398 protein-coding genes and 12 pseudogenes (2 of these 410 only partly in view) are annotated in these 461,373 nt (G+C 72.8%); 232 read left to right on the top strand and 178 right to left on the bottom strand.

The features are described 5' to 3' along the window. A protein-coding gene (locus tag O7626_RS16885; protein WP_278062127.1) for a sensor histidine kinase crosses the window boundary here: on the bottom strand, positions 1–308 show its 5' end (the start). 1,069 nt of this gene lie to the left of the window's left edge; 308 of the gene's 1,377 nt are visible here — the first part of the coding sequence; its start codon is at positions 306–308; the stop codon falls past the left edge of the window. A 195-nt stretch (positions 309–503) separates the two neighbouring features. Here O7626_RS16885 and O7626_RS16880 point away from each other — a divergent pair, with 195 nt between their 5' ends. The 3 genes from O7626_RS16880 (at position 504) to O7626_RS16870 (ending at position 2,825) form a co-directional block, all read left to right on the top strand. Beyond that, the gene (locus O7626_RS16880) at positions 504–1,613 is read left to right on the top strand and encodes an LLM class flavin-dependent oxidoreductase (RefSeq protein ID WP_278062126.1); all 1,110 of its coding nucleotides are present in this window, start codon (positions 504–506) and stop codon (positions 1,611–1,613) included. Further along, on the top strand, positions 1,610–2,224 hold the full coding sequence (locus tag O7626_RS16875) for an FMN reductase (protein WP_278062125.1): 615 nt from the start codon (positions 1,610–1,612) through the stop codon (positions 2,222–2,224). Before O7626_RS16880 ends, O7626_RS16875 begins: the two co-directional genes overlap by 4 nt. A 133-nt stretch (positions 2,225–2,357) precedes the next feature. Next, entirely contained in the window at positions 2,358–2,825 is a 468-nt protein-coding gene (locus O7626_RS16870; RefSeq protein WP_278062124.1) for a hypothetical protein, read from the top strand. An 87-nt stretch (positions 2,826–2,912) separates the two neighbouring features. Here O7626_RS16870 and O7626_RS16865 read toward each other — a convergent pair whose 3' ends face one another. The 3 genes from O7626_RS16865 to O7626_RS16855 all read right to left on the bottom strand — a co-directional run bounded on the left by O7626_RS16865 (position 2,913) and on the right by O7626_RS16855 (position 5,511). Beyond that, positions 2,913–3,752: an aldo/keto reductase gene (locus O7626_RS16865; protein WP_278062123.1), complete on the bottom strand. Its 840-nt coding sequence runs from the start codon at positions 3,750–3,752 to the stop codon at positions 2,913–2,915. Positions 3,753–3,955: 203 nt separating this feature from the next. Further along, positions 3,956–4,945 carry a xanthine dehydrogenase family protein subunit M gene (locus tag O7626_RS16860; protein WP_278062122.1) on the bottom strand — a complete coding sequence of 330 codons (990 nt, stop codon included), beginning with the start codon at positions 4,943–4,945 and terminating at the stop codon, positions 3,956–3,958. Continuing rightward, positions 4,942–5,511 carry a 2Fe-2S iron-sulfur cluster-binding protein gene (locus O7626_RS16855; RefSeq protein WP_278062121.1) on the bottom strand — a complete coding sequence of 190 codons (570 nt, stop codon included), beginning with the start codon at positions 5,509–5,511 and terminating at the stop codon, positions 4,942–4,944. Before O7626_RS16855 ends, O7626_RS16860 begins: the two co-directional genes overlap by 4 nt. A 150-nt stretch (positions 5,512–5,661) precedes the next feature. Between O7626_RS16855 and O7626_RS16850 the strand changes: the two genes are divergently transcribed. After that, positions 5,662–9,075 carry a BTAD domain-containing putative transcriptional regulator gene (locus O7626_RS16850; protein ID WP_278062120.1) on the top strand — a complete coding sequence of 1,138 codons (3,414 nt, stop codon included), beginning with the start codon at positions 5,662–5,664 and terminating at the stop codon, positions 9,073–9,075. A gap of 54 nt (positions 9,076–9,129) precedes the next feature. On the opposite strand, the gene O7626_RS16845 is transcribed toward O7626_RS16850, so the two are convergent. Further along, positions 9,130–9,711, bottom strand: a complete 582-nt coding sequence (locus tag O7626_RS16845; RefSeq protein ID WP_278062119.1) for a hypothetical protein — start codon at positions 9,709–9,711, stop codon at positions 9,130–9,132. A gap of 336 nt (positions 9,712–10,047) precedes the next feature. Here O7626_RS16845 and rph point away from each other — a divergent pair, with 336 nt between their 5' ends. The 3 genes from rph to O7626_RS16830 all read left to right on the top strand — a co-directional run bounded on the left by rph (position 10,048) and on the right by O7626_RS16830 (position 14,649). Further along, positions 10,048–12,648 (top strand): rifamycin-inactivating phosphotransferase, encoded by a 2,601-nt coding sequence (gene rph / locus O7626_RS16840; RefSeq protein WP_278062118.1) that lies wholly within the window; start codon positions 10,048–10,050, stop codon positions 12,646–12,648. 142 nt (positions 12,649–12,790) lie between these two features. Next, on the top strand, positions 12,791–13,792 hold the full coding sequence (locus O7626_RS16835; RefSeq protein WP_278062117.1) for an ATP-binding cassette domain-containing protein: 1,002 nt from the start codon (positions 12,791–12,793) through the stop codon (positions 13,790–13,792). Beyond that, a complete protein-coding gene (locus tag O7626_RS16830; RefSeq protein ID WP_347404793.1) occupies positions 13,789–14,649 on the top strand; it encodes an ABC transporter permease in 861 nt (286 codons plus the stop codon). The genes O7626_RS16835 and O7626_RS16830 overlap by 4 nt, the downstream gene beginning before the upstream one ends. 161 nt (positions 14,650–14,810) lie before the next feature. On the opposite strand, the gene O7626_RS16825 is transcribed toward O7626_RS16830, so the two are convergent. From O7626_RS16825 to O7626_RS16815, 3 genes are all read right to left on the bottom strand, one after another. After that, the gene (locus O7626_RS16825) at positions 14,811–15,470 is read right to left on the bottom strand and encodes a hypothetical protein (RefSeq protein ID WP_278062116.1); all 660 of its coding nucleotides are present in this window, start codon (positions 15,468–15,470) and stop codon (positions 14,811–14,813) included. A 159-nt stretch (positions 15,471–15,629) separates the two neighbouring features. Further along, complete coding sequence (locus tag O7626_RS16820; RefSeq protein ID WP_278062115.1) at positions 15,630–16,376, bottom strand: phosphotransferase; 747 nt, start codon at positions 16,374–16,376, stop codon at positions 15,630–15,632. A gap of 100 nt (positions 16,377–16,476) precedes the next feature. Beyond that, positions 16,477–17,055, bottom strand: coding sequence for a TetR/AcrR family transcriptional regulator (locus tag O7626_RS16815; protein ID WP_278062114.1), 579 nt, complete (start codon positions 17,053–17,055; stop codon positions 16,477–16,479). 92 nt (positions 17,056–17,147) lie between these two features. On the opposite strand from O7626_RS16815, the gene O7626_RS16810 reads away from it, so the two are divergent. The 3 genes from O7626_RS16810 to O7626_RS16800 all read left to right on the top strand — a co-directional run bounded on the left by O7626_RS16810 (position 17,148) and on the right by O7626_RS16800 (position 20,025). After that, positions 17,148–17,849, top strand: coding sequence for an SDR family oxidoreductase (locus tag O7626_RS16810; RefSeq protein ID WP_278062113.1), 702 nt, complete (start codon positions 17,148–17,150; stop codon positions 17,847–17,849). Positions 17,850–17,945: 96 nt separating this feature from the next. Then, positions 17,946–19,001 (top strand): SPFH domain-containing protein, encoded by a 1,056-nt coding sequence (locus tag O7626_RS16805; protein ID WP_278062112.1) that lies wholly within the window; start codon positions 17,946–17,948, stop codon positions 18,999–19,001. Positions 19,002–19,059: 58 nt separating this feature from the next. Continuing rightward, positions 19,060–20,025 (top strand): hypothetical protein, encoded by a 966-nt coding sequence (locus O7626_RS16800; protein WP_278062111.1) that lies wholly within the window; start codon positions 19,060–19,062, stop codon positions 20,023–20,025. 93 nt (positions 20,026–20,118) lie between these two features. Here the strand turns inward: O7626_RS16800 and O7626_RS16795 are convergent, their stop codons facing one another. The 6 genes from O7626_RS16795 to O7626_RS16770 form a co-directional block, all read right to left on the bottom strand. Further along, positions 20,119–22,596: a lanthionine synthetase LanC family protein gene (locus O7626_RS16795; RefSeq protein ID WP_278062110.1), complete on the bottom strand. Its 2,478-nt coding sequence runs from the start codon at positions 22,594–22,596 to the stop codon at positions 20,119–20,121. A 10-nt stretch (positions 22,597–22,606) separates the two neighbouring features. Then, a complete protein-coding gene (locus O7626_RS16790; protein ID WP_278062109.1) occupies positions 22,607–23,785 on the bottom strand; it encodes an aminoglycoside phosphotransferase family protein in 1,179 nt (392 codons plus the stop codon). Then, complete coding sequence (locus O7626_RS16785; protein WP_278062108.1) at positions 23,782–24,309, bottom strand: hypothetical protein; 528 nt, start codon at positions 24,307–24,309, stop codon at positions 23,782–23,784. The genes O7626_RS16790 and O7626_RS16785 overlap by 4 nt, the downstream gene beginning before the upstream one ends. Positions 24,310–24,352: 43 nt before the next feature. After that, positions 24,353–25,606 (bottom strand): formamidase, encoded by a 1,254-nt coding sequence (fmdA, locus tag O7626_RS16780; protein WP_278062107.1) that lies wholly within the window; start codon positions 25,604–25,606, stop codon positions 24,353–24,355. A gap of 20 nt (positions 25,607–25,626) precedes the next feature. Beyond that, complete coding sequence (locus O7626_RS16775) at positions 25,627–25,911, bottom strand: zinc ribbon domain-containing protein (RefSeq protein WP_278062106.1); 285 nt, start codon at positions 25,909–25,911, stop codon at positions 25,627–25,629. Positions 25,912–26,014: 103 nt separating this feature from the next. Continuing rightward, entirely contained in the window at positions 26,015–26,299 is a 285-nt protein-coding gene (locus O7626_RS16770) for a DUF427 domain-containing protein (protein WP_278062105.1), read from the bottom strand. 154 nt (positions 26,300–26,453) lie between these two features. Here O7626_RS16770 and O7626_RS16765 point away from each other — a divergent pair, with 154 nt between their 5' ends. Further along, a complete protein-coding gene (locus tag O7626_RS16765) occupies positions 26,454–27,194 on the top strand; it encodes a D-Ala-D-Ala carboxypeptidase family metallohydrolase (protein ID WP_278062104.1) in 741 nt (246 codons plus the stop codon). A gap of 180 nt (positions 27,195–27,374) precedes the next feature. Here O7626_RS16765 and O7626_RS16760 read toward each other — a convergent pair whose 3' ends face one another. Continuing rightward, the gene (locus tag O7626_RS16760) at positions 27,375–27,626 is read right to left on the bottom strand and encodes a hypothetical protein (protein ID WP_278062103.1); all 252 of its coding nucleotides are present in this window, start codon (positions 27,624–27,626) and stop codon (positions 27,375–27,377) included. A 658-nt stretch (positions 27,627–28,284) separates the two neighbouring features. Between O7626_RS16760 and O7626_RS16755 the strand changes: the two genes are divergently transcribed. Together O7626_RS16755 and O7626_RS16750 are read left to right on the top strand one after the other, a co-directional pair. Next, positions 28,285–29,070: a helix-turn-helix transcriptional regulator gene (locus tag O7626_RS16755; RefSeq protein WP_278062102.1), complete on the top strand. Its 786-nt coding sequence runs from the start codon at positions 28,285–28,287 to the stop codon at positions 29,068–29,070. Further along, a complete protein-coding gene (locus tag O7626_RS16750) occupies positions 29,061–29,249 on the top strand; it encodes a DUF397 domain-containing protein (RefSeq protein WP_278062101.1) in 189 nt (62 codons plus the stop codon). The genes O7626_RS16755 and O7626_RS16750 overlap by 10 nt, the downstream gene beginning before the upstream one ends. 30 nt (positions 29,250–29,279) lie before the next feature. On the opposite strand, the gene O7626_RS16745 is transcribed toward O7626_RS16750, so the two are convergent. From O7626_RS16745 to O7626_RS16735, 3 genes are read right to left on the bottom strand one after another with little or no spacing between them, the layout of a single operon-like run. Continuing rightward, positions 29,280–29,873 (bottom strand): hypothetical protein, encoded by a 594-nt coding sequence (locus tag O7626_RS16745; protein ID WP_278062100.1) that lies wholly within the window; start codon positions 29,871–29,873, stop codon positions 29,280–29,282. Then, positions 29,870–30,232 carry a hypothetical protein gene (locus O7626_RS16740; protein ID WP_278062099.1) on the bottom strand — a complete coding sequence of 121 codons (363 nt, stop codon included), beginning with the start codon at positions 30,230–30,232 and terminating at the stop codon, positions 29,870–29,872. The genes O7626_RS16745 and O7626_RS16740 overlap by 4 nt, the downstream gene beginning before the upstream one ends. Beyond that, positions 30,225–35,102, bottom strand: coding sequence for a caspase family protein (locus O7626_RS16735; RefSeq protein WP_278062098.1), 4,878 nt, complete (start codon positions 35,100–35,102; stop codon positions 30,225–30,227). Before O7626_RS16735 ends, O7626_RS16740 begins: the two co-directional genes overlap by 8 nt. 165 nt (positions 35,103–35,267) lie before the next feature. On the opposite strand from O7626_RS16735, the gene O7626_RS16730 reads away from it, so the two are divergent. The 3 genes from O7626_RS16730 to O7626_RS16720 all read left to right on the top strand — a co-directional run bounded on the left by O7626_RS16730 (position 35,268) and on the right by O7626_RS16720 (position 39,759). After that, complete coding sequence (locus tag O7626_RS16730) at positions 35,268–36,539, top strand: lipase (RefSeq protein ID WP_278062097.1); 1,272 nt, start codon at positions 35,268–35,270, stop codon at positions 36,537–36,539. Between the two features lie 319 nt (positions 36,540–36,858). Then, positions 36,859–38,772 carry a molecular chaperone HtpG gene (gene htpG / locus O7626_RS16725; RefSeq protein WP_278062096.1) on the top strand — a complete coding sequence of 638 codons (1,914 nt, stop codon included), beginning with the start codon at positions 36,859–36,861 and terminating at the stop codon, positions 38,770–38,772. A gap of 42 nt (positions 38,773–38,814) precedes the next feature. Further along, complete coding sequence (locus tag O7626_RS16720) at positions 38,815–39,759, top strand: diacylglycerol kinase family protein (RefSeq protein WP_278062095.1); 945 nt, start codon at positions 38,815–38,817, stop codon at positions 39,757–39,759. 106 nt (positions 39,760–39,865) lie between these two features. Here O7626_RS16720 and O7626_RS16715 read toward each other — a convergent pair whose 3' ends face one another. Then, entirely contained in the window at positions 39,866–40,666 is an 801-nt protein-coding gene (locus O7626_RS16715; protein ID WP_278062094.1) for an HAD family hydrolase, read from the bottom strand. Positions 40,667–40,766: 100 nt separating this feature from the next. Between O7626_RS16715 and smpB the strand changes: the two genes are divergently transcribed. Further along, the gene (gene smpB, locus O7626_RS16710; protein WP_278066185.1) at positions 40,767–41,333 is read left to right on the top strand and encodes an SsrA-binding protein SmpB; all 567 of its coding nucleotides are present in this window, start codon (positions 40,767–40,769) and stop codon (positions 41,331–41,333) included. A gap of 134 nt (positions 41,334–41,467) precedes the next feature. Here smpB and O7626_RS16705 read toward each other — a convergent pair whose 3' ends face one another. Further along, a complete protein-coding gene (locus O7626_RS16705; protein ID WP_278062093.1) occupies positions 41,468–41,953 on the bottom strand; it encodes an FBP domain-containing protein in 486 nt (161 codons plus the stop codon). Positions 41,954–42,013: 60 nt separating this feature from the next. On the opposite strand from O7626_RS16705, the gene O7626_RS16700 reads away from it, so the two are divergent. The 3 genes from O7626_RS16700 to O7626_RS16690 all read left to right on the top strand — a co-directional run bounded on the left by O7626_RS16700 (position 42,014) and on the right by O7626_RS16690 (position 44,350). After that, positions 42,014–42,589, top strand: coding sequence for a TetR/AcrR family transcriptional regulator (locus O7626_RS16700; protein ID WP_278062092.1), 576 nt, complete (start codon positions 42,014–42,016; stop codon positions 42,587–42,589). Positions 42,590–42,708: 119 nt separating this feature from the next. Beyond that, a complete protein-coding gene (locus O7626_RS16695) occupies positions 42,709–43,908 on the top strand; it encodes an SGNH/GDSL hydrolase family protein (protein WP_278062091.1) in 1,200 nt (399 codons plus the stop codon). 118 nt (positions 43,909–44,026) lie between these two features. Beyond that, on the top strand, positions 44,027–44,350 hold the full coding sequence (locus O7626_RS16690; RefSeq protein ID WP_278062090.1) for a hypothetical protein: 324 nt from the start codon (positions 44,027–44,029) through the stop codon (positions 44,348–44,350). A 42-nt stretch (positions 44,351–44,392) separates the two neighbouring features. On the opposite strand, the gene O7626_RS16685 is transcribed toward O7626_RS16690, so the two are convergent. The 12 genes from O7626_RS16685 to O7626_RS16630 all read right to left on the bottom strand — a co-directional run bounded on the left by O7626_RS16685 (position 44,393) and on the right by O7626_RS16630 (position 57,282). Next, the gene (locus tag O7626_RS16685) at positions 44,393–45,490 is read right to left on the bottom strand and encodes a hypothetical protein (RefSeq protein WP_278062089.1); all 1,098 of its coding nucleotides are present in this window, start codon (positions 45,488–45,490) and stop codon (positions 44,393–44,395) included. Positions 45,491–45,568: 78 nt separating this feature from the next. Further along, positions 45,569–46,228: a hypothetical protein gene (locus O7626_RS16680; RefSeq protein WP_278062088.1), complete on the bottom strand. Its 660-nt coding sequence runs from the start codon at positions 46,226–46,228 to the stop codon at positions 45,569–45,571. 15 nt (positions 46,229–46,243) lie between these two features. Further along, on the bottom strand, positions 46,244–47,080 hold the full coding sequence (locus O7626_RS16675) for a hypothetical protein (protein ID WP_278062087.1): 837 nt from the start codon (positions 47,078–47,080) through the stop codon (positions 46,244–46,246). Between the two features lie 69 nt (positions 47,081–47,149). Then, positions 47,150–48,439, bottom strand: a complete 1,290-nt coding sequence (locus tag O7626_RS16670) for an MCE family protein (RefSeq protein WP_278062086.1) — start codon at positions 48,437–48,439, stop codon at positions 47,150–47,152. Continuing rightward, the gene (locus O7626_RS16665; RefSeq protein ID WP_278062085.1) at positions 48,436–49,932 is read right to left on the bottom strand and encodes an MCE family protein; all 1,497 of its coding nucleotides are present in this window, start codon (positions 49,930–49,932) and stop codon (positions 48,436–48,438) included. The genes O7626_RS16670 and O7626_RS16665 overlap by 4 nt, the downstream gene beginning before the upstream one ends. After that, complete coding sequence (locus O7626_RS16660; RefSeq protein WP_278062084.1) at positions 49,929–51,212, bottom strand: MCE family protein; 1,284 nt, start codon at positions 51,210–51,212, stop codon at positions 49,929–49,931. The genes O7626_RS16665 and O7626_RS16660 overlap by 4 nt, the downstream gene beginning before the upstream one ends. Next, complete coding sequence (locus tag O7626_RS16655) at positions 51,212–52,195, bottom strand: MCE family protein (protein ID WP_278062083.1); 984 nt, start codon at positions 52,193–52,195, stop codon at positions 51,212–51,214. The genes O7626_RS16660 and O7626_RS16655 overlap by 1 nt, the downstream gene beginning before the upstream one ends. After that, positions 52,192–53,241 (bottom strand): MlaD family protein, encoded by a 1,050-nt coding sequence (locus O7626_RS16650; RefSeq protein ID WP_278062082.1) that lies wholly within the window; start codon positions 53,239–53,241, stop codon positions 52,192–52,194. The genes O7626_RS16655 and O7626_RS16650 overlap by 4 nt, the downstream gene beginning before the upstream one ends. Then, the gene (locus O7626_RS16645; protein ID WP_278062081.1) at positions 53,238–54,596 is read right to left on the bottom strand and encodes an MCE family protein; all 1,359 of its coding nucleotides are present in this window, start codon (positions 54,594–54,596) and stop codon (positions 53,238–53,240) included. Before O7626_RS16645 ends, O7626_RS16650 begins: the two co-directional genes overlap by 4 nt. A gap of 7 nt (positions 54,597–54,603) precedes the next feature. Next, positions 54,604–55,407, bottom strand: a complete 804-nt coding sequence (locus tag O7626_RS16640) for an ABC transporter permease (RefSeq protein ID WP_278062080.1) — start codon at positions 55,405–55,407, stop codon at positions 54,604–54,606. 1 nt (position 55,408) lies between these two features. Further along, positions 55,409–56,158 carry an ABC transporter permease gene (locus O7626_RS16635; RefSeq protein WP_347404861.1) on the bottom strand — a complete coding sequence of 250 codons (750 nt, stop codon included), beginning with the start codon at positions 56,156–56,158 and terminating at the stop codon, positions 55,409–55,411. A 56-nt stretch (positions 56,159–56,214) separates the two neighbouring features. Beyond that, positions 56,215–57,282: an ABC transporter ATP-binding protein gene (locus O7626_RS16630; RefSeq protein ID WP_278062078.1), complete on the bottom strand. Its 1,068-nt coding sequence runs from the start codon at positions 57,280–57,282 to the stop codon at positions 56,215–56,217. A 227-nt stretch (positions 57,283–57,509) separates the two neighbouring features. Here O7626_RS16630 and shbA point away from each other — a divergent pair, with 227 nt between their 5' ends. Both shbA and O7626_RS16620 read left to right on the top strand, forming a co-directional pair. After that, entirely contained in the window at positions 57,510–58,088 is a 579-nt protein-coding gene (gene shbA / locus O7626_RS16625) for an RNA polymerase sigma factor ShbA (protein WP_278062077.1), read from the top strand. Next, positions 58,085–59,197 carry an anti-sigma-D factor RsdA gene (locus tag O7626_RS16620; protein ID WP_278062076.1) on the top strand — a complete coding sequence of 371 codons (1,113 nt, stop codon included), beginning with the start codon at positions 58,085–58,087 and terminating at the stop codon, positions 59,195–59,197. Before shbA ends, O7626_RS16620 begins: the two co-directional genes overlap by 4 nt. Positions 59,198–59,512: 315 nt before the next feature. On the opposite strand, the gene O7626_RS16615 is transcribed toward O7626_RS16620, so the two are convergent. Next, the gene (locus O7626_RS16615; RefSeq protein WP_278062074.1) at positions 59,513–60,544 is read right to left on the bottom strand and encodes a glycoside hydrolase family 11 protein; all 1,032 of its coding nucleotides are present in this window, start codon (positions 60,542–60,544) and stop codon (positions 59,513–59,515) included. A gap of 553 nt (positions 60,545–61,097) precedes the next feature. Next, on the bottom strand, positions 61,098–61,412 hold the full coding sequence (locus O7626_RS16610; protein WP_278066528.1) for a hypothetical protein: 315 nt from the start codon (positions 61,410–61,412) through the stop codon (positions 61,098–61,100). Between O7626_RS16610 and O7626_RS16605 the strand changes: the two are divergent. Beyond that, positions 61,363–62,364: pseudogene (locus O7626_RS16605) on the top strand (IS1380 family transposase); the annotation flags it as partial. The gene O7626_RS16610 and the pseudogene O7626_RS16605 overlap by 50 nt on opposite strands. Before the next feature lie 147 nt (positions 62,365–62,511). Here O7626_RS16605 and leuS read toward each other — a convergent pair. Beyond that, positions 62,512–64,983, bottom strand: a complete 2,472-nt coding sequence (gene leuS, locus O7626_RS16600; protein ID WP_278062073.1) for a leucine--tRNA ligase — start codon at positions 64,981–64,983, stop codon at positions 62,512–62,514. A 426-nt stretch (positions 64,984–65,409) separates the two neighbouring features. Here leuS and O7626_RS16595 point away from each other — a divergent pair, with 426 nt between their 5' ends. From O7626_RS16595 to O7626_RS16585, 3 genes are all read left to right on the top strand, one after another. Further along, the gene (locus O7626_RS16595; protein ID WP_278062072.1) at positions 65,410–66,060 is read left to right on the top strand and encodes a DsbA family oxidoreductase; all 651 of its coding nucleotides are present in this window, start codon (positions 65,410–65,412) and stop codon (positions 66,058–66,060) included. Between the two features lie 334 nt (positions 66,061–66,394). Further along, complete coding sequence (locus tag O7626_RS16590; protein ID WP_278062071.1) at positions 66,395–66,919, top strand: GNAT family N-acetyltransferase; 525 nt, start codon at positions 66,395–66,397, stop codon at positions 66,917–66,919. 258 nt (positions 66,920–67,177) lie between these two features. Next, a complete protein-coding gene (locus tag O7626_RS16585; protein WP_278062070.1) occupies positions 67,178–68,590 on the top strand; it encodes a glycoside hydrolase in 1,413 nt (470 codons plus the stop codon). 144 nt (positions 68,591–68,734) lie between these two features. On the opposite strand, the gene O7626_RS16580 is transcribed toward O7626_RS16585, so the two are convergent. Beyond that, positions 68,735–69,946: a serine hydrolase domain-containing protein gene (locus tag O7626_RS16580; RefSeq protein ID WP_278062069.1), complete on the bottom strand. Its 1,212-nt coding sequence runs from the start codon at positions 69,944–69,946 to the stop codon at positions 68,735–68,737. A 146-nt stretch (positions 69,947–70,092) separates the two neighbouring features. Between O7626_RS16580 and O7626_RS16575 the strand changes: the two genes are divergently transcribed. Continuing rightward, positions 70,093–71,523, top strand: a complete 1,431-nt coding sequence (locus O7626_RS16575) for a serine hydrolase domain-containing protein (protein ID WP_278062068.1) — start codon at positions 70,093–70,095, stop codon at positions 71,521–71,523. Positions 71,524–71,570: 47 nt separating this feature from the next. On the opposite strand, the gene O7626_RS16570 is transcribed toward O7626_RS16575, so the two are convergent. Next, positions 71,571–71,795 carry a DUF397 domain-containing protein gene (locus O7626_RS16570; protein WP_278062067.1) on the bottom strand — a complete coding sequence of 75 codons (225 nt, stop codon included), beginning with the start codon at positions 71,793–71,795 and terminating at the stop codon, positions 71,571–71,573. Further along, complete coding sequence (locus O7626_RS16565) at positions 71,795–72,661, bottom strand: helix-turn-helix transcriptional regulator (RefSeq protein WP_278062066.1); 867 nt, start codon at positions 72,659–72,661, stop codon at positions 71,795–71,797. Before O7626_RS16565 ends, O7626_RS16570 begins: the two co-directional genes overlap by 1 nt. A 453-nt stretch (positions 72,662–73,114) precedes the next feature. Between O7626_RS16565 and O7626_RS16560 the strand changes: the two genes are divergently transcribed. Then, positions 73,115–73,507: a hypothetical protein gene (locus tag O7626_RS16560; protein ID WP_278062065.1), complete on the top strand. Its 393-nt coding sequence runs from the start codon at positions 73,115–73,117 to the stop codon at positions 73,505–73,507. 140 nt (positions 73,508–73,647) lie between these two features. Here the strand turns inward: O7626_RS16560 and O7626_RS16555 are convergent, their stop codons facing one another. Beyond that, on the bottom strand, positions 73,648–74,355 hold the full coding sequence (locus O7626_RS16555; RefSeq protein WP_278062064.1) for a TetR/AcrR family transcriptional regulator C-terminal domain-containing protein: 708 nt from the start codon (positions 74,353–74,355) through the stop codon (positions 73,648–73,650). A gap of 254 nt (positions 74,356–74,609) precedes the next feature. Here O7626_RS16555 and fabG point away from each other — a divergent pair, with 254 nt between their 5' ends. The 3 genes from fabG to O7626_RS16540 all read left to right on the top strand — a co-directional run bounded on the left by fabG (position 74,610) and on the right by O7626_RS16540 (position 77,083). Further along, positions 74,610–75,386 carry a 3-oxoacyl-ACP reductase FabG gene (gene fabG / locus O7626_RS16550; protein WP_278066184.1) on the top strand — a complete coding sequence of 259 codons (777 nt, stop codon included), beginning with the start codon at positions 74,610–74,612 and terminating at the stop codon, positions 75,384–75,386. 66 nt (positions 75,387–75,452) lie between these two features. After that, the gene (locus tag O7626_RS16545) at positions 75,453–76,625 is read left to right on the top strand and encodes an acyl-CoA dehydrogenase family protein (RefSeq protein WP_278062063.1); all 1,173 of its coding nucleotides are present in this window, start codon (positions 75,453–75,455) and stop codon (positions 76,623–76,625) included. Then, complete coding sequence (locus tag O7626_RS16540) at positions 76,622–77,083, top strand: MaoC family dehydratase (RefSeq protein ID WP_278062062.1); 462 nt, start codon at positions 76,622–76,624, stop codon at positions 77,081–77,083. Before O7626_RS16545 ends, O7626_RS16540 begins: the two co-directional genes overlap by 4 nt. A 37-nt stretch (positions 77,084–77,120) precedes the next feature. Here O7626_RS16540 and O7626_RS16535 read toward each other — a convergent pair whose 3' ends face one another. The 4 genes from O7626_RS16535 to O7626_RS16520 all read right to left on the bottom strand — a co-directional run bounded on the left by O7626_RS16535 (position 77,121) and on the right by O7626_RS16520 (position 81,322). After that, complete coding sequence (locus tag O7626_RS16535) at positions 77,121–77,474, bottom strand: MmcQ/YjbR family DNA-binding protein (RefSeq protein WP_278062061.1); 354 nt, start codon at positions 77,472–77,474, stop codon at positions 77,121–77,123. A gap of 133 nt (positions 77,475–77,607) precedes the next feature. Beyond that, a complete protein-coding gene (locus O7626_RS16530) occupies positions 77,608–79,824 on the bottom strand; it encodes a xanthine dehydrogenase family protein molybdopterin-binding subunit (RefSeq protein WP_278062060.1) in 2,217 nt (738 codons plus the stop codon). Next, positions 79,821–80,801 (bottom strand): xanthine dehydrogenase family protein subunit M, encoded by a 981-nt coding sequence (locus O7626_RS16525; protein ID WP_278062059.1) that lies wholly within the window; start codon positions 80,799–80,801, stop codon positions 79,821–79,823. The genes O7626_RS16530 and O7626_RS16525 overlap by 4 nt, the downstream gene beginning before the upstream one ends. Next, a complete protein-coding gene (locus O7626_RS16520; RefSeq protein ID WP_278066183.1) occupies positions 80,798–81,322 on the bottom strand; it encodes a (2Fe-2S)-binding protein in 525 nt (174 codons plus the stop codon). Before O7626_RS16520 ends, O7626_RS16525 begins: the two co-directional genes overlap by 4 nt. Positions 81,323–81,704: 382 nt before the next feature. Here O7626_RS16520 and O7626_RS16515 point away from each other — a divergent pair, with 382 nt between their 5' ends. Together O7626_RS16515 and O7626_RS16510 are read left to right on the top strand one after the other, a co-directional pair. Beyond that, entirely contained in the window at positions 81,705–82,529 is an 825-nt protein-coding gene (locus O7626_RS16515; protein ID WP_278062058.1) for a hypothetical protein, read from the top strand. A 99-nt stretch (positions 82,530–82,628) separates the two neighbouring features. Next, the gene (locus O7626_RS16510) at positions 82,629–83,480 is read left to right on the top strand and encodes an SAM-dependent methyltransferase (RefSeq protein ID WP_278062057.1); all 852 of its coding nucleotides are present in this window, start codon (positions 82,629–82,631) and stop codon (positions 83,478–83,480) included. Between the two features lie 93 nt (positions 83,481–83,573). On the opposite strand, the gene O7626_RS16505 is transcribed toward O7626_RS16510, so the two are convergent. Beyond that, on the bottom strand, positions 83,574–85,967 hold the full coding sequence (locus O7626_RS16505) for a M64 family metallopeptidase (RefSeq protein ID WP_278062056.1): 2,394 nt from the start codon (positions 85,965–85,967) through the stop codon (positions 83,574–83,576). Positions 85,968–86,101: 134 nt separating this feature from the next. On the opposite strand from O7626_RS16505, the gene O7626_RS16500 reads away from it, so the two are divergent. After that, positions 86,102–87,136 carry an SAM-dependent methyltransferase gene (locus O7626_RS16500; protein WP_278062055.1) on the top strand — a complete coding sequence of 345 codons (1,035 nt, stop codon included), beginning with the start codon at positions 86,102–86,104 and terminating at the stop codon, positions 87,134–87,136. A 68-nt stretch (positions 87,137–87,204) separates the two neighbouring features. Here O7626_RS16500 and O7626_RS16495 read toward each other — a convergent pair whose 3' ends face one another. Further along, entirely contained in the window at positions 87,205–88,140 is a 936-nt protein-coding gene (locus tag O7626_RS16495; RefSeq protein ID WP_278062054.1) for a peptidoglycan DD-metalloendopeptidase family protein, read from the bottom strand. A 256-nt stretch (positions 88,141–88,396) separates the two neighbouring features. Between O7626_RS16495 and O7626_RS16490 the strand changes: the two genes are divergently transcribed. From O7626_RS16490 to O7626_RS16470, 5 genes are all read left to right on the top strand, one after another. Then, complete coding sequence (locus O7626_RS16490) at positions 88,397–89,503, top strand: L-dopachrome tautomerase-related protein (RefSeq protein ID WP_278062053.1); 1,107 nt, start codon at positions 88,397–88,399, stop codon at positions 89,501–89,503. A gap of 279 nt (positions 89,504–89,782) precedes the next feature. Further along, on the top strand, positions 89,783–90,043 hold the full coding sequence (locus O7626_RS16485) for a phosphopantetheine-binding protein (protein ID WP_278062052.1): 261 nt from the start codon (positions 89,783–89,785) through the stop codon (positions 90,041–90,043). After that, on the top strand, positions 90,033–91,247 hold the full coding sequence (locus tag O7626_RS16480; protein WP_278062051.1) for a beta-ketoacyl synthase N-terminal-like domain-containing protein: 1,215 nt from the start codon (positions 90,033–90,035) through the stop codon (positions 91,245–91,247). The genes O7626_RS16485 and O7626_RS16480 overlap by 11 nt, the downstream gene beginning before the upstream one ends. A gap of 1 nt (position 91,248) precedes the next feature. Continuing rightward, positions 91,249–92,658, top strand: a complete 1,410-nt coding sequence (locus tag O7626_RS16475) for a beta-ketoacyl synthase N-terminal-like domain-containing protein (protein WP_278062050.1) — start codon at positions 91,249–91,251, stop codon at positions 92,656–92,658. Then, a complete protein-coding gene (locus O7626_RS16470; protein WP_278062049.1) occupies positions 92,580–94,775 on the top strand; it encodes an AMP-binding protein in 2,196 nt (731 codons plus the stop codon). The genes O7626_RS16475 and O7626_RS16470 overlap by 79 nt, the downstream gene beginning before the upstream one ends. Before the next feature lie 154 nt (positions 94,776–94,929). On the opposite strand, the gene O7626_RS16465 is transcribed toward O7626_RS16470, so the two are convergent. Next, positions 94,930–95,562 (bottom strand): TetR/AcrR family transcriptional regulator, encoded by a 633-nt coding sequence (locus O7626_RS16465; protein WP_278062048.1) that lies wholly within the window; start codon positions 95,560–95,562, stop codon positions 94,930–94,932. A 162-nt stretch (positions 95,563–95,724) separates the two neighbouring features. Here O7626_RS16465 and O7626_RS16460 point away from each other — a divergent pair, with 162 nt between their 5' ends. Together O7626_RS16460 and O7626_RS16455 are read left to right on the top strand one after the other, a co-directional pair. After that, positions 95,725–96,579 (top strand): SGNH/GDSL hydrolase family protein, encoded by an 855-nt coding sequence (locus O7626_RS16460; RefSeq protein WP_278062047.1) that lies wholly within the window; start codon positions 95,725–95,727, stop codon positions 96,577–96,579. Between the two features lies 1 nt (position 96,580). Beyond that, positions 96,581–97,039, top strand: a complete 459-nt coding sequence (locus tag O7626_RS16455) for a hypothetical protein (protein WP_278062046.1) — start codon at positions 96,581–96,583, stop codon at positions 97,037–97,039. 127 nt (positions 97,040–97,166) lie between these two features. Here O7626_RS16455 and O7626_RS16450 read toward each other — a convergent pair whose 3' ends face one another. The 11 genes from O7626_RS16450 to O7626_RS16400 all read right to left on the bottom strand — a co-directional run bounded on the left by O7626_RS16450 (position 97,167) and on the right by O7626_RS16400 (position 109,199). Beyond that, positions 97,167–98,087, bottom strand: coding sequence for an ABC transporter permease (locus O7626_RS16450; RefSeq protein WP_278062045.1), 921 nt, complete (start codon positions 98,085–98,087; stop codon positions 97,167–97,169). Then, positions 98,087–99,025: an ABC transporter permease gene (locus tag O7626_RS16445; RefSeq protein WP_278062044.1), complete on the bottom strand. Its 939-nt coding sequence runs from the start codon at positions 99,023–99,025 to the stop codon at positions 98,087–98,089. Before O7626_RS16445 ends, O7626_RS16450 begins: the two co-directional genes overlap by 1 nt. Continuing rightward, positions 99,022–100,107 (bottom strand): ABC transporter ATP-binding protein, encoded by a 1,086-nt coding sequence (locus O7626_RS16440; RefSeq protein WP_278062043.1) that lies wholly within the window; start codon positions 100,105–100,107, stop codon positions 99,022–99,024. Before O7626_RS16440 ends, O7626_RS16445 begins: the two co-directional genes overlap by 4 nt. Next, the gene (locus O7626_RS16435; protein WP_278062042.1) at positions 100,104–101,318 is read right to left on the bottom strand and encodes an extracellular solute-binding protein; all 1,215 of its coding nucleotides are present in this window, start codon (positions 101,316–101,318) and stop codon (positions 100,104–100,106) included. Before O7626_RS16435 ends, O7626_RS16440 begins: the two co-directional genes overlap by 4 nt. 233 nt (positions 101,319–101,551) lie before the next feature. Then, positions 101,552–101,722, bottom strand: a complete 171-nt coding sequence (locus O7626_RS16430; protein WP_278062041.1) for a hypothetical protein — start codon at positions 101,720–101,722, stop codon at positions 101,552–101,554. Between the two features lie 330 nt (positions 101,723–102,052). Next, a complete protein-coding gene (locus O7626_RS16425) occupies positions 102,053–103,714 on the bottom strand; it encodes an extracellular solute-binding protein (RefSeq protein ID WP_278062040.1) in 1,662 nt (553 codons plus the stop codon). A 51-nt stretch (positions 103,715–103,765) separates the two neighbouring features. Next, a complete protein-coding gene (locus tag O7626_RS16420) occupies positions 103,766–104,662 on the bottom strand; it encodes a carbohydrate ABC transporter permease (RefSeq protein WP_278062039.1) in 897 nt (298 codons plus the stop codon). Further along, positions 104,659–105,549, bottom strand: a complete 891-nt coding sequence (locus O7626_RS16415; protein ID WP_278062038.1) for an ABC transporter permease subunit — start codon at positions 105,547–105,549, stop codon at positions 104,659–104,661. The genes O7626_RS16420 and O7626_RS16415 overlap by 4 nt, the downstream gene beginning before the upstream one ends. A 275-nt stretch (positions 105,550–105,824) precedes the next feature. Further along, a complete protein-coding gene (locus O7626_RS16410) occupies positions 105,825–106,715 on the bottom strand; it encodes a hypothetical protein (RefSeq protein WP_278062037.1) in 891 nt (296 codons plus the stop codon). Next, on the bottom strand, positions 106,712–107,461 hold the full coding sequence (locus tag O7626_RS16405; protein WP_278062036.1) for a hypothetical protein: 750 nt from the start codon (positions 107,459–107,461) through the stop codon (positions 106,712–106,714). Before O7626_RS16405 ends, O7626_RS16410 begins: the two co-directional genes overlap by 4 nt. Positions 107,462–107,531: 70 nt before the next feature. Then, positions 107,532–109,199 (bottom strand): metallophosphoesterase family protein, encoded by a 1,668-nt coding sequence (locus O7626_RS16400; RefSeq protein ID WP_278062035.1) that lies wholly within the window; start codon positions 109,197–109,199, stop codon positions 107,532–107,534. A 274-nt stretch (positions 109,200–109,473) separates the two neighbouring features. Here O7626_RS16400 and O7626_RS16395 point away from each other — a divergent pair, with 274 nt between their 5' ends. Further along, complete coding sequence (locus O7626_RS16395; protein WP_278062034.1) at positions 109,474–109,953, top strand: hypothetical protein; 480 nt, start codon at positions 109,474–109,476, stop codon at positions 109,951–109,953. Positions 109,954–110,023: 70 nt separating this feature from the next. Here O7626_RS16395 and O7626_RS16390 read toward each other — a convergent pair whose 3' ends face one another. Both O7626_RS16390 and O7626_RS16385 read right to left on the bottom strand, forming a co-directional pair. After that, on the bottom strand, positions 110,024–110,812 hold the full coding sequence (locus O7626_RS16390) for a glucose 1-dehydrogenase (RefSeq protein ID WP_278062033.1): 789 nt from the start codon (positions 110,810–110,812) through the stop codon (positions 110,024–110,026). Between the two features lie 120 nt (positions 110,813–110,932). Next, positions 110,933–113,095 carry a glycogen debranching N-terminal domain-containing protein gene (locus O7626_RS16385; protein WP_278062032.1) on the bottom strand — a complete coding sequence of 721 codons (2,163 nt, stop codon included), beginning with the start codon at positions 113,093–113,095 and terminating at the stop codon, positions 110,933–110,935. A 362-nt stretch (positions 113,096–113,457) separates the two neighbouring features. Between O7626_RS16385 and O7626_RS16380 the strand changes: the two genes are divergently transcribed. Continuing rightward, a complete protein-coding gene (locus O7626_RS16380; protein WP_278062031.1) occupies positions 113,458–114,546 on the top strand; it encodes an LD-carboxypeptidase in 1,089 nt (362 codons plus the stop codon). Positions 114,547–114,710: 164 nt separating this feature from the next. Here O7626_RS16380 and O7626_RS16375 read toward each other — a convergent pair whose 3' ends face one another. Next, positions 114,711–115,670, bottom strand: coding sequence for a methionyl-tRNA formyltransferase (locus O7626_RS16375; RefSeq protein WP_278062030.1), 960 nt, complete (start codon positions 115,668–115,670; stop codon positions 114,711–114,713). Positions 115,671–115,848: 178 nt separating this feature from the next. Here O7626_RS16375 and O7626_RS16370 point away from each other — a divergent pair, with 178 nt between their 5' ends. Together O7626_RS16370 and mptB are read left to right on the top strand one after the other, a co-directional pair. Beyond that, positions 115,849–117,177, top strand: coding sequence for a SidA/IucD/PvdA family monooxygenase (locus O7626_RS16370; RefSeq protein WP_278062029.1), 1,329 nt, complete (start codon positions 115,849–115,851; stop codon positions 117,175–117,177). Between the two features lie 144 nt (positions 117,178–117,321). Then, a complete protein-coding gene (mptB, locus tag O7626_RS16365) occupies positions 117,322–118,893 on the top strand; it encodes a polyprenol phosphomannose-dependent alpha 1,6 mannosyltransferase MptB (RefSeq protein WP_278062028.1) in 1,572 nt (523 codons plus the stop codon). Here mptB and O7626_RS16360 read toward each other — a convergent pair. After that, on the bottom strand, positions 118,883–119,305 hold the full coding sequence (locus O7626_RS16360) for a CU044_2847 family protein (protein WP_278062027.1): 423 nt from the start codon (positions 119,303–119,305) through the stop codon (positions 118,883–118,885). The two genes, mptB and O7626_RS16360, sit on opposite strands and share 11 nt — an antisense overlap. 184 nt (positions 119,306–119,489) lie before the next feature. Between O7626_RS16360 and O7626_RS16355 the strand changes: the two genes are divergently transcribed. Next, entirely contained in the window at positions 119,490–120,221 is a 732-nt protein-coding gene (locus O7626_RS16355; RefSeq protein WP_278062026.1) for a restriction endonuclease, read from the top strand. Positions 120,222–120,330: 109 nt separating this feature from the next. Here O7626_RS16355 and O7626_RS16350 read toward each other — a convergent pair whose 3' ends face one another. Together O7626_RS16350 and O7626_RS16345 are read right to left on the bottom strand one after the other, a co-directional pair. Further along, positions 120,331–120,816 (bottom strand): hypothetical protein, encoded by a 486-nt coding sequence (locus O7626_RS16350; RefSeq protein WP_278062024.1) that lies wholly within the window; start codon positions 120,814–120,816, stop codon positions 120,331–120,333. A gap of 38 nt (positions 120,817–120,854) precedes the next feature. Continuing rightward, positions 120,855–121,106, bottom strand: a complete 252-nt coding sequence (locus O7626_RS16345) for a maleylpyruvate isomerase N-terminal domain-containing protein (protein WP_278062023.1) — start codon at positions 121,104–121,106, stop codon at positions 120,855–120,857. A 145-nt stretch (positions 121,107–121,251) separates the two neighbouring features. Between O7626_RS16345 and O7626_RS16340 the strand changes: the two genes are divergently transcribed. Genes O7626_RS16340 through O7626_RS16330 form a run of 3 tightly spaced genes read left to right on the top strand, consistent with a single transcriptional unit; the run spans position 121,252 to position 122,454 of the window. Continuing rightward, complete coding sequence (locus O7626_RS16340) at positions 121,252–121,608, top strand: metalloregulator ArsR/SmtB family transcription factor (RefSeq protein WP_278062022.1); 357 nt, start codon at positions 121,252–121,254, stop codon at positions 121,606–121,608. After that, positions 121,605–122,060: an SRPBCC domain-containing protein gene (locus O7626_RS16335; protein ID WP_278062021.1), complete on the top strand. Its 456-nt coding sequence runs from the start codon at positions 121,605–121,607 to the stop codon at positions 122,058–122,060. The genes O7626_RS16340 and O7626_RS16335 overlap by 4 nt, the downstream gene beginning before the upstream one ends. Before the next feature lie 46 nt (positions 122,061–122,106). Next, positions 122,107–122,454 carry a nuclear transport factor 2 family protein gene (locus O7626_RS16330; RefSeq protein WP_278062020.1) on the top strand — a complete coding sequence of 116 codons (348 nt, stop codon included), beginning with the start codon at positions 122,107–122,109 and terminating at the stop codon, positions 122,452–122,454. Positions 122,455–122,536: 82 nt separating this feature from the next. Here the strand turns inward: O7626_RS16330 and O7626_RS16325 are convergent, their stop codons facing one another. Genes O7626_RS16325 through O7626_RS16315 form a run of 3 tightly spaced genes read right to left on the bottom strand, consistent with a single transcriptional unit; the run spans position 122,537 to position 125,555 of the window. Then, on the bottom strand, positions 122,537–123,412 hold the full coding sequence (locus tag O7626_RS16325; RefSeq protein ID WP_278062019.1) for an ABC transporter ATP-binding protein: 876 nt from the start codon (positions 123,410–123,412) through the stop codon (positions 122,537–122,539). 2 nt (positions 123,413–123,414) lie between these two features. Next, complete coding sequence (locus tag O7626_RS16320; RefSeq protein ID WP_278062018.1) at positions 123,415–124,479, bottom strand: iron chelate uptake ABC transporter family permease subunit; 1,065 nt, start codon at positions 124,477–124,479, stop codon at positions 123,415–123,417. 5 nt (positions 124,480–124,484) lie between these two features. Then, positions 124,485–125,555, bottom strand: coding sequence for an iron ABC transporter permease (locus tag O7626_RS16315; RefSeq protein ID WP_278062017.1), 1,071 nt, complete (start codon positions 125,553–125,555; stop codon positions 124,485–124,487). A gap of 458 nt (positions 125,556–126,013) precedes the next feature. Here O7626_RS16315 and O7626_RS16310 point away from each other — a divergent pair, with 458 nt between their 5' ends. The 3 genes from O7626_RS16310 (at position 126,014) to O7626_RS16300 (ending at position 145,396) form a co-directional block, all read left to right on the top strand. Further along, positions 126,014–127,039 (top strand): iron-siderophore ABC transporter substrate-binding protein, encoded by a 1,026-nt coding sequence (locus tag O7626_RS16310; protein WP_278062016.1) that lies wholly within the window; start codon positions 126,014–126,016, stop codon positions 127,037–127,039. Between the two features lie 115 nt (positions 127,040–127,154). Next, positions 127,155–145,157 (top strand): non-ribosomal peptide synthetase, encoded by an 18,003-nt coding sequence (locus O7626_RS16305; RefSeq protein ID WP_278062015.1) that lies wholly within the window; start codon positions 127,155–127,157, stop codon positions 145,155–145,157. Then, positions 145,154–145,396, top strand: a complete 243-nt coding sequence (locus O7626_RS16300; protein WP_278062014.1) for an MbtH family protein — start codon at positions 145,154–145,156, stop codon at positions 145,394–145,396. The genes O7626_RS16305 and O7626_RS16300 overlap by 4 nt, the downstream gene beginning before the upstream one ends. A gap of 52 nt (positions 145,397–145,448) precedes the next feature. Here the strand turns inward: O7626_RS16300 and O7626_RS16295 are convergent, their stop codons facing one another. The 6 genes from O7626_RS16295 to O7626_RS16270 form a co-directional block, all read right to left on the bottom strand. Then, positions 145,449–146,198: a VOC family protein gene (locus O7626_RS16295; protein WP_278062013.1), complete on the bottom strand. Its 750-nt coding sequence runs from the start codon at positions 146,196–146,198 to the stop codon at positions 145,449–145,451. A gap of 117 nt (positions 146,199–146,315) precedes the next feature. Further along, positions 146,316–147,824 carry an alpha-N-arabinofuranosidase gene (locus O7626_RS16290; protein WP_278062012.1) on the bottom strand — a complete coding sequence of 503 codons (1,509 nt, stop codon included), beginning with the start codon at positions 147,822–147,824 and terminating at the stop codon, positions 146,316–146,318. A gap of 110 nt (positions 147,825–147,934) precedes the next feature. Beyond that, positions 147,935–149,731 carry an ABC transporter ATP-binding protein gene (locus tag O7626_RS16285; protein WP_278062011.1) on the bottom strand — a complete coding sequence of 599 codons (1,797 nt, stop codon included), beginning with the start codon at positions 149,729–149,731 and terminating at the stop codon, positions 147,935–147,937. Between the two features lie 127 nt (positions 149,732–149,858). Next, positions 149,859–151,556 (bottom strand): ABC transporter ATP-binding protein, encoded by a 1,698-nt coding sequence (locus O7626_RS16280; RefSeq protein WP_278062010.1) that lies wholly within the window; start codon positions 151,554–151,556, stop codon positions 149,859–149,861. Between the two features lie 163 nt (positions 151,557–151,719). Continuing rightward, a complete protein-coding gene (locus O7626_RS16275; protein ID WP_278062009.1) occupies positions 151,720–152,688 on the bottom strand; it encodes a hypothetical protein in 969 nt (322 codons plus the stop codon). A 101-nt stretch (positions 152,689–152,789) separates the two neighbouring features. Continuing rightward, positions 152,790–154,220: a M28 family peptidase gene (locus O7626_RS16270; protein ID WP_278062008.1), complete on the bottom strand. Its 1,431-nt coding sequence runs from the start codon at positions 154,218–154,220 to the stop codon at positions 152,790–152,792. 294 nt (positions 154,221–154,514) lie between these two features. Between O7626_RS16270 and O7626_RS16265 the strand changes: the two genes are divergently transcribed. From O7626_RS16265 to O7626_RS16255, 3 genes are read left to right on the top strand one after another with little or no spacing between them, the layout of a single operon-like run. Then, the gene (locus tag O7626_RS16265; RefSeq protein WP_278062007.1) at positions 154,515–154,910 is read left to right on the top strand and encodes a GntR family transcriptional regulator; all 396 of its coding nucleotides are present in this window, start codon (positions 154,515–154,517) and stop codon (positions 154,908–154,910) included. Beyond that, a complete protein-coding gene (locus O7626_RS16260; RefSeq protein ID WP_278062006.1) occupies positions 154,907–155,806 on the top strand; it encodes an ABC transporter ATP-binding protein in 900 nt (299 codons plus the stop codon). Before O7626_RS16265 ends, O7626_RS16260 begins: the two co-directional genes overlap by 4 nt. After that, positions 155,803–156,780, top strand: coding sequence for an ABC transporter permease subunit (locus O7626_RS16255; RefSeq protein WP_278062005.1), 978 nt, complete (start codon positions 155,803–155,805; stop codon positions 156,778–156,780). Before O7626_RS16260 ends, O7626_RS16255 begins: the two co-directional genes overlap by 4 nt. Before the next feature lie 136 nt (positions 156,781–156,916). Here the strand turns inward: O7626_RS16255 and O7626_RS16250 are convergent, their stop codons facing one another. Further along, positions 156,917–157,288: a hypothetical protein gene (locus tag O7626_RS16250; protein ID WP_278062004.1), complete on the bottom strand. Its 372-nt coding sequence runs from the start codon at positions 157,286–157,288 to the stop codon at positions 156,917–156,919. Positions 157,289–157,383: 95 nt separating this feature from the next. Further along, positions 157,384–158,370: an LLM class flavin-dependent oxidoreductase gene (locus tag O7626_RS16245; protein ID WP_278062003.1), complete on the bottom strand. Its 987-nt coding sequence runs from the start codon at positions 158,368–158,370 to the stop codon at positions 157,384–157,386. A gap of 404 nt (positions 158,371–158,774) precedes the next feature. Here O7626_RS16245 and O7626_RS16240 point away from each other — a divergent pair, with 404 nt between their 5' ends. Both O7626_RS16240 and O7626_RS16235 read left to right on the top strand, forming a co-directional pair. Beyond that, positions 158,775–159,818: a LacI family DNA-binding transcriptional regulator gene (locus O7626_RS16240; protein ID WP_278062002.1), complete on the top strand. Its 1,044-nt coding sequence runs from the start codon at positions 158,775–158,777 to the stop codon at positions 159,816–159,818. Between the two features lie 48 nt (positions 159,819–159,866). After that, positions 159,867–160,463, top strand: a complete 597-nt coding sequence (locus O7626_RS16235; RefSeq protein WP_278062001.1) for a hypothetical protein — start codon at positions 159,867–159,869, stop codon at positions 160,461–160,463. A 99-nt stretch (positions 160,464–160,562) separates the two neighbouring features. Here O7626_RS16235 and O7626_RS16230 read toward each other — a convergent pair whose 3' ends face one another. Next, on the bottom strand, positions 160,563–161,846 hold the full coding sequence (locus O7626_RS16230) for an endo-1,4-beta-xylanase (protein ID WP_278066182.1): 1,284 nt from the start codon (positions 161,844–161,846) through the stop codon (positions 160,563–160,565). Positions 161,847–162,243: 397 nt separating this feature from the next. After that, positions 162,244–163,464 (bottom strand): low temperature requirement protein A, encoded by a 1,221-nt coding sequence (locus O7626_RS16225; protein WP_278062000.1) that lies wholly within the window; start codon positions 163,462–163,464, stop codon positions 162,244–162,246. A gap of 312 nt (positions 163,465–163,776) precedes the next feature. Between O7626_RS16225 and O7626_RS16220 the strand changes: the two genes are divergently transcribed. Continuing rightward, a complete protein-coding gene (locus tag O7626_RS16220) occupies positions 163,777–163,944 on the top strand; it encodes a hypothetical protein (RefSeq protein ID WP_278061999.1) in 168 nt (55 codons plus the stop codon). Positions 163,945–164,014: 70 nt separating this feature from the next. Here the strand turns inward: O7626_RS16220 and O7626_RS16215 are convergent, their stop codons facing one another. After that, positions 164,015–165,139 carry an acetate kinase gene (locus O7626_RS16215; RefSeq protein ID WP_278061998.1) on the bottom strand — a complete coding sequence of 375 codons (1,125 nt, stop codon included), beginning with the start codon at positions 165,137–165,139 and terminating at the stop codon, positions 164,015–164,017. A 253-nt stretch (positions 165,140–165,392) separates the two neighbouring features. Between O7626_RS16215 and O7626_RS16210 the strand changes: the two genes are divergently transcribed. Continuing rightward, on the top strand, positions 165,393–165,845 hold the full coding sequence (locus O7626_RS16210) for a helix-turn-helix domain-containing protein (protein WP_278061997.1): 453 nt from the start codon (positions 165,393–165,395) through the stop codon (positions 165,843–165,845). Positions 165,846–165,874: 29 nt separating this feature from the next. Here O7626_RS16210 and O7626_RS16205 read toward each other — a convergent pair whose 3' ends face one another. Continuing rightward, positions 165,875–167,461: a restriction endonuclease gene (locus tag O7626_RS16205; protein ID WP_278061996.1), complete on the bottom strand. Its 1,587-nt coding sequence runs from the start codon at positions 167,459–167,461 to the stop codon at positions 165,875–165,877. Positions 167,462–167,733: 272 nt separating this feature from the next. Between O7626_RS16205 and O7626_RS16200 the strand changes: the two genes are divergently transcribed. Both O7626_RS16200 and O7626_RS16195 read left to right on the top strand, forming a co-directional pair. Beyond that, a complete protein-coding gene (locus O7626_RS16200) occupies positions 167,734–168,258 on the top strand; it encodes a hypothetical protein (RefSeq protein WP_278061995.1) in 525 nt (174 codons plus the stop codon). A gap of 92 nt (positions 168,259–168,350) precedes the next feature. Further along, a pseudogene (locus O7626_RS16195) lies at positions 168,351–169,507 on the top strand (alkaline phosphatase PhoX). 13 nt (positions 169,508–169,520) lie between these two features. Here the strand turns inward: O7626_RS16195 and O7626_RS16190 are convergent. Continuing rightward, complete coding sequence (locus O7626_RS16190; RefSeq protein WP_278061994.1) at positions 169,521–170,477, bottom strand: DUF1775 domain-containing protein; 957 nt, start codon at positions 170,475–170,477, stop codon at positions 169,521–169,523. A gap of 191 nt (positions 170,478–170,668) precedes the next feature. Between O7626_RS16190 and O7626_RS16185 the strand changes: the two genes are divergently transcribed. Together O7626_RS16185 and O7626_RS16180 are read left to right on the top strand one after the other, a co-directional pair. Next, on the top strand, positions 170,669–171,862 hold the full coding sequence (locus tag O7626_RS16185; protein WP_278061993.1) for a monooxygenase: 1,194 nt from the start codon (positions 170,669–170,671) through the stop codon (positions 171,860–171,862). 216 nt (positions 171,863–172,078) lie between these two features. Next, positions 172,079–172,948 (top strand): DUF2726 domain-containing protein, encoded by an 870-nt coding sequence (locus O7626_RS16180; protein ID WP_278061992.1) that lies wholly within the window; start codon positions 172,079–172,081, stop codon positions 172,946–172,948. Between the two features lie 113 nt (positions 172,949–173,061). Here O7626_RS16180 and O7626_RS16175 read toward each other — a convergent pair whose 3' ends face one another. Then, positions 173,062–174,150: a lytic polysaccharide monooxygenase gene (locus tag O7626_RS16175; RefSeq protein ID WP_278061991.1), complete on the bottom strand. Its 1,089-nt coding sequence runs from the start codon at positions 174,148–174,150 to the stop codon at positions 173,062–173,064. A gap of 242 nt (positions 174,151–174,392) precedes the next feature. After that, entirely contained in the window at positions 174,393–175,130 is a 738-nt protein-coding gene (locus tag O7626_RS16170) for a hypothetical protein (RefSeq protein WP_278061990.1), read from the bottom strand. Between the two features lie 128 nt (positions 175,131–175,258). On the opposite strand from O7626_RS16170, the gene O7626_RS16165 reads away from it, so the two are divergent. The 11 genes from O7626_RS16165 to O7626_RS16115 all read left to right on the top strand — a co-directional run bounded on the left by O7626_RS16165 (position 175,259) and on the right by O7626_RS16115 (position 187,209). Further along, positions 175,259–175,708: an Hsp20/alpha crystallin family protein gene (locus O7626_RS16165; protein ID WP_278061989.1), complete on the top strand. Its 450-nt coding sequence runs from the start codon at positions 175,259–175,261 to the stop codon at positions 175,706–175,708. A 489-nt stretch (positions 175,709–176,197) separates the two neighbouring features. Then, a complete protein-coding gene (locus tag O7626_RS16160; protein WP_278061988.1) occupies positions 176,198–176,701 on the top strand; it encodes a metallophosphoesterase in 504 nt (167 codons plus the stop codon). Positions 176,702–176,745: 44 nt separating this feature from the next. After that, positions 176,746–177,582 carry a hypothetical protein gene (locus tag O7626_RS16155; RefSeq protein WP_278061987.1) on the top strand — a complete coding sequence of 279 codons (837 nt, stop codon included), beginning with the start codon at positions 176,746–176,748 and terminating at the stop codon, positions 177,580–177,582. Between the two features lie 72 nt (positions 177,583–177,654). Further along, positions 177,655–179,058, top strand: a complete 1,404-nt coding sequence (sthA, locus tag O7626_RS16150) for a Si-specific NAD(P)(+) transhydrogenase (RefSeq protein WP_278061986.1) — start codon at positions 177,655–177,657, stop codon at positions 179,056–179,058. A 138-nt stretch (positions 179,059–179,196) separates the two neighbouring features. Beyond that, the gene (locus tag O7626_RS16145; RefSeq protein WP_278061985.1) at positions 179,197–179,763 is read left to right on the top strand and encodes a CHRD domain-containing protein; all 567 of its coding nucleotides are present in this window, start codon (positions 179,197–179,199) and stop codon (positions 179,761–179,763) included. Between the two features lie 279 nt (positions 179,764–180,042). Next, a complete protein-coding gene (locus tag O7626_RS16140) occupies positions 180,043–180,831 on the top strand; it encodes an ABC transporter ATP-binding protein (protein WP_278061984.1) in 789 nt (262 codons plus the stop codon). Next, positions 180,828–181,757, top strand: coding sequence for an ABC transporter ATP-binding protein (locus O7626_RS16135; protein WP_278061983.1), 930 nt, complete (start codon positions 180,828–180,830; stop codon positions 181,755–181,757). The genes O7626_RS16140 and O7626_RS16135 overlap by 4 nt, the downstream gene beginning before the upstream one ends. Continuing rightward, complete coding sequence (locus O7626_RS16130; protein ID WP_278061982.1) at positions 181,754–183,781, top strand: AMP-binding protein; 2,028 nt, start codon at positions 181,754–181,756, stop codon at positions 183,779–183,781. The genes O7626_RS16135 and O7626_RS16130 overlap by 4 nt, the downstream gene beginning before the upstream one ends. Further along, positions 183,778–184,668, top strand: coding sequence for a branched-chain amino acid ABC transporter permease (locus O7626_RS16125; RefSeq protein WP_278061981.1), 891 nt, complete (start codon positions 183,778–183,780; stop codon positions 184,666–184,668). Before O7626_RS16130 ends, O7626_RS16125 begins: the two co-directional genes overlap by 4 nt. Beyond that, on the top strand, positions 184,665–185,792 hold the full coding sequence (locus O7626_RS16120; protein WP_278061980.1) for a branched-chain amino acid ABC transporter permease: 1,128 nt from the start codon (positions 184,665–184,667) through the stop codon (positions 185,790–185,792). The genes O7626_RS16125 and O7626_RS16120 overlap by 4 nt, the downstream gene beginning before the upstream one ends. Positions 185,793–185,892: 100 nt before the next feature. Further along, a complete protein-coding gene (locus tag O7626_RS16115) occupies positions 185,893–187,209 on the top strand; it encodes an ABC transporter substrate-binding protein (RefSeq protein ID WP_278061979.1) in 1,317 nt (438 codons plus the stop codon). A 181-nt stretch (positions 187,210–187,390) separates the two neighbouring features. Here the strand turns inward: O7626_RS16115 and O7626_RS16110 are convergent, their stop codons facing one another. Beyond that, on the bottom strand, positions 187,391–188,644 hold the full coding sequence (locus tag O7626_RS16110) for a glycosyltransferase (protein ID WP_278061978.1): 1,254 nt from the start codon (positions 188,642–188,644) through the stop codon (positions 187,391–187,393). Positions 188,645–188,930: 286 nt separating this feature from the next. Here O7626_RS16110 and O7626_RS16105 point away from each other — a divergent pair, with 286 nt between their 5' ends. The 10 genes and pseudogenes from O7626_RS16105 (at position 188,931) to hpnH (ending at position 200,345) form a co-directional block, all read left to right on the top strand. Continuing rightward, a complete protein-coding gene (locus O7626_RS16105; RefSeq protein ID WP_278061977.1) occupies positions 188,931–190,352 on the top strand; it encodes a glycosyltransferase in 1,422 nt (473 codons plus the stop codon). Positions 190,353–190,454: 102 nt separating this feature from the next. Then, complete coding sequence (locus O7626_RS16100) at positions 190,455–191,297, top strand: DMT family transporter (protein ID WP_278061976.1); 843 nt, start codon at positions 190,455–190,457, stop codon at positions 191,295–191,297. A 230-nt stretch (positions 191,298–191,527) separates the two neighbouring features. Continuing rightward, positions 191,528–192,457, top strand: a complete 930-nt coding sequence (gene hpnC / locus O7626_RS16095; RefSeq protein ID WP_278061975.1) for a squalene synthase HpnC — start codon at positions 191,528–191,530, stop codon at positions 192,455–192,457. After that, the gene (locus O7626_RS16090; RefSeq protein ID WP_278061974.1) at positions 192,454–193,332 is read left to right on the top strand and encodes a squalene/phytoene synthase family protein; all 879 of its coding nucleotides are present in this window, start codon (positions 192,454–192,456) and stop codon (positions 193,330–193,332) included. Before hpnC ends, O7626_RS16090 begins: the two co-directional genes overlap by 4 nt. Positions 193,333–193,345: 13 nt before the next feature. After that, a pseudogene (locus O7626_RS16085) lies at positions 193,346–193,405 on the top strand (hypothetical protein); the annotation flags it as partial. Continuing rightward, positions 193,386–194,675 (top strand): hydroxysqualene dehydroxylase HpnE, encoded by a 1,290-nt coding sequence (hpnE, locus tag O7626_RS16080; RefSeq protein WP_278066181.1) that lies wholly within the window; start codon positions 193,386–193,388, stop codon positions 194,673–194,675. The pseudogene O7626_RS16085 and the gene hpnE, both read left to right, overlap by 20 nt. 22 nt (positions 194,676–194,697) lie before the next feature. Then, positions 194,698–195,729, top strand: a complete 1,032-nt coding sequence (locus O7626_RS16075) for a polyprenyl synthetase family protein (protein WP_278061973.1) — start codon at positions 194,698–194,700, stop codon at positions 195,727–195,729. Continuing rightward, positions 195,729–197,753 carry a squalene--hopene cyclase gene (shc, locus tag O7626_RS16070; protein ID WP_278061972.1) on the top strand — a complete coding sequence of 675 codons (2,025 nt, stop codon included), beginning with the start codon at positions 195,729–195,731 and terminating at the stop codon, positions 197,751–197,753. The genes O7626_RS16075 and shc overlap by 1 nt, the downstream gene beginning before the upstream one ends. Continuing rightward, positions 197,750–199,264, top strand: coding sequence for a 4-hydroxy-3-methylbut-2-enyl diphosphate reductase (ispH, locus tag O7626_RS16065; RefSeq protein WP_278061971.1), 1,515 nt, complete (start codon positions 197,750–197,752; stop codon positions 199,262–199,264). Before shc ends, ispH begins: the two co-directional genes overlap by 4 nt. 76 nt (positions 199,265–199,340) lie before the next feature. Beyond that, positions 199,341–200,345, top strand: a complete 1,005-nt coding sequence (gene hpnH, locus O7626_RS16060) for an adenosyl-hopene transferase HpnH (RefSeq protein WP_278061970.1) — start codon at positions 199,341–199,343, stop codon at positions 200,343–200,345. 60 nt (positions 200,346–200,405) lie between these two features. On the opposite strand, the gene O7626_RS16055 is transcribed toward hpnH, so the two are convergent. From O7626_RS16055 to O7626_RS16045, 3 genes are all read right to left on the bottom strand, one after another. Then, entirely contained in the window at positions 200,406–201,167 is a 762-nt protein-coding gene (locus tag O7626_RS16055) for an SDR family NAD(P)-dependent oxidoreductase (RefSeq protein ID WP_278061969.1), read from the bottom strand. A gap of 131 nt (positions 201,168–201,298) precedes the next feature. After that, positions 201,299–202,156, bottom strand: a complete 858-nt coding sequence (locus O7626_RS16050) for a helix-turn-helix transcriptional regulator (RefSeq protein ID WP_278066180.1) — start codon at positions 202,154–202,156, stop codon at positions 201,299–201,301. A 332-nt stretch (positions 202,157–202,488) separates the two neighbouring features. Beyond that, positions 202,489–202,728, bottom strand: a complete 240-nt coding sequence (locus O7626_RS16045; protein ID WP_278061968.1) for a DUF397 domain-containing protein — start codon at positions 202,726–202,728, stop codon at positions 202,489–202,491. 474 nt (positions 202,729–203,202) lie between these two features. Here O7626_RS16045 and O7626_RS16040 point away from each other — a divergent pair. Beyond that, a pseudogene (locus tag O7626_RS16040) lies at positions 203,203–203,790 on the top strand (GGDEF domain-containing protein); the annotation flags it as partial. Positions 203,791–203,983: 193 nt separating this feature from the next. Then, positions 203,984–204,253: a hypothetical protein gene (locus O7626_RS16035; RefSeq protein ID WP_278061967.1), complete on the top strand. Its 270-nt coding sequence runs from the start codon at positions 203,984–203,986 to the stop codon at positions 204,251–204,253. A gap of 105 nt (positions 204,254–204,358) precedes the next feature. Here the strand turns inward: O7626_RS16035 and O7626_RS16030 are convergent, their stop codons facing one another. Further along, positions 204,359–204,769 (bottom strand): hypothetical protein, encoded by a 411-nt coding sequence (locus tag O7626_RS16030; protein ID WP_278061966.1) that lies wholly within the window; start codon positions 204,767–204,769, stop codon positions 204,359–204,361. 256 nt (positions 204,770–205,025) lie between these two features. On the opposite strand from O7626_RS16030, the gene O7626_RS16025 reads away from it, so the two are divergent. Next, entirely contained in the window at positions 205,026–206,606 is a 1,581-nt protein-coding gene (locus O7626_RS16025) for an asparagine synthase-related protein (protein ID WP_278061965.1), read from the top strand. A 75-nt stretch (positions 206,607–206,681) separates the two neighbouring features. Here O7626_RS16025 and O7626_RS16020 read toward each other — a convergent pair whose 3' ends face one another. Together O7626_RS16020 and O7626_RS16015 are read right to left on the bottom strand one after the other, a co-directional pair. Next, positions 206,682–207,881, bottom strand: a complete 1,200-nt coding sequence (locus tag O7626_RS16020; protein WP_278061964.1) for a PLP-dependent aminotransferase family protein — start codon at positions 207,879–207,881, stop codon at positions 206,682–206,684. Between the two features lie 238 nt (positions 207,882–208,119). Then, positions 208,120–208,356 (bottom strand): hypothetical protein, encoded by a 237-nt coding sequence (locus O7626_RS16015; RefSeq protein WP_278061963.1) that lies wholly within the window; start codon positions 208,354–208,356, stop codon positions 208,120–208,122. A gap of 189 nt (positions 208,357–208,545) precedes the next feature. Between O7626_RS16015 and O7626_RS16010 the strand changes: the two genes are divergently transcribed. From O7626_RS16010 to O7626_RS16000, 3 genes are all read left to right on the top strand, one after another. Further along, positions 208,546–209,400, top strand: a complete 855-nt coding sequence (locus O7626_RS16010; RefSeq protein ID WP_278061962.1) for a hypothetical protein — start codon at positions 208,546–208,548, stop codon at positions 209,398–209,400. Between the two features lie 234 nt (positions 209,401–209,634). Continuing rightward, a complete protein-coding gene (locus tag O7626_RS16005) occupies positions 209,635–210,240 on the top strand; it encodes a response regulator transcription factor (RefSeq protein WP_278061961.1) in 606 nt (201 codons plus the stop codon). A gap of 98 nt (positions 210,241–210,338) precedes the next feature. Beyond that, positions 210,339–210,938, top strand: a complete 600-nt coding sequence (locus tag O7626_RS16000) for a response regulator transcription factor (protein ID WP_278061960.1) — start codon at positions 210,339–210,341, stop codon at positions 210,936–210,938. 137 nt (positions 210,939–211,075) lie between these two features. Here the strand turns inward: O7626_RS16000 and O7626_RS15995 are convergent, their stop codons facing one another. After that, on the bottom strand, positions 211,076–212,113 hold the full coding sequence (locus O7626_RS15995) for an aldo/keto reductase (protein ID WP_278061959.1): 1,038 nt from the start codon (positions 212,111–212,113) through the stop codon (positions 211,076–211,078). A 441-nt stretch (positions 212,114–212,554) separates the two neighbouring features. Between O7626_RS15995 and O7626_RS15990 the strand changes: the two genes are divergently transcribed. The 4 genes and pseudogenes from O7626_RS15990 to O7626_RS15975 all read left to right on the top strand — a co-directional run bounded on the left by O7626_RS15990 (position 212,555) and on the right by O7626_RS15975 (position 214,915). Then, positions 212,555–213,403 (top strand): alpha/beta hydrolase, encoded by an 849-nt coding sequence (locus O7626_RS15990; protein ID WP_278061958.1) that lies wholly within the window; start codon positions 212,555–212,557, stop codon positions 213,401–213,403. 105 nt (positions 213,404–213,508) lie between these two features. Continuing rightward, complete coding sequence (locus O7626_RS15985; RefSeq protein WP_278061957.1) at positions 213,509–214,039, top strand: VOC family protein; 531 nt, start codon at positions 213,509–213,511, stop codon at positions 214,037–214,039. Between the two features lie 67 nt (positions 214,040–214,106). Further along, a pseudogene (locus O7626_RS15980) lies at positions 214,107–214,196 on the top strand (IS5/IS1182 family transposase); the annotation flags it as partial. 86 nt (positions 214,197–214,282) lie between these two features. Beyond that, the gene (locus O7626_RS15975; RefSeq protein ID WP_278061956.1) at positions 214,283–214,915 is read left to right on the top strand and encodes a TetR/AcrR family transcriptional regulator; all 633 of its coding nucleotides are present in this window, start codon (positions 214,283–214,285) and stop codon (positions 214,913–214,915) included. Between the two features lie 50 nt (positions 214,916–214,965). Here the strand turns inward: O7626_RS15975 and O7626_RS15970 are convergent, their stop codons facing one another. From O7626_RS15970 to O7626_RS15940, 7 genes are all read right to left on the bottom strand, one after another. Continuing rightward, positions 214,966–216,444, bottom strand: coding sequence for a carbamoyltransferase C-terminal domain-containing protein (locus tag O7626_RS15970; RefSeq protein WP_278061955.1), 1,479 nt, complete (start codon positions 216,442–216,444; stop codon positions 214,966–214,968). A gap of 10 nt (positions 216,445–216,454) precedes the next feature. Then, a complete protein-coding gene (locus O7626_RS15965) occupies positions 216,455–218,281 on the bottom strand; it encodes an ABC transporter ATP-binding protein (protein ID WP_278061954.1) in 1,827 nt (608 codons plus the stop codon). Positions 218,282–218,294: 13 nt separating this feature from the next. Next, the gene (locus O7626_RS15960) at positions 218,295–220,154 is read right to left on the bottom strand and encodes an ABC transporter ATP-binding protein (protein WP_278061953.1); all 1,860 of its coding nucleotides are present in this window, start codon (positions 220,152–220,154) and stop codon (positions 218,295–218,297) included. A gap of 77 nt (positions 220,155–220,231) precedes the next feature. Next, complete coding sequence (locus O7626_RS15955) at positions 220,232–220,360, bottom strand: SapB/AmfS family lanthipeptide (RefSeq protein ID WP_278061952.1); 129 nt, start codon at positions 220,358–220,360, stop codon at positions 220,232–220,234. A gap of 16 nt (positions 220,361–220,376) precedes the next feature. Further along, entirely contained in the window at positions 220,377–223,208 is a 2,832-nt protein-coding gene (gene lanKC / locus O7626_RS15950; RefSeq protein ID WP_278061951.1) for a class III lanthionine synthetase LanKC, read from the bottom strand. Between the two features lie 394 nt (positions 223,209–223,602). Next, on the bottom strand, positions 223,603–223,809 hold the full coding sequence (locus tag O7626_RS15945) for a hypothetical protein (protein WP_278061950.1): 207 nt from the start codon (positions 223,807–223,809) through the stop codon (positions 223,603–223,605). Positions 223,810–224,002: 193 nt separating this feature from the next. Next, positions 224,003–225,079, bottom strand: a complete 1,077-nt coding sequence (locus tag O7626_RS15940; protein WP_278061949.1) for an amidohydrolase family protein — start codon at positions 225,077–225,079, stop codon at positions 224,003–224,005. A 163-nt stretch (positions 225,080–225,242) separates the two neighbouring features. Here O7626_RS15940 and O7626_RS15935 point away from each other — a divergent pair, with 163 nt between their 5' ends. Next, a complete protein-coding gene (locus O7626_RS15935; RefSeq protein ID WP_278061948.1) occupies positions 225,243–226,421 on the top strand; it encodes a glycosyltransferase in 1,179 nt (392 codons plus the stop codon). Between the two features lie 109 nt (positions 226,422–226,530). Here O7626_RS15935 and O7626_RS15930 read toward each other — a convergent pair whose 3' ends face one another. The 8 genes from O7626_RS15930 to O7626_RS15895 form a co-directional block, all read right to left on the bottom strand. Further along, entirely contained in the window at positions 226,531–227,793 is a 1,263-nt protein-coding gene (locus O7626_RS15930; RefSeq protein WP_278061947.1) for a nucleotide sugar dehydrogenase, read from the bottom strand. Positions 227,794–227,910: 117 nt separating this feature from the next. Continuing rightward, positions 227,911–229,344, bottom strand: a complete 1,434-nt coding sequence (locus O7626_RS15925; protein ID WP_278061946.1) for a serine/threonine-protein kinase — start codon at positions 229,342–229,344, stop codon at positions 227,911–227,913. A gap of 139 nt (positions 229,345–229,483) precedes the next feature. Beyond that, on the bottom strand, positions 229,484–230,575 hold the full coding sequence (locus O7626_RS15920) for an ABC transporter ATP-binding protein (RefSeq protein WP_278061945.1): 1,092 nt from the start codon (positions 230,573–230,575) through the stop codon (positions 229,484–229,486). 12 nt (positions 230,576–230,587) lie between these two features. Beyond that, entirely contained in the window at positions 230,588–231,409 is an 822-nt protein-coding gene (locus O7626_RS15915) for a carbohydrate ABC transporter permease (protein WP_278061944.1), read from the bottom strand. Further along, entirely contained in the window at positions 231,406–232,239 is an 834-nt protein-coding gene (locus tag O7626_RS15910; protein ID WP_278061943.1) for a sugar ABC transporter permease, read from the bottom strand. Before O7626_RS15910 ends, O7626_RS15915 begins: the two co-directional genes overlap by 4 nt. 77 nt (positions 232,240–232,316) lie before the next feature. Continuing rightward, positions 232,317–233,669, bottom strand: a complete 1,353-nt coding sequence (locus tag O7626_RS15905) for an ABC transporter substrate-binding protein (protein ID WP_278061942.1) — start codon at positions 233,667–233,669, stop codon at positions 232,317–232,319. Between the two features lie 122 nt (positions 233,670–233,791). Continuing rightward, positions 233,792–234,685, bottom strand: a complete 894-nt coding sequence (locus O7626_RS15900; RefSeq protein ID WP_278061941.1) for an SRPBCC family protein — start codon at positions 234,683–234,685, stop codon at positions 233,792–233,794. Further along, positions 234,682–235,041, bottom strand: a complete 360-nt coding sequence (locus tag O7626_RS15895) for a metalloregulator ArsR/SmtB family transcription factor (protein WP_278061940.1) — start codon at positions 235,039–235,041, stop codon at positions 234,682–234,684. Before O7626_RS15895 ends, O7626_RS15900 begins: the two co-directional genes overlap by 4 nt. A gap of 131 nt (positions 235,042–235,172) precedes the next feature. Between O7626_RS15895 and egtA the strand changes: the two genes are divergently transcribed. From egtA to O7626_RS15845, 10 genes are all read left to right on the top strand, one after another. Next, the gene (egtA, locus tag O7626_RS15890) at positions 235,173–236,402 is read left to right on the top strand and encodes an ergothioneine biosynthesis glutamate--cysteine ligase EgtA (RefSeq protein WP_278061939.1); all 1,230 of its coding nucleotides are present in this window, start codon (positions 235,173–235,175) and stop codon (positions 236,400–236,402) included. Beyond that, positions 236,399–237,730 carry an ergothioneine biosynthesis protein EgtB gene (egtB, locus tag O7626_RS15885; protein ID WP_278061938.1) on the top strand — a complete coding sequence of 444 codons (1,332 nt, stop codon included), beginning with the start codon at positions 236,399–236,401 and terminating at the stop codon, positions 237,728–237,730. The genes egtA and egtB overlap by 4 nt, the downstream gene beginning before the upstream one ends. Before the next feature lie 70 nt (positions 237,731–237,800). After that, positions 237,801–238,562 carry an ergothioneine biosynthesis protein EgtC gene (gene egtC, locus O7626_RS15880; RefSeq protein WP_278061937.1) on the top strand — a complete coding sequence of 254 codons (762 nt, stop codon included), beginning with the start codon at positions 237,801–237,803 and terminating at the stop codon, positions 238,560–238,562. 115 nt (positions 238,563–238,677) lie between these two features. After that, positions 238,678–239,643 carry an L-histidine N(alpha)-methyltransferase gene (egtD, locus tag O7626_RS15875; RefSeq protein ID WP_278061936.1) on the top strand — a complete coding sequence of 322 codons (966 nt, stop codon included), beginning with the start codon at positions 238,678–238,680 and terminating at the stop codon, positions 239,641–239,643. Between the two features lie 278 nt (positions 239,644–239,921). Beyond that, complete coding sequence (locus O7626_RS15870; protein WP_278061935.1) at positions 239,922–240,509, top strand: TMEM165/GDT1 family protein; 588 nt, start codon at positions 239,922–239,924, stop codon at positions 240,507–240,509. A gap of 98 nt (positions 240,510–240,607) precedes the next feature. Next, positions 240,608–240,823 (top strand): hypothetical protein, encoded by a 216-nt coding sequence (locus O7626_RS15865; RefSeq protein WP_278061934.1) that lies wholly within the window; start codon positions 240,608–240,610, stop codon positions 240,821–240,823. 289 nt (positions 240,824–241,112) lie between these two features. After that, a complete protein-coding gene (locus O7626_RS15860) occupies positions 241,113–242,588 on the top strand; it encodes a polysaccharide biosynthesis tyrosine autokinase (RefSeq protein ID WP_278061933.1) in 1,476 nt (491 codons plus the stop codon). A 40-nt stretch (positions 242,589–242,628) separates the two neighbouring features. Further along, on the top strand, positions 242,629–243,876 hold the full coding sequence (locus O7626_RS15855; protein ID WP_278061932.1) for a glycosyltransferase family 4 protein: 1,248 nt from the start codon (positions 242,629–242,631) through the stop codon (positions 243,874–243,876). 199 nt (positions 243,877–244,075) lie between these two features. After that, positions 244,076–245,842 (top strand): DUF4012 domain-containing protein, encoded by a 1,767-nt coding sequence (locus O7626_RS15850; RefSeq protein ID WP_278061931.1) that lies wholly within the window; start codon positions 244,076–244,078, stop codon positions 245,840–245,842. Between the two features lie 89 nt (positions 245,843–245,931). Beyond that, positions 245,932–246,642, top strand: coding sequence for a hypothetical protein (locus O7626_RS15845; RefSeq protein ID WP_278061930.1), 711 nt, complete (start codon positions 245,932–245,934; stop codon positions 246,640–246,642). Between the two features lie 169 nt (positions 246,643–246,811). Here O7626_RS15845 and O7626_RS15840 read toward each other — a convergent pair whose 3' ends face one another. Then, the gene (locus O7626_RS15840; protein ID WP_278061929.1) at positions 246,812–247,261 is read right to left on the bottom strand and encodes a MerR family transcriptional regulator; all 450 of its coding nucleotides are present in this window, start codon (positions 247,259–247,261) and stop codon (positions 246,812–246,814) included. A gap of 28 nt (positions 247,262–247,289) precedes the next feature. Between O7626_RS15840 and O7626_RS15835 the strand changes: the two genes are divergently transcribed. Beyond that, positions 247,290–247,844, top strand: coding sequence for a class I SAM-dependent methyltransferase (locus O7626_RS15835; RefSeq protein ID WP_278061928.1), 555 nt, complete (start codon positions 247,290–247,292; stop codon positions 247,842–247,844). Between the two features lie 61 nt (positions 247,845–247,905). Here the strand turns inward: O7626_RS15835 and O7626_RS15830 are convergent, their stop codons facing one another. Then, positions 247,906–248,862 carry a zinc-binding dehydrogenase gene (locus O7626_RS15830; RefSeq protein WP_278061927.1) on the bottom strand — a complete coding sequence of 319 codons (957 nt, stop codon included), beginning with the start codon at positions 248,860–248,862 and terminating at the stop codon, positions 247,906–247,908. A 103-nt stretch (positions 248,863–248,965) separates the two neighbouring features. Here O7626_RS15830 and O7626_RS15825 point away from each other — a divergent pair, with 103 nt between their 5' ends. After that, positions 248,966–249,949 (top strand): pirin family protein, encoded by a 984-nt coding sequence (locus O7626_RS15825; RefSeq protein WP_278061926.1) that lies wholly within the window; start codon positions 248,966–248,968, stop codon positions 249,947–249,949. Positions 249,950–250,311: 362 nt separating this feature from the next. On the opposite strand, the gene O7626_RS15820 is transcribed toward O7626_RS15825, so the two are convergent. Both O7626_RS15820 and O7626_RS15815 read right to left on the bottom strand, forming a co-directional pair. Further along, positions 250,312–250,962, bottom strand: coding sequence for a DUF1345 domain-containing protein (locus O7626_RS15820; protein ID WP_278061925.1), 651 nt, complete (start codon positions 250,960–250,962; stop codon positions 250,312–250,314). Between the two features lie 16 nt (positions 250,963–250,978). Continuing rightward, the gene (locus O7626_RS15815) at positions 250,979–251,251 is read right to left on the bottom strand and encodes a DUF2795 domain-containing protein (RefSeq protein WP_278061924.1); all 273 of its coding nucleotides are present in this window, start codon (positions 251,249–251,251) and stop codon (positions 250,979–250,981) included. A gap of 149 nt (positions 251,252–251,400) precedes the next feature. On the opposite strand from O7626_RS15815, the gene O7626_RS15810 reads away from it, so the two are divergent. Further along, on the top strand, positions 251,401–252,306 hold the full coding sequence (locus tag O7626_RS15810; protein ID WP_278061923.1) for a sulfotransferase domain-containing protein: 906 nt from the start codon (positions 251,401–251,403) through the stop codon (positions 252,304–252,306). Between the two features lie 378 nt (positions 252,307–252,684). Here O7626_RS15810 and O7626_RS15805 read toward each other — a convergent pair whose 3' ends face one another. Then, positions 252,685–253,857, bottom strand: coding sequence for a CaiB/BaiF CoA-transferase family protein (locus O7626_RS15805; RefSeq protein WP_278061922.1), 1,173 nt, complete (start codon positions 253,855–253,857; stop codon positions 252,685–252,687). Positions 253,858–253,994: 137 nt separating this feature from the next. Here O7626_RS15805 and O7626_RS15800 point away from each other — a divergent pair, with 137 nt between their 5' ends. The 5 genes from O7626_RS15800 (at position 253,995) to O7626_RS15780 (ending at position 260,306) form a co-directional block, all read left to right on the top strand. After that, positions 253,995–255,914 carry a hypothetical protein gene (locus O7626_RS15800; RefSeq protein ID WP_278061921.1) on the top strand — a complete coding sequence of 640 codons (1,920 nt, stop codon included), beginning with the start codon at positions 253,995–253,997 and terminating at the stop codon, positions 255,912–255,914. Positions 255,915–255,932: 18 nt separating this feature from the next. Beyond that, positions 255,933–256,523, top strand: coding sequence for a molybdopterin-dependent oxidoreductase (locus O7626_RS15795; RefSeq protein WP_278066179.1), 591 nt, complete (start codon positions 255,933–255,935; stop codon positions 256,521–256,523). Next, positions 256,523–257,254, top strand: coding sequence for a ferredoxin reductase (locus tag O7626_RS15790; protein WP_278061920.1), 732 nt, complete (start codon positions 256,523–256,525; stop codon positions 257,252–257,254). Before O7626_RS15795 ends, O7626_RS15790 begins: the two co-directional genes overlap by 1 nt. A gap of 27 nt (positions 257,255–257,281) precedes the next feature. Next, positions 257,282–257,608 (top strand): DUF6510 family protein, encoded by a 327-nt coding sequence (locus O7626_RS15785; protein ID WP_347404792.1) that lies wholly within the window; start codon positions 257,282–257,284, stop codon positions 257,606–257,608. Between the two features lie 256 nt (positions 257,609–257,864). Beyond that, entirely contained in the window at positions 257,865–260,306 is a 2,442-nt protein-coding gene (locus O7626_RS15780; RefSeq protein ID WP_278061919.1) for a DUF4132 domain-containing protein, read from the top strand. A gap of 31 nt (positions 260,307–260,337) precedes the next feature. Here the strand turns inward: O7626_RS15780 and O7626_RS15775 are convergent, their stop codons facing one another. Both O7626_RS15775 and O7626_RS15770 read right to left on the bottom strand, forming a co-directional pair. Next, entirely contained in the window at positions 260,338–261,441 is a 1,104-nt protein-coding gene (locus tag O7626_RS15775) for a hypothetical protein (protein WP_278061918.1), read from the bottom strand. Positions 261,442–261,666: 225 nt separating this feature from the next. Further along, the gene (locus O7626_RS15770) at positions 261,667–262,833 is read right to left on the bottom strand and encodes a low temperature requirement protein A (RefSeq protein ID WP_278061917.1); all 1,167 of its coding nucleotides are present in this window, start codon (positions 262,831–262,833) and stop codon (positions 261,667–261,669) included. Positions 262,834–263,054: 221 nt separating this feature from the next. Here O7626_RS15770 and O7626_RS15765 point away from each other — a divergent pair, with 221 nt between their 5' ends. The 3 genes from O7626_RS15765 (at position 263,055) to O7626_RS15755 (ending at position 265,626) form a co-directional block, all read left to right on the top strand. After that, complete coding sequence (locus O7626_RS15765; RefSeq protein ID WP_278061916.1) at positions 263,055–264,017, top strand: aminoglycoside phosphotransferase family protein; 963 nt, start codon at positions 263,055–263,057, stop codon at positions 264,015–264,017. 232 nt (positions 264,018–264,249) lie between these two features. Continuing rightward, the gene (locus tag O7626_RS15760; RefSeq protein ID WP_347404860.1) at positions 264,250–264,741 is read left to right on the top strand and encodes an SRPBCC family protein; all 492 of its coding nucleotides are present in this window, start codon (positions 264,250–264,252) and stop codon (positions 264,739–264,741) included. 9 nt (positions 264,742–264,750) lie between these two features. Next, positions 264,751–265,626 (top strand): VOC family protein, encoded by an 876-nt coding sequence (locus tag O7626_RS15755; RefSeq protein ID WP_347404791.1) that lies wholly within the window; start codon positions 264,751–264,753, stop codon positions 265,624–265,626. A gap of 165 nt (positions 265,627–265,791) precedes the next feature. Here the strand turns inward: O7626_RS15755 and O7626_RS15750 are convergent, their stop codons facing one another. The 3 genes from O7626_RS15750 to O7626_RS15740 form a co-directional block, all read right to left on the bottom strand. After that, positions 265,792–266,181, bottom strand: coding sequence for a hypothetical protein (locus O7626_RS15750; protein ID WP_278061914.1), 390 nt, complete (start codon positions 266,179–266,181; stop codon positions 265,792–265,794). 133 nt (positions 266,182–266,314) lie between these two features. Then, on the bottom strand, positions 266,315–266,917 hold the full coding sequence (locus O7626_RS15745; protein WP_278061913.1) for a glyoxalase superfamily protein: 603 nt from the start codon (positions 266,915–266,917) through the stop codon (positions 266,315–266,317). Positions 266,918–267,311: 394 nt separating this feature from the next. After that, positions 267,312–268,763 (bottom strand): M20/M25/M40 family metallo-hydrolase, encoded by a 1,452-nt coding sequence (locus O7626_RS15740; protein WP_278061912.1) that lies wholly within the window; start codon positions 268,761–268,763, stop codon positions 267,312–267,314. A gap of 136 nt (positions 268,764–268,899) precedes the next feature. Between O7626_RS15740 and O7626_RS15735 the strand changes: the two genes are divergently transcribed. After that, positions 268,900–270,198 (top strand): NAD(P)/FAD-dependent oxidoreductase, encoded by a 1,299-nt coding sequence (locus O7626_RS15735; protein ID WP_278061911.1) that lies wholly within the window; start codon positions 268,900–268,902, stop codon positions 270,196–270,198. Between the two features lie 143 nt (positions 270,199–270,341). Here the strand turns inward: O7626_RS15735 and O7626_RS15730 are convergent, their stop codons facing one another. Further along, a complete protein-coding gene (locus O7626_RS15730; RefSeq protein WP_278061910.1) occupies positions 270,342–271,361 on the bottom strand; it encodes a DUF2267 domain-containing protein in 1,020 nt (339 codons plus the stop codon). A gap of 349 nt (positions 271,362–271,710) precedes the next feature. Between O7626_RS15730 and O7626_RS15725 the strand changes: the two genes are divergently transcribed. After that, positions 271,711–272,022, top strand: a complete 312-nt coding sequence (locus O7626_RS15725; RefSeq protein ID WP_278061909.1) for a hypothetical protein — start codon at positions 271,711–271,713, stop codon at positions 272,020–272,022. A 38-nt stretch (positions 272,023–272,060) separates the two neighbouring features. Here O7626_RS15725 and O7626_RS15720 read toward each other — a convergent pair whose 3' ends face one another. Further along, on the bottom strand, positions 272,061–272,909 hold the full coding sequence (locus O7626_RS15720) for an aldo/keto reductase (RefSeq protein ID WP_278061908.1): 849 nt from the start codon (positions 272,907–272,909) through the stop codon (positions 272,061–272,063). 257 nt (positions 272,910–273,166) lie between these two features. Here O7626_RS15720 and O7626_RS15715 point away from each other — a divergent pair, with 257 nt between their 5' ends. From O7626_RS15715 to O7626_RS15675, 9 genes are all read left to right on the top strand, one after another. Then, on the top strand, positions 273,167–273,505 hold the full coding sequence (locus O7626_RS15715; protein WP_278061907.1) for an STAS domain-containing protein: 339 nt from the start codon (positions 273,167–273,169) through the stop codon (positions 273,503–273,505). Positions 273,506–273,626: 121 nt separating this feature from the next. Next, positions 273,627–274,085 (top strand): response regulator, encoded by a 459-nt coding sequence (locus tag O7626_RS15710; RefSeq protein ID WP_278061906.1) that lies wholly within the window; start codon positions 273,627–273,629, stop codon positions 274,083–274,085. A gap of 162 nt (positions 274,086–274,247) precedes the next feature. Further along, the gene (locus O7626_RS15705) at positions 274,248–274,748 is read left to right on the top strand and encodes an ATPase (protein ID WP_278061905.1); all 501 of its coding nucleotides are present in this window, start codon (positions 274,248–274,250) and stop codon (positions 274,746–274,748) included. Between the two features lie 308 nt (positions 274,749–275,056). Continuing rightward, positions 275,057–275,722, top strand: coding sequence for a DUF4178 domain-containing protein (locus O7626_RS15700; protein ID WP_278061904.1), 666 nt, complete (start codon positions 275,057–275,059; stop codon positions 275,720–275,722). Positions 275,723–275,725: 3 nt separating this feature from the next. Further along, positions 275,726–276,262 carry a DUF2617 family protein gene (locus O7626_RS15695; RefSeq protein ID WP_278061903.1) on the top strand — a complete coding sequence of 179 codons (537 nt, stop codon included), beginning with the start codon at positions 275,726–275,728 and terminating at the stop codon, positions 276,260–276,262. Beyond that, positions 276,259–276,684 carry a DUF4247 domain-containing protein gene (locus O7626_RS15690; RefSeq protein WP_278061902.1) on the top strand — a complete coding sequence of 142 codons (426 nt, stop codon included), beginning with the start codon at positions 276,259–276,261 and terminating at the stop codon, positions 276,682–276,684. The genes O7626_RS15695 and O7626_RS15690 overlap by 4 nt, the downstream gene beginning before the upstream one ends. Before the next feature lie 50 nt (positions 276,685–276,734). Then, positions 276,735–277,157: a DUF350 domain-containing protein gene (locus tag O7626_RS15685; RefSeq protein ID WP_278061901.1), complete on the top strand. Its 423-nt coding sequence runs from the start codon at positions 276,735–276,737 to the stop codon at positions 277,155–277,157. Then, the gene (locus O7626_RS15680) at positions 277,157–277,963 is read left to right on the top strand and encodes a hypothetical protein (RefSeq protein WP_278061900.1); all 807 of its coding nucleotides are present in this window, start codon (positions 277,157–277,159) and stop codon (positions 277,961–277,963) included. Before O7626_RS15685 ends, O7626_RS15680 begins: the two co-directional genes overlap by 1 nt. Continuing rightward, positions 277,960–279,543: a polyamine aminopropyltransferase gene (locus O7626_RS15675; protein WP_278061899.1), complete on the top strand. Its 1,584-nt coding sequence runs from the start codon at positions 277,960–277,962 to the stop codon at positions 279,541–279,543. The genes O7626_RS15680 and O7626_RS15675 overlap by 4 nt, the downstream gene beginning before the upstream one ends. 16 nt (positions 279,544–279,559) lie before the next feature. On the opposite strand, the gene O7626_RS15670 is transcribed toward O7626_RS15675, so the two are convergent. Further along, positions 279,560–280,426, bottom strand: coding sequence for a hypothetical protein (locus tag O7626_RS15670; RefSeq protein ID WP_278061898.1), 867 nt, complete (start codon positions 280,424–280,426; stop codon positions 279,560–279,562). Positions 280,427–280,804: 378 nt separating this feature from the next. Between O7626_RS15670 and O7626_RS15665 the strand changes: the two genes are divergently transcribed. Beyond that, entirely contained in the window at positions 280,805–281,752 is a 948-nt protein-coding gene (locus tag O7626_RS15665; protein WP_278061897.1) for an endonuclease/exonuclease/phosphatase family protein, read from the top strand. Positions 281,753–281,781: 29 nt separating this feature from the next. Here O7626_RS15665 and O7626_RS15660 read toward each other — a convergent pair whose 3' ends face one another. Further along, positions 281,782–282,204, bottom strand: coding sequence for an OsmC family protein (locus O7626_RS15660; protein WP_278061896.1), 423 nt, complete (start codon positions 282,202–282,204; stop codon positions 281,782–281,784). Positions 282,205–282,497: 293 nt separating this feature from the next. On the opposite strand from O7626_RS15660, the gene kdpF reads away from it, so the two are divergent. Genes kdpF through O7626_RS15630 form a run of 6 tightly spaced genes read left to right on the top strand, consistent with a single transcriptional unit; the run spans position 282,498 to position 290,648 of the window. Continuing rightward, a complete protein-coding gene (gene kdpF / locus O7626_RS15655; protein WP_278061895.1) occupies positions 282,498–282,587 on the top strand; it encodes a K(+)-transporting ATPase subunit F in 90 nt (29 codons plus the stop codon). Further along, positions 282,588–284,243 (top strand): potassium-transporting ATPase subunit KdpA, encoded by a 1,656-nt coding sequence (gene kdpA, locus O7626_RS15650; RefSeq protein ID WP_278061894.1) that lies wholly within the window; start codon positions 282,588–282,590, stop codon positions 284,241–284,243. A gap of 35 nt (positions 284,244–284,278) precedes the next feature. Next, positions 284,279–286,480 (top strand): potassium-transporting ATPase subunit KdpB, encoded by a 2,202-nt coding sequence (gene kdpB, locus O7626_RS15645; protein ID WP_278061893.1) that lies wholly within the window; start codon positions 284,279–284,281, stop codon positions 286,478–286,480. Continuing rightward, entirely contained in the window at positions 286,480–287,385 is a 906-nt protein-coding gene (locus O7626_RS15640) for a potassium-transporting ATPase subunit C (protein ID WP_278061892.1), read from the top strand. Before kdpB ends, O7626_RS15640 begins: the two co-directional genes overlap by 1 nt. A gap of 42 nt (positions 287,386–287,427) precedes the next feature. Then, complete coding sequence (locus O7626_RS15635) at positions 287,428–289,968, top strand: DUF4118 domain-containing protein (protein WP_278061891.1); 2,541 nt, start codon at positions 287,428–287,430, stop codon at positions 289,966–289,968. Then, positions 289,965–290,648: a response regulator gene (locus O7626_RS15630; RefSeq protein WP_278061890.1), complete on the top strand. Its 684-nt coding sequence runs from the start codon at positions 289,965–289,967 to the stop codon at positions 290,646–290,648. Before O7626_RS15635 ends, O7626_RS15630 begins: the two co-directional genes overlap by 4 nt. A gap of 85 nt (positions 290,649–290,733) precedes the next feature. Here the strand turns inward: O7626_RS15630 and O7626_RS15625 are convergent, their stop codons facing one another. From O7626_RS15625 to O7626_RS15615, 3 genes are read right to left on the bottom strand one after another with little or no spacing between them, the layout of a single operon-like run. Continuing rightward, positions 290,734–291,048 (bottom strand): hypothetical protein, encoded by a 315-nt coding sequence (locus O7626_RS15625; protein ID WP_278061889.1) that lies wholly within the window; start codon positions 291,046–291,048, stop codon positions 290,734–290,736. Beyond that, positions 291,045–291,482 carry a hypothetical protein gene (locus O7626_RS15620; protein WP_278061888.1) on the bottom strand — a complete coding sequence of 146 codons (438 nt, stop codon included), beginning with the start codon at positions 291,480–291,482 and terminating at the stop codon, positions 291,045–291,047. Before O7626_RS15620 ends, O7626_RS15625 begins: the two co-directional genes overlap by 4 nt. Further along, on the bottom strand, positions 291,479–292,366 hold the full coding sequence (locus O7626_RS15615) for a hypothetical protein (protein ID WP_278061887.1): 888 nt from the start codon (positions 292,364–292,366) through the stop codon (positions 291,479–291,481). Before O7626_RS15615 ends, O7626_RS15620 begins: the two co-directional genes overlap by 4 nt. Positions 292,367–292,636: 270 nt before the next feature. Between O7626_RS15615 and cpt the strand changes: the two genes are divergently transcribed. The 3 genes from cpt to O7626_RS15600 all read left to right on the top strand — a co-directional run bounded on the left by cpt (position 292,637) and on the right by O7626_RS15600 (position 296,641). Continuing rightward, entirely contained in the window at positions 292,637–293,170 is a 534-nt protein-coding gene (cpt, locus tag O7626_RS15610) for a chloramphenicol phosphotransferase CPT (RefSeq protein WP_278061886.1), read from the top strand. A gap of 146 nt (positions 293,171–293,316) precedes the next feature. Beyond that, positions 293,317–296,115 (top strand): BTAD domain-containing putative transcriptional regulator, encoded by a 2,799-nt coding sequence (locus O7626_RS15605; protein WP_278061885.1) that lies wholly within the window; start codon positions 293,317–293,319, stop codon positions 296,113–296,115. 145 nt (positions 296,116–296,260) lie between these two features. After that, positions 296,261–296,641, top strand: a complete 381-nt coding sequence (locus O7626_RS15600; RefSeq protein WP_278061884.1) for a peptidoglycan-binding domain-containing protein — start codon at positions 296,261–296,263, stop codon at positions 296,639–296,641. Positions 296,642–296,718: 77 nt separating this feature from the next. On the opposite strand, the gene O7626_RS15595 is transcribed toward O7626_RS15600, so the two are convergent. Continuing rightward, positions 296,719–297,675, bottom strand: coding sequence for an EamA family transporter (locus O7626_RS15595; RefSeq protein WP_278061883.1), 957 nt, complete (start codon positions 297,673–297,675; stop codon positions 296,719–296,721). A gap of 72 nt (positions 297,676–297,747) precedes the next feature. Between O7626_RS15595 and O7626_RS15590 the strand changes: the two genes are divergently transcribed. Continuing rightward, a complete protein-coding gene (locus O7626_RS15590) occupies positions 297,748–298,653 on the top strand; it encodes a LysR family transcriptional regulator (protein WP_278061882.1) in 906 nt (301 codons plus the stop codon). A 92-nt stretch (positions 298,654–298,745) separates the two neighbouring features. After that, positions 298,746–299,438 (top strand): hypothetical protein, encoded by a 693-nt coding sequence (locus O7626_RS15585; RefSeq protein ID WP_278061881.1) that lies wholly within the window; start codon positions 298,746–298,748, stop codon positions 299,436–299,438. A gap of 60 nt (positions 299,439–299,498) precedes the next feature. Here the strand turns inward: O7626_RS15585 and O7626_RS15580 are convergent, their stop codons facing one another. Together O7626_RS15580 and O7626_RS15575 are read right to left on the bottom strand one after the other, a co-directional pair. Then, on the bottom strand, positions 299,499–300,089 hold the full coding sequence (locus O7626_RS15580) for a hypothetical protein (protein WP_278061880.1): 591 nt from the start codon (positions 300,087–300,089) through the stop codon (positions 299,499–299,501). 158 nt (positions 300,090–300,247) lie between these two features. After that, entirely contained in the window at positions 300,248–301,402 is a 1,155-nt protein-coding gene (locus O7626_RS15575; RefSeq protein WP_278061879.1) for a phospholipase D-like domain-containing protein, read from the bottom strand. A 102-nt stretch (positions 301,403–301,504) separates the two neighbouring features. Between O7626_RS15575 and O7626_RS15570 the strand changes: the two genes are divergently transcribed. Then, positions 301,505–302,203, top strand: coding sequence for a helix-turn-helix domain-containing protein (locus O7626_RS15570; protein ID WP_278061878.1), 699 nt, complete (start codon positions 301,505–301,507; stop codon positions 302,201–302,203). A gap of 61 nt (positions 302,204–302,264) precedes the next feature. Here the strand turns inward: O7626_RS15570 and O7626_RS15565 are convergent, their stop codons facing one another. Then, positions 302,265–302,666, bottom strand: a complete 402-nt coding sequence (locus O7626_RS15565) for a VOC family protein (RefSeq protein ID WP_278061877.1) — start codon at positions 302,664–302,666, stop codon at positions 302,265–302,267. 267 nt (positions 302,667–302,933) lie between these two features. Here O7626_RS15565 and O7626_RS15560 point away from each other — a divergent pair, with 267 nt between their 5' ends. The 8 genes from O7626_RS15560 to O7626_RS15525 all read left to right on the top strand — a co-directional run bounded on the left by O7626_RS15560 (position 302,934) and on the right by O7626_RS15525 (position 312,482). Next, positions 302,934–303,083: a hypothetical protein gene (locus O7626_RS15560; protein ID WP_278061876.1), complete on the top strand. Its 150-nt coding sequence runs from the start codon at positions 302,934–302,936 to the stop codon at positions 303,081–303,083. Positions 303,084–303,098: 15 nt separating this feature from the next. Next, entirely contained in the window at positions 303,099–304,571 is a 1,473-nt protein-coding gene (locus O7626_RS15555) for a class I SAM-dependent methyltransferase (RefSeq protein WP_278061875.1), read from the top strand. Next, positions 304,564–306,786: a sulfatase-like hydrolase/transferase gene (locus O7626_RS15550; protein ID WP_278061874.1), complete on the top strand. Its 2,223-nt coding sequence runs from the start codon at positions 304,564–304,566 to the stop codon at positions 306,784–306,786. The genes O7626_RS15555 and O7626_RS15550 overlap by 8 nt, the downstream gene beginning before the upstream one ends. A 268-nt stretch (positions 306,787–307,054) precedes the next feature. Continuing rightward, the gene (locus tag O7626_RS15545) at positions 307,055–308,338 is read left to right on the top strand and encodes a citrate synthase (protein ID WP_278061873.1); all 1,284 of its coding nucleotides are present in this window, start codon (positions 307,055–307,057) and stop codon (positions 308,336–308,338) included. Between the two features lie 200 nt (positions 308,339–308,538). After that, positions 308,539–309,276, top strand: coding sequence for a GPR1/FUN34/YaaH family transporter (locus O7626_RS15540; RefSeq protein ID WP_278061872.1), 738 nt, complete (start codon positions 308,539–308,541; stop codon positions 309,274–309,276). Between the two features lie 81 nt (positions 309,277–309,357). After that, positions 309,358–310,296, top strand: a complete 939-nt coding sequence (locus tag O7626_RS15535; protein WP_278061871.1) for an SRPBCC family protein — start codon at positions 309,358–309,360, stop codon at positions 310,294–310,296. A 26-nt stretch (positions 310,297–310,322) separates the two neighbouring features. Continuing rightward, positions 310,323–311,495, top strand: coding sequence for a zinc-dependent alcohol dehydrogenase (locus O7626_RS15530; protein ID WP_278061870.1), 1,173 nt, complete (start codon positions 310,323–310,325; stop codon positions 311,493–311,495). A gap of 33 nt (positions 311,496–311,528) precedes the next feature. Continuing rightward, positions 311,529–312,482, top strand: coding sequence for a PrsW family glutamic-type intramembrane protease (locus tag O7626_RS15525; protein WP_278061869.1), 954 nt, complete (start codon positions 311,529–311,531; stop codon positions 312,480–312,482). A 76-nt stretch (positions 312,483–312,558) separates the two neighbouring features. Here O7626_RS15525 and O7626_RS15520 read toward each other — a convergent pair. Further along, positions 312,559–313,410: pseudogene (locus O7626_RS15520) on the bottom strand (DMT family transporter); the annotation flags it as partial. 246 nt (positions 313,411–313,656) lie between these two features. On the opposite strand from O7626_RS15520, the gene O7626_RS15515 reads away from it, so the two are divergent. Beyond that, positions 313,657–314,031 carry a DUF3817 domain-containing protein gene (locus O7626_RS15515; RefSeq protein WP_278061868.1) on the top strand — a complete coding sequence of 125 codons (375 nt, stop codon included), beginning with the start codon at positions 313,657–313,659 and terminating at the stop codon, positions 314,029–314,031. Between the two features lie 43 nt (positions 314,032–314,074). Here O7626_RS15515 and O7626_RS15510 read toward each other — a convergent pair whose 3' ends face one another. Then, entirely contained in the window at positions 314,075–314,614 is a 540-nt protein-coding gene (locus tag O7626_RS15510) for a hypothetical protein (protein WP_278061867.1), read from the bottom strand. 226 nt (positions 314,615–314,840) lie between these two features. Between O7626_RS15510 and O7626_RS15505 the strand changes: the two genes are divergently transcribed. After that, positions 314,841–315,965 carry a Vms1/Ankzf1 family peptidyl-tRNA hydrolase gene (locus tag O7626_RS15505; RefSeq protein WP_278061866.1) on the top strand — a complete coding sequence of 375 codons (1,125 nt, stop codon included), beginning with the start codon at positions 314,841–314,843 and terminating at the stop codon, positions 315,963–315,965. A 16-nt stretch (positions 315,966–315,981) separates the two neighbouring features. After that, complete coding sequence (locus O7626_RS15500) at positions 315,982–317,865, top strand: thiamine pyrophosphate-binding protein (RefSeq protein ID WP_278061865.1); 1,884 nt, start codon at positions 315,982–315,984, stop codon at positions 317,863–317,865. A gap of 173 nt (positions 317,866–318,038) precedes the next feature. Here the strand turns inward: O7626_RS15500 and O7626_RS15495 are convergent, their stop codons facing one another. Next, entirely contained in the window at positions 318,039–318,515 is a 477-nt protein-coding gene (locus O7626_RS15495; RefSeq protein ID WP_278061864.1) for a hypothetical protein, read from the bottom strand. Between the two features lie 201 nt (positions 318,516–318,716). Between O7626_RS15495 and O7626_RS15490 the strand changes: the two genes are divergently transcribed. Continuing rightward, a complete protein-coding gene (locus O7626_RS15490) occupies positions 318,717–320,117 on the top strand; it encodes a hypothetical protein (RefSeq protein ID WP_278066176.1) in 1,401 nt (466 codons plus the stop codon). A 246-nt stretch (positions 320,118–320,363) separates the two neighbouring features. Beyond that, positions 320,364–321,500 carry a SigB/SigF/SigG family RNA polymerase sigma factor gene (locus tag O7626_RS15485; protein WP_278061863.1) on the top strand — a complete coding sequence of 379 codons (1,137 nt, stop codon included), beginning with the start codon at positions 320,364–320,366 and terminating at the stop codon, positions 321,498–321,500. A 132-nt stretch (positions 321,501–321,632) separates the two neighbouring features. Here the strand turns inward: O7626_RS15485 and ctaD are convergent, their stop codons facing one another. From ctaD to O7626_RS15470, 3 genes are all read right to left on the bottom strand, one after another. Then, positions 321,633–323,663, bottom strand: coding sequence for a cytochrome c oxidase subunit I (gene ctaD / locus O7626_RS15480; RefSeq protein WP_278061862.1), 2,031 nt, complete (start codon positions 323,661–323,663; stop codon positions 321,633–321,635). A 140-nt stretch (positions 323,664–323,803) separates the two neighbouring features. Then, complete coding sequence (locus O7626_RS15475; protein WP_278061861.1) at positions 323,804–324,991, bottom strand: glycosyltransferase; 1,188 nt, start codon at positions 324,989–324,991, stop codon at positions 323,804–323,806. Between the two features lie 67 nt (positions 324,992–325,058). Continuing rightward, a complete protein-coding gene (locus O7626_RS15470; RefSeq protein ID WP_278061860.1) occupies positions 325,059–326,066 on the bottom strand; it encodes a glucosyl-3-phosphoglycerate synthase in 1,008 nt (335 codons plus the stop codon). Positions 326,067–326,356: 290 nt separating this feature from the next. Between O7626_RS15470 and secA2 the strand changes: the two genes are divergently transcribed. From secA2 to O7626_RS15455, 3 genes are all read left to right on the top strand, one after another. Then, positions 326,357–328,651: an accessory Sec system translocase SecA2 gene (secA2, locus tag O7626_RS15465; protein ID WP_278061859.1), complete on the top strand. Its 2,295-nt coding sequence runs from the start codon at positions 326,357–326,359 to the stop codon at positions 328,649–328,651. Positions 328,652–328,893: 242 nt separating this feature from the next. Continuing rightward, positions 328,894–329,628 carry a GAF and ANTAR domain-containing protein gene (locus O7626_RS15460; protein ID WP_278066175.1) on the top strand — a complete coding sequence of 245 codons (735 nt, stop codon included), beginning with the start codon at positions 328,894–328,896 and terminating at the stop codon, positions 329,626–329,628. Between the two features lie 102 nt (positions 329,629–329,730). After that, positions 329,731–330,237 carry a DUF2231 domain-containing protein gene (locus tag O7626_RS15455; RefSeq protein WP_278061858.1) on the top strand — a complete coding sequence of 169 codons (507 nt, stop codon included), beginning with the start codon at positions 329,731–329,733 and terminating at the stop codon, positions 330,235–330,237. Positions 330,238–330,257: 20 nt separating this feature from the next. On the opposite strand, the gene O7626_RS15450 is transcribed toward O7626_RS15455, so the two are convergent. Then, positions 330,258–331,211 (bottom strand): DUF3500 domain-containing protein, encoded by a 954-nt coding sequence (locus tag O7626_RS15450; protein WP_278061857.1) that lies wholly within the window; start codon positions 331,209–331,211, stop codon positions 330,258–330,260. A gap of 268 nt (positions 331,212–331,479) precedes the next feature. Between O7626_RS15450 and O7626_RS15445 the strand changes: the two genes are divergently transcribed. The 5 genes from O7626_RS15445 to O7626_RS15425 all read left to right on the top strand — a co-directional run bounded on the left by O7626_RS15445 (position 331,480) and on the right by O7626_RS15425 (position 335,547). Continuing rightward, the gene (locus O7626_RS15445; protein ID WP_278061856.1) at positions 331,480–332,937 is read left to right on the top strand and encodes a hypothetical protein; all 1,458 of its coding nucleotides are present in this window, start codon (positions 331,480–331,482) and stop codon (positions 332,935–332,937) included. A 121-nt stretch (positions 332,938–333,058) separates the two neighbouring features. After that, on the top strand, positions 333,059–333,442 hold the full coding sequence (locus O7626_RS15440) for a signal peptidase I (RefSeq protein ID WP_278061855.1): 384 nt from the start codon (positions 333,059–333,061) through the stop codon (positions 333,440–333,442). A gap of 184 nt (positions 333,443–333,626) precedes the next feature. Further along, on the top strand, positions 333,627–334,007 hold the full coding sequence (locus O7626_RS15435; protein ID WP_278061854.1) for a nuclear transport factor 2 family protein: 381 nt from the start codon (positions 333,627–333,629) through the stop codon (positions 334,005–334,007). A 157-nt stretch (positions 334,008–334,164) separates the two neighbouring features. Then, on the top strand, positions 334,165–334,938 hold the full coding sequence (locus tag O7626_RS15430) for an NAD(P)H-binding protein (RefSeq protein ID WP_278061853.1): 774 nt from the start codon (positions 334,165–334,167) through the stop codon (positions 334,936–334,938). Between the two features lie 117 nt (positions 334,939–335,055). Continuing rightward, positions 335,056–335,547 carry a DinB family protein gene (locus O7626_RS15425; RefSeq protein ID WP_278061852.1) on the top strand — a complete coding sequence of 164 codons (492 nt, stop codon included), beginning with the start codon at positions 335,056–335,058 and terminating at the stop codon, positions 335,545–335,547. A 14-nt stretch (positions 335,548–335,561) separates the two neighbouring features. On the opposite strand, the gene O7626_RS15420 is transcribed toward O7626_RS15425, so the two are convergent. Beyond that, positions 335,562–336,002 carry a hypothetical protein gene (locus O7626_RS15420; protein WP_278061851.1) on the bottom strand — a complete coding sequence of 147 codons (441 nt, stop codon included), beginning with the start codon at positions 336,000–336,002 and terminating at the stop codon, positions 335,562–335,564. A 252-nt stretch (positions 336,003–336,254) separates the two neighbouring features. Between O7626_RS15420 and O7626_RS15415 the strand changes: the two genes are divergently transcribed. The 9 genes from O7626_RS15415 to O7626_RS15375 all read left to right on the top strand — a co-directional run bounded on the left by O7626_RS15415 (position 336,255) and on the right by O7626_RS15375 (position 344,514). Further along, a complete protein-coding gene (locus O7626_RS15415) occupies positions 336,255–337,853 on the top strand; it encodes an ABC transporter substrate-binding protein (protein WP_278061850.1) in 1,599 nt (532 codons plus the stop codon). Continuing rightward, positions 337,823–338,866 (top strand): ABC transporter permease, encoded by a 1,044-nt coding sequence (locus tag O7626_RS15410; RefSeq protein WP_278061849.1) that lies wholly within the window; start codon positions 337,823–337,825, stop codon positions 338,864–338,866. Before O7626_RS15415 ends, O7626_RS15410 begins: the two co-directional genes overlap by 31 nt. Beyond that, entirely contained in the window at positions 338,859–339,833 is a 975-nt protein-coding gene (locus tag O7626_RS15405; RefSeq protein WP_278061848.1) for an ABC transporter permease, read from the top strand. The genes O7626_RS15410 and O7626_RS15405 overlap by 8 nt, the downstream gene beginning before the upstream one ends. After that, entirely contained in the window at positions 339,830–340,864 is a 1,035-nt protein-coding gene (locus tag O7626_RS15400; protein WP_278061847.1) for an ABC transporter ATP-binding protein, read from the top strand. The genes O7626_RS15405 and O7626_RS15400 overlap by 4 nt, the downstream gene beginning before the upstream one ends. Beyond that, positions 340,861–341,538, top strand: a complete 678-nt coding sequence (locus tag O7626_RS15395; RefSeq protein ID WP_278061846.1) for an ATP-binding cassette domain-containing protein — start codon at positions 340,861–340,863, stop codon at positions 341,536–341,538. Before O7626_RS15400 ends, O7626_RS15395 begins: the two co-directional genes overlap by 4 nt. A gap of 145 nt (positions 341,539–341,683) precedes the next feature. Beyond that, complete coding sequence (locus tag O7626_RS15390; RefSeq protein ID WP_278061845.1) at positions 341,684–342,403, top strand: SDR family oxidoreductase; 720 nt, start codon at positions 341,684–341,686, stop codon at positions 342,401–342,403. A gap of 378 nt (positions 342,404–342,781) precedes the next feature. Then, positions 342,782–343,264: a cysteine dioxygenase family protein gene (locus O7626_RS15385; protein WP_278061844.1), complete on the top strand. Its 483-nt coding sequence runs from the start codon at positions 342,782–342,784 to the stop codon at positions 343,262–343,264. Between the two features lie 73 nt (positions 343,265–343,337). After that, a complete protein-coding gene (locus O7626_RS15380) occupies positions 343,338–343,841 on the top strand; it encodes a rhodanese-like domain-containing protein (protein ID WP_347404790.1) in 504 nt (167 codons plus the stop codon). Between the two features lie 55 nt (positions 343,842–343,896). Next, positions 343,897–344,514: a winged helix-turn-helix domain-containing protein gene (locus O7626_RS15375; protein ID WP_278061843.1), complete on the top strand. Its 618-nt coding sequence runs from the start codon at positions 343,897–343,899 to the stop codon at positions 344,512–344,514. Between the two features lie 16 nt (positions 344,515–344,530). Here the strand turns inward: O7626_RS15375 and O7626_RS15370 are convergent, their stop codons facing one another. Further along, positions 344,531–345,454, bottom strand: a complete 924-nt coding sequence (locus tag O7626_RS15370; RefSeq protein ID WP_278061842.1) for an AEC family transporter — start codon at positions 345,452–345,454, stop codon at positions 344,531–344,533. 310 nt (positions 345,455–345,764) lie between these two features. Here O7626_RS15370 and O7626_RS15365 point away from each other — a divergent pair, with 310 nt between their 5' ends. After that, positions 345,765–346,265 carry a winged helix-turn-helix domain-containing protein gene (locus tag O7626_RS15365; protein WP_278061841.1) on the top strand — a complete coding sequence of 167 codons (501 nt, stop codon included), beginning with the start codon at positions 345,765–345,767 and terminating at the stop codon, positions 346,263–346,265. A 38-nt stretch (positions 346,266–346,303) separates the two neighbouring features. Here O7626_RS15365 and O7626_RS15360 read toward each other — a convergent pair whose 3' ends face one another. Continuing rightward, positions 346,304–346,960 carry a response regulator transcription factor gene (locus tag O7626_RS15360; protein WP_278061840.1) on the bottom strand — a complete coding sequence of 219 codons (657 nt, stop codon included), beginning with the start codon at positions 346,958–346,960 and terminating at the stop codon, positions 346,304–346,306. Position 346,961: 1 nt separating this feature from the next. Next, the gene (locus O7626_RS15355) at positions 346,962–348,245 is read right to left on the bottom strand and encodes a histidine kinase (protein ID WP_278061839.1); all 1,284 of its coding nucleotides are present in this window, start codon (positions 348,243–348,245) and stop codon (positions 346,962–346,964) included. 122 nt (positions 348,246–348,367) lie between these two features. Between O7626_RS15355 and O7626_RS15350 the strand changes: the two genes are divergently transcribed. The 5 genes from O7626_RS15350 (at position 348,368) to O7626_RS15330 (ending at position 352,379) form a co-directional block, all read left to right on the top strand. Then, on the top strand, positions 348,368–349,282 hold the full coding sequence (locus tag O7626_RS15350) for an ATP-binding cassette domain-containing protein (protein ID WP_278061838.1): 915 nt from the start codon (positions 348,368–348,370) through the stop codon (positions 349,280–349,282). After that, on the top strand, positions 349,279–350,067 hold the full coding sequence (locus tag O7626_RS15345; protein WP_278061837.1) for an ABC transporter permease subunit: 789 nt from the start codon (positions 349,279–349,281) through the stop codon (positions 350,065–350,067). The genes O7626_RS15350 and O7626_RS15345 overlap by 4 nt, the downstream gene beginning before the upstream one ends. Positions 350,068–350,224: 157 nt before the next feature. Beyond that, entirely contained in the window at positions 350,225–350,848 is a 624-nt protein-coding gene (locus tag O7626_RS15340; RefSeq protein WP_278061836.1) for a uridine kinase, read from the top strand. 164 nt (positions 350,849–351,012) lie between these two features. After that, on the top strand, positions 351,013–351,411 hold the full coding sequence (locus O7626_RS15335; protein WP_278061835.1) for a TraR/DksA C4-type zinc finger protein: 399 nt from the start codon (positions 351,013–351,015) through the stop codon (positions 351,409–351,411). Between the two features lie 98 nt (positions 351,412–351,509). Next, a complete protein-coding gene (locus tag O7626_RS15330; RefSeq protein ID WP_278061834.1) occupies positions 351,510–352,379 on the top strand; it encodes a DUF72 domain-containing protein in 870 nt (289 codons plus the stop codon). 66 nt (positions 352,380–352,445) lie between these two features. Here O7626_RS15330 and O7626_RS15325 read toward each other — a convergent pair whose 3' ends face one another. Beyond that, the gene (locus tag O7626_RS15325) at positions 352,446–353,129 is read right to left on the bottom strand and encodes a hypothetical protein (protein ID WP_278061833.1); all 684 of its coding nucleotides are present in this window, start codon (positions 353,127–353,129) and stop codon (positions 352,446–352,448) included. A gap of 92 nt (positions 353,130–353,221) precedes the next feature. Further along, positions 353,222–353,890, bottom strand: coding sequence for a TetR/AcrR family transcriptional regulator (locus O7626_RS15320; RefSeq protein WP_278061832.1), 669 nt, complete (start codon positions 353,888–353,890; stop codon positions 353,222–353,224). A 75-nt stretch (positions 353,891–353,965) separates the two neighbouring features. Here O7626_RS15320 and O7626_RS15315 point away from each other — a divergent pair, with 75 nt between their 5' ends. Together O7626_RS15315 and O7626_RS15310 are read left to right on the top strand one after the other, a co-directional pair. Beyond that, positions 353,966–354,877: an alpha/beta hydrolase gene (locus tag O7626_RS15315; RefSeq protein ID WP_278061831.1), complete on the top strand. Its 912-nt coding sequence runs from the start codon at positions 353,966–353,968 to the stop codon at positions 354,875–354,877. Positions 354,878–354,971: 94 nt separating this feature from the next. Then, the gene (locus O7626_RS15310) at positions 354,972–355,400 is read left to right on the top strand and encodes a DUF2267 domain-containing protein (protein WP_278061830.1); all 429 of its coding nucleotides are present in this window, start codon (positions 354,972–354,974) and stop codon (positions 355,398–355,400) included. Positions 355,401–355,507: 107 nt separating this feature from the next. Here the strand turns inward: O7626_RS15310 and O7626_RS15305 are convergent, their stop codons facing one another. After that, positions 355,508–356,254, bottom strand: a complete 747-nt coding sequence (locus tag O7626_RS15305; protein ID WP_278061829.1) for a DUF72 domain-containing protein — start codon at positions 356,252–356,254, stop codon at positions 355,508–355,510. Positions 356,255–356,451: 197 nt separating this feature from the next. After that, positions 356,452–358,986 carry a glycoside hydrolase family 3 N-terminal domain-containing protein gene (locus O7626_RS15300; RefSeq protein WP_278061828.1) on the bottom strand — a complete coding sequence of 845 codons (2,535 nt, stop codon included), beginning with the start codon at positions 358,984–358,986 and terminating at the stop codon, positions 356,452–356,454. A 632-nt stretch (positions 358,987–359,618) separates the two neighbouring features. On the opposite strand from O7626_RS15300, the gene O7626_RS15295 reads away from it, so the two are divergent. Then, positions 359,619–361,151, top strand: coding sequence for a PQQ-dependent sugar dehydrogenase (locus O7626_RS15295; RefSeq protein ID WP_278061827.1), 1,533 nt, complete (start codon positions 359,619–359,621; stop codon positions 361,149–361,151). 48 nt (positions 361,152–361,199) lie between these two features. Here the strand turns inward: O7626_RS15295 and O7626_RS15290 are convergent, their stop codons facing one another. The 4 genes from O7626_RS15290 to O7626_RS15275 form a co-directional block, all read right to left on the bottom strand. Beyond that, positions 361,200–362,525, bottom strand: coding sequence for an MFS transporter (locus O7626_RS15290; RefSeq protein WP_278061826.1), 1,326 nt, complete (start codon positions 362,523–362,525; stop codon positions 361,200–361,202). Beyond that, entirely contained in the window at positions 362,522–363,304 is a 783-nt protein-coding gene (locus O7626_RS15285) for a Clp protease N-terminal domain-containing protein (protein WP_278061825.1), read from the bottom strand. The genes O7626_RS15290 and O7626_RS15285 overlap by 4 nt, the downstream gene beginning before the upstream one ends. A gap of 85 nt (positions 363,305–363,389) precedes the next feature. Further along, positions 363,390–363,866: a ribonuclease HI gene (gene rnhA / locus O7626_RS15280; protein WP_278061824.1), complete on the bottom strand. Its 477-nt coding sequence runs from the start codon at positions 363,864–363,866 to the stop codon at positions 363,390–363,392. Positions 363,867–363,887: 21 nt separating this feature from the next. After that, positions 363,888–364,826: a ribose-phosphate pyrophosphokinase gene (locus O7626_RS15275; protein WP_278061823.1), complete on the bottom strand. Its 939-nt coding sequence runs from the start codon at positions 364,824–364,826 to the stop codon at positions 363,888–363,890. Positions 364,827–365,112: 286 nt separating this feature from the next. Here O7626_RS15275 and O7626_RS15270 point away from each other — a divergent pair, with 286 nt between their 5' ends. Continuing rightward, positions 365,113–366,804 (top strand): cholesterol oxidase substrate-binding domain-containing protein, encoded by a 1,692-nt coding sequence (locus tag O7626_RS15270; RefSeq protein WP_278061822.1) that lies wholly within the window; start codon positions 365,113–365,115, stop codon positions 366,802–366,804. A gap of 125 nt (positions 366,805–366,929) precedes the next feature. Then, the gene (locus tag O7626_RS15265) at positions 366,930–367,601 is read left to right on the top strand and encodes a class I SAM-dependent methyltransferase (RefSeq protein WP_278061821.1); all 672 of its coding nucleotides are present in this window, start codon (positions 366,930–366,932) and stop codon (positions 367,599–367,601) included. Between the two features lie 52 nt (positions 367,602–367,653). Here O7626_RS15265 and O7626_RS15260 read toward each other — a convergent pair whose 3' ends face one another. From O7626_RS15260 to O7626_RS15245, 4 genes and pseudogenes are all read right to left on the bottom strand, one after another. After that, positions 367,654–368,520, bottom strand: a complete 867-nt coding sequence (locus O7626_RS15260; RefSeq protein WP_278061820.1) for an inositol monophosphatase — start codon at positions 368,518–368,520, stop codon at positions 367,654–367,656. 79 nt (positions 368,521–368,599) lie between these two features. Next, entirely contained in the window at positions 368,600–370,069 is a 1,470-nt protein-coding gene (locus O7626_RS15255) for an NADH-quinone oxidoreductase subunit NuoF family protein (protein WP_278061819.1), read from the bottom strand. Beyond that, on the bottom strand, positions 370,066–371,841 hold the full coding sequence (locus O7626_RS15250; protein WP_278061818.1) for a hypothetical protein: 1,776 nt from the start codon (positions 371,839–371,841) through the stop codon (positions 370,066–370,068). The genes O7626_RS15255 and O7626_RS15250 overlap by 4 nt, the downstream gene beginning before the upstream one ends. A 531-nt stretch (positions 371,842–372,372) precedes the next feature. Next, positions 372,373–373,728, bottom strand: a pseudogene (locus tag O7626_RS15245) (OFA family MFS transporter); the annotation flags it as partial. 283 nt (positions 373,729–374,011) lie between these two features. Between O7626_RS15245 and O7626_RS15235 the strand changes: the two are divergent. Then, a complete protein-coding gene (locus tag O7626_RS15235) occupies positions 374,012–374,254 on the top strand; it encodes a hypothetical protein (protein WP_278061815.1) in 243 nt (80 codons plus the stop codon). A gap of 88 nt (positions 374,255–374,342) precedes the next feature. On the opposite strand, the gene O7626_RS15230 is transcribed toward O7626_RS15235, so the two are convergent. Both O7626_RS15230 and O7626_RS15225 read right to left on the bottom strand, forming a co-directional pair. After that, entirely contained in the window at positions 374,343–374,537 is a 195-nt protein-coding gene (locus O7626_RS15230) for a DUF397 domain-containing protein (RefSeq protein ID WP_278061814.1), read from the bottom strand. Next, positions 374,534–375,411: pseudogene (locus O7626_RS15225) on the bottom strand (helix-turn-helix transcriptional regulator). Before O7626_RS15225 ends, O7626_RS15230 begins: the two are co-directional and overlap by 4 nt. A 320-nt stretch (positions 375,412–375,731) precedes the next feature. Between O7626_RS15225 and O7626_RS15220 the strand changes: the two are divergent. The 3 genes from O7626_RS15220 (at position 375,732) to O7626_RS15210 (ending at position 378,829) form a co-directional block, all read left to right on the top strand. Beyond that, the gene (locus tag O7626_RS15220; protein WP_278061813.1) at positions 375,732–375,929 is read left to right on the top strand and encodes a hypothetical protein; all 198 of its coding nucleotides are present in this window, start codon (positions 375,732–375,734) and stop codon (positions 375,927–375,929) included. Beyond that, positions 375,919–376,197 carry a hypothetical protein gene (locus tag O7626_RS15215; RefSeq protein ID WP_278061812.1) on the top strand — a complete coding sequence of 93 codons (279 nt, stop codon included), beginning with the start codon at positions 375,919–375,921 and terminating at the stop codon, positions 376,195–376,197. The genes O7626_RS15220 and O7626_RS15215 overlap by 11 nt, the downstream gene beginning before the upstream one ends. A 247-nt stretch (positions 376,198–376,444) precedes the next feature. Further along, positions 376,445–378,829 (top strand): phosphoketolase family protein, encoded by a 2,385-nt coding sequence (locus O7626_RS15210; protein WP_278066173.1) that lies wholly within the window; start codon positions 376,445–376,447, stop codon positions 378,827–378,829. Between the two features lie 46 nt (positions 378,830–378,875). On the opposite strand, the gene O7626_RS15205 is transcribed toward O7626_RS15210, so the two are convergent. Then, on the bottom strand, positions 378,876–380,051 hold the full coding sequence (locus O7626_RS15205; RefSeq protein ID WP_278061811.1) for an acetate kinase: 1,176 nt from the start codon (positions 380,049–380,051) through the stop codon (positions 378,876–378,878). Continuing rightward, complete coding sequence (locus tag O7626_RS15200; RefSeq protein WP_278061810.1) at positions 380,048–380,725, bottom strand: CBS domain-containing protein; 678 nt, start codon at positions 380,723–380,725, stop codon at positions 380,048–380,050. Before O7626_RS15200 ends, O7626_RS15205 begins: the two co-directional genes overlap by 4 nt. 213 nt (positions 380,726–380,938) lie before the next feature. Between O7626_RS15200 and O7626_RS15195 the strand changes: the two genes are divergently transcribed. From O7626_RS15195 to O7626_RS15185, 3 genes are all read left to right on the top strand, one after another. Next, entirely contained in the window at positions 380,939–383,635 is a 2,697-nt protein-coding gene (locus tag O7626_RS15195) for a bifunctional GNAT family N-acetyltransferase/acetate--CoA ligase family protein (protein WP_278061809.1), read from the top strand. A 131-nt stretch (positions 383,636–383,766) separates the two neighbouring features. Further along, on the top strand, positions 383,767–384,411 hold the full coding sequence (locus O7626_RS15190) for a universal stress protein (RefSeq protein ID WP_278061808.1): 645 nt from the start codon (positions 383,767–383,769) through the stop codon (positions 384,409–384,411). 92 nt (positions 384,412–384,503) lie between these two features. Next, positions 384,504–386,129 carry a GAF domain-containing protein gene (locus O7626_RS15185; RefSeq protein ID WP_278066172.1) on the top strand — a complete coding sequence of 542 codons (1,626 nt, stop codon included), beginning with the start codon at positions 384,504–384,506 and terminating at the stop codon, positions 386,127–386,129. 72 nt (positions 386,130–386,201) lie between these two features. Here O7626_RS15185 and O7626_RS15180 read toward each other — a convergent pair whose 3' ends face one another. Next, positions 386,202–386,840, bottom strand: coding sequence for a response regulator transcription factor (locus O7626_RS15180; RefSeq protein ID WP_278061807.1), 639 nt, complete (start codon positions 386,838–386,840; stop codon positions 386,202–386,204). Between the two features lie 169 nt (positions 386,841–387,009). Between O7626_RS15180 and O7626_RS15175 the strand changes: the two genes are divergently transcribed. From O7626_RS15175 to O7626_RS15135, 9 genes are all read left to right on the top strand, one after another. After that, on the top strand, positions 387,010–388,038 hold the full coding sequence (locus tag O7626_RS15175; protein WP_347404789.1) for a nitroreductase: 1,029 nt from the start codon (positions 387,010–387,012) through the stop codon (positions 388,036–388,038). 106 nt (positions 388,039–388,144) lie between these two features. Next, a complete protein-coding gene (locus tag O7626_RS15170) occupies positions 388,145–389,176 on the top strand; it encodes a nitroreductase (protein WP_278061806.1) in 1,032 nt (343 codons plus the stop codon). Positions 389,177–389,211: 35 nt separating this feature from the next. Further along, positions 389,212–389,784: a hypothetical protein gene (locus O7626_RS15165; RefSeq protein ID WP_278061805.1), complete on the top strand. Its 573-nt coding sequence runs from the start codon at positions 389,212–389,214 to the stop codon at positions 389,782–389,784. 136 nt (positions 389,785–389,920) lie between these two features. Next, complete coding sequence (locus tag O7626_RS15160; protein ID WP_278061804.1) at positions 389,921–390,721, top strand: SDR family oxidoreductase; 801 nt, start codon at positions 389,921–389,923, stop codon at positions 390,719–390,721. Between the two features lie 174 nt (positions 390,722–390,895). Then, positions 390,896–391,501, top strand: a complete 606-nt coding sequence (locus O7626_RS15155; RefSeq protein WP_278061803.1) for a dihydrofolate reductase family protein — start codon at positions 390,896–390,898, stop codon at positions 391,499–391,501. 120 nt (positions 391,502–391,621) lie between these two features. Further along, entirely contained in the window at positions 391,622–392,806 is a 1,185-nt protein-coding gene (locus O7626_RS15150) for a low temperature requirement protein A (RefSeq protein WP_278061802.1), read from the top strand. 211 nt (positions 392,807–393,017) lie between these two features. Then, complete coding sequence (locus O7626_RS15145) at positions 393,018–393,488, top strand: DoxX family protein (protein ID WP_278061801.1); 471 nt, start codon at positions 393,018–393,020, stop codon at positions 393,486–393,488. A gap of 242 nt (positions 393,489–393,730) precedes the next feature. Next, a complete protein-coding gene (locus tag O7626_RS15140) occupies positions 393,731–394,183 on the top strand; it encodes a YbhB/YbcL family Raf kinase inhibitor-like protein (protein WP_278061800.1) in 453 nt (150 codons plus the stop codon). A gap of 85 nt (positions 394,184–394,268) precedes the next feature. Further along, positions 394,269–395,312 carry a GNAT family N-acetyltransferase gene (locus O7626_RS15135; RefSeq protein ID WP_278061799.1) on the top strand — a complete coding sequence of 348 codons (1,044 nt, stop codon included), beginning with the start codon at positions 394,269–394,271 and terminating at the stop codon, positions 395,310–395,312. On the opposite strand, the gene O7626_RS15130 is transcribed toward O7626_RS15135, so the two are convergent. After that, positions 395,252–396,781, bottom strand: a complete 1,530-nt coding sequence (locus O7626_RS15130) for a glycoside hydrolase family 43 protein (RefSeq protein ID WP_278061798.1) — start codon at positions 396,779–396,781, stop codon at positions 395,252–395,254. The two genes, O7626_RS15135 and O7626_RS15130, sit on opposite strands and share 61 nt — an antisense overlap. Before the next feature lie 259 nt (positions 396,782–397,040). Here O7626_RS15130 and O7626_RS15125 point away from each other — a divergent pair, with 259 nt between their 5' ends. The 3 genes from O7626_RS15125 to O7626_RS15115 all read left to right on the top strand — a co-directional run bounded on the left by O7626_RS15125 (position 397,041) and on the right by O7626_RS15115 (position 400,106). Beyond that, entirely contained in the window at positions 397,041–398,063 is a 1,023-nt protein-coding gene (locus O7626_RS15125; RefSeq protein ID WP_278061797.1) for a LacI family DNA-binding transcriptional regulator, read from the top strand. A 212-nt stretch (positions 398,064–398,275) separates the two neighbouring features. Continuing rightward, positions 398,276–398,581 (top strand): hypothetical protein, encoded by a 306-nt coding sequence (locus O7626_RS15120; RefSeq protein WP_278061796.1) that lies wholly within the window; start codon positions 398,276–398,278, stop codon positions 398,579–398,581. A 16-nt stretch (positions 398,582–398,597) separates the two neighbouring features. Then, positions 398,598–400,106, top strand: a complete 1,509-nt coding sequence (locus O7626_RS15115) for a cupin domain-containing protein (RefSeq protein ID WP_278061795.1) — start codon at positions 398,598–398,600, stop codon at positions 400,104–400,106. A gap of 130 nt (positions 400,107–400,236) precedes the next feature. On the opposite strand, the gene O7626_RS15110 is transcribed toward O7626_RS15115, so the two are convergent. The 6 genes and pseudogenes from O7626_RS15110 to O7626_RS15090 all read right to left on the bottom strand — a co-directional run bounded on the left by O7626_RS15110 (position 400,237) and on the right by O7626_RS15090 (position 405,556). After that, entirely contained in the window at positions 400,237–400,911 is a 675-nt protein-coding gene (locus O7626_RS15110; RefSeq protein ID WP_278061794.1) for a hypothetical protein, read from the bottom strand. Beyond that, a pseudogene (locus O7626_RS41540) lies at positions 400,908–401,603 on the bottom strand (cell division protein FtsK); the annotation flags it as partial. The gene O7626_RS15110 and the pseudogene O7626_RS41540, both read right to left, overlap by 4 nt. A gap of 234 nt (positions 401,604–401,837) precedes the next feature. Then, a pseudogene (locus tag O7626_RS15105) lies at positions 401,838–403,790 on the bottom strand (FtsK/SpoIIIE domain-containing protein); the annotation flags it as partial. Continuing rightward, positions 403,783–404,649: a hypothetical protein gene (locus O7626_RS15100; RefSeq protein WP_278061792.1), complete on the bottom strand. Its 867-nt coding sequence runs from the start codon at positions 404,647–404,649 to the stop codon at positions 403,783–403,785. The pseudogene O7626_RS15105 and the gene O7626_RS15100, both read right to left, overlap by 8 nt. Before the next feature lie 8 nt (positions 404,650–404,657). Continuing rightward, positions 404,658–404,918, bottom strand: coding sequence for a hypothetical protein (locus O7626_RS15095; RefSeq protein WP_107259179.1), 261 nt, complete (start codon positions 404,916–404,918; stop codon positions 404,658–404,660). Positions 404,919–405,157: 239 nt separating this feature from the next. Then, positions 405,158–405,556: a hypothetical protein gene (locus O7626_RS15090; protein ID WP_278061791.1), complete on the bottom strand. Its 399-nt coding sequence runs from the start codon at positions 405,554–405,556 to the stop codon at positions 405,158–405,160. Positions 405,557–405,737: 181 nt separating this feature from the next. Here O7626_RS15090 and O7626_RS15085 point away from each other — a divergent pair, with 181 nt between their 5' ends. The 3 genes from O7626_RS15085 (at position 405,738) to O7626_RS15075 (ending at position 409,019) form a co-directional block, all read left to right on the top strand. Next, positions 405,738–408,305, top strand: a complete 2,568-nt coding sequence (locus O7626_RS15085) for an ATP-dependent Clp protease ATP-binding subunit (protein WP_278061790.1) — start codon at positions 405,738–405,740, stop codon at positions 408,303–408,305. 196 nt (positions 408,306–408,501) lie between these two features. Continuing rightward, positions 408,502–408,669 carry a hypothetical protein gene (locus O7626_RS15080; protein ID WP_278061789.1) on the top strand — a complete coding sequence of 56 codons (168 nt, stop codon included), beginning with the start codon at positions 408,502–408,504 and terminating at the stop codon, positions 408,667–408,669. Next, the gene (locus O7626_RS15075; protein ID WP_278061788.1) at positions 408,669–409,019 is read left to right on the top strand and encodes a DUF3140 domain-containing protein; all 351 of its coding nucleotides are present in this window, start codon (positions 408,669–408,671) and stop codon (positions 409,017–409,019) included. The genes O7626_RS15080 and O7626_RS15075 overlap by 1 nt, the downstream gene beginning before the upstream one ends. 160 nt (positions 409,020–409,179) lie before the next feature. Here the strand turns inward: O7626_RS15075 and O7626_RS15070 are convergent, their stop codons facing one another. Both O7626_RS15070 and O7626_RS15065 read right to left on the bottom strand, forming a co-directional pair. Then, positions 409,180–409,416, bottom strand: a complete 237-nt coding sequence (locus tag O7626_RS15070) for a hypothetical protein (protein WP_278061787.1) — start codon at positions 409,414–409,416, stop codon at positions 409,180–409,182. A 201-nt stretch (positions 409,417–409,617) separates the two neighbouring features. After that, the gene (locus O7626_RS15065; RefSeq protein WP_278061786.1) at positions 409,618–411,111 is read right to left on the bottom strand and encodes a S1 family peptidase; all 1,494 of its coding nucleotides are present in this window, start codon (positions 411,109–411,111) and stop codon (positions 409,618–409,620) included. Between the two features lie 522 nt (positions 411,112–411,633). Between O7626_RS15065 and O7626_RS15060 the strand changes: the two genes are divergently transcribed. Beyond that, positions 411,634–412,806 (top strand): MFS transporter, encoded by a 1,173-nt coding sequence (locus O7626_RS15060; RefSeq protein WP_278061785.1) that lies wholly within the window; start codon positions 411,634–411,636, stop codon positions 412,804–412,806. A gap of 14 nt (positions 412,807–412,820) precedes the next feature. Here O7626_RS15060 and O7626_RS15055 read toward each other — a convergent pair whose 3' ends face one another. The 3 genes from O7626_RS15055 to O7626_RS15045 form a co-directional block, all read right to left on the bottom strand. Continuing rightward, positions 412,821–413,792 carry a LysR family transcriptional regulator gene (locus O7626_RS15055; RefSeq protein WP_278061784.1) on the bottom strand — a complete coding sequence of 324 codons (972 nt, stop codon included), beginning with the start codon at positions 413,790–413,792 and terminating at the stop codon, positions 412,821–412,823. Between the two features lie 94 nt (positions 413,793–413,886). Further along, entirely contained in the window at positions 413,887–414,603 is a 717-nt protein-coding gene (locus tag O7626_RS15050) for a ThuA domain-containing protein (RefSeq protein WP_278061783.1), read from the bottom strand. A 66-nt stretch (positions 414,604–414,669) separates the two neighbouring features. Next, positions 414,670–415,329: a hemerythrin domain-containing protein gene (locus tag O7626_RS15045; protein WP_278061782.1), complete on the bottom strand. Its 660-nt coding sequence runs from the start codon at positions 415,327–415,329 to the stop codon at positions 414,670–414,672. 156 nt (positions 415,330–415,485) lie between these two features. Between O7626_RS15045 and O7626_RS15040 the strand changes: the two genes are divergently transcribed. Both O7626_RS15040 and O7626_RS15035 read left to right on the top strand, forming a co-directional pair. Further along, entirely contained in the window at positions 415,486–416,817 is a 1,332-nt protein-coding gene (locus O7626_RS15040; protein WP_278061781.1) for a M20/M25/M40 family metallo-hydrolase, read from the top strand. 184 nt (positions 416,818–417,001) lie between these two features. Beyond that, on the top strand, positions 417,002–417,670 hold the full coding sequence (locus O7626_RS15035; RefSeq protein ID WP_278061780.1) for a hypothetical protein: 669 nt from the start codon (positions 417,002–417,004) through the stop codon (positions 417,668–417,670). A gap of 50 nt (positions 417,671–417,720) precedes the next feature. Here O7626_RS15035 and O7626_RS15030 read toward each other — a convergent pair whose 3' ends face one another. Beyond that, on the bottom strand, positions 417,721–417,912 hold the full coding sequence (locus tag O7626_RS15030; protein WP_278061779.1) for a DUF5703 family protein: 192 nt from the start codon (positions 417,910–417,912) through the stop codon (positions 417,721–417,723). Between the two features lie 234 nt (positions 417,913–418,146). Next, positions 418,147–419,118: an aldo/keto reductase gene (locus O7626_RS15025; protein WP_278061778.1), complete on the bottom strand. Its 972-nt coding sequence runs from the start codon at positions 419,116–419,118 to the stop codon at positions 418,147–418,149. A gap of 211 nt (positions 419,119–419,329) precedes the next feature. Here O7626_RS15025 and O7626_RS15020 point away from each other — a divergent pair, with 211 nt between their 5' ends. The 7 genes from O7626_RS15020 to mshC all read left to right on the top strand — a co-directional run bounded on the left by O7626_RS15020 (position 419,330) and on the right by mshC (position 425,241). Then, complete coding sequence (locus O7626_RS15020; protein ID WP_278061777.1) at positions 419,330–420,382, top strand: LLM class F420-dependent oxidoreductase; 1,053 nt, start codon at positions 419,330–419,332, stop codon at positions 420,380–420,382. Positions 420,383–420,446: 64 nt separating this feature from the next. After that, a complete protein-coding gene (locus tag O7626_RS15015) occupies positions 420,447–421,280 on the top strand; it encodes an undecaprenyl-diphosphate phosphatase (RefSeq protein ID WP_278061776.1) in 834 nt (277 codons plus the stop codon). A gap of 188 nt (positions 421,281–421,468) precedes the next feature. Further along, complete coding sequence (locus O7626_RS15010) at positions 421,469–422,206, top strand: histidine phosphatase family protein (protein WP_278061775.1); 738 nt, start codon at positions 421,469–421,471, stop codon at positions 422,204–422,206. Further along, positions 422,203–422,376, top strand: a complete 174-nt coding sequence (locus tag O7626_RS15005; RefSeq protein ID WP_278061774.1) for a hypothetical protein — start codon at positions 422,203–422,205, stop codon at positions 422,374–422,376. The genes O7626_RS15010 and O7626_RS15005 overlap by 4 nt, the downstream gene beginning before the upstream one ends. Before the next feature lie 52 nt (positions 422,377–422,428). Beyond that, positions 422,429–423,007 carry a DUF3090 domain-containing protein gene (locus tag O7626_RS15000; protein ID WP_278061773.1) on the top strand — a complete coding sequence of 193 codons (579 nt, stop codon included), beginning with the start codon at positions 422,429–422,431 and terminating at the stop codon, positions 423,005–423,007. Between the two features lie 46 nt (positions 423,008–423,053). After that, complete coding sequence (locus tag O7626_RS14995) at positions 423,054–423,857, top strand: SCO1664 family protein (protein ID WP_278066170.1); 804 nt, start codon at positions 423,054–423,056, stop codon at positions 423,855–423,857. Positions 423,858–424,002: 145 nt separating this feature from the next. Further along, the gene (gene mshC, locus O7626_RS14990) at positions 424,003–425,241 is read left to right on the top strand and encodes a cysteine--1-D-myo-inosityl 2-amino-2-deoxy-alpha-D-glucopyranoside ligase (RefSeq protein ID WP_278061772.1); all 1,239 of its coding nucleotides are present in this window, start codon (positions 424,003–424,005) and stop codon (positions 425,239–425,241) included. A 54-nt stretch (positions 425,242–425,295) separates the two neighbouring features. On the opposite strand, the gene O7626_RS14985 is transcribed toward mshC, so the two are convergent. Beyond that, positions 425,296–426,087 carry a GntR family transcriptional regulator gene (locus tag O7626_RS14985; RefSeq protein ID WP_278061771.1) on the bottom strand — a complete coding sequence of 264 codons (792 nt, stop codon included), beginning with the start codon at positions 426,085–426,087 and terminating at the stop codon, positions 425,296–425,298. A 292-nt stretch (positions 426,088–426,379) separates the two neighbouring features. Then, a complete protein-coding gene (locus tag O7626_RS14980; protein ID WP_278061770.1) occupies positions 426,380–427,249 on the bottom strand; it encodes a PAC2 family protein in 870 nt (289 codons plus the stop codon). Positions 427,250–427,554: 305 nt separating this feature from the next. Here O7626_RS14980 and metH point away from each other — a divergent pair, with 305 nt between their 5' ends. Together metH and O7626_RS14970 are read left to right on the top strand one after the other, a co-directional pair. After that, a complete protein-coding gene (metH, locus tag O7626_RS14975) occupies positions 427,555–431,070 on the top strand; it encodes a methionine synthase (protein ID WP_278061769.1) in 3,516 nt (1,171 codons plus the stop codon). A gap of 140 nt (positions 431,071–431,210) precedes the next feature. Then, positions 431,211–432,800 (top strand): helix-turn-helix transcriptional regulator, encoded by a 1,590-nt coding sequence (locus O7626_RS14970; protein WP_278061768.1) that lies wholly within the window; start codon positions 431,211–431,213, stop codon positions 432,798–432,800. Between the two features lie 166 nt (positions 432,801–432,966). Here the strand turns inward: O7626_RS14970 and O7626_RS14965 are convergent. Continuing rightward, positions 432,967–433,677 (bottom strand): annotated as a pseudogene (locus tag O7626_RS14965) (cupin domain-containing protein); the annotation flags it as partial. Further along, entirely contained in the window at positions 433,674–434,021 is a 348-nt protein-coding gene (locus O7626_RS14960; protein WP_278061767.1) for a hypothetical protein, read from the bottom strand. The pseudogene O7626_RS14965 and the gene O7626_RS14960, both read right to left, overlap by 4 nt. Positions 434,022–434,206: 185 nt before the next feature. Between O7626_RS14960 and O7626_RS14955 the strand changes: the two genes are divergently transcribed. Together O7626_RS14955 and O7626_RS14950 are read left to right on the top strand one after the other, a co-directional pair. Further along, positions 434,207–434,938: a neutral zinc metallopeptidase gene (locus O7626_RS14955; RefSeq protein WP_278066169.1), complete on the top strand. Its 732-nt coding sequence runs from the start codon at positions 434,207–434,209 to the stop codon at positions 434,936–434,938. Between the two features lie 173 nt (positions 434,939–435,111). Then, complete coding sequence (locus tag O7626_RS14950) at positions 435,112–435,765, top strand: HAD family phosphatase (RefSeq protein WP_278066168.1); 654 nt, start codon at positions 435,112–435,114, stop codon at positions 435,763–435,765. 221 nt (positions 435,766–435,986) lie between these two features. Here the strand turns inward: O7626_RS14950 and O7626_RS14945 are convergent, their stop codons facing one another. The 5 genes from O7626_RS14945 to O7626_RS14925 form a co-directional block, all read right to left on the bottom strand. Then, the gene (locus O7626_RS14945; RefSeq protein ID WP_278061766.1) at positions 435,987–438,536 is read right to left on the bottom strand and encodes an ABC transporter permease; all 2,550 of its coding nucleotides are present in this window, start codon (positions 438,534–438,536) and stop codon (positions 435,987–435,989) included. Continuing rightward, positions 438,536–439,303, bottom strand: a complete 768-nt coding sequence (locus O7626_RS14940; RefSeq protein ID WP_278061765.1) for an ABC transporter ATP-binding protein — start codon at positions 439,301–439,303, stop codon at positions 438,536–438,538. The genes O7626_RS14945 and O7626_RS14940 overlap by 1 nt, the downstream gene beginning before the upstream one ends. A 729-nt stretch (positions 439,304–440,032) precedes the next feature. Further along, complete coding sequence (locus O7626_RS14935) at positions 440,033–440,719, bottom strand: response regulator transcription factor (RefSeq protein WP_278061764.1); 687 nt, start codon at positions 440,717–440,719, stop codon at positions 440,033–440,035. Then, the gene (locus tag O7626_RS14930; RefSeq protein ID WP_278061763.1) at positions 440,716–442,014 is read right to left on the bottom strand and encodes a sensor histidine kinase; all 1,299 of its coding nucleotides are present in this window, start codon (positions 442,012–442,014) and stop codon (positions 440,716–440,718) included. Before O7626_RS14930 ends, O7626_RS14935 begins: the two co-directional genes overlap by 4 nt. A 65-nt stretch (positions 442,015–442,079) precedes the next feature. Then, positions 442,080–443,168 carry a RecB family exonuclease gene (locus O7626_RS14925; RefSeq protein WP_347404788.1) on the bottom strand — a complete coding sequence of 363 codons (1,089 nt, stop codon included), beginning with the start codon at positions 443,166–443,168 and terminating at the stop codon, positions 442,080–442,082. Between the two features lie 136 nt (positions 443,169–443,304). On the opposite strand from O7626_RS14925, the gene O7626_RS14920 reads away from it, so the two are divergent. The 6 genes from O7626_RS14920 to O7626_RS14895 all read left to right on the top strand — a co-directional run bounded on the left by O7626_RS14920 (position 443,305) and on the right by O7626_RS14895 (position 448,848). Further along, on the top strand, positions 443,305–444,450 hold the full coding sequence (locus tag O7626_RS14920) for a site-2 protease family protein (RefSeq protein ID WP_278061762.1): 1,146 nt from the start codon (positions 443,305–443,307) through the stop codon (positions 444,448–444,450). Beyond that, positions 444,447–445,391 carry a tRNA (adenine-N1)-methyltransferase gene (locus O7626_RS14915; RefSeq protein ID WP_278061761.1) on the top strand — a complete coding sequence of 315 codons (945 nt, stop codon included), beginning with the start codon at positions 444,447–444,449 and terminating at the stop codon, positions 445,389–445,391. Before O7626_RS14920 ends, O7626_RS14915 begins: the two co-directional genes overlap by 4 nt. Before the next feature lie 151 nt (positions 445,392–445,542). Further along, entirely contained in the window at positions 445,543–446,115 is a 573-nt protein-coding gene (locus O7626_RS14910) for a hypothetical protein (protein WP_278061760.1), read from the top strand. A gap of 149 nt (positions 446,116–446,264) precedes the next feature. Then, a complete protein-coding gene (locus O7626_RS14905) occupies positions 446,265–446,726 on the top strand; it encodes a hypothetical protein (protein WP_278061759.1) in 462 nt (153 codons plus the stop codon). Between the two features lie 257 nt (positions 446,727–446,983). Then, complete coding sequence (locus O7626_RS14900; protein WP_278061758.1) at positions 446,984–448,162, top strand: histidine kinase; 1,179 nt, start codon at positions 446,984–446,986, stop codon at positions 448,160–448,162. Beyond that, complete coding sequence (locus O7626_RS14895) at positions 448,159–448,848, top strand: response regulator transcription factor (RefSeq protein ID WP_278061757.1); 690 nt, start codon at positions 448,159–448,161, stop codon at positions 448,846–448,848. The genes O7626_RS14900 and O7626_RS14895 overlap by 4 nt, the downstream gene beginning before the upstream one ends. On the opposite strand, the gene O7626_RS14890 is transcribed toward O7626_RS14895, so the two are convergent. Next, on the bottom strand, positions 448,794–450,089 hold the full coding sequence (locus tag O7626_RS14890; protein ID WP_278061756.1) for an acyltransferase: 1,296 nt from the start codon (positions 450,087–450,089) through the stop codon (positions 448,794–448,796). The two genes, O7626_RS14895 and O7626_RS14890, sit on opposite strands and share 55 nt — an antisense overlap. Positions 450,090–450,271: 182 nt before the next feature. On the opposite strand from O7626_RS14890, the gene O7626_RS14885 reads away from it, so the two are divergent. The 9 genes and pseudogenes from O7626_RS14885 (at position 450,272) to prcA (ending at position 460,990) form a co-directional block, all read left to right on the top strand. Continuing rightward, positions 450,272–450,868, top strand: coding sequence for a VTT domain-containing protein (locus O7626_RS14885; RefSeq protein ID WP_278061755.1), 597 nt, complete (start codon positions 450,272–450,274; stop codon positions 450,866–450,868). A 714-nt stretch (positions 450,869–451,582) separates the two neighbouring features. Then, positions 451,583–451,906, top strand: a pseudogene (locus O7626_RS14880) (ATP-binding cassette domain-containing protein); the annotation flags it as partial. After that, on the top strand, positions 451,903–454,272 hold the full coding sequence (locus O7626_RS14875; RefSeq protein WP_278061754.1) for an ABC transporter permease: 2,370 nt from the start codon (positions 451,903–451,905) through the stop codon (positions 454,270–454,272). The pseudogene O7626_RS14880 and the gene O7626_RS14875, both read left to right, overlap by 4 nt. Further along, positions 454,158–454,412: an FtsX-like permease family protein gene (locus tag O7626_RS14870; protein WP_347404859.1), complete on the top strand. Its 255-nt coding sequence runs from the start codon at positions 454,158–454,160 to the stop codon at positions 454,410–454,412. The genes O7626_RS14875 and O7626_RS14870 overlap by 115 nt, the downstream gene beginning before the upstream one ends. 628 nt (positions 454,413–455,040) lie before the next feature. Then, positions 455,041–456,822: a proteasome ATPase gene (gene arc / locus O7626_RS14865; protein WP_278061752.1), complete on the top strand. Its 1,782-nt coding sequence runs from the start codon at positions 455,041–455,043 to the stop codon at positions 456,820–456,822. A 364-nt stretch (positions 456,823–457,186) separates the two neighbouring features. Next, positions 457,187–458,704: a depupylase/deamidase Dop gene (dop, locus tag O7626_RS14860; RefSeq protein WP_347404787.1), complete on the top strand. Its 1,518-nt coding sequence runs from the start codon at positions 457,187–457,189 to the stop codon at positions 458,702–458,704. Positions 458,705–458,800: 96 nt separating this feature from the next. Next, entirely contained in the window at positions 458,801–459,016 is a 216-nt protein-coding gene (locus tag O7626_RS14855) for a ubiquitin-like protein Pup (RefSeq protein ID WP_101366062.1), read from the top strand. A 201-nt stretch (positions 459,017–459,217) separates the two neighbouring features. After that, a complete protein-coding gene (gene prcB, locus O7626_RS14850) occupies positions 459,218–460,057 on the top strand; it encodes a proteasome subunit beta (RefSeq protein WP_278061751.1) in 840 nt (279 codons plus the stop codon). A 60-nt stretch (positions 460,058–460,117) separates the two neighbouring features. Next, positions 460,118–460,990: a proteasome subunit alpha gene (gene prcA, locus O7626_RS14845; protein ID WP_278061750.1), complete on the top strand. Its 873-nt coding sequence runs from the start codon at positions 460,118–460,120 to the stop codon at positions 460,988–460,990. Between the two features lie 118 nt (positions 460,991–461,108). Here the strand turns inward: prcA and rfbD are convergent, their stop codons facing one another. Continuing rightward, positions 461,109–461,373 carry the end of a dTDP-4-dehydrorhamnose reductase gene (rfbD, locus tag O7626_RS14840; RefSeq protein WP_278066166.1) on the bottom strand. Its footprint extends 716 nt past the window's final position, so only the last 265 of its 981 coding nucleotides appear in the window; its start codon lies beyond the right edge, outside the window; it ends in the stop codon at positions 461,109–461,111.

Raw genomic sequence — 461,373 nt, 5'->3', positions numbered from 1 at the left:
AAGACCGCGGCGATCACACTGGTGCTGATCTCCGGATGGCTGCGTCGCCAGATCAGCGGCAGGCTGCCCGCGACCGTCCAGCCGAGCTGCTCGGGCCAGGCCGGCGGGTCGCCGAGCGGGAAACTGCCCATGCTGTTCGCCAGCACCACGCCGAGCAGGCCGAGCGCCGCCATCGACAGGCCGAGGTAGAGGTCGCGCCGACGCTGCTGCGGGGTCGGCCCGGGGCGGACCCACTGGCCCGCCGCCGGCTCGGTGCGCGGTGCGCCGGTCGGTGCCGCCTCGTCCTGTCCTGCGCTGCCAGCCTTCACCCGACATGGATAACGTATCCGCCCGGTTCCGCGCACCCCCGAACCGCCGGCATGGCAGAGATCACGCAGGGTAGCCGACGTCTGTCAGGGAGCCGGATCGGCCGGCGCCGGGTGGCCCACGGAATAGTTGACGACGCAAGTATGTTGTGCGGGGCGACCCGGGGACTGGCGCCGGGACCGAGTGAGGAGCGGGCGATGCAGTTCGGGATCTTCAGCGTGGGGGACGTGACCCCGGATCCGACCAACGGACGGGAGCCGTCCGAGGCGGAGCGGATCAAGGCCATGGTCGCCATCGCGTTGAAGGCGGAAGAGGCCGGTCTCGACGTGTTCGCCACCGGCGAGCACCACAACCCGCCGTTCGTGCCGTCCTCACCCACCACCATGCTCGGGTACGTCGCGGCCCGGACCAGCCGGCTGCTGCTCTCCACCGCGACCACCCTGATCACCACCAACGACCCGGTGAAGATCGCCGAGGACTACGCCATGTTGCAGCACCTGGCCGACGGCCGGGTCGACCTGATGATGGGGCGCGGCAACACCGGACCGGTCTACCCGTGGTTCGGGCAGGACATCCGCAACGGCATCCCGCTGGCGATCAACAACTACGACCTGCTGCGCCGGCTCTGGCGCGAGGACGTCGTCGACTGGCAGGGAAAGTTCCGCACCCCGTTGCAGTCCTTCACCTCCACCCCCCGACCGCTGGACGGCATCCCGCCGTTCGTCTGGCACGGCTCCATCCGCAGTCCCGAGATCGCCGAGCAGGCCGCGTACTACGGCGACGGGTTCTTCGCCAACCACATCTTCTGGCCGAAGGAGCACACCCAGCGGATGGTGGGCCTCTACCGGCAGCGGTTCGCCCACTACGGCCACGGCGACCCCGACCGGGCCATCGTCGGCCTCGGCGGCCAGGTCTTCATGCGCCGCAACTCCCAGGACGCCGTACGCGAGTTCCGGCCGTACTTCGACAACGCCCCCGTCTACGGGCACGGCCCGTCGCTGGAGGAGTTCACCCGGGAGACCCCGCTGACCGTCGGCAGTCCGCAGCAGGTGATCGACCGCACCCTCACCTTCCGGGACTACGTCGGCGACTACCAGCGGCAGCTCTTCCTGGTCGACCACGCCGGACTGCCGCTGAAGACCGTACTGGAGCAGCTGGACATCCTCGGCGAGGAGGTCGTACCGGTGCTCCGGCGGGAGTTCGCCGCACTGCGTCCCGGGCACGTACCCGAGGCGCCGACGCACGCCTCGATGAAGGCCGCCCGGGACGCGGCGGCCGGGGCGCAGGCCGAGGCGGGGGCCCGATGACGACCCGGACCCTCGTGGTGGTCTCGGCCGGGCTGCGGGTGCCCTCCTCGACCCGGCTGCTCGCCGACCAGCTCGGCGCGGCCACCGTCGCCGAACTCGACCGCCGGGACGTGCCGATCCGTACCGAGGTGGTCGAGCTGCGCGACCACGGGCACGACATCGTGAACCACCTGCTCGCCGGATTTCCTCCGGCGGCGCTCAAGCGGGCGCTGGACACGGTCGCCGCCGCCGACGGGCTGATCGTGGTGTCGCCGATCTTCAACGCCTCGTACAGCGGGCTGTTCAAGGCGTTCTTCGACGTGCTCGGCGACGACGCCCTGGTCGACCGGCCGGTGCTGATCGGCGCGACCGGCGGCACCGCCCGGCACTCCCTCGCGCTCGAACACGCGCTCCGGCCGATGTTCAGCTATCTGCGCGCGGTGGTCGTACCGACCTCGGTTTTCGCCGCCCCCGAGGACTGGGCCGGCGGCAGCGCACAGGGCACCCTGCGCGGCCGGATCGACCGGGCCGCCCGGGAACTCGCCGACCAGGTCGCCCGGCACGAACCGGCGGAGGCCGCCGACCCGTTCCGGCTCACCACCAGCTTCGACCGACTCCTCACCGGGGACTGAGCCCCGGTCCGAAGTGCGGCGGGTCAGGGTCCGAAGCGCGGCGGGCCGGTCGGGGGTGCGGCAGACCGGTCGGGGTGCTGCGCCGGTCCGGGGTGCGGCCGGCCGGCCCGGGTACGTCCGGTTGAATGTCCGGATGACCACACCGGTGCCCCGGGCCATCTCGCAGGCCACCCTCCGTGCCGTGGCGGCGGTACGCGAACAGGACCGGGCCGCCCTCGACGAGGCCGCCGGCGAGCTGGCCCCGCTCCCCGCAGAACAGGTCGGGCTGGTGCTCGGCACCGTACTCCGGCTGCTGCTCGAACAGGCGCACCCGGACGGGCTGGCCGGCGAGGACGTGCAGGCCGTACTCGTCAGGTGCGCCCGGAGCAACGCCGGCTGGCTGGCGGAGCTGGACGTGGAGGTGCTGGCGTTGCTGCTGACCGGCGCGCTCGGCGTACACCAGCTGGCCGACGGGGTGCCCGCGGCCGAGCCGGCGGCGGTGGCCCGGCACGCGCCGCTGCTCGTCGCCGACCTGCTCGCCGTCACCGGTGGGACGGCCGGCGACCTCCTGGCCGCCGCCCTGTCCGAGATCGCGGTCGCGGAAACGATGGAACTGCCGTAGCCGCTGACTGCCCCTGCCTGCCCTGACTGCCGCTGCCGTAGCCGCTGACTGCCGCAGCCGCAGCCGCAGCCCAGGCTCGCCGCCGGGTCAGTGCCCGGTCGTGTCGGAGTCGGTGGCCGCCTCCTCGCCCCGGTCGAGCGCGGAGAGCGCGGCGACGTCCTCCGGGGAGAGGGTGAAGTCGAAGACGTCGATGTTGCTCTTCATCCGCTCCGCCGAGGCGGTCTTCGGGATCGGGACCAGCCCCAGTTCGAGGTGCCAACGGAGCACGACCTGCGCGGGCGTGCGGCCGTACCGGTCGGCCAGGCCGGTCACCGTGGGATGGGCGAGGAGTTCGCCGCCGTGCCCGATCGGCCCCCAGGACTCGGTGACGATGCCGTGCTCCCGGTGGTACGCCCGGGCGGCGTCCCGGGTCAGCGTCGGGTCCAACTGGATCTGGTTGACGTCCGGCGTCACGTCGGTGGCGGCGCGGATCCGGCCGATGTGCGCCGGTTTGAAGTTCGACAGCCCGACGGCCCGCACCCGGCCCTCCCGGAGCAGGTCGGCGAGGCCGAGGAAGGCGTCGACGTACCGGTCCCGCCAGGGCATCGGCCAGTGGATCAGGTAGAGGTCAAGGTAGTCGATGCCGAGCTTGCCGATGCTGTCCTCGAACGCCTCCCGCACCCTCTCCCGGCCGTGCCACTCGCCGTTGAGCTTGCTGGTGACGAAGAGTTCCTCCCGGGGCACGCCCGAGGCGCGCAGGCCACGGCCGACGCCGACCTCGTTGCCGTACTTGTAGGCGGTGTCGATCAGCCGGTAGCCGGCCCCGATCGCCTCGGCGACGGCCCGCTCGGCCTCGGCGTCGGACAGTGGCCAGGTGCCGAAGCCGATCTGCGGGATCTCGGCACCGTTGGCCAGCTGGCGGGTCGGCACTGTCGGCGCTGCGTTCATGTGGTTGATCTCTCCTGCGGTCCAGTCCGGCCCGGGTACCCGGGGCCGATGCGGTGCGCGTTGTTCCAGATCAACCTACCCGCGCCCGCCGGATCGGCCAGCCGGGCCGCCCCGATCGCAGCCCGGAGGGCCCGGCGGGGCCGGCAAGGCCGGAGAGGCCGGCTTCCTGCCCGGCGTACGCCCTGACGGAGCCGACCGCCTGGTCAGGCGGGTCCGTCGACCAGGTCCAACAGGGTCCGGATCAGGGTGTTGCGGCCCATCGGCACCTTGAAGGCGTTCCCCGGCAGCGGTCTGGCCTGCGCGAACTCCGCCTCGGCGGCCGTCCGGAAGATGTCCTCCCGCGCCGGGCCACCGCGCAGCAGCTCCTCGGCCCGGCTGGCCCGCCAGGGCTTGTGCGCCACCCCGCCGAGCGCGATCCGGACGTCCCGCACCGCACCGTCCGCCACGTCGACCGCCGCCGCCACCGAGACCAGCGCGAAGGCGTACGACGCGCGGTCGCGTACCTTCCGGTAGCGGGAGCGGGTGGCGAACGGCAGTGCCGGTACCTCGATCGCGGTGATCAGTTCACCGTGCTCCAAGACGGTGTCCCGGTTCGGTTCGGTCCCCGGCAGCCGGTGCAGGTCGCCGATCGGGATGTGCCGCCGGCCGCCCGGACCCTCGGTGTGCACGACGGCGTCCAGCGCGACCAGGGCGACCGCGAAGTCCGACGGATGGGTGGCGACGCACTCCGGCGAGGTGCCGAGGATCGCGAGTTCCCGGTGGTGTCCGTCCAGCGCCGAACAGCCGGTGCCGGGTCGGCGCTTGTTGCACGGCGTGGTGACGTCCTGGAAGTACCCGCAGCGGGTGCGTTGCAGCAGGTTGCCGCCGGCGGTGGCCAGGTTGCGCAACTGGCCGGAGGCGCCGGCGAGCAGGGCCTGGGAGAGCACCGGGTAGCGGCGCCGGACCAGCGGATGCGCCGCCAGGTCGCTGTTCGGGGTGGCGGCGCCGATCAGGATCCCGCCGTCGGGTAGCTCCTCCACCCGGTCCGAGGTCAGCCGCCGGACGTCCACCAGCAGGTCCGGCGTTGCCACGTGGAGCTTCATCAGGTCGACCAGGTTGGTTCCGCCGCCGAGGAAGGCGCCGTTCGGCGACTCGGCGAGCAGCGCCACGGCACCGGTGACGTCGTCGGCACGGGCGTACCGGAACGGTCTCATCGCCGGGCCAGTTCCAGGATCGCCGGCACCATGTTCGCGTACGCGGCGCAGCGGCAGAGGTTGCCGCTCATCCGCTCCCGGATCTCGTCGGCGTCCAGCCTGGCCCTGCCCCGACCCCCGTCGCCACCACCGGCACCGCCGCCCCCACCACCGGCCCCGTCGACAGCGGCACCGGCACCGTCCACGGTCACCGCGCTCGGCCAGCCCGCCTCGGCCTCGCGGAGCATCGCCACCGCCGAGACGATCTGCCCCGGCGTGCAGTACCCGCACTGGAAGGCGTCGTACTGGATGAAGCAGCGCTGCATCGGGTGCAGCTGGCCGTCCGGTGCAAGCCCGGCGGCGGTGACGATCTCGGCCCCGTCGTGCGCCACGGTGAGGGCGAGACAGCTGTTCGCCCGCCGCCCGTCCAGCAGGATCGTGCAGGCACCGCACTGCCCGTGGTCGCAACCCTTCTTCGGGCTGGTGTTGCCCAGCCGCTCCCGCAGCGTGTCCAGCAGGGTGGTCCGGGTGTCGACGGTGATCCGGTGATCGGTCCCGTCCACCCTGAGGTTGACCTCGGCATCCATCCCTGCGGCCTCCCAGCGGTCGAGTCACGGACGAACACTCCCAAAACTAGCTATACCAGCGCAGCAAAGGAGTCGAACACGCAAAGCCCTCGGAGCCCGCTTCCGCTGCCCCCGGCGGCGGTCGCCGACCGGTGGGCGACAATCGACGCCATGCGGTTCGGCATCCTGGGCGCGACCGAGGTGTACGCCGACGACGGCCGGCCACTCGTCGTCGGCGGCCCGCGCCTGCGCGCCCTGCTGGTGCTGCTGCTGCTCGACGCCGGCCGGATGGTCCCGACGGACCGGCTGCTCCACGGACTCTACGGCGCCGAGGCGCCGGGCCGGGCCGGCAACGCCCTCCAGTCCCAGGTCTCCCGGCTGCGCCAGCTGCTCTCCGGCGCCGACCGGCCGGAGCCACTCGTGGAGTTCCATCCGGCGGGCTACCGGATCGCGGTCGACCCGGAGGACGTCGACCTGCACCGGTTCACCCGGCTGGTGGCCGACGGCCAGCGCGCGTTGGCCGCCGGTGACCGGCGGCACGGGATCGAGCTGCTGCGCGCCGCGTCGGGGTTGTGGCGCGGGGAGGCGCTGGCCGACGTCCGGGAGGCGCCGTTCGCCCGGGCCCAGGCGGTCCGCCTCGACGAGCTGCGGCTGGCCGCCGTCGAGGACCGGGTGGCGGCGGAACTCGACCTCGCCGGGGCCGGGCCCTCGGTGGCCGAGCTGCGCGAGCTGGTGGCGGCGTACCCGCTGCGGGAGCGCCTGCGCGGCCAGCTGATGCGGGCCCTGCACGCCGGTGGCCGCCGGGCCGAGGCGCTGGCCGCCTACGAGGAGGGGCGCCGGCTGCTCGCGGAGGAACTCGGCACCGACCCGTCCGCGGAGCTGGCCGCGCTGCACGTGGCCGTGCTGCGGGACGACCCCGCACTGCTGCCTCCGCACCCCGGGCCGGTCGACCTCACACCAGCTCCGCCTCCCGGGATGGTCGACCTCACACCAGCTCCGCCTCCCGGGATGGTCGACCTCACACCAGCTCCGCCTCCCGGGATGGCCAACCTCACACCAGCTCCGCCCCTCGGCCCGGCCGACGACGTGCCGGCGTCGTCCGCCGGTCGAGCCGGTGCCGTGCCGCGCCCATCCGCCGGCCCGACCGATGCCGTGTCGCGCCCACCCGCCGGTCCGGTCGACGCCGAGGTGTCCGGGCCGGTCGGCGGGCTGCCGGGGCAGCTCAGCAGCTTCGTCGGCCGGGAGGAGGAGCTGGGCCGGGTCGGCAAGCTGCTCGGCGAGGCGCGGTTGGTCACCCTGCACGGACCGGGCGGCGCCGGCAAGACCCGGTTGGCGATCGAGGCCGCCGGCCGGCAGCCCGGCGAGGTCTTCCTGGTCGAGCTGGCGGCGGTGTCCGCGGGCGCCGACGTCGCCTCCGCGGTACTCGCCGCGCTGAACCTGCGGGACGCCGCGCTGCGCGCCCAGGGTGGGCCCCGGGACGCCGCCGACCGGCTGGTGAGCGCGCTCGCCGACCGCGACCTGCTGCTGGTATTCGACAACTGTGAACACCTGGTCGCCGACGCCGCCCGGCTCGTCGCCCGGCTGCTCGGGGTCTGCCCGAAGGTGCGGGTACTGGCCACCAGCCGCGAGCCGCTCGGGCTCACCGGCGAGGCACTCTGCCCCGTCTCCGGACTGCCCCTGCCACCGGCCGGCACGACCGCCGAGGCCGCCGGGGCGTACCCGGCGGTCCGGCTCTTCGCCGACCGGGCCGCCGACGTGTCACCGGGATTCACCGTCGGCCCCGACAACCTCCCGGCGGTACTGCGGATCTGCCGCACTCTCGACGGCCTGCCACTCGCCATCGAGCTGGCGGCGGCGCGGTTGCGGGCGCTGCCGGCCGCGGAGGTCGCGGCCCGGCTCGACGACCGGTTCCGGCTGTTGACCCGGGGCAGCCGGATCGCCCAGCCCCGGCACCAGACGCTGCGCGCGGTGGTGCAGTGGAGCTGGGACCTGCTGGACGAGGCCGAACAGACCCTGGCCCGCCGGCTGACCGTCTTCGCCGGCGGCGCCGGGCTGGACGCCGTCGAACGGGTCTGCGAGCCGCTCGGCGCGGACCTGCTCGACGTGCTCTCCAGCCTGGTGGACAAGTCCCTTGTGGAGGCGGGCGGCGGGCGCTTCCGGATGCTGGAGACGGTGCGGGCGTTCGGCGCCGAGCGGCTGGCCGAGGCGGGCGAGGCGGACCGGCTGCGCCGGGCGCACGCGGCGTACTTCCTCGACCTGGCCCGTACCGCCGACCAGCGGCTGCGCGGCGCGGAGCAGCTCGACTGGCTGCGCCGGCTGGACGCCGACCGCGACGACCTGCACGTCGCGCTGCGCCGGGCGATGAGCGCCGGAGACGACGCGACGGCGCTCCGGCTGGTCGCCGCGCTGTCGTTCTACTGGTGGCTGCGCGGCCTGCGCGGCGAGGGAGCGGCACTGGCCGCCCGGCTCGTCGAGCGGCTCGGCGGCGCCCCGCCGCCCGACCTCGCCGAGGAGTACGCGCTCTGCCTGTTGCACGCCTCACTCGGCGGGTACGGCTGCGGCCCGCAGGGCGCCGGACCGGCCGGGACGATCCTGTGGAGCCTGGGTCGGCCGCCCCGGCAGCCGTTCCTGCTCTACCTCTCCGGGATGGCCAACGGCCCGCCGCCGGAGCTGCTGGAGACAGTACTCGCCACCCCGGAGGGCTGGGCGGACCTGCTCGGCACCGACCCGTGGAGCCGGGCGCTCGGCGGGCTCGGCCTCGGCATGGTCTGGATGTTCGAAGGCCGGTACGAGGCGGCGGACGCCAAGCTCGGCGAGGCGCTTGCCGCCTTCCGTGCCCTCGGCGAGCGCTGGGGGACGATCCTGGTGCTGACCCTGCTGACCGAGCTGGCCTACCGGCGGCACGACCACCGGCACACGGAGCTGGTCGACGAGGCGCTGCGGCTGGCCGACGAACTCGGCTCGACACTGGACATGGCCGAGTTGATACGGACCCGGGGTGACGGCCGACTCGGCGTGGGTGACCTGGTCGGGGCCGAGGAGGACTACCAGCGGGTGCTGGAGCTGGCCCTGCCGGCCGGCGCGCCGGAGCTGCTCGCCGCCGCCCACCTGGGACTCGGCGAGATCGCCCGGATCCAGGGCGACCTGGACCGGGCCCGCCGGCTCTGCGAGCAGGCGCTGGCGGAGTGCCCGACAGGCTGGTTCGGAGCGGAGGGGGTCCGGCTCGCCGCGCTGGTCGCCGTGGGGCGGATCCTGGCGGCGACCGGTGACCGGGCCGGGGCGCGGAGGCGGTTCCGGCAGGTGCTCGGCGCCACGGTCGGGGTCTGGGAACTGGCCACCCTGACGACCGCCGTCGACGGCCTGGTCGGGCCGGTACTCCGGGACGGTGACGCCGAACGGGCCGGGCTGCTGCTCGGCGCGGTGGCGGTGCTGCGGGACGATCCGGGTGCCGAGGCCGCGATCGACGCCGCGCCGGTCGCCGAGGCAGTCCGGGCCCGGCTCGGCGACCCGGCGTACCAGCGCCTGCGCGAGCGGGGCGCGAGCCTCTCCAGCGAACAGGCGCTCGCACTGCTCGACGGCGCCTAACCGTACGGCGCGACCTGACCTTACGGCTCGACAGGGCGCCAGAGTGTGCGGGGTTCAGCGTGCAAGGCCGCGAGCGGCGCTCGGAACCACCCGGCGGTGCGCGGGAGTGTCCACACCGCGCGGGCCACGCCGTCCGGTCCCTCCGTAGAGATGCACACGGTGGTCGACGTCGCGGTCCGGCTCGCCGTGCAGGAAACCGTCGTGGTTGGCCTGGCCGTGGCTGACGTGCACCAGCCAGTCCTCGTAGTACCAGCTCGGGTTGCAGGCACAGCCGGTGAACCTGAAGTTGGCCCGGTAACGGCCAACCTGCCCCGGGGCCAGCGCGAACAAACGAGTCGAGGCGTACGGGCGCGGATAGGCCGCCGAACCGGGTAGCCGGTCGACGGTGAGTGTCGCACCGTCCCGGCCCAGCCAGAGGCCGATGTTCCTGGCCCGTGCAGTGCCTCCGGTCAACACCTCGGCGTGGCGTTCGTAGCCGACCGCCTCGTCGGACAGGACCTCGTGGATCACCACGTCGGCCGCCGGCAGTGGTTGGGGCAGGGCTACCGGCCGGTCGAGGCCGTGCCGGGCGGTCGCAGCAGGCGCACCGCGGGCCGCGGCAGTCCACCGCACCCGGACCCGCTGGATGACGATCATGTCCCCAGCTTCGCACGGTCCGTGTGCGCATGCGAGCCGATATCCGGCGCGATATCAGAGATTTCTGCTTGATATCCGAGGTATTCGATATCCGCAGTATGTGCCGAGGAAGATTTGTGGCACCAGAAGGAAGAATCTCCTTGCCGACTTCAATTTATAGCAGAGTGGGGGACTTGCGGCAAGACCCCGGTGATACCGCAGAATCGTCGCCCGAGTCCACAAGCTGCGGAAACGGGGGGCGGATATGTGTCGTTGGCGACGTGCGGGCGTGCTGGATTCCGGCGGATCGACAGCCGGTGCGGTGTGGCGGATTACGGGTGCCTCGGAGGTGTGGCAGTGATCGAGCAGTACGTGTTGGGTCTGGACGAGGTCGACGGGGCGCAGGTCGCGGTCGTCGGCGGCAAGGGCGCGCAGCTGGGCGGATTGTCGCGGATCGCGGGTGTCCGGGTGCCGGCCGGTTTCTGCGTGACGACCGCCGCGTTCCGGCGGATCATGCGGGAGGTGCCGTCGATCGACGACCGGCTCGACCGGCTGTCGCGACTGGACCCGGAGGACCGGGCGGGGATCGGCGCGCTCGGCGCGGAGCTTCGCCGGGACATCGAGCGGATCATCGTCCCGGACGACCTCGGCACGGCGATCGTCCGGGCTCTCGCCCGGCTCGGCGAGGACGCCGGCTACGCGGTGCGGTCCAGTGCGACGGCCGAGGACCTGCCGACGGCCTCGTTCGCCGGCCAGCAGGACACGTACCTGAACGTGCTTGGCCCCGACGCGGTCCTGCGGCACGTCGTACGCTGCTGGGCCTCGCTCTTCACCGACCGGGCCGTGACCTATCGCCAGCGCAACGGCATCGACCACCGGAAGGTCCTGATGGCCGTGGTCGTGCAGCGGATGGTCCTCCCGCAGGCGGCCGGGGTCCTGTTCACCGCCGACCCTGTCTCGGGCAACCGGAAGGTCGCCACCGTGGACGCCAGCTTCGGTCTGGGCGAGGCCCTCGTCTCCGGCCGGGTGAACCCGGACGTCTTCCGGGTGCGCGACGACGAGGTGGTGGCCAGGACGATCGCCAGCAAGCGGTTCGCCATCGAGGCGTTGCCGGAGGGCGGGACCCGGGACGTGCCGGTCGACCCGGAGCGGCGGGAGCGGCCCGCGCTGACGGATCCGCAGCTGCTCCGGCTGGTCCGGCTCGGCCGGCGGATAGCCGAGCACTTCGGGCGTCCCCAGGACATCGAGTGGTGCCTGGTCGACGACGACTTCCAGATCGTCCAGAGCCGGCCGATCACCACGCTCTTCCCGGTGCCGGCGGTCGACGACGGCGAGAACCACGTCTACGTCTCGGTCGGTCACCAGCAGATGATGACCGACCCGATGAAGCCGCTCGGGCTTTCCTTCTGGCAGATGACGACGCCCCGGCCGATGGCCGAGGCCGGTGGGCGCCTCTTCGTCGACGTCACCCGGGCGCTGGCCGCGCCGACGAGTCGGGCCAGCATCCTGGAGGCCATGGACAGGTCCGATCCGCTGATCCGGGACGCCCTACAGACCGTCCTGGAGCGTGCCGACTTCGTCCGGTCGGTTCCGGACGAGGGTCCCGGCTGGGCGCCGATGGGCAGCGGCGGATCCTCCCCGGTCGAGGCCGACCCGGCCGTCGTCACCGAGCTGATCGAGCGCGGCCGGGCCTCCGTCGCCGCCGCCAGGCGGGACATCCGGAGCAGGTCCGGCTCCGCTCTGTTCGACTTCGTCCGGGCGGACATCGAGGAGCTGAGGCGGCTCCTGTTCGACCAGCGGAGCCTCCAGGTGATCATGGCCGGGATGGAGGCCGCGTGGTGGCTCAACGACCGGTTGCAGGAGTGGCTGGGCGAGAAGAACGTCGCCGACACGCTCAGCCAGTCCGTACCGCACAACGTCACGGCCGAGATGGGGCTGGCGCTCCTCGACGTCGCCGACGTGATCCGGCCACATCCGGAGGTGGTGGCCTTCCTGCACGACGTCGAGGGCGACGGTTTCCTGGACGAGCTGGCCAAGCTCCAGGGCGGGCCCGAGGCGCGGGACGCCATCCTGTCCTTCCTCGACCGGTACGGGATGCGCTGCGTCGGCGAGATCGACATCACCCGGCCGAGGTGGAGCGAGCGCCCCGGCACCCTGGTGCCGCTGATCCTCGGCAACGTCCGGAACTTCGGCCCGGGGGCCGGCAGGCAGCGCTTCGAGCAGGGGCGGCAGGAGGCGGAGCAGAAGGAACGGGAGGTACTCGAACGCCTCCGGGCGCTGCCGGACGGGGCACGGAAGGCCGACGAGGCCAAGCGGATGATCGACCGGGTACGGACCTTCAGCGGGTACCGGGAGTACCCGAAGTACGGCATGGTCAGCCGCTACCTCGACTACAAGCAGGCACTGCTGGCGGAGGCCGACCGGCTGGTGCGCAGCGGTGTCCTCCGGAACCGGGAGGACATCTTCTACCTCAGGTTCGAGGAGCTGCACGAGGTCGTGCGCACCAACCGGGTGGACCACCGGCTTCTCGACGCCCGCCGGGAGGAGTTCGACTCCTACCGGGCGCTCACGCCGCCCCGGGTGCTCACCTCGGACGGCGAGGCCGTCGCCGGGGCGTACCGGCGTGACGACGTGCCGACCGGTGCGCTGACCGGCCTGCCGGTCTCGGCCGGCACCGTCGAGGGGCGGGCCCGGGTCGTCCTCGATCTCGCCGAGGCCGATCTCGAACCAGGCGACATCCTCGTCACCACCCACACCGATCCGAGCTGGACGCCGCTGTTCGTCGCCGTCAGCGGCCTGGTGACGGAGGTCGGCGGGCTGATGACGCACGGCGCGGTGATCGCCCGGGAATACGGCCTGCCGGCCGTCGTCGGCGTGCTGGACGCCACCCGGCAGATCAGCGACGGGCAGCGGATCCGGGTGCACGGCACCGACGGGTACGTCGAGATCCTGTCCTGACGGAGCCGGGGTCGGCGGGGTCTCGGTCACAGGCCCCGCCGGCCGCCGTCAGCGGACGCGGTGCGTGGCCGGTCAGGGGCTTCGCCGGCCGCCGTCAGCGGACGGTGCGTGGCCGGTCAGCGCGGTCGGCCACCGTCGGGGCATGACAACGCACACACCAGCGGTCGTCGCCGAGGGACTGCACAAGCGGTACGGCCCGACCCGGGCCCTCGACGGCTTCGACCTCGTCGTGCCGGCCGGTACCGTGCACGGGCTGCTCGGGCCGAACGGCGCGGGCAAGACGACAGCGGTCCGGATCCTCTCCACGCTGCTGCGCTTCGATGCCGGGCGGGCCTGGGTGGCCGGCCACGACGTGTCCCGGCAGCCCGACCGGGTCCGTGAGGTGATCGGGCTGACCGGGCAGTACGCGGCCGTCGACGAGGTTCTCAGCGGACGCCAGAACCTGATCCTCTTCGGTCGCCTGCACCACCTGTCGGTACGGGCCGCCCGGCGCCGCGCCGACGAGTTGCTGGAGCAGTTCGGGCTGACCGAGGCGGCGGGCCGGTCGGCGGCGGAGTACTCCGGCGGGATGCGGCGCCGGCTGGACCTGGCGGCCAGTCTGATCATGACGCCCCGGGTGCTCTTCCTCGACGAGCCGACCACCGGGCTTGACCCGCGCAGCCGCAACCAGCTCTGGTCCGCCGTACGCGGCCTGGTCGCCGACGGCACCACCGTGCTGCTCACCACGCAGTACCTGGAGGAGGCGGACCAGCTCGCCGACCGGATCCTGGTGGTCGACGCCGGACGGGTGGTCGCGGAGGGCACCTCGGCCGAGCTGAAGGCGCGGATCGGGGCGGACCGGATCGAGGTGGTGCTCCGGCAGGCGACGGAACTCGGCACCGCCGCCGGGATCGTGGAGCGGTCCGCCGCCGGCCCGGTCACCGTCGATGTGGAGATCCGGCAGCTCAGCGCCCCGGTGGTGGACCGGGTGGCGGCGCTCGGCGACGTGATGCGGGCGCTGCGGGACGCGGGGATCGCCGTCGAGGACATCGGGTTGCGCCGGCCGACTCTCGACGAGGCGTTCCTGCACCTGACCGGGCACCAGCCCGGCGCGGCCCGGCCGGGTGGGCCGGGGGCGGCGGCGACGAGAGGACGGGCGGCATGACGAGTACGGTGCAGACACGCCGACCGGCCCCGCGGCCGGCCACCGCCGGGCGGTCCGCCGGGGCACCGACCCGGCTCCGTCGGGCGATCGTGGACGGCTGGGTGATGACCGGCCGGAACATGGCGCACGTGATCCGGTCGCCCGAGGAGATCGTGATCTACTTCAGCCTGCCGATCATGTTCGTGCTGGTCTTCGGCTACGTCTTCGGCAGCGGCATGGCGACCGGCGCCGACAACTACCGGGAGTACCTCCTGCCGGGTGTCTTCGTGATGACCATGCTCTACGGCCTCGGTGCCACCGCCAGCGGCATCGCCATGGACGTCAGCCGGGGCGTCGTGGACCGGTTCCGCTCCATTCCGATGGCCCGGACCGCGCTGGTCACCGGGCGGACCGGTGCCGACCTGCTGCGCGCGCTGCTGGAGATGACCATCCTGGTGGTCTGCGGCCTGCTGGTCGGCTGGCAGTGGCGCAACGGCCTGCTCGACGCGGTTGCCGCGATCGGGCTGATCCTGCTGCTCCGGCTCGCGCTGACCTGGGTCGGCATCTTCCTCGGCCTGATGGTGCCGAACCCGGACACGGTCGGGGTGATCGTATTTCCGCTGGCCTTCCCGCTGACCGCGCTCTCCAACGTCTTCGTCGCACCGGACCTGATGCCGACCTGGCTCGGCGCGATCTCGTCCTGGAACCCGCTGTCGGCGACGGTGGCGGCCAGCCGCGAGTTGTTCGGCAATCCCGGCACCGGCGGGGACTCCTGGGCGGCCCAGCACCCGTTGTTGCTGGCGGTCGGCTGGCCGCTGCTGCTGATCGTCGTGTTCGCGCCGCTCGCCGTCCGCCGCTACCAACGACTGAGCCGCTGACGACGGATCGGATACCGCCGCCGCCCCGGTGGTGACCCGGCGGTCGCGAGATGTCCGGCCCGTACCCATGACGTCGTGGGTACGGGCCGGTTCTGTTCGACCTCAGTACCAGTGCCCCGCTGCTCGACCTTGCCGACGACGTGTACCGGGTGGCTGGGTGGCTAGGGCCATGCCCGCCATCCCGTGAAGGACACGTGTACTTGGCCATGCTGGATGAAGACGCTGACGCACAACGAATGTTGGTCGAGAATCCAGCCTGTTGGCCGGCAGGACTCGCCACCATGCCCGAGATCCCACCCGCGACCGGTCAGATGTTGTCGGATCTGTTCATGGACCTCGTTCACCGACTGCTCCGGATTGCCGGTCACGGTGATGGCAAGACCGCATGCACCTGACCCACATGCAGAACCTTCTGGCTCCTCGACTGTGGCGGTGAGACCTGCCGGCACCGGCAGCAGTTCATCGGCTGAGGGGAGGTATGGCTCGCCGTTGAACACGTAGAAGGAGAACGGCGCACAGACGCAGGCGACAAAAGAAGCCAGCACGATCGCGAGCCGGTAGGGCCACGAGCCTCGGTCTGGTTCGGCTCGACCGAGCCGCCGGACCTCGGCAGCTCGACCTGCGCCGACGATTGCCACTGCTACGGGAAGGTAGCCCACGAACACATCTGCCCGGGCACGTGGAAACGCGGTGTAGACGACGGTCGCTACGACAGCCCAGCCGAGCAGTGCCAGGCCGACAGTCCAGCCAATTCGACGGCTGCGAGCAACGAACCACCACACCACAGCAGACATTGCGGCGAGCACGACGATGGCGATCACGCGATCAGCGTGGCCGGCCGACCGTCCAAGCGGAACCCGGCACAAAACACCTGCAAGAAATCTCCACAACGCGTCCCCAGGCTTCGACTCGGCGGTTTCCGCCTCTGCCGGCCGACAGCCGGCGGCAGAACCGCTCGTGGGCGTCGGGCTCGCGCAGCCTCACATCCGCGATCTGAGTACGTCGAACTCGCAGCCCGGCATGGACGGGTCGAAGCCGTGCTCGACCAGCCAGCGGACCACCACCAGACTCCGCCACGACCACCAGCCACGGATCACGTCGCGATCGACATCGGTGCCGTAGCCGGCGAGCAGGTCGTCGAGGTGCTCCTCGTGTCCGAGCGTCAGGACGGCGAGGTCGTACAGGGCATCGCCCTGGGCGGCCTCGGACCAGTCGATCACGCCGGTGACCTGGTCGTCGTCGACGAACACGTGGGTGATCTGCAGGTCACCGTGCACGAACACCGGCTTCCACGGCCGAAGCGCGGCCTCGGCGACCCGGCGGTTCCGGGTGACCAGGTCGGTGGGAAGGACAGCGTTGGCGAGGAGCCATTCGCATTCGCCGTCGAGGCGGGATGCGAGCTCGTCGAGCTGCCGCCCCGACCATGGCGGCAGGGGCGCGTCGTGCAGGGTCCGTACGGCCGCGCCCGCCGCGGCCCACGCCAGCGAAGACGCGGGCGACGGCTCGCCGAGGCGGCCCAGCGCCATCCCCGGCAGGGCCGCGAGCGCGAGCACCGGTGGCTTGCGCCACAGGACCCGCGGGGTCGGGATCGGCGCCAGGGCCATCGCTTCGACCTCGACGTCGGTGCGCGTCGGGTCGGCGTCGATCTTCAGGAACACGTCACCGACGCGCAGCGTCGCGCGCTCGTTGTGGGCGACGACGACCTCGACCTCTTCCACGACGGTCATTATCACCAAACGATCGTCGACGCCGCCGCAGGTTTGTCGCCGGGTGCATCGACATGTCACGACGCCGGGGGAACCAACCTGACCGACTCGCACACCTCCGTCAGGTGGTGCCGAGCTGGGCGTCCAGCAGGGCCGAGGCGGTGAGCCTGGCCAGCCCGTCCAGCCCGGCACCCTGGGTGACCGCCCGACCCACCGAACCGTCGTAGACGACGGTGAGCTGCTTGGCCAGTGTCTCCGGGTCGCGGGCACCGGCGAGCCGGGCCTGTTCGGCGAAGAAGTCGCTGAGCCGCTGCTTGTGGTCCCGGGCGACCACGCTGGCCGGGTGGCCGGGGTCGCGGAGTTCCACCGCCGTGTTCAGGAACGGACAGCCGGGGAATCCCGGTGACCCGGACATCTCGTCCAGTCGGCTGAAGACGCCCAGGATCCGGTCCCGGGGGGCGAGCCCGGTGGTCTCGTCCGACAGGTGCATCGCCAGGATCGCCGGGCCGGACGTGGCGAGGCTCTCTGCCACCAGGGCGTCCTTGGTCTCGAAGAGCTGGTACATGGTCCGCTTGGAGACACCGGCGGCCTGGCAGAGCCGCTCGACTCCGGTGCTGGCGATGCCCTCCCGGTAGAACAGGTCGGCCGCAGCGCGCAGCAGCCGGTCGCGCGGGGTCTCCGGGGCCTTTACCGAGGTCATCTCCGTAGCGTACCCGCTGCTCTTGCGATTGGAAACCGATCGGTTTACGGTGGAGAAAACCGATCGGTTTCCGCTCCTCGGAGGTTACTGTCATGCAACTCGAAAACGCCGTCGTCCTGGTCACCGGTGGCAACCGGGGGCTCGGCCGGGCGATCGCCGCCGACGCCCTGGCCCGGGGTGCCCGCAAGGTCTACGCCACCGCCCGCGATCCCCGCACGATCACCGACCCGGGCGTGCTGCCGCTGGCGCTGGAGGTGACCGATCCGGAGTCGGTCGCCGAGGCCGCCCGGCAGGCGCCGGACGTCACCGTCCTGGTGAACAACGCGGCCGGCCTGGTCGGCGCGGGCTTCCTCGACTCGCCGGTCGAGGACGTACGCCGGGAGTTCGAGACGAACTTCTTCGGCCCGCTCGCGGTGACCCGGGCCTTCGTGCCGGGGATGGTCGCCGCCGGTGGTGGACACGTGCTCAATATCCACTCGGTGCTCTCCTGGATCGCGCTCTCCGGCTCGTACAGCGCGTCCAAGGCGGCGCTCTGGTCGATGAGCAACTCGCTACGTCTGGAGCTAGTGGCCAAGGGCGTCGGGGTGACCGGTTTGCACGTCGGGTACGTCGACACGGACATGGCGGCACACGTCGACGCGCCCAAGGTGGCGCCTGCGGAGGTGGCCAGGCTGGCGCTCGACGGCGTCGAGGCCGGTGCCTTCGAGGTGCTCGCCGACGAGGTCACCCGGCGGGTGAAGGCGGGACTCTCGGCCGATCCCGCCGCGCTCTACCCGCAACTCGCCCGCGCCTGACGGCTGCCGGCGGCGGACATCTTTTATCGGCGGCTTGACGCGAAATAGATCTTCCCTTTATCGTCCTCCTGACGAAAACAGGGAAGGGGGCGCGTCATGGCGGACGTGACCAGGCGGCTGTTCCTGCGACACCTGCGCGGGACGCCGACCACGTGGATCCGGCACTCGGTGCGGGGCAGGGTGCGGCACGAGGGAGTGGGCCAGTCCTTCTGGTACCGGCCGCTGGTCGGCGTACTGAGCGAGGTGCCGGTCGACGACCGCGAGCTGCCGCTGCTCTTCCACGCCCGCACCAGTGACTTCGCCGACGTGACGGTGCAGGCGACGGTGACGTACCGGATCGCCGACCCGGCGCTGGCGGCGGGCCGGCTGGACTTCTCGGTCGACCCGCACAAGGGGGTGGCCCGGGGGCGCCCGCTCGACCAGGTCGCCACGCTGCTGGCCGAGTTGGCCCAGCAGCCGGCGCTCGACCTGCTGGCCCGGGTGCCGCTGGCCGAGGCGCTCACCGACATCGCCACGGTCCGCGAGGCGGTCTCGGCGGCGCTGCGCGACGAGGGCCGGCTGACCGACATCGGCGTCTCGGTGGTCAGCGCCCGGGTGGTGGCGGTCCGACCCGAGCCGGAGATGGAGCGGGCGCTCCAGACCCCGACCCGGGAGACGGTGCAGGTCGAGGCCGACCGGGCCACCTATGCCCGCCGGGCGCAGGCGGTGGAGCAGGAGCGGGCGATCGCCGAGAACGAGTTGCAGAACAAGATCGAGTTGGCCCGCCGGGAGCAGCAGCTGGTCGAGCAGCACGGCGCCAACTCCCGGCGCAAGGTCGAGCTGGAGGCCGCCGCCGAGCTGGCGGTCGCCCAGGGCAAGGCCGAGCGGGAGAAGGTGGCGAACGCGGCGGCGGCCGAACGGGCCCGGGTACTGGCCGCCGCCGAGGCGGAGAAGGAGCGCACCCTCACCGCCGCCAAGGCGGAGGGAGTACGCGGGATAGGTCTCGCCGAGGCGGAGGCGGAGGCGGCCCGGCTGGCCGCGTACCGGGACCTGTCGCCCGAGGTGCTGCACGCGCTCGCGCTCCGGGAGGTCGCCGGGCAGCTCCCCGAGATCGGTCAGCTCACCGTCACTCCCGACGTGCTGACCGGCCTGCTCGGCCGGCTCTCGCGATGAGCGGAGAGGTCGGGCCGAGCCGCGGGTTGGTGTTCCCGAACCGCGGGGGGCGGCGCCGGTGAGCGCCACACTCGCCCCGAGGGTCGTCGTGGTGAGCCGGCGCAGCGAGCTGGACGAGCTGCTGGCCCACCACGGCACCCGGGCCGCCGCCGGCTACTACCTGCGGCAGCGGGGCCGTGACCTGGCCGAGGTGGTGGCCCGGCACGAGGCGTTGCAGGCGGCGCTGACCACCGTCGGCGCGGCCATCCCGGCGGACTGGCGACGGGGCCGGGCGGACCGGGACGACCTGGCCCGCTTCCCGTTCGCCCCCGAGGACATCGTGCTGGCGGTCGGCCAGGACGGGCTGGTCGCCAACGTCGCCAAGTACCTCGACGGGCAGCCGGTGGTGGGGGTGGACCCGGAGCCGGGTCAGAACGCCGGGGTACTCGTCCGGTTCGGACCCGAGGCGGTCGCCCGGCTGCTGCCGGCGGTGCTGGCCGGGCGGGCGCCGGTGCGGGAGCGGACCATGGTCCGGGCCCTCCTCGACGACGGCCAGGAGTTGATCGGGCTCAACGAGGTCTACGCCGGCCATCCCGGCCACCAGTCGGCGCGCTATCTGCTCTCCACCGCCGACGGCCGCCGGGAACGCCACTCCTCCTCCGGAATCGTGGTCGGCACCGGGACCGGCGCCACCGGCTGGTGCGCCTCGATCGCCCGGGAGCGTGCCGCCGCGCCGCCGCTGCCGGCACCGGACGAACCGGCCCTGTGCTGGTTCGTCCGGGAGGCGTGGCCCTCCCCGGTCACCGGCGCGTCGCTGACGGCCGGCCGGCTCGGCGCGGACGAGACGCTGGAGGTCGTCGCCGAACGGGAGCGGCTGGTGGTCTTCGCCGACGGTCTGGAGACCGACCACCTGACGATGGCCTGGGGACAGCGACTCACCGTCGGCCCGGCCAGCCGCCGGCTCCGCCTGGTCGAGCCGGTGTCCGCCCCGGCCGGCCCGGACGACCGCTCGGGACGGGTGGCGGCGCGCGGCCGTAGGCGTTGAGTCAGGCCGGCCTCCGGGCGTGCTGGTGCCGACCGGGGCGAACGGCGGACGACCGCTCGGGACGGGCGGCGGCGCGTCGCCGTAGGCGTCGGGTCAGGCGGGAGTCCGGGCGTGCTGGTGCCGACCGGGCCGACCGACTGGCGGCTCCCGGCGAGGTTCGCCCGGACGGTCGGCAGGCGCGGCCGGCTGGACCGGCAGGCTGCTCTCCGGCGGTGACGCCGTCCAGGGCAGGATGCCGTCGGCCACGCCGGCCACCCCGGTCTCGGCGAGCAGGGCCTGGCCGAGCCCGGCGACACCGGTCAGCAGTCCGGGGTTCTGCCCGGCCCACCGCGAGACACCGCCGCCGCCCCGGACGAGTCGGGCGGTCCGGCACAGCGCCCGGGTGGCGGCATCGACGGTGGGCGCGTGCCGGGCCGGCGTCGCGAAGCCCTGCCGCTCGACAGACCTGACGATCATCAGGTTGCCGGCCAGTCCGTGACACAGGACCATCCGGTCCAGTCCGTCCCCGGTCAGCCAGTCGAGCGACCGGACCGTCGTGTCGAGACCGTTGGTGATCTCCTCGCGCAGCTGGGGTGCGCCGAGCAGTCGCCAGGTCATCGATCGCCCCAGGGCGATTCCCGGGGCGCCGTGACACCAGGCGAACGCGTACCGACGGCCGCCGCCGAAGCCTCGGACGGTCGGCTGGAGCCGGAGGTCGGGCCAGTTGCGCTGGACGCGGGAGAACCGGTGCCGTTCGTAGCCGACAGCCTCCAGGGCCGCGCTCCGGTACCTGTCGTCGCCGGTCGCCACGGCGAGATCGGCCAGGGCGAGCGCGATGCCGGCGCAGCCGTGGGCGAGCCCGGTCAGCGGTACGTTGCTGCGCACCTGCGGCTCCCGCCAGGCGACGGTGTCGGCGACCCGGACCGCCCGGGTCAGCAGAACCCGGCCGACCTTCTCCGCCGCGTCGAGAACCGGACCGTCCACCTCCTCACGGGCGAGGGTCAGCAGCCCGGCGACGGTACCGGCGAGACCCGCCAGCCAGTCGTTGCCCGGGCAGCGCAGGTCGCGGTCGAGCCGGTCCCGGACGATCCGTTCGCCAAGTGCCCGAAGCTCGGGGCGGTCCAGCCGGTGAGCGGCCCGCAGCAGGCTCACGGCGACCCCGGACCAGCCGAGATAATAGCCGGCCTCGCCCGGTGACATCCGCTGCTCGACCTGTCGGGCGGCGCAGCGGAACGCGCCGACCGCCGCGTCGGCGAACCGGTCGTCGTCGACGGTCTCCGCCAGCGTTGCCAGGAAGGACGCCACGCCTGCGGTGCCGGAGTAGACGTCCGCGCCGATCGCCGTCCAGCTCTCCCCACCGTTCGATCCCCACCAGGTGCACGCGTCGTCCCACCAGATCGCCTCGGCCAGCAGCATCTCCCCGATGCCCACGGCGGCTTCGACCAGGTCGTCGGGACCAGGTCCGGCGGCGAGTGGCTCGGCCGCACCAGGACGAGGGCCAGGACCGGCATCAGCCGCGACACAGCCCGGCCCTGAGCCATCCCCAGGCCCAGGGACCATGGCGACAGAACCCGGGCCCGAGCCGGCGGTAGCGGTAGCGGTAGCGGCGAGCTGTCCGATCTCGCCGGAGCCGGGATTCCGGTACGGCGCGACGACGGAGACCCCGTTGGCGTCCAGCCAGCTGACCAGCTCCGCCGCGCGCCGCTCCGGCCCGCGCGCCCGGCGCGCGGCCGGGGTGCAGAGCGCCTCGGCGAGCAGCCGGCACCGGTGTTGGCCGAAGCTCTCGCCGCCGCCCGGATCCTGCGCCACCCCGACACCGCGCAGCAGTGCAGCGGTGAGCGGGGGGATCCGGTCCCCGAGCACCGGGTCCAGTTCCGGATGGCACCCGGCGACCACCTCGGCCACGGCCGGGAACAACGCACCGGCCACGTACAGCACGGCGGAGTCGCAGCGTTGGTGACCCTGCGGGGTGTTGGGCAGCTTGAGGGCGAACGGAATCGACCTGGCGTTCAGTTCGGTGCTCAGCAGCCGGGTGAGCGTGCTGGCGCCGTCGGCCACGATGTTCCAGTAGACGCGAATCGTGGTGTCCACTTCGGACGGCTGGGCGGAGCTGCCGAGTACGTAGCAGAAACCCGGCTGCGCGGCGCGGAGACAGGGCGACTGGCGCACGGTGAGGGCGTCTCCTGGCGAGGTGCCCGGATCCTGCTCGGCGACCGCCGCCCGGGGCACCAGGAAGGAGATCCCGTCGCGGATGGCGACCAGGCCCGCCGGGTGCGGGCGGACGAAGCACCAGTTCTCCTCCGGCGGACCCGCACCCACGATGCTGTCCCGGATCTGCTCGACGAAGGCGGCGTCCGGCGCGCTGCCGGCCGGCTGTCCCCGCAGACGCGTGGGGACGGGGATCCCGGTGACGAAGAAGTGCTGGTAGAGGTGTCTGGCCAGCGTCGACTGGATCGACGTCGGCGCTGCCCGGTCGGCGGTGCCGCTCGGCGGGGCGGCGGAGATCCGCTGCCCGAACCAGACGAAGCGTCGGTCGTCGAGGACGCGGACGTGCCTGGCGAGATCCGCCAACTGCTCCCGGTACGAGGTCACGGCAGGTTCCTCAGCTCAACGGGATACCGAGCAGGTGGCGTACACCCTCGTAGGGGCGTCGGGAGAGATTGTGCGCGAGTTGGAGCGCCAGAACGCACCGAGGATCGAGGGTCTCCGCTCCCACGCTGGCCTCGAAGATCGACCACAGCAGTCTGACGACGGCGAACCGGACGGCGCGGTCGAGCGCCGAGCGGGATTCGGCCGCCGAGAGTCGCCGCCCGGTGAGGTAGCCGCGCCAGAACGCGGCCAGCGCCTCCTGTAGCTCGGGTACCGACAGCGCCGACCGGGAGACCATCGTCTCCGCCGTCCCGGTGCTCGGATCCGGCATCGAGCCGAGCCACGAGCCGAGGTAGGCGGCGAGAACGCAGCCGAGGTCCCAGGACGCGTCGCCCAACCCGGCGGACTCGTAGTCGACGAGTACCGGTCGGGCGACTGTGCTGCCGGTCGCGGTCGGCAGGACGACGTGTGGCCATTTGACCTCGCCGTGGATCCAGGTCGTGCGGTGCCAGCTCTCCCGGCAGCCGGCCAGGGTGGCGCGGAGGGTCGCGTCCTGCTGTACGCATCGAAGCAGCCGTGTCGTGGCGGGGCCGAGATACTCACGAAGTGCGACAGGTGGTACGTCCAGCCGCAGTGCCGGCGGCAGCGGTGCCTGCGGATCGTTGGCGGCCGGCGGAAGCTCGTGCAACGCGGCGAGTACCCGGCCGAGCCGCCGGCCGAGTCGGGTGATCGTGCGCCGGGACGTGATCCGCACCGGGTCGGACGGACGGGACGGCTGGATCGCCGCCAGCACCAGCAGGGGCAGGTCAGGCTCGTGCCGGATCAGCCGTGGGCCGATGTCCCGGAACGCCGCGCGGTGCGACAGCGCCTGGTAGACCCGGGCCTCGTGCCGGATCGTCGCCTGCTGTTCGGGGCTGGTCGGATGCTTCAGGAAGTAGCAGTGGTCCGGGCCGGCCTCGACGATGTGGCTCGGACTGCGACTGCTTCGGCCGGTCACCACGATGTCGCCGGGGTCGACACCGCCCCGGGGCAGCAGGCCACGGTCGAGCAGATAGTTCAGCAGCCCGGCGGGCGACGACAGACCGGCGGGCGACGACAGACCCGCGGGCGACGACAGACCGGCGGTCGGCGACGGCACCGGGGCGGCGATGCCCTGCGCGGCCGGGCGCTCGGCGGTGGACGGTCCGGTCACACCGGGCAGAAGACCGTGCAGAAGCACGTCTGCTGTTCGATCGTTATCTGGGGGCGGCAGAAATAGGGGTAGGTCTGCGGATAGCGGAGTACGACCTCGGGCGTGAAGCGTCCGCGCCGCAGTCTGGGCCGCGACGCCGGGAGACAGTCGCCGGACGGCTCCGCCGCGAGCTCGACCGAGTACGGCCCGCGCAGGAAGTCCGCGTGCAGGTCGGCGGAGCTGGTGTGCACGTGTTCGATCGTGGCCGAGGCGCAGACGAAGACCACACTGGGTTCCAGGGAGCTGGCTTCGGCGTCGGCCTGGCGACTGGCGACGATGTCCGCCTCGGCGATCCGGAGATAGCTGTCCAGACCCGAGTTCAGGTAGAGCCGCCAGTATCCGTCCGTCCCGTCCCGGCCGAGAAAGCCGTGCAGTTCCACCACCTCGGGGGACGGATCCTGCGGCGCCGACCGAAGGTCGTCGACGAGACGGTCCTGCCGCAACGGCGGACGGCGGGCGGCCGATCCACCCTTCTCCTCCGACATGGCGGAACTCCTCTCCGGGTGTCTGGGTCGTTTCCACGGAACGTCAGAAGGTTGCTTTCGGGGCGCCCTGGCCGGGGCTGACCCGGGTCGGCCCGGCGGCCGAGGGACGTACGTCCACGTCGAAGATCGCCGTCGGCAGATAGACGGTCGCGCAGGAGTTCGGGATGTCCACCACCCCGGAGAAGCGCCCCTCGATCGGTGCGGCGCCGAGGATCAGGTACGCCTGCTCGGGGCTGTAGCCGAACCTCGTCAGGTAGTCGATCGCGTGCAGGCAGGCGCGCTGGAACGCGAGTTGCGAGTCGAGGTAGCGCTGCTCCCCGTCGGTGCTTACCGAGATGCCCGAGAAGGCCAGCCACTGGCTGTACTGCGGAGCCACGATCCCGGGCAGGAAGATCGCGTTCTCCGACACCCCGTACATGGTCATCCCGCCCTTGATCACGTCCACCTGCAGGTCGACGAAGCCGCCCATCTCGATCGCGCCGCAGAAGGTGATCTCGCCGTCGCCCTGCGAGAAGTGCAGGTCGCCGACGGAGAGGTTGGCGCCGGGGACGTACACCGGATAGAACACCCGGGTCCCCTTGGTCATGTTCTTGATGTCCTGGTTGCCGCCGTTCTCCCGGGGCGGCGCGGTCCGGGCCGCCTCCGCCGCGACCCGGTCGAAGTCGGCGCCGCCCAGCGAGCCGAGGATGGCACCCTCCGGCAGCGGCGGCAGCGACAGCGGCGGTACCCGGTCCGGGTCGGTGGCCCGCAGCGCGCCCTCCCGCTCGTTCCACTTGGCCAGCAACGGCGCCGACGGGGCGGTACCCATCAGCCCGGGGTGGATCATCCCGGTGAAGGTCACCCCGGGGACGTGCCGGGAGGTCGCCTGCTGCCCGCTGAAGTCCCAGATCGCCTTGTACGCGTCCGGGAAGTAGTCGGTCAGGAAGCCGCCGCCGTTCTGCTTGGGGAAGATCCCGGTGTAGCCCCAGCCCTGCCCGGCGATCGGTCCCGAGTCCTCCTGCGGGATCGGCCCCACGTCGAGGATGTCGACCACCAGCAGGTCGCCTGGTTCGGCGCCGCTGACCGCGAACGGGCCGCTGAGCGCGTGCACGATCGGCAGCGGCGCGTCCCGGACGTCGGCGGCGGAGTCGTCGTTGTGGATGGCGCCGTCGAACCACTCCCGGCAGTGCACCCGGAACGACTGGCCGGGGCGGACGGTGGCGACCGGTGGGATCTCCGGATGCCACCGGTTGTGTCCGGTCAACTCCTGCTCGGTGAACCTCTTCGTCGAGTCCAGCGGAAACAACAGCTCCGGCATCGCGGCTTCCCTTTCACCCGTCAGGGGCGTGGCAGCCGGGCGTGCCCGGGGTGGGCGGCCGGTCGGTACGGCGTACCGCGTCGGCCCGGGATCCGGTTCACCACCTCCGGTGCTTCGGCACTGCGGCCGGCCCGGTCGAGGGCCGCGACCAGGGGCCGCGGCATGGCGCGCAGCGACGGCGCGGAGAAGACCCGGACGGCCTCCGCCGCGCAGGTCGCGCAGCACAGCCGCGCCGGGGCCTGCCCGATCGGAAACCGGGCGGTCAGGACCCCGTCCCGGGGACACCGGTACTCGTACGTCGCCACGGCTTCCAGGATCGGACCCGGTACGCCGACTCCGCAGCAGAAAGCCGCAAGTAACCCCTTTCGGTGCCAAGACACCCGTGCCGGGCGGTTGCCGGCGAAGGGCTCAGTCGACGACGGTGACGTCCTTCCAGAATGCGACCCGGTCCCGGACCATCTCGGCGTCCGGCTTCGGCTCGGGGTAGTACCAGACGGCGTCTACGCTGCGCCGGCCCTCGTGTTCGAGGGTGTAGTACGACGCGGTGCCCTTCCAGGGGCAGACGGTGTGCGTCTCCGACTCCCGTACCAGGTCGTCGCGCAGGGCCGTACGCGGGAAGTAGTGGTTGCCCTCGACCACGACGGTGTCGGTGCTCTCCGCGATGACCAGGTCGTTCCAGATGGCTTTCGGCATCAGCCAAGACTATTCCGGCGGCGGGTTAACGGGGCGCCTCCGGCCGGTGAAGGAAACCGCCAACCTGAGAAAGCTCACCGAAAAATATTGACGTGTGATCGACAAGAGCCATTCTCGTCGATATTCACAACCCCCGCTCGGTATGGAGGACCCCTTGTTCAGACGTATCGTCAGAATCCTCGCGACGCTCACCATGGCCGCCGCCGCCACCCTGGTCGCGACCGTGGCCACCGCCGGCCCGGCCCAGGCCGACGGCTGCTACACCTGGGACCGGCCCCTCTCGGAGGGCATGTCCGGTGAGGACGTCCGGCAGTTGCAGATCCGCGTCGCCGGCTACCCCGGCTACAACGCGGTGCTCGTCATCGACGGCATCTTCGGGCCGGCGACCCGGGCCGAGGTGGTCCGCTTCCAGCAGGCGTACGGGCTCGGTGCCGACGGCATCGCCGGCGAGCAGACGTACAACCGGATCTACGCCCTCCAGGACAACGACTGCACCCCGGTCAACTTCAGCTACGCCGAGTTGAACAACTGCAACTCGGACTGGTCCGGCGGCGCGGTCTCGGCCGCCACCGCCCGGGCCAACGCCCTGGTCAACATGTGGAAGCTCCAGGCCATGCGGCACGCCCTGGGTGACCAGCCGATCCGGGTCACCAGCGCGTTCCGCAGCCGCGCCTGCAACAACGCCGTCGGCGGCTCAACCAGCAGCCGGCACCTCTACGGCGACGCGGTCGACCTCGGCGTCAGCCCGCACTCGCTGTGCCGGCTCGCCCAGCAGGCCCGCAACCACGGCTGGCGGGAGATCCTCGGCCCCGGCTACCCCGGCCACAGCGACCACACCCACGTGGCGCACAAGTCCAGCCGTACCTGGTCGGCGAGTTCCTGCGGCGTTTCCTGACGCGTCGACCGCCGAAGGCCCGTCGGCGGCGGGACGGGCAGCGGTGGCCCAACACCCCGGCGGGGCTCCTGCTGGAAGGAGCCCCGCCCGGTGTTTCGGAGTCTGCCCGGCCGCTTCGGGGGCGGACGGCGACCGAGGCGGATCGGTGGGGCCGAGGAGGGCCGGTTGGGTGCCGGGGCATCAGCGCGGTGGCGGCAACCAGCCGAGGAACCGAACGGCCAGCGAGACGGCATCGCCGTGCGGCTGGTCGGCCAGCGCGGTCAGCAACTTGCGGGCGAGGTGCATCCGTAGCCCCTGCCGGTCGCCCCGGAACATGGCGAGCAGCACGAGCCGGGCCGGCTGACAGGGCCAGTCCGCCCCGCAGGCCCGGCAACGGAACAGCGGCCGGCTGTGTAGGTGCGGCCGGCGTCGGGCGAGCATCGGCCAGGTCATGCCGCGTCGACGGATGTGCGCCGGCTCACCGAACTGCACGTTCGGTGCGGCGGCTGTCGAGGTGGTAGCGGCGCTCCGTCGGGGCCGGGGGCCTCCGGGACGGAAAACGGCTGTTCGCGGCCCAGGCCCAAGGCGGCGGAGGGGGCGGTTCCGACGGTCGGCCCGCCGCCGGCCCGCCGCTCGGTGGCGGTGGATCAGGGGGTACGACCACAGCCCGCCCGCTGCCCCCCGGTGCCGGCGGGGACGGCATCGGAACGAGTTCGACAGAGTCCGGGCAGCGCCAGCGCCACCCGCAGCGGCAGTAGCGCCAGAGTCGCCGCCAGTCCCGGCGGTGCCGGGGTTGCACCCGGTCGGTCCGCGCCAGCAGCACCCGAAGCAGGCGTGCCCGAGTCGTCATTGGTGCCTCCCTTCTTGGTATTTCCAGAATTGGATGCGGGGGCGCCGCCGGGAAATTGCCGTCCCTCCGACGTCGCCCCCGCGCAACCCCGGCCCGGCCTTGATAAATCTTGTTGGGATTGGTTTCGAGCCGGGGTGCATGCCTTCCACAGTGGCGTGTCGAGCCCTACCCTCGGAAGGCGTCGAACCGCATTGTGAGTGGTCAGGGCGGATTGTGTCCGGTGTGTGGCGCGCCGGTCGAACCTGTGAGGACGGTGTGGTCATGGATGATCAAATTCGTTATCTGCTCGACGAGTTGCGCCTTACCCGCGATGCGCGCGGATTGTCGCAGGAGGATCTTGCTCGCCATATTCCGTGGGCGGCATCCACCATTGGCATGATCGAAAGCGGGCGCCGCAAACCGCCGCCCGGCTTCTGGGTCGCCGCCGACGACGCGCTGGAGACCGGTGGTGCCCTGAGCCGTCTCGCCACCCGGCTCGGCTCACCACAGTGGTTCCTCGACTGGTCGACCGCCGAGCAGAACGCGGTGTCGCTGCGGTGGTACGAGGCGCTGGTCGTGCCGGGTCTGTTGCAGACCGAGGCGTACGCCCGTGCGGTGCTGACCGACGCCGGGCTGACCACCCTGGAGGAGATGGAGCGCCGGCTCGCCGCCCGGCTGGCCCGGCAGGCGGTGTTGACCCGGGACGACCCGGTGGACCTGACCGCGGTGCTCGACGAGGGGCTGCTGCACCGCCCGGTCGGCGGGCCGGCGGTGATGCGCGAGCAACTCGACGCGCTTGTCGTCGCCGCCGCCCTGCCGCACGTGCGGCTGCACGTCGTCCGCGGCACGGTCGGCGCGTACGCTGGGCTGAACGGATCCTTCGTGATCGCGACGGCAGCGGACCGCGCCGAGACCGGCTATCTCGACAACCAGTTGGCCGGTCAGGTGGTGGACGGTCCGGACGACCTGGCCGCATTGCAGCGGGCCTGGGAGGCCGTCCGGAGCGAAGCGCTTCCGCAGCAGCAGTCCACCGAATTGATACGGGAAGTGGCGGAGAAATGGATCTGACCGGCGCTGTGTGGGCCAAGAGTTCCCGGAGCAGTGGCAACGGCGGCGCCTGCGTGGAGGTGGCCCGCAACCTGCCCGGGATGGTGGGGGTGCGGGACAGCAAGGACCCTGCCGGCCCGGCGCTGGCCTTCGGCCCGGCGGCCTGGCGGCTCTTCGTCCGCGACCTCCCGACCCGCTAACGGCGAGCGTGCCCGTAGCCGACGGGCTGGCTACGGACACGTTTCGACGGTCTCGACATGAATCGTCGAGGTGAGGGGCACCAGGTGATATCGACCTGTCTCGCCGACTCGGATCACGCCGTCGCCCAGATGGAGGAGCCGGCCGCAGAGTTGACCGGCCGGTGTGTGGATCCGCACCAGCGGTGTCGGTGTGGTCCTCGCCGGCGCGAACCAGGCCGTGGCCGCACCGGCGAAGACCGCGCAGATTCCCATGATGGTCAGCACCCGGGCAACCCTGATCGCCCGGTGCACCTCGATGACTTCGATCTCGGTCCAGGCACGTAGTTCCTCGCCGTTGAGCATGATCTCGTCGCCCGGCGCTCCGGACGCGGCGCGGATGGCGGCGAGGGTGGCGAGGAGCAGTGCGACGACGCCGAGACCGAACAGCGCGAGGACCAGCAGGGGGTACGGTCGCGCCAGCGTGGTGAAGTTGTCGCGGCCCTTCACGATCAGCACCGCGCCGAGGAGGCTGGTGACCCCGACCAGCCCGGTCCGCCAGTTCTCGGCCTGTTTCCTGGCCGCTTCAAGCTGGGTGAACTTCAACTGCTGCGCCTTCTGCGCCCACCACCACCGGTCGGCGGTCACGGCAGCTCGACCAACCAGTGGGCGCCACACCCGTGGAACGGTGCCGCTTCTGGTCGGTTGCGGTGGGCGTGGCCGCATTCGCAGTTGATCATTCGGGTTCGATCCGACACTCGGGCGATGGACCTGGTGGACGATCCGCCGAAGATCCCCTTGTGGCTGTTGCCGCTGCCGCGTACCCAGACCGTCGCGGTGTAGCCGCCGCAGCCGGGACAGACACCCTCGATCCGCGTTTCGCGGCCGTCCGCTGAGGGGGTGATCCGGAACCGCCCGACCTGGTCGGGATAGAGCCGCACGCCGTATTCGACGCGGCGGTGGCGTTCGAGGTGTTCGGCCGCTCCGTTGGTCGAAGAGTCAGCCATCGTGGCACTCCGGACTTGGCCTGCCCGCGGCTGGTTCGAGATCGAAGCCGAACAGCTCGGCGTACCGGGTGAGGCGTTGCCGTACGTGGTCGACAGTTGCGCCCACTTCTTCGGCCGCGGCGTCGAGGTGGGCGGCGTCGACATGGCCCTGGATCACCGGTTCCTGACCGTCCAGATGGATGCTCAGCATCAGCAGGTCCTGCCAGTGCACGATCTCGTCCGGGCACGCCTCGGCCGGGCACGGAACGGTCAGCCCCAGGGGTTCGAAGCGCGCCATTCGGGCACGCGTGTCCGCGACCGTCCAGCCGAACCGCCCCGCCGTCTGGACGAGAATGAGCGGCGTCACCGTCTCCAGTGGCTCTTCCAGGCCGAGCTCGTCAACCGTCACCAACATTGCCGCGTCGTACTTGTCCACGATGTGCGATTCGAGAGAAGCCCGCTCCTGGGCATCGAGGATGGGGAGGGGAGCACCAAAAGCACGATACGGCTCCATCCGATCGAGGAGTGATGGGATGCTGAGCCGGGCGTTCGCAGCGGCTGCGGCGAAGTCCCCAGGTCGGAATGTCCAGGTCAGCTCGGCTTCCCTGTACTGAAGAAAGCGACCTAGCGAGACCAGCGCCCAGAAACCCGAGTGCTCGACGATCGTCAGATCGGATGCGGGCGCTGCCTTAGGCAGTTCCGTGATGTCTGCGGTCTGGGGAAGAAGAAGCTGGTAGAGGGCCACGGCCGCGCCCACGGAGCTATCGGTGATGTAAGCCAGGTCCAGCATCTCCGGCGCGGTGACGGGACGGCCTGGATCGGCGAAATTCAGGAGACGGCGGCACGCTTCCACCCGGGTCCGGACCCCGTCGGCATCTCTGCCGTGCACGTAACTGGCGAGTCGACGGAACGCCATCCATCCAACACTCAGCCGCTGCCCATTGATGTGAGGATCATAACCGAACAGCCGCTGCTGGATAATTTCGAGTTCGTCATCGGTGGGAGTGATCTCCTCGTCCTGGCATGCGGGTGGCAGCACCAGGAACTCCGCATCCGCCAGCCTCCCCAGGCTTTCCCGGACCTTCTGCATCGTCATCTCGTGGCGATTTGCCATCAGGAGGAGGTGAAGCGGACTCACTGGCGTTCGCATCTCGTCGACTAGAAGCAGTGCGTCGTGCTCCACCGGCTGCATGTCAGCAGGCAGGTGGTCCCGGCCGATCACCGAGTATCCCAGCTCCGCGAAGCGGTCGAACGCGGCCAGCACATCGGGCACCGACTTGCCGTGCTTGGCGCTGATCCGCATCACCTGCGACGGAGGCACGTCCGGCGCGATCCACGGCGAACCGATCGAGGTGTGCTGCGAGAACATCTCCACGTCGGTCGCAGTGAAGACGTCGTGGCCGAGTGCCGTGACGACCTCGGAACGCGGTGGCACCCAGTCGGCGGGCACCAAAGCTGAGGCGCGACGGATCACCTCGGCGAGCGGGGCGTGCAGATTCATGGACGCGAGCGCCAGCCATCCGCCGCTGCCTCGTCTCGGCGGCTCTCCCGGTCTCGCCCAGGCGGCCACCGCAGCAAGAAGGTCCTTGTTCTCCAACCCTCGCTCCGGCTGGGGGTCGTCCAGGTGGAAGCGGTGGCGCAGCGGTGGGATGTGGCGAACCGCGGAGAGGTCAAGTCCGATTACCGCGTACCGGCGGAGGCGGCGAAGGCGCTCGACGGGTGTCTCGTCCTCGTCGGCCGCCGCCTCGAACAAATCATCCACGGACGGTCGGCCAAAACGAGCACTACTGCCCCATCGATAGCTGTAGATCCTATCGATGACGGCCGCGTCGAGCGGGCGGACCACGGGGAAGCCGTCCAGACACTCCGGAGTGGCGACGTGGTCCATGAACTGGAACCGCGCGTAGCCCGCCCACACGGCGGTACGCCACCGCGACAACCACTCGAATCCGAAGCTCCAGCCGTTTAGCTCGCCACTGAACAGGTCTCGGTCCGCCGGTAGGCAACCGATGCGCGACACCGGTGGTGCGGTCCCGTGCGCCCAGGAACCCTCGACCGGAAGATCTTTGTCGTGCTCGACCAGCCAGTCGAAGATCTTTTCACTTACCTGCGGCGTGTTCCTGGTGACGTTCCAGAGCCAGTTGAGGGTGAGGCCCGGCCACTGTGCCAGGGTCGGCAGTGACTCGGTGACCTGCGTGTTGATCCAGTCCCGATCCCATCCGCGCAGCCGGTTGCGGTCGACGGTGAATCGGGGGCGCCTGCGGTTGCGCAGGTTGACGACGAGACCGAAGCGTTCCTCGTTGGTGCGGATGCCGTCGGCGACCAGGCCGCCCTCGTCGCTGACCCACCAGAAGTCGTCACCGTGCCGCAGTGGGGCCACTGCAGCGCCGGGATAGCGCAGCTCCTCGGGTGCCCAGGTCTCCACCGAACCACCGGCTTCGGTGACCGTGACCTCGAACTCGGCGACCCGCAGGAGCCGGCGCATGGTCCGCAGCACCGAGACCGACTCGTCACCGGTCAGGTACAGCCGGACGATCGTCCCACCGCCGGCCGGCCGGTCGGCGGGCGTGATCTGGAAGAGGCTACCGCTACTGGCGATGCGTACCCGGTAGGCGCCGGCCTCCGCGACGTCGTCCTCGCTGGTCGGCCACGTCCAGATGGCGATCTCTTCGGCAATCATGAAGTAGCTGAAGACGCCTACCCCGAACTGGCTGTTCGGGACGAGATCCAGTGGCGGTTCGAGGTCCTGCCAACGGGTGTGCTCGGCGCGAAAGGCCGGCCGGTAGATGAAGCGTTCACCGGCGTTGGCGAAGGTGTTCTCCAGGGTCTCCGGCCCCATGCCCACGCCGTTGTCGGCGCACTCGATGAAGGGTCGGCCGTTCTCCTCACCCTGCTTGATGGCGATCCGGCCGATCCAGGGCACGGTGTCGCCGCCGGTCCGTCGTCGGTACTCTCGACGGGTGCGGCGGTAGCGGCAGGCGTCGAGGGCGTTCTGGTATAGCTCGCGGATGGCGAGGTCCGGTTGGCCGTACAGTTGACGGCCCATCAGCAGTTCGCGGACCTTCTCGTCGGAAAGCCGGAACCTGAGGACCGGCGTGTCGAAGGCGAGAACCCCGTCGATCTTCTCCGGGCGCAGCCGGTCGGCTGTGACGGTGGCCGGCAGATGACGCGCGAGGTCGGGGTGTAGGTCGATGCCGCAGAGCGTCTTCCGGGCCCCGGCGGCCCGCTTCGCGATTCCCTCGAACACGGTGTAGAGCGCAGGATGGTCACAGGCCGCTTCGAGCGTCAGCTCGTCACCCGTACTGATCCACCTGATCTCCCGGGCCGCCTGGTGCACGCTGGCGAGCGACAGCTCATCGGTGACCCCGATGTGGTCGACGATCACGCTGGGCATCCGGCGTGGATCGGCGGCGAGTATGCCGGACAGCCAGAGCATCGCACCGAGCGCGCGAAACCGCGCGTCGATGACGTTCCGCTCGAGCTGGGCCACCAGCGTCCGGTCGTCGTAGTCACCGTCGACGCACCGCATCAGCACCCCCAGGTGCCCGGGGAGCTCTCGTGGGGTCAGCCCCGAGTGGCCGCTGAGAATGGGGCTGAGCCGCTCGACCAGGGCGGTGACAGCCGGATCCGTCCAGAGTGAGGAGCGTCCGGCCAGCCATCGGTGCACGAGCCACATCGCCAGCGTGTCCCGGGCTTCCAACCAGTTACGGCGGGCCAGGCCCTCCGCACGGCGCCAGACGTGTTCGTGCATGTCATGAGTGATTTCGAGGTCACTGCGGGCCCGCTCTCCGTGCAGCCTGGTGAAGTCACAGGGCTTGATACCAGCAGCGAGGATCAGGCCGGCACTCAATGCGACCTCCCGGAGGAACGGCGCCGCGATCAGCGACACCATCTCCGCCGGTCTCAGCCTGGTGTCGTCCCCGATCAGGCTCTCGAGCGACGCGAGGACCCGAACCGAATAGTCCTGAGTGGACCATGGGTCGGTCAGCTTGGCCGTTTCGACGAGGTGCGCCCGCGCGTTCAGCCAATGTCGCGCGCAGGCGTCGATCACGCCGAGCACTTCCCTGCGAATGGCGTCGGTCATCCGGTCGTCCACCGACGACCGACGCCACAGTCGGGAAGACTCGACGGCCTCCCGCCAGGACTCGACGACCTTGTCGCCGTGGCAGATGACCATCGACTCGACGGGCTCCGTGGTCAGACCGCTGTGCGCGACGACGAAAGTCGGTGTCTGGCGTACGTCGTCGCTCGTCGCACGGCGCCGGGCGAGCTGCTTGACGGTGACCGTGGTGACCTCGCCCAGGGTCCGGGCCGGCGACCGCCGGTCGAGCGCCTCGGCCACGGCCTGCGTGAAGTAGCTTCCGTCGTCTCCGTAGCCGCTCCACTCCCCGGGACCACAACTGTTGACCATGACGAACGCCCCGTTCGGCGGGCAGGGCAGTTCGTCGCAACGCGGCAGGTCCAGCGCCCCGGAGAGGTCGTTGCGGCAGGCGTCGACGAAGAAAACCACCAGCCTGGCCCGGCACTCGTCGAGGCCGCGCGGTACGAGCGGGACAAGGCTCTCGGGGTCAGGCCCTTTCGGACCGCCGTAGGCGTCTTTCGGAACGAGGTAGCTTCGGCCGCCGATGACAACCCCGTGACCGGAGTAGTAGACGACGAGTACCCCACCCTCGGGCGCCTCCCGGAAAGCCTTCTTCATAGCTCCGGTGATGCCGTTGAACGTCGCGGCGACGCTGCCCGGCTCGGTTCCACAGCGGGCGATGCTGTAGTCGGACTGCACGAGAGCCTCGGACATTCGCCGCATGTCGGCGGCGATCACGTGGGGCGTCGCCTCGAATAGATCGTTGTCGTAGGTCGGAACACCGATGAGGAGCGCCGTGCGATCTGCCACGTCTACCTTCCCAGGTCGACAGAGGGCACAACGCTATCGATTCGTGGCGGTCGGTGACAATGTCGTGGACCCGATAGTTGACGTGCTGACCCCTGAGGTTTTTCGGGGTCGGTAAGCCACCATCGACAGATGTGGCCGGGGCCGCCTCCGGGCCAGGCTGCCGGTATGCGAAAACCTTCTCGACGCTTGCTGCTCGCCGGACTCGCCGGGCTGCTGGCCGTGTCGGTCCCGGCCGCCGCGCCCGCCGCGTCAGCCCGGACCGAACCGCCGCCGACAGCACCGCTGCGGCTGAGCCTGCCCGCACCGACCGGCCCGTACCCGGTCGGCAGCACCGAACTGCACCTGGTCGACCAGGACCGCACCGACCCGTGGTCGGACGACGGCCGGCCGAGAGAGCTGATGGTGAGCCTCTGGTACCCGGCGTCGACCGCCCACGGCGGGCACCCGGCGCCGTACCTGCCGCCGCTGGCCGGCCGGCACTTCGCCGAGCGCACCGATTCGCAGTTCGGACTCGAACCCGGTCGGGTCGACTGGGCCGGAACCGTCACCCACGCCCGCACCGGAGTGCCGGTACGCCACCGGCGCGGCGGCCACCCCGTCATCCTCTTCTCGCCCGGCGGCGGGGTTCCCCGTGCCCTCGGCACGACGCTGGTGACCGAACTGGCCAGCCAGGGGTACGTGGTGGTGACCGTGGACCACACCTACGAGACGCCGGAGGTCGAGTTTCCCGGCGGGCGGGTCGAGGTGCAGCGGCTGCCCGACATCGATCCCACCGAGCTGAACCACCGGATGCTCGACACCCGGATCCGGGACACCCGGTTCGTCCTCGACCGGCTCGCCGTGCTCGCCCGGGGCGGCAACCCGGACGCCGGGCAGCGGCGGCTGCCGGCCGGACTCGGCGCCGGGCTGGACCTGTCCCGGACCGGCATGTTCGGCCACTCGGCCGGCGGCTTCACGGCGGCCGAGACGATGCTGTCGGACCGCCGGCTGGACGCCGGGGTGGACATGGACGGCAGCCTGGCGTTCAGCTTCTCCGCGGGGGACTTCGGCGACGTGGTGCACCGGGGACTCGACCGACCGTTCCTGCTGATGGGGGCGGGGGAGAGTCGTGGAGTGCCGCACACCCACCAGCACGCCGAGGACTGGGCGCAGTTCTGGGCCAACTCCACCGGCTGGAAACTGGATCTCCACGTGGCCGACGGTGAGCACTTCACCTTCACCGACTACCAGGTGCTGGTGCCGCCGCTCGCCGAGGCGTACCCGCTGCCACCCGGCCTGGTCCTCGACGCGCTCGGCACGGTGGACCCGGACCGGATCGTCGGGTCGATGCGGGCCTACCTGACCGCCTTCTTCGACCAGCACCTGAGCGGTCGGCCGCAGCCCCTGCTGCGGGACCCGTCGCCCCGACACCCGGACGTGACCTTCGTCCGTCCCTGACCTGGAACGCAGGGCCCGCCCGGCCGCGCCGGGCGGGCCCTGCGCCCGTCCCTGGGCTGGCAGGGACATGTCGCTCGGCCGTGATACCACCCTGTCATCACGATGACACCGTGGTATCACGGCCGGCGGGCATATTCCCCCCAGCCAGCCAGCCAGCCAGCCAGCCCGCCAGCCGGGCCGGCGCCGGGTCGCCGGTCGGCGACCGGTGGCGGCGGTGGGTCAATTAGTATGGCGCCGGCTATCCGGAGCGCATCACCGGAAACGATCACCGGCGGCGCTGGCGTTGTCGGGGGCAGTGGGCATTGTCGTGGAGGATCACATGAGCACCGGGACCGAGACTTTCGAGTTCCAGGCCGAGGCGCGTCAGCTACTCCAGCTGATGGTCCATTCGATCTATTCGAACAAGGACATCTTCCTGCGGGAACTCATCTCCAACGCCTCGGACGCGCTGGACAAACTGCGGCTGGCGGCGTTCGCCGACAAGGAGCTGGCGGTCGACACCTCCGACCTGCACATCACGATCGAGGTCGACCGCGAGGCGCGCACCCTCACCGTCCGGGACAACGGCATCGGGATGTCCCGGGACGAGGTCGTCATCCTGATCGGCACCATCGCCAAGTCCGGCACGGCGGAACTCCTCGAGAAGATCAAGGAATCCAAGGACGCGGCCGGTTCGCAGGATCTGATCGGACAGTTCGGGGTCGGTTTCTACTCCAGCTTCATGGTCGCCGACCGGGTCACCCTGCTGACCCGGCGGGCCGGCGAGTCCACCGCGACCCGTTGGGAGTCCGACGGCGGCGCCACCTACTCGGTCGAGACCGTCGACGACGCCCCGCAGGGCACCTCGGTCACCGTGCACCTCCGGCCGGAGGACTCCGAGGACCAGCTCTTCGACTACACCGCCGAGTGGAAGATCCGGGAGATCGTCAAGCGGTACTCGGACTTCATCGCCTGGCCGATCCGGATGGCTGTCGAGCGGACCGACAACGACGGCAAGACGACCACCGAGACCGAGACGCTCAACTCGATGAAGGCGCTCTGGGCCCGGTCGAAGGACGACGTCAAGGAAGACGAGTACAAGGAGTTCTACCGGCACCTCAGCCACGACTGGTCCGACCCGCTGGAGACCATCCACATGCGGGCCGAGGGGACCTTCGAGTACGAGAGCCTGCTCTTCATCCCGTCCCGCGCCCCGTTCGACCTGTACATGCGCGGTGCCAAGCGCGGCGTGCAGCTCTACGTCAAGCGGGTCTTCATCATGGACGACTGCCAGGAGCTGATGCCGGAGTACCTGCGTTTCGTCAAGGGTGTGGTGGACGCCCAGGACCTGTCGCTGAACATCTCCCGGGAGATCCTCCAGAAGGACCGGCACATCCAGTTGATGCGTCGCCGCCTGGTCAAGAAGGTCCTCTCCACGGTCAAGGAGATGCAGGCCGGCGACGCCGAGCGCTACCAGACCTTCTGGTCGGAGTTCGGCCGGGCGGTCAAGGAGGGCCTGCTCGACGACTTCGACAACCAGAAGACGATCCTGGAGATCTCCTCGTTCGCATCGACGAACGACCCGGAGCAGCTGACCACCCTCGCCGAGTACGCCGAGCGGATGAAGGACGGCCAGACCGACATCTACTACTCCACCGGCGAGTCCCGCACGATGATCGAGAACTCGCCGCACATGGAGGCGTTCCGGGCCAAGGGCTACGAGGTACTGCTGCTCACCGACCCGGTCGACGAGATGTGGGTCTCGGCGGTGCCGGAGTTCGACGGTAAGAAATTCCAGTCGATCGCCAAGGGGCAGGTCGATCTTGACACCGACGAGGAGAAGGAGACCGCCGGTGCCGAGCGCGAGCAGCAGGAGAAGGACTTCGCCGACCTGCTCGGCTGGCTGACCACCCAGCTCGCCGACCAGGTCAAGGAGGTACGCCTGTCGTCCCGGCTGACCACCTCCCCGGCCTGCATCGTCGGCGACGCCCAGGACATGACCCCGACGCTGGAGAAGATGTACCGGGCGATGGGGCAGGACATGCCGACGGTCAAGCGGATCCTGGAGCTGAACCCGACGCACCCACTGGTCAGCGGGCTGCGCGAGGCGCACGGGCAGCGCAGCGAGGACCCGGCCGTCGCCGAGACCGCCGAGCTGCTCTACGGGATGGCGCTGCTCGCCGAGGGCGGTGAACTCGGCGACCCGGCCCGGTTCACCCGACTGCTCGCCGAGCGCCTCGCGCGTACCCTCTGAGCTGCTGCTTGGTGGTCCGCGCCGCTGGGTAAGACACCGTCCATGACCAGCATGCTGACCGCCGAGCCCGCCGCCGAGCCCGCCGTCGCGACCCCGGCCCGGGTGGGCCGGGTCGCGGTCGTCGCGCACCGCAAGAAGTCCCTCGGCGGCGGGCTCGACGAACTCCGCTCCCGGCTGCGCGGCGCCGGGATCGACGACCTGCTCTGGTACGAGGTGCCCAAGAGCCGCAAGGCGCCCAAAAAGGTGCGCAAGGCGCTGGACAAGGGTGCCGAGCTGGTCTTCGTCTGGGGCGGGGACGGTATGGTGCAGCGCTGCTCCGACGCGCTCGCCGGCTCGGACGCGACCCTGGCGATCCTGCCCGCCGGCACGGCGAACCTGCTCGCCACGAACCTCGGCATCCCGGAGGACCTGGCCGAGGCGGTCCGGATCGGGTTGACCGGGCCGCGTCGGCGGCTCGACCTCGGGCGGGTCGGCGGCGAACACTTCGCGGTGATGGCCGGCGCCGGCTTCGACGGGGAGATGATCCAGGACGCCGACCGGGACCTGAAGGATCGCCTCGGCCGGCTGGCGTACATCTGGACCGGGCTGCGGCACGTCCGCAGCGAGACGACCCGGATGCGAATCCGGGTCGACGGCGCCGACTGGTTCGAGGGGGAGGCGAGCTGCGTACTCTTCGGCAATGTCGGCACGATCACCGGCGGCATCCCGGCCTTCGACGACGCCGAGCCCGACGACGGCTGCCTGGAGGTGGGGGTGGCGACCGCCAGCGGGGTGCTGGACTGGATGCGTACCCTCGGCCGGATGGCGGTCGGGCGGTCCGACTCGTCGCCGTTAGTCCGGATTACCCGGGGCCGGAAGATCAACGTCCGGTTCGCCGAACCGATGACCTACGAGCTGGACGGCGGCGCCCGCGACCAGGTCAGCCGGTTGAAGGCCCGGGTCGCACCGGGCGCGCTGACGGTTTGCGTACCCGAATCCGAGTCCTGATTCTCGGCAGCGGCAGCGGGAGCGGAGACCAGGGCGGGGCGGCGGCGGAGGCCGGATGCGGAGCCGGCGGCGGAGGTCGGGCAGCGGACGGCGGCGGCGCGGCCGGTCAGCGGGCGGTGCCGGCGAGCCGGTCGTCGTCGGCCCGCCGGGCGCGCAGCCGGCCGGGCAGCTCGAAGACCGAGTCGAGCCGGCACGGCTCCGGCACCGGGGTCCGGCGCTCCGGGTCGATCAGGTACGCCGGGATGCCGGCTCGCTCGGGTCCGACGTAATCAGGCCCGTAGCTGTCGCCGACGAAGACGGCCGAGTCGGCGTCGATGCCGAGGGCGTCCAGCGCGGCGGTGTAGATCAGCGGGTGTGGCTTGCGCCAGCCCAGCTCGACCGAGGTGATCACGGTATCGAAGTGTCCCGCCAGCCCCATCGCGTTGAGCTGGCCCGGCACCAGGCCCGGCTGGTGCGTGTTGCTGACCACCGCCAGCCGGTAGTCGCGGGACAGCCCGGTGAGCAGCTCGGCCATGCCGGTCAGGTAGCGCACCCGGGTGCTCCACTCGCGGACGTACTCCCGGACGAACGGGTCGACCTCCGCCGGGGCGGGTCGCCGGCCCAGGACGCTGCTCAGGAACGCCGTGCCGACCTCGGTCATCGAGAATTCGGACTCGTCGACGTCGCTGCGCCGGTCGAACTCGGCACAGCACTCCGACCAGGTGGCCAGGAAGCCGGGGTAGTCCAGGCCGGCGCCGAGCTGGCGGAGCAGCGCGTACGAGCCCGGATAACCCTGCTCGGTGCGGCTGGCGGAGTAGTCGACCAGGGTGCCGAAGAAGTCGAAGAGGACGTGCGTCGTCCGCGTCGTCCGTGTCGTGGGGGTCGTCCGCGTCGTGGGGGTCGTCTGCGTCGGGTCGGCGGCGGGCATCGACGCATTATCCCATCCGGATCCCGGCCGGCCGCGCCTGCCGAGCGCCGGGTACGGCCGGGAAAATTCTGTCGATCCGCCGCTGAGCTGTGCGTATAGTCTGGCTGCCCGCACGTCCGGGTGCCCCGGGAGCCGTGCCGGGGCAGAGGCTGGGGAGGTCGTCGCGTCCAGGGAAGTCGAGCGCAGGCTCATCGCCTCGAACAAGAAGGCGCGGCACGAGTACGCGGTGCTGAAGACGTACGAGGCGGGGATCGTGCTGCGCGGCACGGAGGTCAAGTCACTGCGGGCCGGGCAGGCGTCGCTGGTCGACGCGTTCGCCCAGGAGCGAGACGGCGAACTCTGGCTCTACGGGCTGCACATCGCCGAGTACGCCTACGGGACGTGGACGAACCACCAGCCGAGGCGGATGCGGAAGCTGCTGCTGCGGCGGGTCGAGATCGCCAGGATCCTGGACCGGATCCGTGATCCCGGGCTGACCCTGGTGCCGCTGGCGCTGTATTTCTCGAACGGCTGGGCCAAGGTCGAGATCGGGGTGGCCCGAGGCAAGCGGTCGTACGACAAGCGTCAGGCCCTGGCCGAACGTGACGCCAACCGGGAGATCGCCCGGGAGTTGGGGCGGCACCTCAAGGGCAGATCCCCAGCCTCCCGGACGGCCCGCAACCGCTGACCCGGGGCCGGCAGCCGCTGACCCGGCGGGCAACGGCTGACCCCGGTCGCGCGTTCTGATCTGACCCGGTCCGGCCGGCGTCCGGTCCGGCCGGCGACCAGGTCAGCTGCCGACCAGGTCAGCTGCCGACCAGGTCAGCTGGCGACCCTGGTCAGGAAGGCGGCGAGGTTGGCGCTGGTGCGTTCGATCTTCTCCGCCAGCGTGATGGTCTCGTCGAGCCGTCGCCCGGCGTCCTTCCGGCCCCGCAGATAGAGGGAGCAGGCCAGGTCGGTGCAGAGATAGGCGCCGACGGAGTTGCCCTGCCGGCCCTCCCGCCCTGCCTTGCGCGCGGTCATCAGCGAGACCCCGTCCCCGGTGTGGGTGGTCAGGCAGAGCGAGCACATGCTGCGCCGGGCCCGCCCTGACTGGGTGGCCACCCGCAACGCCACGCCGACGAGTTCGCCGCCGGATTCGGCGACCAGGTAGGCCCGTCCGTCGGCGGCGGGGTCCCGCCAGCCGAAGAAGTCGAGGTCGTGCCAGGGCTGTTGGTCGAGGTCCCTCGGCACGGCGAGGCGCTTCGTCTCGCCCTTGGTGCAGTTGACGAAGGAGGCGCGGATGGCGGACTCGGTCAGAGATAGCATAGGATCTAGCCTAATAGCCCTAGGTAAACGAATAACGATCCTAGGTATGAGGTGTGGCACATGGCACGAGCGGGGCTCACCGCCGAGCGGCTGACCGTGGCAGCGGCGGAGCTGGCCGACGAGATCGGCTTCGAGAACGTCACCGTCTCGGCACTCGCCCGCCGCTTCGGCGTCAAGGACGCCAGCCTCTACTCCCACCTCCGGAACGTCCGCGACCTGCGGGTCAGGGTCGCCACCCTGGCCCTGTCGGAACTCGCCGACTCCGTCGGCGCCGCGCTCGCCGGCCGGGCCGGGCGGGCCGCGCTGGCCGCCTTCGCCGACGCCTACCGGAGCTACGCGAAACAGCACCCCGGCCGGTACGCGGCGGCGCAGCTGGATCTCGACCCGGAGACAGAACCGGCGGCAGCCGACGCGGCCCGTCGGCACGCGGAGCTGACCCGGGCGATCCTGCGCGGCTACCGGCTGGCCGAACCCGACCAGACCGACGCGGTACGCATGCTGAACAGCACCTTCCACGGCTACGTCAGCCTGGAACGGGCCGGCGGTTTCCGGCACCATCCCCGCCCGATCGACGAATCCTGGGCCAGGACCGTGGACGCCGTGGACACCGTGCTGCGCAACTGGCCCCAGGGGTGACCTGCCGTACGCGGAGATGGTGACGCGAGCCGCCCCCTATATTTGTCGGCAGTCGAACCCGTACCCGTGGGTGTCCCGGCCAGGGGACCGGACGGCCCGACACGACCCGGAGGTGGCCGTTGCCCAGCCTGGTGACGTTGCGCGGCTGGGCGACGAGCTGGGCGTGCATGCCGCAGCTCACCGAACCGGACAACATGCCGCCGCCACCGTTCACCGGGCACGGCCGGGCGCTGGCCGACACCACGCTCCGGCAGACCGTCCGGATCTCGGTGGGCGGGACGCGGATCCGGCTGCGCCTCTCCAACGCGTTCGGCGGCGCACCGCTGCCGGTCACCGCCGCCACGGTGGCGCTGCCGGCGGGCGGCCGGGCCGGGACCGACGCGATCGTCCCGGACAGCGCGCGGCCGGTGACGTTCAGCGGTCGCGCCTCGGTGACCGTCCCGGTCGGCGCCCAGCTCGTCTCCGACCCGGTCGACATCGCGGTGCCGGCCCGCGCCAACGTCACCGTGACGCTCTATCTCGGCCCGGGGCAGGCGTCGCAGGAGATCACCTCGCATCCCGGCTCACGGACCACCTCCTACCTGCTGCGCGGCAACCATGTCGCGGCACCGGCGCTGCCCGACGCCACCCCGGTCGACCACTGGTATCTGCTCGGCGGCCTGGAGGTGCCGGCCGGCGCCGAATCCCGGGGCGCGGCACTGCTCGGTGACTCGCTGACCGACGGGCGCGGCTCCACCACCAACGGAAACGACCGCTGGCCCGACCAGCTCGTGGACCGACTGCACGGGTACGCCCCGACCGCAGACGTCGCGGTGCTCAACCAGGCGGCCGGCGGCAACCGGGTACTCGCCGACGGGCTCGGGCCGAACGCACTGTCCCGGCTCGACCGGGACGTACTCGCGCAGAGCGGAGTCGCCTGGCTGGTGGTCTTCGAGGGAGTCAACGACATCGGCACCGCCGAGCCCACCGGTGCCGCCCAGCGGGCGGTCGCCGAGGACCTGGTCACCGCGTACGACCAGATCGTCACCCGGGCGCACGCGCACGGCATCCGGGTGTACGGCGGCACGCTGACGCCGTTCGGCGGCCACGACGGGTACGACGACCCGGCCGGGCTCCGTGAGGACACCCGCCAGGCGGTGAACCGGTGGATCCGTACCGGTGACCGGTTCGACGCCGTGCCCGACTTCGACGCCGCCGTCCGGGACCCCGCGGACCCCCGCCGGCTGCTGCCGGTCGCCGACGGCGGCGACCACCTGCACCTCAACCCGGTCGGCTACCGGATGCTCGCCGACGCCGTCCCGGCCGACCTCTTCCGGTGAATCCCCAGCCGGGCGTCCGGGCCGACCCGGGGATCCCGGGCGGCTGCTCGGCCGGCGCGCCGGCAGTAGCCGCGATCGGCGCGACTAACCACGGAACGGTTCGGGTATGGATCGCGGCATGAGCGAAGAGCCGAGTGACCGGGTCGAGAATCGGGCCCACCTGCTGCCGGAGGAGGAGTCCGTGGGCAGCGACGACCCGCAGGCGCAGGCCGCGGCGGTGCTGGCGGAATCCGACGCCCGCGAGGCGGGGGCGGCGGCGCTGGCCGAGTCCGACCCCGGCACCACGGAGGCGGAGCGCCGGATCGCCGAGGCGGCGGCCGCCCCGGACTCGTTCCTGGAACGGCGTACCTCGGAGCAGACGGTGACCCCGGAACAGACGGCCACCCTGGAGCAGCCGGCGCCCACCGAGCAGCAGCCGGCCACCCCGGAGCCGCCGGACTGACATCCGAGAGCGCCGAACCCACAGCGGCACCTCGGCGACCGGTCAGCCGAGTGGATCCCACTGGCTCGCGTAGCGCAGCAGGGACTGGGCCAGGTCGGGGTGGCTCGCGGCCCACAGGTCGTCGAAGAGGAACCACTGCTGGTAGCCGAATACCTCGTCGACGTGCATGGCCAGTTGGGCGAGGTGCGCCGAGACGAGCAGCATCGAGCGCTCCGGGTGCCGGTCGTCGCGGACCGCCGGCAACGCCGCCCGGCGAGCCCGCACCAAGTCGCTGCCGCCGACGGTGCCGCTGTCGCTGCCGCTGTCGGTCCCGCTGCCGCCGCTGTGGCTGCTGCCGCTGCTGTCGGTGCGGTCGGGCAGGTCGGGCCAGGGCTCGCAGACTGACAGTTGGAAGCCCGGCCAGTCGTTGACCCGGCGCAGTCCCGGCTCGATCGACTCGTCGGCCGGCCCGACCAGCGCCGACAGCACCTTCAACTCCGGCGGCCAGTCCGGATCGGGCTCGCCCGAGGCGGCCAGCCCGTCCCGGAGCCGGGCGGCGAGCCCCGGCAGGCGTACCCCGGGGAACACCTGCGGCGGGGTGGTGGCGATCGACGCACCGTCGTAGAAGGTGAGCAGCACCGCGTAGCTGTCGCCGGGGCCACCGGCGGGTGGCAGCGCCGGTCGGGCGGGCACCGCCGGCACGAAGGTGGCACCGGGCCGGTCCGGCACGGTCACCTCGGCGGGCAGCGGCCAGGACTGGAACAGGTAGGCCAGTCGCTCCGGCTCGGCGGCCACCACCTCGTCGTCGAGCAGGAAGTACGCCAACTCGACCTCGTCGTCGTCGGTGTACGCCCGCACGGAGTGCTCGGTGACCCGCAGATGGGTCTCCGGCTCCCCCTCGAGATAGAGGTGCTCGGCCAGCAGCTCGTGCAGCTCCCGCCAGTCGCGGGGCGGGGGGAGCTGCCGCACCGCCGCCTCCTCGAAGACCGACTCCAGTCCGTAGACGTCGACGCCGAGCTGGTCCTCGACCCACTGTTCCGGGTCCTCGACGGTCCAGCCCTGGCGGAACCAGTCCAGCACCCGCACCCCGGGCAGGTGGCGGACGTGCTTGCTCAGCGGCCCGTCGTAATGCGAGCGGTAGCAGAAGTACACGCCCGGCATGGTGCACCACCCCACCGACACTTCCGCCGCCGGCACCGGCCGGGGTCAACGGCCGGACGAGTGCCGCCCCGGAGAGGCTCAGATGGCGGTGGCGCGGGCCACCTTCCACTCCCCGCCGACCCGGCGCAGTTCCAGGACCACCCGGTTCTGGTCGACCTTCTCGCCGTCGGTGTTGGCGTTGCGCCGGTACTGGTTCAGGTAGACCAGCAACTCCACCTCGGCGGCCTCGGCCCGGATCACGCCGCTGGCGGAGATTTCGGCGAGTACCACCGCCTGCTCGGCGACGGCTGTCGACTTCAGCGCCGAGGTCGTCTCGGCGTACTCGTCGGCGAAGGGGCCGGTCACGAAGGCCCGCCCGTTCGCCACGCTGGCGTCGAAGCTGCGGTAGTCGTAGGAGAAGATCGCCTTGGCGGCGGGGGCGGCGGTGGCCAGCGCCTGGCGTACCGCGGAATCGCGTTGTTCCGCCCGGTGCTGGGCGTACCAGGCGGTGCCGGCGGCCGTCGCGGCGAGCACGGTGGCGACCGCGAGCGCGAGGTGCAGCCGGGAGCCGGCATACCGTCGGCGCCGCGTCGAAGCGGCACCGTCGGCCTTGCGCCCCGCGCCATCGGCGTCGCGCCCCGCGCCATCGGCCTCGCGTTCGACAGCATCGGTGTCGCGTTCGACAGCGTCGGCGGCCGGCTTCTCGACGGTACGGCCCCGGGGGCGCAGCCGTCGGGCGAGCGTGGCGATCGATCGCATCGGGAACTCCTCTGCTCAGCCGACGAACTGGAGCCGGGAGACCAGCCAGGTGTCGGAGTCGCCGTCCCTGGTCAGGTCGACCTGGATCCGGTAGTGCGCGGGCCGTCCGTCCGGGGCGTTCACGTTCTTGACGGTCGCGTCCATCGCCACCAGCACCACCGCGTGCCGCCGGTCGCCGGAGAGCAGGCCGGCGCGCAGCACCGTACCCCTGGACTCGACCTTGTTCTCCAGCACCGCCTGCCGGACCTTGGCCTGGCCCCGGACGAACTCCTCCTTGAACTCACCGGTGGCTCCGGCGGTGATCCGTTGCAGGTCGCCGTCCACACTGGACGCGCTGACCGAGACGAAGTTGACAGTCGTCTGCCGCGCGGCGGCCAGCGCCTGCGCGTGGGCGTTGGTGACCGCCCGGTCCTGCCACCACTGGTTGCCGAAGAACCCGGCCAGGGCGAGGGTCACACAGAGCGCGGCGACCAGCCCGACCGTCGTCGCCCGCCACCGCCGACCCGGTCCGGTACCCGCACCCGCACCCGCACCCGCACCCGCACCCGCAGCCGCAGCCGCCTCCGGCGCCTCCGTCTCCTCCTCCGCCGGCCCGTGGACCGGTTCCTGGTCGAGCCGTTCCAGGATCTCCTCGACCGGGTCCTTGGCGGCCGGGACCCGGCGGGTCACCGTACGCCGGGGCGTCGTCCGCGCGCCCCGGGCCGGCTGCCGGGTCGCCTCGCCCGACCGGCGGGCCGCGCCGGTCGCGCCGCGTCCCTGCCCGTCGCCCCGCCCGGGTACGCCCGCCGTGCTCGACTCGTCCGTCACTGTTCCCCTGACCAGTTTCAACCTGCGTTCCTCACCGCTTCGCATCGGTCGGCTCCTCAGCGCTTCCCATCGGTCGGCTCCTCACCGCTTGCCATCGGTCGGCCTTCGGGTCGGTCATGGCGCGAGGCCGGCGAGTAGGAGTTGCTTCCAGGACTGATCGCCGGCGAGTCGGTACTGCCCGCCGGTGGAGCCGAAGGAGAGCGGGCCGCCGGCCGGGCCGAGCGCCAGCCCGGTCGCCGGGTCGTAGCCGGCTACCGTGGCCGGCGAGACCGGTGGGGTGTCGTCGCCGTCCGGCTCGTCCGGCGGTGCCAGGGCGGGCCCGCCGGGGCGCGGCGGCGGCGGGTCGGTGCCGCCGGGCCGGGGCGCCGCCGCGCTGCCCCGGACGCTGGAACCGCGCGCCGCCTCCGCCGAGGTGCATTCGGCCGAGCCGTCGTAGACGCAGGCGGGCGGGTCGGCGACGTTGAGTACCAGTCCGAAGTGGACGCTGCCGTCGCCGGGCGTGACCGTGAACGCGCCGTCCACCACCAGCGGATAGACCACCAGCAGTTGCTCGATGCCGGGCAGCCGCCGGGCGGCCACCCCGTTCACCGCGACCAGGTTGCCCAGCAGGGTGCCGATCGACGGGTCCAGGTCGCGCAGCAGCCCGACCAGTTCGGTGGCGGCGGGCGGCCCGTCGGCGAGGATCCGCCGCAGGTCGGGGTCGGCCGCCCGGACCGTCTCGGCGAGCCGGGCCAGCCCGTCCGCCCAGCGACGCAGCGCCTCGGCGGACTCCTGCTGGGTACGCAGCACCGTGCGCCCGTCCCGGATCAGCGCCACCGTCTCCGGCAGCCGTACCGTCGCCTCGGCCAGCAGCGCGCCGCTGGCGTCCAGGATCCGCCGCAGTGCCGCCTCGTTGCCCTCGAAGGCGACACCCAGCTCGTCGATCACCACCGCCAGGTCGTCCGGGTCGATGGAGCGGACCAGCGCGTCCAGGTTGGCCAGCAGGGTCTCCGGGGCGAGCGGGACGCCGGTCCGGTCCCGGCCGATCACCGCGCCGTCCCGCAGCCACGGCCCGGTGTCGCGTTCCGGCCGCAGGTCGACGTACTGCTCGCCGACGGCGGAACGTTGCGAGACCACCGCCCGCAGCGCGTCGGGTACCCGCACCCCCTCGTCCAGCCGCAGCGTGACCCGGACCGCCCCGTCGTGCAGGTCGACCGAGTCGACCCGGCCGACAGGTACGCCCCGGTAGCCGACCGACGCGTTCGGGAAGATGCCGCCCGCGTCGGCGAAGTCGGCGTGCACCAGGTAGCCGTGCCCGAGCAGCCGGTCGCCGAGCCCGACGTAGCGGATCGCGACATAGCTGATCCCGAGCACGCTGACCATCAGGAACGCGAGCACCTGGAGCCGGGCGGTACGTCCGATCATCTCAGCAACCCCCCGCCGAGTACGTCGAGCAGCCCGCCGGTCTGCCCCTGCGTCGCCCCGTCCGGCGGCGGCAGCAGGCAGCCGGGGGAGAGGATGGTGCCCAGCGGCAGTTTGGTGCCGGGCGGGAAGATCGTGCCGGGCGGCACCACGCCGCCCGGTGGCAGCAGCCCGCCCGGCGGCAGCAGCGAGCCGGGGCGGAGCAGCTCGCAGTCCTCCGGCAGCTCGCACTCGGGCAGCAGCGGCGGCAGCCAGTCGATCGGCAGCAGCCCGCCGACCGGCAGGCAGACCGGTGGCAGCACGCCGGGAAGCAGTGGACCGACCCCGCCGGGTCGCCCGTCGCCGCCGCCGGGCCGCTGCCCGCCGCCGGTCGCACCGCCCGGCCGGTTGCCGCCGGTGCTGCCGCCGGGGCGGGTCCTCGACGGCGGTTTCGCCACCGGCTTGGCCGAGAAGAGATTCGCCAGGATGGTCGCGGCGTCCAGGTCGGCGGTGACCGCCAGGTTGATGTAGTCGCCGACGATCGCTCCGGTGACGTTCGGCGGGAACGGGTACGACAGCATGAAGTCGAGTGACTTCGGCAGCGCGTCGCCGGCCCGGACGAGCTGTTCGAGCGTCGGTTGCAGCGCGCGTACGCTCGCCACCAGATCCTCCCGGCTCTCGGTGACCACCCGGGCACCTACCCGGCCCAGTTCGCCGAGGGCGGTCACCGCCGCGCTGAGCTGTTCCCGCTGCTCGGCCAGTACGGTGAGGCCGGGGTCGAGCGCGTCGAGCGCGTCGCCGATCACGGCACGCTGCCGGGCCAGCCGGCCGGTCAGCCGGTCCAGGGCCTCCACCGCGCGGACCAGGTCCGCCTTCTGCCGGTCCAGCCCGGCGACGAAGGTCTCCAACTGGCGCAATGCGTCCCGGGCGGCCGGTTCCCGGCCCTGCAAGGCGGCGGCGAGTTCCTGGTTGATCGTCTTGAGCTGGGCCAGCCCGCCGCCGTTGAGTAGCAGCCCGAGCGCGGCCAGCACCTCCTCGACCTCGGCCGACCGCTTGGTCCGGGCCAGCGGGATCACCGCGTCGTCGCCGAGCTGTCCGGCCGGCGGCTCGGTGACCGGGGCGGCGAGTGCGACGTACTTCTCGCCGAGCAGGCTGGTCTGCCGGACCGCGGCGGTGGCGTTGCCGGGCAACCGTACCGTCCGGTCGATGTCCAGCCGGACCAGTGCGGTCCAGCCGCGCAGCGAGATCTGCCGCACGCTGCCTACGGTGACGTCGTTGACTTTCACCGACGCCTGCGGCACCAGGTCGAGTACGTCGCCGAACTCGGCCGTGACCTGGTAGGACGGCTCGCTCGGCGCGCCGCCGGGCAGCGGCAGGTCGGCCAGGTCCGGCACGGTGCAGCCGGCCAACCCGGCCGCGGCCACCAGCACCGCCGCCGCGAGTGTGGCGACCGCCCGCCGTGCCGTCCGCCCGGCTCGCCCGGCCGAACGGCGCTGTGCGGAGGGTGGCCGGTTCATCGGACACCTCGCAGGATGCCGCCGAGGGTGCGGTCGAGCGACGCCTCCGGGCCGGGCACCCCGGGTACCGGTTTGCCGGTGCCGTCCTCGCCGGTCCCCGCCGGCTCCGGCGTGACCGGGGCGGGCTTGCCCGAGGGCGGCAGGTTGAGCAGCTTGCGCAGCTCCTCCGGCAGCGGCAGACGTTTCAGGTTGAGCGTCTCGGCCAGCTCGAAGCAGCGCTTCGGCACCTTCGGCGCCGGCAGTGCGTCGGCCAGGCTCGCGCAGACGTACGCGGCCGGGTCGTACGGGCCGAGCAGGTTGGCCCGGGTGTCCAGGGTGCCGGAGCGGGCGTTGTAGGCGAGGTTCAGGTTGGACAGCGTCAACGGTGCCACGTCCAGGATCCTGATCAGCGCCTTCTGCTGCCGGACCAGCACGTTCGTCACGTCCGCCAGCGCGTCCACGTTGGACTTCAGAATCGCCCGGTTGTCCCGGACGAACCGGGTCACCTCGGCGAGCGCGGCGGCCAGGTTGCGCAGCGCGGCGGCCAGGTCGTCCCGCTCGGCGGCGAGCTGGGTGGCCACGTCGGCGAGCCCGGAGTTGAACGCGCGCACCTGCTGGTCGCTGCGGGCCAGCGCGGTGGTGAACCGTTGCAGGTTCGCCACCGTGCCGAAGAGGTCCTGCCGGCCGACGGCGAGGGTGTCCAACGCCCGGGAGAGCCCCTCCAGGGTGTCGTGCAGGTTGTCGCCGTTGCCGGCCAGGTTGGCCCGGGCGGTGCCGAGCAGTTCGTCGAGCGCGCCGTCGGCGTTGGCGCCTTCCGGCCCGAGCGCCCGGTTGAACTCGTCGAGTGCCCGGTAGATGTCGTCGATCTCCATCGGCGCCATCGTCCGGTCCACCGGCAGCTCGGCCCCGTCAGCCAGCCGGGCACCGCCCGCGTAGGCGGGGGTGAGCTGCACGTACCGGTCGCTGACCAGGCTCGGCGGCACGATCACCGCCGACGCGTCGGCCGGTACGTCGTGCCGGGCGTCGTAGCGCAGCTCCAGCCGGACGGTACGCCCGCTCGGGGTGATCGAGACGACCTCGCCGATCCGCACCCCGAGCACCCGTACGTCGGAGCCGGGGTGGATGCCGACCGCCCGCGCGAAGTGCGCGACGAGGCGACGCTGCGGGCTGCCCTGGTGCAGCACCACGAACGCGGTCGCGGCGGCCAGCAGCACGGTCACCCCGGCGGCGAGCAGCGCCCGGCGGCGGCGGCTCGGCACATCCTCGCCGGCCCGGGGCAGGCGCGTGGAGAAGGGGCGCATCAGCGACCTCCCGTCGGCACGTACGGCTGGAGCAGCCCGCGCAGGTACGAGTCGAACCACCGGCCGTTGCCGAGCACGTTCGTGAAGGCGTCCAGGAACGGACCCATGGTCTGCAACGTCCGTTCCAGGTTGTCGCGGTTGCGTTGCAGGGTGGCGACCACCCCGCGCAGCCGGCGCAGTGTCGGCTCCAGGGTGGCCCGGTTGTCGGCGACCAGCCCGGAGAGCTGGCTCGACAGGTCGCGGGTGCCGACCAGCAGCTGGTGGATCGCGTCCCGCCGCCGGTGCACCTCGTCGAGCAGCAGCGTCCCGTCCGCGACCAGTTGCCGGAACTCCTCGTCCCGGTCGGCCAGTACGTCGGTGACGCCGCGGGCCCGTTCCAGCAGTTCGCGCAGCTCGGCGTCCCGGCTGGCGACGGTGCGGGAGAGCCGGGAGAGCCCGTCCAGCGAGGAGCGGACACTGCCGGGCGTGTCGGCGAAGGTCTCGGCCAGGGTGGTGAACGCGGTCGCCAACTGCGCGGTGTCGATCTCGTCGAAGGTGCCGGCCAGCCCGCTGACCGCCTGCATCACGTCGAACGGCGACGCCGTCCGGGAGAGCGGGATCTCCGCCTCCTCGGCGAGCCGGCCCGGCCCGGCCGGGGCCAGCGCCAGGTACTTCTGGCCGAGCACGGTCTTGATCCGGATGGTCGCACCGGTCTCCCGGCCGAGCCGCAGCTCGCCGTCGTCGACCCGGAACCGCACCCGGACGTACGGGGTGCTGCCGTCGCGGGCCAGTTCCACCTCGGTCACCTCGCCGACGCGTACCCCGGCGACCCGGACCTCGTTTCCCTCGGCCAGCCCGCTGGCGTCCCGGAACGCCGCCGCGTACGCCCGGTCGCCGAGCGTGCTGAGGTCGTCGAGCCGGAACGCCGTCAGCAGCAGGCCGGTCAGCACCACCAGGCCGACCACGCCGACGGCGACGGGATTGCGTTCCCGGAAGGGTTTCACCGGGCACCTCCTGGTCCGGCGCAGCGGGCGGCCTGGGAGCTGAACGTGGCCGGGTTGACGGACTGGCCGCCGAGGCTGAGCCGGCCGTCGAAGTCGCAGACGAAGAGGTTGAGCCAGGAGCCGTGCGAGGCGACCCGGGTCAGCGCCTCGTAACGGTCGGGCAGCCGGCCGAGGGTGCCGTCGATGACCGCCGAGTTCCGGTTCAGGGTGCCGGCGAGTTCGCCGAGTTCGGTCACGTCGGCGGCGAGCGCGGGCCGGGCGTCGGCGAGCAGCGCGGCGGTGCTGCCGGTGAGCTTGCCGAGGTTGACCAGGGCGGCACCGATCGCCTCGCGGTCGCCGGCCAGCCCGGAGACGAACTGTTGCAGCGACCGGATCGTCTGGTCGAGTTCGGCGTCCCTGGCGTCGAGCGTGGCCAGCACCGAGTTCAGGTTGGTGACCACCCGGCCGATCACCGCGTCCCGGTCGGCGAGGGTGTTGGTGAGCGAGGCGGTGTGCGCGAGCAGGCTGGAGACCGTACCGCCCTCGCCCTGCAACACCTGGATGATCTCGTACGCCAGCTTGTTGACGTCTTCCGGGCTCAGCGCGGTGAACAGCGGCCGGAACCCGTTGAACAGGGTGGTCAGGTCCAGCGCCGGGGTGGTCTGGGTGAGCGGGATCAGCCCGCCCGGCGGCAGCGGGGCGCCGCCGCCGGGTCCCTCGGCGAGCGCGACGTAGCGTTGGCCGATCAGGTTGCGGTAGCGGATCTTCGCCTGGACGGTGCTGCGCAGCGGCACCTCCTCGGTAAGCCTCAGGGTCACCTCGGCGACGCTGTCCCGCACCACCCGGATCCCGTCGACCTGGCCCACCTTCACTCCGGCGATCCGCACGTCGTCCCCGGGCAGCAGGCCGGTGACGTCGGTGAACCGGGCCCGGTAACCGGTGCCGCCGAACGAGAAGGAGCCGAGCGCCTGGCCGAGCAGCCCGGTGAGCAGCAGCGTCACCGCCGCGAAGGCGACCAGCTTGACCAGCGGGCCGACCGGCACCCGGCGCACCGCCACCCGGCTCATCGGACGTTCACCACCGCTCCGCGCAGCAGCGGACCCCAGAGCAGGACCGCGATGTCCGGCACCGCCGCCGGCAGCGTGTCGGTGGCCGCCCCGATGATCGGCTTGAGCAGGTTCTGCTCCTCCTCGGTGCCGGCGGAACCCATCGCGGGTGGGTCGCCGGCACCGGAAGCCCCGCCGGAAGCGCCGTCGGAAGCACCGCCCGGGCCGGTGCCGGCCGCCGGCTTGCCGACCGGGAGCTTCAGCGGGCCGGGGCGGGAGCCGCCGTGGTCGTAGCCGTCCTCGATCCGCACCTCGGGCGCGGGGGGCGTCGGGCGCGGCAGCTCCCGGCACTGCGGCCCGGTCGAGGCGCCGTAGACCGGGGCGTCCCGGCCGGGCTGGTATCCGCCGTTGTCCCGGGTCACTTCCAGGGTCACGTGCATCCGGCCGTTGCGGAACACCTCCTCGGCCAGCGGCTGCGCCCCGACCAGTCCCCGCATCAGGCACGGGTATTCCGGTGAGTAGGCGGCCAGCAGTTCGAGTACCGGCCGGCCCAGCTCACCGAGCCGGATCACCTGCTCGCCGTGCCGGTCCAGGAAGAGCCGGCCCACGTCGGCGGCGTCGGTCGACTCGGCGAGGAAGGCGGCGAGCTGGGTCCGCTGGTCGGCGACGGTCCGGGCGGTCGGGGTGACGTCCCGGAGGATCGCCAGCAGGTCCGGCAGAGCCGCGTCGTAGGAGTCGAGCACGGCGGCGAGCCGCCGGACGTCCTCGGTGAGCGCCGGCAACTCCCGGTTGAGTTCGGTGAGGTAGGCGTCGAGATTCTCCAGGGTCCGCCCGAGCTGCTCGCCCCGGCCCTCCAGCGCGGTGGCCAGCGCGGCGAGCGTGCTGGCCAGCTGGTCGGGCCGGATCGACTGGAGCAGCGGCAGCGCCTCGTCGAGTACCCGTTCCAGCTCGACGCCGTTGCGGCTGCGGTCCTGGCTGATCACCGCACCCGCCCGGAGCGCTCCGGCGGTGGAGCCGGGCGGGGCGACAAGCGCCACGTACCGCTCGCCGAAGAGGGTCTTCGGCAGCAGCCGGGCGGTGACGTCGGCGGGTACCTGCCCGATCCGGTCCGGGTCGAGCGCCAGCCGCAGCCGGGCCCGCCTCCCGTCGCTGTCGATCTCGCGTACGTCGCCGATCGGCACCCCGCGCAGCTTCACCTCGGCGCCGGGACTGAGCTGCATCCCGGTCTGCGCCGTGTGCAGGGTCACCCAGGCGACCGGGGTGAAGACCTTCCGGTACTGCAACACGGCCAGGCTCAGCGCGGCGCCGAGCACCGCCACGAAGACGATGCCGAGGAGGCGCCGGCCCAGCGGCGAGCCCCGGTGCTCCAGGCTCATCCTTGTCTCACCCCGCGATCCGGACGGTCGTGGTCGCGCCCCAGATGGCCAGCGACAGGAAGAAGTCGACGATGTTGATCGCCACGATGGCGGTACGCACGGCCCGGCCGACCGCGATGCCGACGCCGGCCGGCCCGCCGCTGGCGTGGTAGCCGTAGTGGCAGTGCACAAGTACGACGATCACGCTGAAGACGAGTACCTTGCCGAACGACCAGAGCACGTCCACCGGGGGCAGGAAGAGGTGGAAGTAGTAGTCGTAGGTGCCGGCGGACTGTCCGAAGTAGAAGACCGCGATGGCCCGGGTGGCGAGATAGCTGGAGAGCAGCCCGACGACGTAGAGCGGGATCACCGCGACGAAGCCGGCGATCATCCGGGTGGTGACCAGGAACGGCAGCGACGGCACGCCCATCACCTCCAGCGCGTCGACCTCCTCGGAGATCCGCATCGCGCCGAGCTGGGCGGTGAAACCGGAGCCGACCGTCGCCGACAGGGCCAGCCCGGCGACCAGCGGGGCGATTTCCCGGGTGTTGAAGTAGGCCGAGACGAACCCGGTGAAGGCGCTGCTGCCGAGCTGGTCGAGGGCCTGGTAGCCCTGTAGCCCGACCTCGGTGCCGGTGAAGAAGGTCAGGAAGCAGATCACCCCGACCGTGCCGCCGGCCACCGCCAGCCCGCCCCGGCCGAAACTGATCTCGGCGAGCAGGCGTACCACCTCGCGGCGGTAGCGGCGCAGTGCCCGCGGGGTCCAGGCGGAGGCCCGCAGGTAGAAGGCGAGTTGCCCGCCGAGGTCGTCCAGGGTGCGCAGTCCCGGCATCTCACATCCCCCGCTGTGGCACGAGCTGGAAGTAGACCGCGGTGATCACGAAGTTCAGCGCGAAGAGCAGCATGAAGGTGAGCACCACGCTCCGGTTGACCGCGTCGCCCACCCCCTTCGGCCCGCCCCGCGCCGTCATCCCGTGGTACGACGCCACGAGCGCCGCCACCGCGCCGAAGAGCACCGCCTTGACCTCGCCGACGACCAGGTCGGAGAGCTGCCCGAGCGCCTGGAAACTGGCCAGGTACGCCCCCGGGGTGCCGCCCTGCATCACCACGTTGAAGAAGTAGCCGCCTGCCACCCCGACGACGCTGACCAGGCCGTTGAGCAGTGCCGCCACAAGTGCGGCGGCGACGATCCGGGGCGCCACCAGCCGGTGCACCGGGTCGATCCCGAGCACCTGCATCGCGTCCAGCTCCTCGCGGATCTTCCGGGCGCCGAGGTCGGCACAGATCGCCGAGCCGCCCGCACCGGCGATGATCAGGGCGGTCACGATCGGGCTGGCCTCGCGCACCACGGCGAGTACGGAGGTGGCGCCGGTGAACGACTGGGCGCCGAGCTGGCGTACCAGCGAGCCGAGCTGGAGTGCGATCACCGCGCCGAACGGGATCGAGACCAGCGCGGCGGGCAGGATCGACACCGAGCTGATGAACCAGGCCTGCTGGACGAACTCGCGGACCTGGAACGGCCGCCGGGCCAGTCCGCGCAGCGCGTCGAGGCAGAACGCGAAGAACTGGCCGGAGCCGCCCAGCCCGGCGGCCAACCGGCTCGGCCGGCGGGTGCCGCTGCCCGGTGCCGGCGGCGCGCTCACCGCAACGCCTCCGTACGCCGCCACCCGCTGTCGCCCCGCTCGCCACTGCCCTGGACCCCGCTGCCCCGATCGCCGCTGTCCCGGACGCCCTGGAAGGAGCCGGGCGGCGGGACCACACCGTTCTCCTCGCACCAGCGGCCCGGCGGCTGCTCGGCCGCCCTCGGCCGCCCGTTCGAGGGGGCCAGTTGCGGCGGGATCGGCGGCAGTGGCGGCAACTGCGCGCCCGCCTCGGCCTCGGCCCGCAACTCGGCGGAGTCCTTCTCCTCGGCCATCCCGATCGGGCCGATCCGCTGCGCGTTGAGGAACTGCCGGACCACCGGCTCGGTGCTGGAGAGCAGCATCTCGCGCGGTCCGAACATGGCCAGCTGGCCGTGGTAGATCAGGCCGATGTTGTCCGGGACGGTCCGGGCGGTGTTGATGTCGTGCGTGACGATCAGGAAGGTCGCCCCGGTCTGCTGGTTGAGGTCGATGATGAGCTGGTTGAGATAGGCGGTGCGGACCGGGTCCAGCCCGCTGTCCGGCTCGTCGAAGAGGACGATCTCGGGGTCCAGCACCAGCGCGCGGGCCAGCCCGGCCCGCTTGCGCATGCCGCCGGAGATCTCGCCTGGCAGCCGCTGTTCGGCACCGAGCAGCCCGACCATCTCCAGCTTCTCGTGCACCACCGCCCTGATCTCCGACTCCGACTTGCGGGTGTGTTCGCGCAGCGGGAAGGCGACGTTGTCGTAGATGTCCATCGACCCGAAGAGCGCGCCGTCCTGGAACAGCACTCCGAAAAGCCTGCGGACCTGGTAGAGGGCGCGTTCGGAGAGCCGGGTCAGGTCCCGTCCCTCGATCCAGATCGACCCCCGGTCCGGCTTCAGCAGCCCGACGAGTGTCTTGAGGAAGACCGACTTCCCGGTGCCGGAGGGGCCGAGCAGCACCGAGATCTCGCCGGCGGGCAGGGTCAGGCTCACGTCGGACCAGACCCGTTGGCTGCCGAAGGACTTGGTCAGCCCTTCGACGCGTACCTCGACGCCCATCCGTACCCCGCCCGCCCGCAGTTCCCGGTGCACCGCTTCGTCCACCGCCGTCTCTGCTGGACATCGCGCCGGGCACGCTCCGCGCAACAGCGCGGGCCGGTAATTCTTCGATCACTTTCCGTGGGTACGCCGTTGAGCTGCCGAATCGTCACACCGGCAATCCGGCCCCGCCGGTGGTGCCGTCCGGCGGCGCCCGATACGGTGCGGTTAACCCGCCGGTAACACCAGGTGTGGTGCCGGAGTGTGGCCCCGACGAAGGTGCGACCCCACAGATGACCGCAGCACCCGAGACAGAGCTCGTCGCCCGGGCGGCTCGACGCGACCCCGAGGCGACGGCGACGCTGCTCGCCGAGGTGCGCCCCGGTCTGGTCCGGTACTGCCGGGCCAAGCTCGGCCGGATCGGCGGCGCGTACGCCACCGCCGACGACGTGGCCCAGGAGGTCTGCCTGGCGGTGCTCGGGGCGCTGCCCCGCTACCGGGACGAGGGGCGGCCCTTCGCCGCCTTCCTCTACACCATCGCCGCGCACAAGGTCGCCGACGCGCAGCGGGCCGCCATCCGCGACTCGGCGGTGACGGCGGACGGCCCGCCGCCGGACGAGCCGGACGCCGAGCCCGGCCCCGAGCAGCGGGCCGTCGCCACCGACCTGGCCCGACGGCTCTCCGCGCTGCTGGCCAGGCTGCCCGAGGTACACCGGGAGATCGTCCTGCTCCGGGTGGCGGTCGGTCTCACCGCCGACGAGGTCGGCGTCATCGTGGGCATGTCGGCCGCCGCCGTCCGGATGACCCAGTCCCGGGCGCTGGCCCGGCTGCGGGTCCTGGCCGGCACCGCCCTGGACGAGGTGGCAGCATGAGTACGCCGCGAGGCGGAGCAGGGCGAGACGACGGTACGGGCGCGAGAAGCGACGCCGTGCCGGGGCGGGACGGCACGTTGACCGGCCGGACGGACCCCGACCCTGGCCTCGGCCTCGGCTCCGAGGTGGCCCTCGGTCCGGTCGACGTCCCCGAGCCGGATGTCGAGGTCTCCGAGCCGGATGTCGTCGTCGCGGACGACCTGCTGCTCGACGCGCTGGGCCGGGGCGGCCCGAGCCCCGGGGACGATCCGCTGGCCGGCCTGCTCACCGCCTGGCGGGCGGAACTCGACGCCGACCTGCCCCCGTTCGACTTCGATCCCACTGCCGCGGTGCGGCTTCGCCGGCCGCGTCCGGCGGCTCCGCAGCGCCGACCCCGACCCGGTGCCGCCGTGCGCCGGCCACCGGGCGGGCGCCGTGCTGATGTCGGTCCGCGGGGCGCAGAACCCACCGTGGCGGAGCGCGGACGCCCCGGTGCCGTAGCGCTGCCGCGCAGCACCGCGGGGTGGAGCCGCCGCCGGACTGAGCGGCCCGGCGGGCTGGTCGGCCGGCTCGTGCTGTCCGGTGTGGTCGGTGTCGTGGTCACCGCCCTGCTCGGGCTCGGGGTCAACCACGCGGGACCGACCAGTCCGCTCTGGCCGGTCGCGGCGGCGGTCTATCCGGACCGGTCGGCGGTGCGGGCCGTCGAGCACACCGTCGGGCTGGCCCGGGAGGCGGTGGCGGAGCGCCGCTATCCGCAGGCGCGGGCGGAACTGGACCGGGCGACGGTGCAGGTGGGGGAGATCCGTGACCCGGCGGAGGCCGGCCGGCTGCGTTCCGAGATCGAGCGGATCCGGCTCGGGCTGCCCGGTGCGGCCGACCGGTCCGAGGCGCCCGGCGGTGAGCCGTCGACTCCGGCCCGACCGGTGCCGACGACACCCGCGTCCGAGCGACCGACCGCTCCGGGGCGTACCCCGGACAGGACCCCGCCGCCGGAGCGTTCCGGTCCGGCGCAGCCGTCACCGGCGGACCCGCCGGACGGGGGGTTGTTGCCGTTGCTGCCGACCCTGCTGCCATCCGGGCTGCCGTTGCTGCCCAGTGGCGGCTGCGTCCTGCTCTGCCCGCCCGACTGAACCGGCGGCGGTACGCTCACCGGCGGTGACGGGCCACCCGCCGCCGCACCCGACGGCCGGGGATGGCGTTGGACCGGGAGTTTCCGGAGCGCCCGCCGGCCCGGCCCGGCCCGGCCCGGCTTCCGGTGCTCGGCGGCCAGCCTGCCGCGCGGCCCGGACGGGGTGCGGCGACCTGCCGGGTGTGGCCCGGAACTGCCGGAACAGCAGTGTGGCGCGGCGGCCGAGGGCCGCCGCGCCACAGGGGCGATGTCTGATCACCGGGTCAGTCCGCGCCCCGGAGGACCGAGGACACCGCACCCCACCCCACACCCAGGGTCAGCCGGTGGAACAGCTCGCAGTGGGTGTGGTGTTGTTTCCGTTCTTGTAGAGCGTGATTCCGAAGTTGTTGCCGTTGCCGTTCGGCCGTGCGGTGATGGTGCCGCTGCTGCCGCTGACCGATGCGTTCCAGCTGCTCTGCAGGCTCTGGCCGCCGTTGGTGCGGATGCTGACGACCCAGTTGCTCGCGCCGCTGACCGAGAAGGTCGTGTTGAACCGGTCGTTCCACTCCTCGGCACGGGTCACGCTGACCGAGCAGTTGCCGTTGCCGGGCGGGTTGGTCGGGTTGGGGTTCGGGTTGGTCGGGTTGGGGTTCGGGTTGCCGCCGCCCTCCGACACGGTGATGTCCGAGCTGCCCTGGCTCTGGTAGCCCTCGGTGCCCATGACCTGGTAGGCCCAGCTGCTGCCGAGGTTCAGACCGGCGCGGGCCCAGGCGTCCATGTGGTTGCCGAAGGTGATCGTGCCGCTGCTGCGCTTCTGCTGCCGGACGCTCCAGAACTGGTAGAACGTGGCGGTGCCGTCGATCGACGGCTGGTTCACCCGCTGGCTGCGCAGGATGTCGTAGGTGCCACCGTCGGTGGTGACCGTACCCATCCGCTGGGCGCCGCTGCTCGGGTTGTAGCTGCCGAAGTTCTCGACGACGTAGTACTCGATGAGCGAGTTCCGCGTCCAGCCGTACAGGGCGAGGTAGGTGTTGTTGTTGCCCGGGTTGTAGTTGCCCGAGTAGGTGATCGTCCGGCGGCCACCGGTGGACCAGCCCTTGCCGCCGACCCAGTTGTTGGTGCTCCTACCCCAGGAGCTGGAGTACCGGCCGTTCTCGCGCAACACCATGCAGGCGTCGCCACTGTCCTTCCAGAACGAGAAGTAGTACCCGTTGTGCGATCCGGTGCTGTTGGAGCAGACCTGCCGGTCGGCCTCGGCGTGCGCGCTGGAGGCCAGCACGGTGCCGCTGACCGCCAGCGCCATGGCGCAGGCGGCACCGAAGAGCAGCCGGATACGGCGCCTTCTCGGTCTGGTGGGGGTGTCGTTCATCTAGCTGCTTCCTCCTCGTGGTCGCTGGCCGCAGGCCAGCGGCGCGGTACGACCCGGCAGGGTTGTCAGCCCCCGGCAACGGGCACCGGGCGCCAGCGTCGTACGGCGCGGTGGTGGTGGGCCGGTCGTCGCGCGGTCGACAACCGGAGGAGCGGTACGTGGTGGTAAGCCATCGACAGTGGTGGAGGTCTGTCGATGGCGACAGTATTGGTCCGGTTCCGTTCACATGTCAACGCTTCCCGGAAATATTGCGGAAATCTTATCTTGGTAGAGATTTCCGCCGGGGCTGTTTTCGCTGCTCATCGGCTTGTCCACATGATCCGGCGGGTGATCGGCCGGCTTCAGCCTGGGCCGGATGCCCGGCGTCCGAGCCGGGGCGGCCGAAACTTACGGAGAACTTCCGGACCACGCGTCCGAGCTGGACGATGCGCTGGTCCTCCGAAAATACCCCCGGTGCGTCGGGCTCGCGGGGGAGGGGTCGACAGTCACCCGCCGGTGCTGCTCCACCGCGGGCGGCGGCGGACCACAGACCCGGTCCGCCGCCGCCCGGGCCCTAGTTCAGCTTGACACCGACGCCGGCAGCGCTTGCTTCCTGCTGGAGCCGGTAGGTGGCCGCGTACCGGCCGTGCGCTTCCATCAGCGTCTGGTGATCGCCCTGCTCGACCACCTCGCCGTCGTGCAGCACGACGATGAGATCCGCCATCGCGATCGTGGAGAACCGGTGCGTGACGATCAGGGTGATGGTGCCACGGGCGGCGGCATGGGTCCGGGAGATCGCGTGTTGCGCCTGGAAGATCTCGTACTCGCTGGTGGCGTCGAGCGCCGCGGTCGGCTCGTCCAGCACCAGCAGGAGCGGGCGGTCCCGCATCGCGCCGCGGGCCACGCTGTGTGAGACGTACGGGCTGGGCAAAGCCGGCGCGCGGGAGGTGATGCGCACCGGACGGCGGGGCTATCACCCCCTGCTCGCGGTGATCGCCGGCACCGGCGACGTCGCGCACGCCCGACTGCGGCGGGGCCGGTCCAACGACGCCACCGCCGCGCCGGTGTTCATCAAGGAGACCATCGGCCGTGTGCGGGCCGCCGGCGCAGCCGGGAACCTCGTGTTCCGGATGGATTCCGGGTTCTACCTGCACGACGTGGTCGCCGCCTGCCGGGCCGCCGGAGTGCGGTTCTCCATCGGCGCCCGCATGATCGGCAACCTGAAACACGTCATCCCCGCCATCGACGACACCGCCTGGACTCCGATCGACTACTTCCTACCCGGCGCCGCCGTCACCGAGATCACCTGGACCCCGTTCACCCAGGACACCCACGGCCACGACCGGCCCGACCCGGCCCCGGTCCGGCTGATCGTGCGCCGCACCCCCTGCACCGACGCGTTGGCCCGCAACACCGGCCGCGCCGCCCAACAGGCTCTGTTCCCCGTCTACGACTACCACCCGTTCATCACCGACCGCGACGGGCCGATGCTCGACCTGGAAGCCGACCACCGCCGCCACGCCGAGGTCGAACTAGCCATCCGCGACCTCAAACACGGCATGGGCCTGGCCCACCTACCCACCAAAAGCTTCGGCGGCAACGCCGCCTGGCTGGTCCTGAACACCATCGCCCACAACCTGACCCGCTGGACCGCCCGCCTCGGCCTCAGCCTGCCCCGCGTCACAGCCAAGACCGTCCGCCGCAAGATCTACACCGTCGGCGCACGCCTCACCCGCACCGCCCGCCGCCTGCACCTACACCTACCCCGCGCCTGGCCCTGGGCCGACGCGCTCCTCACCGCCCTGCACCGCATCCGCGCCCTGCCCCCACCCGCCGGCTAACCACACCAACACCGACCACCACGACCAGGACCACGGAGCAAGCCGGACAGACCGGCAGACCCGACCTGCCCAGCACCCCCACCCATCAGCGGCGGTCAATCCCACACACCGGCACGCCCACCTCACCAACCACCGGTGGATCCAGGCTCAGACGACCAGGTTGACCAGTCGGGGAGCCCGGACGATCACCTTCTTGACGGTGCCGCCGTGCAGCGCCTGCCCAACGGCGGGGGAGTTGAGAGCCAGCTGCTCCAGGGCCGCGTCGTCCACCGCCGCCGGCACCTCGAGACGGGCCCGCACCTTCCCGTTGACCTGGACCACGCAGGTGACGGTCTCGGTGACCAGCAGTGCCGGCTCCGCCTCCGGCCAGCCGGCGTCGCTCACCGACGCGGGGCGGCCCAGCCGCTCCCAGCACTCCTCGGCGGTGAACGGGGCGAAACACGTCAACATCCGCACCAGTGCCTCGGCGCCTTCCCGCACCACCGGATCCTTCGGGCCGGGCGTACCGTCGACCGCCCGGCGCAGCGACGAGGTCAGTTTCATCAGGCGGGCGACGGCGACGTTGAGCCGCCGGCCCTCCATCAGCGTGGTGGTCTCGGCGACCACCTGGTGGATCTCCTTGCGCAGGTCCGAGTCGCCGGTCGCCGGCACCGCGTCGACCGGTGCGGCGCCCACGTCGCCGGCCAGCCGCCACACCCGGGCCAGCCACTTGACCGCACCGGTCGGCGACACGTCCGCCCAGTCGATGTCGTCCTCCGGGGGGCCGGCGAACAGCATCGTCACCCGCACCGCGTCGGGACCGTGCGCGGCGATCTGCTCCTGGAGGTTCACCAGGTTGCCCAGGCTCTTGCTCATCGCCTTGCCGTTCATCACGACCTGGCCCTGGTTGATCAGGCGCCGGAACGGCTCGACGAAGGGCAGGTACCCCATGTCGTGCAGGACCTTCGTCATGAACCGCGCGTACATCAGGTGGCCGGTGGTGTGCTCACGCCCGCCGACGTACTCGTCCACCGGCAGCCACCGTTCGATGCCGGCCGGGTCGAACGGGCCGTCCTCGTACCGGGCGTTCGGGTAGCGCAGGAAATACCACGACGAATCGACGAAGGTGTCCATCGTGTCGGTGTCCCGGCGGCCGTCCTGGTTTCCGCAGCGGGGACACGGGACAGTCACCCACGCTTCGGCGCTGGCCAGCGGGGACCTGCCGTCCTCCGGGCGCAGTTGGTATCCGGAGTCGGGCAGCACGACGGGCAGCTCGTCGTCCGGCACCGGGACCTCGCCGCAGTCCGGGCAGTGCACGATCGGGATCGGGGTGCCCCAGTAGCGCTGCCGCGACAGCAGCCAGTCCCGCAGCCGGTAGGTCACCGCCTTTTCGGCCACGCCCTGCTCGGCCAGCGCGGCGACGATCTTCTCGCCGCCGTCGGTGTTCGGCAGGCCGTCGTAGGCGCCGGACCGCACCAGGGTTCCCGGCCCGGTGGTGGCCACCCCGGTCGTCTCCGGGTCGGGTTCGCCGGTGTCCACGACCGTGCGCACCGGCAGGCCGAGCGCCTTCGCGAAGTCCAGGTCCCGCTGGTCGTGCGCGGGCACCGCCATGACCGCGCTCGTGCCGTACCCGGCGAGGACGTAGTCGGAGGCGTAGATCGGGATCCGCTCGCCGTTTGCCGGGTTCACGGCATGCCGGCCGAGGAAGATCCCCGTCTTCGGGCGGTCCTTGGCCAGCCGGTCGATCTCGGTGGCCGTGCGCACCTCGGTCCGGTACGACTCGAACTCCGCCCGCCGCTCGTCGGCGCACAGTTCGTCGGCGAGCGGGGAGTCGGCGGCCACGACGAAGAAGGTCGCCCCGAACAGGGTGTCCGGGCGGGTGGTGAAGACCCGGATCGGCTCCTTGCGGTCCTCCACGAGGAAGTCGATGTGCGCGCCCTCGGACCGGCCGATCCAGTTGCGCTGCATCGCGAGTACCTCGTTCGGCCACTTGCCTTCCAGCTGGGCCATGTCGTCAAGCAGGCGCTGGGCGTACGCCGTGGTGCGGAAGAACCACTGGGTCAGGTCGCGCTGCTGGACCACGGTGCCGCACCGCTCGCACCGGCCCCCGATCACCTGCTCGTTCGCCAGCACGGTGCAGTCGACCGGGCACCAGTTCACCGGGGCGGAGCGCCGGAACGCCAGGCCGCGCTCGAACATGCGCAGGAAAAGCCACTGGTTCCAGCGATAGTATTCCGGGTCCGACGTGTGGAAACGACTACGCCAGTCGAACGAGACCCCGAGCCGGCGGAATGACTCGGCCTGGACGTCGATATTGCGGTAGGTCCATTCCTTCGGATCCATGTCCCGTTTCAACGCGGCATTTTCGGCCGGCAGGCCGAACGAATCCCAGCCGATCGGGTTGAGCACGTTGTCCCCGCGCATGCGGATGAACCGTGCGATGCTGTCGCCGATCGAATAGACCTCCGCGTGCCCCATGTGAAGATCACCGGAGGGGTACGGGAACATGCTGACGACGTAGGAACGGGGTCGCCCGGTGGACCCACTCTCGGTCGGTCCCTCGGCCTCGAAGGTGCCCCGGTCGTCCCAGACCTCCAGCCATTTATCGATGATGGCCTGAGGGTTGTAACTGTCCTCCACCGTTTCACGACCCCTTAGTTCACGCGGAATACATGTGCTCCGGAAAGCACGCGGAGTGTCTGCCGTGTGTCACGCCTACCACTGCGAGTTTGAAAAGCTGCGGCGCCCGTACCGGCGGTCAATCATATCGGCTGCGCCCGGCGGTGCTCCCGGCCCCGGGGGACGTGGCGTTCCGGTCCGGCGGCAGCCCTGCCGCCGGACCGCCGCGTCACGCCGCCCCGACCTGGCGTTCCGGGTGTCCGGCCCGGGGCGAGGGCGGCAGCGCCGCAACGGAAGATCGTTACGTACGGTTGTAGCCGGTAACGGGCGGACAGCGCACGTACCGCTTCCGGGGGTTCCGGGCCCGGCGGTGCCCGTATCCGCCGGAGCCGCCGGGGCCGCCCCGGTGCCCGGGAAGGCGCCTGCCCGTAGAGCGAGGAGAGATCAGTGCAACTCGAGGTGTGGTCCGACATCGTCTGCCCGTGGTGCTACCTGGGAAAGCGGCGGCTGGAGCGGGCACTCGGACAGTTCGCGCACGCCGACGAGGTCGAGGTGGTCTGGCGCAGCTTCCAACTCGACCCGTCGTATCCGAAGGGGGAGCCCCGGCCGGTGCCGGAGGCGCTCCGGGAGAAGCTCGGCGCCTCGTCGGCCCAGGTCACCGCCATGCAGGGGCACGTGACGGCACTCGCCGCCGAGGAGGGCCTCGACTACCGGCTCGACAAGTCGATCATGGCGAACTCCGTCGACGGGCACCGGCTGACCCACCTGGCCCGGGAGTACGGGCTCGGCGCCGAGCTGCACGAGCGGCTGATGCGGGCCAACCTGGTCGAGGCGGAGAACGTGGACGACGCCGGCACCCTGGTCCGGCTCGCCACCGAGGTCGGGGTACCGGCCGACGCCGCCCGCCGGGTGCTCTCCGGCGACGAGTACGCCGCCGCGGTCGAGGCGGACATCGCCCAGGCCAGGGCGTTCGGCGCGAGCGGTGTGCCGTTCTTCGTGCTGGACCGCAGGTACGGCATCTCCGGAGCGCAGCCGGTCGAGGCGTTCCTGCGCGCGCTGGAGACCGCCTACCGGGACTCGGCACCCGACGCCGGCTGACCCACCCCGATTTCGTGCCAAGCACCCCGGTCCGGCGCGGGCCCGGGGCGCCCGGTTGGGGGTTGGCCGGTTCGGGGCTGGCCGGTTGGGGGGCTGGCCGGTTCGGGGTTCGGCGGCGACCGGGTGTGGGGCGGGTCAGCCCGGGGCGGGATGAACCACTAGGGTCACTGGCCATGGGCGCTCTCAAGCCGTGGCATCTGCTGGCTCTGCTCTGCTGCATCGCCTCGATCGCCGTCGTGGTGGGCGCCGCCGCGTGGTTCGCCATGCGCCGTCGTTGAGCACCTGCCACCCGTACCGCCAGCTGCCAAATCCGCCACCTAACTGAGGAGGACTCGTGGACTCGCGCCGCCGGCCGCCTGTCGACACCGGAAGGCTGGTGTTCGCCGAGATGACGGCGGACGACCTGGGCGACATGGCCGCGCTGCTCGGCGACCCGGTCGTGATGCGGTACTACCCCCGTCCGAAGGACCGTGCCGAGGCGCTGGACTGGATCAGGTGGAACGAGGGTCTGTACCGGCGGGAGGGCTTCGGACTGTGGGTGATCAGGTCCCGGGCGACCGGCGAGTTCGTCGGCGACTGCGGTCTGACGCCGCAGGAGGTCGACGGGGTGGTCGACGTCGAGGTGGGTTACCACGTCCGGGCCGACCTACAGGGCCGCGGCTACGCCACCGAGGCCGCCGCCGCCTGCCGTGACCACGCGCGCGACCGGCTGGGTGTCGACCGGCTGATCGCAATCGTCCATCCGGAGAACAGGCCGTCGCAGCGGGTCGCGGAGAAGATCGGCCTCCGTTTCGAGCGGGCGACCACGTCGCGCTCCGGTGATCCGGTACGTGTCTACGCGGCTCACCTGTCGTCCTGACCGGGTGTACGGCGGCCAGGTCGCCGGGCAGGCGCATGTCACCGGGCAGGCACTGTCGCCGGGCTGGCTTGTCGCCGCCGGCCGGGCCGGCGTCCGTCGAGTGGGTCGGGCCTGTCTCCGCCCCGGTGTGAACGCTAACCTACGGACACCGGCGCCGGTCTATGTCCTGCCGGTCGAAGGTCCACACAGGAGTGCGGAGGACGCGGCGCCCGCCCCGCCGGTGAACCCCACGCCGTGAGCCACCCCGAGGAGCAGTTGGTGCTTCGATCCCCCAGTCTCGTCGCCGCCGTCGTGGCCGTGACCGTCCTGTCCGGTGCGCCGGCCCAGGCCCACCCAGCACAGCCCGGCATCGGCCTCGACCGTGCCGAGCGGCACCAGAAGATCGACGGTTTCGGTTACTCGATCGCCTTCCAGCGCACCACCCTGATCCACAACCTGTCGGAACAGAACCGGGAACAGGTCCTCGACCTGCTCCTCGACCGCCGGACGGGTGCGGCCCCGAGCATCCTCCGGCTCGGCATCGGCTCGTCTTCGACTGACCCGTACGACTGGATGCTGTCGATCCAGCCGACCGACCCGGGCGGGCCGGACGCCACCCCGAACTACCAGTGGGACGGCTGGGACGGCGGCCAGGTCTGGTACGTCAAGGAGGCACGCGAGCGCGGCGTCGACCGGTTCTACGCGGACGCCTGGAGTGCGCCCGGCTACATGAAGGACAACGGAACCGATGCCAACGGCGGCGCGCTCTGCGGGCTCCAGGGTGTCACCTGCGCCAGCGGCGACTGGCGGGAGGCGTACGCGCGCTATCTCGTCCAGTACGCGAGGTTCTACCGGCAGGAGGGGATCAGGCTCGACGAGATCGGGTTCACCAACGAACCCGACTGGACCGCACCGTACGCCTCGATGCGGTTCACCCCGGCCCAGGCCGCCGAGTTCATGAAGGTGCTCGGCCCGATCGCCCGGCGGGCCGGGGTGGGCGTGGCCTGCTGTGACTCGTTCGGCTGGCAGCAGTCGGAGGCGTACGCCCAGGCGATCGAGGCGGATCCGGAAGCCCGGAAACACCTGAAAATCTTCACCGGGCACGGTTACGCCAGCCCGGCCGAGCACCCGTTGCCGACCACGGCGCCGACCTGGATGTCGGAGTGGGCGGCGTCGAGTGTCCAGGACGGCTGGAACGAGGCGTGGGACAGCGGCAAGGGCACCGACGGCATCAGGCTCGCCGAGCGGATCCACGACTCGCTCGCGCTGGCCGACGCCAGCGCGTTCCTCTTCTGGCTCGGCGGTTCCCGGGGCGCGACGGCGGCACTGGTCCAGATCGACGACGCCAACGACGCCTACCGGGTGTCGTCCCGGCTCTACGCCTTCGCGGCGTACAGCCGGTACATCCGCCCCGGCGCGGTCCGGATCGGCGTCGACAGCGGCGTGGCCGGGCTGAAGGTGTCGGCCTACCGGAACGCCGACGGCAGCGAGGTCGTGCAGATCATCAACACCGGCGAGGAGGCGGTCACCACCGAGGTCGACCTGAAGCGGGCCACCGGGTACGTCACCGACGCCACGCACAACCTGGAGAAGGTGCCGGGAGTCGTCGCGGGGAAGGGCCGCCACTCGACCGTCACGCTGGCGCCCCGGTCGCTGACCACCCTGGTCAGCGCCCGTCCCGGCCGGCACTGACCTCCGAGGCCCGGACCTGACCCGGGCGGTGCCGACCTGAGTGGACGGCATCGCCCGGGTCAGGGCGGCACCGCCCGCTCGACGGCATCGGCCGGAACGGCCACCGGAGGCGTCGGTCTCGACCCGGTTACGGTACGGCGCGCGTCAGCCGCCGCCACCGTCGGAGGAAGCGCCGGTGATGGCCTCCGTCTGCTTTCTGGTGATCTCCTGTAGCGGTATGTCGTCGTAGTTGCTGAGGACGACGCCGACCCACCCCGTGTTCGGGTAGATGTTCCAGTAGGTGGAGCTGCCGGGGTGGGGGCCGCCGCGCCCGATCTCCCACTGCCCCTCGACGATGTGGGCCGGTGGCCCGTAGGTGGTGAACCCCGGGGAGCCTCGGAAGTTGGGGGCCTTGACCGAGGTGTACACGTCGGCCCAGGGCGGGTCGAGCACGGTGCCGTCGTACAACGCTTCCGCGAACCGGACCATGTCCGGTGCGGTGACGAACCCGCCGTCCGGGACGAAGTTGCGGGCATTGTTCTGGCCCGGCATCCCCGGGCTCGGGCTGTCCCTGTCCAGGTTGCGGACGGCGTCCACCCGGCTGCCGTCGGCCTGCTTCATGTACGAGTGCGCGATGTGCTCGTCGGCCAGCCACTGCGGCCTGGTGTAGTACGCCGAGCCGGTCATGCCGCAGCGGGCGAAGACGTGCTCGTGCACGTAGTCCCAGAACGTCATGCCGGTAACCGCCTCGACGATCTGCACGACGACTTCCGAACCCCAACCGGGTTTGTTCGAACCCGCGCCGGGAGCGGTCGCCAGCTTCGCCTGCCGGGTGTACTGCTGGTAGTACTCCTGCTGCTCCTCCCTGCTGTGGAAGATGCGCTGGTGGTCGTGCTCCGGGAAGGACAATCCGGAGGTACCGAGGAGCAGGTGGTGGATGCGCACCTGCTCGGCGATCTCCGTGGCGAAACCGGTCAGGTAGCTGCCCACGGTGTCCCACAGTTTCACCTCGCCCCGCTGCGCCAGCTGCACGACGGACAGGCTGATGAACGGCCCGCCGTATTGGTTGAACGCGACACCTTCGTGGTTGCGGATCCCCTTCTCCCTGTCGGCCATGCCGTAGCTGCGCGACAGCACCGTCCGGCCGCGATGCGACAGCAACACCACTCCGGAGAACCTGTCCTCGGCGGCCAGCTTCGCGATGTACCGGTCGTAGGCGCCGCCAGGCCGGGTGGCCGGCGGGATGTCGGCGTTGGCGGGGGCGGCCCGGCCGAGCCCGGCGCCCACCAGCGGCCCGGCCGCCACGCCAGCGGCCGCCGTCCCGCCCCACCGGAGCAGCCGCCGCCGGCCTATACCTGGTACCGAATCCGAATCCATGATCACGTTCCCTTTCCCGATCGACGAACTGCCCGTGGCTGCGCCGCGGTCCATGCTGAACTGAACCGAGCAGACTGTTGCGGTGGCGTATGCGTTTTTCGATACGCTCGCGATACCGCCGATCTGCCGGCTGTTAGGGTGCCGGGATGCTCCCTCGGCACCCCCTTCTGCCGCGCTCGACGCCGGCTGCCTCGGGAATCTCGTCCCGCGCGGTTGCCGCGCTGCTGGACCGGCTCGAAGCGCAGTCCGTCGAGTGCCACTCCCTGATGATCGTGCGGCACGGCCACGTCGTCGCAGAAGGCTGGTGGGCGCCGTACTCGGCAGAGCGCCCGCACCTGCTCTACTCGGTGACCAAGTCGTTCACCTCGGTCGCCGTGGGCCTCGCGATCGCCGACGGGCTGCTCGCACTGGACGATCGGGTGGTGGACGTGTTGCCCGAGCACGTGCCGGCCGACATCTCCGAGCAGGGGCGCCGGGTCACCGTGCACCACCTGCTCTCCATGACGGCCGGTCATCGCACGGACAGCCTGGACGCGGCCTGGCGGCTGGAACCGGGCGACCTCGTGAAGGGCTTCCTACGGGTACCGTTCACCGAGGCGGAGGGCAGCTGGCACGCGTACGACAATCCGACGACCTTCATCCTGGCCCGGATGGTGGAACGGGTGACCGGCCGGAGCCTGCCGGAACTGCTCGACGACCGCCTGTTCGGGCCGATGGGCGTTGAGCACGCCGAATGGGACCGGGTGGCCAGCGGCGCCGTTCCCGGATTCACCGGACTGCACCTGCCGACCGAGGCCGTCGCCGCCTTCGGCCAGCTGCTGCTGCGGGACGGGCGCTGGGGCGACCGGCAACTCGTCCCGCGCGAGTGGGTGCGGCTCGCGACCAGCCGGCACGTCGGGACGACGCAGATCGAGGGCTGGTCGGAGAACCCCGACTCGCTCTGCGGGTACGGCTACCAGTTCTGGATGTCGCGGCACGGCTACCGCGCCGACGGCGCCTTCGGGCAGTTCTGCCTCGTCGTCCCGCCGCACGACCTCGTGGTCGTGGCGACCGGCGCCGTGACGCAGGGTGAGGCGGTGCTCGACCCCGTGTGGGAGTGCCTGCTGCCCGGTCTGGACGAGGTGGCGAGCAGCCGGGACGACGAGGTTCTCGCCGAGCGGCTACGGCGGCTGTCGCTCGCGCCGGTGCCGGGGTCGGCCATGCCTGAGCGTTCCGTCAAGGCGGAACTCGACGCCTCTGCCGAGGACTCGGCGCTACCCGACGGAACCACTGTGGTCGTCGATCCTGTCGACGGTGGCTGGCGCCTGCGACTCGGATCGTCGCTCACCGTCGAGGTCGGCCACGGCAGCTGGCGGGATAGCTCACCGCTCGGTCGCCCGGTCGTCGCGACCGGCGCCTGGCAGGGCAACACCTTCGTCGCCGACCTCTACGTCATCACCACCCCGCACCGGGTCCGGCTGGTGGTCGACGCCGTCGCGGGAAAGGCGGTCGCGAGGTGGCACATCGTGCCCCTGACCAGTCCCAGTCTGGAATCCCACCTGCGGTCGCCGCTGATGACCAGGACCGACGTCGCGTAGGAGGCGGCACCGGGCCGGCCGGCCCGGCGATTCCGCAGGCGACCGGATCAGGCGGGCGCGGTGAAGTCGAACTCGCCGTCCTTGGCGCCGGCCAGGAACGCGTCCCACTCCTCCCGGGTGTACACGATCACGGCTGCCTCCGGGGCCCTGCTGTGCCGTACGGCGACCCGGCCCGAGCCGTCCAGGAGCGGGCCGGCCTCGACACAGCTTCCGCCGTTGCTGTTGCTTCTCGTGCTGATGTGCCAGGCAACCGCCGGCAGGGATTCGCTCATCACAGCTCCTCCGCGATCGTCTCGATCAGCTTCGCCGACCCGGACGGGTCGAGTGCGATGTCTCGCAACCGAGCGTACGCCTCCGCGTACCGTTTGGATTTCGGCGCTTCCATGAAGAGCCGTCCACCGAGTGTCTCGGCGTAGGCGACCTCGGGGTAGGGCTTCGGCATCTGGAAGACGACGAACGAGCCGTCGAGGCCGGGGTGCAGGCCGATGGTGGCTGGCAGCACCCGGACCTGCACGTTGGGACGGCGGAGCAGTTCGCCGAGGTGTGCGAGCTGGCCGCGCATCAACGCCGGGCTGCCGACCGGGCGGCGCAGCACGCTCTCGTCGAGTACGGCCGAGACGGTGACGCCGAAGTCCGGGTCCAGCACCCGCTGCCGGTCCAGGCGCAACTGCATCCACTTCGCCACCGAGAACGGGGTGGCCCGGCTGCCCTCGGCGTTCCGGATCACCGCCTCGGCGTACTCCGGGGTCTGCATCAGGCCGGGCATCAGCATCGCGTCGAACGAGCAGATCTGCTCGGCCCGGGTCTCCAGCCAGGGGAAGTCGATGAACGAGGCGTCGACGATCTCGTCGTAGTCGTCGTCCCACCGGTCGGTTCGCCAGGCGTCCTCGGCGAGCTGGATGAAGTGCGCCCGGGTGCGCGGATCGTGCTCGCCGTAGAGGTCGAGCAGCGAGACGACCACGCCGCGCCGGAACGGCCACTCGGCCCGTTCCCAGCGGGCCACCGAGGAGAACTCGCGTTCCAGGAACTCGGCGACACGTTTCAGGGTGAAACCGCGTTGCTCGCGCAACTGGCGCATCTGCTGCCCGAGCCACTGGGCGCGCAGCGTCTGCACGAAGGATTCGTTTCTGGCCGGCATGATCCACCTTTCGGACGCGCGATTGGCCGCAGCAACGAGAAATTGGTGTCTCTTGCACCAATCCCGGAGCCGCTGGAAACCTGGTCTCCGGGTGAAGGGTGATCACCGACCCCCGGGAACTCCCGGTGCAAGCACGGCAACCGCGGCTGGGCCAACAGCCGAGAAGGTGACAAGGGCGGGCGTCGCGGGTGGCAGCCGCACTACCGGACCTCGTCGGGTCTCAACTGGAGCGTCGGGATCGGGTCACGATCCCGGCTCCGAACCGACTTGTCGAAATACCTATCACGGAAAGGCACCCTCGCGCGACCCCGAACAGCCCTGGTGCCGTACCCGCCGACGAAGGCTGCGGTGTCAGGGCGGGGCGATCCGGCCCGCTCGGCAATCGGGCCGGGTCGCCCCTTCCACACATCACCACGCGCCGAACCCCGTCAATTCCGTAGAGAGGAAACAGTCGTGAGTCCGGTACGCGCATTGCGATCGATCGGCGGCACGATTCCGGAGAAACGCCGGACACCGCCGAACCGGATCGCCGACCGGGTCTTCGAGGGACTGCCCCGGGACGGCGTACCGGCGTCTCCCGAGCCGCCCGCCCCGGCACCCCGGTACGTCATCCAGCTATCCGCGACCAGTGCCGACCTGGCCGGCGCGGTCGACCTGGCGTACGCGCTCGCCCGGTCGCTCGGCTTCCTGCCGCAGATCGACGCGGCGGAGGCCATGGTCTGCGCTGCGGACACGCCGCACGTACGCCATCGGGTCTGTTGTGGTCGACCGCTCCCGACCGGCGGCCCCCGCTGCCTCCTCCGCGCCGACCACGACGACCCCTGCGCTCCCGACCCCACCGCCTGACAGAGCAGCGGCCGCCCCGGATCGCCGCAGCGGCCGACCCGGGGCGTCCCGGCCGATGCTCACCTGGACACCAGAGGCGTTACCCCGGCCGGATAACGCCTCTGGTGTCCAGGTCGAGCTCGCCGACCTGCGTCGGGCGCTCAGGGGTGGGGAAGTGGAGGGGTGGGGGAGTGGCGGGGAGGGGGAGGGGGCGTGTGGGGAGGGGGCGAGTGGGGGAGGGGGGTGACGACTTGTTCGTAGGTTCGGGAGAGGCCGTCGACCAGCGCGTCCAGGCCGAGCGCGAAAGCGCCCTCGTCGACGCTGCGCTGGTGCTCGGCGAGTCGGTGCGCCTGGCTCAGGTGCGGATAGTGCGGGGCGTAGAGCTGCGGGTCCTCGACGAAGCCCCGGGCGAACGAGCCGAGCGCCGAGCCGGCGACGAAATAGCGCATCAGCGCACCGATGTGGGTGGCCCGAGCCGGCGGCCAGCCCGCCCTGACCAGCCCGCCGTAGACGGCGTCGGCCATGGCCAGTGCCGCCGGACGCCGCCCCGGCCCCTGGGCGAGGTACGGCACGATGTTGCTGTGCGCTACCAGCGCCCGCCGGTAGGAGTGCCCCCAGAGGCGCAGCGCGTCCCGCCAGTCGTGGGTGGCGAAGTAGGAGACGTCGACCTTCGCCGTGACGGCGTCCGCCACCGCGTCGAGGATTTCCCCCTTGTTGGCGAAGTGGTTGTAGAGCGACGGCCCGCGCACCCCGAGTGCGGTGGCCAGCCGGCGGGTGGAGAGCGCCGCCAGGCCCTCGGCGTCGATGAGCGCGGTGGCCGCGTCGACGATCCGCTGCCGGCTCAGCAGCGCCTGGCGGGGTCGCGGCATGTTCGCTCCACCCCCCTTCTCACTGCGGTCGGGACTGGCGCGGGAAAACTTCCAGCGATAGTTTAACGGGCAACGGTCGGCCACACGGCCTTCCGGGCTCAGCCCCAGGGGCATGGGCTGGGGCTCGAAGCTTGAGCCTCAGAGCTTGGGCCCCAGAGCGTGGGGTTCAGAGCTTTGGGTCCAGAGCTTGGGCCTCAGAGCTTGGGGTCAAGCGGCTCAGCCGGGTATCGCAGAGCGAGGAGTGCAGCGTGGGCGTGGGCAGATTCGCCGATCGGGTCGCCGTGGTCACCGGGGCGGCCCAGGGGATCGGTGCGGCCACCGCCCGGCGGCTGGCCGCCGAGGGGGCCACGGTAGCCGTCCTCGACCTGGTCGCCGAACGGGCACGGCAGACCGCCGACGAGATCAGCCAGGCCGACGAGACCGTCCGGGCCGGCGGGACCGCCGTCGGGTACGGCTGCGACGTGACCGACGGCGCGGCGGTCTCGGCCACCTTCGACGAGATCGCCCAGGCACACGGTCGGCTCGACGTGCTCGTGAACAACGCCGGGATCACCCGGGACAACCTGCTGTTCAAGATGCCGGCCGACGAGTGGGACGCGGTGATCACCACCAACCTGACCAGCATGTTCCACTGCTGCCAGGCGGCACAGCGGCACATGGTGCCGGCGAAGTACGGCAAGATCGTCAACTTGAGCAGCCGCTCCGCGCTCGGCAACCGGGGCCAGGTCAACTACGCGGCGGCCAAGGCCGGGGTGCAGGGGCTCACCGCCACCCTGGCGATCGAACTCGGCCCCTTCAACATCAACGTCAACGCGGTCGCGCCCGGCTACATCGCCACCGCGATGACCGCAGCCACCGCCGAGCGGGTCGGCGCGACCCCGGCCGAGCACCAGAAGTACGCCGCCGAGCAGACTCCGCTGCGCCGGGTCGGCCTGCCGGAGGAGGTCGCCGCGGTGATCACCTTCCTGGCCAGCGACGACGCCTCCTACGTCAGCGGCCAGACGCTCTATGTCAACGGCGGTGCCCGCTAGCGCGGTGCGGGAGCAACCAGGCAGCGTCAGGTAGGGGTGGCCGGCAGGGGAAGGACGGGACAGCACATGGACTTCTCGCTCGGCGACGAGGAACGGGCCATCCGGGACACCGCCCGCGCGTTCATCCGCAACGAGGTCCTGCCGCTGGAGTCGGAGGTGCTGCGCCGGGAACGGGCACACCAGCCCGGACTGAGCGGCGACGAGCTGCGGGAACTCCAGCTCAAGGCGAAGGCGTTCGGCTTCTGGGGCCTGGACACTCCCGAGGAGTACGGCGGGATGGCGCTGCCGGCCGTCACCCAGTCGCTGATCTGGACCGAGATCGGCCGCAGCTTCGTGCCCTTCCGGTTCGGCGGCGAGGCGGACAACATCCTCTTCGAGGCCGACGCCGCGCAGCGCGAGGAGTTCCTGCTCCCGACGATCGCCGGTGACCGCACCTCCTGCTTCGCCCTCACCGAGCCGGGCGCCGGGTCGGACGTGGCCAACATCCGGCTGCGGGCCCGGCGCGACGGCGACGACTGGGTGCTCAACGGCGAGAAGACGTTCATCACCAACGGCAACGAGGCGGACTTCGCCATCGTCGTCGCGGTGACCGACCCGGACCGCAAGGTGCACGACGGCGGCGCGACCGCGTTCCTGGTGGACCGGTCGATGGGCTGGACCTCCGCACCGATCCAGACCATGGGGGAGGGCGGGCCGGCGTCGCTGGTCTTCGAGGACGTACGCGTGCCGCACCGGAACATTCTCGGCGAGCTGGGGCAGGGCTTCACCCTCGGCATGCGGTGGATCGGCAAGGGGCGTTACCTGATCCCCTCGCACGCCCTCGGCATCGCCGAACGCGCCCTGGCGATGGCGATCGAGTACGCCAACACCCGGCAGACCTTCGGCCGGCCGATCGGCGCCAACCAGGCGATCCAGTGGATGATCGCCGACTCGGAGACCGAGCTGGAGGCGGCCCGCTGGCTGGTGCTCCGGGCCGCCTGGACCGTCGACACCGGGCAGGACGCCCGACACGCGGTCTCGATGGCGAAGCTCTACGGCGCGGGCATGGTCAACCGGGTGGTCGACCGGGTGATGCAGGTGCACGGCGGCATGGGCTACACCCGGGAGCTGCCGATCGAGCGCTGGTACCGGCAGGTCCGGCTGCTGCGCATCTTCGAGGGCACGGACGAGATGCAACGACTGATCATCTCGCGGGATCTGCTCCGCGGGTACACGAAACTCGGAGGGCACCTGGCATGAGGAAGTTCGCCTCGTTGACCGAACTCGCCGGGGCGGTCGGCGAGCAGCTCGGCCCCGGCCCGTGGCACCGGATCGAGCAGGACCGGGTGAACGCCTTCGCCGAGGCGACCGGCGACCACCAGTGGATCCACGTCGACCCGGAGCGCGCGGCCGGCGGCCCGTACGGCGGGACGGTGGCGCACGGCTTCCTCACCCTCTCCCTGTTGCCGGTCCTGGTCCAGGACCTCTACCAGGTCGAGGGGATCCGGATGGGGATCAACTACGGGCTGAACCGGGTGCGGTTCCCCGCACCGCTGCTGGTCGGCGAAGCCGTCCGGGTCAGTGCCGAACTGCTCCAGGTCGAGCCGGTGTCCGGCGGCGGGACGCAGGTGGTCACCCGGGTCACAGTGGAGCCGGAGCGGGGCGGCAAGCCGTGCTGCGTCGCCGAGACCGTCACCCGGCTCTACGCCGAGGAGTAGGCGCAGGACCTGCCCCCGGCCACCCGACCCGGGCCCGTCAGGACGTCGGTGGGCGGTCGCGTTTCGGCAGCTTGGCGACGACAGCCGAATAGGAGGCGTCGACCGCCTCCCACAACTCGTCGTCGGGGATCCCGGCACCGAGCCGCAGCGTGTTCCAGCCGGAGCGGCCGATGTAGGCCATCACCGAGGCGTCCTGCGGATAGCGGTGCAGCCACTCGTCGGCCACCTCCCGGTTCGGGCCGCACTTCACGCCGACGGTGGATCGCGACTCCTGGCCGAGGAAGGCGAAGATCTTCGGCCCGACCTTGACCACCACGTCGCCCTCCCACGGCTCGTCCTGCCAGGCGCCCGGCTTGGCCAGGCAGTAGGCGAGCATCTCCGTCCAGGTCACCGGCACCCTCCCCGTGGATCGGTCGGGTGTACATCCTGACAGACGCCTCGCCCCCGGCGGGGGTCGTCCGGACCGTTCCCCGGCCCGGCTCGGCCGGAGTCCAGCCCGTTTCCGAGGCCCGGCTCGGCCGGAATCAGTCGAGGAGCTTGTCCAGGGTGATCGGAAGTTCGCGGACGCGCCGCCCGGTGGCGTTGTAGACGGCGTTGCCGATCGCGGCGGCGACCCCGACCGTGCCGATCTCGCCGATGCCCCGGGCGCCCAGCGGATTGAACAGCAGGTCCGGGTGGTCCAGGAAGTGCACGTCGATCGGCGGGACGTCGGCGTTCACCGGCAGCAGGTAGTCGGCGAAGTTGCCGTTGGCGATCCGGCCGGTGTCCGGCTCGACGACGGCACCCTCCAGCAGCGCCTGGCCGATACCGAAGATCACCCCACCGATGATCTGGCTGCGGGCCGTCTTGGCATTGATGATCGCGCCGCCGTCGATCACCGAGGTGATCCGGCTCAGCCGGGGCTCGCCGGTCCAGCGGTTGACCCGTACCTCGCAGAAGTGGGCGCCGAACGAGGTGAAGGCGTACCGGCCGTGGTCCGGGCCGGGTGCCGCGCTGCCGGTCGCACCGACACCGGGGGAGTCGACCGTGCGCAGCAGCTCGGGGAAGCCGATCCGCAGGTCACCGGCGACGAGGTCACCCCGCTCGTAGCGGACCTCGGCGGCGGGCCGCCCGTGCAGGGGCGAGCGCTCGTCGGTCACCGCGAGGTCGATCAGTGCGGTCGTCGCGGCCTGCGCGGCAGCGGCCACCGCCGGGCCGGTACTCGCGGTCGAGGCCGAACCGAACGAGCCGATGTTCGCCGCCAGGGTGGAGTCGCCGAGATCGCTGCGGATCCGGGCGACGGGCAGGCCGAGCGCCTCGGCGCCGAGTACGGCCAGCACGGTCCACATCCCGGTGCCGAGGTCGGCGGTGGCGCTGGAGACCGAGACGTCCCCGTCCGGCCGGAAGCGTACGTTCACCGAGGCCGGGAAGCGTTCGCCGGGATAGTTCGCGGTGGCCGTACCCATTCCGACCAGCCACTCGCCCCGCAGCACCGCGCCCGGGGTCGGGTTGCGGCGGGCCCAGCCGAAGCGCTGCGCGCCGATTCGGTAGCACTCGTCCAGGTGCTTGCTGGACCACGGCACGTTCCGGCCCGGATAGACCGTGGCGTTGTTGCGCAGCCGCAGCTCGACCGGGTCGATGCGCAACTCGGCGGCGAGTTCGTCGAGCGCGGTCTCCAGGGCGAACGAGCCGGACTCCTGGCCGGGCGCCCGCATCCAGGTCGGCGGCGGCACGTCCAGCGGAACGATCTTCTGGTCCAGGTGCAGGTTCTCGGTCCGGTAGAGGTACCGCGAGGTGGTGTGCGCGGAACTCTCGAAGATGCCGCCCGAGCCGGACTGGCTGGCCCAGACCTGGTGCTTGACCGCGACCAGGGTGCCGTCCCGGCGGGCGCCGAGGCTGACCGTCTGGCGGACGGCGGACCGGTTTCCGGTGACGGTGAAGGTCTGCTCCCGGGTCAGCACCACCTTGACCGGCCGGCCCAGGGTACGCGCGGCGGCCGCGGCGAGCAGCGGATGTGCCCAGGTGGCGACCTTGTTGCCGAAGCCGCCGCCGACGTGCGGGCTGACCACCCGCACCTTCGCCGTCTCCACGCCGAGTGCCGCCGCCATCGCCCCGACGGTCAGCGAGGCGCTCTGGGTGCCGGTGTGCAGGGTGAGTGACCCGTCCTGCCAGACGGCCACGCAGGCGTGCGGTTCCATCGCGCTGTGGTGCTTGCCCGGCTGCTGGTAGGTGCCGGAGACGGTCACCTCGCTGGCCGCCAGCGCCGCGTCGATCGAGTCGACCCCGTCGGCGAGGTATTCCAGCCGGGCCGGCTCACCCATGATCGGGCCGGGGTCGGTGGCTGCCGGGATGCCGTCGGTGAAGGAGACCGCCGCCGGCCGTACGTCGTAGTCGGCCCGGACCAGCGCGGCGGCGTCCCGGGCCTGCTCGAACGTCTCCGCCACGACCAACCCGATCGCCTGGCCGTGGTAGTGCACCTCGGCGTCCTGCAACGGCAGCCAGCTGTGCCCGACGCTGAACGGGGTACCGCTGCCGAGCAGGGCCAGGGTGCGGAACGGGGTGTAGACCGCGAGTACTCCCGGGGAGGCTTCGGCGGCGGCCACGTCCATCGCCCGGACGGTGCCCCGGGCGACCGTGCTGAGCAGCAGAAAGCCGTGCGCCAGCCGCTCGGCGGGCTGGTCGGCGGCGTACCGGGCGCCGCCGGTGACCTTGAGCCGGCCGTCCACCCGGTTGACCGAGACCGTCCGTGCCGCGCCGCTCATCTCGACTCCGCCAGGTTCGTCAGGGCGCGCACGACGGTGCGCCGGAGCAGGGTGGTCTTGAACCGGTTGTGCGCCAGCGGGCGGGCACCCTCGACCGCCAGCGCGGCGGCCGACTCGAACAGCTCCGGCCGGGCGGCCCGGCCGCGCAGCGCCTCCTCGACCGCCGGCAGCCGCCAGGGCCGGGTGCCGACCCCGCCGACCGCCAGCCGGACGTCCCGGATCACGCCGCCGCGCAGGTCCAGCGCCACCGCCGCCGAGGCGAGGGCGAACTCGTACGACTGCCGGTCCCGGATCTTCAGGTACGCCGACCGGGCCGCCCAGGGCAGTGCCGGCACGGTGACCCGGGTGACCAGTTCGCCGGGACGCAGGTCGTGCTCCCGCTCCGGGGTGTCGCCGGGCAGCAGGTAGAAGTCGGCGAGCCAGACCTCCCGGCTCGTGCCGTTCCGGCCGGCCAGCCGGACCCGGGCGTCGAGGGCGACCAGGGCCACCGCCAAATCGCTGGGGTGGGTGGCGACGCAGGAGTCGCTGGTGCCGAGGATGGCGTGCCCCCGGTTCTCGCCGCCGACCGCCGGGCAGCCGGAGCCGGGCCGGCGCTTGTTGCAGCCGGTGCTGGTGTCCCGGAAGTAGCCGCAGCGGACGCGTTGCAGCAGGTTGCCGCCGATGCTCGCCATGTTGCGCAGCTGCGGCGAGGCGCTGCGTAGCAGGGCCTGGGCGAGCACCGGGTAGCCGTCGGCCACCAGCGGGTGTGCGGCGACGTCGCTCATCCGTTCCAGCGCCCCGAGGTGCAGCCCGGTGCGGTCGGCCGAGACGCCGCGCAGCGGCAGCCGGTTGATGTCCACCACCCTGCCCGGGGTCATCACCTCGAGCTTCATCAGGTCGACGAGCGTCGTCCCGCCGGCCAGGTACGCCGTGCCGGCGCCGCCGCCGGCCAGGGCCTGCGACACGGTCTGCGCGGCCGTGTAGTCGAACGGCTTCATCGGCCAGTCCCGTCGTGTCGGCCGGTCCCGTCGTGTCCGGCCGTCCGGACGGCGGCCACGATGTTCTCGTACGCGCCGCAGCGGCAGATGTTGCCGGACATGTGTTCGCGGATCTCGTCGTCGGAGCCGGTGTGACCCTCGGCCAGCAGGGCCACCGCCGACATGATCTGCCCCGAGGTGCAGAACCCGCACTGGAAAGCGTCGCAGTCGACGAACGCCTGCTGCACCGGGTGCAGCCGGTCGCCGTCGGCCAGCCCTTCCACCGTGCCGACCCGGCGGCCGGCGGTGGCCGCGACCAGGGTCAGGCAGGAGAGCACCCGGCGGCCGTCGACGTGCACCGTGCAGGCGCCGCACTGGCCCCGGTCACAGCCCTTCTTGGCGCCGGTCAGCCCGAGCCGTTCGCGCAGCGCGTCCAGCAGGGTGACCCGGGAATCGAGTCGGAGCCGCTCGGTGCGGCCGTTGACCGTGAGGGTGACCTCGGTGGTCGCCGCGCCGACCGGTTCGGGAGCCGGTGCCGCCAGCGCCGGGTCGACCGGTCCGACGCCGACCGCCGGACCGGCAGCCGCGCCGACGGCGAGTCCGGCCGAGGCGACCGCGGTCCCGCGCAGCACCCCGCGCCGGGAGACCCCGGAGGGTGGGACGTCGACAGGGGGCGAGTCCGATCCGGACCCACTGCTCATGGCACACCTCCGGCCGTGCCGCCGGCCGGTGCGGGGGCGCGTACGGGTACGCGCGGTGCGCGGTGGGGCACCGGAACGCGGCCGGGGCCTCCCAGTAAACCAAAGGTGATCGTCGATGTCGACGGTGTCGGGGTGGGTCGGTGTGCGGCTGGCGGTGCCCCGAGGGCTGCCAGGGGATTCCCCGGGTGGCGGCAAGCATCGACATCTGTCATGCTCTTGCGCCATGGCCCGGCTGACGAAACGCCTTCCCCTCGCCCTCCTCACCGCCGTCGCGGTACTCGCCAGCGGCGGCGCCGCACAGGCCGGCGGCGGCCCGTCCGGACATGGCGGCGGCCCGACGGGCCACGGCGGCGGAGCCGGCGGCTGCGGTCCGCGTACGCTGCTGTTCTGCGAGGACTTCGAACGGCTGCCCACCGGTGGTGCCGCCTCGCTGGCCTGGGGAATCGACACCAAGGACGGCATCCTGACCGTCGAGCGGCACCGGCGCGACAAGGTGCTGCGGGTGCACACCGAGGGCAACGGCCGGGCCTTCCTCAAGGTGGACGACTTCGCCGCACCGGGAAACAGCTTCTACGGCCGGATCCGGTTGAAGGTGGACGCCTTCCCGACCGCGCCCGACTGGGCACACTTCACCCTGGTCGAGGCGACCGGCACCGGAAGCGCCGAGGTGGTCCGGCCGATCGGCGGCCAGTGGGCACCACCGCTGGCCGCGTCGTTCTGGGGCGTCGGCGCCGACGGCGGCCCGACCGGCGACTGGACGAACTGGCGGGAGTCGGCCCCCACCGTCGAGGACCGCTGGCAGTGCTTCGAGTGGCAGTGGGACGCCACCGACAACCGGATCGCGGTCTGGATCGACGGCGTCGCCCAGCCGGAGATGACGACAAGCACCACCGAGCACGGTGGCAACCCGGTCGACTTCGTGCTGCCCCGGGCCGACACCGTGAAGATCGGCTGGCAGCTCTACCAGGGCAACCCCACCCCGGACCACTTCGACGTGTGGCTCGACGACATCGCCCTGGCCCCGCACCGGGTGGGCTGCGCCGGCTGACCGGGACACCCGTTCCGCCTCGACACCGCACCATGGAGGGTCGATGGACGGGCTACTCTGAGGCGTCCGTCCCTCGACCCGTACGGAGAGCTGACCCCTGTGACCGCCCCCAACGACGGAGGGTATCCCGCCTTCCCGATCGACGTGCCGACCTCGGCCCGGATGTACGACTACTCGCTCGGTGGCAAGGACAACTTCCCGGCGGACCGGGCAGCCGTACTCTTCGTCAACTCGCAGGCCCCGTCCAGCCTGGACGTGACCCGGGAGAACCGGCTCTTCCTCTACCGCGCCGTCCGGTTCCTCGCCCGCGACCTGGGCATCCGGCAGTTCCTCGACCTCGGCAGCGGGCTGCCGACCCAGCAGAACGTGCACGAGGTGGCCCAGCGGTTCCAACCCGGTGCCCGGGTGGTCTACGTCGACTCCGACCCGATCGTGCTGGCGCACGGGCGCGCGCTGCTGGCCGACGACGAGACGACCCGGGTGATCGCCGCCGACGTCACCGCGCCGGAGCACATCCTCGCCGACAGCGACGTCCGAAAGATGATCGACTTTACCGAGCCGGTCGCCGTGCTGCTCCTGTCGGTGGGGCACTCGATCGTGGACGACGACAAGATCCGGCACATGCTGGCGGTGCTGCGCGAGGCGATGACGTCGGAGAGCTACCTCGGCTACTCACAGTTGGCCGGCACCGACCAGGCCGGGGTGGACGCCGGCAACGAGATGGTGCGCAAGATGGGCATCACCTGGAAGAACCGCATGGTGCACGAGGTGGCCGACTTCCTGCGCGACTTCGAGCCGGTCGAGCCGGGACTGGTGAACGTCAAGCACTGGCGTCCGGACCCGACCCAGCCGCCGCTGGCGCCGGTCGACGAGGCACTCCGGCCCTACCTTGGCAGGGGCGCGGAGGAGACCCGGTTCTACGAGTACGGCGGAGTCCTGCGCCGACCCTGACCGGCCACCTGGCCGCAGCGGGCCCGCGACGTTCGGCCGCAGCGCTGGGACGGTGCCGGAGCACCGTCCCAGCGGGCGTCACGCCGGGTCCGGTCAGAGCCGGGCGCAGTCGCCGGAGCGCTGCCCCCGGACCTCGTTGCGGGCGCCGAAGTCGGCGACCCTGCCGTTTCCGGTGCAGGTGAGCGACCCGGTGATCCGGTTGCCGACCAGCGCCAGCCCGTGCTCACCGGCGGCGTTGCCGGTCAGCCGGACCGCGCCACTGAACGTGCTGCCGGCACTCGTCACCGAGCCGGTGGTCCCGTGCAACCGCACCGAGCCGCTGACCGTGGTGCCGAGGAACTGCACCACCGCCGCCCGGTCGGCGCTGATCCCACCGGCGACCGCCCCACCGGAGACCACCAGCGAGGCACCGGGACGTACGCTGATCCGGCCGGCCACCCGGGCGTTGTCCAGGCAGGTCACCCCGGCCTGCAGGGTCAGGTCGCCGGCCCGGCTGCCGGAGATCGTCCGGGTGCAGGCCGGCGCGGAGCCCGGCAGCACGGTGGCCCGGAACTCGGCCGCCGGGCCGATGTTGCCGGCCGCGTCGATCGCCCGGTGCTCGACGGTGTGCGTGCCGTAGCCCGGCTCGGTCCGCTCGAAGACCGCCCTGGAGAGTCCGCCCGAGCCGAGGTTGCCGTAGACAAGCGACTTCACCACCGTGCCGGTCGGGCTGAACAGGAACGGCGTACCCGCCGGGGCGTCCGGCCAGCCGAAGTAGTTGAACCAGCCGTCCCGGTCGAGCCGGAACTCGCCGACGGTGTAGCCCGGCCGGTCGTCGGTCGGGTCCAATCCCATGGTGAACCGTTCGAAGTAGACGTGGTGCCGGGTATCCCCGGCCAGCGTGGCGACCGGGGTGGAGAGCGTCGCGGTGGTGCCTCCGGCCACGTTGTCGACGGTCCAGGCGAGGGTCTGCGTGCCACCGTCCGGAGCAACCGGGTCGGTCACCGTGGCGGTCAGCCGGTAGCTGCCCGGGGCCAGCCGCAGCGTGCCCAGGTCGAGGTTGCGGCTGTTGTGCGGGTTCGGCAGCACCTTCCCGTCCAGCCGCCAGGTCACCGCCAGCACCCGGTCGACCGGGTGGGTCGGCTCGACGTACACCACGTCCTGACCGCCGACCGGGCGCTCGGTCGGGGTGGCGGCGGTGAAGCCGACCTGCACCGGCGTCGGCGGGGTCGGCTCGGCGCCGACGGTCCACTGCCGGCTCTGGGTCAGCGCCGGCCCGTTCCGGATCGCCGGGTCCCGGACGAATTCGGTCGGGTCGGAGACCGTCACCCGTACGACGGCGCCGGCTTGCACGTCGAGGTCGGCGAGCGCGAGGTTCCTGCTGTTGTGGGTGGCCGGCACCGGCACCCCGTCGACCGCCCAGCGCACGTCGAGTTCGTGGTGGACCGGGTGCTGCGTCTCCACCCAGAGCACGTCGGTGGGCCCGACCGGCCGGTCGGTGCGGGTCGAGGAGAGCGCCATCGCGTCGGTGTCCCGGCGGCCGGAGATCCGCTGCGCCATGATCTCCCGGCTCACCTGGTCGTAGTGGAAGCCGAGCCAGCGCATGATCGAGTGCTCGCTGGGCCGCCAGACGTCGGAGCTGGCGTACATGCCGCTCTCGTGGCGGCCGATCGTGCCGCCGGACTCGCTCTCCTCGCCGAGCCAGCGCCACCACTTCGCTTGCTGCGCGACCATCTGCTGCTCCGTGAGCCGGGTGTGGTGCCGGGAGCCGGGCTCGGCGCAGTCGTCGGTGCAGTACGGGCCGCCGGGGTCGGGCCGGTTGTAGTACGGGTACTCGTCCTGGAGCTGGCCAAGCGAGTGACCCAGCTCGTGCGGGCTGATCAGCGGACCCTGCGGGGCGCCGCCCGAGGTGGTCGCGTTGGTGCCGCCGATCCCGCCGTACGTGTCGGTGTTGGCGATCGCCAGGATCTGCCGGTTGCTGGCGGTCACCCCGAGCGGGGCGACGAGCTGCTGGAGATAGCGGTCCAGCGCACTCGTGCCGTACGGCTGGAAGGTGATCCCCCGGGCCAGCGGATTCGTGCAGCCGTCCGCGTAGTGCAGCCCGAGCGGGGTGATCCGGTCCGGGGCCGGCGGGTCGTCGTCCGGGTCACAGCGGATTCCGGACTCGCCGGAGACGATCTCGATCACGTAGACGTTGAAGTAGTTCCGGTAGCCGCGGTACGGCTCGATGCTCCACTGCACGTTCAGGTGCCGGTCCACGTCGGCGTGGAACTTCGGCAGCTCGGCCGCGGTGTAGCCGTCGCCGAGCAGGATCAGGTTGAGCCGCTCGCTGGCCGGGCCGGTGACCTGGAGCGGGACGAGCCGGGCGCTGCCCACCTCGGGATCGGCGGCGGCCGGACCGGGTTGGGCCAGGCCGAGCAGCCCGGCCAGCAGGGTCAGCGGGGCGAGGACGGCGAGCCTCCGCCGGCCCAGCGGTACGCGGGAACGACAACGATCGACATGGATCATCGGGGAAGGCTAACCCGGTGCCGGCCGGCCGGTCATCCGTCAACTGCCGCAACCCGACCCGCTCGATTTCCTCCGCCGGTTCCTCCGCGACTAGCATCTACCGGTCGCGAACGTCTGAGCTGCTGGAAGGGCCGATGAGCCGGTACGCCTTGTTGATCTCCCCGTCGTCGAACCGGGTCTACGCCGACGCCTCGGTGGCGCTGACCCGGACCGAGTTGGCGGTCTTCGACCGGGCCGTGCTCGGCGGCCGGCTCACCGACATCACCGAGACCGTGTTCGGCGGCGCCCGCTACGTCACCTTCACCGCCGACGGGCTGGACGACCGCGACCTCGGATACCTGGCCAACCTGTCGTCGATCTACGTGCTCTTCGAGGTCGCCGGCGAGCTGCTCCGGCCGGTCGAGCTGCGCCCGCTGGACCGGTTCGACGACGACCTGCTGACCATCCCGAAGTATCCCGGCAAGACCAACGAGCAGTTCACCAAGCTGCTGCTCAACGTGACCCTGCTCGCCTCGGACTTCGCCCCGGAGATGCTGGAGCGCAGGTTCCGGGTGCTCGACCCGCTCTGCGGGCGGGGCACCACGCTGAACCAGGCGCTGATGTACGGGTACGACGCCGCCGGGGTGGACCACGACCGGGCGGACTTCGAGGCGTACGCGACGTACATCCAGACCTGGTGCAAGCGCAAGCGGATCAAGCACCGCGCCGAGTCCGGGCCGGTACGCCGGAACCGGCAGGTGGTGGCCCGGCGGTTGCAGCTCGAACTCGCCCCCGACAAGGAGTCCTACCGGGCGGGCCGGACCCAGCGGCTGGACGTGGTGCAGGTGGACACCCTGCGCAGTGCCGAGTTCTTCCGCCCCGCCAGCCAGGACCTGCTGGTGGCGGACGCCCCGTACGGCGTACAGCACGGCAGCCGCAGTGCCGGGCGCGGGTTGGCGCGCAGCCCGTTGGCCCTGCTCGCCGAGGCGGTGCCGGTCTGGGCCGGGCTGCTCCGGCCGGGCGGTGCGCTCGGGATCGCCTGGAACACGAATGTGGCCCGCCGGGAGGAGGCGGCCGGAATCCTCGCCGACGCCGGCCTGGAGGTGCTGGCCGACGGCCCGTACCTGGATTTCGCGCACCGGGTCGACCAGGCGATCGTCCGGGACGTCCTGGTCGCCCGCCGGCCCTGACGCCTACGGCGGTAAGGAAGGGCCCCTTCTACAACAGAAAACGATAAGAAGGGGCCCTTCCTTACAGCTCAGTAGCTGCAACCGCTGGTGGGCAGGCTGCTGGCGGCGGGCGGGGTGGCGCCGTCGTAGAGGGCGAGCAGGAAGTTCTGCGGGCAGCGCCGGGTGCTGCCGGTCCGGATGCCGCAGTGCAGGTGCGGGCCGGTGGAGTTGCCGGTGTTGCCGGTCGAGCCGATCCGCTGCCCGGCCGTGACGGTGGCACCGGACGCCACCGACCAGGCGAAGAAGTGGCAGTAGGTGTAGATCGCCCCGTCGGTGCCGGTTAGGTTGATGCCCTGCCCGCAGCTGCTGTCGTCGATCCGGACCACGGTGCCGGCCCGGACGGCGTACGCGGCGGTGCCGGTCGGCACCGGCAGGTCGATCGCCGGGTAGTCGTGGTGCGGGTCGTCGTACTCGCTGCGCGGCAGCGCGGTCCGGGGCAGCGGCAGCGAGAAGCTGGTGCCGGCGGTGGCGGTGGTGATCCGGACCGCGTCCGCGACGACGTAGCCGGTGCCGCTGGTCCACCGGCTGACCCCGACCGCGTTGTAGTCGCCGGCCGCCAGCGGGAAGGTGCCGAGGGCGACCCACCGGCCGCCGTTGCCGCGCTGGTTGACCGGGACGCTCTGGTTGCCGCCGGTGGTGGCGACGACGAACGGGGTGGCGTTGTTGTAGCCGGAGTCGGCCGGATAGAAGACCTCCACCAGGTAGTTGCCGGCACTCGGCACGTCGACCTTGAACCAGGCCACGTCGCTGGCGGTGGTGTCCGGGGTGGCGAACCGGTAGTCGGGGCCCTGCCGGTCGGCGGACCAGGTGGACGTACCCCAGTTGGCGCTGGCGGTGAAGCGGCCGACGGTGGCGTTGTCGACGGTGACCGTCGCGGCGCTGGCGGGGGTGGCCGTGAGCAGGATCGGGGCGGCGAGCGCCGCCGCGGCGAGGATGGCCAGGCTGCGGGCGTGTCCGGTTCTCATTCGGGATCCTCCGACGCGGGCGGGGCCGGCGGGGGTGGGGGAGAGTTGAAGGTATTTGACCAATCGCCGGCCATCTTGGAAAGACTTCTACATCGACGTCCGACTGTGCCACACGGCGCAGCGGCGGCGGATCGAATATGGCGCCAAATCTGGCTATCTCGGCATCCGGTGCCAGCGCTCGGCTTACAGTGGCGGGGTGGTCGGGCCGGTCGCCGGCTCGACCGGTCGGCGTGCGGGCGGGGCCACGGGGGGCCGGATGAGCGACGAACTGACCAGCGAGCAGCCGGTCGGCCGGCTGGAGACCGTGCACACCTTCTCCGGCGCCATGCCCACCGGGGTCACCGTCTCCCGGCAGGGGCGGATCTTCGTCAACTTCCCGCGCTGGGGCGACCAGGTGCCGGCCACCGTCGCCGAGCTGCGGGACGGAGACTGCGTGCCCTATCCCGACCAGGACTGGAACACCCCGGACGGCGACGGCGACGCCGGCTCCTTCGTCTCGGTGCAGAGCGTCGTCGTCGACCCGACCGACCGGCTCTGGGTCCTCGACACCGGCAGCCCGATGTTCCGGCCGACCAGCCCCGGTGGCCCCAAACTGGTCTGCGTCGACCTCGACACCGACCTGGTCACCCGGACCATCGTCTTCCCCGCCGACGTGGCACTGCCCACCTCCTACCTCAACGACGTCCGGTTCGACCTGCGCCGCCGCTCGGCCGGGGTCGCCTTCATCACCGACTCGTCCAACTCCGGTCCGAACGGGATCGTGGTGGTGGACCTGGCCAACGGCACCGCCTGGCGCCGGCTGCACGACCACCCGTCCACCAAGGCCGAGACGCTGGCCACGTTCCGGCCACTGGTCGAGGGGCAGCCGTTCCTGATGTGCCCGCCGGACGGGCCGCCGAGCCCGGTGAGCATGGGCTCCGACGGGATCGCGATCTCCGCCGACGGCAGCCGGCTCTACTACTGCCCGCTCGCCTCCCGCCGGCTCTACAGCGTCTCGACCGACGCGCTCGTCGACCGGGCGGCCGACGACGCCGAGGTGGCGGCGACGGTCCGGGACGAGGGGGACAAGGGCTCCGCCTCCGACGGCCTGGAGAGCGACGACGCGGGCCGGATCTACCTCACCGCGTACGAGCAGAACGCGGTACTGCGCCGGCACCCCGACGGGCGCTTCGAGACCCTGGTACGCGACCCGCGGCTGCTCTGGCCGGACACCATGAGCGTCGCCGCCGACGGGTACCTCTACGTCACCGCCAACCAACTGCACCGACAGGCCGACTACTCCGGCGGGGTCGACCGGCGGCGCCGCCCGTACGCCCTGTTCCGGATCGGTCTCGACGCCGGCCCGGTGGCGCTGCTGCCCTGATCCACCGCGTCCCGATCATCCTGCAATGATCAACGACAATGTCCACACCGGAACCGCTCATCATCCGACACCCCGGGGTCGTCCGGTGGCGACATCGGATTATCCGTTCCGGAGCGACCTGATCGGATTGCGGTAACGACCTGTTCGGCCGGAGCGAACAAACTCTTCGGTCGCATCTCCGGTGATTCCCGCTTCGTTTCCTTCCTGGAAAACTTCACTGTGAGCCCACCCGCAAGTTCCACGAAACGTGGCCGGCGGTGATCGGGAAGGGAGCCGGACTTGGCACAGCGAGACAGCGTGTCGGCCGCCGTCCTGCGGGACCTGGCGGCGGAAATCTTCGAGGTCAACCCGGACGAGATCACCGAGGGGGCGGCCTTCTACGAGGACCTCGGGATCGACTCCGTGCAGAAGGTCGAATTCGTCGTCCGGATCGAGCGGCAGCTCGGCGTACGGCTGACCGACGAGGAAGCGGCCGGACTACAGGACTTCGGCGACACCCTCGCCGTACTCCGGGATCGGGGCATCTCCGTTGGACCGTGACCGGCACCGGGCCGGCCGCCCGGCCGTGGTGGTCTCCGGAGTCGGCGCGGTCTCCGCCGCCGGCCTCGGCGCGGACGCGCTCTGGACGGCGGTGACCGGACGGCAGGTGCTCACCGGCCCGGTCACCAGGTTCGACATGTCCCGCTACCCGGCCCGGTGCGGTGCGGAGGTGCCGGCCGGCGCGGTGGACGACCTCGACGGGACGGTGCCCGGGCACGAGTCGCTGGCCGCCCGGTTCCTCGCGGCGGCCACCCTGGAGGCGCTGCGGCACGCCGGGGTGCCGGAACGGGACCGGACGCGCCGGTTGGGCGTCTTCACCGGCACCGTGATGGCCACCCGGCCGATCCTGGACCGGGGCGTCGCGGCGGGTCGGCTGGGCGTGCCGGGCAGTGGCTGGGCGACACCCGACCGGCTGCTGGACACCCTCCGCGAGGTGGTCGCCGTCACCGGCCCGACGGTGCTCTTCGCACCCGGCTGCGCGGCCGGGAACAGCGCGGTCTCCGCCGGGGTCCGGGCGGTCGCGACCGGCGAGGTCGACCTCGCGGTCTGCGGCGGCGTCTCCGAACTGTCCCTGGAGATCCTCGCCATGTTCACCTCGCTGCGCGCCCTCGCGGTCGACACCGTCCGGCCGTTCGACGTGAACCGGCGCGGCACCATCCCCGGCGAGGGCGCCGGGGTGCTGGTGCTGGAACGCGCCGACCGGCTCGCGGCCCGGGGCGGACGGCCACTGGCCCGGGTCCTCGCCTGCGCCGCCGCCGCCGACGCGCACAACCCCACCCAGCCGCACCCGGACGGCAACGGCCTGGTCTCGACCATCCACGGCTGCCTGGACCGGGCCCGGCTGACCAGCGACGACGTGGACTGGGTCTGCGCGCACGGCACCGGCACCCGGGCCAGTGACGGGATCGAGGCACGGGCGGTGGCCAAGGCGCTGGCCGGCCGGCGCCGCCCGGTGGTCTCCTCGGTGAAGGGGCAGTTCGGGCACGCCGAGGGGGCCGCCGCCGCCCTGGAGGCGATCGTCGCCGTACAGGCGCTCGCCGCCGACGTGGTGCCGGGCAACGTCACGCTGATCGAACCCGACCCGGCCTGCGGCGGCATCGACCTGGTCGAGCCGGCCGGTCGGCGGGCGCCGGTCGGGGTGGTGCTCAGCCAGGCGTTCGGCTTCGGCGGCGGGGTGTCGACGGTACTGCTCGGAAAGGACTGACGTGTCCCCGGTTGACGACTGTCTCGCCGTACGTGGCCTGGGGCTGCGACTGCCCGGCGTGAACGGGCCGGCGGACCTGGCCCGGCTGGTGGCCGGGGCGGCCCTGCCAGCGGCCCCGGTACGCCGCTTCGAGGCACCGGAGACCGATCTCGCCCCGCTGGACCGGCGCACGCACGCCCCGGTCGCGCCCCGGATCCCGGCCTCGGTCGCCGGCCGGGGGCTGCGCGCCCTGCCGGCGGAGTCCCTGCTCGCCCTCGCGGCCGCCGCCGACGCCGACGCGAGGTCGCCGGCCGGTCCACCCGACCCGTGGCCCGGCACCTCCCCACCCGACCCCGCCCTGACCAATTCCGACGGGCCGGACCTCGTCGAGGCCGGTTCCGTCGCGCCCGACCCCGTCGCGCCCGACCCCGTCGCGCCCGACCCCGTCGCGCCCGACCCCGTCGCGCCCGACCCCGTCGCGCCCGACCCCGTCGCGCCCGACCCCGTCGGGCCCGACCCCGTCGAGGCCGACCCCGTCGAGGCCGGGCCGGCGGCGGTGCTCTGGGCCAGTTCGAGCGCGGGCCTGGCCGAGTACGCCACCATCTGCGTCCAGGCCGCCACCATGGAGCCGGGGCTGAGCAGCCCGATCATCGGTCCCGCCTCGGCGTTCAACGGCCCGGCCGCGACCGTCTCCATCCGGCTCGGCCTGGACGGCCCGAACGAGACCACCACCGGTGGCAGCGCCGCCGGGCTGACCGCCCTGGTCGAGGCGGCCCGGCTGGTCGCGGACGGCGAGGCCGGCCGGGCGCTGGTCGGCGGCTCGGCGACGGTCAGCCGGTGGAGCCTGGCCGGACTCGCCGAGGAGTTCGTCGCCGCCGAGGGCGCGGCCTGCCTCGCCGTGGCACCGTGCCGGGACGGCGAGCCCGGCATCCGGCTGGGCCGGTTCCGCCGGACCAGCCTGGACCGCTCCGACCTGGCGGCACAGTGCCGCGCCCTGGTCCGGGCCGCCCGCCCCGCGGGATCGGGCAGGACGGCCGGACCGGTCCCCGCGACACCGCCGGCCCGCCGCACGCCCGAACGTGCCGTCCCGGCCGGCGGTGTCGCGGGCGGACCCACCGACGTCGCTCCGGTCGTCGTCTCCACCGTGCACACCGAACTGGTCGAGGCGCTCGCCGGAGAGGCCGGCCGGCCGGTCTGGCACCTCGAACGGTCGCTCGGCGACTTCGGGGCGGCCGGTGGCCTGCTGGCCGCCGCCTGTGCCGTCGCGTACTGCGCCAGCGTCCCGGCACCGGCGAGCCTGCTCGTACTGGCGGTCGAACCATCCGGCAACGCAGCCATCCTGGAGGTCTTCTCATGGTCAGCGCCAACCTCGTCGAGCGGCTGGTGGGGCGAGCACTCGCCTCGGGTGGAGGCGAGCGGGTCGCGTACCTGACCGGGGCGGGAGAGCGGCTCGGGTACGCCGAGCTGTACCGCGCGGTCCGCAGCTATGCGGCCCGACTGGCCGAGGCCGGAATCGGCCCCGGGACCCGGGGACTGGTGGTGGCCGACGACGCCCCGGCGACCGTGGCGGCGATCCTGGCCCTGTGGTGGCGGGGCGCCGTGGCGGTGCCGGTGAGCCCGATGCTGACCGGGGCGGAGCTCGGCTTCATCGCCGAGGACTGCCGGGCCGGCTTCCTGCACGCCGACGAGGCCGGCTCGGCGCGGGCGGACCAGGCCGGCCTCGGGCTGCCCCGAGGCGGTCCGGAGTGGCTCTCACCCGGCCCGACACCGTCACCGCCGCCGGTCACCCAGCCGCCGTCGGAGGTACTGCTGATCCAGTACACCTCGGGGAGCACCGGCAAGCCGAAGGGAGTACTGCACACCGGGGCCGGAGTCGCCGGGGTGCTGGCCGGCTTCGGCCGGCTCCTCGACCTGCGCCCCGCCGACCTGGTGCTCTCCACCGCCAAGCTCTCCTTCGGGTACGGCTTCGGCAACTCGCTGCTCTTCCCGCTCGCCGCCGGAGCCGGGGTACTGCTCAACCAGGGACCGCCGGACGTCTACCGGCTGGCCGCGACGATCGCCCGGCACCGGCCGACAGTGCTCTGCGCGGTGCCTCGGATCTACGCCGCACTGCTGGACCGGGCCGGGCAGGGCGACCCGACGGACCCGTCCGGCGCCCCTGACCTCGGCTCGCTCCGGCTGGCCGTCTCGGCCGGCGAGCACCTGCCGGCCGGGCTCTGTGCCGACTTCACCAGCACCTTCGGGGTGCCGCTGGTGAACGGGCTCGGCGCGACCGAGGTGCTGCACATCGTGCTGGCCACCCGGGGCAGCCAGCCCGGCTCGACCGGCCGGCCGGTACCCGGGGCCACCGTGAGCGTCCGGGACGACGCCGGCCGGGCCGTGCCGGACGGTACCGAGGGCCGGTTGCACGTGGCGGGCCCGTCGGTGGCCGCCGGCTACCTGGACCGTCCCGAGTCGGCGGCGCGGACCTTCGCCGACGGCGGCGCCTACACCGGCGACATCGTCCGGCGGGAGCCGGACGGGGAGCTGCGGTACGTGTGCCGGCACGACGACCTGATCAACATCGGCGGCTACAAGGTCTCGCCGCTGGACGTCGAGGCGGCCGTCCGGGATCTCGCCGGGCTCGCCCAGTGCGCGGTGGTCGGTGCCCGGGACCGGGCCGGGCTGGAGCAGGCGGTCGCCTATCTGGTGCCGGCGCCGGGCGTTGACCCGGGTGCGCTGCGCCGGTCCGCCCGGGCGGCGTTCCGGGCCGGGCTGCCGCCGCACAAGCGCCCTGCCGTCGTCGAGGTGGTCGAGGCGCTGCCGACCACCTCGACCGGCAAGCTCGCCCGGTTCCAGCTGCGCAGCCGGGCGGGCGAGCCGGTGACGGTCCGGATGCGGGTACTGCGCGACGGTCCCGGCCGGACCCTGGTCTGCATCCCGTACGCGGGCGGCTCCCCCGGGGCGTTCACCCGGCTGGCCCGGCACCTGCCCGGCTCGTGGCGGGTGGTGGCCGGCGAGGCTACCTACTCGGACGGTGCCACCGTCGCCGACGCGGCCCGCGCCTGGTGGCAGGCGGGCACCCCGTACCTGTCGGACGGGGCGGTGCTGTTCGGGCACAGCCTCGGCGCGGTGCTGGCCGCCGCGGTGGCGGACACCGCCGGGGACGGACTGGGCGGAGCCGAGGTGGTGCTCTCCGCCCCGCCGATGCTGCCCAGCACGCAGCGCCCGGCGCTGGTCTCCGACGACGACGAAACCCTGCTGGCCGGGCTGCGCAGCACCGGGCTGCTGCCGACCAGCGCACTCACCTCGGAGGAGATCACCCGACTGCTGCTACCCCGGTTCCGCCGGGACATCGCGCTCGCCCCGGACGGCTTCCAGGGGGTGCGCTCCCGGGCCGTGCACCTGCTGCTCGGCACCGACGACGGGCTCTGCACCCGGGACGCGGTCACCGCCCGGATTCCCGTCGACCGGATTGCCAGCCTGCACATGGTGCCCGGCAACCACTACTTCGTCGCCACCAACCCGGCCCGGACCGCCGAGGTGCTCGTCGGGATGTTCCGGGACTGACCAAATCGGCGTCGGCGAGCGGGGGTGGTGGCGGGCGGTCGGCCGGGATGTCCGTCGGGCCTACTGGAGCGCTGGTGCATGGGCGGGGCGGGCGAGCAGCGTGCGCGACCGCGTGCGCGGACCGGTCGCTGCGGGCGCCGGTCCGTACGGTCGGTCATCGGATCCGGTGCACGCCTGCTCTCGCTGCGGCGAGCGCAGCGGCCGCCGCCCGTTCGGCCACAAGGTCGTCGACCGGCTCGTGGGTGACCAGCATCCGGTAGTAAAGCGGTGCCCCGAGGCATCGGATCACCTCGGCCGGATCGGTATTCGCGGGCAGGTCCCCACGTTTGATGGCCCGCCGCACGGAGTCCGCAGCCTGGTCATTGCGGGCGCGGAAGAAGTCACGCAACGCGTCCGCCGCTCGCGGACTCTGCACCGCGGCGGCGATCACTCCGAGGATCATGGAGCGCTGTACGGGATTCGCGTGGAGGTGGCTGATGCCGAACGCTAGCTCCCGGAGATCCACCTCTATCGACCCGGTGTCGGGCAGCGGTACCTCGGTTCTGGCGAGCTCCCGAAGCAGTTCGGTGAGCAGGCCGGTCGTGTCGCGCCAGCCCCGGTAAACCGTGCTCTTGGCGACACCCGCAGTCTCGGCGACCCGTTCCATGGTCAACTCGGCATACCCGTGAGCCTGAAGTTCGGCACGGGTGGCGGCGAGGACGGCGGTACGTACCCGCTCGGCCCGTCCTCGCGGTCGGAGCATGCCCGGCTGAGGATGATCCAAAGTCAAAGAAAACTTCAGTTGCATTAGTGGCCTAGGGCAGTCTAGCATCAGACTTAACGAAACCGAGGTTCCATTACTCGCCGTCGGTGCGGCGGGCCCAACGCGGCTCGACGCGACGGCGACCAACCCACACTCAGGTACCACACGCCATGACAGCCCGACGACTCACGAGGGAAGGTCAGATAGATGAACACCGCAACGGGTGAGATGTGGCTACAGCACACTCACCTTGACAAGCTCTACGGCTACCTGCCTGGATTGGCCGACGCACTGCCGACGATCTTCGGCATGAGCAGGGCGGCGTACTCCGAAACCATCGAACGGTTCGCTGCGCAGGCTCGCGCGGCCGCAGCGGAGTTGCTGGCTGACCCGGCCTTCGCCACCCGCGTCGACGGGCTGCCCTTCCAGCCCGGCCAGACTGTGCTCGCATTGGGCGACAGCATTACCGACGACCTGCAGTCCTGGGCCGAGATCCTGCGTCACGTGTTGGACCTCCATCGCCCCGGCCACGGCGTACGGGTGGTAAACGCCGGACTCTCCGCGCACACCACCGCCATGGTTCTACGGCGCTGGCCCGCCACTCTTACCGCCGCGCGCCCCGACTGGATCATCTGCGCGCTCGGCGGCAACGACGTCACACGGGTCGGACCCGAGCCCACCAAGCCGCAGGTCAGCCGCAGTGAAAGCACCGCAAATCTGCATGAGCTGCGGCGCATCGCCGCCCACAGCACCACGGCCTCGTGGATCTGGATGACACCGGTGCCGGTGCGCGAGGATCGCATCTCCGAATATGCCGCATTCCGGTACGGCCAGTCGACCTGGCGGAACGACGACATTCTCAGGCTCGCCGAGGAGATCCGGGGTTTCGCCGACCCGGTCGTCGACCTCACCGCAACCTTCAAGGTGCCCGCCGATCCGCTCCTGCAGGGAGCGGACGGCGTGCATCCGACGATCGCGGGCCAGTCCGCGATCCTTCGAGCACTCGTGACCCACCTGAACGCAGGGGCCGGCACGACCGATCGACACACCGAGGAGGCCTAGCATGATCGGACTGAGCACTGCGACCTGGGCGCTTATGGTGGCCACGCTCGGCATGACCGCCATCGCCAGTGTCGGCTGCTACCAGGCACTGTTCGTCTTTCCGGAGTACTTCTCCGCACCACCAGCATCATTGCGCAGATATCAGTCCGACACGTCCTGGAAATTCTGGCTGCCAGTGCACGTGGTCACGCTCGCCGCCCTGGTAACCACTCTGATCACCAACGGTTCCAGCAACCGGTTCGGGCTGATGCTCGTCGCTACCGCGTGCTACGCCGCCGCCTGGATCGCCACCGCTATCTGGTTCATTCCCGGCGTCATCGAATTCAACAAGGTCGACGTGGACGGTCCGGCATCGCCCGAACTCGCCGAGCGGGGCCGCCGTTGGCAGCGTCAGTCGGTGAGCCGCCTGGTGTTGCTGCTCGCGGCGGCGGTCCTGCTCACAATCTCCCTTGGCGGCTGAGGATTCGGAGGGGGCGCCAGGACCGCCAGAGCCGCACGAAACGTCGGTGAGCGGGGCTCGGGCTAGCGGGCCGTGAAGACAGTGGTCACGGCCCGCGAGCCCGGTGGTGCTGGGCGTCGACGGGACCTCAGTCGTTGTCCTCCCTGACCCGGGCGACCAGTTGGGTCGGATTGACGAACCGCAGTGCGATCACCAGCAGCACCAGCATCATCGCGGTGTACATGACCGCCATCGCGTCGATCGACTGCTGCGCCCGGATACCGGCCGCCGACATCGAGTAGTACAGCGCCACCACCAGGGTCTGGGAGTCCGGCCCGGCGGTGAGGAAGGTCAGCTCGAACATCCCGACCGTGCGCACCAGCACCAGGATCGAGGCGGCCAGGATGCCCGGGGTGAGCAGCGGGGCGAGGATCCGGACGAAGATCTGCCGGGTGCCCGCCCCGCACATCCGGGCCGCCCGCTCCACCGCCGGGTCGATCTGCTCGATGAACGGCGTCATGGTGAGGATCACGAACGGCACCGACGGCACCAGGTTGGCCAGTACCACCCCGGAGAGGTGGCCGGCGAAGCCGTACTTGTAGAGCACCGTCGCCAGCGGGATGCCGTAGGTGATCGGCGGCATCAGGATCGGCAGCAGGAACAGCAGGTAGAGCAGCCGCCGGCCGGGGAAGGAGCGGCGGGCCAGCACGTACGCGGCGGGCACCCCGAGCAGCACCGAGATGCCGACCACCAGCAGCGACACCTCCAGGGTCACCAGCAGCACCTGGAACAGCCCGAACTCCCGCCAGGCCTGGCCGTACCACCCGGTGGTGTAGCCCTGCGGCAGCCAGGTGTCGTACCAGCGCTCGCCGAACGAGCTGACCAGCACCGAGCCGATCACGCCGGCGAGGTTGACGAAGAAGAACGTCACCACGCCCCAGATCAGCCAGGCCGCCGGCCGGGCGACCAGACGTCGTCGACCCCGCGCCGGGTCCGGGCCGGCACCGGCCGCCGGAGTCGGACTTGGACTCGGGTTCGGGCTGAAGTTCGGGGCGGGTCCGGCAGCCATCAGCCCTTCCCTCCCGCCGTCGACCCGGTGTAGAGCAGCGCCCGCCAGCCGAGCACGGCCGCGATGACCAGCAGCTCGACCAACCCCATCAGCACCGCGATGGTGGCGGCCATCGGGTAGTCGTACCGGACGTACGCCGCGTCGTAGGCGGCGATCGAGATCACCCTCGTGGTGCCGGCCGGGTCGCCGACAAGCACCGCCGACGGGAAGACGCTGAACGCCAGCACGAAGGTGAGGCAGAACGTGGTGGCCAGGCCGGGCGCCAGCAGCGGCAGGGTGATCCGGCGGAACCGTTGCCACCAGCGGGCGCCGAGAGTGGCGGCGGCCCGCTCCAGCGACGGGTCGATCCCGGACAGGTACGACAGCACCAGCAGGAAGGCGAACGGAAAACCGGTGATGACCAGGGAGAAGAAGACGCCCCAGTAGTTGTTGGTGAGCCGGACCGGTTCGTCGGCCAGCCCCACGTCGAGCAGGATCCGGTTGAACCAGCCGGTCGGGCCGAGGAAATTGAGCAGCCCCTGCGCGGTGAGCACCGTGCCGAGGGTGATCGGCACCACCAGTACCGTGGTGAGCAGCCGTTTTCCGCGGAACCGGCCGCGCATCCGGTAGGCGATCGGCACCGACGCGGCGACGTTGAGCAGCGCCGCCGGCAGTGACAGCCGCAACGTCGTCCAGATGGTGTCCCGCTGGTACGGGTCGGCGAAGAACTCCTGATACGCCCCGAACGGCCCGCCCTCGGTCGGCTGGAACGACAACCCCACCCCGTACCCGAAGGGGTAGACGAACAGCACCAGGATGAAGAGCGCGGCCGGGGCGAGCAGCAGGAGTTGCCGGTCGATACCGCGCTCGGCCAGCCGGTGCCGCAACGCCACCCGGCCGGACGACCGCGCCCCGGCCGGCCGCTCGTCGGACCGGGGCGGGGTGGCGGTGGCGCTCACCGGTGGCCTCCGCCGGTGAGCGGGAAGACCAGCAGCCGGGCCGGATCCATCCCGATCCCGATCCGGTCGCCCAACCCGGGACGCCGGTCGGTACGCAGGTTGAACTGCACCCCCTCGGCGGTACGCGCCTCGACCGCCACGTCCCGGCCCTGGTACTCGACCACCTCCACGGTGGCCGGCACCCCCTCGTCCGGCCCGGTGATCCGCAGGTCCTCCGGACGCACCCCGGCGACCACCTCGGCACCGTCGGGCACCCGGCCGACCGGGGTGCCGACCAGCCGCATGCCCTGGCCGGTCACCACCACCTCGGACCCACCGCCCATCTCGGACCCACCGCCCACCTCGGCCCGCAGCCGCAGCAGGTTGCGGTAGCCCATGAAGTCGGCGACGTGCCAGTTCGCCGGCCGGGTGTGCAGCTCCTCCGGGGTGCCTACCTGCTGCACCCGCCCCTCGCGCAGCACGACCAGCCGGTCGGCCAGGGAGAGCGCCTCCTCCTGGTCGTGTGTGACGTAGACGGTGGTCAGCCCGAGCGACTGGTGCAGCCGTCGGATCTCGGTACGCATTTCCAGCCGCAGCTTGGCGTCCAGGTTGGACAGCGGCTCGTCCATAAGCACCAGCGCGGGCTCCAGCACCACCGCACGGGCGATGGCGACCCGCTGCTGCTGGCCGCCGGAGAGCTGTCCGGGCAGCTTGCCGGCGTGCTCCTCCAGCCGCACCAGCCGGATCGCCTCCTCGGTGCGGCGCCGGACCTCGGCCCGGGGCAGCCGACGCATCTGGAGGCCGAACGCGACGTTGCGGCGTACCGACATGTGTGGGAAGAGGGCGTAGTTCTGGAAGACCATCCCGAAGCCGCGCCGCTCGGCCGGCACCGTGTCGAGCCGGGTGTCGTCGGACCAGATGCTGCCCCGGGTCAGCGGAAGCAGGCCGGCGAGGCAGTTCAGCGCGGTGGACTTGCCGCAGCCGGACGGCCCGAGCAGGGCGATGAACTCGCCCCGCCGGACCGTCAGGTGCAGGTCGGTGAGCGCGTCGTGCCCGGCGAAGCTCCGGCCCACCCCGTCCAACCGCAACTCCGCGAAACTCATCTGGCAACCTTCGCGCCGCCGATTTCGCGGTCCCACCGGCTGAACGCCTCGACCAGGGCCTTGGCGTCCAGCGGTACCTCCAGCGGGTTGCCGGCGATCAGCTGCTCGTACTCCGGCCGGCCGTACCGCTCGATCGCCTCCCGGCTGGCCTGCGGTGCCATCGACAGCGGCACGTCCCTGATCGCCGGCCCGGGGTAGAAGTAGCCCTGGTCGTACGCCTTCGCCTGCTGCTCCGGGGTCAGCATGTGCTGCAACAGGGCCAGGATCGCGGCCTGCTTGTCCGTGGAGACGCCCTTCGGCACCACCGCGTAGTGCGCGTCGGTGACCCAGTGGAAGCCCTCCAGGGTGCCGATCTTCGCCTCCTCCGGCACGGTGCCGAGCACCCGCGGGTTGATGTCCCAGCCCGTCGTCGAGACGATGATCTTCGCTGACCCGTTGGCCAGGTTCTTCATCGTCTCTCCCGTGCCGGACGGATAGAGCCGGACGTACTTGTTCAGCTCGGCGAGGTACGCCCAGCTCTTTGTCCAGCCGTTGACCGGGTCCTTCGGGTTCGAGTCGCCGAGCAGGTACGGCAGTCCCATCAGGAAGGTGCGGCCGGGGCCGGAGTTGGACGGCCGGGCGTACTGCACCGCGCCGGGGTTGGCCTTGGCGTAGTCGAGCAGCCCCTGTGCCGTGGTCGGCGGGTTCGGTACCTTCGACGGCAGGTACTCGATCAGCGGGCCGGACGGGTAGTAGGTGACCGTCACCCCGTGGTCGCCGGCCAGCTTCTGCATCGCCGCCGCACCCGGCAGGTAGTTCGCCATTCCCGGCAGCCGGTCGGCGTGCGCGGGCAGCAGCGGAGTCCAGAGGTCCTGGTCGATGCCGGCGGCGAGCCCGTCCACTCCGGTCAGCACCAGGTCGATCTCGACCCGGTTCGCCTGCTGCTGGGCCTTGACCTTGCCGACCAGTTCCGGGGCGGGCGACTTGGAGTACGTCACCTTCGACACGGTGTCGGAGTTCTTCCCGACGAAGTCGTCGATCATCGACTGGGTGAGTTGCAGGTTGCCGGCGACGTCGAGGATGTTCAGTACGACAGGCGAGCCTGGCTTGTCCGGCACCGCGCCGCCGGTCGGTCCCGGTCCGGCGCTCTCCGGCGCACCGCAGCCGGTGGCGACCAGGCTCAGCGCGGTCAGGGCCGTGGCGGCGAACAGTCGGCGTTGGCTTCGACGCATGGGCATTCCTCTCTCTCGCTTTGGTGATCTTATGCCGGGGGCGGCGATATAAGAGGGCGTCCGATGAACCTTTTCAACGTCTCGCCGTAGCCCGTCGTGGCCGCAGGCGGAGGCCAGGCCCCGGCATCGGAGCGATCAAGACTGAATAGATTCAATGTCTGTCAGGGTGGTCCGCCCCGACCCCTCCGGGCCGGGACGGACCACCGATGCGACGGGTCTGACCGGACCGCCGCTCAGTGCCCGGTCCGCCGGCTGGCCGGCGGACCGAGATAGCTGTACGGCTGCTCGGCGGTCTCCACCACGAGCTGCTGCAGCACCGCGTAGCGCAGCCCCTCGGTCGGCAGCACGTTGTTGCGCGGCGACAGGTACGCCGAGACCCGCACCGGGCCGGGCGTCGGCGTCACTGTCGCCCGAAGCGGCGGCGGAGGCGGCGACGCCCGGCACCGTCATGAGGGCGAGGGCCAGTGACAGCAGTATCCGCCTGGCGAGCGGGCCGGCGGGACGGCGGGGGACGGGTGCCGGTGGACCGGCGGGGATGGACCTGCTCATTCAGCGCTTCGGGGCCGCCGTGTCGGGGGAGTATGACCGGACAATCGCGAGGGAGGTTCCGAGACTGTTCCGGAGCGGAATTTAGACATATATCGATGCCCGGTCAAGCGTGTGGCGTGCGGGGCGGCCGGCCCGCACGCACCCCGGTGACCGCTACCCGGACGGCCCGCTGTCGGCCCGTCGGCTCAGTCGCTGCTGTTCGCGATCGCCTCCTCGAACTCCCCGCGCACCTTGTCGCCGCCGGTGCTGCGCCACTGCTTCACGACCTCGTCCCAGGCCGAGACCGGCTTGCGTCCGCTGAGGATGTCCATCTGGGCGTCGTTGACGATCGTGCCGAGCTGCCCGGAGCGCCGGGACCAGGTGTCGGAGAAGAGCCCGAGGGTCGGGTCCTTCACCGCGGTTGGAATGATCGACTTCTGGTACTCGTAGGACCTGCGGGTCGCCTCCGGCTCACCCGGTATGAAGATCACGTCAGGGGCGTCCACGATGTAGCGGATCCCGAGTACCGTCTGGCTGACGCCGGCCTGGGTCAGCTGCGGTCCGCCGGCGGTCATCCGGTAGTGCACCCCGGCGACGCCGTACCGGCGCAGCAGCCACTCCTCGGTGCCGAACGGCGCGGCCAGCCAGTTGCAGACCTTCAACAGCGCCCGGATCCGGTTCTCGTCGGCCTTCTTGAAGGCGGTGAAGTTGTTCGTCGCCTGCGCCTGCCAGGTGGCCGCGAAGCCGCCTCCGCCGTGCCGGGGCGGGCGCATCCCGCCGATCTCGAAGTCCGGCCCGGCGATGTTCTCGGCGAAGAACTGCGGCCAGGCGGTGTACCGGTCGGTGATCATCAGCGCGCTGCCCGCGTTGAACCACTTCTTCGTCGGGGCGTTGTTGCTGAAGCTGTCCGGATGCACCACGCCGTCCTTGACCAGCCGGGCGGTGTCGGCGAGCGCCTGGTCGAACTCGTCGCTCTCGTACGCGCTGACCAGCCGGCCGCCCTCCAGCCGCCAGCGCCACGGGTTGCCGAGCATCTGCCGGACGAAGTCCAGCGGCGCCTGGGCCAGCGCCCAGCGGTTCGCCCCGGCGTCGGTGACCTCCCGGCAGACGTCCCGGAACTCGGCGTAGCTGCCCGGCTGGAGCTTGACGTCGAGTTCCTTGAACAGGTCGTCCCGGCGCATCATCATGGTGCCGCCGATGCCCCGGGGCACCGGCAGGCCGTAGATGCCGCCGTTGTACCGGCAGTCCCGCCAGGCTTCGGTGGGCAGGTTCGCCAGGAACGGGTAGTCCAGCACCGCGTCGCCGCCGAGGTACGGGGTGAGGTCCTGGCACTTCGCGGCGAGCCAGGCCGGCAGGTTCGCCGTACCGGCGGGCAGGCCGTTCGGGGTGAACAGCGCCGGCACGATGATGTCCGGCAGGTCGTCCCCGGCCACCAGGGTGGCGAACTTGGTCGGCATGTCGGGGTTGGGCACGATCGTCAGCCGCAGGTCGACGCCGAGCCGCCGGTTCATCTCCTGCCAGAACGGGTTCTGCCCGACCGCGGGCGGCACCGGCGAGTTGGTCAGCACGAAGGCGGAGAGTTCGCCGCCGTCGCCGGGCGGCCCGTCGGTGGCCCGCACCGGCGGGTCCGGGTACTTCAGGAAGGCGTCCAGCAGACCCTGCCGGTTGCCCTTCAGGTCCGCGGTGACCCCGGTGTACGGCAGGTAGCTCGGCAACGGGGCCGAGCCGCTGGCCCGGTTCTGGTCACCGTCGCCGGTGGTGTCGCCGTCGCCGCAGCCGGCGAGCAGCCCGGGGGTGGCGATCATGGCGGCGGTGCCGAGCGCACCGGTGAGGAATTGTCGGCGGCCGATCGCCGGATGGTTGGTCATCATGTGCTCCTTGGCATTCTGCCGGGGGGAATCGGGGGAGGAGGAGCGCTTTCAGCCCTTGACCGCGCCGACCAGTACGCCCTTGGTGAAGTGCCGCTGCACGAAGGGATAGACGACGAGGACAGGGACGATGGAGAGCACCAGGATGGCCATCTGGATCGCCTCCTGGGGCGGCAGTGCGGCGCCGGCCGCGCCGAGCTGGTCGACGCCGAGCTGGGTCTGGTTGACCACGTGGGTCCGCAGCACGAGCTGCAACGGCCACTTCGCGGTGTCGTTCAGATAGAGCAGGGCGCTGAAGAACGCGTTCCAGTACGCCACCGCGTAGAACAGCCCGATAACCGCGAGTACGGCCTTGCTCAGCGGCAGGACGATCCGGAACAGGATGGCGGCGTCACCGGCGCCGTCGATCCGGGCGCTGTCGACCACCTCCCGGGGCAGGTCCAGGAAGAACGCCCGCAGGATGATCACGTTGAACGCGTTGACCGCGACCGGCAGGATCAGTGCCCAGTAGCTGTCCAGCAGTCCGAGACTCTTCACCACCAGGTAACTCGGGATGATCCCCGGGGCGAAGAGCAGGGCCAGCAGCACCACCATCAGCAGCGGCCGGTGCGCCACCGACCGGGGTCGGCTGAGCCCGTACGCCAGCAGGATCGTGGTGGCCATGCTCAACGCCGTACCGGCGACGGTAATGAAGAGGCTGACCACGGTCGCCCGGGTCACCACACCGCCGGAGAGGATCGCGGTGTACGCGGCGAAGCTGACCTCGTCCGGCACCAGCACGAAGCCGCCGTCCCGGGTGATCTGGGCGTGCGTGGCGAGACTCGTCGAGACGATCCCGAGGAACGGTACGACCACCGCCGCGCAGCAGAGCGCCAGGACCACGCCCTTGAGTGCGCGTACCGGTCTCGACGGGGCGGCGACGCCCGCGATGGTGACCCGCCTGCTCATCGCTGGTAGACCCCCTGCTCTCCGAAGCGGTGGGCCAGCCGGTTGGCACCGAGCACCAGGAGCAGCCCGACCAACCCCTTGACCAGCCCGACGGCCGCGCTCACCCCCCAGTCACCGGCGAGGATCCCGTTGTTGTAGACGTACGTGTCGAGCACCTCGCTGGCGTCCGCTCCGACCGCCGGCTGCTGGAGCACGATCTGCTCGAAGCCGACGGTCAGCGCGTCGCCGAGCCGGAGGATCAGCAGCAGCACGATCAGGCCGCGCAGCCCGGGCAGGGTGATGTGCCACAGCTGCCGCCAGCGGGTGGCACCGTCCACGGCGGACGCCTCGTAGAGCGTGCCGTCGATCCGGGCGAGCGCGGCCAGGAAGAGGATCGTCGCCCAGCCGGCGTCCTTCCAGAGCACCTGGCCGGTGACCAAGGCGAAGAAGGCGTCCGGGTTGCTGACGATGCTCGCCGTGCCGAGGTCGTGGTCCCGGAGGAAGTTGTTGAGCAGCCCGCCGTCACCCAGCAACTGCATGAAGATCGCGACCACGATCACCCAGGAGAGGAAGTGTGGCAGGTAGAGGATGCTCTGCACGGTCCGTTTGAGCCGTTCGGACATCAGGCTGTCCAACAGCAGGGCCAGGGCGATCGGGGCGGGGAAGACGACGAGCACCTGGAGCAGGGTGATGACCAGCGTGTTCGTCAGCGCGTTGAGGAACGCCGGGTCGCCACTGACGATGATCCGGAAGTTGGCCAGGCCGGTCCACGGGCTGTCGACGATCCCGGCGTACGGCTGGTAGTCCTTGAACGCGATGACGTTGCCGAGCCACGGCAGATAGTGGAACGTCAGCAGGAGCGCGACGCCGGGTAGCGCGGCGAGCAGCAGGATCCGATCCCGCCGCACGCGGTCCCACCAGGACAAGCCGGCCCACCCCATTCAGTTCCGCCGGATTCGACACGTGGACACGATGGATCGCGACAGTGGCGGAAGTCGGCTGTTATATCCGGGTAAACCTAGGGTCGGCCCCGGTGGCCGTCAAGAAGTCGATCAATACAGAGCGCCGGTGCCTCCCGCGCCGCCCGACCGGCAGCCGACGACGCCGCGACCGAGCGAAGGAAGGGCCCCCGCATAGCGGATTTTGTAGATGCGGGGGCCCTTCCTAACACCAGATTCTCGACTCAGCCGGTCAGCACGGAGATCGCGGCGAGCAGGTAGAGGCAGCCGCCGAGGCTGACCGCGATCCCGGCGACCGCCGGCAGCCGGGCGGTCGCGGTGGCCGCCAGCGGCCAGCGTCGGGCCGTACCCGCCAGCAGGGCGAAGCCGCGGATGGTGACCACGCCGACCCCGGTCAGTGTGCCGGCCATCCCGACGCCGAAGGCGAGCACCAGGACCAGCGCGTCCAGGGCCCGCCCGGTCAACAGGCCGCTGACCAGCACCAGGAACGCCGACGGCGAGGGCAGCAGACCGCCGGACAGAGCCAGCACGGTCAGGCCGCGCTGCGACCACGGATCGGTCGGCGCCGGTACGCCGTGCGTGTGCCCGTGCTCGTGTTCCTGCGTGCGCTCGTGTCCGTGTCCGTGCCCGTGTTCGTGCTCGTGGGAGGGAGCGTCCGTGTGCGTGTCCGGGTGGCCGTGCCCGACGAGTACCCGGCGGTGCGCGTGCTCGTGCCCGTCGTCGTGCCCGTGGCTGTGGTCGTGGTGGTGGGCGGCGCGGCCCGTCAGGTGTCGCCAGCTCAGGTGTGCGCCGACGCCGATCACCAGCAGCCCGGCCAGCACCTGCATCCAGGCCGTCAGCGTCTTCGTGCCGAGGCTCGCGGCGCCGCTGAGGCCGACCCAGGCGAGCGCCAGCACCAGTACCGAGCAGGTGTGCATCGCCGCGACGATCACACCGAGCCGGATCGCGTCCCGGTATCGTCCCCGGGTGCCGACCAGGTACGCCGCCGTCACGCTCTTGCCGTGCCCGGGTGCGACCGCGTGCGCGACCCCGACCCCGAGCGCCACCACCAGGGCGAGCCAGAAGACTCCCTGGCCGTCGAAGAGCGCGACAAGCCGGCTCTCGAACCCGGTCACGACCGGCTCCGGGCGCTGTCGGATCGCGTCGGGCGGGTGCGGCCGGACCGGCGCAGCCGTACCGTGACCAGGGCCGCCACTCCGACCAGCAGGGCGGCGCCGACGCCGGCCAGGGCGCCCACGGTGCCGCGCGGCAGGCCGCCCGAGCCGGGGGTGAAACGTACCCGGTGGGTCTGCTCGGCGGCGGTGAAGAGCGCCCGTTCCGGGGCGGCCGGGGTACGGCTGGTCAGCATCGTCCGGTACGCCTCGTTCAGGTCGGTGAGCGCCCCGACGGTGACGTCGAGGTCGACCACCTCGGCCGGGCAGTCGAAGCGCAGCCGGGCGCCCTCGTCGAGCAGTCGGTCCAGGGTGTCGAGCCGACCCGGGCACCGGGCGCCGTCCTGCCGCACCGAGATGCGTTCCAGCAGGTAGTCGTGCACCCGGGGGGAACGCTGGAGCTTCTGCTCCCCGGTCAGGTCGGTGGCGACGGCTCCGGGTGCCGGGTCCTCGAAGGCGCCGAGCGACTGGCCGAGAGCCACCCAGTCGTCCTCGGCGGCGAGCCAGGCGAGGTCGACCCGGGAGCCGTGCACGCTTATTCGGGCGGTGGAGGGCGGGCCGAACGGGTGTGCGGCGGCCGGCGGCGCCGGGACGGCCAGCACGGCCAGGGCGGCCAGCACGGCGGATCCGGCGAACACCGCCAGCCGGATGGGCCCGGCGGGACGGGTCCGGGCGGGCCGGCCGGCCGGCGACGGGATGCGGGCGATCAAGAAAGTCTCCTGGGGTACGGACCGGGCCCGGACCACCGCCGACGGCGGTGGTCCGGGCCGACGGGCGGAACTACTTGGTCACCGTGATGACCGGAGAGGTGATCTGCTGGTTCTCGCTGTCCAGGTAGACCACGTGCGTGCTGTTCTTCCTGGCCGACGGCGGCAGCGCGAAGCTGTAGACGAGCCGGCCCAGCTCGTCGGCCTTCCGATAGCCGATGAAGACGCCCTTGCGGCCCGCGCCGTCCTTCGAGTCGCGCAGGTAGACGGTGACCTCCTCGCCCGGGTCGTAGCCGTAGGCGTTGACCTTCACCTTGCCCTTGGCCTCGACGATGGTCTTGTTGACCTTGACCTGCTCGCCGACGGTGTTCTCCGGGGTGCGCAGCTCGTTGACGGTACGCTCGCCGGCCGCGTTCTTCCGGATCACGACGCCGTCGTGGTGCTGGCCGTTGGCGTACCGGGCCTCGTACCGGATGCTGTCTCCGGTGACGTCGATGAGCTGGTAGAGCTGCTTGTCCTCGGCCTGGCTCATGATGTCGGCGGCGTTGTCGGTCCAGACCGAGCCGTCGACGTCGTACATCTTGCCGCCGGAGACGGAGACCGCGTACACGGTGCTGTCGTGCACCGTCACCGACCGGCGCGACGCGCTGACGCTGCCCCGGCCGTACGTGTGGTCGTGGCCCTGGAGCACCAGGTCCACGCCGTACTTCTCGAACAGCGGCCCCCACTGGGCCCGGACCACCGGGTTGTTGCGACCCTCCGCCGTGGAGTAGACCGGGTGGTGGAAGGTGACCACCGTCCACTTGTTCGGGTTGTCCTTGAGCAGCCCCTCCAACCAGGCGGTCTGCGCCGCCATCACGTCCGGGATGCCCTGCACGTTGGTGTTCAGCCCGATGAACCGGACACCCTGGTAGTCGACGGTGTAGGCGGTCTTCGCCAGCTCCGCCGGCCAGCCCGCCGGCCCGTTGTCCGGGTACGGGAACTGCGGCGTCCAGAACTGCGACAGCACGCCACCGCTGTACTCGTGGTTACCGGGGATCGAGATGTTGTTGATCTGGCTGTCGACGAAGCTGCCGGCCTGGTACCACTGCCCCCACTGCTCCTCGCTGTTGGCGGAGTCGATGAGGTCACCGGCGTTCACGATCACCTTGGCCTGCGGACGGTCCGCGAACGCCTGCCGGAACACCCGGGGCAGTGCCGAGTCGAGGTAGTTCTGCGCGTCGCCGTAGTAGATGAACGAGAACGGCCGCGCGTCCGAGGTGGCGGTGGTGAAGTCGGTCCAGGCGCTCCAGTTGGTGCCGTCGCCGACCCGGTAGGTGTACCGGGTGCCCGGCTTCAGGCCGAGGAACTCGACGGTGTGGTAGGTCGAGGCGTACCCGAGGGAGGTGTTCACCGACTTCGTCGACATCGCCTTGACCACCGAGACGGTGCCGGCGGCGGGCACCACCGCGCCGAGCGCGGCGGGTGCCTCCAGGATCTCGGCCTGGGCCCATTCTCCGGTGGCCTCGGCCCGCCAGGTCACCCGCTGCGAGGTGGCCGGGGTGGCGGTCGGGGTGAGGATGATGCGGTCGGGCATCGGGGACGGCCGGTGGATCTCGGCCGCCGGGTGCTTGCCCGGTGCGGCGTCACCGAACGCCACCGGGCTGACGGCGAAACCGCCGACGAGCATGGCGGCGGCGCCGATGGCGGTGAGCCTGGCCCGCCGGGAGCCGGGGATCCAGGGTCTCTTTACGTCACTCACAGGAGGAATCACCTTTCGGGTGAACGTGCGGACTGCCGCCGGCCTCAGCCGGTGGCCAAGCGCATTCACCCAGAGGCGGACGACGGGCGGTCGGCCGTCGACTGGCCGCCGGGTGAACGGGCCTGACCAGCGGATGAACTCATGATCAACAGGTCTCGGCCGGTGCCGGGCTTCATCCGGCGGAGACCGTCCGGCCACCCGCCGGGAACCGCCCGTTCACCGTGCCCCACCTACCATCCGACCAGCCGGAACCCCCCGACCCGTACGGAGTGCGATGAAACTGCCGTCCCGCCGCTGGGCGGTGGTCGCCACCGTCGGCACCCTGGCGGCACTCGCCGCGATCGAGCCGACCGTCTCGCCCCCGGTCGCCAAGGGGGACGCTTTCGTCACCGCCCAGACCGCCGGGCTGCTCGGCATCGAGGGCGGCGAGTGCTTCTCCGACCCGGCGTACTCCCGCCGGGCCGCCGAGGTGGTCGTCCGGTACGAGCCGTGCGAGTCCGGCGCCGACAACCAGTCGTACGGCTTCCTGCGCGCGGCCGACGGTCCGTGGGACCGGACCCGGCTGGCGGAGTTCGCCTGGCAGGGCTGCCGGGGATACTTCGACCGGCGCTGGCCGGACCGGGCCGGCGGCACCCTCGACTTCTATCCGGTGCTGCCGACCCGGCAGACCTGGGCGGACGGCGACCGCACCGTGATGTGCGTGGTCTACCGGCCGCGCGGCCGGCTCACCGACTCGGTGCTGCCACTGCGCTGATCGCGGCGCGACAGCCCGCTGTCGGGCGCGGAGGCCGCCGGGGACTCGGGCCGGAGGTGGCAGGAGTTGTTCAGGCGCGCAGGCCGCCGTCGACCGGCAGGCAGACGCCGGTGACGAAGGAGGCGCGGTCGCTGAGCAGCCAGGCGGCGGCCTCGGCGATCTCGTCCGGCTCGGCGGCCCGGCGCAGCGGGGTGAGCGCGTTCAGCCGGTCGACGGCGGCCGGCTCGTCGTCGGCCCACTGCTGGACCATCCCGGTCATCGTGGTGCCCGGTGCGATCGCGTTCACCCGGATCCCCTCCGGGCCGTACTCGGCGGCGGCGGTCTCGGTGAGGCTGTTCACGGCCCGCTTGGACGCCGCGTACGGGCCGAGTCCGGGTGCGCCGCGCAGGCTGCCGACACTGCTGATGTTGACGATCGCCCCCGAGCCGGCGGTGGCCCGGATCGCCCGGATCTCGGCGGTCATCGAGAGGAACAGGCCCCGGAAGTTGACCGTGCTGACCAGGTCGAAGTTCTGCTCCGTCGCGTTCACCATCGGGCTCTGCGGGATCGAGACGCCACCGTTGTTGAGCGCCACGTCCAGCCGGCCGTGCAACCGGATCACGCCCTCCACCGCCGACTGGATGCTCGCCCCGTCGGTCAGGTCGGCGAGCACGTAGTCGGCGGTCCCGCCGGCTTCGCGGATCTCCCCGACCACGTCGGCGAGTTCGGGCTCGGTCCGGGCGGCCAGCACGACGGCGGCGCCCTCCCGGGCGAAGAGCCGGGCGGCGGTCGCACCGATGCCCCGACCCGCGCCCATCAGGAACGCGACCTTGTCACCGAGCAGGCCGGCCTTGCCGTCCGGGGCGTTGGTTCCGGTCATGAGGTCACTCTCTCATCACGCAACGGTGATCCGCAGGTACGCTCCGCATCTGCTCGCTTCGGGTGCCGCGCCGCTGCCCAGCCCGGTGCCCCGCCGCTGCCCAACCCGGTGCCGCGCCGGTCACCCGGTTGTCAGCCGTACGTGGCCCTGGTTGCCGATCGCCTCCAGGTCCCAGCACTTGCCGAATGCCTGCAACCGGCTGAGCCTGATCCGCCCCAGGTCGGCCGGCAGGTGCGGGTCGAGCCGCACCTCACCGTTGCGGGCCTCCAGCCCGAGCAGGGTACGCACGAACAGCGCCGGAGCCGCGCTGGCCCAGGCCTGCGGGGTGCAGGCGGTCGGGTACGGCACCGGCTTGCGCCCGTACGAGCGGTCGTAGCCGGCGAACGCCTCCGGCAGCCGGTGCGCGGAGAAGTCCGCCGCCGCCAGCATCCCCAGGATGACCCGGTTCGCCTCCTCGCGGAAGCCGTACCGGGCCAGCCCGTACGCGATCAGCGAGTTGTCGTGCGGCCAGACCGTGCCGCTGTGGTAGCCGATCGGGTTGTAGCACCGGTCGGTGGTGGAGGTGGTCCGGATGCCCCAGCCGGAGAACATGTGCGGGGCGAGAAGCTGTCCGGCGACCACCCGGGCCCGGTCCGGCGGCACGATGCCGCTCCAGAGCAGCTGCCCCATGTTGGAGGTCATCGAGTCGATCGGCCGTTTGTCCCCGTCCAGGCCGACCGCGTAGTACCCGCCGCGCCCGTCGAGCCAGAAGTCCCGGTTGAACCGTTCCCGGAGCTGGTGCGCGTCGGCGCGCAGTCGTTCGGCCAGCTCCGGGTCGCGCAGCGGGCCGTCGGCGAGTTCGGCGACCCGGAGCTTCGCGTCGTAGGTGTAGCCCTGGATCTCGCAGGTCGCGATCGGCAGCACCGGGATGGTGCCGTCGGAGTAGGCGATCCCGTCGGCGGAGTCCCGCCAGCAGTGGTTGCCGAGCCCCTGCGGCGAACGGGTGGCGTACTCGACGTACCCGTCCTGGTCGAGGTCGCCGTAGTGGTCGATCCAACGCAGCGCGGCGTGCACGTTGTCCCGGCACCGGCGCACGAAGTCGTCGTCGAGCGTCCACCGCCAGTACTCGGAGAGCAGGATCAGCCAGAGCTGGGTGGCGTCGGAGGTGCCGTAGTACGGGTTGTGCGGCTTCTCGCCGGTCCGGGTCAGCTCGCCGCTGCGTACCTCGTGCAGGATCTTCCCGGGCTCCTCGTCCCGGAAGTCGTCCACCCGGCTGCCCTGGTAGTTCGCCAGCGACCGGAGGGCGCCCCGGGCCAGCCGGGGCCCCAACGACAGCGACTGGTACGCCGTGACCAGCGAGTCCCGGCCGAACACGGTGAGGAACCACGGCAGGCCGGCGGCCGGCAGCACGATCGTCTCGCCGCCGATGCGCTGCTCGATCCGCAGTGCCACCAGGTCCATCTTGGACTTGTGCAGCACCCGGTCGAGCAGGTCGGAGTCGAGTTCCTGGTCGGGGCAGTCGGCCTGCCAGCTGTGCGTCGGGTCCTCGCCGACCAGGTCGAAGCCCCGGCCGAACCGGCGGTGCAGGGACGCCAGCTCGGTCGGCCGGCGGGGCAGCGCCACGGCCAACTCGGCCTCCCAGCGCAGACCCGGCTCCAGCCGCAGGTCCCAGACCAGGTCGTTCTCCTCGATCCGGTCGGCCGGTGGCGACACCAGGATCTCGGTGATCGCGGTGAACTCCGCGTTGCGGTAGCTGAAGCAGAGCCGGGAGCCGTCGGCCGAGTGCTCGCGGACGATGCTCGCCGAGCGGTCCCGTACCCGCTGCTTGATCTCGAACAGGTCCGCGAAGTCGGTGCCGACCCGCAGCCGGAGCTGGACCGACGGCACCTCGTTGGCGAAGCACTCCAGCTCGATCCGCTCCCGCATCGCGTCGCTGACGAACCGCTGCCGGCGTACCCCGACGCTGTTCGTCGGCACCTGCGGCAGGTCCGAGTTGGTGAGGAAGAAGGCCGCCGAGTCGTCGTCGACAAGTCCCGAGCTGAGGATCAGCAGCGGCGCCCCGCCGAGGGTCAGCTCCCACTGGTTGAGCAGCCGGGTGTCGTCGTGCACCAGGCCGCCGATGGTGCCGACCGGTACGTCCCCGGCGGCGTCGCTCACCATGAACGACCGGCCCTCGACGACCGCGACCGCGTCGGGACCGAGTTCCGGCGGCTGGGTACGCATCACCGAACTCGGGACGTCCGCGCTGTTCGCCAGGTGCGGGGCCGGGTCGGCCGGGGTGGGACGCCGGACGACATTCGTCACGGCAGCCCCCTTCGCCTTCGACCGAGCGCGGCCATGCCTGTCGACGCCAGCCTAGGCACGGCCGGGCCGGCGGCGGTGCCGAACGCGGGAACCGACCCGCCGGGCTTGTCCGCTCGGGTACCGGCCGGGAGGATCCGGCCCGGACGTCCTGTTCGACCCCGTACGACGGCTGCCGTCCGTCGTTTGACCGGCTGTCCGTCCTATGACCGGCTGTCCTCGTACGACGGCTGTCTGACCGGTCGTGCGGGGCAGAGGTCGAAGGCGTCCCGGGCCGGATCGCTTGTGGACGGTCAATAGCATCGGCCCCATTCGACGGCGTGCCGGCCAGGAACGCCGGCACCGTCACGACGGAGAGGACGCCGATGCGAGATCCCGAGTTCGTCGACGAAGGTATCCCGAGGGGCGGCGGTGCGGCGCTGTCCCGTCGGAACATGTTGCGGGCCGGCGCGGTCGCCGCCGGCGGTACGGTGCTGGCCGCCAGCGCCGGGGACCCGGCGCAGGCTGCCCGGGCGGTGCCGGGCCGGGTGCGGACGCCGGTCCGGGCCAGGGCGTTGGTCCCCGGTGACCGGGTCCGGGTGGTGTCGCCGGGCGGCACCCCGAACCCCACCCTGATGGCCCGGGGCATCGAGATCCTGCGCGGCTGGGGCCTTGAGGTGGAGCTGGGCGAGCACGTCTACGCCCGGTACGGCTACCTCGCCGGCACCGACGAGCAGCGGCTGGCCGACCTGGACGACGCGCTGACCGACCCGGGGATCCGAGCCGTCTTCGCCGCCCGGGGTGGCTACGGCACCCAGCGGATCGTGGACCGGATCGACCTGTCCCGACTGCGGCGTGACCCGAAGGTGGTGGTCGGGTTCAGCGACATCACCAGCCTGCACGGCCGGCTGTGGCGGGAGGTCGGTCTGGTCGGCTTCTACGGTCCGATGGTCAACTGGAGCGACACCCGCACCGGGCCGGAGTCAGCCGAGGCGTGGCGCCGGGCGGTGATGACCACCGAGCCGGTGGTGGTCAACCGTGACCCGGCCGAGACGGCCGCCCCGGTCCTGGTGCCCGGCCGGGCCACCGGCCGACTGCTCGGCGGCTGCCTGACCCTGCTCTCCACCTCGCTCGGCGCGAAGGACTTCCCGGACCTCGACGGTGCGATCCTGTTCTTCGAGGACGTGGACGAGGCGCCGTACAGCTACGACCGGATGTTGACCGAGCTGCGCCGGGTCGGCGTGCTGGGTCGGGTCGCCGGGGTGGCGATCGGGCAGGTCACCAACAGCGTCGGCAACCCGGGGGAGTGGAGCGCGGCGGAGGTGCTCACGGACCGCCTCTCCGACCTCGGCGTACCGGTGCTGGGCGGGCTCTGCCTCGGGCACGGCAACGGGCAGCTCACCGTCCCGCTCGGTGCCCGGGCCACCATCGACGCGGTGGCCGGGACGTTGACAGTGGAGCCGGGCGTCCGGTAACGCTATGTAGGCGAGGGCCGCCGACAGCCGGTGGCGGTCGTCCTCGGGGAGCGCGGGAGTGTCCGAGGACGGTCGCCACCGGTGGCCGGTCGGCGCTCCGGGCCGCGCTCTGGCGCTCCGGGACCGGTCCCCAGAGCCGGGACCGGTTCGGGCGGGCCGCCGGGCTAGAGCCGGCCGTCCGGATAGCGGGTCAGGTAGCCGCCCATGGTCCGGAAGTAGTCGCCGGCGGCGTACTCCTGGCCGTCGTCGGTGCGTACCCGGGTGACCGCCAGGCCGGGTCGGTGGCCGCGCCGCGCGTCGGCGCCGGCCACGATCACCACGCCGTCGCCCTCCCGATAGAAGATCCGGCCGGGCGTGCCGCCGTAGCGGCCCTCGGAGACCCGGGCGGCCACGATCCGCAGTCGCGCACCGTCGTGGTGGGTGAAGGCGTTCGGGTACGGGTCGGACTGCGCCCGGACCAGCCGCTCGATCTCCTCGGCGGGCCAGCTCCAGTCGATCCGGCTCTCCTCGATCGAACGCTTGTGGAAGAAGCTCGCCCTGGAGCGGTCCTGCGGGGTCCAGTCGGTGCGGCCGGAGGCGATCAGCGCCAGCCCGTCCACGGTGATCGGGCCGAACAGCTCCAGGGTGCGGTGGAACAGGTCGGTGGTGGTGTCGGTGGGGCCGACCGGCACGGCGCGTTGCAGCACGATGTCGCCCGCGTCCAGGCTCTCGTCCATCAGGTGCGCGGTGACCCCGACCTCGCGCTCGCCGTTGAGCAGTGCCCAGATCAGCGGACTGAATCCGGCGTACGCGGGCAGCAGCGAGTCGTGCACGTTGAGCGTGCCGTACCGGGGCAGGTCGAAGATCTCCGGCGGGATCCAGGTACGCCAGTTCGTCGCCACGATCACGTCGGGCGCCGCCTGCCGGAGCCGCTCCATCAGCTCGGGGTCGCCGGGGCGCTTGCGCAGCAGCACCGGTACCTCGTGCTTGCCGGCCAGTTCGGCGACCGAGTCGTCCCAGATCTTCTCGTAGGCGTGCTCGCTGGGCGGATGCGTGACGACGAGGGTCACCTCGTGCTCGGAATCCAGCAGCGCCTGAAGGGTGCGGTGCCCCCAGGTCTGGTAGCCGAACATCACAACCCGCATCGACGGTCTCCTCTTCGCTGCACTGGCCAGGCGGTCCATATTGTTCTTGACCTTGGTGTAGGTTAGCCTAACCTAAATGCCACGGATGGTCGACCGTCCGCGCCAGCCGCACCGGGTCCGAAGCGGGATCCAGTCCTCCACCACGCCGCCGACCGGCCGGCAGACTGATGGGACAGGTATGTCACTAACCAATCGCAGCGACGATCGGCACGTCCACGACCTCCTCGGCATCGGCTTCGGTCCGTCGAACCTCGCCCTGGCCATCGCCATCCGGGAGGGCGCCGCCGGCCCCGGCGGAGTCGACAGCGCGGTCTTCCTGGAGCGCCAGCCCCGCTTCGGCTGGCACCGGGGGATGCTGCTCGACGACGCCACCATGCAGGTGTCGTTCCTCAAGGACCTGGTGACGCTGCGCAACCCGGCCAGCGGGTTCAGTTTCCTCTGCTACCTGCAGAGCCGGGGGCGGCTGATCGACTTCATCAACCACAAGAACCTCTTCCCGTCCCGGGTCGAGTTCCACGACTACCTCGAATGGGCGGCGGCCCAGGTCGACGACATGGTCCGGTACGGGCACGACGTGGTGGACGTACGCCCGGTCTGGCGCGACGGCGAACTCGACCACTTCGAGGTACTGGCCCAGGCCGGACCCTGCTCCGCCGCGCCGGTCAGCTACCGGGCCCGCAACCTGGTGCTCGGGGTGGGGCTGCGGCCGTACCTGCCGGCCGGGGTCACCGCCGACACCCGGGTCTGGCACAGCCGGGACCTGCTGTCCAACCTGCGCGGCCTGGTGCCGTCCGAGCCGACCCGGTTCGTCGTGGTCGGCGCCGGCCAGAGCGCCGCGGAGGCCGTCGACCACCTGCACCGCGAGTTCCCCGCCGCCGAGGTCTGCGCGGTCTTCTCCCGGTACGGCTACAGCCCGGCCGACGACAGCTCCTTCGCCAACCGGATCTTCGACCCGGCCGCCGTGCAGGAGTACTTCACCGCCCCGCCGGAGGTGAAGGAGATGATGCTCGCCTACCACGGCAACACCAACTACTCCGTCGTCGACGCCGAACTCATCGACGAGCTGTACCGGCGCGTCTACCAGGAGAAGGTACGCGGCGTCGAACGGCTCCGGATGCTCAACCTGACCCGCCCGGTCGAGACCGTCCGCACTCCGGACGGGGTGCGGATGGTGGTCGAGTCGCTGGTCAGCCGGGAGAGGACGGTGCTCGACGCCGACGTGGCGGTCTTCGCCACCGGATACCGGCCGGTCGACCCGTTCGACCTGCTCGGCGAGGTGGCCGAGGTGTGCCTGCGCGACGACGCCGGACGGGCCCTGGTGGACCGGGACTACCGGCTGCGGACCCGCCCCGAGGTCCGGGCCGGCATCTACCTCCAGGGCGGCACCGAGCACAGCCACGGCATCTCCTCGTCACTGCTCTCCAACACCGCCGTACGGGCCGCCGAGATCCTCGACTCGATCTCCACCCGCTCGGCCGTCCCCACCCCGCATCCCGAGTTCGTCTAGGCCGGGCGGGGCACCGCGCCGGTCGGGGCGGGTGGGAGCACCGCGCCGAGCCGCCTTCGCGGGACGTGCGGGCGTCGGCGGAAGTTCGCCCGAAGGTAGGCCGGGGCGGGGCGGACGTTCACCTGCCCGGGTGAGCCTGCCCGGATGCGCGAGCGCCTGTCACCGGCCCCGTCGCGGGGGAGGCTGTCGTCGGCCTGGCTGCGCGGGCGGCCGTCTTCGGCCCGGCTGCGCGGGGTCGGGCTGCTCGGCAGTGTGCTGATGGCGGCCAGCGCCCAGCTGGCCGGGCCGGGCGCCGGGCGGGGAGCCGGCTGGGCGGTCGGGATCGGACTGTGGCTGGCCGGTGCCGGTGGACTCGCCGCCGCCTGGTGGCGACTGCGGCAGGCCGACGTCACACCGGGCTGGCTGCTGGGCACCGGAGCGCTCTGGGCCGTACCGCTGCTGCTGGCGCCGCCGCTGGGCAGTACCGACGTCTACGCGTACGCCTGCCAGGGGGAGATCGTCCGGGCAGGGCTGGACCCGTACGCCGTGGGGCCGGCGGGGCTGCCCTGCCGGTGGCTGGAGTCGGTCTCGCCGATGTGGCGGGACGCACCCGCACCGTACGGCTCGCTCTGGCTGGCCGTCGAGGGTTTCGCCGCGAGCGTGGCGGACGGGGTCCTGCCGCTCGCCGTCACCCTGCTCCGGCTGGTGGCGGTCGCCGGCGTACTGCTGGCCACCGCCGCGGGTGCCCGACTGGCCCGGCACTGCGGCGGGAACCCGGCCCGGGTGGTCTGGCTCGGGGCGATCGGGCCGCTGCCGCTGGTGCACGTCGTCTCCGGAGCACACAACGACGCCTTCCTCGCCGGGCTGGTCGTACTCGGGCTGCTGGCCGCGGTCGAGCTGCGTACCGTCGTCGGCCGGATGGCCGTGGCCGGTGCCGCCTTCGGGGCCGCGGCCTCGGTCAAGGCCACCGCCCTGGTGGTGCTGCCGTTCGCGGTCGCCGTGGTCCCCTGGGCGCGGACCGGCCGGCGCCAGGTCGCGGCCGGCGCGGTCCTGGCCGGGGCGACCCTCGGCACCGTTCTGCTGCTGGCCGGCGTCACCGGGTACGGCCTCGGATTCGTCCGGAGCTGGCCGGCGACCGCCGGCAACGTCCAGTGGCCGTCCATCCCGACCGGGGTCGGGATGGCGGTCGGCTACGCCCTGCGGGCGGCGGGGCACCCCGAGGCGTTCGGCGGCGCTGTCGAGACCGCCCGGCTGGCGGGCCTGCTGGCGCTCGGCACCGTCCTGTTGCTCGCCTGGCGCCGGGCGATGCTCGGCGGCGTCGCTGCCGCCGTGCCCGGCGCCGGGGTGGCCCTGCTCGCCACCGCGTTGCTCGGTCCGGTCTGCTACCCCTGGTATGTCCTCGCCGGGATCGCCGTGCTCGCCGCCACCCGCACACCCCGGGGACGGCTGGGCACCGTGCTCGACGCCGGCTCCGCCGGGCTGGTCTTCCTCACTCTGCCGGACAGCCTCGGCCTGGCCACCAAGACCAAGGTCCCGGGCGCGCTGTTCGACCTGGCCCTGTCCGGCTGGCTGCTGACCCGCTGGGCCCGTTGGCTGCCGACCGGCCGGGCCCGTTGGCTGCCGACCGGCCGGGCACGCCAGCTGCCGACCGGCCCGGCCCGTTGGCCGCTGGTCGACCGGGTCCGCCGGCTGTTGGCCCGCCGGGCTCGGAGCGGTGGGCGACCGGTCAGCCGGTAGTGCTGGACGGGGACGCCTCCGTCGACGGGGACTCCCGCTCCGGGCTCCCCTCCCCGGCGCCGTTCTGCTCGGCTTCCGTGCGGACCGGCGCCGGTGCGGCGGCACGGTTCCACTCGAAGGTGACCTTCATGTGCGCCTCGCCGGTGGTCTCGGCGACCACGAAGCCGCCCTTCGCGGCGACCTTGAGACCGAATTCGATCGCCACCCGGTCCGCCCCGCCCGCGTCCCGGGCCTGCGCCGCCGCGCTCCTGGCCAGCCGGTGGAACCGGTCGAACGCCTCGCCGAAGGTTTCCGTCAGCCGGGTCACCACCTCCCGGGACCGGCCGGCCGGTGCGACCCCGGTGACCTGGTGGGTCACCTCGACCAGCACCGTGCTGTCGTCGTCGACCGGAATCTCCACGTAGTAGGTCATCGCCGTCCTCACCGGTCGCCCGACCACGGACGGCCCAGTCTAGTGGCGCCGCACCGACCACCGCCGGACGTGTCCACTCGGCTACCCGTCGGCCCGACCGTCGTCGACCCGGGCGAGTTGTCCGAGGTGGATACCCTCGAAGGTCCAGTTCGCCAACGGTGGAGTCCAGACCGGAAGGGACCGGATGCCGCGAGTACGGTCGTACACCCGCCGGGACGGCACGCGGGTACGGGGACACTACCGGTCCCGCACCCGACGCTTCCGCCCACGACGCCCGTACGCCCGCCGCCGCCGGGCCGCCGGCCGGGCGCCGGACCGCTCGGGCTGGTGGCTCGGCGGTACGGTCGGCGGGCTGGTGCTCGCCTGGCTGGTCGTCGACTTCGTCCAGCGTCAACCGGTCTGGTCGCTGGTCATCGCGGTGGCCGTGCTGGCGGCCGGGGCAACGATCGTCGTCCTGCTGGTCCGGGCACGGTTCCAGGTCGAGGCCGACGCGGCGCTACGCGCCCGCCGGGTCGAGGCGACCGACACGATGACCGGCGCGGAGTTCGAGGACTGGGTTGCCGCGCTGCTGCGCAGGTCGGGCTTCTCCCGGGTGGCGGTCTGCGGCGGCGCCGCCGACCGGGGCGCGGACATCACGGCGATCTCCCCGGACGGTCGCCGGATCGTGGTGCAGTGCAAGCGGCACAGCCCGGCGAACCGGGTGGGCAGCGCTGCGGTCCAGCGCTTCGCCGGTACCTGCCGCAGCATCCACCGGGGCGAGATCTGCGTGATCGTCACCAACGGGTTCTTCGCGGCCGGCGACGGGTTGCGGCTGGCCCGCGAGCTGGGGATCGGGCTGGTGGACCGCTCGGCGTTGGGGGAGTGGGCGTACACCGGGCGTCCGCCGGAGCCGCTGAGTCGGCCCCGGGCTCGGTGACCTGTCAAGGCCGGTCGGCGCCGCTGGGCCGGCAACGGGCAGGGTGAACTGTCAGGCCGGCCGACCGGGTGGCCAGCCGGCGAGGCAACCCTTCTCCTTCCGGACTCGGTCAGTCGGTGACCCAGTTCATGTGCTCGAGCCAGTGGTCGAGCAGTGCCCGATCGCCGTGGACCTCCAGCTCGGTGGCCGCCGCCAGCGGACGACGCCTGCTGAGCACGAGCAGTAGTTCGGTGGCCGGGCCGCGTACCGCGACGTCCGCCTTGCCGTGGGCGCGTTCCAGGACGACCATGTCCGCTTCCCGGCGTGCCAGCCACTCTCCGGGCGCGTCGGTCGGGTGGAAGTGCAGGGTCTGGCCGTTGCCGCGCATCGCGGCGGCGAACTCCGGCCTGTTCTCCCAGTAGCCGCGAGAGGTCATCGTGTCCAGCCAGTCCTCGATGGCCGCGACGGCGTTCTCCGGCGCCAGCTCGTACGGCAGGCCGAGCGCCGCAGCGGCGTCCGCGCGATGCACACAGGCCTCGCCGAACAGCCGACGTGACCAGAACGGCACGCCCGCGGCGGCACCGGACGGATCCCACACCGGCGTGTCGTCGGCCACCGATTCGAACGCCCGCTTCGCCTCTGCCGCGCCGTCGGTCAGCCACCCGCGCCACTGGGCCGAATCCGTCGGGGCCGGGTGTAGCCGGCGAATGCCCTGCTCGGCTCGGACATCCGCTCACCCACGAGCATCGCCACCATACGCTGCGTCGCACCGACGTGGTCGACAAGGTCGGCCAGCGTCCACTTCGGACACGTCGGTACCGGGGCCGTCGTGTCTCGGCCCTGAACCCAGTCGGCAAAGGTGTCCGTCTGTTCCACAACGGCGTTCAGAAGCGCTGATTTTTCCATGCCGCCGAGGCTAGGAGCCCGTTCGCCGCGCTCGCAAGTGCCGCGCCTGCCGGCGGGATTGCACTTCGGGCCACCCGGTGCGTCTTACGGCAAGACATTCAACAACACGCTTGTACAACGGACTGGTTGCGGATAGGTTTGAGGTGTGACAGTCGCCGACCACGCCGAGGACGAGGCCGATCTGGACGCCGTCTTCGCCGCCCTCAGTCACCGGACCCGGCGGGCGATCGTCGCCCGGCTCGCCCGGGGCGACGCGACCGTGGGCGAGCTCGCCGAGCCCTTCGACCTGACACACCAGGCCGTCTCCCGGCACGTCGGCATCCTCCGGCGCTCCGGGCTGGTCCGGCAGTGGGTCGACGGCCAGCGCCGGCCGTGCCGGCTGAACGTCGAGCGCATGCGGGAGCTGACCGGCTGGATCGACGAGCAGCAGCGGGAGTGGGAGTCCCGCCTCGACCGGCTGGAGGAGCACCTGGCATCGGTGGGGACGGGGCAGCGCCGATGACCGGCGAGGTGCGTCTCGACGGCGACCAGTTGATCGCCCGTCGATATCTCGACGCCGAGCCCGCGCTGGTGTGGGAGGTGTTCACCACCCCGGAGCACCTGGCGGCGTTCTGGGGCGGCCGGCACGCCACCGTCCCGCCCGCCTCGGTGGTCGTCGACCTCCGGGTCGGCGGCACGTTCGAGCTGGAGACCGAGGGCGCCGACGGGAGCAGGCGGGGGCTGTGCTTCCGGTACGAGATCGTCGAGCCGTCGAGCCGGCTGGTGCTCGCCGAGTCCCGCACCGGCATCACGACCGACCTCCGCCTGCACCCGACCGGACCGGGCACCACGCTGCTGGTCCACCAGCGGCGACTGCCCCCCGAACTGCGGACCGAGCAGGCCCGCAACGGCCTGGCCGGCATCCTCGAACGCCTCGACGCCGTACTCCGCGAACTGACCGGCTCGGCGAAGTGAGCGCGGTCCGTGAGTTGACCAGCACCACCGACAGGGAGCGCACACAGTGACCCGGCAGACACAGCTCGTGCACCGTTACATGGACGGCTTCCGGCGCAGCGACCACGGCGCCATCCTCGGTTGTCTGGCCGAGGACGTCGTCTGGACGATTCACGGGTTCCGCACCACGCACGGCAAGGCCGAGTTCGACGACGAGATCGAGAACCCCGCCTTCGAGGGAAGCCCGGAGCTGACCGTCGAGCGCACCGTCGAGGCCGGCGACGTGGTGGTGACCGGCACCGGCATCGGGCAGCACCGGGCGAACGGCCCATTCCGGTTCGCCTACAGCGACCTGTTCACCTTCCGGGAGGGCCTGATCGCAGAGGTCGACTCCTACGTGGTCCCGCTTCCCTGACCGCGCACCCCACCCGTCGACCCAGGTGCCGGCGCGGGCCGGTCGGCGCGGCGGAGCGGATGGGTCGGGTGCCGGCGGACGGTCAGGTGCCGGCCGGCACCATCGGCCGGGGATGGTGCCGGCTGGTCGGGATCACCAGAGGGGTACCGGTGAGCGGGTCGAGGCTCACCTCGCACCGTACGTCGAAGACCTCGTCGACCAGTTCGGCGGTGACCACCCGGGACGGCTCGCCCTGGGCGACGATCCGGCCACCCTTCATCGCGATCACGTGGTCGGCGTACCGGCACGCCTGGTTGAGGTCGTGCAGCACCATCACCACGGTCCGGCCGTCCCGCCGGTTCAGGTCCACCACCAGGTCGAGTACGTCGATCTGGTGGGACAGGTCGAGGAAGGTGGTCGGCTCGTCCAGCAGCAGTACCGGGGTCTGCTGGGCCACCGCCATGGCGATCCAGGCCCGCTGGCGCTGCCCACCGGAGAGCTCGTCGACCGGCCGGTCGGCCAGTTCGGTGACGCCGGTCGCGGCGAGCGCCTCGGTGACCGCCCGCTCGTCGTCGGCGGACCACTGCCGCCACCACGTCTGGTGCGGCGAGCGGCCCCGGCCGACCAGGTCGAGCACGGTCAGCCCGTCCGGTGCCACCGGTGCCTGCGGCAGGATCCCCACCTGCCGGGCCACCTGCCGGGTGGGCAGCGAGTGGATCGCCCGGCCGTCGAGCCGGACGCTGCCGGCCGTCGGGTTGAGCAGCCGGGCCAGCGCCCGGAGCAGGGTCGACTTGCCGCAGGCGTTGGCGCCGACGATCACACTGATCCGGCCGGCCGGAACGACCAGGTCGAGGTCGTCCACGACGATCCGCTCGCCGTACGCCAGGCGCAGCCGTTCGGCCCGCAGCTCGGGGTGGCCGGCCGCGCTCGGCGGCGGGGTGTCGAGCGCGGTGTCGACGACGGTCAGGTCCAGGGTCATTGTCAGCCTCCAGAACCGGCACGATTGGTTCGGACGAGCAGCCAGAGCAGGAACGCCGCGCCGAGCGCCCCGGTGACCACGCCGACCGGCAGGTCGACGCCCGGGATCAGCCAGCGGGCCACCAGGTCGCTGGCCGAGACCATCAACGCCCCGGTCAGCGCGGACGCCAGCAGCGGCGGCGCGGAGAGCCCCACCAGCCGCTGGGCGATCTGTGGTGCGGCCAGTGCCACGAAGAGCACCGGCCCGGTGGCGGCGGTGGCGAACGCGACCATCGCGACGCCGACGACCACCAGACAGAGCCGGGCCAGTTGCACCGGTGTACCGAGCCCCTGGGCCACCTCGTCGCCCAGGTGCAGGGTCCGGGTCCACCGCCCGAGCAGCATCCCGGCGGGCAGCAGGATCAGCACCGCGACGGAGAGCGGGCCGACCGCCTCCCAACCGCGCCCGCTGAGGTTGCCGACCAGCCAGCCGAGCGCCGCCTGGGCCTCGGCCAGCTGGGCCCGGGTCAGCAGGTAGTCGGTGGCGCTGGCGCACATCCAGGAGACGGCGATGCCGACGAGTACGATCCGGTAGCCGGTGGCGCCGCGCCGCCAGGCGAGCAGGTAGATCAGGGCGGCGGTGCCCATCCCGCCGGCCAGGCCGAGCACCGACAGGCTCAGCCCGGCGCTGCCGAGCACGATCCCGGCGACCACGGCGGTGGTGGCACCGGCGTTGATGCCGATCATGTCCGGACTGGCCAGCGGGTTGCGGGTGATGGTCTGGAAGACCGCCCCGGAGACGGCGAACGCGGCACCGGCGAGGACGCCGGTCAGCGCCCGGGGCAGCCGCAGTTCCCGCACGATGAAGACCTGCGCCGGGTCGCCGGAACCCCAGAGCGCGGGCACCACCCGCAGCGGACTGACCGGGTAGTCGCCGGTGGCGATGCCGACGCAGAAGACCACGAACGTGGCGGCGACGAGCCCGAGGCAGCAGACCAGCAGCCGCCCCCGGAGTACGCCGGAGACGGGCGGCCGGCCGATCCGGAACGCGGTGCGGCCACCGGTGCGGCGCAGGTCGAGCAGAGCCAACCCGATCAGAGCTCCGCGAGCCGGCGGCGCCGGACCAGCATGATGAAGAACGGACCGCCGATGAACGCGGCGATGACGCCGACGCCGACCTCGCTGGGCCGGGCGACGACCCGGCCGACGATGTCGGCCAGCAGCAGCAGGCTCGGCGCGAGCACCATGGTGAACGGCAGCAGCCAGCGGTGGTTCGGGCCGGTGATCAGCCGGGCGACGTGCGGCACCACCAGACCGACGAAGACGATCGACCCGGCGACCGCGACCGCCGCCCCGGCGAGCAGGGTGACCGCCAGGGTGCCCTGTAGGCGCACCAGACCGACCCGGCGGCCGAGCGCGGCAGCGACGTCGTCGCCGAGGGCGAGGCTGTTCAGTGCCGGGGCGGTGGCCAGGGCGACTACGGCGCCTACCGCCAGGAACGGCAGCAGCTGGCCGATGGTGCCGAAGTCCGGTCCGGAGAGCGAACCGGCCGCCCAGAACCGGTAACGGTTCAGCGCGTCCGGGTCCCGCAGCACGATCGCGCTGGTCACCGAGTTGAGCAGGAAGGTGACCGCCACCCCGGCCAGCGCCACCTTGACCGGGGTGGAACCGCCCCGGCCGAGCCCGCCGAGCAGGTAGACCACCACGCTGGCCAGCAGTGCCCCGGCGAAAGCGAACCAGATGTAGCCGTAGAGCGTGGCGATGCCGAACGAACCGATCGCGACGACGATGCCGAGCGCGGCACCGGCGGTCACGCCGAGCAGGCCGGGATCGGCCAGCGGGTTGCGGGTCAGCCCCTGCATCAGCGCGCCGGAGAGCCCGAGGGCCATCCCGACCAGCAGGCCGAGCACGGTGCGCGGCAGGCGTACCCCCCAGACGATCGCGTCGATCTGCGGGTCGGTGTCACCGGCGGTCCGGTCGACGAGGATCCGGATCACCTGGTCCGGCGGGATCTGCCGGCTGCCCACCGCGACGGAGAGCAGGCAGAGGACGATCAGGACGGTGGTGGCGACGAGGAAGAGCCCCACCGGACGGGTGGGTCGGCGGCGACCCGTCGCCCGCACGGGTGTGGGTCGGCGCGCCGGTACGGCCTGCTCCGTTGTCACGCAATCCTCATGTCTGATCCGCCGTCGCCTCGTCCGTTGTCGCCTCGTCCACCGTGATGTCCGTCCGCCGTCTTTGCTGGCATGTCGTCACTGATATGCAGGGTATTCGCTTCTTAGGGTAGGTATACCTTAGTTTACGGCGTCGATGCACGGCAGGCCCCTGCCGGGCTTGCGGAGGTTCCGTTCGGGGGCTGACGGGAGGCCCGTTCCGGCGAGGCGGTTGAAGTTAGGTAAGGGTTACCTTACTATCACCGTCATCGGAACCGGCTGCCGGTTGCCGTACCCGACGTCCGGGCGCCGTGGCCCGACGTCGCGCGACCGCGGTCCGCACCGTCGCGGTCCGCACCGTCGCGTCGCGACCCGTCGCCGCGACGGGCGCACCGAACCGATCCGCCCACCGATCCGCCCGACCGCCGGTACCGCGCGACGGGACGCCGCGAGAACCCGAAGAGGAGCCGATGTCCACCACACCTGCCCGCACCACGCGTTTCCGGCCGCTCGGCCGACTGGCGGCGGCGCTGGCCGTCCTCGTACTCGGCCTGGCCGGCTGCGGCCGTGGTTACGACGATGCGGAGCCGACGACGTCGGCGAGCGCCGGCGGCACGTTCCCGGTCACGGTCGAGCACAAGTACGGCAGCACCGAGATCACCAAGGCGCCGACCCGGGTGGTGACGCTCGGCCTCAGCGACCAGGACCCGGTGCTCGCCCTCGGTGTCGTACCGGTCGGCGCGATCGACTGGTTCCTGGAGCGGCCGTACGGCAAGTGGCCCTGGGCGCAGCCGCTGTGGGGCAGCACCCCGCCGGAGATCGTCGGCGAGCGGGACGACTACAACCTGGAGAAGGTCGCCGCGCTGCGGCCGGACCTGATCATCGGGCTCTACTCCGGGATGACCCAGGAGCAGTACCAGAAGCTCTCCCAACTCGCCCCGACCGTCGCCCAGCCGAAGGGCTTCGCCGACTACGCCGCGCCCTGGCAGGAGATGACCCGGCAGGCCGGCCGTGCGCTGGGCAGGGCCGAGCAGGCGGAGAAGCTGATCGCCGACGTCGACGCCCGGTTCGCCAGGGCCCGGCAGGAACACCCCGGCTTCGCCGGAAAGAGCGTGGCGGTGGTCGACCCGTACGAGGCCGGCAAGTACGCGGTCTTCGCGCCGAGCGACCCGAAGGTGGTCTTCATGACCCAGCTCGGCTTCACCGTGCCGGAGACCATCGTGCAGGCGGCCGGCAAGGAGTACGCCGCCGAGATCGGTTCCGAGCGACTGGACCTGGTCGACGTCGACAAGCTGCTCTTCCTCACCTCGGACGCCAGCGCCGAGCCCCGGGTGAAGTCGGACAAGGTCTACGCCACTCTGGAGGTGGCCAAGCAGAACCGGGCGGTCTTCCTGCCCTACGAGGAGCCGCCGCTCGGTGCCGCGCTCTCGTTCAGCACCGTGCTCAGCGTCCCGTACGCCCTGGACCAGATCCTGCCGCTGCTCGGCGACGGCTGACCGCTCCCGCCGACCGGTTTCCCGGGCATCCGTCCGCCCGGTCCACCCCGCCCCGCCCTGTCCACCCCGCCCGCCCGCACCGTTCCGACCCGCTCGCGAGAGGCGGTACCTCGTCGTGCCCAGAAGTGACCTGAACCGCGCCGACGCGGCACCACGTGCGGATGGAGACGCGACCGCCGACGCGACCGCCGACCCGACGACCGTCGGGTCGACAGCGGCCGGACCGGCCGGGGCGGAGCGGCACCGGATCCTCGTGGAGTGGAACGAGACGGCCCGGCCGGCGCCCCCGGCCACCTGGCCGGAACTCTTCGCCGAGCAGGTACGCCGGGCACCCGACGCGACCGCGGTGGTCTGCGAGGACGTCGAGCTGACCTACGCCCAGCTCGACGTCCGGGCGAACCGGCTGGCGCACGCGCTGCTCGCCCGGGGGGTCGGGCCGGAACGGGTGGTGGCGCTCTGCCTGCCCCGCTCGGTGGACATGATCGTGGCCGAGGTGGCGGTGCTCAAGGCCGGCGGCGCCTACCTGCCGGTGGACCAGGACTACCCGGCCGAGCGGATCGGCTTCATGCTGGCCGACGCCCGGCCGGTCTGCCTGGTCAGCACGGCGCAACTGGCCGGCGAACTGCCGGCGACCCCGGACCTGCCCAGGCTGCTGCTCGACGAACTACTCACGGGCAACGGGACCGGTCCCGAATCGCTAACCGGCGACGGGGCCGGGCCGGCACTGCCGGAGAGCGACCCCACCGACGCCGACCGGGGTGGACCACTGACCCCGGCCGGCGCGGCCTACGTCATCTACACCTCGGGTTCGACCGGCCGGCCCAAGGGCGTCGTCGTCTCGCACGCCGGGGTGGCCAAGCTGGTCGCCACCCAGCGTGCCCGGCTCGGCGTCGGGCCGCACAGCCGGGTCCTCCAGTTCGCCTCGCCCAGCTTCGACGTGGCGTTCTGGGACCTCTGCCTCGGGCTGCTCTCCGGCGGCCGGCTGGTGGTGGTACCGGCCGAGCGCCGGGTGCCCGGACCGGCGCTGACCGAGTACGCGCACCGGCACGGCGTGACGTTCATGATCCTGCCGCCGGCCCTGCTCGCCGCGATGCCCCGGGAGCTGACCCTGCCGGCCGGGGCGACCCTGCTGGCCGGTACCGAACGGGTCTCCCCGGAACTGGTCGCCCGCTGGGCGCAGGGTCGGCCGATGTTCAACGCGTACGGGCCGACCGAGGCGACGGTCAACTCGACGCTGGGGGAGTGCGACCCGGACACCCCGCCCGGCGGGGTGGTGCCGATCGGCCGCCCCGACCCCGGCACCCGCTGCTATGTGCTGGACGCGGCTCTCCAGCCGGTGCCGGTCGGCGTCGCCGGCGAGCTGTACCTCGGCGGGACCGGGCTGGCCCGGGGATACCTCGGGCAGCCGGGGCTGACCGCCCAGCGCTTCGTCGCCGACCCGTACGGCCTGGCCGGCGGCCGGCTCTACCGCACCGGTGACCTGGTCCGCTGGCTGCCGGACGGGCGGCTGGAGTTCCTCGGCCGCGCCGACGACCAGCTGAAGATCCGGGGGTACCGGATCGAGCCGGGCGAGATCGAGTCGGTACTCGCCCAGCATCCGGCGGTCGGCCAGGTCGCCGTACTGGCCCGGCCGGGGCGGGACGGCCAGCAGCGGCTCGCCGCCTACGTCGTACCCGCGCTGGACCGGCCGAGGGACGTCGAGGTCGAGTCGGCTCGGGTGGACGACTGGCAGCGGCTGCACGAGCTGCTCTACACCGCCGGGCGTACCGAGCGGTTCGGGGATAACTTCACCGGCTGGAACAGCAGCTACGACGGGCTGCCGATCCCGCTTTCCGAGATGCGGGAGTGGCGGGACAGGACTGTCGAGCGGATCCTCGCGCTGCGTCCCCGCCGGGTGCTGGAGCTCGGTGTCGGCAGCGGCCTGCTGCTGGCGAAGGTGGCGCCGCAGGTGGAGTCGTACTGGGGTACCGACCTCTCCCCGGCGGCGATCGAGGCGCTGCGCGATCAGGTGGCGGCGGTGCCGGAGCTGGCCGGTCGGGTCGAGCTGCGTGCCCAGCCGGCAGACGTGGTCGACGGGCTGCCGGCGGGCTTCTTCGACACCGTCGTGCTGAACTCGGTCGTCCAGTACTTCCCGAGCGTCGACTACCTGGCCGACGTGCTGCGCCGGACAGTCGGGCTGCTGGCGCCGGGCGGCACGGTCTTCGTCGGCGACGTGCGCAACCTGCTGCTGCACCGCACGCTGCGTGGTGCGGTCGAGGCGGGCCGTCGCCGGCCGGGTGCCGACGGCCGGCTGTCCGCGCTGGCCGCCGTCGAGCAGAGCCTGCACTGGGAGGGCGAGCTGCTGCTCGATCCCGACCTCTTCCCGGCGCTGGCCGGCGAGTTGCCGGCGATCGCCGGGGTCGACCTGGCGGTGAAGCGCGGCCGGGCGCACAACGAACTCACCCGCTACCGGTACGACGTGGTGCTGCGCACCGCCACCGACGGCGTGGGACCGTCCACAGTGCAGGCGGCTGTCGAACTGTCCTGGGACGGCGACCTCGCCGGGCTGGCCGACCGACTCGACGCGCGACGGCCGGCCGCGCTCCGGGTGACCGGGGTACCGAACGTCCGGCTCGACGCCGACCTCGCCGCCTGCCGGCAACTCACTGACGGCCCGTCCTCGCCCGACGACCCGTCCTCGCCCGACGACCCGTCGTCGCCGAACGCCCCGTCGTCGCCCGACGACCAGTTCCGGCCCGACGACCCGTCCCCGCCCGGGGCGGCGGTGGAGGTGCCGGGCGTCGACCCCGAGGTCGTGTACGAGCTGGCCGCCCGGCAGGGCTACCGGGTCGAGGTGACCTGGTCCGCCGGTGCCGACGACGGCCGCCTCGACCTGCTCTTCACCCGCCCGGACGCGGCACCCGCCGGCCCGGCGTACCGGACGGACGCTGCCGACCCGGCCGACCTGGCCCGGTACGCCAACCGGCCGGCCCCGTTCCGGGACGTCACCGCGCTGCTGTCCGAGCTGCGCTCCTACGCCCGCAGTTGGTTGCCCGACCACATGGTGCCGGCCGCCTTCGTGCCGCTGCCCGAACTGCCGGTGCTGCCCAGCGGCAAGCTGGACCGGGCGGCGCTGCCGGCGCCGGACTTCGCGGCGCGCAGCACCGGCGCCCGGCCCCGGGACGCCCGCGAGGAGGTGCTCTGCGCCCTCTACGCCGAGGTGCTGGGGCTGCCCGAGGTGGGGGTGGAGGACGACTTCTTCGCCCTCGGCGGGGACAGCATCGTCTCGATCCAGCTCGTCATCCGGGCCCGGCAGGCGGGTCTGGTGGTCACTCCGCGCCAGGTCTTCCAGCGGCGTACCGTCGCCGAGCTGGCGCCGGTCGCGGAGTCGCTGTCCCGCGAGATCGTCGACGATCCCACCGCCGGGGTCGGCGAGTTCCCGCTCACCCCGATCATGCGCTGGCTGGACGGCTGCGGCGGGCCGATCGACGCGTTCGCGCAGTGGCTGGCGGTCCGGGTGCCGGCCGAGGTGACCGCCGAGCGGCTGGCCGCCGCGTTCCAGGCGGTGCTGGACCGGCACGACGTACTCCGGTCCCGGCTGGTCCGGGCCACCCCGCAGGCCCCGGGTCGGCTGGTGGTGCCGGCACCCGGCACGGTGCGGGCGGCGGACCGGCTGCACCGGGTCGACGCCGCCGGGCTTGCCGACGAGGCGCTGCGGGACCGGATCGGCACCGCCGCCGAGGAAGCCGGCGCGCGGCTGGATCCGCAGGCCGGCGTGATGGTGCAGGCGGTCTGGCTGGACGCCGGCCCGGACCGGCCCGGCCGGCTTCTCGTGCTGGTGCACCATGCGGTGGTCGACGGCGTCTCCTGGCGGATCCTGCTGCCCGACCTGGCCTCGGCCTGGTCCGACGTGCTGGCCGGCCGGACACGCCGGCTGGAACCGGTCGGCACCCCGCTGCGCCGCTGGGCCGAACTGGTGCACGCCGACGCCGAGTCGGCGGAGCGGACCGCCGAGCTTCCACTCTGGACGGAGCTGCTGCGCGGCGACGACCCGCCGCTGGCCGACCGCCCGCTGGACCCGGTCGGCGACCTGGCCAGCGTCCGCCGGCTCACCCTGCGGCTGCCCGCCGAGCAGACCGCGCCGCTGCTCACCAGCATCCCGGCGGCGTTCTCCGCCGGGGTCAACGACGTGCTGCTCACCGCGCTCGCGCTGGCGCTGGCCGACTGGCGCCGCCGCCGGGGGACCGGCACCCCCGGACCCGCGCTGGTGGCGCTGGAGGGGCACGGCCGGGAGGAGCAGGTCGGCGACGACGTCGACCTGTCCCGCACCCTCGGCTGGTTCACCAGCATCTTCCCGGTCCGGCTCGACCCCGGACCGATCGACCTGGACGAGGCGCTGGCCGGCGGCGACGACGCGGGCCGGGCACTGAAGCAGATCAAGGAGGGGCTGCGCGCCATCCCCGACCACGGACTCGGGTACGGGCTGCTGCGCCACCTCAACCCGGAAACCGCCGCCGTACTGGCCGGGCTGCCGCAGCCGCAGATCAGCTTCAACTACCTCGGCCGGTTCGGGGTGGACTCGTCACCGGACGGCTGCTGGACCGCGCTGCCCGGTCTCGGCCTGCTGGCCGGCGGCTTCGACGCGGCCATGCCGGTGGCCCCGTACACGCTGGAGGTGAACGCCTTCACCGAGGACCGGCCGGAGGGACCCGGGCTCGGCGTGACCTGGGCCTGGCCAGCGGCGCTGCTCTCCGAGGCGGACGTGGCGGAGCTGGCGCAGGGCTGGTTCGCCGCGTTGGAGGCACTGGTCCGGCACGCCGCCGGGCCGGGAGCCGGCGGGCCGAGCCCGTCGGACTTCCCGCTGCTGACGCTGCGGCAGTCCGACGTGGATGCTCTGGCCGGCACCGTGCCGGCGATCGGCGACGTGCTGCCGCTGACCCCGTTGCAGGAGGGGTTCTACTTCCACGCCGTCGCCGCCCGGGCGGAGCGGGACCCGTACCGGGTGCAGCAGGTGGTCGAGCTGCGCGGGCCGGTGGACTCCGCCGCACTGCGCCGGGCCGGGCAGGACGTGCTGGACCGGCACGCCCCGCTGCGGGCCGCGTTCCCGCAGCTCGCCGACGGGCGGCCGGTGCAGCTCGTCGCGGACGGGATCGCGCTGCCGTGGCGCGAGGTCGACCTGACCGGGTACCCCGAACCGGAGCGGGCGGCCGAGTTCGAGGCGCTGGCCGAGGCGGAACGGGCCGCCCCGCTCGACCTGACCCGGCCGCCGCTGCTGCGCTGCGTACTGGTCCGCTGGGCGGAGCGGCGGCACAGTTTGCTGCTCACCCACCACCACATCGTCACCGACGGCTGGTCTGCCGGGGTCACCCTGCGGGACCTGCTCGCCAGGTACGCCCCGGACGGCGAGCCGAACCGGTTGGCGCCGGTCACCCCGTACCGGCGCCATCTGGAGTGGCTGGCCGGGCGGGACCGGTCGGCGGCCGAAGGCGCCTGGCGGAACGCGCTGGCCGGGCTCGACGGCCCGACCCGGATCGCCACCGAGGCGGCGGAGGGCTTCGACGGGATGTTCCATCCGGAACGGGCCACGGTGGAACTGCCCGCCGAGGTGGCCGCCGGGCTGGTCGGTCGGGTCCGGGCGGCCGGGCTGACCGTCGGCAGCCTGCTGCACGCCGCCTGGGCGGTGGTGCTGGGCCGTCGACTCGGCCGCCGGGACGTGGTCTTCGGCAGTACCGTCTCCGGCCGGCCGGCCGAACTCGACGGCGTCGAGGCGATGGTCGGGCTCTTCATCAACACCGTGCCGGTCCGGCTGCGCTGGAATCCGGCCGAGCCGCTCGCCGAGCTGGCGGGCCGGCTCCAGCGGGAGCAGGCCGACCTGCTCGACGCGCAGCACCTCGGGCTGCCGGCGATCCAGCGACTGGCCGGCGGCGAGCGGCTGGCCGGCGGCGGAGAGCGGCCCGGTGGGCCCGGACGGCCCGATGACGGTGCCGGGCGGCTCGGTGGTGGCGGCGAGCTGTTCGACAGCCTGGTGGTGCTGGAGAACTACCCGGTCGACGCCGGTTCGGGCGGTCCGGGCGGGCTGGAGCTGGCCGGTGTCGAGTTCCGCGAGGCGACGCACTATCCGGTCACCCTGCTGGTCTCGCCGGCCGGTGGGACGGTGAGGCTGACCCTGGAGTACGACCCGGACCGGGTCGATCCCGCGACCGTGCGACTGCTGCGTACCGGGCTGGCCGAGGTGCTCGGCACCTTCGTCGCCGCCCCGGGCCGGCCGGTCGGGCGGATCGACCTGCTGCCGGCACTCGAACGCGGCACCGCGCTGACCCGGCTCACCGGTCCGGACGCGCCGGTGCCGCCGCAGACCCTGCACGGAATGGTCGCCGCGCAGGCGGCCCGGACACCGGAGGCCGTGGCGCTGCTCGACGGCGAGCGGCGGATCGGCTACGCCGAGCTGGACCGGCGGGCCGCCGGACTGGCCCGGCGACTGGCCGCCCGCGGGATCCGACCCGGTGACGTCGTCGCCGTGGCGGTGCCCCGGTCGGCCGAGCTGGTGGTGGCGCTGCTCGGCGTACTCAAGGCCGGCGCCGCCTGTCTGCCGCTGGACGTCGGGCATCCCCGGGAGCGGCTCTCCGCCGTACTCGCCGACTCCGGCGCCCGCGCCGTCGTCACCACTGTGGACGTACTGGCCCGGCTGCCCCGGCCGGCCGGGGTGGCGCAACTGCTGGTCTCGGCTCCGGCCTCGCCCGCAGCCGTCGCCGGGCCCGTCGAGCCCGCCGGGCAGGGGCACCGACCGGAGTCGACGGACGCGGTCGACCAGGACGCCGGCACCGGGCCGGACGGGCCGGCCTACCTGATCTACACCTCGGGCTCCACCGGCCAGCCCAAGGGGGTACTTGTCGGCCACCGCGCGATCGTCAGCCAGCTCGCCTGGTCGCAGCGGCGGTTCGGACTCGGCACCGAGGACCGGATGCTGCAACTCGCCCCGGCCAGCTTCGACACCTCGGTCTGGGAGATCTTCTGGCCGCTCACGGCCGGTGCCGCCGTGGTGCTGCCCGGCGAGGACACCGCCGGCGACCCGACCCGGCTCGCCGGGCTGGTCCGCCGGCACCGGGTCACCGCGGTCACCTTCGTACCCTCGCTGGTCGAGGCGTTCCTGCTGGCCGACGAGCTGACCGCCGACCCCGGCTGGGCGGCCAGCCTGCGCTGGGTCTCCTGCGGCGGCGAGGCACTGTCGCCGGAACTGGCCCGGCGCTGGCAGGCGGCCACCGGCACCGCGCTGGACAACTTCTACGGCCCGACCGAGACGGCGGTGCAGGTCACCTGGTGGGCCAACGACGGCGCTGCGGAGCGGACCGTGCCGATCGGCCGCCCGGTCGCCAACACCCGGCTGTACGTACTCGACGACTGCCTGCGGCCGGTCCCGCCCGGCGTACCCGGCGAACTGTACGTCGCCGGCACCCAACTCGGGTACGGCTACCACGCCCGGTTCGGGCTGACCGCGCAGCGTTTCGTCGCCGACCCGTACGGGCCGGCGGGGCAGCGCATGTACCGCACCGGCGACCTGGTCCGGTGGCGTACCGACGGGGTACTCGAATATGTCGGCCGGGGCGACGACCAGGTCAAGATCCGGGGGCACCGGATCGACCTCGGCGAGGTGGAGGCGGTGCTCCGGACGGCGCCGGGGGTGGCCCGGGCGGTCGCCGCCGCCCGCGCCGACGGCCGGGGGCGGACCGGGCTGGTCGGCTACCTGGTGCCGGTCGCCGGGGTCCGGCTCGATGTCGAGGCGGTCCGCGCGGCGGCCCGGGCGGGGCTGCCCGAGTCGATGGTGCCGGGCCGGTTCGTACTGCTGGACGCGCTGCCGCTGACCCCGAGCGGCAAGCTCGATCGGGCCGCCCTGCCGGCGCCACCGGTCACCGGCAGCACCGCCGCCAGGTCCGCACCATCTCCGTCCGGCGCGGAAGGTGCGGCCGATCGGACCAGTCCGTCCGAAGTGGATCTGGCTAGGCGGGACGACCGGGGTGGGGCGGCCGAGCGGTTGCTCCGGGGAGTTTTCGCCGAGGTGCTCGGCCTGCCCGAGGTCGGTGCCGACGGGGACTTCTTCGCCCTCGGCGGCGACAGCATCCTCTCCATCGCGGTCTCCAGCCGGGCCCGCCGGCACGGGCTGGCGCTCACCCCGCGTGACGTGTTCCGGCACCGCACCCCACGGGCGCTGGCCACGGCCGGCGGCGGTGACGCCGCCCTTTCCGACAACGATCCGCCGGCCACCCCCGCCCCGGCCGGGAGCGCGGCGCTCGCCGAACCGGTCGTCGGCCCGGGGGCCGAATCGCTCGTCGGCCCGGTCGATGGTTCGGTCGTCGGTCCGGACGGCGCCCCGGTCGTCAGTTCGGTCGTCGGTCCGGACGGCGCCCCGGTCGTCGGTGCGGTAGTCGAGCCGGTCGGCGATCCAGACGAGTTCGGTGAGGTGCCGCTGCTGCCGATCGTGCACTGGCTGCGCGAGACCGGGCTGCCGATCGACCGGTTCACCCTGAGCACCCTGCTGGTCGTACCCGCCGAACTCGACCTCGGGTCGCTGACCGCCGTCCTTGCGGCGGTGCTGGACCGGCACGCCGGGCTGCGGTTGCGGCTGCGCCGGATCGCGTCCGTGCTCTGGACGCTCGCGACGACTCCGGCCGGCACCGTCCAGGCGGCCGACCTCGTCCACCGGGTCGACGTGGCCGGACTGGACGACACCGGACTGCGCGCCGTGCTGGCCGCCGAGTCGGCCGCCGCCACCGGGCGGCTCAGCCCGGACGAGGGGCGGATGCTCCAGGCGGTCTGGTTCGATGCGGGCGACCAGCCCGGCCGGCTCCTGCTGGCCGCGCACCACCTGGCGGTCGACGGCGTCTCCTGGCGGATCCTGCTGGCCGACCTCGCCGCCGCCTGGTCGGCGGTACGGGCCGGGCAGCCACCCCGGCTCGCCCCGGTCGGCACCTCGCTGCGCCGCTACGCCCGAGCGCTCGGCGAGCACGCCCAGCGCCCCGAACGGCTGGCCGAACTGGCGCACTGGGCCGGGACACTCGCCCCGGGCGCCGAGCTGCTGCCGGCACAGTTCCGACCGGCGGCGGCCACGACGGCGGCCGGGCAGCCCGGCGTCACCGGCTCGCCCCGGCAGCACGTCGTACGCCTCGACCCGGCACGGACGCTGCCGCTGCTCACCGCCGTACGGTCGGCGGCCGGTGCCGAGGTCACCGCGGTACTGCTCACGGCACTGCGGCTCGCGGTGACCCGCTGGCAGGACCGGCACGGCCGCGACGGTGCCGCCCAACTGCTTGTCGACCTCGAACGGCACGGCCGGGAGGAACTCGAACCCGACCTCGACCTGTCCCGCACGGTCGGCTGGTTCACAAGCGTCCAGCCGGTACGCCTGCCGGCCGGCACCGACCCGCTCGCGTTGCTGCGTACCGTCGACGAGCGGCTGCGGGCGGTCCCGGACGGCGGCCTCGGGCACGGGCTGCTGCGGTACCTGAACGCACAGACCGTGCCGATCCTGGCCGGACTCTCCCGGGCCCAGGTGCTGTTCCACTACTACGGCCGGTTCCCCGGCGGCACCGGGCAGGACTGGACACCGGCCGCCGAGTCGGACGCGATCGCCGTGCCCAACGGCGGGCTGGGCCTGGCCCACCTGCTCCAGGTCGACGCGGTCGCCACCGAGACCCCGGCCGGTCCGGCGCTCACCGCGACCTTCAGCTGGCCGGACGGCGTCCTCGGCGAGCCCGAGGTGGCCGGGCTGGCCGCCGAGTGGCTCGACGCGCTGCACCAGCTCACCGCCGCCACCACCGCCGCCGCCACCACCGCCGCCACCGCCACCAGCACGGTCGTGCGTGACGGGGATGGTCCGGTGGTTGCCGGCGGGCTGTCGCTCGGTGCGGACGAGATCGAGCGGGTCGAGCGGACCAGCCCGGTGCCGGTGGCCGAGATCTGGCCGCTCTCGCCGTTGCAGGAAGGGCTCTATTTCCACGCCAGCTACGACACCTCGGCGCTGGACGTATACACCGCACAGGACGCCTTCGACCTCGGGTACCGGCTGGACCTCCGGCGGCTGCGCCGGGCCGGCGCAGCGCTGCTGGCCCGCAACCCCGGGATGCGGGCCGGGTTCGCCAGTGTCGGGCTGCCCCAGCCGGTGCAGTTCGTCGGGGTCGCCCCCGAGCTGCCGGTGACCGAGGTGGACCTGACCGGACTCGACCCGCAGGCGCGGGATGCCCGGGTGGCCGAGCTGGTGGCCGAGGACCGGCGTACCCGATTCGATCTGACCCGGCCGCCGCTCTGCCGGCTGCTGCTGCTCCGGCTCGGCGACGACCGGGACCGGCTGGTCGTCAGTCACCACCTGGTGCTCTGGGACGGCTGGTCGGAGGAACTCTTCGTCGAGCAGCTCTTCACGCTCTACGAGCGCGACGGCGACGACCGGGGCCTGCCGCCGGCCGGCTCCTACTCCGACCACCTGGAGTGGCTGGCCGGGCAGGACGCCGAGCGGGCCGGTGCGGCCTGGCGGGACGCCCTCGCCGGGCTGGCCGAGCCGACCCTGGTCGCCCCGGAGGCGACCCTGACCCCGGTGGTCCCGGACCGGGTACGCGCCGAACTGCCGGCCGCGCTCGGCGACCGGCTGCGCGCACTGGCCCGCCGGCACGGGCTGACCCTGAACACCGTGCTCACCGCCGCCTGGGGGCTGGTCCTCGGCGGTCACCTCGGCCGCACCGACGTGGTCTTCGGGATGACCGTCGCCGGCCGGCACGCCGACGTGCCGTACGTGGAGAACATCATCGGGCTCTTCCTGAACACCGTGCCGGTACGCGTCACCGCCGCACCCGCCGAACCCGTGCTCGGCCTGCTGCGCAGGCTGGGCGAGCAGCGGATCGAGCTGATGCCGCACGACCACCTCGGGCTCGGTGCGGTGCAGCGGGCGACCGGGCACGCCCGACTCTTCGACACGCTCTACGTGTTGCAGAACTTCGTCGACGAGGCGGAGTCGGCCCGGCTGCGGGACCGGCACGGGATCGCCGCCGTCGACGGGGTGGACGCCACGCACTACCCGCTGACCCTGGTGGTCACGCCGGCCCAGCGGCTCCGGGTGGCCCTGGACCACCGCCCGGACGTGGTACCCGGCACGGTGGCGCGCAGCCTGCTGGACCGGTTCGTGGCGGTGCTGGCCCGGCTGGTCGCCGAGCCCGACACCCCGGTCGGCCGGCTCGACCTGGTCACCTCGACGGAACGGGCCGAACTGGTCGGGGAGTGGGTGGCCACCCGGCACCCGATCGGCACCGAGTCGGTCGCCGACCTGCTGGCCGCGCAGGCTGCCCGGACCCCGGACGAGATCGCCCTGGTCTTCGCGGGGCACACCCTGACGTACGCGGAGTTCGACGCACGGATCAACCGGCTGGCCCGGTTGCTGGTGGCCCGGGGCGCCGGACCGGAGCAGGTGGTCGCGCTGGCCCTGCCCCGCTCCATCGAGATGGTGGTCGCGCTCTTCGCGGTGCTCCGCACCGGTGCCGCCTACCTGCCGCTGGAGCTGGACCATCCGGCCGAGCGGCTGGCCTTCGTGCTCGCCGACACCGCGCCGATGTGCCTGCTGACGGTCGCCGGGGTCCGGTCCGGGCTGCCGGCCACCGACATCCCGGCGATACTGCTCGACGACCCGGCGGTACAGGCCGAGCTGGCCGGTCTCGACGGCGCGGCGCTTACCGACGCCGAACTGCCGGCCGGATTCGCCCGGACCGATCCGGCCCGGCTGGAACACCCGGCGTACCTGATCTACACCTCCGGCTCCACGGGCCGCCCGAAGGGGGTGGTGACGCCGTACCGGGGGCTGACGAACATGCAGCTCAACCATCGGGAGGCGATCTTCGACCCGACCGTGGCGGCGGCCGGTGGCCGGCGGCTGCGGATCGCGCACACCGTCTCGTTCGCCTTCGACATGTCCTGGGAAGAGCTGCTCTGGCTGGTCGAGGGGCACGAGGTGCACGTCTGCGACGAGGAGCTGCGCCGGGACGCGCAGGCGCTGGTCGGCTACTGTGACCGGCACCGGATCGACGTCGTCAACGTCACCCCGAGCTACGCGCACCACCTGATCGAGGAGGGCCTGCTCGACCGGGACGGTGCCGGGGACGGGGGTCACCGGCATCGGCCGGTGCTGGTGCTGCTCGGGGGTGAGGCGGTCTCCGAGGCGGTCTGGAGCCGGCTGCGGGACACCGAGGGGACGATCGGTTACAACCTCTACGGGCCGACCGAGTACACGATCAACACCCTCGGCGGGGGCACACTGGACAGTGCCACCCCGACCGTGGGACGGGCGATCTGGAACACCCGGGCGTACGTGCTCGACGCGTACCTGCGGCTGGTGCCGCCCGGTGCCCCCGGTGAGCTGTACATCGGTGGGATCGGGCTGGCCCGGGGCTACCACCGGCGGCTCGGGCTGACCGCCGAGCGTTTCGTCGCCGACCCGTTCGGTGCGCCGGGGGAGCGGATGTACCGCACCGGTGACCTGGTCCGGCGCCGGCCGGACGGCAACCTGGACTTCCTCGGCCGCACCGACGACCAGGTGAAGATCCGGGGGTACCGGATCGAGCTGGGCGAGGTGGAGAGCGCACTCGCCGAGCACCCGATGGTGGCGCACGCCGCCGTGGTCGTCGACTCCTCGACCGACCCGACGGTACGCCGACTCGCCGGCTACGTCGTCCGGTCAGCACAGTGGACGGTGTCGGACGGCGGTGCCGGGGTGCCGGACGACGACGCCGTGCTCGCCGGGATCCGGGCCGACCTGAAGCGGCGGCTGCCCGACTACATGGTGCCGGCCGTGCTGGTGCCGCTGGACCGGCTGCCGCTGACCGTGAACGGCAAGCTCGACGTGGCGGCGTTGCCGGCTCCGACCGTCCGGTCCGGCGCGGCCGCCTCCCGCCCGCCGGCCACCCCCGTCGAGGAGGCGCTGCGCACCCTCTTCGCCGACCTGCTCGCTGTGCCGGAGATCGGCGTGGAGGACAACTTCTTCGACCTCGGCGGGCACTCCCTGCTGGCGATCCGCCTGGTCAGCCGGGCCAGGGTGGTACTCGGTGCCGAGCTGGCGATCCGCGACCTGTTCGAGGCGCCGACCGTCGCCGAGCTGGCCGCCCGCCTCGACGCCACCGGTTCCCTCGACGCCGCCAGCCCCGCCAGCGTCGCCGGTTCTCTCGGCGCCGCCGGTTCTTCCAGCACCACGGGCCGGTTGGACGCCGCCGGGCGCCTCGATGCGACCGCCCGGTCCGGTGCCGGCGGGACCGACGGTGCGTCCGGCGGCACCGGTCGGGCCGAGCTGGTCCGGGTCGAGCGTCCGGCCGAGCTGCCGCTCTCCTTCGCCCAGCAGCGGCTCTGGATGATCCAGCAGCTCGCACCGGAGTCGGCGGCGTACAACTTCCCGATCGCCGTACGGCTGCGCGGGAGGCTGGACGTGTCGGCGCTGCGTACCGCACTCGCCGATCTGGCCGGGCGGCACGAGACGCTGCGGACCGTGATCGGGGCGCGGGACGGCCGGCCGTACCAGCGGGTGCTGCCGGTGGACGGGGCCAGACCGGGGCTGGAGACCGTCACCGCCGCTCCGGACGAGGTGGCCGGAATCGTCCGGGACGCGGTGCGCAGGCCGTTCGACCTGACCGCCGAAGCACCGCTGCGGGCCACTCTCGTCGCCGTCGGCCCGGACGCGGGGCACACCGAGGAGCACGTCCTGGTGCTGGTACTGCACCACATCGCCACCGACGAGTGGTCGGACCGGCCGTTCCTGCGCGACCTCGGCACGGCGTACGCGGCCCGGCGGGCGGGACGGGCACCGGACTGGGCACCCCTGCCGGTGCAGTACGCCGACTACACGCTATGGCAGCGCCGGCTGCTCGGCGACCCGGCCGACCCGGGCAGCCTGGCGGCGCGGCAGCTCGACTACTGGCGTACCGCGCTGGGCGGGGCGCCCGAGGAACTGCTGTTGCCGACCGACCGGTCCCGTTCGGGGCGGCCGGACCCGGCCGGGGCGGAACTGTCGGTCGTGCTTCCCGCCGAGCTGGGCGCGGGGCTGCGCCGGCTCGCCTCGGCCACCGGTACCAGTCTCTTCATGGTGGTGCACGCGCTCGTCGCGGCGCTGCTGCACCGGCTCGGCGCCGGCACCGACATCCCGCTCGGCGCCCCGATCGCCGGGCGGGGCGACGAGGCCCTCGACGACCTGGTCGGGTTCTTCGTCAACACCCTGGTACTCCGCACCGACCTGGCCGGCGACCCGACCTTCACCGAGCTGCTCGCCCGGGTCCGGGAGACCGACCTGCACGCCTTCTCCAACCAGGAGGTGCCGTTCGAGGCGGTGGTCGAGGCGGTCAACCCGGCCCGATCGGTCTCCCGGAACCCGCTGTTCCAGGTGATGGTGGTGCACCGGAACCGGACCGCCGGCTGGAGCGGGCTGGCCGGGCTGACCGTCACCGACGAACCGGTCGACACCCCGGCCGCCAAGTTCGACCTGGTCTTCGACTTCGCCGAGGCTGACGAGCCGAATGCCACAGCCGGTGCAGCCGGTGCATCCGGCGGGGCCGGATCCGGTGGCGACGAGTTGAGCTGCCTGCTGAAGTACCGGACCGACCTGTTCGACTCCGAGACCGTGGTGCTGCTGGGGGAGCGGCTGCTCCGGCTGGCCGGGGCGGTGGTCGCCGACCCCGGGGCACCGCTCGGTCAGCTCGACGTCTTCGTCGGCGACGAGCGGGACCGGGTGCTGCACGACTTCAACGCCACCGGGCGGGCGGTGCCGGAGGAGACCCTGCCGGCGATGTTCGCCCGCCGGGTGGCGGAGACGCCGGAGGCGGTCGCCGTCGTCGACCGGGAGCGCGTCGTGTCGTACGCCCGGCTCGACGTCGAGGCGGCCCGGATCGCGGAACTGCTCGCCGGGCACGGCGTCGGGCCGGAGAGCGTGGTCGGGGTGGCGGTGCCGCGCTCGCTGGAGACCGTGGCGGTGGTCCTCGGGGTACTGCGGCTCGGTGCCGCCTTCCTGCCACTGGAGCTGAGCCATCCGGGCGACCGGTTGGCGTACATGGTGCAAGACTCCGGAGCCGGGACGGTGGTGACGACGCCGGAGGCCGCCGAGCGGCTGCCGGAGCTGCCCGGGGTGACCCGGCTGCTGGTCGAGCCGATCCGGCCGGAGTCACCACCGACCGGGCCGACCGCACCGACCGGGCCGACCGCACCGACCGGGCCGACCGAACCGGGCGGGCCGACCGAACCGGGCGGGCCCGCTGTCGGTCCCCGGTCTGCGGTGCCGGCCGGGCTCGACCATGCGGCGTACGTCATCTACACCTCCGGCAGCACCGGCCGGCCCAAGGGGGTCGTGGTGTCGCACGAGGGTATCGGCAGCCTGGTGGCGACCGCCGTGGACCGGATGGGGGTGGACGTCGACGCCCGGGTACTCCAGTTCGCCTCGACCGGCTTCGACGTCTTCGCCTTCGAGCTGTCGATGGCACTCTGCGCGGGTGGCCGGCTGGTGGTGGCCCCGGACGAGACCCGGGCACCCGGCCGGCCGCTGGTGGAGTTGCTGGAGCGGGAGCGGGTGAGCCACGCGATCCTGCCACCGTCACTGGTGTCCGCGTTGCCGCCGGACTGCCAACTGCCGGCCGGGCTGGTCGTGCTGGTCGGCACCGAGACGGTACCGCCGGACGTGATCGGACGGTGGGCGCGGCGGTTGCGGCTGCACGCCGCGTACGGGCTGACCGAGGCGACGGTCAACTCGACGCTATGGCGGGCCGAGCCGGACTGGTCCGGGCCGGTGCCGATCGGGGTGCCCGACCCGAACACCCGGGCGTACGTGCTGGACGAGCGACTCCGCCCGGTCCCGCCCGGGGTGGCCGGCGAGCTGTACGTGGGCGGGCGTGGCCTGGCCCGTGGCTACCTGGGCCGTCCGGGGCTGACCGCCGGGCGCTTCGTCGCCGACCCGTTCGGCCCGCCCGGGGCACGGATGTACCGTACCGGCGACCGGGCACGTTGGCGGTCGGACGGCATCCTGGACTTCCTCGGCCGGGTCGACGACCAGGTGAAGATCCGGGGCTTCCGGATCGAGCTGGGCGAGGTGGAGGCGGTGCTGGCCCGGCATCCGGGGGTACGCCAGGCTGCCGTGGTCGTGCACCGCACCGCCGACCTGACCCGACTGGCCGGGTACGTCGTGCCGGCCGCCGACCCGCTCGCCGGCCCGCTCGACCCCGCGGAGGTACGCGCACACGCCGCCGGACTGCTCCCCGACTACATGGTGCCGAGCGCCATCCTGGTACTGGACGGGCCGCTGCCGCTGACCCCTAACGGCAAACTGGACCGGCGTGCCCTGCCGGCGCCGGACTGGGCGGCGCTGACCGGCGACGACGCGCCGGTGACGGCGGCACAGCAGGTGCTCGCCGACCTGGTCGCCGGGGTGCTCCGGCTGCCGAGGGTCGGGATCTCGGACGACTTCTTCGCCCTCGGCGGGCACTCGATGGCGGCGATGCGGCTGCTCGGCCGGGTCCGGGCGACCCTCGGAGTCGACCTGGCGGTCCGGGACATCTTCGAGGCGCCGACGGTGGCCGGGCTGGCCGACCGGCTCGCCGGGGCGGTGGCGGAGCGCCCGCCGCTGCGCCCGGCGGAGGACACCGTCGCGCCGGTCGCGGCCCCGGTCCAGCGGATCTGGTGGGACCTGCACCGGGCCGCCGCCGGGCGGAACGCCGCCAACCGGACCGGCTGGGACCTCGCGCTCGTAATCCGCCCGGACACCGGCCCGGCCGACCGGACGGACCGGGGAAGGGTTGCGCAGACAGACGGTGGCCCGGTTGACCGGATGGACGGTGGGCCGGCCGGAACGCCGGAACTGGACGTACCGGCCCTGGCGGCGGCACTGGCCGACCTGGTGCGGCGGCACGAGCCGCTGCGTACCGCGCTGGCCGGCAATGTCGACGGCGAGCCGGTACCGGTGCCGGTCGCCGAGCGCACCCTGCTGGAGGTGCTGCCGGCGAGCCGGGTGCCGCTGGAGGACCTCGTCGCCGAGCTGGTCGGCAGCGGTGTGGACCCGACCCGGGAGCCGCCGCTGCGGGCCCGGCTGCTGACCGGTCCGGACAGCGATCGGGTGCTGCTGCTGACGATGCACTATCTCGGCGTGGACGAGTGGTCGGTGGTGCCGTTGGCCCGGGATCTCGGCATCGCGTACGCGGCCCGGGTCGCCGGTCGGACACCACAGTGGACGCCGCTGCCGGTCGGTTATCCGGACTACGCCCGCTGGGCGGGCACCCTGCTCGGCGATCCGGCCGACCCCGGCAGCCGGCACGCCCGGCAGTTGGACTGGTGGCGGGAGGCGCTGGCCGGCGTACCCGATCGGCTGGCGCTGCCGGCGGACCGGCCGGGACCGGCGGTGCTGTCCGGGCGCGGTGGCCGGGTCGAGTTCGTGCTCGACGAGGCGGCGCACCGGGCCGTCGACGAGTTGGCCCGGCAGACCGGTACCAGCATGTTCATGGTGTTCCAGGCCGCCCTCGCGGCGCTGCTGCACCGGATCGGGGCCGGACCGGACCTGCCGATCGGCACCCTGGTGGCGGGCCGGACCGAGGCGGCCCTCGGCGACCTGGTCGGCTGTTTCGTCAACCCGCTGGTGCTGCGTACCGACACCGCCGGGGACCCGACCTTCGCCGAGCTGCTCGGCCGGGTCCGGGAGGCGGACCTGTCCGCCTTCGACCGCCAGGACGTCCCGTTCGACGAGGTGCGCCGCCTCCTGCCGGCCGGCTGGACGCTGCCGCAGGTGATGCTGGTGCACCACGAGGAGGCCGGGCTGGACGGCGACGGCGCGGCGGGCCCGGACGGCGCGGCGGTGCTGCGGTTCGCGCCGGTGCCGACCGGGACGACCCGGGCGGAGCTGACCGTCAGCTTCTACGAGCCGCTCGGCGACGGCCCGGTGCACGGCGAACTGGAGTACGCGGTCGAACTCTTCGACCCGGCAACCGCGCGCCGGCTCACCGACGACCTGCTCGGACTGCTCGCCTCGGCGGTAGCCCGGCCCGACCTGCGCCTCTCGGCACTCGGACCGGACACCGCCGACCAGGCTTCTCTGTCGCCCACCAAACCCGGCGGCGCTACTGCCGTCGACCGTCCTGAAAGGATCGAGAAATGACCACCAACCCGTTCGAGGACCCGGACGGCCTGTACCTCGTGCTCGTCAACGACGAGGGGCAGCACTCGCTCTGGCCGTCCTTCGTGGACGTGCCGGCCGGCTGGACGGTGGCGTTCGGCGCGGACGGACCGCAGTCCCGGGACGCCTGCCTGGCGTACGTGGAGGAGAACTGGACCGACCTGCGACCCCGCAGCCTCCGGGAGCGGATGGCGTCCAGCACCGCCGAGCCGGGGCGTTGACCGGTCGGGTATGCCAGGGACGGCGTCGGTCCGCCAGCCCGGACAGTGCCGCTCAGCTTTGCGCTTCGGCAGCGGCGAGGACACAGAACTCGTGGCCGTCCGGGTCGGCCAGGCAGGTCCAGGGGACGTCGCCCTGGCCCACGTCGAGGTCGGTGGCGCCGAGGGCCCGCAGCCGGGCCACCTCCGCCGCCGTGCCGTCCCCGGAGGAGGGCAGCAGGTCGAGGTGGACCCGGTCCGGCACGGTCTTCCCGCCGGGCCTCCGAAGGAACTCGAGGTACGGCCCGACACCGCTGGCGGAGCGCAGCGCCGCATAATCGTCGGCCGCTTCGTGCAGAGTCCAGTCCAGCGCCTCGTCCCAGAACCGGGCCATCGCCCGGGGGTCCGTGCAGTCGACCACCACCGCGGCGATTGGCCCGGTGTCCCGGTAGACCTCCCGAGGCTCCAGTACGCAGAACTCGTTGCCCTCCGGGTCGGCGAGGACCGTCCACGGCACGTTCTCCTGGCCCACGTCGACGGGCGTCGCACCGAGCGCCTGGAGACGTGCGATCACGTCCGCCTGGTGCGACGCAGAGCTGGTGGCAAGATCGATGTGTACCCGGTTCTTGGTCGTCGTCCTCGGGTCGGGAACGGGAACGACGTTGACACCGACGGCGACCGGGTCCGGCCAGACGAGCCCGCCGCCCGGACCGACGTAGGTCGTCTCGCCGGAATAGGCGGTCCAGCCGAGCGCCTCGGCCCAGAACCGGCCGACCGCCGGGGGGTCGAGAGCCTTGATGTTCACCTGGACAGGTCGCAGCGGCATGCCGGCGATCCTAAAGCGGTACCGGAACGTCGACGATCCGCTCGACGGCGCCGACGTCGTGGTCATCGGGCTGTTCTCGACCAGGGAGGAGCATTACTGAGGGTGACGCCGCGGAGTTCATCCGGCCCGGGTCAGCCGGATCATGTTCCAGGAGAGCGCGGGCAGCACGACGCTCACCCGGCCGCCCTCGACCTTCGGGTCGGCCAGCCGGCTCGGGGTGACCCGCTCCGGCGCGTCCGCGCTGTTCGTCGCCTCCGGGTCCGGGTCGGTGAGCACGACGTGCTCGCCGCCGACCAGTTCGCCGCAGGCCCGCAGGTCAACGTCGAGGGCGAGCGGTTCGCGCTGGTCCCGGTTGACCGCGAACAGCGTGACCGCCCCGGACTCCTCGTCCCGGACTGCGGTGGCGGTGACCGTCGACACCTCGCCGTGCCGGCTGGTGTCGTGCCGCGGCCCGGTCGGCTCGACCCGGAGCACCGTGCCGCGCCCGTGCCGGGAGGTCAGCGCGAACGGGTGGTACGTCGGCTGCACCCAGGCCGCCCCGCCCGGCTCGCTGCGGATCGGCGCGATCACGTTGACGAGCTGGGCCAGGCAGGCGATCTTGACCCGGTCGGCGTGCCGGAGCAGCGAGATCAGCAGGTCGCCGACGACCACCGCGTCCACCACCGAGTAGGTGTCCTCGATCAGCCGGGGCGCCTCCGCCCAGTCGAGTTTCTCCTGGCCGACGAACCGACTCTGGTACCAGACGTTCCACTCGTCGACCGATAGGTTGATCCGCTTGCGGTGCTTGCCGACCGCGCGTACGTGGTCGCAGGTGGCGACCACCGACTCCACGAACTGGTCCAGGTCGACGGCGCTGGCCAGGAAGCTGTCCCGGTCGCCGTCGTGCTCCTGGTAGTAGCTGTGCACCGAGACGTAGTCGACCAGGTCGTACGCCTCCTCCAGGACGGTCGCCTCCCAGCTGCCGAAGGTGGGCATCCCACTGCCGGAGCTGCCGCAGGCGACGAGTTCGATCGAGGGGTCGACCTGGCGCATCGCCTGGGCGGTCTGCGCGGCCAGCCGGCCGTACTCCCGGGCGGTGGTGAACCCGGTCTGCCACGGGCCGTCCATCTCGTTGCCGAGGCACCAGAGCTTGATGTCGTAGGGGTCCGGGTTGCCGTGCTTGCGTCGCAGGTCCGACCAGTACGTCCCGGACGGGTGGTTGGTGTATTCCAGCAGGGTGCGGGCGGCGTCCACTCCTCGGGTGCCGAGATTTACCGCCATCATCGGCTCGCTGCCGACCCGGCGGGTCCAGCCGACGAACTCGTCGACGCCGATCTCGTTGGTCTCGATCGAGCGCCAGGCCAGGTCCAGCCGGCGGGGTCGGGACTCGCGCGGCCCGATCCCGTCCTCCCAGTTGTAACCGGAGACGAAGTTGCCGCCCGGATAGCGCAGCACCGGTACCCCGAGCTGCCGGACCAGCTCCGCGACGTCCCGGCGGAACCCGTGCTCGTCGGCGGTCGGATGGCCCGGCTGGTAGATCCCGGTGTAGACGCAGCGCCCGAGGTGCTCGACGAACGAGCCGTAGAGCCTCGGATCCACCTCGCCGATCCGGAACGCGGGATCGATGGTCAACGCGGCCTGGTGCACGAAACCTCCAACAACCTTCGGAGCGGGTGCATGTTAACGATCACACTGGCCCGATTGTGGCCGCTGGACCTGCGCACCGTCAATCGCTGTCCGACGGCCGTCCGACCGGCTCAGGACGCAGCGTCCGCTGGCGGCCGGGTGCCGGTCCAGGCCGCCCAGAGCGCCGCGTACCGGCCGCCGGCGGCGACCAGTTGGTCGTGCGTACCGGTCTCGGCCACCCGGCCGGCCTCCAGCAGGATGATCCGGTCCGCGGCGGCGGCCTGGGTCAGCCGGTGCGCCACCACCAGTCCGGTACGTCCGTCCAGCGCCCGGGCCGCCGCCGTCTCCAACTGGCGGGCGCCGGCACTGCCGGCCTCGGCGGTCGCCTCGTCCAGGATCGCCACCGGCGGCGCGGCCAGCACGAGCCGGGCCAGCGCGAGCTGCTGGGCCTGTGCCGCCGTCAGCCGGTGCCCGCCGTCGCCGACGACCGTGGCCAGCCCGTCCGGTAGGGCGCGCACCCAGCCCAGCGCGCCGACCCGGTCCAGCGCGGCGAGCAGTTCCTCGTCACCGGCGTCCGGCCCGGCCAGCCGCAGGTCCTCGGCGAGCGGACCGGCGAAGACGTGCACCTCCTGGCTGACCAGCGCGACCGTGCGGCCGGCGACGGCGGTGCCGAGGTCGGAGATCGGTACGCCGCCGAGCCGGATGCTGCCGCCACTCGGCCGGTGGATCCCGGCGATCAACTTCGCCAGCGTGGTCTTGCCGGCCCCACTCGCCCCGACCAGCGCGACCCGCTCCTCCGGCGCCACGCTGAACGTGACGTCGTGCAGTACGTCGTGCCCCGGCAGGTACGCGTGCCGCAACTCTTTCGCCTCGACGCCACCGTCCACCGGCACCGGCCGCTGCTCCGGCTGCCGGGGCGCCGGCAACCGGGTGACGCCGACCAGCCGGACCAGACTGGCGGCGGCCGACTGCGCGTCGTCGACCAGGCTCAGCGCGGCGTTGAGCGGACCGAAGAGGTTGTGGAAGTAGAGGGCGGCGGCCGAGGCCGTGCCGACGGTGACCGCGTCCGCGCGCACCAGCAGGAAGCCGGTCAGCAGCACGGCGGTCAGCCCGACGAACTCGGCCAGGTTGAGCCGCCCGAAGAACCCGGTCATCAGCCGGATCCCGCGCAGCGTCAGCTCGACAGCCGCCGTCGAGCTGCCGGAGACCCGGTCCAGGTGCGGCTCGGTGAGTCGGAACGCGCGTACCGTCCGGGCACCGCCGACGGTGTCCAGCAACTGCTGCTGCTGCGCGCCGTGTGCGATCCGCTGGCTGGCGTAGAGCGGCTGGGCCCGGCGGGCGTACCAGCGGGCGGTGTGCAACTGGATCGGCACCGCGAGCAGCGCGGCGAGCAGGAACCGCCAGTCGAGTACGGCCAGCCCGACCAGGGTCAGCCCGATGGTCAGGCCGGAGCGGGCGAGCTGCGGCAGCGCGGTCCGGACCGCCTCGGCGATGACTGTCACGTCCCCGGTCACCCGGGCGGTCAGGTCGCCGGAGCCGGCCCGCTCGACCTGGTCCAGCGGCAGGTCCAGGACCCGGTCGATGAACCGTTCCCGCAGGTCCGCCAGCATCCCCTCGCCGAGCCGGGCGACCTGGGAGAGCCCGAGCGCCAGCGTGATTCCCTGGACGACCGCGACCAGGCCGAGCAGTACCGTCGGGGTGGTGATCGCGCCCGGCGGCCGTCCGGTGACGACCAGGTCCACGATGTGCCCGAGCAGCGGCGCGGTGAGCAGCCCGACGGCGGTGGAGCCGACCAGCAGGCCGAGGGCGCGGACGGCGAGGAACCGGCGTGGCCGCAGCAGCTCCGCCAGGGTGACCCGGACCTGACGCCCGGTCGCCGCCGGCAGCAGCTTGCGGGCCGGTCGACCCGCTCCGGCGGCTTCGCTCATCGGTTGGGTCTCCCTGTCAGCCCGAACCGTGCCACGGCGCCGTGCACCGCAGCACCGATGTCCTCGATCCGTGCGCTGGCGCGGTGCACCGCAGCACCGGTGTCCTCGACCCGGGCGACGGCGGCGCTCACCCGAGCACCGATGCCCGGTAGCCGTCGTCCCGCCGGACCAGCTCCGGATGGCTGCCCTCGGCCCGCACGGCGCCACCGTCGAGCAGCACCACCCGGTCGGTGACCGCCAGCAGCGTCGGGCTGGTTGTCACCAGCACGGTGGTCCGGCCCTGCCGCAGCTCCCGCAGCCCGGCCGCGATCCGGGCCTCGGTGGCCGCGTCGACCGCCGTGGTCGGGTCGTGCAGCACCAGTACCGGTGCGTCGGCGGCCAGTGCGCGGGCCAGGGCGACCCGTTGGCGCTGCCCGCCGGAGAGCGAGCGTCCCCGCTCGGTGAGCAGGGTGTCCAGGCCGTCCGGCAGGGCGCGGGCCACCTCGTCCACGTCGGCGGCGCCGATCGCCCGGCGTACGCCCTCGGTCCGGGCGAGCGCCGGGGCGGCGACGTTCTCCCGCAGGGTGCCCTCGAACAGGTCGGCGTCGTGCGGCGCGACCAGGATCGCGGCGCGCAGCCGCTCGGGGTCCAGGGTGTGCAGCCCGACACCGTCCAGCTCGACGGTGCCGGCTGCCGGGTCGACGTCCCGGGCCAGGCAACGCAGCAGGTCGTCGGCGACGGCCGGATCGGTCGCCACCACGCCGAGCAGTTCGCCCGGAGCGGCGTGCAGGCTGACGCCGCGCAGTGTGCCGTGGCGGACGTCCCGCAGCGCGACGCGGCCGACCACCGGAGTGGCGGGGGAGCCGTCCCCGTCGGGCGTCGACGCTACCGCGCCGAGCACCGAGGCGATCCGGTCGGCGGAGGCGCGGCCCTGGGCGAACTCGGCGGTCACCCAGCCGAAGGTGGCCAGCGGGCCGAGCAGGAAGAGGGCCAGGCCGACCGCCGCGACGAGCTGCCCGACGGTGAGCTCGCCGGCTGCGGCCAGCCGGCCGCCGAGCAGGCCGACGGCGGCCACGAAGAATCCGGTGATGACGAGCAGGGTGCCGTCGTACCAGGCCTGGGCCTGGGCCGCCCGGACGGTGGCGGCCAGCGCCTCCCGGCTGGTCCGCCGGTAGCGCCGGGCCGCCGCCGGTGCCGCACCGAGACCCTTGAGTACGCGCAGCCCGGCCACCAGGTCCGCGGCCACCCCGGAGGCGTACGCCGCCTTCTCCTGCTCGGCGTGGCTGCGCCGCTCCAGTGGCCGGCCGAGTCGATGGGCGAGCCAGAGCAGCAGCGGCGCACCGACCAGCACCAGGAGCCCGAGCGGCACCGAGACCACCAGCAGGGCGACGCCGCCGACCAGCAGACCTGTCGACGCGCCGATCGCGGTGGCGAGCGCCCGGTTCACCGCACCGACCCGGTCGGCGTCCCCGGTGGCGGTGGCGACCAGCGCACCGGGCAGCCGCCCCGTCTCCGCTCCGCCCCGATGGTCGAGGATCCGTCGGGTGAGTGCGATCCGCAACCGGTGCGCGGCCTGCTCGACGGCGCGTTCGCCGGTACGGGCGCTGAACCGGAAGCTCGTCGACAGCACCGCGAACACCACACCGAGTACGCCGATCCAGCCGATCAGGTCGACCAGGCCGCCCCGCCCGACGGCCCGGTCGATCACGACACCGATCAGCACCGGTACGAGCGCCTCGCCGGCCTGGTGACTGGCGCTCAGCCCCGCACTGGCGAGTACGTGCCGGAGTTGGCCGGTGATGGCGCCCGTCAGCACGGTACGCGCCGTGGGACTGCCGGTCCGCACGCTCGGCTCCTTCGCTCGACGGGGGCTGAAGTAGTCAGGACGAGTTGAAGGTTAGGCTAACCTACCGCTGGTTCCGTCCCGACTTCCGTCGCCCGGCACCGCCGCCGGACCGTCGGGCGGCGACCCTCTCCCGGATCGTCGGGCCGCCACCGCTGCCGGATCGTCAGGCCAGGAAGATGATCGTGATCCCGATCACCACGTCGACGACCCCGCACCACTCGGAGAAGCCGCGCGGGACCACCCGGTTGGCCCGGTGGTGGGCGTAGTCCCACCCCGCGTGGACGAGCCAGCCGGCGCCGACCAGATAACGGCCCAACTCGTCCGGCGTCAGTAGCGCCGCACCCACCAGGAACAGGTAGAAGACCAGCCCGGCGAGTTGCAGCGCGAGGATCCGCCGGTCGCCGAACTGCCGACGTACCGTGCCGATCACCAGGTAGCCGACCGGGAGGACCAGCATCACCCAGGCGTCCAACACGGCGGGGTCGGCCCAGTTGTCGACGGTCATCAGCAGGGCCAACCAGGTGGGCCAGCGCCGCTTCAGCCACTCCACGACCCGTCCCGTGCGGCCGGGGGCCGCGTGACCGGCACTCGCGTGACCGGCACTCGCTCCACCGGCGGCGACGTGACCGGCGGCGGCGTGCGCGCCGGTGTACTCGGGCAGCCGGCGGAGCATCACGAGCAGCATGGCGGGCAGCATCAGCAGGTGACCGGCCATCGTCAGGAACCCACCGTCCACCGCCCCGACCCAGTACGGCGGCAGGAAGAGCAGGAACGGCAGGTACATCGCGGCGCCCATCTCGGCGACCGGAGCCCACCGGTGGCCCCGGTGACGCATCCAGACGGTCATCGCCAGCGTCATGTTCGTGGCCATCACCAGCGCGTCGACGTCGGGGCGGTCCAGCATCCGGGCCGCGTCGAATCCGGTGGTGGCGTCGACGGCGGTGGCCAACGCCTCCCACGCCGGACCGAGCAGCAGCATCCCGAGGAGCATCGCGACGACCATCTCGGCGAAGTGTCGGAGGAAACGGCCGGTGGCGCGCCAGCGGGGCGTCCCAGAGGTGCCGGCCGCCTCGTGAGGGGTGGCGGTGGATTCGGTTGTCCGGACCGTGCCGTCCGGGATCGTCGATCTCATGGATCCAGGCTGTCGGCGCCGCGGCTCGACCGGCAGGCGTGCGCCGCACGGTTCGACCATGCGGATCGCATGGTCCGACCGTGCGAGCGGTCGGTCGAAGGTCAGGGTTGCCGGGCGGTGGCGTACGCGGCCGCGCCGATCAGTTCCAGCGACACCTGTAGCCGGGACAGGCTGACGTTCTTCTCGATAGTGTCCTCCGGGCTGTGGTAGGGCGGCTCCAGCAGCGCCGGGGACTCCTCGCCCCGCCAGGAGAAGTTGGCGCTGGCGATGCCGACCTCCTGGAACGACTGGTGGTCGCTGGAGCCGCGCCGGGTCACCGCCGAGATCCTGGGTTGGTAGCCGAGCCGGGTCGCGGCGGCGGCCACCTCTTCGGTGGCCCGGTTCGGCACGCCGTCGAAGGAGAGCAGCCAGTACCGGGTCGCCGGATCCCAACTCGTCGCCACCATGTCGTTCTGGTAGACGGCCACTATCCGATCCCGCTCGGCCTGCGGAAGTTGCGCCACGTAGTAGCGGGAACCGAGCAGCCCCTGCTCCTCCGAGCCCCACAGTCCGAACCGGACGGTCGCGTCCACCGGCAGGCCGCGCAGGACCCGGGCCAGTTCGAGGCAGAGCACCGTACCCGAGCCGTCGTCGTTGGCGCCCGGTGCGCCGATCACGGTGTCGTAGTGCGCGCTCACCATGACCACCGGCCCGTCCTGCCCGCCCCACCGCGGCGCCCGCTCGGCGAGTACGTTGTGCGAGGTGAGCCCGCGGTGCGCCGAGGTGGCGACGGTCAGGGTCAGCGGGCGGGCGGCGAGCCGCTGGCGCAACCGGTGCTTCTGCGCCTGGGCGACGCCGACCACCGGGAGCGGCACCGGTGCGGTGGCCGAACCGGGCAGCGATGGTGCGAACGCCTGCGCCCGGCGCGGCTCCACCAGGTCTGCCGGCAGGAAGACGACCGCGGCGGCCTGCCTGGCCACGGCGGTGGCGACCAGCGCCGCGCGTTGCGTCGCGACGTAGTCGACGAGGACGACCTTGCCGGCGACGTCCGCCGGGTAGTCCTCCGGCGCCCCGGCGCCGACGTCCACCACCGGACCGGTGACCCGGGTGTCGAGGGCGGCCTGCGGTGACGCTCCGACCTGCCAGTCCAGGTCGTCGGGCAGGCCGGGACGGGAGCTGAGCTGGCCGAGGAACTTGTCGGCGACGGGGAAGGGCTGGAGGGTCGTCCGGTAGCCGAGTTCGTCGGCGAGGTACCGGGCGGCCGTCCGTTCGGCGGAGGTGCCGCCGATGCGCGGTCCGATCCGGCCGGAGAGATGCCGCAGGTGGTGCAGGGCCCGCCGGGCCGAGACCCGGCCGGCGACCAGCCGGTCGTGCGCGCCCAGGTTCGGTGGACGGACGGCGCCGGGGCGCTGGTCGGAGACGGCCCAGGTTGGGCTGGTGGTGGCGAGGGCGGCCGCACCGCCCAGGCCGAGTGCGAGTGCCCGACGGCGGCTGGCCGCGACCCTGGCCGGAAGCTGGGCGCCGGCGGCGGGAAACTCGGAGCGACTGTCCAATCTGGTCCTCCTGGTCGGCCGGTCCGGGATCCGAGATCATCGGCGCGGGCCGGCGGGGGCGGAGACAGGCGTCGAGACCGTGCTCACGGTGCGGGAATCCGGGGTTACGGTGCAGTGAATGTAGTCCCGACCGGGGACCGGACTCAAGATCGATCCAACGGCTGCGTCACCGGCCCGGCCCGTGCCGCCGGCTGTGGTTACCGGCCAGGCAGCCGCGGTCGGGCGGCGCGTCGGCGCTCTTGACCGCCAACTTACTGCTTTACTATGAAACTAGTGAAGCGGTAAGGAGCTGCCGTGTTCGTCTTCCGGCTCGACACCCACTCCGGCGTGCCGCCGTACCTGCAACTCGTCCAGCAGGTCCGCCAGGCGGTGCTGCTGGGCTTTCTCCAACCCGGTGACCGCCTCCCGCTCATCCGCGAGGTGGTCGAGGACCTGGCGATCAATCCGAACACCGTCGCCAAGGCGTACCGGCAGATGGAGCAGGAGAACCTGGTCACCGGCCGGCCCGGCCAGGGCACGTTCGTCAACGAACAGCAGTCGGCCGTGATGTCCGCATCGACGTACACGTCGCTGCGTCGCGGCCTGGCGACCTGGCTGCGCCGCGCCTACGCGGCCGGCCTCGACGAGCAGGCGGTCGACGCGCTTTTCACCTCCGTCCACCAGCAGACGAGGAACGAGGAAGTGGCGTGACAGCGACCGAGTTCGCACTGCGCACCGACGCTGTGGGTAAGCGGTACCGGAAGGGCTGGGCGCTGCGCGACTGCACCCTGGCCCTGCCGGCGGGCGGCGTGATCGCCCTGGTCGGGCCGAACGGCGCGGGCAAGACGACGCTGCTGCGTCTGGTCGTCGGGTTGCTGGCCCCGAGCGCCGGCACGGTGGAGGTCCTCGGCCACGACGTCACCGCCAGCACCTCGCAAACGCTGTCCCGGGTCGGGTTCCTCGCCCAGGACCACCCGCTGTACAAGGGCTTCACCGTCGCCGAGATGCTCCGCTTCGGCCGGGCCTGCAACCTGCGGTTCGACCAGGGGCTGGCCGAGCGCCGGCTGGCGAAGCTGGGCATCCCGCTCGACCGCAGGACCGGTACGCTCTCCGGCGGTCAGCAGGCCCAGGTCGCGCTGGCTCTGGCCCTGGCGAAGCGGCCGGACCTGCTCGTCCTCGACGAGCCGGTGGCCAGCCTCGACCCGCTGGCCCGGCACGAGTTCCTACAGGTCCTGATGGGCGCGGTGGCCGAAGGCGGGGTGACCGTCCTGTTCTCCTCCCACGTCGTGCACGAGCTGGAGCGCGTCTGCGACCACCTGGTCGTGCTCAACCACGGCCGGGTCACGCTCACCGGTGACATCGCCACCCTCCTCGCCGAGCACCGGCTGCTCGTCGGCCCGCGTACGGCCACCGACCTCGACCGGGCCGACACCGTCGTGCAGGCCGTGCACAGCGACCGGCACACGACCCTGCTGGTACGCGACGGCGCGATCCCGGCCGCGCCCGGATGGCAGGCCCAGCCGGTTGCGCTGGAGGACCTGGTGCTGGCCTACCTGCGCCGGCCGTCCGAGTCGAGCGCCGAGGTCACGTCGCGGGTGCCGGCATGACGTGGTTGATCTGGCGCCAGCACCGGACCGAGGTCTGCGTCCTGGGTCTGCTCCTCGGCATGTTCGGCGTCGCCCTGCTCGTGCTCGGGACGCAGGCCCACGACCTGTTCCCCGGCGGTCCCGCCCGGTGTGCCGGAGAGGCCGGTGTCGACGACGCCTGCGCGGCCTCCTTCCGCCGGCTCGACGAGGAGTACGGGTACGTCGAGAACCTCCTGGCGGGCTTCTACCTGGTCCCCGTTGCCATCGGTGCGTTCCTCGGTGCGCCGCTGCTCGCCCGCGAACTGGAGGGCGGCACCTGGCAGCTCGCCTGGACCCAGGCCGTGCCGCGGCTGCGCTGGCTGGCGGCCAAGCTCGTGGCACTGGCCGGCGTCACCGTCGTGCTCACCGGGATGTTCACCGCGGTACTCACCTGGTTCCGTCAGCCATTCGACGCGTGGGAAGGGCGGTTCCAGTACGACGCCTTCGACGTGGAGGGACTTGTTCCGGTGGCGTACGCGCTGTTCGCGTTCGGCGTCGCCACCGCCGCCGGGGCGATCCTGCGGCGCAGCCTGCCCGCGTTCGGCGTCGCGTTCGGGGCGTTCCTCGCCGCCCGGATGTCGGTGGCGCTGTTGGCCCGTCCCGCGTACGCCACCCCGCTCACCACCATGGAGCCGGTCTCCGTCGACGGCGCGAAGGACCAGGCGGGGCACCGGCCCGTGCCCGGCAACGCATCCTGGGTAATCGAACACGGCTATGCGGACGCCACCGGGCGCAGGCTGAGCCGGACCGAGTACTACGAGCTGGAGGGCGCCGCCAACCAGGCCGGCACCAACCTCAACCAGTTCTTGCACGCGCGGGGCATCCAGCAGTTCGAGGTCTACCACCCGGCCGACCGGTTCTGGACCTTCCAGCTCATCGAGGCGGCCCTGTTCGTCGCCGTCGCGGCGGTCCTGATCGGTGTGGTGGTGTGGCGGGTCCGGCGCCGTATGATCTAGCTTGCTCCTAACCGACGGTGGACGTGTGACTACCCTGGTCGGTCGTGCCGGCAGCCCCTGGTCGATCATCCCCTTCTCTTAGGGAAGAGGATCGATACCAGGGGCTGTCTCGTGGTGTTGTTCCGGTAGGCCCGCCTTAGCCGGGCTGGCCGGGCTCGCGGGCTGGGCCGGGTTCGTCGATCTCGGCCTCGCCGGGGCAGGCGACCGCGTCCAGGTAGCAGTTGACGAGCTCGGTCGGCGCGCCGGCCTCGAGCAGCAGGTCGACGGCGTTGATCGCGAACCAGTTGTCGGCGACGGCGTGCATGGCCGCGGCCTGGGCGAGCAGGTCGGCATCGGCGGCGAGGTCGGCGAGCTCGGCTAGGGCGGTGGCCCGGACCAGGCCCTCCCGATAGCCACCGGCGTAGTCCGTGGCGATCCGGTGCACCCGGGCGAGGACGAGTCGGCGGTCGGTGGGCTGGTGGGCGGCGAGGCGGGCGGGGCCGCCGGCCTGGTCTCGGCTGTCGTACACCTCGATATTCTATCGTACATGTGTTCGAATCGGGTGCCCGGAAACGATGGCGGCGCACCGTGTCCACACTGGCCGGGAGGGCGTCGAGGCGCAGCTCAGAGCCGCTGTCGCAGCCGCTCGACAAGGCCGGCGAAGCGCTCCGGCGCGGCGCCGCCGTCCGGCGCGGCCACCTGTAGGGCCAGCACGTCCGGGCGGAGCCGGTCGAGCAGCAGTTGGCAGAAATCGAGGAGTTGCCGGGGCTCGCCGACGCGCCGATAGCTGGCCAGGATCGCATCCCGGCCCATCCGGTCGGCTCGCTGGCGAAGCTGCTCGGGGCTGGACGCCGACAGCCGGCCCGGAGTACGCAGCCCGCGCCAGGGGCGGAGTGCCCGGAGCGCGTCGTCGTCGCTGTCGGCGAGTACGACGAAGGTGCTCAGCACCACCCGCGGTGGCGTACGTCCCGCCGCGCCGGCCGCCGCCCGTGCCACGTCCACCACCTCCCGTCCGGTGCGTTCGGGGTCCTTGACCGAGCTGACCACCCCGTCGGCGAGCCGCCCGGCGGTCGCCGCCGAGCGGGGACCGGCCGCCGCCAGGTATACCGGCACCCCGGTCAGCGGCGGACTGTGCAGCCGGAACGACGGGACGGGATAATACGACGCGTCCGGCCGCCGGACGGTCTCGCCGGCCAGCAGCGGCCGGAGCAGTCCGATTGCCTCGGTCATCCGGGCCAGCCGCTCCGGGTACGCCGGGAACCGGCCGAGCGGCGCCTCGTTGATCCCCTCCCCGGTGCCGACCCCGAGGGCGAACCGGCCGCCGGAGAGCCGGTCGAGCGTGGCGGCGGCCTGGGCCACCAGCACCGGATGCTGACGGAACAGCGGGCAGGCGACCGCCGAGACCAGGGTGGCCCGCCGGGTCGCCGCGGCGATCGCGCCCAGGGTGGCCCAGCCGTGCCCGGCCGACCCGGCGTCGTCCACCCAGGGCTGGAGATGGTCGGAGACGAGCACGGCGTCGAAGCCCGCCTGTTCGGCCCGCCGGGCCTGGGTCACCAGCGACTCGGGCTGCCACTCCTCGTGGCCGAGAAACCAGCCGAACCGGGCCACCATGCTCCTTCGGTCGTGGTCGTGGTCGTGGTCGTGGTCGTGGTCGCGGTTATGCGCGATTACCGGCCGCGATCACGGCTGCGGTTACGGTCACGACCGCGATCAGGATCGCGACGGCACCGGTGATCTGGACCCCGCCGGAGGTGTCGCGGTGCCGCGAACGGCTTTGACGACCTCGGATCCCGACGGCATCGCCTCGGTGTCGCGCCGGTTTCCACCGTCCATGGTCAGATCGCTGCCGGAACGGGCCGGACGGCCGGGACCGAAAGCAGGATCGAAACCATATCATCATCGATGTAACAACCTCGGTGAGTGGCGTCGGCGCGGTGCATCGGCCGGGCACGGGTCGGTCCGGCAGCCGCCTACCCTGGCCCCACCTTGATCGATGCAACGTCCGGGAGCAGACCATGAGATCCCACAGCCGCGACCTAGGAAGGCCCACCCTGAGCGAGGTCGCGGCTCGCGCGGGCGTCGGGCGGGGCACCGCCTCCCGGGTGGTGAACAACTCCTCACAGGTCAGCCCGACGGTCCGGGCGGCGGTGTTGGCGGCGGTCCGCGAGCTGGGGTACGTGCCGAACCGTGCCGCCCGGGCTCTGGTCACCCAGCGGACCGACTCGGTCGCGCTCGTCATCTCCGAGTCCGGTGAGCGGGCCTTCGGCGAGCCGTTCTTCGCCGGTATCGCCCGGGGGGTCAGCGCCGGCCTGGCCGACACCCCGCTGCAACTCTGGCTCTCCTGGATCCAGTCGCCCGGCGGGCGGGAGAAGATGGAGGACCAGCTCACCGACCAGCACGTCGACGGGGTGATGCTGATCTCGCTGCACGACGCGGATCCGCTGCCCGGCCTGCTGATGCGACGCGGACTGCCGACCGTCCTGGGTGGACGTCCGGCCCGGATGCTCGCCGCGGACGCCCAACCGGCGTACTTCGTGGACGTCGACAACGCGGGCGGTGCCCGGCAGGCGGTCGAGTACCTGCTCGGGATCGGCCGGCGGGCGGTCGCCACGGTGGCCGGGCCGCAGGACATGGGCGCCGGGGTGACCCGGCTGGTCGGTTACCGGGAGGCGTTCGCCGCGCATGGCCGCCCGGTCCGCGAAGACCTCATCGAGTACGGCGACTTCAGCGCGAACAGCGGCCTCGCGGCGATGCGCCGACTGTTGGAGCGTCGGGCCGACCTGGACGCGGTCTTCGCCGCTTCCGACCTGATGGCGCTGGGGGTGATGAAGGCGCTGCACGAGGCCGGCCGGCGCATCCCGGAGGACGTGGCGGTGGTCGGCTACGAGGACTCCTCGCTGGCGCTGCACGCGAACCCGCCGCTGACCTCGGTGCACCAGCCCGTGATCACGATGGGCACGGAGATGGCGCGCCTGCTGGTGGCGCAGATCCGGGGCGACGAGATTCCCTCGCCGGCCGTCTTCCTGGACACCCATCTGGTCCGCCGGCAGTCGGCCTGACCCGGCCGTGCCGGGGGCGGACGGGCGGGCATCGGTTACCGTCGGGCGATGATGCCGGACGTGGACGCCTGGCAGCCCTGGCCTCCGGCCGTGGTCGCCGACCGGCTGGCCGGCCTGGACGTGCCCTGGTGCGTCGCGGCGGGTTGGGCAATCGACCTGTGCCGTGGTGAACCCTCCCGGCCGCACGACGACCTGGAGATCGCCATCCCGGCGGACCGGTTCGACGAGGTGCGGCAACGTTTCGCCGACTGTGACTTCGCCGTACCGCACGACGGCCGGCTGATCTCGCTGACTTCCGAGTCGATGCGGACCAGCCACCAGACCTGGGCCTACGAGCGGGCGATCGGGCGGTGGCGGGTGGACGTGTTCCGTGAGCCGCACGACGGGGAGGTCTGGATCTGCCGGCGCGACGAGCGGATCCGCCGCCCGTACGCCGAGATCGTCCGGCACGATCCGGCTGGCGTCCCGTACCTGGCGCCGGAGGTGGTGCTGCTGTTCAAGGCGAAGGCCGTCCGGACGAAGGACGAGGCGGACTTCGCCACCGCACTGCCGCTGCTGGACGATGCCGCCCGGCGCTGGCTCGACGACGCACTGACCCTGGTGCACCCGGTCCATCCGTGGCGGGCGAGACTCCGTACCGGCTGACTCCGTACCGGACAGCAGCACGGGACGGCAGCGGCGGGCGGGTGACCGCCGGCCCGTGCGGTGCGGGACCACCACACGGGCCGGCGGGACCGTCGGTCGTTACCCGGCGGTGCAGGATCGGATCTGCGGTCGGGCGCTGGAGTTGCCGTTCATCATCGTGGTGAAGCCGAACGTACTGCCGCTGCCGTTGGAACGCATCGTCAACACGGTGTTGTTGCTGCTCAGGCTGGCACTGCCGCTCCAGGTGGTGCTGATCGACTGCGGCGAGGTGACCGCCACCACCACGGTCCAGCTGCTGGCGCCGTTGACCGTGACCGAGGTGTTGTAGCGGTCGCCCCAGACGGTGCCGGCGGTTACCGAGGTGGTGCAGCCGCTGCCGCCCGGCGGAGTGGTCGGGTTGCCGGTGGGCGGGGTGGTGCCGTTGTTCAGCGCGGCGAGCACCGCGTCGTACGCCGCCTTCTTCTGGCCGCTGCCGTTGAACAGCAGCGGGCTCTCGCCGGACCGCCACGAGTCCGAGTCGCGGATGCCCCACACCGTGATGCCCTTGCAGCGGGAGACCGCGAGGCAGTCGTTCGTCACGTTCCGGTACGCGTCGGACGGCGCGTTGCGGATGTCCAGCTCGGTGATGTGCACGTCGACGCCGAGGGCGGCGAAGCTGGACAGCGTGGTGCGGTAGTTGCTCGGGTAGTTCGAGCCGCCGGTGAAGTGCGACTGGAGGCCGACGCAGTCGATCGGTACACCCCGGGACTTGAAGTCCTGGACCATCCGGTAGACGCCCTGGGTCTTGGCGTCGTTCCAGTTGTCGATGTTGTAGTCGTTGTAGCAGAGCTGCGCGTTCGGGTCGGCGGCGTCCGCGGCCCGGAAGGCGGCCTCGATCCAGTCGTTGCCGGTGCGCTGGAGGTTGGAGTCGCGGCGGCCACCGCTGCCGCCGTCGGCGAACGCCTCGTTCACCACGTCCCACCACGCGATCTGGCCGCGGAAGTGGGTGGCGACCTGGGTGATGTGGTTGACCATGGCCTGGCGCAGGGTGCTGCCGGACATGCTCTGCATCCAGCCCGGCTGCTGGGCGTGCCAGGCCAGGGTGTGGCCCCGTACCTGCCAGCCCCGGCTGCGGGCGTACTGGACCATCTGGTCCGCGGTCCCGTAGGAGAACCGGCCCTGCTGTGGTTGCAGGGCGTCGATCTTCATCTCGTTCTCGGCCGTGATCTGGTTGAACTCGCGGTTCAGGATGGTCGTGTACGCACTGTCGTTGAGCCTGCCCGCCGCCACGGCGGTGCCGAAGTACCGGCCGCCCCGCTCGGCGGCGGAGGCGCCCAGGGTGCTGGCGGCGCTGGCGGTGTTGGGCAGCACGATGGCACCGGCGGTGGCGAGCATGCCGACCATGCCGAGGACGAGCGCGAGTCGGGTCCGGTGGCGCCGTCTCGGGCTTTTGGCGCCGTCGGTGGAACTCCTGGTCATCTCTGCCCTTTCTGGCGAGTGGCCGGACGGGCACATGGTGATGGATCCGTCCGGGCGGCACGGTGTGCGAGGGTCGAAGTCACCTGTGTCCGCCGCGCGATCTCTGACGGGCGGTGTGGTGTCAAATCGACCTTAATGGATTTATAGTTTTACAGTAGTCATCTCGGAGGGTCAATGTTTCCGGAACGGTTCCGGAGTGTTACCGCGCAATCGGTGAGCGCGGAACACCGGCTTCCACCAGGTCATCCACAGTCGGTGCGAGAAGTGAGCGCTGACAGAGCGAGAGGATCGCAGGTCAGGACGGGGTGCCGGATCCCGAAATTTACGGCGCCGGCCGACCGTTCCCCGTCCCGGTCCCGGTCCCGGTCCCGGTATCCCGGGCGGTTCGCCGGGCGGCGAGCAGTGCGCTGCGGGCGACCGCCGTCGCGACCACCGCGGTCGCCACCGCGGAGAGCGCCAGCGGACTCAGCAGCGGTCCGAGCGGGCCGAGCGCGACCAGCACGACGACCGCGACGAGGAGGACGCGGGAGCGTATGCCGAGGATCGCCCTCTTGAACAGCAGGAAACCGGCCAGGAAGAGCACCGGGCCACCGAGTACGGTGCTGATCACCGCCACGTCGGCCGTCCCGGTCGGCTCGTGCAGGGTGAGATCGTCCCCGACCGCGGTGACGATGATGCCGGCCACCATCGGGATGTGCAGATAGGTGTACGCCGACCGGCCGAGCCGGCCCGGCTCCTCGGCCGCGACGATGACGGACCGGGCCGCCTCGGCGCTGCGGTCGAAGTAGATCCACCACAACGCCACGGTGCCGAGGAAGGCGCTGACCAGCGCGGCGAGAGGAGTCCAGCCGTGCCGCAGGGCGCCGAAGTCGGTGCCGGTGACCAGGATGGACTCGCCCAGCGCGATGATCACGAATAGCCGGGCCCGCTCGGCCAGGTGCGAACCGTGGATCGCCCACTCCGTCGGTCTGGACCGGCCCCACCCCGGCACGTAGAAGTCGCAGGCGGCCGCGCTGGTGTCCAGGACCACCGCGGCCACCCACAGGCCGAGCCGGAGCGGACCGGATGCGAAGCCGCCGGCCAGCCAGAGCGGCGCGGAAGAGATCCGCCAGACCAGCACCCGCTGGAAGTTGCGGTGCAGGTTGGAGCGTGGGGTCAGGGCCGACGCGACGAAGACCGTACGCCCCACCGCCAGCGCCACGTACGCCACGGCGAACCAGAGCCCCCGGTCTCCGTACGCCTCGGGCACCGCCGAGGACATCACCAGGCTGATCCCCATCAGCGCGATCAGGAGGACCCGTACCCGCGGCTGGTCCGGGTCGAACCAGTTGGTGATCCAGGCGGTGTCCACCCAGGCCCACCAGACGGCGAGCAGCAGCACGGCGGCCCCGGCGGCGCCGGCCGGGTGCAGCCGGTGCAGCAGCAGTTCGGTCAACTGGGTCACGGCGAGCACGTAGACCACGTCGAAGAAGAGTTCGATGGTGGTGACCCGGGAATCCTCCGGCCCGCGCAGGACGTCCGGCCGACCGGACGGGCTGGTCAACCTGCCTCCATCCGATGAATCGTCCGGCTCGCTGGACCTGGCTCCCTGGACCTGCCCGAGAGCGGAGGCCGGCGAGGACATCAGGATTCTATCCGTTTAAACGACGAAATGAGCGATTATGGAACGAGTCGCCACTGTTCCGACAGTCGGCACGGGGGCTCGTCGGACGCTGCTCCGGGCCGGGAGCGCGTGCGTCGTTTGGGGTCGGTCCGGACGGGGATGCGAGCACTCGATCGCCGGAGTACGCCAGCTCTCGTGACACCGGGGCTTCAAGTGGTCGTACGAGACGGGGGAGGCCCCAGCGGAGGAGACATGCCCGTACTTGCCAAGAAGGTCCTTACCTGGCTCTTCGTGGGTTTCCTGATTTTCTTCGTCGCGTTCCGGCCGGACGGTGCCGCCGAACTCGTCGAGACGATCGGGGCGATCCTGATGGCGATCGCACAGGGAATCGGCGACTTCCTGACCCGCCTGATGGCCTGAGCCGAGCGGCCCGAACGTCACGATCGAACGGGTCCGGAGGCGGACCGATCGGGTGGGTCCCGGGGCCGCCTCAGCCCAGCGTCGCCAGTGTCTCGGCGGCGACCTCCAGATCCTCCCGTGGTTGCACGACCAGCACCGGCACCAGGGCGCCGGGGTCCGAGACGATCGCGTCGGCGTCCGGGTTGCCGCCCCGCGGCGGCGTCACGCCGAGCAGGCCGAGCCCGGCGCAGACGTCGTGCCGCACCTCGGGCTGGTCCCAGCCGATCTCGCCGGTGAAGACCAGCGCGTCCAGCCGGTCCAGGCTGGTGGCGGCGGCGGCCAGTTCCCGGCGTACCCGGTGGGCGTAGACCGCCAGCGCCAGTGCCGCCGCCGGGTCGTCTCCGGCGGCGGCGACCAGGTCGCGGGTGTCGTCGGAGCGACCGCCGGAGAGGCCGAGCAACCCGGACCGGGAGTTCAGCCCCTCGGACAGCTCGGCCAGGCTGAGCCGGTCGTCCGCCAGCAGCCAGAGCAGCATCCCCGGGTCGACCGCCCCGGAACGCTTCGACATCGGGATGCCGTCCAGCGGGGTGAAGCCCATCGAGGTGTCGAGGCTGCGGCCGTCGCGTACCGCGCAGACCGAGGCGCCGCCGCCGAGGTGGGCCAGCAGGAGCTGGAGCCCGCCGACCGGCCGGTCGAGCAGCTCGGCGCTGCGACGGAGGGCGTACGAGTACGACAGGCCGTGGAAGCCGTACCGGCGCAGTCCCCAGCGCTCCCGCCACGGCGCCGGCAGCGGGTAGGTGGCGGCCGGGGTCGGCAGCTGGGCGTGGAAGGCGGTGTCCGGGCAGAGCACCTGCGGCACGCCGGGCAGTTGTTCCCGGATCCGGTCCAGCAGGTGCAGCGCGGGCGGCAGGTGCAGCGGGGCGAGCGTGCCCAGCTGGTCGAGCTGGGCGCGGAGCGTGTCGTCCACCCGGGTCGGGGTGCGGACCAGGTCACCGCCGTGCACCAGTCGGTGACCGACGGCGTGCGGCGGGACGTGGGCGGCGAGGAAGTCACGTACCGTCCGATCCCCCTCGGCCGAACCGGGTGGCTCGGCCCGGGCCAGGCCGTCGACGACCTCGCCCGCCCGGACGTAGTCGAGCCGGAGGCTTGACGAACCCGCGTTCACGGTCAGTACCACCGGCGGGCCGCCGCCCGGCCCGCTCGTTCCGGTAGGCATCCGTGCCTCCTTCCGCCGGTCCGCGTCTTCGGTGCCTACCGTTACCCGGCCCGCCGGAGTCCACGCCCGCGCAATTTGCCGATCGGCGGCTTCCTCCCGGTCGCGATCGACCGCTCGGGCCGGTACGACCGGTACTGCCAGGTGACTTCCCGGACGGCGTCGGCCGGCGCCGGGGCGGGTAGCCAGGGGGTACGGGTTGGCGGCCGTACCGCCCCGTGTGACCATTGCCGCCGGAGCAGGGGGAGGCGCACCAATGACCGAGCAGCCGAAGGCGCGGCCGGAGGCACGGTCGGACGTGCGGCCGGGGCCGGCGGTGGGCGGCGACGATCGGCAGCAGTCCTGTTCCGGCGAGCACGTCCCGGCCTGCACGGTGCGCGAGGTACTGGACCGGGTCGGCGGCAAGTGGAGCATCGGGATCATCATCCAGGCGAGCCGGGGCCCCGTCCGCTTCACCGAGCTGGAGCGCTCGGTCGAGGGGATCAGCCGGCGGATGCTCACCCTCACCCTGCGCAACCTCGAACGCGACGGGCTGCTGGTGCGGACCACCTACCCCACCGTCCCGCCCCGGGTCGAGTACGTCGCCACCGAGATGGCCCGGGAACTCTACGACTCGCTGCTGGTGCTGACCGGCTGGGCGGAACGGCACCGGCAGGCGATCGCCGCCGCCCGGGAGGCGTACGACCGGCGCACCGCCGGCACCGACTGAACCACCCGCCGTGCCTGGCCGGTGGTGCCTCAGCGCTCGTTCGGGTCGATCCGGGCGCGTACCTCGGCGTGCTCGGCCAGCAGGTGCAGCAGGTTGGAGCCGTCGATCAGCTCAAGCGGCTTGCCGGAGGCGAATTCGAACGAGTCCGGCCCGTAGCCGCTGGTGGTCACCAGGATGCCCTTGGTGGCCCCCTCGCCCAGCACCGTGCCGAAGAGGTCCCGCACCGCCGAGACGTCCATGGTGCCCCGGTGCCGCCGGGCCTGGATGACCACCTTGCCACCGAAGATCGGGCGCGGGTCGAAGGCGACGCAGTCGATGCCGCCGTCCGGCGCCGCCCGGGTCGTCCGGATCTCCAGGCCGAGCCGGCCGAAGAGGTTCCGGATCAGGTCCTCGAACTCGGTCCGGCTCAACTTGTGCAGGTTGGGCCGCTGGTCCAGGTCGGCCAGCACGTCCACCTCGTCGACGAAGCGCTTGTCGACCACGTCGAACTCCAGCACCGGGTGTACCGGGACCAGCTCTTCCGGTCGGGACGACAGGGTGGCCCGCAGGTGCCGCAGGCAGGCCGCCGGGTCGACCTTGGCCAGGTTGATCGCGGTGAAGGCGTCCCGGCTGGTTCGCAGGGTCACCAGGCACGGCCGGACCGCCTGTCCGGTGCCCGGGTGGGTGGTCTCGACGATGCCGTTGAAGACGATCGTCTCCACCAGCCGGGTACGGTCGGCCTCGAACAGCTCGTGCACGGTACGCAGCGCCACCTGGGTGATCACGTCGGCGTACCGCCGCTGGACCTCGTCGGCCGGGCGGGCCACGGTCTGCACCTCGTCACCCGCCTTGTCGTAGCGGTACTCCCGCACCTTCGGCACGACGGCGACGGTCGGCAGCAGGTACTCCACGACGATCAGCCGGGAGTCCGGGACGTAGGCGAGCCGGTAGCGCTGCGGGAAGTCCTCCGGGTACACCGAGTTGCCGAGCACCAGTCCGAAGTACTTCACCACGGCGTTCGGCTCGGCGGCGGCCAGTGCGGCGCCGAACCTGTCGATCTCGTCGTTGTGGCTGCTGACCTGGGCGTCGAGTTGCTGACAGTGCTGGTCGTACTTCCGCCGTGCCTGGGCCAGTCGCTGCTGCCGGGCCGCCTCGCCGGCGGCGTGCTTGGCCTTGGCCTTCTCGAACGCCTGCTCCGCCTCGGTCAGCAACTGCTGGTAGCGGCCCTCACCGCCGAACATCTTGCCGATCGCGTTCGGCTCGGGCGGGGCGAACCTGCGCCAGTCCGGCGCCCGCAGCGGCATGCCCAGCTCACCGGGGGTGAACTCCGGATAGTCGGCCTGCTTCTTCAGCCGTTGCAGGTCGATGTGGTCGTCGATGGCGAGGGTGGTCCGGAGCAGGTTGTCCAGCTCGTCCAGCTGGGACTGGAGGTTGGCGTTGGCGGCCCTGACCCGGGCCGTCCGGGCCTCGACGTAGAGCCGCCGGCGTTCCCGCTCGTCCGCCTCCGCCGCCCGCTCGGCGGCCCGCCGGGCGTGCTCGGCCTCCCAGAGCATCTGCTGGTGCTGCTGGTACGGGGTGGTGGATGCTCGTTGCCGCGCGTGCACCTGCTGTGCGTGCGCCCGCTGCATCTGCCCCATGATTCCCATGTACGTCCCCGATCAGCGTCCAGCACCGTTCACCATGGGTGATCGGTGGCGTCCCGTCCCCCGAGCTGACGCCCCCTGCTTCCTTCCCTGCCCGTCGACGGTCGTCGCTCGATGCACATTTTGGTCCCAACGCGACGGCCGCGTCCAGCGGGGAGCCCAGGGTAGCGTGCGGGGCGAAACGCCGGTCCGGGGCGGAAACGGGCCTGGTGGCGGCGGGGTGGTCGGACCCGGAGAGCCGGGTGGGCGGTGCTAGGGTGCCCCGGGTGACCGACGCAGATGTGCACCTCGTCGCCCAGCCACGCCTCGACACCGTCGTGACGGAGTTCGTCACCGACGCGCGGCGGCTGCGCAGCGACTACGCCGGGATGGCCTGGATCGGCGACCGGCCCGATCCGGAGAGCGGCCAGCTGGGACCCGACTACCGGCAGCGTGGCGTGGACTCGCAGCTCTTCCTGCCCGACACCCACTGGTACGACGTCGACGCGCTCGACGACGTCGAGGTGCAGGTCAGCGTAGGTCTGCTCCAGGTCGCGGGTACGGCGCTGCGGACGCAGGGCCTGGTCGGGGCGATCGCCGACCCGGTGGTGGAGTTCTTCGAGCACCCGGAGGGCCTGCCCGGGGTGGGACTCTGCCTCGGCCTGACCGGTCAGATCTTCTCCAACCTCGGCCTTGCCTACCGGGTGACCGTGCTCTGCGCGCCCGAAGCCGTGCTCCGACACGGCGGCACGGGACAGCCCGACGCGCAGGGCGACACGGGACAGCCCGACGCACAGCCCGACGACGAGTAGTCCGCGCTTCGACGGCGAGCGTTCACCTACGCACCGGGCTCCGGTCAAGACCCGTCGTTACGTTCCTCGGATCCCCACGAAGGAGCGTCACGATGGATCGACGGAACATGCTACGCAGCACGGTGCTCGGCGCTGGTGCGCTGGCGCTGCCGTTCACCACCTGGTCGGCGGCGTACGCGGCACCGGCGCAGAACGCCGCCGGCCCGTACGGTCCGCTCCAGCCGGCCAACGGGCACGGCATCCAGCTTCCGGCCGGCTTCACCAGCCAGATCGTCGCCCGGTCCGGTCAGGTCGTGGCCGGCACGTCGTACACCTGGCACAACGCGCCCGACGGTGGTGCGGTGTTCGCCAACGGCAGCGGCTGGATCTACGTGTCGAACTCCGAGACCAGCGCCGGCTCCGGCGGTGGTGCGTCCCGGATCGTGTTCAACTCGAGCGGAGCCGTCACCGGGGCGTCCCGGATCCTCTCCGGCACCAACAACAACTGCGCGGGCGGGAAGACGCCGTGGAACACCTGGTTGTCCTGCGAGGAGGTCAGCCTGGGCCGGGTCTGGGAGACCTACCCGCTCGGCGGCGCCGCCGTGGTCCGTCCAGCGATGGGCCGGTTCAAGCACGAGGCCGCCGCCGCCGACCCGGACCGGAAGGTCATCTACCTCACCGAGGACGAGAGCAACGGAAAGTTCTACCGCTTCGTCCGAACACCTGGGGCGACCTCTCGGCCGGCAGGCTACAGGTCCTGGTCGCCGGCAGCGGCACCTCAGGCTCGTTCAGCTGGGCCGCCGTCCCCGATCCGGACGGCTCGCCGACCGCGACCCGTGCACAGGTCTCCGGCGCCAAGTCGTTCAACGGTGGGGAGGGCTGCTACTACGCCAACGACACCGTGTGGTTCACCACCAAGGGTGACAACCGGGTCTGGCAGCTCAACCTCGTCGACAGCACCTACGAACTCGGCTACGACGACAGCCTGGTCAGCTCCGGCTCGGCGCAGCTGACCGGCGTCGACAACATCACCGGTTCGGCCTCCGGCGACCTGTACGTCGCCGAGGACGGCGGCAACATGGAGATCTGCCTGATCACGCCGGACGACAAGATCTCGGTGTTCCTGCGGGTCACCGGCCAGGGCTCCTCGGAGCTCTGCGGGCCCGCGTTCACCCCCGCAGGCAACCGGCTGTACTTCTCCTCGCAGCGCGGGACCTCGGGCTCCTCCTCCGGCGGCATCACGTACTGCGTCACCGGCCCGTTCCGCTGATCCCGGGGCGGGGCTACTCCCGCAGCCGCCAGGCCCGTCCACCGCCGGCCGTCCGTCCGCCGCTGGCGGCCCGGGTACCCGACCGGGTGTCCTGGGCCGCCGGCTCGGCCGGCCCACCGACCGCCGGCTGGCCGCTCCCACCGACCGACTCGCTCGACTCGTCCGACTCGTCCGACTCGTCCGGGCCGGTCGTCCCGGTCGGGCCGGTGGAGCCGGCGCTGTCCGACGGGGCGGGTCCGGCGCTGTCCGACGGGGCGGGTCCGGCGGTGCCGGTCCGGGGACGGCGCAGGTAGAGCCAGGCGGCGACGGCCAGGCCGAGGATCAGCCCGGCGACCAGGCCGGTGGTCAGCGAGCCGAAGCCGGAGTCGCCGTCGTCGTCCGCCGCCTCGCGCTGCGGTACCGCAGCGCCGGGCGGCGCCGGCTCGGCGGCCGGCGGGGCGAGGGTCAGCACCGGGGCCGCGAACTCCGGCCGCGGGACCTCGGAGGAGGGCGGTTGGTTCCAGTTCGTCACGTGACCGTCGGAGTACGTCTGGACCAGGTGGAACGTCATCTGGTCGGTCTGCGGCAGCGGGCCGAGCGAGACGACCAGTTCCGCCGGCCCGCCGCCCGGTGCGGGTGCGCCGGCCCGGGTCCAGACGATGCTGGCCACCACCTCGGTGACCTGCCCGTGGTGGATCCCGCCGAGCGACTGGTCGACCTTCCGCATCGTCATCCGGGGCGCCCACTGCGGGTCGGACATCGGGTACGTCTCCGCCACCGGCGCCGACTCCGGCATCAGCAGCTCGATCCTGGTGGTGTACGCCGGTACCCGGTCCTCGGTGACCCGGAAGGTCAACTTCGCCGCGCCACCCTGTACGGCCTCGCCCGGCGACATGGTCACGTCGGCGCTCGCCGCCTGGGCGCCGAGGGTGGCACCCGCGAGCGTGGCGGTGACCAGGGCGACGATCCAGCACACTGCCCGGTGACGCACAGTGAAGTCCCTTCGTTCGGCCGCTACTGGTGTAGTTCGGAGCCCAGGCGAGAAAGGTTCAACCAACGGGCCGGTATGTTACGCCGTCGGCCCGGAGCGCCCCGGCGGCCGGTCGGTGGTTATCCTGCAAAAGATCCGACTTCATCGGATAGTTGCCGGTCAGCCCGGATCCTGGGCGGAGGCCCGACGTTATGAAGAACGTGCATCGACGCGTACGCCTCTTCGGCATCGTGGCCGCCTCGCTGGCCGCGCTCCTCCTCGGCACCTCCTGCGGGGCCGATTCGGACACCGGCTCCATTCCGGCGCCGCAGACCTCGTCGGCCGGCCCGCACACCGGCGGGCACGGCACCGTCGACATTCCACCGGCCGCGCCGCCGCGCTCCGGCGAGCGGTTCGTCGACCTGGGCATGCCGCGGCCGTACCGCCCGTCGGCGCGTGACGGCGGCACCGACGAGTACCGCTGCTTCCTGGTCGACCCGGGCCTGACCGAGCCCGCGTTCCTCACCGGCAGCCAGTTCCTGCCGCAGAACGGCGCCATGGTGCACCACGCCATCTTCTTCCGGCTGGACGCGGCGGCGGTGGCCTCGGCCCGCGAACTCGACGTGGCGACCCCCGGCGACGGCTGGACCTGCTTCGGCGACGCCGGGATCGGCGACGCGGCCTGGGTGGCGCACTGGGCGCCCGGCGCGAACGAGACGCTGCTCGCCCCCGGCGTCGGCTATCCGATGCCGCCCGGCAGCCAGCTCGTGATGCAGGTGCACTACAACCTGATCGACGTGCGTCCCGGTGACGACACCGACCGGTCCGGCATCCGGCTGCGCCTCGTCGGCGGCGGCGAAGACGTGGACCCGCTGCACACCGAGCTGCTGCCGGCCCCGGTCGAGCTGCCCTGCGCGGCCGAGGAGCGTGGCGAACTCTGCCGGCGCGAGGCGGCGGTGCGGGACCTGGTGCGCCGGTTCGGCGCGGAGTCCGGCGGGCAGCCGGAGCGGCTCAACCGGTACTGCAACCGGGGTCGTGCGCCGGCTGCCGGGAGTACCCAGCACTGCGACCGCCCGGTCACCGGGGCCGGCCTGGTGCAGGCGGTCGCCGGTCACATGCACCTGCTCGGCAGGGCGATCCGGATCGAGCTGAACCCCGGCACCCCGAGGGCGCAGGTGTTGCTCGACATCCCGACGTACGACTTCGACCAGCAGGCCAACCGGGTGCTGCCGCGACCGGTCGCGGTCGGGCCCGGTGACGTCTACCGGGTCACCTGCACCCACGACGTGACGCTGCGCCAGCGGGTGCCCCAACTGCGCAACCTGCCGCCCCGGTACGTCGTCTGGGGCGAGGGCACCAGCGACGAGATGTGCCTCGGCATCGTCGTCCTGTCCCGACCGGACTGACCCACCCACTTGCGCCCCCCGCTGCGGGCGACGCCGGGGCCGTCGAACCTGGTCCGGCGAACGCCGTCCGGTGTGGCCGGTCCGGCGACGCGTGACCGGCGGCGGGTTCCTACCATGGTGGGGATCTGCCGCCGGACGGGCGGTGTCGGAGGCGGCGAGCGGATGTTACGGACCAGGGGACAGACGGCACCCAGCGGCGGCGACAGGCGCACGCCCGTGCGATCCACCCGGCTGCCCGCCGAGCCGGCGGCGGGCGACGGCGGGTTCGAGCGGGCCGGTCTGGTCGTCCGGCCCGGCCAGCGGCTCGGCCAGCTCGTGCCGCGCCGGCCGGAGGGCATCACCGGCAACCAGTGGAACGTGGCCAGCCGGCAGGCGTTCGACTTCGTGGTCTGCGATCCGGCCGGCCGGGCGGCGCCGTTCGCCGTCGAGCTGGTCGACGCAAGTGTGCGGACCGCGCAGACGCAGCGGGACGAACGGGCGAGGCACGCCGTCTGCGAGGCGGTCGGCCTGCAACTGCTCCGGATCTCCTCGGCGACGTTGCAGCCGGCCACCCACGGCCGGCGGATCGTCGAGTACGTCGTCGACGCCCGCGCCTTCCTGGCCGCCACCGGCGACCCGGCCGAGTACGCCGAACTCGCCCCGGACGCGCCGCGCGGTTACCGGGACATCGTCGGCCGGCTGCCGGACGGCAGTAGCGGGCACGTGAACGACCTCGGTGCGGTCGCCCGGACGATCGCGGTGGACGCCTACGTCAACCGGGAGCTTGTCGACCCGATCCTGCGCAGCCTGCGTCTGGACTGGCGGGACGGCTCGGCCGAGGGCTGGGCCTGGCTCCAGGTGCGCCCCGGGGCGTACCTCTTCGAGCGGGTGGTGATCTGGCAGCACCGCTTCTCCTGCGGCGTCGAGCCGGGCCGGCTTGCCGAGGATCTGGCCACGTTGGCGGTGGGGGAGCGGCTCCGGCTGCGCGAGAGCGTCGAGTTGCCGTCGACCGACCGGGATCGGCTGGCCGGTGAACTCGACGGGTTGCACCGCCGCCGGGACGAGCTGGTCAACCCGTACGCCTTCGCGCACGTCTCGTTCGACTGACCGGGCACCACCCGCCGGTCCGGGCCGGTCCGTCGCGTCCCACCGGATGCGCCCCGGGGCCGGGTCCGCGAGTGAACGGGCCCGGCCCGGTGCCTGGGCACTGCCGCCGGAGGTCAGGTGGCGGTGCAGGTCAGCGACGGTACGCCGTTGCTGCCGGTCTGCGACGCGAGGAACCCGAAGGTGGTGCTGCCGCCGGCGCCGAGGCTGCCGTTGTAGCCGGCGTCCCGGGCGGTGACGCTTGATCCGCTGCTGGTGATCGTCGCTCCCCAGGAGTTGCTCACCTGTTGTCCGTTGCCGAACGTCCAGCTCACCGTCCAGCCGGTGATCGCGGCGCTGCCGGCGGTGACCCGTACCTCGGCCTGGAAGCCGCCGGACCAGGTGCCGGTCACGGTGTACGCCGCCGAGCAGCTGCCCGTGCCACCCGCCGGCGGGGTACTGGTCGGCGGCGCGGTGGTGCGGGTCGGCGTCGGGGTGGGGGTACGGGTCGGGGTGGCGGTCGGTTGCGGGTTGCCGGTGCCGCCGACGTTGACGTCGCTGCACCAGTAGTAGTTCTGGTCCGAGTGGCTGGCCTTCCAGATCACGAAGACGATGTGCCGGCCGGAGCGTCCGGGCGCGCTCACCGGCATGGTGATGGAGACGCCGTTCAGCACCGGGTCGCCGGTCTCCCGGGTGCCCTCCCCGGGGGCGTACCGGCCGGTCTCCCGGACCAGTTCGAGGTCGCTCCAGCCGAGTCGCTGGGTCAGCGGGTTGAACCCCTGCCGGGTGACGTAGATCCGGAAGTAGTCCGCACCGTGCAGCGCCTGGTCGTGCACCGTGACGTTGAAGTTGGTGCCGACATTTGTGGCCTGCCAGTTGCCCGGGTTGTCCAGTGCGGCGTACCGGATGCCGCCGGTCTCGCCGGCACTGCACAGCTGGCCGCTCGGTACGGCGGCCTGGTGGTTGCCGTTCACGCCCTCCCGGAAGAGGCCGTTCCAGTTCCACATGGCGCTCGGGTCGGCCTGCCAGGCCTGCCAGCACATCGGGTCCTGGGTGGCCATCGCCGGGTTCTGGAAGTCGTTGCCCCAGCGCTTCCAGCAGCCGTAGTTGCGGGAGGCCGGGTTGATCGTGGAGCCGTGTGCGTCCGCGGCGTCCCGGGATACGGCGAGGGCGGTGGCGAGCAGGACGACGGCGGTTGCCGCGACCGCGAGGATCCGCAGGACCATCGGGGCGCGGCCGCGAGCCGGATTCGGAGGTTGGGCGAGTGATGACATGGGGATCCCCAGACGTCGGTTGCACGGGCGAGTACGCGGGAGGCTGCCCGGTGCTCCCGCACCAACCACCCGGCTCCGGCGGCGGTGTCCCTGCACAGAGATTCACATCGCTGGATGGTGCCTGTCAATAGTTTGGGATGCCAACTAAACCGGCCGCCGCCCACTGGCTGGCGGCCGGGCCGGCGTACCGGGGTTCAGGGGCGGGGACGGCCACGGTGTCGGCGGGTGCGCTCGCGTACCTCGCCGAGGTGTTCGTTCATCGCCTCGACCTGAGCCGCCAGGCCCGGATGGTCGGCCCGGAGATGCTGCTCGGCCTCGGCGAGCGGCCGGAGCAGGGCGTTCGGGTCGGCGCCGCCGAGGGCGTCGTGCAGCCGGTCCAGGCTGGGGCGTGCCGCCGTGCCGAGGTCGGTGAGCGCGGCGATCTGTCCGGCGAGCTGGCGCAGGTCGGCACCGTTGTCCCGGGCCCAGCTGGCCGCCGCGCGGTCGCCGGCCCGGCGGTCCCGCTCGGCGCGTACCCGGTCGTCCCGGGTCCGTGCGGCGGCATCCTTGTCGGCGGGGCGCAGCCGCAGGTAGCGGCGCTCGGCGGCCTGCCGGCTCGCCACCCCGAGTGCGGGCGCCAGCTCGGCCCAACTCGCCCCGCGCTGCCGGGCGGCGGCGATCAGGCGCGGCTCCCAGGACTCGAGTTCGGCACGGAGTTGCCGGAGCAGGACGAGGGCGGTGAGCACCTGGTCGACGGTCACCTCGGGACCGTCCGCCGGTCCGGTGCCGGCGCGCGGCCCGGGCCGGCGGGCGCCGCCCGGGGTGGGGGCGGTGGCGACGCCGACCTGGCTGGTGACCGCCTGGACGCGGTCGAACGCCGTGCCGGCCGGCGTCGACGTGGCGCCGGCCCCGGCCGGCCGGCCCGGTGGCCCGGACTGCTCCCGCTGGTCCATCCGTTCCCCATCTCCGACAGCCGTCGTCTGTGTGATGACCCATCTTCTTGTCATCATTGCGACGACATGATACAACCGAGGTGTCGCGCATTGACAACCTGTCGACCAGCACTAGGAGGTGGATTCCGATGTTGATGCGCACCGACACCTTCCGCGAGTTCGACCGCTTCGCACAGCAGGCCCTCGGCACGCTCGTCTCCGGCACCCGGTCCCGGCCGACGGCGATTCCGATGGACGCCTACCGCAACGACGAGGAGTTCGTCGTCGCGTTCGACCTTCCCGGGGTCGCCCCGGACGCGATCGAGCTGAACGTCGAGCGGAACCTGCTGACCGTCCGCGCCGAGCGCCGTCCGCCGCACCTCGGCGAGAACGCCCGGGCCCAGGTCTCGGAACGACCGCTCGGAGCCTTCTCCCGACAGATCTTCCTCGGCGACGGCCTGGACACCGACCGGATCGAGGCGAGCCACGAGAACGGTGTGCTGGCCGTGCGGATCCCGGTGCGGGAGCAGGCCAAGCCCCGCCGGGTGACGATCACCTCCGGCACGGCCGGATCCCAGCAGAAGGTCATCAACGCCTGACAGGCATCGCACCCGGCCCGGCGGTTCGCCGGCTTCCGGGGACAGTCGACGGCGGAGGGTGAGGCGGATGCCCAGCGGCGTACGGGACGAGGTCTCGACGACCCGGTCGGTCCACGAGGCGTTTGTCGAACTCCTCGTCCGGGACGACGAACTCGTGCGGGCGGAGTTCGAGGCGCTCGTCGACGCGTGCTGGAACCAGCCGCCGCTCCCGCCACCGGCTGGGCCACGGCCGGGGCGACGACCTCCGCACTGGCCCGTCGGGCCGCCCGACGGCGCACGGTTCGTCGCCGTCGAGGCGGCTGCCACGGGAAACCGATGGCGCCGGCAGCGCGGCCCTCCGGGCGAACCCGGTAGCTCCATCCGTGCCGGCCCGGCCCACCATCCGTGGGCCGGGCCGACACGCTGCGCCCGGTGTCGGACGGCCCCGCGGGAGGCCACCACCGCAGGTTCGGGAGCGTGCCGGTGCGGCGGAACCGATAGGGTGAAGGCGTGCGCCTGGTGCTGATGGCGGACACCCATGTGCCGAAGCGGGCCCGGGACCTGCCCCCGCAGCTCTGGGCGGCGGTCGACGAGGCGGACGTGGTCGTCCACGCCGGCGACTGGGTGCACGAGCCGCTGCTCGACGTCCTGGAGTCCCGGGCCGCCCGGCTGGTCGGGGTGCACGGCAACAACGACGGCCCGCGACTGCGGGCCCGGCTCCCCGAGGTCGCCCGGGTCGAGCTGGCCGGCCTGCGGGTCGCGGTGGTGCACGAGACCGGCCCGGCCGCCGGCCGGGAACGCCGATGCGCGGAGCGGTTCGGTGACGCCGACCTGTTGGTCTTCGGGCACTCGCACATCCCCTGGGACAGCGAGGCGCCGGGCGGGCTGCGGCTGCTCAATCCCGGCTCGCCGACCGACCGGCGCCGCCAGCCGTACGCCACCTACCTGACGGTCGAGATCTCCGGCGGTCGGCTGCACGACGTCGTACTGCACAGGCTGCCGCGCCGGTCCTGAACTTCCGAGGGAGGCACGCGCGGCGGCGACTCCGGGGAGGAAACATGCGCGACGACCTGGTCGGGTACGCGCGGCAGGTGCTCGGGCCGGTCCGGGTGGTCGCGGACCGGTCCTGGCCGCACGGGGTGGCCGGCGTGCTGGAGGTGCGCGACGGCGAGGGCGTCACCTGGTTCGTGAAGGGGCACGGCGACCCGGAGCGCTACCGGCGGGAACTCTCGGCGTACCGCCGCTGGGTGCCGGGGCTCGGCGGGCGCGCACCGAGGCTGCGGGCGTACGACGACGGCCGGTTCGCACTCGTGCTCTCGGCGGTGCCGGGTGGCCCCGGCCTGCCGTACGCCACCGACCCGGAGGTGCAGCACCGGGCCGGCGTACTGCTGCGTCGGCTGCACGACAGCGCAACGCTGCCGCCCTGGACCGACCTGGTCGCCGAGAAGCTCGACGAACTCGACCGGCTCGCCACCCCGGCGCGGGAACTGCTCGAACCCCGGGAACTCGACTTCGTCCGCGCCGGGCTGCGCGCCCTGGCCGGCGTCCCGGCACCGGTCCGGGTGCCGTGCCACCTCGACTACGGCCCGCGCAACTGGCTGGTGACCGGCGACAGGCAGGTGCACGTCGTCGACTTCGAGTGGGCCGGCCCGGAGATGTGGGTCAACGACCTGAACCGGCTCTACTTCGGCCCGTGGCGGGACCGGCCGGACCTCGCCGAGGCGTTCCTGGCCGGCTACCGGCGTACCCTCGGCGACGCCGACCGGGCGGTGCTGCACGCCTGCGGGGCGCTGACCTCGGTCTTCGTCGTGGTCTGGGCGCACGGTCGCGGCGAACCCGGTTTCGCGCAGGCGTGGCGGCAGAACCTGCACCGGTTGATGGACGGACGTCGGTGAGTTCCGGACCACCTGCGGTAACCGACCGATCGGCCCCGCGCGGTCCGATCTCCGGCCTGCCAGACTGGTGGGGTGCATGACTTCGACGTGCTCGTGATGGGTTCGGGGCCGGGTGGTCAGAAGGCGGCGATCGCGGCGGCCAAGCTCGGCCGCCGGGTGGCGGTGGCGGAACGGCAGCACATGGTCGGCGGGGTGTGCATCAACACCGGCACGGTGCCGTCCAAGACGCTGCGCGAGGCGGTGCTCTATCTGACCGGGTTGAGCCAGCGGGAGGTGTACGGCCAGAGTTACCGGCTCAAGGACGACATCACCGTCGCCGACCTGACGGCGCGGACCCAACACGTCATCGGCCGGGAGGTCGACGTGGTCCGCAGCCAGCTGGCCCGCAACCGGGTACGCCTGATCACCGGGACCGCCCGGTTCGCCGACCCGCACACGGTCGCGGTGACCGACCCGGCCGGCCGGGAGTCGAAGGTCACCGCCGAGAAGATCATCATCGCCGTCGGCACCCGGCCGGCCCGACCGGCGAGTGTGGACTTCGACGAGCGGACGATCATCGACTCGGACGGCATCATCAACCTGGACCGGGTGCCGAACTCGATGGTCGTGGTCGGCGCGGGGGTGATCGGCATCGAGTACGCCTCGATGTTCGCCGCGCTCGGCACCAAGGTCACCGTGGTCGAGCGGCGCGACCACATGCTCGAGTTCTGTGACCTGGAGATCGTGGAGGCACTGAAGTACCACCTCCGGGACCTCGCGGTGACCTTCCGGTTCAGCGAGGCGGTCGCGGCGGTGGAGCGGCACGCCCGGGGAGCCATCGCGGTACTGGAGAGCGGCAAACGGATCGCCGCCGACACCGTGATGTACTCCGCCGGCCGGCAGGGGCTGGGCAGCGAACTCGACCTGGAGAACGCCGGGCTGGCCGCCGACAAGCGGGGTCGGATCGAGGTCGACCCGGACTTCCGGACGGCGGTGCCGCACATCTACGCGGTCGGGGACGTGATCGGCTTTCCGGCGCTCGCCTCCACCTCGATGGAGCAGGGCCGGCTGGCGGCGCACCACGCCTGCGACGAACCCGCCCGGGCCCTGTCCGAGGCGCAGCCGATCGGCATCTACACCATCCCGGAGATCAGTTTCATCGGGCGTACCGAGGACGAGCTGACCCGGGAGAAGGTGCCGTTCGAGGTGGGCATCTCCCGGTACCGCGAGCTCGCCAGGGGTGCGATCAGCGGCGACTCGTACGGGATGTTGAAGTTGCTCGTCGCTCCGGAGAGCGGCCGGCTGCTCGGAGTGCACATCTTCGGCACCGGAGCCACCGAACTCGTGCACATCGGACAGGCGGTGATGGGCTGCCACGGCACCGTCGACTACCTGGTCGACGCGGTCTTCAACTATCCGACCCTGGCCGAGGCGTACAAGGTCGCCGCGTTGGACGCGATGAACAAGATGCGGCACCTCGCCCGGCTGCGGGACTGACACCTACCGGATCGTCCCAGCTGTCCACAACTACTCTCTGTCCACGATCCGTCAGCCGACTGTCGTGCCTCGGCTGGCGTACGCCCAGTTGAACCGGGTGACGGGCATCGGCCGGGGTGGGACCGGGGAGGCGCGACGATGATGATCCGACGATGGTACGGCGCGGTGGTCTCGGTGGTGGCCCTTCTCGTCGCCGGGGCGGGAACGGCCAGGATCGTGCTGGAGAACGCCGACCGCAACGAAGAGGAGCGGGACCGCTGGGGAGTCGCCCGGGAACGGCTCAGCGGCTACCAGGAGGACCCGCTGGCGGTCTCGACCACCGGCAACGGCGGCTTCAGCCTCGCCATCGACGAGGAGGACCAGGAAGTGACGTACCGGCTCAGCTACGACGCACTCTCCGGTGACGTCACCCAGGCACACATCCATTTCGGCGGCCGGGCCCAGAGCGGCGGGATAAGCGCCTTCCTCTGCACCAACCTCGGCAACGGGCCGGCCGGCACCCAGTCCTGCCCCGCCTCGCCGGCCATGCTCAGCGGGACCATCCGGCCGGCCGACGTGATCGGTCCGACCGCGCAGGGGATCGCGCCCGGTGAGTTCGACGAGCTGGTCGCGGCGGTACGGGCCGGTGCGGCGTACGTCAACGTGCACAGCTCGCGCTATCCCGGCGGCGAGATCCGCGGCCAGCTCGGCCGGCACTGGCACTGAAGCGCCGAGACGCCGCCCGCGGCGGCCTGCGGTGTGCGGGGCACGGTCGGGCTTGTGCGGCCCACGGTCGGGCTTGTGCGTGCCATGGTCGGGCTTGTGCGGGGCGCGGTCGGGCCGGGCCGATCGGTCCACAACCGACAGCCGTGAGTGCCTTCCACCTCCACCGATCCGGTGCGGACCGGCGGTCGCCAGCTCGATGCTCTTGACGGAACGTTGCGCCCTGGTTAATGTCCGGTAACTTTGTGAGCCGCGCCACAACCGGAAGCCGGGGGTTCCCGGATGCTGCAGGTGCGCAATCTCGAGGTCGTCTACGACGACGTGATGCTGGTGCTGCGCGGAGTGAGTCTCGCCGTACCGCCCGGCGGGATCGTCGCACTGCTCGGCGCGAACGGCGCCGGCAAGACCACCCTGCTGCGGGCGATAAGCGGCCTGCTCGACGTGCACGACGGCGCGGTCACCAAGGGCACCGTCACGCTCGACGGGGAACCGATCCACCGGCTGCGGCCGGCCGCCGTGGTCCGGCGGGGCGTCTGCCAGGTGATGGAGGGACGCCGGATCTTCGCCGAGCTGACCGTGGAGGAGAACCTGCGGCTCGGCGGCCACACGGCGTACCGGCAGATCCCCGCCCGGCTGGACCACGTGTTCGGGCTCTTCCCGGTGCTGGCCGGGCGCCGCCGGCTCGCCGCCGGATACCTCTCCGGCGGCGAGCAGCAGATGCTCGCGATGGGCCGGGCGCTGATGACACAGCCGCGCTACCTGCTGCTGGACGAGCCCAGCCTAGGTCTGGCACCCCGACTGGTCGACCAGGTCCGGGAGCTGATCGCGGCGATCAACGCGACAGGTGCCGGGGTGCTGCTGGTCGAGCAGAACGCCACGATGGCGCTCTCGCTGGCCACCCACGGCTACGTGCTGGAGACCGGGCAGGTGGTGCTGGACAAGCCTGCCGCCGACCTGCTGGCCGACGACGACATCCGGGAGTTCTATCTCGGTCTCGGTGCCGCCGCAGCGGACCGGCGGTCGTTTCGGGAGGTCAAGCACTACCGGCGGCGCAAGCGGTGGTTGTCGTGACGACGACGGCGCCGGCCGGGGCCGTGACCGGGCGGGACGGTGCGGACCCGATCCTGTGGTTCGAGGACGTCCGGCTGCACTTCGCGGGCGTACGGGCCATCGACGGGGTGAGCTTCACGGTCGGCCGGCACGAACTCTTCGCCATCATCGGACCGAACGGCTCGGGCAAGACCTCCATCTTCAACGTCCTCTCCGGGGTCTACCGGCCGCAGACCGGTCGGGTCGTCTTCGACGGCGTGGACCTGGTCGGGCGCCGGCCGCACGCCATCGCGGCGCTCGGGATGGCCCGGACCTTCCAGAACGTCGAGCTCTTCGGCAACCTCACCGTGCTGGACAACCTGCTGCTCGGCCGGCACCACCACATCGACTACGGACCGCTCGCCGCGATCGGCTGGCTCGGCCGGGCACGCCGGGCCGAGATCGCCAACCGGGCCGCGGTCGAGGAGATCGTGGACTTCCTCGAACTGGAACGCTGGCGGCGGATGCCGGTCGGTCTGCTGCCGTACGGGGTGCAGAAGCGGGTCGAGCTGGGTCGGGCCCTGGCGATGGAACCGAAACTGCTGCTGCTGGACGAACCGGTCGCCGGGATGAACCTGGAGGAGACCGAGGACATGGCCCGGTTCGTCCTCGACGTGCGTGACGAGCTGGACATCCCGATCGTGCTGGTCGAGCACGACATGGGACTGGTGATGGACCTCGCCGACCGGGTGCTGGTGGTCGACTTCGGCCAGGTGGTCGCGACCGGCACTCCGGCGGAGATCCCGCACCATCCGGACGTCGTGCGCGCCTACCTCGGCGCGAACCCACCAGTCCCGAAGGGCGAGCCGTCCGCCCGGCTGGGCGGCGAATTGCGGCCTGGCGGCGAAGCGCAATCGGGGGACGACGGGCAGCCGGGGGACCTGGCTCGACGGGAGGAGCCGCGATGACCGAATCGACCGCCGCCGGCGGCTCCGTGACCGCCGCCGGTGCGGGCTCGGCGGGCGTCGGCCCGGCCGGCCCGGCGGTGGAGGTGCCGGCAGGTGTGGAGCCGGTCCGCACCCTCGCGGTACGGGTCCGCGACCGGGCCCAGGACAGTCCGGACGCGGTGGCGATGCGGGAGAAGGACCGGGGCATCTGGCAGGAGGTCACCTGGGCCGGGTACTGGGACACCGTGCAGACCGTGGCGCACGGGCTGCTGGCGCTCGGCGTCCAACCGGGCGACCGGGTGGCGATCCACGCGGAGAACCGCCGGGAGTGGCTCTTCACCGACGTGGCGACCGTGGCGCTGCGGGCGGCGACGGTCGGGCTCTACCCGACCAACCCGGCTCCGGAGGTCGGCTACCTGCTCGCGCACTCCGGTGCCCGGGTGCTGGTAGCCGAGGACCAGGAGCAGGTCGACAAGGCGCTGGCGGTGCTCGACGACTGCCCGGACCTGGAGCGGATCGTCTATCTCGAACCGCGCGGCATCCGGCGCCGCTACCGGCATCCCGCCCTGCTCGGCTGGGACGAGCTGCTGGCGATCGGCGCCGAGCACCGGGCGGCCGAGCCGGCGACGGTCGAGGCCCGGATGGCGTCGGCGACCGCCGAGGACGTGGCCACGCTGATCTACACCTCCGGCACCACCGGCCCGCCGAAGGGCGCGATGCTGACCGTCGCCAACGTGGACTTCGCGATCCGGACGCTTGTCGACGGCGGCGGCTTCACCGATCCACCGCCGGGGCCGTACGACCTGCTGCTGTCGTACCTGCCGCTCTGCCATGTCGCGGAACGGATCTTCACCACCTGGTTCAACGCCGGTGCCGGGGTGCAGGTGGCGTTCGCCGAGTCGATCGACACCGTGCAGGCGAACCTGCGCGAGGTGCAGCCCACGATCCTGTTCGGCGTACCCCGGATCTGGGAGAAGATCCTGGCCGGCGTGACCATCCGGCTGGCCAACGCCTCGCCGGTCAAGGGGTGGAACGCCCGGCTGTGGCTGACGGTCGCAGACCGGATCGCCGGCACGCTGGTCCGGACCGGCGGACGGCACACCGCCGGCACCCTGCTCGCGTACGCGATCGGCTGGCTCTGCTGCTACCGGGCGTTGCGGGTGCGGATCGGGATGCGCCGGGTCCGGTACGCCGCCTCCGGTGCCGCCCCGATCGCCCCGGACGTGCTGCGCTTCTTCATGGGCATCGGCGTGCGGATGCACGAGGTGTACGGGATGACCGAGAACACCGCCGTCGCCACCGGGAACCGGCCGGGCCGGGTCCGGCTCGGCACGGTCGGCGAGCCGCACCCCGGCGTCGAGCTGCGGATCGACGAGTCGACCGGGGAGATCCTGACCCGGCATCCGGGCGTCTTCGCCGGCTACTACCGGGATCCGGCGGCGACGGCGGTGGCGCTCGACCCGGAGGGCTGGCTGCGCACCGGCGACATCGGCGAGTGGGTCGACGGCACCCACGTGCGGATCACCGACCGGGCCAGGGACATCATGATCACCGCGGGTGGCAAGAACGTCGCCCCCTCCGACATCGAGAACGCCCTCAAGACGTCGCCGTACGTCAAGGAGGCGGTCCTGGTCGGCGACCGCCGACCGTACCTGACGGCGCTGGTCGGGATCGAGCTGGAGACGGTGGGGGAGTGGGCACAGCGCCGGGGGCTGGCGTACACCACCTATCGGGACCTGGCCGGCAAGCCGGAGGTCCGGGCCCTGGTCGAGGGGCTGGTCGCGGCGGTGAACGCGGGACGGGCCCCGGTCGAGCAGGTCCGGAGGTTCACCCTGCTGCCCAAGGAACTCGACCACGACGACGGCGAGCTGACCGCCACCCAGAAGGTACGCCGGGCCGCCGTCGCCGACCGCTTCGCCGACCTGATCGACGAGATGTACACCGGCGCCGCGCGCCGGGCCGGCTCGGCGCAGGCGGGTTCGGCGCAGGCCGGCCCGGCGCAGGCCGGCCCGGGGTCGTCCCGAGCCGGGGAGGCGGCCCGATGACCGAGCTGGCCGAGAGCCTGCTGCGCGGGCTGGGCACCGGCAGCGTCTACGCCCTGCTGGCCCTCGGATTCGTCATCGTCTACAAGGCCACCAGGGTGATCAGTTTCGCCCAGCCGGCCTTCATGCTCGCCGGCGCGGTACTCGTCACCTACCTGGCCGGCCCGCTCGGCTTCTGGCTCGCGCTGCCGGTCGCCGCCGTCGGAACCGCCGGGCTGGCGCTCGGGGTGGAACGGGTGGCTGTCCGCCCGATGGTCGGCCGGCCGGCGTTCACGGTCGCCATCATCACCCTCGGGGTGGACGTCGCGGTCCGGGTGGTGGTCAACGGGTTCATCGGGCTGGACGTCCGACACGTCGGCGACCCGTGGGGGCTGCGTACCGTGCCACTGCCCGGCACCGGGATCGACCTGCAACAGCGGCACCTCGCGGCACTGCTCGCCACCGGCGTGCTGGTCGCCGGGCTCTTCGCCTTCTTCCGGTACACCCGGATGGGGCTGGCGATGCGGGCCGCCGCGTACGACCAGGAGGCGGCACTGGCCCAGGGCGTCTCGGTCGGTGCGGTCTTCGCACTGTCCTGGGCGCTGGCCGGCGGGCTGGCGGCGGTGGCCGGCACCTTCGCCGCCGCCGGAGCCAGCGTCGACGGTGCGCTCTGGCTGGTCGCACTGACCGCCCTGCCGGTGATCATCCTCGGTGGACTCGACTCGCTGCCGGGTGCGGTGGTCGGCGGGCTGGCGGTCGGGACGATCCAGGAACTCGCCGCCACCTACCAGCAGCACGCGCCGTGGCTCGGCGGCAACGTCTCGGTGATCAGCCCGTACGTGCTGATGCTGCTGGTCCTGCTGGTCCGCCCGTACGGGCTGTTCGGCACGAGGGAGGTGGAACGGGTGTGAAGACCACCGGCAGGCGTACCCGCCCGCCCGGACGACCCGGGCTGCACACCTCGTACGCCGACGAACTGGCCCTGTTCGACACCCGGGCGAAGCGGGTCGCGATGGCCGGGCTGCTCGCCATCGCTCTCGCCCTGCCGTTCCTGCTCACCGACGAGGTGCTGCAACTGCTGGCGCTGGGTTGCGTGGCGGCGATCGGGGCGATCGGACTGGGGCTGGTCACCGGCTACGCCGGGCAGGTCTCGCTGGGGCACGCGTTCTTCCTCGCCGTCGGCGCGTACACGGCGGCGGCGATCTCCGGCGACCCGGACGGCCGGGTGATCGGCTTCGGGGTCACCAACATCCTGGTCTGGTTGCCCGCCGCCGGGCTGGTCGCCGGGCTGGCCGGGGTGCTGGTCGCCCCGCTGGCCACCCGGCTGCGCGGGCTCTACCTGGCGATCGTCACCCTCGGCCTGGTCTTCATCGGACAGCACGTGTTCAGCGAGTGGTCGGCGCTGACCGGCGGCGCCGGGGTCGGCCGGCCGGCGGCCACCCTGGAGTTCTTCGGCCGGCCGATCGCCGCCACCGGCCCGCTCGGCACCCGCGACCAGAAGCTCTACTGGCTGATGCTGCTGCTCCTGGTCGGCTTCGCGCTGGCCGCCGCCAACCTGGCCCGCTCGAAGGTGGGGCGGGCGTTCACCGCGATCCGGGACCGGGACATCGCCGCCGGGGTGATCGGGGTGAACCTGGCCCGCTACAAGACGATCGCCTTCGCCGTCTCGTCGGCGTACGCCGGCTGCGCGGGGGCGCTGCTCTACACGATCACCGGGTTCTTCGACCCGGGTTCGTTCAGCCTGCTGCTGTCGGTGCAGTACATCGCGATGGTGCTGATCGGAGGTGCGGGCACCATCTCCGGCGCGATCGCCGGGGCGTTCTTCCTCACCCTGCTGCCCCGGTTCATCCGGGAACTACAGGCGTGGCTGCCGTTCCTGCACGCCCAGCCGAACGAGATGCCGAACGTCTTCCAGGTGGAGACGATCCTGTACGGCGTACTCCTGGTCGTCTTCCTCATCTTCGAGCCCCGGGGCCTGTTCGGCATCTGGACACGGGTCCGCAACTACTGGAAAACCTGGCCGTTCTCCTACTGACCGCCCTGCTCCTACTGACCGCCCTTCTCCTATTGACCGCCGTTCTCCCACCGACACGCCGTTTCCTGCTGTGCTGCTCCCACCGACCTGCGAGGTAGCCATGGGAAGGAACAGACCGTCCGGTTCCACACCGCGCCGGATCGCCGCCGCGACCGTCGCCCTGCTGCTCTGCGCCGCATCCGCCGCCTGTCGCGGCGGGGACACCGAGACCGACGCCTCCGGGGTGAAGTCCGACGTCGGGGTCACCGCGGAACCCTGCCCGGAGGCGGTGGACCGGAACAAGGGATGCATCTACCTCGGCATCATCTCCGACCTGACCGAGGGACCGTTCCGGGCGTTGGCAGTGCCGATCACCGACGCCCAGAAGGCGTTCTGGAAGCGGGTGAACACCGCCGGCGGGATCGGCGACTACGAGGTCGACGTGACCCGGTGGATCCGGGACAACAAGTACAACCCGCAGACGCACAACCAGGTGTACCAGGAGATGAAGCCGAACGTGCTGGCCCTGGCCCAGACCCTCGGCTCGCCGACCACCGCCGCGATCCTGGCCGACATGAAGGCGAGCAACGTGGTCGCGGCGCCGGCCGCCTGGACCTCGGCGTACGCCTTCGAGGACGTGATCGTCGAATCCGGTGCCAACTACTGCCTGGAGTCGATGAACGCGCTCGACTACGCGCGGGAGGCGCACGGGGTGAAGTCGGTGCTGGCGGTGCACCTGGCCGGTGACTACGGCGACGACGCGGCGGCCGGCGCCAAGCTCGCCGCGCAGAGCCTCGGGCTGAGCTTCACAGCGGTGAAGACCGACTCCGGCGCGGACAAGCAGGCCGGCGCGATCCAGGCGGTCCTCTCCGGCCGGCCCGACCTGGTGATGCTGACCATGGGACCGGCCGACGCGGCGGCGATCGTCGGCCAGGCCACCGCCCGGGGCTTCGCCGGCCGGTTCATCGGCACCAGCCCGACCTGGAATCCGGCCCTGTTGCAGAGTGCCGCCGCGCCCGCCCTGCTGGCCCGTTACGAGCAGACCGCACCCTGGGACGCGTGGGGCAGCGACACCCCCGGGCACCGGGCGCTGCGCGAGGCGCTCGGCCAGGTCACCCCGAACGACGGGTACACCGCCGGCTGGGTCTGGTCGTATCCGCTGAAGGCGGCGCTGACCAGGGCGGTGGCCGACGGCGACCTGACCCGGGCCGGGCTGCTGGCCGCCGTGAAGTCGCTGACCTCGGTCGACTACGAGGGCATGCTGCCGGCCGGTGCCGGCAACTACGCCGCCGGGCCGGCTGACGGCGCCGTGCGGGTCTCCGCGGTGTACCGGCCGGACCGGGCCGCCCCGACCGGGGTGGTCCAGGTGCGGCCGTTGACCGCCGGCCCGACCGCGCAGGCGTACAGCCTGGACCGGCCCTGCTACGAGAAGCTCTGACGGTCGCGGTCGCGGTCGCGGTCGGGATCGGGATCGCGGCCGGGCCGGGGCCGGCTCGCGTCCGCAGTCGGGGTTGCGATTTCAGTCGAGGTCGCGGTCGAGGTGGCGACCGTGGGACCGGCCGACCGACCGGGATTCCGGGGGTGGGCCGGGGAGGGGGTGAGCAGCCGCGGTCGGCCGGTCAACGGGCCAGCCGGTCGACCGCGGCCACCACCGCGCCGGCGCCGTCCTCGGCGGCCAGCCGGTCGGCGAAGCGGCGGGCCCGGCTCCGTAGGCCCGGCTCGGTCACCGCGGCCCGGATCGCGTCGGCCAGCCCGGCCTCGTCGAGCCGACGCAGCGGCAGCACCCCGGGTGCGGCGCCGAGGGCGGCCAGCCGGGCAGCCCAGAACGGCTGGTCGGCGAGGACCGGCACCGGCACCGCCGGCACCCCGGCCCGCAGACCCGCCCCGGTCGTTCCGCAGCCGGCGTGGTGGACCAGCGCGGCCATCCGGGGAAAGAGCCAGTCGTGCGGTACGTCCCCGACGGTGAGCACATCCCCCTCCCGGTACGGGTCCGCGCCGGCACCTGGGCGCCCCTGCAAGATCCCGCGTACCCCGGCCCGGCGCAGCGCGCCGACGACCAGGGCGTGCAGTCCGTCCCCGGTGTCGGTGAGGCTGCCGAAGCCGACGTAGACCGGCGGCGGGCCGGCGGCGAGGAAGTCGACCAGCTCGCCCGGCGGGCGCCAGCCGGCCCCGCCGGCCGGCCACCAGTAGCCGACCACCTCCAGCCCGGCCGGCCAGTCGGGTGGTCGGGGCAGCACGGCCGGGCTGAAGCCGTGCAGCACCGCCCAGCCGTCGGCGGTGGCCAGCCGCTCCAGCCGGCCGAGGCCGACCGGCGGCAGGCCGAGCCGGGCACGCAGCCGGCGAGAGGCGTCGGCGTAGACCCGGTCGGCCAGCCTGCGGCCGAGCCACCCGGCGAGCCGGTTCCCCCAGCCGCCCAGCGTGCGCACCCCGAGCACGACCGGCGGGAACGCCCGGGTGGGTGCGGTCGGCTGGAGGAAGACCCCGAGGCACGGGATGCCGTGGTACTGCGCCACCGAGTAGCCCAGCGGCGCGGTCGTGCTGGACAGCAGTAGCACGTCGGTCCCGGTCCCGGCCGCGGTCGCGATGCCGGTGCCGAGTTCACCGACGAACCGGCGGCCGAGCCGGACGAAGTCGAGCAGCCCGGGGGCGCCCGGAACGGACCATCCGGGACGGCGTTCGGCGGTGCCGGCCCGGAGCGCGGCCAGGTCCCCGCCGATCGGCCGGAACTCCAGGCCGGCCCCGGTGACCAGGCCGGCGTACGGCGCCGGGGCGGCGACCGTCACCCGGTGACCGGCAGCCCGCAGCCGGGCGCCGAGGCCGGTGTAGGGGGCGACGTCACCGAGCGAACCGGCGGTGACGATCAGGACCCGCATGGCGCCCTCCCCGCGGGCCGGGCTGTCGGTGCGGAGGCGGCGGGCCGGCCACGACCCGGCACCCGACCGGGCCGTGTGCCGCGCACCCGTCGACCGTCGACCCCGACCCGGCTCGGGAGCGGGTGTCGGCCGGCCGTCGCGGGGTACCCGGAGTCTACGTCCGTACCGGCGCCGGCCCGGGCCGGTTGTCCGGAAGCGGGCCCGGCGAAAGGGTCCGCTTCCCGTCGCGGGCGAAGCAGTACGGCGCTTCGAGGATTCTTCGCACCTCCTGCGGGTAGATGGCCGGATGACGTTCAGATCCGGGCGGTACGACGCGAACCGCGGGGAGGCGTCCGAGCCGTCTGCCAGCCGGCCCGGTGCGCGGCGTCCGCGCGTGGTGATCATCTACGCCAGCGCGGGAGCCGGGCACGACGGCGCGAGCCGGGAACTCGCCGGCCGGCTGCGCGACCGTGGCCTGCTGGCGGAGTGCGTGGACCTGGCCGACATCTTTCCCTGGGGACTGGGCCGGCTGCTGCGCGGCACCTACCACGGGATGCTGAGCCGGCTGCCGTGGATCTACGGGCTGCTCTTCGCGATCGGCGGCAACTTCAGCCGGGCCGCACCGATCACCCGGGCACTGCTGCGACCGGTGTGGCCCCGGGTACTCCGGATGTTGCCCCCGGACACCCGGGCGGTGGTCTCGACGTACCCGGTGGTCAGCCAGATCGTCGGGCCGCTGCGCCGGGACGGGCGGCTCGCCGTACCGGTGATCACCTATCTGACCGACTTCGCGGTGAACCCGATCTGGGTCTCGCCCGGTATCGACGTGCACTGCGCGGCGCACCGCACCACCCGGGCCGAGGCCAGGGCGCTGGGTGCGGGTGAGGTCCGGGTGGCCGGCCGGATGGTCTCGGCCGGCTTCCGTCCGGGCTCCGCGGCGGAGAAGCGGCGCGCCCGGGAACGCCTGGGGCTGCCCGTCGACGCCCGGCTCGCCCTGCTGGTCGCCGGCTCCTGGGGGGTGGGCGCGGTGGCCCGGACGGCGGCCGAGATCGCGCGTACCGGTGCGGCGGTGCCGGTGGTGGTCTGCGGGCGGAACGAGGCGCTGTTCCGCAGGTTGAGCCGGCGCGGCAGCGGGCACGTCTTCGGCTGGGTCGACGACATGCCGGAGCTGCTGCGCGCCGCCGACGTGCTGGTGGAGAACGCCGGTGGGCTCACCGCACTGGAGGCGATGGCCTGTGGCCTGCCGGTCGCCACCTACCGGCCGATCCCCGGGCACGGCCGGGCGAACGCGGCCACCATGGCCCGGGCCGGGGTGGCGAGCTGGGTGCGCCGGGCCGCCGACCTGGGGCCCACCCTGGTCGAGCTGGCCGAGGGTACGGCCGGCGAGCGGCAGCGGGCCGCCGGGCTGGCCCTGTTCGAGACCGATCCCGCGGCGGTGGTCGCCGACGTCGCCCTGGGCGGCGCGCCGACCGGACCGGCAGCGGTGACGTCTCAGGCCGGCTACGGTCCGCCGACGCCCGGCGATCCGGTCGGGCTTGCCGACCGGACGGTGCCGACCGGTCCGGAGCTGCCCGCCGAGGTCCCGGCGGGGGTGGCCGCCGTGCCGTCCCGCCGGACGCTGACCCGGTGGGTGGGGCTGCGGGCCGGCGTGGCGAGACTGCGGATCGGCGCGGACCAGCCCCGGGCCGACGGCAGCCGCCCGGCGAACCGTCCGGACCGGCAAGGCTGAGGTGCCGATCCGACCTCCTGCCGTCGATTCCGTCGTGGGGACGCCGCCCGGGTGGCTCGGCACCGGGGTGGCCCGGCGGGCCGATCCGAAAGGTACGACCCGGTGAACGGCATCGCCATCGCGCTCGGACTCGCCTCGGCCGCCTTCTTCGCGGTGAGTTCGGTGCTGGAACAGCAGGCGGCCAAACGTGAACGGCCGACCCGGACCATCGACCCGCGGTTGCTGATCCGGCTGCTGCACCGGCGGCTGTGGCTGTTCGGCTCGACCGCGGACGCGTTCGGCACCGTGCTCCAGGCGCTGGCGCTGCGGTTCGGCGCCCTCGCCCTGGTCGAACCGCTGCTGGTCAGCGGCCTCTTCATGGCGATACCGCTGGAGGCGGCGATCGAGCGGCGCCGGCCGCACCGCCGGGACCTCCTGGTGGTGCTGCTCGGGGTGGTCGGACTGACCGGGTTCCTGCTCGCCGCCAACCCCCGGGGCGGGGTGACGGAGCCGAAGACGTTGGCCTGGATCGGCGTCACGGTGGCGGTCGGCACGCTTGTCACCATCTGCCTGCTGGTGGCCTGGCGTACCCAGGACGCCACCCGGGGCCTGATGCTCGGCATCGCCACCGGCCTGCTCTATGCGATGGCAGCCGCCCTGGTCAAGACCGTGATCGAGAAGCTGCCGGAGCAGCCGGGCGAGATCTTCACCAACTGGCACGTCTACGCCCTCGTCCTGGTCGGCGGCACCGCGTTGACGCTGAACCAGAACGCGTTCCAGGGCGGGCCGATCGCCGCCCCGCTGACCGCGATCGCCCTGCTCGACCCGTTCGGCGGCGTGCTGATCGGAGTCTTCGCCTTCGAGGAGCGACTCTCCCTGGAGGGGCCCCGGCTCTTCTTCGGCCTGGTCGCGGTGGCGGCGATGGTGATCGGCATCTGGATGGCCCGGCGTACCCAGTCAAGATGACACGCCGACCGGTGACGGTCGATCCGCCGCCCTGGTCGGCCCGGTCCGGGCTACACCGACACGGGCCGTCGAACACGCCGAGAGGAATTCGGCAGGCCGCACCGCCCAGCGTGGGAATTTCGGTACTCTCGGTGAAGATTACTGAGCGCGAGTGGTGGGTTACGACCGATCCGGCGCGGCGGTCTGGCGCGGCCCCGCTGAGCCGACTGGACCTCGCGAGAGGCGGCAGCGTGCTTCATCTGACCGACGATGCCTCCGACCATCCGTCCGCGGACCGGCCGGGTGGGCGGCGGCAGCCGGACACCGTACTGGCCGGCGAGAACTTCCCGGTCGCGCTCCGCGTCCTGCCGGCCCGGATCCGCCGGCACCTGCTCGCCCTCTACGGGTACGCCCGGTACGTCGACGACCTCGGCGACGAGCCGGACATCTCCGGCCGGGACGAGTCGCCGGCCGCCCGGCTCGCCGGACTGGACCGGTTCGACCGCGAGGTACGCGCCCTCTACCACGGCCGGCTGCCCCGGCACCCGGTACTGGTCCGGCTGGCGCCCACCGTTGTCGACTGCCGGCTGCCGATCGACCCGCTGCTGCGGCTGATCGAGGCGAACCGCCGCGACCAGGTGGTGAACCGCTACCCGACCTTCGGCGCGCTCGTCGACTACTGCCATTTCTCCGCCGACCCGGTCGGCGAACTGGTGCTGCACGTCTTCGGTGCCGCCTCGCCGGACCGGATCCGGCTCTCCAACCGGATCTGCACCGCGTTGCAGGTGGTGGAGCACCTCCAGGACGTCGCCGAGGACCGCCGCCGGGGCCGGATCTACCTGCCGACCGAGGAGTTGGCGGCGGCCGGGGTGGCCGAGGAGGACCTGGATGCACCCCGGGCCGGCGACCGGCTCCGGACGGTGGTCCGGCGCCAGGCAAGGCGGGCCGCCGACCTGCTCGACGCGGGCGCGCCGCTCGTCGGTGACCTGCACGGCTGGGCCCGGCTGGCGGTCGGCGGTTACCTCGCCGGTGGCCGGGCCGCGCTGGCCGCCCTGGCCCGGGCCGACCACGACCCGCTGCCCGGACCGCCGAAGCCGACCCGGGCCGGCGTCGCCGCCGCGTGGCTGCGGTCGTACCGGCCGTTCCGGGTCGCGCTGCACCCGAGCGGGGCGCGCGGATGACCGCCGACGCCGGGCTGGAGCGCGCCTACCGGGAGTGCGCCCGGGTGACCCGCAGCCAGGCCCGCAACTTCTCGTACGGGATCCGGCTGCTCCGCCCCGACCGACGCGCCGCGCTCTGCGCGGTGTACGCGGTCGCCCGCCGCATCGACGACATCGGCGACGGGGACCTGCCCGCCGCCACCAAGCTGGCCCGGCTCGACCAGGTCCGGGCGGCCCTGCACCGGCTGCCGGAGACCGGCGGCGACCCGGTACTCGTCGCCCTGGCCGACGCCGCCGCCCGGCTGCCGATTCCGGTGGCCGCCTTCGACGAACTGGTCGACGGCTGCGTGGCCGACGTCCGGGGCGTCGGCTACGAGACCTTCGAGGAACTGGTCGGCTACTGCCGCTGCGTCGCCGGGTCGATCGGCCGGCTCTCGCTCGGCGTCTTCGCGCTGCGTCCCTCGGTGGACCGGGCGGCCGCCGCCGAACTCGCCGACACCCTGGGGATCGCGCTGCAACTGACGAACATCCTGCGGGACATCCTGGAGGACGGTGCCGCCGGCCGGACCTACCTGCCCCGCCGGGACCTGGAGCGGTTCGGCTGCACCCTGGAACTCGGCCCGGACGGCGGGCTGACCGACCCGCCGGACCGGCTCGCCGGACTGGTCCGCTGGCAGGCCCGCCGGGCCGAGCGGTACTACCAGACCGGCTTGCGCCTGCTGCCCCTGCTGGACCGGCGCAGCGCGGCCTGCGTGGCGGCGATGGCCGGCATCTACCACCGGCTGCTGGCCCGGATGGTGGCCGACCCGCTGGCGGCGACCCGGCAGCGGATCTCGCTGCCCGGCTGGGAGAAGGCGTACGTCGCGGCGCGGGCGATGACCCGGAGCGCGCCGTGACCGACGGGGGAGTCTGCGTGGTCGGGGGTGGACTGGCCGGTATCGCCGCCGCCGTGCGGCTGCTGGACGCCGGGCACCGGGTCACCCTGGTGGAGGCGCGTCCGGCACTCGGCGGCGCCACCTACTCGTTCCGGCGCGGCGAGCTGACCGTGGACACCGGCCAGCACGTCTTCCTCCGCTGCTACCAGCAGTACCGGGACCTGCTGGTCCGGCTCGGCAGCGCCGACCGGGCGGCCGTGCAGGACGGGTTCGCGGTGCCGATCGTCCGGGTCGGCGGGCCGCCGCACGTGCTGGCCCGCAACCGCCGGCTGCCGGCCCCGGCCCACCTGCTGCCGGCGCTGCTCGGCTATCGTCCGCTGCGGGTCGGTCAACGGCTGGCGGCGGTCCGGGCGGCGGCGGCGCTGCGCCGGATAGAGCCGGACGACCCGGCCGCCGACCGGGTCAGTTTCGGCGCCTGGCTGGCCGCGCACGGGCAGGACGCGCCGACCGTGGCCCGGCTCTGGGAACTGATCTGCACCGCCGCGCTGAACGCCCCGCCGGAGCGGGCCTCGCTGGCGCTGGCCGCCCGGGTGTTCCGGACCGGACTGCTCGACCGGGCGGACGCCGCCGACATCGGCCGGCCGACCGCGCCGCTGGCCGAACTGCACGGTGCGCCGGCCGCCGTACTGCTCCGGCGGCGCGGCGCGACGGTCCGCACCGGGGTACGCGTCCAGCAGATCCGCCCCGAGGGGAGCCGGTTCCAGGTCACCGGGGACGGCATCGAGCTGACCGCCGACGCGGTGGTACTCGCCGTGCCGCATCCGCAGGCCGCCCGGCTGGTGCCGGCCGAGGCTGCGCCGGACCGGGCGCGCTGGGCCCGCCTCGGTGCCGCACCGATCGTCAACGTGCACGTGCACTACGAGCAGCGGGTCACCGAGCTGGAGTTCGCGGCCGGGCTGGACACTCCGGTGCAGTGGGTCTTCGACCGGACCCCGCCCGGCGGCTCCGGGCAGTACCTGGTGGTCTCCATCTCCGCCGCCGAGCAGGTGCTCGCGGTCCGGGCGGGCGACCTGGTCCGGACCCACCTGACCGCGCTGGCGGAACTCTTCCCGGCGGCCCGGCGGGTCCGGGTCCGGGACGCGTTCGTGACCCGGGAACCCCGGGCGACGTTCCGGCAGGAGCCGGGGTCCCGCAGCGCCCGGCCGCCGGCCCGGACCCGGGCACCCGGGCTGGCCCTGGCCGGCGCGTGGACCGACACCGGCTGGCCGGACACGATGGAGGGCGCGGTACGCAGCGGGCACCGCGCCGCCGACGTGGTGCTCGGCCACCTCGGGTCGACATCACCGGCGGAGGCACCGGCATGACCGAGCGCAGCGAGGAGACGACATGACCGTGATGCTGCCCAGCGCCCTCGCCCAGGTGGACGAACTCGTCCAGCCCGAGATCCGGGCGGCGCTGGAACGGATCGACGAGCGTACCCGGCTGGTCGCCGGCTACCAGCTCGGCTACTGGGACGCGTCCGGTGAGCCCGCCGGCCGGGGCGGCAAGGGGCTGCGCCCGGCGCTGGCGCTGCTCTCCGCCCAGGCCGCCGGCCAGCCGGTACACCGGGGCCTGCCGGCGGCGGTCGCGGTCGAACTGGTGCACAACTTCTCGCTGCTGCACGACGACGTGATCGACGGTGACCGGGAGCGGCGGCACCGGCCGACGGCCTGGGCGGCGTTCGGGATCGGGCCGGCGATCCTGGCCGGGGACGCCATGCTGAGCCTCGCCGACGAGGTACTCGCCGACGACCCGGACCTGGACGTCCGGGCCGGACTGACCACGATGCACACGGCGGTACGCCGGCTGATCGCCGGCCAGGCGGCCGACGTGGCGTTCGAGTCCCGTTCCGACGTCACGCTCGACGAGTGCCTGGCGATGGCCCGGGACAAGACGGCCGCCCTGCTCTCCTGCTCCGCGACGCTGGGCGCGGTGCTCTGCGGCGCACCGGCGACGCTCGTCGACGGCCTGGCCCGGTACGGCGAACGGCTCGGCCTGGCCTTCCAGCTGGTCGACGACCTGCTCGGCATCTGGGGCGAGCCGGCGGTGACCGGCAAGCCGGTGCTGGCCGACCTGCGGGCCCGGAAGAAGTCGGTGCCGGTGGTCCGGGCCCTCACCTCGGGCGGTCCGGCCGGGGAGCAGCTCGCCGACCTGTACGTCCGGCCGGACGAGCTCTCCGACGCCGACCTGGGCCTGGCCGCCGCGTTGATCGAGGAGACCGGCGCCCGGGACTGGACCGAGAAGCAGGCCGACCGGCTGCTCACCGAGGCGCTGGCCGAGCTGGACCGGTTGGGCGAGCCCGGCACGGCCGGGGACCGCTCCGGCGTGCACGCCGACCTGGTGGCGGTCGCGCACTTCATGACGGGACGGGACCACTGATGGCCTCGACACTCTCCACCGACGACGGCAGCCCCACCCTCGCGCCCGAGGGGCCGGGCGGGGGCACCATCCGTCCGGCGGACGCCCGGCGGGGGACCCTCTCGTCCGTCGAAGCGGCCCTGGAGCGGGCCCGGGACCTGCTGCTGGCCCGCCAGCAGCCGGGCGGCTGGTGGCAGGGCGAGTTGGAGACGAACGTGACGATGGAGGCCGAGGACCTGCTGCTGCGGGAGTTCCTGGGCATCCGTACCGAGCTGGAGACCGCGCCGACGGCCCGGTGGATCCGGTCGAAGCAGGGCGCCGACGGCGCCTGGGCGACCTTCCACGGCGGGCCGGGCGACCTCTCCACCACCATCGAGGCGTACGCGGCGCTGCGGCTCGCCGGTGACCCGCCGGAGGCCGGACACATGTGCCGGGCCCGGGAGTTCGTCCTCGCGCACGGTGGTATCGAGCGGAGCCGGGTCTTCACCCGCCTCTGGCTGGCGCTGTTCGGGGAGTGGCCGTGGCACCGGCTGCCGGCGATCCCGCCCGAGGTCGTGCTGTTGCCGTCCTGGTTCCCGCTCAACGTCTACGACTTCGCCTGCTGGGCCCGGCAGACCATCGTGCCGCTGTCGGTGGTCCGCGCCCTGTGTCCGGTACGCCCGCTCGGCTTCTCGCTCGGCGAGCTGCGTACCGGACTGCCGGCGGAGCGGGAGACGGCGACCGGCAGGGCACGCTGGATGCACCGCCTCGACGGTGCACTGCGCGGCTACGAGCGCCACCCCGTCGGCCCGGTACGCCGCAACGCGCTGCGCCGGGCGGCCGAGTGGATCGTGGCCCGGCAGGAGGCGGACGGCTCCTGGGGCGGCATCCAGCCGCCCTGGGTCTACTCGCTCATCGCGCTGCACCTGCTCGGCTATCCGCTCTCCCATCCGGTGCTGCGCAGCGGACTGGCCGGGCTGGAGCGGTTCACCGTCCGGGAGGAGACCCCGGACGGCCCGGTACGCCGGCTGGAGGCGTGCCAGTCCCCGGTCTGGGACACCGCGCTGGCGGTGGTGGCACTCGCCGACGCCGGGCTGCCGGCCGAGCACCCGGCGCTGGGCACCGCCGCCGACTGGCTGCTCGCCGAGGAGGTTCGGGTGCCCGGCGACTGGTCGGTCCGCCGGCCCCGACTCGCGCCGGGCGGCTGGGCGTTCGAGTTCGACAACGACGGCTATCCGGACACCGACGACACCGCCGAGGTGTTGCTGGCGCTGCGCCGGGTCGGTGCCCCGCCGGCCATGCGACCGGCGATGGAGCGCGGTGTCCGCTGGTTGTGCGGGATGCAGTCCGCCGACGGCGGCTGGGCGGCGTTCGACGCCGACAACACCCGGAGGATCGCCCGTGACCTGCCGTTCTGTGACTTCGGCGAGGTGATCGACCCGCCGAGTGCGGACGTCACCGCGCACGTGGTGGAGGCGCTCTGCGCGGAGGGGCTGGCGGGGTCGGTCCCGGTCCGCCGGGGGGTGGCCTGGCTGCTGCGCCACCAGGAGGCGGACGGCTCCTGGTTCGGCCGGTGGGGGTCCAACCACGTCTACGGCACCGGCGCGGTCGTCCCGGCGCTGGTCGCCGCCGGAGTACGCCGGGACGACCCGAGGATCGTCCGGGCGGTCTGCTGGCTGCACCGGCGGCAGAACGCCGACGGCGGCTGGGGCGAGGACATGCGCTCCTACCGCGACCCGGCCTGGCGTGGGAAGGGCGACTCGACCGCCTCGCAGACCGCCTGGGCGCTGTTGGCCCTGCACGCCGCCCACTCCGGCGACTCGGCGTCGGTCCGGCGCGGGGTGGACTGGCTGGTGCGTACCCAGCGGCCGGACGGGGGCTGGGACGAGCCGCAGTACACCGGCACCGGCTTCCCCGGCGACTTCTACATCAACTACCACCTGTACCGGCTGGTGTTCCCGGTCAGCGCGCTCGGCCGGCTGCTGCACGATCCGGCCGACGTCGCCGGCCTTCGCGGGCCGGGCGAGGCGGCCCGGTCGGGTACCGAGCCCGGAGCGCCCAGTTGAGCGGGGAGAACTGGGTGCTCTTCGCACCGATGCGGGCGGAGGCGCACGCGCTGCGGCGCGGTCTGCCACCTGGCGCACCGCTGCGGCGTACCGGCAGGGGACCGGCCCGGGCCACCCGGGTGGCCGCCGGCCACCGCGACACGGCCGCGCTGGCGGTGGCCGGCATCGCCGGCGGCCTGGTGCCGACGCTGCGCACCGGGGACGTGGTGGTGGCCACCGAGGTACGCCGGGCCGGCGTGCTCGGCGGCGCCCCGGTAGCCTGCCCCGCCGCCCCGATGATCGCGGCGGCGCTGCGGCGGCGCGGCCTGACCGTCCACCTCGGACCGGTGGTGACCAGCCGGCGGATCGTGGCCGGCGCGGACCGGGCGCGGCTCGCCGGCACCGGCGCGATCGCGGTGGACACCGAGTCGGCGGCGCTGCTGGCCGGTGCCGCCGGCCGCCCCGTCGCCTGCGTACGGGTGATCGCCGACGTGCCGCCGCACCCGCTGTACCGGCCGGCGACGCTCGGCCGGGTGATCGCCGCGCTGCGGGTACTGCCCCGGCTCGGCCCGGCGCTTGTCGAGTGGGCGGCGGCGACCACCGCCCGGCAGGTCGTGCTGGCCGCGCCCCGGTCGTTCTGCGCCGGGGTGGAGCGGGCGATAAGCGTGGTGGAGCAGGCGCTCGACCGGCACGGCCCGCCGGTCTACGTCCGCAAGCAGATCGTGCACAACCTGCACGTCATCGCCGACCTGCAACGCCGGGGCGCGGTCTTCGTCGACGAGCTGGCCGAGATCCCGGACGGTGCGACCACGGTCTTCTCCGCGCACGGGGTGGCGCCGGCCGTCCGGCAGGCCGCCGCCGACCGGGGACTGCCGGTGATCGACGCGACCTGTCCACTCGTGACGAAGGTGCACAGCGAGGCCCGCCGGTTCGCCGGCCGGGGCAACACGGTGCTCTTCATCGGGCACGCCGGGCACGAGGAGACCGAGGGCACCCTCGGCGAGGCGCCCGGCCGGATCGCCCTGGTGGAGTCGGTCCGGGACGCCGAGCGGGTCGAGGTGGTCGACCCGGACCGGGTCTCCTACCTGGTGCAGACCACCCTGGCCGTCGACGAGGTGGCCGAGGTCCTCGACGTACTCCGGCGGCGGTTCCCCGCGCTGACCGGACCGGGCTCGGACGACATCTGCTACGCCACCACGAACCGGCAGGCGGCGTTGCGCGAGGTGGCCGCCGTCGCCGACGTCGTGCTGGTGCTCGGCTCGGCCAACTCCTCGAACTCGCGGCGCCTGGTCGAGGTGACCGAGCGCGGCGGCACCCCGGCCCACCTGGTCGACGACGTCGGGCAGGTCGACCTGCGCTGGCTCGCCGGGGTACGGACGGTCGGCGTCACCGCCGGAGCCTCGGCGCCGCCCTGGCTGGTCGACCAGACGGTGGCGGCGCTGGCCGGGCTCGGCGCCGACGCGGTACGGGAGCACACCACCCGGACCGAGGACGTGCACTTCACCCTTCCCAAGGAGATCCGAACGCCATGACGGGGACCAGTACGCGCAGCGTCGCGCGGGACCGCCGCGCGCCGATCGACAGGCCGACCGGGAAGGGGTGCTGAACATGGGCATGCCACTGCGCCAGAGCCTGCGGGTCGGCCGCTACCTGATGGAGCAGAAGCTGCGCCGGCGGACGCACTTCCCGCTGCTCGTCGAGCTGGAGCCGCTCTTCGCCTGCAACCTCGCCTGCGCCGGCTGCGGCAAGATCCAGCATCCGGCGGACGTGCTGAAGCGGCGGATGCCGGTGGAGCAGGCGCTTGCCGCGATCCAGGAGTGCGGGGCGCCGATGGTCTCGATCGCCGGCGGCGAGCCACTCATGCACCCGGAGATCGACCGGCTGGTCGACGAACTCGTCAAGCGCCGCAAGTACGTCTTCCTCTGCACCAACGCGGCGCTGCTGCGCAAGAAGCTGCACAAGTTCACCCCGTCCCGGTACTTCTCGTTCGCGGTGCACATCGACGGGCTGCGGGAGCGGCACGACGCCTCGGTCTGCAAGGAGGGCGTCTTCGACGAGGCGGTCGAGGCGGTGAAGGAGGCGAAGCGGCGCGGCTTCCGGGTCACCAGCAACACCACGTTCTTCTCCACCGACACCCCGCAGACCGTGATCGAGGTCCTCGACTATCTCAACGACGACCTGGGCGTGGACCAGATGATGCTCTCCCCGGCGTACGCCTACGACAAGGCGCCGGACCAGGAGCACTTCCTCGGGGTGGCGGAGACCCGGGCGATGTTCCGGAAGGCGTTCGGCGAGGGCCGTCGGAAGAAGTGGCGGCTGAACCACTCGCCGCTCTTCCTGGACTTCCTGGAGGGCCGGGTCGACTTCCCCTGCACCGCCTGGGCGATCCCGTCGTACTCGCTCTTCGGCTGGCAGCGCCCCTGCTATCTGCTCGGCGACGGCTACGCGCAGACGTACCAGGAGTTGGTCGAGACGACGGACTGGTCGTCGTACGGCCGGGGCCGGGACAGCCGCTGCGCCAACTGCATGGCGCACTGTGGGTACGAGCCGACCGCCGTACTCGCCACGATGTCCTCGCTGCGCGAGTCGATCCGAGCGATCCGCGCCAACTGAGGTGTAAGGAAGGGCCCCTTGTACAACAGAAAACGATAATAGGGGGCCCTTCCTTACACCTCAGCCGAACCGGTCGGCGAGCCGGCGGTAGGTGGCCGGCAGGGTGGCCCGGACCGCGATCGGCAGCACCATCCAGCGGGGCAGGCAGACCTCGTGCCGGCCGGTGAGCATGCCGGTGAGCAGGGCCTCGGCGGCCCGTTCCGCCGGTACCGGCCGGGGACGGCGGCGGGGGTACGGCCGGCCGCGCCGGTCGAAGAACGGGGTGTCCACCACGGCGGGGACGAGTTCGGTGACCACGATGCCCCGGCCGGTGGTCTCCTTGCGCAGACTGTCGGCGAAGACGCTCAGCCCGGCCTTGGTGCCGGCGTAGACCGCCTCCTCGCGTACGCCGAGCCGGCCGGCGATGGAGCCGACGAAGCCGAGCCGGCCGTTGCCCCGGGCCAGCATTCCGGGCAGCACCGCTCGGGCGAGCAGCATCGGGGCGGTCAGGTTCGCCGCGACCAGTGCCTGGATCTGGGCGTCGGTCATCCCGGTCAGCGGCCCGGCGAAGCCCTGGCCGGCGTTGTTGACCAGCAGGTCCACCCGACCGGCGGTGTCCAGCACCCGGGTGGCGAGTTCGGCCGTCCGGTCCGGGTCGGTGAGGTCGCACGGGATCGCCGTACCGCCGGACTCGGCGGCGACCGCCGCCAGCCGTTCGGGGTCGCGGCCGCTGAGGAAGACCCGTGCGCCGGCTCCGGCCAACCGGCGGGCTGCGGCGGCGCCGATTCCGGAGGACGCCCCGGTGACCAGGGCGACGGCGCCGGCCAGGCGACGGGAAGTCATACCGGTAGTGTCGCCCATCCGAGCCGGCCGAACCGGACGCAGCGCCGAACCGGGTGGACCGGCGGACCGGGTGGACCGGCGGACCGGGTGGACCGGCGGACCGGGTGGACCGGCGAGCCGTCGGAAGCGGGTCAGGGGGTGAGGTCGGCCAGGGTGGCGCGGAGGAAGGCCGGGGTCTCGGTCGGCGGCACGGCCTCGACACAGAGCCGTTCCATCGCCGCCGCGTAGTAGTCGACGTCGTCGCGCTTGTCCAGGTAGAGCGCGCTGGTGAGCTGTTCCATGTAGACGACGTCGGGGAGTTCCTGGTCGGGGAAGCGGAGCAGGCTGAACGCGCCACCGGCGGCGGCGTGTCCGCCGGCCCGGAACGGGATCACCTGGACGGTGACGTTGGGCAGCTTGCCGGCCTCGATCAGGTGCTCGATCTGGCCGCGCATCACCTCGGGCCCACCGATCGGCCGGCGCAGCGCCGCCTCGTCCACCACGGCCCAGAGCTGGGGCGCGCCGGGCCGGGTCAGCACCTTCTGCCGGTCCATCCGGAGCTCGACCCGGCGGTCGATCTCGTCCGGCGGCGCTCCGTCGTGGGCGAGCAGCACGACCGCCCGGGCGTAGTCCCGGGTCTGCAACAGCCCGGGGATGTACTGCACCTCGTACGCCCGGATCAGTGCCGCGGCGGCCTCCAGCCCCAGATAGGACTGGAACCAGTTGGGCAGCACGTCGCCGTACCGGTGCCACCAGCCGGGGTTGTTGGCCTGGCGAGCCAGCGAGAGCAGGGCGTTTCGCTCCGTCTCGTCGGTCACCTGGTAGAGGGTCAGCAGATCGGCGACGTCGCGTTCCTTGAATCCCACCCGGCCCAGCTCCATCCGGCTGATCTTGGACCCGGACGACCTGATCTCCCAGCCCGCGTCCTCGCGACTGACGCCCCTGGCCTCGCGCAGCTTGCGCAGCTGGCTGCCGAGCAGGATCCGCAGCACGGTGGGACCACCCGACATGCCGGGGTCGGCGGCTCCGCCCGCGAAGACCGGCCCACCGTCGACGAGAGGTTCGCCGTCGGCGACCTCGCCGTCCGGGACCGATCCCTGGCCGGATGGAGCCATCGTCACGTGTCGCCTCCACACATGCTCGACGCAGCCCACCGAAGGCTGGGCCAAATCCGTCGGTAAGCATGCCATGGCTGGACGGTGAGGAGGGTAGACCCAACGCGCTATTTTTCTCGACCCTTGTCCAGTCGGGATCATGGGAGCGTGTCGGAGCGGTGGCGAACGGTGGTGGTGGGGTGCCGGACGCCGGTGGCGGGGTACCAGACGTCCTAGGTACCGCCGGTTCAGCGGATGAGGTTGTCGAAATCGCCGTCCCGGGCACCGAGGATGAACGCGGTGATCTCGTCGGTGGTGTAGATCAGCGCCGGCCCGTCGGGGTCCCGGGAGTTGCGGACGGCGAAACCGGCGCCGCCGGGCAACTCGGCAACCTCGACGCAGTTCCCGCTGGGGTTGCTGCGGCGGCTCTTCTGCCAGGCGAGGGCGGGCAGTTGGCCGGTGGGCATGCCGTTGTACGTCTGAAACATCGCCAGTCTTTCTGGAGTTCCCGTAAGGGCTGGAGGCGGTGGGCGTCGCGTAGGCCCGAACTACGTTCCGAATTCCTCCCCGTGGACGCGTCCTCAGCCGTGCGGTGCGGAGCACCGCGTCCGGTCATCTCTGCATGACCATCTGCACGTGCATTCGCTCTTGCGTCTGCACCTGACAGCGAGCATGATAGCGCGGTAAGGGTGTGTCCGTTTGTTCACTTTTCGTAATGGAGGCGGAGGGCCGTTGCCAGCGCAACCGAAGCGTCGGGGACCAGGCAAGATCGCTGGCGTGCCCGCCTGCCTGGGCGGATGCGCGCCAACGCATCGCAACGGCTCGGTTCCGGCTCGTGCTGGCGTACGCAAAGATGGATCACAGACCGTAACCGTTTACTCCCCGCCACCGCCCTTCGGACAGGGATACGGTCCGGCCCACGACCCGTTCTCGAGCCGGGTCTCCTGAAGGGACACGGCACAGTGGATCCCTTCACCCTCGCCGCCGGGGCCGCCGCGGTCGCGGGACTCGGTGCGGCCTGGCAGATGCGTGGCCGGGTCCGGACCGTGCAGGCGGAGGTGGACCGGCTCCGCGAGGAGTTGCAGGCGGAACGGCACGCCGCCACCCACGACCCGCTGACCGGCCTGCTCAACCGGCGGGCCTTCTTCCAGATCGGTGCCGCGCTGGTCGCCGACCCCGGCCGGCCGCCGCTGGTCGCGGTGGTGCTGGACCTCGACGACTTCAAGCAGGTGAACGACCGGTTCGGCCACGCCGTCGGCGACCAGGTACTCGTCGCGGTCGCCTGGCGGTTCGCCGCGTACGCCGGCAACAACCTGGTGGCCCGGCTCGGCGGCGACGAGTTCGCCGGCCTGCTCGCCGGCACCCGCGCCGACGGACGCTGGCTGCACCAGTCCGCGCGACGGCTCGCGGAGTTGCTCGCGGCGCCGATCCAGGTCGCCGAGCGGGACCTGCGGGTCACCGCCTCGATCGGACTCGCCCCGGTGCACGGCTGCGCGCAACTGGCCGAGGTACTCGACCACGCCGACGCCGCGATGTACCGGGTGAAGACCAGACGGGCCCGGCTCGCCCCGGCCGACGTGGACGTCGCCGGTTGCACCAACCCGATCACGGGGTACGTGCAGAACCAGGCGCATCTCGGGCTGCCGAGCGGTACGCCCGGCGAGACCACCGGCACGCCCCGTGTGCCCCGCGAACTGATCGAGACGACGACACCCGGTGCCGAGTCAGGAGGGCAGTGACGACATGCCAGTACCCAACGTGGATCCGCACCGACGCGACCCGGCGGAGATCGACTCCACCGCCAGTTACCGGCCGACCGACCCGGTCTGGGTCTACCGGTCCGGCACCTGGCGCGCGGGGGTGGTCGAGGCCGCCTCGGCGCTGGCCGCCACGGTCACGTACCGGCCGAACAGTGCCCGGGGCACCGGGGTCGACACCCTCACCGCGCAGTACATGATCCGGCGGCAGGAGCCGGACCCGCTGCTCGACGGCGAACCGGTCGGGCTGCGTTGACGATGCCGGACCCGCTGCTCGACGCCGAACCGGTCGGGCAGCGTTGACGATGCTGACCAACCCCGGCCGAGGCGGCCGGTCGTCAGGCCCGGCGGTGTGTTGCGCTCAGCGGGAGCCCGACCGCCGGCCCGCGTAGGCGCCGAGCGCCGCGACCAGGCCGGCGCCGAGAGCCGAGCCGAGCGCCACCAGCACCGCACCGACCACCCAGAGCCCGTCGGCGTCCGGATCGGTGGCGGCGTCGACCGAGAAGGCCACGGTGAGCACCGCCGGTACGACGAGACCGGCCAGCCACGGCCGGCCCCGGCGCCCCGTCTCGAACACCAGCAGGGCCAGTACCAGCCCGAGGCCGAGCACCTGCCACGCCGAGTACGGCCCGGTCTGCGCCCCGGTGACCGGATCGGTCTCCTTCTGCTGGTCCCAGCCGAGGAACGCCCACCAGGCGAGCGCGGTGAGGGCGGCGAGCCCGACGATCCACAGCGGGGTCTGCCGGGTGTTCCCCGGCTGCCGTTCGGTCATACCAAGACTCTTCACCACCGGCCGGGCCCGGACCCGAGTACCCCTACTCAGCTACGCCGGGAACCGGAGTACAGCCTCGTACGCTGCGGGGGAGCAACCGCAGTAACGTGGATTTTTCGGGTTTACCGGGTGTTACGGTCAGAACCGGCAGCGTTTCTCGGGGGCACACCGACGCCGGAGAGGGACCGCGACCGACCTGCTGCGGTTCCGCTACCGGCGCCCGGACTTCCCTGACCGCACTGGGAGGTTGACTGGCATGTCCGGCATCGTCCTAACCCTCGGTTCCGGCGCCGATCGCCGCACCTTCCACCGGATGATGGCGGAGCTCACCCCGCGTGGCGACCTCGCCGAGACCCGGCTCGGTCCCGAACTGCTGGCCGGCGTGCAGCGGCTGCGGATCGTCGACCGGGAACGGGCGGTCCAGCCCTGGTGCTCCGCCGACGGCCGGTGGCTGCTCTGCTACAACGGCGAGGTCTACAACCATCGCGAACTCGCGGCCGAGCTGTCCAGGCTCGGCCGGCCGCCGCGCACCGACAGCGACACCGAGGTGGTGCTGGAGGCATTCCTGGCCTGGGGGCCGGAGGCGGTCACCCGGCTGCGCGGCGAGTTCGCCCTCGCCCTCGCCGACACCGCCACCGGACGGCTCTACCTGGCCCGCGACCCGCTCGGCGTGCGTCCGCTCTACTGGTCCCGGCACCTGCGCCGGCTGCACGTCGCCTCGGAGGTCAAGGCGCTGGCACCGGTCGGCGCACCGATCTCCGAACTGCCGCCAGGGCAGCACGGCTGGGCCGACGCGACCGGCGGACCCGATCTGGTGCCCTATCTGGACCTGGCCCGGCTCGGCACCGGGCAACCGCCGCTGCGGGACGTCGAGGAGGCGGCGGAACTGCTCCGCACCGCCGTCCGGGACAGCGTCCGGGCCCGTGTCGACACCGACCTCACCGTCGGGGTACTCCTCTCCGGCGGCCTGGCCAGCACCATCGCCCTGCTGCACGTCCAGCAACTGCACCACGACTGCGTGGCGTTCACCGTCGGCGCCGCGGACAGCCCGGACGTGCGGTACGCTCGCCGGCTGGCCGCCGAACTCGGCGTGCACCACGAGGTGATCGAGGTGCGGCCCCGGGACATCCAGCTCGACGACGTCCGGGCGGCCATCCGGATCTCCGAGCTGACCGAGTACGCCGACCTGATCGACGCGGTCGTCTCGGTGCCACTGTTCCGGCGGGTCCGGGACCTCGGCGTCCGGGTGGTGCTCACCGGCGACGGCGCCGACCACCTCTTCGGTGGACACCCGGGCTCGGACCCGGTGGGCCCGGAAGCCGCCGGCCAGCTCTTCCGGCACCGCATCCGCAACCTGTGCCGTACCGGGTTGCAGCGGGTGGACCGGACCGGGTTCGGGCACGGGGTGGAGGCCCGGCTGCCCTTCCTCGACCTGTCGCTCGTCGAGCTGGCGATGCGGCTGCCCGCCGGGGTGAAACTGCGGGACGGCCGGCGGAGCTGGATCCTCCGGCACGCGTTCGCCGACCTGCTGCCGGAGTACGTCCGGGACCGGCCGGCGGAGCAGCTCGCGTACGCCACGGGGTTGTACGAGGGAGTGCGGCCGTACCGGGCGATCTTCGCCCGCCAGTACCGGGCGTTCGGCTACGAGCTGTTGGAACCGGTGCGCCGGGACTTCGACACCGTACTGCGGCGCTGCGGCCACGACCTCGACCGCGCGGTGGCCACCGGCACGGCCCGGCCGGACGTCCTCGACCACGCCCGCGACCTGGCCGGGATGGCAAGGTGGAAGGTCGGCCCGGCCTGGCGTCGGCTGACCGGCTCCGGCCGGCACGGCTGAACCGCCGACGGCTGAATCCTCGACGGCGGGGCGGGGCGGGGCGGGGCGCAGCGGGGCGGGGCGGCGCCGCGAGGCTCAGCCCGGCAACGGAGTCGAGCGGGCCGGGAATCCGGCGTCCCGGTACGCCACGGCCAGCCGGCGCACCGCCTCGGCCAACGTCTCCGGATCACACATCGAGTAGGACAGTCGCAGGTGACGGTGCCCGGTGTCGGCCACGAAGAACTGCCGACCGGGCAGGTAGCCGACCCCGGCAGCCTCCGCGTACGGCAGCAGCGCGGTACCGGCGTTCGGATGCGGCAGCCGCAGCCAGAGGAACCAGCCGCCGCCGGGCACCACGAACTCGGCCTGCGGCAACTCCTCGCGTACGGCGGCCACCAGCGCGTCGCGCTGCCGGCGGTACCTGACCCGGATCGCCGCCACGTGCCGCCGGTAGGCGCCGCCGGCCGCGAACTCGGTCATGGCCAGCGCGCTGGCGTGGTTGACCCCGCCGCCACTGTCCACGTACCCGCGCTCGGTCACCGCCCCGACCATCGACCGGGCCCCGGTCAGCCAGCCGAGCCGCAGCCCCGGCGCGACGCTCTTGGCGAACGACCCGATCCGGACGACCGTCCCCGGCTCGGCGGCGCTGAACAGCGAGGGCGGCGCCGGCGCCGGGTAGGCGAGTTCCCGGTAGGTGTCGTCCTCCACCACCGTCACGCCGGTGCCCGCGGCCATCGCCAGCAGAGCGGCCCGGCGCTCCGCCGGCAGCGACCGCCCGGTCGGGTTGTTGAACGTCGGCACCAGGTAGAGCATCGCGACCCGGCGGCCCTGCCGGGTGATCGCCCGGATCAGGTCGCCGGTGGCGGCAGGATCGATCCCGTCCTGGTCGGCGGGGGCGGGTACCGTGTCGACCCGGTGGTCGGCGATGACCCGCAGCGCCAGATGATAGGTGGGCGAGTCGACCAGGACGACGTCGCCGGGGCGGCAGAGCACGGCGGCGACGAGGTCGAGCGCGTGCGATGCACCCGCGCTGACGAAGACCTGGCCAGGCTCGGGCGGTACGGCGTCCACCTCGCCCAGTCGCTCGCAGAGCCACTCGACAAGTGGCCCCGGCCCGGCCGCGTGGCCGTAGGTGAGCGCGGCGGCACCGTAGCGGCGCAGGGCGGACCGGGTCGCCTCGGCCCAGGCGTCCACCGGCAGCGCGGCCGGATGTGGGTGCCCCCAGCCGAGGTCGATGCTTCCGGCCCGGCTCCGGAACTGCACGACGGGCAGTACTGGTGGGCGGGGGGCCGTCATCCGCTCACCATAGTCAGCGACACCGGCCCGGCACGACGCTCTGCGGCGGCGGATCCGGCGACTCGACCTCCGGGCGGGACGAGGCGGTGGGTGAACGGGTACCTCCGAACGTGTGACGGGTGCCTCCGAACGTGTCGCGAGCCGACCCGGAGCACCGGGTGCGCCATGATAGACACTGCGTTACGCTACCGTTCCTGTCCGCCGAATCGAGGAGTGCCTTCGCGACATGGCCGTGGTCTCAGCAGTCCGGCGCGTGCCGGGTCCGGGCCGACCGGACCCGGGGCGGCGAGCCGTCCGACTGCTGACCAGAATCGCCCTGCTCGGCGGCGGTGCGCTGGCCGGATACGTCCTCCTGGCCGCGCTGGACGGGCCGGCGTTCGCCGGTGAAGGTGCCGCCTCGGCAGCCCGGAGGCAGCCGCTCGGCACGATCGTCGAGTCGGTCGCGCCGGGGCTGCCCGCCCTCCTCGACGATCACGTTCAGTTGACTCGAAAAGCGACACCCGAGACCGATCGCCACGCATCGCGCCCGGAGCGCACCGCTCGGGAGCATGCCGGTCTGGAGCGCGCGCGTGCTGAGGTCGGCGGTCCGGGGCGGGTCCGTCCGGAGCGGACCCGTCCGGAGCGAGTCGCTGTTGCCCGACCCGGCCCGGAACGCGTGCGCCCGGTGCCCCGGTCGGAGGGCCGGAGCGCCGCGCTGCGCCCCGGTCGGGCTCCGGTCGTGCCGGTGGCCGTCGGCGACCTGCCTGAGGTGGTCGAGGGCGTGCCGATGGCCGTCGGCGACCTGCCTGAGGTGGTCGAGGGCGTGCCGGTGGCCGTCGGCGACCTGCCTGAGGTGGTCGAGGTCGTGCCGGTGGCCGTCGGCGGCGTACCTGAGGTGGTCGAGGTCGTGCCGGTGGCCGTCAGCGGCGTACCTGAGGTGTCCAGGGTTCTACCGGAGGTCGTCGGCAGCGTGCCGAAGGTGCTCGGGGGAACTGCGCGGACGCTCGGCGGCCTGCCCGGGCTGGTCGGAGCGGTGCCCGAAGTGGTTGGCGCCGTGCCGGGGGTGGTGGCCGAGGTGCCCTACCACAGCTTCCGGGGGACACCCGCACCCCGGGTCGTGCCGGACCAGCCCGCCGGATGGGCACCCAGTCCCGGCCTGCCGCCGCCTCCGGTGCCGCTGCCGGTCCCGACCCAGCAGCACCCGCCGGTTCCGGTCGCGGCCCAGCCGCTCTGGACGCCCTCGCCGCTGTGGCAGTCGTTCGGCCCGGCCTCCGGGGGCATGCCGGACCCGAACCGTCCGGCGGTCCGGCGTGCCGTGCTCGGGACCGCCACCCCGGGCCTGCCGTCCACTCCCGACTCACCCGTCGAGACCGGCGCCCGTGGCCAGCAGGCCGGATCGGCGCAGTCCGGCGGGGGACAGTCCGCCGCGCTGCCGGCCACGATCGGCTGGCAGTCGCCGCCCAGATCTCTGTCGACTCTTCCGCACGCGGACACCGGTCCCACCGGCCGGTCGCCGGGCGTACCGGCGTTGCCTGGCTGACCCGCTCCGCGGCCGTACTCCGGTCGCTCTTCCTCTCCACCGTGGCCGCCGCTGACCTCTGCGCGCCCGGTGGAAATCTCCGTCGGTGCACCGGGCACCGCCGTACCCGTCCAGTGGGCGGGCCCGACCGACGGTGCCGTACTCGATCGTGCTCGTGATCGACGCCGGGTCGGGTGTTGACCCGCTCGGGCGTCGCCTTCTCGCTGAGTCTGTGTACGAGATCGGAGTGACCTCGTGATCCGCATTGTGATCGTGGAGGAGATGGGTTTGTTACGGGGGGCGTTGCGCGCGGTGTTGTCGAGTGAGGAGGACCTGGACGTGGTGGCGGACCTCCACGAGCCGGGTGAATTGGTCACAATCGCCCGCCGGAGGAGGCCGGACGTGGTCGTGGTCGACATGGAACTGCCGGGTGCCGACATGCTGGAGGTGGTGGCGCGGCTCGGAACGGAGGCGCCGGGCAGCGGGGTGCTGGCGTTGAGTACCCAGCTGACGCCGGAGGCGCTGCAACGGGCGATCCGGGCCGGCGCCCGGGGTTTCGTCGACAAGAACCTGCCGCCGGCGGAACTCGCCCGGCTGGTCCGGGCGGTCGCGTTCGGTGAGCGGGTCTTCGATCCGGTCGCCGCCGTCGCCGCGCTGAATCCACCGGAGAGCCCGCTGACCAAGCGGGAACTGGAGGTGCTGCGGGCGGCCGCCGAGGGTCTGCCGCTGAAGGAGATCGCCGGTCGGCTCTTCCTGGCCCACGGGACGGTGCGCAACCACCTGTCGGCGATCCTGCGCAAGACCGGTACGCGTAACCGGCTGGAAGCGGTCCGGCAGGCACAGCGTGCGGGCTGGATCTGACCATGACGGGCCGGCCGCTCCAACGGGCGCGGTCGGCCAGCTCGTGTTTGAATGTTCACGCGGGGTGATCTAGCGATGACAAAGTAGCAGGGGGGAACGTGATCCGAACGCTGCTCGCGCTGAACGGCGCTCTCGTCCGTGGCGCCCTGGCCTTCGTACTGACCACTCAGGACGACATCGAGGTGGTGGCGGAGGTCGATCGAGCCGAGGATATCGGCGTGGCGCTGCGGATGCAGCGTCCCGACGTGGCCGTCGCGGACCTCAAACTCTTCGGAGCGGGGGTACTCTCCGGTGCGGTCGCGCCGTCCGAACCGCCTCCGGTGCTGGTCCTGGTGGACCCGCGCCGGCCACGGGTGCTGGGGAACGCCTTGCGTGCCACCTGCCAGCGACTCGGCTTCCTCGGCAGCGACGTCGCCCCGGAACGGGTGATCGAGGCGGTCCGCCGGCTCGCCTGCGGGGGGTCCGTGGTGGACTCGGACCTGGTGGTCGCGGCGCTCAACCGCGACAACCCGCTCACCGCACGGGAGGTGGAGGTGCTGGAGATCGCTGCCGAAGGATGGCCGGTGGTGGAGATCGCCAGCAAGCTGTCTCTGTCCGCCGGTACTGTCCGTAACCATCTGTCCCGGATCGCCGGCAAGACGGGAGCGCGTACCCGGATCGAGGCGATCCGGATCGCCCGGGAGAAGGGCTGGATCTGACCCGGAGCCGGGTCGCCGGCTCCACTGCCGACCCGACCGGCCGCCATAGCTGACCGGTGGCGCCGTGGACCGGTGGCGGGTGGGACGTGCGCGTCCCACCCGCCACGCACGAGGTCTGCCGAGTCAGGTCTGCCGGTTCAGGTCTGCCGGGGTGACCGGGCCGGGGCGAACGCCTGCTGGATCCAGTTCGGATAAGCCGGCGGCAGGCTGCTCACCTCGTCGAGTTCGGCGAGGTCCCGGGCGTCCAGGGTCAGCTCGGTGGCGGCGATGTTGTCCGCCAGCTGGTCGACCCGGCGGGCACCGACGATGACGCTGGTGACCGCCGGTCGGTGCAGCAGCCAGCCGAGTGCGACCCGGGCCGGGCTCACCTCGTGCCGCGCGGCCACCGCTCGCAGCACATCGAGTACGTCGTGCCCGCGGGCCGGATCGATCAGCGGGAACTGGGAGTACTCCGGATGTGCCCGCCGGGAACCGCCGTCGTTCACCGTGCCGGTCCGGTCGGCCTTGCCGGTGAGGAAGCCGCCGGCCAGCGGGCTCCACACCGTCAGCCCCACGCCCTCCGCCTCGGCCATCGGCAGCAGATCCCGCTCGGCGTCCCGACCGACCAGCGAGTAGTGGGCCTGCACGGAGACGAAACCGGCCCAGTCGTGCCGGGCGGAGACGCCGAGTGCGCGGCTGACCTGCCAGGCGGCCAGGTTGGCGCAACCGATGTAGCGCACCTTGCCCTGGCGTACGGCGTCGTCGAGCGCGCGCAGCGTCTCCTCGAACGGGGTCAGGTGGTCGAAGTTGTGGAGCTGGTAAAGATCGATATGGTCGGTGCGCAGCCGGCGCAGACTGTCCTCCAGGGCCCGCATGACGTGCAGTCGGGACTGGCCGTGGTCGTTGGGGCCCGGACCCGTCGGGGCGTGCACCTTGGTGGCGAGTACGACGTCCCGGCGTCGACGCCCGAGTACCTCGCCGAGCAGTTCCTCCGATTCGCCGTCGCTGTAGACGTCTGCGGTGTCGACGAAGTTGATCCCGGCATCGAGGGCGGTGCCGACGACCGTGTCCACCTCGGCCCGGCCCAGGGCGCCCAACTGGCGGTAGATCGGGTGGTTCACCCCACCGAAGGTCATCGCCCCCAGCGAGATCTCGGAAACCCACACTCCGGTACGCCCCAACAGGCGGTATTTCACTCTCTGCCCCTTCGTGTCGTGGTCGACGGCTCGGCGTGCACCGGTAAACCACGTTCTCCTCGGCCCCCGGGTCCCCGGGTCCCCCGGTTCGTTCACCGACACCCTCGGCCTGCTGCTCGCGTCATCGTTATCGCCGCCAGGCCAGCGACAACACCATCGGCATCGACCTGCTCGACCAGGCCACCACCGTGCACCCCGCCCTGGCCAAACTTGGGGCGACGCCCCTCTCACGGGACCTGACCAGTTATGTGCCCGGAAGCTACCTGGTCGCGGTAGCTTGGTCTCGGACGCGTAAGGACTGGTCGATCTGAGCGGAAGCTGCTGCCTTCCGCAGTGATATCGACGCCTGGCGCGACATCACGATCGCCACCGATTTCGGCCAGCCCTGAGCGCTGGTCGCGAGCTCTGTTTGAACGTCAACATCTGAACTGGAAAGCGATCATGATCGCAACTCTGAAGGGTTTTACCCAGCAACTGGTGCCGGCGAATGGCATCAAGATCAATGCTGTCACGGGAGGCTCAGGCCCGCCGATCCTTCTGTTTCACGGCTGGCCGGGAACATGGTGGGGATGGCACAAGGTGATGCCACTGCTGGCCGAGCATTTCAGCGTGGTGGCCGTCGATCTGCGCGGCGCGGGCTTTTCCGACTGCCCGCTCGACGGCTATGACAAGGCGACGATGGCGCGCGACGCGCACGAAGTCATGGTTGCCCTTGGGTATGAACGCTACGCCGTGTGCGGACATGACATCGGCGGAATGGTCGCCCTGCCGCAGGCCGCCATCTATCGGGAGGCTGTTACCCACCTGGCCGTCCTCGACGTTCCGCTTCCCGGCTGGACCGGATGGGAGGCGACGACCGCAGGACTCTGGCACTTCAGCTTCCATATGAACCGGGATCTACCCGAGCGCCTGCTCCATGGCCGTGAATATGACTATATTTCGGCCTTCATGTCTGAGCGGTTCTATGATCACAGCACCCTCGACCCGGCGGACATCGAGATCTACGCGGAAGCGATGGCGCTTCCTGGCCGCACCCGCGGCGGCATGGAATGGTATCGGACCCTCGCCGCCGACCATGCGGCGGCGCTCGAGTACAAGAAGCAACCGCTCGAGATGCCGGTGCTAGGACTCGGCGGGGATCAGCGCTTCGGTGCGCAGATGGTGCCGATGCTCAAGGAGTTTGCCAGCAATGTGACGGGCGGCTCGATTGCGCGGTGCGGCCACTTCGTCGCGGACGAACGGCCGGATGAGGTCACGGCCGCTCTGATCGATCTCCTCGAGGCCAAGTGAAGCTCTGCGACCGTGCCGTCGTGGGCCGGGCGGATCGCGACACTGCGGGCAAGTTGCGCCCGCGCCTATCCCGATCGATCGATTGAATAAGAAAGGAGAACTGTCATGACCGCACCTGTCATTCGCGGCGTCAATCATATCGGTATCACGGTGCCCGACATCGAAGCCGCAAAATCGTTCCTGGTGGAAGCTTTCGGCGGCCAGGTGATCTATCAGTCCTTCGGACCGCAGGATCCGCCGCGGCAGGGACCCGAATTCGAGCGGGCCGTTGGCGCTTTCCCTGGAACGGCCGTGCGCGCGCAGGCGATGGTCAAGATCGGAACCGGACCCGATATCGAGCTCTTCGAGATGCACGGCCCCGAACAAGCCCAGCCGATCCGGGCGAGCGACTTCGGCATCACGCACTTCGCTCTCTACACTGACGACATCGACGCCTCGGTCGAGCGCTTCGAAAGGGCCGGAGGCACCCCACTCACGGCGCCTCGCACTATTCCCTATGCAACCGAGAATGGTCCTGGAAACAAGGTCTGCTACTGCCGCATGCCCTGGGGCACGACGATGGAATTCATCACCACGCCGGACCGCATGGCCTATCATGACCAGACGGATCTACGCAGGTGGCAGGACGAGGACTGAGCAGGGCGCGAAAGGGATCCGCAACAGTTGCGTCGCGGCGATGCTGACGCTGTCGGAGGTTTGACGAGTGCACAGCCGCGACGGCTGTCGTCGATTATCCGATTCGGACCTGACCGATGCCCAGTGGGCGCTGATCGAGCCGCTGTCGCCGGAGCCGAACACGGACGGCCGGAGGGAGAAGCATCCGCACCCTCACCTGCACCTGAACAACCCCCATCCCAAACACGCTTTAAGATTTCCGGCATGCCATCGATCACCCGGCGCCGTGCGCCCGATCCCGACCGCCGGGCCTCGGTGGAGGCTCAGGTCCTCGCCGCCACCGAGCGGCTGCTGGTCGAGGGGGCGAGCTTCACCGAGCTCGGGGTGCAGCGGATCGCGTCGGCGGCCGGAGTGGCCCGGTCGACCTTCTACACCCACTTCCGGGACAAGTCCGAACTGCTGATGCGGCTGGCCGGCACGATGCAGTCGGCCGGCTTCGATGTCGCCAGCTCGTGGCGGCCGGAGGACGGCGTGGACGCGCTGGCCGACGCCTTCCACCGGATAGTCGGGATCTACCGCAGGTACGCGGCCGTGATCAACGCAGTCAACGAGGTCGCCGCCTACGACCCGGCGGTACGCGAGTTCTGGGGCGCTGGCCTGGTCCGCTTCCTGGACAACACGGTACGGCTGCTCGCCGAGGAGCAGCGGGCCGGGCGGGCGCCGGCCGATGTCGACGTCCCCTCCGCCGGCCGGGTGATCGTGGCCGGCGGCCAGGCCGCGATCGTCGACCATGTCACCAGCTCCGGTGCCGGTCCCGACGGCGATGCCGCCTTCGCCCGCGAACTCGCGTCGATCTGGTGGTACGGGGTCTACCGGCGGCCACCGGCACCGCGCTGACCCGACCCACCGGCACCGCACCGACCCGCCCTACGACGCCCGAGTCCGGATCACAGCACGGGTACCCCGGTCCGGGTGCTGAACCGCCGGGCGTCCGACACGTCGTTGACCAGCGGTTCACCCTTCAGGTTCAGGCTCGTGTTCAGCAGGATCGGGCAGCCGGTCCGCCGTTCGTACTCGCCGAGCAGGTCGTAGAGGCCGGGGTGCTGGGCCCGGGTCACGGTCTGCACCCTGGACGTCCCGTCCACGTGCACGATGCCGGGAAAGGCCCGTGGATCCCGGCAGCGGGCGGTGAACTGCATGTACGGCGACGCGTCGACCGGCATCTCGAAGTACCGTCCGGCCAGCTCCTGCCGGACCACCGGGGCGAACGGGCGGAACGGCTCCCGCCCCTTCACCTGGTTCACCCGGTCCCGGCTGTCGGCGGCACGTGGATCGGCCAGCAGCGAGCGGTTGCCCAGCGCCCGGGGACCGAACTCGGCACGACCCCGCGCCACCCCGACCACCGCCCCGGCGGCCAGCGCCTCGGCCAGGGCGGCGACCGGATAGTCACCGCCGATCAGGGTGCCCAGGTACGGCCCGGCCCAGTTCAGCTGGTGCCGCAGCACCGCCGCCGCCGCGCCGAGGCTCGACCCGGCGTCCCCGGGGTTCGGCAACAGGGTGACCCGGTCGAAGCCGCTGTGCCGGGCGAGCAACTCGTTGGCGACGCAGTTGAGACCCAGTCCGCCCATCACGGTAAGCGTCCCGGCATCGACCCGGGCACGCAGCCAGCGCGCCGCCGTGAGCAGTACCTCCTCGGTCACCACCTGGATGCTCGCGGCCAGGTCCGCCAGATCGGCCCGGGGCTGCCAGTCGCCGATACCCCGGTGCACGTTGCGGCGCAGCCGGAAGGTGGGCGGGGTCAACTCGATCAGATCCGCCTTGAGCTGCCTGACGTACCGGGGCCGGCCGAGCGCCGCCAGCCCCATCACGATGAACTCCTCCTCGTTCGGGCTGAACCCGCAGCGCCGGGTGAAGGCGCTGTAGAGCAGGCCGAGGCTGTGCGGATAGCGGCAGCGGGCGAAGACCCGGTAGACGCCGTCCCGGAACTCGCCCAGGGTCAGCGTCTCGAACTCGCCGATCGCGTCGGCGGTGAGCACCGCCGTATGCCGCTCGCCGCTGGTGAAGTACCCGGCGGCGGCGTGCGAGTGGTGGTGCCCGACGTACCGGACCGGGACGCCGCGCAGCTCCGGCAGGCCGAGCCGGGCCAGGTGCCGGCGGGGCAGGTCGTCGACGGCGACGGCGTGCCGGAACTGCCCGGCGCGTACGTGTCGGAGCTTCTTGCGCAGCGGACGCTCGTACCAGGCGACCAGGTCGGGACGACCCCAGGAGAGCGCCTCGGCCAGCAGGCCGGGGGCGAGGTCCGGGTCGTTCTTGCGGCGCGAGTACCGCTCGGCGTGGCCGGCGAAGAGGATCTCGTCGCCCCGGACCACACACGCCGACGCGTCGTGCGACAGCGCGCTGAGACCGAGTACGTGGGTGGCTGCCATCGAGGCAACCCTATATAGCGGGCGCCTCGGCGGAAACCGGCCGGCCCTGCCAGTGCCCGACCAGCTCCCGGTAGGTCGCCGAGCGGGTCAGCAGCTCGTCGTGCCGGCCGTGCAACGGGCGACCGCCGTTCAGGATCAGCACGTGCCGGGCGCGCAGCGCGGAGCTGATCCGGTGGGCGACCACCACCAGCGCACCCGGTCGACTGCCGAACGCCTCCTCGACCGTCGCCTCGGCCACCGGGTCCAGGTGACAGGTCGCCTCGTCCAGGACCGCCAGCGGGGCGGGGGAGAGGTAGGCGCGTGCCGCCGCGACCAGTTGCCGTTCACCGGCGGAGAGCGTGCCGGGGTCCAGCGTCGCGGAGAGCCCGCCGAGGCGGCGTACCAGCGGCAGTAGGCCGAGCCGGTGCACCGCCTCGTCCACCCGGTCGTCCGGCGCGTCGGGATGGAGGTAGCGCAGGTTGTCCAGCAGGCTGCCGGTGAAGACGTACGCCTCCTGCGGGATGAGTACCCGGTGCCGGGCCAGGGTCGCGGGGTCGGCGGCACCGACCGGTGTCCCGCCGAGCAGCACCGTGCCGGCCTGCGGGTGGAGCAGCCCGGCGAGCAACCCGGCCAGGGTGGACTTGCCGGCACCGCTCGGCCCCACCACCGCCAGGTGCGCCCCGTCGGCGAGGGTGAGGTCGAAGCCGTCGAGGACCGGGCGGGCGCGCGGGCCGTATCGGAAGGTCACCCCGCGCAGTTCGGCCCGGACCGGGGCGGGACCCCGACAGGTGTCGATCCGGGCCGTCGCGGCGGGTCCGGTCGGAAGCGCCCTGCCGGATCCGGTCGGTAGCGCGGTGCTGGCGTACCCCGGGGGTGTGCCGCCGGGTGCGGCTGAGGGTGCGGGGGTCGGGGGTGCGGTGGCGGCGAGGATGCGGTGCAGGGTCACCGCGAACCGGAGTCCGCCGCCGGCGACCCCCTGCACCAGGGCGTGCAGGGCGGGCTGGAGACCGGTGGCGACGTACACCAGGGCGCCGAGCACCGCACCGGCGGTGAGGCCGCGCCGGACCAGCCAGGGTGCGGCCAGCAGCAGTACCGCCAGCGGCAGCCAGCCGCCGACCGCCAGACTGAGGCTGCGCAGCGCGGCCATCCGGGCCAGCGCGTGCTCGGCGTCGGCCTGCCGGTCCACCTGCCGGCCCACCCGCTCGGCGACGAACCGCTGCGCGCCGCAGGCCACCACGTCCCGGTGCCCGGTGAACGCCGCCCCGGCCGCCTCACCGAGTCGCTCGTCGGCGTGCACGTAGTCACGCTGCCGCGACACCATCGCCGGCAGGGCGGCGGCGAAGAGTGCCAGCCCGGCGACCAGCGGTACCGCCACCACGCCCGCGACCAGCGGGTCCAGCGAGTTCAGGCCGATCAGGGCCGCCCCGGCGCTGAACAGGAAACCCCGGACCACCATCACCAGTCCGGCGAAGGTGTCCCGGACGATCTCCACCTGATGGGTCAGCCGGGCCACCGCTGCGGTCTCCGGCCGGGCCCCGGTGGAGGTCGACCGGTACAGCGCCCCGGCGACCACCCGCTGCGCCAACTCGTCCCGGAACGGCTCGACCACGTCGCCGAGCCGGGCGTACGCCCGGTTGGTGCCGACCGCACCGATCAGCACCGCGACGGCCAGTACGCCCAGCCAGGCCAGCCCGGTGCCCGGCCGGCCGGCCAGGAACCCGTCGTCGACGGCCCGGGCGGTCAGGTAACCGGCGAGCAGGACCGGCAACGCCTCGGCGATCGACCAACCGGCGAGCCGGCCGAGCGGACCCGCCCGACGACGCAGCGCGGCGACGCTGAACCGGACCACCCCGTTCACCGGACCACCCCGTTCACCGGACCACCCTGACCGTGACCGCCGGTTCCGCCGTGGGCGCCGGTTCCGCCGGTTCCGTCGCGGGTGGGTCCGAGGCCGCGAAGACCGCCCGGTAGTCCGCGTCCCGCCACAGCTCCCGATGCGGGCCGAGGTCACGCAACCGGCCGCCGTCCAGCCAGGCGACCAGGTCGGCGGCGGCGGCGGTGGTCACCCGGTGGGTCACGACCAGTCGGGTACGTCGATCCGGGTGCGCGGCGACCGCCGCCGCGATCCGGTGCTCGGTCGCGGTGTCCAGGCTGGACGTCGCGTCGTCGAGGACCAGCAACCGATCGGCGTGCAGCGCCCGGGCCAGGCCGAGGCGCTGCGCCTCACCCCCGGACATCGGCGTCGCGTCGAGCCGGCTGTGGTAGCCGTCCGGCAGCCGCTGCACGAACTCCTCGATCGCGGCGGCCCGGACCACCCCGGCGACCTGCGCCGTCTCCGGCTGCCCATCCTCGGGCTGCCCGGTATTCGCCTGCCCACTCTCGGGTTGCCTGGTACTCGCCTGTCCGGTCCCGGGCTGCCCGGGTTCCGACCGCCCCAGCGTGACCGCCTCCGCGATCGTGTCGCCGATCAGCACCGGCCGCTCGAAGCCGTACCCGACCGCGTGGTGCAGGGCGGCGCGGCTCAGCCGGCGCAGCGGCGTCCCGTCCAGCAGCACCTCGCCGGCATCCGGGTCGCGGAGCCGGCCGGCGAGCGCGGCCAGGGTCGACTTGCCGGCCCCGGACGGGCCGACGACGGCGATCGTGGCGCCGGGCGGCACCCGCAGCTCGATCCCGTCCAGCACCGGCCGGCCGTCGTCGGCGTAGACGCTCACCCCGGCCAGGACCAGCCGACCGTTGCCCGGAGGCAGCGGCGCCGTCCCGTACGACCGGGGCGGTTCGGCCAGTACGGCGGCGACCCGGCGCGCTCCGGCCCGGGTCCGGACCAGCCGGTTGAGCGTGGCGACGATGCTGCCGAGGCCGGCGCCGAGCGCGGCGTACTGCATCGCGGCGAAGAGCTGGCCGGGAGTGAGCCGCCCGTCGGCCACCGACCAGCCGCCGACGGCGACGATCGCCAGTTGCAGCAGCGGGGCCACCGTGGCAGTCCGACCCGAGGCCCTGGCCAGTGCGGCCCAGGTGCCGGTACCGTGTGCGCGCAGCAGCGGCAGCGGTGCCAGTACCCGGTCGATCTCGGCCCGGACGGTCCCGGCGGCGGCGATCGTACGGGCACCGTGCAGCGCCTCGGCGAGCCGCCCGGCGATCCGGCCCTGCGCCCCGAGGTAGCCGGCGGCGGCCGTCGAGGCGTCGGCGACGAAGGCGCGCAGGCCGACGGCGAGCACCAGCAGCCCGGCGCCGAAGGTGACGGCGAGGCGCCAGTCGAGCAGCAGCAGCGCGACGACGCTGCCCAGCGGGGGAAGTGCGGCGGCCACTCCGGTCACGACCGTGGCGCCGGCCTGCCCGGTGTCGGCGGCCTGCCCGGCCAGCCGGCCGACCAGGTCGCCCACCGGATAGCGGGCGGCGCGGCGCGGGTCGAGCGCGAGCACGTGACCCAGCAGTCGGTGCCGCAGCCGGGCGGTGGTCCGGGCGGTACCGGCGCCGCCGGCCAGGTTGCCCAGCGTGTCGGTGGCGACGATCAGCAGGACCAGGCCGCAGGCGGCGAGCGGCCACCACCGGTCCGCCCCGCCGAGCGCGGCGTCCACGGCCAGCCCGAGGGCGGCCGGCAACAGCAGTTCGGCCGCCGCGCCGAGCAGCGCGGCGGCAGCGAGGGTGACGGTCCAACCGCCGCCGTACGCGACAGCCTGCCGGAACAGCCGGTTCCCGTCTGCTCCGGGCGGTCGGTTCCGGTCGGCGGCCACGCGTACCACCCTCCTTCGGACACGGGGTTGCCCTGGGTGGGGACGTCTGCCCACCCAGGGCCCCGATGCTGACCTGATCAGTCGCAGGTCGTCACGGACAGCGAGCTGTCGCCGCACAGCAGCAGGCTCGCGCGGCTACCGCCGCCACCGCCGCCACCACCGGTGCGGTCGGTCAGCTCCATCCCCTGAAGGTCCAGAAGCGCCATGTGTGTTCACCTCCTCCTAGATGTCGGTCCGATGTGCCCCTCGCCGCAGCGAAGGGTGTGCCCCTCGCGGCAGCGAAGGGAGTCTGGTCGCGCCGGTAAGCGGCGCGAGGAAGGGCAGTGTCACCGGCTCGTCGTGCCAGGCCGCCGCGGTGCCGAGCAGTACGCCCGCGCTCCCGGTGGCCAGGTCCGTCGACAGCCGGAGCAGTTGCTCGCCGGGGAAGGCGAGGAAGCCCCGGTACGGCAGCGCGTGCCAGGCCAGCCGCCGCACCTGGCGGTCCAGTTCGGCCCGGTCCTGCTCAGCGTGGTCCTGCTCAGCGTGGTGCTGCTCAGCGTGGTGCTGCTCAGCGCCGTCCAGTTCGGCATGATCTGGCCGGCTCTGCTGGGCCGTCCGTGCGGCGAGGTAGGCGATGATGCCGGCCCGCCCGGCGAAGAGTCCGGACTGTGCGTAGAACGGGGCGCGGGCGGCCCGCCGGATGGCGGCGGCGGATTCGGCGAGTTCCGGGTCCGGTCGGTGCCGGAGATACTGGTCGAGCACCGCTCCGATGCCGACACTACCGTGCGCCAGGTAGGGCATGGTCCGCCAGCCCTCGTTGACCTCCAGCGCACCGTCCGGGCGCAGTACGCAGCGGCGCAGGTCGGCCCGGAGTGCGTCGCCGGCCCGGTCCAGCAGTTCGGTGTCTCCGCCGCACTCGTAGAGCCGGAGGAACATCAGGGCCGGGCCGCTGCGTCCGCGGGTCAGTCCCGCGTACGGGTGCTGGCCGCCGCTGACCTGCGGCACTCCGGCGCCGGTGCTGCCGGCGGTGTCGCCTCCGGCCGGCGCACCGGCGCCGTCGGTCGACCGGTCGGCGACCAGTTCGGCGGCGCGCCAGGCAGCCTGCCGCAACGTCGGTTCGCCGGTCCGGCCGGCCATCTCGGCGAGGTTGAGCGCTATGCCGGAGAGCCCACTCACCAGGTCCTCGCCGAGTTCTTCCCAGGGCTCTCCGAGGCAGATGTCGAGTACGTCGAGCGCGTCCTGCCGCCGGCCGAGGTGCTCCAGGGCGTACGCCACCCCGTGCAGGCCGTCGTAGAAGCCGCAGCGGGTGCCGGAGGTCGGGTGCAGGGCCCGCTTCACCAGCCAGTCCTCGTGCTCCGGGTGCCGGCCGGCGCCGGCGGCGTGCAGGGCGTACAGCACTCCGGCCACGCCGTAACCGAGGTTCAGGCCGTCGGTGCGGAACTGCTCGATGTCGCCGGGGAAGAGCCGGTCGTCGCGCTCCGGTGTGGCACTGGCCAGGATCGCGCCGGCGATCCGGTCGCGCAGCCGTGGCCAGGCCGAACGGCCGGTGGCGAAGTCGTCGGCCCCGGGTACCTGGTGGCTCGTACCGGCCCGCGCCGGGTGCTCGGGTCGGGCTGCTGTCTCCGCGTCGGCGCGCTGGGCCGGTCGGTCGCCGGGGCGGGCGGTACTGCCGGTGATCTCGGCGACCGCCGCGTCCAGGAAGTCGCGTGGCACCGGGAAGTGCGCGGCGACGACGTCGGCGAGGTGCCCGGCCTTTGCCGGGGCCAGCCGGACCATCTGGGTCAGCGGCAGGAACAGGGCGAGGCGGAGGCAGGCCAGGGCGTACCGGTCGACGGCGAGCCCGGTCCGGTCGCGCGGGGCGGCGAACGCCTGGTTGCGCAGGGCGGGTCGGCCCGCCTCGGCGACCGGCGCGGCGACCTCGAAGTCGACGAGGGTGACCCGGTCGTCCGGCCCGACCATGATGTTGAACAGGTGCAGGTCGCCGTAGACGATGCCGTGTGCGGCGATCGCGCGTACGGTCCGCTCCACCTGGGCGTGGATCCGCAGCGCCCACTCCGTGTAGTCGGCCAGCTCGGCCGGGGTGGCGTCGGCGTCGACCAGCGGGTAGCGCTCGACGACCAGCTTGTTCAGCGCCCGTCCCTCGACGAACTCCAGGGCGAGGAAGTGGTGCTCGCCGAGGACGAACTCGTCGTGCACCCGGGCGATGCCTGGCACGTCGGCGAGCCGGCGCAGCATCTCCGCCTCGCGGTGCAGCCGGGTCATCGCGTCGGTGCCGTTGGCGTCCAGCCCGGCGTGCGGGCGGGCCTCCTTCAGCACCACCTGGGTGTCGGTGCGGGTGTCCCGGCCGACGTACAGGCCGCCGCCGTTGGAGAAGTGGATCACCCGTTCGATCCGGTACGGCAGGTCGCTTGTGGTGGTCGCGTTCCGGGCGGCGAGGTGCGGGCCGAGGAACTCCGGCAGGCTCACCCAGTCCGGTACGTGGAAGACCGGGTCGCGCCGGTCCGGTACCAGGGTGCCGGTGCCGTCCTCGACGGCGGGCACCACCTGGCCGTCGGCGCTGACGCAGTACCGGGCGGCGAATCCGCCGTACCGGACGTAGAGTGGGCCGGTGCCGTAGCGCAGGTCGCTGAGGATGTACGGGCCGGACTCGCCGTCGAGTCGCTCGGCGAGTTCCTTGCAGGCCAGTTCGAGTTCGGCCTCGTCCCGGGGATAGATGGTGACGAACTTGCCGCTGGAGCCGCGCCGGGCGTACTTCGAGTTGCGCATCAGCAGCATCCGCGGGCCACGGAGGAACTTGAACGACATTCCCCGGGGTACGCAGTAGTCGAAGACGTCGTCCAGGATCCGGTCGGCGTTGTCCAGGCAGGCCGAGACGTGAATTTTCCAGCCCTGCTGGGGCAGCTTGCCGTCGACCGGGCCGTAGACCAGCCAGTCGTCCTTGGGCTCGCGCTGCCAGCCGGCCGGCACGGGTCGGCCGGCAGCCGCGAACCCGCCGGAGGCGGTGGCGGAGGTCGTGCCGAGGGAGTCGTAGAACAGCGGATCGACCGCGCAGTACGCGTCGTACCTCTCGTCCATTGCGACTCCTCGGATGGTCTCTGGTCGACCGATGCTTCATCGACACATTCGAGTCTCCCGGTCGCATCCGAGGTGTTACTAGTGTGTTAAGTCATTCCTCGCGGTGCGTCATGCACGGGTACTCATGACAAATGTCAGTACCCGTGAGCGGATGGGAATCATCTATATTGCTAAATCCGGATATACGAATCAACGCGCGTTGGCGACGTCTGTTCCGGTACGTCCGCCAAGCCGCGGCTCGCCGCTGCCATCATGCGCGGAGGACCCGTCCCGGGGGACCGGCTGGACAGCGAGATCCGGCTGACCGATCGGCTCGGACTGTCCCGGCCCGAAGGCCCCGGAACGCGACGCGCCGGGCCGACTCGGGTCGGCCCGGCGCGGTGTCGCCGATCGGTTACTGCGACGGCTCGGGCACGTCGCACTCGATCTCGGGGTTCAGTCCGACGTAGTTCAGCGGTCCGGCGACCACCGTCACGAGGGTGGTGCCGACCTCGGCGCAGTTGTCGTTGCTGCGGTCGAAGTAGCCGCGCTGCCCGGCGGCGATCGCGCCGATGATCAGCCATAGCAGTACGATGACGCCGCCTATCGATCCGAAACGCATGAGAGCCTCCTCGGGGGTGGAATGCGGATCGACCCGGCGCGCGCGGCCGGCGATGTCGACCCGCCGGCCCCGGCGCGCCGGGGTGTTGGCGACCTGATACCCACCGCCCGAACCCGCGCAAACGCCACGGCCGCGCTCCCCCGCCGGGCACCCTCGGCCGGGTCGGCCCGGTGCGGGTCCGTGGTGCCGGTCGCTACCGGACGACCCGTCCGCGCAGCACCACCCTGCTGGGCCGGTCCAGCAGGTCGAGATCCTCGCGCGGGTCGTCCGGGTAGACGACGACGTCGGCGGGGGCGCCCGGCACCAGACCCGGCAGCCCGAGGTAGGCCCGGGCGGTCCAGGACGCGGCGCCGAGCGCCACGTGCGGGCGTACGCCGGCGGCCACCAGCGCGCGCACCTCGTCGGCGACCCGTCCGTGCGGCCGGGAGTCGGTGCCGGCCAGCAGCGTCACCCCGGCCTCGGCGGCGGCCGCCGCCAGCGGTCCGTGTGCGGCGGCACCGCCGAGGGCCCAGCGTCGGCGCGGGGCGTCGGTGTCGTCGCGCAGCCGCTGCGGTATGCCGGCGATCACCGCCAGTGTCGGTGTCAGCGCGATGCCCTGGTCGGCCATCCGGTGCAACAGGGCCGGGTCCAGGTGCATGCCGTGCTCTACGGAGTCGACACCGGCCGCCACCGCCGCCGCACCGCCCTGGGCGTGCTGGCTGTGCACCGCGACCCGGCCGCCGACGGCGTGCACCGCGGTCACCACCGCCCGGAGCACCTCCACCGGCAGCGGGTCGTCGCCCGGGAGCCAGTCGGCGATCACCTTGGCCCAGCCGGTCCGGGCGGCCTGCGCGGCGGCGACACCCGGCAGGTCGTCGTGCGACGCCCGCCGGCCCCAGTCCGCGAAGAACTGTCCGGGCTGGGCGATCCACGGTCCGGCGTGGAACGCACGCGGCAGCTCGGGGTCGATGCCGAACCAGGGCGGTGGCTCGGCGGCCAGACCCGGGGCGCGGATCAGGGTCACACCCTGCGCGGCGTGCAGACCCAGGTCGTGCCGGAGAAGTTCCTCGTCGAGCGCCTGGCCGGGCGCCTCGGCACCGGGGTGGGTGTGTGCGTCGACCAGGCCGGGCAGCAACCAGCCCTCGGCGACCAGGTCCGCGCCACCCACCGGATCGGTGGTCCAGCGGTCGCCGTCGGCGTACAGGTCGATCCACTCGCCGTCGGGGAGGGCCCGTCCACGGACCCGGAGTACGCTCACCGCGCCCGACCGGCACCCGGGCCGGTCACGCATCGCGCCGCCATGGCTCGGCACCCTACCCTCCCACTCTCGACCCTCCTAATTTCTCCGATCATCGGCCGACCCGGACGGATAGGCGTATAACGGGATCAAAAGGCGGATTCCGGCGCGACCGGTCATCGGATCGGACGCGTCCCGACGCGCGAAAGGTCTGGTCATGCGACCGCTTCGGGTGCTGCGGATCATCTCCCGAATGGCTGTGGGCGAGGCCGCGCCGCAGGTCGGTGCGCTCATGCGGGGGTTGGACCCGGACCGCTTCGAACAGCGGCTGTACACGGGCCCGGTCGAGCCGGGCACCAGCGACTACCGCCGGTTGCGGGCCACCGACGTACCCGTCCGGGTGCTGCCCGCGCTCCGGCGACCGGTCCGGCCGGCCGACAACCTCCGGGCGCTGGCCGCGCTGATCGCGGAGATCCGGCAGTTCCAGCCGGACCTGCTGCACAGCCACGATCTGCGGGCGGGTGCGCTGGGTCGGGTCGCCGCAGCCGCCTGCCGGGTGCCGATCCGGGTGCACAGCTTCCACACACACCCGCTGGCCGGCGCCGGCCGGGCGGTCGCGGCTGCCGAACGGACGCTGGCCCGGACCAGCCACGCCCTGGTCGCGGTCGGTGCCCGGGTACGCGACGAACTCCTGGCCGCCTCGATCGGCCGACCCGACCAGTACACGGTGATGCCACCGGCGGCGAGCCTGTCTCCGCTGCCCGAACCGGAGCACGCCCGGCAAATCCTCGGGCTGCCCGGTGACGGGCCGGTGGTGGCGTACGTCGGCCCGCTCAGCACGGTCAAACGGCCGGAACGGTTTCTCCGGGTGGCCCAGGCGGTCCGGCATACCCGCCCGGAGACCCGGATCGTGGTCTGCGGCGAGGGCGACCGGTTGGCCGAGACGGTCCGTACGGCCGCCGCCAGCCGGCTTCCGGTGACCTTCCTGCCCTGGCGGTCGGACCTGGAGACGGTCTATGCCGCAGCCGACCTGGTGGTGCAGACCTCGGATCACGAGGGTACGCCGCTGACGCTTGTCGAGGCCGGTCACGCCGGCCGGCCGGTGGTGGCCACCGACGTCGGCGGCACGGCCGAGGTGGTCCGGAACGGCCGCACCGGGCTGCTCTGCGAGCGGCGGGACGTCGACGGGCTGGTTCGCGCGGTGTTGCTCCTGCTGGCCGACGACGGGTTGCGGCGCCGGATGGGCCGGACCGCGCAGGCCGAGACCAGGGAGGCGTTCGGCACGCCCAGGCTGGTGGCCGCCACCCGGGACCTCTACCACCAGCTCGCGACGGCCCGGTGCTGCTGGCCGGCGGAACACGCCGAGCCCGTCGGCGCCGTGGCCCGGGCCCGTTGACGTCGGGTGGCCCGGGCCCGTTGACGCCGTGCAGCCCGTGGTCGTCGACGTCGGGTAGCCGGTCGCCGTCGACGACGCGCGGTGCGCGGTGCGCGCCCCGGGCGGGGCGTCAGAGGCGTTCGACCACCGGGCCACGGCAGCGGTCGCGGCTGTCGAAGACGTACCGGGCGGTTCTGATGATCATGTCGTAGTCGAGCCCGTCGTGGTCCGTGACCACCACCACCGCGTCGGCGGCCCGGACCTCGTACTCGGTCAACTCGACGACCGACAACTCGGTCGGTACGTGTCGCGGATCGGCGTGCGGCTCCACCGCCCTGATCCGGGCGCCGAGCGCGTGCAGCCGGGCGGCCAGGTCGATCGCCGGGGAGTCCCGCAGGTCACCGGTGTTCTTCTTGTACGCGAGCCCGATCATCAGCAACCTTGCCCCGCGCAGTGCCCGGCCCCGGCTGCTCAGCCCGGCCATCACCCGCTGAGCCACGTACTCCGGCATGGCGTGGTTGATGTCGCTGGCCAGCTCGACGAACCGGAACTGCCGGCCGAGCCGGCGTTTCACCTGCCAGGAGAGGTAGCACGGGTCGATCGGCAGGCAGTGCCCGCCGATGCCGGGGCCCGGCCGGAAGGACATGAACCCGAAGGGCTTGGTCGCCGCCGCGTCGATGGCCTGCCAGATGTCGATGTCGAGCTGGTGGCTGAAGGTCGCCAGTTCGTTGACGAGCGCCACGTTGACCTGGCGGAACGTGTTCTCGATCAGCTTGGTGAGCTCGGCGACCCGGGTCGAGTCGACGGGTACGGTCTGCCGCACGATCCGGCGGTAGAACGAGTCGACCCGGTCCAGGGCGGCCGGTCCCATCCCGGAGACCACCTTCGGGGTGTTCTCCAGCCTCCAGACGGGGTTGCCGGGGTCGATCCGTTCGGGGCTGTAGCCGAGGTGGAAGTCCTCCGGGCTGTGCAGTCCGCTGCCGGATTCCAGCAGTGGCCGGAGCAGTTCCTCGGTGGTGCCGGGATAGGTGGTCGACTCCAGGATCACGGTGCAGCCCGGCCTGACGTACGGGGCGAGCGCCGAACCGGCCTGCTCCACGTAGCTGAGGTCCGGTACGCCGTCCCGCAGTGGTGTCGGCACGCTGATCACGCAGACGTCGAAGTCCCGGGCGTCGGCGTAGTCACTTGTCGGCAGGTAACGGCCGGTGGCGAGCGCGGCACCGAGGCGCTGGTCGGAGATGTCCTCGACGAAGGACTCCCCGCTGCCGAGCCGCTTTATCCGGTCAGTGTCGAGGTCGAGCCCGACGACGTCCAGACCGGACTCCACCGCGGCCATCGCGAGCGGCAGGCCGACGTACCCCTGGCCGACCACAACTAGCTTTTCCCTGCTCATGCGGGCTCCCACCGTACTTTGACGACGGTGCACACCTTAGGAGCATTTATCGTTGATCACAGTCGAAACTGGATAAAGGAACGTATTTCGCGATCCGGTCGGACCGCTCGACCTTTCTCAGCCGTTTCCGGGCTCGACCGGGCCGCCACTGCCCGGCGGGTCGGCCGGGCCGGTCGGCGGGTTGCTCGGCGCCGGGTTGGTCGGCGCCGCCGACTGGGTCGGCTCACTGGTCGGCTCGCCGTCCGGGGTCGCGGTCGGTTTCGACGAGGCCGACGGGCGCGGCCGGGGATTGTCCCGGGGACGGGGCGAGTCCGGGTCCTGCCCGCTCGGCGCCGCCGCCGACGGCTGCTCCGGCACCTCGGCACCGAGGGTCGCGGTGCTGCTCGGGGTCGGGGAGGGCGGTGCGTTCTTCGCCGGGGCGTCGCCGGACATCTCAAGGGCGATCACGACGGTGACCACCGCCGCACCGACCCCGACGACAGCGGCCAGCCCGGCCAGGGTGAGCACGCCGAGCCCGGGCTCCCGGCCCCGGTCCCGGCCCCCGGAGCCGACCACCGGGTTGTCGGTCAGGGTGCCCGGCCCGTCGTCCCGGCCGGCACCACCGGCCCGGCCCGCACCGGCCGCGGCGGCGGCCCGGACGCCGAGACCGGTCACCGCGGTCGGCTCCGCCGGGGCGATGCCGCCACCGGAGACCTCGCCGGTGGCCTCCGCCGCCACCACCGCCGGGTGCATCGCGGCGGACCGGGCCGCCCTGGCCAGCGCGGCGGCGTCCGGATACCGGTCGGCCGGATCCTTGGCCAGGGCCCGCCCGATCAGCGCGGCCACCGGCCCGGGTACGTCGGCCGGCAGCGGATCCGGCTCCTCGTGCAGGTGCTTGACCGCGACCTGCAACGGGTTGTCCCCGGTGAACGGCGGCTGCCCGGCAACACACTGGTATGCCACCGCGCCGAGTGCGTAGATGTCGGTGGCTGCCGAGACGGGCTTCCCGGCGGCCTGCTCCGGCGCCATGTAGAGCGCCGTGCCCGGCACGGCGTTCGAGCTGGTGATGCTGGTGATGTCCACCGACCGGGCGACGCCGAAGTCGAGCAGCCGGACGGTGCCGTCGGCCTGCACCAGCAGGTTGCTCGGCTTGACGTCCCGGTGCACGATCCCGCCCTGGTGCGCGGCGTGCAGTGCCTGGGCGACCTGGGCCACCACGTGCATCGAGTCGACCACGCTGAGTCGCCCGCTGTCCTTGATCCGGGCCGACAGCGGCTCGCCGTCGACGTACTCCATCACCAGGTAGTCGGTGCGGCCGGAGGGGAGTTCGTCCTCGCCGTAGTCGAAGACCTGCACGATGCCCGGATGGTGCAGGGTGGCCAGCATCCGCGCCTCGGCCCGGAACCGGGCGATGAAGTCGGGGTCGGCCAGCAGCGAGGGAAGCAGCACCTTGACGGCGACCCGGCGGCCGAGCACCACGTCGGTACCGCACCACACGTCGCCCATTCCGCCCGTGGCGACACGCTCGTCCAGGCGGTAACGCCCGCTCAGCAGGACTCCCGATTCCAGCACGTGCACACCGTACCCAGCGGTGCGGCCGGACACGCAATCGCGGCGTAACGAGGTTGCGGCGGTCGGCGGGGGCGGCGCCGCACAGCGTACCCGCGAGGCGGCCCGACCGCTCCGGCAGGCCGTCGCCGCGCCCGCCCGCTCAGCCGGCGACGGTGATCGCGGTCGAGTCGGCCGGGTCGTAGCAGCGCATCCGGTCCGGGTCGACGGCGAGCCAGACCGGGCTGCCGGGGCCGATCCGGAACGTCGGCGGCGCCTGCACCTTGAGTTGCCGGCCGGCCAGCTCCACGGTCAGCAGGATGGCCGCCCCGGTCGGCTCCACCACCTCGACCCGGGCGGCCAACCGGCCCGGCCCGTCGGCGTCGAAGACCTCGATGTTCTCGGCCCGCACCCCGACCGTCACGTCGGTGCCCGGATGGTCGGCGAGCCCGGCCGGTGCGGCGGTGGACTGGTCGCCGATGCGCAGCCGGGGGACGCCGTCCGCGCGCTCCAGCCGGGCCGGCAGGAAGTTCATCGGCGGGGCGCCGAGGAAGCCGCCGACGAACTCGTCGGCCGGGCTGTCGTAGACGTCCAGCGGCGGACCGACCTGGGCGACCCGGCCGTCGCGGAGCACCGCGACCCGGTCGCCGAGGGAGAGTGCCTCGGCCTGGTCGTGCGTGACGTAGACGGTGGTGGTGCCGAGCTTGCCGACGATCCGCTTCAGCTCGGTGCGGAACTCCATCCGGAGCAGGGCGTCCAGATTGGACAGCGGCTCGTCCATCAGCAGCACGTCGGCGTCGGTGACGATCGCCCGGGCCACCGCGACGCGCTGCCGCTGCCCGCCGGAGAGCTGCGCCGGATAGCGGTCCAGGAACTCCGTCAGGTGCAGCAGCTCGGCCGCCTCGCCGACCCGCCGGTCGATCTCCGCCTTCGGGGTCTTCCGCATCGCCAGCCCGAACGCGATGTTCTGCCGCACCCGCATGTGCGGCCAGATGGCGTACGACTGGAAGACCATCGACAGGCCGCGCTGCCGGGCCGGCAGGTCCGTCACGTCCCGGTCGCCGATCCGCACGGTGCCGGAGTCCGGGGTCTCCAGTCCGGCGATCATCCGGAGCAGGGTGGTCTTGCCGCAGCCGCTCGGCCCGACCAGCACCAGGAACTCGCCGTCGCGAACCTCCAGGCTGATGTCGTCGGTGGCGGGGGTGCGGGTGCCCGGATACGTCTTCACCAGGTTCCGCAGCACGATCTCGGCCAACGCTCGTCCCTTTCAGCGGATCGTGGTTCCCCACATGTTCAACAGGTAGCGGCGCATGAACGCGATGAAGACCAGCGCCGGTACGACAAGCGCGAAGCCTCCGGCGAACCGGAACGCCAGCGGCGAGTCGGCGAGCGTCGAGAGCACCTGGGCCGGCAGCGTACGCCGGTTCAGGGTGAGCACGGCCGCGCCGAGCACCTCGTTCCAGGAGGTGACGAAGGCGAAGATGGCGGCGGCGGCGATCCCGGGCAGCGCCTGCGGGAGTACCACCCGGGCGAAGGCGCGCGGTGCGCTGGCCCCGAAGACCATCGCCGCCTCCTCGTGCTCCACCGGCACCGCCACGAAGATCGCCGACGTGATCAGCACGGTGGTCGGCAGGGTCAGCGCGGTGTGCAGCAGCGCGACCGCGTACGTGCTGTCGTAGAGGCCGGTGGCCAGGAAGACCCGGGCCAGCGGCACCGAGAGAACCACGATCGGCAGCGCCCGGGTGAGCAGCAGGAACAGCTGGTAGGGCTCCCGGCCCCGGAAGGCGTACCGGGCGACGGCGTAACCGGCCGGCACGCCGAGCAGCAGCGAGAGGGTCAGGCTGAGCAGCCCCACCTCGACCGAGTTCTGGAACCCGCCGACCACCCCGGTGCTGTCCAGGAAGACCCGCATCGTCTCGGTCGAGACGTCGGTGGGCAGCAGCGAGAGCGGGAACCGGTTCAGCGACTCCCGGCTGGAGAGCGCGGCCAGCGCGATCAGATAGATCGGCAGCCCCATGAAGAGGGTGACAAGCACGCAGGCGGCCTGGATCGCGACGGTGCGCCGCCGGGCCGCCCGGGACCGGCTCACCGGTGACCTCCCGCCGGATCACGCAGCACCCGCAGGTAGACCACCGCGGTGCCGAGCGACATCAGCAGGATCACCAGGGCGATCGCCGCCGAGACCCGCTCGTTCTGCAACGTCACGTACCACTGGTAGGTCTCGCCGACCAGCAGCGGGAAGCTCCGCCCGGTCAGCGCCTGGGCGACGGCGAAGGTCTGCAACCCGAGGATGGTCCGCAGGATCAGCGCCACCTGGAGGCTCGGCCGCAGCTGCGGCAGGATGACGTGCCGCAGCCGCTGCCAGTAGGTGGCGCCGAAGACCGCCGCCGCCTCGTCGTAGTCGCGGGGGATGTTCTGCAGCCCGGCCACCACGATCACCAGTACCAGCGAGGTGGCCCGCCACAGCTCGGCCAGCAGGATCGCCAGGAACATGGTGCCGGTGCTGTCGTACGACAGCCAGGCGTAGCCGTCGCCGAGCCCGAGCTGGGACAGCACCGAGTTGAGGTACCCCCGGTCGGCGAAGATGGACAGCCAGACCAGCCCGGCGGCCAGGTCGCTGATCGCCAGCGGCACGCACCAGACGTAGAAGTAGAACGACGACAGCCTCGGCCGCTCCCGCAGCAGCAGCGCCATGGCCAGCGCGAAGGCGAACTGCAACGGGATCAGCACCACGATCAGCAGCGCGGTGTTCCTGGTCGCCGTCCAGAAGTACGGGTCGTCCAGCATCCGGCGCAGGTGTGCCGTGGTGGGCCCGTCGGTGCCGGTGAACGCCTGCCCGACGCCGACCACGATCGGCCAGAGGAAGAGCGCGGCCAGGAACACCACCGAGGGGGCGACCAGGAGGGCAGCCGTCGGCACCCGGGGCCGCCGACGGGAGCGGCCCGGCGGCCGGCTCGGCGGCGCCGGTCCGGCAGGTGCCGGATCGGGCGCGGTGCTCACTGCACCCGGCACGTCTGCCCCGCCTCGACCGGGTCCGGGCGCCAGCACGGCACCTTCACCTCGGCCAGGATCGTGTCGAGCTGCTGCGCCTGCCGGTCCAGGACCTGCTGCACGGGCCGGCGGTCCAGGCAGATCTCCTTGAAGCAGTTCTTGAAGATCTGCGAGACCTCACCGTCCTTGGCACCCAGACCGACCGGCGGCAGCGCGACCACGGCACCCTCGGCGTCCTGCTGCCGGCGTACCGCCTCGGCCTCCAGCGCCACCGCCGGTGGCAGGTCGTCCGGGAGGGTGGCGGAGACCACCGGGAAGAAGGCGTTGCGGCGCAACACCTCGAGCTGTACGTCCGGCGTGGTCAACGCCTCGATCACCTGGCGCGCCCGGTCCGGCTCCGGTGCGCCCTCCGGGATCGCCAGGCCGGCCACCACCAGCATGTAGCCGAGCCCTTTCGGCCCGCGCGGCGCGGGTGCCATCACCCAGTCGTCGGGCTTGTCGGCCGGGGCGTTGACCAGCCGGGCGACGTGGTCCCAGGCGATCAGCACCTCACCGCGCTGCAACGGCTCCTGCATGTTGTCGTAGTTCGTCGACGCCGGTGCGGTCTGCGCCCACAGCTCGAGCATGTACTGCCAGGCCCGCACCGCGTCCGGGTTGCGGAAGGTGGTCATCTGGCCGCCGGTGAAGCTCGGCAGCAGGTAGCCCTGGAAGAACCGGTGGTAGAGCCCCTTCGGGCCGCAGGGCAGGCCGAGGACCGGCCTGTTGCCGTTGGCCCGCCGGGCGTCGCCGACCCAGGTCAGGAACTGGTCGTACGTCAGGTTCTGCACGTCGGTGCCGCTGGGCAGCCATTGCAACGCCCGCTTGTTCACGGCGAGCACGTAGGAGGCCTGCATCCACGGCAGGTAGGTGGTGGCGCCGCCGGCCAGCCTGCCCAGCTCGGCGAGTTCGGGCGGGAAGCCGCGGTCGGCCAGCTTGCCGGCCAGCTCGTCGAGGTTGGCGAACTTGTCGGCGTGCGGGGCGAAGTCGCCGTGCAGCCCGCCGGCCAGACTCACCTCGACCCGGCCGGCGGCCAGCTGCGACGTGATGGTCGAGGAGAAGATGTTCGGCTCCACGGTGTTGTACGCCACCGCGCCGCCGCCGACCCGGTCCCGGAGGATCTGCTCGAAGCGCTGCCGCTCCTCGACCGGGGTGAACTGCGTGGAGAGGAAGGTGATCGCCCCTTCGGCGTCGGACCCGGTGGTCGAGGCGCCGCCACAGGCGCCCAGTAACGGAGCGGCCCCGGCGGCGAGGCCGAGCCCGAGTAGCCGTCGCCGGTCGAGCCGTGGTTCCGGGCCGGGCGTGCCTGCGTGACGTGCCATCGTGCCTCCCCGTGACGGTGGTCACCGGCCCGGGTCGACTGCTGAGCGGGCACCGGTGCCGGCTGGAGCGGAGTGTCACAAGTGCACATATTCGCAAGCTTGGTGTCAAGTCGGGAGCGCGGCTACGGTCGCCGGTCGGCCTCCTCGGCCAGCTGCCGGGCGAGTGGTTCGATCCGGGCCCGCCAGGCGGTCAGCGCGGTCGCCCCGTCCCCGGCGGTGCCGGCCGGGCCGGTCTGTTCGAGTAGCAGCCGGGCGCCGTGTCCGGTGCCCTCGGCCAGTTGCCAGCGGATCCGGCCGGCGGGTGCTCCGGCGGCTTCCCAGGCGTACTCCAGCAGGCTCGGGGCGTCCAGCGCGGTGACCGGCCCGGCCGGGAACTCGGCGCTGGTGAAGCCCGCCGGCGGCGGCCCGCCCAGCGTGCCGGTCCCGTCCTGTGGCGTGGTCCCGCCGAGTGCCGCCCAGACCGCTTCGGCGGGCCGGGTCAGTTGGCGTTCGAAGCGCACCCGCCAGCCGTCGTCGGTGGTCTCGACGACGCCGTCGGCCAGCCCGAACCGCTCGACGTACGACTCGTGCAGCCGGGCCGACGGGCGTGGCGAGTGGTCGGTCGCCCGGCCGTCCAGCAGGCCGTCCAGGGTGTCCAGGCAGATCTGCCAACCGGAGGCGAAGCTCGCCGCGCCGGCCCGGTCGTCGAAGACGTGGCTGAACACCAGCAGGCATCCGGGACCGTCCGGATGCAACTCGATCCGGAAGAGTTCCTCCTCCCAGCTGAAGGCGAACAGCCGGGGCGGGTCGTACGCGTCGACCCGGCCGACCGACTCCGGCGCGTCCTCGGCGGCGGACCCGAAGCTGAAGGTCATCCGCCCGCCGACCCGGGGGTCCAGCCGCACCTCGGCGGGGAACCACTCGCGGAGGTGTCCGGGCTCGGTGACGGCCGGCCAGACCTTCTCCGGCGGATGCGGCAGCCGGCGCTCGATGCGCAGCACCTGGCGCCCGTCCGCGGTCTCCAGACTCTCGTTCACGTCAACTCCTCGGATTGCGGCTGCCCGGGGTGGGTGGAAGTGTCGGACCCCGATGGCATGGTGTTCAGATGCTGTTCAAGGGCATCGAGTCGACCGGACCACATCCAGCGGTACGGTGCGAGCCAGGCGTCCAGCTCGGCCAGCGGTTCGGGGCAGAGTTCATACCAGCGACGCTGCGCCTCGGGGCGGACCCGGACGAGCCCGGCGTCGCGCAGCACCCGGAGGTGTTTCGAGGTGCCCGGCTGGGTCAGCCCCAACTGCTCGGTCAGCTCGCCGACGGAGCGCGGGCGTTCCCGCAGCAGGTCCAGGATGTGTCGCCGGACGGGTTCGGCGAGCACTTCGAAGGGCGTGGCCATGACCGAGAACATACCGGCTCAGTAATATTCCTGTCAAGGCATATAGGCTCGTCATCGGCAGTACCCCGGAGATTGGGCTCCCGAGATCCGGGTAAGGGGAGTCGGTTCCACGAAGGGAGGGGTCCGCACTGATGCCATCCGACCTGGACAGCGGCACGATCCTGCGGGCGATGGAGGACGCCGAGGGTTACGTCGCCAAGATCTGCTTCAAGACCGGACCACCCGCCCTCACCGGCGTGGAACTGGAATGGACCGTGCACGACGCGGCCGTTCCGAGCCGGCCGCTCGACCCGGTCCGGCTGCGCACCGCACTCGGCCCGTACGCCCCGACCACCCTCGACCAGCACAGCCCCGCCCAACCGTTGCCCCGTTCGGGCACGGTGAGCGTGGAGCCCGGCGGCCAGGTGGAGATCTCCACCGCCCCGCGTCGCTCCCTCGGCGAGTTGCACGAGAGCGCCAGCTCCGACCTCGCCCACCTCACCGAACTGCTCGGCACCGCCGGCCTGGTCACCGGCGCCACCGGCATCGATCCGCACCGGCCGCCGACGCCGGTGGTCGACACCCCCCGGTACCGCGCGATGCGCTGTGCCTTCGACCGGCTCGGCGCCGCCGGCCGGACCATGATGTACAGCACCGCCGGCCTCCAGGTCTGCCTGGACGCCGGCACCGCCGCCGACTTCGCCGGGCGGTGGGCCGCCGCGCACGCGTTCGGTCCGCCGCTGCTCGCGGCCTTCGGCACCGCCCGCCGGCATGCCGGTCGGGACACCGGCTGGGCGTCGGCCCGGATGGCCGCCTGGCAGTTCATCGACCCGGCCCGGACCCGTCCGGCCTGGTCGCCCGCGTCGAGCTCGACGGACCCGGTCGGCGCCTGGGTCCGCTACGCGCTGGCCGCCCCGCTGCTCTGCGTACGCCGGGACGGCGCGGACTGGACCGTCCCGCCCGGGATCACCTTCCGGGACTGGTTGGCCGGCGCGCTGCCCCGACCGCCGACCACCGACGACCTCGACTACCACCTCAGCACCCTCTTCCCGCCGGTACGGCCCCGGGGCTACCTGGAGATCCGCTATCTCGACGCGCAGCCCGGCCCGGAGTGGATCGCCCCGGTCGGCGTGCTCGCCGCGCTGCTCGGCGACGACCGGACCCGGGACGCCGCCCAGGCCGCCTGCGAACCCGTCGCCGGTCGGTGGTGGAACGCGGCCCGGCACGGGCTGCGCGACCCGCTGTTGGCCGGAGCGGCCGACACCCTGCTCGACCTCGCCCTGCGGTCGCTGGACCGCACCGGTCTGCCTCCGGCGACCCGCGAGGAGATCACCCGGATCGTGGCGCGGCGGCTCGCCGCCGCGCGGAAGGGATCGACATGACCACCCGATCGGACAGCCCGCCGAGCGAGTCGCTGCGCGACCGGATCGCCGCCGAACTGACCCTGGCCCGGAAGCGCAGTGTCCGGCTCACCGAGGCGGTCGACGACGACGACCTGGTCCGGCAGCACTCGCCGATCATGTCCCCGCTGGTCTGGGACCTCGCCCACGTCGGCAACCAGGAGGAACTCTGGCTGGTCCGCGACGTCGGCGGCCGCGAGCCGGTACGGCGGGACATCGACGACCTCTACGACGCCTTCAAGCATCCCCGCCGGGACCGGCCGGCCCTGCCGCTGCTCGGCCCGGCCGAGGCCCGGCGGTACGTGTCGACCGTCCGGGACAAGGTCTTCGACCTGCTCGACGGCATCCGCTTCGACGGGAGCCGGCTGGTCGCCGACGGGTTCGCTTTCGGCATGATCGCCCAGCACGAGCAGCAGCACGACGAGACCATGCTCGCCACCCACCAGCTCCGGGCCGGCCCGCCGGTGCTCGCCGCACCCGCACCGCCGGCCGCGGCCGTGCAGGTCGCCGGAGAGGTGCTGATCCCGGCCGGCCGGTTCGACATGGGTACCTCCACCGACCCGTGGGCGCTGGACAACGAGCGACCCGGGCACCCGGTCGAACTGCCGGCGTACGCCATCGACGCGGCGCCGGTGACAAACGCGGCCTACCTCGCCTTCGTCGCCGACGGCGGTTACGCCGACCCGCGCTGGTGGAGCGAGCCGGGCTGGCAGCACCGCTGCTCGGCCGGGTTGACGGCACCGATGCACTGGCGGCCCGACGGCGCCGGTTGGGGCTACACCCGGTTCGGCCGGTTCGCCCCGCTGGTCCCGGACGAGCCGGTGGTGCACGTCAGCTTCTACGAGGCCGAGGCGTACGCCGCCTGGGCCGGCAGGCGGCTGCCGACCGAGGCCGAGTGGGAGAAGGCCGCCCGCTGGGATCCGGTCAGCGGCCGTTCCCGCCGCTATCCCTGGGGCGACGAGGACCCGACGCCGGAGCACGCCAACCTGGGGCAGCGGCACCTCGCCCCGGCACCGGTCGGGGCGTACCCGGCGGGTGCCTCGCCGCTCGGCGTGCACCAGCTGGTCGGGGACGTCTGGGAGTGGACCGCCAGTCCGTTCCTCGGCTATCCCGGGTTCGCGGCCTTCCCCTACCGGGAGTACTCCGAGGTCTTCTTCGGCTCCGGCTACCGGGTGTTGCGGGGCGGCTCCTTCGGCACCGACCCGGTCGCCTGCCGGGGCACGTTCCGCAACTGGGACCTGCCGATCCGCCGGCAGATCTTCAGCGGCTTCCGCTGTGCCCGCGACGTCCGGCCGGACGAGACCGCGTGACCGGTGCAGACCCCGCCGACGGGCGGGACCGGGGCGGCGCCGTACCCGCCCGGCGGGACCGGATCCGCTGATGTGCCGGCATCTCGCCTATCTCGGTCCGGCGCTGCCGCTGGCCGCGCTGCTGTTCGATCCGCCGCATTCGCTGGCCCGGCAGTCCTGGGCGCCCCGGGACATGCGCGGGGGCGGCACTGTCAACGCCGACGGCTTCGGCGTCGGCTGGTACCCCGGGGACGGCCCGCCGGTGCGCTACCGGCGGGCCACCCCGATCTGGTCCGACGCCACCCTGCCGGCGCTGGCCGCCGCGACCTCGGCCGGCGCGGTACTGGCGGCCGTGCGCTCGGCCACCGTCGGCATGCCGGTGGTGGAGACCGCCGCCGCCCCGTTCGGCGAGGGACGGTGGCTGTTCAGCCTGAACGGGGTGGTGGCCGGCTGGCCGGACTCGGTGGCGAGCCTGGCCGCCGGGCTGCCGACCCGGGACCTGCTCACCCTGGATGCCCCGACCGACGCGGCCCTGCTCTGGGCCCTGGTCCGGCACCGGTTGCGGGCCGGGGCCGACCCGGCCGAGGCGGTCGGACGGACCGTCCGGGAGGTGGCGGCCGCGGCTCCCGGTTCCCGGCTGAACCTGCTGCTCACCGACGGTCGGCTGGTGGTGGCGAGCGCCGGCGGGCACGCGCTGTCGGTCCGGGCCACCGGCGGGTCGGTGCTGGTCAGCTCCGAGCCGCTGGACGAGGAACCGGGTTGGCGACCCGTGCCGGACGGCCACCTCGCGGTGGCCACCGCCGGCCGGCTCGATTTCATCCCGACCGGCGGACGGCCGGCGGACGACGGGTGAGGCGGGAGCTGGAAGCGGGTGACTGGAAGGAAGACCGGCCGGACCCGGACAGCTGGGTCCCGCCCGGAGACAGGACCGCCGCCCGGGGCGGCGGTGTCGAACGAGGGAGTGCAGGGTGACCGCGGATCCGTTGGAGATATACCTGGAGGCGGGGGAGCTGGACCGGGCACTGCGGACGGACGTCCGCACCGGGCTCGGCGCCAGCCCCCGCTGGCTGCCACCGAAGTGGTTCTACGACGCCCGGGGCAGCGAGCTGTTCGAGGAGATCACCCGGTTGCCCGAGTACTACCCGACCAGGGCCGAGCGGGCGGTGCTGGCGGCCCGGGCCGGGGAGATCGCCCGGATCACCGACGCGAAGACCCTGATCGAGCTGGGCTCGGGTTCGTCGGAGAAGACCCGCCTGTTGCTCGACGCGCTGACCGCCCGGGGCAGCCTCGGCACCTTCGTACCGCTGGACGTCTCGGTCAGTGCGCTGGAGCAGTCGACCGCGGAGATCGCCGCCGCGTACCCGGGGCTGCGGGTGCGCGGCATCGTCGGTGACTTCACCCGGCACCTGGACCGGCTGCCCACCGGTGGGCGGCGGCTGGTGGCCTTCCTCGGCGGCACCATCGGCAACCTGCTGCCAACCGAGCGGGCCGGATTCCTGGCCGCACTCCGCGCGGCGCTGGAGCGGGGCGACTGGCTGCTGCTCGGCACCGACCTGGTCAAGGACCCCGGCGTGCTGGTACCGGCGTACGACGACGCGGCCGGGGTCACCGCCGAGTTCAACCGCAACGTGCTGCGGGTGCTCAACCGCGAGCTGGGTGCGGATTTCGAGGTGGACGAGTTCGACCACGTCGCGCTCTGGGATCCGGACGAGCGCTGGATCGAGATGCGGCTGCGGGCCCGCCGCCCGATGCGGGTCCGGGTCCTCGACCTCGACCTGGCCTTCGCCGAGGGGGAGGAGCTGCGGACCGAAATCTCGGCGAAGTTCCGGCCGGCGGACGTCGACGCGGAGCTGGCTGCCGCGGGTTTCACCGGACCTGTCCGGTGGACCGACGACGACGGACTGTTCGCGGTGACGCTCGCCCAGGCCGGCTGAGCGTCAGGCGCAGGCACAGGCACACACGCACACCGTCAGCGCCACCGTCAGTGTCACCAGGGCGGGGCATTCGCCGCCGCCGAGCTGCTCGGGTAGGCTCGTCCGCAGCGAAGGGGAGTAGCTCCCAACGTCGTGGTCGACACACTGGTGCGCGCGTGTTCGTGCACCCGGCCACGCGGCCTCACCTCAGGTGGGGCGGGCGAGACCTTCGACTCAGGCAGAAATGCCGGGTCGAGGTCGCCCATACCCTCGCCCGGCGTCGACCGGGAAAGGGTGACATGGAGGATTTCAACACCGCCTTGGCGATCAGCTTCGGCGTCATCTTCGTGGCCGAGTTGGGCGACAAGTCGCAGTTGATGGCGCTCACCTTCGCCACCCGGTTCAAGGCGCTACCGGTGATCATCGGCATCACGGTGGCGACCTCGGTCGTCCACCTGGCCTCGGTCGCCCTCGGCGTCGGCCTCGGCTCCGCGCTGCCGACGGGGTGGATCGCCCTGGTCGCCGGGCTGGCCTTCCTGGGCTTCGGGATCTGGACGCTGCGCGGCGACTCGCTCACCGAGGAGGAGCGGCGCAAGGCGGAACGGACCCGCCGTTCCGCGATCATCGCGGTCTCGATCGCCTTCTTCCTGGCCGAACTCGGCGACAAGACCATGCTCGCGACGATCACCCTGGCCACCCGGTACGGCTGGTTCGGCACCTGGCTCGGCTCCACCGTCGGGATGGTCGCCGCCGACGCGCTGGCCATCATCCTCGGCCGGGTGCTCGGCCGCCGCCTGCCGGAGCGGACCATCCGGTACGGCGCCAGCGTGCTGTTCGGGATCTGCGGTGTCTGGCTGCTGGTGGACGCGGTCCACCAACTGACCTGAGGAGCGCCGGCGGGTGTGGGAGGGCCGGGATACGGGTAGCCGTCCCGGTGGCCGGCGGTCGGGCGGGTCGGCCGGCGGTCCGAACGGAGGATCACTGCATGACCAGGCACGATGAGCCGAACGAGTACGGGTTCGCCGGCGACGTGGCGCTGCCCCAGCCGGAACGTCCGCACAAGCGCGACGTGGTCGAGGAGGAGGCCGAGGAGGTGGCGGTCCCCGGCTCGGACCTGTCGCGCGAGTTCCGGGAGGCGCTCGCCGACTCGGACCAGGTGGACGACGCGGACGACGGCACGCCCGGGTCCTCGTCGCGGTAGTCACGGCACCGTCGACGGCGCCGGCCCCGCCAGGGGGTCGGCGCCGTCGGCGTTTCCGGATGCCGGCGGCTCTGCCCGGCAGGGGTGCTGCGGACCCGACGGCGGCGACTCCGGTGGTACTTGTCGACAGGATTGTGCGGGACTGACGCTACTCAGGGCGTTCGGTCATCTACATTCGGTGGGAACCGTCTGCGACAAGTGGGATCTTTTCACACTGTCGCACGTTTTTCGATCAAATGAAGGTCTTTGCACCCCGACCGGTTGGTGCTGAGACGGAAGGCCGGGGCTGATGGATCTGCAGACTTACCTGCGCGCACTGCGCCAACGCTGGTGGGTGGTGGTGGTGACCGTGATGGCGGCGCTGGGCGCAGCCGGGTTCGTCACGGTACGGGCGACCCCCCAGTACGCGTCGTCGGTGACGTTCTTCGTCACGGCCGGCTCCGGCACGGTCAACGCGTACCAGGGAAACTTCCTCCTCCAGCAGCGGGTCAAGTCCTACGTCGACCTGCTGACCAGCGACCGGCTGGCCCAGAGCGTCGTGGCGGAGGAGCGGATCGGGCTCACCGCGGACGGGGTACGTTCCCGGGTCAGCGCGCGGGTCGAGGCGGAGACGGTGCTGCTGGCAGCCACCGTCACCGACAGCGACCAGACCAGGGCCCTGCGGATCACCGAGGCGCTGGCGAAGCACTTCATCCGGTTGGTGCAGGCCATCGAGACGCCACCCGGGGTCAAGGACCCGGCGATCAAGATCGAGGTGGTCGGCGGTCCCCGGGTGGAGGCCCAGCCGGTCTCGCCACGCCCGGTCCGCAACCTCGTGCTGGCCGGCGCGCTCGGCCTGATGCTGGGCATCGCGCTCGCCCTGCTGCGCAGGCTCACCGACACCACCCTGCAGAACGGCGAGGCGCTGGAGAAGGTCACCTCGGCGCCGCTGCTCGGCTCCATCCCGTACGACGGGCAGGCCCGGTCGAACCCGCTGATCGTGGGTCCCGCCGCCCAGACGGCCCGGGCCGAGGCGATGCGGAAGCTCCGTACCAACCTGCGGTTCGTGGACGCCCAGGAACCCGCCCGGGTGATCGCGGTGACAAGTGCGGTGCAGGCCGAGGGAAAGTCCACCCTCGCCGCCAACCTGGCGATCACGCTGGCCGAGGCGGGCTGGCAGGTGCTGCTCGTCGACGCGGACCTGCGCCATCCTCGGGTCGCCGGCTACCTCGGGCTCGGCGCCGGCGCCGGCCTGACCGACGTGCTGATCGGCGAGGTCGCGGTCGAGGACGTCTTGCAACCGTGGGGTGACAAGTCCCTGCTCGTGCTGCCCGCCGGCTCGGTACCGCCGAACCCGAGCGAGCTGCTCGGTTCGAAGGCCATGGCCGACCTGCTGCTCTCGCTGCGTGAGTTGACCGACATCGTCATCATCGACACCCCGCCGCTGCTGGCCTTCACCGACGGTGTGGTGGTCGCGGTGCAGGCCGACGGCGCGCTGCTGGTGGCCCGGCAGGGCAGGACCCCGAGCGCGCAGACCGCCGCCGCCGCCCAGGCGCTGCACTCGGTCTCCGCCCGGGTGCTCGGCTGCGTGCTGAACATGTCCAAGGAGAACCGGATCGACGTCGAGCAGTACCGGGCGTACCGGCGCGGTGCCCCGGCGGAGACGGTCCGCACCGCCCGAGCCGAGGAACCGGCTGCCGCCGGGCCGGTCCGGGTCCCCCCGAACGGCACCGTGGCCGCCGCGTCCGCGGACAAGACGGAGGAGCTCGACCGGGTACCGCGATGACGCGGGCTCGCCCGGTCGCGGGGTGATCGGGGGATGAGAAATGAAGATCGGCGTTATCTCGTACTGGTTCCCGCCGGAGCCGGCGTTCATACCGGGCTGCCTGGCCGAGGAACTCGCCGCCCGTGGTCACGAGGTGCGGGTGCTCACCGGGTTCCCGAACTATCCGACCGGTCAGGTCTATCCCGGTTACCGGCAGGGATGGCGGCACCGCAGCGAGGAGGGCGGGATCACCATCCGGCGGGTGCCGGTGTACGCCAGCCACGACGGTACGGCGGCCCGGCGTGCGGCCCGGCAGCTCACGTACGCGCTGAGCAGCGCGTTGGCCGCGCCCGGCTTCCTCGCCGGAGTGGACGCCCTCTACGTCTACTTCCCCCCGGCCGGTGCCTACGCGGCGGCTGCCCTGCTCCGGACGCTGCGCCGGGTACCGGCGGTGGTGCACGTGCAGGACATCTGGCCGGAGGCGGTGACGCCGCCACCCGGGGAGTCGGGTCGGGACACCCCGGGCGGGTTCATCCGGGGATTGCTCGACCGGACGATGCGGACGATCTACCGGTCGGCGGCCGGGATCGCGGTCATCTCGCCCTCGATGCGGGACGTGGTGATCGAGCGGGGTGCCGATCCGGAGCGGGTGCGGGTGGTACTCAACTGGACCGACGAGCGGCTGTTCCGGCCGATGGGAACCACTCCGGCGGCTCGCCGGGCGATCGGGCACCGTGGACACACCACGGTGATGCACGCCGGCACGATGGGTCCGTTCCAGCGGGTCGACACTGCGGTCCGGGCCGCCGCGGCGGTCAACGGCAAGGTCGACCTCGACCTCGTACTCGTCGGGTCCGGCCCGGAGGAGGGGCAGACCCGGCAGTTGGCCGAGCAGCTCGGCGCGACGAACGTCCGGTTCCTCGGCTGGCGTCCACCGGCCGAGATGGCCGACCTCTACGCCGCCGCCGAATACCAACTGGTCATGTTGCGCGATCTTCCGGTGCTGCGCGGGTCGGTGCCGGCGAAGTTGCAGGCGGCGCTCTCGGCCGGGGCGCCGGTGGTGGCCTCCGCGAGCGGGGACACCGTCGACCTGGTGGAGCGGGCCCGAGCCGGCCTCTCCTGTCCGCCTGAGGACTGGCAGGCGCTGGCCGACCGGTTCGCCCTGGCGGCGCTCATCCCGAACACCGCTCGGGCGGAGATGGCCCAGCGGGCCCGGGACAGTTACCTGTCCCGGATGTCGTTGCGCGCCGGTGTCGACCAGATGGAGCAGATGCTGGCCGAGGCGGCCGGCCGACGTCGACGGCGTTGATCGGCCGGCTCTTTCTCAATGGATATCGGCCTTATTTGCGAGGCTTTCTCACTGTAAAAGGCTCGGCGCACCATAAGAGCCTGGAAAAGCGAACAGCGAACTCTCAGGCGTGCTATAGAGATATGAGACAGAAACACCGTTGTGTCCAGTTCATCCGACTTAATCGAAAGCGGTGGTGGCAGTGGGGGAGAAGTCCCCGGTGCGGCGGACGAGGAGTCGCCGAGCGGTTCGGCGTACCGTCCGCCGGATCCTGCTCACCACGCTCGTCGTGGGCTGCCTGCTGGCCCTGCTCGGCGGGTGGCTCGGGCTGCGCGGCTGGCAGACCCGGGGACACCTGGAGAACGCCGCCAGCCTCGCCCAGGACCTCAGCCAGCAGGTGCTGGACGGCGAGACCGCACAGGCACGCCGCACGCTGGAGGCGCTGCAACAGCAGACCGCCGCCGCCCGGTCCCGGACCGGTGACGTCGGATGGCGGGCCGCCAGCTCCGCGCCGTACGGCGGCCCGAGCATGTCGGCGGTCCGGGAGCTGGCGGCCGGGCTCGACGAACTCGCCCGGCGGGCGTTCCCGGCCCTGGTCGAGTTGAACCCCCGGACACTGCTGCCCAGCCAGGGGCGTCTCGACCTGGCCACCCTGCGCGGCGCGCTGCCGAGCCTGGTCGAGGCCGACACCGCGGTACGCGAGGTGCGCGACCGGATCGCCGGCCTGCCGAGCGGGGAACTGGTCCCCGCGGTCGAGCAGGCGGTGACCCGGCTGCGGGTCGAGCTGGACCGGTTGGCCGCGGCCACCGGCGTCGCCCGGCGCGCCGCGACCCTGCTGCCCACCCTGCTCGGCGCCGACCGCCCACGGACCTACCTGGTGCTCTTCCAGAACCTCGCCGAACCCCGGGCCACCGGAGGGATCTTCGGTGCCTTCGCGGTCGTCCGGGCCGAGAAGGGCGAGGTCAAGCTGGTCCGGCAGGGCGCCGCCACCGACCTGAACGCGTTCAAGCGACCGGTGGCACCGCTGAGCAGGCAGCAGCGGGCGCTCTACACCGACCTGCTCGGGATCTATCCGGCGGACGTGAACCTGACCCCGCACTTCCCGACCGCGGCCAGGCTCTTCCGGGAGATGTACCTCCGGGTCGTCGGCGGCACCGTCGACGGCGTACTGGCCACCGACCCGGTCGCCCTCTCCTACCTGCTCAAGGCGACCGGACCGGTGGCGGTGCCCGGCTACCCGAAACTCACCGGGCCGACGGTCGTCCGGGCCCTGCTCTCCGACACCTACCAGCGGATCGAAAAGCCGGCCCAGCAGGACCGGTACTTCGCCGCGTCCGCACGGGCGGTCTTCGACGCCCTGCTGAAGCGGACGCTGAATCCCCAGGCGGTGGCCCAGGCGGTCGACAAGGCCGTCACCGAACGCCGGCTGCTGTTCTGGAGCGCACACCCCGACGAACAGCGGGAATTCGTCGACACCCGGTTGGCCGGCGTACTGCCGGAGCAGGAGACGGTGAGCAACGTCGGTGTCTTCCTCAACGACGGCAGCGGCGCCAAGCTCGGCTACTACCTGCACCGCTCCGCCGAACTCGGCGTCGGCGACTGTCGGGACGACGGCAGCCGAGAACTCCGGCTCCGGCTCACCCTGCGCTCCTCCGCCCCGGCCTCCGGGCTCAGCGAGAGCGTCCGCGGGCTGGCGATGTCCGGCGACCCGTACACCATCCGGGTGCTGGTCTCGGTGTTCAGCCCGGTACGCGGCTCACCGTTGAACGCCCGGCTCGACGGTCGGCCGGTCCCGATGGGCGGTGGCGTCGAGCGGGGGCGCCAGGTCGGCGTGACATCCGTCGACATCGGACCGGGACGTACCCGCGTACTGGAGGTCAGCCTGCTCACCCCGCCCAAGACCAGCGGCGAGGTCGGGTTGTGGCTGACTCCCGGCGTCACACCATGGACCACCCGGGTCGGTTCCGCACCGGCGTGTGGCCGATAGGCACACGTCAAAGCGGGCCAGCCATTCGAAGTGAACACGACATGCGATTCGAAACGAACGTCATGCGATCAGTAGAGAGAGGTTCCGTCATGCGGCTATCCCGCATCATCGGCCCGGCCATGGCGATGCTCGCCATGGTGGGCACGTTCGCCGTCGCGGGCTCGCCCGCACAGGCACAACCACTGCCACAACCGCCGTACCCGCCGCAGCCGCCGACGCTGACCACCAGCTCCTCGACCGTGGTCGTGGGTGAGGTGTTCACCGTCTTCGGCACCGGATTCGGCGGGAACGAGCCCGTCCAGGTCACCTTCACGTTCGCTCCGCTCGCCGCGCCGGTGCTCGGCACGCAGCGCAACGCCGCACCGAACTCCGGCGGAGTCGGTGCCATGCTGCGCAAGGACGGCTGGACCGGCAAGGACGGGAAGGACGGCGAGGACGGCAAGGACGGCCGACACCCCGTCTGCCGCCGGGTGCCGAACGTGTACCGCGACCCTCAGGTCATCACGGTCCGGGCCAACGTGACCGGCAACTTCCAGTTCCGGGTCCAGTTCTGCCGCTCGGGTCAGCTGACCATCACGGCACGCGGGCTGATCACCGGTCGGACGGCGAGCACCACGGTCACCGTCCTGCGGCAGCACCACCCGCATCCGCTGCCGGTCACCGGCAGCAGCACGGGCTCGCAGATCACGCTCGGCGCGACGCTGCTGGCCGTCGGTGTACTGCTGGTTCTCGTGGCATTCGCATGGCGGGCCAAGTCCCGTAGGCGTGGCCGGTCCCGGGTGTTGAGCCCGGTCGGCTGAGACCGCGGCACCGCGGTCGACTGACGTACTGACGGGCGCCTGCCGGACGAACTGTTCGTCCGGCAGGCGCCCGCGTCCGTACCGGTGACGCTCCCGGCGCTCCGGTCCGGGGTGGTACCGGCCGTGCCGCTCCGGGGTGGCGGTGGCTATGCCGGTCCGGTAACGGTGGCTATGCCGGTCCGGAGTCGAGCCGGCAGCCAGGTCCCTGGGCCAGTCGTTGGAAGTCGGGGCACTGGAGGAAGTCCGCCACCGGGCAGTGCAGCGCATGGTCGATCAGGTCCCGGGAGGCGGTGGCGACGGCGATCCGGCGATCCAGTTCGTCGCGGTGCCGCCGGAGTACCGCCCGGCGGTCCGCGCCGTCCTCGGCGCCGAGCATCAGCCGGAGCTGGTCGAGGCCGATGCCGACCTCGCGACCGCGCATGATGATCGCCACCCGGGTGAGGTGCGCGGTGCTGTAGCGGCGTCGGCCGTTGACCCGCCGGCCCGGCGTGAGCAGTCCGACGGACTCCCAGTGCCGCAGCACGTGCGTGGCCAGCCCGAACCGGGCGGCCAACTCGCCGATGGTCAGCTCGGTGCGGTCGGCCCCGGCCGCTCCGACCGAATCAGGACTTGACTTCATGTTGACATTAACATGCAGAGTTGGCCCCATGGTCAAGCGAGAGAACGCCCGCCGGGCCTGGGACCGGCGGGCCGCGAGCTACGACAGGGCCGGCGACCGGATGGAGCGGCTGACGATCGGTGACAGCCGGGAGTGGATCTGCGCGCGGGCCCGGGGCCGGACGCTGGAGGTCGCGGTCGGCACCGGTCGCAACATCTCCCGGTACGACGACGACGTGGAACTGGTCGGCATCGACCTGAGCCCGAACATGCTGACGGCGGCCCGGCACCGGGCGGCGGTGCTCGGCCGGCGGGTCGAGTTCCGGGAGGGCGTGGCGGAGCGGCTGCCCTTCCCCGACACGACCTTCGACACGGTGGTCTGCACCCTGGGGGTCTGTGCGGTCGCCGACCGGCACGCGGCACTCGCCGAGATGCGCCGGGTACTCCGGCCGGGCGGCCGGTTGCTGCTGCTCGACCACGCGGAACGGCGCTGGCTGCGCGGGCGCCCCGCCGACCTCGCCCTGCGACTCGGCTTCGTGGCCGAAGCCCGGGACCGGCTCCGGCTCGGCCTGATCGAACGGCTTGCCGCACGTCGCACGGCCTGACCGGACGGCATACCGGGTGGTCCGACCGGGGCCGTCGGCGGTGGTCAGGTCGGAGCGGCGGTCAACCGACCTCCAACAGCGTCTTGCCCAGCGTCCGGCGGGACTGGATGGCCGCGTGCGCGTCGGCCGCCCGGTCCAGCGGGAACCGCTGCCCGATCACCGGACGCAGCCGCCCTGCCGCCGCCTCGGCCAGCGCACGGCGGGACAGCTCCCGCAACTGTTCCGGTGACCGGGCCGGCGACCGGACGACGACCGCCCCCCGTTCCTTCGCGACCTCGTCCGGAATCTCCGTCCAGCTACCGCTGGCCAGACCGAAAGTGACCATGCGTCCACCCCGTTCGAGCAGGTCGAACGCCGACCGGCCCAGCACGCCGCCCACGCCGTCGAAGACGACGTCGAGCCCGCCGACCCCGGCCCGGACCCGCTCCGCCCAGCCGGGTGCCGAGTAGTCGACCGCGAGGTCCGCGCCGAGATCCCGGGCCAACTTCACCTTCCGGTCGCCACCGGCGACGGCCGCCACGGTGGCACCCGCAGTACGGGCCAGTTGCACCAGCAGGCTGCCGACGCCGCCGGCCGCCGCCTCGACCAGTACCCGCTCCCCGGGGCGTACCTGGGCGGTCTCCAACAGCAGCAGTGCGGTACGCCCGTCCGCCAGCAACGCCACCGCGTGCTCCAGCGGCAGCCCGTCCGGCACGTCGAGCAGCCCGTCGGCGGGCACCGCCACGCGTTCGGCGTAACCGCCCGACCCGCCCGTACCGCTGACCACCCGCCGGCCACGCAGCGCCGGGTCGACGTCCGGGCCGACCTCGGCCACCACGCCGCCGACCCCGTTGCCGGGGACCGTCGGCAGCCGCATCGGGAACGGGCCGGTGCCGGCCCGCAACTGGGTCTCCACGAAGGTGATGTTGGCGAACTCGACGGCCACCACCACCTGTCCCGGCCCGGCGACCGGGTCGGGGGTCTCCGCCGCCACCAGCCGCTCCGGCCCGCCGAACTCCCGCAGCCACACCGCCCGCATCACAGCTCCCTCCGGCCCACCGGCACCCGTCGCGGCCAGTGAACAACCTCGACCGCGGTCGAGGTCAACCCGGCGGCCCCGCCGCGCGGCGTAGGCTCGACCGGTGAGCCTCACCGAGCCGATGCCGGGGGAGACGCTGCCGCCGGGCACGGGGGCGGGCGCCGACACCGAGCCGACCAACCTGCTGCTGCCCGGTCACGACGTGCCACTGGGCCGCTACACCACTGTGCGCCGGCTGTTGCCGCAGCGACAGCTGCGCACCGTCGGCGCCTGGTGCTTCGTCGACCACTTCGGTCCGGACGACGTGGCGAACCGCCCCGGCATGGGGATCGGCCCACACCCGCACACCGGGCTCCAGACGGTGACCTGGCTGGTCCACGGCGAGATCCGGCACCTGGACAGTCTCGGCAACGACCAGCTCATCCGGCCCGGCCAGCTCAACGTGATGACCTCCGGGCACGGCATAGCACACGCGGAGTACTCGCCGCCGGAGCATCCGCCGACCCTGCACGGTCTGCAACTGTGGGTGGCGCTGCCCGACGCCGCCCGCTCCGGCCCGCCCGGCTTCGCCCACCACGCCGACCTTCCGGTGCTGACCGAACCGGATTACTCGGTGACCGTACTCGTCGGGGAGCTGGCCGGGGTCCGCTCGCCAGCGGTGGTGCACTCGCCGCTGCTCGGCGCGCAGCTCTGGCTGCCCGAGGGCGGTCCGGCCCGGTTGCCACTGACCGCCGGTTTCGAGCACGGCCTGCTGGTGATGTCCGGGGCCGCCGAGGTCGACGGGGTCGCGCTGAGCCCGGGTTCACTGCTCTATCTCGGCTCCGGCCGTCGGGAACTGGCGCTGCGGGCGACCGGCCCGACCCGGCTGATGCTGCTCGGCGGCGAGCCGTTCGACGACGCGCTGGTGATGTGGTGGAACTTCGTCGGACGGTCGCACGAGGAGATCGCCGAGGCCCGCGCGGACTGGGCGGCCGGCAGCCTCCGGTTCGGCCGGGTACACGGCGACGACTCGGACCCGCTGCCGGCCCCGTCGATGCCGACCACCCGACTGAAGAGCCGCGACCGGCACGGACGTACGGTCGGCTGACCAGTGCTCTGCCCGGCGGTCCTGCCGCGCCGGTCCCGCCCGGAGGCGCGGGCGGCGGTGCTGCGCGAGCACGGCCGGGGCGAGGACAGATACCACGAAATCGCCCCTTGAGCAGCGAAAGAACGTGCCTTTCCGCACAGTTTCCCGGATTTCTGGCCGAACGGTCTATCCCGGATCGTAGGATGGGTGCGCGGCGTCAGCCAGCCCGGTTCGGGCCGGCTCCCGCGATCCGGTGAGCGAGTCCGGTTCGGACGTGTGGCCTCACCGGAGTACTGGCGGACGTGGCGCCCGGCAAACGCGCACAGCGCGTACGTGTCGGGCGCCCCGTCCGGTGCCTCGTCCCGGGCTCTGCTGTCTACTGCTCAGCGGGCCAACCCGGCCAGCAGGTTGATGGTCGCCGCGATGATGACCGCGCCGAACAGGTACGACAGCAGCGCGTGTCCGAGCGCCGTTGTCCGCATCGTCTTGCTGGTCAGGTCGGTGTCGGAGACCTGGAAGGTCATCCCGATGGTGAATGACAGGTACGCGAAGTCGGTGTACCTCGGCGGCTCGTCGTCGTGGAAGTCCACCCCGCCGTCGTCGCCGGTGTAGTAGAGCCGGGCGTACCGGGCGGTGAAGACGGTGTGCACGACGGTCCAGGAGAGCAGCACGCTGACGATGCCGAGTCCGATGTGCAGTTCCCGGTCGAGGCCCCGGACCTCGTGGTCGGTGGCGAGCAGGATGCCGATCGCCAGCAGGCTGGCCAGGCCGGCCCCGAGCAGCACCACGTCGCGTACCGGGCGGCTCGGGTCCTCCCGGACGGCCAACTCGGCGGTCTGCCCGGGGTCGCGGTACCACAGCACCGCCCAGGCCCACGCCAGGTAGGTCGCCGCCGCCGCGTCCCAGCCGATCACCGGCCCGAGCAGCGGCGACAGCACGAGTGTGCTCGGTATGCCGACACCGAGCCCGACCAGCGTGATCACGGCCATCTGGATCGAGGCCCGGGGCGGGTCGTACCAGGGTTTCCCCCGCATCTGTGGACCGGGCGGGTCAGATCTGGCGCATGTGCCGGGCGACCCGCTGGTGCGTCCGGTCGCGGGTCTTGGCGGCCAGCTCCGCCGGGCTGGCGTCCGGGGCCAGGTCGGTCCTGGCGGACCGGGCCACCTCCTCGGTGTTCTGGTAGTCGACCGGCGGCATCCCGCGCAGCGCCTGGAGCACCTCGCGGGGTGCGCCCGCGCGCTCGGCCTCCCGGACGATGTCCTCCTTGGGCGCGGGAAAGTCCATCGACTTCAGATACCGCAGCACGTCCGCGTTGGTCACCATGGGATCCCGCTCCTCGCCGGTCGTCCGGTTCACCGGCCGGATACCCGTTGTACGTGCCCGCACGCCTGGCGATGTCCACCACCCCGGCCCGCGCCGGGCCGTCTGTTGGCCGGCGCCGTTCGATCAGCCCGCCCGGTATCGTCGACCGAATGCGCGAAACACCCGTCCGGTACCGGTCCGGTGACGAGGACAGCGGCCGGTGGATCGACTTTCCGTTCCGCCCGGGTGACATCGTGATCAGCACCCGCTCGAAGAGCGGCACCACCTGGATGCAGATGATCTGCGCGCTGCTGGTCTTCCAACGCCCGGAACTGCCGGCGCCGCTGGCCGAGCTGTCACCCTGGTTCGACTGGCTGGGCGAGCCCCGGGACGAGGTCGTCGCCGCGCTCCAGGCACAGCCGCACCGCCGGTTCGTCAAGACACACACCCCGCTGGACGGCATTCCGCTCGACGAACGCGCCAGTTACGTCGTGGTGGCCCGGGAGCCGCTGGACATGGCGGTGTCGCTCTACCACCAGAGCGGCAACCTGGACCGGGAGCGGGTCGCGCGGCTAACCGGCCAGCCCGCGCCGACCGGCCCGCCCCGGGTACGCCCGCCGGTCCGGGAGTGGCTGCTCTCCTGGATCGACCACCAGGCGACTCCGGCCGACGAACTCGACTCCTTGCCGGGGGTGCTGTGGCACCTCACCGACGCCTGGGGCCGCCGGCACCGGCCCAACGTGCTGCTGGTGCACTACGCCGACCTGTCGGCGGACCTTTCCGGACAGATGCGCCGGATCGCCCGGTGGCTCGGCATCGAGGTCCCGGAGCAGCGCTGGCCCGTGCTGGTCGAGGCGGCCGGCTTCACCCGGATGCGGGACCGCGCCGCGGAGCTGGCGCCGGACCGGTCCGGGGTGCTCAGGAGCCCGGCGGCCTTCTTCCGGCGCGGCGGCACCGGGGCGGGCCGGGAACTGCTGCGCCCCGACGAACTGGCGCACTACCGGCGTCGGCTGGCCACGCTCGGCCCGCCGGACCTGGTCGCCTGGCTGCACCGCGCACACGCCGACCAGCCGTAGCGGCACCGATCCCGGCCGCGCGTCGCGTACAGCCGGGCGGCGGCGCATGGAACGGCAGCGCCCGGAACGGCAGCGCCCGGGGGACGGCCTTGGGGGGCGACGGCGTCGGGCGACGGCGTCAGGGGGAAGGTGTCGGGGCGACGGCGGCCGCCAGGTCGCCAGGTCGCCAGGTCGCCAGAAGAGTGTCTGGTGGCGAGACTGTCGAGCTGCCCCGCTTGTGCACCCGCTCGGAGGAAGCGCGAGCGGGGCCGAGTGTCCCATCCGTGCGCCCAGCTCGACAGTCGGCGCTCGAGACGTCTACTGGCAGCGGTCGTGGCCGGACTGAACGGCATGGCCGGCGCGGCCGGCACGGCCGGACCGACTAGCACGGCGACTGCCTCAGGCCACGGCGCCGGTCTCGCGGAGTTCGCTGATCTGGGCGGCGTCGAGCCCGAGTTCGGCGAGCAGCTCGTCGGTGTGTTCCCCGGGCTGCGGCGGCGGCCGGCGGATCGCCCCCGGCGTACGGCTGAACCGGGGCGCCGGGGCCGGCTGCTCGGCTCCGGCGTGGTCCACGAAGACCTCCCGGGCGGCGAGGTGCGGATGGCGGGGCGCCTCCCGCCAGTCGAGTACCGGCACCACGCAGGCGTCGGTGTGCTCCAGCAGCGCGGCCCACTCGTCCCGGGTGCGGGTGCGGAAGAGTCGGGCCCAGGCCCGGTGCAGCGCCGGCCAGTTCGTCGGATCGGTCCGGTCCAGCGCCTCGTCCGGCGGCAGCGGAAATCCGGTCAGCCGGACGAGTTCGGCATAGAACCGCGGCTCCACCGCCCCCACCGCCAGGTGCCTGCCGTCGGCACACTCGTAGGTGTCGTAGAACGGTGCGCCGCCGTCGAAGATGTTCCGGCCACGCTCGTCACCCCAGAGGCCCATCCCACGCAGTGAATGGATCATCGTGGCGAGCAGCGACACCCCGTCCACCATGGCCGCGTCGACCACCTGCCCGGTGCCGCCGCCCCGGACGGCGAAGAGCGCGCAGACCACCCCGAGGGCCAGCAGCATGCCCCCGCCGCCGAAGTCGCCGACCAGGTTCATCGGCGGTACCGGTCGCTCGCCGGGACGGCCGATCCCGTGCAGTACGCCGGTCAGGGCCAGGTAGTCGATGTCGTGCCCGGCGTTCCCGGCGTTCGGCCCGTCCTGTCCCCAGCCCGTCATCCGGCCGTAGACGAGTCGGGGGTTCAGCGCCAGGCAGTCGTCCGGACCCAGCCCGAGCCGCTCGGTGACTCCGGGCCGGAAACCCTCGATCAGTACGTCGGCGGAACGGACCAGGTCCAACACCACCTGCCGGCCCTCCGGCGTCTTCAGGTCGGCGGCGAGCGACCGGCGGCCCCGGTTCAGCAGGTCGGGGTGCGGGGTGCCGAAGCGTTCCGGCCGGACCTCGGTGACCCGGTCGACCCGGAGCACCTCGGCGCCCAGGTCGGCGAGGACCATCGCGGCGAACGGTCCGGGGCCGATCCCGGCCAGCTCGACGATCCGGACGCCGGCCAGCGGACCGGCGCCGGCAGGTGGAGGTGCGGTCATCCGTGCACGATAGGCCACGCCATCCCTCCCAGTCGCCGGGCCGACGCCGTAGCCGATCACGGGCCGGGCTGCCGCCGATCACATCCGGCTCGGCGCGGTTGCCGGCTGGCCTCAGCGGCAGGGCTTATCGTCACGGCGTGAAGGCGCTTGGTCACTGGCGGTTGGTCGGCGCACCGGCGCCCGGCCGGGCGGAGCGGCTCGGCCGGCTCGTCGGGCTGCGCGTGCTGCGCATCCCCGGCGTACCCAGGGTGCTGGTCGTCGCCGGCTCCACCGACCGGCTCCGGGACCTGCTGGCCCGTCCCGTCTCCGTGCTGCCGACCAGCGGCGCGATGGTCGTGCTGGCGTACTGGCGGGCGCCCCGGCGGGGCTGGTCGGGCGGGATCGGGGCACTGGAGCATTTGTGCCGGCACCGGGTGGCGCTGCCTCGTCGGGGCCGGGGGGTCGCCGTCGTCACCGTCCGGCTCGCCCGGCCGGTACAGCTGCGCGAGGTACTGCGGGCGGCGCTGGCCGCGCTGGCACCGTCCCGGCCGCTGCCGGCCCCGGCCGGGCCGGACGTGACCAGCCAGGCGACGCTGCCGGCGTACCTGGGGTCGGCTGGGACGGTGCTGCTCGGCGAGCTGGCCGGCAGACCCGAGATCCGGGCACACGACGTGCTGCTGCGGGCGCCGCTCGGCACGGGCGCGTCGTCCGGCCCGTCCGGGCATGCGGTCGGCTGGTCCAGCAGCCGGCACGGGAACGAGTTCAGCAGCCGGCACGGGAACGAGCCATCCGACCCGTCCGGTTACGCGGTCGGCTGGTCCACCGGCCGGCACGGGATCGGGCCGCCCGGGGCGGCCCCGGTGGTGCTTGTCGACGGCCTGCGGGTCAACCCGCGCGGCCGGCGGCCCGACTGCCACCACCCGGACGCACCCCGGGTACGCCTCGACTTCGTGCCTGCCGGGCGCCGCCCCGCCGGGTCGTACCCGCTGGCCGGACCCGGACTGACCGCGCCGGTGCTCGCCGCGCTGCGCCGGACCGGCGTGGTCGACTGCCCGGAGGTGCCGGACGCCGAGCCGGTGGCGGTGGCCGCGCTGCTGGTCCAGCTCGCGACGACCGGCGCGGTGCTCCGCGTACCGGCGCTGCCGCCGCGGGTCGCCGCGCTGATCGCCCCGGAGCTGCGGGCAGTGCTGGCCGCGCCGCTGCCGGAGAGCGGGACGTTGGCGCTGGAGGCGCGCAGCGTGCGGCAGCGGCGCGCGGCGCTGCGCGGGCACGCCACCGGCTTCGCCCTGCCCCGGCTCGCCTCGACGGTGTTTCCCGGGCTCGGCCCGGTGCCGTCGGTCAGCGCCGTACTGCCGACCCGGCGCCCCGAACGGCTGCCGGCGGCGGTCCGGATGCTGCTCGGGCAGACGTACCCGGAACTGGAGATCGTGCTCTGCCTGCACGGCGTGGAACTGCCGGAACCGGTCCGGGCCGCGCTCGCCGGCTCCGGCCGGCCGTACGAGATCGTTCGGGTGCCGGCCGGCGCCAGTTTCGGTACGGCGCTCGGCGTCGCCACCGGGCGGGCCCGGGGCACCCTCGTGAGCAAGTTCGACGACGACGACAGCTACGGTGCCGAGCACGTCTGGGACCTGGTGCTGGCCCGGCACTACTCCGGGGCGACGCTGGTCGGCAAGGGCTCCGAGTTCGTGCACCTGGAGAACCGGGGCGTGACGCTGCGCCGGCCGTCCGGCACCGCCGAGTCCGACTGTGTGGTGGTGGCCGGCGGCACGATGCTGATCGCCCGGGGCGACCTGGAGGCGGTCGGCGGCTGGCGACCGGTGCCCCGCTCCGTCGACTTCGGACTGTTGGACCGGGTACGGCGGGACGGCGGCGGGATCTACCGGACCCATCCGCTCGGCTACGTCTACCACCGGCGGGGCACCGGGCACACCTGGGACCCGGGCGAGGAGTACTTCCTCGACGACGCCGTCGCGTACTGGCCGGGGCTGCCCGCCGAGGTGCTGGACGGGGGCGATCCGACGCCCGGTGGCCGGCCCGATATCCCCGGTTGTAACCTGCGGTGCGGTCGGAGGTGGTAGGACTAGCGGGTGGGCATCGTGTCACCAGGCTTCCAGGGCCGACGTCGGCAGTCCGGGCCTAACCTGCCGCCGGGACAGTACCTGACCGAGGACTTTCCCGTGCTCTCCGCCGGCCCCACCCCCCGGGTGCCGCTGGCGGACTGGGAATTCGTGATCACCAACGAGACCGGTGCCGAGTTCCGGTGGAGCTGGGACGAGATCTGGGCGCTGCCCACCGAGACGCCGACGGTGGACATCCACTGCGTCACCCACTGGTCGAAGCTCGGCACCGACTGGGAGGGCGTCTCCCTGGACACCCTGCTGGAGAACGTCGACACCGCCGCCGACTACGCGCTTGTGCACTCGTACGGCGGCTACACCACGAACCTTCCGCTGGACGACCTGCGTGACGGGCAGGCCTGGGTCGTGCACCGCTACGACGGCGCCGACCTGCCGGCCGAGCACGGCGGCCCGGCCCGGCTGCTGGTGCCGCACCTCTATTTCTGGAAGTCCGCGAAGTGGGTGCGCGGCATCCGCCTCGGCCTGACCGACGAGCCCGGTTTCTGGGAGACCGCCGGCTATCACGATTACGGTGACCCATGGCGCGAACAGCGGTACCAGGGAGACTGATGAAGCGGACCGGCTGGTGGGTCGGCCGGCTGGTCGACCGCCGGGACGAGACCGTTACGGCCGGCACGCTGGTGCTGGAGGTGCCGGACTGGCCGGGACACCTGCCCGGCCAGCACGTCGACCTGCGGCTGACCGCCGAGGACGGTTACCAGGCGGCGCGCAGCTACTCGATCTCGGCACCGGCCGACGGGGACCGGATCGAGGTGACCGTCCAGCGGGTGACCGACGGAGAGGTCTCGCCGTACCTGCTCGACGGCCTCTCGGTAGGCGACCGGATCGAGGTCCGCGGCCCGGTCGGCGGGTACTTCGTCTGGCGGGCGACCGATCCCGCGCCGGTGCTGCTGGTCGGCGGTGGGTCCGGCATCGCACCGCTGATGGCGATGATCCGGGCCCGCCGGGAGGCGGACAGCCGGGTCCCGTTCCGGCTGGTCTACTCGGTCCGCTCCGATCAGGACATCTACTTCGCCGACGAGCTGCGCCGGCGGGTCCGGGACGACCGGGGCCTGGACGTCGCGTACGTCTACACCCGGAAGGTGCCGGAGGGGCTCTCCGCCCAGCCGCACCGGGTCGCCGTCGCCGACCTGAACAGCCACGGCTGGCCGGCACAGCTCGAACCGGTCAACTTCGTCTGCGGCCCGACCGGCTTCGTCGAGGCGGTCTCGGACATCCTGGTCGCGCTCGGGCACGAACCCCGACGGATCAAGACCGAACGTTTCGGTCCGACCGGCTGAGAATCGCCAAGAACAGTTGGAGGCGGGATGACCGAGCAGCTCGGACCCGATTCGGGCCGGATGGAGTACCTGGACGGCAACGTGCTGGCCGGGCCGATGCGGGACGTGTTCGCGGTGGACCTGACCACGGCGACCGGTCGGTGCGCCTCCTGTGGCCGGACCGGTCCGATGGCTTCGCTGCGGGTCTACGCCAACGCACCCGGGGTGATCGCCCGCTGTCCCGGCTGCGAGCAGGTGATGCTCCGGCTGGTGCGTACCCCGAGCGCCGCCTGGCTGGACATGCGCGGGACGACCTTCCTACAGCTCCCGATGCCGGCCGAACCGGCGATGATGCCCGGCCCAACGGCGATGTAACCCCACCCCACCTCACCAGCCCTGCGATCTTGATGACTTCTTGTCGTCCCGACGACAAGAAGTCATCAAGATCGGTCCCGGCGCCCCTGCGCACGCGGTGGGGACCCGGGGTGGAGCGGGGGTTGCAGGGGGCAGAGGGTGTCGGAGGGCGGGCCTAGACTGCGGCGCCATGACGGTGCGGGACGGCGTCGACGCGACGACCACGAGCGGCGGTCGATGAACGATGTCCGGTGCGGAACGGGAAACGAGGTTCTCGGTGCCGCTGTCGCCGTACGCGGCGGGGCTGCTGCGCCTGATGACCGACCCGAGGCGGGCGGGGCCCGTGGAGCCGGGGGCGGTGGAGCCGGGGGCCGGGCCGCAGCCGGTGGAGCTGTCCCGGGTAGACGACCGCGAGTTCGGGGTACTGCTGGCGGTGGCGTGCGGCCTGCCGCGCCGGGAGACGGGTGTCCGGCATCCCGGCTGGGCGGTGCGCTGTGAGGTCGAGCAGGCGCTCCGGCACCGGCAGCCGAGGTTCACCCCCGAGTCGTGCGCGGCGCTGCTGGCAGCACACGCGGGTCGGACCGGAGCCGAGGGATACGCCGTCAACCCGTTGCTGGCCACCGGCACTCTGCTCCGCTGCGACGGCCCCTGGCCGCCCTCGGCGGTACGCTCGGCCGGGGTCATCGCCAGGGCTGCGGTCGGCGCCGGCCAGGACGACCAGCCGTACGCGGTCGCCGCGCTCGCCGGGCTGGCCGGCGGGCTGACCCGACCGATCCTGTCCAGACTCTTCGCCTGGTCGCTGAACTCGTTCGCCCGGGACGAGTTCGACCTGCTGGCCAAGCTCGGCGTGACCGCGCAACTCCTGGCCGCCGAGGTCACCTCGAACCGGTCCTACCTCTCCCCGCCGCCGCTGCCCGACGCCTGGCAGCGACTCGCCGCCATCCCGGAGTACCTCTCCTTCGCCCGCCGGGCGCTCGAGGCCGCGCAGGCCCGGATCGCCGCGATCCACTCGGGGAAGTTGCCGTACGCGGCGGACAAGGCGTTCGACGGGGCCGAGGTGGAGGTGCTCGGGCGGGCGACCCGGATCGCGCTGCTCCGCGACGAGCCGTGGCTACCCGAGCTGCTGCGTCCGTTACTGCACGGCGTGGCGGTCGCGCCGACCAGCGCCAACACCCTGCCCTCGCAGGCACTGCTGTTCGAACTGGCCCGGGCGGCCGGCGAGTTTCCCACCCCGGAGGCGCTGGCCGCGTTGCTCGGCGCCCGGAAGGTGGTCCGGCACAGGGGCATGCCGAGGCAGCTCGACCGGATGCTCGCCCGGGTCGGGCGCGGGCTCGCCGAGCGGCCCGACGCGGTGCTCCGGCTGCCCGATCTCGGCTTCGACGCCGACGGTGAGTGCGTCGTCCCGGTCGGCGACCACCGGGCGGTGCTGACGGTGTCGGCGGAGGTGCTGCTGCGCTGGCGCCGCGCCGACGGGACGCTGTCGGCGACCGTGCCGGCGGCGGTGCGGCGGGACCATCCGGACACGCTGGCCGAGGTGCGTGCCCGGGGCAAGCAGGCCAGGGATCAGCTCACGGCGCTGGCCCGGACCCTTGAGGCGGGTTTTCCGGCGGCGTCGGCGCAGCCGTACCAGCGGTGGCGGGAGGGGTTGCCGGGCAACGGGCTCGGTTGGTCGGTGGCCCGCCGGTTGATCTGGGAGTTCCCGGACGCGTCCGGGCGTCTCCGGGCCGGGCTGCCGGACGACGGCTGGCGGCCGGGGGAGTCGGGCGGGTCCGCCGAGCTGTTCCGGGACATCGGGGGCGCGGCGCTGCCACCGCCCGACCCGGCGGCGCCGATCCGGTTGTGGCATCCGGTGCGGGCCGCGGTGGCCGAGGTCCGGGCCTGGCGAGACCTGATCACCGACCGGAGGTTGCGGCAACCGCTGCGGCAGGCGTTCCGCGAGGTGTACCTCCTGACGCCCGCCGAGGAGCAGACCGGCGACCACTCGCTGCGGTTCGCCGCGCACGTCGTGCGGTACCGGCAGCTCTACGCGCTGTTCAAGGGGCGGGGCTGGACCGCTGCCCGGATGCTCGGCCCGTGGGACGGCGGGGACAGTGCGCAGGCGTGGCGGGTGCTGGCCGGCGGGGCGTGGCGGGTCGGGCTGCATCACGACTACCTGGGCGAGGAGCAGGGGGTGGAGTGTGCCGGTACCGGCCGGGTGTGGTTCGAGCGGATGGCCGAGGGTGCCTGGCGACCGGCACCGTTGACCGAGGTGCCGGTGGAGCTGTTCAGCGAGGCGATGCGCGACGTGGACCTCTTCGTGGGGGTCACCTCGATCGCCGCCGACCCGCACTGGATCGACGGCGGGCGGAGGTACGCCGACTACTGGCAGGCCGAGAGCAGCCGGGAACTCGGCACCACCGCCCGGGTACGCCGGGAGGCGCTGGCCCGCGTCCTGCCCCGGACGAAGATCGCCGACCGGTGCACGCTCACCGACCGCTATCTGGTGGTCCGGGGCGAACTGCGGACGTACAAGATTCATCTGGGCAGCGCGAACATCCTGATGGAGCCGGACGACTCCTACCTCTGCATCGTGCCGGCCCGGCGGAAGGCGTCCGGCGACCTCTTCCTGCCCTTCGAGGAGGACCGGCTCGGCCTGATCCTCAGCAAGGCGTTCCTGCTCGCCGACGACGCCCGGATCACCGACCCGTCGATCGTGGCGCAGCTGCGCCCACGGGGGTGATCCGGGCGTCGCACGTCAGGTGGCGGGTGCGCTAGATCCGTGAGGTGAAGGTGGAGAGGTACTCGTGCGGTGCGGGACTGCCGGTGTTGTCGAAGCAGATCGTGTCGACCTCGGCGGCCGGTGCGGCGTTGAACTTCCACGACTGCGTCAGGTGGCAGTAGTGCGAGCCGGAGCCGTAGGCGGTGACCTGGGCGTGCGTCTCCTTCTCGGTGAGGAACGGATACGTGACCAGATAACGTCCGGCCGGGAGGAGCGGGGCGGCCGAGTTGAAGCCGAACCCGCCGGCCGGATAGTTCCAGTTGGTCTGGCCGGCCCCGGCCGAGAAGAAGTACCCGGTGTACTTCGGCGGCCCGAACGAGCCGTAGACCGCCCGCTCACGGTGGTACGACAGGGTGAACTCGCTGTTCACCTGGGCGCCGGCCTGGTCGAAGCAGATGACGTACGCGATGATGTCGGCTCCGCCGGCCCCCCAGCGGAGGATTTTGCAGCGGCGCGGTCCGGCGTTCGGCTGCACCGCAGTGACCTGGAGGTTGCCGGCGAGCGTGCCCGCCACCCCGACCCCGCCGAGCCGGACCTGGTAGACCCCGACGCCGGCCGGTACGACACTGACCCCGCCACCGACCGAGTTGTACGCCTGCACGACCGCCGCCGGCCCCCACTGGAGCCAGGCGTGGCTGCCCTCGACCGGTGGCACCAGCCCGGAGCTGTACGTCCAGAGCACCGTGAACCGGGTGTCGTCGCGATCCCCACCGGGCTTGTGGCACTGCACGTCGACGATCTCGTCCGCCCCCGACTGTCCCCAGCGGACGATCTCGCAGTAGTGCCCGGTCCGGTTCACCGGTGTGACGTGCACGTTGCCGCGTGAGCCGGTGCCGACCTGCGGAAACCTGACCAGGTAGCGGCCGGGTGCCAGCCGCATACCTTCGGCGGACAGGCCGGGGAAGGCGGTCTTCCAGCTACCCCACTGCCGGGTCGGGTCGAGCACGGTCCAGGCGGCCGGCAGGCTCGGGTCGTCCAGGTACGCGAAGCCGAACCGGTCGGCGGCGGCAGACCGGGCCGGCGCGGGTGGTCCGAGGACGGTGGCCGCCAGCGCCGCGACCAGGGCGGTGGCGAGAATGCGGGGACGGAGTCGCATCTGACCTCCAATCGGGGTGGTTCGATGTGTGCCCCGGAGTCTGCGATCCCGTCGACCCCTCCGCTGTCGGTTCCCCGGCAGTAGCGGCGCGGCAGCGCCAAAGCCCATGTGCGGGCGTAGCCGGAATATGCAGCGGTTTCCGGAACCTGGCGGGCGTTCGTCGATCTCGCCAGGCGTGTCGGCCCGACCGGCACGTGATCCGCGCGGTGGAGAGGGTCCGGCACGTCACCCGTTGGTGACCGGACCCGGGTCCATCTGCTCGGACCCGGCGTCTCCGGCGCGGGCCGGGTGGCGGCGCCGGAACGTCTCCTCCAGCGCGGCGAGCCCGCCCACCAGCAGGAGCAGCACCCCGAGCGCGGCCAGGGACGGGAGCGCGGCGGTCAGCGGCAGCACGACGAGGCAGCCGGCGGCGACCGCGAGCCGTCGCCAGGCTATCTCCCGGTGGATCCGCCAGTGCGTGTAGGCGAAGGTGCCGAGGAAGAGTGCGCAGCCGCCGACGAGCCTGGTCATCTCCCCGCCGCTGAGCGTTTCCAACGGCCCCACCGCCACGTCGGCCAGGCCGTCCGCGATCGCGATGATGGCGAAGCTGAACAGCAGGTGACCGTTGATCAGGACCGACCGCCGCAGCCGGGCCTGGTTCCCGGCCCGCTCCAACGCCAGACGGAATTCGTGTACGCCGTAGCCGAAGTAGGTCCACCAGAGCGCGGCGGCCAGGGCGTACCCGGCGGCCAGCGCCAGTAGCCGGACGGGCGTCAGCGGGTGGTCGACGGAGACGGTACCGACCTGGATCACCGACTCGCCGAGCACGATGATGATGAACAGGCCGTACCGGTGCGCGTAGTGTCGGGCCTGGACCCGGATCGTCGCCACCGTGCCACGTACCAGCAGGGGACTCGACACGTCGACGAGGACGGCGACCGCCCAGAGCACTATCCGGGTCGTACCCTCCGTCAGGGCACCCATCAGCAGCAGCGGGGCGGTCACCACGATCATCCCGTGCGGAGTGAGGAGGAAGCCCCGCCAGAGGGGGACGCCGCGCAGCGTGACGATGCCCAGCAGGATCCGAGCGGTCAGGGCGACGGATACGAACAACAGCCCACGGTCGCCGTACGCATCGGGGACGGTGATCCCCAGTAGCAGACCGGCGAAGCCGAGCGTCAGGATGACGATCCGGCCGGACGGCATGCCGACGCTCTGTCGGTCCGTGTAGAAACCGGTGCCGCCCCAGATCCAGTAGACGACGACGAAGAGGATCAGGACCTTGCCGCTGCCCGCCCAGCCGTGGTCGTCGTGCAGGAGGTGGGCGAGCCGGGTGAGCGCGAAGACGAACGCCAGGTCGAAGAAGAGTTCTTCCCAGGTCACCGCCCTGTCGTTCGGCTGCTGCGGCCGCACCGTCACACCATATCGAGACCCTGGCCGGGTTGAATTCCGTTCGCCGCAGCTGGCTGGGCACCCGGCCAGGACCGCCGGGCGGTGAACAGCAGCGGGCCGCGCACCCCGTGCCCGGCGCCGAGGTCGGCGAGCAACCCGGCCAGCCAGCCGAGCGCGGTTGCCGCAGTGCCCGCGCATTCGGGATGCTGCCACAGTCTGCCCCCTCGACGAGGAGTGCTCTGGTGTCCGCCCGGAAGATGCACGAGGACGAGATCGACGTCTCGGCGGAGCTGGTCACCCGGCTGGTCGCCGGGCAGTTCCCCGAGTGGGCGGAGCTGCCGGTTCGCCCGGTGACCCGGTCCGGCACCGTCAACGCGCTGTTCCGGCTGGGCCCCGAGCTGGTGGTACGGCTGTGCCGGGTGCCGTGGGCGGCGGGCGAGGAGGTCGAGGAGCACCGCTGGCTACGGAGGCTGGCGCCGTACCTGCCGGTTGCCGTGCCAGCGCCGGTGGCGGTGGGGCAGCCCGCCGAGGGGTACCCGTGGACCTGGTCGGTGCTGCGCTGGCTACCCGGCACCAATCCGGTACCCGGGCAGCTCGACGCGGCCGACGACCTCGCCCTCGACCTGGCCGGGTTCGTCCGCGCGTTCCGGTCCGTGCGACTGCCCGGCGGTCCGGCGGCGTACCGGGGTGGGCCGCTGGCAGCCCTGGACCTGCCCACCCGGAACGCCGTCGCCCGGCTGCGAGGGACCATCGACACGGGCGCGGCCATCGCCGTCTGGGAGGACGGTCTGCGCGCCCCGGCGTGGGCTGGACCGCCGACCTGGGTGCACGCCGACCTGATGCCGGGCAACCTGCTCACCGTGGACGGGCGGCTCAGCGCGGTCATCGACTTCGCCACCGTGGGCGTCGGCGATCCGGCCTGCGACCTGATCGTCGCCTGGAACCTGCTGCCGTCCGGTGCCCGGGACGTGTTCCGGGCCGCGGTCGACGTCGACGATGCCACCTGGCGGCGGGCCCGGGGCAGGGCGCTCTCGATCGCGCTCATCGCGCTTCCCTACTACCGGGACCGGGCCCCGGAGTACGCGGCCGAGGCCCGGCACACGATCGGCGCGGTCCTCGCCGACGCGGCCTCCGGGCCCACCACCGGCCCTACTCCCGGCCCTGACCCCGCCGTCGACGTTCGCCGCGAGCCGCCGGCGGGTTAGGACGAGTATCCGAAGCCCTCCGCCAGATGCGCCCTTGTGGGATGGTTGCGTCAGGACCTCAGCGTTAGCTTATATAAGCGATAACGTGTACGATCCCAGTTCGTACACGCGTTCGACATCCTCGGCGACCCTCGACGCCGGTGCTCGCCGGTGCCACACCGTCGGGGCCGCGGCGCAGGGCGAGGGAGCGGTACGACAGCAGTCTTCCCGCACCTGGAAGGGTATCCGCGCCGTGAAGTACACCAACTCGATCGAGATCGACCTGCCGCGAGAGAAAGTGGCCCAGCTGCTCGCCGACCCGGCACACCTACCGAAGTGGCTGCGAGGCATGGTGCTGCACGAGCCCGTGAGCGGGATACACGGACAGCTCGGCACCAGATCCCGGGTCGTGTTGCAGTCGGGAAAGCGGCAGATCGAGTGCACCGAGACGATCACCCGCCGGGACCCGGCAGACCTGCACGGGATTCCCGGAGAGGTCGTCGTGCACTTCGACCGCGAGCTCGTCGGCGCGGGCATGTGGAGCGTCGTGCGCGATCGGCTGACCGAAGCCGGTCCAGCGACGACGCTGTGGGTGAGCGAGAGCGAATACCGGTTCAGCGGCCTGCTGATGCGGCTGGTGGCGCTCCTGATGCCCAGCGCCTTTCACAGGCAGTCGCAACAGCACATGCGGGATTTCAAAGCGTTCGCCGAACAGGGGAAGGACGTCCGCGACGGCAAAGACTGACCTGCCGCAGTGAGCAACGGGATCCTCGACGGCGACCGGCCGCCGCTCGGCGTGATCGGGATCCGGCACCCGCGTTCCCAAGTGACACTCCCACGGCTGACCTGCCCCGGTGGCGGGATCCTGTCGTACCCGCCGGGCAGGATCGGAGCCGACCAGACGAGGGAGTACACGATGATCGGCAAGCTGGAGATGGTGGTGCTCGACGCACCCGACATAGCGGGTCTCTCCGCGTTCTACCGGGAGCTGGCCGGGTGGGTGGAGTCGGACGTCGACGACGACTGGATCACGCTCGGCACGCCCGACGGTTGGCAGATCGGTCTGCAACTGGCGCCGGACCACCAGCCGCCGCGGTGGCCCGGCCAGGCCCGACCGCAGCAGGCCCATCTCGACCTGCGGGTGCCCGACCTCGAAGCCGGGCTCGACCGGGCGCTCTCGCTCGGCGGGACGCTGCTGAACAAGGACGAGACCTGGTATACGGTGGCCGACCCCGCCGGGCATCCGTTCGACCTCTGCCTGACGGCCGAGGACCCGAACACCACCCTGATGGGGGTGACGCTGGACTGCCCGGACGCCAAGGCGCTGAGCGCCTTCTACGCCGAACTGCTCGGCAAGCCGGTGACGTACGATGCCGACGGCATGGCGATGATCGGCAACGACGGCGAGCAGCCGGTGCTCTTCCAGCAGGTCGCCGACTACGCCGCACCGCGCTGGCCGGACCCGGCGTATCCGCAGCAGTTCCACCTGGACGTGCTGGTCGACGACTTCGACGTCGCGGAGCCGGCCGTGCTCGCCCTGGGTGCGAGCCGGCAGCCGGGCGGCGGCCGGACCTTCCGGGTCTACACCGATCCGGCCGACAAGCCGTTCTGCCTCACCCGCCCCGAGTAACCGGCCGGAGTGTGATCGGGTGGGGCCGGATCGACAGATCCGGCCCCACCCGTCACTCGTGAGCGAGGACTGTCAGCTCCCGGTCAGCAGTACCTCTCTTCGTAGTGGCCGTCTCCGTCGTCGTCCAGCCAGGTGTCCTGGAGATGGAAACAGGCCCGGGCCGGGTCAGCCGTCCGGGGTGAAGAGGCCCTGTAGGCCGACGACGATCGCGATGATGCCGAAGATGGCGAGCAGCAGACCCACTCCGGTGGCCGTCGTACCCTCGTCGGTCCGCGCCGCCGGCCGCCCGGTCAGCCGGTCCCAGAGCAGGGCGAGGCCGACGGCGATGCCCACCACCTCGAAATGGAACACGCGCGGCCCGGAGACCAGGTGGACGATCAGGTAGTAGCCGCCCGCCACCAGCGCGACGATCCCGACCAGCCAGCCGAACGGTGCCACCCGGGCGGCGAAGCGCCCGAGGTCGTCACCGACCCGGGGCAGCCGGCGCAGCAGCGCGACGGCAAGCAGGAAACCGCCGACGATGTTGGCGAGGTCGAGCAGCAAGGCCATGATCATGGATCGCCGTCCTCCACTCCCGGGCGAAACGCGAGCTGGGTGCGTGTCGATCGAGAGCATAGTGAAGGTCGCCGTGGTGCGCAGGGTTCGCGCCAGCGCACCAGGCAGCCCGAACGCTGCGACCGGCAGCCGGTCAGGCCCACCGGGGCAGTCCGGCCCGCGCGGCCGGGTCGGCGGGTTCGCCGAACCGCAGGTGGTTGCCGAACGGGTCGGCGACGGTGAGCACCCTGCCGTCCCACTGGGCCCGCTCGACCTGGGGCGTCCAGACCGCCGGCCCCCAGACCGGCACCTCGGTACGCCGCTGGTTCAACCGCTCGCGCAGTTCGACGACGCCGTCGATCCAGCAGAACACCGTGCAGCCCTGCCCTGCGTCGTACGCCGTCTCGGCGAGGTGCAGGGTGGTGCCGAGCCGGGACACCTGACCGTAGTACGGCGTGCCGGGGCCCGCGTTCGGTCCGCCGAAGTCGACGGTGAAGCCGAGGAAGTCCACATAGAACTGGAGCGCGGGGTCGACCGCGAAGATCCGCAGTACCGGAATGGTGCTGTTGCGGGCGCCCCACGGATATGCGGCCCGCGGCTCGCCGGCCGCACCGGGTGCGATCACAGCCGAGCGCCGCGCCGCGAGGATGTTCCAGTTGTCGACACCGTGCTGCCGGGCGACGATCTCCAGACACTCGCTGTGTGTCACCGCCAGGTCGAAGCGACCGCGCAACTCGCCCCGCAGCGCCCGCGCCATCGTCTTCGGCTCCGGCGTCCCGGCGACCGGACGGGGCGGCGACGGCGCGGCCCCGGCTGCCGAACCGGCAGCCGAATCGGACGGCCCGACAGCGGGCGTTGCCTGAGCTGCCTGAGCAGCGGGCGCAGCGGGCGCTGCCTGAGCTGCCTGAGCAGCGGGCGTTGCCTGAGCAGCAGGATCGGGGGTCGACGTGCTCATCGAAACTCCAGACCGGCGGCCGTCGTGCCAGCGCTCGCGTTACCGACCGGGCCGCCGAAGGGGAGTCTCCGACGCGACAGGTCACGGATCGAACGATGCGTTCACCAAACCCCGACGGGCGCAAGCGGCCGGCCGCATCGCAGCCGGACACAGCTTAGCCGCCCGCCCCACCGTCCGCCGCCCCGCCGCCGCCCGCTCAGCTGCCGGGGCGCGGGAACGCCACCGGGCTGCGGTGCCCGGCGGTGTCGACCGCGCGTACGCCGAAGAAGACGTTGTCCTTCGACAGGTCGACGGTGGCCGTACTGACGTCGCCGATCGGGATCACATGGGTCCACTCCGGTGCGGTGGTCTCCCGCCACACGATCTCGTAACCGGCGAGGTCCGGTTCGCTGCCCCGGGTCCAGCGCAGTTCCGTGTCGTTCGTCAGGTTGGAGGTGACGATTGTGACGCCCTTCGGCGTACCGGGCGCCTGGGCCAGGGACCAGAGTGCCGCCGCGTTCACCTTCGCCACCCGGGCGATGTACTCGAAGTCGCAGAACTCCGGCAGGTCGCCGTACTGCTTGCCGTCGACGACCCGGACATCTTGGTGCTGGTGCGCGAAGTCCTCGTTCGGCTCGGTGAACCTGCCGGCCGGATAGCCCTGCTCCAGAAAGGAGATTTGGTCGCTGCCGCGCAGGTAGCGGTCCCGCCGGTAGACCACCCGGATCCGCATCCCGGTGCTGTCGTTGTCGGCCACGTCGGAGACGTACCGGGCGAGTTGCCGGCTCGGCGAGTCGTTCTCGCCGCCGACGGAACGCCGGGTGTTCGCCTCGGCCGGCGTCTCGGCCGTGGGTACGCCCTCGGCGAAGAGCCGCAGCGTACGCCGGTCCCGGGTGCCGTCGTCCGCCGTCGAACTGCCGACGATGTCGTCGCTGAACATGCCCTGTACGTCGGCGCCGGCCGCCCGGTACTGCCGGGCCAGGTACCCCGAGCCGTAGAGTCCCTGCTCCTCCCCGGCGACCGCGGCGAAGACGATCGTCGCCTCGCTGCGCCGGGTCGCCATCACCCGGGCCAGTTCCATCGCCACCGCCACCCCGGCAGCGTCGTCGTCGGCGCCCGGTGCGTCACTCGTGGCGTCCATGACGTCGGTGCACCGCGAGTCGTAGTGGCCGGTCACCACGTAGATCCGGTCCGGTGAGGTCTCGCCGCGCAGCGTGGCGAGCACGTTCGTGATCCGGGTCGGCACCGGAATCCGCGAGGCCGGCTCCTGGACGTACGACTGGAGTTCCACGGTCATCCGCCCGCCGGACCGGTCGGCGTAGCCCCGCAGCTGCTCGTGGATCCAGTCCCGGGCGGCGCCGATCCCCCGGACCGGGTCGTCCTGGCTGGAGAGGGTGTGCCGGGTGCCGAACGCGGCGAGCCGGCGGACGGTCGCCTCGATCCGGCGCTCGTCGATCTCGCGGAGCAGTTCCCGCAGTTCGCGGTCGGGGGACTGGGGCCGGATCGGCCGACCGGGTCCCTTCGCGGCCGCACCGGAGGCGGCGGCGGGCGAGGTGCCGGCCAGTGGGGCGGCCACGGTGGCGGCGGCCGCCCCGACGGTGGCGGCGGACAGGAACGTACGGCGGCTGGGCCTCGTGGGCCCGTCGCCTCGGGAGTCCCGGGATGTCATGCCAGGCATCGTCATCAATGCGAGCCGTGGCTGTCAACGGCCGTGATCACCTTTCTCGTCCGATCTGCCCGGGCCGCCCCGGCCGGTACGCCTCCTGGTGGGTTTGCCCGGCGCAAGTCCGGGAAGGGGCCTGGTCATGACGAAACCGCGCGTTGTGATCGTCGGGGCCGGGTTCGCCGGCTACCACGCGGCGAAGAGCCTGTCCCGGATCGCCAACGGCCGGGCCGAGATCGTGCTGCTGAACCCGACCGACTTCTTCCTCTACCTGCCGCTGCTGCCCGAGGTGGCGGCCGGGATCCTGGAGCCGAGCCGGGTCTCGGTGTCGCTCGCCGGCACCCTGGACGGGGTCCGGGTGGTGATCGGCGAGGCGAACCACGTCGACCTGCCCGCCAAGCGGGTCGACTACACCGGCGCCGAGGGCGCACCCGGACAGCTCGACTACGACCGCCTGATCATCTCGGTGGGCAGCGTCAACAAGCTGCTGCCGATCCCGGGCGTCACCGAGCACGCACACGGGTTCCGGGGCCTGCCGGAGGCGCTGTACCTGCACGACCACGTGGTCTGCCAGGTCGAGCTGGCCGAGGCGACCGACGACCAGGCCGAGCGGGACGCCCGGACCACCTTCGTGGTGGTCGGCGCCGGCTACACCGGTACCGAGGTGGCCGCGCACGGCCAGCTCTTCACCGACGCGCTCGCCGCCCAGCACCCCCGGCTCGGCGTACGGCCGCGCTGGCTGCTGCTCGACCTCGCCGAGCGGGTACTGCCGGAACTCGACCAGCGGATGTCGGAGACGGCACGCCGGGTGCTCGACTCCCGGGGCGTGGACGTGCGGATGGGCACCACGGTCAAGGAGGCGACGGCCGACGGGGTGAAGCTCAGCGACGGCGAGTACGTGCCGACCCGCTCGCTGATCTGGTGCGTCGGCGTACGCCCCGACCCGCTGGTGGCCGACCTGGGACTGCCGACCGAGCACGGGCGGCTGGTGGTCGACGAGTTCCTCAACGTGCCCGGCTTCCCCGACGTGTACGCCTGCGGGGACGCGGCAGCCGTACCCGACCTGACCCGGCCCGGACAGGCGACGGCGATGACCGCCCAGCACGCCCAGCGGCAGGGGAAACTGGCCGCGCACAACGTCGCCGCGTCGTACGGGCAGGGCAGGCGGCGGCCGTACCGGCACCACGACCTCGGGTTCGTGGTGGACCTCGGCGGCACCGACGCGGCCGCGAACCCGGTGCGGGTGCCGCTGTCCGGGCTGCCCGCCAAGGCGGTGACCCGGGGCTACCACCTGCTGGCGATGCCGGGGAACCGGGCCCGGGTCAGCGCCGACTGGCTGATCGACGCGGCGTTCACCCGGCAGGCCATCCAGCTCGGCCTGGTGCCGGCGCACGCCGTACCGCTGGAGAGCGCCTCCCCGGAGCTGCCGGTCCACCGGTAGCTCCTGACCGGCGGCGGGGCCTGTCGGTGGTGGGCCGGCGGGCCGCCTGTCGGTGGTGAGCCGGCGGGGCCCGTCGGTGGTGAGCCGGCGGGCCGCCTGTCAGTGGTGAGCCGGCGGACAACGCGTGACCCCGGCGGCCGGCGTCACGGGCCGAAGCGTGGTCCGGTCCGCCGCTCCGGCGGCGCGGCCATCCCGGCGCTGACCTCGTCGATCGCGTCGTCGATCTGATGCGCGAGCGCCACGTCCAGCGCGGTCACCGCGTCCAGCGAACGGGTCCGGACGGTGAGCACCGCCGTTCCCGGCGACTCGCGCCCGACCGTCGGGCCCCGGCCGGTCTCCGGGCGCAGCCGGGCCAGCCGGCCCAGTACCCGGTCCAGGCTCTCCGGCGGCAGTTCGATGCTGCGGGTCAGCTTGCGGCCGTCCCCGGACCAGTACGGGAGGGTCGCCAGCGCGTCGGCGAGTTCGTCGTCGGTGAGCGCGGCGGTGCCGCCGGTCGCGTCGACAAGTCCGCCGCCGGCCGGTGGCGGCCCGAGCAGGTCGCGCAACTCCGGCGGCAGGTTCAGCGAGTCGACCAGCCCGCCGTCCCGGGCGGCGAGCGCGCTGAGCGTCGCCTGTGCCTGGTACCTGGCCTGTTCCGGGCTGCGGTGGGTCAGCCGGGCCACCTCGTCGAGGAAGCCGGCGAGGTCCCGGTGCCGGTTGCCGGTGGCCAGCGCGCCGTCGTCGTGCAACTGGTTCGGTACGGCGTCCAGCAGCCGCTGCCGGTCGGCGCTGTCCAGCGCCCGGGCCAGCGTGGCGACGGTGGCTCCGGCGGCGGCCCGGGCCTGTTCGAAGTCGACCCCGGCCCGCCGCCCGACGTCGGAGACGAGATCCCGGTAGCCGATCACCGGAACCTCGGCGACGGTCGTGCCGACCAGCTCGTCAGGGCTTGGAACGGGCCGCTCGGCGGGTGCCGGCGGTGGGGTGGTCGGGCCGCCGCGCTCGGCGTTCGGCTTGCGGTTCCCGGCCTGGGCCGGGCCGTCCCGGCGACCCCGGTCGAGGCTGGTGAGCTGCTTGTCCGCGCCGAAGGTGGCGCCGACCTCACTTGGCCGCCGGCCTCGCTGACGGGCCTGCCGGGCCAGGGTTCGGCGCCGCTGGTTGTCGCCCTCCATCTGCTTCCCGCTCATGCCGTCTCCTCGCTGCGCTCGTCGTCGTGAGCCCCGAGTCGTACCGGCCGACGAGTCGTACCGGCCGATGAGGCCAGGGCCCACCTCGGCTCGCTTCGCGTGTCGCCACCACCGGGCCGTACCGGCTCCGGCCGCCGCGTCGCGCCGGTTGCCCGTACGCCTGCGGCGCGATGAACCGCCTTCCCGAGCCGCCATCGACGAAACGCCCCGGCACCGCGCCCCGGAATGCCGGGACAGTTCATCCCGGCCGGGTGAGGGCTGCTCACCCCGCCGGGGCCGACGATCGGATCGGCCGGAGCGTCGGGTACGGGCCGGTCGTGGCCGCGACGTACCGCCGGAGGAGGGTCACATGAAGCGGATCGTCGAGATCGTCCCCGCCCGACCCGGCTGGTACGCCCGCTGGCGGCTCGCCCCGGACAACACCCGCTGCTACCCGGTGTCGCTCTGGGCGCTGCTGGAGGAGACCGACGAGGGTGGCCGGGAGGTCATCGGGGTGGACGCCGTCGGCCAGTGGCCCGGTTCGGAGCAGAACGAGACCGGTGGTGAGTTCGTCCGCTACCTGTTCCAGCCGCCGGAGAACGGTGCCCCGGAGGACGCCGCCCGCCCCGACGAACTGGGCGTCGCCCCGGCCCGCCAGCCGGCCCGCCTGAAAGCCGTCTGAAGACTGTCCGCAAGACTGTCCGGACAAGTCCCGGCAGCTCAGAGTAGTTCGAGTGGTCGGGGGCCGTCGGGTGCCGGGAACGCCCGGTCGAGTTCGGCCAGGTCCTCCTCGGTGAGGACCAGTTCGAGGGCCGCCCGGTTCTCCCGGACGTGCTCCGGAGTACTCGCCTTGGTCACCGTGCAGACCCCGTCCTGGCGCAGCAGCCAGGCGAGTCCCACCTGCCCCGGGGTGGCACCGTGCCGCCCGGCGACCCGGGCCAGTGCCGGGTGCCCGAGCATCCGCCCCCGCTCCAGCGGCGAGTACGCCATCACCGGCAGGCCGGCGGCGCGGCAGCGGGGCAGCAGGTCCCACTCGATGCCACGTCGGGTGAGGTTGTAGGGGATCTGGTCGGTCTCCACGGCGGTACCGCCCGGGATGGCGGCCAGTTCGACCACCTCCGGTACGTCGAAGTTGCTCACCCCCCAGTGCCGGATGAGTCCCTGGGTGATCAGGCTGGTGAACGCCTCGACCGTCTCCGGCAGCGGTGCGTCGCCGCGCTGGTGCAGCAGGTACAGGTCGATCCGGTCGGTGCCGAGCCGTTCCAGGCTGCGGGCGCAGGCGTCGGCGGTGCCGGTGACGGTCGCGTGTGCGGAGGAGACCTTGGTGACCAGGAAGACCTCCTCGCGCCGGTCGCCGAGCGCCTCCCGGACCAGGTCCTCGGCGCCACCGTCGGCGTACACCTCGGCGGTGTCGATCAGGGTGAGGCCGGCGTCCACCCCGGCGCGGAGCGCGGCGATCTCGTCGTCCCGGCGTGCCGGGTCCTCCGCCATTCCCCAGGTGCCCTGACCGAGCGCCGGGATCGCCTCGCCGGACGGAAGTGTGACCGTGGGGACGATCCGCTGGGACATCGGTTTCTCCCTCCTGACCGGGTGCGTTTCCGGCTGTCCGGTCGTGCGCGCCTTCCCTGCGCCATGCCCGGCAAACCGGTCCGCCGGTCGGGGCGGCGGCACGCTCGCCGCACCGGTAACCTCGGGCCGCACGGGCCCGGTGTCCGTACGCCTGCCGGACGGCACGATGAGCCTGGCCGGCCTCGATGTCGATCTAGCTGATGCGTATACTTGCCTGACTGCAAGTATTGGCGACGGCTGACCGGACGGAGGCGGGTGTGCTCTTCTCCGTCAGGCATGTCGTGCACCCGAAACTGGTGCGCCTCCACCTCGGCGGTGAACTCGACATCACCACCGCGCCGAAGCTCAGCGCGGAGATCGACCAACTGGTCGACGACGGGCACCGGCGCCTGCTCGTCGACCTGGCCGAGCTGACCTTCTGCGACTCCAGCGGCCTGGCGGCCTTCGTCCGGGGCGACGACCGGGCGGGCTCGCGTGGCGGCTGGCTCCGGTTGACGGGTGCGACCGGGCGGGTCGAGCGGGTGTTGCAGATCAGCGGCCTGGACGACTTGCTCCGCTATGACCGGGAAGGGCATGACCCGGCCGCCCTGGGGTGACCGTTGATCGGCTAGAGTTCGCACGCCGCGTCGATGGTCGACGGCTCGCCGGAGACCACATCACCGGGCTGGTGACGCGGGTGGCCGCCGCACCATCCCGATTACCAGAGGTAGGTACGCCGTGCACGCAGCCGAGCCGACCCCCGTACGCATCCTGGTCGTCGACGACGACCCGGGCGACGTACTGATGATCGAAGAGGCGCTGGCCGACTCGGAGGTGCCCAAGTCGATCGACGTGGTCGGCGACGGGGAAGAGGCGATGGAGTTCCTGCTCCGCGAGGGGCGGCACCGGGAGGCGAGCCGGCCGGACATGATCCTGCTGGACCTGAACATGCCCCGGATGGACGGCCGGCAGGTGCTTGACAAGGTCAAGAGCGACGACAACCTGCGCACGATCCCGATCGTCGTACTCACCACGTCGAACGCCGACACGGACATCCTCGGCAGCTACAACCTGCGGGCCAACGCGTACGTCACGAAGCCGATCGACCTGGACGACTTCAACGACGTGATCCGGCGGATCGACGAGTTCTTCGGGCAGGTTGTGGTGCTGCCGAAGCCGCCCACCCCGGCCGGCTGATCGGTCGGGCCGACCCGACCGCGACTCGCCACCCACCCCGACCCGCCCGACCGCATGCTGACCCGACCGCATGCTGAACAGTTTTTCCGATCCGCCCCGGTGAGCCGCGCCGGTTGACCAGGATTCCAGGTGTAGGTGACATCGGCTTCCTGGGGGCGAAGCATGGAGTTCTCCGTCGTCGAGATCGGTTACGACCAGGACCAGGTCGACCGCTGCCTGGAGGATCTGGGTACGCGGCTGGCCCGGCTGGCGGCGCGGACGGACGCCGCCGCACGGACGGATCCGGAGCTGGCCCGGCTGCGGGCCGAACTCAGTCAGCTGGGCGAGTCGCTGAGTGCGCGGCCGGTCCCCGACGCCGGGCCGCCGTCGGAGCCGGTCGCCCGGCAGCTCGTGCTGACCGCCGAGCGGGAGGCGGCCCAGATCCTGGCCCGGGCCCGGGCCGACCTCGAGGCAGCCCGGGCGGAGGCTCGGCTGGTGCGGGACCAGGTCTACGCCGAGGCGGTGCAGGCCCGGCGGGACTTCGAGACGGCGCTGCACGCGCGGCGGATCCGCGCCGAACGGGCGGACGAGATCCTGCGCGGCACGGCCCGACCCGGCGACCAGCGGCCGGCCGCGCACCGGTCGGTGACGCCGGACGGGGCACTGCCGGCCCCGGCCCCCTGAGTCCCGGCCCCCTGAGTCCCCGCACCCGGAGCACCCGCCGGGAGCACCCGCCCGGGAGCACCGGCCCGCGAGCACCTGCCCGCGAGCACCGGCCCGCTCCGTCCTGGCTGGTCTGGGACCTCACGTCCGGAGCACCCGCGCCGGCCCGCCCTGGCCGCCTGATCGTCGGACCAGGCGGAGCCGGGCCCGACGGGCCGTTCCGGCGGTGATCAACCCGCCCATCGGCCCCATTTTCGATCACGCCCTGTCGGTGACGTGCGTGACCTTGTTACCGTCGGCGCCCAGCGGGATCGGAAGGAGCGCGGGGCTTGAACGGGGCGACGGCGTACCTGGTGGCGGCAGTGGGTCTGCTGATCGCGGCGGCAGGGGTAGCGGTGGCGGTGCTGGCGCTGCGCGCCGCCCGGAAGCGCACCGGCGGGCCGTCCGGCGGGCCGGTGGGCGATCCCTTCCGGACCGTGGACGACGACGCCGACGCGCTGCGCGGCGACCCGCGCACCCTCAAGCCCGGCGACCTGGTGGAGATCCGGCACACCTCCTACGGGGTGCGTGGCACGCTGCGGCTGCGCGAGGACGGCTGGAGCTGGGCGGAGCACCTGCTCGACGACGCCCGGGGCGGCAAGCTCTGGCTCTCCGTCGAGGAGGATCCCGACCTGGAGATGGTGCTCTGGACCGCGCTGCCGGAGGTGGGCGTCGACCCGGGGCCGGCCGAGCTGGAGGTCGGCGGCCGGCGGTACCGGCGCAAGGAGTCGGGACGGGCCACCTTCACCGCGCTGGGCAGCACCGGGCTGGACCCGACCGGCACGGTCCGCTACCACGACTACGCCGCCGCCGACGGCACCCCGCTCTCCTTCGAGGCGTACGGCGACAGCGGGCGCTGGGAGGTCGGCACGGGTGACCGGCTGCACCGGGCCGAGGTGCGGATCTATCCACAGCAGACGGACGGCGCCGACACCCCGACCGGGCGGGTCGGCTGAACGATGCTGGTCAACCTGGACACCGCGTACGAGGACACCACCGCCGCCGAACTCAGCCTGGCGCTCGACACCCCGGAACAGCCCGCGCTGCACCTGCTCGACCTCGGCCGGTTGACCCGGCTCGGCCGCCCCGGCACGCGGCTCCAGCTCCGGCTGCTCGGCGCCTCGCACCAGGTGGTGCTGGACGGTCCGGACGGCGGGCTGATCGAGACGGTGGCCTGCCTGCCCGGCCGGCGCCCCGAACTGCCGGCGACCCTGGCCGACCCGGCCACCGGCTACCGGTTCACCGCCCGGGTCCGGCAGTTGAGCCCGGCCCGGTTGTCGGAGTGTGCCGCCCGGCTGCGGCGGGACCTGGCCGGCGACCCGTACGCCCTGGTCGGGGTCTTTCCCGGCGGCCCGGACGCGATCACGGCGCTGCGGGTGGGCCGCCCCGGCGGGCGAGACGCTGCCGGGACCGGTCGGATCGGTTGGCGCACCTGGCACGCGTACCCGGGAAGTGGTGAAGTGGTCGAGACGGAGACGGTGGTGGCGGCGGTATGAGGTACCGCGGATGGTTCCTGGTCGGTGGCGCGTTCGCCCTGGTCGGCGTGTTGCTCGCCGGCTTCGCCATCTTCCACGGCAACTTCTCGCCGCGCGGGTACGTGCAGGACCGGTACGCTCGCGCGGCGGCCCAGGACATCGGCACGGACGCGAGGGCGTACCGGTCGGACTCCTCGCCGAGCGTGGTCGCCGAGGAGATCACCGAGACCTGGCGCCCGGCCGACGAGTACGTCGACGCCAGTGGCGTCTACCTGCGCTACGACGAGGACTCGGTGGTGATCCTGCCGCTGGCCGGCGGCTCGCTGATCCTGCTGGAACGCCTGGTCACCGCGTATCCCCGTTATTCGAGCACGGTCGGCAACGCCTGGGGCTGGGGGCGCGGCAGTTCGGTCCGTGGCGGCGGTCCCGGCGCCGGCAAGTAACCGCTCCACCACACACCCCCTTCTCCTCATCCCCCCCGGAGCCTGATGTGTTGACGACCCTCGCCACCGACCTGCTGGCCACCCTCGCCTACGGGGTGGTCGGGCTCGTGCTGATGGCCGTCGGCTACCTGCTCGTCGACGTGGCCACCCCGGGCCGGCTGCACGACCTGATCTGGGCCGACCGCAACCGCAACGCGGCCCTGCTGCTCGCCTCGAACCTGGTCGGTGTGGGCGTCATCGTCACCACCGCGATCGTGGTGAGCCACGACGACTTCGTCGACGGGATCGTGGGCAGCGCCGCGTACGGACTGCTCGGTCTGCTGCTGATGGCCGGCTCGTTCCTGCTGCTCGACCTGGTCACCCCGGGCCGGCTCGGCGAGATCCTGGTCGACCCGGAGCCGCATCCGGCGGTCTGGGTCTCGGCGGTCGTGCACCTGGCGACCGGCGCCGTCATCGCGGCCGCGATCAGCTGATGGCGGCTGGCGGAAGGGGGAGCGGCGGGCGGAGCGCGAACGCGCGCTGGGCCGCCGCCGGCCGGGCGAAGGTGGCCGAGCAGACCGCGAAGCGGCTCAAGGCCGGGCTGGGAGTGCTGGTGCTCCTGGCCATCGTGGGTTTCGTCGCGCTGGGTGCGTTCAGCCGGGACGACGGCAGCACGGTGGTGCCGCCGCCCGGGCCGGTGGAACGGACCGACACCGTCACGCTGCTCCAGCGGGCGTACGGCACGCAGCAGATCTGCTACGGCTGGCGGCTGCGCACCGGCGGAGCGGCGTTCGGCGCCCCGCCGGTCAGCGTCGGCTCCAACCTCGGCGACAACGTACCGGTGGACAGCGATCCGGCCCGCTGCCCGCGCTGGGCGGAGGTCGACGCGGCGATCTGGTACACCTCGGAGAGCAGCGAGTCGGAGGACAGCGCCGTCTACCGGGTGAGCAGCTCGCCCGACCTGGCGCACGTCGACTTCGACCGGGGACTCGCCCGGCTCGGCGTCGACGCGAAGCAGTTCGTCGACGACCCCGGCTGGGCGGTCTGCCGGGCCGCCGTCTTCCTGCCGCTGCTGGTCTCGGAGACCGGCTCCGCCCCGGCCTCCCCACCACCGACCGCACCGACCGCACCGATCTCGCCGACCGCGACACCCGCGCCCACCGCGTCGCCCGCGCCGTTGGCCGATGCCGGGAGCGACTTCTGGCGCGACCGCTGGGTCCTGCTGCTCGGTGCCGCCGGGATTCTGCTGCTCACCGCCATCTTCCTGGCCATCGGCGTCTTCGAGCGCCGGCGCCGATGACCGCTGTCCCGGCCGACCCGGCACCGGCGGGGCGGCCACGGCGCCGGGCGGCCCGGGCGGGGGTGCTGGCTGCCGTCTTCGTCTGTGCCGCCTGCGGCCTGGTCTACGAACTGGCCCTGGTCGCGCTCGGCAGCTATCTGGTCGGGGACACCGTCGGGCAGGCGTCGATAGTGCTCGGTGTGATGGTCTTCGCGATGGGGCTCGGGGCGCTGGCCGCCAAGCCGTTCCAGCACCGGGCCGCCGCCGCGTTCGCGGTCGTCGAACTCGCCCTGGCGCTCTTCGGCGGACTCTCCGTGCTCGGCCTCTACGCCGCCTTCGCCTGGCTCGACCTCTACGCCCCGGCCCTGGTCTGCACCGCCCTGCTGCTCGGGTTGCTGATCGGGGCGGAGATCCCGCTGCTGATGGTGCTGCTCCAGCGGATCCGGGCACAGTCCGCCGGCAGCGCCGTCGCCGACCTGTTCGCCGCCGACTACGTCGGCGCGCTGCTCGGCGGGCTCGCCTTCCCGTTCCTGCTGATGCCGTTCTTCGGCCAGTTGCGCGGGGTGCTCGTGGTCGGGGTGGTGAACGCGCTGGCCGGGCTGGCCCTGGTCGGCACGGTCTTCCGGCGGGAGCTGACCGCCCGGGTCCGGGTCGGGCTGGCCGCCGGCACCGTCGCCGTCGGCCTCCTCCTCGGGTACGCGTACCTGTCCGCCGCCGACTTCGAGGTGACCGCCCGGCAGCAGCTCTTTCGGGACCCGGTGGTGCACGCCGAGCGGAGCGCGTACCAGGAGATCGTGCTGACCCGGTCGGTGCCGCTCGTCTCGCAGGGCGTCACCGACCTGCGGCTCTACCTCAACGGCGACCTCCAGTTCAGCTCGGTCGACGAATACCGCTACCACGAGGCGCTGGTGCACCCGGTGCTGGCCGGCACCCGGGGATCGGTACTGGTGCTCGGCGGCGGCGACGGGCTCGCCGTACGGGAACTGCTGCGCTATCCCGACGTCGGCACGGTCACCGTGGTGGAGCTGGATCCGGCGGTGGTACGGCTGGCCCGGACCGAGCCGCAACTTCGAGCCCTGAACCGGGACGCCTTCGCCGATCCCCGGGTCCGGATGGTCAACGCCGACGCCTTCGCCTGGCTGCGCGGCCAGCCGGCCCGGTTCGACGCGGTGGTGGTGGACCTGCCGGACCCGGACGAGACGGCTACCGCCAAGCTCTACTCGGTCGAGTTCTATTCGCTGGTCCGGGCGGCGGTCGCCGAGCGGGGACGGGTGGTGGTGCAGGCCGGCTCGCCGTACTTCGCGCCCCGCTCGTACTGGTGCGTGGCGGCGTCGCTGCGCTCGGCCGGGTTCGCCAGCGTGCCGTACCACGTCGACGTGCCCTCGTTCGGCGACTGGGGATTCCTGCTCGCCGCCCCCGGCCCGGTCGCGCCGGAGTTGGGGCTGCCGGCCGACGTGCCCGCGCTGCGTCATCTGGACGCGGGGACGCTGCGGGCCGCCGCGAACTTCCCGCCGGACCGGCCGCGGCTGGAGTTGCCGCCGTCGACCCTGCTGCACCCCCGGGTGCTGGAGTACGCCCGCGCGGAGTGGCGCCGCTACTGAGCGGGCCGGCGTGCGGTCAGCCGAGGGCCTCGACCACGGTGCTGGCCCGCTGTTCGTGCTGGGCGTACGCGTCGGGGAAGGCCGATATCTGCACCGACTGGGCGGCGGCGGCCACGCTCATCTGCTGCCAGCCGGGGATTTCCAGCAGGGCCGCGTAGAACTGCTCGGCCGCGTACGCCGGGCGCATCAGGTCGGCGACCGTGCCCCAGCCGGAGCTGGGCCGCTGCTGGAACAGCCCGACCGAGTCGTGGTCGTAGCCGACGCCCTGGTTCGGGTGGTCCAGCGACTCCGGCAGTGCGCCGCTGGCGAGGTTGTAGAGGTTGCTCTCCTGCATGGCGGTGGCGATCGCGACCACCAGGCCGCGGCGCGGGATGTCCATCTTCACGCCGACCTGGACGATTGTGTGTGCGTTGTCCATCTGTGTCTGGGTGAGTCCGGCGACCGGGGTCGGCCGGCTGGGCTTCCTGCTCGCCCGGGTCACCTTGGTCCGGGCCGTTGTCGGTCGGGCGGTCGGGGTGGCGGCGGGGGTACTGCTCGGCGTGGCGGTCGGGGTCGGCGCCGGAGCGCGTTCGGTGGCCCGGGAGGCGGGCTGGCGTTCGGCGCTGGCGGCGCGCTCGGCGAGCAGGTCGGCCGGCGCGGGTCCGGCCGGCGTGCTGGCCGTCCTCGACTCGACGAAGACCACAGTGCCGAGGCAGCAGGCCACCGCGGCGACCGCGCCGACCCGTACCGGGCGGGACGAGAGCAGTGCCCGGGTCCGACGCAGCCGTCGCGGCGCCGGCACCCGGTGTCGGCTGGTTACCTGGGCGGTGGAGCCGGTGTCGGCCGAACGGTCAGCCTGGGCTCCGGTGTCCTGTCCGGGATCATTCTGTTCCGTGTGATGCACCCGGCAGAGGTTAGGTAACGCCGAGCTGAATGGGGTCGGTCGGATCGGTGGCCTGCGCCACACTTTTGCCTGGTCAACCGGGCAGTCGTCGGCAGTGGTGACCGGGCGCGGCCGGAGCGGACGGATGCGGAATGTCCGTCTTATCCGGGTGGCTGGGTCAGCCGGGCAGGTTTCCCCGCCAATGGTGGGATCTTCGACGAAGATCGCCCGGGTCGGTCGTTCGGTCCAGCTCCGCTGGTCCGGTCGGACCGGGCCGGACCTGGTCCGAACGGTCGTCAGCCCTGGCCCGAGTGGTCGTCAGCCCTGGTCGACGGGTCGGTCCGCCCGCTGTGCCGGTCTCGACTCTGGACCGGACCGGCTCTTATACGATGCTTCTCGGTGGCGGAGAGCAAGATCAAGCCTGCGGATGGCGGGCCGGTCGGTCGGGGGCGGCGCCGGGACATGATGATCCTGGTCGCGGCCGCGCTGCTGACCGCGCTGATGGCCGGGCACCGCCTGATCCCCAACGTGCGCGGCCTGGGCAGCCTGGTGGACAGCGGCGCGCCCTTCCTCGGCCTCGGCGTGCCGCTGCTCGTCCTCGCCGCCGGGCTGCGCCGCTCCCGGACCGCGTTGGCGGCCGTGCTGGTCCCGGCCGTGCTCTGGGCGACCCTCTTCGGCACCGCCTGGCTGCCCGGCGGTGGTGGCGGCTCGGTGCGGTTGCGGGTGGCCAGCCAGAACCTGCGGGCCGGCAACCCCGATCCGGCCGGCACGGTGGCGAGCCTGGCCGACACCGACGCCGACGTGATCGGGTTGCAGGAGGTCTCCGGCCAGACCCGGGGCTCGGTGGCCGGGGCGATGGCCGAGCGGTACCCCTACCGGGCGGACGTCTCCACCGTCGCGCTGTGGAGCAGGTTCCCGATCCGCGAGGACGTCGGCGTGGACACCGGACTGGCCTGGACCCGGGCCCTGCGGGCGGTGGTGGCGGCGCCCGGCGGCGACGTGGTCGTCTACGTCGTCCACCTCGGCTCGGCCCGGGCCGGGGACACCGGCACCCGGGACCGCACGGTCACCGCGCTGGCCAGCCAGATCCGGCAGGACCCGGCCGAGCGGCTGATCGTGCTCGGCGACCTGAACACCGCCACCACCGACCGCATGATCGAGCCGCTGACCGAGCTGCTCAAGGATGCCCAGGCGGAGGCGGGTCGGGGCCCCGGCTTCACCTGGCCGGCCGCGTTGCCGGTCACCCGCCCCGACCACGTGCTCTACCGGGGGCTCACCGCGGCGTACGCCCGGGTGGTGCGTACCCCGGCCAGCGACCACCGGGCGGTGACCGCCGGCTTCCGGTAGCCGGCGCCGCGCCGACCGGCCCCACCGGCTCAGCGGTGGCCGGGATCGGCCGGGACGACGGTGAGGGTGTGCCGGCCACCGTCGCTGGAGAACGGCCAGAGCCGGTCGGCGTACCGGGCCAGGTCGGTCAGCTGGTCCCGGTTCAGGCCGACCGAGGCGATGCTGGCCCGTACGTCCGCCCGGTAGCGCCCGTCGGCGTCCCTGGCCAGTCGCGCCTGGGCGCGGACCTGCACGGTGTGCGCCTCGTCGGTGATCCCGGTGGCCGCCTCGACCGCCGCGTGGTGCAGGCAGGAGGCGAACGCCGCCGCGAGCAACTGCTCGGGGGCGAGCCCGGTGCAGTGCGGTGCCAGCGGCGAGGCCAGGGTGGTGGAGAGTTCCCCGTCGTCGGTACGCAACCGGCCCCCCTCGGCCGTCGCGGTGGCCTCGTGCACCCAGGCTTCCGATTCCGGCATCCCGCACCCCCCTGTGGTCCCCGGGCGGGCTACCCGACAGGGGCGCCGGGAAACCCGCCGCCGGACCCGACCCGGCCGTCAAGATCACGTCAAGATGCGCGGTGCCGGCGTAGCCGAACCGTCAGAACCGGCCACCCCGGGCCGACCTTCGGGTTTACCTGGATCGGGCGGCCGAGAACGGTCGCCCGGAACGCGCGCTGGAGAGGACGTTCGGTGATCGACGTCGTGTTCGTGCTGGTGACGCTGGGGCTTTTTGCGGCCCTGGCCCTGCTCGCCCGGGCGGTGGAGCGGCTGTGAGCGTGGTCAACCTCGTCGGCCTGGTGCTCGCGGCCGGGCTGGCCGCCTTCCTGTTGTTCGCACTGCTGTTCCCGGAGCGTTTCTAGATGAGTACGACGACCGCGGGCATCATCCTCGTCGCCTCGCTCGCCCTGGCGCTGGTGGCGGTCTACAAGCCCTTCGGCGACCACCTCTACCGGGTGGTCTCCGGCACCCGGCACTCCCGGATCGAGCGGGGCATCTACCGGCTGATCGGCGTCGACGCGAAGGCCGAGCAGTCCTGGGCCACGTACGCCCGCAGCGTGCTGGCCTTCTCCCTGGTCTCCCTGCTCTTCCTGTACGCCTTCCTGCGGCTCCAGGACAAGCTCTGGCTCTCGCTCGGCCTCGACGCCGTACCGGACCACGTCGCCTGGAACACCGCGGTCAGCTTCGTGACGAACACGAACTGGCAGGCGTACTCGGGTGAGTCGACCCTGGGCCACCTGGTGCAGATGGCCGGGCTGGCGGTGCAGAACTTCGTCTCCGCCTCGGTCGGCATCGCGGTGGCGGTGGCGCTGGTCCGCGGCTTCGCCCGGAGCCGGACCGACCAGCTCGGCAACTTCTGGGTCGACCTGGTCCGGATCACCCTGCGGGTGCTGCTGCCGATCGCGGTGCTCGGCGCGATCGTGCTGATGATCGGCGGGGTGGTGCAGAACCTCTCCGGCGGCACCGACGTGACCACGGTGGCCGGCGGCACCCAGACGATCACCGGCGGCCCGGTCGCCTCGCAGGAGGTGACCAAGGAACTCGGCACCAACGGCGGCGGCTTCTACAACGTCAACAGCGCCCACCCGTTCGAGAACCCGACCACCTGGACCAACTGGTTCCAGCTGTTCCTGATCCTGCTGATCCCGTTCAGCCTGCCCCGGGTCTACGGCCGGATGATCGGGCAGAACCGGCAGGGGTACGCGATCGTCGCGGTGATGGCGATCCTGGCGATCGTCAGCATCACCCTGACCAACGTCTTCGAGGTGACCGGCGGCGGTACGGTGCCGCAGGCGGTGGGTGCGGCGTTGGAGGGCAAGGAGGCCCGGTTCGGGGTCTCCAACTCGGCCTCGTTCGCCGCGATCACCACGCTCACCTCGACCGGTGCGGTGAACTCGTTCCACGACTCGTTCACCCCGCTCGGCGGGATGATGCCGCTGGTCAACATGATGCTCGGCGAGGTCGCTCCCGGCGGTGTCGGCGCCGGCCTGTACGGCATGCTGATCCTCGCCGTGATCACGGTCTTCGTGGCCGGGCTGATGGTGGGGCGCACCCCGGAGTACGTCGGCAAGAAGATCGGCGCCCGGGAGATCAAGTTCGCCTCGCTGTACTTCCTGGTCACCCCGATGCTGGTGCTGATCGGCACGGCGGCGGCCTTCGCCACCGGCAACAACTCGACGGCCCTGAACGTGGGCCCGCACGGCCTCTCCGAGGTGCTCTACGCCTTCACCTCGGCGAGCAACAACAACGGCTCGGCGTTCGCCGGCATCACGGTCAACACGCCCTGGTGGGACACGGCCCTCGGGCTCTGCATGCTGCTCGGCCGGTTCCTGCCGATCGTCTTCGTGCTCGGCCTGGCCGGCGCGCTGGCCCGGCAGCGGCCGGTACCCGCCTCGGCGGGCACGCTGCCGACGCACCGGCCGCTCTTCGTAGGGATGCTCACCGGCGTCACGGTGATCCTGGTGGCGCTGACCTTCCTGCCCGCGCTGGCCCTCGGCCCGCTGGCCGAGGGGTTGTGATCGCGGTGCGAGTCAACATGGGAAGGAAAGGGAAAATGACTGTCAGCCCGGTGGTGCCCGCCCCCGCTGGTGGGCTGCCGTCCGCCGGCCCCGCACAGGGCCGGGTCGGCGGTGGGCTGTTGGACCCCCGGCAACTGCTCCGTTCGCTGCCGGACGCGTTCCGCAAGCTCGACCCGCGCACCCTCTGGCGTAACCCGGTGATGTTGATCGTGGAGGTCGGCGCGGTCTTCACCACCGTGCTGGCCGTCGCCGAGCCGAGCGGCTTCGCCTGGGCGATCACGGTCTGGCTCTGGCTGACCGTGCTCTTCGCCAACCTGGCCGAGGCGGTCGCCGAGGGACGGGGCAAGGCGCAGGCGGCGACGCTGCGCCAGGCGAAGCGGGACACCGTGGCGACCCGGTTGACCGGCTGGTCGCCGGGGGCGAAGCCCGGTGTCTACCGCGACGAGGCGGTCGCCGCCACCGAGCTGCGGCACGGCGACATCGTGCTGGTCGAGGCGGGGCAGGTGATCCCCGGCGACGGCGACGTCGTCGAGGGCATCGCCAGCGTCGACGAGTCGGCCATCACCGGCGAGTCCGCCCCGGTGATCCGGGAGTCCGGCGGCGACCGCAGCGCGGTGACCGGCGGCACGAAGGTGCTCTCCGACCGGATCGTAGTGCGGATCACCCAGCAGCCTGGGCAGAGTTTCGTCGACCGGATGATCGCCCTGGTGGAGGGTGCCAACCGGCAGAAGACCCCGAACGAGATCGCCCTGAACATCCTGCTCGCGGCGCTGACCGTGATCTTCCTGATGGCGGTGGTGACGCTCCAGCCGCTGGCGATCTTCTCGAAGGGTTTCCAGGGCGCCGCACCGGACACCGCCGCGATCAACTCCGACGGGGTCACCGGGATCGTGCTGGTCTCGCTGCTGGTCTGCCTGATCCCGACCACCATCGGCGCGCTGCTCTCGGCGATCGGCATCGCCGGGATGGACCGGCTGGTCCAGCGCAACGTGCTGGCGATGAGCGGCCGGGCCGTCGAGGCCGCCGGCGACGTCAACACGCTGCTGCTGGACAAGACCGGCACCATCACTCTGGGCAACCGGCAGGCGGCGGAGTTCGTCGCGGTCGACGGGGTCGGCGCCGAGCAGGTGGCGGACGCGGCCCAGCTCGCCAGCCTGGCCGACGAGACGCCGGAGGGACGCTCGGTGGTGGTGCTGGCCAAGAACGCGTACGGGTTGCGCGAGCGGGAGCCGGGGCTGATCCCGCACGCCACCTTCGTCGAGTTCACCGCACAGACCCGGATGTCCGGCATCGACCTGACGCCGGATGCCACGGTGGACGGCGGAGCCGGCGGGCCGAGCAGGCGGATCCGCAAGGGCGCGGCGGCGGCCGTGCTGAAGTGGGTCCGGGAGAACGGCGGGCAGCCGACCGAGCAGGTCGGGGAGATCGTCGACGGGATCAGCGGCGGCGGGGGTACCCCGCTGGTGGTCGCCGAGCACGTCGACGGCGAGCCGGCCCGCACCCTCGGGGTGATCCACCTCAAGGACGTGGTCAAGTCGGGCATGCGGGAGCGGTTCGCCGAGATGCGCCGGATGGGCATCCGGACCGTCATGATCACCGGGGACAACCCGCGTACCGCGAAGGCGATCGCCGACGAGGCCGGGGTCGACGACTTCCTCGCCGAGGCCACCCCGGAGGACAAGCTCGCGCTGATCAGGCGGGAGCAGCAGGGCGGCCGGCTGGTCGCGATGACCGGTGACGGCACCAACGACGCCCCCGCGCTGGCCCAGGCCGACGTCGGGGTGGCGATGAACACCGGCACCACGGCGGCCAAAGAGGCCGGCAACATGGTCGACCTCGACTCCGACCCGACCAAGCTGATCGAGATCGTGGAGATCGGCAAGCAGCTGCTGATCACCCGGGGTGCGCTGACGACCTTCTCGATCGCCAACGACGTCGCCAAGTACTTCGCGATCATCCCGGCCATGTTCGCCGGCATCTACCCGAGCCTGGACACCCTCAACATCATGCGGCTGTCCAGCCCGGAATCGGCGATCCTCGCCGCGGTCATCTTCAATGCCCTGGTGATCATCGCGTTGATCCCGCTCGCCCTGCGAGGTGTCCGCTACCGGCCGAGCAGTGCCAGCAGGCTGCTCACCCGCAACCTCTGGGTCTACGGCCTCGGCGGCATCGTCGCCCCGTTCGTCGGCATCAAACTCCTCGACCTCCTCCTCTCGCTCATCCCAGGGATCTCGTGATGCGTCTACCCACCTGGCTCGCCCAACACCTGGCCGCGTTCCGGGCCCTACTGGTGCTCACCGCACTGCTCGGGCTGGCCTACCCACTGGTCCTGGTCGGTGTCGGGCAGCTGCCCGGCCTGCACGACCGGGCGGAGGGCTCGCTGGTGCGCGGAGTCGACGGCGCCGTCGCCGGCAGCGGCCTGATCGGCCAGTCCTTCACCGACGGCGCCGGGAACGCCGTCCCGCGCTACTTCCAGTCCCGCCCGTCGGCGGCCGGCGACGGCTACGACCCCACCGCCACCGCAGCCAGCAACCTCGGCCCGAACAGCGTCGAGGACACCCTGCCGGTGCCCGGCGCGGTCGACGAGGAGGGAAACCCGGACGAGGGTACCCAGAGCCTGCTCACCCAGGTCTGCACCCGCAGCCGGGCGGCCGGCGAACTCGACGGCGTGGACGGCCGGCGGCCGTTCTGCACCCCGGACGGGCTGGGCGCGGTGCTCCGGGTCTTCCACCGCGACGGCCTGACCGGTCCGGTGACCCGGGCGGTAAGCGTCAACCAGGCCTGCCCGGCCACCCCGTTCCTGGCCAGCTTCGGCGGGGTGCCGGTGGAGTGCGCCGTCCCCGGGCAGGTCTACTCCGGCGGGGTGCTCACCCCGGTCCGGGGCGACGCCCCGGCCGAGCCGGCGATACCGGCCGACGCGGTCACCGCCAGCGGCAGCGGCCTCGACCCGCACATCAGCCCGGCGTACGCGGCGATCCAGGTCGACCGGGTCGCCCGGGAGCGGCAGACCAACCCGGAGCAGGTACGGCGGCTGGTCGAGGAGCACACCGACGGGCGAGGGCTCGGCTTCCTCGGTGAGCCCCGGGTGAACGTCGTCGAACTCAACATCGCGCTGGACCGCGCGTTCCCAGCGGGCGGCTGAACGGCCCCGGGCGGCCCCGACGGATAAGGCAGGATCGGCAGCGTGGCACGCGGGCAACTGCGCATCTACCTCGGGGCCGCCCCGGGGGTCGGCAAGACGTACGCGATGCTGGAGGAGGCGCACCGGCGGGCGGCACGCGGCACCGACGTGCTTGTGGGTCTGGTCGAGACCCACGGCCGCCGGCACACCGCGGCGATGCTCGGCGACCTGCCGGTGGTGCCGCGCCGGACGGTGCGCTACCGGGACAGCGACCTCACCGAGCTGGACGTCGACGCGGTGCTGGCCCGCCGGCCCGAGGTGGCGGTGGTGGACGAACTGGCCCACACCAACGTGCCCGGGTCGCGCAACGGCAAGCGCTGGCAGGACGTCCAGGAGTTGCTGGACGCCGGCATCGACGTGCTCTCCACGGTGAACGTGCAGCACCTGGAGTCGCTGAACGACGTCGTGCAGCAGATCACCGGGATCGTACAGCGGGAGACCGTGCCGGACGGCGTGGTACGCGGCGCCGAGCAGGTCGAGCTGGTCGACATGACCCCGGAGGCGCTGCGCCGCCGGATGGCGCACGGCAACATCTACCACCCGGACAAGATCGACGCGGCTCTGGCCAACTACTTCCGGATCGGCAACCTCACCGCGCTGCGCGAACTCGCCCTGCTCTGGCTGGCTGACAAGGTCGAGGACCAGCTCGACCGGTACCGGGCCGACCAGGGCATCGCCGCCGTCTGGGAGACCCGGGAACGGGTGGTGGTCGGGCTGACCGGCGGGCCGGAGGGTGCCACGCTGATCCGGCGGGCCGCCCGGATCGCCTCCCGGAGCAAGGGCGCCGAGCTGATGGCGATCCACGTCGCCCGCAGCGACGGGTTGCGCGGTGCCGACCCGGGGGCGCTGGAACGGCAGCGGATGCTTGTGGAGCGGCTGGGCGGCAGCTACCACCAGGCGATCGGCGCCGACATCCCGACCGCGCTGCTCGACTTCGCCCGGGGGGTCAACGCCACCCAGATCGTGCTCGGGGCCAGCCGGCGGGGCAGGTTCGCCCAGATCCTCTCCCGGGGCGTCGGCGCCACCACCACGGCACTGTCCGGCCCGATCGACGTGCACCTGGTCACCCACGAGCAGGCCGGACGGGGCCGGCCGACGGCGCCACCCGCCGCGCTGTCCCGGCGGCGCCGGCTGGTCGGCCTCGGGCTGGCCGTGCTCGGCATCCCGCTGCTCACGTACCTGCTCCGGCTGCTCGCCGACGAGCTGTCGCTCAGCAGTGACCTGCTGCTCTTCCTCGCCGCCGTGGTCGGGGTCGCCCTGGTCGGCGGCTGGTGGCCGGCGCTGCTCGCCGCCCTGCTCAGCTCTCTGCTGATCAACTTCTTCTTCACCCCGCCGCTGCACCGGCTCACCATCGCCGAGACCGAGAACGTGCTGGCCCTCGTCGTCTTCCTGCTCGTCGCCGCCGCCGTCAGCGGGGTGGTGGACCTGGCCGCCCGGCGTACCCGGGAGGCGGCCCGGGCCAGTGCGGAGGCCCAGCTGCTCGGCGCGGTCGCCGGCAGCGTGGTCCGGGGCGCCCGGCCGCTGACGGCGCTGCTGGAACGGTTGCGCGAGACCTTCGGACTGGCCTCGGTCACCCTGCTCGAAGGCACCCCGGACGCGCCGGAGGGCCCGGACCGGCAACGGGACCCGCGCGCCTGGCGGATCGCCGCCAACGTCGGCGCCGAGCCGTGCGGCACACCCGCCGCCGGCGACGTCGAGGTGGGTGTCGCGGACGACCTCCGGCTGGTACTGCGCGGCCGGGTGCTACCGGCGGCCGACCGGCGCATCGTCGAGGCGTTCGCCGCGCAGGCCGGCGTGGCGCTCCGGCAGGAACGGCTGGCCGAGGAGGCGGCCGCCGCCCGGCCGATCGCCGAAGCGGACCGGCTGCGTACCGCGCTGCTGGCGGCGGTCAGCCACGACCTGCGTACCCCGCTCGCCTCGGCGAAGGCGGCGGTGAACAGCCTGCGCAGCGGCGACGTCGAGTTCGACCCCGACGACCGGGACGAACTGCTGGCCACCGCCGAGGAGTCACTGGACCGGCTGACCCGGCTGGTGGCCAACCTGCTGGACATGAGCCGCCTCCAGGCCGGGGTACTCGGGCTGCGCCCCGCCGTGCTCGGCCTGGAGGACGTGGTGCCGCCGGCCCTGGACGAACTGGGCGAGCCGGCCCGGCTGGTCCGGGTCAGCCTGCCCGGGGACCTGCCGGCGGTCCGTTCCGACCCCGGCCTGCTGGAACGGGTGCTCGTCAACCTGGTCGGCAACGCGCTGCGGTTCAGCACACCGGACCGGCCACCGGCGATCACCGCCAGCGAACACGGCGGCTTCGTGGAGCTGCGGGTGGTGGACCGGGGGCCGGGACTGCCCCCGGAGCAGTGGGACCGGGCCTTCCAGCCGTTCCAGCGGCAGGGCGACCGGGACAACCACGCCGGGCTCGGGCTCGGCCTGGCGCTGTCCCGGGGCCTGGCCGAGGCGATGGGTGGCAGCCTGGAGCCCGAGGAGACCCCGGGCGGCGGACTCACCATGGTGCTGCGGCTGCCGGTGGCGGACGAGGAGGGTGCCGGATGACCCGGGTGCTGGTGGTGGACGACGAGCCGCAGATCCTCCGCGCGCTGCGGATCAACCTGAAGGCCCGGCGGTACGACGTCGACGTCGCCGGGGACGGCTCGACCGCGCTCCGGCTGGCCGCCAGCCACCGCCCCGACATCGTGGTGCTCGACCTCGGCCTGCCGGACATGGACGGGGTAGAGGTGATCCGGGGACTGCGCGGCTGGACGAACGTACCGATCATCGTGTTGTCGGGCCGGGCCGGCAGCCAGGACAAGGTGGCGGCGCTGGACGCCGGGGCCGACGACTACGTCACCAAGCCGTTCGGGGTGGACGAGCTGCTGGCCCGGGTCCGCGCGGTGACCCGGCGGGCCGCCGGGGCGGGGGAGGAGGTGCCGGCGGTACGGATCGGCGGGTACACGGTCGACCTCGGCGCGCACACGGTGCGCGGCGAGGTCGACGGTGCCGAGGTGCGGCTCACGCCGACCGAGTGGCACCTGCTGGAGATCCTGGTACGCCACCCGGGCCGGCTGGTCAGCCAGCGTCAGCTGCTGCACGACGTCTGGGGGCCGCGGTACCAGTCGGAGACGAACTACCTGCGGCAGTACCTGGCCCAGTTGCGCCGCAAGCTGGAGGACGACCCGTCCCGCCCCCGGCATCTGCTCACCGAACCGGGGATGGGCTACCGCTTCCAGCCGTGACCGGTCGGGTTCCAGCCGTGACCGGTCGGGTTCCAGCCGTGACCGGTCGGGTTCCAGCGGTTGCCGGACGGGGCGGCGGGACGGGTCACGGCACCAGCAACGTCGACAGCAGCAGCCCGCCGACGAGGAGGACGACGAGGCCGCAGCCGGCCAGCACCGACCCCTTGCGTACGTTGTCGGCCTGGTAGGCGCCGAGCACGCTCAGGCAGAGGGTGAGGCCGTAGAACAGTCCGATCGCCCCGCAGATCACCAGCGTGACGGAGGCGGCGATGGCGTCCCACTGGGTCGCGAAGGTCTCCTTCAGGTGGCCGGGCCGGCGTTGGGCCAGCACCGCACCGACCGCCGTGACCAGCAGCGCCGGAATGGCGACGAAGCCGCAGATCCGTGCCCAGCGTTTCACTGTCGCTCCCCGTCCCCTCGTGCCCCGATGGGAAACGCCGAGAGCCGCCGCCGGACGGATCGGACCCGTACGTCGTCCCATCCCTCGCGTTCGGCGAAGTGGGCGTACACCTCGCGGAGCCGGCTCACGTCAGTGGCGATACGTCGCTCTTCGAGGGCGAGCCGCAGGCCGGCCGGGCGCAGGACGACCGTCCACAGCCCGAAGACCGCCACCGCGGCCACCGCCGAACCGGCGAGCCAGCCGCCGGGTGCCGACTCCGGGTCGCCCACGCCGGCCAGCACAGCGACCGGCGCCAGCAGGGCGACCAGGGCCAGTGCGGCCCAGAGCCCGCGCAGCCAGCGGAGTCTGGCCCGCAGTTCCCCGACCGAGGCGAGCCGGCGCTCGGTGGTCTCGAGCAGGCCGAAGAAGGCGGCCCCACTGTCCAGGGCGGTCACGTCCGCCCCTGCTCGCCCGAGTGGACGAACTCGTGCAGACCGTTGCTGAAATGGGCCCGTAGTACGCCGAGTTGCGCGTCGTCCAACTGCGACGTCCGGGCCGGCAGGCCGGGCAGGAACTGGTGACGGATCACCCGGGAGCCCATCGGCAGTACGGCCAGTCTCAGGGACGTCTCGACGGCCAGGTCCCGCAGGAGTTCGCCGAACTGCGAGTGCCGCCCCTGCTCGCCGGGAAGATAGTAGTCGCGGGCCTCGGCCAGCCGATCCCAGTAGATGTCGACTTTGGACACCGCGACGATCAGCCAGCGCAGTCGTTCCGCCACGCGGCCTTCGATGATGTCGTCGACCAGGGTACGGAAGTCCAGCAGTTCCTTGTTGAGATGCCAGCCGCGTACCGCGTCCTCGTCCACCACCCGGCCGCCCTCGCCGAGGCGCTCCAGCACCTCACGCTGGTCGCTGCGATACCAGATCCTGTTGTGCCCCCAGCAGGTGAAGTAGACGAGGCCGTGCGGCGAGGCGCCGTTGCGCATGGTGTCGTCCAGCGCCTTCTCCCGCTCGGTGGAGTCCTGACCGGGTATCACCGTGACCGCCGCGCGGTTACGCCACCGGTTGGCCGCGAGCTGGATCATGTGCTTCTCGATTTTCTGGCTCCGGGTACTGTCCGGAGCGCCACTCCGGAGTGTCTGGGCGAGCGCCTCGTAGAAGACCGTCTTGCCGGCGCCCGGGATGCCGGTGATCGTGATCGGGTTGGTCGCGAGGCCGGGCCCGGTCGCCTCGGTGATCGCCACGCCCTGGCGGACGCCGCCGTTGCCCGGCGTGCCGGCGTCGACGGCGTGCCGAATACTCTCCCACCGGGACCGCAGACCGTCCCAGAGATCAGACATCTGCCCTCCGCACGCCGGTAAGCCGAAAATGTAGGCGATCGATGGCTGTGCGGCAAAGAACCGAGCAGCCGGAGTACGGCGGACCCGGAGGCCGTCGATCGCACCAGTCGGAGTGGGTGAACCGGCCCGATCAGGTTTCCGCGGTGCCGATTGTCGGCCTCGGCGTGGCTTTCCCGTCGATGCGCGGTGCCCGTACGGTCCGCGGATCAGTGCGCGGCGTCCGGCGTCCGCCGGCCGAGCTGGCTACCGGTGTGGATCTATGGTGGCACTGTGACAACTTCGGTGATCGTGCTCAACGGTGGATCCAGCTCGGGCAAGTCCGGGATCGTCCGCTGTCTCCAGGCGGTCCTGCCCGACGCCTGGCTCGGCTACGGGGTCGACACGCTCGTCGACGCGATGCCGGCCGCCATGCGCTCCGGCGGGGCGGGGATCGAGTTCGGTGCGGACGGCGCGGTGAGCGTCGGTCCCGAGTTCGACCGGCTCCAGGCGGCCTGGATGACCGGGATCGCCGCGATGGCCCACGCCGGCGCCCGGGTCGTCGTCGACGACGTCTTCCTCGGCGGCGCCGGCTCACAGCGGTTGTGGCGCACGGCGCTGGCCGGGCTGGACGTGTTGTGGGTCGGGGTCAGGTGTGACCCGGCGGTCGCCGAGGGCCGGGAGATCGCCCGGGGAGACCGGGCCCGGGGGATGGCGGCGGCACAGGCCGAGCTGGTGCACCAGGGCGTCGAGTACGACGTGCAGGTGGACACCACGCACACCGAGTCGCTGGCCTGCGCCCGGATCATCGCCGCCCGGCTGGACTGATCGGTCGTACCGCCGCCGGCGACCTGTGTTACCGCCCGGGCACTGGAAGATCGACGACAGCAACTACCCCGGTGGTGGATGTTCGGGGCAGTCTTGATGGTCAATGTCTTTTGTGGCGGCGAGGCGGGTGTGGCCGGAGGCTGACGATGGAGTTGCGGGTCCTGGGGCAGGTCCAGATTCGAGTAGCTGATCGTGCGGTGCCGGTCGGGCCGCCGCAGCAGTGCGCGGTGCTGGCGGCCCTGGCGGTCGACGCGGGTCGGCCGATGTCCGTCGAGGTCCTGATGGACCGGGTGTGGGGCCCGGCCGCACCGCCGGGAGCACGCCGGACGCTGCACACCTACGTCACCCGGATCCGGCGCCTGTTGGAGCGCTCCGACGTCGCGGCCGACCGGTCCGAGCGGCTGGTACTCCGGACCGCCGCAGGATATGTCCTCGACATCGACCGTCTCCGGGTGGACCTGCACCGGTTTCATGACCTGGTGGCTCGGGCGCGTGACTCGCACTGCGCCGGAGACCGGCGGGCCGCGATGTTGCGCGAGGCGCTGGACCTCTGGCGGGGAGAACCGCTCACCGGCCTCAGCGGGCGGTGGGTGGAGCGGACGCGTGAGAGGTGTCGGCAGCAGCATCTCGATGCGGTCCTGGCGTGGGCCGAGGCCGAGCTGGACGTCGGCAACCCGGCCGTCGTCGTCGGACCGTTGACCGACCTGCTCGACGAGTACCCGCTCGTGGAGCCGTTGACCGCTGTCCTGATGCGGGCCCTGCACGCCTCGGGTCGCGACGCGGAGGCGTTGGACCGGTACGCCGCGACCCGCGAGCGGCTGGTCGACGACCTCGGCGTCGACCCCGGGTCCGCACTGCGGGGACTGCACCTGGCGATCCTGCGTGGTGAACTCCAGCGGGCCGCACCGGCGGCACTTCCGGTGGCGGCGCCGGCCCGGCATGTGCCGGCGCAACTGCCGCCCGACGTGTACGGGTTCGCGGGCCGCGCCGGTGAGCTGGACCAGCTCGACAGCATCCTGGAGTCGGCCGCCGAGCACCCGACCGCTGTGGTCATCTCGGCGTTGTCCGGCACGGCGGGAGTGGGCAAGACCGCCCTGGCGGTGCACTGGGCGCATCGAGTGGCCAACCGGTTCGGCGACGGACAGTTGTACGTGAACCTGCGCGGATTCGATCCGGGCGGCTCGGTGATGAAGCCGGTCGAGGCGGTGCGCGGGTTTCTGGACGCATTCGCGGTACCACCGCAGCAGGTCCCGGCCGGCCTGGATGCCCAGATCGGCCTCTACCGCAGCCTGCTGGCCGGTCGGCGGATGCTGGTCGTCCTCGACAATGCCAGGGACGTCGACCAGGTCCGCCCACTACTGCCCGGCGCGCCCGGCTGCCTGGTGGTGGCGACCAGCCGGAACCAGCTGCCCGGTCTGGTCGCCGCCGAGGGCGCCCGCCCCATCACGCTTGACCTGCTCTCGGTCGACGAGGCGCGACAACTGCTGACCCGCCGCCTCGGCGCGGCCCGGGTGGCGGTCGAGCTGCCGGCCGTCGACGAGATCATCACCCGGTGCGCGCGGCTGCCGCTGGCGCTGGCGATCGTGGCGGCCCGCGCGGCGATCGACCCGGGACTTCCGCTCGCGACGTTGGCCGGCGAACTGCACGACGCCCGGGGCAGCCTGGACGCGTTCGCCGGCGCCGACGCCGCGATCGACGCGCGGTCTGTGTTCTCCTGGTCGTACCGTGCGCTCAGCCCTGGTGCGGCGAGCCTGTTCCGGTTGCTCGGGGTGCACCCCGGCCCGGACATCAGCCTCCCCGCCGCCGCAAGCCTGCACGGAACCACACCCGCAGATGTGGGACCGCTGTTGGCCGAACTCACCCGCGCGCACCTCGTCGCCAAGCCGGCCCCGGACCGGTTCGCCTTCCACGACCTGCTACGCGCCTACGCCACCGAACTCGCCCACGCCCTCGACGACGAGGACGACCGGGACGCGGCAATCCGCCGGGTGCTCGACCACTACCTGCACACCGCGCACCGCGCCGCCCGGCTGCTGGACCCGCACCGCGACCTGATCACGTTGGCCGACGTCCAGCCCGGCACGACGGCCGAACAGCCTGTCGACGAAGCCCGGGCGACGGCGTGGCTCAACGCCGAGCACGCGGTGCTACTCGAGGTTGTCCGGCTGGCCGCCCAGGTCGGGTTCGGCAGCCACGCCTGGCAGCTGACCTGGACCCTCACCGACTTCTTCGACCGGGGCGGGCACTGGCAGGACCAGATCACCGCCCATACGGCCGCGCTGGCGGCCGCCCGGCGTCTGGCCGACGGCACCGGTCAGGCATACGCCCACCGGGGCCTCGCCCGTGCCTACGCCCGCCAGGGGCGGGAGGACGACGCGTACACCCATTATCGGCAGGCGCTGTCGTTGTTCCACGAGTTGGGCGATCACACCGGCCAGGCCTACACGCACCGTGGTCTGGCCTGGGTCTACGAGCAGAAGGGGCGGTGCGGGGAGGCGCTGCGTCACGCCCAACAGGCACTCGAGCTGTACCGGACCGCCGGCCACCGGGGCGGGCAGGCAAGGGCGCTGAACTCCGTCGGCTGGTTCTACACGCTGCTCGGCGACCACCAGCAGGCGCTGACCCACTGCCGGCAGGCCATCTCGCTGCATCGGGAGATCGGGGACCGTCCCGGCGAGGCCGACACCTGGGACAGCCTCGGCCACGCCCATCACGAACTCGGAGACCACCAGCAGGCCGCAGCCTGCTACCAGCACGCCCTCGAGCTGATCCGGGGCTTCGACGACCGCTACAGCGAGGCTGCCGTCCTCAACCATCTCGGCGACACCCGCCGGGCGGCGGGTGACGCCGACGAGTCCCGCCGGATCTGGCAGCGCGCCCTGGACATCCTCGACCAACTCGGACACCCCGAGGCCGAGCAGGTCCGGGCCAAGCTCACCGGCTGACGATCCTGCACGCTCGCGGCCGTCAACAATCCGTTGAGAACTCGCCCCACAGCCCTGCCTGATGCTGGGACGGCAACCGCAGAGGCCGCCAGTCACACCCCACCAGCGGGGGTGGCGGGTCAGTCGCAGCAGAGGAGAGACTGTGATGCCAGTGAAGAGACTGTCGAGTGTTCTGGTCGGTGTGATCGCCGCGGTCGCCCTGCTCCTCGGGGTGGCCACGGTGCCCGCCCAGGCATCCCCGAACGTGGGCAACATCGGGATGGGTTCGTCCAACACAGCCGGGGTGCGATGCGTACAGGCCGGCCTGAACTACGTCGGCGGAGCGGGCCTGACTGTCGACACCATCTTCGGGCAGGCGACCAAGCGCGCGGTCGAGAACTTCCAGCGCTTCTTCGGCCTGGCCGTCGACGGCATCGTCGGCAAGGCGACCGGCACCACGCTCATCGATATGGTCAACTACAAGGCCGGCTATCCCATGTGGCCGCACGGCGGGGGCTGCTGGTCGGTCATCCCGACCTACAGCTGACGACGAGCGACACCGAAGCCGTTCGGGACTGTGCACCGGGGTGAAGGGTGTCGAGGATCTGTTTCCGCGGACAGACCTCAACACCCTTCACCCACTCCGCGTGCCGCGGTCCGGTGTCGCGCAGATGGTGTCGCCAACGGTCGGGTGGCGGCCTTGGCCTCCGACCTGCCGGCGTCTCGTTGCGCCGGGGCCCGCACCACCAGGGCGAGTCCGACCAGTACGACAGCGCCGGCCGCCAGCTCGGTCCCGGTGATCGGCTCACCGAGCAGCAGCGCGGCGGCGGCCAGCCCGAAGATCGGCACCAGCAGGCTGAACGGTGCGACCCGGGACACCGAGTAGGTGCCGATCAGCCGGTTCCAGATGCCCCAGCCGACAATCGTGGAGAGGTAGCCGACGTAGCCGACCGCAAGTACGGCGGTCCAGGAGATCCCGGTGATTGCGTCGAGGACCACCCGGGGCCCGTCCACCACGCCGGCCAGGCCGAGCAGCGGAAGTGGCGGCACCAGGCTGGACCAGACCAGCAGGGACAGCGGCCTGGTCTCGCCGCTGGTGCGGATCAGCACGTTCGCGAGGGCCCAACTGCCGGCGGCGACCAGGGTGAGGGCGAAACCGATCGCGGTGGCGTGCCCGCCCGCACCGACCGCCAGCAGGGCGATCCCGGCCGAGCCGGTGAGTACCCCGGCGAGCTGGGTGCCGCTGGGTCGCTCGCCGAGGAAGGCGGTGGCCAGCAGCACCGAGACCAGGGCCTGGGTCTGCAACACCAGCGAGGCGAGGCCGGGCGGCATCCCGGCGTCGATGGCGACGAAGAGGACGCCGAACTTGAGGACACCGAGGACCAGGCCGTAGCCGAGGACGTAGCGCAGCCGGGCCGTCGGCCGGGGGACCAGGAAGACCAGCGGCAGCGCGGCGGCGACGAAGCGCAGCGCGGTCAGCACCAGCGGCGGCAGGTCGCGCAGGCCGACCTCGATGACGACGAAGTTGATCCCCCAGAGGGCGGCGACCAGGACGGCCTGCATACGGTGCGCGAATCTCATGGACCCTACGCTGCCGGCCAGCTCGTTTAAGGTCCAGTTCATGATTCTTAACCGAGGCTATAGCGTGGCTACATGGATCTGGACGTCCGGCGCCTGCGGGTGCTGCACGAGGTGGCGCTGCGCGGCGGGGTGACCGCCGCCGCCGCCGCGTTGCACGTCACCCCGTCGGCGGTCTCCCAGCAGCTCGCCCAGCTCGCCCGGGAGGCCGGCTATCCGCTGCTCGAACGCTCCGGCCGGGGCGTCGTGCTCACCTCGGCCGGCCAGGTGCTCGCCGGGCACGCCGAGCGGATCCTCGGCGCCGTCGAGCAGGCGGTCACCGGGCTGGCCGTGGCGCACCGGCGGGTCGCCGGGACCGTCCGGGTCGGCTCGTTCCCGTCCGCCGCCGGGGCCCTGGTCGCCCCGGCCGCCGCGCGGGCGATGGCCGCCCATCCCGGTCTGGACGTACGGGTCAGCGAGGCCGAGGACGGGCAGAGCCGGCTGGACCTGCGCTCCGCCGTACTCGACATCGCGGTCCTCCAGGAGTACGACCACGTTCCCGGGCCGGCCACCGCAGAGCTGGACCGGCACCCGATCGCCACCGACCCGATGCACCTGATCACCCCGGCCGGCTGGGGCCGGCGCACCGGGCGGCTCGCCGACCTGGCCGACGTGCCCTGGGTGGCCAGCGCCGTGTCCACCCCGTGCGGCGAGTCGACCCTGCACGCCTGCCACCTGGCCGGCTTCGAGCCCGACATCCGGCACCGGGCGATCGACTTCGCGCTCACCCTGGACCTGGTGGCGGCCGGGCTCGGCGCCGCGCTGGTGCCGGGGATGGCGCTGCGGAACGTGCCGGCCGGGGTACACGTCGAACCGCTGGTCCGGCCGGTCACCGGTCGCCGGATCTTCGCGGTGACGCGCCCGCGCGGCGACGGCCCCGTCCATCCGGCCATCGCCGCCGTCCTGGACGAACTGGCCCGGGTACGCCCACCAGCGCACTGACCGCCCCGCATGTGCCCCGATCGTGTGCGGCCGTCGACTGTGGATGGTGGAGTGGAGCACGCCCGTTCACCGAACAGGTTAGGGTGGCCGCCATGGTGAGCACCGACGCCGACCCGCCCGCGCCGCAGGCCGAGCCGCCACGGTTGTTCAAGCCGCTGCCGGGCCGCACCGAGGACGCCTCGACCAGTTACGAACGCTGCCTCGACGAGCTGATCGAGCTGCTCGGCGTGGCGCCTCCCGAGCCGGTGCAGCAGGGGCGGCGGTGGCAGCACGCGGTGCGTTGGTCGATCGGTCGGGCGGTCCGGCCACCGGTCTCCGAGGAGTGGTTCACGCCGCTGATCCGGGCGGCGGTCCTCGAGCCCGACCCGAGCTTCAACCGGCAACTCGTCGAGCCCACGCTGGCCGCCTTCGGTCGCCGGAGGGTGCAGCGGGCCCTGCTCGACCTGCTGCGCACCGGTTCCGACCCGGAACGGGCCGGTGCGGCCCGGGCCTGGTACTGGGCCCAGGCGCCGCTGAGCTACCCCGCCGGCTCCGACACGCCCACCCCGGAGAGCCTGGCCGAGTACGACGCCGTCGCGGATCTCCGGCGGGAGTGGCAGGACACCGCCCTGCGGGTCTTCGTCGACAACGAGAACCTCGACGTCCGGCGCTGCATCCTGCCGGGGCTCGACCTGGACCCGCGGAACTGGCCCGAGGAACTGCGCGAAACGGTGGCGACGGCGACCCGGATCGCCCGCACCTCCTCCGACGACTACCTCCGGCACCGCGTCGAGCACCAGGTCTGATCCGCCTGCGGGGCGTCGGCTACCGGCGGTCGGTTACCGACTTCGGCTACCGGCGGTCGGCTACCGACGGTCGGCGGTCGGCGCGGAGACCGACGCCGGCAGCAGCGTGCCGAGCGCCGCCCAGGTGTCGGTCACCGTCGCCCAGTCCGGCACACTCCCGGGTGGCGGCCGGTCGGCGTTGCCGCCCAGGAACAGGTAGCGGTGCTCGACCGTCGCCAGGTGCGCCAGCACGTCGAGGCGGTCGTCGACGAAGTGGGTGACCCCGAGCCGCTCGCAGACCGGTGCCTTGTCCCGGCGATCCCGGACGAAGTGCAGGTTGTCGGCCGGGATGCCGGTACGGTCGAAGAACTCGTGGTGCGCCAGCCAGGCCCGGGTGTTCGCGGCAACTCCGGGCCCGGCCTTGGAGACCACGTGCATCCGCCCGGCGAAGGGTTCGGCGGTCAGTGCGGCCAGCACCTCGAAGACCTCCGGCACGGCCGGGGTGCGCAGCGGCTGGCCGCCGAAGAACGAGGTGTCCTCGTCGCGCCCGGCGAGCATGACGATAACCCCACCCACGTCGACGCCGAGCGTGACCGGCCGGCTCCGGCCCGGTCCACGGTGCGGCGCGGGTGCCCCGCCCGGCCGGTGCTCTCCGACCCGCTGCCGTGCCACCTGGACCTCCAACGGCCGCAACGCGGCCCGCCCCCTACCGACCCGGAGCGGCACGCCGGCCGGACCGACCCGGAGCGGCACGCCGGCCGGTGCGGCACTCCGGAGGCCAAGGCTACCGATCCGGATCAACCGAGTCGTCCGCCGGCCCGGTTCAGCCGCTAACGCCGGCCGAGGAAGCGCTGGCCGGCGAGTTCGATCCGTTCGATCTCGGCCCGAAAGAAGGCGGCGATCTCGGCGCACCGGTCGAGGTTGCTCGGCCCGCCCTCCCGGCGCGGCAGGTCCGGGTAGGGGCTGCCGAGCACGAAGATGTTCTCGTCGTTGAACTGGTTGGCCGGCGCCGTGTAGTTGAACGAGCCGGCGACCACCACCGCCTCGTCGATCACCATCAGCTTGTGGTGCAGCTTGCCGAAGGCCGGTGACCGGATCGGGGCGTACAGCGCGATGTTGGCCCGGTCGAGGTCGTGGGTGGCGGCCCACTTCTGCACGCCCTGCCCGGGGTCCACCGCCCCGGTCACGGTACGCCCGGCGGCGGCCAGCGCGATCATCGCGTCATCGATCCCGGACGAGCCGGAGAAGGTGAAGATGGCGAAGTCGACCCGGTCGGTCGCCTTCAGCATCTGTTTCATGATCTCCAGTTCCGGGGTGTGGTCCGGGGCGAAGAGCACCTTCACCGGCACCCCGCCGACGTTGTACGCGTTCGGCACCCGGCCGTGCTCGCCGCGCCCGAACCGGCCCTGCCGGAGCCGGGCGAACTCGTCGGCGTACTCCTGGCAGACCCGGGTGTCGGAGAAGACCACCACGTGGTTGAGGTTGCGGTGGCAGTCGGTGCCGGTGAAGTTCGCCGAGCCGGAGAGCACCGCCGGCCGGGCGCCGGCCCGCTGCCGGTAGTCGCGGACGGCGAACTTCTGGTGGAAGATCGCCGGGTTGTAGTCGGCCTTCACGTCGACGTCGCAGCGCAGCAGTGCGGCGACGATCCGCCGGTTCGGCTCCAGGCTGCGGCTGCCAGGCTCCGGCTCCCACTGCGCCCGGTGCCGGGCGTCCACCTCCGGCTCGCCGGGCCGGGCACTGACCTTGGGCAGCTTCGCCGTCCGCAGGTAGTCCTGCTCCAGCACCATCCGCACGCTGACGCCCCGGAACCGGGCGTCCAGGATCGCCTGGGCGATCGGCTCCGAGTCGAGTTCCTGGACGGCGATGTCGAGGCTCTCCCGGGCACCGGCGATGAAGTCGACCACCACCGTCTCGAGGTCGTCGGCCGCGCCGAGCTCCCGAGGGCCGACGTACGCCTCGATTTTCCTGCCGGCGAAGGTCGCCATGTGCGACAGGCTCGCATTCCGTGCCCCGCTCCGATGTCGGGTCGGCTACAAACCCGGCCTGCGGCGGGCAGCCGTACCCGTTCGGGTGGCAGGCTGAGGGCCGTGTATCGGGAGCGGAGGTCCGAGCTGCCCGGCGCCGTCGTCTGGACGGTCACCCGGGCCGCCGCCGGACCCGGACGGGTCCTGCCGGACGGCTGCACCGACCTGATCTGGTCGAGTCGCAGCGGCCTGCTGGTGGCCGGCCCGGACACCGTCGCCCACGTCGCCGACGGCCCGGCCGGGGAGCGGTACGTCGGGTTGCGCTTCCCGCCGGGCACCGGCCCGGCGGTCTTCGGGCTGCCGGCACACGAACTGCGGGACCGGCGGGTGCCGTTGGCCGCGCTCTGGCCGGAGCCGGTGGTGGCCGGGCTGGCCGAGCGGGTGGCGTCGGCCGACCGGCCCGGCCAGGTGCTGGAGGCGGTCGCCGCCGCCCGGCTCGCCGCCGACGGCGGCCCGGACCCGCTCGCCGCACCGTTGACCGCCGGGCTCGCCGCCGGGCGGGACGTCGGCACCACCGCCGAGGCGCTCGGGCTCGGCCCCCGGCACCTGCACCGGCGCAGCCTGGCCCTGTTCGGGTACGGCCCGAAGACGCTGGCCCGGATCCTGCGGCTGCGCCGCGCCCTGGCCCTGGCCCGGGCCGGTACGCCAGCCGCCGAGGTCGCCGCCCGCACCGGGTACGCCGACCAGGCGCACTTGTCCCGCGAGGTGAGAAGCCTGGCCGGCGTACCGCTGCGGCAGCTGCTCGGTCCGGCAGGACGCTGAGCTTAGGAAGGGCCCCCGCATATCGTTTTCTGTTGTAGCGGGGGCCCTTCCTAACACGCGGTCAGTTGGGCGCCGGGGGGAGTGGGGCGTACAGGTCGACGCCGTTGCCGTCCGGGTCGAGCAGTACCGCGTATCGCTGGCCCCACGGGGCGTCCCACGACTTGAGATGGGCGGCGTGGCCGGCGCCGGTCATCGCAGCGAAGACGCTGTCCACCTCGGCCGGATCGGCACACCGGAAGGCCAGGCTGATCTGCGCCCCGTCCGGCGGTGACCAGTTCGGGTCGAACGAGCGGACCGTCTGCACGGTGTCCCACATCAGCCGCACCCCGCCGGGCAGGGTGTGTTCCGCGTGCGGTGCGCTGTCGGCCTCAACCGGGATCTCCAACCCCAGCCTCCGGTAAAACGCCAGAGATCGGGCCATGTCGGCCACCACCAGCCCGAATGCGTCTAGTCTCGGTGTCATTCGGCCAGCGTAGGAACGGGTCGCGTCCGCGTCTTGAACGAATCGGACCTGCCGGGCCTGGGCTCCGGGTGCCGGTGCGGTCGGCAGATCATCGGCGTACGGTGTGTTCAACGGCAACCGACGCTGCGCTTTCCGCCACCTGAACGGCGGGTTGCGTGACGTCGGCCGCGTTGTCCTTGAGCGCGGGTCGGGCCGTCGGGACCGGCGGCACCGACACGGCGCTCTTTTTCGGGTACGGGGGTAGACAGAAAGGGAGGTGGCCGGGAGATGACTGATCTGGCCTACCTGGATGCGGGATCGGGCAGCCTCATCGTGCAGGCCGTGGTCGGTGGCGTCGCCGGGGTGGCGGTGGCGGCCAAACTCTACTGGCGCAGACTGACCAGTCGATTCCGTAAGCAGCCGTCGAAGCAGGACTGAGGCGGTCCACAACCGATGGTCGCACCACCTCCCGTGCCGGCAACGTCCACCACCATCCCCGATTCCCCTCCGCGAGCCGATCCCGGCTCCTTCCGTGACCCGGCGAACCGGGTCCTGCACGCCGGCGGCCAGGTCCTGCGCGGGCTCGGCCCGCAGGCCGCGCAGGAGTGGCAGGCACTCGCCGGAGCCGAGTTCTTCGGCAGGCTGCTCGCCGACGGCAAGGTCTGCGGCACCGAGACTGCCGACCCGGAGACCCTGCCGGCGAGCCTCGCCGCGCAGTGGACCGCGGTACTCCGACACGAGCGCATCCCGTTCGTGTCGTACCCGTACGAGTGGTCGTTCGCGATGCTGCGGGACGCCGCGCTGCTGCACCTGGAGATTCTCCGTGCCGCCGTACCGGCCGGGTTCAGCACCAAGGACGGGTCGGCGTACAACCTCCAGTGGCGGGGCGCCGAGCCGGTCTTCATCGACATCGGTTCGTTCGAGCCGGCCCGGGACGGCGAGCCGTGGGCCGGCTACCGGCAGTTCTGCCAGACCCTGCTCTATCCGCTGCTGCTCCAGGCACACCTGGGGTTGGACTTCCAGCCGTGGCTGCGCGCCCGGATCGACGGGATCGAGGCGGGCGAGCTGCGCCGGCTCTTCGGCGGCACCCGGCGGTTCCGAGCCGGGGTGCTCAAGCACGTCCACCTGCACGACGCGATCCAGAGCCGGTCCGCCGCCGCCAGTACCGGCAGCGTGCGGAAGGAGTTGAAGGACGCCGGTTTCTCCCGGGAGCTGGTGCTGGCCACCCTGCGGGCGCTGGAGAAGCTGGTCGGCCGGCTCGACTGGCAGCCGCCGGAGAGCCACTGGTCCGGCTACCGGGAGACCTGCACCTACTCGGCGGACGACCGCCAGGCCAAGGAACGGTTCGTCGCCGAGGCGCTGGCCGAGAGGGACCGGTCCCGGCTGGTACTCGACCTCGGCGCGAACGACGGCACCTACTCCCGGCTCGCCGCCGGGTACGCCGACTACGTGGTGGCGGTGGAGAGCGACCCGGCCGTGGTCGACCGGCTCTACCGGGCGCTGCGTGCCGACGGCGAGCGTCGGGTGCTGCCGCTGGTGATGGACCTGGCCGACCCGTCCCCGGGCGGCGGCTGGCGCGGCGTGGAGCGGGCCTCGTTCGCCGCCCGCGCCGAGGCGGACGCGGTGCTCGCGCTGGCCGTGGTGCACCATCTGGCCATCGGGCGCAACGTCCCGCTGCCGGAGATCGTCGACTGGCTGGTCGGGTTGCTGGCGGCGGCCGAGGGTGGCGGCCGGCTGGTCGTCGAGTTCGTGCATCCCGACGACCCGATGGCGGTCCGGTTGCTGGCCAACAAGCCGGCCGGGCTCTTCCCGGACTACACCCGGGAGGAGTTCGAGCGGCTGCTCGGGCAGCGCTGCGAGATCGTCCGCCGGCTGGAGCTGCCGTCCGGCACCCGCACCCTCTATCTCGGGATCCCGCGTGGCTGAGCCCGGCACCTCGGCCGAGCGACCGCCCGAGCTGCCCGGTGGGGCCGAGCGACCGCCGGATCTGCCGGGTGGGGCCGAGCGACCACCCGAGGTGTCCGGTGGGGTGGACGAGCCGGCGGAGCGGTCCGATCCGGCCGATCGGCCGGAGCCGGTGCGGCGGTCGGCGGGACGGGTCGAGGTGCGGGCGCTGGTCGAGATCGTGGCGCTCTGCGGCCTGGTGATCACCCAGCCGCTGCTCGACGTGACCGGGAAGAGCCCGGACTTCTTCCTTTTCCACGGCGCCGGCCGGCGGGAGATCCTGCTGCTGGTGGCGGCGTACACGCTGCTGCCGCCGCTGGTGCTCTGGGGGGTCGGTGCGCTGCTCGGGCTGCTGGCCCGCCGTCTCGCCGGTCCGGCCCGGGGTCGGGTGGTCCGGGCCGCCCTGCACACCGGGACCCTGGGCCTGCTGCTCGCCGCGCTGGCGATCCAGGTGGGCAAGCACCTCACCCCGGTACGCGGGGCGCCGCTGCTGCTCCTCGCCGTGCTGCTCGGTGCCGCCGGGGCGTACGCGTACCGGCGCTGGCAGGTGACCGGTCAGGTGCTCCGGGTCGCCGCCGCCGGGCCGCTGGTCTTCGTGCTGCTCTTCGTCTTCGCCTCGCCCGCCTCCGCCGTGGTGCTGCCGGGGCAGCGCTCCGGGTCGGGTGCGGGGGCGAGCGGGGGCGGCAGCCCGCATCCGCCGGTGGTGATGCTGATCCTGGACGAGTTCCCACTCACCTCGCTGCTGGACGCCACGGGTGCGGTCGACGCCCGCCGCTATCCGAACTTCGCCCGGCTGGCCGGCGAGTCGACCTGGTACCGCAACGCGACCGGGGTCAGCGGCTACACCCCGTACGCGCTGCCGGCGATGCTGACCGGCCGTTATCCGAGCGAGCAGCAGGCACCGCACCACTCGCGCTATCCGGACAACCTGTTCACGGCTTTCGCCGGCCCGTACCAGATCCAGGCGCAGGAGAGCATCACCCAGCTCTGCCCGTCCCGGATCTGCCCGGACCGGGCCGCGGGTTCGGCCCGGGGCGGCCTGCCGACGCTGCTGCGGGAGAGCGCCACCCTGCTGGAGCAGATCGTCTCGCCGAGCGAGACCGGGCAGCGCGATCCGGAGGCCTCCTACCGGGAGATCACCCGGCGGGAGGCCGGGGAGGCCGACGCCCCGCCGCCGCCTACCGATCCGCAGTTCCGCTGGGGGAAGCTGGACGAGAACCAGCCGGCCCGGTTCGCCGACTTCCTGGCCACGCTCCGCCCGACGGTCCGGCCCACGCTGCACTTCCTGCACCTGCTGCTGCCGCACTCGCCGTGGAACTACCTGCCCTCCGGGATCCGCTACGAGTCCCCGGACGGGATGCCGAACGACGGCGACGGCTGGGTGGAGTTGGCCCACCGGCGGCACCTGCTGCAACTGGAGTACACCGACCGGCTGCTCGGCGAGACGCTGCGCCGGCTGGACGAGACCGGTCTCTACGACGACGCGCTCGTGGTGCTCACCGCCGACCACGGGGTCAGCTTCACCCCCGGGGTGCAGGGGCGCGGCCTCGGCGCGGTGCGGCAGGCGCCGGGGGAGGTGCTCTGGGTGCCGCTCTTCGTGAAGCGGCCGGGGCAGCGCGACGGCGTGGTCGACGACCGGAACTGGGAACACGTCGACCTGCTGCCGACCGTCGCCGACCTGGCCGGGGTACGGGTGCCGTGGCAGACCGACGGCACCTCGGCGCTGCGTACCACCCGCCAGCCGGGGGACAAGCACTTCTACGACCAGCCGGGAAAGCCGCGTACGGTGCCGGCCGGCGTCTTCGCCGACGTGCTGGCCGGCCGGGCCCACCCGGTACTCCCGGCGCAGCCCCGACCGGAACTGATCGGCCGGTCGGTCGCCGAGCTGCCGCTCGGGCCGGAGGCAGGCACGGTGACTGTGCGGAACCGGGCCGACTTCGACCGGATCGACCAGACCGGCGGCCGGCTGCCGGCGCTGGTCTACGGCACGGTGCCCGACTCGGTGCGCAACGGCACCCTGCTGGCGGTGGCGGTCAACGGCCGGGTCGGCGCGGTGGCCCCGGTGGTGGCACCCGATCCGGGTGGGCAGCGGTTCGGCGCGCTGGTCCCGGACGAGTCGCTCTTCCTGCCCGGCCGCAACACCGTGGACGTGTTCGAGGTCACCGAGACCGGCACCCTGCGCCCGCTGCGCGGCTGACCGGCCGGTCTGCCCTGCGCTGTGCCGACCGACCTGCGGGTCTGCCGGCCGGCGGCCGGCGCGTCGCCGGCCGGGATGCCCTGCGTCGAAGCGGCCCGGGTTTGCCGGTCGCCGGAACGGCTAGCAGGTTTCGGTGCGGGCGCAAACGTGTGACTGGCGTGATGCATCACTCACCGGTCGACCACGAAAGGTTCTCCGCTACCCTGCACGTTTACCGTAAAAAGTGAAGGCAATTCAACGTAGATTCTGCCGGCGAAGCGAGGATCACATGACGGATGTCAAACTCGACCACCCGGGCGGCCAGCTGTCGATTCCGGTCAAGCCCGCGGTCGACGGCCCAGCCGGCATCGCCACGGGCAACCTGTTGAAGGAGACCGGGTACGTCACCTACGACCCGGGGTTCGTCAACACCGCGGCCTGCTCCTCCGAGATCACCTACATCGACGGTGACGCGGGCATCCTGCGTTACCGGGGCTACCCGATCGAGCAGCTGGCCGAGAAGTCCTCCTTCCTGGAGACGTCGTACCTGCTGATCTACGGCGAGTTGCCCACCACCGAGCAGCTCGGCGAGTTCGACGAGTGGATCCGGCGGCACTCCCTGCTGCACGAGGAGATGCGGCGCTTCTTCGACGGCTTCCCCCGGGACGCGCACCCGATGGCGGTGCTCTCGTCCGCGGTGAGTGCCATCTCCACCTTCTACCAGGACAGCCTCGACCCGTTCGACCGGGAGCACGTGGAGATCTCCACGGTCCGGCTGATGGCCAAGGTGCCGACGATCGCGTCGTACGCGTACAAGAAGTCGATCGGGCAGGCGATGCTCTACCCGGACAACTCGCTCGGGTACGTCGAGAACTTCCTGCGGATGACGTTCGGGGTGCCGGCGGAGCCGTACGAGGTCGATCCGGTGGTGGCCCGGGTGCTGGACATGCTGCTGGTGCTGCACGCCGACCACGAGCAGAACTGCTCCACATCCACGGTCCGGCTGGTCGGTTCGAGCCAGGCGAACCTCTTCGCCTCGGTCTCCGCCGGGGTGAACGCGCTGTTCGGCCCGCTGCACGGCGGTGCCAACCAGGCGGTGCTGGAGATGCTCGACGACATCCGGACCGGCGGCGGCGACGTGCCGGGCTTCGTCCGGCGGGTCAAGGACAAGGAGCCGGGCGTCAAGCTGATGGGCTTCGGGCACCGGGTCTACAAGAACTACGACCCTCGGGCCGCCATCGTGAAGAAGGCCGCCCAGGACGTACTGGCCCGGATGAACAAGCCGGACCCGCTGCTCGATCTCGCCATGCAGTTGGAGGAGATCGCGCTCGCCGACGACTACTTCGTCTCCCGGAAGCTCTACCCGAACGTCGACTTCTACACCGGCCTGATCTACAAGGCGATGGGCTTCCCGACCAAGATGTTCACGGTGCTCTTCGCGCTCGGCCGGCTGCCCGGCTGGATCGCGCAGTGGCGGGAGATGATCTCGGACCCGGAGACCAAGATCGGCCGTCCGCGGCAGCTCTACACCGGCGCCGCCGAGCGGGACTACGTACCGGTCGAGAAGCGCTGATCCCACCCAGGCCCGGCCAGGTCCGGTCGTTCCCGGCCGTCGACGCGTAACCCGCGTCGGCGGCCGGTTGGCGTCTGAGCGCGACCGCTGACGGACGAAGGCGACCTTCCGTGTAACGGCTCCCGCACCGGGTAGTCGGCGGTGGCCACGCGCCCGACCGCGTCGAAGCGGTGCGAACCGCTGCGTAGAAGGAGCCTGTGATGACCCAGATGTCACGTTCGGCACAGCCGAGTCACGATGGTCATGATGGTGAGTTCGAATTCTGGCGCAACCACGCCCAGATCTCCCTACAACCGGTGGCCGCGCCATCGATCCTGGGACTCTTCGGGTACGCGGCCGCCACCTTCGTCGTCGCCACGAACCTCGCCGGCTGGTACGGCAACACCGCCACGCCGACCTTCCTGTTCCCGTTCGCGGCGATGCTGGGCGGGCTGGCGCAGTTCCTCGCCGGCATGTGGGCGTACCGGGCGCGGGACGGCCTGGCCACCGCCATGCACGGGATCTGGGGCGCCTTCTGGCTCTCCTACGGCCTCCTCTACCTGTTGATCTCGATCGGCGTACTGGTCCAGCCGACCCCGTTCGTGGCGCTCGGCTTCTGGTTCGCCGCGCTCGCCGCGATCACCTGGTCCGGCGCGTTCGCCGCGCTGGCCGACAACATCGGCCTGACCCTGGTGCTGGCGACGCTGGCCGCCGGGGCCACCTGTCTGGCGGTCGGCCAGATCGCGGACATCTCGCCCTGGCGTACCGCCGGCGCCTACATCCTGATCGCCTCTTCGGTGATCGCCTGGTACACGGCGACGGCGATGATGCTGGAGGGCACCTTCCGCCGGGTGATCCTGCCGATCGGCAAGCTGCGCGGCCCGAACGTGCCGGGCCGGGAGCCCCGCCAGGTGATCCAGTTCATGGCCGGTGAGCCCGGCATCAAGGTCGGCCAGTAGCGGCGAACGGGGAGCAGCATGCGCGGAGCACGGCTGGACACGCCCTACGGGAGGTCCGAGCTGCCCGACGGGAGGTCCGAGTTGCCCGACGGAGAGCTGGAGATGCCGGACGTCGGCCGGCAACTCCTGCCCCGGGCGCTCGGCGTGCTGAGCCTCGGCCTCGGTGTCGCGGCGCTCGCCGTGCCGGCCCGGCTCGCCGGACTGACCGGGGTGGACGAACGCGTTCCGGCCGGCGTACTCCGGGCGATCGGTGCCCGGGAACTGGTGCCGGCCCCCGGGCTGCTGTTCGCGCCCCGACCGGCCGGCTGGGCCTGGGTCCGGGTCGCCGGGGACGCGCTGGACCTGCTGCTGCTCGCCCGAGCGCTGCCGCGACGGCGCGACGAGCGCCGCCGGCGGGTCACCGCCACCCTGGCAGCCGTGGCCGCGATCACCGCCGTCGACCTGCTGGCCGCGGTCCGCGCCGGGCGTTCCGCCGGGGCACGGCGCCGGGCGGTACGGGCCAGCGCCACGGTCACCGTCAACCGCCCGGCCGACGAGGTCTACCGGTTCTGGCGGGACTTCGAGAACCTGCCCCGGTTCATGTACCACCTGGAGTCGGTCCGCGCAGGCGACGGCGGACGGTCGCACTGGACGGCCAGGGCCCCCGGCGGGCGCCGGGTCGGCTGGGACGCCGAACTGGTCGAGGACACCCTCGGCGAGGCGATCGCCTGGCGGTCGGTGCGCGGCGCCCGGGTGCCGAACGCGGGGCGGGTGCGGTTGCGCCGGGCGGCCGGCGGCCGGGGCACCGAGGTCCGGGTCGACCTGGTCTACGCGCCGCCGGGCGGGGCGGTGGGCCGGATGGTCGCGAAGCTCTTCGGCGAGGAGCCCGGCCAGCAGGTCCGGGACGACCTGCGCCGGTTCAAGCAGGTCGTGGAGACCGGCGAGGTCGTCCGGTCGGACGGCAGCCCGGCCGGGCTGGCCACCCGGCAGCAGGTGCTCCAGCGGCCGGCACGTCCGCAGCCGGCGGATCCGCCCCGCTGACCGACCGCGCACCCGGAGGGATGTCCATGAAGGCGAACTGCTGGCAGGGTCGGCAGAAGGTCGGGGTGGAGGAGGTGCCGGACCCGCGCATCCTGAACGGCCGGGACGCCGTCGTCCGGATCACCAGTACCGCGATCTGCGGCTCCGACCTGCACCTCTTCCACGGGTACATCCCGACGATGAAGCAGGGCGACATCCTCGGGCACGAGTTCATGGGCGAGGTGGTCGAGGTCGGGCCGGAGGTGGGCAACCTGCGGGTCGGCGACCGGGTGGTGGTGCCGTTCCCCATCTCCTGCGGCAACTGCCTGGCCTGCCAGGCCGGCCTCTACTCGCTCTGCGAGAACTCCAACCCCAACGCCGGACTCGCCGAGAAGCTGCTCGGACACTCGCCGGGCGGCCTCTTCGGCTACTCGCACATGCTCGGCGGGTACGCCGGCGGCCAGGCCGAGTACGCCCGGGTGCCGTTCGCCGACGTCGGACCGATCAAGATTCCCGACGACCTGTCCGACGAGAAGGTCCTCTTCCTCTCCGACATCTTCCCGACCGGGTACATGGGCGCCGAGATGTGCGGGCTGACCGGCGGGGAGGTGGTCGCGGTCTGGGGTGCCGGCGCGGTGGGCCTGCTGGCGATGCGCAGCGCGTACCTGCTCGGGGCCGAGCGGGTGATCGCGATCGACAGGTACCCGTACCGGCTGCGGATGGCGCAGGAGCGGGTCGGTGCCGAGCCGCTGAACTACGAGGAGGTCGACGTCCTGGAGGCGCTGCGCGAGACGACCGGCGGCCGGGGGCCGGACGCCTGCATCGACGCGGTCGGCATGGAGGGGCACCACTCGTCGGCGCTGTTGTCGGGTTACGACCGCGCCAAGCAGTCGGCCCGGCTGGAGACCGACCGGCCGCACGCGCTACGCGAGGCGATCATGAGTTGCCGAAACGGCGGCACGGTCTCGGTGATCGGGGCGTACGCCGGCTTCGTGGACAAGTTCCCGATCGGCTCGCTGATGAACCGGTCGCTGACGCTGCGCAGCGGGCAGTGCCACGTGCAGCGCTACACCCGGATGCTGCTGGACCGGATCCGGCGCGGCGAGGTCGATCCGAGCTTCGTCATCACCCACCGGCTCCGGCTCGACGACGCGCCGATCGGCTTCGAGATGTTCCGGCAGAAGGCGGACGAGTGCGTCAAGGTGGTGCTCAGGACCTGAGACGCGGGGCGTGACGGACGGTGCGGAGGCGGGATGGACGGCGTCGGCAGGCAGTGGACGGCAGCCGTCCCGGACCCGCCGCGCCGGCAGTGGCTACGGATCTTCCTGACCGGTCTGGCGCTCTGGCTCGGCACGGTGGCGGTCATCCTGCTCACCGGAAACCCGACCCTGCTGCCCACCCTGGTGCTGCTGGGCAGTTTCCTGGTGCCGGTGACCTTCGTGGCCTGGGCGTTCCAGCGCCGGGACACCGGTGAGGTCACGGTCAGCGGGGTCTTCGGCACCTTCCTCGCCGGGGGCGTACTCGGGATCCTCGCCTCGGCCGTGCTCGAGTCGTACCTGTTGCGCCCGTCGGCGCTGCTCTTCCTCGGGGTCGGGCTGATCGAGGAGGCCGCCAAGCTGGCCGCGCTGGCGCTGCTGACCCGGCAGTTGGCCACCAAGACGACCCGGGACGGGATGGTCCTCGGCGCCGCGGTCGGCTTCGGCTTCTCCGCCCTGGAGTCCGCCGGGTACGCCTTCGTCGCGCTCTTCACCGTGCAGGGCCTCTCGGTGGTGCAGGTGGTGCAGACGGAGATCCTGCGCGGCCTGGTGGCACCGGTCGGGCACGGGCTCTGGACCGCCGTCCTCGGCGGCGTGCTCTTCGCGCCCAGTACCCGGGAGCACTTCGTGGTCGGCCTGCGGCTGCTCTACGCCTATCTGGGCGTGGCGATCCTGCACGCGCTCTGGGACGCGATGCACGTTCTCGCGTTCTACCTGACCCTGCTCTTCACCGGCGCACGCGGCCTGCTCACCCTGGACGGCTCGCTGGGCCGGCCGACTCCGGTGCAGGCGGCGCTGATGCCGGCGCTGGAAGGGCTGGGGCTGACGCTCGTCGGCGTGGTCGGGGTCGTCTGGCTGGTGGCGCTGTGGCGGTCCGCCCGGCCCGGACCGGAGCGACCGGCGAGCGGCTGGCGGGTGCCGACCGGTGCGGGCAGGGCGCCATCCCCCTGAGCCGTCCCGGTCCCCGGCGTCCGGGCCGAAACCCCCGGCGGGGCCGGGCGGTCGGTTCGGTCGAGGCGAGTCGCAGCACACCCCAGGCGGCCAGGCCGGCACCGGCCAGCGCGGCCAGTCCGCCCCAGTAGCCGCCGGCGGTCCGCTCCCCGAGCAGCAGCACGGCGATGGCGGCCGAGGCGATCGGGTTGGCCAGGGTCACGGTGGCCAGCGGCGCGCCCAGCCCGGCACCCCGGTAGGCGACCTGGGACAGCAGCAGCCCGGCCGCGGCCATTCCGGCCAGCGCCACCGCCAGGCTCGCGCTGGCGAGCACCGCGCCGCCGTCCCGGACGAGCCCGGTGACGAGCTGGGTGAGCGCGGAGGCGACCGCGAAGGCGATCCCGGCGGCGGTCGCGGTGAGCAGGCTGCGCGCCAGGGCCGAACCGCTGGCCCGGCCGGCCAGCACCAGCCCGGCGGCCAGTGCGGCGGCCACCCCGGTCAGCAGCCACCCCTGCCCCGGCCGCAGGTCATGCTCGCCCGCTCCGGGCATGGTCAGTGCGAGCAGCAGGACCAGGCCGGCCACCGTCGCGGCGGCCCCGGACCACTGCCGGGCCGACGGCCGGCGACCGATGGTGGCCGCCGCGATCGGCAGCGCGAGCACCAGGGTGAGTACGCCCAGCGGCTGCACCACCGAGAGCGGCCCGTACGCGAGCGCGGCGACGTGCAGGGCGGCGCCGGTTCCGTTCCCCGCCACCGACAGCCACCAGCCGGACCGGCGCAGGACGGTGCCGAGATAGCCCCGCCCTGCGTCCCCCGTCGGTCCGGCCTGGGTGGCGAGCCGTTCCTGTAGCACCGCCGCGGCGGCGTACGCCGCCGCTGAGGCCACCGACAGCACGATCGCCAGTACCAGTGCGATCACGGCCGGCCCCCCGAGACCATGGATCGTCATGACCTCATGATCCTCCGTGGCGGCTCTCCTGGCGTCACCCCGTGGGCGGCATCACCCCTACGCCGCTCGGTGTAGGCATGGTCCGTCCGGTTCACCCGGAAGGGTGAGAACGTCATCCCCACGGTTGGTACCGCGACGCCCGCGGACCCGTCCGCCCGGCCGGCCCGGCGGCGTCGCCTAAGCTGTCAGCCGGACCGGACCGGACCGGCGGCGACCGGCCGCGGCCGACCAGCGGGAGGAGACCTGATGCACCGTACGGTGGTGCGGCTGTTCGTGCTGGCGGCGGTCGCCGAGGCGTTCTCCTGGCTGGCCCTGCTGATCGGGATGGCCGTCAAGTACGGCCCGCCGCGCAACGAGATCGGCGTGCAGATCTTCGGCCCGGTGCACGGTGGACTCTTCGTCGCCTACGTCGGCCTGGTGCTGCTGGTGGCCCGGCTCGGCCGGTGGCGCTGGCTCACCGTCGCCGTCGCCCTGGTCTGCGCGGTGCCGCCGTTCGCCACCCTCGGCTTCGAGCGGTGGGCCCGCCGCCGTGGCCTGTTGACGGTCGCCTCCGCCGGCCCGGTCGCCGGTGCGCCGGCCACCGCCACCGACCGCCCCCTGGAGGGTTCCGCCCGGAGCTGACCGGCGGGCCGGAGGAGGATCCGGCGAGGCCGAGACGCTGCGCTCAGCGGAGGACCATCCAGGCGACGAACGCGCCGATCAGCAGCAGGCCGATGGCGGCCTGGAGCAGCAGGGCCGGCCCGAGGTGCGACCAGAGGGTCGGGGTACGCGGCGTGAGCAGTTGCCCGGTGGTGAGGTTGACGATCCGCTCCACCCGGGGCGCCAGCCCGACGGCCTGCTGCGAGCGTACGGTGACCTGCACGTGGTCGGCCGGTTCCAGGGCGCTCTGCGGCAGGTGCCCGTGGATCTCCATCTCGCACAGCACGCCGCTGCCGTCGCGCAGCCGTAGCGGGGTCACCAGGAACTCCGGCCCCTTGCGTAGTTCCTTCCATCTGCGTCGGGCGCCGCCGCCGGCACCCGCCCGCAGCACCGAGGCGAGCAGCAGCAGGACCACCCTGACCACCGCCGCCGTGCCGAGTACGGCGACCAGGACGGGTTGCTTGATCCGGACCTCCCGGGAGTAACCCTCCAACAGCCGTACGACGTGACCGGTGACGACCGGCCCGGGACGCCAGGCGACCCGCTCGGGAAACAGTTCGTCCATGCGTTCACCACCGAGAGTCCGCTCCCGAGCACGAATTGTATCGATCATGACGAATGAACGGGCAGTGAGTGAATCAGTTTCACGTTATGTGACAATCCGCTCACTCTTGGCTGCTGGCGCCCGGTCGGGCCGGTTCCGCCCCGGTCCAGGGCTCCCGGCCGGCCGGCCAGGTGACAAGCCGACCGGCGTGGGTAACCCCGCCGCGAGCTTGGAGAGGGGACGACCCATGCAGCTGTCCTTCCTGCGTCCGATCTGTGCCCATCCCGGCCCGTGGACGTCGGTCTACCTGGACGCCTCCCGGGACACCCACGACGCCCACCCCGCACTCGACCTGCGGTGGCGGGCCCTCCAGGAGCGGCTGGCGGAACAGCGGACCGACCCGCGCGACGTGGCGGCCCTGGACGCCGTGGTCCGGGGGCACGACCCGATGCCCGGCGACTACGGGCTGGCCGCGTTCGCCACCGGCGGCGAGGTGGTGCTCACCGAGTACCTCTCGGCCCCGCCACGCAAGGACATCGCCCTGCACGGGCCGGTCGCGCACACCATGCCGCTGGTCGCCCAACGCAACGCCCAGGTGCCCTGGGTCCGGGTGCTGGCCAGCCGCACCGGCGCGGACATCGACGCGGTGAGTGCCGGCGGGGTCCCCCGGCACGCGCACGTCGATGGCGGCAACCGGTGGCCGCTGCGCAAGGTGCAGCCGGGCGGCTGGTCGCAGCCGCACTTCCAGCACGCGGCGGAGCTGGTCTGGCAGCGCAACGCCGGTGACGCCGCGTCGGCCACCGCCGCGCTGGCCGAACGGGTCGGCGCCGAGGTGATCGTGGTGGCCGGGGAGACCCGGGCCCGGCAGCTGCTCGCCGGCCAGCTGCCGGCCTTCTGGCAGGACCGCGTCGTGCAGACCGACGCCGGCTTCCCGGCCGCCGGAGCCGACCAGACCGCCTTCGACGACGTCACCGTGCAGGCCATCGCCGAGGTCGCCGCCGCACACACCGACGTGGCGCTGGACAAGTTCGGCATGCAGCGCGACGTCGGCGCCGGCCTGGACGCGGTGGTCACCGCGCTGCAACGCGGCCAGGTGGACACCATGCTGATCGTGGACGACCCCTCCTCGACCGACGAACTCTGGATCGGCCCGGAACCGACCGACATCGCCGGCGATCCTGACGAACTCCGGGCGGTCTCGATCGCCGACCCGCGCCGGGTACGCGCCGACGCCGCCCTGGTCCGCGCGCTCGTCGGTACCGACGCCGGGCTCACGGTGCTCGGTCCGGAGCAGGCGCCGGACCTCACCGACGGGGTCGGCGCGATCCTGCGCTACGTCGACGCCAGCACCCCGGCCGGCCGTGATGGCTGACCCGGGGCGGTCCGCGGTGCGGACCAGCGCGGCGGTGACCGACCGGACCATCGCCGACCTGCTCGTCGAACGGCTGCGGGCCTGGCGGGTGCCCCGGGTGTTCGGGCAGCCCGGCGAGGGAGTGGCGCTGATAGTCGAGGCGCTGCGCCGGGCCGGCGGGGACCCGGGCTTCGTGCCGTCCCGGCAGCCGGAGGCGGCCGGGTTCATGGCGGCCGGGCACGCCAGGTACACCGGGACGGTCGGGGTCTGCCTGGCCACCCAGGGGCCGGGGGCGCTGCACCTGCTCGGCGGCCTATACGACGCCCGGCTGGACGGCAAGCCGGTGGTGGCGGTGATCGGGCAGCAGCCGTACCGGGCGCTGGGCAGCGGATACCAGGAGATCGAGCTGCCCCGGCTCTTCGGCGACGTCTGCGCCCAGTTCCTGCGTACCGCAGCGCTGCCGGAGCAGGTGCCCTACCTGCTTGACCAGGCGATCCGTACCGCCGTGTCGACCCGCAGCCCGACCTGCCTGGTGGTGCCGCACGACCTGCTCGGCGAACCGGTGCCCGCCGGGATGCCGCACCCGGACGGCGGCGGCGTGCTCGCCTCGGCGCCCGGCCTGCCACCGGCCCGGGTGCTGCCGCACGATGCCGACCTGGACGCCGCCGCCCAGCTGCTCGGCGCCGGGCGGCGGGTGGCGATCCTGGTCGGCCAGGGCGGCTACGGCGCCGCCGACGAGATCGTCGAGCTGGCCGACCGGCTCGACGCCGGGGTGGCCACCTCGCTGCTCGGCAAGCCGGTGCTGGACGAGCGGCTGCCGTACCACACGGGGGTGCTCGGCCAGGTCGGCACGGCGGCCAGCGCGCAGTTGATGGCCGGCTGCGACACCCTGCTGATGATCGGCACCAACGACCCGTGGACCGGCTACTACCCGATGCCGGGCCAGGCCACGGCGGTGCAGATCGACATCGACGGCAGCCGGCTGGCCAGCCGATACCCGATCGACGTGCCGCTGGTCGGTGACGCCCGGGAGACGCTGCGGGCGCTGCTGGCCCGGGTGCCGCAGCGGCGCAACCGGGACTGGCGCGACATGATCGAGGGCACCGTGGACCGGGCCCGGACCGAGTGCGCCGCCCGGGCCGAGGAGCGCACCGGCCGGCTGAACCCCCGACTGGTTGTCCGCGAGCTGTCACCCCGGCTGCCGGCCGACGCCTCGGTCGCGGTGGACGTCGGATCGGTCACCTACTGGTACGCCCGGCACCTGCAACTGCCGCCCGGCGTACCGGCACACCTCTGCGGCACGCTGGCCTCGGTCGGCTCCGCCCTGCCGTACGCCGTGGCGGCGAAGTTCGCCAGCCCGGACCGGCCGGTCTTCGTACTGCTCGGCGACGGCGCGATGCAGTCCGGCGGGCTGGCCGAGCTGATCACCGTGGCCCGGCACTGGCCGGAGTGGCCCGATCCCCGGCTGGTGGTGCTGGTGTTGAACAACTCCGACCGGGCGGGCCGGGGCGGCGAGCCGGAGCGGGGGCCGGACAGCGCACTTCCGGCCGACAGCGCACCCGTCCGGACACCTGCGGCGGAGCTGGACCGTCCCGCCGCACCGGGGATGCCGACCCCGGCGGCGGTACTCGACGGCGACGTCCCGTACGCCGGCTGGGCCCGGCTGCTCGGGCTGCACGGGATCGGGGTGGACCGGCCGGAGCAGGTCGGGCCGGCCTGGGAGGAGGCGCTCGCCGCCGACCGGCCGACCCTGATCGAGGCGGTGGTCGACCCGGCCGTCCCGCTGGACGCGCCGGAACAGCCCTTCGCCGACCTGCGCGGCCTGACCGCCGACGCCCTCGCCGAGGATGCCGGTACGGCGGTCCGGGGCCGGGCCCAGGCCCTGCGGGAGCGGGCCGCCAACGGCGCCGACCTGGTCTGATCCGCCCCGGAGCGGCGCCGGCGTCTGGTCTGCCGACCTGGTCTGTGGCTCCGGTCCGCCGCTTCGGTCTGCCGCTTCGGTCTGCCGCTTTCGAAGCGGCGGGAGTCGACCAGGTTTGTTCGGCAGCGGGCCGGGAGTCGATCAGGTGGGCTGCACGGCGGCCCGGAAATTTCTCAGCCGCGTTCGGCGGCGGGCCGGGCCGGCTCGACCTGGCGGCCGGACCACTGCTCGACCAGCCGGACCGCCTCGTCCGCCGGTACGTCGGCCCGGTCGACCGAACCGAGCCAGACCGGGGTGCGCGCCCCGACCGGCCAGGCCGCCAGCAGACGCTGGTCGTCGGCTCCGTCGTGCAGGCTCAGCCGGGCTATCCGGGGCCAGCCGAGCACGCTCTGCCGGCCGGTGCGGATCCCGTCCGGTCCCGCCGAGCGGCCGGCCCGACCGCGACGTTCCGCCAGCACCAGGCCGACCGCCACCAGCAGCCCGGTCAGGCTGGTCACCAGGGTCGCCAGGGCGAGCGGGCGCAGTCCCTCGCCGGACGCCACCTGCCAGCCGGCCACCCCCGCCACCACGAGCGCGAACGGGACGACGGCGATGGCGAAGTAGCTGGCGTAGCGGGGGCCGCCGGCAGCTCCGAAGTGCAACTGGGTCACAACCGTGGATCATCCGAGATCGTGCCCCTCCGGAGCAAACCCGGAGCCACCCCGGGCGTGGCGGACGGGGGTGGCACCGGCCCGGACATAACCGTCGGGCCTCCGGATTGCGCCCGGCAGGTTGCTGACCGCCTGTTTGAACGCGATCGGGACGGGAAGGCGCGGCGCACGCGGACGAGGGAGGTGAGCCGGGTGCGGGAGATGCAGGAGTGGCTGGCCGCGGACGGGCCCGGTCTCCCACCGGACCGCGTCGTGTCACCGGAGAGCGCCGGCCGGGTGCTGCTGGCCGTGGCGTCCCGGGCGGTCCGCGGGCGGGACTGTGCCGACCTCGGCTACCACCCGCTGCTGTCGCGCTTCCGGGGTGCGCCGGAGGCGGTACGCCGGTCCGCGCTGGCCCGGGCCGCGACCCGGGCCGCGCTCACCGCCGAGCAGGCCGGGGCGCTCGACGCCGACCGGGTCGCCCGGTGGATCGCCGAGCACTACCCGCCGCGCTGGTATCCCGGCGTCGTGCTGGGCTCGCCGCACGGCGGGGCGGTGCACCTGGCCACCGCGATGGGGGTGCCGTGGCTGCCGGCGGGTTTCGACGTGTCGGTGCAGTGGCCGGGCGGGCGGGTGGACAGACCGGTCGAGGCGGCCGGCTTCGGCGCCCGGATCGCGACCCGGCTGATCGGGAACAACCCGGGGGTACGGGTGCGGCAGGTGCACGATCCGGCCGGTCGGGGCGTACTGGCCGGCTCGACGGTGTCGCTGGTGGTCCGCTGGAGCCGGCTGCCGGAGGCGTACCGGGAGTTCCTCGGCAGCCGGCTGGCGCCGGGTGCTCCGGTGCTGCTGCTGCGCGACGTGCGCACCTGGCCGGTCTCCGACGCGGGGGAGGGGCACAGTTTCCAGCTCGGCGGGCCGGTCAGCGGGCTGGAGCCGGCCGATTTCCGGCCGGAGAGCGAGCTGCTCGGTCAGGTGCTGCGGGTGGCCGGCGGCGACGGGGCGAGCTGGGACGCGCCGCAGGGCGGTCGCCCGGAGTACGCCGAACAGGGCGTCGAGCCCGGTTTCGAGAGCAGTCTGCTGGACCGGGTACGCGAGGCCGGCAGCCCGCTGCACCGGGTGCTCTTCCCCGGCCCTGACGCGCTGAGTGCGGCGGTGGCGGACGTCTACCGGAGTTGGCTGCGCGGGGCCGGCAAGAGCGGGGACCGCTGTGTGGTGGAGTGCGGCCGGCTGATCGACCCGTGGCAGGTGCTCCGGGCCGGCCTGGTGCCGTACTGGTGCGAGAACGCCACCACCCGCAGCGTGGCCGGGGCGGAGTGGTGGCTGGCCGGCAGTACCCCGTTCAGCTCGCTGGACGTCCTGCCCGAGCCGCCGGGGCTGCGCTCGCCCGCGCTGGCCGGGCTGCCGCAGTGGCTGGCGGTGGCCTCGTTCGGGCGCCGGCGTCGGGCGGTGGACCGGGTCGCCGCCCGGGGCTATCCGGTGACCTCGGTGGCCACCCGGCACGCCACCGAGGTACTCCGGAACCAGCCGTACGACCTGCCGGCGCCGGCCCCGCTGCGGGTGGTGGAGGCACTGGCCGGGCTGCGGGCCAGCGGCACTCCGCAGGGGCTGCTGGTCTGCTGACCCCGCCCTGATCGCAAAACTCCTCGCAGAAGTCACCGCCCGTGATTGAGTACCTACAGGGCGGGAAGAACGCTGACTGCTAGCTGGTCAGCTGACTGCTAGCTGGTCAACCGTGCTGCGCAACGCGGTTCGCGGCGTCCGCCCGTTCAGTTCGGTTACTTGTTCGCTTCCGGCGCGGTGTCGTCCCGTACGTCGCCGATGACCGGATCGCATCCCGGGCGGGGGCCCTTCCTGAGGGAGGCGCGGATGTACGGACAGATCACCACCACACCACCGGCCGAGCGTGGCCTGGAGGACCTGGACGCGGCCGCCCTGGCGTACGCGGCGAGGATCGCCGGCCTGCCACCGGAACGCCGGCAGGAGGCCCGGGACGACCTCGTCCGGTTCGCCCTGCCGTTCGCCGGCCGGCTGGCCCGACGCTACCGGGGCCGGGGTGAGCCGCTGGAGGATCTGGAGCAGGTGGCCCGGTTGGGCCTGGTGAACGCAGTCGACCGGTACGACCCGGAACGCGGCTCGTTCACCGCGTACGCGGCGATCACGATCGTCGGCGAGATCAAGCGGCACTTCCGGGACCGGACCTGGGGGGTGCACGTTCCCCGGCGGCTGCGTGACCTGATCCTGGAGGTCGGCCAGGCGACGGCGGCGCTGACCAGCGAGCTGTCCCGCTCGCCGAGCGTGGCCGAGTTGGCCGCCCGGCTAGAGACGCCGGAGGAGGAGATCCTCGCCGCCCTGGAGTCGGCGGCCGGCTACAGCCCGGCGTCGCTGAACGCCCCGGTCGGTGGGGAGAGTTCGGCGGAGTTCGGCGACCTGGTCGGCGAGTCCGACACCGACCTGGAGTCGGTCGACGACCGGGTGACGGTCAGCGGGCTGCTCGGCCGGCTGCCGTGGCGGGAGCGGCGGATCCTCGCCATGCGCTTCTACGGCAACCAGACCCAGGCCGAGATCGCCGCCCGGTTCGGCATCTCGCAGATGCACGTCTCCCGGCTGCTCTCCCGGGCGCTCACCTGGCTGCGCCAGGCGATGCTCGCCGACTCGCCCGCACCGTGGCAGGTCGGCGGGGCCGAGGCGGGCGGCGGACCGGCCCGGCTCGAGGTGCGCCAGGTGGGCCAGCGGGTGGTGGTCGAGGTGACCGGGGAGATCGACCAGGAGACCGCCGAGCAGTTGCGGCAGGTGGTGGTCGAGGCGGTCGCCGACCAGCACCCGGCCGAGGTGGCGATCGACCTGACCGACGTGGCGAAGCTGGACGGTCCGGCGCTGGCCGCGCTGGTCGCCGGTCGCGACGCCGCGCATCGGGCCGGGGTCCGGTGGCGGCTGGCTCGGGCGCAACCCGTGGTCCGGCATTCGCTCAGCGCCGCCGGCCTGGTCGCGCTGCCGGCGGACTGACCGGCCGCGTCCCGGCGGCCCGTTCCTCCTTCGGTACGCCGCCTGTCGTAATCGGTGCTCCGCCGCCGGGCAGTGTATGTGGTTCGTCCGTCTTCACCGGCCGTCCTCCTCCGCTTCCGGCGGCTGGTCGGGTCATCGGCCGTCCTCCTCCGCTTCCGGCGGCTGGCCGTCGTCGGAGGAGGCGCGTCCGGTCCGCCACCGTGGGCTCTCCGGGCCGCCCCGGGCGGCGCTGTCGGCGTTCTCGTCGGGCTGGCTCGGCTCGAACGACGGCCGGCGTACCTCCTCGGGCTCCGGCACCTCGATCGGGCGGGCACCGGTACCGGGCCGGGGATGGTGTGCCTCGGCAGCCTCGGCACCGTGCGCCCCTTCCCGGGTGGCTGCCTCGGTCTCCGGATGGCGGGGCTCGTGGTGCAACTCCTCCCGGATCAGCTGTGGCGGTCGGGTCGACCGCTGCGGCAGGTCGCGGCCGAGGTCCGCGACGAGCGGGCCGTACTTCTCGTCGAAGGCGGGGCGTTCCGAGCGGATCCTGGGCAGCCGGTCGAAGTTGCGCAGCGGCGGCGGGCAGCTGGTCGACCACTCCAGCGAGTTGCCGAAGCCCCACGGGTCGTCGACGTCGACCATGCGCCCGAACCGCCACGACTTCCAGGCGTTGTAGAGGAAGAACAGGGTGGAGGCGCCGAGTACGAAGCTGCTGACCGTGGAGACGGTGTTGAGCACGGTGAAGCCGTCGGTGGGCAGGTAGTCGGCGTACCGGCGGGGCATGCCCTCGCTGCCGAGCCAGTGGTGCACCAGGAAGGTGCCGTGGAAGCCGAGGAACATCGTCCAGAAGTGCACCTTGCCGAGGCGTTCGTCGAGCAGTCGGCCGGTCATCTTGGGAAACCAGAAGTACACCCCGGCGAAGACGGCGAAGACGATGGTGCCGAAGAGGACGTAGTGGAAGTGCGCGACGACGAAGTAGGTGTCGGTGACGTGGAAGTCGACCGGCGGGCTGGCCAGCAGCACGCCGGTGAGCCCGCCGAAGAGGAAGGTGACCAGGAAGCCGACGGCGAAGAGCATCGGCGTCTCGAAGGTCAGCTGTCCCTTCCACATCGTGCCGATCCAGTTGAAGAACTTCACCCCGGTCGGTACGGCGATCAGATAGCTCAGCCAGGCGAAGAACGGCAGCAGCACCTGACCGGTGCCGAACATGTGGTGCGCCCAGACGGTCATCGAGAGGATCGTGATCGCCAGGGTGGCGACGACCAGCCCCTTGTAGCCGAAGATCGGCTTGCGGCTGAAGACCGGGATGACCTCGGTGATGATGCCGAAGAACGGCAGCGCCACGATGTAGACCTCAGGATGGCCGAAGAACCAGAACACGTGTTGCCAGAGCAGCGGTCCGCTGGTGGCCGGGTCGTAGACGTGCGCCCCGAGTCGCCGGTCGGCGTAGAGCGCCAGCAGCGCGGCGGCGAGCAGCGGGAAGACCAGGATCACCAGGACGGCGGTGAAGAGCATGTTCCAGGTGAAGATCGGCATCCGGAACATGGTCATCCCGGGCGCCCGCAGGGTCAGGATGGTGGTGATCAGGTTGACCGCGCCGAGGATGGTGCCGAGGCCGGAGAGGACCAGGCCGATCACCCACATGTCCGGGCCGATCCCGGGCGAGTGCTCGGACCGGCTCAGCGGGGTGTACGCGGTCCAGCCGAAGTCGGCCGAGCCGCCCGGGGTGAAGAAGCCGGCCAGCACCAGCGAGCCGCCCAGCAGGTAGAGCCAGTACGCCAGCGCGTTGAGCCGGGGGAACGACACGTCCGGGGCGCCGATCTGCAACGGCACCACGTAGTTGCCGAAGGCGAACGCCACCGGGGTGGCGAAGAGCAGCAGCATGATCGTGCCGTGCGCGGTGAAGAGCTGGTTGTACTGCTCGGGGGAGAGGAACTGGAGCCCCGGATGGCCCAGCTCGGCCCGGATCAGCATCGCCATCGCGCCGCCGACGACGAAGAACCCGAACGACGTGACGAGGTAGAGCAGGCCGATCTGCTTGGCGTCGGTGGTGCCGAGCAGCCGGATCAGGGTGCTGCCCCGGACCGCCCGGCGCACCGGGCCGGGGTAGCCGCCCGAGCGGGCGGGGGCGAGGACCAGCGGCCCACGCTCCTGTCCGGGTTCGGTGACCACGCGTTTCGGCATTTCCCGCTCACCCCGTACCTGATCGCGGCTAGGACGAGGGGCCGGCTACCCGGTATTCCACCGGCAAAACCCGGCACGACAGTAATTAACCGACTTCTTGCCCCTAACGGGTGAAAGAGGCTAACCGTCCGCCTGCGCGGTTACCGCGGCGCCGGGGTGGCCGGCGGGCCGGCGGCCGGAGCGGCGGCCGGGCCGGCGGCCGATTCGCGTACCCGCTCGTAGAGTTCGACGTAGCGCTCGGCCATGGTCGTCGGGGTGAACCGGCTGCCGGCCTCCCGGCGGCACTCCCGCTCGTCCAGGTCGCCGACCTGCCACACCAGATCGGCGAGGCCCTCCTCGTCGTCGGCGAGCAGCCCGGTCCGGCCGTGCTCGACCAGCTCCGGCAGGCAGCCGCGACCGATCGCCAGCACCGGGGTGCCGAGCGCCAGCGACTCGATCACCGCCGTGCCGCCCGGCTCCTCCCAGCAGAGCGGGAAGAGGCTGGCCCGGGCCGCCGCCACCAGGTCGTCCCGGGCGGCACCGGCCACCGTGCCGACCCAGCGCACCCGGTCGCCGTCCACCAGCGGCGCGACCTGCTCGCGCCAGTACCGCACGTCCGGGTTCTGGCCCGCCTCCGGTCCGGCGGCGGCCAGCTCCTCGGGCCGCCGGTACGGCCCGACCGGTCCGGCCAGCACCAGGTCGAAACCGGCCCGGTGGGCCAGCCGGGCCCCGATGTGCTGCCCCTTGCCCGGGGTGATCCGGCCGAGGATGACCTGGTGGCCGGACTTGCGCACCGGCGGCCGGCGCGCGGCGTGCACGGCCAGCGGGGTGGCCAGGTGTACGTGTCCGACCGAGTGGTCCCGCAACGCCCGCGGCGCCCGGGCGAGCTGCGCCGCCGACACGCCGTTGACCCGCACCCGGTCCCCGCCGTCGAGATAGCCGTAGAGGTCCGGATGCTTGCCGAGATCCCAGTGCAGAGTGTGCAGCGCCGGCCCGCTGTTCGGGCCCATCGCGGTAAGTACGGCCAGCCCGACCGCCTCGACGTGGTCGTGCACCAGGTCGATGTCGTCCCGCTCGCGCAGCGCCCGGACCACCCCGTTCAGGTGCGCCTGCGAGATCCCGCAGACCTGGTTGTACGGCCGTTGCAGCGCCCCGAACTGGCCGTCGGGGAAGACCGAGAGCAGCTCGTCGACCGGCAGTGTGGCGTCGCCGGTCGAGGCGAGCACCACCCGTACGCCGAGCCGGCGCAGCTCCGGTACCAGCGTGGCGACGACGTTCTCGATCCCGCCGTACCCGGGTGGCGGCACCGGCAGCCACGGGCCGGCGTTCATCAGCACGGTCAGCGCCATCCGTCCGCCCCGATCCCGCCCGCGCTCCCGGATCCGTCCGTACCGCCGCCCCCGGCGGTGCCCACGGTCATACCGGCGTACGCCCGGCGGAGGATCGCAGCTCCGCCAGCGGGGGGCGTTCCCGGACGGAGACGTCGCTGACCACCACCTCCCGGTTCAGGTTGGGCAGCGCGCTGCTGCCGTCCCGGCGGAACTGCACCAGCAGGTTCCCCGGCGGCGCAGTCTCCTCGACCAGGCCCCGCTGGCAGAGCCGCCGCCAGACGGTGTGCATGATCTGCCCGGACATCCGGCCGAGCGCCTCGGTGTCCTGGTGCCGGTGCAGCCGCTCGCCGAGGTCGACCTGGGCGAGGGCGTCGAGCCCGCAGAGTTCGAGCAGGTCGATCAGCATCGCCGTCTCGACGCCGTAGCCGGAGACGAAGGGCACCCGCTCCAGGACGTCCCGGCGGCCGGCGTACTCCCCGGCGAGCGGCTGGACGAATCCGGCCAGCTCCGGCCAGAAGAGGTTGAACAGCGGGCGGGCCACCAGCTCGGTCACCCGGCCGCCGCCCTCCGCCTCCACGCCGCCGCCGCCGACCAGCGGGCGGTGGTAGAAACCTTTCACGAACGCCACGGACGGGTCGCTGAGCAGCGGGCCGAGCAGGCCGGTGACGAAGTGCGGCTGGAACTCGCGCAGGTCGGCGTCGACGAAGGCGACCAGGTCTCCGGTGGAGGCGGCCAGCCCGGCCCAGAGGGCGTCGCCCTTGCCGTCCAGCCGGGGCAGTCCCCGGGTCATCTCGTCCTGGCTGACCACCCGGGCTCCGGCCGCCGCCGCCACCCGGGCGGTGCCGTCCCTTGATCGGGAGTCGACCACCACCAGCTCGTCAACCAGGTCGACCTGCTCGACCAGGCAGGCCCGGATCGCCGCCACGATGGCGCCGACGGTGGTCTCCTCGTCGCGGGCCGGGATGACCACGCTCACCGTGCGGTCACCCTTCAGGTACGCCAGCTGCCGCGCCGTCCACTGGTCGGCCACCCCGGTCCGTTGGGTGGACCACTGCTCCAGCGCCGGTGACACGGGTGAACGCGAGCGCGGCATGCGACGACCTCCCCCACTGCCTCGACCGGCGCCCGACCAGGCCCGGTGCAGCCCCACAGCCTTCCCCGCCGCCACCGGCTCAACCGTCCGCGGACCGGTCCGACCAGCGGCCCGGCGGCACCGCGCCGGAGGGGACGGCCCGCCGGGAGGGGAACCGCTCCGCTCACAATCCGCCCATCCGGGCACACTCGGGCGGTACGGACATCGGGCCAGCCGACCCGGCCGGGAGCGGGCGCGGCACGCCCGGCCGGGCCGCACATTGGCGGAGAGTTCGCGTACCGTTGCCCGTCATGGGTGTGTCGCAACGGTTGAAGACCAGGGTCCGGCGTTTCCTCCAGCGTCCGGGCACCACAGTTGATCTGGCGCCGCTGGAGAAGCTGCTGCCCACGATCGAGGCGCGCGAGGAGGAACTCACCGAGCTGGACGACGCCGAGCTGACCGAGGCGGCCGGCAGGGCCGAGGACTTCGTCGAGATCTGCGCGGTGGGCCGCGAGGCCGCCCGGCGCGGTCTCGACCAGCGGCCGTACGACGTCCAGCTGCTCGGCGTCATGTCGCTGCTGGCCGGCAAGGTCGCCGAGATGGCCACCGGTGAGGGCAAGACGCTGACCGCGGCGATCGCGGCGTACGGGCACGTCCGCCGGGGCAACGGGCCGGTGCACGTGCTCACCGTCAACGACTACCTGGCCCGCCGGGACGCCGAGTGGATGGAGCCGGTCTACCGGCTGCTCGGTCTCCGCGTCGGCTGGGTGACCGAGGCGTCCACCCGCGAGGAGCGCCAGACGGCGTACGCCTGCGACGTCACCTACGTCTCGGTCAGCGAGGCCGGCTTCGACTTCCTCCGCGACCAGCTCGTCACCGACATCGACGACCGGGTGCAGCCCCCGCTGACCACGGCGATCGTGGACGAGGCGGACTCCATCCTGATCGACGAGGCCCGGGTGCCGATGGTGCTGGCCGGTGCGGTGCCGGGCGAGCAGGACCCGGTGCACCAGGCCGCCTCGGTGGTCCGCGGGCTGCGCTCCGGACGGCACTACACGGTGGCCGACGACGGCCGCAGCGTCGCCTTCACCGACGCCGGCCTGGCCGAGGTCGAGTCCCGGCTCGGCGGCGTCGACCTCTACGACGACGAGCACGTCGAGCAGCTCTCCGCGGTCAACGTGGCCCTGCACGCGCACGCCCTGCTGCACCGGGACGTCGACTACATCGTCCGCAACGACGGGGTCGAGCTGATCGACGAGATGCGCGGCCGGGTCGCCCAGCGCCGCCGCTGGCCGGACGGGCTCCAGGCGGCCGTGGAGGCGAAGGAGGGGCTGGACGCCACCGCCGAGGGTGAGGTGCTGGGCACCATCACCGTGCAGGCGTACGTCGCCCTCTACCGGACCGTCTGCGGGATGACCGCCACGGCGGTGCTGGTCGGCGACCAGTTGCGGGAGTTCTTCTCGCTCGAGGTGGCGGTGATCCCGTCGAACACCCCCTGCATCCGGATCGACGACCCGGACCGGATCTACGCCACCCGGGGCGAGAAGGAAGAAGCCCTGATCGAGGAGATCCGGGAGCAGCACGAGAGCGGCCGTCCGGTGCTGGTCGGCACCCTGGACGTGAAGGAGTCGGAGCGGCTCGCCGAGGCGCTGCACGAGGCGGGGGTGCCGAACACGGTGCTGAACGCCAAGAACGACGCCGAGGAGGCGGCGATCATCGCCGAGGCCGGCAAGTTCGGCGCGGTGACCGTCTCCACTCAGATGGCCGGCCGGGGTGTGGACATCCGGCTGGGCGGCAGCGACCAGGCCGACCGGGACCGGGTGGCCGAACTCGGCGGCCTCTTCGTGATCGGCAGCGGCCGGCACGACAGTCGGCGGGTCGACGACCAGCTCCGGGGCCGGGCCGGCCGGCAGGGCGACCCCGGTCGCTCGGTCTTCTTCGTCAGCCTGGAGGACGACCTCGTCGTCCGGCACGCCCCGGACGCGATCCCGCCGTCGCCCCGGATGAACGCCGACGGTCTGGTCACCGACGAGCAGGTCGACTTCGCCATCGAGCATTCCCAGCGGATCGCCGAGGGCGTCAACCACGAGATCCACCGCAACACCTGGCGGTACAGCGTGGTGATCGAGCAGCAGCGCAAGGCGCTGGCCGAGCGCCGGGAGCGGCTGCTCACCAGCGAGGTGGCGGCGCAGATGCTCACCGAGCGCTTCCCCGACCGGGCCAAGGAGATGGACGAGGAGCTGCTCTCCCGGATCGCCCGGTCGATCGCCCTCTACCACCTCGACCGGCTCTGGGCACACCACCTGGCCGAACTCTCCGAGGTGCGCGAGGGCGTGCACCTGCGGGCGCTGGGCCGGCTCGACCCGCTCGACGAGTTCCACCGCTCCGCGGTGCCGGCGTTCAACGCGCTGGTGCCGGAGATCGAGACCCGCACGGTGGAGACCTTCGAGGAGAACGAGTTCGACGACGACTGGCAGCCGGATGAGGGCGAGCTGGCGCGGCCGAGTGCCACCTGGACATACCTGGTGCACGACAACCCGTTCGGCTCGGAACTCGACCGCCTGATCGCCGCCGTCGGACGCCGGCTGGGATCCGGCCCGCGCTGACGGCGTGACCGCACCGGATCCCGGGGTTGATCGTCGGAAGGCTGACGGCAACCCCGGGCCGGGCGGGATCGTTCTCTTCCTGGAACGGGTGGTTTGTCCGCCCGGCGGTCGGGTAGTAGCGCAGGTCCGTACCGGCGGGGGATCGGAAACGGCGGGGGAGAGGCGACGATGGCAGAGGCGATGGCGCGAACCGGACGCACCGCGGCGACCGCGGTGGTGGAGGTTTCGGAGCGGTGCTGAGGCTGAGGACGACGACGGAGCCGTCGACCGAGGCCCCGGGCGTGCTGGAGACCGCCGCCCTGCTCCGCGAAGTGACTGCCGGACTGATCACCAGCGACGACTTCGACGCCGCGCTGGACCGGCTGGTACGCACCGTCCGGGACGCGATCCCGGAGGTGACCTGGTGCGGGGTCACCGTACTGCGGGCCGGGGCGCCCGCCTCGGTCGCGGGTTCGGAGCCCCGGCTCGGCGACCTCGACGACCTGCGGCACGGCGACGACGCGCCGGCGATGACGGCGATCCGCTCCCGGGAACTGGTCTGGTCGGCGGACCTGCGCACCGAGACCCGCTGGCGGCCGTGGACCGTCCGGGCGCTGAACCTCGGCGTACGCGGGGTGCTGGCCGTACCGGTGGACGTCGACGAGCACGTGGTCGGCTCGATCAACCTCTACGCCCGGGAGCCCGGCGTGCTGAGCGCCAGTCAACAGCTCACCGCGATGCTGCTCGCCGAACACGCCGGGCTGCTGCTCGGCGCCGTCCGGGACCGTTCCCGGCAGGCGGGTGACGCGGACCCGACCGAGGTGCTCACGGCCGGGCAGGTCGTCGACCAGGCGGTCGGGGTTATCATGACCCAACGTGGCTGTCCGGCCACGGAGGCGCTGAAGGTGTTGCGCTCCGCCTCGGCCGCGCTCGGCATCCCGCTCCGGGACGTGGCCGAGCGGCTGGTCACCTCGGTGGCCCGGCGGCACGCCACCTGACCCTCCACCGTGGCCCGTGACCTGCGGTGCGCCGTTTCGGCGGGGCGGCCCGGGGGTAGCACGCTGGAGGCTGGTCGAGGAGCGAGACCGGGAGGCGTCACCATGCAGAGCCGCCTGCGGGTGCACGGGCATCCGGTCCAGCCGATGCTGGTGACCTTCCCGTTCGGGTTGTTCGTCTGCGCCACGGTCTTCGACCTGGCCGACGTACTCGGTGCTCCGGTCTTCCTGGGACTGGCCGGCTACTGGACGACGGTGGCGGCGCTGGTCGCGGCCGGCCTCGCCACGGCGGCCGGCATGGTGGACCTGTGGGACGTGCCGGGCGATCCGACCCGGCGTACCGCAGTGATCTTCAACCTGCTCAACGGCGCCGTGGCGGTGCTCTTCGTCTTCGCCTGCCTCATCCGCTCCGGGGTGCCGGATCACGGCGCGAGCGGCGGCCTGCTCGTGGTCGAGGTGCTCGGTCTGCTGTTCGGCGCGGCCGGGGTGCGGCTCGGGGCCAGTCTGGTCCGGCAGTTCGACCAGGGGCGCGGCGAACCGACCACGTTCGACGGTTTCGGCCCGCCCGCGACCTCGGTGGCCGGCGGGTTCGGCCGACGCCGTCGCGGCTGAGTTTCCGCTGCTCCGGTCGGTCAGGGGTGTCCGGCGGCCCGGTGTTCGGCGAGCAGGTCGGCGCCGAAGTCGCTGCGCGGGCGCCGGAGCACCGTGTGCGCGTGATTGCCCTCCTCGCTGGTGTTGTCGTACTCGACGAGCAGGTCCTCGCCCTGGATGCGGTAGTAGTGCCGTCCACCGGGCCTGGTCGAGCCCTCCCAGGCGAAGTAGAGGTCGCCCCGGGCCACCCGGGTGGACTCCTGTCTGGACAGTTCGGGCGGGAAGCGGTCCAGGTAGAGCGCGACGAGTTGGTCGAGCATCGCCCGGCCGGTCGGCCCGAGCGTGCCACGGCGCAACCCGAGCGGTTCGATCCGGCTGTCGAACCGGGCCCGGGTGCCGCTGCGGATGTCGGCGGGGGCCCGGTCGGCGACCACCGCCGTGCCCCTGCCGTCCGGACCGATGGCGTCGAGCAGGGCGCGGGCCAGGTCCTCCTCGGGGGCCAGCGGCCGGCTGACCGGCCGGCCCGCGTAGCTCACGGTCGCCGGATTGGCGCCCAGGAAGACCGGTGCCGGGGAGACGCGGTCGCCTGCGACGGTCATCGTCACCGACAGGTGGTGTCCCTCGAACCGCCAGGACCAGTGGTCGTCCCGGGCCGGATCGCCGAAGACCACCACCCGGTAGTCGTCGCTGTGCCGGCCCCGCCGCCACTCCTCCTGCCGGTCGAGTACCTCCTCCAGGGCCATGATGGTGGCCGCCTGCGCGTACGCGTGTGGGCTCAGCGCGGTGGCCAGCAGCCGGTGCGTCGCCTTCCGGCCGGTCGGGTCGAGGTCGGCCAGGCAGGCCCCGGGCCGGGGTAGCGGCCGGTACTCGATCCACCGCCGGTCGGCGGAGTCGCTGAACGGGCGGGCGGCCAGCGCCCGGGCCGGCCCCGGTAGCGCGTCCAGGAGCGCGGTGGCGGCGGCCCGCATCTGTCCGGCCAGCGTGGTGTTGCGCATCCTCTCTGTATACCGGTCGTCGGCCGGCGTCGTCGGCCGGTCCGCGTCGTCGCTGCCGATCCGGGTCGTCGGTCCAGCTTGGAGCCGTTCTCGGCGGGCTCGTCCAGGGCATTGCCGGCTCGTTAAGTGTCTTGTGGACCGGGTCCGGTCGGAAGATGATCGGAAGAAGTTCCTTGATCGTTAATGTTGTGACTCAAGTCACATCGACGTACACCCGTTCCAAGTAAGGTGTGCACAACCGTCAACCCCTTTCGAAGGGTGCCGCCAGATGTTCCGACTCTCCCCACAAGGGCCGCGGCGACTCCGGATCGTCGGGCTTGCCGCTCTCTCCCTCCTGGTGGCGAGCGTTGCCGTCGCTCCGGCAAGCAACGCCCAACCAGTAGCCGCGACGAGCCAGACCACATCGGACGTTGCCGCAACACCGGGCGTGGACGAGATCACCAGCAGCCCGAACCTCCGCCAGATCGCCAACATCCCGAAGCAGGGCACCTTCGCCGCCGAGAACGCGCTCGGCTCCGACCTCGCCTTCCAGGGCCGGTACGCCTTCGCCGGCAACTACGAGGGCTTCGTCATCTACGACGTGAAGAACCCGTCCCGGCCGTCGATCGTCTCCCAGGTGCAGTGCTCGGGATCGCAGAACGACATCTCCGTCTACGGTGACCTGCTGTTCCTCTCCACCGACTCGCCGCGCAGCGACGACTCGTGCGCCAGCACCGGCGTCTCCAGCAGCGCGACGGTGTGGGAGGGCATGAAGATCTTCGACATCAAGGACAAGCGCAACCCGCGCTACATCAAGTCGGTCCAGACCGCCTGCGGCTCGCACACCCACACCCTGGTGCCGAGCAAGGACAAGAAGTCGGTCTACATCTACGTGGCGTCGTACGGCCCGTCGAACACCTACGCCGGCTGCGCGCCGCCGCACGACTCGATCTCGATCATCAAGGTGCCGCTGAAGAAGCCGACCCAGGCCGCGATCGTGGCGGTGCCGAACCTCTTCCCGGACGGTGGCAACCCCGGCGGCAACGGCAGCTCGACCACCAGCGGCTGCCACGACATCACCGTCTACCCGAGCAAGGACCTGGCCGCCGGCGCCTGCATGGGTGACGGCATCCTGCTGAACATCGCCAACCGCGAGGCCCCCCGAGTGATCAACCGGGTACGCGACACGGTGAACTTCTCGTTCTGGCACTCGGCGACGTTCAACAACACCGGCAGCAAGGTGGTCTTCACCGACGAGCTGGGCGGCGGCTCCGGTGCGACCTGCCTCGAGACCATCGCCCCGACCCGGGGCGCGAACGCCATCTACGACATCGCCGGCCGGGGCGACGGCCGCAACCTGGTCTTCAAGAGCTACTACAAGATCCCCCGGCTGAACACCACCCTGGAGAACTGCGTCGCGCACAACGGGTCGCTGATCCCGGTGCTCGGGCGGGACATCATGGTCCAGGCGTGGTACCAGGGCGGCATCTCGGTGTTCGACTTCACCAACTCGGCCCGGCCGGTCGAGATCGCCTACTGGGAGCGCGGCCCGCTCTCGACCGACCGCCGGATCATCGGCGGCTCGTGGTCGGCGTACTGGTACAACGGCCACATCTACTCCAGCGACATCCAAAAGGGCCTGGACGTACTGGAGCTGCGCGACTGGCGGATCTGGTCGGCGCACCTGACCCGGTTCAAGGAGCTGAACGTGCAGAGCCAGCCCAGCTTCCTGGGCAGCAACTGGTAACCAGCCACCGCCGCGGCCCAGCGGCACCGGGCGGCCCGGTCTCCCAACTCGGGGGACCGGGCCGTTCCCGCTCCGGCCGCCCGTGATAGCTTGCCCGACCGGTGTGCGAGAGGGAGGGCCGGTGCGGGACGGCATCTACGTCGGGCAGGCGGGCGCCGACGGTGCGGACAACGGCGGCTGGCTGCTCGGCCACTTCATGCCGCCCGGTCTGGACGTCCGGCACAGCGCCGAGGTGGAGGTCAAGTGGGGCGTGCACCCGGCCGGCGACACCCGGGCCGAGTGGGTCACGGGGGAGCGGCGTACGGCCCTGCTGGTACTGGTCTCCGGCCGCTTCCACGTCGAGCTGCGGGACCGTACGGTCGTGCTGGCCGAACCCGGTGACTACGTGGTCTGGGGACCGGGTGTCGACCACTCCTGGCTGGCCCCGGAGCCGGCGGTGGTGCTCACCGTCCGCTGGCCGTCGGTAGCCGGCTACCGGGTGCCCGCCGGCCACCCCGGCAGCTGACCAGTCGAAGTCGCAGCGGCTGGTCGAGGCTGGATCGCGGCACGTGCCTCGGGGGAGCACGTGCCTTGGCGGAGCGCGCACGCCGGGGAAGCACGTGCTTCGGCGGAGCGCGCCCCCTTCGGAGGAACAACGTGCCTCGGGGAAACACGTGCCCTGGGTGGGACGACGGTGCAGGAGGGGTCGGATGCCGGACGAGGAATCCCGGGTCGAGGCGCTGCGTACGGCCGAGCGGCGGCTACAGGCCGCCCAGCTCGCCTCGGACGTGACCGAACTGGACCGCCTGATCGACGAGCGGCTCGTCTTCACCGGCCCGGACGGACGGCTCTACGGCAAGCAGGACGACCTGCGGGTGCACCGCAGCGGTGAGCAGACGCTGACCGAGGTCACCGAGGAGGAACTGGCCGTCCTGGTCGACGGGGAGACCGGGGTCAGCTGGTTCCTGGGCACCCTGGCCGGGACGCTGGCCGGCACGCCGTTCACCGCCCGGGTCCGGTACACCCGGACCTGGATCCACGTCGACGGTGCCGGGTGGCGGCTGCTGGCGGCGCACGTCAGCCCGGTCTGACCCAGCCCCGACGGGCGGAGTGTGCCGGGGGTCACCTGGCCGGCCCCGGGCCCACCGGTCACATCCGCGGCTCCCCGGGTGTCACCCCGGTAGACCCACGCGATCGGCGCTGGGCCTCCGGGAGCGGACTCCCGGCCGGACGGACCTGGAGAAGACGATGACCACCTCACCTGTTCTGGTTACCGGCGGCACCGGCACCCTCGGCCGGCTCGTCGTACCGCTGCTGCGGGGGAGCGGCCGTCAGGTGCGGGTGCTCAGCCGGCGGGCCCGGCCGGACGGTGACGGCGTCGAGTACCTGACCGGCGACCTGCTCAAGGGGGAGGGGATCGGGCCGGCCGTGGACGGTGTCGAGACCGTGCTGAACCTGGCGGGCGGGCCGAAGGGCGACGACGTGGCGACCGGGCACCTGGTCCGGGCGGCCTCCGAGGCCGGCGTCCGGCACCTGGTGCACATCTCGGTGGTGGGAGCGGACAGCGTCCCGCTGGGCTTCCTGCGTACCCAGTTGGCGGCCGAGCAGGCGGTCGCCGCCGGCGCGGTGCCGTGGACGGTGCTGCGGGCCGCACAGTTCCACGACTTCGTGCTGAACCTGGTGCGTACCCTGACCAAGCTGCCGGTGCTGCTGGCTCCCGGCGGGATGCGCCTCCAGCCGGTCGACGCCCGCGACGTGGCGGCCCGGCTGGTCGACCTGGCGCTCGCCGCGCCCGCCGGCCGGGTCCCCGACCTGGTCGGCCCGACCGTGTACGGCGTGGCCGAGCTGTCCCGGAGCTACCTGCGGGCCACCGGGAGTCGCCGGCCGATGCTGCCGGTCCGGATTCCGGGGCGGGCCGGCCGGGCCTACCGGGCCGGTGCCAACCTGAGCCTCGACGGGGCGACGATGGGCAAGCGCACCTGGGAGGAGTTCCTCGCCGAGCGCCTGGCACAGCGGGGCTGAGCCGCTTCGGGTCTGCCAGGTGCCGGCGCCTCGCCGAACCCGGCGGCGCCTCGCCGGCCTCGGCAGCGAATCGCCCGAACCGGGCGGGCGCCGGCTGCCACCGTACGCTTGGCGGTCGTGGAGCATTGCGACGAGTGCGGGTTCGACTATTCCTCGGTGCCGGCGGATGCGCTGCCGGACCGGCTCCGCGGCTTCGGGCCGCGCTATTCCGCCGGGCTCGGTGCGGTCCGGGACCCGCGACGGCGCCCGGCCGAGCGGGTCTGGTCGCCGCTGGAGTACACCTGCCACGTCCGGGACGTCTTCCGGGTGCAGCGGCAACGGCTGGCCCTGGCACTGGAGGTGGACGAACCGGAGTTCATCCCGATGGGCCGTGACGAGCGGGCGGTCACGGAGGCGTACAACGAGCAGGATCCGGCGGTGGTGCTCGACGAACTCGGCACCGCCGCCGGGGAGCTGGCCGACGCCTTCGACCGGCTCGGCCCGGCGGAGCTGAACCGAACCGGGAGTTATCCGTTTCCCGAGCCGCAGGTCCGGACGATGTTGTGGGTGGGCCGGCACACCGTGCACGAGGGCGAGCACCACCTGCTCGACGTCAGGCGCGGCGGGTAGGGCGTCGGCCGGGATCAGGCGTACAGGTAGTTCCTCGTCCAGTAGGAGGCGGCGAGGAACTCGCGTCCACAGCCGTGACAGGGCGCGGCGCGTCCCTCGTCGGCGAACTCGAAGACGTTGTGCACGCCCAGCACGGTGTCCCGGAGGAGTCGCTCGTCGTGCACCCGGTGCTCGACGGCGTACGCGACGATGTCCATCGCGGTCGGGGTGCGACCGCAGGCGCAGGTGGACCGGCCTGACGCGGGGATGACGGAGAAGTCGGTGACGGACCCGAGCGGCAACCGCAGCAGACCCTCGACGTACCGGAGTTCCTCGGCCGGTGTCCGCACGACCGGTTCCTGGTGCGGAAGGAGGGCCATCACCCGCCGCATCTCCTCGTCACTGAGCCTGATCCCCGTCCGGGCGCCGCTGCTGCGGTATTCGTCCTTCAGCGCCTGAACAGACGTCCCGTCCATCGGCTCATCCTTCCGAGGCGGCTCGTCAAGGCGCCGCGCGGCATCGACCTTCCGCCCGAGTCAAGCACAGTACCGGCTCGTCCTCTGACTTTTCGGTTACCAGCACAAGATCATCAGCTTAAAGCCCATCTGTCGTTGTTGCCAAAGCTTTGCAACTCTGCCACCGTGATCACCCGAGGCCGTCGACAACCTCCGGCACGGGTGAGTCGGCCAGACCGTCGCGTCCGCCGCCGACCTGCCTGGGAGAGTTCCGTGATCCGGTTCCGTCCGACCGTCCGACGACTGGTGGCGGTGGCCGCCGCCGGTGGCCTGCTCGCCGTCGCCGCCTGCTCGGCACCGACGACCCCCGGAGCACCGGCGGCCGGCGACACCTTCGTGCTGGCCACCGCGGGCGAGCCGGACACGCTGAACCCGGTGCTGAACTACGGCGTCGACGGCGCCTCGCTGATCTTCGACGGCCTGGTCGCCCGGGACGCGCAGAACCGGCTGGTGCCCGGCCTCGCGACGGAGGTGCCGACGGTCTCGACCGACGGCCGGACGGTGACCGCCAAGCTCCGCCCCGGGGTGCTGTTCCACGACGGTACGCCGCTCACCGCCGACGACGTCGTCTTCACCTACCGGGCCGTGCTGGACCCGAAGGTGGACTCGACGCTCCGCTCCGACCTGGAGATGCTGCGATCGGTCGAGGCGACCGACCCGGCCACGGTGGTGTTCCGGCTCCGCCACGCGTACGCGCCGTTCCTGCAACGGCTCACCCTCGGCATCGTGCCGGCGAAGGCGCTGAGCGGGCAGGACGTCAACAAGGTCGGGTTCAACCGGAAGCCGGTCGGCACCGGGCCCTACCGGATGGAGTCCTGGATTCCCGGTGACCGGCTGGTGCTCACCGCCAACGACGGCTACTTCGGCGGCCGGCCGACCAACCGGCGGCTGGTGGTGGCGTTCGTCGCCGACGACAACATCCGGGCCCAGCGGATGCGGGCCGGCGAGTTCGACGCCGCCGAACTGGCGCCGAAACTCGCCGCCGGATTCGACGGCAGCCCCGGTTACCGGGTCGAGCGGGTGCCGACCGCCGACTACCGGGGCGTGATGCTGCCGATGGGCAACCCGGTCACCGCCGACCCGGCGATCCGGCGGGCGCTCAACCTCGCCGTCGACCGGGCCGCGATGGTCTCCGGGGTACTCGCCGGTTCCGGTGAGTCGGCCTACGGCCCCGTCCCGCCCAGCTCGGAGTACGCCGAGCCGTCCGTCGCCGGGAAGCCGACCGCCGACCCGGCCGCCGCCACCGCCCTGCTCGACGCCGCCGGCTGGACGCCCGGCGCGGGCGGCATCCGGGCCCGGGACGGCCGCCCGGCCCGGTTCACCCTGATGTACCCGGCCAGCGACAGCCTGCGCAAGGAACTGGCGCTGGCGGTCACCGCCGATGCCAGGAAGGTCGGCATCGAGATCACCCCCGAGGGCCTCACCTGGGACGCGATCGACCCCCGGCTCAACTCCGACGCACTGATCATGGGGTACGGCACCCCGTACGACCCGGACTTCGTCTCCTACAAGCTCTTCGGCTCCCGGTTCGCCGGGCAGGGGTACTTCAACCCCGGGCACTACCGGTCGAGCGTCGTGGACCAGGCGTTGCAGCAGGGGCGCGACCAGTCCGACCCGGTCCGGCGCAGGGCGGCGTACGCGACGTTCCAGCAGCAGCTCGCCGCCGACGTGCCGTGGGTGTACCTGACCTATCTGAAGCACACCTACGTGCTGCGGGACTCGATCGACGGCGTGACGCCCCGGGTCGAGGCGCACGAGCACGACGTGGCGAACAGCCTCTGGTGGAACGTCAACACCTGGACCCGGCGGTGACCCGGACGACCCCGGGCCGGAGCCGCCGCCGGCACCGGCTGGCCGGGGCGGGTGCGGTGGTCCGGCGCAGGCTGCTGGTCGCGGTACCGGTGCTCGTCGCCACCAGCGTCGGCATGTTCGCCCTCGGCGCCGCCTCCCCGATCGACCCGGCCAAGCAGTACGCCGGAGCCGCCGCGTTCACCACCAGCGAAGAGAACCTGGCACAGCTCCGGGCCAACTGGGGAGTCGACGATCCGCTGCCGGTGCAGTACCTGCGCTGGGTCGGCAACCTGCTCCGTGGCGACCTGGGCTGGTCGACGAGTCGACACGAGGCGGTCGGCTCGGTTGTCGCGAGTCGGGCCGGCTGGACGCTGCTGCTGGTCGGGGCGGCGCTCGGCGTCGTACTCGTGGCGAGTCTGCTGCTCGGCTCGCTGGCCGCGTACCGCCGGGGTGGGCTCTTCGACCGTGCCCTGCGGGCGGCGGCCTACGCCGTGCAGTCGATGCCGGTCTTCTGGATCGGCCTGGCCGCCATCGCCCTCTTCGCGCTGGCCCTGGGCTGGCTGCCGGCCGGCGGGTTGACCGACGTGACCGCCACCGGCACGTCGTGGCGCGACGTCGCGCACCACCTGGTGCTGCCGGTCGGCGTGCTGGCGATCTCCCAGGCCCCGTGGTTCGTGCTCTTCGTCCGGGACGCGGTCGCGGAGAGTCTCCGCGACGACCACGTGCTCGCCGCCCGAGCCCGGGGCCTGCCCGGCCGCACGGTGCTGTTCGGGCACGCCCTGCGTACCGGGCTGCTGCCCTTCCTCACCCTGGTCGGCACCCACCTGCCGGAACTCGTCGGCGGCGCGGTGCTCGTCGAGACCGTCTTCTCGCTGCCCGGACTCGGCGCGGTCACCGTGCAGGCCGCGCTCGGCAGCGACTTCCCGCTGCTGGCCGCGATCACCCTGCTGACCACCGTCGTGGTGCTGGCCGCGAACCTCGCCGCCGACCTCGGCTACGCCGCCGCCGATCCCCGGGTAAGCCTCGATGCCTGAACTGACCCGCCCCAGCCCCGACAGCGCCCGCCCCGGCCCCGACAGCACCAGCTCTCGTCCCGACGGCGCCCGCCCCAGCCCCGACGGCAACCGTTCGGGTTCCCGTCCCCGCATCGCCGGCTGGCGGGCCCGGCTGCGGCTGAGCACCGGCCGGGCTGGTGTCGTCGTGGCCGGCACGGTGCTGCTGGCGGCGGTGGCCGCCTGCCTGCTCGCCCCGCTGCTCTGGCCGCTGGACCAGAGCGCCGTCGCGCTCGACCGGACCCGGCTGGCGCCGTCCTGGACCCATCCGGCCGGCACCGACGACCTCGGCCGGGACGTCGCGCACCGGGCCCTCTACGGGCTGCGGGTCTCGCTGCTCGTCGGTGCGGTCGCCGCACTCGTCGCCACCGTGATCGGCGGCGTCGTCGGCGGGATCGCCGGCACCGTCGGCGGCCGGGTCGACCGGGTACTGATGCGGATCGTGGACACCGTCGCCGCCCTGCCGCACCTGCTTCTCGGCATCTTCATCGTCGCGATGCTCCGGCCGAGCCTCGGCGCGGTGATCGCCTCGATCGGGCTCACCCACTGGCTCTCGACCGCCCGGATCGTCCGGTCCGAGCTGCTGAGCCTGCGGAACCGGCCGTTCGTCGACGCGGCAGTAAACGGCGGCGCCAGCCGGCTGCGGGTGCTGACCCGGCACCTGTTGCCGCACGTACTGCCCCGGTTGGCGCTGGCCGTCACGCTGATGATCCCGCACGCCGTCTGGCACGAGACCGCGCTCTCCTTCCTCGGCCTCGGTCTGCCGCCGCACCTCGCCTCGCTGGGCAACATGATCAACGACGGGCAGGGTTCGCTGCTCGCCGGTGCCTGGTGGGCAAGTCTCGCCCCGGGGGCGGCGATCGTGCTGGTCACCCTGGCCATCGCGGTGGTCGCCGCGCGCTGGCGGGACCGTCTCGATCCCCGCGTCCGAGCGGAGTTGCAACTGTGAGCACCGACGCGGCCACCACCGCCCCGACCGGCCGGCCCGGCGCCGCCCCCGTGCTAGACGTCGACGGGCTCACCGTCCGGTTCCGGCTCCGGGACGCGACCGTGCACGCCGTCACCGACCTGCACCTGCGCATCCGCCCCGGCGAGCTGCTGGCCGTGGTCGGCGAGTCCGGCTGCGGCAAGTCGGTGTTGGCGCACGCCCTGCTCGGCCTACTGCCCCGCAACGCCACCGTCACCGGCCAGGCCCGGCTGCACCCGCCCGGCGACCCGACGGCCGTGGGCGGGCCGGTCGAGTTGGTCGGCTGCGGCGAACGGACGCTCGCCACCCGGGTACGCGGCCGGCTCGTCGGGCTGGTGCCGCAGAGTCCGGCCACCGCACTCAACCCGGTGCGTACCGGCCGGCGACTGGTCGAGGAGACACTCCGGGCGCACGGGCACGGCCGGGCCGAGGCCGTGGCCGGGGCGGAACGCGTCGCCGCCGAGGTCGGACTCGACGCCGACGACCTGGACCGGTATCCGCACGAACTCTCCGGCGGCATGGCGCAACGCCTGGTCACCGCGCTCGCCATCGCCCCGGACCCGACTCTGCTGATCGCAGACGAACCCACCAGCGGACTGGACCGGCCGCTCGTGGCGCACACTCTCGACCTGCTGCGCCGCAGGTGCGACAGCGGAAAGTCCGTCATGCTGATCACCCACGACCTCGCCGCCGCCGAACGGGTCGCCGACACCGTGGCGGTGATGTACGCCAGCCGCGTCGTCGAGCACCGGCCCGGCGATCGGTTCTTCGCCGCGCCCGCCCACCCGTACGGTGCCGCACTGCTCGACGCGCTGCCGGATCGCGCCTTCCGGGCCGTAACCGGGCATCCGCCGATGCTCACCGCCCTGCCGGACGGCTGCGCCTTCGCCGCCCGCTGTGGGTACGCCACCGATGCCTGTGAGCGGCAACCCCCGCTGGCGGCGTACGGCGCGGCGCACGACGGCGGGATGGTCGCCTGCCACCACCCGGTCACCGTCGGGGGCGGATCGTGAGCGGTGCACCGGAGCAGCTCAGCGCCGAGCAGGTCACCGCCGGGTACCGCCGGCAGGTGGTCCTCGACGGGGTGGACCTGAGCGTCGGACGAGGTGAGACGGTCGGACTGCGTGGACCGTCCGGCGGTGGAAAGTCCACTCTGGTCCGGGTGCTCGCCCTGCTGCACCGGCCGGACCGGGGACGGGTGACGGTCGACGGTACCCCGGTCACCGGCACCAGGTACGCGGTACCGGCCGGCGTGCGTACCCGGATCGCTGTGCTCTTCCAGAGCCCCCGGGCCGCCGCCGACCCACGGCTGAGCCTGACCGACCTGATCGCCGAGCCGCTCCGGGCCACCCGGCACCCCGAGGACGGGATCCGGCCGCGGGTCGCCGAACTCGCCGACCTGGTCGGACTCACTCCCGACCTGCTCGACCGGCGACCGCACGCGGTGAGCGACGGCCAGCTCCAGCGGGCCTGCCTCGCCCGGGCCCTCACGCACCGTCCCGACTACCTGCTCTGCGACGAGGCCACCGCGATGCTCGACGCCTCCACCCAGGCACACGTCGCCACCGTGATCACCGACTACCAGCGGACCCACCGGGCCGGCGTCCTGCTCGTCACGCACGACCCGGCGTTGCTGACCCGTTGGGCGGACCGGGTCGTCGACCTGCCGGTCCACGGTCGAGGTTGACGTTCCGGCAGCGCCGGTTTCCGATCGACGAGCTGTCCGGTAGCGGCCGTCCACGGTCGACGGTGGCGTCCGGTAGTGCCCGTCCACGGTCGACGGTGGCGTCCTGGTCGCGCCGATCCGCCCGGTCCGGCTAATCTCCGATCGCATGGACCTGAACGGCAGGACGGCATTGGTCACCGGGGGCTCGCGGGGGATCGGCCGGGCGATCGTCCGACGGCTCGCCGAGGCCGGCGCCCGGGTGGTCTTCACCTACCGCGACGACCGGGCGGCGGCCGACGAAGTCGTCGGCCGATTCGAGGGTACGGTCGCGGTCCGCGCCGACCAGGCGGACCTGGCCAGCCTGGAGCCGATGTTCGCACCGGTCCGCGACGGACTGGACATCCTGGTCAACAACGCCGGGATCGGGCCGGCCACGCCGATCGCCGAGCTGACGGCCGAGGAGTTCGACCGGGTGATGACGGTCAACGCCAAGTTTCCGCTGCTGGCGATGCGGGAGGCGGCCACCCTGCTGCGCGACGGCGGCCGGATCGTCAACATCTCCACCCTGAACACCGTGCTGCCGGCTCCGGGTCTCGCCCTCTACTGCGGCAGCAAGGCCGCGCTCGAGCAGTTCACGGCGGTGGCCGCCCGGGAACTCGGCGCCCGGGGCATCACCGTCAATACCGTGACGCCCGGCGCCACCGACACCGACATGCTCCGGGGGGCGAACCCGGCCGAGACGCTGGCCCAGGCCACCACCCTGACCGCACTGGGGCGGCTCGGCCAGCCGGAGGACATCGCCGCCGTCGTGGCCTACCTGGTCGGGCCGGACGCGCAGTGGATCACCGGGCAGAACATCCGGGCGACCGGCGGCCTGCTGGTCTGAGCTGCGCGCCGACGGACTGGGCTCGCCCACGCGGGGTCAGACCCGGTCGCGGTCAGACCCGGTCGAGGGGGCGGTGCGGCTCGGGGGGCAACTCGACGGTGATCTCGTCGCCGGGCCGGATCTCGCCGCCCTCGCGCACCACGCCCATGATCCCGGCGAGCCGGTCGGGGCCGGTGTTGGGCTTCGCGCCGGTCGCCTGGCGGGCGTTCGTCAGCCGGCCACCGAACCGTCAGGGGGCGACGGGAAAGTAGCCGGGGGCGGCCCCGGACAGACAACCGAGTCGCAGGGGTGGCGCGGTCTTGCCATAAAACCTACTAAGCAGATAGGTTTTATGGGCTACCATCGCAGCTAGTGGCACGCCTCCCCTGAGGACCAGAGATGATCTCGATTTCTTCGCACCCGCGAACGAGCGGACCGGATCCGCTGGCGATCGCCCACCGGTACGCCTCGGACGCGGCCGGTCCCGCCGGCTGGCCGGTGCCGCTGCGCTTCGATCCGGCGCAGCGCTGGTACCACCGTCTGGCCAGCGCCGTCGACCACGAGGTGTGGCTGCTCACCTGGCTGCCCGGCCAGCACACCGACCTGCACGACCACGGCGGAGCCGCCGGTGCCTTCCTGGTCGTCTCCGGAACGCTTGTCGAGGAGACGGTGGCCAACGGCCGGCTGCGTCCCCGGCAACTCGGTGCCGGTGCCGGTCGCCGGTTCGGCGCCCGACACGTGCACCAGGTCAGCAATGCCGGTGACCGGCCCGCCGTCAGCGTGCACGTCTACCGTCCCGCACTGCGCAGCATGACCCGCTACCGGCTCGACGGTGGGCGGCTGCGGGTCGCGGAGGTGGCCGAGGCCGGAGTCGCCTGGTGACCGGGCGCGGCATCCGACACGAGTTCCGGATTCGAGACGAGTGCCGGACCCGACCCGACGGAAGGACAGCACGGTGAATCCGACCTACCTCCGGGAGCCGCTCGACGGCTGTCGTGGAGCGCAGGCCCCGGCCGGTTCGCGGAGCATCGACGAGATCCTCGCCGCCGCCCGGGTGCGGCTGCGCCGCCTGGACCCGGAAGCGGGGCACCTCGCCGCCCGCGCCGGTGCGGTACTCGTGGACATCCGCCCCGCCGCACAGCGGGCCGCCACCGGCGCGATCCCCGGCGCGCTGGTGGTGGAACGGAACGTCCTGGAGTGGCGCTTCGATCCTCGCAGTACCGCTCGGCTCCCGATCGCCGACCGGTACGACCTGCCGGTCGTCGTCTTCTGTCAGGAGGGGTACACCTCGTCGCTGGCCGCCGTCGCGCTCCAGGACCTCGGCCTGCACCGGGCCACCGACATCGTCGGCGGTTTCGTCGCCTGGCGCGGGCTCGGGCTGCCGGCCTTCGGGCCGACCGACGTCTTCGCCCAACCCGACCTCGTCCCGCCGGCGATCCCCCGGCGGGCGCTCACCTGACCCGCGCGCCACCGCACGCGGGCGGACCGGACCAACGTCCCACGAAGGAGTCTCCATGTCGGTCGTCGCCATCCACCCGCGTACGCCGTCGCCGGCCGGGCCGAACCGGGCGGGAGCACCCCGGCGCCGGTCACCGGCCGCCGAGACCGCACCGGTCGTCCGGGTCACCGTCGACCTGCCGCTGGTCGGCGGACGGTACTCCCCTGAGTTGACCATGCTGCTGGGGCTGGTTCGCCAACTGCGTGACCAGGGCGCCGACGTGCTGACCGAGACCCGCCTGCCGGACGGCACCGCCTCCGCCCTGCCCGATGGCGCCGTGTCCGCCGCCCTGCCGGACGGCGCGTCCATGCCCGCGGCGGACATTGGGACCGGACTGCTGCGGGTGCTTACCGCGCCCCGGGTGGTGCTCCGGAACGGGCGGCCGGTCCCGTTCACCCGGCTGGAGTTCGATCTGCTGGTCTTCCTGGCCCGCAACCCCCGGCGGGTGTTCACCCGGTTGCAGTTGCTCAGCAACGTCTGGGGCTACGAGCACGCCATCGCCCGCACCGTGGACGTGCACGTGCGCCGGCTGCGTGCCAAGGTGCCCCCGTCGATGCGGCTGGTGACCACTGTGCACGGCATCGGCTACCGGCTCGCCGACGACGCTCCGGTGCGGATTGACGACGCTGCCTGAGCCTCCCGGCCAGGGTTCAGCCGAGCAGGGCGGCGATCGCAGTGAGCGAGAGGGCGGCGACGACTGTGGAGAGCACCACGACGTCCCGGGCGTGCGACTGCGCCTGCCGGTAGTGGGTGGCGAAGACGAAGACGTTCTGTGCGGTCGGCAGGGCCGAGGTGACCACGGCGGCGAGCAGGGCCGGCCCGGTCAGCCCCAGCGCGTACCGGGCGATCAGGTACGCCACCGCCGGCTGCACGACGATCTTGAGGGTGACGGCGACGTACCGCTGGGCGGCCCCGGGACCGGGTGCCAGGGGGCGACTGCCCGGCAGTGACATGCCCAGGGCGAGCAGGGCCAGCGGGACGGCCGCCGAGCCGACCAGGTCGAACGGGCGCAGCAGTTCGGCCGGCGGCTGCCAGCCGGAGAGCGAGACCAGCACCCCGCCCGCCGAACCGAGCATGATCGGGTTGCGGGTCGGCAGCAGGGCCAGCCGGCGTACCGACAGCCCCCGGTCGGTGGTGGTCACGTCCAGCACCCCCAGGAACAGCGGGGCCGCCAGCAGCACCTGGAAGATCAGCACGGGGGCGACGAAGGAGACGTCGCCGAGCACGTACGCGGCGACCGGCAGCCCCAGGTTGGCCGCGTTGACGTACGACGCAGACATCGCCCCGACGGTCGTCTCGCCGGCCGGGCGGCGCCAGCCGAAGTGCGCCACGAGCAGATAGACCGCCGCCACGATCACGGTACTCAGCACGAACGCGGCGAGCGCCGGGGTGGCCAGATCGGCCACTGTGGACCGGGCCAGGGTGCCGAAGAGCAGTGCCGGCGTGGCGATCAGGAAGACCAGCCGGGCGATGACGGTGGTGCCGTGCGGACCGAGCAGGTTGTACCGCCCGACGAGGTAGCCGACCAGGGTCACCGACCAGATCACGCCGAATCCCGTCAGCACCCCCCGCATGTTGACCATCCTGCCGGGTGTGCGGAGCGCGAACGGATCTGGTACTAAGAGCGAGCAAGTGATTTCGTTGAGTTTGTCGATTGTCACATTCATGCATCGTCGTGTCCCCTTGACCCTCGCCCCGGTGCCCGGAAGCATCGAGTCAGCGGCGGTTCGGGCCGTGGGGGAACACCCGGAGCAGCCAAGGAGAACCATGTCGGTCAGCCCCGCCTCCTCGCGTACCGGGTGGCACAGCGCCCAGCCGGTCGGCCCCGGCCGACCGCCCGGGGCGTCCCGCCGGCCCGCCGGGTCGAGCGCGCCGACACTTACGGTGACACTGAGCATCCCGCTGGTCGGCAACGACGAGGTGCTGACGGCACCGGCCCGCCGGCTGCTGGAGGCGGCCCGCGAACTGGTCGAACGGGGCGAGGCGACGATCAGCGGTGGTTTCGTCGGCCAGCCGGAACGCCGCGCCGAGGCCGCCGCGCCGCGTACTCCGGCCCGGCCGGGCACCTCCACCGCGACCGGGGCCAACGAGATGCACATCCTCGCCGCCTCCCGGTCCGTGCTGCTCGGCGGCGAGCCGCTGCCACTCACCAGGCTGGAGTTCGACCTGCTGATGCACCTGGTGGCGCATCCCCGGCGGGTCTTCACCCGGCTCCAGCTCCTCACCGCGGTCTGGGGCTACGAGCACACCGGGGTACGCACCGTGGACGTGCACATCCGGCGGCTGCGCGGCAAGGTCGGCGACGTACCGTTGATCACCACCGTCTACGGGGTCGGCTACCGGCTGGCCGACGACGCCGTGGTGACAATCGACCGCAACGCCTGAGTCGGGGCCACCGCCGCGTCCTTCGGTGAGCGACAGCGTCAGGGGGTGGGGCCGGCGTCCCGGGCCAACAGGGCCGCCTGCACCCGGTTCGTGCAGTCGAGTTTGGCCAGGATCCGGCTCACGTAGGTTTTGATGGTCAGCTCGGTCATCCGCAGCCGCCGGCCCACCTCCGCGTTGGACAGACCCTCGGCTACCAGGCGCAGGATCTCCGACTCGCGGGCGGTAAGCGCCGCCAGCCGGTCCCGCGCCTGCCGTTGCCGTTGCCGCTGCGCCGGTTCCGGCGCCACCATGCCGAGCAGCAGCCGGGTGATCGCGGGGGAGAGGTAGGCGTCGCCGTCGTGCGCGGCCCGGACGGCCAGGATCAGCTCCTCCGGCGTGCAGTTCTTCAGCACGAACCCGGCGACCCGGGCCTGCACCGCGCGCAGCACGTTCGGCTCCGCGCCGAACGAGGTGAGCATCACCACCCGCAGTCCGGGCAGCCGCCGGCCAAGTTCGTCGACGACGTCGAGCCCGTCCAGCACCGGCATCCGGATGTCGAGCAGCGCCACGTCGACCCGGTGCCGCAACGCCGCGTCGACGGCCGCGCCGCCGTCGGAGGCCTCGGCGACCACCTCGACGTCGCCGGCCGACTCCAGCACCGCGCGGATGCCGGCCCTGATCAGCGGCTCGTCGTCGGCGAGCAACACCCTGATCATCTCAGCGCACCCCCAGCAGCATGCTCGCCGGCATCGCCACGAACATCAGGGCCGCGGTGACGAGCCCGAGGACGAGGGTACGGATTCCCGGCCGTCCGGGCGGTTCCACGCGCTCGTCGGCCGGCCCGGCGGCGGGCAGCATCGCGAGCAGCCGCCAGCACCGGGCGCCGCTGTCCGGGTGGGCGGAATCCCCGGCCTCGACGATCCGGTACGCGACGAAGCCGCCCGCCTGCTCCGCCCGTTCCCGCAGCCCCGTCAGCCCGTGCCCCGTCAGCCCGTGTGCCGTCAGTTCGTGCCCCGCCTGCCCGTGCGGGGCCGGTGCTCCGGCCTCGGGCAGCGGGTTGTCGACGGTGAGCAGCAGCGCGTCCGTCTCCCAGCGCAGTCCCACCGTCACCGGCCGCCCCGGTGCGTGCTTGAGCGCGTTCGTCAGCCCTTCCTCCACCACCCGGTACGCCGCCTGCCCGGCCGCCTCCCCCAGCGGCACCGCCTCGCCCTCCTCGCGCAGCTCGACCGGCATCCCGGCGGCCCGGAACTCCGCCACCAGCGGGCCGATCCGGTCCGTCCCCGTTGCCCGCCGGTCGGCACCGGACCCGCCGCGCAACGCACCCACCAGCTCGTAGAGCTCGTCCAGGGCGCCGCGTGCCGCCCCGGCGAGCTGCCGCACCGCCTGCCGCTGCACCGGCGGCAGTTCGGCCACCTCCAGTGCGGCGGCCTGCACCGAGACGAGGCTGAGCCGGTGGCCGAGCGAGTCGTGCATGTCCCGGGCGATCCGCAGCCGCTCCCGGAGCTGCTCCTGCTCGGCGAGCAGCTCCCGTTCCCGGCGCAGCTGCCGGTTGTGCCGGTCGAGGCTGGCGACCAGCCGTTCGTGCTGGGCCAGGTATCGCCCGACCAGCACCGGAAGCAGGGCGAAGACCAGGTACGTCGAGACCAGGTTCGGGATCGTCCGCGGATCGGCCGGCGCGGTCAGCAGCTCCACGGCGAGCGCGCCGCCCAACGCCCCGGCCAGCGTCACGGTGCCGGCCCGGGTCAGTGACTCCCGCCCAGCGTGGTAGGCGGCCCAGAGCAGCAGCACGTACCCGCCGTCGGAGAGCGCGAGGAGCAGCAGCGCGCCGATCAGCCCGGCGACCGCGGCCCGGTGCCGTACTCCGATGACCACCGCCACCAGCGTGGCGTGCCAGAGCACCGCCGAGGGTGCCGGTTCGCGGGCGCCGGCCAGCGCGAACCCGGTCTCGGCGAGCAGCACGACGACGGGGAGTACGACGACGGGCAGCAGGTGTCGGCGCATGCCAGCAGGTTACGTCCACCGCCAACCCCGCCGGAACGTCGAGCGACGCGTCGACGTTGGTGGACGGAGTGACCCACTTTCGAGGACTGTCCCGGCGACCGGCGCCGCCTAGCGTGACGGGCGTGATCGAGGTGTACGGGCTCAGCAAGCGCTACGGCAGGACCCTGGCGGTGGACGGGATCTCCTGCACGATCCGCCCCGGGCAGGTGACCGGCTTCCTCGGCCCGAACGGCGCGGGCAAGTCGACGACGATGCGGATGATCCTCGGCCTGGACCGCCCGAGCGCCGGCCGGGTACTCGTCGACGGCCGGAGCTATCCCGAGCACCCGGTGCCGCTGCGTGCGGTCGGGGCGCTCTTGGAGGCACGGTCGGCGCACCCGGGACGCCGCGCGTACCACCACCTGCTGTGGCTGGCGCAGAGCAACCGGATCCCGCGTTCCCGGGTCGCCGAGGTGCTCGCCCTGGTCGGCCTGGAGAGCGTGTCGAGGCGGCGGGTCGGTACCTTCTCGCTCGGCATGGTGCAGCGGCTCGGCATCGCCGCCGCACTCCTCGGCGACCCGCCGGTGCTGCTCTTCGACGAGCCGGTGAACGGGCTGGACCCGGAGGGCATCCGGTGGATCCGGGAGCTGATGCGCGGGCTCGCGGCCGAGGGGCGGACGGTCCTCGTCTCCAGCCACCTGATGAGCGAGATGGCGCTGACCGCGGAGCACCTGGTGGTGATCGGGCAGGGCCGGCTGCTCGCCGACACCGGGATGCGGGAGTTCGTGGCGGCGAACTCGGGTTCGGCGGTCCGGATCCTTACCCCGGAGCCGGAGCGGCTGCGCGACGTACTGGCGGCTGCCGGAATCCGGGTCGAGGCGGGGGAGGACGGTGCGCTGCTGGCGTACGACGTCGAGACCGCCCGGGTCGGCGACCTAATCGCGGCCAACCGGCTGACCGTGCACGAGGTGGGCGTGCGGCAGGCATCCCTGGAGGAGGCGTTCATGCGGCTGACCGCCACGGCGGTGCGGTACCGATCCGTCGGAGGCGAACGGTGAATACGGCGACCGGGACCCCCGGGATCGGCGCGGTGCTGCTGGCCGAGCTGACGAAGATCCGTACCCTCCGGTCGACCGTCTGGACACTGCTGCCGACGGTCGTCCTCGGCGTCGGCGTCAGCCTGCTGGCCGGGCTGAGCTTCGCCACCCAGAGCCCGGCGCAGCGGCTCGATTTCGACCCGCTGTTCCCCGCCTTCTACGGCCTGACGCTCGGACAGCTTCCACTGGTGGTCTTCGGGATCCTGGTGATGGCGGGGGAGTACAGCTCCGGCACCATCCGGGTCACCTTGCTCGCGGTGCCGCGCCGGGGCCACTGCTACCTCGGCAAGGTGCTCGGCACGGCGCTGCTCGCCGCCGCCGTCGCACTGCCCACCGTGCTGGTCTGCTTCTTCGCCGCGCAGGCCGCGCTCGGCCGGTACGGCGTCGGCCTCGGTGCCGAGGGTGCCCTGCCGGCGCTGGTCGGCGGTTTCCTGCACCTGGTGCTGCTCTGCCTCTTCGCGCTCGGCGTCGCGGCGATGCTGCGCAGTCCGGTACGCGCGCTGGCGGTGCTGCTGCCGATCTTCTTCCTCGGCTCGCAGGGGCTCGGCAACATCCCCGGGCTGCGTAAGGTCACCCAGTATCTGCCGGACCAGACGAGCTGGGTGATCCTGCACCTCGCCGGGTCGCAGGACGAGGCCCGCTGGGCCCGGGACTACGGTGCGTGGACCGGGATCGCCCTCCTCCTGCTCTGGACCGCCGCCTCCCTGCTCGGCGGCTACCTGGTACTACGCCGCCGCGACGCCTGAGCCGATCCGCTCGCCCGCCGCCGGCCCGCGCCGGTTCGGTCACCCGTGCCGGCCGGCAGGCTTCGCCTGTCCCGCCGCCCATCTCCGGCGCGCGTCGGCTGGGTCACCCTCCCGGCCGGGAGGCTTCGTCCGGTCCGGGTCGGGGCAGGATGGTCGGATGAGGGTCCGCCCGATCACGCCCGAGCTGCTGGTGCAGGAGCTTGCCGACCGGCTGGCCGCCGAGCGCGCCGACGGCTGGTTGCGGGTGGCCGTCGACGGGCCGCCGGCCGCCGAGCCGGACCGGCTCGCGGACGCGCTTGTCGACCCGCTGCGGGTCCGGGGCCGCCCGGCGGTACGGATCGACGCGGCGGACTTCCTCCGGCCGGCGTCACTCCGCTACGAGCAGGGGCGGACCAATCCGGACGCCTACTATCTCGGCTGGCTCGACGAGCCGGGACTGCGCCGTGAGGTACTCGATCCCGCCGGTCCGGCCGGCTCGGGGCGGATCCTGCCGTCGCTGTGGAACGCCGAGACCGACCGGGCCACCCGGGCCGGGTACCTGACCTTGCCGCCCGGCGGTGTGCTGCTGGTGAGCGGGCCGATCCTGCTCGGCGGCAGCCTCCCCTTCGACGTGGCGGTGCATCTCGTGCTCTCGCCCGGCGCGCTGGCCCGGCGTACTCCGCAGGCGCAGCGGTGGACCCTGCCGGCGTTCGCCCGGTATGCCGACGAGGTGGCCCCGACGACCTTCGCCGACGTCGTCGTCCGACTCGACGACCCCCGCCATCCCGCCCTCGTCGAGTGACGCCACCGCCGCGGCCGGTGGCGAACCCCAGCCCTTCCCGGCGGCGGGAAGTTGGCGGTTTGGCGGGCTGGAGGGTGGGGTAATCGCGCTGCTCAGAACGGAGCGACCCGGACAATACCGTTCAGGCGACGCATCCGATCCTTCGACGGAAAGGCAGGCAGCGCATGCTCGTCAACGAGGCAATCGGCACCCGCCGCTCGGCGGCCGACGGCGACCAGATCCGCCGCGCCCTGCAGGCCCGCTACGACGAGCTGACCGTCGAGTACGACGAGACGTTGGCGCAGAGCCAGGTGCTCCGGCTGGTCGAGGTCGGCGACACGGCCGGCGACGACCAGGCGGACAGCGGTACGAAGACGGCCGAGCGGGACACCGCACAGTCGCTGCTGCGCACCATCCTCGACCGGCGGGCCCAGTTCGAGCACGCGCTCAGTCGGCTGGCCGAGGGGACGTACGGCTGGTGTGAGGGCTGCGGTGACTCGATTCCGGTGGAGCGGCTGGAGATCTTCCCGTCCGCCACCACCTGTGTCACCTGCAAGCAGTCCCGGGAACGCCGGGCGGCCTGAGCGGACGCCGTCGACGACGACGCCAGGTGGACCGCCCGCCCGTTCCGCGGCGCCGCTCCCGGCTTGCCCGTCCTGCCCGGAGCAGGTGAACTGGGGTCATGGGTGAGATCAAGGTCGGCACGGCCTCGTGGACCGACCGGACCCTGCTGGAGTCGGGCTGGTATCCGGCGGGCGCGGACACTCCGGAGCGGCGGCTGGCCTACTATGCCGAGCGGTTTCCACTTGTCGAGGTCGACGCCACCTACTATTCGCCGCCCGCGCAGCGGACCGCCGAACTGTGGGTCGGGCGCACCCCGGCCGGGTTCACCTTCAACGTCAAGGCGTTCAGCCTGCTCACCGGGCACCCGACCCGGGTCTCCGCGCTCTACAAGGACCTGCGGCCGGAGACGGAGAAGCGCAACGTCTATCCCGGCGACCTGACGGCGCAGGCGTACGAGGAGGTGTGGACCCGGTTCCTCTCCGCGTTGGAGCCGCTGGCCGGGGCCGGGAAACTCGGTGCGCTGCTGTTCCAGTTCCCGCCCTGGTTCACCATCAAGCGGGACAACAAGCAGTATCTGCTGGAGGTTTCCCGGCGCTGCGGTCCGCTGCGGCCGGTTTTCGAGTTCCGGCACGCCTCCTGGTTCGCCGACGGCAACCGGGAGGAGACCCTGGGGTTCCTCCGCGAGCACGAGTTGGCGTACGTCTCGGTCGACATGCCGCAGGGACACCGCTCGTCGGTGCCGCCGGTGCTGGCCGCCACCGCCGACCTGGCGGTGGTCCGGTTCCACGGGCACAGTGACAAGTGGACCAGCAAGGACATCCACCAGAAGTTCGGCTACCACTACTCGGAGCGGGAGTTGGCGGACTGGGCGCCCAAGCTGCGCGAACTCGCCGACGAGACGACCGAGACACACGTGTTGTTCAACAACTGCTATCGCGACTACGCGCAGACGAACGCGGCGCGGCTCAACGACCTCCTCGCCGGTTGAGCGACGCCGCCGGCAACCATGGAAGCACCGGGGCGCGCAGTACGGAAGCTCGACCGGATCATTCGTTTATTCCTCGAACACGTCATGGTTACGCGGAAGGTCGAGCGTTCCGCGAGCGGGCTCTCCGTTGTCAACTCGTACCCATTCGCGGCCAGCGGAATCGAAGAAATTCACAGTCACAAATGCGGGTTGTAACTCGCTGCCGCTCCTGCGCGGCTCAGGCCCGTCCGGGAGCGGCCACTTTGCTGATGCGCGCAGCTCACTGTGTGGGCCAATAACCTCACCCACTCGCAGAATATAGCCCCGGGGCCGCTCTACCGACGAGAGCAGGGCCGAAACTCCACGAACCGGCTCGGCTCCGTAATTAGCCACGGTAACGGAGAATGTGAGCAGTCTTTTACCGTTTTCGGTTCTGGACACGGTCGCCTTCACACTCCGGTGCTGGACTGCCCGGGCTGCGGTCTTCTCCGCCTCGGCCCGCTCCTCCCGGAGTTGTTTCCGAGCCTCCCGCGCCTGCTGGCGCTCGTGCACCAGCAGCCAGGCGGCGGCGACCGCAGCGGCGGCACCGGCCAGCACCCCGGTGATGCTGCCCCAGCCCTGCATCCAGTCGGTTACCTTCGGCGCCTCGGTGCCGGCCGGCGGGTCGAACGCCATCGACACCACGAAGGCCAGGAACACGAACGCGGCCACGCCGGACAGGACGCAGCCGGTCAGCAGCCAGGGCAGCCAGCGGTCACGACGAGGAGTCACCCGAGGCACGGTAGCGAGCCGGTGCTACGGCGTTGCTCCGCTGCCCTCCCGGCCGGCGGTCGGCTGCGTGGTTCCGGTGCGGCGTTGCTGCTTCAGCCGAGCACACCGGTCAGGGCAGCCACGAGCACGGTGTCGAACGGGTCCGCCGGTCCGCCCTCGGCCGCGCCGTCGGCGAGCAGCGCGGCGATCCGGGGGTGCGCGCCCGAAGCGGCCACGTGGGCAAGGTAGCTGGCCTGGCGCCGGGTGCCGGGTGCGGTAGCGGCCAGCTCGTTCTGGACGAATAGCGCGGTCAGAGCGTTCAGCAGGGCGAAGGCCTCGAGTTTCCGCCCGGGTGCGGCGGGATGGTCGGCGAGCACGTCGAGCACGTGTTCGAGCAGGTCGATCCCGTGTGGTCCGAGGGTGGGGCGGCTGACGACCAGGGTCGGCAACCACGGATGCCGACGCATGATCTGGCGGGTCTGCCGGCCGACCGCGAGCAGGTCGGCCTGCCAGTCACCGGTGGGAGCGGAGAGGGCGTACTCGGCCGCGACGCTGTCGGTCATCAGGTCGAGCAGATCCTCCCGGTTGGCCACGTAGCGGTAGAGCGAGGCGGCACCGGTGCCCAGGGCGGCGGCGACGCGCCGCATGGAGACGGCTTCGAGGCCCTCCCGGTCGGCCACCGCCAGCGCGGCGGTGGTGATCTCCGTGCGGCTGCGCTCGGCGGGGCGTCCGACCGGTGCCTGCTCCCGGCGCATCCAGATCGTCGATTCGTGTTCCGGCACTGCTCCTCCTCGTCGACGCCAGCCTACCGCCTCGGGTACGCTGTTCGCGAACACCGTTTGCGAATGGAGGTCCCGATGCCGCGCTTTGCCGACAACGGCGGAATCCGCATCGCGTTCGAGGAGCTGGGCGGCGCGGGCGGTGAACCGCTGCTGCTGGTCATGGGACTGGGCGTCTCGCGGTTCTGGTGGCCCGCCGGGCTGGTCGGCGAGCTGGTGCGTCGCGGGTTTCACGTCGTGGCCTACGACCAGCGCGACGCGGGCGAGTCCACCCACCTGCCCGACCACCCCGCCGGCTCGCCGATCGGTGCCCTGCTCCGGCGCCCGGCCCCCGCCTACAGCGCCGAGGACCTGACCGACGACGCGGTCGCCGTGCTGGACGCCCTCGGCTGGCCGCGTGCGCACGTCTTCGGGCACTCCCTGGGCGGGCTGGTGGCGCAGCGCATCGCGATCCGCCACCCGGCGCGGGTACTGACCGTCAGCACCTCTGCGGCCGTGCCCAGCGACGCGAGGGGTCTGGGCGTACTCCGCTACCTGCGCCCGACGACCGTGGCGCGGTTCGCCCGGCTGCGCGCCCCGGACACCCCGGCGGGCCGGCTGGCCCTGGCGGTGGCCGTCGTCGACGTCCTGGCACCCGGCCGGCACGTCGACGAGCGCGACGTGCGCGAGTTCGTCGACAAGGACGCCGCGCACGGGGTCACCAGCCTCCGGGACGCCGGGGCGCAGAGCCGTCAGGTCGGCGCGAAGTGGCAGGGGGACCGGCTCGACCGGATCACCGCACCGACCCTGGTGTTGCACGGCGACCGCGACCCGTTGCTGCGGACGGCGGCGGCCCGGGACATCGCCGCCGCCGTACCCGGCGCCCGGCTGCGCATCCTGCCCGGCCTGGGGCACTTCGTCACCAGTGAGCACTGGACCAGCTACGCCGACGAGATCCGCCGGCTCGCCCGGCAGGGGCGCCCGACCGGCCCGGCACGCGACGGCAGCTAGCGGGATTCACCCGGCCGGGGTGAGCGGGCCTCACCCCGGGGAGGGCGAGCATGGCAAGGGTGGGCAGTAGCCGAGCCGGGACGGGGGAACAGTCGTGCCGAACAATTCGTACTCGGTCTTCGAGTCGTCGCTGGACAAGACCAACCTCATCCTCAAGGACATCGAGCAGGCGTACGGGTGGCCGAAGGAGCGCCGCAACCAGTCGTACGCGGCGCTGCGGACCGTACTGCACCTGCTCCGGGACCGGCTGCCGGTGCAGGAGAGCGTGCACTTCGCGGCCCAGTTGCCGGTGCTGGTGCGCGGGATCTACTTCGAGGGCTGGGAGCCGAGCGTCGTCCCGATCAAGCTGAACCGGGAGGAGTTCCTCTACGAGGTGCGGGCCGGGTTCCCGTTCGACGTCGAGGGCGGCCCGGCGACCGTGGTGAACACGGTGCTGAACGCGCTGCGTCGGCACGTCACCGAGGGCGAGTGGGACGACGTCAGGTCGAGCATGCCGAACGATTTCGCGACGATCATGCCGTAGCGGTCGTGCGGGTGGGTGTGCCCCCGGCCGGCGGGAGACGGTCAGCTGACCCGGAACGCCGCGGTGCCGGGCGAGCCCGGGCGACGGTCAGGGTGTCCGGGCGGCGGTCACGGTGTCCGACTGACCGGGACGCCGCGGTGCCGGGCGAGCGCGGCGAGTGCGCCCGCGTCGACGATCGCCGCGCCGCCCGGGTCGTTGTTGAAGTAGACGAAGACCGGCTCGGCACCGGGATAGGTCGTGCCGATCCGGTCCAGCCAGGAGCGCAGCGCCGTCCTGCCGTACCGGGGGCGGGGCTCGGCGCGGCCCTCGTGCAGCCGCAGGTAACCGAAGTCGGCGGTACGCCACAGCGGGGTCACCGGCCGGCCGCGCCGGTCCGCCCAGCAGAGCGCGGCGCCGTACCGTTCGAGTACCCGCCGGGTTGCCGCCGTCCACCAGGACGGATGCCTCGGCTCCACCGCGACCCGCACCCCGGCGGGGAACCGGGCCAGCACCTCGGCCAGCGCCGCGACGTCGGCGGGCAGGTTGGGCGGCAGTTGCACCAGTACCGGGCCGAGCCGGTCGCCGAGCGCGGTGGCCCGGTCGAGGAACCGGGCGACGGGTTCGGCCGGCTCCCGCAGCCGCTTGACGTGCGTCAGGTAGCGGCTCATCTTGACCGCCACACAGAAGTCGTCCGGGGTACGGGCGCGCCAGGCGGCGAAGACGTCCCGTTCGGGCAGCCGGTAGAAGGCGTTGTTCACCTCGACCGTGCTGAACCGTTCCGCGTAGTGCTCCAGCCAGCGCCGCTGCGGCAGGCCGGTGTAGAACCGGTCCCGCCAGTCGCGGTACTGCCACCCGGAGGTGCCGACGAGGATCATCTCCGGTCAGTATGCCGGCTCGGCCGCCCCGGCACATGTCGAGCGACCACCGCACCGGGTGGGCCCGGCGCCCCAACCGCCGACCATCGGGGCGCCGGGCGGGCGGGTCGGCGAGCCCTCTCAGTCTCCCGCCGGCGGAGAGCGCCGGAGGGGGAAGTCGAGGCGCGCACAGGCCGCGCCGTCACGGTGCGGCAGGGTCAGTGCAGGGTCACCTCGGCGACGAACTGCCGCCGGTGGTCCACCCGCCGCTCGGGCCCGGTCAGCCGGACCGGGACGGTGTGCCGGTGGTCGTCGCTGGAGGCGGAGAGCCGTAGCTCCAGGTCGCCGGGCTCGACCACCCGATAGCCGAGCCGGCCGGTGAACGAGGAGAGGTCGGCGTGCACCCGGAAGTCCACCTGCCGGGTCTGGCCCGCTTCGAGCGGCACCCGGGCGTAGCCGATCAGCCGGACCACCGGGCGGTTCACCTGGGCCACCGGGTCGTGCAGGTAGAGCTGCACGACCTCGACGCCGGCCCGGTCGCCGTCGTTGCGGACCGAGACCGAGACGCTGACCTCGCCGTCGGTCGGCACCTCCACCGGGCCGTCCGGCGCTGCACCCTCGACCGACACCTCCGGCCAGCTGAACCAGGTGTACGACAGGCCGTGGCCGAACGGGAAGAGCGGAGTCGGGTCGACGCTGCTTACCTCGGTCTTCTGGCCCAGCGTCGTGCTGAGGTAACTGGTCGGCTGGCCGCCCGGGTTGCGCGGCATGCTCACCGGCAGCCGGCCGGACGGGCTGACCGCACCGCTGAGCACCCGGGCCACCGCCGGCCCGCCCTCCTCGCCGGGGAAGAACGCCTGCACCACCGCGGCGAGCCGGTCGACGGTGTCGCCGAGCGCGTAGGGGCGGCCGGCGAGCAACACCAGCACCACCGGGGTTCCGGTGTCCAGCAGCGCCGCCAGCAGTTCGGCCTGGGCGCCGGGCAGGCGCAGGTCGTCGACGTCGCAGCCCTCGCCGGAGGTGCCGCGGCCGAAGAGTCCGGCCCGGTCGCCGAGTACCGCCACGCAGACGTCCGCTTCGGAGGCCACCGCGGCGGCCGTGCTGATCGCCTCGGCGTCGAGTTCGGCCGGGCCGTCCACGGTGCCGCCGGGCGCGTACTTGATCGGGGTTTCCGGCATCTCGGCCCGGAGCGCGGCCAGCAGGGTGCGGACCTCGACGCCCTCCGGCAGTTCCGGGTGCTGCGGGCCGACGTGACTGGGGAAGGTGTAGCAGCCGAGCATCCCGGCGACGTCGTCGGCGAGCGGGCCGACCATGGCGATCCGGCTCTGCGGGCGCAGCGGGAGTACGTCGGAGTTCGTCAGGAGTACCACGGACTCCTCGGCGATCTCCCGGGCCAGCGCCCGGTTGGCCGGCGGGTCGAGGTCGACGGAGCCCTCGAGGACGCCCGGCACTTCGCCGTTGCTCCGCTCGGCGCCGTCGGCGAGCACGGGCGGCACCGGTGACCAGTCCGGGTCGAGCAGGCCGAGTTCGCACTTCTGCCGGAGCACCCGGGTGACCGCCCGGTCGACAAGCGACTCCGGCACGGTGCCGGCCCGGACCGCCTCGAGCAGCGGGGTGCCGTAGGCGTGGCCGGCCGGCAGTTCGACGTCCACCCCGGCGGTCAGGGCGAGCACCGCCGCCTCGGACAGGTCGGCCGCGACGCTGTTCAGCCGGTGCAGGAAGCTGATCCCGAAGTAGTCGGCGACGACGGTGCCGGTGAAGCCCCAGCGATCCCGGAGCAGCACGGTGAGCAGCTCGGGGTCGGCGGCCGGCGGCACGCCGTCGACGTCGTTGTAGGCGTGCATCACCGACCTGGCGCCGCCGTCGCGCAGCGCCATCTCGAAGGGCGGCAGGAGCACGTCGGCCAGCTCCCGGGAACCGATGCTGACCGGACCGTGGTTGCGGCCCGCCCGGGAGGCGGAGTAGCCGACGAAGTGCTTCAGGGTGGCCACCACGCCGGTCGACTCCAGCCCCCGGACGTACGCGGTGCCGAGGGTGGCAACCAGGTAGGGATCCTCGCCGAGGGACTCCTCGCAGCGTCCCCAGCGCAGGTCGCGGATCACGTCGATCACGGGCGCCAGTCCCTGGTGCACGCCGACCATCCGCAACACCGAGCCGATCTGCCGGCCCATCCGCTCGATCAGCTCCGGGTGGAAGGTCGCACCCCAGGCCAGCGGCGTGGGATAGACGGTCGCCTTCCAGGTCATGAAGCCGGTCAGGCACTCCTCGTGCGCGATGGCCGGGATGCCGAAGCGGCTGGCGGCGACGATCTCCTGCTGCATCCGGGCCAGGGCGCGGGCGCCGAGGGCGGGGTCGATGGGTGCGGTGCCGAACGGGCGGGTGAGCTGGCCGAGGCCGGCGCTGATCATCGACCGCCAGTCGGGTGCCTCGCTGGTCATCTCCTGCTGGTGCGGCGCCAGGTCCTCGCCGGTGGAGTCGCCGCCGACCCAGACGCCGTACAGCTGGGCGACCTTCTCCTCCAGCGTGAGCCGGCCGACCAGGTCCTCGACCCGCCGGGCCACGGGCAGTCGCGGGTCCTGCCAGCGGGGCAGGTCGCCGGGAGCGGCGTCGCCGTCCGGTGCCGCGTCCTGGCCGGTCCGGGCAGCGGCGAGCTTTCCGTCGTGCGGATGCCCGTCGTGCACCCCCGTGACCTCAAGCCGCTCGACCTCGATCGTCGTCCGACCCGGGTCGGCGGCATTGCGGTTGCTGCTCACGAGCAGACTCCTGTCGCTTGTTGCTGAACTCTTCGGCGCCGCCGCACGCCGGACCGACGATCTGGACGCGGGCGCAGACGTACTTCCGACATGTTTCCGGAAAGTCCGGCCCGCGTCGAGAGGGTACCTCGCGGAAAGTAGCTTGGAGGTTTCCGGAGGGCGCAAGCCTTGACCGTAGGTTCACAGCGTCGTAGCGTGCGCCGCATCACACTGAATTATCGGGCGGGCAGCCGAAAGTTTGCGGATCGTCCGGCTCTCGCCCGGGTGCGGAACCTCCGGCTGCCACCGCGAGCGCGTCGGCGGCGACGCGTGCGAAGGGATGGCGGTGACTACTCCTCGAACCAGCAGAACCGTATCCCACCCTTTGGGTGCGGGTCCGGCGAGAGTGATGGTCATCTCCGCCGGGGCGGGTCCCGGCTGAACACTTCCCGGGGCGTCGGGGGCGCATCCGGGTGCGACGGGCGGGGCGACCCGCCGAGGACGCGGGCGAGCCGGCCGGGCGGGGACCGGCTCGTCCGCCCTCGGCGGAGCTGATCTAGACCGCGACCGGCGTCGGTGCTACATTGACAATCATCTTTGTCTCGTCGGGCGGTCGTGCTCACGCCAGAGCCTCGTCCGCCTGGAGGTGCGACATGCGGAGCAGTCGACTTCTCGTCACCGGTGCGGCACTGACCGTCGTACTCGGCGGGGCCGGGTTCGCCGTCGCCGACACGACGGCGGCACCGGGCGACGGGGTGGGGGTGCGGGCCGCCGGGGATTTCGACTTCAGCCGGCCGCAGACCGTCGCCACCAACCTCCAGGCCCCCTGGGGGATGGCCTTCCTGCCAGACGGCAGCGCGCTGGTCGCCGAACGGGACACCGCCCGGGTCGTGCAGATCCGTCCCGGGCAGAGCCCGCAGCAGGTCGCCACCATCTCCGGCGTCTCGCCCGGCGGCGAGGCCGGGTTGCTCGGCCTCGCGGTCTCGCCGACGTACGCCAGCGACCGCTACGTGTACGCCTACTTCACCTCGGCCAGCGACAACCGGATCGTCCGGTTCCGGCTCGACGCGCCGCAGACCCAGACGCCGATCCTCACCGGGCTGGCCCGGGCCAACTTCCACGACGGCGGGCGGATCGCCTTCGGCCCCGACGGCATGCTCTATGCCGGCGTCGGCGATGCCGGCCAGACCGCCAACGCGCAGAACCCGTCCAGCCGCAACGGCAAGATCCTGCGGATGCGCCCGGACGGCAGTGCCCCACCGGACAACCCGACCGCCGGCTCGCTCGTCTACAGTATGGGCCACCGCAACGTGCAGGGGCTCGCCTGGGACGCGCAGGGCCGGCTCTACGCCAGCGAGTTCGGGCAGAACAGCTGGGACGAGGTCAACTACATCGTGCCGGGCGGCAACTACGGCTGGCCGACGGTGGAGGGCCAGGGCAACGACCCCCGGTTCCGCAACCCGATCGTCACCTGGACGACCGCCGAAGCCTCACCGAGCGGTGCCACCATCGACGGCAACATGCTCTTCGTCGCGGCCCTGCGCGGCACCCGGCTCTGGCAGGTACCGCTCAACGGAAGCGGCGGGGTCTCCGGCAGCCCGATCGCCAGGCTGACCGGCCAGTACGGTCGGCTGCGTACCGTCGAACGCGCCCCGGACGGATCGCTCTGGGTGGCCACCAGCAACCGGGACGGCCGTGGCAGCCCGGCCGCCACCGACGACCGGATCCTGCGGTTCCTGCCGCTCGACGCGACGCCGCCGCCGACCACCAGGCCGCCCACCTCGTCGCCGACGCCGAGCCTGCCGCCGACGGTGCCGCCGACCACCACCCCGCCGCCGACCACCACCCCGCCGGCCACCAGCACCCCGCCGCCGGCCGGCGGTGCCTGCACCGCGACCTACCGGCAGACGAACCAGTGGCAGGGCGGCTTCCAGGCCGAGGTGACGGTCCGGAACACCAGCACCGGCACGCTGAACGGCTGGACCGTGCGGTGGACCTTCGGCAACGGGCAGACGATCACACAGCTCTGGAGCGGCACGCTGACCGCGAGCGGATCGTCGGTCACGGTCCGGAACGTCAGCTGGAACGGCACACTCAGTCCCAACGCGTCGGCCACCTTCGGCTTCACCGGCTCGTGGAACGGCACCAACAACCCGCCGGGCGAACTCACCTGCACCAGTCCCTGACCCCGGCCGGCGCTGGCCGGACGCCCCGGCCGAGGCTGCCCGGCCGAGTCAGCCGGTGCGGGGACCGGTCGCCCGGTCCGGAACCAGTTCCGGGCGGGGCGCGCGGATCGGGGTCGTGGTGGCGACGGCGGCGACGGTGAGGCAGGCGAGCCCGGCGGCGAGGCAGACCGGTGCGGTGCCGTACCGGGCGACCGCGCCGGTCAGCACGGTCGCGCCGAGCGGCCCGAGCGCGGAGTGCAGGGTCCAGAACGCCGAGGTAACCCGGCCGAGCAGATGTTCCGGGGTGACCTGCTGGCGTAACGACATCGAACAGATCCCGGCCAGGCCGGTCCCGAACGTGTAGGTGGCGACCGGCAGGGCGAGCACGGGTACCTGTCGGGTCAGTCCGACACCGGCGACGGCCAGGCCGCCCAGCGCGTACGCCCCGATCCAGCACGCGCCGAAGCCCAGTGCACGGCGGACCGGCGCGACAAGTAGGGCGGCCACGATCGTGCCGCCGGCCGCGGCGGCGAGGACGTGCCCGACGGAGCCGTCGGAGCGGCCGAGATCGTGCTTCACGTGATAGACGAAGACGTCGGTCAACCCGATGGTCAGGAAGGTCAGCACCGACAGCAGGAGCGTCAGCGTGCGCAGCACCGGATGCCGCCACAGGAACCGCACCCCGACCAGCAGGTCGGCCCAGCCGGAACGGTCCGCCCCGCCGCCCCGCCCGGTGCTGTCGGCAGGGGCGTCCCGGGCACGGCGTCCCGCCGGCACACGCAGCCGGACGAAGCAGAGGCCGAGGGCGGCCAGCGCGAAGCTGCCGGCGTCGATCGCGATCGCGGCGGTCGGACCGACGGCCGCGCAGAGCAGCCCGGCCAGCACCGGACCGACGACGCCGGCCGCCGCGTACGTCGCGTAGAGCTGGCCGTTGGCCCGGGTGATCCGGTCGGGGCCGACCAGCGCCGGTACGGCGGCCACGTAGCCGACCTGGAAGACCATGCCGGCGGCGGCGCAGGCCGGCGCGACCAGGAACACCAGCCAGAGTTGCGGCCCGAGGAGCCAGCCGAGCGGGATGCTGGCATAGCCGGCGGCCCGGCACAGGTCGCAGCCGAGCAGCAGGAGCCGGCGGTCCACCCGGTCGACCAGGTGACCGGCGACTGTCCCGGCTCCCACCGACGCGGCGCCGACCAGCCCGGTCAGCAGGCCCATCCGGGCCACCGAGCCGGTCGCCTCCAGCACCAGCAGCGGCACCGCGAGCAGCGAGAAGGCGTCGCCGAACGCGGAGAGGGCCTGCCCGGCCCAGAACAGCGGGAAGTCCCGGTCCCGCCGGGCCGCCCGGTCGCCCGAGGACCCGTGGTCGGAGGTCGTGGAGCCCGCCGGCGCGGTGGTCACCTGCCTGAGCTGGCCGAGCGGGACAGCTTTCGCAGGGTGTCGACGATCCACTCCTCGGCCCGGGGCCGGGTCACCCCGAGTTCGACCAGGATCCGCGCGCCCGGTTCGTCCTCGGTGGCGAGCAGGCCGAGCAGGATGTGCTCGGTGCCGACGTAGTTGTGGCCGAGCCGGAGCGCCTCGGCGAAGGTACGGTCCCGCACCTGTTTGGCTCCGGCGGAGAACGGCAGGTGGTCCGAGCCATCCGCCGACCGCACCGGCTCAGCGGTCGGGTGGGCGCCGGCTGCGGCGGGAGCGGGAGCGGGGCCGGTCCCGGGTACGCCGGCCCGGATCTGCTCGGCGGAGACGCCAAGTGCGGTGATCGCCCGGCCGGCCAGGCCCGCCGGCTCGTGCAGGATGCCGAGCAGCAGGTGTTCGGTGCCGACCTCGGCGCTGCCGGCGTACCTGGCCTCGGCCTGGGCCTGCGTCACCACGTTGCGGGCCCGGTCGGTGAACCGGGCGAGGACGCCGGCCGGAATGGCGTCGTCCTGCTCGGCCCGCCGGGTCACGAAGCGCTTCTGCACGGCCTGCTTGCTGACGCCCATGCTCTGCCCGATCTCGGTCCACGAGGCACCGGAACGGCGGGCCTGGTCGACGAAGTGTCCGATCAGGTGGTCGGCGAGGTCACCGAGGTACTCGCCGACGAGTACCGCGTCGGCGACCCGGTCGAGGGGGTCCCCGGCGGGATGCTGGCGGCGGACGTACTCGATGAGGTCGTCGAGACGAACCGGCAGGCGCTCCATGCGTCAACCGTAAGTTGACGCAGACGAATCGTCAACCTGCGGTTGACCGGCTGGATCGTCCGGATGGTGCCGAAGACCGGGACGCTCAGACCGGTACGCCCGGTCGGCGCCCCCGGTCGGCGACCGCCTCCCGCATGCCCCGGACCGCGAGCTGGTCCGCCCGCTCGTTCTCCGGATGCCCCGCGTGCCCCTTCACCCAGTGCCACCGCACCTGGTGGCGGGCGGCCGCGGTCTCCAGCCGCTGCCACAGGTCGGCGTTCTTGACCGGCTGCTTCGCGGCGGTCTGCCAGCCGTTGCGCTTCCAGTTCGGCAGCCACTTGGTGATGCCGTCCCGGACGTAGGTGCTGTCGACGTAGATCTGCACCGCCACCGGGCGGGTCAGGCTCTCCAGCGCCCGGATCGCCGCCATCAGCTCCATCCGGTTGTTGGTGGTCGGCACCGCCTCGCCGCCGTGGAGTTCCTTCTCCACCGTCCCGTACCGCAGCACGGCGCCCCAGCCGCCGGGACCGGGGTTACCGCTGCACGCGCCGTCGGTGAAGATCTGCACGACCTGCTCTGCCACCCGGGCAACATACCTGCCCGGTCAGCCGAACAGCGCGCTGACCGACTCCCCGTTGTGGATCCGGCGCATCGCCTCGGCCAGTGCCGGGGCCACGGAGAGCACGGTGAGCTTGTCGGTGTGATCGCCCGCCGGGATCGGCACCGTGTTGGTGCAGACGATCTCGGCGACGTCCGGCTCGGCCGAGAGCCGGCGCAGCGCCTGCGCGGCGAAGAGCCCGTGCGTGCAGGCCACCCGTACGCTGCGCACCTTCTGCTCGCGCAGCCGGTCGAGCAGCTCGAAGACCGTACTGCCCTTGGCGATCTCGTCGTCCAGCACGATGACGTCCCGGTCGACCACGTCGCCGATCACCGTGCTGATCACCACCTTGTCGTCGGAGAACCGCTGCTTGGCCCCGGCCGCCACCGGCACCTTCAGCAGCCGGGCGAACGCGGCGGCCTGCTTGGCGTTGCCGAGGTCCGGCGAGACCACCACCGTGTCGGTCAGGTCGTAGCCCCGGAAGTGCGTGGCCAGCTCGCGCAGCGCGTGCAGGTGGTCGACCGGGATACTGAAGAAGCCGTGCACCTGCGGCGAGTGCAGGGTGAGCGCCAGGATCCGGCCCGCTCCGGCCGTACTGAGCAGGTCGGCGACCAGCCGCCCGCCGATCGAGATGCGCGGGGCGTCCTTCTTGTCGCTGCGGGCGTACGCGTAGTGCGGCATCACCACCGTGATCCGGCCCGCCGAGGCGCCCCGGGCGGCGTCCAGCATCAGCAGCAGCTCGACCAGGTGCTCCTGCACCGGCGGCACCAGCGGCTGGATCAGGAAGACGTCCCGCTCCCGGCAGTTCGCCTGCAACTGCACCTCCAGGCAGTCGTTGGCGAACCGGGAGATCCGGATGGGCAGCAGGGGGACGCCGAGGTGGTGGCAGATCTCGGTGGCGAGTTCGGGGTGGGCACTGCCGGTGAAGACCGCGATGTCACGCACGGGGCCACTCTAGTGAAACGGCGGCCGGCCGCCCGGACCTGGACGTCGGCGGCGCCCCCGTGTCGCCGGCCGGCCGCCGTCGCCGGGTCGCCGATGGTGTGCCAGCACCGACGATGGAGTGGCGATTGACGGCGCTTGCCGGTGTTGTCGGTTTGCCCAGCGAACCCGATTGTCCGGCAGATCGCGTTCCGTCGAACGGTTCCGAGGGTATGGCGCGATCATTTCGCGCCGGCAACGAACCCCTCGCGGCCGGCGCCGACCATGTCCGAGCTGGAGGGGGAACGAGATGGCTCTCACCCGACGTGGCTTCCTCGAGGCGTCCGCCGCGACGGCCGTCGGCACACTGTGGACGACGGGGGAGCGGGCGGCACCGCCGGACTTTCCGGCCGGGGTACCGGTGCGGCGCGAGGCGTACCGGAACTGGGCCGGGGAGATCCAGGCCGAGGGTGTCTGGACCTGCACCCCGCGCGACGCGGCCGACGTGCTGGCCGTGACCAACTGGGCCTACCGGAACGGCTACCGGGTGCGGGCCCGTGGCTACCGGCACACCTGGGCACCGCTGACCGTACCCGCCGACGGCGCCGCCGACCGGACCGTCCTGGTGGACACCACCCGGCACCTGACCTCGATGGCGGTGCTCGCCACCGCACCGGCGGCGGTACGCGTGCAGACCGGCGCCTCGATGGACGACCTCCTGGCGTTCCTGGAGGAGCACGGGCTCGGCGTCACCAACACCCCCGCCCCCGGCGACCTGAGCGTCGGCGGGGTGCTGGCGATCAACGGGCACGGCACCAGCGTGCCGGCCGACGGCGAGACCCGGGCACCCGGACACAGCTACGGGACGCTGAGCAACCTGATCCTCTCGCTCACTGCCGTGGTCTGGGACGCGGCGACCGACGGGTACGTGCTGCGCACCTTCGACCGCGCCGACCCGGAGTGCGCGGCGCTGCTCACCCACGTCGGCCGAACCTTCGTCACCGAGGTCACGCTGCGGGTCGGCGCCAACCAGAACCTCCGGTGCGTCAGCCGGGTCGACATCCCGGCCGCCGAGCTGTTCGCCGCACCGGGCACCGGCGGGCGTACCCTGACCAGCTTCGTGGCGGCGGCCGGCCGGGTCGAGGCGATCTGGTTCGCCTTCACCGACAACCCGTGGCTGAAGGTCTGGAGCGTCAGCCCGACCCGGCCGCTGACCTCCCGGCCGGTGCTCACGCCGTACAACTACGTCTTCTCCGACAACGTGCCCGAGCCGGTCTCCGAGCTGGCCGAGCAACTGCTGGGCGGGGCCTGGGAACTGACCCCGACGTTCGGGCAGGTGCAGTACACCACCGCCGCCGCCGGGCTGACCGGCACGCTCGCCACCGACCTCTGGGGTCCGTCGAAGAACCTGCTGCTCTACGTCAAGCCGACCACGCTGCGGGAGACCGCCAACGGGTACGCGGTGCACACCAGCCGGGGCTCGGTGCAGCGGGTGGTGCACGAGTTCGCCCGGTTCTACCAGCGGCAGTTGGCCGCGTACCAGTCCCGGGGGGAGTTCCCGGTCACCGGGCAGGTGGAGATCCGGGTCGCCGGAGTGGACCGGGCGGCCGATGTCGGCGTACCCGGGGCGCAGCCACCGGCACTGTCGGCGGCCCGGCCCCGGGCAGACCACCCGGAGTGGGACTGCGTGGTCTGGTTCGACGTGCTCACCTTCCCGACCGCGCCCCGGGCACACGCCTTCTACCGCGAGATGGAGAACTTCTTCTTCGGCACCTACACCGGCTCGTACGCCGGTTGCCGGGTCGAGTGGTCGAAGGGCTGGGGCTACACCGACGCCGCCGCCTGGGCCGACCCGACGATGCTGACCCGGACCGTCCCGGACTCCTACCGGCAGGCGCCCGACCCGACCTGGGACCGGGCGGTGGAGCAGCTGAACGGCCACGACCCGCACCGGGTGTTCAGCAACGCCTTCCTCGACGTGCTGCTGCCAACGACGTCCTGATCCCGGTCGGCGCCGACCGCCACCCCCCGGTCGTCCTGCGCCCTGGGCGAACAGGGTTGGTCCGCGTCGGGCCGGGATGCGGGAATGGGTACCGGCACCCGTCCGGCCGACCGGGGGAGGAAGCGATGCGGGATGGCGCGGCGTACGACGAGATCGCCGACTGGTACGAGGCGGAGTTCCTGCCCCAGCGGGCCCTCGCCGAGGACGAGTTGGAGGTCGCCCGGACCCTGCGGCTGCTGCTCGGCCCCGGCGACGGCCCCTGCCTGGAGATCGGCTGCGGCACCGGCGTCTACGCCGAGCAGGTCCGCGCTCTCGGCCGCAGTCCGATCGGGGTGGACCTCTCCGCCGGGATGCTCCGGTACGCCCGGGACCGCCTGCCGACCGTCTGGGCCGACGCCGGCCGGCTGCCGGTCTCCGACGGCACACTGCCGGCGGTCGTCGCGGTGATGGTGCACACCGACATGCCCGGATACGCCGCGGTGCTCCGGGAGGCGGCCCGGGTGCTCGCGCCTGGCGGGGTGTTCGTGCACGTCGGCGTGCACCCGTGCTTCTGCGGTGGCTTCGCCGACCGCACCGACCGGAACGCGGTGCTGATCCGCCCCGGCTACCGGGACAGCAACTGGACCAAGGAGTCCTGGACCGACCGGGGGATCCGGGACAAGGTCGGCGCGACCCACTGGCCGCTGTCCGAGCTGTTGCAGATGTTCCTGGACGCCGGGCTGACCTTCGAGCGGTTCGCCGAGGGGGGCAGCCCGACCCCGATCGTCCTCGCCGCCCGCGCCCGCCGGTCAGGCTGAGCCCGCTGTCGGGTGCGTCGCCGGTCCGGTGCGTCGCAGTCAGGTGTGCGGCTCAGGCGGCTGTTCCCGTCGGCGGCGGTTCGGGGCGGACGGTGCCGGCGAGGCGGCGTAGCGCGGCGTCGTGCAGCGCCGGGGTCCGGGCGAAGAGCGAAGGTCCGGCGGCCGGCCGGGACCGCCCGTCGAATCCGCTGTACCGGCCACCCGCCTCGGTCACGATCAGCGAGGTGGCGGCGAAGTCCCACACCTGCCCCCGGGTCTGCACCGCGAGGTCCAGCTCGCCCCGGGCCACCAGCAGTGCGGCGTGGGTGCGCCACGGAACCGTCGTGGTGACCGCCGAGAGCGCGGCGATCATCTCGCGTTCGGCCGGATAGACCTGTTCGTCCGGCGGCACCACCCCGAGTCGGCTGCCAGCCGGAAGGCCGGCCGGAAGATCGGCCGTCCCGGTGCCGCTGGTGGCCGCTGGGGTGCCGACGGTGCGGAGCAGGCGCTCACCGGTCACCGCCGTACCGGAGATCTCCGCCTGGTAGGCGCCACCGCCGCGCCGGGCCCACCAGATCGTCCGCTGTGCCGGCACCGCTGCCACCCCGACGACGATCTCGCCCGCCTCCTCCAGGGCGACCAGCACCAGCCAGCGGTCGTCCCCGGCGACGAACTGGGCCGTACCGTCGATCGGGTCGACGATCCAGCGCCGGCCGCCGCTGCCGATCTGCCCGACCTCCTCACCGAGGATCGCGTCGTCGGGCCGGGCCTCGGCGAGCACCTCCCGGATGGTCGCCTCGACGGCCCGGTCCGCCTCGGTCACCACGCTGCCGTCCGGCTTCCGCTCCCGGTCGAGCCGGCCAAGGTCGGCGAAGTACCCGAGTCCGACGGCGGCACCGGCCAGCGTGGCCCGCCGGGCAAGAAGAAGATCGTCGTCCACCGGCCCATCCTCCCGCCGCGACCACCGGGGGAGGCGGGCGGGGGCGGCTACCGGTCCGGGGGCGGTGCCTGGCGTCGGCTCAGTTGTTGACCGGGGTCATCCGCAGGGCCAGGGCCGGGCACATCCGGACCGCCTTGCGGACACCACCCTCCAGCCAGGTAGGCACCGGGGTGGACGGGAACGACGGGAAGCCGTTGGAGTCCAGCCGGACGAACTCCGGCGCCACGCTGGCGCAGAGCCCGTGCCCGTCGCAGCGGGACCAGTCCACCACCAGCTTGGAGGTGGGGGCGTCGGCCGCGTTCGGCAACCCGAGGACGCCCTTCACCTTCCTGCCGCAGGTGCCCCGGGCGGCGTGCGCCTCCAGGTCCTCGGTGAAGATCTCCAGGGCCGAGGTGGCGAACCGCGCCGTACCGTCCGGGTGGCTGCACGCGCCCCGGCCCTTCACCGCACCGGCCGCCGCCCGGACCACCTCGGCGGCGGCGCTGCCACCGACGATCAGGTCCAGGGACCGGGCCAGGTCCGGCAGGCCGAGCCGGCACGGCCCGCACTGCCCGGCCGACTCACCGGCCAGGTAGGTGACGACCTGGGCGGCCTCGCCGAGCGGGCACACCTCGGCACTGAGCGGCATGATGATGCCGGCGCCGAGCGCGCCGCCGACCTTGGCGAACCCGGCCCGGGACACCTCGGCGGTGGCGGCGCCCTCCGCGCTGATCCACTTGCCGTGGTAGCCGCCGGTGAGCACGCCCGGCCCCTCCGGCGTCTCGCAGAGTTCGAGTACGTCCTTCAACGGGATGCCGGTCGGGCACTCCACGACGGCCGGCCGGCCCGCCGCCCCGGTGACGGTGAGCAGCACGGTGCCGGGTTCGTCGGCGGTACCGACGGTGCCGTACTCGTACGGGCCGAGTCGGGCGGCGAGGGCGAGCTGGGCGTACGTCTCGGCGTTGGAGAGCAGCGTCGGCAGGCCGCCCACCCCGGTGTCGCTGGCCCGCACCTTGCGCCCCGGCGGGATGTGCGCCTCGCCGTTGATGCCGCGCACCAGTGCGCCACCCTCACCGGAGATGAACCGGTGCGGCACGGTGACGATTCCGGTGCGTACCGGCATCCGGCGCTCGGCCAGCGCGGCGGTCAGGGACGCCTGGCCGATCCCGTCGTCGGCGACCCCGATGACGATCTCGTCGGCGTCCAGCGCGTAGGCGGCGATCGCGGCCCCGTCGAGGATCAGGTGCGGCGCGCGGGTGAGCAGCGCCTTGTCCTTCCAGGCGCCGGGCTCGCCCTCGGTCGCGTTCACCACCACGACGGTCGGCAGATCCTGCCGGTCCGCCGACTCCAGCACGGCCCGGAACTTGCGGCCGAACGGGAAGCCGGCGCCGCCCTTGCCCTTGAGTTCGATCCCCTCGACCAGCCGGAGCAGGCCCTTGGGGGAGAGCGGGTTGACGGCACCGTGCACCATCTCGTGCGCGGTCAGGTCGAGCCGGCCGAACTCGTCGAATCCGGCGGTGAGCCGGGGCTCGCCGAAGCAGGCGACCGGGGGTACGGCGGTCAGGCTCACCGCGCTTCACCTTTCAGACTGGTCCAGTAGGCGCCATCGTCGGACGGGTCGTCGGAGTCGTCCCGCCGCCGGGAGGAGCGGCCGGACGGCTCGTCGGACCTGCGGGACCGGCGGGTGGCGAGGTCGATCAGGGCGGGCTTGCCGCCGTCGTCATCGTCGTCGTCGTCCGCTCCGGGGACGAGGTTGGGCTCGTACCGGGCGGCCCGGCCCCACTCCGCGATGCTCTCCTCGGCCTCGTCGGCGCCGCCGCCCCGGGCCCGGCTGTGCCGGCCGGAACGCTCGGTCGGTTCCTCGTCGGCGGCCCGCCGCCGGCCGGCCCGGGTGGTGCCGCCGGTCGAGGTCGGCTCGTCGGCGGGCTCCCGCCACGACCGCCGGCCCGACCCGTCCGTGCTGTCCCTGTCCCGTCGCGACCGCCGGCCCGTGCCCGGCTCGTCGCGGTCGGCGCCGCCGGACGTGTCGTCCCAGGCGCGCGGCCGGCCGTACGTCGAGTCGTCCGCGTCGCCGCGCCGACGATCCCACCGGTCCTCGTCGCCGTCGGCGCCCCAGCGCCGGGGGCTGTCCCAGGGCAGTTCGGCGTCCCTTGGCATGTCGTCGGGGTCCGCACCCCCGGACATGGTGCCGGGCGGCGGCACCTCGGGTACGGCGAACCGGTCGGACCGGCCGCGGGGCGCGTACGTGCTGTCGAGTTCGCCGGCCCGGGCCCAGGCGTCGATCGCCGCCTCCGAACCGCCGCGCAGGTCGGTGAGGCTCTCCTTGCGGCGCCGGCCACCGCCCTGGGTGTCGTCCATCCGGCCGCCGTACCCGTCCCGGTCGTCCCGGCTGGCCCGGGGCGACCTGGTCTCGCCGCGCCGCCCGCCGAGGGTGTCGGAGTCGTCCCACCGGTTGCCCCGGCCGCCACGTCGGCTGCCGCCGCCGAGGGTGTCGTCCTCCCACCGCCTGCGCCGGCTCCGGCCGGCGTCCCGGGCCGGGGAGTTGGCCCGGCTGGCCCGGATCTCGTCGGCGGTCCGGCGCTTGGCCGGCGCCATCGAGTTGGTCCGGCCGGCCGCGCCCGGCTTGCCCGAGCGGCCCGGCTTGCCGGGGCGGGTGCCGGGGGAGAGCGAGCCGCTGACGCCCTGCTCCGCCCGCTTGCGGTTCAGGGTGACCGAGAGCCGGATACCCAGCAGCGCCAGCACGATGGCCATGCAGAGCAGATAGCTGAGGGTGACCCAGGTGGCGGCGGCCCGGCCGGCCTGGAGCCCGTGCACCAGCGCGATCGGCCAGGCGGCGTACGAGATGCTGTGCAGGGTCCGCCACAGCCAGGGCTTGCCGACTCCGGCGAACCGGGCCCGGACCAGACCGGTCCAGAGCACCATCACCATCATCGCCCCGGCCACGGTGCCGAGCCCGACGTAGACGCTGGCGCCGCTGACGAAGGGCAGCAGCGCCTTGCCCGGGCTGATGTGCCCGGCCGAGATCTTCGTCAGCACGTGCAGCACCAGGCAGAAGACGGCGATGATGCCGAGCGACCGGTGGGCGGACTGGAGGAGTACCCGGTGCCGGATCAGCAGGACGATCCGGTCGGTCGCCACCAGCCCGATCATCACGGTCAGGCTCAGCGAGACCAGGGTGGCCGGCCCGGCGAAGAACGTCATGTAGACGAACATGTAGGCGTTGATCAGCCCGCCGATCGGGCTCAGCATCGCCGCCGCCCAGACCGCCGCCAGCACCGACACGACGATCACCGCGACCGCCCCGCCGGGCTTCGGTGTGCTGCCCCGGCTGGTGAAGCTCATGGGGACGCTGGCACGCTGAATCTGTCTCGTCCGGGCCATCTGCTCCTCGATCTTCCGCCTCGGCGCGCCCACCACCACGCCCCGCCTGCCACCCGTCTCGCGACGGGCACGGCCGCCTATTGTGCCCCGTCCCGAGAGCGCCACTTTGGGCGGAGTCGTACCGCCGCGCGTCGCTCGACGGCGGTCCGACCCCCATCAGGTACGGGAAAACGGGCCGGGGGGATGAGTCCCCTGCCGATTATGTTTCACGATCGGTGGAGTTGGCTGCCCCCGGGGGGCGGGCAATCCGGGTCAACCGGTGAAGAGTTTCGCCGCCGTGATTACAGTCTGTACAACCCCGTACCCGAGGAGTACGGCGACCAGCAGCCAGGAGATCCACAATCGGCCGGACCGGCCGTCCGGTTGCCCGCTCGTCGGGTGCCGGTCCTCCGGCGTACCGGTCGGCCCGGCCGCCGTACCGTGATCGGTCGTGGCGGTCCGGGCACCCTGCGTGGCGTCCGGGCTCGGGGTGGCCGGCGCTGCGGTCCGGACCGGCTCGTGGAAGTCCGTCGGCACCGGCCGGATCAGCAGGTTCGCCACGAATCCGACCGCCAGTACGCCGACCATGGTGAACAGGGCCGGCTGGTACGCGGAGGCGGTGAGGGTGCCCGGCTTGCCCTGTGCGTCCAGGAAGCCGTTGACGATCAGCGGGCCGGCGATCCCCGCCGCCGACCAGGCGGTCAGCAGCCGTCCGTGGATCGCCCCGACCTGGTAGGTGCCGAAGAGGTCCCGCAGGTACGCCGGCACGGTGGCGAAGCCGCCGCCGTAGAAGGAGAGGATGACGCAGGCCAGCAGGACGAACAGGGCGGTGGCGGTGGAGCCGACGACGGCGAGCAGGGCGTACAGCACCATGCCGACACCGAGGTAGACCAGGTAGATCGGCCGTCGCCCGATGACGTCCGAAGTGGACGACCAGACGAACCGGCCGGCCATGTTGAACAGCGACAGCAGCCCGACGAAGCCGCCGGCCGCCGCGATGGTGACGCTCGACGTGCCGCCGTCCCGGAAGAAGTCCTGGATCATCGGGCTGGCCTGTTCCAGGATGCCGATCCCGGCGGTGACGTTGCAGAACAGCACGATCCAGAGCAACCAGAACGAGCGGGTGCGGATCGCGTTCGACGCCGAGACGTTCGCCGTGGTCACCAGTGGCCTGGCGGCCACCGTACCCGGGTCGAAGCCGGCGGGACGCCAACCCGGCGCCGGCACCCGGACGTTGACCACCCCGAACATCATGATGGCGAAGTAGCCGAGACCGAGGGTGACGAAGAGCCCGACCAGGGCGCCGCCGGAGGCGACCGAGCCGGAGTTGCCCGGGTCGTAGTTCGGGTCGTAGAACGAGAGCAGTTGCCGGGAGAGCGGGCTGGCCAGCATCGCGCCGCCGCCGAAACCCATGATGGCCAGGCCGGTGGCCAGCCCGGGACGGTCCGGGAACCACTTGATCAGCGTGGAGACCGGCGAGATGTACCCGATGCCGAGACCGATGCCGCCGAGCACGCCGTAGCCGAGGTAGACCAGCCAGAGCTGCCCGGTCGCGATGCCCAGCGCGCCGACCAGGAAGCCGGTGGCCCAGAAGCAGGCCGAGACGAACATCGCCTAGCGCGGCCCGTTCGACTCGACCCAGGTGCCGCCGAGCGCGGCCGAGAGGCCGAGCATCACGATGGCGATGCTGAAGATGATCCCGATCGCGGTCTGGCTCGCGTCGAAGTGCGCGATCAGGGAGTTCTTGTAGACACTCGTCGCGTACGCCTGGCCGATGCACAGGTGCACGGAGAGTGCGGCGGGCGGTATCAGCCAGCGGCTGTAGCCGGGTGGTGCGACGGTGTGGCGGTGGTCGAGTGCGGAGAGCAGTGGCACGACGTACCTCGCTTGGGCGGGGGCGAGGCGTGGCGCGGTGTCACGGATCGGCGTCCCGCGTCGACGCCAGGCGTAGTGGCTTCGGATCTCGGACGGAACCTATGCCTGGGAAAGCGCCATCTTGATCAATGGCTGCTCGACGCAGCGCCGGACGGTCGACCACCTGAGCCGAGCGGTAGTTCGCATATCGTACGCAGTCGACGTATCGCCGCAGCATCGACGCGTGGCACGGCTGGGGTTGGGCGCGGGCGTGGGCATTTCGAATAGGCTGGCAGCCGTGGACACGCTGCTGGGGATGCTTATCGTCGGCGGCGGGCTCGGCGTGCTGCTGACCGGGTTCGCCTGGCTGGCCCGGCACGTTCGACGCAGCGGCGTCGGCGCGCAGGTGATGGGCCCGATCGACGAGGCGTGGAATCCCGGTGCGCATCGCTGGCGGCAGGAGATCGAGGTCCAGGAGCAGCGTGTACTTCCGTCGGCCAACGCCGACGACCACCCGCGCCTGGGCCCTCGGTTCCGATGATCCCGTAGCGTTCGGCCTGTTCGGGCAGGCCGGACGCTACCGGATCATGGCGACGCCGTCGCAGTGGTGGTGGTGCGGGGGAGACGTGCTATCCGGTGGGTCGACGTGCTGCGGCGACGAACGCGCACCACGCCGACGGCGCGAAGACCAGGGTCGCGCCGTCCCGGTCCTTGCTGTCCCGAACGGCCACCACTCCGACAAGATTGTCGGCGACCTCCACGCAGTTGCCGTCGGCGGTACTACGGCTGCTCTTGCGCCACAGCGGAGCGGGAAGATCGCTCATGACTCGTACTCCTCGGCAAGGGCAGTGATCAGTCGATGCGATTGTCCCGTGTCCAGAGCAGCCTCGTCCAGACCCGCCCAGATCCGCTCGTAGGTGGCGACTTCCGATGGCTTGTCGAGATAGATGGCGCCGGTGGCGCCCTCGCTGTAGACAGTGGAGGGTTCCGGGTGGGTCCTGCCTTGGTCGAAGTCGAAGATGAGGAACGCTCCGGCTCCGGCCGGATGCAACCCGGCGCTGAAGGGCAGGACCCGGACGCTTACGTTCGGCAGCTCCGTGGAGACGTTGACCAGGTGGTGGAGCTGGTGGGCCATCGCTTTGGCTTCGGCCAGTGGGCGGCGCAGTGCCGCCTCGTTCAGGATCACCCGTAGGTCGGGCGGTGGGGGAAGCCGGCGGCGCAGCAGATGCTGTCGTTCGAGCTTGATCGCAACCCGTTGCTCCCTCTCCTCCGCCGACCTGTGCGCCCCGAATACCCGGACGACCTCGCGGGTGTACTCCTCGGTCTGCAACAGGCCGGGGATCAGTTCGGCTTCGTAGCTGCGGATGCGTTCGGCGGCGCTCTCCAGGCCGACGTACAGCTCGAAGAAGGGTGCGATGGCGCCACCGTACGCGTGCCACCAGCCCTTGGCCTTCGTTTCCCGGGCGAGTGTCATCAGTTCCTCGGTCAGTTCGCGGCTCACCCTGTACAGCTCGCTCATGTTGCGGGCGTCGATCGCCCGTAACGACGTGGCGCCATTCTCGATCCGCCACAACTTCTGCACCGACCACTCGAGTTCCCGGGCGGCCGCCTCCCGGGTGATGCCGGCGTCCTCGCGGGCCCTGCGCAGATATCGCCAAGCTGTCGGCGGGGGACCGTCGACCCTTGCTCGCTCGTCATGATCGGATTCGTTCCTTCCCTGTCGGGCCTGCCGGACGGCACTTCTGGAATGGTTGTACCCGCCGCTTTGGAACCCTTATCGGTGCGGCGTTCGGAAAGCAAGATATGTGGCTGACTTTCTGCTCTGGAATATTGCACGCCGGTCAATACTCGTCCACTATGGCCTGCAAGCGCGCGCCGCCCCGTACCTTTTCGCGAGACGTCGGAGGGAAAGCATGCTCAACCTGCGCAGCATCGGGGGCAGGCCGGACAGGGACCGCAGGAAGATAGCCGAAGGCGATCAATTGTGGTGTCCGGAGGGACAGCACTACTGCCACCACGTGCAACCCCCGGTCGTCGGCGATCTCCGGTTACGGGTCACCGTCGTACCGCCGAAAATCGACGACGGCCGGGACTGGCTGCTACTGCGCGGCTACGTCCTGGACGCCGACGGGGTGGAAGCCGTCCGGGACACCTGGCACTACGTCCGGCCCGAACGGTGCCAGATCCGGCCCCGGAACGCCGACCATGGAGGCTGAGCGGCGCCCGCCGGCCCGCTGGCCCGTCGTCCGGGTCGGCGACGTGTTCACACTGCGCCAGGCGGACTACTGCTACGGTCGCGGCGACATCCGGATCAGGGTCACGGCCGTCCCGGCGAACGCCGACCTGCTGGCCCTGGAAGGGGTGCACCTGCGGGCGCGGGCACAGCGGCACGACGGCACCGAGGGGCCGGAGTACTTCTATCTGTGCCGGGTACGGGCACTTCGGGAGAGCCTGCCGGAACGGCCGGGGCCGGGTCGGGAATGAGGAACCGCCGTCTGCCGGGAACAGGGCCTCCGGGCGGGTCAACGGGTCGAAGGTCCCGGGCGGGACGGACCTCGTCCCGGTCACCCCGGGGCGCCACCGGTCATACCGTGGGGGAGGCGGCCGGAAACCGCTGCGGATCCGGTACCGGACCCGTGGGTGGCCCGCCCACCGACGACATACGCCTGCGGAAGGGTTGAGCGTGGCAACGGACACGAAGGACCAGATCGGGACGGCGGACGACGCCGCGATCCTGCACACCCTCGCGACTCCGGACGAGTCCGAACTCGCCCGGCTCGACGCATGGTGGCGGGCTAACAACTACCTGACGGTCGGGCAGATCTACCTGCGGGGCAACCCGCTGCTGCGGGAGCCGCTCACGCCGGAGCACATCAAGCCACGGCTGCTCGGGCACTGGGGGACCAGCCCCGGCCTGTCGCTCATCTACGCACACGTCTCCCGGCTGATCCGGCTCACCGGACAGCAGGCGATCTATCTGGCCGGGCCGGGGCACGGCGGGCCGGCGCTGGTCGCGGCGGGCTACCTGGAGGGCACCTACAGCGAGATCTATCCGGACGTCGGCCAGGACGAGGCCGGGATGCTCCGGCTCTTCCGGCAGTTCTCCAGCCCCGGCGGCATCCCGAGCCACGTCTCGGTGACCACCCCGGGCTCGATCCACGAGGGCGGCGAACTCGGGTACGTGCTGGTGCACGCCTTCGGCGCCGTGATGGACAACCCCGACCTGCTCGCCGTCGCCGTCGTCGGGGACGGCGAGGCGGAGACCGGCCCGCTGGAGGGCTCCTGGAAGGGCATCTCCTTCCTCAACCCGACCCGGGACGGCGCGGTGCTGCCGATCCTGCACCTCAACGGCGCCAAGATCGCCGGCCCGACCGTGCTGGCCCGGAAGGACCCGGCCGAGGTCCGGGCACTCTTCGAGGGGCACGGCTACGACGTGCTCGAGGTCGACTGCGCCGACCTGCCCGGCTCGCACCACCGGTTCGCGGCGACCCTCGCGCAGGCGTGGGGGCGGATTCGGGCCATCCAGCAGGCCGCCCGGGACGGCGACTGGGACGGCAGCCGGCCACGCTGGCCCCTGGTCATCCTGCGGTCACCGAAGGGCTGGACCGGCCCCGAGGAGGTCGACGGGGTGAAGGTCACCGGCAGCTGGCGGTCCCACCAGGTGCCGCTCTCCGGGGTACGGGACAACCCGGAGCACCTGGCGATCCTGGAGAGCTGGCTGCGGTCGTACCGGCCGGCGGAACTCTTCGACGGTGCCGGCGCCCCCGTCGAGACCGTGCGGGACCTGCCACCCCGGGGCGACCTGCGGATGAGCGCGTCGCCGCACGCCAACGGCGGGCTGCTCACCCGCGACCTGGACCTGCCGGATTACCGCGACTACGCGGTCGACGTGCCGACCCCGGCGAAGCTGCGGGTCGAGTCGACCCGCCGGCTCGGCGAACTCCTCCGGGACGTCTACCGGCGCAACCCCGACACGTTCCGGCTGTTCTGCCCGGACGAGACCAACAGCAACCGGCTCGGCGCCGTCTTCGAGGTCTCCGACCGGGCCTTCATGGAACAGGTCACCGACGCCGACGTGGCGATCGGCCGCGACGGCCGGGTGATGGAGGTACTCTCCGAGCACAACTGCCACGGCTGGCTGGAGGGATACACGCTGACCGGCCGGCACGGCATGTTCGCCACCTACGAGGCGTTCGCGATGGTCAGCGCGTCGCAGACCGTGCAGCACGGCAAGTGGTTGCAGGAGGCCCGGCACCTGCCGTGGCGGGCCAAGGTGCCCAGCCTGAACATCCTGCTCACCTCGACCGCCTGGCGCAACGACCACAACGGCTTCTCACACCAGGGTCCCGGGCTGATCCAGGTGGTGCTGACCCAGCGCGGCGACATCGCCCGGATCTACCTGCCGCCGGACGCCAACTGCCTGCTCTCGGTCGCCGACCACTGCCTGCGGTCCCGGTCGTACATCAACCTGCTCGTGATCGACAAGCAGCCGCAGTTGCAGTGGCTGTCGATGGCGGACGCGATGGCACACTGCGCCCAGGGCGCCGGCATCTGGGAGTGGGCCGGCACCGACGACGGCAGCACCGACCCGGACATCGTGCTCGCCTGTGCCGGCGACGTGGTCACCATGGAGACCGTCGCCGCCGCCCAGATCCTCCGGGAACGGCTGCCCGGGATGAAGGTCCGGGTGGTGAACGTCGTCGACCTGATGACCCTGGTCCGGCCGAAGGACCACCCGCACGGGATGAGCCCGACCCTCTTCACCGAACTGTTCACCGACACCGTCGACGTGGTCTTCGCCTTCCACGGCTATCCGGGCGCCATCCACCAGCTCGTGCACGGGCGGCCGGACGCCGACCGGTTCCGGGTACGCGGCTTCGTGGAACAGGGCACCACCACCACCCCGTTCGACATGACGGTACGGAACCGGACCTCCCGCTACCACCTGGTGCTGGACGCGATCAACAACGCCCGGCGACTGCCCCGGGGCGCCGCCGAACTGGCCCGCTGGTGCGAGCAGCAACTCGCCCGGCACGAGGCGTACGTGGTCGAGCACCTCGAGGACATGCCGGAGGTACGGGACTGGTCCCTCGGCGACTGGGCACCGCGCGGCTGAACCTCCCGAACGGGCCCGCCGACCTTTACAGGATCGGCGGGCCCGCTCAGTGTGCGAGGCGCAGCGCGGCGGCGGTCTCCTCGGCGATGCCGCGTTCCTCGTCGGTCGGTACGACGCAGACGGCGACCCGGCCACCCTCGGCCGAGACGACCCGGGCGGGCGGGCCGGCGGCGTTACGGGCCGGGTCGACGACGATGCCCAGCGGCTCCAGCCCGGCCAGCGCCCGGCCCCGGACCGCCGGACTGTGCTCACCGACACCGGCGGTGAAGACGACCGCGTCCAGCCGGCCGAGCACCGCGTGGTAGGCACCGACGTACTTGCGGATCCGGTGGCAGTACATCGCCAGGGCGTGCTCGGCGGCCTCGTCCCCGGCTCCGGCGCGGGTCAGGACACGACGCATGTCGTTGTCGCCGCAGAGCCCGAGCAGCCCGCCCCGGTGCTGGTAAAGCTCCTCGATCCGGTCGGTGGAAAGGCCGGCGCGGGCCAGGTGGAAGGCGACGGCCGGGTCGATGTCACCGGTCCGGGTCCCCATCACCAGCCCCTCCAGCGGGGTCATCCCCATCGAGGTGTCGACGCCACGCCCACCGGCCACCGCCGTCGCGCTGGCCCCGTTGCCGAGGTGCAGCACGATCAGGTGCAGTTCGGCCAGCGGGCGGTCGAGCAGGGTCGCGGCGGCGGCGGCGACGTACCGGACCGAGATGCCGTGGAAGCCGTACCGGCGGATGCCGTACCGGGTGGCCGTCTCGGTGTCCAGCGCGTAGCGGCTCGCCTCGGCCGGCATGTCGGCGTGGAACGCGGTGTCGAAGACGGCCACCTGGGGCACGCCGGGCAGCGCCCGCCGGGCGGCCCGGATCACGGCGACGCCCGGCGGGTTGTGCAGCGGCGCCAGCCCGGAGAGTTCCTCGATCCGCGCCACCACCGCGTCGTCGAGCACGGTCGGCCGGCGAAACCGGTCGCCGCCGTGCACGATCCGGTGGCCGACCGCGACCGGCGTCGGGTGGCGCCGGGCCAGCTCGTCGAGCACCCGGGCGACCGCGCCGCCGTGGTCGGCCTCCGGTGCGCCGGGTTCGCCGATCCGCGCCACCGTGCCGCCGGCCAGCCGACCGCCGTCCCGGAGCAGCGCGTACTTCAACGACGACGAGCCGGCGTTGAGCGCCAGGACCGGACCGGCACCGAGCGCCGGCACCTGTGCCGGTTCCGCTCGGGAGGGGCGGACCGTCACGCGATCATGCCGATCGTCACCTGCACGTCGTCGTAGGCGTACTCCAGCCGGTCGGTCACGTCGACCACACCCGGCACCGCGTACGCCAACCGGACCGCGATCTGCGCGGTGCTGCGCCGGTCCAGCCGGCCGTCCAGGGTGACCACGCCGTCCTGGACGGCGACCCGGATCACGCCCTCCTCGATGGCGAGCACCCGGCGCAGCACGTCGTCGACGACATCGGCCCGGATGTCGGCGTCCGGCCGCAGATAGACCCTGAGCAGGTCACCACGGCAGACGATGCCGACCAACCGGCCGAGTTCGTCCACCACCGGCAGTCGCTTCACCCGCTCCGCCTCCATCAGTTTCGCCGCCGTCGTGAGCGTGGTGGTGCCCACCACTGTGATCGGCGGCGCGGTCATCAACTGCTCGGCGACCGAGGCGGTCGCGTGCGTCCGGGCGGCCCGCTGCCGTCGGCCGACGAAGAGCCGTGGCTCCGGTTGCCCGGTAAGCTCCACCTTGGCCAGCAGGTCCGACTCGGAGACGACACCCTGGACCCGCCCGGACTCGTCCACCACCGGCACGCCGCTGACGCCCCGCTCGGCGAGCAGGCCGACGATCGCCCGGTACGGCGTCTCCACCCCGACGGTGACGACGTCCGTGGTCATCACGTCCTGCACCAGCCACTGTCTCATGACTTCTCCTTCCGCCCGGTCCGGACGTCGTCGTGACGCCCATCCGTCTCCGACGCTAGGACCGTCCTCCCCGACCGGGACAGGGCCGACCGGCCCTCCGGCGGCGGGCGCTCCGACCCTGTCCGCGCGGGGCACCTGCGGGTGTGCTGGTAGCTGGAGCAGGACCCGGCGGACCCGCCGGGGACCGGACCGACGCGAAATGGGGTACCCGAGGTGTTCGTCCAGGCCATACCCGGCGCCGACGCGCTCGCCATCGACGGCGGGATCGTCCGGATCCGCGCGGTCACCCCGCAGGACCGGGGCCGGCTGACCGAGCTGTACCGGCGCAGCTCGCCGGAGAGCCTGCGGATGCGGTTCTTCGCCGTACCCGGTGAGCGGACCATCGCCGCCGAGGTCGACCGGCTCTGCCGCCCCGCCGCACCCGCCGAACACGGCGCGGTACTCGCCGAGACCGCCGGCCAGCTCGCCGGGGTCGCCGCCTACGAGGTCGGCGAGGGCGGCTCCGCCGAGTTCGCCGTCTTCGTCGCCGACGGGCAGCGGCACCGGGGCATCGGCACGCTGCTGCTGGAACACCTGCGGGCGGTGGCCGGCGCGGCCGGCGTCACCGAACTGCGCGGCGACGTGCTGCCGGCGAACGCGGCGATGCTCCAGGTCGCGGCGGACCTGACCGGACGGGCCGGTTCCCGCACCGAGGACATGCTGCTCGCCGTCGGCCTGCCCACCGAACCCAGCGAGGCCGAACTCGGCGCCGCCGACGCGCGGGACCGGGTGGCGCAACGAGCCTCGCTGCGCCCGCTGCTGGCACCCCGCTCGGTGGCAGTGGTCGGCGCCGGCCGCACCCCGGGCGGCATCGGGCACGAGACGCTGCGCAGCCTGCTCCGGTACGGCTTCATCGGGCCGGTCCACCCGGTCAACCCGAACGCCAACGAGGTCTGCGGGCTGCCGGCGTACCCGAGCCTGTCCGCGCTGCCGGAACCGGTCGAGCTGGCGGTCGTCGCGGTGCCCGCCCCGGCGGTGGTCGAGACGATCCGGGACGCGGCCGCCGCCGGGGTACGCGCGGCAGTGGTGCTCAGTTCCGGCCTCGGCGAGAGCGGTGCCGCCGGCCGGGAGGCGCAACGCGAACTGGTCGAGGTGGCCCGCGCGCACGGGATCCGGCTGGTCGGCCCGAACTGTGTCGGGGTGGTGAACACCGACCCGGCGGTCCGGCTCGCCGCCGCGTTCGCCCCGGTACTGCCGCCGGCCGGTGGACTGGCCGTCGCGTCGCAGTCCGGTGCCGTCGGCATCGCCCTGCTGGAGCACGCCGAACGGGCCGGCTGCGGCCTGTCCAGCTTCGTCTCGCTCGGCAACAAGGCCGACGTCAGCGGCAACGACCTGATCGCGTACTGGTACGACGACCCGGCCACCCGGGCCGTCGCCCTCTACCTGGAGTCGTTCGGCAACCCCCGCCGGTTCGCCCGGCTGGTCCGCGGGCTCGCCAGGCGCAAGCCGGTACTGGCGGTCAAGAGCGGCCGGTCCCGGGCCGGGCAGCGGGCCGGGGCGTCCCACACCGCCGCCGCGGCGGCACCGGACAGCACCGTCGACGCGCTCTTCGCCCAGGCCGGGGTGATCCGGCTGGAGACCCTCGGCGACCTGATGGACACCGCCCGGCTGCTCACCGGCCAGCCACTGCCGGCCGGCGACCGGCTCGGGATCGTCGGCAACGCCGGCGGGGTCAACGTACTGGCCGCCGACGCCGCCGACGGGGCCGGACTGCGGGTCGGCTCGCTCGGCCCGGCACTGCGGGAGCGGCTGCGGGTGGTGCTGCCGCCGCTGGCCGGCGACGACAACCCGCTCGACCTCGGTGCCGGCGCCAGCCCGGCGGCGTTCGCCGACGCCGTCCGCACGGTCGCGGACAGCGGTGAGGTCGACGCGCTGCTGCTGGTGGTCGCGGCGACCCGGGCCAACGACGTGCCGGCCATGCTGCACGCGGTCGCCCCGGTGCTGGACGCGACGCCGGGACTGACCGCCGCGGTCGTGGTACTCGGCCTCGCCGAACCGCCGGCCACCGTCGGCGACCGTCGGGTCCCCGTCTTCGACCTGCCGGAACGCGCCGTCCGGGCGATCGGCCACGCTGCCTGGTACGCCGACTGGCTCCGGCAGCCGACCGGCAGCGTCCCGCCGAGGGCCAGCACCGCCGTACGTGGCCGGGAGCTGGTGCGCGAGACGCTCGCGACGGCTTCCGGCTGGCAGCCGTACGACCGGATCGCCGAGATCCTGGGCAGCTACGGCATCCCGGTGGTGCCGGCGCTGCGGGTGGAATCCGCGACGGACGCGGTCGCCGCCGCCGACGGGTTCGGCTACCCGGTCGCGCTGAAGTCGGCCGATCCGGACCTGGTGCACAAGAGCGATGTGGGCGGGGTGGCGTTGCACCTGACCGGCCCGGAGCAGGTGCGGGCGGCGTACCCGAGGGTGGCCGGCGCCGGCCGGCAGGCCGGAACCGCCGGTCCGGTCCTGGTGCAGCCGATGGCGCGCGGCCAGCTCGAACTGGTGGCCGGGGTGGTGCACGACCCGCAGTTCGGCTCGCTGGTGATGGTCGGGCTCGGCGGCGTGCACACCGACCTGCTCGGCGACCGGTCGCTGCGGCTGACCCCGGTGACCGACCTGGACGCCGCGCGGATGTGGCGCTCGCTGCGGGCCGCGCCCCTGCTCACCGGCTACCGTGGCGCCCCGCCGGTGCACACCGGCGCCGTCGAGGACCTGCTCTGCCGGCTCGGTCAGCTCGCCGCCGACCTGCCGGAGGTGGCCGAACTGGACCTGAATCCGGTGCTTGTCGGCCCGGACGGGGTGGCGGTGGTCGACGCCAAGCTCCGGCTCGCCCCGGTGGGCACCGAACCCGACCGGACCCTGCGGCAACTCCGGGCCGCCGGATGAGCGCCTCGGGCTGCCGGTCGCCGCACTCCAGGATCCCGGCGCCGAGTTGGCGACCCGAGCCAACGCCCGGCGGGTGGCGCGGCGGCCGGCCACGCCCGGCACCGTGTCCGCCGCCCGGCGGCAGGACCGAGGTGGCCGGCGAGGAGCCGGGCGGGCGGCGGTACCGGATCGTGGTCGGGCTGGACGGTTCGGCGGGTGCCCGGACGGCGCTGGGCTGGGCCGTCCGGGAGGCGGCGCGGCGGTCGGGCACGGTGCTGGTGGTGACCGCCTGGCCGGATCCGGCCCGCGAGGTCGCCCGGCGGCGGGGAACCCTGCCGGCCGACCGGCTCGCGCTGGTCGCGATGCAGCGGGCCCGGATCGCCGCGGCGACCGCCGTGCCGAGGCGCCCGCCGCAAGTACTGCGGATGCTGGTGCTCGCCGACCCGGTCAGCGCGCTGTGCCACGCGGCGGCCACCGCCGACCTGGTGGTCGTCGGTGCGGGGCCGCCCGGCCTCCAGCGGCGCACCGGCGTCGCCGCCCGGCTGCTGGCCCGGCTGGCCCGGCGTGCCGGACGCGGCCAGCCGGCCGCACCGGTGCTGTTGGTCCGGGCCGGACGGCCGACGCCGCACCGCCGGGCGCCCGGCGGGCCTGGCCTGGCCGTGGCGGGCCGGGCCGTGGCGGGCCGGGCCGTGGCGGGCCGGGGGCCGGGTCGTGGCGGGCCGGTTTCCGGCAGCGCCGGCAACCCGGTCCGCGGGTCTGCCGCGCGACCCGAGCACGGCGATAACATCGCCGGGTGACCGAATCGCGGCCCCTCGGATCGGGATTTCCACCGCCGTCGCTGGGCATCACACCACTGTCCCGGGTACGCCTCGACGAGCTGCTCCAGGAGATGCTGGACCGGGTCGGCGAGGTGGTCACCAGCCGGGAACGGCTGCGGGCGCTGCTGACCGCCGTGGTCGGGATCAGCACCGACCTCGATCTGCACAGCACCCTGGACCGGATCGTCGCGGCGGCCTGCCGGCTGGCCGACGCCCGGTACGCCGCCCTCGGCGTCGTCGGCCCCGACCGGCAGTTGACCGAGTTCATCACGCACGGCATCGACCCGGCGACCCAGGCGCGGATCGGTGACCTGCCGCACGGCCGGGGCGTACTCGGGCTGCTCATCGCCGACCCCCGGCCGGTACGGATGCCGGACATCACCCGGCACCCCCAGTCGTACGGCTTCCCGCCGAACCACCCGCCGATGCACAGTTTCCTCGGCGTGCCGATCCGGATCCGGGACCAGGTCTTCGGCAACCTCTACCTGGCCGAGAAGCAGGGGGCGGCGGAGTTCACCGACGACGACGAGGAGATCGTCGTCGCGCTCGCCGCCGCCGCCGGTGTGATCATCGAGAACGCCCGCCTCTTCGCCATGGCGCACCGGCGGGAACGCTGGCTGGCCGCCGCCGCCGAGATCACCGGCGTGCTGCTCGGCGAGGTGCGCCGGACCGACGCGCTGCGGCTGATCGCCCGGCGGGCCCGTGAGGTCGCCGAGGCGGACGTGGCACTGGTGCTGCTCTACGACGAGGACGCCGGACAGTTCACCGTCGAGGTCGCCGACGGTGGTCGGACGGCCGACGAGCTGGAGGGCGCCGTACTCGCCGCCGACGACACGGCCTTCGTCGAGCCGGTCACCCGGCGCCGGCAGGCGGTGGCGGAGAGCCTCGCCAAGGCGGCGCCCTGGCCGGTGGCGGTCGGCACCGGTCCAGGGCTGATCTCGCCGCTGATCGTCGGCGACGCGCTGCACGGCGTACTGGTGATCGGCTATCCGGCCGGCGAGCAGGCGGGCAGCGACGTCGAGGGGACCCTGCTGGCGACCTTCGCCGGGCAGGCGGCGCTGGCCCTGGAACGGGCGAGGGCGCAGGAGGAGCGGGAGCTGCTGGTGGTCCTGGAGGACCGCGAGCGGATCGCCCGGGACCTGCACGACGTGGTGATCCAGCGGCTCTTCGCGACGGGGCTCCAGTTGCAGACCGTCGCGCCGCTGGCCAACCGGCCGGACGTACGGCAGCGGCTGAACGCCACCGTCGACGACCTCGACTCCACCATCCGGGACATCCGGCGGGCGATCTTCGAACTGCGTACCCCGATGACGGCGGCGCTGCGTACCGAGATCCGGGACCTGGTCGCCGGCACCGCCGAGGCGCTCGGCTTCCGCCCCGGACTGGAGATGACCGGGCCGGTGGACAGCGCCGTCCCGGACCGGGTCCGCCCCGACCTGCTGGCGGTGCTCGGCGAGGCGCTCTCGAACGCCGTCCGGCACGCCCGGGCGACCCGGGTGACGGTCACCGTGGAGGTGACCGCCGGCCACCTCTGCGTGCGGGTCGTCGACGACGGGGTGGGCACCGATCCGGCGCGGGCCCGGGGCGGCCTGGTCAACCTCCGGGAACGCGCCGAGCACTGCGGTGGCAGCTTCGAGATCATCCCGACCGAGCCGAGCGGCACCACCCTGGTCTGGCGGGTGCCACTGCGCGACTGACCAGCCGGTCCCGGTGCTCGGCGCCCGCCCGGCGCCGGTGCGGCGTCGGCTCAGTGCCGGTGCGGCGTCGGCTCAGTGCCGGTCGCCGAGCAGCCGGGTGGCCAGCACCGCCGCCTGGGTACGCCGTTCCAGGCCGAGCTTGGCCAGCAGGCTGGAGACGTAGTTCTTCACGGTCTTCTCGGCCAGGAACATCTTGCCGGCGATCTCCCGGTTGGTGAGCCCCTCCGCCACGTACTCCAGGATCCGGCGCTCCTGTTCGGTCAGCGACTGGAACTCGCGGGGCTGCTCGACCCCGCTGCGGATCCGGTCCAGCACCCGGGCGGTGACCGCCGGGTCCAGCAGCGACTGGCCGGCGGCCACCCGGTGGACCGCGTCGACCAGGTCGGTGCCGCGGATCTGCTTCAGGACGTACCCGGCGGCGCCGGCCATGATCGCCGCGAAGAGCGCCTCGTCGTCCTCGTAGGAGGTGAGGATCAGGCCCTTGATCGTCGAGTCGACGGCCCGGACGTCCCGGCACACGTCGATGCCGTTGCCGTCCGGCAGCCGGGCGTCCAGGATCGCCACGTCGGGGCGGAGTGCCGGGATTCGCCGCGCCGCCTCCTGGGCGGAGCCGGACTCGCCGACCACCTCGATGTCGCCGTTGCTCTGCAACAGGTCGGCCAGGCCGCGCCGGACCACCTCGTGGTCGTCGAGCAGGAAAACTCTGATCACCGTTCCTTCCTACCCGCCCGACGCGCCGACCGACAGGGCCGAAGGTCCTACAACGGCGCGTGCCGAGTCCGGGGACTGCGGCCTGCCGGTTCGGGACCTGCGGCCCTGCCGGTCCGCCGGCGCGGCGGCGCACCGTGGTGGGGCAGACAGCGAACGAGGAGGAAAAGCGATGATCCCCAACCGGAGCACCGCGACGACGGTCGCCGACGACACCGCCGTGCCCGCCGCCGAGGCCCGCGCCGCGTTCGGTGCCGCCGCCGCGTACGCGCTGCTGGCGCCCTCGGTCTTCAACACCCAGCCGTGGCGGTGGCGGGTCGGCCCCGGCGCCGTACTGGAGTTGCGGGCGGACCGCTCCCGGCAGGTGCACACCGTCGACGCGACCCGACGGCTGCTGCTGGTCAGCTGTGGCGCGGCCCTGCACCACGCCCGACTGGCGCTCGCCGTGGCCGGCTACCGCACCGAGGTGACACGGTTCCCGGACCACGCCGATCCGGACCTGCTGGCCCGGCTCACGGTCACCGGACGGGCGGCGCCCGATCCGGAACAGTCCCGGCAGCAGGCGGCGGCCGCGCTGCGCCGTACCGACCGGCGGGCCTTCGGGGACCGCCGAGTCGACCCGCAGATCCTGCACCGGCTCCGTGCGGTGGTCGAGGCCGAGGGAGCACACCTGCACCTGGTCCGCGACGACCAGATGCCGATGCTGGCCGTGGCCACCGCCAACGCCGCGGGCGTCGAACTGGACGACCCGGCCTACCGGGTCGAGTTGCGGCGCTGGACCAACCGCCCGCCGGAAGCCCGGGACGGGGTACCGGCCGCCTCGGCGGTCCGGCCGGGGATCCGCCGGGTGCCGATCCGGGATCACGCGTTCGGCGGCACCCCGGGGCTGGAGGTCGGCGACGGGATGGACCGGGGAGCCACCTACGCGATCCTGTTCGGCGACGCCGACGGTCCGGCCGACCTGCTCACCGGTGGCGAGGCGCTCTCCGCCCTGCTGCTGGCCGCCGTCGCCGACGGGCTCGCCACGGCACCGCTGAGCGACCCGATCGAGCTGGACTGGCCGCGTTGGCTGATGCGCAACATGCTCGCCGACATCGGCGAGCCGTACGTGGTGGTCCGGCTGGGCTTCGTGGACGATCCGGATCCGCTGCCGCCGGTGCTGCGGCGGGAACCCGCCGACGTGATCGAGTACGCCGACTGACCGGCTCCGGCGCGGCGCGACGGCGAGCGGACCGGCTCGGACCGGTCGGGGTCGGCTGGACGGCGGGCCGCCTCCTGGGTCGGGCGGGGCGGCGAGGAGGAAGCAGATGAGTTCGACGGGATATACCCGGGCGGATCTGGACCGTGCGGTGGCCGCCGCCGCCCGAGCGCCCGGGGCGGAACAGAGCCGGCGGTGGCTGCGGCTGCGCGACGGTGCCATCGACGTGCTGGCGACTCCGTCCGGTGTGGACGGGTCCGCCGACCGCGCCGGCTGGGCCGCGCGGGTGGGTGGTGGTGCCGGCCTGTTCAACGTACGGCTGGCCCTGGCGGTCTGCGGTCGGCCGGCGCTGGTCCGGCTGCGCCCGAACCGCGACGAACCGGAACTGCTGGCCCGGCTGCATCCCGGTCCGGTGCAGTCGGCGGGTCCTGCCGAGCGGGAGCTGTGTGCGGCACTGCCGTACTGCGCCGTCGCCGCCGGGCCGGTCCTGCCGGCGTCGGTGCCGCCCGAGGTGCGGCGCCGGCTGATCGAGGCGGCCCGGATCGAGCACGGCTGGCTGGAGCTGATCGTCGGGCATCCCGCGGTGGCCGCGTTCGCCCAGATCGAGGCGAGTGCCCGGCGGGTGCTGGAGCGGGTTCCGGCGGAGGCGGCGGGCGCGATCCGCTGGCGTACCGCACCGCCGCCCGACAGTCCGGGCGCTGTCGCGTCGTTGCCCGGCGGTCCCGGTGCCGTCGCGTCGCTGGTCGACGGACCGGATGCCGTGCCGCCGCCGCTCGATGCGGGCGGCGAGCCGATGGTGGCGGTCCTGGGCAGCCCGTTGGACACTCCCGGTGACCAGTTGCGGGCCGGGCAGGCGGTGCAGCGGCTGCTGTTGACGGTCACGGCTGCCGGGCTGAAGGCGGGCCTGCACGCGCAGGTGGTCGCCGTTCCGGCGGCGCGCGAGCAGCTCCGCCTCGCCCTCGGGCGGTCCGGTCGGCCGCAGATGGTGCTGCGGATCGGTCAGGTAACCGCCGGGCGGCTGCGATCGGCCGGGACGGCGGCACCGCACCGGACGGCCCGGGAAGACGGGTCCAAAGTCCCGGGTACGGGCGGTCCGCCGGCCCTGCCGCGGGTGGTGGTCGGCGGCGTCGAATGGAGGTAGCCGCGAGGGACAGCGCGGACGACAGCAGAGAGGACGTGACGACGATGACGGCGACCAGCAACCAGCCCGTCGCCCGACAGACCGCGGACGCGGCCGACCGGGTGGGTGTGCAGACCGCCGCCCAGCGGGCCGCCCGGTACGTTTTCGCCGGCATCCGGCTCGCGCTGGGCTGGACCTTCCTGTGGGCGTTCCTGGACAAGACGTTCGGGCTCGGCCACGCGACCGAGAGCAAGGCCGCCTGGATCAACGGCGGCAGCCCCACCAAGGGCTTCCTGGGGTTCGGCGCGGAAGGGCCGTTCCAGGGGTTCTACCACGGTATCGCCGGTGCCGCCTGGGCGGACGTGCTGTTCATGGTCGGCCTGCTCGCCATCGGGGTCGCTTTGCTGGCCGGGATCGGCCTCCGGGTCGCGGCGGTGGCCGGCGGCCTGCTGTACGTGCTGATGTGGACCGTCGTGCTGCCTCCCGAGAACAACCCCTTCATGGACGAGCACCTGATCCACGCCGCGCTGCTCGCCGGCCTGGCCCTGGTCGGTGCCGGCGACACCTGGGGGCTCGGCCGGATCTGGGCCGGCCTGCCGATCGTGCGGCGGCAGCCCTGGCTCAAGTGACCCACACCTCGCCGACGCGGCGGGTACCACCGGCCGGTGGTACCCGCCGCGCCTTTCGTCGGGACCCCGCACTACGGTCGGTTCTGTACAGATTCGCGCCGGTCCTCCGAGACCGCTGAGATGTTCGGGGAGCCTCATGACCGTGCAGATCGACCTGACCGGCCGGACCGCGCTGGTGACCGGATCGACCCAGGGCATCGGCGCCGCCATCGCCACCGGGCTGGCCAGGGCCGGTGCCCGGGTCGCCGTCAACGGGCGTACCCCGGAGACCGTGGCGCGGGCCGCGACCGCGCTGCGGGCGGAGGTGCCGGCGGCGGAGGTGGTCGAGGTCGCGGCCGACGTCGCCAGCGACGACGGCTCGGCGCGGGCCCTCGAGATCCTGCCCAGCGTCGACATCCTGGTCAACAACCTCGGCATCTTCGGCGCCCGGCCGGCACTGGAGATCGACGATCAGGAGTGGCGGCGCTACCTCGAGGTGAACGTGCTGGCCGCGGTACGGCTGACCCGGAGCTACCTGCCCGGGATGATGGAGCGCGGCTGGGGGCGGGTGCAGTACATCGGCAGCGACTCGGCAATCGTCACCCCGGCCGAGATGATCCACTATGGCGTCTCCAAGACGGCGCTGCTCGGCGTGTCCCGTGGGTTCGCCAAGGCCGCCGCCGGCAGCGGGGTGACGGTCAACTCGGTGCTCGCCGGCCCGACACACACCGGTGGCGTGCAGGAGTTCGTCTATCAGCTCGTGGACCGGAGCCTGCCGTGGGAGCGGGCGCAGCGCGAGTTCATGCGGCTGCACCGGCCGCAGTCCCTGCTCCAGCGGCTGATCGAGCCCGTCGAGATCGCCAACATGGTCACCTATCTCGCCTCGCCGCTCGCCTCGGCCACCACCGGCGCGGCGATCCGGGTCGACGGCGGTTACGTCGACGCGATCGTTCCTTAGCCAACCGAGGCCGCCGGCCTCCTCCGCACTCTTCATCCGCCATCTCGGCGCCGCCCGCGACCGCGTCCGTCATCCATGGCAATGACCGACAATAAACTCAGTCTTGACTGGTGGAGTTGTCGGTGGAAGTGTGGCGGCAGCACGAGATCGCGACCCGACGGAGAGGACACCGGCATGCGGAAGCTGGTTGTGAGCACGTTCCTGACCCTCGACGGCGTCATGCAGGCCCCGGGCGGCCCCGGCGAAGACGACGACAACGGCTTCGCCCACGGCGGCTGGATGGTCAACTACTGGGACGACCAGGTGGGCGCCGCCATGGAGGACCTGATGGGCAAGCCGTTCGACCTGGTCCTCGGGCGCCGCACCTACGACATCTTCGCCGCGTACTGGCCGCACGCCTCGGCGGAGGAGGGCGCTGAGCCGCTCAACCGGGCCACTAAGTACGTCGCCTCCCGAGGGCGACCGACCCTGGGCTGGGACCGGTCCGAGCTGATCGAGGGCGACGTCGCCGAGGGCGTGGCGGCGCTGAAGAAGGCGGACGGACCGGAGTTGCAGGTGCACGGCAGCGGCAACCTGGTGCAGACACTGCTGCGGCACGACCTGGTCGACGAGTTCCGGCTGCTGGTCTTCCCGGTCGTGCTCGGCTCCGGCAAGCGGCTCTTCGCCGACGGCACCGTCCCGGCCGGACTCAGATTGGTGCACGGGACCGTCTCGCCGAACGGAGTGATCATCGGCAGGTACGAACCGGCTGGCCCGGTCGCGACCGGCTCGTTCGGGTAACACCTCCCGGCTCGTTCGGTTGGCACATCCCGTCTCGGTCGGCGCCGAGCCGGACGGAAGTCGCCCGGAAGATGCTGGATTGTCCTGCCGTCCGGACCGGTCGTGCCGCAGTCTTGGCAGGTGAGGGCGAGCGCCAGGGCGGGTCTGGAGCGCGATCCGGCGGGCTCCCGCCGGGCCACGCTGCTGGAACTCTTCTTCGACCTGGTCTTCGTCGTCGCGCTCGCCCAGATCTCCCGGAACCTCGGCCTGAACGTCAGTTGGCTCGGGATCGCCCAGGCGGTGCTCCTGCTCGCCGCCATCTGGTGGGTCTGGGCGATCACCGCGTTCGTGACCGACCTCTACGACCCGCAGCAGGTCTGGATCCAGTTCCTGATGATCGCGGTGATGCTGGGCGCCCTGGTGATGGCGGCGACCGTGCCGCACGCCTTCGGACACGGAGGACTGGTCTTCGCCGGTGCCTACGTCGGGATCCATCTGGGTCGTGGCCTGCTCCTGGTGCCGATCCTGCGCGGCCGGCGGGCCCAGGGGCGGGCCGTCCGGATCTTCTGCTGGTTCACCGTCTCGACGGTGCCGTGGATCGTCGGCGCGCTGCTGCCGGCCGACACGCTCCGGCTGGCGGTCTGGGCACTCGCCGCCGCGATCGACTACCTGGGCTTCTTCCTGGGCTATCCGGTCCCCGGGCGGAGGCGGCTGCCGCCCGAGCAGTTCAGTGTGACCGCGGCGCACCTTGCAGAGCGCTACCAGCAGTTCTTCATGATCGCGCTTGGCGACGCGATCCTGGTCGCCGGCCTGGTCTACAGCGAGGCGCCGGCCGGAATCGCCCCGGCCGGCGGACTGTTCGCCACGTTCCTCAGCACCGTGCTGCTGTGGCGGGTCTACACGCACCGGGCCGGCGAGGTACTGCCACAGGCGATCGAGTCGGCTCCGGCGGCCCGTCGGTTCATCGGAATGGCCCCGTACACCCACCTGCTGATGGTGGCCGGCGTCGTGTTCGCGGCGGCGGCCTTCAAGCAGGTCATCACCGAGCCGCTGGAGACGGTGGGGTGGCGGACGACCGCCCTGCTGCTGGGCGGGCCGGTGCTGTTCCTGCTCGGCCGGATCCGGTTCGACTACGAGGTCTTCGCCCGGGGTTCCGGCTCCCGGCTGGTGGCGCTCGGGCTGCTGGTGGCGATCGTCCCGCTGACCCGGCTGCTGCCGCTGGTGGGCATCGCCGGCTACGTCTGCCTGGTGCTGGCCGGGGTGGCCGCGGCGGACACCCTCCGTGATCGGGGCAGACGAGCGGAGCCCTCCGCATCCGCGACCTGACCGCCTCCGCGCGACCGGCTTCAGGGATGGTCGGCCTTCGAGATGGCCGGCTCCGTGCTACCGGCTTCCGCGCGACCGGCCTCTGGACGGCGCGGCTCGGCGGTGGTCGCGCCTGCGGCGGTGGTCTGGTCGCGCGTGCGGGGTCGTGTGTGCGGGCGGGCTATCGGGGTAGGCGTGCCCTGACAGCGGCACCGGCAGAGCGGAGCGAGCGATGAACGTGTCCCATCTTCCGCTGCGCGTCGCGATCGGGGCGTTCGTCCTGAACTCCGGCGTCTCCAAATGGAACCTCGAGGGCGACGGCGCGGCGAGCATGCACGGGATGGCGGTCGGGGCGATCCCGCCGCTGCGGCGGCTCCCGGCCGAACAGTTCGCCCGGCTGCTCGCCGGCACCGAAGTGGCGCTCGGCGCCGCCCTGCTGCTCCCGTTCGTCCCGTCCGGGCTGGCCGGGCTCGGCCTGCTCGGCTTCGGCGGCGGCCTGCTGCGGCTGTACTGGGCGACGCCCGGCATGCACGAGCCGGGCAGTCCCCGGCCGACCCAGCAGGGTGTGCCGATCGCCAAGGACAGCTGGTTGGTCGGCGCCGGCCTCACCCTGCTCCTCGACGACCTGCTCGGCCGGGCGGCCGGCAAGCGTCGCGGCCTGGGCCGGCAGATCTCCCGCCGGTGTGGCCGCCGGCGCGGCTGACCCCGCTCCGTCGCCGCCGGCGGCCGTTTCGGCGTGCCCACCACGGGTACGCCCGGCACGACCGGCCCACGGGTACGCCCGGCACGACCGGCCCACGGGTACGCCCGGCACGACCGGCCCAGGGGTACGCCCGGCACGAGCGCCCCAGGGCTGAGCCCGGCACGACCGGCCCGGGGGACGGACGGCTTGCCGGCAGGAACGCCCGGGCCCGAACGGCTCGGGGGAGAGGGGAGGCGAACGCGATGGCCGGGATACAGATGCGCAGCCGCGCCTTCAACGACCACGACCGGCTGCCGGACCGGTTCTCCCGGAACGGCGGCAACGTCTCGCCGCCGCTGGAGTGGTCCGACGTGCCGGAGGAGGCGACCGAACTGGTCCTGCTGGTCGAGGACCGGGACGCCGGGCGTACCCCGTTCCTGCACTGGCTGGTGACCGGGATCGAGGCGAGTTCCGGCGGGGTGGACGAGGGCGGAACCCCGCCCGGCGGCCGGGTCTGGACGAACGGCTTCGGCGCTCCGGGCTGGGCTGGCCCGCACCCGCCGATGAACGACGACCCGCACCGGTACTTCTTCCGGCTCTACGCGGTCAACCGGCCACTGGAACTGCCCAGCGCCCCGCAGGCGCCGGACGTGCACGCCGCGGTGCGGGACCTCGAACTCGCCAGCGGCAACATGGTCGCCACCTTCGCCCGCTGACCGCACCGCCGCGTCGACCGGGGCGCGGGGCCACGGCCGGGAAAATCGGCGGCGGGCGGCGGGCGGCCGGGGTTAGATGCTGGGCATGTCACTGCCCCCCGGCTGGTCGGTGCGCCGGCCCGCGCTCGACGACGTACCGGCGATCCTGGCCGTCGTACACGCCAGCGACATCGCGGCGCTCGGACATCCCGACTTCAGCGCCGACGACGTACGCGAGGTGCTCACCGCGCCCGACCTGGACCTGGACCGGGACACCTGGCTCGCCGTCGACCCGGCCGGCGAGGTGCGCGGCTGGTCCTATCTGGAGGACTCCCAGCGGGGACCCCGGGAGACCGTCGAGGTCTACGTGCACCCGGAGCACGGGGTGCCGGCCCAGGTGCCGCTGCTCGCCAGGCAACTCGCCCGCTCCGCGCAGCGCGCCGCCGAGTTCGGCCTGGCCGCGATGACGGTACGCGCGATCGCGCTGCCCGGCGAGGAGCGCTGGATCGGGGTACTGCGCGACGCCGGCTTCGAGTTCGTCAAGCGGTACGCCCGGATGCGCCGGCCGCTGGCCGGGGTGGCCGCCGAACCGCCGGCCCCGCCGCCCGGGGTGCGGATCCGACCGGTACGCCCCGACGACGAGGCCGAACTGCGCACCTTCCACCGGATCCTGGACACCGCCTTCCGGGACACCCCGGACTACCAGCCCGCCAGCTGCCAGCAGTGGTGGGAGCAGGTCCGCGCCCTGCCCAGCGTCGCCTGGGACGAGTGGTTCGTCGCCGAGTGCGATGGCGAGGCGGTCGGCATCCTCCAGTCCGCCGACCAGACCCTCGACCAGAACGAGGGCTGGGTGAAGCAGCTGGCGGTGCTCCGGGAACACCGGCGGCGCGGGGTGGGCGGGGCACTGCTGGCGTACGCCTTCGCCCGCTACGCCGCCAAGGGGCGGGAGTACGCCGGGCTCGGTGTGGACCTGAGCAACCCGATCGGGCCGGTCCGGCTCTACGAGTCCGTCGGGATGACCCCGCTCTACGAGGGGCTGGTCTTCGAACGCGGCGTCGACGCCGACCGGGGACAGCCGGGGCCCGAGGGTCAGGCGTCGACCAGGTCGTCGACCACCTCGGCCCGGTCCAGCGAGGCGAGGACCCGGTAGTCGTACCAGTCGACTCCGATGGCGTCGGCGGTGGCGTAGCAGCCGATCACCCGCCCGGTGAATCCGCCGGCGACCTCGGTGGAGAGGTAGCGCCCGTCGAGTTCGGCGAGGACCACGAACTCGCCGCCCGGCGTCTCGTAGCCCAGGCGTACCACGTCCGGCTCCTGCCGGGGATGGTCCATGCCGGGGCCGGAGGACCAGGTCTCGACGCGCAGCACCACCGGACCGCTCACCGGACGGGTGCCGATCCGCTGGCACAGCGGGCCGATCCGGGCCCGTACCCAGACCTCGCCGTCGCCCAGCTCGACGGCGTAGTGGTGTGCCTCGTCCAGGCGTACCGCCAGGCCGCCCCGACCGACGCCCGGGTCGACCAGGGCGCGTACCCGGACGTCGTGCCGGTCCTGGCGGCGGCCGACGAAGGTCACCGTCGGCTCGTCCAGCGAGCCGCCCCGGGCCCGCAGGGTCAGCCAGCCGGGACGCTCGGCCAACGAGACGTCCTCCGGCGGGCGGCTCCGGATCGAGATCCACCGGGGGTGCAGCTCGGTGCTGTCGAAGTCGTCCCGCGCCGGTGCGGCACCCACCGGCGCGGGGGCCTGGGCGGCGGCCGGCGGCAGCGCGCCGACCGGCCCGATCACCGGCCAGCCGTCGGTCCAGGTGACCGGGGCGAGGAAGGTCTCCCGGCCGAGTACGTGCCAGCCGGGCGTGCCCCCCTTGGCGCGTACCCCGAGGAAGACCAGCCACCACGAGCCGTCGGTGGCCCGCACCAGGTCGCCGTGTCCGGTGTTCTGGATCGGGTGGTCGGTGCTGCGGTGGCTGAGGATCGGGTTGGCCGGGCAGGGCTCGAACGGGCCGTCCGGTGCCGGTGCGCGGGCCACCGAGATGCCGTGTCCGCGCTCGGTGCCGCCCTCGGCGATCAGCAGATACCAGGTGCCGTCGACCTGGTAGAGGTGCGGTGCCTCGGGAGCCTGCGCGCCGGGCGTGCCGGACCAGAGCCGCTTCGGCCGGCTCAGCGCGGTCCCCCGGACCGGGTCGATCCGCAGCTGGTCGATGCCGGCGACGGTGCACCAGCAGTTGCCGTCGTCGTCCCAGGCCAGGTCGGGATCGATGCCGAGCACGTCGGGCAGGTGCACCGGATCCGACCAGGGGCCGGCCGGGTCGTCCGCGGTGACCAGCAGGGTGCCGCCGTGCGGGATGTTCGAGGTGATCAGCCAGAACCGGCCGTCGTGGTGCCGCAGCGTGGGTGCGTAGACCCCGCCGGAGGACGGGGTGCCGGCCGGCAGGGCGAGCTGGTCGGGCCGGTCGAGGACGTTGCCGATCTGGGTCCAGTTCACCAGGTCGCGGCTGTGGAAGACGGGCACGCCCGGGAAGTACTCGAAGCTCGAACAGGCCAGGTAGTAGTCGTCGCCGACCCGGCAGACGCTCGGGTCCGGATGGAAGCCGGGGATGACCGGGTCGCCGGGAGTCGCCATCAGCAGCCGATCACTGCCGGACCGCCGGCCACCCGAGCCGGCGGGATCGTGGCCACGACGGCGGGACGGGACATTGACGATCCTCTCCGGCGCAAACTTTCCGGAATTGTTCCGTAACTGGTTCGGAACGTTATGGCCCACCGTGCGGTCAGTCAACCCCGGAACCTGGGGCAAATACTGAAAGGCCGCTTGACCGATGCCGGTGCAGCCTCGAAAGTGTTTCGGTCGTAGGCTGGACCCTCGACGAAGGAGCTGCCTCGTGACGGTCGACGAAGGACGAAGGATCACGATCACCGCCATCGCCCAGGAGGCGGGCGTGTCGGTGCCGACGGTCTCCCGGGTGCTCAACGGCCGCAACGACGTGGCGCCGCAGACCCGGGAACGGGTGGAGGAACTCCTCCGCCGGCACGGCTACCGCCGTCGGGCCGCCCGGCCACGGGCCGGCGCCAGTCTGATCGACCTGATCTTCAACGACCTGGACAGCCCCTGGGCGGTCGAGATCATCCGCGGGGTGGAGGACGTCGCGCACGCCTCCGGGGTCGGCACGGTGGTCTCGGCGATCCACCGCCGCTCCACCTCGACCCGGCAGTGGTTGCAGAACCTGCGCACCCGGGCCACCGACGGGGTGATCCTGGTCGCCAGCGACCTCGCCCCGCCGGTGCACGCCGAGCTGCGCCGGCTGAACGTGCCGATGGTGCTGGTCGACCCCGCCGGGGTGCCGCACCTCGACATCCCGACCATCGGGGCGACGAACTGGGCCGGTGGGCTGCGCGCCACCGAGCACCTGCTCTCGCTCGGACACCGCCGGATCGGCTTCATCGCCGGGCCGCCGCGCCTGCTCTGCAGCCGGGCCCGGCTGGACGGCTACCGGGCCGCCCTGGACGCCGCCGGCATCCCGATGTGCGACCAGCTGATCGTGCCCGGCGACTTCTACCACGAGTCCGGCTACTCCGGCGGTGCCGCGCTGCTCGACCTCGACGAGCCGCCGACGGCGATCTTCGCCTCCAGCGACCAGATGGCGTTCGGGGCGTACGAGGCGGTCCGGCGGCGTGGGCTGCGGGTGCCCGACGACGTGAGCGTGGTCGGCTTCGACGACCTGCCGGAGGCGCGCTGGGCCTCGCCGCCGCTCACCACCGTGCGCCAGCCGCTGGCCGAGATGGGACTGCTGGCCGCCCGCACCGTGCTCCGGCTGGCCGGCGGCGAGCCGCTCGACACCCCCCGGGTCGAACTCTCCACCGACCTGGTCGTCCGGGACAGTTCGGCCCCGTACCCCCAGCGTTGACCCGCCGGCGCCACCCGCCGCCCTGTAGTGCTTTGCCACCGACTGCGCCAACTGCCGCGCGGGCTGATCACCAGCGGTCTGCTGGTCGCGTCTCGCCACGCTGCGCCGAGCGGGGTGGTTTGCCGGGTTAGAGGTGATCGGGTGCGGGGTACCACCACCCGCGTAACGACGCCCGGCCGCGCGGCCGGGCGCTGATGGCGAGGGAGCACCCGATGAGACTCGACGACGACGACATCCGGACCACGGGTGGCGGCGGTGGGGAGGGGTTGGCCGACGGCGGAGCCAACCCGATGGGCCATGACGGCGGCGCCGACGGTGCCGCCGAGGGGCCGGCCGACGCCGGAGCCACCCCCGGCCAGCACGACGGCGGGGCGGACGGTGCCGCCGAGGGCCCGGCCGACGGTGGTGCGACTCCGGGCCAGCACGACGGTGGGGCCGACGGCGCGGCCGAGGGGCCGGCCGACGCCGGAGCCAACCCCGACCAGCAGGACGGCGGCGCCGACAGCGCCGCCCGGTAGCGCCGAGCGGACGACGATGACCGAGTACGACGGCTCCACCGGCACGGTCGCACCGGAGTACCCGCCGGAGGTGTCCGGCGCGAACCGGGCGGACACCTCGGTGGCGGACCGGCCGGAGACCTCCGGGTCGGACGGCATGGGCGACCCGCCGCGGACCGGCCGGCGCGGCGGAGTACCCGCGGCGCCGGTACCGGCCGTCGGGACCTCGGATCCGGCGACCGGGGCGGGCGGCGAGCGTCGCCCGGCCCGGTCCGCCGACCCGGGTTCACGCGTTCCGGGCAGCCGCCCCGCCCTGGCCCGCTGCGTCGCGGTCGAACCCGCGAAGTTCGCCGCCGCCTACTGGGGGCGGGCGGCACTGCTGTCCCGCGCCGCCGAGCTCGGCAACCCGGACGGTTTCCGGGGCCTGCTCAGCCCGGCCGACGCCGACGAGCTGCTCAGCCGGCGTGGACTGCGTACCCCGTTCCTGCGGGTGGCGAAGAACGGGAAGGTGCTGCCGGCCGGCGAGTACACCGGGGGCGGCGGGAGCGGAGCCGAGATCGCCGACCAGGTCCTCGACGAGCGCGTCCTCGGGCTGTACGCCGACGGCGCGACCCTGGTCTTCCAGGGGCTGCACCGGATCTGGCCGCCACTTGTCGACTTCACCCGCGAGCTGAGCCGGCAGCTCGGTCAGCCGCTCCAGGTGAACGCCTACCTGACCCCGCCGGGAAGTCAGGGCTTCGCCACCCACTACGACACGCACGACGTCTTCGTGCTCCAGGTCGACGGGCACAAGCACTGGCAGGTCCACGAGCCGGTGCTGCCCGACCCGCTGGAGCGGCAGCCGTGGGGTGGCCGGGCCGACGAGGTGGCCGCCGTCGCAGACGGCCCGCCCGCGCTGGACGTGGTGCTGGGGCCGGGCGACGCGCTCTACCTGCCCAGGGGCTGGCTGCACAGCGCTCGGGCACAGGACGAGAGCAGCCTGCACCTGACCGTCGGGGTGCGGGCACTTACCCGGTACGCGATGGTCGAGGCGCTGCTGGAGCTGGCCGCCGAGGACCGGCGGCTGCGCGGCACGCTGCCGTTCGGGATGGACGTCGCCGAGGCGGACCAGGTCGAGCCGGAGTTGACCGAGACCGTCGAGGCGCTGCGGGACTGGCTCGGCGGGGTCGATCCGGCGGCGGTGGCCGCCCGGCTGCGGGCCCGGGCCTGGCCGGCGGCCCGACCGGCGCCGATCCGGCCGCTCGCCCAGGCGGCGGCGATCGCCGGGGTGGACGTGCAGACCCGGATCGCCCCCCGGGACGGGCTGCGCTGGCAGTTGACCGCCCAACCGGCCCCGGACGGTGCCGGGCCGGGCCGGGTGGTGCTGTCGCTCTTCGACCGTACGCTGAGCTTCCCGGCGCAGTGCGCGCTGGCCGTCCGGGCGTTCCTCGACGGCGGGGTGCACCGGGTCGGCGACCTGCCCGGGCTGGACGACGACGCCGACCGGATCGTGCTGGCCCGCCGCCTGCTCCGCGAGGCCGTCGCCGTCCCGGCCGAGGAGGAGTAGGCCCCCGTCTGCGAACCGGCCCCTCCTGGACCCTCGCGTCCTCCCCAGGGGCTGGTTTCGCGCACGCATCCGCGCCCGCACCGGGCACTCGCGAACCGCGCCCGCACACCGCGCCCGCGCACCGCGCACTTCAGCGGAGCAGGCCGAACAGCGCCCCGGTGGTGACCAGGCCGGCGACCACGACCACCAGCACGGCGCGGACGTCCAGGCCGGCGTGCCGGCGGTCGGCGAGCACCCGGGCCGGCGCCAACCCGACGACCGGACCGAGCAGCGTCACCAGCAGGCCGAGCACCGGCATCGCCACCGCCAGGTCCCCGCCGTACCGTTCGCCGACGACCCCAGCGGCCACCCCGAGGGCGTACGCGGCAGCCGCGCCGAGCACCCCGAAGAGGGCCAGCAGGGGCCGGGCGGCCGGCGGCAGCTCGCCCGGTTTGCGGGCCCTGTCCAGCAGCTCCCGCACCCCTTCGAGCAGCGCCGCCACGTCGGCCGGTGCGCCGACACCGTTGCGCGGCACCGGTGGCTCGCCGATCCGGCGGTCCGCCGCACCGAACTGCCCGCGCAGGATGCTCCACAGGTGGATCGACTCCGCCTCGGTGCGGTCCACCTCCTCCTGGGCCGCCGACACCTCCGCCTCGGCCCGGCGTACCGCCTGCTCGGCGTCGCGTACCGCGCGGTCGGCGGCGGCGCACTGGCGGGCGTACCAGGCGTCCGCCTCGGCGCGCTCCGCGTCGGCCCGGCCGCTCAGCTCGGCCAGCCGCCGCAGCGCTCGGGCGTAGTCGAGGTCCCGCTCCAGGTCGCCGCTCATCGGGACGGTCCATAGGGGATGATCACTTGCCCGGTCCGGTGCACCGAGCGGTCGAAGAAGAGTCCCCGCCACGGCCGGGGGTACCAGTCCGGCCCGCCGCCGGCTCCGGGGTAGAGCGCGGAGGTGAGTTCCCCGCCCTGTACGTCGAGCGCGACCCAGGCACCGATCTGGTCCGTACGCGACGCCGGGCCGCCGAGGTCGGCCCGCAGCCGGGCCACCCCGCGCCACCAGGCGAGGGTGTGGGTACGCCGTTCCGGGCCGTTGTGCAGCACGTGCCGCAGGTGGTCCAGTCCGGAGCGCCGCCCGATGGTGGTGCCGAGCTGCCCGGCCGCCGCGTCGACGGCGTAGAGCAGCAGGTAGTGCGGCTCGCCCGGGGAGCTGCCGGAGCCGAGTCCTTCGGCCGTCTCCGCCATCAGCTCGCCGACGTCCTCCTCGGAGTACCAGGCGGCGTCCGTGCCGAGGGCCTCGTAGAGCGACCTGGCGGCGCTGTCGGCGTCCGGGTCGAGACAGGCGATGGAGAACCGGGCGGTGCCGGGTGCGTGCTGGCGGCGCAGGGACCGGGCCGCCGCGTCCAGCACCGCGCACGCCTCGTCCACCCGGGTGCCGAGTACGGCCAGGTTCCGCCCGGGTGCTCGGGGCAGCCGCATCCCGGCCGACCGGGCCTGCACGTCGATGATCTCGCCGAGCAGCGCCACCGGTCCCCGGGCGCCGGTCCGGTCCGCCGCACCGGTCCGCTCCCCGCCGTCCCGGACAGCACCCTCCGAAGCAGCACCCGAGGTGTCACCGGCAGCACCGGCCGAGGTGGCCGCCCGCGCCGGTCCGACGCCCTCCGGCCAGATCGTCCCGCCGGCCACGCGCGGCGGGCTCCCGGCCGGCACCGGCTGGGCCGGCGGCCGGAGCGTGTCCGCCGGTTGGCCCGGCGGCCGGAGCGCGACGAAGTCCGGCGCCTCCGCCAGCCGGGGGATCGCGTCGCCGTCGAAGAGCCGGGCCGGGGCGGCGTCCGGCGGGCGCATCCGCCAGAGCCGGTGCTGGAGGTCGCTCCAGGTGCCCCAGTCGCTGGCGGCCGGGATCCGGGCCACCTGGTTGCCCTCGGACATCCCCGACTCGGCGTTGACGATCGCGTGGTGCCGGGGCAGCACCTGGGCGGCGTCGTTGCGTTCGGCCAGGATGCGCAGCGCCTTGGGCAGCGCGATCCGCAGGGTGAACTGGGCGACCAGCGCCGGCCGGCCCCAGAGCGCCTCGATGCCCCGGACGTCCTGTGAGGCCAGCACCAGGTGGATGCCCTGGGAGCGGCCCCGCCGGGCCAGGTCCTCCAGCAGGTCGGCCGCCTCCCGGGCCACCGCGTCCCGGCCGGCCAGCAGCATCTGGAACTCGTCGACCACCGCGACGATCCTCGGCCAGCGGCCGGTCGGGTCCACCGCGCGCAGCTCGGCGAGCTTCGTCACCTCGTGTCGCTTGGCGGCGTCCGCCCGGCGGCGCAGCTCCTCGGCGAGGAAGCGCAGCAGGGCCAGCCCGAACTCCCGGTCGGTGTTCACGTTGATCCCGACCAGCCGCATGTGCGGCAGCCAGCTCGGGTCGCGGCGGCCCTGGGCGAACCGGGCGAACGACACCCCCTCCTTGAAGTCGAGCAGATAGAACTCCAGCTCGGTGGGGGAGTACCGGGCGGCGAGCGAACCGATCCAGGCGAAGATCAGATTGGTCTTGCCGGTACCGGACGGGCCGCCGATCAGCGCGTGCGGCGGGTAGTCGCCGAGGGTCAGCGTCACCGGCCGGCCCTGCGGGCCGTCCCCGATCGGCGCGACCAGGCCGCCGGAGGAGTCCTCCCGCCACATCTGGTCGGCCGGCGGCAGCAGGTCGGTGAAGGGCGTCGGCGGCGGGCCGGCGTTGACCCGGGCGGCCACCTCCCGGCAGGTCTCGGTGACCAGGGTGGCCGGCGGGGCGGGGTCGGGGCGCACCGGCAGTTCGGGACAGCGGTCCAGCCGGGCGACGCCGTTCTCGACCACCACCCGGTGCACGTCCGGCCCGTCGGGCAGCGCGATGCCGCGTACCACCAGGTGCACGCCGCAGGCGGCGCCGGTCCGGGCCACCCGGTCGAGCTGGCCCCGCTCGTGCCGGGACAGCTCGTCGCCGCCGAGCAGCACCGCTGTCCGCCACGGCTCGGGACGCCGGCCGGTCGCCGCGGCCAGTTCGCGCAGCGAGGCGTACTCGCCGGCCAGCACCGTCTCGTTGATCCGGCGGATCTGGTCGACCAGGTCGTCCAGGAGGCGGGCCAGCCCGCCCGGCCCAACGAAGGTGAGCAGCCCGGCGGTGGAGAGCGGGGCGAAGCCGGCCAGCCCGCCGCCGAGGTGTTCCGGGTCGTAGCCGACCAGCCGGACCGCGCCCGGGTCGCCCCGGCCCACCGCCCGGAGCAGCAGCGCGGCCACCACCGCGTCGCAGCCGGCCCGGTCGGTCCCGGACAGGTGGACATGCCCCGCGTCGAGCAGCGGCACCAGTGCCGGTACGGGCACGCTGCCGGGCAGGTCCACGGTGCCGATCCGGAGCGGTCCCGGTGCCTCGCCCCGAACCACCGGGGTGGGCCGCCAGCCCGTCCACTCCGTACCGGCGGCACCGGGCGCCTCCCGTGCGGCGGCCTCGGCGGCCCGGGCGGCGAGCCGGCCGAGTTCGGTGCCGTACCGGTCGGAGAGTTCGGCGACCCGGCGGTCCCGTTCCGCGCCGACCCGTGCGGGCACCCGGTTGGCGGCGTCCCGGATCCGGCGCAGCCGCCCCTGCGCGCTGTCGAGTTCGGTCCGTGCCGCCGTCAGCCGGGCCCGGGAGGCGCCCAGGGCGTGCGACAGCATGGCGCGGACCCGGTCGACGAGCTGGGTCCGGAGGTCAGGCATGGGTGTCCCGGGGTGCGCGAGCGGTGACGGGGCGCTGGTCGAGGCCGAGCCGGCGCATCAGCAGTCCGGTGAGGACCCCGGCGGCGACGGCCGGGTCGGCCGGGTGCGGCTGCTCGACGGGTTCCTTCGGCGGCGGCATCCGGCAGACCCGGCTGAGCAGCGTGTCGAGCACTCCCGGCGGCAGGTTGGGGACCAGGTCCCGCACCTGGCCGGTGACCTCGCGGCGCAGCCTCGGCAGGTCCGCCGCCCGGGGCGGGTGGCCGAGCAGTTCGGTCGCCAGGTCGCGCAGCATCGGCGGGGCGACCGAGGCGAGTCCGAGCCCGACGTTCGCCTCCACCGCGCGCAACTCGGTGTGCAACCGGGTCCGATCGCCGGAGCGTACTCCGCTGGTGACCCGGCGGAGCAACTCCTCCGCGTCGGTGATCTGCTGGTCCGGCTTGGGAGCCGGGGTGTCCCGCCGGTCGAAGAGTTCGGCCACCCGGACCGACCACCAGCCGCCGGTGGCGGCCGGGGCGACCCGGCGGACCGGCCCGGAGGAGTCGTCCGAGCCCTTGCCGCCGGGCCGGGCGGCCGGTCGTTCCGGGCCGGCGGCGGGCGGGCCGTCCCGGCCCAGACCGATCGCGGCCAGGTAGGAGGCGAACTGGTCCTGGGCCAACCGCAGCGCGTGCCCGGCCGTCTCCAGGTGCTCGGTGGCCGCCGACAGTTCGGGTACGCCCATCGGGTCGGCGGACTCCTGACGGACCCAGCGCAACCGTTCGGAGGCGAGTTTCAGGTGGTCGAGTGCCTTGATCACCAACTCGACCGGCAGTTCGTCGGAGGCCGCCCGCACCTGGGCGCCGAGTTCCTCGATGATGGACATCCGCTGCTCTACAGCGTCGAGACGTAGAGCTGGGCGTGTTCGACGGCGGCGAGCGTCGCGGCGAGGCACTCCTCCAACTCCTGGGCGGCCTGGGACAGCGACGCCTGGGCGGCGTCGACGGTGGAGTGTCCACTGCCCTCCAGCGCCCCGGCCAGGGTCTGTTGCGCCTCCGCGAGCTTGTCGCTGGCGGCCTGCACCGCCGCCTGGCCGTCGCCGATCTGCTGTAGTGCGGCGTCGATGGCCGCTTTCAGCTCGGCGACACTGGCCACGGCGAAACCTCCAGGGGGCGGGGAGGGCTCTAATTAGAGCTTATCCCGATCGAGACGATACGGCGCCCTGGGCGTTTGCTGCCCGGCTGTCCGTTCCCTGCTGGTCCGGCCGGCGCCGGCCGGACCCCGCACTTCCTCCTACTTTGTGTCACCGCAAGACTACTCAGTCGGATCCCCGACAGTTGTCTGGCGACGACCGGGCAGACCGGGTTCGAACAGACAACTTCCAGCCCCGGTGGTCAGCTCTCCGTACCCGGGTCGCCGGGCGGGGTGAGCCAGCGCGGGCCGCGTACCTCGGCGCCGAGGGCGGTGACCCGGTCCCGCAGCGCCCGGTCGGCGGTGACCACCACGCACCTGCGGCCGGCGGCCTCGACCGCGACCAGGCCCACCACGGCGTCGTCGCCGGAGCCGGCGGCCGCGACCACCCGGACCTGCTCGGCCGGGGCCACCCGGCGGGCGGCGCCCTCCACCACCAGCACCACCTCGATCGGCGGGGCCAGGCCGGGCAGGCCGTCCCGGGCGATCGGCGCCAGCCGGTCCCGCAGCCGCGCGGTGGCCCCGGCCCGGTCCCGCCACCAGCCGTCCGGCCGGGAGCCCACCACGTTCGCGGCGTCCACCACGAGGAGAGGATCTGCCATCCGCCCAGCCTGCCATCCGCGACGCCCAGGCTGCGGTTACGCCGGGCATCGCCCCAGCCCACCGGCCGCGACGCCCGGGCTGCGGTTACGCCGGGTTTGTCTGGCCTTCCGCCGGGTAGCCGAGGTGACGCCAGCGCCCGCGCCCGGACGCCAGCGCCCGCGCCCGTGAGGGGGATCAGAGATGACGCAGGGACCCGGCGACGGCCCCGATCCGTGGGACGAGTTTCTCGCCCGCTACTTCGGCCGGGGAGAGAGCCGTCGGCAGGGGCAGCGGGTTGACATCACCAGGCTGATGACCGCGGACGCCCGGGAGATGCTCGCCGACGCCGCACGCCGGGCGGCCCAGGCGAACAGCAGCGACCTGGACACCGACCACCTGCTCTGGGCGGCCCTGCAACGGGAACCGCTGCGGGACCTGCTCAGCCGGGCCGGCGCAGACCCGGAGACACTGCTCGGCGCGCTCGGCGGCGAGCAACGGGTGGAACGGCCGGCCAAGCACGGCCAGGTGCCGTCCAACATGGCGCTCACCCCGGCGGCCAAGCGGGCACTGCTGGACGCGCACCAGCTCTCCCGCGCGATGGGCGCCTCCTACATCGGGCCGGAACACATCCTGATGGCCCTGCCGCTCAATCCCGAGTCGCCGGCCGGCCGGATGCTGGCGGCCGGCCGGATCCAGCCGCAGTCGTTGCAGGCGGCCAGCGCCAGCGGCGGCGGCGGGAACGGCGGCGCCAAGCCGGACCGTGGCACCCCGACCCTCGACCAGTACGGCCAGGACCTCACCGACCTGGCCCGGGCCGACGAGATCGACCCGGTGATCGGCCGGTACGACGAGATCGAACAGGCGGTGGAGATCCTGTCCCGGCGTACCAAGAACAACCCGGTGCTGATCGGCGAGGCCGGGGTGGGCAAGACCGCGATCGTCGAGGGACTCGCCGAACGGATCTGCGACGGCGACGTGCCGCAGACGCTCATCGGCAAGCGGGTGGTGCAGCTCGACCTGGCCGGCCTGGTCGCCGGCACCCGCTACCGGGGCGACTTCGAGGAGCGGCTGAAGAAGGTACTCGACGAGATCCGGGCGCACGGCGACGAGTTGATCATCTTCCTGGACGAGCTGCACACCCTGGTCGGCGCGGGCGGTGCCGGTGCCGAGGGCGGGATGGACGCCAGCAACATGCTCAAGCCGGCGCTGGCCCGCGGCGACATGCGGGTGATCGGTGCGACCACGCTGAACGAGTACCGCCGGCACATCGAGAAGGACGCCGCGCTGGCCCGGCGGTTCCAGCCGGTGCTGGTGCCCGAGCCGAGCGTGGACGACACCGTCGCGATCCTGCGCGGGCTGCGCGACCGCTACGAGGCACACCACCAGGTCCGGTTCACCGACGAGGCACTCGTCGCCGCCGCCGAACTCTCCGACCGGTACGTCACCGACCGCTTCCTGCCGGACAAGGCGATCGACCTGCTCGACCAGGCCGGCGCCCGGGTGCGGCTGCGGACCCGGACGCCCGCCGGGGACGTGCGGGAGCTGGAGCAGGAACTGGAGGAGGTACGCCGGGACAAGGACCAGGCGGTCGCCGACGAGCAGTACGAGCGCGCTTCCGAGCTGCGCGACCGGCTGCACGAACTGCGCGAGCGGCTGCACGTGGCGAACGGCAACGGCGACCAGCCGGCGGTGCCCGAGGTGGGCACCCAGGAGATCGCCGAGGTGGTCTCCCGGGCCACCGGCATCCCGGTCAGCCAGCTCACCGAGGAGGAACGGGACCGGCTGCTCCGGCTGGAGGGGCACCTGCACGAGCGGGTGGTCGGCCAGGACGACGCGGTGAGCGCGGTCGCCGAGGCGGTGCGCCGGTCGCGTACCGGGCTGGCCGACCCGAACCGGCCGATGGGCAGCTTCCTCTTCCTCGGCCCGACCGGGGTGGGCAAGACCGAACTCGCCCGGGCACTGGCCGAGGCGCTCTTCGGGGAACAGGACCGGATGGTCCGGCTGGACATGAGCGAGTTCCAGGAGCGGCACACGGTGAGCCGGCTGGTCGGCGCGCCGCCCGGCTACGTCGGGTACGAGGAGGCCGGCCAGCTCACCGAGGCGGTACGCCGCCGCCCGTACGCGGTGGTGCTGCTGGACGAGATCGAGAAGGCGCACCCGGACGTCTTCAACATCCTGTTGCAGGTACTCGACGACGGGCGGCTCACCGACAGCCAGGGCCGGACGGTGAACTTCCGGAACAGCGTAATGATCATGACCAGCAACCTCGGTTCGGAGCTGATCACCGGCAGCCAGCGCAGCGTCGGCTTCGGCGGCGGCGCGGACGCCGCCGAGGAGGAGAACACCGAACTGCGGGACCGGCTGATGCGCCGGTTGCAGGAGCAGTTCCGCCCCGAGTTCCTGAACCGGATCGACGAGGTGATCATCTTCCGCCGGCTGGAGACGGCGCAGCTCCGGCAGATCACCGAGCTGCTGCTGAACGAGACCCGGCGCCGGCTGCACGCCCAGGACATCGAGGTCGAGTTCGACACCGGGGGGATCGACTGGATCGCCGAGCACGGCTACGAGCCGCAGTTCGGCGCCCGGCCGCTGCGCCGGACCATCCAGCGGGAGATCGACAACCGGCTCTCCCGGATGCTGCTGGACGGGACCGTGGAACCGGGACAGCGGATCACCGTCGGCACCCGGGACGGCGAGCTGACCTTCGACGTCGGGGCCGGGTCGAGGCCCGGCGGGCGGAGCCCGGCCACCGCCACGCACGGCCGCTGAGCACACACCGCGACCACCGGCCCGGAAACCGGCCCGGCCCGGGTTTCCGCGCCGACCTGGCCGGCCCGGTCTCCGTCGACGTGGTCGGGGCTGGTCGGTCCGGTCGCCGTCGACGTGGTCGGGGCGGGTCCGATGTCCGCCAGCCCGGTCGGGGCCGGTCCGGTGTCCGCCGGCCGGGACGAGGAAGGAGAACCGGGTGAGCCAGCCCGAGGAGAACCGCGAGAAGAGCGCCAAGACCGACGCCGTACTGCGGCCACCGGCCGCCACCGGCGGGCCGGCCCGTCCCCGGACACCCGAGGACGGCCGGAACCGTACCGAAGCAGAGCCGGACCGGTCCGCGCCGCGGCCGGAGGAGGAGGCGTGATGGCCCGGCAGCAGCGGGTGGAGCCGGAGGTGGAGCAGTTGTGGCAGGACTTCCACAGCCGGGTCAACGTCAGCTCGGAGCAGTTGCGCAGCTGGCTGCTCACCCAGGGGTCCGGTGAGGAGGCGTTCGGCGCCGACCCGGACCTCGGGGTGCCGGAACGCGGCCGGCGGATCCTCGCCGTGCTCGGCAAGCGCAAGGTGGACCTGACCGGTGGCGACATCGAGGTGATGCGGGAGACGGTCGCCGAGATCGAGGACCTGCTCGACACCCGGCCGGCGGCCGGGGTGACCGACGAGGGGTGGCGGCGGGCCCTGCTCGACCTCGGCCACGACCCGCTGCTCGAACGGTAACCGCGACCGCCGGTGCCGGGCCGGTGCTCGGCCGGCCCAGTGCTCGGACCGTGCCGGGCTCCGGCGTCGGGACGGGAACGGCCAAGCCCCGCCGGTGGACCCCGTCCGGTTCCGGCGTCGCCGACTCGCTCCGGTTCCGGTCGGCCGCCGACGGTCCGGTTCAGGCGCCGCCGATGCTCGGGACGTTCAGCCCGGCCGCCTCGGCGGCGTCGGTCCGCTCGACGCGCAGCGCCTCCTCCCGGGCCAGCAGCGCCGCGTACTCGGCGACGTCCTCGGGGGTCGGCAGCGCCGACAGCCGGCGCAGGAACGCCTCCACGTCGCGGGAGGCGGCGGTGTGCGCGGCGGCGGCCCGGCGTACCGTCTCGCGGTCGTCCTCTGGCGGGATCATGTCGGTCATGCCGGTACCGGTACCCGCTGCGGCCCGCTTCGCACCGGTCCGGCCCGAACAGCCTGGACGGCCACCCCGGCCGGCTTCCGACGGCGTCGCCGCTCCGCTTTCCGGCCGCTCCGCGTCGCCGGGCTCCCCGCGTGGCGCACGCGGGGAGCCCGGGACGGTCGAGCCGGCCGGTGGCCCGGTGGGGCGGCACCGGACCACCGGTCAGGGCGCCGTGGCGCCCAGGGTGTAGCTGCCCGACCCGCTGTACGCGTCGACGGCGTACCGGTAGTAGCCGGCGGCGCCGGTGTAGGACACCGTCTCGTCCGGCCCGGAGGAGGTGCCCTGGGCCACGATCACCCAGGAGCTGCCGCTCCACCGTTGCAGGTAGAGGTCGAAGTCCACTCCGGACGGCCCGTCGAGGCAGCCGCGGTGGGTGCCGGACCGGGTCGTCTGGTAGTAGCTGCCGTTCGGCTGGTACTGCACCCCGCCGGCGGCCAGCGAACCGGTGAACGTGCTGGCGTACCCGGTGCAGGTGCCGCTGGGCGGCGGCTCGCCCGGGTCACCACCGCTGGTACGCAGCGTCAGCCCGTACACCGAGAGGATCTCGTTGACCGGCTGGAAGTACGTCGTGCCGCCGGAGGAGCAGTTGCCCGAGCCGCCGGAGGTGACGCCCTGGGCCTGCTGGCCGGAGAGCCACGAGCCGCCCGAGTCACCCGGCTCGGCGCAGGCGTTGGTCCGGGTCAGGCCGCCGACCGAGCCCTCCGCGTAGTTGACCGTCTGGTTCTTGGCCTGCACGGTGCCGCACCGCCAGCCGGTGGTGGAGCCGGACCGGCAGATCGCCGCGCCGACCGCGGACTCGGTGGAACCGGCCACCGTCACGTTGCCGCCCGCGTAGTTGTTCACCCACGGCTGCGGGGTCCAGTTGCTGTTGGTCTGCACCCAGCCGTAGTCGTTGCCGGGGAAGGAGGAGCCCCGGAAGGTGCCCTGGGCGACCTGGTTGTAGCCCTGGGTGGCGGTACCGGTCCGGCCGCAGTGCCCGGCCGTTACGAAACCGCCGGTGACGGAGAAGCCGACCGAGCAGCGGCCGCCCATGTAGTAGGCGTCGCCGCCGCGCACGTCGTAGTAGAGCCGGGGCGCCTCGGCGGTGGCGACGACCCGTACCGCCGACGCGTCCACGCCGCTGGCCGAGACGAAGGCGGTGGCGGCGGACGTACCGCCGTTCGCCAGTACCACGACGCTGTTGGTGGGCACGTCGACGTACCAGCCGGGGACTGCCCGGGCGGGTGCCTCCGCGGCAGCCCGGTCCAGTGTGGACTTGATCGCGTCGAGCTGGGCGGCACTGCGGGCGACCAGCTTCGGCTGCGCACCGGCCGCGGTCACCCGGGCCGCCTGGGCGCGGTCGGTGACCGCCACCACGAGGTCGCCGGCCGGCGAGATCCAGCCGCCCGCGTACGCCCGGCCGAGCGACTTGCGCAGTCCGGCGTCGGTCCGACTGGCCCGGTCGTCCCGGCCGATCCGGGTCCTGGCCTGTGCGGCGGTGAGCCCGAGGTCGCGCTGCATCGCGGCGAGCATGTCCGGGCTGGCGGCCTCGGCGGTGGCCGGAGCCGGCTCCGCCGTGCCGTTGTCCGGCGCCGCGGCGGCGGGTGGCGCCACGGTGCCGAGGATCCCCACCGGCAGCAGGGTCACCGCTGCCAGTGTGGCGAGTCTTCGCTTCATCCGGAGTCTCCTTAGCGGAAGTTCGGGGGCGGGGGATTCGGGGTGCGGGAACCGGAGCCGGCCAGCTGCGTCGGCGGCGTCGCCGTGCTGGGCGGGGACGCCGGTGAGCGGCAGGCGGGCGGTCGGCGGCGGGTGGCGGTACGACGGCCCGCCGGCCGCAGGGGTGGCCCGCAGAGCGGCCGGGCCGTGCGCCGTCCGCCCGTGCGCCGTCCGCCCGTGCGCCGCCGGCCCGGAACCAGGCGGCGCACGGTGGCCGGGGCCCCGCCGACCGGGGGTCAGTCCCGCCGGTGGCGGCGATGTCGACGTCGCCGGTACCAGCGGTTCTGGGTCGGGTAGGGCATGGTTAAGGTAGCCCGGCCAGGATCGACCCAGGTATATCCCGCCTAGCTCATACCGCCCCGCCCCGGCAGCGGGCGGGGGCGCGACACCCGGCCGGCGGGACCTCGTAATCTTGGGCGCCGGGTCGATCCCGCCCGTTCGTCACCGGCCCAGACAGCCCCGTCGCGCCGTCGAGGAGCGTCCGTGCCACCCACCCGTACCGCCCGGCCGCCGGTGGTCGTGCTGGCCTATTCCGCGTTCGTCCTGGTCAGTCTGAGCGCCGGGGTCGCCGGGGTGCTGCTGCCGGCCCAGATCGACGACTACGGGGTGGACAAGGCCACCATCGGGATCACCTTCTTCACCTTCTCCGCCGGCTTCCTGCTGGCCGGGATCAGCACCGGCGGCCTGATCGACCGCCTCGGCACCCGGGCCGCGCTGGCGGTCGGTGGTGGCGCCTTCGTCGTCGCCGCCCTCTACACGGCGGTCCGCCCGCCCTTCCTGGCGTTCGTCGCGGTGCAGGTGGTGGCCGGCTACGGCATCGGGGTACTGGAGTCGGTGCTCAACGCCCACCTCAGCGAACTGCCCGGGGCGACGACACTGCTGAACCGGCTGCACGCCTTCTTCGGCGTCGGGGCACTGCTCGCTCCGGCCCTGGCCGCCTGGATGCTGCGCGCGCTGCCGTGGACGGCCGTGTGGCTGGTACTCGGCCTGGTCGGCCTGCCGCTGGTGGCCGGCTTCCTGCTGGCGTACCCGAAGCGGCACGTCCCCGACCGCGACCCGGAGCCCGGACCGGACAGCTCGATTCCCGGCGGCGGCCCGGCCCTCGGCGACCCAGCGCCGGCCGGCGGCACCGGCGGCCGGACCGGCAGCGGCGGTCTACTGGTCGCGGCACTGCGGCAGCCGGCGGTGCTGCTGGCGGCGGTCTTCCTCGCCTGCTACGTCGGACTCGAGATCAGCGTCGGCAACTGGGCCTTCACCCTGCTGGTCGACGGCTACCGGCAGTCCGAGGTACTCGCCGGCTACGCGGTCAGCGGCTACTGGCTGGGTCTGACCGCCGGCCGTTTCCTGATCAGCCCGCTCGCCACCCGGGCCGGGCTGACCCCGGGCGCCACCAGCGCCGGCTGCCTGGTCGGCGTCGTGGTCTGCGCGGTACTCGCCTGGGCGGTACCGGTCGCGGCGGGGCGCTCTTCCCCTGGTTGGCCGGCGTCGTCGCGCAGGGGATCGGGGTGTGGACCCTGTTGCCCTTCGCCGTCGTGCTGGCACTCGGCCAGTTCGCGATCTGGTGCCGGCTCACCCGCCGGCTCACCGCCGCCTGACAAAGCTGTCAGCTGCTCACCCGCCGGCCCACCGCCGCCTGACGGAGGTGTCAGCGGCTGACCGGGCGGCTTCGGTCAGGCGGCGGCCAGGTCCTGCGGGCCGAAGTTGGGGTTCCGGGCCAGCCAGGCGAGGTAGTTCGGGTTCCGGGAGAGCGAGTCCGTGTACGCCGCGATGGCGTGCCCGAGCACCCGGTCGGCGATGCCGGCCGCCGGAGCCTCCGGGTGCCAGCCGAGCAGCAGCCGCCAGCGCAGCGGAGTGTGCGCCAGCGGCCGGGTGACCAGGCCGGAGACCGGCCGGAAGGTGGCCTGGGCGAGCGCGATCGCCTCGCCGGCCTCGACCAGGTCGATGCAGCTGCGGATGTCGGTCTCGTAGATCTTCGCCGGGGTGAAGCCGGCCCGGGCACAGGCCGCCACGAAGCAGTCCGCGAAACAGCCGTCCCCGGGCGCCGCCGCCCAGCGCTCTCCGGCCAGCGCCGCCAGGTGCACCTCGTCGTGCGCGGCCAGCGGATGCGCCTCCGGCAGGAGTACGAAGACGGCGTCCACCGCCACCGCCCGCCAGGTCAGCCCGAACTCCGCCGACGGTACGGCGTCGCCGCAGACCCCGGAGAGCACGAAGTCGAGCCGGCCGCTGAGCACCATCTGGGCCAGCTCGTCCACCGACCAGGAGGCGTGCGTGCTGATCTGCGCGTGCGGCTGGTCGGCGGCGAGCCGGTGTACCAGTCCACCGAGGATCGGGCTGTTCACCCCGCCGAACCGGAAGCGGGTCATCGTGGTGCCGGTACCGGCCAGCCGGGCCGCCTCGTCCTGCAACCCCTTCATCGCGGGCAGCAGTACCCGGGCCCGGGCCAGTACCAGTTCGCCCAGCGCGGTCGGTCGGGCGCCGCGTCGGTCCCGCTCGAACAGCGGGCCGCCGAGAGTCCGCTCGATGCGCTGGAGCTGTGCGGTGAGCGCGGGCTGTGCCAGGCCGAGGGTGGAGGCCGCCTTCGTCACGCTGCCCGTCTCCGCGATCGCGCAGACCACCTTGAGGTGCCGCAGCTCCAGGTTCATAGCGTGACGGTAGGACCCGAAAGGGATTCACGGCTAGACCTTCGACCAGTGAAAGATCCCCCAAAGGAAACCCAAACTGCGACCGAACGGACACCTAAATCTGTCGGGCGGCCCAGAGCAGGCCCCGTTCGGTGATCCGGCGGATCGGCGGCAGGGTCAGGTCGTCGAGTTTGTGCCCGACCGTGGAGACGAAGACCCGACCCGCGCCCCAGCTCCGGGTCCAGACCGCGGGCAGGGTGACCGAACGGTCCCACGGCGTGCCCTGGGCCGGTGGGCCGTCGTCCGCCGCCGCGTCCCGGTCCGCCGGCTCGGGGTCGAAGGTCACCGTCGCGAGTACGTCGTTGAGCGGGTCGGCCAGCACCCAGTACTTCTCGGTGTGCAGGCGTACCGTGCCGACGCCCCGGACGATCGGATGGTCGGCCCGCTCCGGCAGCACCGTCAGCTCGTGGTCGGAGAAGCCCGGCGGATGGTGCACGAACACCCCACCGGTCAGCTGGTGGTAGGCGTTGTGGTGGAAGGCGCCCACGATTCCGCCGTGCCAGCCGGCGAACCCGGTGCCGGCCCGGACCGCCGCGACCAGTCCGGCCGCCTGCTCGTCGGTGATGGTCCCGATCGACCAGCACTGCACCACCAGGTCGGCGGCGGCCATCCGGTCCGGGTCGGCGTAGACGGCGAGGTCGTCGTGCACCTCGACGCTGAAGCCCGCGTTTCGGAGGAACGGGACGAACAACTCCGTCGCGGCCACCGGGACGTGTCCCTCCCAGCCGCCCCGGACCACCAGCGCGTCGCGCACCGCCAAACCTCCGTCCATCGGCATCTCGGCCCGGCGCGGAGATCCGCACCGGGCCGAGCACGATCATGTCATCCCCGTCGAGGGTCAGGCTCCCGTCGTCGGGGTCGCGGTGCTGGCCGGCGGGTTCAGGTCCTCGACGTACGTCGGCCGGCCGCTCACCGCGTCGCGTACCTTGTCGACCACGCCGAGCGCGGGCTCGACCACCCGGTTCCACGGCGGTGTCGTCGGGGCGTCCGGATGCGGCCGGGTCGGTGCGGCCTCCTCGGCGATCTCCACCCGGTTGCCGAGCCGGATCAGGTCGGCGTCGCTGGCCGCCGCCCGCAACGCGGGGAAGATCTCCGCCGACGCGGTCGAGGCGTGCCGGCGCAGCTGCCCGGTGACCTCGTCGGCGAGTTCGGCGAACCGCGGCTCGGTCGGCGTTACCTGCGCGAGTTCCCGCAGCGTACGCAGCACGTCGGTGTCCGCCGCGATCTCCCGGTCGGCCAGCGTGGCACCGTCGGGCAGGGTGCTACGGATCGTCGGATAGAGGTACTGCTCCTCGCCGGAGAGATGCCGGGCGACGGTCGCGGTCAGCACCTCGGCGACCTGGCTGCGCCGCTCCGCGCCGATGTCCTCGGTCAGCTCGCCGCAGAGCGCGACGATCTGGTCGTGTTCCTCGGCGAGCAGGTCCACCATGCTGCGCCCGCCCGGCCGGTACTCCTCGTCGTCACCGGTCGGGGGCAGTGGCGGCAGTGGCACGCTCACGATTGGCCTCCTCACTGCGGTCCGCCGGTCCGCCGGTGTCCATCGACCGGCGCTGCTCCGCGGACACCCGCAGGTACCCTCCGGTAAGGACGGCGAAACCCCGACACCGGGTGGGGGCGGGACGCGCGGGGCCGCCCGGCTGGTATGAAGAACCGCATGAGTAGCCAGCCCGGGTCCTCCGCCTTCCCGAGCGCCGCCGACGAGGTCGTCGAGCTGTGCCGGGACCTGCTCCGGATCGACAGCAGCAACACCGGTGACCCCGAGACGACCGTCGGCGAACGCCGCGCCGCGGAGTACGTGGCGGAGAAGCTCGCCGAGGTCGGCGTCGAGTCGCAGCTACGCGAGTCGGCACCCGGCCGGACCAGCCTGGTGGCCCGGATCCCCGGCACCGACCCGGGCCGGGGCGCCCTGCTGGTGCACGGGCACCTGGACGTCGTACCGGCCGACGCCAGCGAGTGGTCGGTGCACCCGTTCTCCGGCGAGGTCGCCGACGGCTACCTCTGGGGCCGGGGCGCGATCGACATGAAGGACTTCGACGCGATGGTGCTGGCGGTGCTCCGCGACTGGCAGCGCACCGGGGTACGCCCGCCCCGCGACCTGGTGCTCGCCTTCACCGCCGACGAGGAGGCCGGCGGCGAGTACGGCGCGCACTTCCTGGTCGAGCGGCATCCCGAGCTGCTGGAGGGCTGCACGGAGGCGATCGGCGAGGTCGGCGGCTTCTCCTATACGGTCAGTCCCGACCTGCGGCTCTATCTGATCGAAACCGCCGAGAAGGGCCTGGAGTGGCTGCGGCTGCACGCCCGGGGCCGCCCCGGGCACGGCTCCATGGTGCACGACGACAACGCCGTCACCGCGCTGGCCGAGGCGGTGGCCCGGGTCGGCCGGCACCGGTTCCCGATCGTGGTCACCCCGACCGTGCGGGCCTTCCTGGAGCAGGTCTCCGAGGCGCTCGGCATCGAACTCGACCCCGACGATCCGGAGTTGGCGATCGCCAAGCTCGGGCCGATCGCCAACCTGATCGGGGCGACGGTCCGGAACACCGCCAACCCGACCCGGCTGGCGGCCGGCTACAAGGACAACGTGATCCCGAGCCGGGCCAGCGCCACCATCGACTGCCGGAGCCTGCCCGGCCAGTCCGAGCTGTTGATGGAGCAGCTGCGCGAGGTGATCGGGCCGGACATCGAGATCGAGCACGTGCAGCGGCAGCCGGCGCTGGAGACCAGCTTCGACGGCGACCTGGTCGACGCGATGGCGGCGGCGCTGCGGGCCGAGGACCCGGGCGCCCGGCCGGTGCCGTACATGCTCTCCGGCGGCACCGACGCGAAGGCGTTCGCCAAGCTCGGCATCCGCTGCTTCGGCTTCGCGCCGCTGCGGCTGCCGGCCGACCTGAACTTCTCCGCGCTGTTCCACGGCATCGACGAGCGGGTGCCGGTCGACGGACTACAGTTCGGCGTACGGGTGCTCGACCGGTTCCTCCGGCAGAGCTGACCATCCGTCCACCTGGCGGATCCGGCGGCACTCGTCTACGGTTCCCCGGTTGATCCATCCACTTCCGGTTCCACCCAATCCCGGTCCGTCGGTTCCCGGCCCGTGTCGGCGGATCGACTGCCCGCCCGGCACCACGGTCGCCCCGGCGGGCCGGTGACATCGCAGCGAAGGGACAGGCCACACCATGACCGACCAGCACGCCGAGCTGGACGCCGCCCTGGAACGGGTCGTCGAGACCGCCCGGGCGCACCTGGCAGCGGTCCGGGCCGCCGACGGCCGGATCGACGACGATGCCGTCTGGCAGGCGTACGTCGAGCTCAACAACGCGTCGTACGCGTACGATGAGCAACTGCTCGACGCCTTCGGCGAGGTCACGCCGTGGGACGTGGAGGCGATCGACCCGGACGAGGCGGACGAGCGCTTCGGGGTGGGGCTGGGCGGTGCCGACGGCTCGGAGCCGAACGACCCGCACCCGCTGGTCCTCTCCGTACGCCACCGGCGCGACTACCGGGTGCCGAGCGTCGCCGCCCTACTCCGCGTGGCCCAGGCAGCCCGCCGGGCCGCCGTGCCGGACGAGGAGGAGTCGCCGGTGGTGGAGGGTGTCGGCGAGGCCGTGCTGGAGCTGTTGCAGACCGGGGACGGGTCGCTCGGCGCCCTGGACATCCCGGAGCTGGAGCCGCTGGACGGCGTCGTGATGGTCAGCGAGGTCTCGGTGCCGCTGGATCTGGAGTCCTTCGACGACGAGGACAGCAGCGGGCCGTTCACGCCGGGGGCCGACGACCGGCTCGTCGGCCGGCTGGACGAGCACCCGTTCCTGTCCGAGGCCGACGAGGAGGCCGAGCAGGCCCGGTAGGGCGGCTCGGCGGCACCCCCGGGGCGGAAGTGGGCTGGCAGCCCGGGGAGCTAGTAGGAGAGGCCCGGTTGCGACTGGTTGACCACGCGGCGGCGCAGCACCACCTGCCGCGTACCGTCACGGAACAGTCGCACCCGGGCCAGCTCCCAGCCGGAGAACTCGGCCTGGATCGCCAGTTGCGCCATCGCGGTCATCCGGTCGACATTCGGCGGTAACCGCAATGGCGCGTATTCGTAGTCCATGTCCTCTATCCTGCCCACCGTCGCGGGGTGGCACCAGTCCTTCCCCGCCGTGAGCTGCCGTGGTGTCCGACCGGCGACCGGACGTCCCGTTCCGGTCGCGGCGATGTCGCGTTCCGGGTCGCGGCGATGTCGCGTTCTGGTGGCCGGGCTCGGCGATCCTGTCCTGCCCTCGGCGATCCTGTCCTGCCCTCGGCGCTCTCGTCCTGTCCCCGGCGCTCCCGTCCTGCCCCGGGCTCAGCTGTCCCGTTCCGGGTAGCCGACCGGGACGGCCGAGACGTCGTCGAGTGCCCGGGTGATCTCCAGCGGCAGCGTCATCCGCTCCACCTGGAGGGCCCCGAGCAGCTGGCCGACGGTGCGGGCGCCGAGGATCGGGGCGACCACTCCGGGCCGGTCCCGGATCCAGGCCAGCGCCACCTCCAGCGGCGACACCCCGAGACCGCCGGCCGCGGTGGCCACCGCCTCCACGATGCTGGAGCAGCGCGGCTCCAGGTAGCGGGCGACGAACGGCTCGAAGTGCGCCGAGGCGGCCCGGGAGTCGGTCGGGCGGCCGTGCCGGTACTTGCCGGTCAACACCCCGCGACCCAGCGGCGACCAGGGCAGCACACCCAGCCCCAGACTCTCGCAGGCGGGCAGCAGCTCCCGCTCGACGCCGCGCTCCAGCAGCGAGTACTCCACCTGGGCGGCGACCACCGGGGCCCGGCCGGGGAACGCGGCCTGCCAGGTGGCCGCCTGGGCGGTCTGCCAGCCGGAGAAGTTGGAGACGCCGACGTACCGGACCCGGCCGCTGTTCACCGCGTGGTCCAGGGCGGCCAGCGTCTCCTCCAGCGGGGTGGCGGGGTCGTAGCCGTGCACCTGCCACAGGTCGACGTGGTCGGTGCCGAGCCGGCGCAGCGAGGCGTCCAGGGTGCGCAGCAGGTGACCCCGGGAGGTGTCCCGGCGGCGGTCGGCACCGGGCCGCAGCCCCGCCTTGGTGGCGATCAGCAGGTCGTCGCGGGGCACCAGGGTGCCGAGCAGGGAGCCGATCACCGCCTCCGCGTCGCCGTCGCCGTAGACGTCGGCGGTGTCGACGAGATTGCCGCCGGCATCGAGATAACTCTTCAGTTGGGCGGCGGCGTCGTCCGCATCGGTGTCCCGACCCCAGGTCATGGTGCCGAGCGCGAGCCGGGAAACCGCCAGCCCGCTTCGGCCGAGCGGTCGTTGTCGCATGGTTGAACCTTATTCAGAACATCGCTCCGCCGATATCCTCGCTCCCACCATCCCGGCCAGGCTTCCCGGACCGGTCCACGGCGTCGGTCAGCGCGGACCGCCACAAAACCGACTTCCGGGCATGGGTCCGGCATCGGCGGGTCAGCGGAGGGCGGTCGGGGGTCATTGCGTACCCTGATGCGACTTGCGAACGGATGGGGGAGAGGGACCAGTGCGACTCGGGCTCAGCCTCGGATACCAGACGGCGTGGAGCACTCTGGCGGACCATCTGGCCCTGGCCCGGGAGGCGGACCGGCTCGGCTACTCGGTGGTCTGGGCGGCCGAGGCGTACGGCTCGGACTCGCCGAGCATGCTGGCCTGGCTCGCCGGCCAGACCGAGCGGATCGACGTCGGCTCGGCGGTGATGCAGATCCCGGCGCGCAGTCCGGCCGCAACCGCGATGACCGCCGCGACCATCGACGCGATCTCCGGCGGCCGGTTCCGGCTCGGCCTCGGCGTCTCCGGCCCACAGGTTTCAGAGGGCTGGCACGGGGTGCGGTTCGCCAAGCCGCTGGCCCGGACCCGGGAGTACGTCGACATCGTCAAGCTGGCCATCGCCCGCAAGCCGGTGGAGTACGACGGCGCGCACTACCGGCTGCCGCTGCCGGACGGCCCCGGCAAGGCGCTGCGGCTCGGCTTCCACCCGCCCCGCGAGGAGATCCCGATCTACCTGGCGGCGGTCGGCCCGAAGAACCTCGAACTCGCCGGTGAGATCGCCGACGGCTGGCTGGCGATCTTCTTCGCCCCGGACTTCGCCGCCGACCAGCTGCGCACCGTCGCCGCCGGCCGGGCGAAGGCCGGCAGGGAGCTCGCCGGGTTCGGCATCGTGCCAAGCGTGCCGGTGGTGGTCGGTGACGACGTCGCCAACTGCGCCGAGCTGGTCCGCTGGTACGCCGCGCTCTACCTCGGCGGGATGGGCAGCCGGGAGCAGAACTTCTACAACCAGCTCGCCACCCGGATGGGCTACGGCGACGCCGCCCGTGAGGTGCAGGACCTCTACCTGGCCAAGCGGCAGCGGGACGCGGCGGCGGCCGTACCGCTGGAGTTCATCGACCGGACCTCGCTGCTCGGGCCGAAGGAGCGGATCGCCGACAAGATGCGCGAGTACGCCGCCTCCGGCGTGACGACCCTCTCGGTGAGCCTCTTCGTCGCCGACGCGGAAAGCGGCATCCAGACCCTGCGCACCTGCGCCGAGGCGCTGGACCTCGCCGGGGTCGGCGAGTGAACGGGCCCGGCCAGCGGGGACCGGCGGACGGCGGGCGGAGTACGGCGGGGAGCGGAGTGCGCGGGTGAGCTGGATCGAGACAATCGTCCTGGGGATCGTCCAGGGCCTCACCGAGTTCCTGCCGATCAGTTCCTCCGGCCACCTGCGGATCACCTCGGCGATCTTCTTCGACCAGGACGCCGGTGCGTCGTTCACCGCGGTCACCCAGCTCGGCACGGAAGCCGCCGTGCTGCTCTACTTCGCCAAGGACATCTGGCGGATCACCCGGGTCTGGGTGATCGGCATCTGGGACCCCTCCGTCCGGTCCAGCCTCGACTACCGGATGGGCTGGTACGTGATCATCGGGTCGATCCCGATCGGCGTGTTCGGCCTCCTGTTCAAGGACCAGATCCGTACCGCCGCCCGGAACCTCTGGCTGGTCGCCACCACGCTCATCGTCTTCGCCTTCGTGCTGGCCTTCGCCGAGTACTGGGGTCGGCAGACCCGCCGGCTGGAGAACTTCACCCTGCGGGACGGCATCGTGATGGGTCTCGCCCAGGCGATGGCGCTGATTCCCGGGGTGTCCCGCTCCGGCGGCACGCTCACCGCCGGGCTCTTCCTCAACCTCACCCGCGAGGCGGCGGCCCGGTACTCGTTCCTGCTGGCCATCCCGGCGGTGGTGATGTCCGGGGTCTTCAGCCTCCCGGACGTCTTCGACACCAGCGGCGGCGGCGCGATCCCCACCCCGGCGCAGATGGTGGTGGCCACGATCATCGCCTTCGGTGTCGGCTACGCCGCCATCGCCTGGCTGCTGCGTTATGTCGCGCACCACACCCTCTACGTCTTCGTCCTCTACCGGGTGGCGCTGGGCAGCCTGGTACTGGCCCTGCTGCTCACCGGCACGATCTCGGCCACCTGAGGCCGACCCCGCCCCTGACCAACCCGCTTCCCCCACCTGTGCCTGCCCCTGCCCCTGCCCCTGACCCGCCCGTTCGGCCGCGACGCACCCGCTCGGCCGCTCGACCTCCCGGCACCGGTCCGTGGCGGCGCGGGCGCGATTCGGGCGGCTCGCGCGGGCGGGCCGGGACCGGAACGTAGGGTGTGAGCGTGGCGACCCTCTTGCTCCTGCGGCACGGCCGGACCACGGCGAACGCCGACGGCGGCCTGGCCGGACGGCAACCCGTCGAGCTGGACGAGACCGGCCGGGCCCAGGCGACCGCGGTCGGCGGCCGGCTCCGGGCGATCCCGCTGGCGGCGGTGGTGACAAGTCCGCTGATCCGCTGCCGGCAGACCCTGGAGCTGGCGCTGCCGGACGCCGTACCGGTGGTCGAGGAGGGGCTTGTCGAGTGCGACTACGGGGCCTGGCAGGGCCAGCCGCTGAAGAAGCTCGCCAAGGATCCACTGTGGAAGGTGGTGCAGCAGCACCCGAGTGCAGCCGTCTTCCCGGACGGGGAGTCGATGGCCGGGATGGCCACCCGGGCGGTCGAGGCGGTACGCCGGTGGGACGCCCAGGTCACCGCCGAGCACGGGCCGGAGGCGATCTGGCTGGCGTGCAGCCACGGTGACGTGATCAAGGCCATCGTGGCGGACGCGATGGGCGTACACCTGGACCAGTTCCAGCGGATCGTGGCCGACCCGGGCTCCGTGACCGGCATCCGCTACACCCCGGTCCGCCCCTTCGTACTTCGGCTCAACGACACCGGCGGCGACCTGACCGGCCTGGTTCCGCCGCGTACCGGTCGCCGTCGCCGCCCCCGGGCGGTCTCCTCGGACGCGGCGGTCGGCGGCGGCGTCGGCGCCGCCGGTGCCGGATCGGGCGCCGGTGCGGACGGGCGGCAGCGGTGACCCGCCGCCCCGGCGAGGGCAGCCCCGCCCCGGCGTCCGTCGCCCAGTCGACCGCCCCGGCGTTCGTCGCCCGGTGGACCGGTGCGCCGGGTGACGAACGGTGGACCGGTGCACCGGGAAGCGCCTCGTGGACCGGCGCCGTCGCCGCACCGGAGCCGGGCGTACGGTGATTCGCGTCGGTGGGCTGCGCGCTGTGGTAGCCGGGCGGATAGGGTCGTGGGTATGACCCACCAGGTGCACGCATTCGAGCCGCCCGAGCGGTTCGTCGCCGGAACTGTGGGTCCGCCGGGTGAGCGGACGTTCTTCCTCCAGGCCCGCGGTGGCGGCCGGCTGGTCAGCGTGGCGCTGGAGAAGGTCCAGGTCTCCCTGCTGGCCGAGAAGTTGGAGGAACTGCTGACCGAGGCGCACCGGCGGTTCGGCGTCGAGCTGCCGGAGCCGCCTCCGGTCACCTCGGACAACGAGCCGCTGGACACGCCGGTCGACGAGGAGTTCCGGGTCGGCACCCTCGGGCTGGCCTTCGACGTCGACACCGCCACGGTGGTGATCGAGGCGATCGCCGCCGGTGAGGCCGAGGCTGAGGTCGAACTCGGCGGCGAGGAGGAGGAGGTCGACTCCGACGACGAGGAGCCGGACGACGACCTCGACCGGCTCCGGGTCCGGTTGACCCCGCAGGCGGTCCGCGAGTTCATCGAGCGGGCCCGCCGGGTGGTGGCGGCGGGACGGCCGCCGTGCCCGCTCTGCGGCCAGCCGCTCGACCCGGCCGGGCACCTCTGTCCGCGACACAACGGATACCACCGGTGACCGTCGCCGTCCCGGCACCGGGTCCGGCCCGGTGACCTCCTCCGAACTGCGACCCGTGCTGGAGGAGAGTGACGCCCTGCGTCTGCTGTGCGGCGGCGAGTTCGAGCTGGAGGGCCGGCTGGTCGACGCCTCCAACACCACGCTGCGGGGATTCCTGACCCTGGACGGGGTCACCGCCCGCTGCGTCTACAAGCCGATCCGGGGCGAGCGGCCGCTCTGGGACTTCCCGGACGGCACGCTGGCCGGTCGGGAGGTCTCCGCGTACCTGCTCTCCCGGGCCACCGGCTGGGATCTGGTCCCGCCGACGGTGCTCCGGGACGGTCCGCTCGGCCCCGGCGCCTGCCAGCTCTGGATCGACGAGCCGGAGCAGGCCGAGCCGCTGGTCGGGTTCGTGCCCGCGCGCAGCCTGCCGGCCCGCTGGTTCCGGGTGGCGGCGGCCCGGGACGACGACGGCGCCCCGTACGCCCTCGCGCACGCCGACGATCCCCGGCTGGCCCGGCTCGCAGTGCTCGACGCGGTGATCAACAACGCCGACCGCAAGGGCGGGCACGTGCTCGTCGGTCCGGACGACCGGATCTACGGCGTCGACCACGGCGTCTGCTTCCACGTCGAGGAGAAGCTGCGTACGGTGCTCTGGGGCTGGTCCCGCCGGGACCTGCCGCCGGACGCGCTGGAGATGCTGACCGAGCTGACCCGCCAGCTCGCCGGCACGCTGGGGGAGAGCCTGGCCGAGCACCTGACAGTCGGCGAGGTCGCCGCGCTGGCCCGCCGGGTCGACCGGCTGTTGGCCAGCGCACGGTTTCCGGAGCCCTCCGAGGAGTGGCCGGCCATCCCCTGGCCGCCGATCTGAACGCCGGGTGGTCCGGGCGGATCCCTGTCGCTCTGCGGTTCCCTGTCGTTCCCGGGTTCCGGGTGGCCGGGCGGCTCCTGTCGATCTGATCACCCCTGCCGGCGGGCCGGGGTCCGGGCCCGGCCGGCTGACTAATCTGGTGACCATGGAAACCTGGATGGGTCACGAGATTCCCCGGTTGCCGGGCCGGGGACCGCAGCTCGCTCTCTACGACTCGGCGCGCCGTGGCGTGCACCCGACCCGCCCCTCCGGCCCGGCGACGATGTACGTCTGCGGGATCACGCCGTACGACGCGACCCATCTGGGACACGCCGCGACGATGATCGCCTTCGACGTCGTACAGCGGGTCTGGCGGGACGGTGGCCACCAGGTCGACTACGTGCAGAACGTCACCGACATCGACGACCCGCTGCTGGAGCGGGCCGAGCGGGACGGCGAGGACTGGGTGGTCCTGGCGATGCGGGAGACCGCGCTGTTCCGGGAGGACATGGAGGCGCTGCGGATGATCCCGCCCGCCCACTACGTCGGTGCCGTCGAGTCGGTCCCGGCGATCGCCGAGAAGGTCCGGGCGCTGGTCGACGACGGTGCGGGGTACCGGCTCGACGACGGCACCGGGGACGTCTACTTCGACATCTCCGCCGCACCCCGGTTCGGCTACGAGTCCAACCTCTCCCGGGAGCAGATGCTCGGCTACTTCGCCGAGCGGGGTGGGGACCCGGACCGGGCCGGCAAGCGGGACCGGCTCGACCCGCTGCTCTGGCGCGGCGCCCGCGACGGCGAGCCGGCCTGGGAGGGCGGTTCGCTCGGCCCCGGCCGGCCGGGCTGGCACATCGAGTGCGCGGTGATCGCCATGGCGCTGCTCGGGGACACCATCGACGTCCAGGGCGGCGGCAACGACCTGCTCTTCCCGCACCACGAGTGCTCGGCGGCGCACGCCGAGCGGCTGACCGGGGCGGAGCCGTTCGCCCGGCACTACGTACACGCCGGCATGATCGGTCTGGACGGCGAGAAGATGTCGAAGTCCAAGGGGAACCTGGTCTTCGTCTCCCGGCTGCGGGCCGACCACGTGGACCCGATGGCGGTGCGGCTGGCGCTGCTGGCCAGCCACTACCGCAGTGACCGGGAGTGGACCGACGACCTGCTCAAGGAGAGCACGTCGCGGCTGGCCCGGTGGCGGGAGGCCGCCGCGGCGCCGTCCGGGCCCGCCGGCCCGGAACTGCTGGCCGGGGTACGCGAGCGGCTCGCCGACGACCTCGACACGCCGGGCGCGCTGGCCCTGGTGGACCGCTGGGTGGACGCCGCGCTGGCCGGCTCCGGCACGGACCCGGCCGCCCCGGACCTGATGGCCGCCACCATCGACGCCCTGCTCGGCGTCAATCTGTAGCGCGGCGGCCGGGCGCTCGTGCAGCGCGCGGCGGCCGGGCGCTCCGACGGCGCGTCAGCCGAGTACCAGGCCCGGGTCCGGGTCGGCTTCCGGCACCGGGCCGGGGACCTGGTACTGCTCGGTCAGCGTGGTCATCGGGCCGGGCCAGGTCGCCTGGGCCACCTCGATCGGCCTGTGGTTGGCGTCGTAGGCGACGTGCAGCAGGTGCAGCACGGGAGTGTCCGGGCGGATCTGGAGGATCTCCGCCTCCTCCCGGCTCGGCTGCCGGGCGCTGATCTGGTCGGTGGCGGAGACGTAGCGCCGGCCGATCGCCTCCTCGGCCTCCTGGTAGAGCGGCCGGCCGTACGCCTCCATGCGCTCCAGGCTGGTGCCGGCGGCGTCGGCGGTACGGAACCAGGAGGCGCCGACCTCGACCGGCACCTCCTCGGTGCGTACCAGGTGCCGCCGGACTATCAGTTCGGTGCCGTCGGGCACCCCGAACGCGTCGGCCACCTCGGGCGGGGCCGGTGCCCGGCCGACCTGCACCAACTGCTGCCGGTACCGGGCGGCCAGGTCGGCGTGGTAGCCCCGGTGACCGCCGTACCGGCCCCGGGAGAGCCGGTTGAGCCGGCGCCGGGTGCCCCGGACGTACGTGCCGGAGCCCGGTTTGGTGATCAGCACGCCCTCGACCCGGAGCTGGTCGATGGCACGTTGCACAGTCTGCTTGGCCACCCCGAACATCTCGGCGATGGCCGGGATGGAGGGCAGCCGTTCACCGGCCGCCCAGTCGCCCGCGCGGATTCTGGCCCGCAACTGTCCGGCGATCTGTCGGTGCGGAAACTCGGCCGCTCCCGGGTTGATCTGCAACTTCCACCCCGCCTACCGTCCAGCAACAACACTAGTGTCCTAGGATGCCGTACGAAGCGTGCCCCACGCAACCCGAACCAACCAAGGACACATGGGCATTTGCCGACCTGGACACCAGAGGCGCTATCCAGCGGTGGTAGCGCCTCTGGTGGTCCAGGTGTAGGTGGAAGCCACCCGGCAGCGCCGGGAAAGTGGCGCCGACGCCACCCGGCCGCGCCGCACAAGGCGTCGGCGGCCGGGTGCCGGGTGCGTGGCGGGGGTGGCAGCGGGTGTAGGTCGTGCGGAACTACGGCTACCAGGAGCCGGCGGTCGGGCCGGCCGAGCCGCCGCGCCGACGCAGGTACTTCTCGAACTCCTGGGCGATCTCGTCACCGGTCAGCGGCTGGATGCCGGCGTCGCCGACCCGTTCCTCCAACTCCCGGACGTACTCGCCGAGTTCGGCGTCCTGCTCGGCGGCGGTACGGACCCGCTGCTCCCACTCGGCGGCCTCCTCGGCCAGCTCCGACATCGGCACGGGCAGGTCCAGCACCTCCTCGACCCGGTGCAGCAGGGCCAGGGTCGCCTTCGGGCAGGGCGGGTTGTTGGCGTAGTGCGGCACGTGCACCCAGAACGACACGGCGTCGACCTCGGCCCGGGTGGCGGCGTCGTGCAGTACCCCGACGATGCCGGTCGGGCCGTCGTAGCGGGTCGGGGTGAGCTGGTAGCGCTCGGCGGCGTCCTTGTCCGAGGCGCTGCCGCTGATCGGCAGCGGCCGGGTGTACGGCACGTCGGCGAGCAGCGCGCCGAGCAGCACGATCCGGTTGATCTCCAGACTGTGGCAGACCTCCAGCACCTGCTCACAGAAGGTGCGCCAGCGCATGCTCGGTTCGATGCCCCGGATCAGCACCACGTCCCGTTCCGTACCGTCCGGGCTGGCCCGCATGAACCGGGTGGTCGGCCACTCGACCCGGCGGGTCTCGCCGTCGGCCATCGTGATCGTCGGCCGGCTCACCTGGAAGTCGTAGAAGTCCTCGGGATCCAGCTCGGTGATCTGCTGCGCCTGCCAGACCTGTTCCAGGTGTTCGACAGCTGCGGTGGAGGCGTCGGCCGCGTCGTTCCAGCCCTCGAAGGCCGCGATCGCGACCGGCGAGCGCAGCATGGGCAGCCCGTCGAACTCGGTCACGCCCTACCCCCAGCGTGCGTGCCGCGGCTGGACCGGACGGTCCGGAGCCGTCTGGTGGTGCCAGCGATGTGCCTGGTGCTGCCGTCCCTGTTGTCCCTCACGTCCGCCAGCCTACGTCCCTGACCCAGATGCGGCCCGCCGGCCGCGCCGGCTCGGCCCGGCAGGGGAGCCGGGCGGGCGGTCCCCGCCATCCGGTCGTCGGCGGACATCGCGGACGGAAGGGATGATTGACCGACTGACCGTACGTCTGCGGACGGTACGCCTACCCCCGGTCGCGGCACCGGCGGCCGGACTAGCCTCAAGGCGTGTCGACTCCGCTGCGTGACGCGCTCGGCCGGCGGGTGCTGGTCGCCGACGGCGCGATGGGGACGATGTTGCAGGCAGCCGGGTTGACCCTGGACGACTTCGAGGGCCACGAGGGGTGCAACGAGATACTCAACGTGACCCGGCCCGACGTGGTCCGCTCGGTGCACGAGGCGTACCTAACCGCCGGGGCGGACTGTGTCGAGACGAACACCTTCGGCACCAACCTTTCCGCGCTGCGCGAGTACGGCATCGAGGACCGGATCGTCGAGCTGGCCGAGGCCGGCGCCCGGCTGGCGAGGCAGGCCGCCGACGCGGCGGGTACCCCGGACCGGCCCCGCTACGTGCTCGGCGCGATGGGGCCGGGGACCAAGCTGCCGACCCTGGGGCACCTCGGCTACCCGGAGCTGCGCGACGCCTACCAGCGCAACGCGGCCGGGTTGCTCGCCGGTGGCGTGGACGGGCTGGTCGTGGAAACCTGCCAGGACCTGCTCCAGGCCAAGGCGGCGGTGGTGGGTGCCCGGCGGGCGTTCGCCGAGGCGGGCCGGGAGCTGCCGGTGGTCTGCCAGGTCACCGTCGAGACCACCGGCACCATGCTGCTGGGCAGCGAGATCGGGGCGGCACTGACCGCCCTGGAACCGCTCGGCATCGACCTGATCGGGCTGAACTGTGCCACCGGGCCGGCCGAGATGACCGAACACCTGCGCTACCTGTCCCGGCACGCCCGGATCCCGCTGTCGGTGATGCCGAACGCCGGGCTGCCGGAGTTGACCGCCGACGGTGCCCGCTATCCGCTCACCCCGGACGAGTTGGCCGAGGCACTGGCCGGCTTCGTCGACGGGTACGGCCTGACCCTGGTCGGCGGCTGCTGCGGCACCACCCCGGAGCACATCCGGGCGGTGGTGCGCCGGCTCGGGGCCGGGCCGGTGGCGCCGCCCCGGACGCCGCAGCCGGAGCCGGGGGTGGCCAGCCTCTACCACCACGTGCCGTTCGACCAGGACGCCAGCGTGCTGATGGTCGGCGAGCGGACCAACGCCAACGGCTCGAAGGCGTTCCGGGAGGCGATGCTGGCCGGGGACTGGCAGGCGTGTGTCGAGATCGCCCGGAGCCAGGCCCGGGACGGGTCGCACCTGCTCGACCTCTGCGTCGACTACGTAGGCCGGGACGGCGTACGCGACATGCGCGAACTCGCCGGCCGGTTCGCCACCGCCTGCACCCTGCCGGTGATGCTCGACTCCACCGAGCCGGCGGTGGTCGAGGCGGGGCTGGAGATGCTCGGCGGCCGGTGCGTGGTCAACTCGGTCAACTTCGAGGACGGCGACGGCCCCGACTCCCGGTACGCCCGGATGCTGCCGCTGGTCCGCGAGCACGGCGCCGCAGTGGTGGCCCTGACCATCGACGAGGAGGGCCAGGCCCGGACGGCGGAGTGGAAGGTCCGGGTGGCGTCCCGGCTGATCGACGACCTCACCGGCCGGTGGGGGATCGACCGCCGGGACATCCTGGTCGACTGCCTCACCTTTCCGATCGCCACCGGTCAGGAGGAGACCCGGCGGGACGGGCTGGAGACCATCGAGGCGATCCGGGAGATCGCCGGCCGCTATCCGGGGGTGAACTTCATCCTCGGCATCTCGAACGTCTCCTTCGGGTTGAACCCGGCGGCCCGGCAGGTGCTCAACTCGGTCTTCCTGCACGAGTGCGTGCAGGCGGGGCTGACCAGCGCGATCGTGCACGCCAGCAAGATCCTGCCGATGGCCAGGATTCCGGACGAGCAGCGGGCGGCGGCGCTGGACCTGGTCCACGACCGGCGCCGGCCCGGCCACGACCCGGTGCAGCGGTTCGTCGACCTCTTCGAGGGGGTGGACGCCGCCTCGGCCCGCGCCGGCCGGGCGGAGGAACTGGCCGCGCTGCCGGTGGACGAGCGGTTGAAGCGCCGGGTGGTCGACGGCGAGCGCAACGGACTCGAGGCCGACCTCGACGAGGCGCTGACCGGCCGGCCGGCGCTGGAGATCGTGAACGAGCTGCTGCTGGACGGGATGCGGGTGGTCGGCGAACTCTTCGGCGCCGGCCAGATGCAGCTGCCGTTCGTACTCCAGTCCGCCGAGGTGATGAAGGCGGCGGTCGGCCATCTCGAACCACACATGGAGCGCTTCGACGACGGCGGCAAGGGCCGGATCGTGCTGGCCACCGTCAAGGGCGACGTGCACGACATCGGCAAGAACCTGGTCGACATCATCCTGACCAACAACGGCTACGAGGTGGTCAACATCGGCATCAAGCAGCCGATCGCGGCGATCCTGGACGCCGCCGAGGAACACGCGGCGGACGTCATCGGGATGTCCGGGCTGCTGGTGAAGAGCACGGTGGTGATGCGGGAGAACCTGGCCGAGATGGCCGCCCGGGGTGTCGCCGGGCGCTGGCCGGTGCTGCTCGGCGGTGCGGCGCTGACCCGCTCGTACGTCGAGGACGACCTCCGGGCGGCGTACGCCGGCGAGGTGCACTACGCCCGGGACGCCTTCGAGGGACTGTCCCTGATGGACCGGCTTATGGCGGCGAAACGTGGCGGCGCCCCGGTGGTGGACGCCGAGCGGGAGGCGGCGCTGGCCGCCCGGCGGGCCCGCCGGGATCGGCAGCGGGCCCGGGTCGGCGCGGAGCTGCCCGAACTCTCCGACGACTCGGTCCGCTCCGACGTGCCGACCGACCTGGCGGTGCCGACGCCGCCGTTCTACGGCACCCGGGTGGTCCGGGGCATCCCGCTGGCCGACTACGCGGCGCTGCTCGACGAGCGGGCCACCTTCGGCGGCCAGTGGGGGCTGCGCGGCTCGCGCGGCGGCGCCGGGCCGAGCTACGAGGAACTGGTGGAGACCGAGGGGCGACCCCGGTTGCGCGCCTGGCTGGACCGGCTCGCCGCCGACCGGGTGCTCGAGGCGGCCGTCGTCTACGGCTACTTCCCGGCCTACTCCGACGGCAACGACCTGGTGCTGCTCGACGAGCGGGGCGAGGTCGAGCGGGCCCGGTTCGGCTTTCCCCGGCAGCGGCAGGAGCGGCGGCTCTGCCTGGCCGACTTCTTCCGGCCCCGGGGCGCCGGGCTCGACGTCGTCGCGCTGCAACTGGTCACCGTCGGGCAGCCGATCGGGGAGTACGCCGGGAAGCTCTTCGCCGCCGACGAGTACCGCGACTACCTGGAGGTGCATGGGTTGTCGGTGCAGCTCACCGAGGCTCTCGCCGAGTACTGGCACCGCCGGATCCGGGGCGAGCTGACCCTGCCCGGCGGCGGTACGGTGGCCGACGACGATCCGGCCGACCTCGCCGGGCTGCTCCGCACCGACTACCGGGGCTGCCGGTACGCGTTCGGCTATCCGGCCTGCCCCGACCTGGAACACCGGGCCGGGCTGGTCGAGTTGCTCGGCGCGGAACGGATCGGGGTCCGGCTCTCCGAGGAGTACCAGCTCGTGCCGGAGCAGTCGACCGACGCCATCGTGGTACACCATCCGGAGGCCAGCTACTTCAACGCCAGGTGACCGGGCACCGGCGACCCGGGGGTGCGTGCGGCCGGCGAATGCGGGCGAACTCCGGCGCGGTCGGGAACGCCCTGGATAGCCTCGGAACGGAAGGCCGAATCCGTCTCGTGTCCGGTGCCGGCCGCCGCCGAGGGGGTGCCATGGCCACGTCGTTCGCGCTGGACCGGCCGGCCGGCCCTGCGGCGAGCGGATCGGCGGCGGACGAGCCTGCGGCGGGCGGATCGGCGGTCGGCGGGCAGCCTTTCGGCTCCGCCGCCCAGCGCTGGATCCTCCGGGCGGTCGCGATCTGCGACGAGCCGTGCCAGGTCTGGTTCGTGGAGCGGATGACCGAGCGGTCCGGCCCGGCGCTGCACGACGACGTGGAGGCACTGGTCGCCGAGGGCGCGCTGGTGGACTCGCCCGGCGGACTACGGCCCGGCTCGGCGGAACTGCGGGACGCCGTCCGGCGGGACGTGCCGCCGTCGCTGCTGGCCGCGCTGCACACCCGGGCGGCCGGGGTACTGGCCGAGCAGGGACACCCGGCGGCGGCCGCCGGCCACCTGTTACGGGTACTGGAGGCGGCCGGGCCGGTCGACGTACCCCTGGTTTCCCGGCTGGTCGCCGATCCGGCGGTCGATCCGGCGACGGCGGCCGACCTGCTGCTGGCGGTCCGGGCCGGTCGGGACGCCGGGCTCGCGCCGCAACTGCGCCGGGACTGGGCGCTGGCCGCGGTCGACCACCTGATGCTGGCCGGGCGGATCGAGCCGGCACTGGCGATCCTGGACGACGAGATCGCGGCCGACCGGGCCGGGGCCGGTTACCGGGCACTGCTGCTCGGCCGGCTCGGCGCCTGGTACGCCACCGGCCGCCCCTCGCTGGCCCTGGCCTACCTGGACCGCGCCCTGGCCCAGCCCGATCTGGGTGCCGACCAGCGGAGCTGGCTGCTCACCACGCTGGCCGCCGTGGCGGGCCGGCTCGGCCACCCCGACATCGAGTCGCTGCTGGCGGCGGCGGACCAGGCCCAGGCCGACGCGCCCGCCCCGGCCGGCGAGCTGCGGTTGGCGCTGGCCCGGGCCGGAGCGGCGCTGTCCGGCGGGGACCTGCCGGCCGCCCGGCGGCTGCTCGGCCGGGTCGACCCGAGCGTTCCGGCGGCCCGGGCGCAGGGCGCGGTACTGCGGGTCGAGCGGATCGCCTGCCAGCTCGCCTGCGGCGAGTACGAGGAGGCCGGCACCGCGCTGCGGTTCGCCGAGGCGGACCTGGGCACGCTCGGCGCGGCGACGCAGCCGATGCTGACGGCGCTGGACTGCCGGCTCCGGATCGCCGCCGGGGAGCTTCCGGAGGCGGCGACCCGGGCGGAGCTGGCGCTGCGCCGCTGGCCGTCCGGTCAGCTCGCCGACGAGGTGCACGCCGAGCTGCTGGCGGTGCGGGTGGAGGTGGCGTTCCGGCGGGGGCGCCCGGAGACCGCCCGCGAACTGCTGGCCGGCGTCGAGCCGCCGGCGGACTGGCCGGACGCCGTCGCCTGGGCCCGGTTGGCCGGCGCCGCCGCCTTCGACCCGGAACCGGACCGGCACGCCGGGTTCCTCCGGGCCGCCGTCGACGCGCTGGCCCGGTCGGTACGTCCGCTGCTGCTCGTCCCGCAGCAGGCACCGGCGCTGGTCCGGGCCGCGCTGGCGCTCGGTGACGCGGACCGGGCGCACCAGCTCGCGGAGCGGCTGTTCGGGGTCGCGCAGCGGGTCGACAGCGGCCTGTGATGGGGCGTCGCGCAGCACGTCGCCGGACTGGTGCAGCGGGATCCGGAACTCCTGGGCGGGGCGGTGGCGTCGTTGCGGACCACGTCGGCCCGGCCGGTCCTTGCCCGTACGCGAACGGCACGTAGCCGACGTCCCCGGACCGGTAGTCGAAGGTGCGGTTCACCCCGGAGCTGGCGAAGACGCCCATCCGGCCGCTGCCCGAGATGTAGTACTGCCACTCGTCGTCGGTGGGGTGCCAGTGCAGTTCGCGCATCGCGCCCGGCTCGACCTCCACCAGGGCCGCGCAGATGGTGGTCGCGGCGGCGAAGTTCGTCACGTCGGCGATCCGTACCGTGCCGCCGTCGAAGCGTTCCGGTGCCTGGGCGTGCAGCCGGTGCTTGAAGGTGCGTGGCACGTCGCCGGTGGGGCTGACCACCCGGTCGGCGTCCAGCGGCGGCGGCACCTGGCCGGGGAAGATGTACTTCTCCTTCTCCGGCAGGTCGGCGAGCTGCTCGACCCCGTCGAGGAAGTTGCGTCCCTCCTGGTCGACGGCGCCGATCCGGCAGCTGCCGGTCAGCACGTACCCCCACTCGGCCTGTTGGTGCCAGTGCAGTTCCCGGTAGGCGCCGGGTTCGAGGGCCATGTCGACACCGCTGAGCGTTGTGGCGATCGGCAGTTCGCGCTGGGTCACCTCGCGGGTCCAGCCGCCCCGCTCGATCCGGGTGTGTGCGTTGGAGAACGAGAACTTCAGGTTGGGCACCGTGCCCCGGTCGGTCGGCGGCGGTACCAGCAGGTCCAGGTTCTGTAGGTCCAGCTCCACGTTGCGGGGCCCGACGTCGATCCAGCCCTCGCCGTCACGCTCGGGCTGGGGCCTGTCGTTCGGCGATATTCGGTTCATACCGGTTTCTCCTCTCGTTGCCGGTGATCGGTCGTTCGGGTTCGGGTGGCGGTGACGCCGAGCAGCAGCGTCCGGACCAGCCCGGGGCCGCCGTCCAGGCCGACGGCGAGTGGGATCGCGACACAGGTCAGGACCAGCACCAGCACTGTCCACACTGGTGTGTCGCCGGGTGCGGCGGCGACGGTCAGCAGGGCGAGGGCGCCGAGGTTGCGCGGGGTCCGGGCCAGCGGGACGATCGTCGGAACTCCGGCCGCCGGCGCGGCCGGACCGGCACCGGGCCCGCCACGGCGGCACCGGACCGGGCGGTCCGGGATCGGTGGTACGGCAGCGTCGGTCGTCGTCACGCCTGCGGTCTTGCCGGTAACCGGCGCCACAACCTCACGCGAACGCGGGAAATGCGCCCGCTCTCGGGTCGGGGGCGCCGGTCCGGCGGAGACGGCTTCGGGCCTCCGGCCGGCCGGCACGGGGTTTGACCCGGTCGCCACCCTGGGAAGTGTTTCTGTTCCGGTGTCCAGTGGGAGGGGCCGTGATGCGTCCGTTGCGCCGTACCGACCGACTCGGGCGGCTCCTCGCGCTGGGCGTGACGCTCGTCGTCGCGGCCGCCTGCTTCGCCGGTGGCGACGGCGGGGAGGGCGGTCCGGCACCGGGCGGGCCGGATACGCCGGGCGGAAGCGCCGAGGCGGACGGCACGATGACCGTCGACGAGTTCCAGCGCGACATCACCGGTGCGGTACGGGTCGCCGAGGAGTACTGGACGGAGCGCTTCGAGGCGTCGGGGGAGCGGTTCCAGCCGATCCGGCGGATCGCCGCCTACCAGCGGGAGGGTGAGATCGGCTGCGCCGGCCAGCCACTGCCGCGCAACAACGCCGTCTACTGTTCGGCCGGCGACTTCATCGCCTACGACGTCAACTGGGCGGTCGCCGCGTTCCGGCAGGTCGGCGACGCCTTCCTCTTCTACCTGCTCGGGCACGAGTACGCGCACGGCGTGCAGGTGCGACTCGGCATCCGGTACGACTTCACCATCCAGCAGGAGTTGCAGGCCGACTGCATGGCCGGGGCGTACCTCGGGGACTCGGTGCGGTCCCGGGCGCTGACGATCGAGGACGGCGACCTCGACGAGCTGGCCGCCGGGCTGCGGGCGGTTGCCGACGACCCGGGCCAGCCGTGGTTCGCCGAGGGGGCGCACGGCACGGCGGAGCAGCGCACCGACGCGTTCTTCGGCGGTTACGAACGCTCACTGGACGCCTGCGAACTGGGCTGACGCCTCGCTTCCCGACGCCGGTCGACCGCTGCCCGCCGCCGGTCGGCGGACTGAGGCGTCCGCCACACTTGCCGGCCGGTGTGCCGGGATCGTCGGACGGCGTTGGCACGATCGGGAGCGGCAACTCGCGTCAGATCCGGGAGGAAGTCCTGAACAGCCAGCATCCCGCCGCAGTGCTCTTCGACATGGACGGCACGCTCGTGGACAGCGAGCGGTTGTGGGACATCGGGCTCCAGGAACTCGCCGCGCACTACGGCGGCACCCTCTCCGAGGCCGCCCGGCTCGCCATGGTCGGCACCGACATGACCGTGTCGATGCGGATCCTGCACACCGACCTCGGGCAGACCTGGCGGGACCCGGCGGTCAGCGCCGCCTGGGTCGACCGGCGGGTCGGCGAGCTGTTCCTGAGCGACCTGCGGTGGCGACCGGGCGCGCTGGCCCTGGTCACGGCGGTACGCGCCGCCGCGGTACCGGCCGCCCTGGTCACCTCGACCCGTCGGGCGGTGGTGGAGATCGCGCTGGAGACGCTGGGCCGGGACACCTTCGACGTGGTGGTCTGCGGCGACGAGGTGGCCGCGACGAAGCCGGACCCGGAGCCGTACCTGACGGCGGCCCGGCTGCTGGGCGTGCCGATCGCCCGGTGCGTGGCGATCGAGGACTCGCCGGCAGGGGTCGCGAGTGCGCTCGCCGCGGGTGCCGCCGTACTCGCCGTGCCGCACGCGGTGCCGATCGACCCGGCCGACGGTGTACGCCTGCTGGAGACGCTGGCCGGAGTCGACCTGGACCTGCTCGCCGGCCTGCTCTCGCCGCTCGACCTGTCCCGCTGACGCCCGGAGCGCGGCCGGCCTGGTGCACGACCGGCCTGGCATACGGCCGGCCTGGCGCACGACCGGCCCGGACGGAAACGGCTCAGAGGCGGTCTGACCGTACCGCCGCACAACCGAACCGGGACGTGGCCGGACCGGGACGCGGCCGGGGGCGGCGCCCGTCCCGACGCCGCCCCCGGCCCTGCCGCCCACGGCCACCCCCAGGGCCGCGGGCCGGTCCGCTACTCGTGCGCGATCGCGCCGAGCACGTTCAGCCGGGCCGCCCGGATCGCCGGCAGTACCGCCGCGACCACACCGACCACGGCCGCCAGACCCAGGAAGACACCCATCTCGGTCCACGGCAGCACCAGGTTCGTGATGCCGTCCTCACGCAGCGCCCGGACCACTGCGGCACCGAGCCCGGCGCCGACCGCCACCCCGAGCAGGGCACCGAAGACCGAGATCACCACCGCCTCGACGGTGATCATCCGCATGGTCTGCCCCCGTCGCAGCCCGATCGCCCGGAGCAGACCCAACTCCCGGGTACGTTCCAGCACCGACAGGGCCAGCGTGTTCACGATGCCGAGTACGGCGATCACGATCGCCAGCGCCAGCAGGATCTGGATCATCGTCAGCAGGCCGTCGAGCTGGCTGGTCTGCTGCTCGATGAAGTCGGCCCGGTCGGCGACCGACACCTCGGGGCTGTCCGCGAGCAGCGTCTCGACCCGGGGCATCACCTGGTCCACCGTGGCGCCCGGCGCCAGCTTCAGGTATGCCTGGGACGGCTGCGGCACCGCGAAGTCGACCGCCGCCGACGCCGGCACCAGGAACCCGCCGAACAGCTCCGACTCGGCGTAGATCCCGGTCACCGTGTAGGTCCGGGCCTCGCCCCGGGACAGCTGGACCGGCACTGTGGACCCGACCGAGAGGCCCCGCTCCTTGGCGGTCCCGGAGTCGACCATGAGCTGGTTCGGGCCGAGCGTGTCGATGCTGCCGGCGGTCGGGGTGGCCCGGTAGATCTCCCGCAGCGCCGGGACGTTGCTGGTCGCGGTGACCCAGCCCTGCTTGTCGCCGATTATCGCCCGGTCGGCGTACAGCCCGGCGACCATCGCCACTCCGGGCAGTTCGGCGGCCCGGTCCAGTACCGCCGGGTCGAAGCTCGGCGGCCGGGCACCGGTCTGCGCCCCGGAGATCACCAGTTCGGCCTGGATGGTGTCCTCGGCCAGCTCGGTGATGCTGCTCTTGGCCGAGTCGAGGATCACCGTCACGCCGGTGACCAGGGCGATGCCGACCATCAGCGCGGCGGCGGTGATCGCGGTCCGGCGCGGGTTGCGGCCCGAGTTCAACCGGCCCAGCTTGCCCGGCACCGACCAGGAGAAGAGCCGGCCGAGCAGCCCGACCACCGGACGGCTGATCAGCGGGGTCAGCAGCGCCACCCCGACGAACGACAGCAGCACGCCGCCGAGGATGGCCGGCAGGGTGTTGTCTCCGGCGCTGCCGCTCAGGCCCAGCGCCATCAGGGTGCCGCCGAGTGCCGTCACCACAGCACCGGCGACCGAGATCTTGGTCAGCGGCCGGTCCGGCGTCGCCACGTCCTGCATGGCGGCCACCGGAGGGATCCGGGCGGCCCGCATCGCCGGGAGCACCGCCGCGACGACCGTGACGACCAGGCCGACCGCGAAGGAGCTGATCACCGCCGCCGGTGGTACGCCCAGCCCGGCCAGTTGCAGCCCACCGGCGGTCTGCCCGAAGACGTACGCCAGCAGCGCGCCGACGCCGATCCCGGCGCCGAGCCCGAGTACCGAGGCGACCAGGCCGATCGCGACCGCCTCGACCAGCACCGAGCCGATCACCTGGCGGCGGCCGGCGCCGATCGCCCGGAGCAGCGCGAGTTCCTTGGTCCGCTGGGCGACGATGATCGAGAAGGTGTTGAGGATCAGGAAGATGCCGACGAAGAGGGCGACACCGGCGAAGCCGAGCAGGATGTTGTTGAAGAAGGCGAGGCCATCCTTGAGCCCGGCGGAGGCGTCCGCGGAGAGCTGTTCGCCGGTCTTCACCACATAGCCGTCGCCGAGCGCGGCGGTGATGTCGTCGCGCAGGTCGGCCGGGTCGACCCCGTCGGCGGCCTTGACGCTCAGCTCGGAGAAGACGCCGGGCTGGCCGAGCATCACCTCCTGGGCGACCCGCTCGGTGAACGCCACCTCCTGGGCGCCGCCGAGGCTGTCCCGGTCGTTGCTGTAGCCGAAGACCCCGACCACGGTGAACTCGCGCTTCGGTTGCAGCGTGAGCACCCCGACCCGGTCGCCGACGGTGATCTTGGCCGCCTTGGCCACGGCCCCGTTGACGGCGATCTCGCTGTCGGCGGTCGGGCCGCGGCCTTCGCGCAGTTCGAGCTGACCGCTCTCGCCGGTCCAGTTGGTGCCGAGCTGGGGCGGCCCGACGGAGGTCAGCACCTTGCCGTTGCTGCCGATCACCCGGGCGCCGTCGGCGGTGGCGAACCCGGTGGCCTCGGCCACCCCGTCGACCTTGCGGACCTGCTCCAGGGCGCTGGCCGGGAAGGTGGCGGCGACCTCCATTCCCTCCATCTCGCTGACGTCGATCTTCGGCTTGGCGCTGACGCCGACGTCGGTGCCGGCGTACGCGTCGCTGAAGACGGTGTCGAAGGACCGGGCCAGGGTGTCGGTGAGGACGAAGGCGCCGGAGACGAACATCACGCCGAGCACGACGGCCAGGCCGGAGAGGACCAGCCGTATCTTGCGGGCGAGCAGGCTCTTCAGGGTCGCGCGCAGCATCAGAGCCCCGCCTCGGCAAGCCCGTCGAGCTTCTTCATGGTGTCCAGCACGGTCTCCGGGGTCGGCTCGATCAGCTCGGAGACGATCTGGCCGTCGGCGAGGAAGATGACCCGGCCGGCGTACGAGGCGGCCACCGGGTCGTGCGTGACCATCACGATGGTCTGCCCGTACTCGGCGACGGACCGGCGCAGGAAGCCGAGCACCTCGGCACCGGCCCGGGAGTCCAGGTTGCCGGTCGGCTCGTCGGCGAAGATCACCTCGGGCCGGGAGGCGAGCGCGCGGGCGCACGCCACCCGCTGCTGCTGGCCGCCGGAGAGCTGGGCCGGGCGGTGCCCCAGCCGGTCCCGCAGCCCGACGGTGTCGATGACGGTGTCGAGCCATTCCTTGTCGGGTTTACGCCCGGCGATCGAGAGCGGCAACAGGATGTTCTCCAGCGCCGTCAGCGTGGGCAGCAGGTTGAACTGCTGGAAGATGAAACCGACCTTGTCCCGGCGCAGTTTCGTCAGACCCGCGTCACCGAGTCCGGTGACCGCGGTGTCGCCGATATGAATGGTTCCCCGGGTCACCGAATCCAGCCCGGCGAGGCAGTGCATCAGTGTCGACTTGCCGGATCCGGACGGTCCCATGATCGCGGTGAACCGGGCCTTCTCGAATTCCGCGTTCACGCCGCGCAGCGCGACGACCTGCGCCTCCCCGCTGCCGTACACCTTCCACACGTCGCTGGCCCGGGCGGCGAACTGGGCATCTCGGGCTACCGTCGCGGTCACGTACATCTCCCCCTAGAAATTCTTGGTCCGACCGGACCACACGGTCCGGCCGGCAGGATCCATCGTCGGCGACCCGGGCAATCCCGGCGTCCGTCCCGCGGCGTAGTTCGACGCGGAAAAATCGCTGCGGGTCCGCCCTGACACCGAATCAGGGTTGCCCCTGACTGATATGTGTCGGTGCCGTCAACTGTGTGTCGGTGCCGTTAATCGCGATAGACGAGCCGGCACTCGGGCCGGGCGGGTCGGCAATCCTCACCGATCGGTCCGGCAACGCTCGCCCGTCGGGTCCGTTTCCCGGACGCTTCGCCCGGCAGGTCGAATCCCCGGGTCGGGCGTGCGCTCGGGATCCCCGCGGCCGAGTCGTATCAGTCTGTCATGATCCGCTTGCGCTGTGCGTCGATCGGTCGAATGTCGACCCGGTCCGCTCCGCTGCCCCCGTGATCGCGGTCATGCCGTCCCCTCCGTCCGGCGGTGCGACCCACCGCCGTAGCCCTACCTGACTGCAACGGTAGGCGCGGAAATCCGCCGGGCCGTCGTGCGCCGGGATGGTTCTCGGGTACGCCCGGCGCGGCGGCCCCGTCCTCCGGCCGGACGACTCCGCGCCCGGCGGGTCGTACGCCGTGCCGACCCAGGGGCCTACTTCCGAAGGGGGGTACCCGAGGCGCCCGGCTACGCCTGCCGGACGGCTCCGCCCCCGGGGTCTCCCCGAGGCCGGTCCCGCCTGCGCCGTCACCCCCCGGGCCGGACCAGCCCGGTCTCGTAGGCGAGCACCACCGCCTGCACCCGGTCACGCAGGCCGAGTTTGGTAAGCACGTGCCCGACATGGGTCTTGATCGTCGTCTCGCTCACCGAGAGCACCCGGGCGATCTCCGCGTTCGACAGCCCGCGCGCCACCTGGACCAGCACCTCCCGTTCCCGCTCGGTGAGTACCCCGATCGCCTTGGGCGGGGTGGCGTCCGGGTCGGGCAGCGTCTCGGCGAACCGGTCCAGCAGCCGCTTGAGGATCCGGGGCGCCACCACCGCCTCACCGGCGGCGACGGTGCGGATCGCGGTGACCAGGTCCTCGGCGGGTACGTCCTTGGCCAGGAAGCCGCTCGCCCCGGCCCGGAGCGCGCCCACCACGTACTCGTCGAGGTCGAAGGTGGTCAGGATGAGCACCCGCACCGGCAGCCGGGCGTCGATGATCGCCCGGGTGGCGGCCACACCGTCCATCCGGGGCATCCGGATGTCCATCAGCACCACGTCGGGCAGCAGCCGCCGGGACAGGTCGACCGCCTCCGCACCGTCACCGGCCTCGCCGACGATGTCCAGGTCGTCCTCCGCGCCCAGCACCATCCGGAATCCGGTGCGCAGCAGCGGCTGGTCGTCGGCGAGCAGTACGCGTACCGGCCGGCCGGTGTCCCTGCCGTCACTCATGCGGCCCCCTTGTCGATCGGTGCGCCCAGTTGCTCCATCGGCATCTTGGCGTACACCCGGTAGCCGCCGCCCGGACGGGGACCGGTACGGAGGGTTCCACCGTAGAGGGCCATCCGTTCCCGCATCCCCACCAGGCCGTGCCCCAGCCGTCCACTCCCCGGCGCCGGCCCCCGGCCGGTGTCGGCGATCTCGACGATCAGCCAGTAGACCCCGAAGCTCAGCCGGACCTGGGCGGTGGCCGCGCCGGCATGCTTGAGGGTGTTGGTGAGCGCCTCCTGGACGATCCGGAAGACGGTCAGCGCCACCCCGGGGTCCAGCGGGCCAGGTGTGCCGTCCACCCGCAGGGTCACCGGCAGCCCGGCCTCCCGGACCTGCTCCACCAGCGCCTCGATGCCGGCCAGCCCCGGCTGTGGGGACAGTTCGGCGGCCGGTTCGGTGTCGGTACGCAGCACGTCGAGCAACCGGCGCAGTTCGCGCAGGGTCGTCCGGCTGGTCTCCTCGATGGTGCCCAGCGCGCCGTCGGTGGCCGCCGGATCCCGGGACAGCACCCGACGCGCCCCGGTGGCCAGGACGCCCATCACGCTGACGTGGTGCGCGACCACGTCGTGCAGCTCGCGGGCGATCCGTCGGCGCTCGTCGGCGACCGCCTGGTCGGCCAGCGACCGCTGGTTCTCCTCGGCGACCCGGGCCCGCTCCTCCAGGGCCAGGATGGTGGCCCGCCGGGCGTGCACCGTACGCCCGACGAAGAAGCAGACCAGCGCGAGCAGCACCTGGGTGAAGACCAGGTAGGCGCGGGAGGGCTCGCTGTAGTCGGTCGGCAGCGGCTCTACGAGCGTGACGGCCACGGCCGGTCCCCAGATCACGACCGCGGCCAGTGCCGCCTGGCGAAGTGGCAGCAGCGCGGCGGTGGTGTAGGTGAGCAGGACGAACGTGACCCCCACGGTGGCCGGCTGCGTGGCGATCAGGGCCGAGGCGACGAAGGCCGGCACGGCCAGCAGCACCGCCGGCCAGGGCGCCACCCGGCGCAGCGCGATCGGGGCGGCGCAGACGATGCTCCAGATCGCCATCCCGGGCCAGCCCCACGGGGCGAGTCCCGGTGGGGCGGTGCCGACCAGCACCGTCTCCACCGCGACGGCGGCGACCGCGAGCAGCCCGTCCCGGAGCAGCCACCTGCGCTGCCCGGGATCGAGCTGGAGGCGCGGCCCGCGCCGCCCGGGATCGAGCCCGAGGCGCTGCCGCCAGCTCCCCCCGGACCGGCCGGGTGCCGGTGTCGTGGGGGCGTCGGTGGGGGTCATGCTGGCGACGCTAGCCGCTGTTCGGGCCGACAGGTCGTCGCCAGCGGCGACCCTGGGGTCCTTCTTCAGGATGAGGCGTGCTCCTCCTGGTCGGAGCGACCGGCGGGCGGTTCCGAACCCGCCGGGTCCGGCCCGGTCGACTGGCCGGGCAGCACCGGGCCACCCACTACGCTCCCCGGAGCCGGAGCCGGAGCCGGAGCCGGAGCCGGAGCCGGAGCCGGAGCCGGAGCCGGTTCGGCGCCGGGCCGGGACGGTGGCGGCGGCGCTGACGGGGCGGGCTGGGCGGTCGGCTCGGGGAAGGGCGGGGGAGTGCCGCCGAAGGCCGGGCAGTGCGCCTGGTGGTTGCACCAGTCGCAGAGCCGGCTCGGCTTCGGCCGGAAGTCGCGGGCCCGGGTCGCCTGCTCGATGGCCCGCCAGAGGGCCAGTACGGTGCGCTCGAACCGGACCAGCTCCTCGGCGTCGGGGGCGTAGTCGCAGACCTCGGCGTCCTTGAGATAGAGCAGGCGCAGCACCCTGGGCACCACCCCACGGGTGCGCCACAGCACCAGGGCGTAGAACTTGAGCTGGAACAGCGCCCGCGCCTCGAACGCCTCGCGGGGTGCGCCGCCGGTCTTGTAGTCGACCACCCGCAGGGCGCCATCGGGAGAGACGTCCAGCCGGTCGATGTAGCCCCGGATCAGCAGCTGGTCGTCGACCACCGTGGAGACCAGGCTCTCCCGCTCGGCCGGCTCCAGCCGGCGCGGATCCTCCACCGTGAAGTAGCCGTCGAGCAACCCCCGGGCCGAGGTCAGGAACTCGGCCGGGCCGGCGAGGTCACCGGCGGTGAAGATCTCGGCCAACTCGGCCTGCTCGGTCACCAGCCGGTCCCACTGCGGCTCCACCAGGTCGCCCGCGGCGGCCGGCGTGCGCTGCTCCGCGGGCAGGTCGAAGAGGCGTTCCAGCACCGCGTGCACGAGCGTGCCCCGGGCCTGCTCGACGCTGGGCCGCTCCGGGAGCCGGTCGATGCTGCGGAACCGGTAGAGCAGCGGGCAGGTCTTGAAGTCGGCCGCCCGCGACGGGGACAACGAGGCGGTGACCTGGGCCGGGGCGGCTCCGGCCGGCAAATCCGTCGGGTCGCCCGTGGCTGTCTGCGATGTCACCGTCTCCGCCGTCATGTCCGGAAGGCTATGTCACGGGTACGACCGAACCCGGTCCACCCGCCCCGGCATGCGTACCGGCCCCGATCGTCCGCGGTCACCCCGGCCGAACCGGCGGCTCCACCCGGCACGATGTTCCGTAGCATCGGAGGAGATGGAGGGAAACTCGCGACCCCGACGCAGGCCTGACCGGCGGCCCGGCCTCACCGTCGGCCGGGTCTTCGGCGTCCCCGTCTACCTCAACCCCTCGATGCTGCTGCTGGTGGCCCTGGTCACCGTCATGTACGGCGAGTTCGTCCGGCACCAGCTCGAACTCTCCCAGCTCACCGGCTATCTGGTCGGGTTCGTCTTCGTGGTCCTGCTGCTCGGCTCGGTACTGCTGCACGAGCTGGGACACGCGCTGACCGCCCGCCGGTACGGGATCGGGGTGCGCGGCATCACCCTGGAGCTGCTCGGCGGCTACACCGAGATGGAGCGGGACGCCCCGACACCCCGGGTGGACCTGCTCGTCTCGCTCGCCGGTCCGGCGGTCTCCCTGGTCCTCGGGCTGGTGGGGGTCGCCGCCACGCTCGCCCTGCCGGACGGCACCCTGGCCAACCAGTTCGCCTTCCAACTCGCCGCCAGCAACGTGCTGGTCGGGATCTTCAACATGCTGCCCGGACTGCCGCTGGACGGCGGTCGGGCGTTGCGGGCCGGGGTCTGGGCGGTGACCCGGGACCGGCACCTGGCCACCGAGGTGGCCGGCTGGTTCGGCCGGGTCGTGGCGATCGGCACCGCCGTGGTCTTCACGCTGCTGACCTGGCTGGGCGGGCTGCCCTGGCTCGGTCTGGCCCTGGTGCTGCTTGTCGCGTTCACCCTCTGGCAGGGCGCCGGGCAGACGATCCGGGCGGCCCGGATCAGCCGACGGTTCCCGCTCGTCGACCTGGCTCGGCTCGCCCGGCCGGTCTTCCCGGTGCCGAGCGGCACGCCGCTGGCCGAGGCGCAGCGACGCGGCACACCCGGTACGGCACTCGCGGTGGCGGACTCGGCCGGCCTGCTGGTGGCGCTCGTCGACCGGACCGCCGCCGAGGCCGTACCCGCGGAACGGCGGCCCTGGGTGCCGGTGGACGCTGTCGCCCGGGACCTGGCCGGGGTGCCGAGCCTCGCCGTCGGGCTCGGCGGGGAGCAGGTCGTGCACGAGGTGCAGGCCCACCCGGGCGCGCAGTACCTGGTGACCTCAGGCGAAGATGTGGTCGGCGTTCTGCACATCGCCGACCTGGCGCAGCTCCTCGAGCCGAAACGGAAGATGAAGGTTCAGTGACCGCACAGCCCACCGCCGTCCCCGCCGCTCCGACCGCTCCGGTGCCGGCGCACCGGGGGCCGTTCCGCCCCGGCGACCGTGTCCAGCTCACCGACCCGAAGGGCCGGATGCACACCATCACGCTGGAGCCGGGGCGGCAGTTCCACACCCATCGCGGCGCGCTGGAGCACGACGCGCTGATCGGGTTGCCGGACGGCAGCGTGGTCACCTCGACCGGTGGCACGGCCTATCTGGCGCTGCGGCCGCTGCTCGCCGACTACGTGCTCTCGATGCCGCGGGGTGCGCAGGTAATCTATCCGAAGGACGCGGCGCAGATCGTCACGATGGGCGACATCTTCCCCGGCGCCAAGGTGCTGGAGGCGGGCGTCGGCTCCGGCGCGCTCACCTGTTCGCTGCTGCGGGCCGTCGGCCCGGAGGGCGAGCTGCACTCCTACGAACTGCGCGAGGACTTTTCCGAGATCGCCCGCCGAAATGTGGAATCCTTCTTCGGTGGACCGCATCCAGCCTGGAATCTCCGGGTGGGCGACGTGGCAGGTTGCCAGGAGTCCGGTTTCGACCGGATCATCCTTGACCTGCTCACCCCCTGGGAGGCGCTCGACATGGTCGAACGCGCGCTGGTCCCCGGCGGGGTCTTCATCGGTTACGTCGCCACCACACCGCAGCTCTCCGAGCTGGTCGAGGCGCTGCGCGAGCGGGGCGGGTTCACCGAGCCCCGGGCCTGGGAGTCGCTGGTCCGGGACTGGCACGCGGACGGGCTCGCGGTACGCCCGGACCACCGCATGATCGCGCACACCGCCTTCCTCGTCTCCAGCCGCCGGCTGGCGCCCGGGGTCACCGCCCCGCCCCGCCGGCGCAAGCCCAGCAAGGGCGCGGAGGCGTACGCGCTGCGTCGCCAGGCGCGGCAGGAGGCCGAGGCAACCCCCGGGAGGGCCGCGGAATGACCCCCTTCCCGCCGGAGTCGACGCATCAGCGGGCGTGCCGAGCACGGCGAGGAGACGTCATGGGCGAGCGGATCGGCCGGCTCGGTGCGGGTGGACGTCGTCGCGGCGGCGGGCACGGCGGGCGCGGCGGGCCCGGTCGCGGAGGGCGGGCATGAGCCGCCCGACCTTCGGCGGGGGAGACCTGCCGGCCGTCTTCCCGGACTGGTCGCCGTACCGGGAGTTGGAGTCGGCGGCCCGGGCGTACCTGCGCGATCCGGACGTCGCGATGGAGGCGCTGAACGGGGTGCTCAACGGCGCCTCGGTGCTCGGCTTCACCCTGGAACGCTTCGTCAACGAGGTGAACGGGGTCTGGCAGGAGGTCGCGATCTGCGACGGCAGCCGGCTGATCCTCTGGCACGGCGAGGACGTGCCACCCGACGACGGTCCGGCCGGCTCGATGACGTCGTCGTTGCGGGTGGTGCCGGTCTCCACGGTCAGCGAGGTGGGCTGCCGGCGGCGGCTGAGCCGTACCCCGACCGGCCAGATCCGGGTCGACAGCATCGACGTCTACCTGCTGCTCAGCTCGCTGGACGAGGGTGTACCCGGGGACGAGGCGCAGGTGCCGCCCCGGCACGACGCGCTGCGGTTCGGCAAGACGCTCGACGACGGCGGGGCAGGGCAGATCGCCCGGCTGGAGGAGTTCGCCCGACTGGTCGCCTCGGTGGTGGGGCGTCCCACGCTCTGACCCGAATCCGCGCGGTCAAATGACGCGCGACGGCCATTGCCCGCAGCTTGCGCCTGCGGCATCGGCCGGCCGGACGGTGGCGGGGTGAGCGGCGGCGGACCAGTTCGATGATGCCGCCGAGCAGGAACGACAGGCCGAGACCGACGGCGATGCCGAGGAGCGGGTTCTCGACGAAGGCCGCGCCGCCCAGCACACCCAGCCCGGCGACGTACGCCGCCCAGGCCAGTGCCGCGATCGCCGACGCCGGGCTGAACCGGGACAGCGGCAACCCGGTCGTGCCGGCGGCGACGTTCATCGTCACGCGACCGCCGGGCAGGAACCGGGACATCACGATGAGCAGGCCGGTGCGACCCTCGAGCTGTCGGCCCGCTGCGGCGACGGCCCGGGCGACGCGCGGGGAACGGCCGAGCAGCCGTGGTCCGAAAGCGCTGCGGCTCAGGCCGTACGCGAGGTGGTCGCCGATGAACACGCCGAGGGCGGTGGCCACGACGACCAGCGGCAGGCTCGGCGTCCGGGTGCGGGTGAACACGCCGGCCGCGAGGACCGCCGCCTCGGACGGGATGACCGGCAGGACGCCGTCCAGGCTGCCGAGGGCCGCCAGCAGCGGGTAGAGCAGCGGCGAGGTCATCACCGGGTCGACCAGGCTCATCAGATCCATGCGCGCAAGCCTGGGCGCACGGCACCGGCCGCGACGTCCCTCCGCGGTGCCGTTGCGCGTCATCCCGGGGTAGGGGGCGGGGTACATCTCCGTCCGGACGTCCCGCACGATCGACCTGGTTAAGGTTTCCGCGTGACCGTATCGTCGGATTCGGACCAGCAAGCCAGCCTCTCCGTGCCTGCCGGGATCGATGTGCGGAATCGTCGGCCGGTGCTGTCATGGCTGCGGTGGTGGCTCGTCGCCGGCCTGCTCGCGCTCGTCGCGCTGCCCGTCAACGCCGCGCTGGGTGCCATGATGTTCGGCGTGCACCCGGTGGCCGCCGTTCTGGCGGGCATCGCGCAGAGCGCCGCGCTGCTGCTGCTCCTCGTCCGGCTGCGCGAAGCGACCGCACTGCAGTTCCTGGCTGTCGTCGTGATCGCGGTGGCCGTCCCGCCTGGCGCGGCGTCGACCTGGCCGCTCACCGTGCCGGGACTCCTCACGCTGATGGCGTACGTCGGCCTGGTCGCAGCCCGCTACAGCGGGCGGGCCGCGTTGGTGACCTGGTGGGCGAGCGCGCTGCTGATCCCCGCCCTGGTGCTGCTCGATCCACGGGGCCGATCCGTCGAGGACGGGCTGCTGATCATGATCCTCTACCCGGTGTTGGCGGCGACCGTGCTCGGTGCCGTGCTCATGATCCGCCACTGGCGGGGGATTCGCCGGGAACTCGCCGACGCGCGCCACGACGTCGAGGTCGAGCAGAGCCAGCGGGCGGTCGCCGAGGAACGCACCCGGATCGCCCGGGAACTGCACGACGTCGTCGCGCACGGCATGTCGGTGATCCACATGCAGGCGACCTCGGCGTCGTACCGGATCAAGAACCTGGACCCGGAGGCCGAGGCGGAGTTCGGGCGGATAGCCGCCGACGCCCGCTCGGCGATGCGGGAGATGCGGCAGTTGCTGTCCGTGCTGCGGGCCGAGGACGCCGACGGCGAGTTGGCCCCGGTGCCCGACCTCGGCGGGCTGCCGGACCTGGTGGCGTCGGCGCGACGGGCCGGCCTGCCGGTGCAGGTGCGCCAGACCGACGCCGTGCGGGCAGCGGCCGTGCCGGAGCGCGTGGCCCTGGCCGCGTACCGCATCATCCAGGAGTCGCTGAGCAACGTCATCCGGCACGCGCCCGGCGCGCGTACGCTGATTGATCTCGGTCTTGAAGGAAGTGATCTGGTGCTGTCGGTGGTGAACGAGACCGCGTTGCGTCCGGCCGAGCCCATGGAGACCTCCGGGCTGACCGGTCACGGACTGACCGGAATGCGCGAGCGGGTCCGGCCGGTCGGCGGATCGCTGGAGGCGAGTGCCCGCGACGAGGGCGGCTACCAGGTGACGGCACGCCTGCCGATCGGGGACCCGCGGTGATCCGCGCACTCATCGTGGACGACCAGTCGATGATCCGGGTGGGCATCCGCTCGATCCTGCAGGCGCAACCCGACATCGAGGTCGTCGGTGAGGCCGACAACGGGCAACTCGGCGTGGAACGCAGTCGCAGCCTGCGCCCCGACGTCGTCCTGATGGACGTCCGGATGCCCGTACTCGACGGGCTGGCGGCGACCCGGGCCCTGCTCGGCTCCGAACGCCCGGCGGGGCACACCCCGCGGGTGCTGATGCTGACGACGTTCGACATCGACGACTACATCTACGCCGCGCTGCAGGCCGGCGCCAGCGGCTTCCTGCTCAAGGACAGCGAACCCGAGGACCTGATCCGGGCCGTCCGAGTCGTGGCCAGCGGCGAGGCGCTGCTCGCGCCGAGCATCACCCGCCGGCTCATCGAGAACTTCGTCGAGGCACGGCCACGCAAGCCCACCGGCGCCACCGCGCTCAACGCCCTGACCGACCGCGAACGCGAGGTACTGCGCCTGATAGCGCTCGGCCTGTCGAACACCGAGATCGCCGCCACGCTGTTCATCTCGGAACCGACCGCCAAGACCCACGTCAGCCGGATCCTGCAGAAGCTCGGCCTGCGTGACCGGGTCCAGGCCGTGGTGTTCGGCTACGAGGCCGGCCTGGTCACCCCGGGACGGTCCGACCGGCCCAAGAACCGATAGCCACCTGGTCGGGGGGAGACCGGGACCTGAGCGGGAAACCGCCGCGCATCCTGATCTCCCGCTTCCGCCGTGCTCCGATCGGGGCCTCGACCCTCTCGGTGGACACCCGGCCGCCCGCACGGCGTGCCGACGGCCTCAGGTCCGCTCGAGCGAGACGACGGGCACCGGGTGCTCGTAGCGGCGCACCAGCACGACGATGCCGGCCAGGACGAGGGCGAGCACCGGGTACCAGGCGAGGCGGGCGGCGACCCAGCCCACCTCGACGGGCGCGTCACCGAGGCCCGGCAGCGTGCCGAGCCGGCGGGCGACCTCCGAGACTCCGACAAGCGCACCTGATGCCAACAGAACACGCTCATCGCACTCAGGTTGAGCGCTGCCACGGCGGTCCAGATCCGGGGTCGGCGCAGCAGCCGCTCGATCCGGTCGCGCAGCAGCAGGGCGGCGCCCGCCTGGATCGCGGCGAGAGCGGGGACCAGCAGCGACGGGGGGTTGGAGTTGGAGCGCGTGGAGCCGGGCACACTCACGATGCTCACCGGATACTCCAGCCCGGCGAGCAGGAACACGAACAGCGCCAGACCCCCGGCGAGCAGAGCACCCGCGACCCGCCGGTCGAGGCGCCCCGCCGACCAGGCCACGCCCAGCTGGTAGGGCAGGCACCAGGCCGGCAACACGCTCAGGTACCCGACGGCGACCGGCTCGACCTCCGGGCCGAAGCGCGCCAGGTCCACCACGGCCACCACGGCGGCGAGCGCCACCACCACCCGCAGCCCAGCACGCCGGTCGAGGCTGAGGGCGTACGGGGTGAGAGCGGTGATCACCGCGTACACGGCCATGAACCACAACGGCTGCAGGAACAGCACCACGGTGCTCCGCGCGGTGGCGGAGCCGAGCCCGAGGACGCCGAGCAGCGGTAACGCCACGGCCAGGATCACCGTCGCGGCGACGACCGGCCGCCCGATCCGCCACAGCCGGCGGCGCACCCATTCGGCGTCGGTGTCGCCGCGCGCCCGGGCACGGCGCAGTCCCTGTGCCGCCGTGAACCCGCCGACGAGGAAGAACAGGCCCAGCATCTGCAGGAACCAGGTGACCGGATGCAGCGACTCCAGGTATCGCAGCGGGCTGTCGATCCGCAGGCCGCCGCCCGGAGTCGCGACCAGCGCGCCGACCAACCAGTGCCCACCGACCACACCCAGGATGGCCAGGGCGCGGAGCCCGTCGATGAACCGGTCGCGCTGCTGCATGACGTCCCCCCCCGTCGGTGTGCCGAGGGGTCGAGGCTAGGAACGATCATGGCGGGAGCACGTCAGGCACGGGTTGTATCCGGTCCCCTACCACGGATGTACGCCGGACCCTACGAGCGGAGTGCCCGAACCATCCCGCGAGCTGACGCCGGGCGACGTGGCGCGCCGGGACAGTTCCCGGCATGGAAGTGCTGAACAGCCTCTGGACAGCGGTGGAGCACCACCCGTACGCGGTGATCCCTCCGCTGGTCATGGCCGAAGGACCGGCCGCGACCGTGTTCGCCGGCTCGCTGGTCGGCGCGGGGACCGCGGGCTTCCTGCCGATCCTGGTGGTGGTGGTCTGTGCCGACGTGGCCGCCGACAGCCTGCTCTACCTGTTCGGTCGGCTCGGCGCTCGGTCCGTTTTCAGCCGGTTTCTCCGGCGTCTCGGGTTGAGCCACGAGCGTCGTGGCCGGCTGACCGCGGCCGTACGCCGGAACCTGCCCATGGTCGTCTGGAACGCCAAGGTCGCCGACCTCGCGGCGGTCCCCTCCTACCTCGCGGCCGGGCTGGCCCGGGTGTCCTTCCCGCGCTTCCTGGCCTGGGTCGCCGCCTTCAGCGTGCTCCGTGCCGCCCTGCTGATCGGCCTGGGCGTGCTGGTCGGTGACCGGGCCGCCGAGCTGTTCGCGAGTCCCGGTTCAGCGCTGGTCATGGCCGGTGCGCTGGCTCTCGCCGTCCTGTTCGTCAACCTGTTCGTCCGGCGCGCTGTCGGACGTCGTCGTTCCGAGGTGATTGCATGAAGATCCTGATCGGTGTCGATACCTACGCCCCCGACGTCAACGGCGCGTCGTACTTCGCCCAGCGGCTGGTGGCCGCACTCGCCGGCCGGCACGAGGTGCATGTGGCGCGCCCGTCGACCGACCGCAGGACCCGCACCGTCACCTCCGGCGGTGTGGTCGAGCACCATCTGTCGTCGCTGCCGGTGCTGCGGCGCAGAGGTTTCCGGTTCGCCAGCCCGGCCGGCCTGAACACGCGGGTCCGGCGGCTGCTGGAGTCCGTCCGGCCGGACGTGGTGCACGTGCAGAGCCACTTTCTCGTCGGCCGCGCGCTCGTCCGGGCCGCCACGGACCTCGGCATCCCGGTCGTGGCCACCAACCACTTCATGCCCGAGAACCTGACGCACTACCTGCCCTGGGGCGAACGGCTGCACGACCGGGCATGGGCCGACGCCGCCCGGGTGCTGTCCCGCGCGGGCGTGGTGACCGCGCCGACGCCGTACGCGGCGGCGCTGGCCGAGCGCTCCGGTGTCGCCGGGCCGGTGCTGCCGATCTCCTGCGGGATGGACCTCTCCCGCTTCCGGGTGGGCACGCCGGCCGCCGGCTTCCGCCTGCGCTACGGCGTTCCGACCGGGCCGACCATCACGTACGTCGGTCGGCTGGACAAGGAGAAGAACCTCGACGTGCTGGTGCGCGCGCTGCCCGCCGTACGCGCGGAGGTTCCGGACGCCCAGGTGGCAGCAGCGGGTGGCGATCGCCCGTGCGCTGGTCACCAGCCCGGATGTCATCTTCGCGGACGAGCCCACCGGTGCCCTCGACACCGGCACCGCGACCGAGGTGCTCGGGCTGCTCCGGCAGGCGGTCGACGACCTCGGCGCCACCGTCGTGATGGTCACCCACGATCCGGTGGCCGCGGCGTGGGCGGACGGCGTGCTGTTCCTGGCGGACGGCGCCTTCGCCGGCCACCTCGAGCACGCTTCGGCGGCACAGATCGCGGCACGGATGACCGTGCTCACCTCCGGTACCTTCCGCACGGCTGCGACGGCGGGTGCGGCGGCATGATGCGTCCCAACGGACTCGCCCGGGCGGCCATCCGGTTCAAGCCCGCGTCGTTCGCGGGAACCTTCCTCGCCCTGCTGATGTCCGCACTGATCGTCGCGGCCTGCGGCATCCTGCTCGAGACCGGCCTGCGCGCCTCGGTGCCGCCGGAACGGTACGCGAACGCGCCGGTCGTCGTGGCCGCGGACCAGTACGAGTACGTCGTCACCGGCAGCGGTGAGGACCTGGAGAGGGAGGCGGTGCCGCTGCCGGACACGGCTCGGGTGGACACCGGGCTCACGGCGAAGGCAGCCACGGCGCCGGGTGCGGCCACGGCCGTCGCGGACTTCACCTTTCCGGTACGCGCCGCTGGACTCCCGGTGCCCGGCGGCGTGCTCAGTGGGCACGGGTGGGGCTCCCACGCCTTCACCGGCACCGCGCTGGCTGCCGGCTCCGCGCCCCGCGACGGTGAGGTCGTCCTCGACGCGGGCACGGCTCAGGCCGCGGCGGCCGCCGTCGGCGACACCGTCGCGCTGGAAACCGCTGCCGGGCGGCAGGACTTCCGCGTCTCCGGCGTCGCCGAGGCCGGAGACGCGGACCTCGCCCGGAACACTGCCGCTTCTTCCGCCTGGTTCGCCGACTCCCAGGCCGCCGCGCTCGCCGGGCATCCCGGCAGGGCCGACGCCATCGCGGTGCTGGCGAAGCCGGGCGCCGATGCCGCCGCGCTCGCCGACTCGGTAACCGAGGCCCTGGCCGGCTCCGGAGTCCAGGTGTACGTCGGCGACGACCGCGGCGCCGTCGAGGACCCCGGCCTCGCCTACGCCAAGGAGACGCTCTTCGGCATCGGCGGCTCCTTCGGTGGCATCGCCACCATCGTCGCGATCTTCACCGCCGCCGCGACGGTGACCCTGTCGGTGTCCCAGCGGGCCAGGGAGTTCGCGCTGCTGCGCGCCGTCGGGGCCACCCCACGGCAGATCCGCCGGGGTGTCGCCGCCGAGGCACTGCTGATCGCGCCGCTCGCCGGGATCGCCGGCGTGCTGCCCGGCCTCGGGCTCGCGTACTGGTGGTTCGGGCAGCTGCAGGAGCGCGGCGCGGTCCCGGAGGCGGTGCAACTGCACATCTCGGCGCTGCCACTGCTCGCCGCGGTCGCGGTCGGGCTGGTCACTGCCCTCGGCGCCGGCTGGACAGCCGGCCGTAGACCGGCGAGGACCAAGCCGGGACGGGCGCTCAGCGAGGCGTCGATGGAACGCCTGCGCCCGGGCGGGATACGTACCGTCCTCGGCATCGGCGCCCTCGTCGGCGGCATGGTGCTCACCGGCGTCTCGGCGCGCTCCGCCGGAAACGACGCGGCCGGCGCCGCTCTCGGCGTCGTCCTGCTGTTCATGTTCTCCGTCGCGCTGCTCGGCCCGCTGGTGGCGCGGCTGCTCGTGGGCATCTTCGGCCTACCGATGCGGGGCGCGGGCCCGGCCGCCGGACTGGCAGCCGCCAACTCCCGCACCAACGCCCGCCGCCTCGCCTCGGCGATCACCCCGATCGTGCTCGCCATGGCCTTCTCCTCGACCCTGGTCTTCATGCACACGAGCGAGAACCACGCCGCCGACGAGCAGCTGCGCGCGGGCATCACGGCGGACCACGTGGTCACGGACCCGGCCGGGCTCCCGGTGGACGCAGCCGCGGTCGCCGTCCGCGCGCCGGGCGTGGAAGCGGCCGTCGGCCTGCTGAACACGCAGTTGCTGGTGCCGGTCGGCTCCGGCGAGTTCAAGTCGCTGCAGGGCGCGGCGGTCCAGGGCGTCACCGGCTCCGGCGCCGAACTCGCGAAGGTGCAGGACCTGGACGTCCGCGAAGGCAGTCTCGACCAGCTCGGCGAGGACCGTATCGCCATCGACAGGACCCTGGCGACCTCGGCGGATGTCGGCGTCGGGGACCGGCTCCCGCTCTACCTTCCCGACGGCACCGAGACCAGCCCCGAGATCGTCGCGGTCTACGGTCGTGGTCTCGGCCTGGCCACGGTGACCACGGACCGGGCGTCGATGGCCGGGCACGTCACCTCGAGCTTCGACAGCACGCTACTGGTCCGGGGCGGCTCGGCGGACTCACTCGGCACCCTGGGTGAGGTCACCGACGCCTCCGGCTACGCCACGGAACAGAACCTCGACGCGAAGCTGGGCGCCTGGACCAACAACACCATGGCCGCGGTTCTCGGCGGCTTCGCCGCCATCGCCGCCGTCAACACCCTGGTGATGACCGTTTCGATCGCCGCCGGGAGCTGGGCACGCTGCGCCTGGTCGGCTCCACCCGGCGTCGGGTCCTCGCGATGCTCCACTGGGAGAGCCTGCTCGTCTCCCTCTCGGGCATCATCCTCGGCTCCGCCATCGCCGCGGCCACGCTGATCCCGATGATGAGCGGGACGACCGGCGAAGCGCCGTACGTGTCCCCGCTGGCGTACGGATCCTTCGCCGTCGCCGCCGCCAGCCTGGCCCTGTTCGCGGTCACCCTGCCGGCACGCGCGATTCTGCGCCGCCGCTCGTGACACCCGGGTACGGGGCGGTGGCCGGCACGACGGCTCAGCTCGGTGGCGTCGGTGGCCGGCACGACGCCGGCGACCGCCCCGGCACGCATGACGGCTTCCCATGTCCCGCCGGGATCTTGCCGGCGTGGCGCAGGGTTGGCCGGTCGTCGGCCCCCTCGGGCTGAACTCCGGATGCGGTGAGAAATGTCCCACTGCCGCCGGTCGGTGCCCTGGTGTGCCCGTCGGTACGGACCGTCCGACCTCGCCCCCGGCGTACCCGAAGGGGTCCGGCTGGTCGGAACTTCCACGCCGGCGCCCCGGCGTCCGGGTCGCGGCAGGCGACGGAAGTGTCCCGGTGCACGGCCGGCTGCGATGGCGGTGACAGCGCCCGCAACGGTCCGGCGGATGTCGGGCGGGTTGGTGAAACTGCTGGTCAGCGGTTTCCCCGAGGTGGTCGACCCGGTTGTGCGGGACCGGCCGGGGCAGCCCCGGCGGCCCGGCGCGACGCTACCCACGGGGAGCGGCGGCGGGGGGACCGAAGGTCGACGAAGTGATCAAGCTTCAGCGACGAGGGTGTTGCGTGGAACCGAATCAGCGTCATAGCGGTTAGTGTTAGGGCAGAACGTTCAAGCCCCCGGGGAGGTGGGACGTGGCACGCAGCGACGACGCGGACTCGCGCGCCGCACGGTGGGAGAAGGAGGCCCACGATCTCTCCACCCAGGTCGCGTTTCTTCAAGAGGAACTCGCTCTGGTGCGGCGCAAGTTGACCGAAAGCCCTCGACACGTCCGGCAGCTTGAGGAACGGCTGGCGGCGACACAGGCGCAGTTGGCTCGACTCACGGAGAACAACGAGCGGCTCGTGAACACCCTCAAGGAGGCACGCGCCCAGATCGTCACGCTCAAGGAGGAGATTGACCGGCTGGCGCAACCGCCCAGCGGTTATGGTGTCTTCCTGGCCCGACACGACGACGGTACGGTCGACGTCTTCACCGGTGGCCGCAAGCTCCGGGTGGCGGTGTCACCCTCGCTCGACGTGGCAGAGCTGCGGCGTGGCCAGGAGGTCCTGCTCAACGACGCGTTGAACATCGTCGACGCGTTCGGCTACGAGCGGGTCGGCGAGGTCGTCATGCTCAAGGAGGTGCTGGACAGCCCCTCCGGGGGTGCCGGCGACCGGGCGCTGGTGATCTCGCACGCCGACGAGGAGCGGATCGTCCACCTGGCGGAGACACTCATCGGTGCGCCCCTGCGGGCCGGTGACTCGCTCATGATCGAGCCCCGCTCGGCGTACGCCTACGAGCGGATTCCGAAGAGCGAGGTCGAGGAGCTGGTCCTGGAGGAGGTGCCGGACGTCGACTACGGCGACATCGGCGGCCTGCAGGCCCAGATCGAGCAGATCCGGGACGCGGTCGAGTTGCCGTTCCTGCACGCCGACCTGTTCCGGGAGCACCAGCTCCGGCCGCCGAAGGGCATCCTGCTCTACGGTCCCCCCGGCTGCGGCAAGACGCTCATCGCCAAGGCGGTGGCGAACTCGCTGGCCAAGAAGATCGCCGAACGCCGGGGCGAGGAGAAGCACACCAGCTTCTTCCTCAACATCAAGGGCCCGGAGCTGCTCAACAAGTACGTCGGCGAGACCGAGCGGCACATCCGGCTGATCTTCCAGCGGGCGCGGGAGAAGGCCGGCGAGGGCACGCCGGTGATCGTTTTCTTCGACGAGATGGACTCGGTCTTCCGGACCCGTGGCTCGGGCGTCTCCTCGGACGTCGAGAACACCATCGTCCCGCAGCTGCTCAGCGAGATCGACGGTGTCGAGGGCCTGGAGAACGTGATCGTGATCGGCGCCTCCAACCGGGAGGACATGATCGACCCGGCGATCCTCCGCCCCGGCCGGCTCGACGTGAAGATCAAGATCGAGCGTCCGGACGCCGAGGCGGCCAAGGACATCTTCTCGAAGTACATCCTCACCGGGCTGCCGCTGCACTCCGACGACCTGACCGAGCACGGCAACGACCCGCAGACCACGGTCGCCGCCATGATCGAGGCGGTCGTGCTGCGGATGTACTCGGAGACCGAGGAGAACCGCTTCCTCGAGGTCACCTACGCCAACGGGGACAAGGAAGTCCTCTACTTCAAGGACTTCAACTCCGGCGCGATGATCCAGAACATCGTCGACCGGGGCAAGAAGATGGCGATCAAGGAGTTCCTCTCCTCCGGCCGCAAGGGTCTGCGGTTGCAGCACCTGCTCGACGCCTGCGTCGACGAGTTCCGGGAGAACGAGGATCTGCCCAACACCACGAACCCCGACGACTGGGCCCGGATCTCCGGCAAGAAGGGGGAGCGGATCGTCTACATCCGTACCCTCGTCTCCGGCGGCAAGGGCGCGGAGGCCGGCCGGTCCATCGAGACCGCCAGCAACACCGGCCAGTACCTGTAGCGCACCGATGACACCTGTGGGCGCCGCGAACGCGGCGCCCACAGTGCTGTCCGGGATTGTCCGGCCGAGCCGGAGCCGGCGGGTATCGAACGGGGCGAACGGGGGTCGAAGGCGTACCGTGGCCGTGTCGACACACCGGGCGAACAATCCGGCGGCGACCCGGACTAGGCTCAACGACATGGGCAAGCGGAGCGAGGCGGCGGCATGAGTGAGCGTAGCGAGCGAATCGGCAGGCTCAGGGTGGGTGTGCCTCATGTCGGCACGGAGCGCAGCGGAGTGCCGGCATGAGTGAGCGTAGCGAGCGAATCGGCAGGCTCAGGGTGGGTGTGCCTCATGTCGGCACGGAGCGCAGCGGAGTGCCGGCATGAGCGTACGGCGGATCATGGGCACCGAAGTGGAGTACGGCATCTCCGTGCCCGGCCAGGCCGGAGCCAACCCGATGGTGACCTCCTCGCAGGTGGTGAACGCCTACGGCGCCCGGCCCGAGCTGGCCCGGGGCGGTCGGGCGCGCTGGGACTACGAGGAGGAGTCCCCGCTGCGGGACGCCCGCGGCTTCACCTACTCCGGTGCCGCCTACGACCCGGCGGAGGCGCTGGCCGACGAGGACCTCGGGCTGGCCAACGTGATACTGACGAACGGCGCCCGGCTCTACGTCGACCACGCCCACCCGGAGTACTCGACCCCCGAGGTGACCAACCCGCTGGACCTGGTCCGCTGGGACAAGGCCGGCGAGCGGGTGATGGCCGAGGCGTCCCGGCGGGCCGCCACCATCCCGGGCACCCACCCGATCCACCTCTACAAGAACAACACCGACAACAAGGGTGCCAGCTACGGCGCGCACGAGAACTACCTGATGCGCCGGCAGACCCCGTTCGCCGACATCGTGGCGTACCTCACGCCGTTCTTCGTGACCCGGCAGATCGTCTGCGGCGCCGGCCGGGTCGGCATCGGGCAGGACGGCTCGCAGCCCGGGTTCCAGATCTCCCAGCGGGCCGACTTCTTCGAGGTCGAGGTGGGGCTGGAGACGACGCTGAAGCGGCCGATCATCAACACCCGGGACGAGCCGCACGCGGACGCCGACAAGTACCGCCGGCTGCACGTCATCATCGGCGACGCCAACCTGTCGGAGATCTCCACCTATCTCAAGGTCGGCACCACAGCCCTGGTGCTCACCATGATCGAGGAGAAGGCGCTCAGCCCCGACCTGGCCATCGCCGACCCGGTGGGCGAGCTGAAGGCGGTCAGCCACGACCCGTCGCTGTCGCACCGGATCCGGCTGCGCGACGGACGCCGGCTGACCGCACTCGACCTCCAGTGGGCGTACTTCGAGCGGGTCCGTTCCTTTGTGGACGACCGGTACGGCGACGACGTCGACCCCGACACCGCCGACGTGCTCGACCGCTGGGAGGGCGTACTCGACCGGCTCGGCCGGGACCCGATGCTCTGTGCCGGCGAGCTGGACTGGGTGGCCAAGCTGCGGCTGCTGGAGGGCTACCGGGAGCGGGAGAAGCTCGGCTGGGCCTCGCACAAGCTGCAACTGGTCGACCTCCAGTACTCCGACGTACGCCCGGAGAAGGGCCTCTACCACCGGCTGGTCAGCCGGGGTTCGATGGCGACCCTGCTGCCCGAGGAGTCGACCCGCTCGGCGATGACCGAGCCGCCGGAGGACACCCGGGCCTACTTCCGGGGCCGCTGCCTCGCCCAGTACGCCTCCGAGGTGGTGGCGGCGAGCTGGGACTCGGTCATCTTCGACGTCGGCCGGGAGTCCCTGGTGCGGGTTCCGATGATGGAGCCCGAGCGGGGCACCCGCAAGCACGTCGGGGCGTTGTTCGACCGGTGCGCGAGCGCCAAGGACCTGTTGGAGACGATCACCGGCGGCTGACGCCGGGCCGGGTGCCGCCGACAGCGGTGGTGCCGGCGGATTCGTCGTCCGTCCGAGGTAAGTTTTCCCCAGGCGATCGTGGAGGAGGCAGCAGACATGGCTACCCGTGACACCGGCGGTCAGTCGCAGTCCGGCAAGGCACGCCGGGACGAGGAGGTCGACGAGGTCGCGACCGAGGCGAACCCGGAGGTCGCCGAGCGGCACGCGGAGATCACCGAGGACGTCGACGACCTGCTGGACGAGATCGACTCGGTGCTCGAGGAGAACGCCGAGGAGTTCGTCCGGGGCTACGTCCAGAAGGGCGGACAGTAGCCGTACCCCCGGGCGTGTTCGCGCGGGTCCGAGCCGGCCATCTCGGCCGGCTCGTCAGCGCTCGCGTAACACGGTGGCGACGATCATCGCACCGGGGAGATCCGGGGGATACTCTGCTTCAACCGCAACGGTGGCCTCGCCCGGTTTCCGCGCTGACGCGGGGGATCCGGGCGACGTGACGAGACAGCTGAGAGGGAGCACGTGGCAGCGGCTTTTGATCCAACCGGGCGTCTACCCGACGTGTTCCTGAACGTGGGCACGTCCTCGTTCACCCAGTTCCTGAGCACGGCGGCCCCCGACCTGCTGCCCGGTCGCCGGCCACTGCCGCCCGGCTCTGCCGGCGACCTCGTCCCGCACGCCACCACCATCGTCGCGCTGACCACTGTCGACGGGGTGGTGATGGCCGGTGACCGGCGCGGCACGATGGGCAACATGATCTCCAGTCGGGACATCCGCAAGGTGCACCCGGCCGACGAGTACTCGCTCGTCGGTTTCGCCGGCACCGCCGGCATCGCCCTGGAGATGGTGCGGCTCTTCCAGGTGGAGCTGGAGCACTACGAGAAGATCGAGGGAGCGATGCTCTCCCTCGACGGCAAGGCCAACCGGCTGGCCGCGATGATCCGGGGCAACCTCGGTGCCGCGATGCAGGGACTCGCGGTGATCCCGCTCTTCGCCGGCTTCGACCTTGCCGCCAGCGACCCGGACAAGGCCGGCCGGATCTTCAGCTTCGACGTGGCCGGCGGACCCTACGAGGAGACCGGCTACGACGGCATCGGCTCCGGCTCGCTCTTCGCCAAGGCGGCCCTGAAGAAGCGGTACCGTCCGGGGCTGAGCACCCCCGACGCGATCCGGATCGCCGTCGACGCACTCTACGACGCCGCCGACGACGACAGCGCCACCGGTGGCCCCGACCTGAGCCGCCGGATCTATCCGGTGGTGATGACGGCCACCGCCGAGGGCACCAACCGGCTCTCCGACGCCGAGGCGGCCGAGGTCGCCGAAGCGGTGGTCGCCGCCCGGATGGAGAACCCGGGCGGCTGAGCCGCCCCGCAGCACCCGCAACCCGCCGTCGCAGCAGAACCGGACAGGAGAACCGCCGCCGTGGCCATGCAGTTCTACGCCTCACCCGAGCAGATCATGCGCGACCGTTCGGAGCTGGCCCGCAAGGGCATCGCGCGCGGCCGGAGCGCCGTGACGCTCAGCTACTCCGGCGGGGTGCTCTTCGTGGCGGAGAACCTCTCCAGCGCCCTGCACAAGGTCAGCGAGATCTACGACCGGGTCGCCTTCGCCGCCGTCGGCCGGTACAACGAGTTCGAGAACCTGCGGCGCGCCGGGGTCCGGATGGCGGACGCGATCGGGCTCAGCTTCGACCGGCGCGACGTCACCGGCCGGGCGCTGGCGAACGCGTACGCCCAGACTCTCGGGGCGATCTTCACCGAGCAGTCCAAGCCCTTCGAGGTCGAGATCTGCGTCGCCGAGGTGGGCAGCACGCCGGAGGCGGACGAGCTCTACCGGATCACCTACGACGGTTCGGTGAACGACGAGCCCGGCCGGATGGCGATGGGCGGGCAGGCCGAGGCGGTCACCGGGGCACTGCGCGAGCAGCACCAGCCGGACATGTCGCTGGACGCGGCGGTCCGGCTCGCGGTCCGGGCGCTCGGCAGCGTCGGTGGCGAGGGCGGGGCGCCCCGGACCATCGCCGCCAGCCAGCTCGAGGTGGCGATCCTGGACCGGCGGCGGGTCGGGCGTACCTTCCGGCGGATCACCGGCGCCGCGCTCGCCTCGCTGCTCAACGGCGCACCGGCGGAGGCGGACGGCGGCGAGGGGCCGCCGGCCGAGCCGAAGGCCCCGGCGCCGGGCCCGGACAAGCCGGCCGAGTCCGCCGGCTCCGCGGACCTGGAGGGCAAGGCGAAGCCGGCCGGCGGTGGCAGGTCCGGCCGCAGCAAGCCCACCGGCGACGAGAAGTCGGAGTAGTACCTCCGACGCCCCGGGGTGGCACCCGGCCGGTCCGTGGCCGCCGTACCCCTGCCTGCCCGGTGCGGTCCCGATGTCGTGCTGCCGCCGACCGGGGCTGCCGGCCGCCGCCGTCGGGTCACCGCGACGACGTCCGGACCCGCTCGTCGTCAGCGGTCTGCTCCGGTGGCGGCTGCTGGGCCGGTGCGGCCGACCGGCGGGCGTCGGCCAGGGTGCCGTCCGGGCGCAGCGCCTCGGCGAGCATCGTCCGCCAGTGTGCCATCGGAGCCAGCCCGGCCCGGGACCAGCCGTCGTGCCCGAGCACGCTGTAGCCGGGGCGCCGAGCGGGCCGGGGGAACCGGTCACTGCCGGTGCGGCGGATCCGTTCCGGGTCCAGCCCGGTC

This window comes from Micromonospora sp. WMMD1102 (assembly GCF_029626265.1).
Taxonomy (GTDB): Bacteria; Actinomycetota; Actinomycetes; order Mycobacteriales; family Micromonosporaceae; genus Plantactinospora.
Note: the sequence above shows the minus strand (reverse complement) of the source record. Positions and strands in the feature narration are given on the sequence as shown.

What these genes read in the sequence shown, in the direction of transcription:
- O7626_RS15540 (WP_278061872.1), top strand. Translation starts at nt 308,539, where the DNA reads ATGACCCAGATGTCACGTTCGGCACAGCCGAGTCACGATGGTCATGAT.
- O7626_RS15975 (WP_278061956.1), top strand. Translation starts at nt 214,283, where the DNA reads ATGCCATCGATCACCCGGCGCCGTGCGCCCGATCCCGACCGCCGGGCC.
- O7626_RS15990 (WP_278061958.1), top strand. Translation starts at nt 212,555, where the DNA reads ATGATCGCAACTCTGAAGGGTTTTACCCAGCAACTGGTGCCGGCGAAT.
- O7626_RS15305 (WP_278061829.1), bottom strand. Translation starts at nt 356,254, where the DNA reads ATGATCCTCGTCGGCACCTCCGGGTGGCAGTACCGCGACTGGCGGGAC.
- O7626_RS16155 (WP_278061987.1), top strand. Translation starts at nt 176,746, where the DNA reads ATGCGCGACGACCTGGTCGGGTACGCGCGGCAGGTGCTCGGGCCGGTC.
- htpG (WP_278062096.1), top strand. Translation starts at nt 36,859, where the DNA reads ATGAGCACCGGGACCGAGACTTTCGAGTTCCAGGCCGAGGCGCGTCAG.
- O7626_RS16490 (WP_278062053.1), top strand. Translation starts at nt 88,397, where the DNA reads ATGAGCGACGAACTGACCAGCGAGCAGCCGGTCGGCCGGCTGGAGACC.
- O7626_RS15785 (WP_347404792.1), top strand. Translation starts at nt 257,282, where the DNA reads ATGACCGAGCAGCTCGGACCCGATTCGGGCCGGATGGAGTACCTGGAC.
- O7626_RS15905 (WP_278061942.1), bottom strand. Translation starts at nt 233,669, where the DNA reads ATGGCACGTCACGCAGGCACGCCCGGCCCGGAACCACGGCTCGACCGG.
- O7626_RS15070 (WP_278061787.1), bottom strand. Translation starts at nt 409,416, where the DNA reads ATGACCGACATGATCCCGCCAGAGGACGACCGCGAGACGGTACGCCGG.
- O7626_RS16730 (WP_278062097.1), top strand. Translation starts at nt 35,268, where the DNA reads ATGCGAAAACCTTCTCGACGCTTGCTGCTCGCCGGACTCGCCGGGCTG.
- O7626_RS15720 (WP_278061908.1), bottom strand. Translation starts at nt 272,909, where the DNA reads ATGTCCCAGCGGATCGTCCCCACGGTCACACTTCCGTCCGGCGAGGCG.
- O7626_RS15510 (WP_278061867.1), bottom strand. Translation starts at nt 314,614, where the DNA reads ATGGACGAACTGTTTCCCGAGCGGGTCGCCTGGCGTCCCGGGCCGGTC.
- O7626_RS16115 (WP_278061979.1), top strand. Translation starts at nt 185,893, where the DNA reads ATGGGAAGGAACAGACCGTCCGGTTCCACACCGCGCCGGATCGCCGCC.
- O7626_RS16495 (WP_278062054.1), bottom strand. Translation starts at nt 88,140, where the DNA reads ATGAGAACCGGACACGCCCGCAGCCTGGCCATCCTCGCCGCGGCGGCG.
- O7626_RS16105 (WP_278061977.1), top strand. Translation starts at nt 188,931, where the DNA reads ATGACGTTCAGATCCGGGCGGTACGACGCGAACCGCGGGGAGGCGTCC.
- dop (WP_347404787.1), top strand. Translation starts at nt 457,187, where the DNA reads ATGAGCGTACGGCGGATCATGGGCACCGAAGTGGAGTACGGCATCTCC.
- O7626_RS15525 (WP_278061869.1), top strand. Translation starts at nt 311,529, where the DNA reads ATGGACGGCGTCGGCAGGCAGTGGACGGCAGCCGTCCCGGACCCGCCG.
- O7626_RS16345 (WP_278062023.1), bottom strand. Translation starts at nt 121,106, where the DNA reads ATGGAAAAATCAGCGCTTCTGAACGCCGTTGTGGAACAGACGGACACC.
- O7626_RS16580 (WP_278062069.1), bottom strand. Translation starts at nt 69,946, where the DNA reads ATGGATTCGGATTCGGTACCAGGTATAGGCCGGCGGCGGCTGCTCCGG.
- O7626_RS15315 (WP_278061831.1), top strand. Translation starts at nt 353,966, where the DNA reads ATGCCGCGCTTTGCCGACAACGGCGGAATCCGCATCGCGTTCGAGGAG.
- O7626_RS16390 (WP_278062033.1), bottom strand. Translation starts at nt 110,812, where the DNA reads ATGACCGGAACCAACGCCCCGGACGGCAAGGCCGGCCTGCTCGGTGAC.
- O7626_RS15970 (WP_278061955.1), bottom strand. Translation starts at nt 216,444, where the DNA reads ATGGCAGCCACCCACGTACTCGGTCTCAGCGCGCTGTCGCACGACGCG.
- O7626_RS15775 (WP_278061918.1), bottom strand. Translation starts at nt 261,441, where the DNA reads ATGCGACTCCGTCCCCGCATTCTCGCCACCGCCCTGGTCGCGGCGCTG.
- O7626_RS16645 (WP_278062081.1), bottom strand. Translation starts at nt 54,596, where the DNA reads ATGAGCCTGGAGCACCGGGGCTCGCCGCTGGGCCGGCGCCTCCTCGGC.
- O7626_RS15810 (WP_278061923.1), top strand. Translation starts at nt 251,401, where the DNA reads ATGCGCGAAACACCCGTCCGGTACCGGTCCGGTGACGAGGACAGCGGC.
- O7626_RS14855 (WP_101366062.1), top strand. Translation starts at nt 458,801, where the DNA reads ATGGCTACCCGTGACACCGGCGGTCAGTCGCAGTCCGGCAAGGCACGC.
- O7626_RS15175 (WP_347404789.1), top strand. Translation starts at nt 387,010, where the DNA reads ATGATCCCCAACCGGAGCACCGCGACGACGGTCGCCGACGACACCGCC.
- O7626_RS16525 (WP_278062059.1), bottom strand. Translation starts at nt 80,801, where the DNA reads ATGAAGCCGTTCGACTACACGGCCGCGCAGACCGTGTCGCAGGCCCTG.
- O7626_RS15230 (WP_278061814.1), bottom strand. Translation starts at nt 374,537, where the DNA reads ATGAGCGATCTTCCCGCTCCGCTGTGGCGCAAGAGCAGCCGTAGTACC.
- O7626_RS16505 (WP_278062056.1), bottom strand. Translation starts at nt 85,967, where the DNA reads ATGATCCATGTCGATCGTTGTCGTTCCCGCGTACCGCTGGGCCGGCGG.
- O7626_RS15515 (WP_278061868.1), top strand. Translation starts at nt 313,657, where the DNA reads ATGCACCGTACGGTGGTGCGGCTGTTCGTGCTGGCGGCGGTCGCCGAG.
- lanKC (WP_278061951.1), bottom strand. Translation starts at nt 223,208, where the DNA reads ATGGACGAGAGGTACGACGCGTACTGCGCGGTCGATCCGCTGTTCTAC.
- O7626_RS16860 (WP_278062122.1), bottom strand. Translation starts at nt 4,945, where the DNA reads ATGAGACCGTTCCGGTACGCCCGTGCCGACGACGTCACCGGTGCCGTG.
- O7626_RS15135 (WP_278061799.1), top strand. Translation starts at nt 394,269, where the DNA reads ATGTCACTGCCCCCCGGCTGGTCGGTGCGCCGGCCCGCGCTCGACGAC.
- O7626_RS15055 (WP_278061784.1), bottom strand. Translation starts at nt 413,792, where the DNA reads ATGAACCTGGAGCTGCGGCACCTCAAGGTGGTCTGCGCGATCGCGGAG.
- O7626_RS15155 (WP_278061803.1), top strand. Translation starts at nt 390,896, where the DNA reads ATGCGGAAGCTGGTTGTGAGCACGTTCCTGACCCTCGACGGCGTCATG.
- O7626_RS14935 (WP_278061764.1), bottom strand. Translation starts at nt 440,719, where the DNA reads ATGAGTGACGGCAGGGACACCGGCCGGCCGGTACGCGTACTGCTCGCC.
- O7626_RS16545 (WP_278062063.1), top strand. Translation starts at nt 75,453, where the DNA reads ATGGACTTCTCGCTCGGCGACGAGGAACGGGCCATCCGGGACACCGCC.
- O7626_RS16855 (WP_278062121.1), bottom strand. Translation starts at nt 5,511, where the DNA reads ATGGATGCCGAGGTCAACCTCAGGGTGGACGGGACCGATCACCGGATC.
- O7626_RS15110 (WP_278061794.1), bottom strand. Translation starts at nt 400,911, where the DNA reads ATGAGCGGCGACCTGGAGCGGGACCTCGACTACGCCCGAGCGCTGCGG.
- O7626_RS16335 (WP_278062021.1), top strand. Translation starts at nt 121,605, where the DNA reads ATGACCGGCGAGGTGCGTCTCGACGGCGACCAGTTGATCGCCCGTCGA.
- O7626_RS16395 (WP_278062034.1), top strand. Translation starts at nt 109,474, where the DNA reads ATGAAACTGCCGTCCCGCCGCTGGGCGGTGGTCGCCACCGTCGGCACC.
- O7626_RS15530 (WP_278061870.1), top strand. Translation starts at nt 310,323, where the DNA reads ATGAAGGCGAACTGCTGGCAGGGTCGGCAGAAGGTCGGGGTGGAGGAG.
- mptB (WP_278062028.1), top strand. Translation starts at nt 117,322, where the DNA reads ATGCGCGAGCGCCTGTCACCGGCCCCGTCGCGGGGGAGGCTGTCGTCG.
- O7626_RS16255 (WP_278062005.1), top strand. Translation starts at nt 155,803, where the DNA reads ATGACGTGGTTGATCTGGCGCCAGCACCGGACCGAGGTCTGCGTCCTG.
- O7626_RS15565 (WP_278061877.1), bottom strand. Translation starts at nt 302,666, where the DNA reads ATGACACCGAGACTAGACGCATTCGGGCTGGTGGTGGCCGACATGGCC.
- O7626_RS15555 (WP_278061875.1), top strand. Translation starts at nt 303,099, where the DNA reads ATGGTCGCACCACCTCCCGTGCCGGCAACGTCCACCACCATCCCCGAT.
- O7626_RS15860 (WP_278061933.1), top strand. Translation starts at nt 241,113, where the DNA reads ATGGATCTGCAGACTTACCTGCGCGCACTGCGCCAACGCTGGTGGGTG.
- O7626_RS16125 (WP_278061981.1), top strand. Translation starts at nt 183,778, where the DNA reads ATGACCGAGCTGGCCGAGAGCCTGCTGCGCGGGCTGGGCACCGGCAGC.
- O7626_RS15895 (WP_278061940.1), bottom strand. Translation starts at nt 235,041, where the DNA reads ATGGCCACGCCCTTCGAAGTGCTCGCCGAACCCGTCCGGCGACACATC.
- O7626_RS15660 (WP_278061896.1), bottom strand. Translation starts at nt 282,204, where the DNA reads ATGCCGGAATCGGAAGCCTGGGTGCACGAGGCCACCGCGACGGCCGAG.
- O7626_RS15050 (WP_278061783.1), bottom strand. Translation starts at nt 414,603, where the DNA reads ATGGACGGAGGTTTGGCGGTGCGCGACGCGCTGGTGGTCCGGGGCGGC.
- O7626_RS15725 (WP_278061909.1), top strand. Translation starts at nt 271,711, where the DNA reads ATGAAGCGGATCGTCGAGATCGTCCCCGCCCGACCCGGCTGGTACGCC.
- O7626_RS16500 (WP_278062055.1), top strand. Translation starts at nt 86,102, where the DNA reads ATGAGCCGGTACGCCTTGTTGATCTCCCCGTCGTCGAACCGGGTCTAC.
- O7626_RS16515 (WP_278062058.1), top strand. Translation starts at nt 81,705, where the DNA reads ATGGCCCGGCTGACGAAACGCCTTCCCCTCGCCCTCCTCACCGCCGTC.
- O7626_RS16820 (WP_278062115.1), bottom strand. Translation starts at nt 16,376, where the DNA reads ATGACCGTCGTGGAAGAGGTCGAGGTCGTCGTCGCCCACAACGAGCGC.
- O7626_RS15600 (WP_278061884.1), top strand. Translation starts at nt 296,261, where the DNA reads ATGCCAGTGAAGAGACTGTCGAGTGTTCTGGTCGGTGTGATCGCCGCG.
- O7626_RS16610 (WP_278066528.1), bottom strand. Translation starts at nt 61,412, where the DNA reads ATGCGGGACCGCCCGCTCCTGCTGGTGCTGGACGAGCCGACCGCGGCG.
- O7626_RS16880 (WP_278062126.1), top strand. Translation starts at nt 504, where the DNA reads ATGCAGTTCGGGATCTTCAGCGTGGGGGACGTGACCCCGGATCCGACC.
- O7626_RS15475 (WP_278061861.1), bottom strand. Translation starts at nt 324,991, where the DNA reads ATGGCGCTGACCGTGCTGATGAACGCCGGCCCGTGGCTGCCGGTGCCG.
- egtA (WP_278061939.1), top strand. Translation starts at nt 235,173, where the DNA reads ATGCCATCCGACCTGGACAGCGGCACGATCCTGCGGGCGATGGAGGAC.
- O7626_RS16235 (WP_278062001.1), top strand. Translation starts at nt 159,867, where the DNA reads ATGATGCCGGACGTGGACGCCTGGCAGCCCTGGCCTCCGGCCGTGGTC.
- O7626_RS15680 (WP_278061900.1), top strand. Translation starts at nt 277,157, where the DNA reads ATGGCGGCTGGCGGAAGGGGGAGCGGCGGGCGGAGCGCGAACGCGCGC.
- O7626_RS15835 (WP_278061928.1), top strand. Translation starts at nt 247,290, where the DNA reads ATGGTCAAGCGAGAGAACGCCCGCCGGGCCTGGGACCGGCGGGCCGCG.
- O7626_RS16025 (WP_278061965.1), top strand. Translation starts at nt 205,026, where the DNA reads ATGTCCGGCATCGTCCTAACCCTCGGTTCCGGCGCCGATCGCCGCACC.
- O7626_RS16380 (WP_278062031.1), top strand. Translation starts at nt 113,458, where the DNA reads ATGCGAGATCCCGAGTTCGTCGACGAAGGTATCCCGAGGGGCGGCGGT.
- secA2 (WP_278061859.1), top strand. Translation starts at nt 326,357, where the DNA reads ATGGGTGTGTCGCAACGGTTGAAGACCAGGGTCCGGCGTTTCCTCCAG.
- O7626_RS15250 (WP_278061818.1), bottom strand. Translation starts at nt 371,841, where the DNA reads ATGAGCTTCACCAGCCGGGGCAGCACACCGAAGCCCGGCGGGGCGGTC.
- shbA (WP_278062077.1), top strand. Translation starts at nt 57,510, where the DNA reads ATGACCGCAGCACCCGAGACAGAGCTCGTCGCCCGGGCGGCTCGACGC.
- O7626_RS16435 (WP_278062042.1), bottom strand. Translation starts at nt 101,318, where the DNA reads ATGCGTCGAAGCCAACGCCGACTGTTCGCCGCCACGGCCCTGACCGCG.
- O7626_RS16870 (WP_278062124.1), top strand. Translation starts at nt 2,358, where the DNA reads ATGACCACACCGGTGCCCCGGGCCATCTCGCAGGCCACCCTCCGTGCC.
- O7626_RS15845 (WP_278061930.1), top strand. Translation starts at nt 245,932, where the DNA reads ATGCGGCTATCCCGCATCATCGGCCCGGCCATGGCGATGCTCGCCATG.
- O7626_RS15935 (WP_278061948.1), top strand. Translation starts at nt 225,243, where the DNA reads ATGCGACCGCTTCGGGTGCTGCGGATCATCTCCCGAATGGCTGTGGGC.
- O7626_RS15630 (WP_278061890.1), top strand. Translation starts at nt 289,965, where the DNA reads ATGACCCGGGTGCTGGTGGTGGACGACGAGCCGCAGATCCTCCGCGCG.
- O7626_RS16240 (WP_278062002.1), top strand. Translation starts at nt 158,775, where the DNA reads ATGAGATCCCACAGCCGCGACCTAGGAAGGCCCACCCTGAGCGAGGTC.
- O7626_RS16460 (WP_278062047.1), top strand. Translation starts at nt 95,725, where the DNA reads ATGAACACCGCAACGGGTGAGATGTGGCTACAGCACACTCACCTTGAC.
- O7626_RS15705 (WP_278061905.1), top strand. Translation starts at nt 274,248, where the DNA reads ATGGAGTTCTCCGTCGTCGAGATCGGTTACGACCAGGACCAGGTCGAC.
- O7626_RS15750 (WP_278061914.1), bottom strand. Translation starts at nt 266,181, where the DNA reads ATGATCATGGCCTTGCTGCTCGACCTCGCCAACATCGTCGGCGGTTTC.
- O7626_RS14930 (WP_278061763.1), bottom strand. Translation starts at nt 442,014, where the DNA reads ATGACCCCCACCGACGCCCCCACGACACCGGCACCCGGCCGGTCCGGG.
- O7626_RS16660 (WP_278062084.1), bottom strand. Translation starts at nt 51,212, where the DNA reads ATGCGCCCCTTCTCCACGCGCCTGCCCCGGGCCGGCGAGGATGTGCCG.
- O7626_RS15270 (WP_278061822.1), top strand. Translation starts at nt 365,113, where the DNA reads ATGGCTCTCACCCGACGTGGCTTCCTCGAGGCGTCCGCCGCGACGGCC.
- O7626_RS15945 (WP_278061950.1), bottom strand. Translation starts at nt 223,809, where the DNA reads ATGCGTTTCGGATCGATAGGCGGCGTCATCGTACTGCTATGGCTGATC.
- O7626_RS16455 (WP_278062046.1), top strand. Translation starts at nt 96,581, where the DNA reads ATGATCGGACTGAGCACTGCGACCTGGGCGCTTATGGTGGCCACGCTC.
- O7626_RS15375 (WP_278061843.1), top strand. Translation starts at nt 343,897, where the DNA reads ATGTCGGTCGTCGCCATCCACCCGCGTACGCCGTCGCCGGCCGGGCCG.
- O7626_RS16470 (WP_278062049.1), top strand. Translation starts at nt 92,580, where the DNA reads ATGGTCAGCGCCAACCTCGTCGAGCGGCTGGTGGGGCGAGCACTCGCC.
- O7626_RS14875 (WP_278061754.1), top strand. Translation starts at nt 451,903, where the DNA reads ATGATGCGTCCCAACGGACTCGCCCGGGCGGCCATCCGGTTCAAGCCC.
- O7626_RS15790 (WP_278061920.1), top strand. Translation starts at nt 256,523, where the DNA reads ATGAAGCGGACCGGCTGGTGGGTCGGCCGGCTGGTCGACCGCCGGGAC.
- O7626_RS14920 (WP_278061762.1), top strand. Translation starts at nt 443,305, where the DNA reads ATGGAGGGAAACTCGCGACCCCGACGCAGGCCTGACCGGCGGCCCGGC.
- O7626_RS16700 (WP_278062092.1), top strand. Translation starts at nt 42,014, where the DNA reads ATGGCACGAGCGGGGCTCACCGCCGAGCGGCTGACCGTGGCAGCGGCG.
- O7626_RS15025 (WP_278061778.1), bottom strand. Translation starts at nt 419,118, where the DNA reads ATGCGACAACGACCGCTCGGCCGAAGCGGGCTGGCGGTTTCCCGGCTC.
- O7626_RS16805 (WP_278062112.1), top strand. Translation starts at nt 17,946, where the DNA reads ATGGCGGACGTGACCAGGCGGCTGTTCCTGCGACACCTGCGCGGGACG.
- O7626_RS15090 (WP_278061791.1), bottom strand. Translation starts at nt 405,556, where the DNA reads ATGGCAGATCCTCTCCTCGTGGTGGACGCCGCGAACGTGGTGGGCTCC.
- hpnH (WP_278061970.1), top strand. Translation starts at nt 199,341, where the DNA reads ATGGGCATGCCACTGCGCCAGAGCCTGCGGGTCGGCCGCTACCTGATG.
- O7626_RS15035 (WP_278061780.1), top strand. Translation starts at nt 417,002, where the DNA reads ATGACCGACCAGCACGCCGAGCTGGACGCCGCCCTGGAACGGGTCGTC.
- O7626_RS16165 (WP_278061989.1), top strand. Translation starts at nt 175,259, where the DNA reads ATGTTGATGCGCACCGACACCTTCCGCGAGTTCGACCGCTTCGCACAG.
- O7626_RS16360 (WP_278062027.1), bottom strand. Translation starts at nt 119,305, where the DNA reads ATGACCTACTACGTGGAGATTCCGGTCGACGACGACAGCACGGTGCTG.
- O7626_RS16055 (WP_278061969.1), bottom strand. Translation starts at nt 201,167, where the DNA reads ATGACTTCCCGTCGCCTGGCCGGCGCCGTCGCCCTGGTCACCGGGGCG.
- O7626_RS15370 (WP_278061842.1), bottom strand. Translation starts at nt 345,454, where the DNA reads ATGCGGGGGGTGCTGACGGGATTCGGCGTGATCTGGTCGGTGACCCTG.
- O7626_RS15940 (WP_278061949.1), bottom strand. Translation starts at nt 225,079, where the DNA reads ATGCGTGACCGGCCCGGGTGCCGGTCGGGCGCGGTGAGCGTACTCCGG.
- O7626_RS16665 (WP_278062085.1), bottom strand. Translation starts at nt 49,932, where the DNA reads ATGAACCGGCCACCCTCCGCACAGCGCCGTTCGGCCGGGCGAGCCGGG.
- O7626_RS15575 (WP_278061879.1), bottom strand. Translation starts at nt 301,402, where the DNA reads ATGGCGACCTTCGCCGGCAGGAAAATCGAGGCGTACGTCGGCCCTCGG.
- O7626_RS14955 (WP_278066169.1), top strand. Translation starts at nt 434,207, where the DNA reads ATGCGTCCGTTGCGCCGTACCGACCGACTCGGGCGGCTCCTCGCGCTG.
- O7626_RS15740 (WP_278061912.1), bottom strand. Translation starts at nt 268,763, where the DNA reads ATGACATCCCGGGACTCCCGAGGCGACGGGCCCACGAGGCCCAGCCGC.
- O7626_RS15955 (WP_278061952.1), bottom strand. Translation starts at nt 220,360, where the DNA reads ATGGCGCTTCTGGACCTTCAGGGGATGGAGCTGACCGACCGCACCGGT.
- O7626_RS16140 (WP_278061984.1), top strand. Translation starts at nt 180,043, where the DNA reads ATGCTGCAGGTGCGCAATCTCGAGGTCGTCTACGACGACGTGATGCTG.
- O7626_RS16275 (WP_278062009.1), bottom strand. Translation starts at nt 152,688, where the DNA reads ATGAGATCGACGATCCCGGACGGCACGGTCCGGACAACCGAATCCACC.
- O7626_RS15030 (WP_278061779.1), bottom strand. Translation starts at nt 417,912, where the DNA reads ATGGACTACGAATACGCGCCATTGCGGTTACCGCCGAATGTCGACCGG.
- O7626_RS15470 (WP_278061860.1), bottom strand. Translation starts at nt 326,066, where the DNA reads ATGCCGCGCTCGCGTTCACCCGTGTCACCGGCGCTGGAGCAGTGGTCC.
- O7626_RS16640 (WP_278062080.1), bottom strand. Translation starts at nt 55,407, where the DNA reads ATGCCGGGACTGCGCACCCTGGACGACCTCGGCGGGCAACTCGCCTTC.
- O7626_RS16220 (WP_278061999.1), top strand. Translation starts at nt 163,777, where the DNA reads ATGCCCGTACTTGCCAAGAAGGTCCTTACCTGGCTCTTCGTGGGTTTC.
- O7626_RS16830 (WP_347404793.1), top strand. Translation starts at nt 13,789, where the DNA reads ATGACGAGTACGGTGCAGACACGCCGACCGGCCCCGCGGCCGGCCACC.
- O7626_RS16130 (WP_278061982.1), top strand. Translation starts at nt 181,754, where the DNA reads ATGACCGAATCGACCGCCGCCGGCGGCTCCGTGACCGCCGCCGGTGCG.
- O7626_RS14925 (WP_347404788.1), bottom strand. Translation starts at nt 443,168, where the DNA reads ATGACGGCGGAGACGGTGACATCGCAGACAGCCACGGGCGACCCGACG.
- O7626_RS16185 (WP_278061993.1), top strand. Translation starts at nt 170,669, where the DNA reads ATGAAGAACGTGCATCGACGCGTACGCCTCTTCGGCATCGTGGCCGCC.
- O7626_RS16075 (WP_278061973.1), top strand. Translation starts at nt 194,698, where the DNA reads ATGACCGTGATGCTGCCCAGCGCCCTCGCCCAGGTGGACGAACTCGTC.
- mshC (WP_278061772.1), top strand. Translation starts at nt 424,003, where the DNA reads ATGGAAACCTGGATGGGTCACGAGATTCCCCGGTTGCCGGGCCGGGGA.
- O7626_RS15115 (WP_278061795.1), top strand. Translation starts at nt 398,598, where the DNA reads ATGACCGAGTACGACGGCTCCACCGGCACGGTCGCACCGGAGTACCCG.
- O7626_RS15870 (WP_278061935.1), top strand. Translation starts at nt 239,922, where the DNA reads ATGGAGGATTTCAACACCGCCTTGGCGATCAGCTTCGGCGTCATCTTC.
- O7626_RS15865 (WP_278061934.1), top strand. Translation starts at nt 240,608, where the DNA reads ATGACCAGGCACGATGAGCCGAACGAGTACGGGTTCGCCGGCGACGTG.
- O7626_RS16845 (WP_278062119.1), bottom strand. Translation starts at nt 9,711, where the DNA reads ATGATCGTCATCCAGCGGGTCCGGGTGCGGTGGACTGCCGCGGCCCGC.
- O7626_RS16325 (WP_278062019.1), bottom strand. Translation starts at nt 123,412, where the DNA reads ATGACCCTGGACCTGACCGTCGTCGACACCGCGCTCGACACCCCGCCG.
- O7626_RS15390 (WP_278061845.1), top strand. Translation starts at nt 341,684, where the DNA reads ATGGACCTGAACGGCAGGACGGCATTGGTCACCGGGGGCTCGCGGGGG.
- fmdA (WP_278062107.1), bottom strand. Translation starts at nt 25,606, where the DNA reads ATGCCGGAGCTGTTGTTTCCGCTGGACTCGACGAAGAGGTTCACCGAG.
- O7626_RS15675 (WP_278061899.1), top strand. Translation starts at nt 277,960, where the DNA reads ATGACCGCTGTCCCGGCCGACCCGGCACCGGCGGGGCGGCCACGGCGC.
- O7626_RS16680 (WP_278062088.1), bottom strand. Translation starts at nt 46,228, where the DNA reads ATGCGATCGATCGCCACGCTCGCCCGACGGCTGCGCCCCCGGGGCCGT.
- O7626_RS15560 (WP_278061876.1), top strand. Translation starts at nt 302,934, where the DNA reads ATGACTGATCTGGCCTACCTGGATGCGGGATCGGGCAGCCTCATCGTG.
- O7626_RS15930 (WP_278061947.1), bottom strand. Translation starts at nt 227,793, where the DNA reads ATGAGCAGGGAAAAGCTAGTTGTGGTCGGCCAGGGGTACGTCGGCCTG.
- O7626_RS15690 (WP_278061902.1), top strand. Translation starts at nt 276,259, where the DNA reads ATGAGGTACCGCGGATGGTTCCTGGTCGGTGGCGCGTTCGCCCTGGTC.
- O7626_RS15265 (WP_278061821.1), top strand. Translation starts at nt 366,930, where the DNA reads ATGCGGGATGGCGCGGCGTACGACGAGATCGCCGACTGGTACGAGGCG.
- ctaD (WP_278061862.1), bottom strand. Translation starts at nt 323,663, where the DNA reads ATGCCGAAACGCGTGGTCACCGAACCCGGACAGGAGCGTGGGCCGCTG.
- O7626_RS15490 (WP_278066176.1), top strand. Translation starts at nt 318,717, where the DNA reads ATGCAGGAGTGGCTGGCCGCGGACGGGCCCGGTCTCCCACCGGACCGC.
- O7626_RS16835 (WP_278062117.1), top strand. Translation starts at nt 12,791, where the DNA reads ATGACAACGCACACACCAGCGGTCGTCGCCGAGGGACTGCACAAGCGG.
- O7626_RS15430 (WP_278061853.1), top strand. Translation starts at nt 334,165, where the DNA reads ATGACCACCTCACCTGTTCTGGTTACCGGCGGCACCGGCACCCTCGGC.
- O7626_RS15830 (WP_278061927.1), bottom strand. Translation starts at nt 248,862, where the DNA reads ATGCGGGCGGTGTGGCTGCGGGAGTTCGGCGGGCCGGAGCGGCTGGTG.
- O7626_RS15605 (WP_278061885.1), top strand. Translation starts at nt 293,317, where the DNA reads ATGGAGTTGCGGGTCCTGGGGCAGGTCCAGATTCGAGTAGCTGATCGT.
- O7626_RS16815 (WP_278062114.1), bottom strand. Translation starts at nt 17,055, where the DNA reads ATGACCTCGGTAAAGGCCCCGGAGACCCCGCGCGACCGGCTGCTGCGC.
- O7626_RS16620 (WP_278062076.1), top strand. Translation starts at nt 58,085, where the DNA reads ATGAGTACGCCGCGAGGCGGAGCAGGGCGAGACGACGGTACGGGCGCG.
- O7626_RS16370 (WP_278062029.1), top strand. Translation starts at nt 115,849, where the DNA reads ATGTCACTAACCAATCGCAGCGACGATCGGCACGTCCACGACCTCCTC.
- O7626_RS15590 (WP_278061882.1), top strand. Translation starts at nt 297,748, where the DNA reads ATGGATCTGGACGTCCGGCGCCTGCGGGTGCTGCACGAGGTGGCGCTG.
- O7626_RS15140 (WP_278061800.1), top strand. Translation starts at nt 393,731, where the DNA reads ATGGCCGGGATACAGATGCGCAGCCGCGCCTTCAACGACCACGACCGG.
- O7626_RS15420 (WP_278061851.1), bottom strand. Translation starts at nt 336,002, where the DNA reads ATGGACGGGACGTCTGTTCAGGCGCTGAAGGACGAATACCGCAGCAGC.
- O7626_RS15145 (WP_278061801.1), top strand. Translation starts at nt 393,018, where the DNA reads ATGAACGTGTCCCATCTTCCGCTGCGCGTCGCGATCGGGGCGTTCGTC.
- O7626_RS16565 (WP_278062066.1), bottom strand. Translation starts at nt 72,661, where the DNA reads ATGCCGGCCAGAAACGAATCCTTCGTGCAGACGCTGCGCGCCCAGTGG.
- O7626_RS15355 (WP_278061839.1), bottom strand. Translation starts at nt 348,245, where the DNA reads ATGCGCCGACACCTGCTGCCCGTCGTCGTACTCCCCGTCGTCGTGCTG.
- O7626_RS15505 (WP_278061866.1), top strand. Translation starts at nt 314,841, where the DNA reads ATGCAGCTGTCCTTCCTGCGTCCGATCTGTGCCCATCCCGGCCCGTGG.
- O7626_RS16705 (WP_278062093.1), bottom strand. Translation starts at nt 41,953, where the DNA reads ATGCTATCTCTGACCGAGTCCGCCATCCGCGCCTCCTTCGTCAACTGC.
- O7626_RS15615 (WP_278061887.1), bottom strand. Translation starts at nt 292,366, where the DNA reads ATGTCTGATCTCTGGGACGGTCTGCGGTCCCGGTGGGAGAGTATTCGG.
- O7626_RS16850 (WP_278062120.1), top strand. Translation starts at nt 5,662, where the DNA reads ATGCGGTTCGGCATCCTGGGCGCGACCGAGGTGTACGCCGACGACGGC.
- O7626_RS16110 (WP_278061978.1), bottom strand. Translation starts at nt 188,644, where the DNA reads ATGCGGGTCCTGATCGTCACCGCCGGTTCGCTCGGTGACGTCGCCCCC.
- O7626_RS16175 (WP_278061991.1), bottom strand. Translation starts at nt 174,150, where the DNA reads ATGGTCCTGCGGATCCTCGCGGTCGCGGCAACCGCCGTCGTCCTGCTC.
- O7626_RS15130 (WP_278061798.1), bottom strand. Translation starts at nt 396,781, where the DNA reads ATGGCGACTCCCGGCGACCCGGTCATCCCCGGCTTCCATCCGGACCCG.
- O7626_RS16540 (WP_278062062.1), top strand. Translation starts at nt 76,622, where the DNA reads ATGAGGAAGTTCGCCTCGTTGACCGAACTCGCCGGGGCGGTCGGCGAG.
- O7626_RS16720 (WP_278062095.1), top strand. Translation starts at nt 38,815, where the DNA reads ATGACCAGCATGCTGACCGCCGAGCCCGCCGCCGAGCCCGCCGTCGCG.
- O7626_RS16865 (WP_278062123.1), bottom strand. Translation starts at nt 3,752, where the DNA reads ATGAACGCAGCGCCGACAGTGCCGACCCGCCAGCTGGCCAACGGTGCC.
- O7626_RS16785 (WP_278062108.1), bottom strand. Translation starts at nt 24,309, where the DNA reads ATGTCGGAGGAGAAGGGTGGATCGGCCGCCCGCCGTCCGCCGTTGCGG.
- O7626_RS16375 (WP_278062030.1), bottom strand. Translation starts at nt 115,670, where the DNA reads ATGCGGGTTGTGATGTTCGGCTACCAGACCTGGGGGCACCGCACCCTT.
- O7626_RS15170 (WP_278061806.1), top strand. Translation starts at nt 388,145, where the DNA reads ATGAGTTCGACGGGATATACCCGGGCGGATCTGGACCGTGCGGTGGCC.
- O7626_RS16440 (WP_278062043.1), bottom strand. Translation starts at nt 100,107, where the DNA reads ATGAGTTTCGCGGAGTTGCGGTTGGACGGGGTGGGCCGGAGCTTCGCC.
- O7626_RS16570 (WP_278062067.1), bottom strand. Translation starts at nt 71,795, where the DNA reads ATGAGCGAATCCCTGCCGGCGGTTGCCTGGCACATCAGCACGAGAAGC.
- O7626_RS16715 (WP_278062094.1), bottom strand. Translation starts at nt 40,666, where the DNA reads ATGCCCGCCGCCGACCCGACGCAGACGACCCCCACGACGCGGACGACC.
- O7626_RS16020 (WP_278061964.1), bottom strand. Translation starts at nt 207,881, where the DNA reads ATGACGGCCCCCCGCCCACCAGTACTGCCCGTCGTGCAGTTCCGGAGC.
- O7626_RS16030 (WP_278061966.1), bottom strand. Translation starts at nt 204,769, where the DNA reads ATGACCGAACGGCAGCCGGGGAACACCCGGCAGACCCCGCTGTGGATC.
- O7626_RS15985 (WP_278061957.1), top strand. Translation starts at nt 213,509, where the DNA reads ATGACCGCACCTGTCATTCGCGGCGTCAATCATATCGGTATCACGGTG.
- O7626_RS15450 (WP_278061857.1), bottom strand. Translation starts at nt 331,211, where the DNA reads ATGCGCAACACCACGCTGGCCGGACAGATGCGGGCCGCCGCCACCGCG.
- O7626_RS14885 (WP_278061755.1), top strand. Translation starts at nt 450,272, where the DNA reads ATGGAAGTGCTGAACAGCCTCTGGACAGCGGTGGAGCACCACCCGTAC.
- O7626_RS15295 (WP_278061827.1), top strand. Translation starts at nt 359,619, where the DNA reads ATGCGGAGCAGTCGACTTCTCGTCACCGGTGCGGCACTGACCGTCGTA.
- O7626_RS15445 (WP_278061856.1), top strand. Translation starts at nt 331,480, where the DNA reads ATGTTCCGACTCTCCCCACAAGGGCCGCGGCGACTCCGGATCGTCGGG.
- O7626_RS15085 (WP_278061790.1), top strand. Translation starts at nt 405,738, where the DNA reads ATGACGCAGGGACCCGGCGACGGCCCCGATCCGTGGGACGAGTTTCTC.
- O7626_RS16615 (WP_278062074.1), bottom strand. Translation starts at nt 60,544, where the DNA reads ATGAACGACACCCCCACCAGACCGAGAAGGCGCCGTATCCGGCTGCTC.
- kdpB (WP_278061893.1), top strand. Translation starts at nt 284,279, where the DNA reads ATGACTGTCAGCCCGGTGGTGCCCGCCCCCGCTGGTGGGCTGCCGTCC.
- O7626_RS14910 (WP_278061760.1), top strand. Translation starts at nt 445,543, where the DNA reads ATGAGCCGCCCGACCTTCGGCGGGGGAGACCTGCCGGCCGTCTTCCCG.
- O7626_RS16575 (WP_278062068.1), top strand. Translation starts at nt 70,093, where the DNA reads ATGCTCCCTCGGCACCCCCTTCTGCCGCGCTCGACGCCGGCTGCCTCG.
- O7626_RS15285 (WP_278061825.1), bottom strand. Translation starts at nt 363,304, where the DNA reads ATGGAGCGCCTGCCGGTTCGTCTCGACGACCTCATCGAGTACGTCCGC.
- O7626_RS16145 (WP_278061985.1), top strand. Translation starts at nt 179,197, where the DNA reads ATGATGATCCGACGATGGTACGGCGCGGTGGTCTCGGTGGTGGCCCTT.
- O7626_RS16045 (WP_278061968.1), bottom strand. Translation starts at nt 202,728, where the DNA reads ATGTTTCAGACGTACAACGGCATGCCCACCGGCCAACTGCCCGCCCTC.
- O7626_RS15075 (WP_278061788.1), top strand. Translation starts at nt 408,669, where the DNA reads ATGGCCCGGCAGCAGCGGGTGGAGCCGGAGGTGGAGCAGTTGTGGCAG.
- O7626_RS15160 (WP_278061804.1), top strand. Translation starts at nt 389,921, where the DNA reads ATGACCGTGCAGATCGACCTGACCGGCCGGACCGCGCTGGTGACCGGA.
- O7626_RS16750 (WP_278062101.1), top strand. Translation starts at nt 29,061, where the DNA reads ATGGATCTGACCGGCGCTGTGTGGGCCAAGAGTTCCCGGAGCAGTGGC.
- O7626_RS16245 (WP_278062003.1), bottom strand. Translation starts at nt 158,370, where the DNA reads ATGGTGGCCCGGTTCGGCTGGTTTCTCGGCCACGAGGAGTGGCAGCCC.
- O7626_RS16740 (WP_278062099.1), bottom strand. Translation starts at nt 30,232, where the DNA reads ATGGCTGACTCTTCGACCAACGGAGCGGCCGAACACCTCGAACGCCAC.
- O7626_RS15840 (WP_278061929.1), bottom strand. Translation starts at nt 247,261, where the DNA reads ATGAAGTCAAGTCCTGATTCGGTCGGAGCGGCCGGGGCCGACCGCACC.
- O7626_RS16465 (WP_278062048.1), bottom strand. Translation starts at nt 95,562, where the DNA reads ATGCAACTGAAGTTTTCTTTGACTTTGGATCATCCTCAGCCGGGCATG.
- egtC (WP_278061937.1), top strand. Translation starts at nt 237,801, where the DNA reads ATGTGCCGGCATCTCGCCTATCTCGGTCCGGCGCTGCCGCTGGCCGCG.
- O7626_RS15545 (WP_278061873.1), top strand. Translation starts at nt 307,055, where the DNA reads ATGACGGATGTCAAACTCGACCACCCGGGCGGCCAGCTGTCGATTCCG.
- O7626_RS15185 (WP_278066172.1), top strand. Translation starts at nt 384,504, where the DNA reads ATGCTGGACCGGGTCGGCGAGGTGGTCACCAGCCGGGAACGGCTGCGG.
- O7626_RS15485 (WP_278061863.1), top strand. Translation starts at nt 320,364, where the DNA reads ATGTACGGACAGATCACCACCACACCACCGGCCGAGCGTGGCCTGGAG.
- O7626_RS16875 (WP_278062125.1), top strand. Translation starts at nt 1,610, where the DNA reads ATGACGACCCGGACCCTCGTGGTGGTCTCGGCCGGGCTGCGGGTGCCC.
- O7626_RS15065 (WP_278061786.1), bottom strand. Translation starts at nt 411,111, where the DNA reads ATGAAGCGAAGACTCGCCACACTGGCAGCGGTGACCCTGCTGCCGGTG.
- kdpA (WP_278061894.1), top strand. Translation starts at nt 282,588, where the DNA reads ATGAGTACGACGACCGCGGGCATCATCCTCGTCGCCTCGCTCGCCCTG.
- O7626_RS16170 (WP_278061990.1), bottom strand. Translation starts at nt 175,130, where the DNA reads ATGGACCAGCGGGAGCAGTCCGGGCCACCGGGCCGGCCGGCCGGGGCC.
- shc (WP_278061972.1), top strand. Translation starts at nt 195,729, where the DNA reads ATGGCCTCGACACTCTCCACCGACGACGGCAGCCCCACCCTCGCGCCC.
- O7626_RS16300 (WP_278062014.1), top strand. Translation starts at nt 145,154, where the DNA reads ATGACCACCAACCCGTTCGAGGACCCGGACGGCCTGTACCTCGTGCTC.
- egtB (WP_278061938.1), top strand. Translation starts at nt 236,399, where the DNA reads ATGACCACCCGATCGGACAGCCCGCCGAGCGAGTCGCTGCGCGACCGG.
- O7626_RS15000 (WP_278061773.1), top strand. Translation starts at nt 422,429, where the DNA reads ATGACCCACCAGGTGCACGCATTCGAGCCGCCCGAGCGGTTCGTCGCC.
- O7626_RS14945 (WP_278061766.1), bottom strand. Translation starts at nt 438,536, where the DNA reads ATGCTGCGCGCGACCCTGAAGAGCCTGCTCGCCCGCAAGATACGGCTG.
- O7626_RS15815 (WP_278061924.1), bottom strand. Translation starts at nt 251,251, where the DNA reads ATGGTGACCAACGCGGACGTGCTGCGGTATCTGAAGTCGATGGACTTT.
- O7626_RS16090 (WP_278061974.1), top strand. Translation starts at nt 192,454, where the DNA reads ATGACCGCCGACGCCGGGCTGGAGCGCGCCTACCGGGAGTGCGCCCGG.
- O7626_RS16425 (WP_278062040.1), bottom strand. Translation starts at nt 103,714, where the DNA reads ATGACCAACCATCCGGCGATCGGCCGCCGACAATTCCTCACCGGTGCG.
- O7626_RS16810 (WP_278062113.1), top strand. Translation starts at nt 17,148, where the DNA reads ATGCAACTCGAAAACGCCGTCGTCCTGGTCACCGGTGGCAACCGGGGG.
- O7626_RS16650 (WP_278062082.1), bottom strand. Translation starts at nt 53,241, where the DNA reads ATGAGCCGGGTGGCGGTGCGCCGGGTGCCGGTCGGCCCGCTGGTCAAG.
- O7626_RS15855 (WP_278061932.1), top strand. Translation starts at nt 242,629, where the DNA reads ATGAAGATCGGCGTTATCTCGTACTGGTTCCCGCCGGAGCCGGCGTTC.
- O7626_RS16770 (WP_278062105.1), bottom strand. Translation starts at nt 26,299, where the DNA reads ATGCCGAAAGCCATCTGGAACGACCTGGTCATCGCGGAGAGCACCGAC.
- O7626_RS16670 (WP_278062086.1), bottom strand. Translation starts at nt 48,439, where the DNA reads ATGATCGGACGTACCGCCCGGCTCCAGGTGCTCGCGTTCCTGATGGTC.
- O7626_RS15360 (WP_278061840.1), bottom strand. Translation starts at nt 346,960, where the DNA reads ATGATCAGGGTGTTGCTCGCCGACGACGAGCCGCTGATCAGGGCCGGC.
- O7626_RS15340 (WP_278061836.1), top strand. Translation starts at nt 350,225, where the DNA reads ATGAGGGTCCGCCCGATCACGCCCGAGCTGCTGGTGCAGGAGCTTGCC.
- O7626_RS15435 (WP_278061854.1), top strand. Translation starts at nt 333,627, where the DNA reads ATGCCGGACGAGGAATCCCGGGTCGAGGCGCTGCGTACGGCCGAGCGG.
- O7626_RS15730 (WP_278061910.1), bottom strand. Translation starts at nt 271,361, where the DNA reads ATGAGCGGGAAGCAGATGGAGGGCGACAACCAGCGGCGCCGAACCCTG.
- O7626_RS15385 (WP_278061844.1), top strand. Translation starts at nt 342,782, where the DNA reads ATGATCTCGATTTCTTCGCACCCGCGAACGAGCGGACCGGATCCGCTG.
- O7626_RS15330 (WP_278061834.1), top strand. Translation starts at nt 351,510, where the DNA reads ATGGGTGAGATCAAGGTCGGCACGGCCTCGTGGACCGACCGGACCCTG.
- O7626_RS16690 (WP_278062090.1), top strand. Translation starts at nt 44,027, where the DNA reads ATGAGCGAAGAGCCGAGTGACCGGGTCGAGAATCGGGCCCACCTGCTG.
- O7626_RS16035 (WP_278061967.1), top strand. Translation starts at nt 203,984, where the DNA reads ATGCCAGTACCCAACGTGGATCCGCACCGACGCGACCCGGCGGAGATC.
- O7626_RS16295 (WP_278062013.1), bottom strand. Translation starts at nt 146,198, where the DNA reads ATGCCGCTGCGACCTGTCCAGGTGAACATCAAGGCTCTCGACCCCCCG.
- O7626_RS16355 (WP_278062026.1), top strand. Translation starts at nt 119,490, where the DNA reads ATGCCGCGAGTACGGTCGTACACCCGCCGGGACGGCACGCGGGTACGG.
- O7626_RS16215 (WP_278061998.1), bottom strand. Translation starts at nt 165,139, where the DNA reads ATGCCTACCGGAACGAGCGGGCCGGGCGGCGGCCCGCCGGTGGTACTG.
- O7626_RS16755 (WP_278062102.1), top strand. Translation starts at nt 28,285, where the DNA reads ATGGATGATCAAATTCGTTATCTGCTCGACGAGTTGCGCCTTACCCGC.
- O7626_RS16420 (WP_278062039.1), bottom strand. Translation starts at nt 104,662, where the DNA reads ATGAGCAGGCGGGTCACCATCGCGGGCGTCGCCGCCCCGTCGAGACCG.
- O7626_RS16675 (WP_278062087.1), bottom strand. Translation starts at nt 47,080, where the DNA reads ATGCGAAGCGGTGAGGAACGCAGGTTGAAACTGGTCAGGGGAACAGTG.
- O7626_RS15805 (WP_278061922.1), bottom strand. Translation starts at nt 253,857, where the DNA reads ATGACCGCACCTCCACCTGCCGGCGCCGGTCCGCTGGCCGGCGTCCGG.
- O7626_RS15735 (WP_278061911.1), top strand. Translation starts at nt 268,900, where the DNA reads ATGACGAAACCGCGCGTTGTGATCGTCGGGGCCGGGTTCGCCGGCTAC.
- O7626_RS15745 (WP_278061913.1), bottom strand. Translation starts at nt 266,917, where the DNA reads ATGGCGCGGGCGCTGCGGGGCGAGTTGCGCGGTCGCTTCGACCTGGCG.
- O7626_RS16760 (WP_278062103.1), bottom strand. Translation starts at nt 27,626, where the DNA reads ATGACCTGGCCGATGCTCGCCCGACGCCGGCCGCACCTACACAGCCGG.
- O7626_RS16310 (WP_278062016.1), top strand. Translation starts at nt 126,014, where the DNA reads ATGTCCACCACACCTGCCCGCACCACGCGTTTCCGGCCGCTCGGCCGA.
- O7626_RS15200 (WP_278061810.1), bottom strand. Translation starts at nt 380,725, where the DNA reads ATGAGACAGTGGCTGGTGCAGGACGTGATGACCACGGACGTCGTCACC.
- O7626_RS14890 (WP_278061756.1), bottom strand. Translation starts at nt 450,089, where the DNA reads ATGCAGCAGCGCGACCGGTTCATCGACGGGCTCCGCGCCCTGGCCATC.
- O7626_RS16285 (WP_278062011.1), bottom strand. Translation starts at nt 149,731, where the DNA reads ATGAGCGAAGCCGCCGGAGCGGGTCGACCGGCCCGCAAGCTGCTGCCG.
- O7626_RS16205 (WP_278061996.1), bottom strand. Translation starts at nt 167,461, where the DNA reads ATGGGGCAGATGCAGCGGGCGCACGCACAGCAGGTGCACGCGCGGCAA.
- O7626_RS15695 (WP_278061903.1), top strand. Translation starts at nt 275,726, where the DNA reads ATGCTGGTCAACCTGGACACCGCGTACGAGGACACCACCGCCGCCGAA.
- O7626_RS16530 (WP_278062060.1), bottom strand. Translation starts at nt 79,824, where the DNA reads ATGAGCGGCGCGGCACGGACGGTCTCGGTCAACCGGGTGGACGGCCGG.
- O7626_RS15640 (WP_278061892.1), top strand. Translation starts at nt 286,480, where the DNA reads ATGCGTCTACCCACCTGGCTCGCCCAACACCTGGCCGCGTTCCGGGCC.
- O7626_RS15405 (WP_278061848.1), top strand. Translation starts at nt 338,859, where the DNA reads ATGCCTGAACTGACCCGCCCCAGCCCCGACAGCGCCCGCCCCGGCCCC.
- O7626_RS16210 (WP_278061997.1), top strand. Translation starts at nt 165,393, where the DNA reads ATGACCGAGCAGCCGAAGGCGCGGCCGGAGGCACGGTCGGACGTGCGG.
- O7626_RS15040 (WP_278061781.1), top strand. Translation starts at nt 415,486, where the DNA reads ATGAGTAGCCAGCCCGGGTCCTCCGCCTTCCCGAGCGCCGCCGACGAG.
- O7626_RS16555 (WP_278062064.1), bottom strand. Translation starts at nt 74,355, where the DNA reads ATGCCGCGACCCCGCCAGGCGCTGCTGAGCCGGCAGCGGATCGTCGAC.
- O7626_RS16450 (WP_278062045.1), bottom strand. Translation starts at nt 98,087, where the DNA reads ATGGCTGCCGGACCCGCCCCGAACTTCAGCCCGAACCCGAGTCCAAGT.
- O7626_RS15820 (WP_278061925.1), bottom strand. Translation starts at nt 250,962, where the DNA reads ATGCGGGGGAAACCCTGGTACGACCCGCCCCGGGCCTCGATCCAGATG.
- O7626_RS15455 (WP_278061858.1), top strand. Translation starts at nt 329,731, where the DNA reads ATGCAGAGCCGCCTGCGGGTGCACGGGCATCCGGTCCAGCCGATGCTG.
- O7626_RS16685 (WP_278062089.1), bottom strand. Translation starts at nt 45,490, where the DNA reads ATGCCGGGCGTGTACTTCTGCTACCGCTCGCATTACGACGGGCCGCTG.
- O7626_RS15215 (WP_278061812.1), top strand. Translation starts at nt 375,919, where the DNA reads ATGGAGGCTGAGCGGCGCCCGCCGGCCCGCTGGCCCGTCGTCCGGGTC.
- O7626_RS14905 (WP_278061759.1), top strand. Translation starts at nt 446,265, where the DNA reads ATGCCGAGGAGCGGGTTCTCGACGAAGGCCGCGCCGCCCAGCACACCC.
- O7626_RS14970 (WP_278061768.1), top strand. Translation starts at nt 431,211, where the DNA reads ATGGCCACGTCGTTCGCGCTGGACCGGCCGGCCGGCCCTGCGGCGAGC.
- O7626_RS16230 (WP_278066182.1), bottom strand. Translation starts at nt 161,846, where the DNA reads ATGGTCGGCATGCTCGCCACCGCCGGTGCCATCGTGCTGCCCAACACC.
- O7626_RS16050 (WP_278066180.1), bottom strand. Translation starts at nt 202,156, where the DNA reads ATGTCGGGTGGTCCCACCGTGCTGCGGATCCTGCTCGGCAGCCAGCTG.
- O7626_RS15585 (WP_278061881.1), top strand. Translation starts at nt 298,746, where the DNA reads ATGGTGAGCACCGACGCCGACCCGCCCGCGCCGCAGGCCGAGCCGCCA.
- O7626_RS15595 (WP_278061883.1), bottom strand. Translation starts at nt 297,675, where the DNA reads ATGAGATTCGCGCACCGTATGCAGGCCGTCCTGGTCGCCGCCCTCTGG.
- O7626_RS15120 (WP_278061796.1), top strand. Translation starts at nt 398,276, where the DNA reads ATGAGACTCGACGACGACGACATCCGGACCACGGGTGGCGGCGGTGGG.
- O7626_RS15100 (WP_278061792.1), bottom strand. Translation starts at nt 404,649, where the DNA reads ATGTCCATCATCGAGGAACTCGGCGCCCAGGTGCGGGCGGCCTCCGAC.
- O7626_RS15335 (WP_278061835.1), top strand. Translation starts at nt 351,013, where the DNA reads ATGCTCGTCAACGAGGCAATCGGCACCCGCCGCTCGGCGGCCGACGGC.